The 461373-nt window shown below is 72.0% G+C and carries 368 protein-coding genes, 7 tRNA genes, 3 rRNA genes, 3 pseudogenes and 2 riboswitches (2 of these 383 running past the window's edge); of the genes and pseudogenes, 252 read left to right on the forward strand and 129 right to left on the reverse strand.

Annotated elements, in window-relative coordinates:
* Together CFP65_RS24505 and CFP65_RS24510 are read right to left on the reverse strand one after the other, a co-directional pair.
* Positions 1–548: the 5' portion of an NUDIX hydrolase gene (locus CFP65_RS24505; protein WP_104818222.1), read on the reverse strand. It extends 25 nt beyond the left edge of the window; only the first 548 of its 573 coding nucleotides appear in the window; it begins with the start codon at positions 546–548; the stop codon falls past the left edge of the window.
* Entirely contained in the window at positions 545–2089 is a 1545-nt protein-coding gene (locus tag CFP65_RS24510; RefSeq protein ID WP_104821091.1) for a zinc-dependent metalloprotease, read from the reverse strand. Before CFP65_RS24510 ends, CFP65_RS24505 begins: the two co-directional genes overlap by 4 nt.
* A gap of 181 nt (positions 2090–2270) precedes the next feature.
* Between CFP65_RS24510 and CFP65_RS24515 the strand changes: the two genes are divergently transcribed.
* From CFP65_RS24515 to CFP65_RS24530, 4 genes are all read left to right on the forward strand, one after another.
* Positions 2271–3419 (forward strand): NAD-dependent epimerase/dehydratase family protein, encoded by a 1149-nt coding sequence (locus CFP65_RS24515; protein WP_371682457.1) that lies wholly within the window; start codon positions 2271–2273, stop codon positions 3417–3419.
* A gap of 90 nt (positions 3420–3509) precedes the next feature.
* Positions 3510–3950 carry a molybdenum cofactor biosynthesis protein MoaE gene (locus tag CFP65_RS24520; protein WP_254552544.1) on the forward strand — a complete coding sequence of 147 codons (441 nt, stop codon included), beginning with the start codon at positions 3510–3512 and terminating at the stop codon, positions 3948–3950.
* A gap of 165 nt (positions 3951–4115) precedes the next feature.
* A complete protein-coding gene (locus tag CFP65_RS24525) occupies positions 4116–4319 on the forward strand; it encodes a hypothetical protein (RefSeq protein WP_104818224.1) in 204 nt (67 codons plus the stop codon).
* A gap of 42 nt (positions 4320–4361) precedes the next feature.
* Positions 4362–5441 carry a PDZ domain-containing protein gene (locus CFP65_RS24530; RefSeq protein ID WP_104818225.1) on the forward strand — a complete coding sequence of 360 codons (1080 nt, stop codon included), beginning with the start codon at positions 4362–4364 and terminating at the stop codon, positions 5439–5441.
* Positions 5442–5592: 151 nt separating this feature from the next.
* Here the strand turns inward: CFP65_RS24530 and CFP65_RS24535 are convergent, their stop codons facing one another.
* Entirely contained in the window at positions 5593–6153 is a 561-nt protein-coding gene (locus tag CFP65_RS24535; protein ID WP_104818226.1) for a PPA1309 family protein, read from the reverse strand.
* A gap of 237 nt (positions 6154–6390) precedes the next feature.
* Between CFP65_RS24535 and CFP65_RS24540 the strand changes: the two genes are divergently transcribed.
* The 3 genes from CFP65_RS24540 (at position 6391) to CFP65_RS24550 (ending at position 11751) form a co-directional block, all read left to right on the forward strand.
* Entirely contained in the window at positions 6391–9252 is a 2862-nt protein-coding gene (locus tag CFP65_RS24540) for a UPF0182 family protein (RefSeq protein WP_371682458.1), read from the forward strand.
* Positions 9253–9306: 54 nt separating this feature from the next.
* Positions 9307–9380 (forward strand) — tRNA-Met (locus CFP65_RS24545).
* A gap of 670 nt (positions 9381–10050) precedes the next feature.
* The gene (locus CFP65_RS24550; RefSeq protein ID WP_104821093.1) at positions 10051–11751 is read left to right on the forward strand and encodes a tetratricopeptide repeat protein; all 1701 of its coding nucleotides are present in this window, start codon (positions 10051–10053) and stop codon (positions 11749–11751) included.
* A gap of 96 nt (positions 11752–11847) precedes the next feature.
* Here the strand turns inward: CFP65_RS24550 and CFP65_RS24555 are convergent, their stop codons facing one another.
* A complete protein-coding gene (locus CFP65_RS24555; RefSeq protein WP_104818228.1) occupies positions 11848–12261 on the reverse strand; it encodes a Fur family transcriptional regulator in 414 nt (137 codons plus the stop codon).
* Positions 12262–12380: 119 nt separating this feature from the next.
* Between CFP65_RS24555 and CFP65_RS24560 the strand changes: the two genes are divergently transcribed.
* Positions 12381–13862 carry a catalase gene (locus CFP65_RS24560; protein ID WP_104818229.1) on the forward strand — a complete coding sequence of 494 codons (1482 nt, stop codon included), beginning with the start codon at positions 12381–12383 and terminating at the stop codon, positions 13860–13862.
* A gap of 113 nt (positions 13863–13975) precedes the next feature.
* Here the strand turns inward: CFP65_RS24560 and hisN are convergent, their stop codons facing one another.
* The 5 genes from hisN to CFP65_RS24585 all read right to left on the reverse strand — a co-directional run bounded on the left by hisN (position 13976) and on the right by CFP65_RS24585 (position 18468).
* The gene (hisN, locus tag CFP65_RS24565) at positions 13976–14773 is read right to left on the reverse strand and encodes a histidinol-phosphatase (RefSeq protein ID WP_104818230.1); all 798 of its coding nucleotides are present in this window, start codon (positions 14771–14773) and stop codon (positions 13976–13978) included.
* A gap of 43 nt (positions 14774–14816) precedes the next feature.
* On the reverse strand, positions 14817–15140 hold the full coding sequence (locus tag CFP65_RS24570; RefSeq protein ID WP_104818231.1) for a multidrug efflux SMR transporter: 324 nt from the start codon (positions 15138–15140) through the stop codon (positions 14817–14819).
* A gap of 139 nt (positions 15141–15279) precedes the next feature.
* Positions 15280–16335: a ribosome small subunit-dependent GTPase A gene (gene rsgA / locus CFP65_RS24575; protein ID WP_104818232.1), complete on the reverse strand. Its 1056-nt coding sequence runs from the start codon at positions 16333–16335 to the stop codon at positions 15280–15282.
* Positions 16336–16352: 17 nt separating this feature from the next.
* Positions 16353–17669 (reverse strand): 3-phosphoshikimate 1-carboxyvinyltransferase, encoded by a 1317-nt coding sequence (gene aroA, locus CFP65_RS24580; protein WP_104818233.1) that lies wholly within the window; start codon positions 17667–17669, stop codon positions 16353–16355.
* A gap of 85 nt (positions 17670–17754) precedes the next feature.
* Positions 17755–18468, reverse strand: a complete 714-nt coding sequence (locus CFP65_RS24585; protein ID WP_104818234.1) for a M50 family metallopeptidase — start codon at positions 18466–18468, stop codon at positions 17755–17757.
* A gap of 111 nt (positions 18469–18579) precedes the next feature.
* Between CFP65_RS24585 and CFP65_RS24590 the strand changes: the two genes are divergently transcribed.
* From CFP65_RS24590 to def, 8 genes are all read left to right on the forward strand, one after another.
* A complete protein-coding gene (locus CFP65_RS24590) occupies positions 18580–19341 on the forward strand; it encodes an SOS response-associated peptidase (RefSeq protein WP_104818235.1) in 762 nt (253 codons plus the stop codon).
* Between the two features lie 80 nt (positions 19342–19421).
* Entirely contained in the window at positions 19422–20057 is a 636-nt protein-coding gene (locus tag CFP65_RS24595) for an alpha/beta family hydrolase (protein WP_104821094.1), read from the forward strand.
* A 104-nt stretch (positions 20058–20161) separates the two neighbouring features.
* Positions 20162–21055, forward strand: coding sequence for a sigma-70 family RNA polymerase sigma factor (locus tag CFP65_RS24600; protein ID WP_104818236.1), 894 nt, complete (start codon positions 20162–20164; stop codon positions 21053–21055).
* Positions 21052–21375 carry a mycothiol system anti-sigma-R factor gene (rsrA, locus tag CFP65_RS24605; protein WP_254552545.1) on the forward strand — a complete coding sequence of 108 codons (324 nt, stop codon included), beginning with the start codon at positions 21052–21054 and terminating at the stop codon, positions 21373–21375. Before CFP65_RS24600 ends, rsrA begins: the two co-directional genes overlap by 4 nt.
* A gap of 188 nt (positions 21376–21563) precedes the next feature.
* Complete coding sequence (locus tag CFP65_RS24610) at positions 21564–22991, forward strand: HD-GYP domain-containing protein (protein WP_254552546.1); 1428 nt, start codon at positions 21564–21566, stop codon at positions 22989–22991.
* Positions 22988–24322, forward strand: coding sequence for an HD domain-containing phosphohydrolase (locus tag CFP65_RS24615; RefSeq protein WP_254552547.1), 1335 nt, complete (start codon positions 22988–22990; stop codon positions 24320–24322). Before CFP65_RS24610 ends, CFP65_RS24615 begins: the two co-directional genes overlap by 4 nt.
* Before the next feature lie 177 nt (positions 24323–24499).
* On the forward strand, positions 24500–25480 hold the full coding sequence (locus CFP65_RS24620) for a hypothetical protein (RefSeq protein WP_104818237.1): 981 nt from the start codon (positions 24500–24502) through the stop codon (positions 25478–25480).
* A gap of 188 nt (positions 25481–25668) precedes the next feature.
* Positions 25669–26226, forward strand: coding sequence for a peptide deformylase (gene def / locus CFP65_RS24625; RefSeq protein ID WP_371682548.1), 558 nt, complete (start codon positions 25669–25671; stop codon positions 26224–26226).
* Positions 26227–26288: 62 nt separating this feature from the next.
* Here the strand turns inward: def and CFP65_RS24630 are convergent, their stop codons facing one another.
* Positions 26289–27374, reverse strand: a complete 1086-nt coding sequence (locus tag CFP65_RS24630) for a helix-turn-helix domain-containing protein (RefSeq protein WP_158702347.1) — start codon at positions 27372–27374, stop codon at positions 26289–26291.
* Positions 27375–27628: 254 nt separating this feature from the next.
* Between CFP65_RS24630 and CFP65_RS24635 the strand changes: the two genes are divergently transcribed.
* From CFP65_RS24635 to CFP65_RS24645, 3 genes are read left to right on the forward strand one after another with little or no spacing between them, the layout of a single operon-like run.
* The gene (locus CFP65_RS24635) at positions 27629–28810 is read left to right on the forward strand and encodes a DUF4185 domain-containing protein (RefSeq protein ID WP_104818240.1); all 1182 of its coding nucleotides are present in this window, start codon (positions 27629–27631) and stop codon (positions 28808–28810) included.
* On the forward strand, positions 28807–29823 hold the full coding sequence (locus CFP65_RS24640; protein ID WP_254552548.1) for an LGFP repeat-containing protein: 1017 nt from the start codon (positions 28807–28809) through the stop codon (positions 29821–29823). The genes CFP65_RS24635 and CFP65_RS24640 overlap by 4 nt, the downstream gene beginning before the upstream one ends.
* A gap of 17 nt (positions 29824–29840) precedes the next feature.
* Entirely contained in the window at positions 29841–30845 is a 1005-nt protein-coding gene (locus CFP65_RS24645; protein ID WP_104818241.1) for a hypothetical protein, read from the forward strand.
* Positions 30846–30898: 53 nt separating this feature from the next.
* On the opposite strand, the gene CFP65_RS24650 is transcribed toward CFP65_RS24645, so the two are convergent.
* The 3 genes from CFP65_RS24650 to CFP65_RS24660 form a co-directional block, all read right to left on the reverse strand.
* Positions 30899–31915, reverse strand: coding sequence for a ribonucleotide-diphosphate reductase subunit beta (locus tag CFP65_RS24650; protein ID WP_104818242.1), 1017 nt, complete (start codon positions 31913–31915; stop codon positions 30899–30901).
* Entirely contained in the window at positions 31915–34326 is a 2412-nt protein-coding gene (locus CFP65_RS24655; protein ID WP_104818243.1) for a ribonucleoside-diphosphate reductase subunit alpha, read from the reverse strand. Before CFP65_RS24655 ends, CFP65_RS24650 begins: the two co-directional genes overlap by 1 nt.
* 159 nt (positions 34327–34485) lie before the next feature.
* A riboswitch (cobalamin riboswitch) is annotated at positions 34486–34643 on the reverse strand.
* A 56-nt stretch (positions 34644–34699) separates the two neighbouring features.
* Positions 34700–35206 carry a GNAT family N-acetyltransferase gene (locus CFP65_RS24660; RefSeq protein WP_104818244.1) on the reverse strand — a complete coding sequence of 169 codons (507 nt, stop codon included), beginning with the start codon at positions 35204–35206 and terminating at the stop codon, positions 34700–34702.
* 294 nt (positions 35207–35500) lie between these two features.
* Here CFP65_RS24660 and CFP65_RS24665 point away from each other — a divergent pair, with 294 nt between their 5' ends.
* Positions 35501–36472 (forward strand): helix-turn-helix domain-containing protein, encoded by a 972-nt coding sequence (locus tag CFP65_RS24665; RefSeq protein ID WP_104818245.1) that lies wholly within the window; start codon positions 35501–35503, stop codon positions 36470–36472.
* Here CFP65_RS24665 and CFP65_RS24670 read toward each other — a convergent pair.
* The 4 genes from CFP65_RS24670 to CFP65_RS24685 all read right to left on the reverse strand — a co-directional run bounded on the left by CFP65_RS24670 (position 36469) and on the right by CFP65_RS24685 (position 40216).
* Positions 36469–37221: a histidine phosphatase family protein gene (locus CFP65_RS24670; protein ID WP_104818246.1), complete on the reverse strand. Its 753-nt coding sequence runs from the start codon at positions 37219–37221 to the stop codon at positions 36469–36471. The genes CFP65_RS24665 and CFP65_RS24670 overlap by 4 nt on opposite strands.
* Positions 37222–37391: 170 nt before the next feature.
* The gene (gene mctP, locus CFP65_RS24675) at positions 37392–39023 is read right to left on the reverse strand and encodes a monocarboxylate uptake permease MctP (protein ID WP_104818247.1); all 1632 of its coding nucleotides are present in this window, start codon (positions 39021–39023) and stop codon (positions 37392–37394) included.
* Entirely contained in the window at positions 39020–39289 is a 270-nt protein-coding gene (locus tag CFP65_RS24680; protein WP_104818248.1) for a DUF3311 domain-containing protein, read from the reverse strand. The genes mctP and CFP65_RS24680 overlap by 4 nt, the downstream gene beginning before the upstream one ends.
* A 132-nt stretch (positions 39290–39421) precedes the next feature.
* A complete protein-coding gene (locus CFP65_RS24685) occupies positions 39422–40216 on the reverse strand; it encodes a GntR family transcriptional regulator (protein ID WP_104818249.1) in 795 nt (264 codons plus the stop codon).
* A 358-nt stretch (positions 40217–40574) separates the two neighbouring features.
* Between CFP65_RS24685 and CFP65_RS24690 the strand changes: the two genes are divergently transcribed.
* The 7 genes from CFP65_RS24690 (at position 40575) to CFP65_RS24720 (ending at position 50122) form a co-directional block, all read left to right on the forward strand.
* The gene (locus CFP65_RS24690; RefSeq protein WP_104818250.1) at positions 40575–41861 is read left to right on the forward strand and encodes an extracellular solute-binding protein; all 1287 of its coding nucleotides are present in this window, start codon (positions 40575–40577) and stop codon (positions 41859–41861) included.
* 130 nt (positions 41862–41991) lie between these two features.
* Positions 41992–42987: a carbohydrate ABC transporter permease gene (locus CFP65_RS24695; protein WP_104818251.1), complete on the forward strand. Its 996-nt coding sequence runs from the start codon at positions 41992–41994 to the stop codon at positions 42985–42987.
* 41 nt (positions 42988–43028) lie between these two features.
* The gene (locus CFP65_RS24700; protein WP_254553095.1) at positions 43029–43874 is read left to right on the forward strand and encodes a carbohydrate ABC transporter permease; all 846 of its coding nucleotides are present in this window, start codon (positions 43029–43031) and stop codon (positions 43872–43874) included.
* 4 nt (positions 43875–43878) lie between these two features.
* Positions 43879–45429 (forward strand): glycoside hydrolase family 3 protein, encoded by a 1551-nt coding sequence (locus CFP65_RS24705; protein ID WP_104818252.1) that lies wholly within the window; start codon positions 43879–43881, stop codon positions 45427–45429.
* A gap of 253 nt (positions 45430–45682) precedes the next feature.
* A complete protein-coding gene (locus CFP65_RS24710) occupies positions 45683–46987 on the forward strand; it encodes an extracellular solute-binding protein (protein WP_104818253.1) in 1305 nt (434 codons plus the stop codon).
* 170 nt (positions 46988–47157) lie between these two features.
* Positions 47158–48234: an SIS domain-containing protein gene (locus CFP65_RS24715; RefSeq protein ID WP_104818254.1), complete on the forward strand. Its 1077-nt coding sequence runs from the start codon at positions 47158–47160 to the stop codon at positions 48232–48234.
* A 367-nt stretch (positions 48235–48601) separates the two neighbouring features.
* Positions 48602–50122, forward strand: coding sequence for a sensor histidine kinase (locus CFP65_RS24720; RefSeq protein ID WP_104818255.1), 1521 nt, complete (start codon positions 48602–48604; stop codon positions 50120–50122).
* A 369-nt stretch (positions 50123–50491) separates the two neighbouring features.
* Here CFP65_RS24720 and CFP65_RS24725 read toward each other — a convergent pair whose 3' ends face one another.
* Positions 50492–50743: a WhiB family transcriptional regulator gene (locus CFP65_RS24725; protein ID WP_014138019.1), complete on the reverse strand. Its 252-nt coding sequence runs from the start codon at positions 50741–50743 to the stop codon at positions 50492–50494.
* Positions 50744–51083: 340 nt separating this feature from the next.
* Complete coding sequence (locus CFP65_RS24730; protein ID WP_104818256.1) at positions 51084–52055, reverse strand: diacylglycerol kinase family protein; 972 nt, start codon at positions 52053–52055, stop codon at positions 51084–51086.
* Positions 52056–52141: 86 nt separating this feature from the next.
* Here CFP65_RS24730 and CFP65_RS24735 point away from each other — a divergent pair, with 86 nt between their 5' ends.
* A complete protein-coding gene (locus tag CFP65_RS24735; protein WP_104818257.1) occupies positions 52142–52531 on the forward strand; it encodes a hypothetical protein in 390 nt (129 codons plus the stop codon).
* A gap of 68 nt (positions 52532–52599) precedes the next feature.
* Here CFP65_RS24735 and CFP65_RS24740 read toward each other — a convergent pair whose 3' ends face one another.
* The 6 genes from CFP65_RS24740 to sodN form a co-directional block, all read right to left on the reverse strand.
* A complete protein-coding gene (locus tag CFP65_RS24740; protein WP_371682514.1) occupies positions 52600–53742 on the reverse strand; it encodes an IS30 family transposase in 1143 nt (380 codons plus the stop codon).
* 206 nt (positions 53743–53948) lie between these two features.
* A complete protein-coding gene (locus CFP65_RS24745; protein ID WP_254552550.1) occupies positions 53949–54983 on the reverse strand; it encodes an RNA polymerase sigma factor SigF in 1035 nt (344 codons plus the stop codon).
* A 120-nt stretch (positions 54984–55103) separates the two neighbouring features.
* A complete protein-coding gene (locus tag CFP65_RS24750; protein WP_104818258.1) occupies positions 55104–55517 on the reverse strand; it encodes an anti-sigma regulatory factor in 414 nt (137 codons plus the stop codon).
* A 277-nt stretch (positions 55518–55794) separates the two neighbouring features.
* Complete coding sequence (locus CFP65_RS24755; RefSeq protein WP_104818259.1) at positions 55795–56268, reverse strand: GNAT family N-acetyltransferase; 474 nt, start codon at positions 56266–56268, stop codon at positions 55795–55797.
* Between the two features lie 30 nt (positions 56269–56298).
* Positions 56299–56661: a hypothetical protein gene (locus CFP65_RS24760; RefSeq protein ID WP_104818260.1), complete on the reverse strand. Its 363-nt coding sequence runs from the start codon at positions 56659–56661 to the stop codon at positions 56299–56301.
* Between the two features lie 167 nt (positions 56662–56828).
* On the reverse strand, positions 56829–57224 hold the full coding sequence (gene sodN, locus CFP65_RS24765) for a superoxide dismutase, Ni (protein WP_104818261.1): 396 nt from the start codon (positions 57222–57224) through the stop codon (positions 56829–56831).
* Between the two features lie 102 nt (positions 57225–57326).
* Between sodN and sodX the strand changes: the two genes are divergently transcribed.
* Positions 57327–57665: a nickel-type superoxide dismutase maturation protease gene (gene sodX / locus CFP65_RS24770; RefSeq protein WP_104818262.1), complete on the forward strand. Its 339-nt coding sequence runs from the start codon at positions 57327–57329 to the stop codon at positions 57663–57665.
* Here the strand turns inward: sodX and CFP65_RS24775 are convergent.
* The 5 genes from CFP65_RS24775 to CFP65_RS24795 form a co-directional block, all read right to left on the reverse strand.
* The gene (locus CFP65_RS24775) at positions 57652–58239 is read right to left on the reverse strand and encodes a CGNR zinc finger domain-containing protein (RefSeq protein WP_104818263.1); all 588 of its coding nucleotides are present in this window, start codon (positions 58237–58239) and stop codon (positions 57652–57654) included. The two genes, sodX and CFP65_RS24775, sit on opposite strands and share 14 nt — an antisense overlap.
* Positions 58240–58353: 114 nt before the next feature.
* On the reverse strand, positions 58354–59106 hold the full coding sequence (locus CFP65_RS24780) for an amino acid ABC transporter ATP-binding protein (protein WP_104821100.1): 753 nt from the start codon (positions 59104–59106) through the stop codon (positions 58354–58356).
* A 38-nt stretch (positions 59107–59144) separates the two neighbouring features.
* Positions 59145–60128: an amino acid ABC transporter permease gene (locus CFP65_RS24785; RefSeq protein WP_217368185.1), complete on the reverse strand. Its 984-nt coding sequence runs from the start codon at positions 60126–60128 to the stop codon at positions 59145–59147.
* Positions 60129–60175: 47 nt separating this feature from the next.
* Positions 60176–61093: an ABC transporter substrate-binding protein gene (locus CFP65_RS24790; protein WP_104818264.1), complete on the reverse strand. Its 918-nt coding sequence runs from the start codon at positions 61091–61093 to the stop codon at positions 60176–60178.
* Positions 61094–61448: 355 nt separating this feature from the next.
* Positions 61449–62366 carry an ABC transporter substrate-binding protein gene (locus CFP65_RS24795; protein WP_104818265.1) on the reverse strand — a complete coding sequence of 306 codons (918 nt, stop codon included), beginning with the start codon at positions 62364–62366 and terminating at the stop codon, positions 61449–61451.
* A 576-nt stretch (positions 62367–62942) separates the two neighbouring features.
* Between CFP65_RS24795 and CFP65_RS24800 the strand changes: the two genes are divergently transcribed.
* Both CFP65_RS24800 and CFP65_RS24805 read left to right on the forward strand, forming a co-directional pair.
* Positions 62943–64139 (forward strand): NADP-dependent malic enzyme, encoded by a 1197-nt coding sequence (locus CFP65_RS24800; RefSeq protein WP_104818266.1) that lies wholly within the window; start codon positions 62943–62945, stop codon positions 64137–64139.
* Between the two features lie 92 nt (positions 64140–64231).
* Positions 64232–65194, forward strand: coding sequence for a zinc-binding dehydrogenase (locus CFP65_RS24805; RefSeq protein ID WP_104818267.1), 963 nt, complete (start codon positions 64232–64234; stop codon positions 65192–65194).
* A gap of 52 nt (positions 65195–65246) precedes the next feature.
* Here the strand turns inward: CFP65_RS24805 and CFP65_RS24810 are convergent, their stop codons facing one another.
* From CFP65_RS24810 to CFP65_RS24835, 6 genes are all read right to left on the reverse strand, one after another.
* Positions 65247–66248, reverse strand: a complete 1002-nt coding sequence (locus tag CFP65_RS24810; RefSeq protein ID WP_104818268.1) for a PadR family transcriptional regulator — start codon at positions 66246–66248, stop codon at positions 65247–65249.
* 1 nt (position 66249) lies between these two features.
* Positions 66250–67188 (reverse strand): DUF4097 family beta strand repeat-containing protein, encoded by a 939-nt coding sequence (locus CFP65_RS24815; protein WP_104818269.1) that lies wholly within the window; start codon positions 67186–67188, stop codon positions 66250–66252.
* A 188-nt stretch (positions 67189–67376) separates the two neighbouring features.
* Positions 67377–67556 carry a DUF6104 family protein gene (locus CFP65_RS24820; protein ID WP_057226968.1) on the reverse strand — a complete coding sequence of 60 codons (180 nt, stop codon included), beginning with the start codon at positions 67554–67556 and terminating at the stop codon, positions 67377–67379.
* Positions 67557–67653: 97 nt separating this feature from the next.
* A complete protein-coding gene (locus CFP65_RS24825; protein ID WP_104818270.1) occupies positions 67654–71400 on the reverse strand; it encodes a multifunctional oxoglutarate decarboxylase/oxoglutarate dehydrogenase thiamine pyrophosphate-binding subunit/dihydrolipoyllysine-residue succinyltransferase subunit in 3747 nt (1248 codons plus the stop codon).
* A gap of 296 nt (positions 71401–71696) precedes the next feature.
* Positions 71697–72860 carry a cell wall metabolism sensor histidine kinase WalK gene (locus CFP65_RS24830; RefSeq protein WP_104818271.1) on the reverse strand — a complete coding sequence of 388 codons (1164 nt, stop codon included), beginning with the start codon at positions 72858–72860 and terminating at the stop codon, positions 71697–71699.
* A gap of 85 nt (positions 72861–72945) precedes the next feature.
* Complete coding sequence (locus tag CFP65_RS24835) at positions 72946–73680, reverse strand: response regulator transcription factor (protein WP_174805571.1); 735 nt, start codon at positions 73678–73680, stop codon at positions 72946–72948.
* Positions 73681–74128: 448 nt separating this feature from the next.
* Between CFP65_RS24835 and CFP65_RS24840 the strand changes: the two genes are divergently transcribed.
* The 3 genes from CFP65_RS24840 (at position 74129) to CFP65_RS24850 (ending at position 78212) form a co-directional block, all read left to right on the forward strand.
* Positions 74129–74881 carry a rhomboid-like protein gene (locus tag CFP65_RS24840; protein ID WP_104818273.1) on the forward strand — a complete coding sequence of 251 codons (753 nt, stop codon included), beginning with the start codon at positions 74129–74131 and terminating at the stop codon, positions 74879–74881.
* Positions 74882–75139: 258 nt separating this feature from the next.
* A complete protein-coding gene (lon, locus tag CFP65_RS24845) occupies positions 75140–77584 on the forward strand; it encodes an endopeptidase La (protein WP_104818274.1) in 2445 nt (814 codons plus the stop codon).
* 106 nt (positions 77585–77690) lie between these two features.
* Entirely contained in the window at positions 77691–78212 is a 522-nt protein-coding gene (locus CFP65_RS24850; protein ID WP_104818275.1) for a GtrA family protein, read from the forward strand.
* Between the two features lie 3 nt (positions 78213–78215).
* Here CFP65_RS24850 and CFP65_RS24855 read toward each other — a convergent pair whose 3' ends face one another.
* On the reverse strand, positions 78216–79265 hold the full coding sequence (locus CFP65_RS24855; protein ID WP_104818276.1) for an ABC transporter permease: 1050 nt from the start codon (positions 79263–79265) through the stop codon (positions 78216–78218).
* A gap of 143 nt (positions 79266–79408) precedes the next feature.
* On the opposite strand from CFP65_RS24855, the gene CFP65_RS24860 reads away from it, so the two are divergent.
* A complete protein-coding gene (locus tag CFP65_RS24860) occupies positions 79409–79903 on the forward strand; it encodes a MarR family winged helix-turn-helix transcriptional regulator (protein WP_104818277.1) in 495 nt (164 codons plus the stop codon).
* A 117-nt stretch (positions 79904–80020) separates the two neighbouring features.
* Entirely contained in the window at positions 80021–81565 is a 1545-nt protein-coding gene (locus CFP65_RS24865; RefSeq protein ID WP_104818278.1) for an MDR family MFS transporter, read from the forward strand.
* Between the two features lie 175 nt (positions 81566–81740).
* Here CFP65_RS24865 and CFP65_RS24870 read toward each other — a convergent pair whose 3' ends face one another.
* Both CFP65_RS24870 and CFP65_RS24875 read right to left on the reverse strand, forming a co-directional pair.
* Positions 81741–81980 (reverse strand): hypothetical protein, encoded by a 240-nt coding sequence (locus CFP65_RS24870; protein WP_371682459.1) that lies wholly within the window; start codon positions 81978–81980, stop codon positions 81741–81743.
* 19 nt (positions 81981–81999) lie between these two features.
* Positions 82000–83157 (reverse strand): inorganic phosphate transporter, encoded by a 1158-nt coding sequence (locus tag CFP65_RS24875; RefSeq protein WP_104818279.1) that lies wholly within the window; start codon positions 83155–83157, stop codon positions 82000–82002.
* 380 nt (positions 83158–83537) lie between these two features.
* On the opposite strand from CFP65_RS24875, the gene CFP65_RS24880 reads away from it, so the two are divergent.
* Positions 83538–85046, forward strand: coding sequence for a C40 family peptidase (locus CFP65_RS24880; protein ID WP_158702348.1), 1509 nt, complete (start codon positions 83538–83540; stop codon positions 85044–85046).
* Positions 85047–85128: 82 nt separating this feature from the next.
* Here CFP65_RS24880 and CFP65_RS24885 read toward each other — a convergent pair whose 3' ends face one another.
* The gene (locus CFP65_RS24885) at positions 85129–87399 is read right to left on the reverse strand and encodes an FdhF/YdeP family oxidoreductase (protein ID WP_104818281.1); all 2271 of its coding nucleotides are present in this window, start codon (positions 87397–87399) and stop codon (positions 85129–85131) included.
* 199 nt (positions 87400–87598) lie between these two features.
* On the opposite strand from CFP65_RS24885, the gene CFP65_RS24890 reads away from it, so the two are divergent.
* A complete protein-coding gene (locus CFP65_RS24890; RefSeq protein ID WP_104818282.1) occupies positions 87599–88819 on the forward strand; it encodes a serine/threonine-protein kinase in 1221 nt (406 codons plus the stop codon).
* Between the two features lie 157 nt (positions 88820–88976).
* Positions 88977–89828 (forward strand): fumarylacetoacetate hydrolase family protein, encoded by an 852-nt coding sequence (locus CFP65_RS24895; protein ID WP_104818283.1) that lies wholly within the window; start codon positions 88977–88979, stop codon positions 89826–89828.
* 51 nt (positions 89829–89879) lie between these two features.
* On the opposite strand, the gene CFP65_RS24900 is transcribed toward CFP65_RS24895, so the two are convergent.
* The gene (locus CFP65_RS24900) at positions 89880–90707 is read right to left on the reverse strand and encodes a TetR/AcrR family transcriptional regulator (RefSeq protein ID WP_104821103.1); all 828 of its coding nucleotides are present in this window, start codon (positions 90705–90707) and stop codon (positions 89880–89882) included.
* A 203-nt stretch (positions 90708–90910) separates the two neighbouring features.
* Between CFP65_RS24900 and CFP65_RS24905 the strand changes: the two genes are divergently transcribed.
* The 4 genes from CFP65_RS24905 to CFP65_RS24920 all read left to right on the forward strand — a co-directional run bounded on the left by CFP65_RS24905 (position 90911) and on the right by CFP65_RS24920 (position 96628).
* Positions 90911–92623: a DUF885 domain-containing protein gene (locus CFP65_RS24905; RefSeq protein ID WP_104818284.1), complete on the forward strand. Its 1713-nt coding sequence runs from the start codon at positions 90911–90913 to the stop codon at positions 92621–92623.
* A 248-nt stretch (positions 92624–92871) separates the two neighbouring features.
* Positions 92872–94380 (forward strand): MFS transporter, encoded by a 1509-nt coding sequence (locus tag CFP65_RS24910; protein ID WP_104818285.1) that lies wholly within the window; start codon positions 92872–92874, stop codon positions 94378–94380.
* Positions 94381–94482: 102 nt separating this feature from the next.
* Entirely contained in the window at positions 94483–95424 is a 942-nt protein-coding gene (locus tag CFP65_RS24915) for a carbohydrate kinase family protein (RefSeq protein WP_104818286.1), read from the forward strand.
* 490 nt (positions 95425–95914) lie between these two features.
* Positions 95915–96628 carry a serine protease gene (locus CFP65_RS24920; protein WP_158702349.1) on the forward strand — a complete coding sequence of 238 codons (714 nt, stop codon included), beginning with the start codon at positions 95915–95917 and terminating at the stop codon, positions 96626–96628.
* Here CFP65_RS24920 and CFP65_RS24925 read toward each other — a convergent pair.
* The 3 genes from CFP65_RS24925 to CFP65_RS24935 all read right to left on the reverse strand — a co-directional run bounded on the left by CFP65_RS24925 (position 96614) and on the right by CFP65_RS24935 (position 97629).
* Positions 96614–96916 carry a hypothetical protein gene (locus tag CFP65_RS24925; RefSeq protein ID WP_104818288.1) on the reverse strand — a complete coding sequence of 101 codons (303 nt, stop codon included), beginning with the start codon at positions 96914–96916 and terminating at the stop codon, positions 96614–96616. The genes CFP65_RS24920 and CFP65_RS24925 overlap by 15 nt on opposite strands.
* Positions 96917–96991: 75 nt before the next feature.
* Positions 96992–97393 (reverse strand): DNA-binding protein, encoded by a 402-nt coding sequence (locus CFP65_RS24930; protein ID WP_104818289.1) that lies wholly within the window; start codon positions 97391–97393, stop codon positions 96992–96994.
* Positions 97390–97629, reverse strand: a complete 240-nt coding sequence (locus CFP65_RS24935) for a type II toxin-antitoxin system CcdA family antitoxin (RefSeq protein WP_104818290.1) — start codon at positions 97627–97629, stop codon at positions 97390–97392. Before CFP65_RS24935 ends, CFP65_RS24930 begins: the two co-directional genes overlap by 4 nt.
* Before the next feature lie 147 nt (positions 97630–97776).
* Between CFP65_RS24935 and CFP65_RS24940 the strand changes: the two genes are divergently transcribed.
* Positions 97777–98133, forward strand: coding sequence for a type II toxin-antitoxin system PemK/MazF family toxin (locus CFP65_RS24940; protein ID WP_104818291.1), 357 nt, complete (start codon positions 97777–97779; stop codon positions 98131–98133).
* Positions 98134–98509: 376 nt separating this feature from the next.
* Entirely contained in the window at positions 98510–99016 is a 507-nt protein-coding gene (locus CFP65_RS24945; RefSeq protein WP_104818292.1) for a hypothetical protein, read from the forward strand.
* 303 nt (positions 99017–99319) lie between these two features.
* Here CFP65_RS24945 and CFP65_RS24950 read toward each other — a convergent pair whose 3' ends face one another.
* Complete coding sequence (locus tag CFP65_RS24950; RefSeq protein WP_104818293.1) at positions 99320–99583, reverse strand: DUF2087 domain-containing protein; 264 nt, start codon at positions 99581–99583, stop codon at positions 99320–99322.
* 197 nt (positions 99584–99780) lie between these two features.
* Here CFP65_RS24950 and CFP65_RS24955 point away from each other — a divergent pair, with 197 nt between their 5' ends.
* Positions 99781–100131, forward strand: a complete 351-nt coding sequence (locus CFP65_RS24955) for a hypothetical protein (protein WP_104818294.1) — start codon at positions 99781–99783, stop codon at positions 100129–100131.
* Positions 100132–100402: 271 nt separating this feature from the next.
* On the opposite strand, the gene CFP65_RS24960 is transcribed toward CFP65_RS24955, so the two are convergent.
* Positions 100403–100474, reverse strand: a tRNA-Arg gene (locus tag CFP65_RS24960).
* A 159-nt stretch (positions 100475–100633) separates the two neighbouring features.
* On the opposite strand from CFP65_RS24960, the gene CFP65_RS24965 reads away from it, so the two are divergent.
* The 28 genes from CFP65_RS24965 (at position 100634) to CFP65_RS25100 (ending at position 130253) form a co-directional block, all read left to right on the forward strand.
* Entirely contained in the window at positions 100634–101119 is a 486-nt protein-coding gene (locus tag CFP65_RS24965) for a response regulator (RefSeq protein ID WP_104821104.1), read from the forward strand.
* Between the two features lie 79 nt (positions 101120–101198).
* Positions 101199–102860 (forward strand): arginine--tRNA ligase, encoded by a 1662-nt coding sequence (gene argS / locus CFP65_RS24970; protein WP_104818295.1) that lies wholly within the window; start codon positions 101199–101201, stop codon positions 102858–102860.
* A gap of 196 nt (positions 102861–103056) precedes the next feature.
* A complete protein-coding gene (lysA, locus tag CFP65_RS24975; RefSeq protein WP_104818296.1) occupies positions 103057–104448 on the forward strand; it encodes a diaminopimelate decarboxylase in 1392 nt (463 codons plus the stop codon).
* A gap of 143 nt (positions 104449–104591) precedes the next feature.
* The gene (locus CFP65_RS24980) at positions 104592–105884 is read left to right on the forward strand and encodes a homoserine dehydrogenase (protein WP_104818297.1); all 1293 of its coding nucleotides are present in this window, start codon (positions 104592–104594) and stop codon (positions 105882–105884) included.
* Between the two features lie 8 nt (positions 105885–105892).
* Positions 105893–106981 carry a threonine synthase gene (gene thrC / locus CFP65_RS24985; protein WP_104818298.1) on the forward strand — a complete coding sequence of 363 codons (1089 nt, stop codon included), beginning with the start codon at positions 105893–105895 and terminating at the stop codon, positions 106979–106981.
* Between the two features lie 323 nt (positions 106982–107304).
* Entirely contained in the window at positions 107305–108222 is a 918-nt protein-coding gene (gene thrB, locus CFP65_RS24990; protein ID WP_104818299.1) for a homoserine kinase, read from the forward strand.
* 541 nt (positions 108223–108763) lie between these two features.
* Positions 108764–110854: a transcription termination factor Rho gene (gene rho, locus CFP65_RS24995; protein WP_104818300.1), complete on the forward strand. Its 2091-nt coding sequence runs from the start codon at positions 108764–108766 to the stop codon at positions 110852–110854.
* A gap of 188 nt (positions 110855–111042) precedes the next feature.
* Positions 111043–112143, forward strand: coding sequence for an LCP family protein (locus CFP65_RS25000; RefSeq protein ID WP_104818301.1), 1101 nt, complete (start codon positions 111043–111045; stop codon positions 112141–112143).
* A 133-nt stretch (positions 112144–112276) separates the two neighbouring features.
* Positions 112277–112501, forward strand: a complete 225-nt coding sequence (gene rpmE, locus CFP65_RS25005) for a 50S ribosomal protein L31 (RefSeq protein WP_104818302.1) — start codon at positions 112277–112279, stop codon at positions 112499–112501.
* A 130-nt stretch (positions 112502–112631) separates the two neighbouring features.
* The gene (prfA, locus tag CFP65_RS25010) at positions 112632–113711 is read left to right on the forward strand and encodes a peptide chain release factor 1 (protein ID WP_104818303.1); all 1080 of its coding nucleotides are present in this window, start codon (positions 112632–112634) and stop codon (positions 113709–113711) included.
* Positions 113712–113736: 25 nt separating this feature from the next.
* On the forward strand, positions 113737–114603 hold the full coding sequence (gene prmC, locus CFP65_RS25015) for a peptide chain release factor N(5)-glutamine methyltransferase (RefSeq protein ID WP_104818304.1): 867 nt from the start codon (positions 113737–113739) through the stop codon (positions 114601–114603).
* Between the two features lie 46 nt (positions 114604–114649).
* Positions 114650–115297 carry an L-threonylcarbamoyladenylate synthase gene (locus CFP65_RS25020; RefSeq protein WP_104818305.1) on the forward strand — a complete coding sequence of 216 codons (648 nt, stop codon included), beginning with the start codon at positions 114650–114652 and terminating at the stop codon, positions 115295–115297.
* Positions 115298–115341: 44 nt separating this feature from the next.
* Complete coding sequence (locus CFP65_RS25025) at positions 115342–115977, forward strand: protein-tyrosine-phosphatase (RefSeq protein WP_104821105.1); 636 nt, start codon at positions 115342–115344, stop codon at positions 115975–115977.
* 204 nt (positions 115978–116181) lie between these two features.
* Complete coding sequence (gene glyA / locus CFP65_RS25030) at positions 116182–117438, forward strand: serine hydroxymethyltransferase (RefSeq protein ID WP_104818306.1); 1257 nt, start codon at positions 116182–116184, stop codon at positions 117436–117438.
* Between the two features lie 189 nt (positions 117439–117627).
* Positions 117628–118920: an MraY family glycosyltransferase gene (locus tag CFP65_RS25035; protein ID WP_104818307.1), complete on the forward strand. Its 1293-nt coding sequence runs from the start codon at positions 117628–117630 to the stop codon at positions 118918–118920.
* A gap of 220 nt (positions 118921–119140) precedes the next feature.
* The gene (locus CFP65_RS25040; protein WP_104818308.1) at positions 119141–119578 is read left to right on the forward strand and encodes a hypothetical protein; all 438 of its coding nucleotides are present in this window, start codon (positions 119141–119143) and stop codon (positions 119576–119578) included.
* Positions 119579–119842: 264 nt separating this feature from the next.
* On the forward strand, positions 119843–120676 hold the full coding sequence (atpB, locus tag CFP65_RS25045) for a F0F1 ATP synthase subunit A (RefSeq protein WP_104818309.1): 834 nt from the start codon (positions 119843–119845) through the stop codon (positions 120674–120676).
* Positions 120677–120760: 84 nt separating this feature from the next.
* The gene (gene atpE / locus CFP65_RS25050) at positions 120761–120988 is read left to right on the forward strand and encodes an ATP synthase F0 subunit C (RefSeq protein WP_104818310.1); all 228 of its coding nucleotides are present in this window, start codon (positions 120761–120763) and stop codon (positions 120986–120988) included.
* Between the two features lie 46 nt (positions 120989–121034).
* Positions 121035–121589, forward strand: a complete 555-nt coding sequence (locus CFP65_RS25055) for a F0F1 ATP synthase subunit B (protein ID WP_104818311.1) — start codon at positions 121035–121037, stop codon at positions 121587–121589.
* Positions 121586–122401: a F0F1 ATP synthase subunit delta gene (locus tag CFP65_RS25060; RefSeq protein WP_104818312.1), complete on the forward strand. Its 816-nt coding sequence runs from the start codon at positions 121586–121588 to the stop codon at positions 122399–122401. Before CFP65_RS25055 ends, CFP65_RS25060 begins: the two co-directional genes overlap by 4 nt.
* Positions 122402–122570: 169 nt before the next feature.
* The gene (atpA, locus tag CFP65_RS25065) at positions 122571–124145 is read left to right on the forward strand and encodes a F0F1 ATP synthase subunit alpha (RefSeq protein ID WP_104818313.1); all 1575 of its coding nucleotides are present in this window, start codon (positions 122571–122573) and stop codon (positions 124143–124145) included.
* Positions 124146–124177: 32 nt separating this feature from the next.
* On the forward strand, positions 124178–125092 hold the full coding sequence (locus CFP65_RS25070; protein ID WP_104818314.1) for a F0F1 ATP synthase subunit gamma: 915 nt from the start codon (positions 124178–124180) through the stop codon (positions 125090–125092).
* Between the two features lie 2 nt (positions 125093–125094).
* Positions 125095–126540, forward strand: a complete 1446-nt coding sequence (gene atpD / locus CFP65_RS25075; protein WP_104818315.1) for a F0F1 ATP synthase subunit beta — start codon at positions 125095–125097, stop codon at positions 126538–126540.
* A gap of 185 nt (positions 126541–126725) precedes the next feature.
* On the forward strand, positions 126726–127106 hold the full coding sequence (locus CFP65_RS25080) for a F0F1 ATP synthase subunit epsilon (protein WP_104818316.1): 381 nt from the start codon (positions 126726–126728) through the stop codon (positions 127104–127106).
* A gap of 130 nt (positions 127107–127236) precedes the next feature.
* Positions 127237–127737 carry a DUF2550 domain-containing protein gene (locus CFP65_RS25085; RefSeq protein WP_104818317.1) on the forward strand — a complete coding sequence of 167 codons (501 nt, stop codon included), beginning with the start codon at positions 127237–127239 and terminating at the stop codon, positions 127735–127737.
* Between the two features lie 42 nt (positions 127738–127779).
* Entirely contained in the window at positions 127780–128352 is a 573-nt protein-coding gene (locus tag CFP65_RS25090) for a cob(I)yrinic acid a,c-diamide adenosyltransferase (protein WP_104818318.1), read from the forward strand.
* 3 nt (positions 128353–128355) lie between these two features.
* The gene (locus tag CFP65_RS25095; RefSeq protein WP_104818319.1) at positions 128356–129603 is read left to right on the forward strand and encodes a sensor histidine kinase; all 1248 of its coding nucleotides are present in this window, start codon (positions 128356–128358) and stop codon (positions 129601–129603) included.
* Positions 129600–130253 carry a response regulator transcription factor gene (locus tag CFP65_RS25100; RefSeq protein ID WP_104818320.1) on the forward strand — a complete coding sequence of 218 codons (654 nt, stop codon included), beginning with the start codon at positions 129600–129602 and terminating at the stop codon, positions 130251–130253. The genes CFP65_RS25095 and CFP65_RS25100 overlap by 4 nt, the downstream gene beginning before the upstream one ends.
* 65 nt (positions 130254–130318) lie before the next feature.
* Here CFP65_RS25100 and CFP65_RS25105 read toward each other — a convergent pair whose 3' ends face one another.
* Entirely contained in the window at positions 130319–130624 is a 306-nt protein-coding gene (locus CFP65_RS25105) for a hypothetical protein (RefSeq protein WP_104818321.1), read from the reverse strand.
* A gap of 155 nt (positions 130625–130779) precedes the next feature.
* On the opposite strand from CFP65_RS25105, the gene CFP65_RS25110 reads away from it, so the two are divergent.
* From CFP65_RS25110 to CFP65_RS39195, 3 genes are all read left to right on the forward strand, one after another.
* On the forward strand, positions 130780–131646 hold the full coding sequence (locus CFP65_RS25110; protein ID WP_104818322.1) for a 3-hydroxyacyl-CoA dehydrogenase family protein: 867 nt from the start codon (positions 130780–130782) through the stop codon (positions 131644–131646).
* A 283-nt stretch (positions 131647–131929) separates the two neighbouring features.
* Entirely contained in the window at positions 131930–132223 is a 294-nt protein-coding gene (locus CFP65_RS25115) for an STAS domain-containing protein (RefSeq protein ID WP_104818323.1), read from the forward strand.
* 208 nt (positions 132224–132431) lie between these two features.
* Positions 132432–134912 (forward strand): hypothetical protein, encoded by a 2481-nt coding sequence (locus CFP65_RS39195; RefSeq protein WP_158702350.1) that lies wholly within the window; start codon positions 132432–132434, stop codon positions 134910–134912.
* Between the two features lie 18 nt (positions 134913–134930).
* Here CFP65_RS39195 and nucS read toward each other — a convergent pair whose 3' ends face one another.
* Positions 134931–135590, reverse strand: coding sequence for an endonuclease NucS (gene nucS / locus CFP65_RS25125; RefSeq protein WP_104818324.1), 660 nt, complete (start codon positions 135588–135590; stop codon positions 134931–134933).
* A gap of 391 nt (positions 135591–135981) precedes the next feature.
* Between nucS and CFP65_RS25130 the strand changes: the two genes are divergently transcribed.
* Complete coding sequence (locus CFP65_RS25130) at positions 135982–136374, forward strand: SCO5389 family protein (RefSeq protein ID WP_104818325.1); 393 nt, start codon at positions 135982–135984, stop codon at positions 136372–136374.
* A 108-nt stretch (positions 136375–136482) separates the two neighbouring features.
* Here CFP65_RS25130 and CFP65_RS25135 read toward each other — a convergent pair whose 3' ends face one another.
* Entirely contained in the window at positions 136483–137604 is a 1122-nt protein-coding gene (locus CFP65_RS25135; protein ID WP_104821106.1) for an LLM class flavin-dependent oxidoreductase, read from the reverse strand.
* A gap of 340 nt (positions 137605–137944) precedes the next feature.
* On the opposite strand from CFP65_RS25135, the gene CFP65_RS25140 reads away from it, so the two are divergent.
* On the forward strand, positions 137945–138286 hold the full coding sequence (locus tag CFP65_RS25140; protein WP_371682460.1) for an ATP/GTP-binding protein: 342 nt from the start codon (positions 137945–137947) through the stop codon (positions 138284–138286).
* Positions 138287–138347: 61 nt separating this feature from the next.
* On the opposite strand, the gene CFP65_RS25145 is transcribed toward CFP65_RS25140, so the two are convergent.
* From CFP65_RS25145 to CFP65_RS25155, 3 genes are read right to left on the reverse strand one after another with little or no spacing between them, the layout of a single operon-like run.
* Complete coding sequence (locus CFP65_RS25145; protein WP_104818327.1) at positions 138348–139487, reverse strand: D-isomer specific 2-hydroxyacid dehydrogenase family protein; 1140 nt, start codon at positions 139485–139487, stop codon at positions 138348–138350.
* 25 nt (positions 139488–139512) lie between these two features.
* On the reverse strand, positions 139513–140280 hold the full coding sequence (locus CFP65_RS25150; RefSeq protein WP_104818328.1) for an ABC transporter permease subunit: 768 nt from the start codon (positions 140278–140280) through the stop codon (positions 139513–139515).
* Position 140281: 1 nt separating this feature from the next.
* Positions 140282–141328 (reverse strand): ABC transporter ATP-binding protein, encoded by a 1047-nt coding sequence (locus CFP65_RS25155; protein WP_104818329.1) that lies wholly within the window; start codon positions 141326–141328, stop codon positions 140282–140284.
* 190 nt (positions 141329–141518) lie between these two features.
* Here CFP65_RS25155 and CFP65_RS25160 point away from each other — a divergent pair, with 190 nt between their 5' ends.
* A complete protein-coding gene (locus CFP65_RS25160) occupies positions 141519–142307 on the forward strand; it encodes an alpha/beta fold hydrolase (protein ID WP_104818330.1) in 789 nt (262 codons plus the stop codon).
* A 98-nt stretch (positions 142308–142405) separates the two neighbouring features.
* On the opposite strand, the gene CFP65_RS25165 is transcribed toward CFP65_RS25160, so the two are convergent.
* The 4 genes from CFP65_RS25165 to mce form a co-directional block, all read right to left on the reverse strand.
* On the reverse strand, positions 142406–143671 hold the full coding sequence (locus tag CFP65_RS25165) for an esterase-like activity of phytase family protein (RefSeq protein ID WP_104818331.1): 1266 nt from the start codon (positions 143669–143671) through the stop codon (positions 142406–142408).
* 157 nt (positions 143672–143828) lie between these two features.
* A complete protein-coding gene (locus CFP65_RS25170) occupies positions 143829–144758 on the reverse strand; it encodes a cellulose-binding protein (RefSeq protein ID WP_104818332.1) in 930 nt (309 codons plus the stop codon).
* A 108-nt stretch (positions 144759–144866) separates the two neighbouring features.
* On the reverse strand, positions 144867–149828 hold the full coding sequence (locus CFP65_RS41190; protein ID WP_305778261.1) for a hypothetical protein: 4962 nt from the start codon (positions 149826–149828) through the stop codon (positions 144867–144869).
* 357 nt (positions 149829–150185) lie between these two features.
* On the reverse strand, positions 150186–150620 hold the full coding sequence (gene mce / locus CFP65_RS25180) for a methylmalonyl-CoA epimerase (protein WP_104818333.1): 435 nt from the start codon (positions 150618–150620) through the stop codon (positions 150186–150188).
* Between the two features lie 245 nt (positions 150621–150865).
* Here mce and CFP65_RS25185 point away from each other — a divergent pair, with 245 nt between their 5' ends.
* Positions 150866–152053 carry an acetyl-CoA C-acetyltransferase gene (locus CFP65_RS25185; protein ID WP_104818334.1) on the forward strand — a complete coding sequence of 396 codons (1188 nt, stop codon included), beginning with the start codon at positions 150866–150868 and terminating at the stop codon, positions 152051–152053.
* Positions 152054–152134: 81 nt separating this feature from the next.
* Positions 152135–153091, forward strand: a complete 957-nt coding sequence (gene meaB / locus CFP65_RS25190) for a methylmalonyl Co-A mutase-associated GTPase MeaB (RefSeq protein ID WP_104818335.1) — start codon at positions 152135–152137, stop codon at positions 153089–153091.
* 35 nt (positions 153092–153126) lie between these two features.
* Here the strand turns inward: meaB and CFP65_RS25195 are convergent, their stop codons facing one another.
* A complete protein-coding gene (locus CFP65_RS25195; RefSeq protein WP_104818336.1) occupies positions 153127–154314 on the reverse strand; it encodes a serine hydrolase in 1188 nt (395 codons plus the stop codon).
* Positions 154315–154462: 148 nt separating this feature from the next.
* Between CFP65_RS25195 and CFP65_RS25200 the strand changes: the two genes are divergently transcribed.
* A complete protein-coding gene (locus CFP65_RS25200; RefSeq protein ID WP_104821107.1) occupies positions 154463–155038 on the forward strand; it encodes an NIPSNAP family protein in 576 nt (191 codons plus the stop codon).
* 39 nt (positions 155039–155077) lie between these two features.
* Here CFP65_RS25200 and CFP65_RS25205 read toward each other — a convergent pair whose 3' ends face one another.
* The 6 genes from CFP65_RS25205 to CFP65_RS25230 all read right to left on the reverse strand — a co-directional run bounded on the left by CFP65_RS25205 (position 155078) and on the right by CFP65_RS25230 (position 159494).
* Positions 155078–155746, reverse strand: coding sequence for a 1-acyl-sn-glycerol-3-phosphate acyltransferase (locus CFP65_RS25205; protein ID WP_104818337.1), 669 nt, complete (start codon positions 155744–155746; stop codon positions 155078–155080).
* 108 nt (positions 155747–155854) lie between these two features.
* Positions 155855–156388 carry a MarR family winged helix-turn-helix transcriptional regulator gene (locus CFP65_RS25210; RefSeq protein WP_254552553.1) on the reverse strand — a complete coding sequence of 178 codons (534 nt, stop codon included), beginning with the start codon at positions 156386–156388 and terminating at the stop codon, positions 155855–155857.
* A 54-nt stretch (positions 156389–156442) separates the two neighbouring features.
* Positions 156443–157267: an AIM24 family protein gene (locus tag CFP65_RS25215; protein ID WP_104821108.1), complete on the reverse strand. Its 825-nt coding sequence runs from the start codon at positions 157265–157267 to the stop codon at positions 156443–156445.
* A 149-nt stretch (positions 157268–157416) separates the two neighbouring features.
* Positions 157417–158067 carry an AIM24 family protein gene (locus tag CFP65_RS25220; protein WP_104818339.1) on the reverse strand — a complete coding sequence of 217 codons (651 nt, stop codon included), beginning with the start codon at positions 158065–158067 and terminating at the stop codon, positions 157417–157419.
* Positions 158067–158705, reverse strand: coding sequence for an AIM24 family protein (locus CFP65_RS25225; protein WP_104818340.1), 639 nt, complete (start codon positions 158703–158705; stop codon positions 158067–158069). The genes CFP65_RS25220 and CFP65_RS25225 overlap by 1 nt, the downstream gene beginning before the upstream one ends.
* 15 nt (positions 158706–158720) lie before the next feature.
* A complete protein-coding gene (locus tag CFP65_RS25230) occupies positions 158721–159494 on the reverse strand; it encodes a DUF2127 domain-containing protein (protein ID WP_104818341.1) in 774 nt (257 codons plus the stop codon).
* 162 nt (positions 159495–159656) lie between these two features.
* Here CFP65_RS25230 and CFP65_RS25235 point away from each other — a divergent pair, with 162 nt between their 5' ends.
* Positions 159657–159983, forward strand: coding sequence for a DUF3817 domain-containing protein (locus tag CFP65_RS25235; protein ID WP_104818342.1), 327 nt, complete (start codon positions 159657–159659; stop codon positions 159981–159983).
* Between the two features lie 59 nt (positions 159984–160042).
* Here CFP65_RS25235 and CFP65_RS25240 read toward each other — a convergent pair whose 3' ends face one another.
* Positions 160043–161692, reverse strand: a complete 1650-nt coding sequence (locus tag CFP65_RS25240) for a M4 family metallopeptidase (protein WP_104818343.1) — start codon at positions 161690–161692, stop codon at positions 160043–160045.
* Between the two features lie 512 nt (positions 161693–162204).
* Here CFP65_RS25240 and CFP65_RS25245 point away from each other — a divergent pair.
* From CFP65_RS25245 to CFP65_RS25255, 3 genes are all read left to right on the forward strand, one after another.
* On the forward strand, positions 162205–162720 hold the full coding sequence (locus CFP65_RS25245; RefSeq protein WP_104818344.1) for a MarR family winged helix-turn-helix transcriptional regulator: 516 nt from the start codon (positions 162205–162207) through the stop codon (positions 162718–162720).
* A 44-nt stretch (positions 162721–162764) separates the two neighbouring features.
* Positions 162765–163097 (forward strand): DUF3817 domain-containing protein, encoded by a 333-nt coding sequence (locus CFP65_RS25250; RefSeq protein WP_104818345.1) that lies wholly within the window; start codon positions 162765–162767, stop codon positions 163095–163097.
* Positions 163098–163235: 138 nt separating this feature from the next.
* Entirely contained in the window at positions 163236–164921 is a 1686-nt protein-coding gene (locus tag CFP65_RS25255; protein ID WP_104818346.1) for a methylmalonyl-CoA mutase, read from the forward strand.
* A 57-nt stretch (positions 164922–164978) separates the two neighbouring features.
* On the opposite strand, the gene CFP65_RS25260 is transcribed toward CFP65_RS25255, so the two are convergent.
* Both CFP65_RS25260 and CFP65_RS25265 read right to left on the reverse strand, forming a co-directional pair.
* Complete coding sequence (locus tag CFP65_RS25260) at positions 164979–166370, reverse strand: cell wall metabolism sensor histidine kinase WalK (RefSeq protein WP_254552554.1); 1392 nt, start codon at positions 166368–166370, stop codon at positions 164979–164981.
* Positions 166367–167053 carry a response regulator transcription factor gene (locus CFP65_RS25265; RefSeq protein WP_104818347.1) on the reverse strand — a complete coding sequence of 229 codons (687 nt, stop codon included), beginning with the start codon at positions 167051–167053 and terminating at the stop codon, positions 166367–166369. The genes CFP65_RS25260 and CFP65_RS25265 overlap by 4 nt, the downstream gene beginning before the upstream one ends.
* A gap of 63 nt (positions 167054–167116) precedes the next feature.
* Between CFP65_RS25265 and CFP65_RS25270 the strand changes: the two genes are divergently transcribed.
* Both CFP65_RS25270 and CFP65_RS25275 read left to right on the forward strand, forming a co-directional pair.
* Positions 167117–168265: a glycosyltransferase gene (locus CFP65_RS25270; RefSeq protein WP_104818348.1), complete on the forward strand. Its 1149-nt coding sequence runs from the start codon at positions 167117–167119 to the stop codon at positions 168263–168265.
* Positions 168262–169248 (forward strand): SDR family NAD(P)-dependent oxidoreductase, encoded by a 987-nt coding sequence (locus tag CFP65_RS25275; protein WP_104818349.1) that lies wholly within the window; start codon positions 168262–168264, stop codon positions 169246–169248. Before CFP65_RS25270 ends, CFP65_RS25275 begins: the two co-directional genes overlap by 4 nt.
* Positions 169249–169266: 18 nt before the next feature.
* Here CFP65_RS25275 and CFP65_RS25280 read toward each other — a convergent pair whose 3' ends face one another.
* Positions 169267–169902, reverse strand: coding sequence for a TetR/AcrR family transcriptional regulator (locus CFP65_RS25280; protein ID WP_254552555.1), 636 nt, complete (start codon positions 169900–169902; stop codon positions 169267–169269).
* A gap of 376 nt (positions 169903–170278) precedes the next feature.
* Here CFP65_RS25280 and trxA point away from each other — a divergent pair, with 376 nt between their 5' ends.
* The 4 genes from trxA (at position 170279) to CFP65_RS39205 (ending at position 174748) form a co-directional block, all read left to right on the forward strand.
* Positions 170279–171271 carry a thioredoxin gene (trxA, locus tag CFP65_RS25285; RefSeq protein WP_104818351.1) on the forward strand — a complete coding sequence of 331 codons (993 nt, stop codon included), beginning with the start codon at positions 170279–170281 and terminating at the stop codon, positions 171269–171271.
* A gap of 692 nt (positions 171272–171963) precedes the next feature.
* Complete coding sequence (locus CFP65_RS25290) at positions 171964–172602, forward strand: DUF6230 family protein (protein ID WP_104818352.1); 639 nt, start codon at positions 171964–171966, stop codon at positions 172600–172602.
* A gap of 122 nt (positions 172603–172724) precedes the next feature.
* Positions 172725–173207, forward strand: a complete 483-nt coding sequence (locus CFP65_RS25295; protein WP_104818353.1) for a DUF6114 domain-containing protein — start codon at positions 172725–172727, stop codon at positions 173205–173207.
* Complete coding sequence (locus CFP65_RS39205; RefSeq protein ID WP_158702351.1) at positions 173204–174748, forward strand: hypothetical protein; 1545 nt, start codon at positions 173204–173206, stop codon at positions 174746–174748. Before CFP65_RS25295 ends, CFP65_RS39205 begins: the two co-directional genes overlap by 4 nt.
* An 86-nt stretch (positions 174749–174834) precedes the next feature.
* Here CFP65_RS39205 and pyk read toward each other — a convergent pair whose 3' ends face one another.
* The 7 genes from pyk to CFP65_RS25335 all read right to left on the reverse strand — a co-directional run bounded on the left by pyk (position 174835) and on the right by CFP65_RS25335 (position 187907).
* Entirely contained in the window at positions 174835–176265 is a 1431-nt protein-coding gene (gene pyk, locus CFP65_RS25305; protein ID WP_104818354.1) for a pyruvate kinase, read from the reverse strand.
* Positions 176266–176368: 103 nt separating this feature from the next.
* The gene (locus tag CFP65_RS25310; RefSeq protein WP_104818355.1) at positions 176369–177577 is read right to left on the reverse strand and encodes an acetate kinase; all 1209 of its coding nucleotides are present in this window, start codon (positions 177575–177577) and stop codon (positions 176369–176371) included.
* Entirely contained in the window at positions 177574–179715 is a 2142-nt protein-coding gene (gene pta / locus CFP65_RS25315; protein ID WP_104818356.1) for a phosphate acetyltransferase, read from the reverse strand. Before pta ends, CFP65_RS25310 begins: the two co-directional genes overlap by 4 nt.
* Positions 179716–179870: 155 nt before the next feature.
* Positions 179871–182441 (reverse strand): 1,4-alpha-glucan branching protein GlgB, encoded by a 2571-nt coding sequence (gene glgB, locus CFP65_RS25320; protein WP_104821110.1) that lies wholly within the window; start codon positions 182439–182441, stop codon positions 179871–179873.
* Between the two features lie 94 nt (positions 182442–182535).
* Positions 182536–184014 (reverse strand): phosphotransferase, encoded by a 1479-nt coding sequence (locus tag CFP65_RS25325; protein WP_158702352.1) that lies wholly within the window; start codon positions 184012–184014, stop codon positions 182536–182538.
* 237 nt (positions 184015–184251) lie between these two features.
* Positions 184252–185955: a maltose alpha-D-glucosyltransferase gene (gene treS, locus CFP65_RS25330; RefSeq protein WP_104818358.1), complete on the reverse strand. Its 1704-nt coding sequence runs from the start codon at positions 185953–185955 to the stop codon at positions 184252–184254.
* Positions 185952–187907 (reverse strand): alpha-1,4-glucan--maltose-1-phosphate maltosyltransferase, encoded by a 1956-nt coding sequence (locus CFP65_RS25335; RefSeq protein WP_104821111.1) that lies wholly within the window; start codon positions 187905–187907, stop codon positions 185952–185954. The genes treS and CFP65_RS25335 overlap by 4 nt, the downstream gene beginning before the upstream one ends.
* Positions 187908–188832: 925 nt before the next feature.
* Here CFP65_RS25335 and glgP point away from each other — a divergent pair.
* A complete protein-coding gene (gene glgP / locus CFP65_RS25340; protein WP_104818359.1) occupies positions 188833–191487 on the forward strand; it encodes an alpha-glucan family phosphorylase in 2655 nt (884 codons plus the stop codon).
* Between the two features lie 84 nt (positions 191488–191571).
* On the opposite strand, the gene CFP65_RS25345 is transcribed toward glgP, so the two are convergent.
* Together CFP65_RS25345 and CFP65_RS25350 are read right to left on the reverse strand one after the other, a co-directional pair.
* On the reverse strand, positions 191572–193407 hold the full coding sequence (locus CFP65_RS25345) for an ABC transporter ATP-binding protein (protein WP_104818360.1): 1836 nt from the start codon (positions 193405–193407) through the stop codon (positions 191572–191574).
* Complete coding sequence (locus tag CFP65_RS25350) at positions 193404–195194, reverse strand: ABC transporter ATP-binding protein (RefSeq protein ID WP_104818361.1); 1791 nt, start codon at positions 195192–195194, stop codon at positions 193404–193406. The genes CFP65_RS25345 and CFP65_RS25350 overlap by 4 nt, the downstream gene beginning before the upstream one ends.
* A gap of 274 nt (positions 195195–195468) precedes the next feature.
* Here CFP65_RS25350 and CFP65_RS25355 point away from each other — a divergent pair, with 274 nt between their 5' ends.
* Together CFP65_RS25355 and CFP65_RS25360 are read left to right on the forward strand one after the other, a co-directional pair.
* Complete coding sequence (locus tag CFP65_RS25355) at positions 195469–196887, forward strand: family 2B encapsulin nanocompartment shell protein (protein ID WP_104818362.1); 1419 nt, start codon at positions 195469–195471, stop codon at positions 196885–196887.
* 24 nt (positions 196888–196911) lie between these two features.
* The gene (locus CFP65_RS25360) at positions 196912–198090 is read left to right on the forward strand and encodes a family 2 encapsulin nanocompartment cargo protein terpene cyclase (protein ID WP_104818363.1); all 1179 of its coding nucleotides are present in this window, start codon (positions 196912–196914) and stop codon (positions 198088–198090) included.
* Here CFP65_RS25360 and glgX read toward each other — a convergent pair.
* On the reverse strand, positions 198087–200306 hold the full coding sequence (gene glgX / locus CFP65_RS25365; RefSeq protein WP_104818364.1) for a glycogen debranching protein GlgX: 2220 nt from the start codon (positions 200304–200306) through the stop codon (positions 198087–198089). The two genes, CFP65_RS25360 and glgX, sit on opposite strands and share 4 nt — an antisense overlap.
* 236 nt (positions 200307–200542) lie before the next feature.
* Between glgX and CFP65_RS25370 the strand changes: the two genes are divergently transcribed.
* The 7 genes from CFP65_RS25370 to CFP65_RS25400 all read left to right on the forward strand — a co-directional run bounded on the left by CFP65_RS25370 (position 200543) and on the right by CFP65_RS25400 (position 210695).
* Positions 200543–201928: an Ig-like domain-containing protein gene (locus CFP65_RS25370; protein WP_104818365.1), complete on the forward strand. Its 1386-nt coding sequence runs from the start codon at positions 200543–200545 to the stop codon at positions 201926–201928.
* 140 nt (positions 201929–202068) lie between these two features.
* Positions 202069–203325: an Ig-like domain-containing protein gene (locus CFP65_RS25375; protein ID WP_254552558.1), complete on the forward strand. Its 1257-nt coding sequence runs from the start codon at positions 202069–202071 to the stop codon at positions 203323–203325.
* A gap of 148 nt (positions 203326–203473) precedes the next feature.
* Positions 203474–204688: an Ig-like domain-containing protein gene (locus tag CFP65_RS25380; RefSeq protein WP_104818366.1), complete on the forward strand. Its 1215-nt coding sequence runs from the start codon at positions 203474–203476 to the stop codon at positions 204686–204688.
* A 72-nt stretch (positions 204689–204760) separates the two neighbouring features.
* Complete coding sequence (locus tag CFP65_RS25385; protein WP_104821113.1) at positions 204761–205963, forward strand: Ig-like domain-containing protein; 1203 nt, start codon at positions 204761–204763, stop codon at positions 205961–205963.
* 166 nt (positions 205964–206129) lie between these two features.
* Complete coding sequence (locus CFP65_RS25390; protein ID WP_158702353.1) at positions 206130–206615, forward strand: ATP-binding protein; 486 nt, start codon at positions 206130–206132, stop codon at positions 206613–206615.
* A 346-nt stretch (positions 206616–206961) separates the two neighbouring features.
* Positions 206962–207309: a hypothetical protein gene (locus tag CFP65_RS25395; RefSeq protein ID WP_254552559.1), complete on the forward strand. Its 348-nt coding sequence runs from the start codon at positions 206962–206964 to the stop codon at positions 207307–207309.
* A 5-nt stretch (positions 207310–207314) separates the two neighbouring features.
* Positions 207315–210695, forward strand: coding sequence for a hypothetical protein (locus CFP65_RS25400; protein WP_104818369.1), 3381 nt, complete (start codon positions 207315–207317; stop codon positions 210693–210695).
* Between the two features lie 75 nt (positions 210696–210770).
* On the opposite strand, the gene CFP65_RS25405 is transcribed toward CFP65_RS25400, so the two are convergent.
* The 4 genes from CFP65_RS25405 to gcvT form a co-directional block, all read right to left on the reverse strand.
* Positions 210771–212138 (reverse strand): L-serine ammonia-lyase, encoded by a 1368-nt coding sequence (locus tag CFP65_RS25405; RefSeq protein ID WP_104818370.1) that lies wholly within the window; start codon positions 212136–212138, stop codon positions 210771–210773.
* Between the two features lie 138 nt (positions 212139–212276).
* Complete coding sequence (gene glyA, locus CFP65_RS25410) at positions 212277–213542, reverse strand: serine hydroxymethyltransferase (protein ID WP_104818371.1); 1266 nt, start codon at positions 213540–213542, stop codon at positions 212277–212279.
* Positions 213543–213618: 76 nt separating this feature from the next.
* Positions 213619–213996 (reverse strand): glycine cleavage system protein GcvH, encoded by a 378-nt coding sequence (gcvH, locus tag CFP65_RS25415; protein ID WP_104818372.1) that lies wholly within the window; start codon positions 213994–213996, stop codon positions 213619–213621.
* Between the two features lie 81 nt (positions 213997–214077).
* A complete protein-coding gene (gene gcvT, locus CFP65_RS25420) occupies positions 214078–215199 on the reverse strand; it encodes a glycine cleavage system aminomethyltransferase GcvT (RefSeq protein WP_104818373.1) in 1122 nt (373 codons plus the stop codon).
* A gap of 205 nt (positions 215200–215404) precedes the next feature.
* Positions 215405–215506: riboswitch (glycine riboswitch) on the reverse strand.
* Positions 215507–215695: 189 nt separating this feature from the next.
* Between gcvT and CFP65_RS25425 the strand changes: the two genes are divergently transcribed.
* The 12 genes from CFP65_RS25425 to CFP65_RS25480 all read left to right on the forward strand — a co-directional run bounded on the left by CFP65_RS25425 (position 215696) and on the right by CFP65_RS25480 (position 236990).
* On the forward strand, positions 215696–216469 hold the full coding sequence (locus CFP65_RS25425) for an enhanced serine sensitivity protein SseB (protein WP_104818374.1): 774 nt from the start codon (positions 215696–215698) through the stop codon (positions 216467–216469).
* Positions 216470–216537: 68 nt separating this feature from the next.
* Positions 216538–217245, forward strand: a complete 708-nt coding sequence (locus CFP65_RS25430; RefSeq protein ID WP_104818375.1) for an enhanced serine sensitivity protein SseB C-terminal domain-containing protein — start codon at positions 216538–216540, stop codon at positions 217243–217245.
* A gap of 602 nt (positions 217246–217847) precedes the next feature.
* Positions 217848–218840, forward strand: a complete 993-nt coding sequence (locus tag CFP65_RS25435) for an ABC transporter permease (RefSeq protein ID WP_104818376.1) — start codon at positions 217848–217850, stop codon at positions 218838–218840.
* A 111-nt stretch (positions 218841–218951) separates the two neighbouring features.
* The gene (locus CFP65_RS25440) at positions 218952–220718 is read left to right on the forward strand and encodes an ABC transporter substrate-binding protein (RefSeq protein ID WP_104818377.1); all 1767 of its coding nucleotides are present in this window, start codon (positions 218952–218954) and stop codon (positions 220716–220718) included.
* A gap of 120 nt (positions 220719–220838) precedes the next feature.
* The gene (locus tag CFP65_RS25445; RefSeq protein ID WP_104818378.1) at positions 220839–221837 is read left to right on the forward strand and encodes an ABC transporter permease; all 999 of its coding nucleotides are present in this window, start codon (positions 220839–220841) and stop codon (positions 221835–221837) included.
* Positions 221834–222919 (forward strand): ABC transporter ATP-binding protein, encoded by a 1086-nt coding sequence (locus CFP65_RS25450; protein ID WP_104818379.1) that lies wholly within the window; start codon positions 221834–221836, stop codon positions 222917–222919. Before CFP65_RS25445 ends, CFP65_RS25450 begins: the two co-directional genes overlap by 4 nt.
* A 43-nt stretch (positions 222920–222962) precedes the next feature.
* A complete protein-coding gene (locus CFP65_RS25455) occupies positions 222963–224006 on the forward strand; it encodes an ABC transporter ATP-binding protein (protein ID WP_104818380.1) in 1044 nt (347 codons plus the stop codon).
* 183 nt (positions 224007–224189) lie between these two features.
* Positions 224190–227033, forward strand: coding sequence for a right-handed parallel beta-helix repeat-containing protein (locus tag CFP65_RS25460; protein ID WP_158702354.1), 2844 nt, complete (start codon positions 224190–224192; stop codon positions 227031–227033).
* A gap of 170 nt (positions 227034–227203) precedes the next feature.
* Positions 227204–230008, forward strand: coding sequence for a right-handed parallel beta-helix repeat-containing protein (locus tag CFP65_RS25465; protein ID WP_158702355.1), 2805 nt, complete (start codon positions 227204–227206; stop codon positions 230006–230008).
* 177 nt (positions 230009–230185) lie between these two features.
* The gene (locus tag CFP65_RS25470) at positions 230186–233014 is read left to right on the forward strand and encodes a PKD domain-containing protein (protein ID WP_158702356.1); all 2829 of its coding nucleotides are present in this window, start codon (positions 230186–230188) and stop codon (positions 233012–233014) included.
* A 167-nt stretch (positions 233015–233181) separates the two neighbouring features.
* A complete protein-coding gene (locus CFP65_RS25475) occupies positions 233182–236046 on the forward strand; it encodes a right-handed parallel beta-helix repeat-containing protein (protein WP_104818384.1) in 2865 nt (954 codons plus the stop codon).
* A gap of 104 nt (positions 236047–236150) precedes the next feature.
* A complete protein-coding gene (locus CFP65_RS25480; protein ID WP_104818385.1) occupies positions 236151–236990 on the forward strand; it encodes a class I SAM-dependent methyltransferase in 840 nt (279 codons plus the stop codon).
* Between the two features lie 2 nt (positions 236991–236992).
* Here the strand turns inward: CFP65_RS25480 and CFP65_RS25485 are convergent, their stop codons facing one another.
* From CFP65_RS25485 to CFP65_RS25495, 3 genes are all read right to left on the reverse strand, one after another.
* Positions 236993–237268, reverse strand: a complete 276-nt coding sequence (locus tag CFP65_RS25485; RefSeq protein ID WP_158702357.1) for a hypothetical protein — start codon at positions 237266–237268, stop codon at positions 236993–236995.
* 91 nt (positions 237269–237359) lie between these two features.
* Positions 237360–238982 (reverse strand): alpha/beta hydrolase, encoded by a 1623-nt coding sequence (locus CFP65_RS25490; RefSeq protein ID WP_254552560.1) that lies wholly within the window; start codon positions 238980–238982, stop codon positions 237360–237362.
* 96 nt (positions 238983–239078) lie between these two features.
* A complete protein-coding gene (locus tag CFP65_RS25495; protein ID WP_104818387.1) occupies positions 239079–239456 on the reverse strand; it encodes a hypothetical protein in 378 nt (125 codons plus the stop codon).
* Positions 239457–239758: 302 nt separating this feature from the next.
* Between CFP65_RS25495 and CFP65_RS25500 the strand changes: the two genes are divergently transcribed.
* The 3 genes from CFP65_RS25500 (at position 239759) to CFP65_RS25510 (ending at position 242527) form a co-directional block, all read left to right on the forward strand.
* The gene (locus CFP65_RS25500; RefSeq protein ID WP_104818388.1) at positions 239759–240682 is read left to right on the forward strand and encodes an NADP-dependent oxidoreductase; all 924 of its coding nucleotides are present in this window, start codon (positions 239759–239761) and stop codon (positions 240680–240682) included.
* A gap of 24 nt (positions 240683–240706) precedes the next feature.
* Positions 240707–241804 carry an AraC family transcriptional regulator gene (locus CFP65_RS25505; RefSeq protein WP_104818389.1) on the forward strand — a complete coding sequence of 366 codons (1098 nt, stop codon included), beginning with the start codon at positions 240707–240709 and terminating at the stop codon, positions 241802–241804.
* Positions 241805–241867: 63 nt separating this feature from the next.
* Positions 241868–242527, forward strand: a complete 660-nt coding sequence (locus CFP65_RS25510; protein ID WP_104818390.1) for a trimeric intracellular cation channel family protein — start codon at positions 241868–241870, stop codon at positions 242525–242527.
* Here the strand turns inward: CFP65_RS25510 and CFP65_RS25515 are convergent.
* A complete protein-coding gene (locus CFP65_RS25515; RefSeq protein ID WP_104818391.1) occupies positions 242463–243284 on the reverse strand; it encodes an IclR family transcriptional regulator in 822 nt (273 codons plus the stop codon). The genes CFP65_RS25510 and CFP65_RS25515 overlap by 65 nt on opposite strands.
* A gap of 169 nt (positions 243285–243453) precedes the next feature.
* Here CFP65_RS25515 and CFP65_RS25520 point away from each other — a divergent pair, with 169 nt between their 5' ends.
* From CFP65_RS25520 to CFP65_RS39210, 21 genes are all read left to right on the forward strand, one after another.
* Positions 243454–244638 (forward strand): cysteine desulfurase family protein, encoded by a 1185-nt coding sequence (locus CFP65_RS25520; protein WP_104818392.1) that lies wholly within the window; start codon positions 243454–243456, stop codon positions 244636–244638.
* Between the two features lie 203 nt (positions 244639–244841).
* Complete coding sequence (mnmA, locus tag CFP65_RS25525; RefSeq protein ID WP_104818393.1) at positions 244842–245975, forward strand: tRNA 2-thiouridine(34) synthase MnmA; 1134 nt, start codon at positions 244842–244844, stop codon at positions 245973–245975.
* Between the two features lie 65 nt (positions 245976–246040).
* Positions 246041–246568, forward strand: a complete 528-nt coding sequence (locus CFP65_RS25530; RefSeq protein ID WP_104818394.1) for a TIGR00730 family Rossman fold protein — start codon at positions 246041–246043, stop codon at positions 246566–246568.
* Positions 246568–247257 (forward strand): SDR family oxidoreductase, encoded by a 690-nt coding sequence (locus CFP65_RS25535; protein WP_104818395.1) that lies wholly within the window; start codon positions 246568–246570, stop codon positions 247255–247257. Before CFP65_RS25530 ends, CFP65_RS25535 begins: the two co-directional genes overlap by 1 nt.
* Positions 247258–247436: 179 nt before the next feature.
* The gene (locus CFP65_RS25540) at positions 247437–248441 is read left to right on the forward strand and encodes a methionine synthase (RefSeq protein ID WP_254552561.1); all 1005 of its coding nucleotides are present in this window, start codon (positions 247437–247439) and stop codon (positions 248439–248441) included.
* A 2-nt stretch (positions 248442–248443) separates the two neighbouring features.
* Positions 248444–250768: an NAD-dependent DNA ligase LigA gene (ligA, locus tag CFP65_RS25545; protein ID WP_254552562.1), complete on the forward strand. Its 2325-nt coding sequence runs from the start codon at positions 248444–248446 to the stop codon at positions 250766–250768.
* A 304-nt stretch (positions 250769–251072) separates the two neighbouring features.
* Positions 251073–252686, forward strand: a complete 1614-nt coding sequence (locus CFP65_RS25550) for a bifunctional diguanylate cyclase/phosphodiesterase (RefSeq protein ID WP_104818396.1) — start codon at positions 251073–251075, stop codon at positions 252684–252686.
* 208 nt (positions 252687–252894) lie between these two features.
* On the forward strand, positions 252895–253191 hold the full coding sequence (gatC, locus tag CFP65_RS25555) for an Asp-tRNA(Asn)/Glu-tRNA(Gln) amidotransferase subunit GatC (RefSeq protein WP_104818397.1): 297 nt from the start codon (positions 252895–252897) through the stop codon (positions 253189–253191).
* A gap of 7 nt (positions 253192–253198) precedes the next feature.
* On the forward strand, positions 253199–254692 hold the full coding sequence (gene gatA / locus CFP65_RS25560) for an Asp-tRNA(Asn)/Glu-tRNA(Gln) amidotransferase subunit GatA (RefSeq protein WP_104818398.1): 1494 nt from the start codon (positions 253199–253201) through the stop codon (positions 254690–254692).
* The gene (locus tag CFP65_RS25565; RefSeq protein ID WP_104818399.1) at positions 254689–254928 is read left to right on the forward strand and encodes a hypothetical protein; all 240 of its coding nucleotides are present in this window, start codon (positions 254689–254691) and stop codon (positions 254926–254928) included. Before gatA ends, CFP65_RS25565 begins: the two co-directional genes overlap by 4 nt.
* Before the next feature lie 67 nt (positions 254929–254995).
* A complete protein-coding gene (locus tag CFP65_RS25570) occupies positions 254996–256246 on the forward strand; it encodes an AAA family ATPase (protein WP_104818400.1) in 1251 nt (416 codons plus the stop codon).
* Entirely contained in the window at positions 256247–256879 is a 633-nt protein-coding gene (locus CFP65_RS25575) for a DUF4276 family protein (RefSeq protein WP_104818401.1), read from the forward strand. It begins immediately after the preceding gene.
* 5 nt (positions 256880–256884) lie between these two features.
* Positions 256885–258384, forward strand: coding sequence for an Asp-tRNA(Asn)/Glu-tRNA(Gln) amidotransferase subunit GatB (gatB, locus tag CFP65_RS25580; RefSeq protein ID WP_371682549.1), 1500 nt, complete (start codon positions 256885–256887; stop codon positions 258382–258384).
* A gap of 243 nt (positions 258385–258627) precedes the next feature.
* Positions 258628–258810, forward strand: a complete 183-nt coding sequence (locus tag CFP65_RS25585; RefSeq protein WP_104818403.1) for a hypothetical protein — start codon at positions 258628–258630, stop codon at positions 258808–258810.
* Positions 258811–259048: 238 nt separating this feature from the next.
* Positions 259049–262132: a helix-turn-helix transcriptional regulator gene (locus CFP65_RS25590; RefSeq protein WP_371682461.1), complete on the forward strand. Its 3084-nt coding sequence runs from the start codon at positions 259049–259051 to the stop codon at positions 262130–262132.
* A 405-nt stretch (positions 262133–262537) separates the two neighbouring features.
* A complete protein-coding gene (locus CFP65_RS25595; RefSeq protein ID WP_254553099.1) occupies positions 262538–265495 on the forward strand; it encodes a bifunctional diguanylate cyclase/phosphodiesterase in 2958 nt (985 codons plus the stop codon).
* A 269-nt stretch (positions 265496–265764) separates the two neighbouring features.
* Positions 265765–267618: an acetolactate synthase large subunit gene (locus tag CFP65_RS25600; protein ID WP_104818405.1), complete on the forward strand. Its 1854-nt coding sequence runs from the start codon at positions 265765–265767 to the stop codon at positions 267616–267618.
* Between the two features lie 36 nt (positions 267619–267654).
* Positions 267655–268179: an acetolactate synthase small subunit gene (gene ilvN / locus CFP65_RS25605; RefSeq protein ID WP_104818406.1), complete on the forward strand. Its 525-nt coding sequence runs from the start codon at positions 267655–267657 to the stop codon at positions 268177–268179.
* A gap of 104 nt (positions 268180–268283) precedes the next feature.
* Entirely contained in the window at positions 268284–269282 is a 999-nt protein-coding gene (gene ilvC, locus CFP65_RS25610; protein WP_104818407.1) for a ketol-acid reductoisomerase, read from the forward strand.
* Between the two features lie 222 nt (positions 269283–269504).
* The gene (gene serA / locus CFP65_RS25615; protein WP_104818408.1) at positions 269505–271085 is read left to right on the forward strand and encodes a phosphoglycerate dehydrogenase; all 1581 of its coding nucleotides are present in this window, start codon (positions 269505–269507) and stop codon (positions 271083–271085) included.
* Between the two features lie 257 nt (positions 271086–271342).
* Positions 271343–271498 (forward strand): hypothetical protein, encoded by a 156-nt coding sequence (locus CFP65_RS39210; RefSeq protein ID WP_158702358.1) that lies wholly within the window; start codon positions 271343–271345, stop codon positions 271496–271498.
* A gap of 22 nt (positions 271499–271520) precedes the next feature.
* Here CFP65_RS39210 and CFP65_RS25620 read toward each other — a convergent pair whose 3' ends face one another.
* On the reverse strand, positions 271521–272426 hold the full coding sequence (locus tag CFP65_RS25620) for a LysR family transcriptional regulator (protein WP_104818409.1): 906 nt from the start codon (positions 272424–272426) through the stop codon (positions 271521–271523).
* 460 nt (positions 272427–272886) lie between these two features.
* Here CFP65_RS25620 and CFP65_RS25625 point away from each other — a divergent pair, with 460 nt between their 5' ends.
* A complete protein-coding gene (locus tag CFP65_RS25625) occupies positions 272887–273564 on the forward strand; it encodes a response regulator transcription factor (protein WP_104818410.1) in 678 nt (225 codons plus the stop codon).
* Positions 273565–273950: 386 nt separating this feature from the next.
* Positions 273951–275741, forward strand: a pseudogene (locus CFP65_RS41195) (S8 family serine peptidase); the annotation flags it as partial.
* Positions 275742–276995: 1254 nt separating this feature from the next.
* Here CFP65_RS41195 and CFP65_RS25635 read toward each other — a convergent pair.
* The 4 genes from CFP65_RS25635 to CFP65_RS25650 form a co-directional block, all read right to left on the reverse strand.
* Complete coding sequence (locus CFP65_RS25635; RefSeq protein WP_104818412.1) at positions 276996–277499, reverse strand: GtrA family protein; 504 nt, start codon at positions 277497–277499, stop codon at positions 276996–276998.
* Entirely contained in the window at positions 277496–278476 is a 981-nt protein-coding gene (locus tag CFP65_RS25640; protein ID WP_104818413.1) for a glycosyltransferase family 2 protein, read from the reverse strand. Before CFP65_RS25640 ends, CFP65_RS25635 begins: the two co-directional genes overlap by 4 nt.
* Positions 278477–278571: 95 nt before the next feature.
* Positions 278572–281013 carry a YfhO family protein gene (locus CFP65_RS25645; RefSeq protein ID WP_104818414.1) on the reverse strand — a complete coding sequence of 814 codons (2442 nt, stop codon included), beginning with the start codon at positions 281011–281013 and terminating at the stop codon, positions 278572–278574.
* Between the two features lie 156 nt (positions 281014–281169).
* Positions 281170–283227 carry a PIG-L family deacetylase gene (locus tag CFP65_RS25650; protein WP_104818415.1) on the reverse strand — a complete coding sequence of 686 codons (2058 nt, stop codon included), beginning with the start codon at positions 283225–283227 and terminating at the stop codon, positions 281170–281172.
* A 144-nt stretch (positions 283228–283371) separates the two neighbouring features.
* Between CFP65_RS25650 and CFP65_RS25655 the strand changes: the two genes are divergently transcribed.
* The 3 genes from CFP65_RS25655 (at position 283372) to cimA (ending at position 287739) form a co-directional block, all read left to right on the forward strand.
* A complete protein-coding gene (locus CFP65_RS25655; RefSeq protein WP_104818416.1) occupies positions 283372–284409 on the forward strand; it encodes a 3-isopropylmalate dehydrogenase in 1038 nt (345 codons plus the stop codon).
* A 213-nt stretch (positions 284410–284622) separates the two neighbouring features.
* The gene (locus CFP65_RS25660) at positions 284623–285735 is read left to right on the forward strand and encodes a branched-chain amino acid aminotransferase (RefSeq protein ID WP_104818417.1); all 1113 of its coding nucleotides are present in this window, start codon (positions 284623–284625) and stop codon (positions 285733–285735) included.
* A 396-nt stretch (positions 285736–286131) separates the two neighbouring features.
* Positions 286132–287739, forward strand: a complete 1608-nt coding sequence (gene cimA / locus CFP65_RS25665; protein WP_104818418.1) for a citramalate synthase — start codon at positions 286132–286134, stop codon at positions 287737–287739.
* A gap of 57 nt (positions 287740–287796) precedes the next feature.
* Here the strand turns inward: cimA and CFP65_RS25670 are convergent, their stop codons facing one another.
* The 8 genes from CFP65_RS25670 to CFP65_RS25705 form a co-directional block, all read right to left on the reverse strand.
* Positions 287797–288381, reverse strand: coding sequence for an ATP/GTP-binding protein (locus CFP65_RS25670; protein WP_104818419.1), 585 nt, complete (start codon positions 288379–288381; stop codon positions 287797–287799).
* Positions 288362–289009, reverse strand: coding sequence for a DUF742 domain-containing protein (locus CFP65_RS25675; RefSeq protein ID WP_104818420.1), 648 nt, complete (start codon positions 289007–289009; stop codon positions 288362–288364). Before CFP65_RS25675 ends, CFP65_RS25670 begins: the two co-directional genes overlap by 20 nt.
* 161 nt (positions 289010–289170) lie before the next feature.
* Entirely contained in the window at positions 289171–289584 is a 414-nt protein-coding gene (locus CFP65_RS25680; protein ID WP_073926035.1) for a roadblock/LC7 domain-containing protein, read from the reverse strand.
* A gap of 10 nt (positions 289585–289594) precedes the next feature.
* Positions 289595–292966: a nitrate- and nitrite sensing domain-containing protein gene (locus tag CFP65_RS25685; RefSeq protein WP_254552563.1), complete on the reverse strand. Its 3372-nt coding sequence runs from the start codon at positions 292964–292966 to the stop codon at positions 289595–289597.
* Between the two features lie 342 nt (positions 292967–293308).
* Positions 293309–293893 (reverse strand): ATP/GTP-binding protein, encoded by a 585-nt coding sequence (locus tag CFP65_RS25690; protein ID WP_104818419.1) that lies wholly within the window; start codon positions 293891–293893, stop codon positions 293309–293311.
* A complete protein-coding gene (locus CFP65_RS25695) occupies positions 293874–294323 on the reverse strand; it encodes a DUF742 domain-containing protein (protein WP_104818422.1) in 450 nt (149 codons plus the stop codon). Before CFP65_RS25695 ends, CFP65_RS25690 begins: the two co-directional genes overlap by 20 nt.
* A gap of 155 nt (positions 294324–294478) precedes the next feature.
* Complete coding sequence (locus CFP65_RS25700; protein WP_101382322.1) at positions 294479–294892, reverse strand: roadblock/LC7 domain-containing protein; 414 nt, start codon at positions 294890–294892, stop codon at positions 294479–294481.
* Positions 294893–294902: 10 nt separating this feature from the next.
* Positions 294903–299249, reverse strand: a complete 4347-nt coding sequence (locus tag CFP65_RS25705; RefSeq protein ID WP_254552564.1) for a nitrate- and nitrite sensing domain-containing protein — start codon at positions 299247–299249, stop codon at positions 294903–294905.
* A 571-nt stretch (positions 299250–299820) separates the two neighbouring features.
* Here CFP65_RS25705 and CFP65_RS25710 point away from each other — a divergent pair.
* The 8 genes from CFP65_RS25710 (at position 299821) to CFP65_RS25745 (ending at position 303223) form a co-directional block, all read left to right on the forward strand.
* Positions 299821–300042, forward strand: coding sequence for a hypothetical protein (locus CFP65_RS25710; protein WP_104818423.1), 222 nt, complete (start codon positions 299821–299823; stop codon positions 300040–300042).
* A gap of 120 nt (positions 300043–300162) precedes the next feature.
* Positions 300163–300963, forward strand: coding sequence for a fumarylacetoacetate hydrolase family protein (locus tag CFP65_RS25715; protein ID WP_104818424.1), 801 nt, complete (start codon positions 300163–300165; stop codon positions 300961–300963).
* Entirely contained in the window at positions 300956–302467 is a 1512-nt protein-coding gene (gene gltX, locus CFP65_RS25720) for a glutamate--tRNA ligase (RefSeq protein ID WP_174805572.1), read from the forward strand. Before CFP65_RS25715 ends, gltX begins: the two co-directional genes overlap by 8 nt.
* A 199-nt stretch (positions 302468–302666) precedes the next feature.
* Positions 302667–302738, forward strand: a tRNA-Gln gene (locus tag CFP65_RS25725).
* 30 nt (positions 302739–302768) lie between these two features.
* Positions 302769–302841, forward strand: a tRNA-Glu gene (locus CFP65_RS25730).
* Positions 302842–302877: 36 nt separating this feature from the next.
* Positions 302878–302953, forward strand: a tRNA-Glu gene (locus tag CFP65_RS25735).
* Positions 302954–303025: 72 nt separating this feature from the next.
* Positions 303026–303101: transfer RNA gene (locus CFP65_RS25740), tRNA-Glu, on the forward strand.
* Positions 303102–303148: 47 nt separating this feature from the next.
* A tRNA-Gln gene (locus tag CFP65_RS25745) sits at positions 303149–303223 on the forward strand.
* Between the two features lie 119 nt (positions 303224–303342).
* Here CFP65_RS25745 and ndgR read toward each other — a convergent pair.
* Entirely contained in the window at positions 303343–304056 is a 714-nt protein-coding gene (gene ndgR / locus CFP65_RS25750; RefSeq protein ID WP_104818425.1) for an IclR family transcriptional regulator NdgR, read from the reverse strand.
* Positions 304057–304287: 231 nt separating this feature from the next.
* On the opposite strand from ndgR, the gene leuC reads away from it, so the two are divergent.
* The 4 genes from leuC to CFP65_RS25770 all read left to right on the forward strand — a co-directional run bounded on the left by leuC (position 304288) and on the right by CFP65_RS25770 (position 307678).
* The gene (gene leuC, locus CFP65_RS25755) at positions 304288–305709 is read left to right on the forward strand and encodes a 3-isopropylmalate dehydratase large subunit (RefSeq protein WP_104818426.1); all 1422 of its coding nucleotides are present in this window, start codon (positions 304288–304290) and stop codon (positions 305707–305709) included.
* 6 nt (positions 305710–305715) lie between these two features.
* On the forward strand, positions 305716–306312 hold the full coding sequence (leuD, locus tag CFP65_RS25760; RefSeq protein WP_104818427.1) for a 3-isopropylmalate dehydratase small subunit: 597 nt from the start codon (positions 305716–305718) through the stop codon (positions 306310–306312).
* A 195-nt stretch (positions 306313–306507) separates the two neighbouring features.
* Positions 306508–306855: a hypothetical protein gene (locus tag CFP65_RS42580; protein WP_371682462.1), complete on the forward strand. Its 348-nt coding sequence runs from the start codon at positions 306508–306510 to the stop codon at positions 306853–306855.
* A 133-nt stretch (positions 306856–306988) separates the two neighbouring features.
* The gene (locus CFP65_RS25770) at positions 306989–307678 is read left to right on the forward strand and encodes an HU family DNA-binding protein (protein ID WP_104818428.1); all 690 of its coding nucleotides are present in this window, start codon (positions 306989–306991) and stop codon (positions 307676–307678) included.
* A 119-nt stretch (positions 307679–307797) separates the two neighbouring features.
* On the opposite strand, the gene CFP65_RS25775 is transcribed toward CFP65_RS25770, so the two are convergent.
* On the reverse strand, positions 307798–308535 hold the full coding sequence (locus tag CFP65_RS25775; RefSeq protein WP_104818429.1) for a GntR family transcriptional regulator: 738 nt from the start codon (positions 308533–308535) through the stop codon (positions 307798–307800).
* A 263-nt stretch (positions 308536–308798) separates the two neighbouring features.
* Between CFP65_RS25775 and CFP65_RS41855 the strand changes: the two genes are divergently transcribed.
* Both CFP65_RS41855 and CFP65_RS25785 read left to right on the forward strand, forming a co-directional pair.
* Positions 308799–308927 (forward strand): hypothetical protein, encoded by a 129-nt coding sequence (locus CFP65_RS41855; protein WP_256387281.1) that lies wholly within the window; start codon positions 308799–308801, stop codon positions 308925–308927.
* The gene (locus CFP65_RS25785) at positions 308924–309196 is read left to right on the forward strand and encodes a hypothetical protein (RefSeq protein WP_104818431.1); all 273 of its coding nucleotides are present in this window, start codon (positions 308924–308926) and stop codon (positions 309194–309196) included. The genes CFP65_RS41855 and CFP65_RS25785 overlap by 4 nt, the downstream gene beginning before the upstream one ends.
* Positions 309197–309235: 39 nt before the next feature.
* On the opposite strand, the gene CFP65_RS25790 is transcribed toward CFP65_RS25785, so the two are convergent.
* Together CFP65_RS25790 and cofC are read right to left on the reverse strand one after the other, a co-directional pair.
* Positions 309236–309457, reverse strand: a complete 222-nt coding sequence (locus CFP65_RS25790; RefSeq protein WP_104818432.1) for a hypothetical protein — start codon at positions 309455–309457, stop codon at positions 309236–309238.
* A gap of 130 nt (positions 309458–309587) precedes the next feature.
* The gene (gene cofC / locus CFP65_RS25795) at positions 309588–310361 is read right to left on the reverse strand and encodes a 2-phospho-L-lactate guanylyltransferase (protein WP_104818433.1); all 774 of its coding nucleotides are present in this window, start codon (positions 310359–310361) and stop codon (positions 309588–309590) included.
* Between the two features lie 183 nt (positions 310362–310544).
* Between cofC and CFP65_RS25800 the strand changes: the two genes are divergently transcribed.
* The 3 genes from CFP65_RS25800 to CFP65_RS25810 all read left to right on the forward strand — a co-directional run bounded on the left by CFP65_RS25800 (position 310545) and on the right by CFP65_RS25810 (position 313633).
* On the forward strand, positions 310545–311393 hold the full coding sequence (locus CFP65_RS25800; protein WP_104818434.1) for a 1-acyl-sn-glycerol-3-phosphate acyltransferase: 849 nt from the start codon (positions 310545–310547) through the stop codon (positions 311391–311393).
* Positions 311390–312391: an NAD(P)H-dependent glycerol-3-phosphate dehydrogenase gene (locus CFP65_RS25805; RefSeq protein WP_104818435.1), complete on the forward strand. Its 1002-nt coding sequence runs from the start codon at positions 311390–311392 to the stop codon at positions 312389–312391. The genes CFP65_RS25800 and CFP65_RS25805 overlap by 4 nt, the downstream gene beginning before the upstream one ends.
* 90 nt (positions 312392–312481) lie before the next feature.
* Positions 312482–313633 (forward strand): D-alanine--D-alanine ligase family protein, encoded by a 1152-nt coding sequence (locus tag CFP65_RS25810; RefSeq protein ID WP_104818436.1) that lies wholly within the window; start codon positions 312482–312484, stop codon positions 313631–313633.
* Here the strand turns inward: CFP65_RS25810 and CFP65_RS25815 are convergent.
* Both CFP65_RS25815 and CFP65_RS25820 read right to left on the reverse strand, forming a co-directional pair.
* Entirely contained in the window at positions 313617–314144 is a 528-nt protein-coding gene (locus tag CFP65_RS25815) for a DUF3515 domain-containing protein (protein ID WP_104818437.1), read from the reverse strand. The two genes, CFP65_RS25810 and CFP65_RS25815, sit on opposite strands and share 17 nt — an antisense overlap.
* Before the next feature lie 34 nt (positions 314145–314178).
* Entirely contained in the window at positions 314179–314412 is a 234-nt protein-coding gene (locus tag CFP65_RS25820; RefSeq protein WP_104818438.1) for an Lrp/AsnC family transcriptional regulator, read from the reverse strand.
* Between the two features lie 179 nt (positions 314413–314591).
* On the opposite strand from CFP65_RS25820, the gene CFP65_RS25825 reads away from it, so the two are divergent.
* The 3 genes from CFP65_RS25825 (at position 314592) to thiD (ending at position 317667) form a co-directional block, all read left to right on the forward strand.
* Positions 314592–315560, forward strand: a complete 969-nt coding sequence (locus CFP65_RS25825; RefSeq protein WP_104818439.1) for a thiamine-phosphate kinase — start codon at positions 314592–314594, stop codon at positions 315558–315560.
* A 162-nt stretch (positions 315561–315722) separates the two neighbouring features.
* On the forward strand, positions 315723–316748 hold the full coding sequence (locus CFP65_RS25830; protein ID WP_104818440.1) for a 6-phosphofructokinase: 1026 nt from the start codon (positions 315723–315725) through the stop codon (positions 316746–316748).
* A gap of 124 nt (positions 316749–316872) precedes the next feature.
* Positions 316873–317667 carry a bifunctional hydroxymethylpyrimidine kinase/phosphomethylpyrimidine kinase gene (gene thiD, locus CFP65_RS25835; protein WP_104818441.1) on the forward strand — a complete coding sequence of 265 codons (795 nt, stop codon included), beginning with the start codon at positions 316873–316875 and terminating at the stop codon, positions 317665–317667.
* Between the two features lie 147 nt (positions 317668–317814).
* On the opposite strand, the gene rpmB is transcribed toward thiD, so the two are convergent.
* Positions 317815–318000 carry a 50S ribosomal protein L28 gene (gene rpmB, locus CFP65_RS25840; RefSeq protein ID WP_035846000.1) on the reverse strand — a complete coding sequence of 62 codons (186 nt, stop codon included), beginning with the start codon at positions 317998–318000 and terminating at the stop codon, positions 317815–317817.
* Between the two features lie 292 nt (positions 318001–318292).
* Here rpmB and CFP65_RS25845 point away from each other — a divergent pair, with 292 nt between their 5' ends.
* The 10 genes from CFP65_RS25845 (at position 318293) to mutM (ending at position 327983) form a co-directional block, all read left to right on the forward strand.
* Positions 318293–319915, forward strand: a complete 1623-nt coding sequence (locus CFP65_RS25845; RefSeq protein ID WP_104818442.1) for a DAK2 domain-containing protein — start codon at positions 318293–318295, stop codon at positions 319913–319915.
* Positions 319916–319953: 38 nt separating this feature from the next.
* On the forward strand, positions 319954–322155 hold the full coding sequence (gene recG / locus CFP65_RS25850; RefSeq protein ID WP_104818443.1) for an ATP-dependent DNA helicase RecG: 2202 nt from the start codon (positions 319954–319956) through the stop codon (positions 322153–322155).
* Between the two features lie 257 nt (positions 322156–322412).
* On the forward strand, positions 322413–322922 hold the full coding sequence (locus tag CFP65_RS25855) for a hypothetical protein (RefSeq protein WP_104818444.1): 510 nt from the start codon (positions 322413–322415) through the stop codon (positions 322920–322922).
* Between the two features lie 102 nt (positions 322923–323024).
* The gene (gene rsmD / locus CFP65_RS25860; protein ID WP_104818445.1) at positions 323025–323609 is read left to right on the forward strand and encodes a 16S rRNA (guanine(966)-N(2))-methyltransferase RsmD; all 585 of its coding nucleotides are present in this window, start codon (positions 323025–323027) and stop codon (positions 323607–323609) included.
* 27 nt (positions 323610–323636) lie between these two features.
* The gene (gene coaD / locus CFP65_RS25865; RefSeq protein ID WP_104818446.1) at positions 323637–324122 is read left to right on the forward strand and encodes a pantetheine-phosphate adenylyltransferase; all 486 of its coding nucleotides are present in this window, start codon (positions 323637–323639) and stop codon (positions 324120–324122) included.
* 119 nt (positions 324123–324241) lie between these two features.
* Positions 324242–325384, forward strand: a complete 1143-nt coding sequence (locus tag CFP65_RS25870; RefSeq protein WP_104818447.1) for a cell division initiation protein — start codon at positions 324242–324244, stop codon at positions 325382–325384.
* 141 nt (positions 325385–325525) lie between these two features.
* Positions 325526–326164 carry a DUF177 domain-containing protein gene (locus CFP65_RS25875; protein WP_104821121.1) on the forward strand — a complete coding sequence of 213 codons (639 nt, stop codon included), beginning with the start codon at positions 325526–325528 and terminating at the stop codon, positions 326162–326164.
* A 2-nt stretch (positions 326165–326166) separates the two neighbouring features.
* Entirely contained in the window at positions 326167–326340 is a 174-nt protein-coding gene (gene rpmF / locus CFP65_RS25880; RefSeq protein WP_030056747.1) for a 50S ribosomal protein L32, read from the forward strand.
* A 20-nt stretch (positions 326341–326360) separates the two neighbouring features.
* Positions 326361–327140 (forward strand): ribonuclease III, encoded by a 780-nt coding sequence (gene rnc / locus CFP65_RS25885; RefSeq protein WP_104818448.1) that lies wholly within the window; start codon positions 326361–326363, stop codon positions 327138–327140.
* A gap of 6 nt (positions 327141–327146) precedes the next feature.
* The gene (gene mutM, locus CFP65_RS25890; RefSeq protein ID WP_104818449.1) at positions 327147–327983 is read left to right on the forward strand and encodes a bifunctional DNA-formamidopyrimidine glycosylase/DNA-(apurinic or apyrimidinic site) lyase; all 837 of its coding nucleotides are present in this window, start codon (positions 327147–327149) and stop codon (positions 327981–327983) included.
* A gap of 105 nt (positions 327984–328088) precedes the next feature.
* On the opposite strand, the gene CFP65_RS25895 is transcribed toward mutM, so the two are convergent.
* On the reverse strand, positions 328089–329018 hold the full coding sequence (locus tag CFP65_RS25895; RefSeq protein WP_104818450.1) for a hypothetical protein: 930 nt from the start codon (positions 329016–329018) through the stop codon (positions 328089–328091).
* 182 nt (positions 329019–329200) lie between these two features.
* Here CFP65_RS25895 and CFP65_RS25900 point away from each other — a divergent pair, with 182 nt between their 5' ends.
* The gene (locus tag CFP65_RS25900) at positions 329201–330541 is read left to right on the forward strand and encodes a hypothetical protein (RefSeq protein ID WP_104818451.1); all 1341 of its coding nucleotides are present in this window, start codon (positions 329201–329203) and stop codon (positions 330539–330541) included.
* A gap of 54 nt (positions 330542–330595) precedes the next feature.
* On the opposite strand, the gene CFP65_RS25905 is transcribed toward CFP65_RS25900, so the two are convergent.
* Positions 330596–331141, reverse strand: coding sequence for a phosphotransferase family protein (locus CFP65_RS25905; RefSeq protein WP_104818452.1), 546 nt, complete (start codon positions 331139–331141; stop codon positions 330596–330598).
* A gap of 85 nt (positions 331142–331226) precedes the next feature.
* On the opposite strand from CFP65_RS25905, the gene CFP65_RS25910 reads away from it, so the two are divergent.
* The 3 genes from CFP65_RS25910 (at position 331227) to smc (ending at position 335961) form a co-directional block, all read left to right on the forward strand.
* Positions 331227–331520, forward strand: coding sequence for an acylphosphatase (locus CFP65_RS25910; protein WP_104818453.1), 294 nt, complete (start codon positions 331227–331229; stop codon positions 331518–331520).
* Between the two features lie 420 nt (positions 331521–331940).
* Positions 331941–332144 carry a hypothetical protein gene (locus CFP65_RS25915; RefSeq protein WP_104818454.1) on the forward strand — a complete coding sequence of 68 codons (204 nt, stop codon included), beginning with the start codon at positions 331941–331943 and terminating at the stop codon, positions 332142–332144.
* Between the two features lie 241 nt (positions 332145–332385).
* Positions 332386–335961 (forward strand): chromosome segregation protein SMC, encoded by a 3576-nt coding sequence (smc, locus tag CFP65_RS25920; protein ID WP_104818455.1) that lies wholly within the window; start codon positions 332386–332388, stop codon positions 335959–335961.
* Here the strand turns inward: smc and CFP65_RS40250 are convergent.
* On the reverse strand, positions 335939–337414 hold the full coding sequence (locus CFP65_RS40250; RefSeq protein WP_104818456.1) for a cytosine permease: 1476 nt from the start codon (positions 337412–337414) through the stop codon (positions 335939–335941). The genes smc and CFP65_RS40250 overlap by 23 nt on opposite strands.
* Positions 337415–337507: 93 nt before the next feature.
* On the opposite strand from CFP65_RS40250, the gene ftsY reads away from it, so the two are divergent.
* A complete protein-coding gene (gene ftsY / locus CFP65_RS25930; RefSeq protein ID WP_217368186.1) occupies positions 337508–338722 on the forward strand; it encodes a signal recognition particle-docking protein FtsY in 1215 nt (404 codons plus the stop codon).
* A 100-nt stretch (positions 338723–338822) separates the two neighbouring features.
* Here ftsY and CFP65_RS25935 read toward each other — a convergent pair whose 3' ends face one another.
* Positions 338823–339503, reverse strand: coding sequence for a bifunctional DNA primase/polymerase (locus CFP65_RS25935; RefSeq protein WP_104818457.1), 681 nt, complete (start codon positions 339501–339503; stop codon positions 338823–338825).
* Between the two features lie 479 nt (positions 339504–339982).
* On the opposite strand from CFP65_RS25935, the gene CFP65_RS25940 reads away from it, so the two are divergent.
* The 4 genes from CFP65_RS25940 (at position 339983) to CFP65_RS25955 (ending at position 345993) form a co-directional block, all read left to right on the forward strand.
* Positions 339983–341437: a tetratricopeptide repeat protein gene (locus CFP65_RS25940; RefSeq protein ID WP_104818458.1), complete on the forward strand. Its 1455-nt coding sequence runs from the start codon at positions 339983–339985 to the stop codon at positions 341435–341437.
* 212 nt (positions 341438–341649) lie between these two features.
* Positions 341650–343014 carry an ammonium transporter gene (locus CFP65_RS25945; protein WP_104818459.1) on the forward strand — a complete coding sequence of 455 codons (1365 nt, stop codon included), beginning with the start codon at positions 341650–341652 and terminating at the stop codon, positions 343012–343014.
* Positions 343014–343352, forward strand: coding sequence for a P-II family nitrogen regulator (locus tag CFP65_RS25950; protein ID WP_104818460.1), 339 nt, complete (start codon positions 343014–343016; stop codon positions 343350–343352). Before CFP65_RS25945 ends, CFP65_RS25950 begins: the two co-directional genes overlap by 1 nt.
* A gap of 148 nt (positions 343353–343500) precedes the next feature.
* Positions 343501–345993 carry a [protein-PII] uridylyltransferase gene (locus tag CFP65_RS25955; RefSeq protein ID WP_104818461.1) on the forward strand — a complete coding sequence of 831 codons (2493 nt, stop codon included), beginning with the start codon at positions 343501–343503 and terminating at the stop codon, positions 345991–345993.
* 68 nt (positions 345994–346061) lie between these two features.
* Here CFP65_RS25955 and CFP65_RS25960 read toward each other — a convergent pair whose 3' ends face one another.
* Positions 346062–347315, reverse strand: coding sequence for a helix-turn-helix domain-containing protein (locus CFP65_RS25960; protein WP_158702359.1), 1254 nt, complete (start codon positions 347313–347315; stop codon positions 346062–346064).
* A 521-nt stretch (positions 347316–347836) separates the two neighbouring features.
* Between CFP65_RS25960 and ffh the strand changes: the two genes are divergently transcribed.
* From ffh to ftsH, 3 genes are all read left to right on the forward strand, one after another.
* Positions 347837–349402 carry a signal recognition particle protein gene (gene ffh, locus CFP65_RS25965; protein ID WP_104818463.1) on the forward strand — a complete coding sequence of 522 codons (1566 nt, stop codon included), beginning with the start codon at positions 347837–347839 and terminating at the stop codon, positions 349400–349402.
* A gap of 103 nt (positions 349403–349505) precedes the next feature.
* Positions 349506–350024 (forward strand): GNAT family N-acetyltransferase, encoded by a 519-nt coding sequence (locus tag CFP65_RS25970; protein ID WP_104818464.1) that lies wholly within the window; start codon positions 349506–349508, stop codon positions 350022–350024.
* Positions 350025–350189: 165 nt separating this feature from the next.
* Positions 350190–352091 (forward strand): ATP-dependent zinc metalloprotease FtsH, encoded by a 1902-nt coding sequence (ftsH, locus tag CFP65_RS25975; RefSeq protein ID WP_104818465.1) that lies wholly within the window; start codon positions 350190–350192, stop codon positions 352089–352091.
* A 21-nt stretch (positions 352092–352112) separates the two neighbouring features.
* On the opposite strand, the gene CFP65_RS25980 is transcribed toward ftsH, so the two are convergent.
* The gene (locus tag CFP65_RS25980) at positions 352113–352964 is read right to left on the reverse strand and encodes a class I SAM-dependent methyltransferase (protein WP_254552565.1); all 852 of its coding nucleotides are present in this window, start codon (positions 352962–352964) and stop codon (positions 352113–352115) included.
* Between the two features lie 212 nt (positions 352965–353176).
* On the opposite strand from CFP65_RS25980, the gene proS reads away from it, so the two are divergent.
* From proS to dprA, 16 genes and pseudogenes are all read left to right on the forward strand, one after another.
* The gene (gene proS / locus CFP65_RS25985) at positions 353177–354589 is read left to right on the forward strand and encodes a proline--tRNA ligase (RefSeq protein WP_104818466.1); all 1413 of its coding nucleotides are present in this window, start codon (positions 353177–353179) and stop codon (positions 354587–354589) included.
* 484 nt (positions 354590–355073) lie between these two features.
* Positions 355074–355652: a hypothetical protein gene (locus tag CFP65_RS25990; RefSeq protein ID WP_104818467.1), complete on the forward strand. Its 579-nt coding sequence runs from the start codon at positions 355074–355076 to the stop codon at positions 355650–355652.
* A gap of 462 nt (positions 355653–356114) precedes the next feature.
* The gene (rpsP, locus tag CFP65_RS25995) at positions 356115–356540 is read left to right on the forward strand and encodes a 30S ribosomal protein S16 (protein ID WP_104818468.1); all 426 of its coding nucleotides are present in this window, start codon (positions 356115–356117) and stop codon (positions 356538–356540) included.
* Positions 356541–356542: 2 nt separating this feature from the next.
* Positions 356543–356782 carry an RNA-binding protein gene (locus tag CFP65_RS26000; protein ID WP_030306741.1) on the forward strand — a complete coding sequence of 80 codons (240 nt, stop codon included), beginning with the start codon at positions 356543–356545 and terminating at the stop codon, positions 356780–356782.
* A gap of 148 nt (positions 356783–356930) precedes the next feature.
* Entirely contained in the window at positions 356931–357605 is a 675-nt protein-coding gene (gene rimM / locus CFP65_RS26005) for a ribosome maturation factor RimM (protein ID WP_104818469.1), read from the forward strand.
* Between the two features lie 5 nt (positions 357606–357610).
* Entirely contained in the window at positions 357611–358429 is an 819-nt protein-coding gene (gene trmD, locus CFP65_RS26010) for a tRNA (guanosine(37)-N1)-methyltransferase TrmD (RefSeq protein ID WP_104821124.1), read from the forward strand.
* A gap of 153 nt (positions 358430–358582) precedes the next feature.
* A complete protein-coding gene (gene rplS, locus CFP65_RS26015; protein WP_104818470.1) occupies positions 358583–358933 on the forward strand; it encodes a 50S ribosomal protein L19 in 351 nt (116 codons plus the stop codon).
* Positions 358934–359280: 347 nt separating this feature from the next.
* A pseudogene (gene lepB / locus CFP65_RS41200) lies at positions 359281–360030 on the forward strand (signal peptidase I); the annotation flags it as partial.
* A 661-nt stretch (positions 360031–360691) separates the two neighbouring features.
* Positions 360692–361519: a signal peptidase I gene (gene lepB / locus CFP65_RS26025; protein WP_254552566.1), complete on the forward strand. Its 828-nt coding sequence runs from the start codon at positions 360692–360694 to the stop codon at positions 361517–361519.
* 239 nt (positions 361520–361758) lie between these two features.
* Entirely contained in the window at positions 361759–362661 is a 903-nt protein-coding gene (gene lepB / locus CFP65_RS26030; protein WP_254552567.1) for a signal peptidase I, read from the forward strand.
* Positions 362662–362971: 310 nt separating this feature from the next.
* Positions 362972–363811: a signal peptidase I gene (gene lepB / locus CFP65_RS26035; RefSeq protein WP_254552568.1), complete on the forward strand. Its 840-nt coding sequence runs from the start codon at positions 362972–362974 to the stop codon at positions 363809–363811.
* 322 nt (positions 363812–364133) lie between these two features.
* Positions 364134–364736, forward strand: coding sequence for an NUDIX hydrolase (locus tag CFP65_RS41205; protein WP_254552569.1), 603 nt, complete (start codon positions 364134–364136; stop codon positions 364734–364736).
* A gap of 44 nt (positions 364737–364780) precedes the next feature.
* On the forward strand, positions 364781–365107 hold the full coding sequence (locus CFP65_RS26045) for a DUF2469 domain-containing protein (RefSeq protein WP_057232326.1): 327 nt from the start codon (positions 364781–364783) through the stop codon (positions 365105–365107).
* Between the two features lie 153 nt (positions 365108–365260).
* A complete protein-coding gene (locus CFP65_RS42585; RefSeq protein WP_371682463.1) occupies positions 365261–365977 on the forward strand; it encodes a YraN family protein in 717 nt (238 codons plus the stop codon).
* 1 nt (position 365978) lies between these two features.
* The gene (locus CFP65_RS26055) at positions 365979–367640 is read left to right on the forward strand and encodes a YifB family Mg chelatase-like AAA ATPase (RefSeq protein ID WP_104818473.1); all 1662 of its coding nucleotides are present in this window, start codon (positions 365979–365981) and stop codon (positions 367638–367640) included.
* 417 nt (positions 367641–368057) lie between these two features.
* Positions 368058–369260, forward strand: a complete 1203-nt coding sequence (gene dprA, locus CFP65_RS26060; protein ID WP_104818474.1) for a DNA-processing protein DprA — start codon at positions 368058–368060, stop codon at positions 369258–369260.
* A 697-nt stretch (positions 369261–369957) separates the two neighbouring features.
* Here the strand turns inward: dprA and CFP65_RS41210 are convergent.
* Complete coding sequence (locus CFP65_RS41210) at positions 369958–370407, reverse strand: hypothetical protein (protein WP_254553290.1); 450 nt, start codon at positions 370405–370407, stop codon at positions 369958–369960.
* A gap of 3 nt (positions 370408–370410) precedes the next feature.
* Here CFP65_RS41210 and whiG point away from each other — a divergent pair.
* Positions 370411–371187, forward strand: a pseudogene (gene whiG, locus CFP65_RS26065) (RNA polymerase sigma factor WhiG); the annotation flags it as partial.
* Here whiG and CFP65_RS42590 read toward each other — a convergent pair.
* Positions 371126–372253 (reverse strand): M23 family metallopeptidase, encoded by a 1128-nt coding sequence (locus tag CFP65_RS42590; RefSeq protein ID WP_371682464.1) that lies wholly within the window; start codon positions 372251–372253, stop codon positions 371126–371128. The pseudogene whiG and the gene CFP65_RS42590 overlap by 62 nt on opposite strands.
* 581 nt (positions 372254–372834) lie before the next feature.
* Between CFP65_RS42590 and rpsB the strand changes: the two genes are divergently transcribed.
* From rpsB to rlmN, 6 genes are all read left to right on the forward strand, one after another.
* On the forward strand, positions 372835–373704 hold the full coding sequence (rpsB, locus tag CFP65_RS26080) for a 30S ribosomal protein S2 (protein ID WP_104818477.1): 870 nt from the start codon (positions 372835–372837) through the stop codon (positions 373702–373704).
* A 127-nt stretch (positions 373705–373831) separates the two neighbouring features.
* Positions 373832–374671: a translation elongation factor Ts gene (gene tsf / locus CFP65_RS26085; protein ID WP_104818478.1), complete on the forward strand. Its 840-nt coding sequence runs from the start codon at positions 373832–373834 to the stop codon at positions 374669–374671.
* Between the two features lie 287 nt (positions 374672–374958).
* The gene (gene pyrH / locus CFP65_RS26090; RefSeq protein ID WP_104818479.1) at positions 374959–375714 is read left to right on the forward strand and encodes a UMP kinase; all 756 of its coding nucleotides are present in this window, start codon (positions 374959–374961) and stop codon (positions 375712–375714) included.
* Between the two features lie 186 nt (positions 375715–375900).
* Positions 375901–376422: a ribosome recycling factor gene (gene frr, locus CFP65_RS26095; RefSeq protein ID WP_104821128.1), complete on the forward strand. Its 522-nt coding sequence runs from the start codon at positions 375901–375903 to the stop codon at positions 376420–376422.
* A 154-nt stretch (positions 376423–376576) separates the two neighbouring features.
* Entirely contained in the window at positions 376577–377509 is a 933-nt protein-coding gene (locus CFP65_RS26100; RefSeq protein ID WP_104818480.1) for a phosphatidate cytidylyltransferase, read from the forward strand.
* A gap of 73 nt (positions 377510–377582) precedes the next feature.
* Positions 377583–378683, forward strand: coding sequence for a 23S rRNA (adenine(2503)-C(2))-methyltransferase RlmN (gene rlmN, locus CFP65_RS26105; protein WP_104818481.1), 1101 nt, complete (start codon positions 377583–377585; stop codon positions 378681–378683).
* 112 nt (positions 378684–378795) lie between these two features.
* On the opposite strand, the gene CFP65_RS26110 is transcribed toward rlmN, so the two are convergent.
* From CFP65_RS26110 to CFP65_RS26125, 4 genes are all read right to left on the reverse strand, one after another.
* Positions 378796–379944, reverse strand: coding sequence for a hypothetical protein (locus CFP65_RS26110; RefSeq protein WP_104818482.1), 1149 nt, complete (start codon positions 379942–379944; stop codon positions 378796–378798).
* Positions 379945–380046: 102 nt separating this feature from the next.
* Complete coding sequence (locus CFP65_RS26115) at positions 380047–380775, reverse strand: ABC transporter ATP-binding protein (RefSeq protein ID WP_104818483.1); 729 nt, start codon at positions 380773–380775, stop codon at positions 380047–380049.
* 227 nt (positions 380776–381002) lie between these two features.
* Entirely contained in the window at positions 381003–382397 is a 1395-nt protein-coding gene (locus CFP65_RS26120) for an aspartate aminotransferase family protein (protein WP_104818484.1), read from the reverse strand.
* Positions 382394–382867 carry an Lrp/AsnC family transcriptional regulator gene (locus tag CFP65_RS26125; protein WP_104818485.1) on the reverse strand — a complete coding sequence of 158 codons (474 nt, stop codon included), beginning with the start codon at positions 382865–382867 and terminating at the stop codon, positions 382394–382396. Before CFP65_RS26125 ends, CFP65_RS26120 begins: the two co-directional genes overlap by 4 nt.
* Positions 382868–383130: 263 nt before the next feature.
* On the opposite strand from CFP65_RS26125, the gene CFP65_RS26130 reads away from it, so the two are divergent.
* The 3 genes from CFP65_RS26130 (at position 383131) to CFP65_RS26140 (ending at position 387425) form a co-directional block, all read left to right on the forward strand.
* Entirely contained in the window at positions 383131–384576 is a 1446-nt protein-coding gene (locus CFP65_RS26130) for a gamma-aminobutyraldehyde dehydrogenase (protein WP_104818486.1), read from the forward strand.
* A 205-nt stretch (positions 384577–384781) separates the two neighbouring features.
* The gene (locus CFP65_RS26135) at positions 384782–386140 is read left to right on the forward strand and encodes an aspartate aminotransferase family protein (protein ID WP_104818487.1); all 1359 of its coding nucleotides are present in this window, start codon (positions 384782–384784) and stop codon (positions 386138–386140) included.
* Between the two features lie 115 nt (positions 386141–386255).
* Positions 386256–387425 carry a spermidine/putrescine ABC transporter substrate-binding protein gene (locus CFP65_RS26140; RefSeq protein ID WP_104818488.1) on the forward strand — a complete coding sequence of 390 codons (1170 nt, stop codon included), beginning with the start codon at positions 386256–386258 and terminating at the stop codon, positions 387423–387425.
* Between the two features lies 1 nt (position 387426).
* Here CFP65_RS26140 and CFP65_RS26145 read toward each other — a convergent pair whose 3' ends face one another.
* Entirely contained in the window at positions 387427–389076 is a 1650-nt protein-coding gene (locus CFP65_RS26145; protein WP_104818489.1) for a PucR family transcriptional regulator ligand-binding domain-containing protein, read from the reverse strand.
* Between the two features lie 317 nt (positions 389077–389393).
* Between CFP65_RS26145 and CFP65_RS26150 the strand changes: the two genes are divergently transcribed.
* From CFP65_RS26150 to CFP65_RS26205, 12 genes are all read left to right on the forward strand, one after another.
* Positions 389394–390911, forward strand: a complete 1518-nt coding sequence (locus CFP65_RS26150) for a gamma-aminobutyraldehyde dehydrogenase (protein ID WP_104818490.1) — start codon at positions 389394–389396, stop codon at positions 390909–390911.
* 45 nt (positions 390912–390956) lie between these two features.
* A complete protein-coding gene (locus tag CFP65_RS26155) occupies positions 390957–392210 on the forward strand; it encodes a PotD/PotF family extracellular solute-binding protein (RefSeq protein WP_104818491.1) in 1254 nt (417 codons plus the stop codon).
* 52 nt (positions 392211–392262) lie between these two features.
* A complete protein-coding gene (locus tag CFP65_RS26160) occupies positions 392263–393408 on the forward strand; it encodes an ABC transporter ATP-binding protein (protein ID WP_104818492.1) in 1146 nt (381 codons plus the stop codon).
* On the forward strand, positions 393405–394328 hold the full coding sequence (locus CFP65_RS26165) for an ABC transporter permease (RefSeq protein WP_254552570.1): 924 nt from the start codon (positions 393405–393407) through the stop codon (positions 394326–394328). Before CFP65_RS26160 ends, CFP65_RS26165 begins: the two co-directional genes overlap by 4 nt.
* A complete protein-coding gene (locus CFP65_RS26170) occupies positions 394328–395131 on the forward strand; it encodes an ABC transporter permease (RefSeq protein WP_104818493.1) in 804 nt (267 codons plus the stop codon). The genes CFP65_RS26165 and CFP65_RS26170 overlap by 1 nt, the downstream gene beginning before the upstream one ends.
* Positions 395132–395222: 91 nt before the next feature.
* Positions 395223–396617: an FAD-binding oxidoreductase gene (locus CFP65_RS26175; RefSeq protein WP_104818494.1), complete on the forward strand. Its 1395-nt coding sequence runs from the start codon at positions 395223–395225 to the stop codon at positions 396615–396617.
* A 261-nt stretch (positions 396618–396878) separates the two neighbouring features.
* A complete protein-coding gene (locus tag CFP65_RS39215) occupies positions 396879–397352 on the forward strand; it encodes a hypothetical protein (RefSeq protein ID WP_158702360.1) in 474 nt (157 codons plus the stop codon).
* 130 nt (positions 397353–397482) lie between these two features.
* A complete protein-coding gene (locus CFP65_RS26180; protein WP_371682465.1) occupies positions 397483–399021 on the forward strand; it encodes a CoA-acylating methylmalonate-semialdehyde dehydrogenase in 1539 nt (512 codons plus the stop codon).
* 627 nt (positions 399022–399648) lie between these two features.
* Positions 399649–401170 (forward strand): 16S ribosomal RNA (locus CFP65_RS26190).
* 278 nt (positions 401171–401448) lie between these two features.
* A 23S ribosomal RNA gene (locus tag CFP65_RS26195) occupies positions 401449–404569 on the forward strand.
* Positions 404570–404653: 84 nt separating this feature from the next.
* Positions 404654–404770 (forward strand): 5S ribosomal RNA (rrf, locus tag CFP65_RS26200).
* The 16S, 23S and 5S rRNA genes sit together here, the layout of an rRNA operon.
* A gap of 61 nt (positions 404771–404831) precedes the next feature.
* The gene (locus tag CFP65_RS26205; RefSeq protein ID WP_104818495.1) at positions 404832–405674 is read left to right on the forward strand and encodes a phosphatase PAP2 family protein; all 843 of its coding nucleotides are present in this window, start codon (positions 404832–404834) and stop codon (positions 405672–405674) included.
* A gap of 102 nt (positions 405675–405776) precedes the next feature.
* On the opposite strand, the gene CFP65_RS26210 is transcribed toward CFP65_RS26205, so the two are convergent.
* Together CFP65_RS26210 and CFP65_RS26215 are read right to left on the reverse strand one after the other, a co-directional pair.
* Entirely contained in the window at positions 405777–406334 is a 558-nt protein-coding gene (locus CFP65_RS26210; RefSeq protein ID WP_104818496.1) for a GPR1/FUN34/YaaH family transporter, read from the reverse strand.
* A 376-nt stretch (positions 406335–406710) separates the two neighbouring features.
* Positions 406711–409257: a SpoIIE family protein phosphatase gene (locus CFP65_RS26215; RefSeq protein WP_104821131.1), complete on the reverse strand. Its 2547-nt coding sequence runs from the start codon at positions 409255–409257 to the stop codon at positions 406711–406713.
* Positions 409258–409550: 293 nt separating this feature from the next.
* Here CFP65_RS26215 and CFP65_RS26220 point away from each other — a divergent pair, with 293 nt between their 5' ends.
* The 8 genes from CFP65_RS26220 to CFP65_RS26255 all read left to right on the forward strand — a co-directional run bounded on the left by CFP65_RS26220 (position 409551) and on the right by CFP65_RS26255 (position 422552).
* Positions 409551–414212, forward strand: a complete 4662-nt coding sequence (locus CFP65_RS26220) for a HAMP domain-containing protein (RefSeq protein WP_158702361.1) — start codon at positions 409551–409553, stop codon at positions 414210–414212.
* Positions 414213–414460: 248 nt separating this feature from the next.
* Positions 414461–415081 carry a two-component system response regulator gene (locus CFP65_RS26225; protein WP_104818497.1) on the forward strand — a complete coding sequence of 207 codons (621 nt, stop codon included), beginning with the start codon at positions 414461–414463 and terminating at the stop codon, positions 415079–415081.
* 243 nt (positions 415082–415324) lie between these two features.
* Positions 415325–417976, forward strand: coding sequence for a DNA translocase FtsK (locus tag CFP65_RS26230; RefSeq protein ID WP_104818498.1), 2652 nt, complete (start codon positions 415325–415327; stop codon positions 417974–417976).
* A gap of 198 nt (positions 417977–418174) precedes the next feature.
* A complete protein-coding gene (locus CFP65_RS26235; protein ID WP_254552571.1) occupies positions 418175–419047 on the forward strand; it encodes a RodZ domain-containing protein in 873 nt (290 codons plus the stop codon).
* 84 nt (positions 419048–419131) lie between these two features.
* Positions 419132–420658 (forward strand): 30S ribosomal protein S12 methylthiotransferase RimO, encoded by a 1527-nt coding sequence (gene rimO, locus CFP65_RS26240; RefSeq protein WP_254552572.1) that lies wholly within the window; start codon positions 419132–419134, stop codon positions 420656–420658.
* A complete protein-coding gene (gene pgsA / locus CFP65_RS26245) occupies positions 420655–421293 on the forward strand; it encodes a CDP-diacylglycerol--glycerol-3-phosphate 3-phosphatidyltransferase (RefSeq protein ID WP_104818500.1) in 639 nt (212 codons plus the stop codon). Before rimO ends, pgsA begins: the two co-directional genes overlap by 4 nt.
* Complete coding sequence (locus tag CFP65_RS26250; RefSeq protein WP_104818501.1) at positions 421290–421802, forward strand: CinA family protein; 513 nt, start codon at positions 421290–421292, stop codon at positions 421800–421802. The genes pgsA and CFP65_RS26250 overlap by 4 nt, the downstream gene beginning before the upstream one ends.
* 381 nt (positions 421803–422183) lie before the next feature.
* On the forward strand, positions 422184–422552 hold the full coding sequence (locus CFP65_RS26255; protein ID WP_104818502.1) for a helix-turn-helix domain-containing protein: 369 nt from the start codon (positions 422184–422186) through the stop codon (positions 422550–422552).
* Positions 422553–422927: 375 nt separating this feature from the next.
* Here the strand turns inward: CFP65_RS26255 and CFP65_RS26260 are convergent, their stop codons facing one another.
* Complete coding sequence (locus CFP65_RS26260) at positions 422928–427532, reverse strand: ATP-dependent helicase (RefSeq protein WP_104818503.1); 4605 nt, start codon at positions 427530–427532, stop codon at positions 422928–422930.
* Between the two features lie 251 nt (positions 427533–427783).
* Here CFP65_RS26260 and CFP65_RS26265 point away from each other — a divergent pair, with 251 nt between their 5' ends.
* The 6 genes from CFP65_RS26265 (at position 427784) to rny (ending at position 435022) form a co-directional block, all read left to right on the forward strand.
* Positions 427784–429397: a S8 family serine peptidase gene (locus tag CFP65_RS26265; RefSeq protein ID WP_104818504.1), complete on the forward strand. Its 1614-nt coding sequence runs from the start codon at positions 427784–427786 to the stop codon at positions 429395–429397.
* A gap of 57 nt (positions 429398–429454) precedes the next feature.
* A complete protein-coding gene (locus tag CFP65_RS26270) occupies positions 429455–429649 on the forward strand; it encodes a DUF3046 domain-containing protein (protein WP_104818505.1) in 195 nt (64 codons plus the stop codon).
* A gap of 123 nt (positions 429650–429772) precedes the next feature.
* A complete protein-coding gene (locus CFP65_RS26275) occupies positions 429773–430921 on the forward strand; it encodes an AI-2E family transporter (protein WP_168219629.1) in 1149 nt (382 codons plus the stop codon).
* Positions 430922–431078: 157 nt separating this feature from the next.
* Positions 431079–432197, forward strand: coding sequence for a recombinase RecA (recA, locus tag CFP65_RS26280; protein WP_104818507.1), 1119 nt, complete (start codon positions 431079–431081; stop codon positions 432195–432197).
* A 1-nt stretch (position 432198) separates the two neighbouring features.
* Positions 432199–433389 (forward strand): RecX family transcriptional regulator, encoded by a 1191-nt coding sequence (locus CFP65_RS42595; RefSeq protein WP_371682466.1) that lies wholly within the window; start codon positions 432199–432201, stop codon positions 433387–433389.
* Between the two features lie 178 nt (positions 433390–433567).
* Positions 433568–435022, forward strand: coding sequence for a ribonuclease Y (gene rny / locus CFP65_RS26290; protein ID WP_104818508.1), 1455 nt, complete (start codon positions 433568–433570; stop codon positions 435020–435022).
* Between the two features lie 108 nt (positions 435023–435130).
* On the opposite strand, the gene CFP65_RS26295 is transcribed toward rny, so the two are convergent.
* The 5 genes from CFP65_RS26295 to CFP65_RS26315 all read right to left on the reverse strand — a co-directional run bounded on the left by CFP65_RS26295 (position 435131) and on the right by CFP65_RS26315 (position 440139).
* The gene (locus tag CFP65_RS26295; RefSeq protein WP_254552573.1) at positions 435131–436834 is read right to left on the reverse strand and encodes an FAD-dependent monooxygenase; all 1704 of its coding nucleotides are present in this window, start codon (positions 436832–436834) and stop codon (positions 435131–435133) included.
* Positions 436835–436929: 95 nt separating this feature from the next.
* Positions 436930–437763 carry an amino acid ABC transporter permease gene (locus CFP65_RS26300; protein WP_104818510.1) on the reverse strand — a complete coding sequence of 278 codons (834 nt, stop codon included), beginning with the start codon at positions 437761–437763 and terminating at the stop codon, positions 436930–436932.
* Positions 437760–438410 (reverse strand): amino acid ABC transporter permease, encoded by a 651-nt coding sequence (locus tag CFP65_RS26305; RefSeq protein WP_104818511.1) that lies wholly within the window; start codon positions 438408–438410, stop codon positions 437760–437762. Before CFP65_RS26305 ends, CFP65_RS26300 begins: the two co-directional genes overlap by 4 nt.
* Positions 438411–438443: 33 nt before the next feature.
* Positions 438444–439337 carry a glutamate ABC transporter substrate-binding protein gene (locus CFP65_RS26310; RefSeq protein WP_104818512.1) on the reverse strand — a complete coding sequence of 298 codons (894 nt, stop codon included), beginning with the start codon at positions 439335–439337 and terminating at the stop codon, positions 438444–438446.
* 37 nt (positions 439338–439374) lie between these two features.
* Positions 439375–440139, reverse strand: coding sequence for an amino acid ABC transporter ATP-binding protein (locus tag CFP65_RS26315; RefSeq protein WP_104818513.1), 765 nt, complete (start codon positions 440137–440139; stop codon positions 439375–439377).
* A gap of 269 nt (positions 440140–440408) precedes the next feature.
* On the opposite strand from CFP65_RS26315, the gene CFP65_RS26320 reads away from it, so the two are divergent.
* Together CFP65_RS26320 and CFP65_RS26325 are read left to right on the forward strand one after the other, a co-directional pair.
* Positions 440409–441164 (forward strand): response regulator transcription factor, encoded by a 756-nt coding sequence (locus CFP65_RS26320; RefSeq protein WP_104818514.1) that lies wholly within the window; start codon positions 440409–440411, stop codon positions 441162–441164.
* Between the two features lie 6 nt (positions 441165–441170).
* A complete protein-coding gene (locus tag CFP65_RS26325) occupies positions 441171–442604 on the forward strand; it encodes a HAMP domain-containing sensor histidine kinase (RefSeq protein ID WP_104818515.1) in 1434 nt (477 codons plus the stop codon).
* 12 nt (positions 442605–442616) lie between these two features.
* On the opposite strand, the gene CFP65_RS26330 is transcribed toward CFP65_RS26325, so the two are convergent.
* Positions 442617–443627 (reverse strand): TAXI family TRAP transporter solute-binding subunit, encoded by a 1011-nt coding sequence (locus CFP65_RS26330; protein ID WP_104818516.1) that lies wholly within the window; start codon positions 443625–443627, stop codon positions 442617–442619.
* A 123-nt stretch (positions 443628–443750) separates the two neighbouring features.
* On the opposite strand from CFP65_RS26330, the gene miaB reads away from it, so the two are divergent.
* A complete protein-coding gene (miaB, locus tag CFP65_RS26335) occupies positions 443751–445286 on the forward strand; it encodes a tRNA (N6-isopentenyl adenosine(37)-C2)-methylthiotransferase MiaB (protein ID WP_256387282.1) in 1536 nt (511 codons plus the stop codon).
* A 187-nt stretch (positions 445287–445473) separates the two neighbouring features.
* A complete protein-coding gene (locus CFP65_RS26340; protein ID WP_104818518.1) occupies positions 445474–446172 on the forward strand; it encodes a class III extradiol dioxygenase subunit B-like domain-containing protein in 699 nt (232 codons plus the stop codon).
* A gap of 6 nt (positions 446173–446178) precedes the next feature.
* Here the strand turns inward: CFP65_RS26340 and CFP65_RS26345 are convergent, their stop codons facing one another.
* Positions 446179–446415 carry an antitoxin gene (locus tag CFP65_RS26345; protein ID WP_104818519.1) on the reverse strand — a complete coding sequence of 79 codons (237 nt, stop codon included), beginning with the start codon at positions 446413–446415 and terminating at the stop codon, positions 446179–446181.
* Positions 446416–446520: 105 nt separating this feature from the next.
* Between CFP65_RS26345 and miaA the strand changes: the two genes are divergently transcribed.
* The 5 genes from miaA to hflX all read left to right on the forward strand — a co-directional run bounded on the left by miaA (position 446521) and on the right by hflX (position 453190).
* Positions 446521–447459: a tRNA (adenosine(37)-N6)-dimethylallyltransferase MiaA gene (miaA, locus tag CFP65_RS26350; protein ID WP_104818520.1), complete on the forward strand. Its 939-nt coding sequence runs from the start codon at positions 446521–446523 to the stop codon at positions 447457–447459.
* Positions 447460–447676: 217 nt separating this feature from the next.
* Positions 447677–448159 carry a hypothetical protein gene (locus CFP65_RS26355; RefSeq protein ID WP_104818521.1) on the forward strand — a complete coding sequence of 161 codons (483 nt, stop codon included), beginning with the start codon at positions 447677–447679 and terminating at the stop codon, positions 448157–448159.
* Between the two features lie 65 nt (positions 448160–448224).
* The gene (gene dapF / locus CFP65_RS26360) at positions 448225–449094 is read left to right on the forward strand and encodes a diaminopimelate epimerase (protein WP_371682550.1); all 870 of its coding nucleotides are present in this window, start codon (positions 448225–448227) and stop codon (positions 449092–449094) included.
* Positions 449095–449438: 344 nt separating this feature from the next.
* The gene (locus CFP65_RS26365; protein WP_104821134.1) at positions 449439–451634 is read left to right on the forward strand and encodes a bifunctional (p)ppGpp synthetase/guanosine-3',5'-bis(diphosphate) 3'-pyrophosphohydrolase; all 2196 of its coding nucleotides are present in this window, start codon (positions 449439–449441) and stop codon (positions 451632–451634) included.
* A gap of 56 nt (positions 451635–451690) precedes the next feature.
* Positions 451691–453190, forward strand: coding sequence for a GTPase HflX (gene hflX, locus CFP65_RS26370; RefSeq protein WP_104818523.1), 1500 nt, complete (start codon positions 451691–451693; stop codon positions 453188–453190).
* Between the two features lie 52 nt (positions 453191–453242).
* On the opposite strand, the gene CFP65_RS26375 is transcribed toward hflX, so the two are convergent.
* Positions 453243–454376 (reverse strand): serine protease, encoded by a 1134-nt coding sequence (locus CFP65_RS26375; protein WP_104818524.1) that lies wholly within the window; start codon positions 454374–454376, stop codon positions 453243–453245.
* Between the two features lie 287 nt (positions 454377–454663).
* Here CFP65_RS26375 and CFP65_RS26380 point away from each other — a divergent pair, with 287 nt between their 5' ends.
* From CFP65_RS26380 to CFP65_RS26400, 5 genes are all read left to right on the forward strand, one after another.
* Positions 454664–456427 (forward strand): IucA/IucC family siderophore biosynthesis protein, encoded by a 1764-nt coding sequence (locus CFP65_RS26380; protein WP_104818525.1) that lies wholly within the window; start codon positions 454664–454666, stop codon positions 456425–456427.
* Between the two features lie 26 nt (positions 456428–456453).
* Positions 456454–457074: a GNAT family N-acetyltransferase gene (locus CFP65_RS26385; protein WP_371682467.1), complete on the forward strand. Its 621-nt coding sequence runs from the start codon at positions 456454–456456 to the stop codon at positions 457072–457074.
* Positions 457075–457171: 97 nt separating this feature from the next.
* A complete protein-coding gene (locus tag CFP65_RS26390) occupies positions 457172–458545 on the forward strand; it encodes a lysine N(6)-hydroxylase/L-ornithine N(5)-oxygenase family protein (RefSeq protein WP_104818526.1) in 1374 nt (457 codons plus the stop codon).
* A gap of 34 nt (positions 458546–458579) precedes the next feature.
* Positions 458580–460412: an IucA/IucC family siderophore biosynthesis protein gene (locus tag CFP65_RS26395; RefSeq protein ID WP_104821136.1), complete on the forward strand. Its 1833-nt coding sequence runs from the start codon at positions 458580–458582 to the stop codon at positions 460410–460412.
* Positions 460413–460424: 12 nt separating this feature from the next.
* A protein-coding gene (locus CFP65_RS26400) for an ATP-dependent DNA helicase (RefSeq protein ID WP_104818527.1) crosses the window boundary here: on the forward strand, positions 460425–461373 show its start. 1130 nt of this gene lie beyond the right edge of the window; only the first 949 of its 2079 coding nucleotides appear in the window; its start codon is at positions 460425–460427; its stop codon lies off the right edge, out of view.

A 461373-nucleotide genomic window follows, 5' to 3' on the forward strand; every position in this document is an offset into this window, starting at 1 on the left:
GCGACCAGCTCGCGCACCGAGACGTCGGTCAGCTCCGGCAGGCGGCCGTACTCGAACCAGCGCAGGTCCAGCGACTCCTCGCTGATCAGCTCCTCGGCACCGGCCGGGGCCAGCGCGAGGTACTGCACGTCGAGGTGGGTGTTCTCCGGCTGGTCCTTGCCGGTGCAGCGCACCTGGTGGCGGTCGAGCTTGACCGGCACCGGCTGCCCGTCGGGGCCGGTGTGCAGCCGCAGGCCCGCTATGCCGGACTCCTCGGTGGCCTCGCGCAGCGCGGCGGCCGCCAGCGACTCGTCGCCCGGCTCGCAGTGGCCGCCCATCTGGAGCCAGATGCCGACCTTGGGGTGCAGGGTGAGCAGCACCCGCCGGGCCGCCGGGTCGACCACCAGGGCACTGGCGGTGATGTGGGCGGGCAGGCAGGCGCGGAAGAGGCCCTCGGGCTCGGCGGCCAGGTGGGTCAGGTAGTCGGCCCGCAGGCCGGACTGGTCGCCGTCGTAGGCCGTCCAGGCCGTGAGGGCACGGACGGCGTCGCTGTGCAGGGTGGTGCTCATGCCTTGGGCTCGTCCTCGCCGTCGTTCTTGTCGTCCTTCGCAGCGTCGTCCTGCGCAGCATTGCCCTTCGCGGCGTCGTCCTTGGACGCGTCGTCCTTCGAAGACTCGCCCTTGCCGGCCGCGGCCTCGCCGAGCAGCTTGTCGAAGGCGTCGAAGTCGATCCCGCCCTCCAGCTCGCCGTCGGGCGAGCGGTGCACGAAGCCGTCCGGGTCGTCCAGGTCGGTGGCGGTGGGCAGCATGTCGGGGTGCTCCCAGAGCGCGTCGCGGCCCTCGACGCCACGGGCGTCGGCCAGCGAGGCCCAGAGCCGGGAGGCGTCGCGCAGGCGGCGCGGCCGCAGCTCCAGGCCGACCAGGGTGGCGAAGGTCTGCTCGGCCGGGCCGCCGGCGGCGCGGCGGCGGCGGACCGTCTCGCGCAGCGCGTCGGCCTGCGGCAGGTGCGGCTCGGCGGCGGCGTGCACCACCGCGTCCACCCAGCCCTCGACCAGTGCGAGGGCCGTCTCCAGGCGGGCCAGCGCGGCCTTCTGGGCGGGGGTGTCCTCGGGCTGGAGCAGGCCGCCGGCCAGCGCCTCCTGGAGCGCCTCGGGGTTGGCCGGGTCGAGCTGGCCGACCAGCTCCTCCATTCGGGTGGTGTCCACCTTGATGCCGCGGGCGTACGCCTCGACCGCGCCGAACAGGTGGGCCCGCAGCCACGGCACGTGGGCGAACAGGCGCTGGTGGGCGGCCTCGCGCAGGGCCAGGTAGAGCCGGACCTCCTCGGCGGGCACGCTCAGGCCCTCGCCGAACTCGGCCACGTTCTGCGGCAGCAGGGCGGCCTTGCCGGCCGGGGCGAGCGGCAGGCCCACGTCGGTCGAGCCGACCACCTCGGCGGCCAGGGCGCCGAGCGCCTGGCCGATCTGGGTGCCGAACATCGCGCCGCCCATCGAGCGCATCACGCCCATCAGCGGGCCGGCCATGGCCTGCATCTCCTCGGGCAGCACGCCGCCCATGGCGTTGCCGACCCGCTCGGCCACCGGGTCGACCAGGTCCTTCCAGACCGGCAGGGTCGCCTCGACCCACTCGGCCCGGCTCCAGGCGACGGCGGTGCCGGCCCCGGAGGGGAACTCGGTGACCGAGTCGAGCCAGAGGTCGGCCAGGCGAACGGCCTCGGCCACGGCGGTGCGCTCGGTGGCGCTCACCGACCGGTCCTTGGCCTTGCCCTCGGGCTGCTCGGCCACCACGGTCTGCCGGGCGATGTCCTTGGCCAGGTCCCAGTTGACCGGGCCGCCGTCGAAGGAGAGCATCTGGCCGAGCTGCTGGAAGGCGGCGCCCAGGTCGTTGGGGTTGAGCCCGCCGAGCATCGCGCCGAAGGGGTTGTCCCCGCCCGGGCCGCCGGGCGCGCCGCCCATGCCGAAGAGCGCGCCGAAGGGGTTGCCCGCGCCGAACCCGAAGGACTGCGACGGCGTGGGCTCGGAGCCCTGACCGCCGTCCTTGTCCTTCTTGGCCTTGTTCTCGTCGGGCTCCTCCGGCGGAACGCCGAATCCGAAGGGGAGGTCGTCGCTCACGGGATCCTCGATCTGGTCGGCCGTCACGCGGGGGTGCAACGGGGGGAGTGCGAGCCCGTGGAGCGGGGGAGCGAGCGGCCCGGCTCGCGCCGGGTGCCACCACGGGGCCCGCGCCTCGGGCAGGATGGACGGTACGTGACACTCGTACGTACGCACATAAGCTAACCGTGGAGGATGGCCGGTGAGTTCCCCGCCTTCGGACGTTCGCTCTGGGCTGACCGGAGGTGAGGACGGCCCCGCTGCCACGGGTTCGCCGCCTCCAGCCTACGGCGGCAGGCCGTTGACCGTGGCCGTCACGGGGGCCGCCGGGCCGCTCGGTGAGCGGGTCGCGGCCCGGCTGGTGGCCCAGCCCGGGGTCCGCAAGGTGCTCGCGCTGGACGACCGCCGGGGCGACGTGCCCGGCGCCCAGTGGCGGGTGCTCGACGTCCGCGACCCGGCCGTGGCCGAACGGCTCGCCGGGGTGGACGTGGTGGTGCACCTGGCGATGGACCTCGGCATGGAGAGCGACCCGCGCGCCCGGAGCGCGTACAACGTGCGGGGCGCGCAGACGGTGCTGACCGCCGGTGCGGCGGCCGGCGTGAGCCGGGTGGTGCTCTGCACCTCGGCCATGGTCTACGGCGCGCTGGCCGACAACGAGGTGCCGCTGGCCGAGGACGCCGAGCTGCGGGCCACCGAGGAGGCCTCGCTGGTCGGCGACCTGCTGGAGATCGAGCGCCTCGCCCGCCGCGCGCCGCGCGCCCACCCCGGGCTCCAGGTCACCGTGCTGCGGCCCGCCGTGGTGGTCGGCCCCGGCGTGGACACCGTGCTGACCAGGCACTTCGAGGCGCCCCGGCTGCTCGTGGTGGCCGGCTCCCGCCCCTGCTGGCAGTTCTGCCACCTGGACGACCTGGCCGCGGCCCTGGAGTACGCGGCGCTCGGCCTGGTCGAGGGCGAGGTCACCGTCGGCTGCGACGGCTGGCTGGAGCAGGAGGACGTGGAGACCCTCTCCGGCATCCGCCGGATGGAGCTGCCCGCCTCGCTCGCCCTGGGCACCGCGGCCCGGCTGCACCGGCTCGGCCTCACCCCGGCCCCGGCCGGGGACCTCGCGTACACCATGTATCCCTGGGTGGTCTCCGGCAACCGCCTGCACGAGGCCGGCTGGCGCCCCTCCCGGACCAACGAGGAGGTGCTCGGCGAGCTGCTCGAACAGGTCACCGGCAAGCACGCGGTGGCCGGCCGGCGCCTGGGCGGCAAGGAGGCCGCGACCAGTCTGGGCGCGGCGGGTGCCACGGTGGCGCTGATCGGCACCGCGGCGCTGGTGCGGCGAGCACGGAAACAGCGGCGGTTCTGACCCCGATAGGTTCTCGCATCGTGAAATTTCGGAATCGTGATGCGGAAGTGTCTTGCTCCTGACCGGGCCCGATGAGGAAAAATGGTGAGCATGTCCGAGAACCACGACCCGATCCGTCTGCTGGCGATCCGCGAGACCCCGCTCTCGCTGGACGAGGTCTACGCGGCGGTGGGTGACGACGCCGCCGGCGGCACCACCCTCTTCGTCGGCACCGTCCGCGACCACGACGGCGGCAAGTCGGTGGCCGCGCTGGAGTACAGCGCGCACCCGACGGCCGAGCAGGAGATGCGGCGGATCGCCGAGAAGATCTGCGTCGACTTCCCGGTGAAGGCGCTGGCCGCCGTGCACCGGGTCGGCCGGCTGGAGATCACCGACAAGGCCGTCATCGTCGCCGTCTCCTGCGCCCATCGGGGCGAGGCCTTCGCCGCCGCCCGCCGCTTGATCGACGACCTCAAGCACGAGGTGCCGATCTGGAAGCACCAGGTGTTCAGCGACGGCCAGGAGGAGTGGGTCGGCGCCGGGGAGTGCTGACGGCCCGTCGGGCGCCGAGGTCACCCGGGTGGCTTCCCGCTGATCGTACGAATACTCCCCGCCGGTGAGCCGAATCCCCCGGCCCGTAACCCGGATGGCGCCGCAACCGTTCACGGCCCGGGTGGTTAATCTGCTCATAGACACGACGAGCTGGGAGTACGGAACATGGCTGCGCTCGCCTGGTTGATCATCCCCGTGGTGGCGGCAGTGCTCGCGATGGTGTGGGCCGGCTGGGCCGCCCGCACGCCCCGCGCCACCGGTGACCCGGCCTCGCTGGCCGAGCACCAGCGCTTCCTCGCCGCGATGGAGCGCAGCACGGCCGCCGGTGGCGCCACCGCGATGCGGGCCTCGGACGACGCACGGAAGTAGCCCGGGCAGCCGGTCCGCAGGAACGTCCCGTACTGTCGAGCCATGCCACGCCGCTCTGCGACGATGCTCGCCGCCACGCTGACGCTCATAGCACTGCTCTGTGTCTCGGTGCTCCTCAAGGTGCCGTACTCCGAGATGAGCCCCGGCCCGACGTACAACACGCTCGGCGCGCAGGAGGACGACGGCAAGCCGGTGATCACCATCACCGGCCACCAGACCTACCCGACCTCCGGGCACCTCAACATGACCACCGTCCAGGTGACCGGGGCCAAGTACGAGCCGAGCCTGGTCTCGGCGGTGGTGGGGTGGCTGCGGGACGACGTGCTCGTGGTGCCGCACGACAACCTCTACCCGCAGGGCCAGACCGACCAGCAGGCGCAGCAGGTCAACGCGGAGGAGTTCGCCTCCTCCGAGGACAGTGCCAAGACGGCGGCGCTCACCCAGCTCGGCATCCCCTTCGGCACCGAGGTGATGGTGAGCTCGGTGATCGCGGGCGGGCCCTCCGAGGGCAAGCTGCACGCGGGCGACCAGATCGTGGCGATAGACGGCACCAAGGTCACCCAGAAGGCTCAGGTCGCGCAGCTGGTCAGCAAGCACAAGCCCGGTGACACGGTGAACTTCACCGTCGTCCCGCACGGCAAGACCAGCCCCACCCCGGCCGCCGCCGACGAGTCCACCGTCCCTGTGGTCACCGCCAAGGCCCCCGACGAGGACCGCGCGATCGTCGGCATCATGCCCGGCGTCACCCACACCTTCCCGTTCACCATCGACATCGGCCTCCAGGACGTGGGCGGCCCGAGCGCGGGCCTGATGTTCTCCCTGGGCATCATCGACAAGCTCACCCCCACCGACCTGACCGCCGGCAAGTTCGTGGCCGGCACCGGCACGATCGACGACGACGGCACCGTCGGCCCGATCGGCGGCATCGCGATGAAGCTGATCGCGGCCCGCGACAAGGGCGCCGAGTACTTCTTCGCTCCCGCGGCCAACTGCGCGGAGGCGGCCAAGGCCACCCCCAGCGGCCTCCACCTGATCAAGGTGGACAAGCTGAGCGACGCACTGGACGCTCTCGCCAAGATCCGCGACGGGAAGACGGATTCCCTGCCCAGTTGCAACCGCTAGGGGCGCGGGGAACTGCGCGCCCAGCCATGGAGCTCGCCGCAGTTCGCACAGATGCCCACGTGCACCGTCATCGGATAGTGCAAGTGGGCATCTGCGTAAGACAGCAGGAGTTGCAGGGTTGGCCGCGCCGTTCCCCGCGCCCCTGAAAAAATCAGCTGAACGTCGCCAGCAAGGCATCCGTCAGCCCCGGGACCAGGTCAGGACCCGTCAGGACCTCGCGGGCGAGGTCCTTGGACCGCAGCCGCAGGGCGGTCTCCTTGCTGCCGTCGCGCAGGACCGCGGCGGTGATGCGGACCTCTTCGCGGGCGGGGTGGTTGGCGACCCACTCGGCGAGCTGGGATTCGGTGGCGTTCTTGGGGCGGGTGTGCTCGGCGCCCGGGGGAAGCATCAGTCGCTCGACGACCAGCGCGCAGCCGGTGATCATGTCGGGCCAGGCGATGGTGCCGAGGAACTTGTCGAGCTCCATGCCGGCCGGGAGTTCGTCCTGCTCGATCGGGGTGAGGCCGGGCTCGCCCTCGGCGAGGCCGAGCTTGCCGGCCAGCTTCGGGTCGGTGCGCCGCAGCTGCGCGCTGTCGACCAGGGCGAAGAGCCGGGCCGGCAGGTCCCAGCCGAGGCCGGAGGCGTACTCGTCGATCTCCAGCGCGGCGCGGGTGAGCGGAGTGGCGGCGGGCGGGAGCGAGCTGCCGTCGGGGGTGTTCGGTGCATCGGACATGACCCAATCCTCACACGGGTGGGCCGCCGGGCGGATCCGGTGGCTCACCCGCCTGGAAGAGCCCGCAAACCCTGGGAACTCGGGCGAACACCGATTAAGTTGCACTGAGGACTGCCCAGACCGCCCACGAGACGACACAGCAGAGGTGCCACCTTGGTATTCCAGATGCCGGACCGCCCCAACCCGGGGTTCCGAGGCAGAGTGGGCCCGCCCTCGCGGCGGGCGCGGGTGCTGCTGTTGACGGTGGGTGTGCTGGCGGCGCTCTTCCTGCTGTTCGTCATGTTCTCGGGCGTGTGGACGGACTGGCTCTGGTTCAAGTCCGTCCACTACGCCTCGGTGTTCAGCTCCCAGCTGTGGACGAAGGTCGGCCTGTTCGCCGTCTTCGGCCTGCTGATGGCCCTGGCCGTCGGGTTCAACGTCTGGCTCGCGTACCGGCTGCGGCCGCCGCTCTCCGCGATGTCGGTGGAGCAGCAGAGCCTGGACCGCTACCGGATGGGCATCGCCCCGTACCGGCGCTGGCTCTTGATCGGCATCTCGCTGGTGGTCGGCCTGATCGCGGGCGCCGCGGCGGCCGGCCAGTGGCGCACCTGGATGCTCTGGACCAACCAGACCCCGTTCGGGGTGAAGGACAGCCAGTTCCACCTGGACGTGGCGTTCTACGCCTTCTCGCTGCCCTGGTACGAGTTCCTGCTGGGCTTCGCGTTCAGCGCGGTGATCGTCTCGGTGCTCGCGGCGGTGCTGGTGCACTACCTGTACGGCGGCCTGCGGCTGCAGGGCCCGGGCCGGCGCGCCAGCGCCGGGGCGCAGGGGCACCTGGCGGTGCTGCTGGGCGTCTTCGTGCTGCTCAAGGCGGTGGCGTACTGGCTGGACAGGTACGGCCTGGCGGTGAAGTCCGGCTCGTACAAGGGCGTGGACAGCTGGACCGGCCTGCGGTACGTGGACGCGAACGCGTTCCTGCCCGCGAAGACCATCCTGTTCTTCGTCGCGATCATCTGCGCGGTGCTGTTCTTCCTGACCCCGGTGCGCCGCACCTGGGCCCCGGCGCTGATCGGCTTCGGGCTGATGGCGCTCTCGGCGGTGCTGATCGGCGGGGTCTACCCCGCGCTGGTGCAGCAGTTCCAGGTCAAGCCGAACGAGCAGGCCAAGGAGACGCCGTACATCCAGAAGAACATCGACGCGACCAGGCAGGCGTACGGCATCGCGGACAGCGAGAGCCAGCCGTACACCCCGAAGGACACCACCAGCGCCGCCGCGCTCAAGCCGGACGCGCAGACGGTCAAGGACATCCGGCTGCTCGACCCGAACGTGGTCTCGCCGGCCTTCCAGCAGATCGAGCAGCAGCGCTCGTACTACGCCTTCCCCAAGACGCTGAACGTGGACCGGTACGGCACCGGCACCGACGCGCAGGACACCGTGATCGGCGTCCGCGAGCTGGACCTGAACGGGGTGCAGCAGCGGAACTGGATCAACGACCACTTCAAGTACACCCACGGCTACGGCGTGGTCGCGGCCAAGGGCAACCAGGTCAACGGCCAGGGCCAGCCGGTGTTCACCGAGTCGGGGCTGCCCACCACCGGCAGCATGGGCGACTACCAGCAGCGGGTGTACTACGGGCAGCAGAGCCCGGACTACTCGATCGTCGGCGGCACCAACCAGGAGATCGACTACACCTCCGACGCCGGCGGCGACAAGACCTACCAGTACACCGGCGGCAGTGGCGTCTCGCTGGACAACCCGCTGACCCGGGCGGCCTTCGCGGTGAAGTACGCCGAGCCGCAGATCCTCTACTCCGGGGCGATCGGCAACGGCTCGAAGATCCTCTTCGACCGCAAGCCCAAGGAGCGGGTGGAGAAGGTCGCGCCCTGGCTCTCCATCGACGCCGACCCGTACCCGGTGGTCGAGGACGGCAAGCTGCTCTGGGTGCTGGACGGCTACACCACCTCGGACGGCTTCCCGTTCTCCTCCAAGACCACCCTGGGCGACGTCACCAAGGACTCGCTCACCGGGGCGCGCGGCGAGACGCTGACCGCCGCCAACAAGGTGAACTACATCCGCAACTCGGTGAAGGCCACGGTGGACGCGTACACCGGCGAGGTGACGCTCTACCAGTGGGACGACGCGGACCCGGTGCTGAAGACCTGGATGAAGGCCTTCCCCGGCACGGTGGAGCCCAAGAGCGACATCCCGGCCAGCCTGGTGCCGCACCTGCGCTACCCGCAGGACCTGTTCAAGGTGCAGCGCGACCTGCTGGCGCAGTACCACATGACCGACGCCAACGCCTTCTTCAACGGCACCGACATCTGGCAGGTCCCGGCCGACCCGACCACCAACACCGGTGACGTGCAGCCGCCGTACTACCTGACGCTCCGGATGCCCGACGCGCCGGCGGCCAGCTTCTCGCTGACCACCTCCTTCGTGCCGAGCAAGCGGGACAACCTGGCGGCCTTCATGGCGGTGAGCGCCGATCCGGGACCGGACTACGGGAAGATCCGCATCCTCAAGGTGCCCGGCGACACCGGCACCCTGGGCCCGAACCTCGCCCAGGCGAAGTTCAACTCGGACCCGGAGGTGGCCCGCCAGCTGAACATCCTGAAGAACGGCGGCGACTCCGACGTGGAGTACGGCAACCTGCTGACCCTCCCGGTCGGCGGCGGCCTGCTCAACGTGGAGCCGGTGTACGTGCGCGGGCGCACCGCCAAGTACCCGGTGCTGCAGAAGGTGCTCGCGGTGTACGGCAAGGACAACGTGGCCTTCGAGAACACCCTGGAGGACGCGCTCAAGAAGGTGTTCGGCGCGGCCACGGCGGGGACGACCCCGACGGCCCCGACCACGCCGGGCACCACGCCGACCACTCCGACCACGCCGACCACCCCGACGACGCCCACCACCCCGGCCCTGCAGAAGGCGCTGCAGGACGCCCAGAAGGCGTTCACCGACGGGCAGACCGCCCTGAAGAACGGCGACTGGACGGCCTACGGCACCGCGCAGAAGGCGCTCCAGGACGCGCTCAACGCGGCGGCCGCCGCCCAGGGCGCCACGGGCGGCTCGAGCCCGAGCCCGAGCCCGAGCCCGAGCTCGAGCCCTTCGCCCTCGCCCTGAGCAGTACTGATTTCTGATCCACTCCGCGTCCGTGCTACGGTTGGCACACAACGACGCGGGGTGGAGCAGCTCGGTAGCTCGCTGGGCTCATAACCCAGAGGTCGCAGGTTCAAATCCTGTCCCCGCTACTCTGAACCGAAGGCCCGGAGATTCACTCTCCGGGCCTTCGGTGTTCTCCGGTGTTCTCCGGCGAGTGGGCGCATCTGCGCAGGTCGGCTCCGGTACTATCGACCGTCGCCAACGATGCCGGCACCAGCACCCCCCTGTCGGGGTTTGTGAGGCCCAAGTGTCGGGAAATCGACAAAGCGCCGAAGCAATCTCGCCGGGCTTCGGCCGACCCCGCCAATATCGGCCGGGCAGGTGTACGCGGGTTGCGGGTGATGCCACGATGGACCACACGGGGGACGACGGACGGCCACTGACGGGCCGTCGGCCGGGGGAGGGCCGCCGCAGTGCTCCGGGGGGAGGGAAATCGGCGTGAAGCTGATCGGTAGGAACGGACCGGGCGGCAAGCCCGTACCGACCGCCCCCGAGACCGAGCAGGCCGTGTACGACCGGCCCGAGGGCGGCTCCGCGCAGGACGGCGGCCCGCGCGACACCGGTGCGCACGACACCGACACCTGGGCGCAGAGCCCGGACGACACCCAGAGCTCCCTGCCCGCCCAGCGCACCGCCGGCCTGGCCGTGCCCCGCTCGGTGCCCGGCCACGGCCCCGACAGCCTCGTCCACCTCTCCGCCCGTGACTATGCCGCTGCCGTCGGGTCCTACCCCCCGGCCCGGTCGGCCGAAACCGATTCCGTGCTGGACGGCCTCGACGGCGGCAGCTTCGAGACCGCGCTGGCCGCCCGCGAGCAGGCCGCGCTGGAGAGCCGGCACCGGGAGGCCGCCGACGGTGGCGACCCGGGCGCGGCCAGCCAGCTCGGTGCGCTGCTGCTGCGCCGGGGCGAGCTGGAGGCCGCCGAACCGTACCTGCGGGCCGCCGCCGCGGCCGGGCAGCGGGCCGCCGCCAACAACCTCGGCGTGCTGCTGCACCAGCGCGGCCACCGGGCCGAGGCCGCCCAGTGGTGGCGCCAGGCCGCCGTCGCGGGGAGCGCGCCGGCCGCGCACGCCCTCGGTCTGCAGCTGCGCGACCAGGGCGAGGAGGAGGCCGCCGAGTACTGGCTGCACTTCGCCGCCGAGCAGGGCCACCCGCTGGGCGCCTACGCGCTGGGCGACCTGATGGAGCACCGGCGGGACGTGCGGGCCGAGCGCTGGTTCCGCGCCGCCGCCGACGCCGGCCACCGCGAGGCCGCCTACCGGCTGGCCCGGATGCGGGAGGCCGCGGGCGACAAGGAGACCGCCGAGACCTGGTACCGCACCGCCGCCGCGCGCAGCCACGCCCGCGCCGCGCTGCGGCTCGGCGTGCTGCTCGAGGAGCGCGCCGACCACGAGGAGGCCGCCCGCTGGTACCGGCAGTCGGCCCAGAACGGCGAGGCCCGGGCCGCCTGCGCGCTCGGCTTCCTGCTGCGCGACGCCGGCGACCAGACGGCCGCCGCCGAGTGGTGGCAGGAGGCCGCCGAGGCGGGCGACGGCAACGCCGCCAACGCGCTCGGCGCGCTGCACGCGGGCCGGGGCGAGGCCGCCGAGGCCGAGCGCTGGTACCGCGCGGCGATGGACGCGGGCGACCAGAACGGCGCCTTCAACCTCGGCCTGCTCTGTGCGGGCCTGGGCCGGGACGCCCAGGCCGAGCAGTGGTACCGCCGCGCGGCCTACGCGGGGCACCGGGAGGCGTGCAACGCGCTGGCCGTGGTGCTGCTCCAGCGCGGGGACGAGTCCGGCGCCGAGCCGTGGTTCTCCAAGGCCGCCGAGGCGGGCAGCGTGGACGGCGCCTTCAACCTGGGCGTCCTGCACGCCGGGCGCGGGGAGCAGCAGCAGGCGCACGAGTGGTACGCGCGCGCCGCCGCGGAGGGGCACGGCGAGGCCGCGCTCCAGCTGGCCGTGGCCCAGGAGCAGCGCGGCCACCTCGGCGCGGCCCTGGACCGCTACCGCCAGGCCGCGGCCGGCGGTTCGGCCGAGGGTGCCTTCCGGCTGGCCTCGATCCTGGACCGCCGGGGCGACGCCGACGAGGAGGCCGAGCACTGGTACGCCGTCGCCGCCGATGCCGGGCACCGGCGGGCGCAGGTGCGGATGGGCGTGCGGGCCGCCGAGCGCGGCGCGCTGGAGATCGCCGAGAGCTGGTACCGCCGCGCGGCGGAGGGCGGCAGCCGCAGCGCCGCCTTCAACCTCGGCCTGCTGCTGGCCCGTCAGGACAGCGAGGCCGAGGCGATGCTCTGGTACACCCGAGCGGCCGACGCCGGCCACGGGCGGGCCGCCCTGCGGCTCGCCCTGCTGGCGCTGCGGCGCGGCGAGCCCGTCCAGGCGGAGAGCTGGTGCCAGCGGGCCACCGAGTACGGGCCGGCGGAGGTCGCGGAGCGGGCCGGGCGGCTGCTGGGCGCGTTGAGCGCCGAGCTGAGCGCCTAGAGGGGCGTCACCACCGGGGGCGCGGGGAACTGCGCGGGATGGGCTCTACGGGGTGCACGGTTGCGCGCGCAGTTCCCCGCGCCCCCGGTGGTTGCCCTAAGCGGCACAGTCGGGGCACAGGCCCCGGTAGGTGACCTCCGCCCCGGAGATGACGAAGCCGAAGCGCTCGTTGGCGGGGAGGGCGGCGATGGGATCACCCTGGGGGTGGACGTCGCGGATCGCGCCGCAGCCGGAGCAGATCAGGTGCTGGTGGGCGTGGTGGGCGTTGGGGTCGTAGCGCTTGGCGCGGCCGTCGGTGGCCACTTCCAGCACCTCGCCGAGCGAGACGAGCTCGCCCAGGGTGTTGTACACCGTCGCGCGGCTGATCTCGGGCAGCCGGCCGACGGCACGGGCGTGCACCTCGTCGGCCGTCAGGTGGACGTGCTCGCCGTCCAGCACCTCGGCCACGACTCTTCGCTGCGAGGTCATCCGCCATCCGCGTCCGCGGAGTCGTTCCAGCAGGTCACTCATGGGGTCAGATTAGCAAGTTTCGCAAGTTTGAGTCAGTGTTGACTTAGACAGAGTCCAGACTAGGATCAGATCCTGTACAAGCTGAGTAACACGACCGGACATCGCGGAGGTGCTCCCTTATGACTGCCCAGGACGAGCTGCGGCCTACCCTGACCACCGAGGCCGGTGCTCCCGTCGCCGACAACCAGAACACGGAGACGGCTGGCATAGGCGGCCCGGCGCTGATCCAGGACCAGCTGCTGTTCGAGAAGCTGGCGCACTTCAACCGCGAGCGCATCCCGGAGCGCGTCGTGCACGCCCGCGGCGCCGCCGCGTACGGCACCTTCACCGTGACGGCCGACGTGACCCCGTACACCCGGGCCAAGTTCCTCGGCGAGATCGGCAAGCAGACCGAGACCTTCCTGCGCTTCTCCACCGTCGCGGGCAACCTCGGCTCGGCCGACGCCGTGCGCGACCCGCGCGGCTTCGCGCTGAAGTTCTACACCGAGGAGGGCAACTACGACCTCGTCGGCAACAACACCCCGGTGTTCTTCATCAAGGACGCCATCAAGTTCCCCGACTTCATCCACACCCAGAAGCGCGACCCGTACACCGGCTCGCAGGAGGCGGACAACGTCTGGGACTTCTGGGGCCTCTCGCCCGAGTCGACCCACCAGGTGACCTGGCTCTTCGGTGACCGCGGCATCCCGGCCAGCTACCGCCACCTCAACGGCTACGGCTCGCACACCTACCAGTGGCAGAACGAGGCCGGCGAGTACTTCTGGGTGAAGTACCACTTCAAGACCGACCAGGGCATCAAGAACCTCACCGCCGACGAGGCGAACAAGCTCGCGGGTGAGGACCCGGACAGCCACCAGCGCGACCTGCGCGAGTCGATCGAGCGCGGCGAGTTCCCGTCCTGGACGGTGCAGGTGCAGATCATGCCCGCCGCCGACGCCGCGAACTACCGGTTCAACCCGTTCGACCTGACCAAGGTCTGGCCGCACGAGGACTACCCGCCGATCGAGATCGGCAAGCTGGAGCTCAACCGCAACCCGGAGAACGTCTTCGCCGAGGTCGAGCAGTCGATCTTCTCCCCGGCGCACTTCGTGCCCGGCATCGGCCCCTCCCCGGACAAGATGCTCCAGGGCCGCCTGTTCGCCTACGCGGACGCCCACCGCTACCGCGTCGGCATCAACGCCGACCACCTGCCGGTGAACCGCCCGCACGCCACCGAGGCGCGCACCAACAGCCGGGACGGCTACCTCTACGACGGCCGCCACGGCCGCCAGAAGAACTACGAGCCCAACTCCTTCGGCGGCCCGGTCGAGACCGGCCGTCCGCTCTGGGCCGCCGTGCCGACCGTCACCGGCCACTCGGGCAACCACGCGGCGCCCGTGCACGCCGAGGACAACGACTTCGTGCAGGCCGGCAACCTCTACCGCCTCTTCTCCGAGGACGAGAAGGCCCGCCTGATCGCCAACCTGGCCGGCTTCATCGCCAAGGTCTCGGCCGACCGCGAGGACATCGTCGAGCGCGCGATCGACAACTTCCGCCAGGCCGACGCCGACTACGGCCAGCGCCTGGAGGCGGCCGTCCGCGAGCTGCGCAAGCAGCAGTAACGCCCCACCATGAACGGCGGGCCCGGGTTCGGATCAACCGAACCCGGGCCCGCTCCCATTGAGGGGCCGTCAGACCCCGCGGCGTCAGACCCCCGGCGTCAGCCCCCTCGACGTCAGACCGAGAGCCGCCGCAGGGCCTCGTCGTGCAGCAGCCCGTTGCTGGCCACCGCGTCCGCGCCGCCCGGGCCGTCGATGCCGTCCAGGCCGGTGAAGCGGCCGCCCGCCTCCTGCACCACGATGCAGGGGGCCGCCATGTCCCAGAGCGAGAGCTCGGGCTCGGCCGCGATGTCCACCGCGCCCTCGGCCACCATCATGTAGGACCAGAAGTCGCCGTAGGCGCGGGTGCGCCAGCAGGCCCGGGTCAGGTCCAGGAAGGGGTCGAGCCGGCCGCGCTCCTCCCAGCCCGAGAGCGAGGAGTAGGAGAAGGAGGCGTCCTCGATCCGGGAGACGCCCGAGACGTGGATCCGGCTCGCCGTGGTCAGGCTGCGGCCCGCGTACGCGCCCAGGCCCTTGGCCGCCCACCAGCGGCGGGCCAGCGCGGGGGCCGAGACGATGCCGGCCACCGGCTGCTCGGTGCCGTCCGGCTGGACCTCGAGCAGCGCGATCAGGGTGGCCCAGACCGGCACCCCGCGCACGTAGTTCTTGGTGCCGTCGATCGGGTCGATCACCCAGCGGCGCGGGCCGGAGCCCACCATGCCGAACTCCTCGCCCATCACCGCGTCGCGCGGCCGGGCCCGCTGGAGCACGCTGCGCACCTGCTCCTCAGCGGCCTTGTCGGCGTCGCTGACCGGCGTCAGGTCGGGCTTGGTCTCGATCTTGAGGTCGAGCGCCTTGAAGCGGTCCATGGTGATCGAGTCCGCCGCATCGGCGAGGACGTGGGCGAGTCGGAGGTCGTCGTGGTAGTCGGCCATGCTCGAAACCCTAGCGCTTCCGGTGCCGCGAACGGCCGAGCGTTCAGTGGCCGGACCCGCTGAGCTGGAGGCCCACCACCCCGGCGATCACCAGGGTGATCGAGACCAGCTTGAGCACCGAGCTGGACTCGTCCAGCCAGATGATCCCGTAGATCGCGGTGCCGGCCGCGCCGATCCCGGTCCAGACCGCGTAGGCGCTGCCCACCGGCAGGGTCTTGAGCGAGAGGGTCAGCAGACCGAAGCTGCCCAGCGCGAAGCAGGCGAACGCGATCGTCGGCCAGAGCTTGGTGAAGCCGTCACTCAGCTTGAGGTTGATCGCGAACCCGGTCTCCAGCAGACCGGCGAGGATCACCAAGGCCCATGCCATCTCGCTGACTCCCTGCCCCTGGGGGCCGGACCGATCGTCCGACCTTCCGATCCAGTGATCTTCCCATTCTGGCGGGGCGGGGCCGGGAGAACCGCCGGAAGCGCAAAGGAGTGCGCCGAAAGGGGCAGCCCTCGTCAGGTCAGTCCCCTTCGCGGGCCTCCTTGGAGGAGAGCAGCCGGCGCAGCGAGTACAGCCGGGCCTGCTCGGCGTGTCCCTCGGCCACCCAGGCGTCCAGGGCGCAGTCGGGCTCGTCGTGGCTGCATGCGCGCGGGCAGCCCTCGGTGCCGGGCTCCAGGTCGGGGAAGGCCAGGATCACCCGGGACGGGTCGATGTGGGAGAGGCCGAAGGAGCGGAAGCCGGGCGTGTCGATCACCCAGCCCGGGTCCAGCGCCTTCTTCGAGCCGGGCTTGGCCCCGGGCGGTGGGGGGAGGCGCAGCGCGAGGGCCGAGACGGTGGTGTGCCGGCCCCGGCCGGTCACCGCGTTGACGTGCCCGGTGGTGCGCTGGCGCTCCGGCACCAGCGCGTTGACCAGGGTGGTCTTGCCGACGCCGGAGTGCCCGATGAAGACGGTGGAGCGCCCGCGCAGGTGCTCGCGGACGGCCTCGGCGCCGGTGGTCTCCAGCTCGTCCCGCCGGGTCACCACGTAGGTAATGCCGAGCGGGGCGTACGCCTCGAGCAGCGGCTCGGCCGGGGCCAGGTCGGATTTGGTGAGCACCAGGATCGGCTCCATGCCCGCGTCGTACGCGGCCACCAGGCAGCGGTCGATCAGCCGGGGGCGCGGCTCCGGATCGGCCAGCGCGGTGACGATGGCCAGCTGCTGGGCGTTGGCGACCACGATCCGCTCGTACGGGTCGTCGTCGTCCGCGGTGCGCCGCAGGACGGAGCTGCGCTCTTCCACCCGGACGATCCGGGCCAGGGTGTCCGGATCGCCGGAGAGGTCGCCGACCACGTTGACCCTGTCCCCCACGACCACGCCCTTGCGGCCCAGCTCACGGGCCTTCATGGCGACGACCTGGCGTTCCTGCTTGGTCCCCGCGTCGACCAGGCAGGTCAGCCGGCCCCGGTCCACGGTGAGGATCATCGCGTCGGCGGCGTCCTCGTGCTTGGGCCGGATCCGCGTCCGGGGCCGGGAGCCCTTGCGGCCCGGGCGGTTGCGGATGTCGTCCTCGTCGGCGTCCTTGCCGTAGCGGCGCATGGTGCTCGTCCCCCCGATCAGACCTGGCCGAGGAGGTCGGCCCACATCCGGGGGAAGTCCGGCAGGGTCTTGGCGGTGGTCGCCACGTTCTCCACCTGGACGCCCTCGACCGCCAGGCCGAGCACGGCCGCGGCGGTGGCCAGCCGGTGGTCCTCGTAGGTGTGGAAGACGCCGCCGTGCAGCTTGCGCGGGCGGATCCGCAGGCCGTCCTCGGTCTCGGTCACGTCGCCGCCGAGGTCGTTGATCTCCTTGGCCAGCGCGGCCAGGCGGTCGGTCTCGTGCAGGCGCAGGTGGGCGATGCCGTACAGGTGCGACTCGGAGTCGGCCAGCGCGGCCACCGCGGCGATCACCGGGGTCAGCTCGCCCACGTCGTGCAGGTCGGCCTCGATGCCCTGGATCCGGCCGGTGCCGGTGAACTCCAGGCCGTCCTCGACGAACCGGCAGCTGCCGCCCATCGCGGTGTAGATCTCGCGCAGCTGGTCGCCCGGCTGGTAGGTGTGCTTGGGCCAGTCGCGGACGGTCACCCTGCCGCCGGTGACCAGCGCGGCGGCGAAGAACGGCGCGGCGTTGGAGAGGTCGGGCTCGACCACCAGGTCACGGCCGATCAGGGCGCCGGGGGCGACCCGCCAGACGTCCTTCTCGCCGCCGTCCTCGGGCGCGTCCACCTGGGCGCCGGCCTTGCGCAGCATGTCGACCGTCATCCGGATGTGCGGCAGCGAGGGCACGGTCTCGCCGACGTTGCGGATCTCCACGCCGTTGTTGAAGCGCGGGCCGGAGAGCAACAGGGCGCTGATGAACTGGGAGGAGGTCGAGGCGTCCACCTCGACCAGGCCGCCGTCCAGGCTGCCGGTGCCGTGCACGGTGAGCGGGAAGCCGCCGCGGCCGCCGTCGTCGATCCGGGCGCCGAGCGTGCGCAGGGCGTTGATCACGCCGTGCTGGGGGCGCTCGTAGCTGCGCGGGTCGCCGTCGAAGTGCACCGGGCCGTCGGCCAGCGCGGCCACCGGCGGCAGGAAGCGCATGACCGTGCCGGCGTTGCCCACGTCCACCTGGGCCGGGCCGTGCAGCGGGCCGGGGATGACCCGCCAGGCCTCGCCGCCGCCGGTGCCGCCGGCGTCCGAGTTGACCGTCTCCTCGATGCTGACGCCCAGCGCCCGCAGGCCGTCCGCCATCAGCTGCGAGTCGCGGCTGCGCAGCGGCCGCCGCACCCAGCCCGGCCGGGCGGCCAGGGCGGCCAGCACCAGCGCGCGGTTGGTCGCCGACTTCGAACCGGGGATGGTGACGGTCGCGTCGACGGCGGAGGTCGCGACGGGGGCGGGCCACAGGGCTTCAGTCATGGCCTCAGTCTAGGGGCCCGGGGGTGTGCGACCCGGGTGGCGTCCACGCCGTGGGCCCCCGGTGTCAGGGGTCCCCACCGGGGGCTCAGGTGAACGCGGGGGTGAGCAGCCAGCTGCCGCCGGCCAGCAGGCAGGCGAGGGCGACCACCAGGAAGAGGGTCACCCAGAGCACGGCGCTCACCCCGGTGAGCCGCGCCAGTTGGTCGGCGTCCGAGTCGCGGGCCCCGCCGCGGCGCCGCTTGCCCTGAAGCTCGACCACCGGCCGGACGCCGGCCAGCAGCAGGAACCAGATGCCCAGGTAGGCGAAGGCCGCGTGCAGCTGGTCGCCGCCGTACCAGCTGACCAGGAAGAACACCGCGCCGGTGACCACCACCGAGAGCAGTCCGAAGGCGTTGCGGATCATCACCAGCAGGCCCGCGAGCAGCAGGATCGCGATCCAGAGCAGGGCGGTGACGCGGTGCTGGGCGAGCAGTGCGGCGCCGCCGAGGCCGAGCAGCGGCGGGGCGGTGTAGCCCGCGGCGGCGGTGAGCACCATGCCGAGGCCGTGCGGCTTGCCGGAGGAGACGGTCAGGCCCGAGGTGTCCGAGTGCAGCCGGATGCCGGAGAGCCGGCGGCCGGTGAGCAGCGCGGTGAGGCCGTGCCCGCCCTCGTGCGCGATCGTCACGACGTTGCGGCTCAGCCGCCAGACCGGGTGCGGCAGGATCGCGGCCAGCGCGACCGCCGCCGTGCCGAGGACCAGCCAGCGCGGCGGGTCGGGCTGGGTGCCGACGGCGCGCTGCCATACCTCCGTGACGTCCATCGGGGTGCCTCCTGTGCGGTGTGCCGATCCGGCAGCCTCCCACGGAGGGACGGCTGCGCGGTACCTGTCGGTTCTCACCCGGACGGCCGACGGCCTGGCTACGCTGGCGGTATGTGTGGTCGGTTCGCATCCAGCACCAAGCCCGAGGACCTGGTCGAGATCTTCGGCGTCGAGCAGTGGGACCCGACGGAGGCCATCGCCCCGAGTTGGAACGTGGCGCCGACGGACGCCGCGTACGTGATCCTCGACCGGGCGCCGAAGGGTGCGGGCGAGCCGGTGCGGCAGCTGCGGGTGCTGCGGTGGGGGCTGGTGCCGGCCTGGTCGAAGACCGCCGAGACGGCGGTGAAGATGATCAACGCGCGTGCCGACACCGTGCACGAGAAGCCCGCGTACCGGCAGGCCTTCGCCTCGCGGCGGTGCCTGATCCCGATCGACGGCTACTACGAATGGCAGACCGTGCCGGCGGTGAAGGGGAAGCCGCGCAAGCAGCCGTACTTCGTGAGCCGCGCCGACGGCGGGGTGCTGGCGCTGGCGGGGCTGTACGAGTTCTGGCGGGACAGGTCGAGGCCCGGGGACGATCCGGGGGCCTGGCTGGTGACCTGCACGGTGGTCACCACGGAGGCGGAGCCGTTGCTGGCTCCCATCCACGAGCGGATGCCGTTGTTCCTGGACCCGGGGGCCTTCGACGCGTGGCTCGATCCGGGGCTGAGCGAGGTGGAGGAGGTGCGGGGGTTGTTGGTACCGCCCGCGCCCGGGGCGCTGACCGCCGTGCCGGTGGGGGCCGGGGTGGGGAACATTCGGAACAACGGGCCGGAGTTGGTCCGGGAGATCGACGCTGGGGCTGTGGACCGGGGTGACTTGAGCCTGTTCTAGGCGGGACTCGCGCCCCTGGGGATGCCCGCGCAGTTCCCCGCGCCCCTGTTTTTGCTCCCGAGCTGCCTAGAGTGATCGCTATGCAGACTCTGGTGGATACCCCCGTCGGTGTGGCTCGTGTGACGCGGTTCGAGGCGGTGGGAGCGAAGGCGCTCGTGGTGCTCGGGCATGGGGCCGGGGGTGGGGTGGAGGCGGCGGATCTGCAGGCGTTGGCGGCGGGGCTGCCGGGGCTGGGGTTCGCGGTGGCGTTGGTGGAGCAGCCTTGGCGGGTGTTGGGGAAGAAGGTGGCGCCGGCGCCGAAGACCCTGGACGCCGGGTGGGTGCCGGTGGTGGGGGAGCTGGTGGCGGAGGGGCTGCCGGTGGTGGTCGGCGGGCGGAGTGCGGGGGCCCGGGTGGCGTGCCGGACGGCGGTGGGGACGGGGGCGGCGGCCGTGTTGGCGCTGTCGTTCCCGCTGCACCCGCCGGGGCGGCCGGAGAAGAGCCGGGCGGAGGAGCTGACGGAGTCGGGGCGCCCCACGCTGGTGCTGCAGGGGGCGGCGGATCCGTTCGGGACGCCGGAGGAGTACCCGGAGCTGCCGGCGGGGCACCGGCTGGTGGCGGTGCCGTACGGGAACCACTCGTTCGCGGTGCCGAAGCGGGCGCCGTACGGGCCGGAGGAGGCGATGGCGCTGATCACGGCGACGGCGGCGGAGTGGCTGGGTGGGCTGTTCGGCTGATCCGTGGCGGGAGTTGGGGGTCGGCGGTGCGGGGCGGGAATGCGGGCGGGGGCGGGCGGGTTTACACCACCGTCAGCAGGTGTCCCGGTAGGAAGGCAGGGCCGATGGGTCCGATCGCGTGCCCCGAGCGACCGGCCAGGAGCGAGGCGGATGCCGCCTTCGCGCCGGTCTGGTCCGACTGGCTGGTCGCGGGCGAGAAGCCCGTCAGCCCGATATCCTCGCTCTCGGGTGGGCCCGCCGTGGGCTTCCGCCGCCATGCCGAGGAGGTGGGTCCGGTCGTCGGAGCGGAGCACGAGGCCGAGCCGGGTGAGGGCCAGCCGGTGAGCGAGGTGCTCACGGGCGAGGAGTTGGCCGAGGCGATCGGCGAGGACACCTTCCGGGTGTCGGCCCAGGAGACCGAGGAGGCCCGGCGGGAGCGCTTCGAGCGCGACGCCCTGGGCTACCTCGACCCGATGTACTCCGCGGCCCTCCGGATGACGAGGAACCCGGCCGACGCCGAGGATCTGCTGCAGGAGGCCTTCGCCAAGGCGTACGCCTCGTTCCACCAGTTCCGCGAGGGCACCAACCTCAAGGCGTGGCTGTACCGCATCCTCACCAACACCTTCATCAACTCGTACCGGAAGAAGCAGCGCGAGCCCCAGCGCACCGCCGCCGAGGAGATCGAGGACTGGCAGCTGGCCCGGGCCGAGTCGCACATGTCGACCGGTCTGCGTTCGGCCGAGGCCCAGGCGCTCGACCACCTGCCGGACAGCGACGTGAAGGACGCCCTCCAGGCGATCCCGGAGGAATTCCGGATCGCGGTGTACCTCGCCGATGTAGAGGGCTTTGCCTACAAGGAGATCGCGGACATCATGGGTACACCCATCGGTACGGTGATGTCCCGGCTGCACCGTGGCCGCCGGCAGTTGCGCGGCATGCTGGAGGATTACGCCCGCGAGCGCGGGCTCGTCCCCGCCGGCAGCGGGGCAGGGCAGGAAGCGAAGGGCGCGGGCTCATGAGCTGCGGCGATCCGCACGACACCGAGTGTGGTGAGGTGCTCGACCACCTCTACGAATTCCTCGACAACGAGATGAACGAGGGCGACTGCGTCAAGCTGCGCGTGCACTTCGAGGAGTGCTCGCCCTGCCTGGAGAAGTACGGCCTCGAGCAGGCGATCAAGGCGCTGATCAAGCGTTCCTGCGGCTGTGACGACACCCCGGCGGATCTGCGCGGCAAGGTGCTGGCCCGGATCGACTCGATCCGCTCGGCCCAGCGCCGGGCCGAGCCGGTGGGCGTCACCGAGCCGCTGGTGGCCACCGAGGCCTCCGCCGCCGAGTAGACCGGCTCCGGTCGCGTGCGCACGTCCGCTGGTCGGGTGCACGCGTCCTAATCTCACTCGTTCGGGTGAGCTGAGGCGGTGTCGGCCAGGGCTATCACCGTGGAGCGGCCCAGCGCCCCGAGTCGCGGCCTATTCTCCTGACGAGCCCTCACCGTGAGGTGCTCCGAGGGCACTGGGGTCGTGGCGGGGTGGCGGAGATCGCTGGTGAGGGCACGGCACTGCCGAAGGCCGCCGTGCGGTACGTCGAGGTGGTGCTGCTGGCCGCCGTGGTCTGCCTGCTGAGCCCACTGCTCTGGCCCGGCTCGGCGGGGGCGGTGGACTGGCCCCGGGTCGGGCTGCTGGCCTTCCTGCACTCCTGTTGGGACGCGCTGGCCCAGGGCCGTCCCACCCCCTGCTTCCGGCTGGCCCGGCGGCTCGCCCGCCGGCCGGTGGCCGGCACGGCGGTGCCGGGGCCGGCCGCCGCGTTCTTCCCGGTGCTCTTCGCCGGGGTGCTGATGCTCCCGCCCGCCGCCGCCGCGCTGGTCGCGCTGCCCACCGCGTTATCTGTGGCCGACGGCCGCCCCTGGCGGCGGCTGCGCGGCTGCTGGAACGCGGCGCAGCTCGCACTGGCCGCCTGCACCGCCGCCGTGGTCTTCCGGTTGCTCGACGGCCCCCGGCTGCTGCTCGGCTCGCGCTTCCCCGGGGCGGTGCTGCCGGTGCTGGCCGCCGTCGCGGTGTTCTGCCTGGTCAACACCGGTCTGGTGGCCGGCATGCGGAGCCTGGCCGAGCCCGGCTGCGGCGGCGGTGGCCGACGGCCCGGGCGGCTGCTCTCGGCCCTGGTGCACGGCGCCGGCGGGCTCATGGTGGCGGTGCTCTGGCAGGGGCCGTACGGCGCCTTCGCCGCGGTGCTCGCGCTGCTGCCGCTGTCGATCTCCGCCTGGGTGTTCGCCGAGGGGCACCGGGAGCGGACGGCCCATCAGGCCGCCGTGCAGGCGCTGGTGCAGGCCGTGGAGATCAAGGACGCGTACACCAGGGGCCACAGCGAGCGGGTCGGCCGGGCCGCCGTGCTGATCGCGCGTCAGCTCGGGATGGCCGAGGAGCGGCTGCGCACCCTGCACTTCGCGGGCACCCTGCACGACGTGGGCAAGCTCGGGGTGGCCACCGAGCTGCTGCGACGCAACGGCCCGCTCACCGAGGCCGAGCGGCGGGCGGTGGAGGTGCACCCGGTCTTCGGGCACGAACTCGTCCGCGAGATCACCTTCCTGGGCGAGGCCCGGGCCGGCATCCTGCACCACCACGAGCGGATGGACGGGCGCGGCTACCCGGCCGGGCTGGTCGGGGCGGGCATCCCGGAGTTCGCCCGGATCATCTCGGTGGCCGACGCCTTCGACTCGATGACCTCCACCCGCTCCTACCGGCGCGGCCGGCCGGTGCCGGAGGCCGTGGCCGAGCTGGAGCGGTGCGCGGGCAGCCAGTTCGACCCGGTGATGGTGCGGGCGCTGGTGGCCGCGGTGGCCGAGCACGGCTGGCAGCCGGCCCTGCCCCCGCCGGACGAACAGGCCGTGCCGGACATCCCGCTCGGGGTGCCTGAGCCCGCCCGGCGGCGGGTGGCCACCGGTGGGTCGGGGGCGGCGTGACCTGGGTGCGGGTGACCCACCTGGCGGCCGGCGGGCTGCTGCTCGCCGCGCTGGTCGCGCTGGCCCGGGGCGGGGTGGCCGAGCCCCGGGTCGCGCTGGCCTTCGCCCTGGTGATCGCGGTCGGCGAGCTGGCCCGGGTCCGCCTCCCCGGCGGCCGGGAGCAGGCCCCGATCGGCGCGGCCGTCACCCTCGCGTACGCCCTGCTCGGCCCGCTGCGCGGGGTGCCCACCCAGCACGGCGTGCTGCAGGTGGTGGCGGTGGCGGGGGCCGGCGCGCTGGTGGGCACGGCCCGGGTGGTGGCCCGGGGCGGGGTGGGCCACCGGGCGGAGGAGCTGGACGGCTTCGCCCGGCGGCTGCTCGGGGCCGCCTTCGCCGCCACGCTGTTCCAGCCGCTCTACAACAGCGGGGTGCTGGACCGGGCCGCCCTGGGCGGGCCCGGGTACGGGGTGTTCCTGACCGTGGTGGCGGCCCTGACCGCGCTCTGCGACGCCACCCTGGCGGCGGTGCTGCACCGGGGGCGGACGGGGCTGCGGTTCACCGCCGCGCTGGAGGACGAGCTGCGGGCGCTGCTCGGGATCGGATCGGCGATCGTGGCGACCGGGATGCTGGTCAGCCTGCTGGCCGGGGAGGTCGGGCTCTGGGCGCTGCCGCTGTTCTGCACGCCGCTGCTGCTGGCCCAGGCCTCCTTCCGGCGGGCGGCGGCCGTCCGGGCGACCACCGGACAGACCATCGAGACGCTGGCCCGGGCCACCGAGATCGCCGGGTACACCCCGGTCGGGCACGCCCGGCGGGTCGCCGACACCGCCTGCGAGCTGGGCCGGGCGCTGGGCCTGGGCACCCGGGAGCTGACCCTGCTGGAGTACGCCGCGCTGATGCACGACATCGGCCAGCTCTCGCTGGTCGAGCCGGTGCCCGGCGGGGCCACCGCCCGGCTCGGCCTGCCCGAGCAGCAGCGGATCGCCCGCCTCGGTAGCGAGGTGATCCGGCGCACCGGGGTGCCCCGGCAGGTCTCCCGGCAGGTGGCCCGGTTGGCCGATCCGTACCGGCGCCCGGACGGCGGGCCGGACCGCAGCCTGCCGCTGGCCGCCCGGATCATCAAGGTGGCCAACGCCCACGACGAACTGCTCTCGGCGGCCCTCGGCCGGGGCCTCGACCCGGCCGCGGCCCGCCGCGCGGCGGTCGAGCAGCTGCGCGCCGACGCCGGCGCGGGCTACGACCCGCGGGTGCTCAAGGCCCTCCTGCGCCCCGCCCGGGGCGTCAGACCGGCCAGAGCCGGGAAAGTCGGCGCGGGAAGCGCGCTCAAGGGGCGCCGTGGTTGGATGCGGTCATAGCGTGGAACACCGGAGGCGGGGCGGATCCCGGCGGCCGGTCCGGCAAGCCGGCCGGCCGGCACGGCGGACCGGCTGATCGGTACCGGCCGATCGGTGTCGGCCGGCACCGGCCTTCCGGCGCGACAGGGCGGGCCTTCGCACACGACAACGGGCAGACGACAACGGCAGGGACGGAACGTGAGGATCTTCCACCGCACAAGGCACCGGCCGTCGGCCACCTGGCGGCAGACGACCGACCGGGCCTTCACGCTGATCGGTGACGGCCGCTACGAGGACGCCGGGGCGCTCCTGGTGATGGCGGCCGACCTGGAGCCCTGGCTCTCCGACTCCTGGTTCAACCTCGCCCTGCTGCACAAGTTCCGCCGCGACTGGGACCAGGCGCGCACCGCCGGGCTGCGCGCCGTCGCGCTGCTGGACCGCGAGCACGGCGCCCCGGACTGGTGGAACCTCGGCATCACCGCCACCGCGCTCCAGGACTGGGCGCTGGCCCGGCGCTCCTGGCAGGCCTTCGGGCTCAAGCTCCCGACCGGCGGCTCGCCCGCCGGACCGGTGGAGCTGGACCTGGGCACCACCCCCGTGCGGCTCTCGCCGGACGGCGAGTCCGAGGTGGTCTGGGGCAGACGGCTGGACCCGGCCCGGATCGAGGTGCTCTCCATCCCGCTGCCCTCCTCCGGCCGGCGCTGGGGCGAGGTGGTGCTGCACGACGGCGCCCCGCACGGGGAGCGGGTGGCCGACGGGGTCGCCTACCCGGTCTTCGACGAGATCGAGCTCTGGGCGCCCTCGCCGGTGCCCACCTACGTGGTGCTGCTGCAGGCCGCCACGGCGGGTGACCGGGACGCGCTGGAGCGGCTGGTGGCCGACGCCGGGTACGCGGCGGAGGACTGGACGGCCTCGGTGCGGCTGCTCTGCCGGGCCTGCTCGGAGAGCCGGATGGCCACCGACGACGGCAACACCGCGCACCACGACCCGCACGACGACGGGGACGCCGCGCACCCCGGCCACCTGAGCCACCTGAGCGGCACCAGCGGGCTCTCCTGGCTGGCCGAGCGGGAGTGCGGGATCGCGGCCCCGGCCGCGCTGGTGCGCACCCTGCTCGACCGCTGGGTGGCCCTCTCCCCGGCGACCCGGGCCTACCGGGACCTGGAAGAGGTCTGCTGAACCACCGAAGTAAGGGCCGGTGATCGTCCTGGGGCCGTACCCTTGAGCGGTACATCTCGGAGACGTCAGGAAAGCGAACACCAACGATGGCCGACCAGCACACGCACGACCACGACCACGCGGGCCACGACCACGCGGACCACTCGGAGCACGAGCACGAGGCCGGCGAGCAGAAGGTCGTCGGCGAGCTGCCGGACCTCTCGAAGGGCACGGCCCGCCCGATCACCGTGGTCGGCAACCCCGTCCTGCACCGGGAGTGCCGGACGGTCACCGTCTTCGACGAGGCGCTCTCCGACCTGATCGACGACATGTTCCAGTCGATGTACGCCGCCGAGGGCGTCGGCCTGGCGGCCAACCAGATCGGCGTGGACGCCAAGGTCTTCGTCTACGACTGCCCGGACGACGAGAACGTCCGCCACGTCGGCCACGTGATCAACCCGGTGCTCGAGCCCTTCCCGGCCGACCGCCGCCGCCAGCTGGACGACGGCAACGAGGGCTGCCTCTCCGTCCCCACCGCCTACGCCGAGCTGCCCCGCCCGGACTACGCCGCCGTCACCGGCGTCGACAAGCAGGGCAACCCGGTCCGGGTCGAGGGCACCGGCTTCTTCGCCCGCTGCCTCCAGCACGAGACCGACCACCTGTTCGGCTTCCTCTACATCGACAAGCTCTCCAAGCGCGACCGCAAGGACGCGCTGAAGCAGATGGCCGAGGGCACCGCCAAGTACGCCACCGTCCCGAACGCCTGACGGCACGCACGACGGAAGGGCCCGGGAGCAGCCGCTCCCGGGCCCTTCCGTGTCCGCTCGCCCTACGAGGGCCGGTACCGCGGCAGGCTCGCGGCCACCTGGTCCAGGTAGCTCCGGATGGTCGCCAGTCTCGTCGCGTCGTGGTTGCGCACCGCCCAGGTGGACGCCTGGTACGCCGCGGCCAGGTTGAGCTCCGGGTCGCCCTGGGTGCCCCGCAGCTCCGGGGCGATGGCGCAGAGCATCCGCCCCACCGCGAGGATCGAGTCCTCGGCGGTGAACGGCGGTGTCGGCACGGTGTTCCGGCGGTCGGCCGGCAGGTAGTAGCGCAGCACCCGGGGGGTCCAGCGGGCGATGCCGTACTCGTCCTTGGCCGGGTCGCTCAGGTTCGGGTCGAACCCGCTCTCGGCCTTGAGCACCGCCGCGATCAGGGCCGGGGTGACCTCGGGTTCCGGGCAGGCGGTGCCCGCCGCCACGATCAGGTCCCGGTACTGCGCGGGGATGTCCGTCCCGGGACGCAGCCAACGCTGCGCGCCCCGCAGCGGCCCCTGATCGGCGGCTGCCGCCGGCCCCGGCGCGGCGGAGTCCCCGGGCACCCGGAGCAGGAGCAGCGCGAGGGCGGCGACGGCCACCGCGCCGAGCAGGCGCGGCCAGGCCGCCGGCCGCCGTCGCCCGGGAGCACGCGGGCCGCGAGCCGGCCCGAGGGGCGGATCGGACGGCGGATCGACCCGTTCAGCCGGTGCAGCCGGCGCAGCCACGTCGTCCGGTCCACCTGCCGTAAGCGGCTCGTCCGGTTCACCCGCCTCATCCGCTTCATTCGGCCCACCCGATCCGTCGGCCTTGCCGGGACGGTCTGACGTACCTTCATCCGCCCGCACCGGCTCGGTGATCGACCGGTGCGCTTCGAGCCGCCGCTGCTCCCACTGCGCGGGATCCCCGCCGCAGGCGGTCACGAACGCCGCCAGCACCGCCTCGCTCGGCAGCCTTCGGCCGGCCGTCGCCTCGGCCAGCGTGGAGGCGGAGTAGTTGGTGCTGGCGGCGAGCCGTCGGTACGGCGGGCTGCCCGCCGTGCGGCGCAACTCCCGCAGCTCGAGCGCGAAGAGCGCCAGCGGTCCGTGCGCTGCGTCCAGCGGCTGTTCCTGCCGTCCCACCTGTCCTCCTCCGGGTCCGTGTCCGCCCTTTGTCCGGCGTTTGTCCGAGCGGCTCAGGGGCCAGTGACGGGGCGGTCCGGGCCCGGTTTGATGAGGTCCCGGTGCCCCGGCTCGCATGAGCCATGACAAGCATCAAACCCGTTCCGGGACGCGGCGGCCCTGCAGTTCACCGGATCCTCTCTGTGCGATTGTTCACACAGCGTCAGCAGATCTCACCGGTGGGTCGCGCCCTCATCCTCAGGAGGAATCCCTCGATGTCCAACCCCTCCCAGCCCGCCCAGCCCGGGCTGTCCCGCCGTTCCGTCCTCCGGGCGGGCGCCGGGCTGACCCTGGGCGCCGGCCTGGCCGTGTCCGCGGCCGGCTCGGCCGCGGCGCTCCAGCGCGGCACCCCGCTCTGTGACGGCGCGGGTGATTCGGCCAAGGGCCAGGGCCTGGGCTCCGGCGACCTCGGCATCCCGTACTACCGCGCGCACGACAACACCTGGGGGTACGTCTTCGGTGACTCCTGGGCCAACGCGGCGCAGCAGGACCCGTACCTCGGCTCGCCGGTGATGCTGGCCCAGGCGAACTTCGACCGCACCGGCGGCTCGCCGATCTCCTTCAGCTGGGCGCTGCCCACCGGCGGCCAGGCCAACCAGCTGTTCGACTACAACCACCAGGCCGACAACGGCTACGGCTGGGAGTTCAGCCGGATCCCCAACGACTGCATCGAGTTCGGCGGCCGCACCTACATCCAGTACACCTCGGTCGCGGTCTGGGGCCCGCCGGCCGGCTACGACGGCTCGCTGATGTCCGGGGTGGCGTACTCCGACGACTACGGCGTGACCTGGCAGGACTACCCGTACCACTGGGCCGGGGACACCCAGGGCAACAACCAGTCCATGTACGGCATGTGGTCCTTCGCCGGCATCGACCCGGACGGCTGGCTCTACATCTTCTCCAAGCGCTGGAACGGCAGCCACAACAACACCGCCGACGGCGGCGCCATCCAGCTCTTCCGGATCTGGCCGGACGACTTCCGGGCCGGCAACTTCGGGGCCCAGCAGAACTGGGCCTACCTGAACGGCTCCTGGCAGTGGACCACCGAGGCCGCGCCCTCGGTCATCCTCTCCGGCAACAACATCGGGGAGTTCTCGGTCAAGCGGATCAACGGCACGTACTGCATGAGCTACTTCGACGTGGCCGACTACTCGATCTGCACCCGCACCGCACCCCGCCCGGACGCGGTCTGGTCGGCGCCCAAGCCGCAGATCGTCGGCAACGCCTCCTTCCCGCCCAGCCACTGGGGCAAGCCGCAGCTCCCGTACCTCTACGGCGGGTACATCCACCCGGGCAGCGCGAACGCCAACTCGCTGACGCTGATCGTCTCGCAGTGGACCGGGAAGCAGGGCACCTCGCCGTACCGGGTGCTCCAGTACGACGGCATCAACCCGTGACGGGCCGTCGGACCACCTCGGCCGCCGTCCTCGCCTCGGCCGCGCTGCTGCTCGCCGTGGCGGCCCCGGCCCACGCGCGGTCCGGGCAGCCGGCCGTTCCGGGCCCGGTGTACTCCAGGTCGGCGGCCCTCGCCGGGTGCTACATCCCGCCGGACCGCGACATCGCCGTGACCCGCAAGGTCTACGAGGTCGGCCAGCGGATGAACGTGGACGACAAGGTGATGCTGGCCGGCTTCGAGACCGGCTGGGTCGAATCCCACATGAACAACCTGGACTGCGGCGACCGGGATTCACTCGGGGTGTTCCAGCAGCGCCCGTCCCAGGGCTGGGGCACGCCCGACCAGGTCATGGACGTGGACTACGCGGCGACCAAGTTCTTCACGGTCGCGCTGGCCAAGGAGCCGAGCATGCCGGACAGCACGGCCGGCCAACTCGCCCAGGCCGTCCAGATCTCGGCCTGCCCGGGCTGCTACGACCAGGCGGAAGACATCGCCCGGGCGCAGCGCGACGAGGCGTTCCAGCCTTACGGGACGATCGGCGACAAGTACGCGGCGATGGGCGGCGCCGGCAGCGTGCTCGGCCGGCCGGTGCGCGCCGAGGAGGACTCCTCGCTGGGCGGGCGGTTCCAGCTGTTCCAGAACGGGATCATCCTCTGGCACCCGGACGAGGCCCACCCGGTGTACGGGGACATCCTGCGCACGTTCTGGGCCACCGATGCCGAGCGGCACTGGGGCTTCCCGACCACGGACGAGGCGGATGCGGCCACGGCGCCGAACGGGACGCGGGGTCGGTACCAGTTCTTCGAGCACGGGCTGTTCCTGTGGTCGGCGGCCACCGGGACGCACGAGGTGCACGACGCCATCTACGACGCCTTCGCGGGGGGTGGTCGGGAGGCGAAGCTCGGTTATCCGACCGGTGACGAGGTGGACGAGAACGGCGGGCGGGCGCAGCACTTCCAGAACGCCACCATCCACTGGAACCCGAGCCAGGGCACCTGGATCACCACCAACTGACGGGAAGGCAGGAGACCATGTCACCGCTCACCAGGCGCCCGGCCCGGCGCTTCGCGGCGCTGCTGCTGGCCGCCACCGCGTTCGGCCTCGGCACGGCCGTGCCCGCGAGCGCCTCCAGCCCGGACGGTTCGATCGGCCGGGGCGAGGTGCTGGACCGTGCGCAGTCCTGGGTCGACGCCCAGGTGCCGTACAACAACGTCGGCTGCTACCCGAACCAGTACGGCTGCTACCGGCCCGACTGCTCGGGGTACGTCTCGATGGCCTGGAACCTCAGCTCCGCGCTGGACACCTGGCACCTCTGGAACGTCACCAGCGACATCGCCGCCGGCGACCTGCAGCCCGGCGACGCCCTGCTGCGCGACTCCGGCGGCACCGACCACGTGGCGCTGTTCGTCCGGTGGGCGGACGCCGCGCACACCCAGCCGGTGGTCCGCGAGGAGATCGACTACGGCTATGTGGCCCAGGAGGACACCTGGACCAACGGGCTGCGCGGCTTCTCGCCCCGCCGGTACAACCAGCTGGACGACCTGATCCCGTACGGCACGATCGGCGTGAAGTACGCGGCGATGGGCGGCGGGGGCAGCGTGCTCGGGGCACCGATCACGGGGGAGCGCGACTCCTCGCTGGGCGGGCGGTTCCAGCAGTTCCAGAACGGGATCATCCTCTGGCACCCGGATGACGCCCACCCCGTGTACGGGGACATCCTGCGCACGTTCTGGGCCACCGATGCCGAGCGGCACTGGGGTTTCCCGACCACGGACGAGGCGGATGCGGCGGCCGCGCCGAACGGGACTCGGGGTCGGTACCAGTTCTTCGAGCACGGGCTGTTCCTGTGGTCGGCGGCCACCGGGACGCACGAGATCCACGACGCCATCTACGACGCCTTCGCGGCGGGCGGCCGGGAGGCGAAGCTCGGTTACCCGACCGGTGACGAGGTGGACGAGAACGGCGGTCGGGCCCAGCACTTCCAGAACGCCACCATCCACTGGAACCCGAGCCAGGGCACCTGGATCACCACCTGACGCGAAGGGGCCGCCCGACGCGATGCCGGGCGGCCCCTCTCGTCATGGGTGTTCTAGAAGTCGTCGTCGAAGGCGACCGAGCCCTCGACGGCCACCTGGTAGGCGGAGACGCGGCGCTCGAAGAAGTTGGTCAGCTCCTGGACGTTCTGGAGCTCCATGAAGCCGAACGGGTTGGTCGAGCCGTAGCGGATCGGCAGGCCCAGGCGGGCCAAGCGCTGGTCGGCGACGGCCTGGAGGTACTCGCGCATGGAGGCGGTGTTCATGCCGGGGAGGCCCTCACCGCACAGGTCCTGGGCGAACTGGAGCTCGGCCTCGACGGCCTCCTCCAGCATCTCGGTGACCTGCTTGGCCATCTCGTCGTCGAAGAGGTCGGGCTCCTCCTCGCGGACGGTGTCCACGACCGAGAAGGCGAAGTCCATGTGCATGGACTCGTCCCGGAAGACCCAGTTGGTGCCGGTGGCCAGGCCGTGCAGCAGGCCGCGCGAGCGGAACCAGTACACGTAGGCGAAGGCGCCGTAGAAGAACAGGCCCTCGACGCAGGCGGCGAAGCAGATCAGGTTCAGCAGGAACGCGCGCCGGTCGTCCTTCGACTGCAGCGAGTCGATGTGGTCGACGGCGTTCATGTACTTGAAGCAGAACTGCGCCTTCTGGTGGATGGAGGGGATGTTCTCCACCGCTGCGAAGGCCGCGTTGCGGTCCTCCGGGTCGGGCAGGTAGGTGTCGAGCAGCGTCAGGTAGAACTGGACGTGCACGGCCTCCTCGAACAGCTGCCGGGACAGGTAGAGCCGGGCCTCGGGGGAGTTGATGTGCTTGTAGAGGCTCAGCACCACGTTGTTGGCCACGATCGAGTCACCGGTCGCGAAGAAGGCGACCAGCCGGCCGATCATGTGCCGCTCGCCCTCGCTGAGCTTGGCGAGGTCGGCGACGTCGGAGTGCAGGTCCACCTCCTCGACGGTCCAGGTGTTCTTGATCGCGTCGCGGTACCGGTCGTAGAAGGACGGGTAGCGCATCGGACGCAGGGTCAGCTCGAAGCCCGGGTCGAGCAGCATCTTGCGGTCGTCGTTCGGCATTACTGGCAGGCCTCGCAGGACTCGGGGTTCTCCAGGGAGCAGGCGAGGGCCGCCTCCTCCTCCGGGGTCATGGTCGGGGTGTTGACCGGCACGGGCGCGGCGGCGCGGACGCTGGTGGACGCGGCCTGGGCGATCCGGGTGGCCGGGCGCGAGCGCAGGTAGTAGGTGGTCTTCAGACCGACCTTCCAGGCGTACGCGTACATCGAGCTGAGCTTGCCGATGGTCGGGGCGGCCATGAAGAGGTTCAGCGACTGGCTCTGGTCGATGTACGGCTGCCGGGCGGCGGCCAGGTCGATCAGGGCGCGCTGCGGCAGCTCCCAGGCGGTGCGGTAGAGCGAACGGACCTCGGCCGGCAGCCAGGTGAGCTCGGCGACCGAGCCGTTGGCCTCGCGCAGCGCGTCGCGGGTCTGCGCGTCCCAGACGCCCAGCTCCTTGAGCTCGGCGACCAGGTACGGGTTGACCTGGAGGAACTCGCCGGAGAGGGTCTCGCGCTTGAAGAGGTTGGAGACCTGCGGCTCGATGCACTCGTACACACCGGCGATCGAGGCGATCGTGGCGGTGGGCGCGATGGCGAGCAGGAGCGAGTTGCGCAGGCCGGTGGTGGCGATCCGGGCGCGCAGGGCGTCCCAGCGCTCGGTCCACTGCGGGGCGGCCTCGAAGTGGTCGATGTGCAGCTGGCCCTGGGCGGCGCGGGTCTCGGCGTAGGCCGGGTGCTGCCCGAACTGCTCGGCGAGCTCGCTGGAGCGCTCGTAGGCGGTCAGCATGATGCGCTCGGCGATCAGGGTGGAGAGCTGCTTGGCCTCGGCGGAGTCGAAGTCCAGGCGGAGCTTGAAGAAGACGTCCTGCAGGCCCATCACGCCCAGGCCCACCGGGCGCCAGCGCGAGTTGGACGCGCCGGCCTCGGGGGTCGGGTAGAAGTTGATGTCCACCACGCGGTCGAGGAAGGTCACGGCGGTGCGGACGGTGGCGTCCAGGCGCTCCCAGTCCATGGCGGACAGCAGGTCCGTCGCGGTCGCGCCGGGGGCGACGTGGGCGCCGAGGTTGACCGAGCCGAGGTTGCAGACGGCCGTCTCGGAGTCGTCGGTGACCTCGAGGATCTCGGTGCACAGGTTCGAGGAGTGCACGGTGCGGCCCGGCAGTGCGGTCTGGTTGGCGGCGCGGTTGGAGGCGTCCTTGAAGGTCATCCAGCCGTTGCCGGTCTGCGCGAGGGTGCGCATCATCCGGGCGTACAGGGTCTGCGCCGGGATGGTGCGGACGGCCAGGCCGGCCGCCTCGGCCTTCAGGTACGCGGCGTCGAACTCCTCGCCCCAGAGGTCGACCAGCTCGGGCACGTCGGCCGGGGAGAAGAGCGACCAGTCGGAGTTGGCGTTCACGCGGCGCATGAACTCGTCCGGGATCCAGTGGGCGAGGTTCAGGTTGTGGGTGCGCCGCGCCTCCTCGCCGGTGTTGTCGCGCAGCTCCAGGAACTCCTCGATGTCCGCGTGCCAGGTCTCCAGGTAGACGCAGGCCGCGCCCTTGCGGCGGCCGCCCTGGTTGACGGCGGCGACGGAGGAGTCGAGGGTGCGCAGGAACGGCACGATGCCGTTGGACTTGCCGTTGGTGCCGCGGATCAGCGAGCCGCGCGAGCGGATGCGGCTGTAGGAGAGGCCGATGCCGCCGGCGTGCTTGGAGAGACGGGCGATCTGCGCGTAGCGCGAGTAGATCGAGTCCAGGTTGTCCAGCGGTGAGTCGAGCAGGTAGCAGCTCGACATCTGCGGGTGCTTGGTGCCGGAGTTGAACAGGGTCGGCGAGGAGGGCAGGTAGGAGAGCGCGCTCATCAGCGCGTACAGCTCGGCCACCTCGCGGACCGACTCGGCGCTGTCGCCGACGGCCAGGCCCGAGGCGACGCGGAGCAGGAAGTGCTGCGGGGTCTCGATCACCTTGCGGGTGATCGGGTGGCGCAGCAGGTAGCGGGACTGCACGGTGCGCAGGCCGAAGTACTCGAAGCGGTCGTCGCCCCGCTGGTCGATCAGCTCGTCCAGGCTGTCGGCGTGCTTGGCGACGAACTCGGCGGTGGTGTCGCCGATCAGGCCCTCGGCGTGGCCGACGCCGATCGAGGCGGAGAAGGAGACCGCACCCTGGCCGACGGCCTCGTCGGCGATCTCCAGGGCGAGCAGGCGAGCGGCCAGCTTCGAGTACTGCGGGTCCTCGGCGATCATCGAGGCGGCGGCCTCGACGGCCAGCCCGCGCAGCTCCGCGAAGTCGGAGCCGGCGTGGCGGCCGCGCAGGGCGGCGGCGGCGACGTGGCCGGGGTCGACCTGGGGGAGGTCGGCGCTGCGGTCGGTCAGCAGCCGCAGGAGCGCAGCACCGGGGTCGGTCTGGTCGTGATCGGCGGAACCCTGGGACGGCAGGGCAACTGCTGCGATGGTCAAGGCGCTCTCCTGGCGGCGGCGGAACGACGTATTCGTCCAGGACCATCAGGGCGCAGGGGAACGCGGCGCGGCGCACCCTTGCGAGCGCGCGCGTTTCAGACCCCCCGGCCCGCCCGCGAGGCCCGGACGTGACTCAGTGCTGCAAGGCGCCTGCGGGGAAGCCGTGTGCACACCGTCGGCAGGTCATCGGACTTGCGGCCCCGCCCTTTCGGGGATGCCGCTCACCGCTGCGGGGCAGTCCCGGAGTCGCACCGGGTTCCCCTGCTTCGACAGCGAGAGTGAGCATACATGTTGTGGCCGGGGTCGGATGCGACCCCAGATGTAGTGCCGCGTGTCGTGGTCAGGTGGTAGCGGGGAGCCACCGTACAGCCCGTCAGATCAGCTGATCCTCGAAGGTCAGACCATAGGTGAGCAGGTCGATCCCGGGCCGCGGCGCCCAGTCCCGCTCGGGGGTCCGGCGGAAGCCGAGCCGTTCGTAGAGCCGGTGTGCGGTGGTCATCGCGGGCCGGGTGGAGAAGGCCATCGCGGTCAGCCCGAGCTCCCGCGAACGGGCCATCGCGGCCCGCACCAGGGCCTCGCCGACGCCCCGGCCCTGGGCCGCCGCGCCCACCGCGAGCATCCGGATCTCGCCCTCGTGCGGCTCCGCGATGTCGGCCCACTCGGTGCCGCCCGAGGCGAAGGTCACACAGCCGAGCACCCGATCGGCGTCGTCGACGGCGACGAGGAGCTCGGCCTCCGCGAAGCGGCGGCGGGCGTCGCCGAGGAGGGCGAGGTACGGGCTGTCGGGCTCGGTGTGACCGCCGCCGACGAAGGCCTCGACGGTGACGGCTCCGGCGCCCTCGAGGTCTTCCTCGCGGGCGTGGCGAACGGTGATCTGCATCGGACCATTGTGCCCGAAGGCGTGTTCGATCCGGCCCGGGCCGTCGTCTGATCGGCCGGCTGGCTCGTCGGGTAGCCCGTCGGGCGGTGCCGGTTGTCCCGGCCGGTGCGGGCCAGCCGGTCGACGTCGCGGCCGACCAGGGTGCCGAGCAGGCCGAAGCCGCCGACCGTGCCGAACAGGGGGAGCAGCTGCGTGATCGAGGTCATGCCTCCAGGCTCCTCGCGGGCGGCGGCTCGGACGAGTGGCAGAAACGACCACTTGCATCGAAATCCTGCCAGTGCCAGGCTGGTCGGCATGGCAGCACAGCTGAACCCCCGTCTGCAGAACGTCGTGGCCGTGGTGCTGGCACCCGTCCACCCCTTCGAACTCGGCGTGGCCTGCGAGGTGTTCGGCCTCGATCGGAGTGACGACGGCCAGCCGGTCTACGACTTCGCGCTGGCCTCCGACCGGCCCGGGCCGCTGCCCACCCACGCCGGCTTCACGGTGGACGTGCCGTACGGGGTCGAGCGGCTGGCCGAGGCCGATCTGGTGATCGCGGCCGCCACCGGTGTCCGGGAGGAGTACCCCGAGCCGCTGCTGGCCGCCCTGCGGGCGGTGGTGGGCCGCGGCTCGCGGGTGCTCTCGATCTGCAACGGCTCCTACCTGCTGGGCGCCGCCGGGCTGCTGGACGGCCGCCGCAGCACCACGCACTGGCGGCACGCCGACCGGATGGCCGAGCGCTTCCCGCACACCACGGTCGAGCCGGACGTGCTCTACGTGGACGAGGACCCGGTGATCACCTCGGCCGGCACGGCGGCCGGGATCGACGCCTGCCTGCACCTGGTGCGCAAGCTCCAGGGGGCCGAGGTGGCCCGGGGGATCGCCCGGCGGATGGTGGTGGCCCCGCACCGGGAGGGCGGCCAGGCCCAGTACGTGGCCCGGCCGCTGCCGGAGTGCTCGGCGGATTCGCTGGCGCCCCTGCTGGAGTGGCTGCGCCACCACCTGGACCAGGAGCTGACGGTCGACCAGCTGGCCGCCCGGGCCCACATGTCCCCGCGCACCTTCGCACGCCGCTTCCAGCAGGAGACCGGCACCACCCCGCACCGCTGGCTCACCAACCAGCGCCTGCTGCACGCCCAGCGCCTGCTCGAATCCACCACCGAACCGGTGGACACCGTCGCCGCTCACTCCGGCTTCGGCAACGCCGCCACCCTGCGTCACCACTTCACCCGCTGGCTCGGCACCACCCCCCAGACCTACCGCCGCACCTTCGGGACGGCCTCCTAGAGGTGGCTCACCGAGTTCCACTGCTCGGGGCGCAGGGCGGTGCCGTCGGAGCGCCAGAGGGCGGTGGAGCAGTTGCCGACCGGGAGGAGGGCGAGGAGTTCGGGCTCGGTGAGGCGGTCGAGGACGTAGCGGAGCATCAGGACCGGGCAGTCGTGCGAGACGAGCAGGACGGGCCGGCCGGCCTCCTCCTCGCAGATGTCGCGCAGGCAGCTGCGGATGCGCAGGGCCACGTCGAGGAAGGACTCGCCGCCGGGCGGGCGGTAGTAGAGCTCGCCCATCTTGCGGCGGCGGGCGGCCTCGGCGGGGTGTTCCTTCTCGATCGCGGGCTGGGTGAGCATCTCCAGGATGCCGAGCTCTCTGTCGCGCAGGCGCTCGTCGTAGCGGATCGGCAGGCCGGCCGGGACGGAGCCCAGGCCGGAGGCCCGGGCCAGGGCGGTGCGGGCGGTGTCGGCGGTGCGCAGGTAGGGGGAGCACCAGACCGAGCGCGGCCGGTCGGCCGGCGGCAGGGCGGCCCACCACTCGCCGAGTCGCTGGGCCTGGCCGCGGCCGTGCGGGGAGAGCGGGATGTCGGCGTCCCTGGAGGTGATCGGCACCGTCAGCGCCCCCGTCTCGGCGGCGAGCTGGAACTCGACGTTGGCGGTGCTCTCCCCGTGCCGGGTGGCGATCAGCACCGAGGGCAGTCGGCGGACGGCCCGGTGGCCGTTGCGGGAGGGGGCGCTGTCGAGGGTCTGTGCATCGAGTTCTGCCATGGCCGGTGCTCCCCGTTGGTCGATGACATCTGCTGGTTGGCGTACGACAAGATGATCGCGCCGCCTCCTCCAGTGTTGAGGGAGGAGACGGCGCGATCACAGGGCGTGCGCTGGGGCGGGGGAGTGCGCCCCGGTGGCGGTTGGTGGCGCGTGGACGGTGGCTCGCGCGGTCAGTGCGCTATGGCGGGCGCGGGGGCGTCGTCCACGGCCTTGTCGCCGGCGTCGGCGGTGTAGTCCGCCTTGCTGGTCTCGTCGGCGCCCTCGGGGGCCTTCACGGCCTTGAGGACCAGGGTGAGCACCACGGCCACGAGCAGGTTGAGCACGAAGGCGGTCAGGCCGATGAAGCCGATCTCGCCGATGCCGGGGATGAGCGCGGTGTTGCCGCCGAAGTGCTTGGTGGCCGGGGTGGAGATGCCGTAGGTCTTCCAGGTGCCGTAGGCCATGCCCACCGCCCAGCCGGCCAGCAGCGCCCAGCGGTGGAACCAGCGGGTGAAGAGCCCGCCGACGATCGAAACGAAGGTCTGCAGGATCCAGAGCCCGCCCAGCAGCTGGAGGTTGATGGCGAACTGCTTGTCCATGCCGAGGACGAAGGCCAGCGCGCCGACCTTCACCAGCAGCGAGGCGATCTTGGCGACCTTGGTCTCCTGCTCCGGGGTGGCCCCCGGCTTCAGGAACTCCTTGTAGATGTTGCGGGTGAAGAGGTTGGCCGCGGCGATCGACATGATCGCGGCCGGCACCAGGGCGCCGATCCCGATCGCGGCGAAGGCCACGCCGGTGAACCAGTCCGGGAAGAGGTTGTCGAACAGCTGGGGCACCGCCAGCTGGGCGTTGTAGCCCTTGACGCCCTTGCCCATGCCGGCCGCGATGGCCATGAAGCCGAGCAGCGCGAGCAGGCCGAGCATCAGCGAGTACGCGGGCAGGATCGCCATGTTGCGGCGCACGGTGTTGCGCGACTTGGCGGCCAGCACGCCGGTGACGGTGTGCGGGTACATGAAGAGGGCCAGCGCCGAGCCGAGGCCGAGCGTCGCGTAGGCCCACTGCGCCTGCGGGGCGGTCACCAGCGAGCCGACCGGCTTGTGGGTGGCCGGGTTGAGCTGGCTGAACTTGGCCGCCGCGGTGTCGAAGATGTGGCCGTACCCGCCGAGCCGCAGCGGGATGTAGATCACCGCGACGATGATCACGATGTAGACCAGGGTGTCCTTGACGAAGGCGATCAGCGCCGGGGCCCGCAGGCCGGAGGAGTAGGTGTAGGCCGCCAGCACCGCGAAGGCCAGGAAGAGCGGCAGGTCCTTGACGAACCAGTTGCTGTTCGCGCCGCCGCCCACCCCGAGGGTGTCGAGCACGGCCTGGATGCCGACCAGCTGGAGCGCGATGTACGGCATGGTGGCCAGGATGCCGGTGAGCGCCACGGCCAGCGAGAGGCCCTTGGAGCCGTACCGCCCGCGGACGAAGTCGGCCGGGGTGACGTAGCCGCGCACCCGGGCCACCGACCAGAGCCGGGGCAGGAAGAGGAAGACCAGCGGGTACGCGATGATCGTGTACGGCACCGCGAAGAAGCCGGCCGCGCCCGCGCCGTAGACCGCCGCCGGGACGGCGATGAAGGTGTACGCGGTGTAGAGGTCGCCGCCCAGCAGGAACCAGGTGACCCAGGTGCCGAAGCTGCGGCCGCCCAGACCCCACTCGTCCAGGTTCTGGGCGTCGTCGGCCCGGCGCCAGCGGGAGGCGAGGAAGCCCATCACGGTGACGAGCAGGAAGAAGAGGACGAACACCACGAGCGCGGTGACGTTGACGCCGTGCTTCACTTCGCGTCACCCGCCTTCGCGGCCTTGCGGTTCTTCTCGTCCCGGTTGAGCAGGAAGTAGGCCGCGCAGGTGAAGACCGCCGAGAGCGGGATCCACATGATCTGGTACCAGTAGAAGAACGGCACCCCGCCCAGCTTCGGCGTCAGCTTCGCGTAGGAGGAGACCCAGAGCAGGGCGACCACCGGCACCGCGAGGCTGATCACCGCCAGGACGCGTTCCGGTGTCACCACCGGGACGGTGGCGGGTGGATTCGGTGCGGACGCCATCGTGGGCACCTCCGGCTCGGTGATCGGATATACGGCGTGAAACCTAGGGGTACGGAGTGATCCGTGTCACTAGGTTTCGCCGAATTTCCCGGATGCCGGATGGCGTGCTGTCAGGTCTGATGCCCCGTGGGCTCAGCTCCCGGGGCGCTGCAGGCGGGTGATGAACTTGTAGCGGTCGCCGCGGTAGATGGAGCGCACCCACTCCACGGGCGCCCCCTCGGCGTCGAAGGAGTGCCGGGAGAGCTGGAGCATCGGCAGGCCCAGGTCGGAGCCGAGCAGGCCGGCCTCGCGCGGGTTGGCCAGGGTGGTCTCGATGGTCTCCTCGGCCTCGGCCACGGTGACCCCGTAGACCTCGCGCAGCGCGGTGTAGAGGGAGTTGTGCTTGGCGAGGTTGCGGCGCAGCGCCGGGAAGCGCTTGGCGGAGAGGTGCGCGACCTCGATGGCCATCGGGTCGCCGTTGGCCAGGCGCAGGCGCTCGATCCGCAGCACCCGGCTGCCGGGCTTGATGTCGAGCAGCGGGGCGAGGTGGTCGTCGGCGGTGACGTAGCCGATCTCGATCAGCCGGGAGGTGGGCTCCAGGCCCTGGGCCCGCATGTCCTCGGTGTAGGAGGTGAGCTGGAGGGCCTGGGCCACCTTGGGCTTGGCCACGAAGGTGCCCTTGCCCTGGATCCGCTCGAGCCTGCCCTCGACGACCAGCTCCTGCAGGGCCTGCCGGACGGTGGTGCGGGAGGTGTCGAACTGGGCGGCCAGCGCGCGCTCGGGCGGTACGGGGGTGCCGGCCGGCTGGGTCTCGGTCAGCTGGAGCAGGTGCCGCTTGAGTCCGTAGTACTTGGGCACCCGGGCGGTCTGGTCGGCCGGGGCCTGCGTCGGGAGGCTCTTCGCCTGGGCGTCGCTCACCTGGGCCGTGCTGCCCCCGTCGCTGGTCATCTGCCGTCTCTCCCGCTGTTCGCGGGGCCAGCCGCTGGCCCCGCCACCGTGTTAACGGACCACATCGTTGCACGTATGTCAGGTGAACGGGGAGCGCATCACACGATGAGCGATGAGCGGTGTCGGCTTGATAACGGGTGCCCTCGATCATCCCCGGAGCCGTTGACACGCCCATTGGTCTAGGCCAAGCTCCAGGCATCTGGTCTACACCTCTGTTGACCACTCGATGAATTCCAACCCCGTCCCATGGCTCCGCGATGCCAATTCCTGCCGAATTGTGTGGGTATGTCGACGCCGCTGCTGCTGGGTGGGCTCTGTTGAGTACTCAAATACTTTGGGCATCCCTCAGGAGGATGGCGTGAAGCGTCAGCTCATCGCGGCGGTCGGCGTCGCAGCAATGGTCGTCGGCGTGGCGGCTTGTGGTTCGGACGCCAAGAGCACCGGCGGCGGCAAGGACGCGGCCCCCACCGCGCTCACCGTCTGGCTGACGGTCGACGCCCAGCAGAACTGGCCCGACCTGGTCAAGACCGCGGACGACGCGCTGACCGCCAAGTACCCGGGCATCAAGATCAACCACGAGTACTACGGGTGGAAGGACAAGAACCCGAAGCTCGACTCGGTCCTCGCCACCGACCAGGTGCCGGACGTGGTCGAGATGGGCAACACCGAGACCCTGCCCTACATGATCAAGGGCGCGCTGGCCCCGCTCGACCCCGCGAAGTTCGAGAACAGCTCCGCCTGGCTGGACGGCCTCAAGGCCTCCGCCGAGTACAACGGCAAGACCTACGGCGTGCCGTACTACGCCGGTGCCCGCGTGGCCACCTGGCGCAAGGACATCGCCGCCGACGCCGGCGTGACCGCCGCGCCGACCACCTACGCCGAGCTGACCGCGGCCCTGGACAAGATCCAGGCCAAGCAGGGCGACAAGTTCTCCGCCTTCTACCAGCCCTCCCGCGACTGGTACGCCGCGATGTCCTACGTCGCGGACGCGGGCGGCCAGATCGCCAAGCAGGACGGCGGCAAGTGGAAGGCCACCCTGGAGAGCCCGGAGGCGATCAAGGGCCTGAACGCCTGGAAGGACTCCGTCTCCAAGTACATGAAGGGCGACCTGACCAAGGACGACTCCGACCGTTACATCGTCTACGGTCTGGGCACCTCGGGCATGATCTACGGCGCCGGCTGGGAGGGTGGCTCCGCCGCCGACCCGAAGTTCGACAAGACCGGTGGCAAGCTCAAGGACAACCTGGTCTCCTTCGTGATGCCCGGCCCGTCCGGCAAGCCGCTCTCCACCTTCCTCGGCGGCTCGGACCTGGTCGTCCCGGTCAAGTCGAAGGCCCAGGGCGCCGCCGCCGAGTGGATCAACGCCTTCACCAACAGCAAGGCGCAGGAGGCCCTCATCAAGGCCGGCAACCTGCCGAACAACAAGACCCAGCTGGCCCCGCTCAAGACCGACGCGAAGGTTGGCCCGTCGGCCCAGGCCGCCGAGATCAGCTGGTTCGTCCCGACCGCGCCGGGCTGGCTCCAGGTCGAGAAGGCGAACATCCTGCAGAACGCCCTCCAGGACATCGCCCAGGGCAAGAAGACCGTCGAGGCGGCCGTCAAGGACGTCGACACCCAGATCGACGCCGTCATCAACAACGCCTGATCCGCACCCCGGCCCGCCGTCCCCCTTCGCCGGAAGGGGGACGGCGGGCCACCCGCCGTCATCGGGCACGGGCCCACCCCACGAGGGCCACTGAAGTTTGCAAGCGCCAGGCGTAGCTGAGGAGCACGTGATGAGTGCCGAGACATCCACCGCGAAGGTGCCGCCGAAGCGGCCCTCTTCAGCCCCGGCCGGGGAGGCACCCGCCAGAGCCGCGGGCCTGCCGCGCGGCAAGCGCTTCAGCGGGATGGCCGTGCCGTGGCTGCTGCTGGCCCCGACCATGCTGGTGCTGGCCGTGGTGCTGGGCTACCCGCTGGTGCGGCTGGCCACCCTGTCCTTCCAGAAGTTCGGCCAGTCCCAGCTCTGGGGCTTCCAGCCGACCGAGTGGGTGGGCTTCCAGAACTTCACCGCGGTGCTGGGCGACAGCACCTTCTGGGCCGTCGTGGTCCGCACCATCCTCTTCGCGGGCGGCGCCGTGGTGTTCACCATGGTGCTCGGCATGCTCATCGCGATGCTGCTGATGCGGGTCTCCGGCTGGGTCAAGACGCTGATCAACATCGCCCTGGTGGCGAGCTGGGCGATGCCGATCGTGGTCGCCGTCACCGTCTTCAAGTGGATGTTCGACACCGACTACGGCGTCGTGAACTGGCTGTTCAGCCAGATCCCCGGGGTGGACTTCAGCCGGCACAACTGGTTCACCTCCTCCACCCAGGGCTTCACGATCATCATGGCGCTGGTCGTCTGGGGCGCGGTGCCGTTCGTCGCGATCACCCTGCACGCCGGCCTGACCCAGGTGCCCAAGGAGCTGGAGGAGGCCGCCCGGATGGACGGGGCCGGCGCCTTCAAGGTCTTCCGCTACGTCACCCTGCCGGTGCTGAAGCCGATCATCGTCATGCTGGCCACCCTCTCCGTCATCTGGGACATGGGCGTCTTCCCCCAGGTCTTCCTGATGCGCAGCGGCCACCCCGAGCCCGAGTACCAGCTGCTGACCACGTACTCGTACGACAAGGCCTTCGTGGTCAACGACTACTCGATGGGTTCGGCCATCGCCCTGCTGACCGTGTTGCTGCTGCTCGGCGTGATCGCCGTGTACATGCGCCAGATGCTGAAGATCGGAGAGGTCGAGTGAGCACCGCCACCGCTGAGAGCCCGGCCGCGAAGGCCCCCGAGGTGAAGGCCCCCAAGGTGAAGCAGCCCAAGCCCAAGGGCCGCGGCGTCTACAACGTGATCGGCCTGCTGGTCGCGCTGGTCATCGGCTTCCCGGTGTACTGGATGGTCAACACCGCGCTGAAGCCGTCCAAGTACGCGATCGCGCCGAGCCCGAAGTTCCTGCCCTTCCCGCTCTCCACCGAGAACTTCCACCGCGCGCTCCAGGTCTCCGACTTCTGGGGCCCGGTCACCCGCAGCCTGATCATCGCCGGCTCCACCGTGGCGATCGGCCTGGTGGTCGGCCTGCTGGCGGCGCTGGCGATCTCCCGGTTCGCCTTCCGCGGCCGCAAGGTGGTCATCGTCGGCATCCTGACGGTGCAGATGGTGCCGCTGGTCGCGATGATCATCCCGGTCTTCCTGATGCTCAACGACCTGAAGCAGTACGACAAGCTCACCGGCATCATCCTGACCTACCTGACCTTCGTGCTCCCGTTCACCATCTGGACCCTGCGCGGGTTCATCGTGAACATCCCCAAGGAGCTGGAGGAGTCGGCGATGGTGGACGGCTGCACCCGCACCGGCGCCTTCGTCCGGGTGGTCTTCCCGCTGCTCGCCCCCGGCATGGTGGCCACCGCGATCTACGGCTTCATCCAGGCCTGGAACGAGTACCTGTACGCGCTGCAGCTGCTCTCGCAGCACAACACCACCGCCACCGTCTGGCTGGGCAACTTCACCACCACCCGGGGCACCGACTACTCCGGGATGATGGCCGGCTCGACCATGATGGCCGTCCCCGTGGTGATCTTCTTCCTGCTCGTCCAGCGTCGTATCGCCTCCGGCCTCACGGCCGGCGCGGTGAAGGGGTGACGGGGTGAGCATCCTCATTCCGGCGGTCGCCGACAGCGACCAGCTGCACCGGGACGCGCTGACCGTCCTGCAGCCCGGCTTCGTCGGCACCACCCCGCCCGACTGGGTCCGCCGGCACCTGGCGGCCGGGCTCGGCTCGGTGGCCCTGTTCGGCCGCAACGTGACCGACCAGGCCCAGCTCGCGGCGCTCACCGCGCAGCTGCGCGCCGAGAACCCGGACGTGCTGGTCGCGATCGACGAGGAGGGCGGGGACGTCACCCGCCTGGAGGCCGGCTCCGGCTCCTCCTGGCCGGGCAACCTGGCCCTCGGTGCGATCGACGACCCGGCGCTGACCCGGGACGTGGCCCGCGAGCTCGGCCGCGCGCTGGCCGAGTGCGGCGTCAACTACAACTGGGCGCCCTCGGCCGACGTCAACTCCAACCCGCGCAACCCGGTGATCGGCGTCCGCTCCTTCGGCGCCGACCCGGAGCTCTGCGCCCGGCACACCGCCGCCTGGGTCGAGGGCCTGCAATCCGTCGGCGTGGCGGCCTGCGCCAAGCACTTCCCCGGCCACGGGGACACCGCCGTCGACTCCCACCTGGGCCTGCCCGTGGTGGACGTGGACGTGGACCTGCTCCGCTCGCGCGACCTGGTGCCGTTCAAGGCCGCGATCGCCGCCGGGGCCAAGGCCGTGATGACCGCTCACATCATGATCCCGGCCCTGGACCCGCGGCTGCCCGCCACGCTCAGCCCCGCCGTGCTGAGCGACCTGCTGCGCGCCGCGCCCGCCGACGGGGGCCTGGGCTACCAGGGCCTGATCGTCACCGACGGGATCGAGATGGGCGCCATCGCCGACACCTTCGGGATGGGCGAGGGCACCGTGCTCGCGCTGGCCGCCGGCGCCGACGCGATCTGCGTGGGCGGCGGGCTGGCCGACGAGGAGACCGTGCTGCACCTGCGGGACGCGATCGTGGAGGCCGTCCGCGCCGGGCGCCTCGGCGAGGACCGGCTGGCCGCCGCCGCCGAGCGGGTCCGCTCGCTCGGCAGCTGGGCCCGCATCGAGGCCCAGGGCGAGCTGGTCGAGCCCGACCTGGCGATCGGCCTGCAGGCCGCCCGCCGCGCCCTGCGGGTGGTCCGCGCCCCGGGCCGCCCGGCGGCCCCCGTCACCGAGCGCCCGTACGTGGCCTCGTTCTCCCCGCAGGCCAACATCGCGGTGGGCGACGAGACCCCGTGGGGCGTGGCCGGCATGCTCGCCGCCCGGCTGCCCGGCACCCGCTCGGCCAGCTTCGGCCCGGCCGCCGCGGCGACGCCGGCCGATCTGGACGCGCTGACCGCCCAGGTGCTGGCCGGGGCCGAGGGCCGCCGCCTGGTGCTGGTGGTCCGCGACACCCACCGGCACGCCTGGATGGCCGCCGCGCTGGCCCGCCTGGTGGCGGCCCGGCCGGACGCGCTGGTGGTCGAGATGGGCGTGCCGCAGGCCGAGCCGGTCGGCGCGCTGCACATCGCCACGCACGGTGCGGCGCGGGTCTGCGGGCTCGCCGCCGTCGAAGTCCTGACCGGACAGAACGTCATCTGACACTTCGTCATATCGCTCTGATCCCGGGGTCGTTGGAGTTCATACTCCGATGGCCCCGGGATTTTTCCGTTGGTACCGGAATTGTTGATGCTCCCTCAAGAGAGCCTTAAAGGAGAATTCCACAACGGATTGACAACATCAGGGTATTCACGCTTCGACATCCGTTGACTTCACCTGTGGTCTAGGCCAGGCTCCCGGCATCTGGTCTGTACCACTGCGCAGACCTTGCCTGCCTGCAATGACGGAGGTTCGCGTGAGGCGTCAGCTTCTGGCCGCGATCGGTGTGACGGCGCTACTGGTGTCCCTGGCGGGGTGCGGCTCGGCCGCCGCCCCGGCCAAGGGAGCCCCCTCGGAGGACCCGAAGGGGGCCACCGGGACGGTCACGGTCTGGCTGATGCCGGAGGCCCAGGCCAACTGGCCCGAGCTGGTGCAGCAGGTCAACGACCAGTTCGCCGCCAAGTACCCCAAGGTCGAGCTCAGGCTCGACTACCAGACCTGGGGCGAGAAGATCGACAGGCTGGACGCCGCGCTCAAGGCCGGCAACGCCCCCGACGTGGTCGAGCTCGGCAACACCGAGACGATGAAGTACGTGCTCAACGGGTCGCTGCTGGCGGTGGACCGGTCCACCTTCGACAACTCCGACAGCTGGATCAAGGGCCTGGCCAACACCTGCACCTACCAGGACAAGCTGTTCTGCGTGCCGTACTACGCGGGCGCCCGGGTGGGCATCTACAACGCCACGATGTTCCAGGAGGCCACCGGCAGCGCCGACTTCCCCGCCACCGAGGACGGCCTGCGGGCGGCCCTGGACAAGCTGACGGCCAAGCACAAGGGCGACAAGTCCTTCTCCCCGCTCTACCTGCCCGGCCCGTACTGGTACGCCGCGATGTCCTACGTCTCGGCCACCGGCGGGGCGATCGCCCGGTTCGACAGCGCCGGCCAGTGGCACGGGGCCCTCAACGAGCAGAAGTCCCAGGACGGGCTCCAGCACTTCGTCGACCTGGTCAAGGCCTACAACCACGGCGACCTGACCGCGAACGAGGCCAACCAGGCCCAGGTGCTCGGCAAGTCCAAGGCCGCGATGCTCTACGGCAACAGCTGGGAGGCGGCCGGCGCGATCGCCCCGGTCGGCGGCGACCCGAAGCTCTCCGGCTCGCTCAAGGTGGCCGGCATGCCCGGGCCCGGCAACAAGCCGCTGCCCTCCTTCATCGGCGGCTCCGACCTCGCGGTGACGGCCAAGTCGCCCGCCGCCAAGCTCGCGGCCGACTGGATCCGGATGTTCACCAGCACCAGGTCCGAGCAGGTGCTGGCCGACAAGGACACCCTGCCGAACAACATCACCCAGCTGGCCCCGCTCCGGGCCAAGCCCGCCACCGCGGCCGCGGCCAACGCGGCCGCCGACGCCTGGTTCACCCCGTTGGCCCCCGGCTGGGGAGCGGTGGAGAAGCAGAACGTGCTGGTCGACATGTTGAACGACATCTTCAAGGGCGCCTCGGTGGACGCCGCCACCAAGGCGGCCGACGCCCGGATCGACCAGCTGATCAACAACCCCTCCTGACCACGTCAGTGCCGCCGGCCCGGGCCCACGGAACTGGCTCGGGCCTGCGGCGCCCCGTAGGATCGACGCTGTACCACCGCAGCGAGTGTGCGGACTCGCCGCCGTAGAGGTCCCTCCGCCGGGCAGCCGCCCGGGGAGGGTACGGACCCATCTCATCGGAGGCTCATCAGATGTCCGACACGCAGGCTCAATCTCCCTTCGGGGCCACCCCCGTTCCCGGCCGCATCATGGCGGCGGAGATGGCCGAGCAGCCGGCCGTCCTCCAGCGCATCCTCGACGAGGGCGCGCCCAAGATCCGCGAGATCGCGGCCGAGATCGCCGCCCGCAACCCCCGGTTCGTGCTGCTGACCGCCCGCGGCACCTCCGACAACGCCGCGCTGTACGCCAAGTACCTGGTCGAGGTGCTGCTGGGCAAGCCGGCCGGCCTGACCTCGATGTCCACCACCACCGCCTACGGCGCCAAGCCGGACCTCACCGACTGCCTGGTCATCACCGTCAGCCAGTCCGGCGGCTCGCCCGACCTGGTGGCCTCCACCAAGGCCGCCCGCGAGGCCGGTGCGATCACCCTGGCGGTGACCAACAACGCCGGCTCGCCGCTGGCCGAGGTCTCCGAGTTCCACATCGACGTGCTGGCGGGCCCGGAGAAGGCGCTGCCGGCCACCAAGACCTACACCGCCGAGCTGCTCGCCCTCTACCTGCTGGTCGAGGGCCTGCGTGGCGGCGACGGCTCCGCCGCCAAGGCGCTGCCCGAGCTGGCCGCCGGCATCCTGGCCCGCCAGGCCGAGGTCAAGGCGCTGGCCGAGCGGTACCGCTTCGCGCAGCGCCTGGTGCTCACCTCGCGCGGCTACGGCTACCCGACGGCCCGCGAGGCCGCGCTGAAGCTCATGGAGACCACCTACATCCCGGCCTCCCCGTTCTCCGGCGCCGACCTGCTGCACGGCCCGCTGGCCATGGTCGACAACGTCTCCCCGGTCATCGCGATCGTGCCCGACGGCAAGGGCGGCGAGGCCCTCCAGCCCGTCCTGGACCGCCTGCGCGGCCGGGGCGCCGACCTCGTGGTGATCGGCCAGCAGGAGCAGGTCGACGCCGCCTCGGCCGGCTTCGCCCTCCCGGCCGGCGTCCCCGAGGAGGTCCAGCCGATCCTGGAGATCCTCCCGCTCCAGCAGCTCGCCTACGAGGTCACCATCGCCCGCGGCCAGGACCCGGACGCCCCGCGCGCCCTCGCCAAGGTCACCGAGACGCACTGACCTGCCGCCGGTACGACTGAGGCCCCGTCCGTTCGGATGGGGCCTCAGTCGTACCGGCGGGTGGGCCGGAAAACACTACGGGCCACGGCGCCGACACAGGACCCTCAACCTGTGCGGCACCGCAGCCCGGAGCTGTCGTCGGGCGCCGTGGTGGCCGGGAGCTGTGCGGGGCTACCGGTCTTCGGGCGACCGACCGAGGAGCGGCCTCGCGCGGTCAGGGCAGTTGCGCGGGGGGCCTCTCCTTGGTGCACTTTCATTGTGGACTAGACCAATCTGGATGTCCAGGGCTGCCCGCGGATTGGTCTGGACAACTCCGTGGACGCACCTCCTGGCGGCCCCTGGCCTCGCCGGGGGCTACGCTCGGGCTGTGCCCTCGCTGAACGATCTCGTCCGCCGCCACACCACCCTCACCGGTGCCGACGTGGAGTGGCTCCACCTGCTGGTCTCGGAGTGGCAGCTGCTCTCCGACCTCTCCTTCGCCGACCTGGTGCTCTGGATCCCCACCTGGGACGGCATCCGGTACGTCTCGGTGGCCCAGATGCGGCCCAACACCGGCCCCACCTCGTACCAGGACGACATGGTCGGCCACCTGGTGCCCCGGGGTCGCCGGCCGCTGCTCGACGCGGCCTTCGACGAGGGGCGGATCGTCCGCGAGGGCGACCCGGAGTGGCGCGAGGAGGTGCCGGTGCGGGTGGAGTCGATCCCCGTCCGGCGCGAGGGCAAGGTGCTCGGGGTGATCGCCCGGAACACCAATCTGCTGACCGTCCGCACACCCAGCCGGCTGGAGCTCACCTACCTGCAGAGCGCCTCCGACCTGGCCCAGATGATCGCGGCCGGCACCTTCCCCTACCCGGGCGCCGAGCAGACCGACATGGACGCCGCCCCCCGGGTCGGCGACGGCCTGATCCGGCTGGACGCCGACGGGATCGTCACCTACGCGAGCCCCAACGCGCTCTCCGCCTACCACCGCCTGGGCCTCACCACGGACCTGGTGGGCAGTCATCTGGGCCGCACCACGGCCGAGTTGGCGCCCCCGTCGCGCGGGGCGGTGCACGAGGCACTGGTGAAGCTGGCCAGCGGCTGGGCGCCGCGGCAGACCGAGGTGGAGGCCCAGGGCGGGGTGGTGACCCTGCGGGCCATCCCGCTCAAGCCCAAGGGCACGCTGACCGGCTCGCTGGTGCTGGCCCGGGACGTCACCGAGCTGCGCCGGCGCGACCGGGAGCTGATGACCAAGGACGCGACCATCCGGGAGATCCACCACCGGGTGAAGAACAACCTCCAGACGGTGGCCGCGCTGCTGCGGCTGCAGTCCCGCCGGATGGACTCGGAGGCCGGCCGGGCCGCGCTGGACGAGGCGGTGCGCCGGGTCGGCTCGATCGCCATCGTGCACGAGACGCTCTCGCAGACCCTGGACGAGCAGGTCGCCTTCGACGAGATCGCCGACCGGGTGCTGGCCATGGTCATGGAGCTCTCCCAGGACGGCCGGGTGGCCACCAAGCGCACCGGCAGCTTCGGCATCCTGGCCGCCGAGGTGGCCACCCCGCTGGCGATGGTGCTCACCGAGCTGCTGCAGAACGCGCTGGAGCACGCGTTCGGCCCGAAGGCCGGCGGCCACCTGGAGGTCAGCGCGCTGCGCGGGCGGGCCCCGGCGCGGGGGACGGGCTGGTCGGAGAGCTGGAACGGCGGGGCCAAGCCGGAGGAGTACCTGCTGATCACCGTGCAGGACGACGGCCAGGGCATGCCGGAGGGCTTCGACCCGCAGCAGGCGGGCAATCTCGGGCTGCAGATCGTCCGCACCCTGGCCACCAACGAGCTCGGCGGCACCTTCGACATGGTGGCCGCGCCGGGCGGCGGGACGAAGGTGGTGCTGGAGATCCCCGTGCGGTAACCGCAGTGCGGGGGAGGGGAGTTGAGGGCCCGCGCGGGCAGGCCCGGAGAGCGAAACGAGGCCCTGCCGACCGGGGGGGGTGGGTCGGCAGGGCCTCTCAACCCGTTCCGGCCGTCGGGGGGAGTCGGCCGGAACGGGGGCTCGTGGTGGTGCTGTGACGCCCGGTGCGTTGCACACGGTGAGCGCCCTAGGTCCACAATATTGCTCTAAGTGAACAGTATCAAGTGCCAGGGCCGCTCGGCGTCGCACGATCTCGCCCGACTGTGGGACGGGGCGTGATCCGCGCTGCGGAAGGCTTCGGCCGAAGGAGCGGCGAAGCCCTTGATCATGAGTTGATCGGGTCGTGCGGTGTGCCGTGAAGGCAGCGGGTCAGGCGGTGCGGGCGCGGTTGCGGGCAGCGCGGCGCTTCATCGCACGACGCTCGTCCTCGCTCATGCCGCCCCAGACGCCGGCGTCCTGGCCGGTCTCGAGTGCCCACTGCAGGCACTGCTCCATGACGGGGCAGCGGCGGCACACGGCCTTGGCTTCCTCGATCTGCAGCAGAGCAGGGCCGGTGTTCCCGATCGGGAAGAACAGCTCCGGGTCCTCTTCGCGGCAGACAGCGCGGTGGCGCCAGTCCATGTTCGTCCAACTCCTCCGGTCGGTAGGGCTGTGGCCCCGGCCGACGCAATCGTGGTGGCTTGTGAATGTGAACGCTTTCACGAATCCCGCAACAGCAAAAGGGACCAAAGGCCTGATCAGGCCGGGGTGGTCTGTGCTGGGGTGGGGTTCGGGCTATCAAGGGACTCCGTGCTGCGACGTGTCCCGATCGCCATGTAGAGGTTCGCAAACCTCGGGCTCGGATACAACCCCCTTCGGTGAGGAATTTTTGATTCTTCGGTGTCGCATAGCTCACAGCCCGTACTTCTTAGGGGTGAAGGGGGCTTGTGCGTTCGAGAAGAAGGGTCGAGCCCCCTTCTGGTCACACAATCACACGCAGTGCCCGCCGAACGCCTGTGAAACTGACGCGACTCCTGTCTCCAAGGTGGTCCCCGTCGACCTGAAATGGGGCCGGTTCCTCTGAAACCAAGGTGAAGTGTCGGACGTCGTGATAGGAGACGACGTGCTTGCCCCTTGGGCCGACCGGCCGCTCGGCCGTGTCCGCAGGCGTGTGCGAGCGCAGAATCTGACGGACCGTTCGAGCCGTGCCGAACGCGGTCATTCGAGTGATGCCGAAGACGTCGAGGTCCTTCTCGAAGGAGGCGCCCGGCGAAGGGAGCACCGGACGGTTGCCGAGATACGTCCACGGAGAGGTGTTGGAAACTATGGTCATCACCAGACCGGGCACGGGTTCTTGCCCGTTCAGCTCAAGGGTGATCGGACCCGAACGACGGTGTTCACGCTCCGTGACGTAGTGCCGGAGCGCCTGGTTGACGTACAGGGCGTGAGTTGACTTCCGCCCGGCCTTGCGCTGCTCCTCGACCCGGCCGACCACGCCGGCGTCGAAGCCGAGCCCCGCGGTGAAGGTGAACCAGCGGTCCGGCACGCCCTCGGTCATCGCCTTGCCCAGGCTGATCGCCCGCTCGCGGCGGTGCTCCAGCGCGTCGAGCAGTGCCCCGGTCGCCTCCACGGGGTCGTTCGGCAGGCCCAGCGCGCGGGCGAAGACGTTGGTGGAGCCGCCCGGGACCACCGCCAGGCGGGGCAGCCGGTCGGCCGGCCCATGGGCCAGGAGGCCGTTCACGACCTCGTTGACGGTGCCGTCGCCCCCGAGGGCCACCACCAGGTCCACCGTGCCGTCCTCGGCCGCCGAGCGCGCCAGATCCCGGGCGTGGCCCCGGTACTCGGTGTGCGCGACCTCCAGCTTCAGGTCGCTGCGCAGAGCGTGGGTCAGGACGTCGCGGGTCCGTCCGCTGGTGGTGGTCGCCTTCGGGTTCACGACCAGGAGAGCGCGCATGGCGCTCAGCCTACGGGGCGCCGCGCCGCGATCGGACGTGCCCGCCCCGTCCGAGCGCCGGGCGGGCGGCGACGTACCCTGCTGGGGTGACCACGGAGACCAGCACCCCCGCCAAGCCCACCCCCCTGATCGTCGGTGCCGCGATCACCCTGCTGGAGGGCGCCGCCCTCGCCGGGTGGGGCGTCTACGACCTGGTCAGCGGCCTGACCGGCCCCTCGGCCGACCTCGGCCGCAGCGAGTTCGGCGGGGTGATCCTGCTGGTGATGGGCCTGCTGCCGCTGCTCGCCGGCCGGGCCCTGCTGCGCGGCCGCCGCTGGGGCCGGAGCCCGGCCGTGCTGACCAACTCGCTCTGCCTGCCGGTGGCGTACTTCATGTGGCCGGTGCAGCCGGCCGGGGCGGTGGCCGTCGCGGTGCTCGGCCTCGCGGGGATCGTCCTGCTGCTCAACCCGAAGGTGACGCACACCCTCTACGGGTGAGTGGCACTACCCAGGGGCGCGGGGAACTGGGTGGTTTCTAGCGGTCGTTGCAACACGTGGTTGGTTGTCTAGGCCGTGTGGAGTTTATGCAGGCGCTCGGCTGGGGTGTCCCAGTCGAGCGTTTTGCGTGGGCGGCCGTTGAGTTGGGCGGCGACGGCGGCCAGGTGTTCGGGGCTGTGGACGGACAGGTCGGTGCCCTTGGGGAAGTACTGGCGGAGCAGGCCGTTGGTGTTCTCGTTGGAGCCGCGCTGCCAGGGGCTGGCGGGGTCGCAGAAGTAGACCGGGACGTCGGTGGCGATCGTGAAGTCGGCGTGCCGGGCCATCTCGGCGCCCTGGTCCCAGGCCAGGGACCGCCTGAGGTGGGCGGGCAGGGTCTGGACGGTCGCCACGAGGGCGTCGCGGACCTGTTCGGCGCCGCGGCCGGCCGGGAGGTGCAGGAGCATGACGTAGCGGGTGGCGCGCTCGACCAGGGTGCCGATCGCCGAGGCGCCGTCCTTGCCGATGATCAGGTCGCCCTCCCAGTGGCCGGGGACGGCCCGGTCGTCCGCCTCCGCGGGGCGTTCGCTGATCATGACCATGGGGTGGGCGAAGCGGGGGCGGCGGGTGGCGGCCTGCCGGTGCGGGATCCGCCGGGCCCGGCCGGTGCGCAGGGCGGCGGCGACCTCGCGGCGCAACTCGCCCCGGCCCTGGAGGTAGAGGGTCTGGTAGACGGTTTCGACAGCCACGTGCATCTCCGGCCGGTCGGGGAAGGTTTCCCGTAGAGCCTGGCAGATCTGCTCCGGGCTCCACCTCAGGTCCAGGAGGTGCTGGATGAAGTCCCGCAGCTCGGGAGTCTGCCCGATCTTGCGCGGTTTGGGGCGGGGCCGGCGGGCGTTCGCGCGGGCCTGGGCCGCGTGCGGGCGGTAGGCGCCGCTGACCGGGTGGGCGTTGCGGGTGATCTCCCGGCTGACGGTGGACGGGCTGCGGCCGAGTTCCGCGGCGATTGCCCGGACGGTGGCCTTCTCCCGCAGCCGGTCGGCGATGTGGATCCGTTCCGCCTCGGTCAGGAACCGTGACCGCCCTGCCGGCCCGGTCGGCGGCGCCGGCTTCCCGTCGAGGTCGAGGGGAGCCGGCGCCGTGCGCTGGGTGCCGGTCGGCTTGCGCCCGTTACGCCACTTCTGGCCGGTCCTGCGGTCGACGCCGACGATCCGGCATGCCTCGGTGTTGCTCACGCCCTGCTGCACGAGCCGGGAGTATGCCGCCCGCTCCCGCAGCAGCTTCCGCCGACCCTGCGGTCTGCGGTTGCCACGGATCTCGAAGTCCATCGCATCCCCTGAACTGGGGTGTTGCAACGACTCCTAGAACCCAAGCTGCGCGAGCTCGGAAGGCGCGGACCTCTGCCCTGCCGACTTCGCGCAGTTCCCCGCGCCCCTGGTGGTTACTCTTCGACCAAGAGCTTCTCGCGCAGCTGCGCGAGGGTCCGGGCCAGCAGCCTGGACACGTGCATCTGGGAGATGCCGACCTCGGTGGCGATCTGCGACTGGGTCATGTTCCGGAAGAACCGCAGGACGAGGATCTTCTGCTCCCGGGGCGGGAGTTGGGCGAGCAGCGGCTTGAGCGACTCGCGGTACTCGACGCCCTCCAGGGCCTCGTCGGTGGCGCCCAGGGTGTCCGCCACGGCGGGCGATTCGTCGTCGCTGTCCGGCACGTCCAGGGAGAGGGTGGAGTAGGCGTTGGCCGACTCCAGGCCCTCCAGCACGTCCTCCTCGGAGATGCCCAGGTGCTCGGCCAGCTCGTGCACCGTGGGGGAGCGGCCGTGCCGCTGGGAGAGCTCACTGGTCGCCGTGGTGAGCGACAGCCGCAGCTCCTGGAGCCGGCGCGGCACCCGGACCGCCCAGCCCTTGTCGCGGAAGTGCCGCTTGATCTCGCCGACGATGGTCGGGGTCGCGTAGGTGGAGAACTCCACCCCGCGCTCGTGGTCGAAGCGGTCCACCGACTTGATCAGCCCGATGGTGGCGACCTGGGTGAGGTCGTCCAGCGGCTCGCCGCGGTTGCGGAAGCGCCGGGCCAGGTGCTCGACCAGCGGGATGTGCATCCGGACCAGCTGGTTGCGCAGCTCGACCCGCTCGGGCGACCCCTCGGGCAGCTCCGCGAGCCGGACGAACAGCGCCCGGGCCGCCTCCCGGTCCGGCGCACCGGAGCGGTGGGGCGTCTGGGCGGGCAGCACGGGCGCCTCCTCCTCGGCCGGCTCCGGGGCGCTCGCGTCTGGGGTGACGGCGGGCTGCGGCTCCGGCGTCGGATCGGTCGGCTGGGTCATCCGATGGCTGTCCTTCGGGTGCACGGCATCTGCGGTGGTTCGGGCGTCGGGCGCCGCGGCGCTGTGGACGGCGTTGGCACGCGCCTGGGGCGGTACGGCCAGGTCGGCGGTGACCACCGGCAGCCCGGTGGCACCTGTGCGGTTCAGCTCACTCACGGCGATCACCCGTTCCGGTCCGGGAGCACTACTGGGGTGGAGTACCGCTGCTGCGCGGTACGGGGGAGCCGCACGCGCGGCGCACGGGGCGCCGGGCGTACGGCTTCACGGGTGGGGCCTTCAGAGCCCGGCGGGGCCTCCGCCGCGCTTCTTGTGCAGGCTGATGCTCACCGTGTTGTCCGCGCCGACCGAGGACTCCACCTCGCCCGCCAGCGCGGAGAGCACCGTCCAGGCGAAGGTGTCCCGCTCGGGGGCCCGCCCGTCGGTGGTCGGCGCGGAGACGGTGACCCGGAGGGAGTCACCGACCAGCCGGAACTCGCAGCTGAGGACGGAGCCCGGCACGGCCTGCTGGAGCAGGATGGCGCAGGCCTCGTCCACCGCGATCCGGAGATCCTCGATCTCGTCCAGGGTGAAGTCCAACCGGGCCGCGAGACCGGCGGTCGCCGTTCGCAGTACCGAGAGGTAGGCGCCCGCAGCGGGCAGCCGGACCTCCACGAAGTCCTTCACTCCGGGCTCGCCGTCGATCTGGGACACCCTCACCTCCTGGGTGACGCGCGGTGCTTGCGGCGGCTGCGTCTGGTGCGGGACCGCCGCGGCACTTCCTGTTGCATTGCTCAACTGCTTCGCCCCAACTGTCCAGAGGGGTGGTGCGGTACGTACCGGTCATACCCATCCGGGGTGGCCGGAACGCCGCGCATCCGCCCGAGACGTTACCGCGATCGGGCGGTTGATGTCGCGATCTGAGAAGGTCGTCACGGGATCGAGCGACGATCTTTCAGCCGGCTCTCACGAACCGCTCCCGGGAACGGCTTCACGAACCGAGGGCGGTGAGGGCCTCGTCGGTGAGCCGGTAGACCGTCCAGCCGTCCATCGGGACCGCGCCGAGGGACTTGTAGAAGGCGATGGAGGGCGCGTTCCAGTCCAGCACGGACCACTCCATCCGGGAGTAGCCGCGCTCCACGCAGATCCGGGCCAGCTCGGTCAGCAGGGCCTTGCCGTGGCCGCCGCCGCGCGCCTCGGGGCGCACGTACAGGTCCTCCAGGTAGACGCCGTGGGTGCCGCGCCAGGTGGAGAAGTTGCGGAACCAGAGCGCGAAGCCGACCGTCTCGCCGGTGGCGTCGTCCACCGCGATCAGACCGAAGACGGCCGGCTCCGGGCCGAACAGCGCGTCCTGCAGCTGGGCCTCGGTGGCGACGGCCGCCTCCGGCTCCTTCTCGTACTCCGCGAGCTCGCGGATCATGGTGTGGATGACGGGGACGTCGGTGCTCACGGCTTTGCGGATCATAGGCCCGAGCGTACTCGGGCCGTTCGAAGCTCAGGCCTCGTCCCAGGCCTGCACCCCGGTGCAGGTGGTGATCCGGCCGTCGGCGGTGAGGTCGCCCATCATGTTCATCAGCACCTTGGTGCCGTCCGGGTACTCGCAGGACTCCATCCACGCGATGTGGCCGTCGCCGACGACCACGCTCTCCAGCTTGTGGGTCATCTCCCGCTCGCAGATCTCCGAGAGCAGGCCGTCGATCTCCGTCCGGCCGTGCAGCACCATCGGGTGGCTCGGCTGGCTGCGGCGGTCGACCATCCGCAGTTCGGCGTCGTCCGCGTAGAGGGAGAGCAGGGTGGACGCCTTGCGCTGCTCGATTCCGGTGCGCAGGGCCTCGGTGTCGAAGGCGGTCGAGCCCATGGTGGTCTCCTTCGCTCGTGGCCGCACGAGCCGGACCGGGGCGGTTCGACCCGCAGTACGAGCGTACGCCCGGCCGGAGGGGCCTTCCACGGCTCGCTCCGGACGCACCACCGCCCCCGGGCCGCGAGGTGCGGCCCGGGGGCGGTGACGGCAGGACTGAGCGGGGCTCAGGCCTTCTTGGTCTCCCAGAAGATCGCGTCGATCTGGGCGATCAGGTCGAGCAGGGCCTGGCCGGTGGCCGGGTCGTTCGAGCCCTTGGCGGCCGAGGCGGCCTTGCCGGCCTGGTTGAACAGCTCGTGCAGCTGCGGGTACTTCTCGAAGTGCGGGGCCTTGAAGTAGTCGGTGTGCAGCACCGAGAGGTGGTGCTTGACCAGCTCGGCGCGCTCCTCCTTGATGACGATGGCGCGCGTGCGGAACGACGCGTCCTCGTTGGCCTGGTACTTCTCCTGAGTGGCCTTCACCGACTCGGCCTCGATCCGGGCCTGGGCCGGGTCGTAGACGCCGCAGGGCAGGTCGCAGTGGGCGTGCGCGGTGGCTCGCGGAGCAAACAGACGAGAGAACATGGGAGTCCTTCCTTAGATCGTCTTCCCGCGCCTGAGATTACCCTTACCACCGCCGGGATTCGCTCAGCGGGGGCCGGACGGTCCGTCAACCGGGGAGAGGGAATGACTTCTGCGGAGCACAACGGTCTGCTGCCGCTGGGCGTGGTCGACGTGGCGGGGCCCTCGATGGTGCCCACGCTCCACGACGGTGACCTGGTCCTCGTCCACTACGGCGGCCGGATCCGGCCCGGCGCGGTGGTGCTCTGCCGCCACCCGCTCCGGCAGGACCTGCTGATCGTGAAGCGGGCGGCGGGGCGGCGGGGCCGGGGCTGGTGGCTGCTCTCCGACAACGAGTTCGTCGAGAGCGACAGCCGGGAGTACGGGCCGGTGCCGGACGAGCTGGTGCTGGGGCGGGTGCTGCTGCGGCTGAAGCCGCGGCTGCGCTGGCTCAGGCCCCGGTAGCGGCCGCTGCGGCGGCCTCCTGGCGCTTGCGGGCGCGGTAGGCGGCGACGTTGGCGCGGGTGGCGCAGCGGTCGGAGCAGTAGCGGCGGGAGCGGTTGGTGGAGGTGTCGAGGTAGGCGTTGCGGCAGGGGGCGGCCTGGCAGATGCCGAGGCGGTCGGCGCCGAGCTCGGTGAGGTGGATGGCCAGGCCCATGCAGGCGACGGCGGTGAAGTTGGCCGCGGCGGTGGGGGCGTTGTCGGCCAGGTGGAGGTGCCAGCGGGGGCGGCCGGCCTCGTCCAGGTAGTCGTGGCCGGAGACCAGCGGGCTGACCGGGTACTCGACCAGCAGGCTGTTGAGCAGGTCGACGCCCCGTACCTCGTCGCCCTCGGCGGCGGCCTCGAAGACCCCGCGCAGCCGCCCGCGGACGGCCCGCAGCCGGGGCAGGTCGGATTCGTCGGCCAGCGCGGCGGCCCGGGTGGGCTCGCCGAACAGGGCCCGGACGGCCTCGACGGAGGTGAGCGCGTCGGTGCCGCGCTCGGGCTCCTCGCTGTTCACCAGCCGGACGGCGAAGTCGGCGTACGAGGCGAGCTCCACGGGGGTCCTTCCAGGGGGCGGTAACGGGCGATCTGCCCCCAGGGTATTACCTGGGCCCGGGTACGCGCGGGCGCCCGCCACCGGGAGGGGTGACGGGCGCCGGGGTGATGCGGGTCAGAGCACCTTGGAGAGGAAGGAGCGGGTCCGCTCGTGCTGCGGGTTGGCCAGCACCTCGCGCGGGTTGCCGGCCTCGACGACCACGCCGCCGTCCATGAAGACCAGCGCGTCGCCCACCTCGCGGGCGAAGCCCATCTCGTGGGTGACCACGACCATCGTCATGCCGTCCTGGGCCAGGCCGCGCATGACGTCCAGCACCTCGCCGACCAGCTCCGGGTCGAGCGCCGAGGTGGGCTCGTCGAAGAGCATCAGCTTGGGCTGCATGGCCAGCGCCCGGGCGATGGCCACCCGCTGCTGCTGGCCGCCGGAGAGCTGCGACGGGTAGTTGCCCGCCTTGTCGGAGAGCCCGACCCGCTCCAGCAGCGTCATGCCCCGCTCACGGGCGGCGGACTTGCTCTCGCCCTTGACCTGCACCGGCGCCTCGATGACGTTCTCTATGGCCGTCATGTGCGGGAAGAGGTTGAAGTGCTGGAAGACCATGCCGATGTCGCGGCGGCGCTGCGCCACCTCGCGGTCCTTCAGTTCGTACAGCTTCTCGCCGCGCTGCTTGTAGCCCACCAGGTCGCCGTCGACCCAGAGCCGGCCGGCGTTGATCTTCTCCAGGTGGTTGATGCAGCGCAGGAAGGTCGACTTGCCCGAGCCCGAGGGCCCGACCAGCACGAAGACCTCGCCCTGGTTGACCTGGAGGTCGATGCCCTTGAGCACCTCGACCAGGCCGTAGGACTTGCGCACGGCCTCGGCCTTGACCATGGGGGCGGCCGGGGCGGCTGTGTTCTTGGTCAGCTCGGTCACAGGTGTCCACCTCCGTCGGCCCCGGTGACGACATCGCCCTGGGTGGCCGGGGCCGGGGCCGGGCGGCGGCCGGCGAAGAGGCCGCGCAGCCGCTGGAGCGGGGTCGGGGGCAGCACGCGGTTGGCGCCGCGGGCGTAGTGCCGCTCGATGTAGTACTGGACGACCGTCAGGATCGAGGTCATCGCCAGGTACCAGATGCTCGCGATCATGAGCATCGGGATGATCTGGAAGGTGCGGGAGGAGATGTTCTGGCTGGCGCGGAACAGCTCCTCCAGCGAGATCGCCGAGACCAGCGAGGTGGTCTTGAGCATCGAGATGGTCTCGTTGCCGGTCGGCGGGATGATCACCCGCATCGCCTGCGGCAGGATGATCCGCCGCATCGTGCGGGACTGGCTCATGCCGAGCGCGTGGGCCGCCTCGGTCTGGCCGACCGGCACCGACTGGATGCCGGAGCGGACGATCTCCGCCATGTAGGCGGCCTCGTTCAGGCCGAGGCCGAGCAGGGCGGCGACGAACAGCGGGATCAGCTTGTTGGTCGGCTCGCTCCAGAAGACCGGGCCGAACGGGATGCCGAAGCCGATGTTGGCCCACAGGGTGCCCAGGTAGTTCCAGATGAACAGCTGGACGAGCACGGGGGTGCCGCGGAAGACCCAGATGTAGAACCACGCGGTGGTGGAGAGCACCGGGTTGGCGGAGAGCCGCATGATGGCCAGCAGGGTGCCGCCCACGACGCCGATCACCATGGCCAGTGCGGTCAGCTCGAGGGTGACGAGCATGCCGTGGGTGATGGTGGAGTCGAAGAAGTACTTGCCGACGACATCCCACTGGAACTGTGAGTTGGTGACGAGCGCGTGGACGAGCATCGCCGCGAGCAGCAGCACGACGGCGGCTCCGGCCCAACGACCGGGGTGTCGGACCGGGACGGCCTTGATGGCCTCAGGCCGTCCCGGCGGCACCGCGCCCTGATCGAGAGAGTTCACTGTGTGGCCTCAGGGTCTGGTTCGGAGAAGGAGGTGCGGGGTCGGCCTCAGTTGCCGTTGACGACCGACTTGTCGATGGAGCCCGCCTGCACGCCCCACTTCTCCAGGATCGCCTTGTACGTGCCGTCCGTCATCAGGGCCTGGATGGCGCCCTGGACGGCCTTGGTCAGCTCCGAGCCCTTGGGCAGCACGACGCCGTACGGGGCGGTGTCGGTGACCGAGCCGATCTTCTCCAGCTGGCCGTTGGTCTGCTTGATCGCGTAGTCGACGACCGGGGAGTCGGCGAGCATGACCTGGTCGCGGCCGGAGAACAGCGCCTGGGTCACGTCGGTCTGGAGGTCGAACTTGTTGCCGTCCTCCGGGACGGTCGGCTTGCCGGCCTTGGTGCAGGCGGGGTTGATCGTGTTCTTGATCGCGTCGGCCTGGGTGGTGCCGGTCTGGACGGCGACCTTCTTGCCGCACAGGTCGGTGGCGTCGATCTTGTCCGGGTTGCCCTTCTTCACGGCGGTGCCGGTGCCGGCCGAGAAGTAGGTGACCATGTCGACGGTGGCCTCGCGCTCCTTCGTGGCGGTGAAGGAGCTCAGGCTCAGGTTGTACTTCTTCGCGATGATGCCCGGGATGATCGCGTCGAAGGTCGCGTTCTGCACGTCGGCGGTCAGGCCCAGCTTCTTGGCGATCGCGCCCGCCAGGTCCACGTCCATGCCGACGATGGCGCCCTTGTCGTCCTTGAACTCGTTCGGCGCGTAGGACGCGTCGGTGGCGACGGTCAGCTTGCCGGCCGACTTCACGTCGGCGGGGACGAGCGCGGCCAGGGCGGAGTCGGCGGTGACGTCCTTGATCGAGGCGCTGGCGCTGGGCGCGCCGGAGCTGGTGCTGGAGCTGGAGGAGCTGCTGCAGGCGGTGAGCAGCAGCGAGCCCGTCGCGAGGACGGTGAGGGCGATCAGTCGCGGGGTGCGGGCGGTCATGGGGGAGATCTCCTCCTGGGAGCTCGGGCAGTGCGCGCCACGGGGGCGGCGCGCCGGGGGCCAGCGGGCCCGCACCGCACTGTGCGGGCCCTCGGGTGGAGCTGGTCGTGCCGTCGCCACCCTCCGCCGAGGTGGACGAGCGAACGCTGCCTCGACCGGGAGCCCCTGCCAGGAGGCCGGGTGGCTTTCGCGATCCGAGATGGGGGGAATCCTGCCATCCAGTGCCGCTGAACGGGTCCATCCGCAGATCAAAATCGGATAACGAGGGGTCAGACCGTCCGATATCCGGATCGTTTGACCGACCCTGTCACCCTGTGGATAAGTATGCAGATCAAGGGCGGCTACTGACGGGTAATCAGAACCCGCCATTCACCACGGCGTTCTGCGCCGCCCCCGCGGTGAGTCCCCAGCGCCCCAGCACGGTGTCGTAGGCCCCGCTCCGGATCACCTGGTCCAGCGCCTTGGCCAGGGTGTCGCGCAGCTGGGCGTTCTCCTTGGCCACCGCTATCCCGTACGGCTCGGGCTGGAGCTGGCTGCCGGTGACCTCGAACATCGAACCCCCGTCGTGCTTGGCCGCCTCCGCGGCCACCGGGTAGTCGGTCAGGTCCACCACCGCCTGGTTGCCGGACAGCCGGTCCCTGGCGTCGGCGTCGGTCTCGGTCAGGACGGTGGTCATCGGGTGGCCGCCGCGCTCGCAGGCGGTGGCCTGGCGGGCCACGATCTCGGCCTGGGTGGTGCCGCGCTGGACGGCCACGCGCTGGCCGCAGAAGTCGTCCAGGCCGCGGATGCCCTTGGGGTTGCCCTTGCGGACCAGGATCGAGCTGCCCGCGATGAAGTAGTCGACGAAATCCACTCCGGGATTCGTCACCTTGCCCGTGTCGTCGGTGCCGTCGCGCCGGTTGCGGCTGTCGGTGAGCGCCGACATGACAGCGTCGTAGCCCTTCTGCTGGAGACCGGGGATCAGTTTCTCGAACGGTGTGTCCACGATCTGGATCTTCACGCCGAGCACCTTGCCGAGTTCGGCGGCGAGATCGGCGTCCAGGCCCATCGCGGTGCCGTTCCCGTCCTTGAAGTCCACCGGGGTGTAGCTCAGGTCGGAGGCGATCTTCAGCACCCCCGCCGACTTCACCGAGGACGGCAGTCTGCCGTGCAGCGCGGCCGCCGGGTCCTTCGAGCCGCCGCCGCTCGCACAGCCGGTGATCAGCAGCGATCCGGCTGCGAGGGCGGCGAACGGGCGGGCGAGGCGTCCGATGGGCAGGAACGTTCCGTGCATGCGGGGCTCCTCCGGGTGGGAGAGGGGTGTCGGTCACCGGGAGGGCGTGGGTGTGCGATTGGGCGCCGGGCGCGGCCGTTGGCGGGCGCACGGGCGTCCGAATCCGGTGACTGAGACACGGATCTAACCATCCCGCCCTGCCGAGCCGGGCAGCGGGTGTGTCAGAATCACGTACCGGGTGACCCCCGAACCTGAACCCAGGCCCGCCGAGTCGCGACAGACTCGGGGCGCGTAGGACCGGAAGCCGAGGATTTCGGCTCTGGAGCCGAAGCGCCAGCTCCCCTCCGGAGCCTGCGGTTCACTCCTGCGAGTGTTGTCGGTTCTCCCCTGCTGCCACGGCTCCGTCGGTACTTCCGAAACTGACGGTGGTCAAGTGGCGGGCAGGGGATGAACAGCGCGTCAAGAGGACAAAAAGGCATAGGTGCGATGCCTTCTGTCCGACCTAGGCTGATCCGATCGCACAGTGCAGCACCCTAAAACCCTCATCCGAGGGCGCCGCCCGACGGCAGCGCCTCAGCGCTTTACTGTCCCGTCCGTCGGCCCGCGCTCTCGCTGATCTATGACGAAGAGGTCATTGTGGCAGCGGAGATCATCCACCCGAACACCGAGGACACCGTCGACCCGGTCGACGCCGTCTTCGCGCTCCACCGCGGCGGCAAGATGGAGACCGTCGCGACGGTGCCGGTGCGCGACGCGGACGACCTGTCCCTCGCCTACACCCCCGGCGTCGCCCGGGTCTGCACCGCGATCGCCGAGCAGCCCGAGCTGGTCAACGACTACACGTGGAAGTCCAACGTGGTCGCCGTGGTCACCGACGGCACCGCCGTGCTGGGCCTGGGCGACATCGGCCCCGAGGCTTCCCTCCCGGTCATGGAGGGCAAGGCGATCCTGTTCAAGCAGTTCGGCGGCGTGGACGCGGTGCCGATCGCGCTGGCCACCACCTCGGTGGACGAGATCGTCGAGACCGTCGTCCGGCTGGCCCCCTCCTTCGGCGGCGTCAACCTGGAGGACATCTCCGCCCCGCGCTGCTTCGAGATCGAGCGGCGCCTCCAGGAGGCCCTGGACATCCCGATCTTCCACGACGACCAGCACGGCACCGCGATCGTCACCACCGCCGCGCTCTGGAACGCCGCCAAGGTCACCGGCCGCGAGATCGGCTCGCTGCGGGCGGTCATCTCCGGCGCCGGCGCGGCCGGCATCGCGATCGCCAAGATGCTGGTGGCCGCCGGGATCGGCGACGTGTCCCTCTGCGACCGCCGCGGTGTCATCCACCAGGGCCGCGAGGACCTCACCGACGTCAAGGCCGAGATCGCCGCGCTCACCAACAAGGCCGGCATCAAGGGCAGCCTCAACGAGGCGCTGGCCGGGGCGGACGTCTTCATCGGCGTCTCCGGCGGCACCGTGCCGGAGGAGGCCGTGGCCACCATGGCCAAGGGCTGCTTCGTCTTCGCGATGGCCAACCCGAACCCGGAGATCCACCCCGAGGTCGCGCACCGCTACGCCTCGGTGGTCGCCACCGGCCGTTCGGACTTCCCGAACCAGATCAACAACGTGCTGGCCTTCCCCGGCATCTTCGCCGGCGCCCTGCAGGTCCGGGCCACCCGGATCACCGAGGGCATGAAGCTCGCCGCCGCCCAGGCGCTGGCCGCCGTGGTCGCCGAGGAGCTGACCCCGCAGAAGGTCATCCCCTCCCCGTTCGACGAGCGGGTCGCCCCGGCCGTCACCAAGGCCGTGGCCGAGGCCGCCCGCCGCGAGGGCGTCGCCCGCCGGTAGTCGCCCTTTCGGGTAGCCGCCTGCCGGGGGCACGGAGTTGCGTGCGTCACTCTGTGCCCCCGGGCGGTCGCGCTCGGCGGTATGGTCCCGGCATGTACGCCGCCTACGCCGCACGCATCGACGCCGACGACCCGCTGAGCGCCCTGGAGTTGGGCGAGCTGCCCGAGCCTCAGGCCCGTCCGGGCTGGAGCGTGGTGACCGTCAAGGCCGCCACCCTCAACCACCACGACCTCTGGTCGCTGCGCGGGGTGGGCCTGCCCGCCGAGCGGCTGCCGATGATCCTCGGCTGCGACGCCGCGGGCGTCGACGAGCAGGGCAACGAGGTCGTCATCCACTCCGTGATCGGCCAGAGCGGCCACGGGGTCGGGCCGACCGAGCCGCGCTCCATCCTCACCGAGCGGTACCAGGGCACCTTCGCCCAGCAGGTCGCCGTGCCGACCTGGAACCTGCTGCCCAAGCCGGCCGAGCTCTCCTTCGCCGAGGCCGCCTGCCTGCCCACGGCCTGGCTCACCGCCTACCGGATGCTCTTCACCAAGGCAGCCGCCAAGCCCGGCGAGACCGTCCTCGTCCAGGGCGCCGGCGGTGGCGTGGCCACCGCGCTGATCGTGCTCGGCAAGGCGGCCGGCCTGCGGGTCTGGGTCACCGGCCGGGACGAGGCCAAGCGGGCCCGTGCCCTCTCCCTCGGCGCCGACGCCGTCTTCGAGAGCGGCGCCCGCCTCCCCGAGCGGGTCGACGCCGTGATGGAGACGGTCGGTGCCGCCACCTGGAGCCACTCCGTCAAGGCCCTCAAGCCCGGCGGCGCCATCGTCATCTCCGGCGCCACCTCCGGCCCCCACCCCAAGGCCGCCGAGCTCAACCGGATCTTCTTCCTCGAGCTCCGCGTGCTCGGCTCCACCATGGGCACCAAGGAGGAGCTGGCCGGCCTGCTCGCCCTCTGCGCCAACACCGGCGTCCGCCCGGTGATCGACTCCGTCCACCCCCTCACCGAGGCCCGCGACGCCTTCGCCCGCCTCGCCAAGGGCGAGGTCTTCGGCAAGCTGGTGCTCACCCCCTGACGGCACGCCGGAGCCCCCGGGAGCACGGCTCCCGGGGGCTGGTGGTGGGGCGTCAGTGGAAGGTGGCGCGCAGGCGGTCGGCGGCGGCGGCGAGAGTGGCTCGGGTGGTGGCGAGCTGGGCCGGGGTGACGCCCGAGTCGCGGGCGGCGTCGCGGATCTGGTCGCGGAAGCGGTCGAGCAGGCGCTCGAGCTCGCGGGCCGGGTCGGCGGCCGGGTCGGTGGCGGCCCAGGCGGGGGTGTCGGCGGGGGGCTTGTCGAGGTCGATCCGGTCGACCGTGATCTGCTCCTCGGCGGGCGGCGGGGCGGCGGGGCCCCACTTGGCGGCGTCGGCCAGGCCGGCCAGGCTGCGGGTGAGCTCGGCCAGGCCCTCGGTGAGGCCGGTGGACCAGTCGCCCCGGGCGGCGGCCTCGCGGACCTGCTGCTCGACCCGCTTCTTGATCCGGATCGCCTCCTGCTGGGCGGCGCCGCGGGCGGCCTTGGCCTCCTCGCGCAGGCGCCGCGCCTCCTCCTCGGCGGCCTTGGCCTTCGCCTTGGCGGCCCGCTCCTGCTCCTTGGCCCGGCGGGCCTGCTCCTTGGCCTGGGTCTTGAACTGGGCGAACTCCTCCTTGGCCCGCTGCCAGGCCTCCTTGTCGCCCCAGGGCCCGGCCCAGGGCTCGCCCTCGGCCTTGGGGGCCTGGCGGGCCGCGCCCCACAGCTCCTCGCGCAGGCTCTTCGCGCTGTCCCGGACGTCCTCGCGGATCGCCCCGGCCAGCTGGGCCACCGAGGCGCGGATCTCGCTCTCCAGCTCGTCGAGCTCGGCCTGCCGGTCGGCCAGCTCGGCGCGGCCGGCCTCGGTGAGGTGGTAGACCTTGCGGCCGCCCTCGGTGGAGTGGCTGACCAGGCCCTCCTGCTCCAGCTTGGCGAGCCGGGGGTAGACGGTGCCGGCCGAGGGCGCGTAGGTGCCCTCGAAGCGCTCCTCCAGCAGGCGGATCACGTCGTAGCCGTGCCGGGGTGACTCGCCGAGCAGCTTGAGCAGGTAGAGCCGGAGGCGGCCGTGGCCGAAGACGGGGGTCATCTCAGTTCTCCTCGGAGTCGGACGGGGCGGTCGAGTCGGCGGGGGCCTCGGCGGCGGGCGCGGCCGGGGTGGTGGGCAGCTCCTTGACCAGGCTGGGCCGGTCCTCCTCCGGCTCGGGGCGGCGCAGCACGGTGACGGCGCCGGAGACGGTGGTGACCTGGAGCTTGCCGGCGCCGGAGCCGATCTCGCCGGAGAGCCGCTTGGCGCCCCAGCTGCCGTTCACGGTGAGCTCCTCGAAGGTGGAGGAGAGGTCGCCGCTGGTGGTGCCGAGCTCGACCTTGGTGTCGGCGAGCGAGGGGAGCCGGATGCCGACCGGGCCGCTCACGGTGGAGACGCTGATCTCGGCGGCGGTGCGCACGTCCAGGTCGAGGGTGACGGCGCCGCTGACCGACTTGGCGGCGATCCTGTCGGCGGTGCCGGCGATCACGGTGAGGTCGCCGGAGACGGAGTGCGCGCGCAGCTCGCCGGAGAGGGCCTGGGCGGTGACGGCGCCGGAGACGGTGTTGGCGTCGGTGCGGCCGGAGATGCCGACCAGGGTGGTCTCGCCGCTGGCGCCGTTGACCGAGACGCGGCCGGCGATGCCGGAGACGGTGGTGTCGGCCGAGACGGTGCCGACCTTGACCTCGGCGCCGGCCGGGACGGCCAGCGAGACCACGGCGCGGTTGTGCTTGCGCAGGGTGCCGAAGAAGGACTTGACCGACTCCAGCGACTTGAGGGCCTCGGAGAAGCGGCCCACGTTGAGCTCGGGGTAGGTGACGGTGAGGACCCCGTCGACCTGCTCGATGTGCAGGGCGTCGCCCTCCAGCTCGGTGACCTCCAGCCGGGCCGGGCCCTCGGAGGCGACCACATTGACCACGCCGGCCACGATGCGCACCTGGAGGGTGTCGACCGGCTCCTCGAAGGTGATCTGCTCCGGCCCGCTGACCGTCCACTGACTCATGACTGAAGCCTCCCGTTGACGACTCGCGATGTATCGCGTCGTTCCCAATAACACGATATATCGCGTGGGGGCGAAGTCAAGGCACTTCCGGGGGAACCGGGGCCGGTCTCGGGGAAGAGTCAGGGTCACCCCCGAGAACGCCGGAAGGGCCCGGGAGCGGTGTGCTCCCGGGCCCTTCCCGATCGGTCTCAGTCCTCGTCCTCGTCGTCGAGGCGGGCCAGCCAGGTGGCCAGCCGCTCGACCGGGATCTCGAAGTCCGGGTTGAGGTCGACGAACTCGCGCAGCCGCTCGGCGAGCCACTCGAAGGTGACCTCCTCGTCGCCGCGCCGGCTGGCCAGCTCCTCGATCCCACGGTCGGTGAAGTACACGGTGTTCTCCTTCTGGGGGTGGTACGGGCGAAGGCCCGGTCCCTCCGCGCGGGCGGCGGGACCGGGCCTTCAGGCGTCGCTCAAGCGAGCCGCAGGCCTACAGGGCGAAGATCTCGTCCAGCAGGGCCGCCTGCTCCACCTTGTGACGGTTGGCCGAACCCACCGCCGGGGCGGAGGAGGCGGTGCGGGCCACCCGGCGCAGGCGCGAACCGTTGGCGCTGCGGCCGATGACGACCTGGAGGTGGTCGACGAGGTTCATCGCGATGAACGGCCAGGCACCCTGGTTGGCCGGCTCCTCCTGCGCCCAGATGAACTGGACGTTGTCGCCGTAGCGGCTCAGCTCCTCCTGGAGCTCCGCCACCGGCAGCGGGTAGAGCCGCTCGACCCGGACGATCGCGGTGTCGGTGACCCCGCGCTCCTCCCGCGCCTGGGCGACGTCGTAGTAGAACTTGCCCGCGGTGATGATCACCTTGCGCACGTTCGCCGGGTCGACGCTGGTGTCGCCGATGACCGGGCGGAACGAGCCCGAGGTGAACTCGGCGGTGGCCGAGGCCGCCGCCTTCAGGCGCAGCATCGACTTCGGGGTGAAGACGACCAGCGGCTTGTGGTGCGGGTTGTGCGCCTGCCAGCGCAGCAGGTGGAAGTAGTTCGACGGGAGCGTGGGCATCGCGACCGTCATGTTGTCCTGCGCGCAGAGCTGCAGGAAGCGCTCCGGGCGGGCCGAGGAGTGGTCCGGGCCCTGGCCCTCCATGCCGTGCGGCAGCAGCAGGGTGACGCCGGAGTGCTGGCCCCACTTCTGCTCGGCGGAGGCGATGTACTCGTCGACGACGGTCTGCGCGCCGTTGACGAAGTCACCGAACTGCGCCTCCCACATGACCAGCGCGTTCGGGCGGGTCAGCGAGTAGCCGTACTCGAAGCCCATCGCCGCGTACTCCGACAGCAGGCTGTCGTAGACGGTGTAGCGGGCCTGGTCCTCGGTCAGGTACAGCAGCGGGGTGTAGTCCTCGCCGGTGTTCCGGTCGATCAGCACCGCGTGGCGCTGGCCGAAGGTGCCGCGGCGGCTGTCCTGGCCGGCCAGGCGGACGGGGTGACCCTCCATCAGCAGCGAGCCGATGGCGAGGGTCTCGCCCATGGCCCAGTCGATGGTGTTGTCCTCGACCGAGGCCGCGCGGCGCTGCAGCTGGGGCAGCAGGCGCGGGTGCACGGTCAGCCACTCCGGCAGGTTGACCTGGGAGGCGGCGATCCGCTTGACCATCTCCTCGGAGATGCCCGTCTGGATGGAGACGGGGAAGTCGGCCTGCGGCTTGCCGTTGGTGGCGGTGGAGGCGGCCGAGGTGGCCTCGCGGACCTCGGAGAAGACCTTCTCCAGCTGGCCCTGGAAGTCCTGGAGCGCCTGCTCCGCCTCTTCCATGGTGATGTCGCCGCGACCGATCAGGCCCTCGGTGTAGAGCTTGCGCACCGAGCGCTTCTTGTCGATCAGGTCGTACATCAGCGGCTGGGTGAACGAGGGGTTGTCGGCCTCGTTGTGACCGCGGCGGCGGTAGCAGATGAGGTCGATCACGACGTCCTTGTGGAACGCCTGGCGGAACTCGAAGGCGATCCGCGCGACGCGGACCACGGCCTCCGGGTCGTCGCCGTTCACGTGGAAGATCGGGGCCTCGATCATCCGCGCCACGTCGGTGCAGTACATCGACGAGCGGGAGGACGCCGGGGCGGCGGTGAAGCCGACCTGGTTGTTGACCACGAGGTGGATCGTGCCGCCGGTGCGGTAACCGCGCAGCTGCGACATGTTCAGGGTCTCCGCGACCACGCCCTGGCCCGCGAAGGCCGCGTCGCCGTGGACCTGGATCGGCAGCACCGGGAAGGTGGTGCCGCCCTGGTCGAGCACGTCCTGCTTGGCGCGGACGATGCCCTCGACGACCGGGTCGACCGTCTCCAGGTGGGAGGGGTTGGCGGCCAGCGAGACCTTGATGGTCTCCCCGTCCAGGCCGGTGAAGGTGCCCTCGGCGCCCAGGTGGTACTTGACGTCGCCGGAGCCGTGCATGGACTTCGGGTCGAGGTTGCCCTCGAACTCGCCGAAGATCCGGCCGTACGGCTTGCCGACGATGTTGGCCAGCACGTTCAGGCGGCCGCGGTGGGCCATGCCGATGACGGCCTCGTCGAGGCGGTGCTCGGCCGCCGCGTCGATGGTGGCGTCCAGCAGCGGGATGAGGGACTCGCCGCCCTCCAGCGAGAAACGCTTCTGCCCGACGTACTTGGTCTGCAGGAAGGTCTCGAAGGCCTCGGCGGAGTTCAGCCGGCGGAGGATCCGCAGCTGCTCCTCGCGCTCGGGCTTGGCGTACGGCTTCTCCAGGCGCTCCTGCAGCCACTTGCGCTGCTTCGGGTCCTGGATGTGCATGTACTCGATGCCGACGGTGCGGCAGTACGTGTTGCGCAGCAGGCCGAGGATGTCGCGGAGCTTCATCATCTTCTGGCCGCCGAAGCCGCCGACGGCGAACTCGCGCTCCAGGTCCCACAGGGTCAGCCCGTGCTCGACCACGTCGAGGTCCGGGTGACGGCGCTGCTTGTACTCCAGCGGGTCGGTGTCGGCCATCAGGTGGCCGCGCACGCGGTACGCGTGGATGAGCTCCATCACGCGGGCGGTCTTGTTGACCTCGTCCTCGTGGGTGGTGGCCACGTCGGTGGCCCAGCGGACCGGCTCGTACGGGATCCGCAGCGAGGCGAAGACCTCGTCGTAGAAGTTGTGCTCGCCGAGCAGCAGCTGGTGGATCGTGCGCAGGAACTCGCCCGAACCGGCGCCCTGGATGACGCGGTGGTCGTAGGTCGAGGTGAGCGTCATGATCTTGGAGATGCCCAGGCGGGCCAGGGTCTCCTGCGAGGAGCCCTGGAACTCGGCCGGGTACTCCATGGCGCCGACGCCGACGATGGTGCCCTGGCCCTGCATCAGGCGCGGCACGGAGTGCACGGTGCCGATGCCGCCGGGGTTGGTCAGCGAGACGGTGACGCCGGTGAAGTCGTCCATCGTCAGCTTGTTGGCGCGGGCCCGGCGGACGATGTCCTCGTAGGCCTGCCAGAAGCCGTGGAAGTCGAGCGTCTCGGCCTTCTTGATGGCCGCGACGACGAGCTGGCGGTCGCCGTTGGGCTTCACCAGGTCGATGGCCAGACCGAGGTTCACGTGGTCCGGCTTCACGAGGTAGGACTTGCCGTCCTTGACCGCGTAGCTGTGGTTCATCGCCGGGTTGGCCTTGACGGCCTGGACCAGGGCGTAACCGATCAGGTGCGTGAAGGAGACCTTGCCACCGCGGGCGCGCTGCAGGTGGTTGTTGATGACGATGCGGTTGTCGATCAACAGCTTGGCCGGCACGGCACGCACGGACGTCGCCGTGGGCACCTCGAGCGAGGCGTCCATGTTGGTGGCGACGGCCTTGGCCGGGCCCCGCAGCGGGATCAGCTCGGGCCCCTCGGCGGCGGCCGCGGCGGGCGCCGGGACGGCGGCCTTCGGCGCGGGCGGCGCGGCCGGGGCTGCGGCGAGCGGCGCGGGCGCCGGCTGCGCCGGAGCCGGAGCGGCCGGTGCAGCGGGGGCGGGCGCCGGTGCGGCCGCAGCGGCGGCAGTCGGGGCAGGGGCGGCAACGGCGGTCGGCGTGGGGCCGGCCTGGGTCGCGGCCTGGGTCACTGGAGTCACCTCGGTACCGGGCTTGTAGTCGGCGAAAAAGTCCCACCAGGCTCGGTCGACCGAGTTGGGATCCTGGAGGTACTGCTGGTAGATCTCGTCGACGAGCCACTCGTTGGGGCCGAAGCCAGTGGAGCTTGCCGAGCTGACGGGGGTTTCAGGGTGTGGCGACACGGGGCAACCGCCCTCTTCCGCTTCCTTTTGGGATGTGTGGACAGCGGGGATTAAGGCTACGCCTCCCCAGAGTGATCGCGCAGTCCCCAGCGGGCAGGCGTCACCCAGATCACAGTGCCGACCGTTATTTTGGCCGAAAACGAGTGTTAGAAATCTCCGCCGACGGGGAACCCGTGGGCTCCCTATCAGTGACGAAACTATCCAAAACCGGACAAAAAAGCAGCTCTGCACCCGAACAGAAGATCTGACGGAGTCCTTACGCGTGCCGTGTCCCAGTTCTGTGACAGATGTGTGGGTTACGGGCGCAAGGCCGACTCACCCGGGAGAGCGACCTCGATCCGGCACCCCGTGGCCGACTCGGCCACCCGGATCCGCCCGCCGTGCAGGTCGACGGCCCAGCGGGCGATCGCCAAGCCCAGCCCGGTGCCGCCGTCGGAGCCCGGCCCCTGGGCCGTCGCGGTGCCGCTGCGGCCGAACCGCTCGAACACCCGGGAGCGGTCCTGGACGGGGATGCCCGGCCCCTCGTCGGTGACGGCCAGCAGCAGCCCGCCCGGCTCCTCGCCCGGCCGGGCCAGCACCGTCACGGTGCCGCCGGAAGGGGAGTGCTTGCAGGCGTTGTCGACCAGGTTGGCCACCACCTGGTGCAGCCGCTCCGGATCCGCCACCCCGGTCAGGTCGGCCGGCTCGACCTCCAGCCGCAGCCGGACGTCGTCCCGCCGCCCGTACGCCCCGCCGGCCGTCGCCCCGTCCACCGAGACCCCGCGCAGCACCCCGGCCAGGAAGCCCTGCACCTCGAACCGGCGGGCGTCCAGCGGCACCACGCCGCCGTCCAGCTTGGAGAGGTCCAGCAGGTGGCTGACCAGCCGCCCGAGCCGCTCGGTCTGCTCCAGGGCGGTGCCCAGGGTCTTCGGATCGGGCTGCACCACGCCGTCCACCACGTTCTCCAGCACGGCGCGCAGCGCGGCGATCGGCGTGCGCAGCTCGTGCGAGACGTTGGCGACCAGCTCGCGGCGGTGCCGGTCGGCGGCCTCCAGGTCACCGGCCATCCGGTTGAAGGTCTCGGCCAGCTCGCCGATCTCGTCCCGCGAGGAGACCTCGACCCGGCGGCTGTAGTCGCCGCCGGCCATCGCGCGGGCGGCGGCCGTCATGTCGCGCAGCGGGGCGGTCAGCCCGTGCGCGAGGAACTGCATGAAGAGCAGCGAGGCGATCATCGAGAAGATCATGATGATCCGGATCTGGGTCTCGGACCTGGTCGCCACCACGGCCATGCCGGTGGCCAGGAAGACCGAGACGATCACCAGCAGGGCGAGCTTGCCCTTGATCGAGCGGACCGGATCGAGCGGCCGGATGTCGGCCCAGACCCGCCGTGCGGCGCGCACGGCCAGCCCTCGGCGCGGGCCCTCGCCCGCGCTCTCCCCGTCGTGCAGCTGTGAGCCGCTGCGCTGCTGTGGAAAGGTCATGTCGCCTCTGAGTCATCCCCCCGCGAAATGCTCGGTCAGTGACGGTGGACGTAGGGCCCCCCGGTGGCCCGAACGCCCGGTGCCACTACTGCGAGAGGGGTGCCTCCAGGGCGTACCCGACTCCGTGCACCGTGCGGATCCAGCTCGCGCCGATCTTCCGGCGCAGCGCCTTCACGTGGCTGTCGACCGTGCGGGTGCCCGAGGCGTCCGTCCAGTCCCAGACCTCCGCGAGCAGCTGCTCACGGGTGAGCACCGCGCGCGGCTGCGCCGCCAGGCAGGCCAGCAGGTCGAACTCGGTGGGCGTCAGGTGCACGTCGCCCGAGCCGAGCCGGACCCGGCGCTGCACATGGTCGATCTCCAGCTCGCCGAAGCGCAAGCTGCCGAGCGCCGGCGTGCGGGCCGCCTGCTGGGCGCGCTCCACGCGGCGCAGCAGCACGTTGACCCGGGCCGCGAGCTCGCGCATCGAGAACGGCTTGGTCATGTAGTCGTCCGCACCGACCCCGAGGCCGACCAGTAGGTCCGTCTCGTCGTCCCGCGCGGTCAGCATCAGGACGGGCACCGGGCGCTGCGCCTGGATCCGGCGGCACACCTCCAGGCCGTCGAAGCCGGGCAGCATCACGTCGAGCACGACGAGGTCCGGCTGCCAGGTGTGGAAGCCGTCCACCGCGCCGGGCCCGTCGTGGGCCACGGCGACCTTGAACCCCTCCGCGCCCAGCCGGGCCGCGATCGACTCGGCGATCGTGGGTTCGTCCTCGACGACGAGCACGCGTCGTTGTGTGCTCACCGCGCCGTTGCTGGTGTCCTGCTGAATGTCTGTCACGGTCACGCCACCGCCCCCAGGGCTACGGGCCGGCTGCCTGTGGGGACAGCGGGCTCCGCTCGTAGTCGTCTTGTTCCGTCGTGGGCTGTGCCCCGCCAGCGAGCGTACGGACACCGCTGGTGTCCTGGCAGGTCAACCGGACATTTCCGGCCCGGGCGGCGGGTGCCGGACCTGGTCGGGACGGGGCACGGGGCGATACCTTACCCGGCAAAAATATCGCCCGTAACGGTGCGTATGCCGCTGATGGGATGGCACACTCCTCAGCAGCGGGGCTACTGGTCCGTAAACAGAGGGCGGCTCCGGGCCGCGGTGAGGGCCGGGGCGCCGGCTCTTCAAGCGATCTTCACAGCGCATCCTCAGCCGGCTCTCAGAAGTGCCACGTACCGTGGGCACGACAAGTTGCTGGCAGCGAAGTCCGGGGGGCGGAACAGCTGGGAGTGGAGGCGACATGTCACAGGCGCAGAGCGAGACCGCGCGGCCCCGTGAGTCGGGGCCGCTCGCCGAGACGCTGGTGCCTTACGGCGGCCTCCGCTACGGGCTCCGGTACGGCGTGCTCGGTCGGGTGATCGGCGTCGTGCCGACGCCCAGGCGCAACCGCTTCGCGCTCGGTTACCTCCTCGTGCTGCTCGGGACGACCCTCTTCGCCCGCTGCGCCGACCCCGACCTGGTGCACCGCCTCCAGGCCATCTCCAGCACCGACGGCCACAACCTGCTGCACCGCCCGATCGTCTCGCTGCTCTGCAGCGGCCTCTGGGTGGCCGGCCCGCTCTGGATGCCCTACCTCTGGGCCTTCGCCCTCACCGTCGCCCCGCTCGAACGCCGGGTCGGCGCCTGGCGGGCCGCCGCGGTCTTCGCGGCCGGCCACGTGATCGCCACCCTCATCTCCCAGGCCGTGGTCGCCATCGCCGTGGCCACCGGCAGCATGGGCGACGCCGCCCTGGACTCCCTGGACATCGGCGTCAGCTACGGCGTGCTCGCCAGCCTCGGCGCACTCGCCGGCCTGCTCCGGCCGGGCGGGCGGGTCGTCGCCCTCGGCGTGGCCGCCGTGATGATCGGCCACCAGCTGGCCGACGGCACCGACCTGGTGACGGGCGTCGGGCACCCGGTGGCGCTCCTGGTCGGGGTGGGGCTCTGGCGCTGGCTCCGGGGCGGACCCCGGGCCCCGTGGAGGCTCCGGCGTCTGGTCCTTGCTGGGGCGTGATCTTAAGTTGGGGGCGCGGGGAACGGCGCGGCCGACCCTGCACTCTGCTGCTGTCTTACCGGGATGCCCACTTGCACTATCCGTTGACGGTGCAGGTGGGCATCTCTGCGATCTTCACGGCGCGCTCCTTCCGCTTCGCGCAGTTCCCCGCGCCCCTGGGGGATTGTTGTTCTCTCAGAGTGAACAGTGGGGCGGGAACAATCCGGGATCGCCAAACCTTAGTCAGGTCAACTCAACTTCGCTGACTGGGGAGAGATCATGGCATCGACGTCCACTCCGCTCACTCTGCCTGTGCTGCCGCTCGACGACGAGGTCGTGCTCCCCGGCATGGTCGTGCCGCTGGATCTGAAGGACACCGAGGTGCGGGCCGCCGTGGAGGCCGCCCGGGCCGGGGCCCAGGGCGGGAAGCCGCTGGTGCTGCTGGTGCCCCGGCTGGACGGCTCGTACGCGGCGGTCGGCACCTTGGCCTCCGTCGAGCAGGTCGGGCGGCTGGCCGACGGGGAGCCGGCCGCGCTGGTGCGGGCGGTGCGAAGGGTGCGGATCGGCGCCGGTACCACGGGGCCGGGGGCCGCGCTCTGGGTGGAGACCAGTGCGTTCCGAGAGTCCGACGCCGGGCTGCCGGTGGCCGGGCGGGCCGCCGAGCTGGTGAAGGAGTACAAGGCGCTGACCACGCAGTGGCTGCGCAAGCGCGGTGCCTGGCAGGTGGTCGACCGGGTGGCCCAGATCGAGGGCATCGGCGAGTTGGCCGACCAGATCGGGTACGCGCCGTTCGCCACCGCCGAGCAGAAGCTCAAGGTGCTGCTGGAGGCCGACCAGGTGGCCCGCCTGGAGTTCGCGCTGGGCCTGCTGCGCGACCACCTCGCCGAGGAGGAGGTCAACGACACCATCCGCAAGGACGTGGAGGAGGGCGTCGCCAAGCAGCAGAAGGAGTTCCTGCTCCGCCGCCAGCTGGAGGCCGTCCGCAAGGAGCTGGCCGAGCTGAACGGCGAGGCCGTCGACGAGGAGGGCGACTACCGGGCCCGGGTCGAGGCCGCCGACCTGCCCGAGAAGGTGCGGGAGGCCGCGCTCAAGGAGGTCGACAAGCTGGAGCGCTCCTCCGACCAGTCGCCGGAGGGCTCCTGGATCCGCACCTGGCTGGACACCGTCCTGGAGCTGCCCTGGAACGAGCGCAGCGAGCACGCGTACGACATCCAGGGCGCGCGGGCGGTGCTGGACGCCGACCATGCGGGCCTGGGCGACGTGAAGGACCGGATCGTCGAGTACCTGGCCGTGCGCAAGCGCCGGGCCGACCAGGGGCTCGGGCTGGTCGGCGGGCGTGGATCAGAAGGGGCGGCGCGTAGCGCCTCGGTTGAGGGTGGTGGTGGGCGACGGGCGGGCGGCGCGGTGCTGGCGCTGGTCGGGCCGCCCGGGGTGGGCAAGACCTCGCTGGGTGAGTCGGTCGCCCGGGCGATGGGGCGTGACTTCGTCCGGGTCGCGCTCGGCGGCGTGCGGGACGAGGCCGAGATCCGGGGCCACCGCCGCACCTACGTCGGCGCGCTGCCGGGCCGCATCGTGCGGGCGATCAAGGAGGCCGGCTCGATGAACCCGGTCGTGCTGCTCGACGAGATCGACAAGGTCGGCTCCGACTACCGGGGCGACCCGGCGGCGGCGCTGCTCGAGGTGCTCGACCCGGCGCAGAACCACACCTTCCGCGACCACTACCTGGAGGTCGAGCTCGACCTCTCCGACGTGGTCTTCCTGGCCACCGCCAACGTGCTGGAGGCCATCCCCGAGGCGCTGCTCGACCGGATGGAGCTGGTGCGCCTCGACGGCTACACCGAGGACGAGAAGGTGGTCATCGCCCGTGACCACCTGCTGCCCCGGCAGCTGGAGCGGGCCGGGCTGAAGCCCGAGGAGATCACCGTCGAGGAGGCGGCGCTCCGGCTGCTCGCGGGGGAGTACACCCGCGAGGCGGGCGTCCGCAACCTGGAGCGCTCGGTGGCCCGCATCCTGCGGAAGATCGCTGCGCAGAGCGAGCTGGGCGAGCGCGAGCTGCCCACCACCGTCGGCGCGGCCGACCTGCGCGGCCTGATCGGGCGTCCGCACCACACCCCCGAGTCCGCCCAGGAGCCGGCCGAGCGGCGCACCGCGGTGCCGGGCGTGGCCACCGGCCTGGCCGTCACCGGCGCGGGCGGCGACGTCCTCTACATCGAGGCCTCGCTGGCCGACGCCGAGACCGGCGGCACCGGCCTGACCCTGACCGGTCAGCTGGGCGACGTGATGAAGGAGTCCGCGCACATCGCGCTCTCCTACCTGCGTTCGCGCGGCGCCGAGCTGGAGCTGCCGGTCACCGGCCTGCGGGAGCGCGGCATCCACCTGCACGTGCCGGCCGGTGCCGTCCCCAAGGACGGCCCGAGCGCCGGCATCACCATGACCACGGCGCTGGCCTCCCTGCTCTCCGGCCGCCGCGTCCGCCCCGAGGTGGCCATGACCGGTGAGGTCTCGCTGACCGGCCGCGTGCTCCCGATCGGCGGGGTCAAGCAGAAGCTCCTCGCCGCCGACCGCGCCGGGCTCACCACGGTGATCATCCCCAAGCGCAACGAGGCGGATCTGGACGACGTCCCGGCCGAGGTGCTGGCCCGCCTCACGGTCCATCCCGTCGCCGATGTCCGGGAGGTCCTGGAGCTGGCCCTGGACTCCGCGGAGGTGCTGATCCGGGCGTGACCGTCAGGGGCGCGGGGCTCTGCTCGTCGACTGGGGCTCCGCGCCCCTGGACAGAGGTTTCCCGCGCCGTCACACGGCTCTCATCCGCTCGTGCGAGACTGCCGAAATGCCGTCACCTACACAACGGGCCCTGGCCCTGGTGCCCGAACGGGTGCGACCCCTGCTGGTGCGTCACCGCAAGCTGGTGAAGTTCCTGCTGGTGGGCGGGACCTGCTTCGTGCTGACGATGGTCGTCAACTTCGCGCTGAAGCTCACGGTGCTGAAGGAGAAGCCGGTCATCGCATTGACCATCGCCACGGTCCTGGCGACGGTGGTCAGCTACGCGCTGAACCGGCAGTGGGCCTTCCGGGCGAACGGGCGCCAGCGCGAGGCGGTGCTGTTCTTCGTGGTGAGCGGGCTCGCGATCCTGGTCAACGACGCGCCGCTGGCCCTCTCCCGGTACGTGTTCGACCTGCGGGAGCCGGACGTGAGCCACTTCGGGCAGGAGGTGGCGGACTTCCTCAGCGGGATGATCGTCGGCACCCTGCTGGCGATGGTCTTCCGGTACTGGGCGATGAAGCGCTGGGTCTTCCTGCCGGACACGCCGCCGGCCCCGGCCGGGAGGCCGGAGCCGGAACGGGTGCCGTAGCGGTCAGTCCTGGCCGCTCAGGGCCGGGCGGCCCAGCCGGGGCTTGCGGACCACCGCGACCAGGGTGACCAGGATGCCGATCAGCGCCCAGACGAAGAGCACCAGCAGCGGCATCCCGATGTTGGTGCCGCCGAAGTAGGCGATCGAGCGGGCCACGTCGGTGCCGGCCCCGTTGGGGATCCAGGCGCCGATCGCCCGCCAGAAGGTCGGCATCATCGGTGGCGGGAAGACGCCACCCGCGCTCGGGTTGCCGAGCACCACGAAGACCAGCACGGCCAACCCGATGCCGATGATGTCGAAGAGCGACTGCATCGCCATGGTGATGGCGCCGACCGAGAAGACCACCAGCGCGCCCAGGCCGTACAGGCCCCAGAGCGAGCCGGGCAGCGCGTTCAGCACCGGCCCGACGATCACCGCGCCGCCGATGCCCGCCGCGACCGAGTAGAGCGCGAGCACGCCCAGCCGGATGACCGCCCGGTTGCCGTTGGCCGGCCGGGCCCCGGCGCTGATGCCGAGGATCGAGGCGACCAGGTAGCCGCCGACGCACCAGCCGATCACCAGGTAGAAGGAGGAGAGCCCGTTGGCGTCGCCCTTGGCCAGCGGGATGACGTTCTCCACCTGCACGGTGCGGCCCTGGGCCTGGTCGAGGGCGGTCACGACCGTGGTGGCGGCCCGAGCGGCGGCCGGGCCGCGCGCGTCGGCGACGAGCAGGGTGTCCTGGGTGCCAGTGGGGTTGAAGACCAGGGCGGCGTAGAGCTTCTGGTCCTTGATCCGCTGGGTGGCGGTGGCCGCGTCCGGGGCGGTGCTCGCCTTCACCGCCTCGTTCGGCACCTGCTCCAGCGCGCCCACCAGCTTGGGGGCCACCTGCGGCGGGGCGACCACGGCGACCGAGAGCTCGTGCGGCTTGGGGCTGTGCAGCGCGCCGACGTACGAGGTGATGAACCCGAGCTGGAGCAGCAGGACGCCGATCACCAGCAGGGCCGCACGCGGGGTGACAGCTCCCTTGAGTTCGCCGAGGAATCCCCTGTCCGGTCGTTCCACTCGCTGGGCCATCGAGGTGCGCTCCCATCGGTCGTTCCGGCGGCCCGGAACGGTGCTAATCGGACAGAACGGATACTTCATATCATGAAACAGTTGCCGGACGTGGGAGGCGTGCCGGGCGGGACGGGGGCGCGCCCTACGGGATACTGGGCGCCATGACTGCTGCTGGCCGGAAGAGTGACGAGGTGGCGGCCGAGGAGGCGTTCCTGGCGGTGGAGCGCGAGGTGGCGGTGCTGTTCCGGCGCGGCCGGGCCCGGACGGCGGAGATGTCCCGGCGGGTGCACCCGGCGCTGGAGGGCGTCGCGTACAGCCTGCTCGGCCACATCGAGGAGACCGGCCCGGTGCGGCTGACCGACATCGGCCTGCACTTCGGCGTGGGCAAGCCGACCATCAGCCGGCAGATCAAGGCCCTGGAGGGGCTCGGCCTGGTGGTCCGCGAGGTCGACCCGCTGGACCGGCGCTCCTCGCTGGTCTCGCTCACCGCGGACGGCGCCGAGCGGTACCGCCGGGCCCGGGAGGGGCGGATGGCGCGGTTCCGCGCGCTGATGGCCACCTGGCAGACGGTGGACGTGGAGCGGTTCGCCGAGCTGCTGGAGCGGTTCAACGAGCTGACCGGCGAGGTGGACGTCCGACGGCTCGACGGGAGCTGACCGAGTAGGGGCGGTGTTCGGCCGCCAGGGTCCTTTGGCTTGAAAAATGTTGCCTAAGTCAACCATCTCGGATTATGGTTGCCCAAGGCAACGAAATCTCAGGCCGGAGGATCCCAGATGAACGACGCACCGCCGGCGCAGACGCCGGTGACCATGAGCCACCGTCAGGTGCTCGAAGCCCTCTCCGGGCTGCTGCTCGGCCTCTTCGTGGCCGTGCTCTCCTCGACGGTGGTCTCCAACGCCCTGCCCCGGATCCTCGGCGACCTGCACGGCGGCGAGTCCGCGTACACCTGGGTGGTCACCGCCGCGCTGCTCTCGCTCACCGCCTCCACCCCGATCTGGGGCAAGCTCTCCGACCTGGTGAGCAAGAAGCTGCTGGTGCAGATCGGGCTCGTGATCTACATCGTCTCCTCGGCCTGCGCCGGCCTCTCGCAGAACATCACCGAGCTGATCACCTGCCGGGTCTTCCAGGGCATCGGCGCGGGCGGCGTCACCGCGCTGGCCCAGATCTGCCTGGCCGCCATGGTGCCGCCGCGCGAGCGCGGCCGGTACAGCGGGTACTTCGGCGCCGTCTTCGCGCTGGCCACCATCGGCGGGCCGCTGATCGGCGGGGTCGTGGTGGACACCAGCTGGCTGGGCTGGCGCTGGTGCTTCTACCTGGGCATCCCGTTCTCGCTGATCGCCATCGTGGTGCTGCAGCGCACCCTGCACCTGCCGGTGGTGAAGCGGAAGGCGAAGATCGACTACCTCGGCGCACTGCTGATCACCGGCGCGGTGAGCCTGCTGATGATCTGGATCAGCCTGGCGGGCAAGAACTACGACTGGCTCTCCTGGCAGACCGCCGCGATGGTCGGCGGCGGGCTCGCGCTGGCGGTGCTCTTCGTGCTGGCCGAGCGGCGGGCGGCCGAGCCGATCGTGCCGCTGAGCCTCTTCCGCCACCGCACCGTCTCGCTGGCGGCCGGGGCCAGCGCGCTGGTGGGCATCGGGATGTACGGCGCGACCACCTTCCTGAGCCAGTACTTCCAGCTGGCCAAGGAGAAGTCGCCGACCATGGCCGGCATCCTGACCCTGCCGATGATCCTCGGCCTGGCCCTCTCCTCCACCCTGGCCGGCAAGCTGATCACCAAGTACGGCCGCTGGAAGGGCTTCCTGGTGGCCGGCACCTTCCTGCTGGCGGTCGGCTTCGGCCTGCTCGGCACGGTCAAGGACGACACCCCGTACGGGCTGCTCTCGCTCTACATGGCCGCGACCGGCATCGGCCTCGGGCTGACCATGCAGAACCTCGTGCTGGCCGTCCAGAACACCGTGCCCCGGCACGAGCTCGGTGCCGCCAGCTCCACCGTCACCTTCTTCCGCACCATGGGCGGGGCGATGGGCGTCTCGGCGCTCGGCGCGCTGCTGGCCAACCGGGTCTCCCACCACCTCGCCGCGGCCGGCCTGCACGGCGGCGGGAACGAGATCCCGGACCTGCACAAGCTGCCAGCTCCGGTGGTGCCGCTGGTGACGGACGCCTTCGGCCGCGGGGTCGGCTCGGTCTTCCTGGTGGCGGCGCCGTTCGCGCTGCTGGCCTTCCTGCTGGTGCTCCTGATCCGCGAAGCGCCGTTGAAGACGACGGTCGAGGAGGCAGCCGCTCAGCCGAAGTTGGAGCTCGTCCGGGACTGAGTGGGACAGAAAAGCAGGGGCGCGGGGAACTGCGCGGCCGGCTCCGGACACTCCTGTCGTCTTACGCAGATGCCCACTTGCACTGTCCGATGACGGTGCAAGTGGGCATCTGTGCGATCTGCGGCGAGCTACCGGGCCGGGCGCGCAGTCCCCGCGCCCCCGGTGGTGCAACTGGCTACGCCGCGATCAGGGAGAGGCCGTAGAGGACGACCGCTGCGCAGGCGGCGAAGCAGACTCCGGCCGTGGCCAGGGCGGCGCCCGCCTTGGTGGTGTTGCGGGTCTCGCCGGCGAGGGCGTTCTCCCGGGCAGAGAGGGCCATGATGCCGACCGCGAAGACGGCGACCACGGCGACGGTGACGACCACGCTGACTCCGGCGGTCTGGGCCAGGGCGGCCCACTTGATGCTCATGCTCATCGGTTGCTGCCTTCCGGGCTCAGGCCGCGACGGTGGTCGCGGGAGCGGTGGTGGCGGTCGGGACCTCGACCGGGGTGACCTCGTTGACGTTGCCCGAGTGGACAGGCTGGCGGCGGGAGATCACGTACATCGCGGCGGAGCCGGCGACCAGCACCACGCCGACCAGCAGGACGCCCCAGGTGCCCTTGTCCGCGACGAAGGCGGCGGCGCCGGAGACCACGGCGGCGGCCGGCAGGGTCAGGCCCCAGGCGTAGACCATGCGGCGGGCCATCGACCAGCGGACGGTGCCGCCCGGCTTGCCGAGGCCGGCGCCCATGATGCCGCCGGAGCAGACCTGGGTGGTGGAGAGGCCGTAGCCCATGTGCGAGGAGGTGAGGATGACCGTGGCGGCGGCCGACTCGGAGGCGAAGCCCTGGGTGGGCTGGATGTCCGTGAGGCCCTTGCCCATCGAGCGGATGATGCGCCAGCCGCCCATGTAGGTGCCGAGCGCGATGGCCGCACCGGCGCTGACGATGACCCAGGTGGGGGGCAGCGCGTGCTTGGGCAGGGCGCCGACCGAGACCAGCGTCAGGGTGATGATGCCCATGGTCTTCTGCGCGTCGTTGGTGCCGTGCGCGAGCGAGATCAGCGAGGCCGAGAAGACCTGGCCCTTGCGGAAGCCCTTGGCGGTGGACTCCTCGTTGCTCCTGCGGGTGATCCGGTACGCCAGCTTGGTGGCGGCCCAGGCCGCCGCACCGGCGACGATCGGGGAGGCGACGGCGGGGATCAGGATCTTGGAGACCACCACGCCGAAGTTCACGCCGTTCATCCCTACACCCACGATGGTGGCGCCGATCAGGCCGCCGTACAGCGCGTGCGAGGAGCTGGAGGGCAGGCCGCGCAGCCAGGTCAGCAGGTTCCACAGGATGGCGCCTGCCAGGGCCGCGAAGATGATCGACGGCTGGATGCCGACCTTCTCGTTGACGATGCCACCGGAGATGGTGGTGGCGACCTTCACGGAGAGGAAGGCACCCGCGAAGTTGAGGACCGCGGCGACGGTGACCGCGACCTTGGGCTTGAAGGCTCCCGTGGCGATGGACGTGGCCATCGCGTTGGCGGTGTCGTGGAAGCCGTTCGTGAAGTCGAAGGCGAGCGCCGTGATGATCACAACGGCCACCAGGAACGTGATGTGTTCCATACCCAAACAATCGTCGTAGTTGTCGTACTGACGCTGATGTCATGGGCGACGGTAGGGACGGTTGGTGAACAGAAGGTGAACTGGAACGGGAATCCCAGCGCCGACGGTGTCAGGTGGATGGATCAGAGGCTGCCGGGGGGTGTCGAAAGCCGCCGTGACGTGCGGTTTTATGGCGAGATGCCCGCTTTGGTCCGGGTATGGTGAGACCTGTCTCACAGTGGGTCTGACGCTTCCTTAGAATTTCGTCAGATCGTATGGATACCCCCTGTCTGCTTCCGGCGGGCCCGTGACAGGATTCGCTGGGCAGGACGGGGTACTACCGGGTAGTACAGCGGCGCGGAACGCCCGGCAGAGGCCGGGTTCACGGGAGGGCGGGGCCGATGGGGGCTGGACAGCGCACGGAGGCAGGCGGCGGGCTCGCCGGACGCGGCACGCGCCCGTGGGTGCGCGCCGCGCTGCGCTGCGGAGCCGTGCTGGCCGTCGCCTCGCTCGCGCTGCCGCTCGGCACCGCCGCGTACGCCGCCCCCGCCCCGACGCCCACCATCACGGTGGCCGCCGGCGCCGACCCGCTGGCCGACGCCAAGGCCACCCTCGGCCCGATGCTCGACCGGCTGCACCAGCTCTACCAGGACGCCGAGCTGGCCACCGACAAGTACAACGGCGCCGTCGCCGAGCTGGCCAAGGAGCAGGCGGCCGTGACCGACCTGCGCGCCCGGGTCTCCCGCCAGCAGAGCGCGGTGGACGCCGGCACCGACCTCGCCTCGCTGCTCGCCGCCGCCCAGTACCGCAACGGGAACGCCTCCGAGTACGCCGACCTGCTGCTCGCCAAGGACCCGTACGAGGCCGTGATGATCGCCGAGCTGCTGGCCGCGGCCGGCCGCTCGCAGTCGGTCTTCCTCGACAAGCTCAAGACCGACCGCAGCACGCTCAACGAGCTCCAGGCCCAGGCCGAGCAGGCGCTGATCAAGTCCACCGCGCTCACCGCCCAGCAGGCCCAGGCCAAGGAGGACGTGGCCAAGCGGCTGGCCGAGGTCGAGCAGATGGTCGCCTCGCTGACCGGCGCCCAGCGGGACGAGCTGGCCCAGCTGGAGAAGCAGCAGGCCGACGCCTCCCAGCTCGCCTTCCTCGCCTCCGGCGCCCTCGGCAAGGGCGAACGCACCCCCTCGGCGGCCGGCCGCAAGGCCGTCGCCTTCGCGATGGCTCAGCTCGGCAAGGACTACGAGTGGGGCGCGGAGGGTCCGAACACCTACGACTGCTCCGGGCTGACCTCGCAGGCCTGGCTGAGCGCCGGCGTGCAGATCCCGCGGACCAGCCAGGAGCAGTGGGCCCAGCTCAAGCACGTGCCGCTCAACCAGCTGCGCCCGGGCGACCTGATCCTCTACCACGAGGACGCCTCGCACGTGGCGATCTACATCGGCGGCGGGCTGGTCACCCAGGCGCCGCACACCGGCGCCGTGGTCAAGGTCTCGCCGATCGGCATGAGCCCGATCCTCGGCGCGGTCCGGCCCGACCCGGATTCGACGGCGGACGACGCGGGCGGCCAGTGGACCGTCCCGCCGATCCCCCAGGGCGCCGACGGGGCCACCCCGATCCAGCCCACCAAGCCGGTCAACCTCCCGACGCCCACGCCCGCTCCGCCGACGCCCACCGCCGGGCCGGTGACCAAGCCTCCGGTGACGCCGACGCCCACCGGCAAGCCTCCGGTGACCCCGACTCCGGCGCCGACCCCGACCACGCCGACTCCGACGGCCCCGACCACGCCGGGCACTCCGACGACTCCGGGGACTCCGACTCCGACTCCGACGCCTTCGCCCAGCAGCTCGGATTCGGCTTCGGCGTCCAGCTCGGTCTCGGCCTCCGGTTCGGGTTCGGCTTCTCCTACGAGCTGAACCACCGGGGGCGCGGGGAACTGCGCGATCAGCCCTCTACGGAGGTGCAGGGCTGGTCGCGCAGTTCCCCGCGCCCCTGGCTTTAGTTCTCGAAGCGGATGACGACGGCCTTCGAGGTCGGGGTGTTGCTGATGTCCGCCGTGGAGTCGAGCGGGACGAGGACGTTGGTCTCCGGGTAGTAGGCCGCCGCGCCGCCGCGGGCGACGGGGTAGTGGACGACGCGGAAGTGCGGGGCGCGGCGTTCGATGCCGTCCTTCCACTCGCCGACCAGGTCGACGTAGGAGCCGTCGGCCAGGCCGAGTTCGGCGGCGTCGGCCGGGTTGACCAGGACCACGCGGCGGCCGCCGGTGATGCCGCGGTAGCGGTCGTCCAGGCCGTAGATGGTGGTGTTGTACTGGTCGTGCGAGCGGAGCGTCTGGAGCAGGAGCCGGCCCGGCGGGACCTCGGGGGCGGTGAGCTCGTTGACGGTGAAGTTGGCCTTGCCGGTGTGGGTGGGGAAGGTGCGGCTGTCGCGCGGGCCGTGCGGGAGGGCGAAGCCGCCCGGGGTGCGGACGCGGGCGTTGAAGTCGGTGAAGCCGGGGACGACCCGGGCGATCCGGTCGCGGATGGTGTCGTAGGAGCCGGCGAACTCCTCCCAGGGGACGGGATTGTCCGGGCCGAGGGCGGCCCGGGCCAGGCGGCAGACGATGGCCACCTCGGAGAGCAGCTCGGCGCTCGGGGGCCGCAGGCCGCCCCGCGAGGAGTGCACCATGCCCATCGAGTCCTCGACGGTGACGAACTGCTCGCCCTCGGCGGTGCGGTCGCGGTCGGTGCGGCCGAGGGTGGGCAGGATGAGCGCCCGGGTGCCGGTGACCACGTGCGAGCGGTTGAGCTTGGTGGAGACGTGCACGGTGAGGCGGCAGTTGCGCATCGCGGCCTCGGTCACCGAGGTGTCGGGGGAGGCGTGCACGAAGTTGCCGCCCATCGCGAAGAAGACCTTCACCTTGCCGTCGCGCATGGCGCGGATGGTGTCCACCGCGTCGTAGCCGTGCTCGCGCGGCGGCTCGAAGGCGAACTCCTTGCCGAGCGCGTCCAGGAAGGCCTTGCTGGGCCGCTCGAAGATGCCCATCGTCCGGTCGCCCTGGACGTTGCTGTGCCCGCGCACCGGGCAGACGCCGGCGCCGGGGCGCCCCACGTTGCCGCGCAGCAGCAGGAAGTTGACCACCTCGCGGATGGTCGGCACGGCGTGCTTGTGCTGGGTGAGGCCCATCGCCCAGCAGACGATGATCTTCTGCGAGCCCAGCACCAGCTCGGCCAGCTGCTCGATCTGCTCCTCGGGCAGGCCGGTGGCGGCCAGCACCTCGGCCCGGTCGGTGCGCTCCGCCTCGGCGGCGAACTCCTCGAAGCCCAGGCAGTGTTCGGCGATGAACTCGCGGTCGAGGGCGCCCTCGGTGCGCAGCAGGCGCTGGTTGAGCGCGCGGAAGAGCGCGAGGTCGCCGCCGAGCCGGATCTGCAGGAAGAGGTCGGTGAGCTTGGTGCCCTGGCCGGCCAGGCCGCGGGCGTTCTGCGGGTTCTTGAACCGCTCCAGGCCGGCCTCGGGCAGCGGGTTGACGCTGACGATCTTCGCGCCGGCCCGCTTGGCCCGCTCCAGGGCGGAGAGCATCCGAGGGTGGTTGGTGCCGGGGTTCTGGCCCGCGACGATGATCAGGTCGGCCTGGTAGAGGTCCTTGAGGCTGACGCTGCCCTTGCCGACGCCGAGCGTCTCGGTGAGGGCGGAGCCGGAGGACTCGTGGCACATGTTGGAGCAGTCCGGCAGGTTGTTGGTGCCGAGCTGGCGGGCGAAGAGCTGGTAGGCGAAGGCGGCCTCGTTGGAGGTGCGGCCGGAGGTGTAGAAGGCGGCGCCGTCCGGGGTGTCCAGGGCCCGCAACTCCTCGGCGACGAGCCCGAAGGCGCGCTCCCAGGAGATCGGGGTGTAGTGGGTGGCGCCCTCGTCGAGCAGCATCGGCTCGGTCAGCCGGCCCTGCTGGCCGAGCCAGTAGCCGGAGCGCTCGGTGAGGTCGGCGATCGGGTGGGCGGCGAAGAACTCGCGGGTGATCCGGCGCTCGGTGGCCTCCTCGGCCACGGCCTTGGCGCCGTTCTCGCAGAACTCGGCGGTGTGCGTCTTGTCCGGCTCGGGCCAGGCGCAGCCCGGGCAGTCGAAGCCGTTCGGCTGGTTGACCTTGGCGAGGGTGGCCAGGGTGCGCAGCGGGCCCATCTGCTCGGCGGCCATCCGCAGGCTGTGCCCGACGGCGGGCAGCCCGGCCGCCGCGTGCTTGGGCGCCGAGACCCGGGGCGCGTCCTGCGCCGGGTCGCTCTGCGGGGCCTGCTTGGCCATGGCCGTTGCTCCTCCTGCTCGGGGCCCGGCGTCGTCGTCGGACCGCTCCACCTGCATCGTAGGCACAGCCGGTGGCCGGGGAGGAGGCCCCGGTGGGGCGCTGATGCGGCCCCGGTGGGGCGCGGCCGGGGCACTGGAGGGTGTGCGGGCGGCCTGGGTAGGGTGAACTCGATTCCGGGCGCGAGGGGTTGGGGGAGCGATGCGGGCCGGTGACGTGCTGGACGGGACGTACCTGCTGATCGGCGAGATCGGCCGGGGCGGTTTCGGGGTGGTCTGGCGGGCCGAGGACCAGGCCCTGGAGCGGGAGGTGGCGGTCAAGACCATCTCCGGCCGGGGCGGGGTGGAGCCCAAGGACATCGAGCGGTTCAAGTCCGAGGCCAGGGCGGTGGCCCGGCTCAACCACCCGAACATCGTCACCCTGCACACCCAGGGCGAGACGGTGGTGGCCGGGGCGAGCTGGCACTACCTGGTGATGGAGCTGGTGCCCGGCCGCTCGCTGGCCGCCGAGCCGGCGGCGGGCCGCCCGGCGCTGCCGGTGGCGCTCGGCCGACTGGCCCAGGTCTGCGCCGCGCTGGCGGCCTCGCACCGGGCCGGGGTGGTGCACCGGGACATCAAGCCGGAGAACATCATGATCACCGAGGAGGGCACCGTGAAGGTGCTCGATTTCGGCATCGCCCGGCTGGCCGGTGCCACCGGCAGTCTCACCACGGTGGGCAGCGTGATCGGCAGCCCGCACTACCTGGCCCCCGAGCGCTGGCGGGGCAGCCCCGGCGATCCGGCGGTGGACGTCTACGCGGTGGGCTGCCTGCTGTACGAACTCTGCACCGGCAAGCGGGCGTTCGCAGCCGGGGACGTGGTGGAGGTGATGCGTCGGCACGTGGACGGCCCGGTGCCCCGGCCGCGGGCGCTGGTGCCCGAACTGCCCGAGGCGCTGGACCGGTTGACCGCCCGGCTGCTCGACAAGGACCCGGCCCGGCGTGGCAGTGCGGCCGAGGTGCGGGAGGAACTGCTCGCGCTGGCCGCCGAGTTGTCCCGCCCGCCGGTGGACCTGCGGGCCCGGGCGGACGCCGCCTGGTCGCTGGGCACGGGCGGCGACCCGCATGCGGCGGTGGCCGAACTGCGCTCCCTGATAGGCGAGTTCGCCGCCGAGTACGGCCGGGCCGACCCGCGCACGCTCCGTACCGGCCAGGACCTGGCGGTCTGGCTGGCCGCCGCGGGCGAGCCGGCGGCGGCCGTCGGGCTGCTCCGCGAGCTCGGCCCGCTGGCCCCGACCGGTGGCCCGGCCGCGGTGCTCGCTGCCGACCTCGCGGCCGAGCTGGCCCGGCTGGAGCGCGGACTGCCCCGGGGCACGGCGGTGCCTACCGGCCAGTACGCGCTGCTGGCAGCCGGGGGCCGGGGTGTCAAGAGTGCGGGTGCCTGATTCGTCATGTCCGGAACTTGGATGAATTGATAGGAACTGGCCGAGGGATTGCCTCTGGTTCGCAGGTGGAGCTCGTTGATATACCTCGGATGCATAAGACGGGAGAGGTGTGTGCGGCCTCCCCGGCGGATGCGACGAACCAGGTAGGTGATGGGCAGTGAAGCTCCTCCGTGTAGGCCCTCCGGGCGGCGAGCGCCCGGTCGTGCTGGGCCAGGACGGCGCCGCGTACGACCTCTCGGTCAGGACTCCGGACATCGACGGCGCCTTCCTCGCCGGCCTCGATCCGGCCGAGCTCGGCCGGGCGGTGGCCTCGGGTGCGCTGCCGCGCACCGAGATCGAGGGCGAGCGGGTCGGCGCCCCGGTGGTGCGGCCCGGCAAGGTGGTCGGGATCGGGCTCAACTACCGCGACCACGCGGCCGAGGCGGGCGCCCAGCTGCCCGCCGAGCCGGTGATCTTCCTCAAGCCGAGCTACACCGTGGTCGGCCCGGAGGACGAGGTGCTGGTGCCGCGCGGCGGCGAGAAGACCGACTACGAGGTCGAGCTGGCCATCGTGATCGGCCGCACCGCCCGGTACCTGGAGAGCCACCAGGCCGCCGAGGCCGTGATCGCCGGGTACGCGGCCGTCAACGACGTGACCGAGCGGGCCTTCCAGTTCGATCGGGGCGGCCAGTGGGACAAGGGCAAGTCGGCCGAGACCTTCACCCCGCTCGGCCCCTGGCTGGTCACCCCGGACGAGGTGGGCGACCCGCAGCGGCTCAGGCTGCGGCTCTGGGTCAACGGCGAGCTGCGACAGGACGGCAACACCGAGAAGATGATCTTCCCGGTGCTCGAACTGGTCCGCTACGTCAGCCACTTCATGGTGCTGGAGCCCGGTGACGTGATCATCACCGGCACCCCGGCGGGCGTCACCCTCGGCCACCCGGGCGCCGCCTTCCTGCGGCCCTCCGATGTGGTCGAGCTCGAAGTGCAGGGCCTCGGCCGGCAGCGTCAGGTCTTCGGCAAGGCCTGATCCCGACCGGGTCTGACCCTTGGCACGGGGGTCAGGCCGACCGGTGCCGTATCAGGCAGACCGGTTTCGTAGCTTCCCCAACTCCCTGAGCCGCCCAGCCAGTTCGCCGGCCGCACTGCCCGGCGCCTCCAGCGTCAGCAGCAGTTCGAGCACCCGCGCCGCCTGGTCGTCGTGCGCCGCCGTCGCGGCCGTCATCGCGATGAACTCGTCCACCAGCCAGTCCCGCAGGGACTCGCGCGGGATCTGCCGCCCCTCGTCCAGCCAGGTCAGCGAGGCGCCCTCGACCACCGAGATCCACGAGCGCACCAGCAGCGTCAGCCGGGGCCCGGCCTCCCGCACGCCCAGGTACCGGAGCGTGCGCCGCAGTGCCACCCGCCGCACCTCGTCCACGATCGCCGAGGTCCGCGCCGTCTCCACCACCGAACCGCCGCGCAGCAGCGCGCCGTAGCCGGTGCCGTGCTCGGCCACGAAGGAGAAGTAGCTGTCCAGCACCGCCGCCAGCTGCTCGCTCGGCGGCCCCGCGGTGGTGATGGAGAACCGGCTGGTCAGCTCCTCGGCCGCGCTGCGCAGCGCCGCCTCGTACAACTGCTGCTTGCCGCCGCCGAAGTAGCGGTAGACCAGCGGCCGGGAGGCGCCGGCGGCCTCGGCCACGTCGTCCAGGCTGACCTCCTCCGGCGGCCTGGAGCTGAACAGCTCCAGGGCCACCGCGATCAGCTGCTCGCGCCGCTGCTGGACGGGCAGCCGACGGTAGCCGGCGCGTCTGGCACGGCCGCCGCCCTCGGGCGAGTCCGGCGAGGCCGGAGCGGCCGGAGCGGGCACGGCGGGAGCGGGCGTGGCCGGAGTGGGGGAGTCCGGAGTGAGCGCTGCACTGGCTGCCATGGCGGTCAGCGTAATGGCCATGAGCCCTGCTGACCCGTGTCCGAGCAGGTGGAATACCGGCCGGGGGCGGCCGGGTGGCCGCGCGGCGGGGGCGGGTGGCCGCCTGGCGAGGGGCGGGTGGCCGAGCGGCTGAGGGTCGCCCGGGTGGTCAAAGCTGACCCAAAGAGGCTTGCAAACCGGCCGAGCTGCGAAAAGATGGCCCGATGGTCGCAGAACTGATCAACTCATCCGCTGACGGCACCACCCCCCGCCGCATCGCCGACGCCTATGTCCACGCCCTCGCCGATCTCGACCCGCTGACCGCGGTCTACCTCGGCCTCAACCCCGAGGACGACCGCCTCCCGGACCTCTCGCCGGCCGGCTGCGAGGCCCTCGCGGACCTCGCCCGCCGCACCCTCGCCCAGCTCGACGCCGTCGAGGCGGCCGGCCCGCTCGCCGACGAGGCCGAGCGCCGCTGCGCCCGGCTGCTGCGCGAGCGGCTCGGCGCCGAACTGGCCGTCCACGACGAGGGCGAGAACTACCGCGCGGTGCGCAACCTCGGCTCGCCGGTGCACAACGTCCGGGAGGTGTTCACCCTGCTGAACACCGAGACGGACGAGGACTGGGCCCGGATCGGCCGCCGACTGGCCCGGGTGCCGCTCGCCCTGGAGCAGTACCGCGCGCTGCTCCAGGCCGGCATCGACCGGGGCCTGCTGGCCGGCCCGCGCCAGGTCGACACCGTGGTCGGGCAGATCGCCGAGTGGCTCGCGGGGGAGACGCCGGGCGGTTGGTTCGGCACCTTCGTCGCCGACGCCCCCGAGGCGCTGCGGGACGGCCTGACCGACACCGCGGTGGCCGCCTCGGCCGCGCTGGCCGAGCTGCGCGAGTGGCTGCGGGACATCTACGCCCCCGCCGCCGCCGGCACCCGGGACGCCATCGGCCGTGAGCGGTACACCCGTTGGGTCCGCTACTGGACCGGCGCCGAGCTCGACCTGGACGAGGCGTACGCCTGGGCCTGGGAGCAGTTCCACGACCTGGACGCGCAGATGCGCGCCGAGGCCGAGAAGGTGCTGCCCGGTGCCGAGCCGATGGCGGCCATGAAGTGGCTGGAGTCCGAGGGCCCGGCGATCAAGGGCGAGGAGAACGCCCGCGAGTACCTGCAGGGCCTGATGGACCAGGCGATCGCCGACCTGCAGGGCGTGCACTTCGACCTGGCCGAGCCGCTGCTCAAGGTCGAATCCCGGCTGGCCCCGGTCGGCAGCGCCGCCGCCCCGTACTACACCCAGCCCTCGCTGGACTTCTCCCGCCCCGGTCGCACCTGGCTGCCCACCCTGGGCCGGGAGAGCTTCCCGATCTGGGACCTGGTCTCCACCTGGTACCACGAGGGCGTGCCCGGCCACCACCTCCAGCTCGCGCAGTGGACCTACATGGCCGACCGGCTCTCCACCTACCAGGTCACCCTCGGCGGGGTGAGCGCCAACCTGGAGGGCTGGGCGCTGTACGCCGAGCGCCTGATGGACGAGCTCGGCTACCTGACCGACCCGGGTGCCCGGCTCGGCTACCTCAACGCCCAGATGATGCGCGCGCTCCGGGTGATCGTGGACATCGGCATGCACGCCGAGCTGTCCTTCCCGGCCGGTTCGCCGTTCCGGGCCGGCGAGCCGATGACCCCGGAGGCGGCCCGCGAGTTCTTCGGCCGCTACTGCGGCCTCTCGGCCGAGTTCCTGGACAGCGAGCTGATCCGCTACCTGGGCATGCCCGGCCAGGCGATCGGCTACAAGCTCGGCGAGCGCGCCTGGTTGAGCGGGCGGGCCGCGGCGAAGGCCGCCGCCGAGGCGCGCGGCGAGGAGTTCGACCTCAAGGCCTGGCACATGGCTGCCCTCTCCCAGGGTTCGCTCGGCCTGGACGACCTGGTCAGCGAGCTCAGCGCCCTCTGACGTGACCGACCCGGGCGAGCAGGGCCCCGTTCTCCGCACGCGGGGCCCTGCTTTCGTCTGACGATCACCTGGTCCTTTTGTCCCATATCGTGACATTGGTCCCGTTAAGCCCTTGTTTCTCGCCGCTCGGAGAGCTTCCCTGGAGGGAGTGCTGCGCGCGTTTCCCGCACTGCCCGTGCTCTCGGGCGGTGGTCCCGGGTGAGCGACGCGCAGGCCCGCCCCTGACCCCTCCGGAAGGCGGCCCCCCGGTGTCCGAGACGCACGCTCCCACCGCTGCGGCGGACGGCCCCCCGGCGGATCCGCGTCGCTGGTGGGCGCTCGCGGTCATCGCGATCGCCCAGCTGATGATCGTGCTGGACGCGACCATCGTGAACGTGGCCCTCCCGTCCGCCCAGCACGACCTCGGCATCTCCGACGGCAACCGGCAGTGGGTCATCACGGCCTACACCCTCGCCTTCGGCGGCCTGCTGCTGCTCGGCGGCCGGATCGGCGACCTCTTCGGCCGCAAACGCACCTTCACCGTCGGCCTGCTCGGCTTCGCCCTCGCGTCGGCGATCGGCGGTTTCGCCGTCGACCCGGCGATGCTCTTCGGGGCCCGCGCCCTCCAGGGCGCCTTCGGCGCCGTGCTCGCCCCCTCGGCCCTCTCGCTGCTCTCCAACACCTTCAGCGACCCGCGCGAACGCGCCACCGCCTTCGGCATCTTCGGCGCGATCGCGGGCGGCGGCGCCGCGATCGGCTTCATCGCGGGCGGTCTGCTCACCGAGTACCTGGACTGGCGCTGGTGCCTCTTCGTCAACGTCCCGATCGCGATCGGCGCCGCCCTCGGCGCGTTCTCGCTGCTCAAGCGCGACCACATCGACAAGGGCCACCGGGTCAAGCTCGACCTGCCCGGGGCCTTCCTCGGCTGCGGCGGCCTGCTCGCCATCGTGTACGGCACCTCCGAGGCCTCCTCGCGCGGCTGGGGAGACTGGCTGGTGCTCAGCTCGCTCTGCCTGGGCGTCGCGCTGCTGGTGGTGTTCGTCCTGGTCGAACGCCGCACCGAGCACGCGCTGCTGCCGCTGCACATCGTCGCCGACCGCAACCGGGGCGGGGCCGCGCTCTCGGTCGGCCTGGCGGTGGTCGGCATGTTCGGCCTGTTCCTGTTCCTGACCTACTACCTCCAGGGCGTCAAGGGGTACTCGCCGCTCAAGACCGGCATCTCGTACCTGCCGATGACGGCCGCCATCATCGGCAGCTCGACCGGCATCGCGGCGAGGCTGATGACCAGGATCCCCTCGCGGGCGCTGATCGTGCCCGGCCTGCTGCTGGCCGCCGCCGGCATGGCCTGGCTGACCCAGATGAAGGTCGACAGCTCCTACCTCGGCATGGTGCTGCCCGCCGAGCTGCTGCTCGGCGCCGGCATGGGCCTGGTCTTCATGCCCTCGATGAGCCTGGCCACCCTGGGCGTCAACCCACGCGAGGTCGGCGCCGCCTCGGCCACCATCAACTCCTCCCAGCAGGTGGGTGGTTCGATCGGCACGGCACTGCTCAACACCATCGCCGCCAGCATCACCACCAGCTACCTGGCCACCCGGGACGCGCGGAACGCCCTGGTCCGCGCCCAGGGCACGGTGCACGGCTTCGCGGTGGCCACCGGGGTCGCCATGGGCATCCTGCTCGGCGCGGCGGTGATCGCCTTCCTGATGGTCGACCACCGCCCGGCCCCGGGCGAGGCCGCCGGCGAGAAGGAGGCGAGCGAGGCCCAAGTGCTCGCCTGAGCACCGTCATTGCTCGACGTCTTCACCGACGAAAGCCCTTGCGGAATCTTCCCGCAAGGGCTTTCCATGTCCCTTGATCGTATTCACCTACCCGGGGGCGGCATGGACGAGGCACTGGACGTGCTTGCGGTGGACGACCGTCTGGACGTACTCGTGGTGGGCGGGGTCGGGGTGGACACCATCGTCCGGGTGGAGCGGCTCGCCGTGCCGGCCGGGGATTCGACCGGGGTGCCGCCGGTCCGCGACTACGTGGCGCACACCGGCAACGGCGTCGCGCTCGGCTGCCACCTGCTCGGCCTGCGCACCCAATTCCTCGACTACCTCGGCGCCGACCCGCAGGGCGAGCTGGTGCTCGCCGAGTACGCGCGCCGCGGCCTCCCGTTCAGCCACCTGGTCTCGCCGCACGGCACCCCGCGCTCGGTCAACCTGGTCGATCCGCAGGGCCGCCGGTTCTCCTTCTACGACGGCCGCCACCCGGCCGACCTGCGCCTGCCGGCCGCCTTCTGCGCCCCGCACCTCGCCCGGGCCCGGCACGTGCACGTCTCGATCACCGGCGTCGGCCTCGACCTCTACGAGGAGATCCACCGCCGCGGCCTGACCAGCTCCACCGACCTGCACGACTGGGACGGCGAGAACCCGCACCACCTCCCGTACGCGCTCGGCTCCGACCTGGTCTTCCTCTCGGTGGCCGGCTGCCGCGAGCGGTACGTCGAGCTGATGCGGCGGATCCTGGCCGAGGGCCGGGCCGAGCTGGTGGTCGCCACCGACGGCGCCCGGGGCAGCCACCTGCTCCGCCGGGGCGCCTCCTCACCCGTCCACGTCCCCGCCGTGGACCCGGGCCGTCCCGTCCTGGACACCAACGGCGCCGGGGACGCCTACGTGAGCGGCTTCCTGCATGCCCGGCTCGCGGGAGCACCCGCCCTGGACTGCGCGCGCTCGGGCGCCGTGGCCGGCGCCCACGCCTGCACCTCGGCCGGCACCCACACCGACTTCGTCACGGCGACCCAGCTGGCGGAACGGCTGCGGCGGCTCCGGGCCGGGTGAGCGCGCGGTGAGAAACCGCACGTGACGCAGTGGGTGTTTCTCACACTGCTCCCAGCATAGGATCACAGGATTTCCAGGTGATCAGCACATAGTCGGAGCGTGCTCGTAGGATCGGGCGCGTACCGGGACCGCATGGTGGGCAGGAGTCACGTACCTGATGAGCCGTCATCGAAAGGCACAGCGGCGCATGTACCGTCGACCCGTGGCGCTGACCTCCGCCCTCGCCCTGGGCCTCGTCGCCACCGTCGCCGGCATCGACACCCTCACCAGCGAGGCCACCGCCTTCAGCAGCCGCCGACCGGCCGCCGTCGCCCCGCTGGACTCGGACCCCCTCCGTTCCTCCGCCCCTGCCGCTCCCTCTCCGTCTCCTACTCCTACAACGTCTTCACCCACCCCATCGGTTGCACCGACCGCCTCACCTTCTTCCTCCGCACCTTCATCCTCCGCGTCGTCCTCCTCCGCCTCCTCTCCCGCCGGGGGCCAGACGGTGATGGCGGGGGCCGCGGGGGCCGCACCGACCACCGACCCCTCCGAGGTGGTCGCGCCGGCCGCGCTCGGCACCACGGCGACGGCGCCGGTCACCCCGGAGTCCGGGCGGGTGGGCGTGCTCTTCGGCGGCTCCACTCCGGCGGGCAACCACACCTGCACGGCTAGCGTGCTGCACAGCAGCGCCAAGGACCTCGTGCTCACCGCCGCCCACTGCGTCACGGCCAACCCGGTCGGCCTGCTCTTCGCCCCGGGCTACCGCGACGGCCAGACCCCCTCCGGCGTCTGGCAGGTCAGCAAGGTCTTCCTCGCCGACGGCTGGACCCAGAACAGCGACCCGGACGAGGACTTCGCGATCCTCCAGATCGCCCCCAACGGCAGCACCAACGTCGAGGACGCGGTCGGCGGCACGGCCCTCGGCCTGGACGCCGACATCACCGACACCGTCCGCCTCTACGGCTACCCGGACAGCGCCGAGCTCCCGCAGCTCTGCACCAATGTGACCAGCCGTCAGGACACCTTCCAGCGCCGGATCGACTGCCCCTCCTACTCCGGCGGCACCAGCGGCGGCCCGCTCATCGACACCGAGACCAACAAGGTCATCGGCATCATCGGCGGCTACCAGCAGGGCGGCGACTCCGACGACACGTCCTTCAGTGCCTACTTCGACCACACCATCGGCAGCCTCTACCAGCAGGCCCTCTCAGCCTCCTCCTGAGGCCGCCCGCACCCGCCGCACCAGCCCCCGCGCCCCGAACCACCCGGCCCGCACCACCATGAACGCCGCCGTACTCCACACGGCCCGCCCCGCCGTATCGGTGAACAGCAGCACCTCCGCCGAAGCCCCCAACGCCCGCGGCACCGCCCCGATCACCTCCACCAACCCGAACATGAACGGCACCCACTCCCAGTAGCTCCGCCCACCCCCCACCACCAGACTGAGCGCCCAACTCCCCGCCATCACCCCGGCCCCGACCCCGGCCACCACCCAGTCACCCGCCGCCATGCCCGGATTGTCCCCACGGACGGCTGCTCTGCAGCTCCGTATGAGCGCATTCGATGAGCGGGCTTCCCGTGGGAGTCAGACCGCGACGAGTCGGACCCGTCCACCGCAGAGCTTCGCCATGTCGTCGAGATCAGAGGTGAGCATGGCCACCGGCCCGGGTTGGCGCAGCGCAAGCTCGGCGACGGTCGCGTCGATCGCGTACTTGTGCCCGTGCAGACCGGTCTGAACCAGCAGCTTGGCCGCCGCCTTCGCGGCCTGCTCGGTCACTGCTTCGACCTTGACCCGGGAGAGCGCCCAGTTCAGCCGAGCCTCGTTCACCCGGGCGTGCGTGACCTCCACGATGGTGTTCGCCCCGACCACGAAGTCGGCCCCCATCGAGTGGAACACCTGGATCATCGCCAGCACGTCGCGGTCCCGCGACACCCACGCCGACAGCCCCTGGGAATCCAGCACCACCGTCTCGAAGCGCTCACTCACGCAGCACTCGCCGCCCCGCCGGCCCCGAGGATCCGGGCCTGCGCCGCAGCCAACTCCTCCTCGGTGAAGGCCCCTTCCTCGTCCTGGTACCGACGAAGGTCATCCGCCAGCAGCTGATGCCGAATCTGCCGCGCGACCGCCTCCGCCACGTACGCGGAAACGTTGTCGGTGAGCTTCCTGAGCTCGGCCACCTGCTCGGTGGGGAGGGTGACGGTTATCCGCGTGGTGGCTGCCATGGAGTGAGCATACTGCGGTATGCGCCGAGTCGGATCGGGGGTGTTCCGATGGAACCTTGCTGTCGCGCGCCGTCGACGACCGAGATCAGCTGGCATTGGGAGGAAGGACGATGGCCCGAACAAGTGACGCGCCGAGCGAGAGATCGGATGTGGGATTGCCGAGGGTCGGTGGTGAAGCTTGGCCCGCTACGGGGAGAGGTGTGGATGTGCGCCTTCCCCTGGATGGGCACGCATCCAGCGGTCGTCCTGGCGGCCAACGGCATCGCCCAGCCGCCGCCAGCCGTCACCGTCGCTCTGATCACCGACACCCCCGGGCTCCAGGCGACCCGCGTGGCGCTCGGGCCCGACAGCGGTCTCACGAGATATGACGAGCCCTACGTGGACTGCACCAGTCTCCACACCGTCGCGAAGACGTCCCTCCGCCTGTGTAGGGGCCGACTGGACGTCTCGGAGATGGCGAGCGTGGAACACGCAAGCCGGAGAGCCCTCGGCCTCCAGGCGTGATCCGGTCCAACCCGTACGTCCAGGTCTTGGCGGCCCCCAGGGTGGCGACGAAGGGTGCGGCGATGGCTCCTGGCCCGCCGTCGCTGTTCTGAGGTTGCGGGGTACTGCCCGATGGCGCGGTGCACGGGTGGTGGAGCGGTTTGGTCCATGTCCTCTCCGGCGTGGGCCCAGGCCGGAGAGGCGAGTAAAACCGCGGAGATGCCCGCCCGAGCCGCAACGCTGCCCCTGGTCCGGGCGGTCGCGCCGGGCGTGCGCCTTTGACCCAGTAGAGCGGAACTCGGCAGTGGGCCTGGGGGTCACGGTCCTTGGACTACCGCTGGGGCCCAGGACCGCAAATCCATGTGCGCCAGTCTCGGTGGTGTCCCATACTCGCGGAATGTCCGCCACAACGCAGGCCCACCGGTTCCGTGACCCGCGGAGCACGAAGTACCACTTCCTCAGCGACATCCTGGTGTCCTGCCCACGCTGCGCCAGAAGCGCGCGAGTCATCACAAGGGAGCAGCAACCTGGGGACAAGCTGACATCCATGTTTGCAGCTCGTCGCCTTGTCTGCCGTCACTGCGGGCTGACCAAGGACACGCTCAGCCGTCGCCTCGTCTTCCTGCACAGCACCACTGAGGGTGGCACCGACCCCTACTTCGGGGCGCCGCTGCGCCTTCAAATCGAGACCCGGCACGGTTGGCTGTGGGCCTACAACCTGGAACACCTCAGTCTGATCCAGGGGTATGTGACCGCCACACTGCGGGAACGAGCGCCTTGGTACGACACGGGCACGAAGATGACCCTTGTCGCCCGACTACCCCTCTGGGTCAAACAGGCGAAGAACCGCGACGAGGTCTTGCGCGCCGTCAACCGCATCCGTGCATTACTCACGTCGGTCTGACGTTGCATCTGGCTCGGTCTTCTGCAGGGCCCCGCGCCAGTTGAGGCGGCGGAAGCGGTCAACCAGGCGGGAGGCGCCGTCGCTGAGCAGGGTGAACCCGGCGAGGGAGTTGCGGGGCACCGTGCTGGTGTTGGCCTGATGGGCCACTGCGGGGTCAGGGGCGGGCGGCGACGGTGGTGATTGCGTCGGCCAGGCAGCTCGTCAGGGCCCGCTCAGGTGAGGTGGTCACCGTGGCGAGCAGGGTGGTGCCGAGCTGGGCGACGTACCAGGAGACGTCGTGGGTGCAGCTGAGGGTCGGGAGCGTCAGTCGGCTCGTCGGTAGCTGGCGCCGTCGCGGGTGCGGGCCAGGAGGTGGCCTTCGATCAGGTAGCGCCGCAGGGCTGAGTAGTCGTCGTGGACAGTGAGGATGGCCTCGTTCACCTCCCGCTCGGTGTAGTCGCGGTCGGCGGCGAAGAGGCTCTGCGTGAGGTGCCGTAGAAGCTGTTCCCGGCGCGCGGGCCGGCGGGGGATCGTGGTGAGCCGTCCGTCGGAGAAGAAGGGGGCGAGCTCGGGGGCATGGTTGGACATGCCAGCCATGCTGGTCCGGGTGGTGGGCGCCGGGCAACGGAATATCGCCCGGAGCTGGATTCGGCGGGTTCGGCTGACTGTCGGCTCGGGTGGAGAGTCCTTGGGGCACGAGCTGTGCGCAGGCCCCCACGATGAGCGCCTCGCCGGCGCCAACGGCGCACATTGGTCGGGCGTCATACGCGTCATACGCTCGCGGTATGGCGAAGACCAGGATAAGCATCACTCTCGACGCCGATCACGCCGACCACATCCGAGCCCATGCCGAACGTGCCGGGATGGATGTCTCGGCCTATTTCGCCAACGCTGCGACGCGGCAGATGGCTGAAGTGGAGGCGGCGGAAGCCCAGTTCGCCCGGATCGACGCGATGATCGCCGCGGCCGAGGCAGAGGCCGTCTCGTTCCCGGCGTCGGCGGAGAGCGCCGACGAGGAGCTGACCGAGGAGGAGCGGCGCGAGGTGGACGAGGCGATGGGGCTCGTCTACGGCAAGAACGGCGCGGCCGGCCGCACAGGGAGCGCGGTGTGCCGGTGTACGACATCGGGATGCTGATCGCGCTGGCGGACCGGAAGGCCAAGGCGGTCGGTCTGCATGCCTGGTCCGAGGGGGTGCCGCATCGCGCGATCGTGCTCGGGCTGGTCTGGCGGCCCACCCGCGTCGGGCACGTACCTGATGGCGTGGGACGCCCAGGGCGTTCATGTGGTCTGGGATCTGGCACGGGAGTGGCACGGAGGGGCAGGGGGCGACGGCCTCCGGGAACGACGAAGGCCCAGATCTTGCGGAGTGTTCCGCTGATCTGGGCCTGTCTGCACTTCTTGCGAAGTGCCCCCGGCAGGATTCGAACCTGCGCACCCGCCTCCGGAGGGCGGTGCTCTATCCCCTGAGCTACGGGGGCCTGCGTTGTCGTCGTCCGATCTTGCTGGGCGACGTAGAGAACATTAGCAGGCCGACGCGGTGGTCCGTGCACGGGTTTCGGGTGGGTGGGGGAGGAGGGTGGGGAGGAGTGTCGGGAAAGGGCGGACGGGTGGGCGGGGGAGTGGCTACCCTCGGTGATGTGTCCGGTGCGTTCGGGCGGGTCCTCGTGGTGGACGACAGCGAGGTGATCCGCCAACTGATCAGGGTCAACCTGGAGCTGGAAGGGTTCCAGGTGGTGACGGCTGCCGACGGGGCGGAGTGCCTGGAGGTGGTGCGGCGGGTGCGGCCCGACGTGGTGACGCTGGACGTGGTGATGCCCCGGTTGGACGGGTTGCGGACGGCGGCCCGGTTGCGGGCCGTGCCCGAGACCGCGCGGCTGCCGATCGCGATAGTGAGCGCCTGCACGCCGGCCGATCTGGACCGGGGCGCCTCGGTCGGAGTGGACGGGTACCTGGCGAAGCCGTTCGACCCCGCCGATCTGGTGGCGCTGGTGCACCGGCTGATGGCGCTGCGTGACCGGGCGGAGGGCGCCCGGGAGGGTTATGCGTACGGGTTCGGCGACGGAGCGGCCGGGTTTCGCTCACGGCGAACAGGCGGCAACGGCCCCGGCGGGGCGTACAGCTGACGCCCGCGGCGGCGGGAACCGCGTCTCAACGGGTAAACCGGGTGCGGCCCCGGCGGCGCTCTCCCCTACGCTTGGCGTCGTGACACCCGCAGAGCTTTCCCAGGCAGTCCAAACCGCAGTGAGCGCCGCCGTCGAGGCGGGCGAGCTGACCGTCGCCGTGCCCGAGCAGGTGACCGTCGAGCGGCCGAAGAACAGGGACCACGGCGACTACGCGACCAACGTGGCCCTCCAGCTCGCGAAGCCGGCCGGCATGCCGCCGCGAGCCGTGGCCGAGCTGGTGGCGAGCCGACTGCGAGAGCTGCCCGAGGTCGACGCGGTGGACATCGCGGGCCCGGGCTTCCTGAACATCACCCTGGACGCGGCGACGCTCGGCGCCCAGGCCCGGAAGATCGTCGAGGCGGGCGCCGAGTACGGCCGCAACAGCGCGCTCGAGGGTCTGAAGATCAACCTGGAGTTCGTCTCCGCCAACCCCACCGGTCCGATCCACATCGGCGGCGTCCGCTGGGCCGCCGTCGGCGACTCGCTGGCCCGGGTGCTCAAGGCGAGCGGCGCCGAGGTGTCGACCGAGTACTACCTCAACGACGCCGGCGTGCAGATCAGCAAGTTCGCCGCCTCGCTCCAGGCCGCCGCCAACGGCAAGCCGGTGCCCGCCGACGGCTACGTGGGCGAGTACATCGTCGACATCGCCAAGGCGATCACCGAGGCCGTACCCGGCGTGCTCGAGCTCGACGAGGCCGAGCAGCTGGAGGTCTTCCGCACCCAGGGCCTGGCCCTGATGGTCGCCGAGATCCAGCGCTCGATGAACGAGTTCGGCGTGCACTTCGACACCTGGTTCTCCGAGAAGTCGCTGCACGACAGCGGCGCGGTGGAGAAGGCGATCGGCCGGCTGCGCGAGCAGGGCCACGTCTTCGACCAGGACGGCGCGATCTGGCTGCGCACCACCGACTTCGGTGACGACAAGGACCGCGTCCTGATCAAGGCCGACGGCGAGACCACGTACTTCGCCGCCGACGCCGCGTACTACCTGAGCAAGCGCGACCGCGGCTCCGAGGTCTCGGTCTACATGCTCGGCGCCGACCACCACGGCTACGTGAACCGCCTCAAGGCCATCGCCGCCTGCGCCGGCGACGACATGGACCGCAACATCGAGGTGATGATCGGCCAGTTCGTGAAGATGCTTCGCGACGGCGAAGAGGTCCGGATGTCCAAGCGGGCCGGCAACATCATCACGATCGACGACGTCATCGACTGGATCGGCGTGGACGCGGCCCGGTACACGCTGGCCCGCTCCTCCACGGACTCCACGATCACGCTCGACATCGACGTGCTCACCAGCCAGAGCAACGAGAACCCGGTCTACTACGTCCAGTACGCGCACACGCGGATGTGCGGCGTGGCCCGCAAGGCCGCCGAGCTGGGCGTGGACAAGGGCACGGCCGAGGCGTTCAAACCCGAGCTGCTCGCCACGCAGTGGGAGAAGGACATGCTCGGCGAGCTGGGCGAGTTCCCCCGCATCCTGGCCAAGGCCGGCGAGCTGCGCGAGCCGCACCACGTGGCGCGTTACCTGGAGAACCTGGCCGGGGTCTACCACCGCCTGTACGACAACTGCATGTTCCTGCCGAAGGGCGACGAGGAGCTGACGGACACGCACCGTGCCCGTCTCTGGCTCGTCGAGGCCACGCGAACGGTCCTCGGCAACGGCCTGGCCCTCCTCGGCGTCTCCGCCCCCGAGCGGATGTAAGCCCGCACGACACCCAGTGCGACAGGGGCGGTGACGGCCAAGGATGGCTGCCACCGCCCCTTTTCGTAAGCACCAACAGTCGGTAGTCGCCAGCCTCCGGTAGGCACCGGCGGTCGGCAGGCGCCAGTCGCCGGCGAGCACGAGCAGAGTCGCCAGCACGAGCAGTCGCAAGCACGAGCAGTAAGGAAGACCGCAGATGAGCCGCTCCGCTCACCCCGCAGGGCCCCGCCACGGCGACGTGCTGCCGGAGGGCCACTACCTGGCCCCGCCCGGTGACCTGAACGCCCTGGACCCGAAGGTCTGGCCGTCCACCGTGGCCCGCCGGGCCGACGGGGTGGTCACCGTCGGCGGGCTGGACGTGACGGCGCTGGCCGCCGAGTACGGGACGCCGGCGTACCTGATGGACGAGCAGGACTTCCGGGCCCGGGCCCGGGCCTGGCGGGAGGCGTTCGGCGAGGGGGCGGACGTGTTCTACGCGGGCAAGGCCTTCCTCTCCAAGGCGGTGGTCCGCTGGCTGCGCGAGGAGGGGCTCAACCTGGACGTGTGCAGCGCCGGCGAGCTCGCCGTGGCGCTGGCGGCCGGGATGGAGCCGGAGCGGATCGCGCTGCACGGCAACAACAAGACCCCGCAGGAGCTGGAGCAGGCGGTGAAGACCGGGGTGGGCCACATCGTGGTCGACTCGCTGCGCGAGATCGAGCTGCTGGCGGAGATCGCCGACCGGCTCGGGGTGCGTCAGCAGGTGCTGATCCGGGTGACGGTCGGCGTCGAGGCGCACACCCACGAGTTCATCGCCACCGCCCACGAGGACCAGAAGTTCGGCCTGAGCCTGGGCACCGGGGCGGCGGCCGAGGCGGTGGAGCTGGCCCTCGGCAGGCCCGGCCTGGAGCTGCGCGGCATCCACTCGCACATCGGCTCGCAGATCTTCGACACGGCCGGCTTCGAGGTGGCGGCCCGCCGCTTGGTCGGGCTGCTCGGCCAGATCCGGGACACCCACGGCGTCGAGCTGCCCGAGCTCGATCTCGGCGGCGGCCTCGGCATCGCATACACCAGCGAGGACGACCCCAAGCAGCCGGCCGAGATCGCGGCCGCGCTGGCCGAGATCGTCCGCCGGGAGTGCGCGGCGGCCGGGCTGGCCGTGCCGCGCCTGAGCGTGGAGCCGGGCCGGGCGATCGTCGGGCCGACGGCCTTCACGCTGTACGAGGTCGGCACCATCAAGCCGCTGCCGGGGCTGCGCACCTACGTGAGCGTGGACGGCGGGATGTCGGACAACATCCGCACCGCGCTGTACGACGCCGAGTACTCGGTGGCGCTGGTCTCGCGGGCGTCCGCCGCCGAGCCGATGCTGGTGCGGGTGGTCGGCAAGCACTGCGAATCCGGTGACATCGTGGTCCGGGACGCCTGGCTGCCCGCCGACCTGGCGCCGGGTGACCTGATCGCGGTGCCCGCGACCGGGGCCTACTGCCGCTCGATGGCGAGCAACTACAACCATGCGCTGCGGCCGCCGGTGGTGGCCGTCGGGACGGACGGCGCACGCGTCATCGTGCGGCGCGAGACGGAGGAGGATCTCCTGCGTCTCGATATCGGATGACGAAATTCTCGTCTCAGATCGTGGAACGCCCGTAGATCTCCGTGGAAACTCCCGGAGACTGGGACGGACCGAAGCTCTGGCGGGGGCCGTAGAGAGCCCCCGCCGGGAACCAAGAAATCTCCAAGATTGCAGAGCGGAGTCGGATGATGCGTACGCGCCCGCTGAAGGTGGCGTTGCTGGGCTGTGGTGTGGTGGGCTCCGAGGTCGCGCGCATCATGACGACGGACGCCGCCGACCTCGCCGCCCGGGTCGGGGCGCCGGTCGAGCTGGCCGGGATCGCCGTCCGCCGGGCCGGCCGGCCGCGGCCGGGGGTGCCCGAGCACCTGCTCACCACGGACGCGCAGGCGCTGGTGAGCCGCGAGGACATCGACGTGGTGATCGAGGTGGTCGGCGGGATCGAGCCCTCGAAACAGCTCATCCTCTCCGCCTTCAAGCACGGCGCCTCGGTGGTCAGCGCCAACAAGGCGCTGCTCGCCAAGGACGGCGCCGAGCTGCACGAGGCCGCCGCCGAGGCCGGGGTCGACCTCTACTACGAGGCCGCCGTGGCCGGGGCCATCCCGCTGATCCGCCCGCTGCGCGAATCGCTCGCCGGTGACAAGGTGAACCGGGTGCTCGGCATCGTCAACGGCACCACCAACTTCATCCTCGACAAGATGGACACCACCGGCGCCGGGTACTCCGAGGCGCTGGAGGAGGCCACCGCGCTCGGCTACGCCGAGGCCGACCCGACCGCCGACGTGGAGGGCTTCGACGCCGCCGCCAAGGCCGCGATCCTGGCCGGCATCGCCTTCCACACCAAGGTCACCGCCGCCGACGTGTACCGCGAGGGCCTGACCGAGGTCACCGCCGCCGACATCGCCTCGGCCAAGGAGATGGGCTGCGTGGTCAAGCTGCTCGCGATCTGCGAGCGCGCGGCCGACGGCGAGTCGGTCACCGCCCGGGTGCACCCGGCGATGATCCCGCTCAGCCACCCGCTGGCCTCCGTCCGCGAGGCGTACAACGCGGTCTTCGTCGAGGCCGAGGCGGCCGGCCGGCTGATGTTCTACGGCCCGGGCGCCGGCGGCGCGCCGACCGCCTCCGCGGTGCTCGGCGACCTGGTCGCCGTCTGCCGCAACAAGGTGAACGGCACCACCGGCCCCGGCGCCTCGGACTACACCCGGCTGCCGGCCAAGCCGATGGACCAGGTGGTCACCCGGTACCACGTCAGCCTGGACGTGGACGACCGCGCGGGTGTGCTCGCCCAGGTGGCGTCCACCTTCGCCGAGCACGGGGTCTCCATCGACACCGTGCGCCAGCAGGGCCGCGACGGCGACGCCTCGCTCGTCGTGGTCACCCACCGCGCCACCGACGCCGCCCTGTCGGCGACCGTGGACAAGCTCCGTGCGCTGGACAGCGTGCGGGGCGTGGCCAGCATCATGCGGGTTGAAGGGGAGTAGGAAGCACCATGAACGCCGTGATCCACAGAGCCGCCCACACCCACCAGTGGCGAGGTCTCATCGAGGAGTACCGCGACCGCCTGCCGGTCAGCGCGACGACCCCGGTGGTCACCCTGCTGGAGGGCGGCACGCCCCTGGTACCCGCGCAGGTGCTCTCCGAGCGCACCGGCTGCGAGGTCTACCTCAAGGTCGAGGGCGCCAACCCGACGGGGTCCTTCAAGGACCGCGGCATGACGATGGCCATCTCCAAGGCCAAGGAGGACGGCGCCCAGGCCGTCATCTGCGCCTCCACCGGCAACACCTCCGCCTCGGCCGCCGCGTACGCGGTGCGCGCCGGGATGGTCTCGGCGGTGCTGGTGCCGCAGGGCAAGATCGCCCTCGGCAAGATGGGCCAGGCGCTGGTGCACGGCGCCAAGATCCTCCAGGTGGACGGCAACTTCGACGACTGCCTCACCCTCGCGCGTGAACTGTCCGAGAAGTACCCCGTCGCGCTGGTCAACTCGGTCAACCCGGTGCGCATCGAGGGGCAGAAGACGGCGGCCTTCGAGATCGTCGACATGCTCGGCGACGCCCCGGACATCCACGTGCTGCCGGTCGGCAACGCGGGCAACATCACCGCCTACTGGAAGGGCTACCGCGAGTACGCGGCGGACGGCCTGGCCACCCGCAAGCCCCGGATGTTCGGCTTCCAGGCGAGCGGTTCGGCCCCGATCGTGGACGGTGCGCCGGTGCTCAAGCCGCAGACCATCGCCACCGCGATCCGGATCGGCAACCCGGCCTCCTGGGACTACGCGCTGGCCGCCCGGGACGAATCGGGCGGCCTCATCGACAAGGTGACGGACCGTCAGATCCTGTCCGCCTACCGGCTGTTGGCCGCGCAGGAGGGCGTCTTCGTGGAGCCCGCCTCGGCCGCCAGCGTGGCCGGCCTGCTGCAGGCCACCGAGCAGGGCCTGATCGACCCGGGCCAGCGGATCGTCTGCACGGTGACCGGCAACGGCCTCAAGGACCCGGACTGGGCGGTGGCCGGCGCGCCGCAGCCGCAGGTCGTGCCGATCGACGCCGAGGCCGCCGCGCACCGGCTCGGACTGCTCGACTGACCCTCCGTCAACGGACGGGCCGACTCCAAAGGGTCGGCCCGTCCGTGTTTGAACTGACGAGTAGGGGTCAATTCATCCATCAGCCCCCACCGCCCGGTGGGGCGAGTCGATTTCGCACACTTTCCGGCCAGAAAGGGCAACACGGCCGATCGAAGAGCGGCGGGGTGTACCGCTGTGGAACCTCTCTTCGATAGTCTGACCTCCTGCGGGCCGCGCCGTGCCATGACTGCCCGCACCGCCGGGGCGCCGTCGCGTACCCCGCCCGTAGCACCACCGGCCCGCTCCGGGCCGCACTCCCACATCCCCAGGAGAGTTCCCACCACATGGCTGGTCCTGCGTTCCGTGCCGCCGCCGTCCGAGTCCGGGTCCCCGCGACCAGCGCCAACCTCGGGCCCGGCTTCGACGCCTTCGGACTCGCCCTCGGCCTCTACGACGACGTGGTCGTGCGCGTCGCCGAATCCGGCCTCTCGGTGGACATCGCCGGCCAGGGTGCCGACAGCCTCCCCCGGGACGAGCGCCACCTGCTGGTCCGCTCCATGCGCGCCGTCTTCGACCGGCTCGGCGGGCAGCCGCGCGGCCTCGAGATCGTCTGCGCCAACCGGATACCGCACGGGCGCGGCCTCGGCTCCTCCTCGGCCGCGATCGTGGCCGGCATCACCGCCGCCCGCGCGGTGACCATCGGCGGCGCCTCCGCCCTCGACGAGGACGCGCTGCTGGCCCTGGCCAACGAGCTGGAGGGCCATCCTGACAATGTCGCGGCCTGTCTGCGCGGCGGCTTCACCATCGCCTGGACGGAGGAGGACACCGCCCGCGCGGTGACCCTGGACCCGTCCGACCGGGTGGTGCCGGTGGTCTTCATCCCCGCCGACGAGGTGCTCACCGAGGCCGCCCGCGGCCTGCTGCCCAAGACCGTGCCGCTGGCCGACGCCGCCCTCAACGCGGGCCGCTCCGCCCTGCTGGTCGAGGCGCTCACCCGGCGGCCCGAGCTGCTGCTCACCGCCACCGAGGACCGGCTCCACCAGGACTACCGCGCCTCCGCGATGCCGGACAGCGCCGCCCTGGTGGCCGCGCTCCGCGCCGAGGGCGTGCCCGCCGTGATCTCGGGAGCCGGGCCGACGGTCTTGGCGCTCTCCGACGAGGAGAACGCCGAGAAGTTGCTTCACTTCGCGGGGCCGAATTTCGCCGCGCACCGACTGCCGCTGGACCGCACCGGTGCGGCGGTGCTTCCGCTGGACGCGTAACGGCACAGGCCGCCCGAGCAGGGGGAATGCGGCTCGGGCGGTAGGGATGATTGACAGGAACAGGGCTGGGGAATGTGTCAGGGGGTCGGTAGTGTTAACCTCATTGCTGCACCAGATGCCCTCCGGGGCTCGGTGCCGCGCGTCCCGATCCCGGCATCCCCTCCGAGCGGCCAGCCCGCCCAGCGGGGTAAGCGGAAGTACGGGGCGACGATTCTCCGGGAGCCCTCCACAGCGCGTACGCAGCCTGCCTGCGCGACTGCGGCCGCATCCCGAAGCCGTGACGGCACCTGACTCCCACCCTCGGCCTCCTACCTGAGGTCCGCCCGGTCGGAGCACGTGCCGACGCGCGACGGGGGCCCGGGGTCACGCACGTGCCTCCGCACACAGTGCACCTCAGCACATCGCAGCAGCTTCCCTCCGAATGGGATACGCCATCCGGGGGGCCACCGCCTCGGACCGACGCAGACGAGCGTTGGTCAGGACAGCACAACCGGTCGCCGAGCCAGACAGGGCCGACGTCCGCTCCAGGGAAGGACCCTTAGTGAGCGACACCACCGATCTGATGGGCGCGCGCCCCGACGCCGAGGCGTCGGACGCCGCCGCTCCGGCGGCTCCGGCACGCCGCCGCCGCACCGCCGCCGCGGGCCTGGACGGCCTGGTCCTGGCCGAGCTGCAGAAGCTCGCCTCGACCCTCGGTATCAGCGGTACCGGGCGGCTGCGCAAGAGCCAGCTGATCGACGCCATCAAGGAGAAGAGCGGCGGCGACCCGCTGCTCGCCGGCTCCGCCGCTGAGCCGAAGGCCGCCCCCGCCAAGCGGGCTGCCAAGGCCGCCGAGGCTGCGCCGGCCGAGGCCGAGCGTCCGGCCCGCCGCACCCGCGCCGCGGCCACCGCCGCGGCCGCCGAGCCGCAGGCGCAGATCGAGATCCCGGTGCAGGCCGCCGCCGAGACCACCAGCGCCCCGGCCCAGGCCGGTCGCGCCCGTCGCCGCGCCACCTCGGCCGGCGGCAGCCCGACGGCCGAGGCCGAGGCCGCCACCACCGTCGTCGCCGAGGCGAAGGCGGAGGCCAAGCAGGCCGAGGCCCCCGCCAAGGCCGAGCAGCGCGAGAGCCGCGCGTTCGACGGCGACGCCCGCACCGAGACCCGCCGCGACCGCCGGGACCGCCGAGACCGCCGCGACCAGGGCACCGAGGCCGCCGAGGGCCAGGCCCAGGCCGGTGGCCAGGACGGCGAGCAGCGCGAGTCGCGCCGCGACCGCCGCAACCGCCGCGACCGCGCCGACCGCCAGCCGCAGGGCGGCCAGCAGGCCCCCGCGCAGGAGGCCGGCCAGCAGCAGCCCCGCCAGCAGCAGCAGCCCGTGGCGCAGCAGGGCGGCTTCGAGGACGACGAGTACGGTGACGGCCGCCGTGGCCGCCGCGGCCGCTACCGCGACCGCCGGGGCCGTGGCACCCGGGGCGAGCGCTTCGAGGGCGGCCCGGCCGAGGTGCAGGTCAACGAGGACGACGTCCTGATCCCCGTCGCGGGCATCCTGGACATCCTCGACAACTACGCCTTCGTCCGGACCTCGGGCTACCTGCCCGGCTCCAACGACGTCTACGTCTCGCTGGCCCAGGTCCGCAAGAACGGCCTGCGCAAGGGCGACGCCATCACCGGCGCCGTCCGCCAGCCGAAGGACGGCGAGCGCCGCGAGAAGTTCAACGCCATGGTGCGGCTGGACTCCGTCAACGGCATGGACCCGGAGAGCGGCCGCGGCCGTCCCGAGTTCGGCAAGCTCACCCCCCTCTACCCGCAGGAGCGCCTGCGGCTGGAGACCGACCCGGGCATCCTGACCACCCGCATCATCGACCTCGTGTCGCCGATCGGTAAGGGCCAGCGCGGTCTGATCGTCGCCCCGCCGAAGACCGGCAAGACGATGATCATGCAGGCGATCGCCAACGCGATCACCCACAACAACCCCGAGTGCCACCTGATGGTCGTCCTGGTCGACGAGCGTCCGGAAGAGGTCACCGACATGCAGCGCTCGGTCAAGGGCGAGGTCATCTCCTCGACCTTCGACCGTCCGGCCGAGGACCACACGGTCGTCGCCGAGCTGGCCATCGAGCGCGCCAAGCGCCTGGTGGAGCTGGGCCACGACGTGGTGATCCTGCTCGACTCGATCACCCGCCTGGGCCGCGCCTACAACCTGGCGGCGCCGGCCTCCGGCCGCATCCTGTCCGGTGGTGTCGACTCGACCGCGCTCTACCCGCCGAAGAAGTTCTTCGGTGCCGCGCGCAACATCGAGAACGGCGGCTCGCTGACCATCCTCGCCACCGCCCTGGTGGAGACCGGCTCCCGCGCCGACGAGGTCGTCTTCGAGGAGTTCAAGGGCACCGGCAACATGGAGCTCCGCCTCGACCGCAAGCTCTCGGACAAGCGCATCTTCCCGGCCGTGGACGTGGACGCCTCCTCGACCCGCAAGGACGAGATCCTGCTGGGCAGCGAGGAGCTGGCCATCACCTGGAAGCTCCGCCGGGTGCTGCACGCGCTCGACGCGCAGCAGGCGATGGAGCTGCTGCTCGACAAGCTCAAGCAGACCAAGAGCAACGCCGAGTTCCTGATGCAGATCGCGAAGAGCACCCCGGGTTCGGGCGACTGACCAGTCGTCGGTAACAGTTTCCGGGTGAGACCCCGGGCCGCTGAGCGGCCCGGGGTCTCATGCTGTTACAAGGCTGTCTTAAGAGCCGGACTTATCGGTATCTGGTTCGCTTATCCTCGAAATGACGGTCATACCGACCAGAACGAGCAGGCGTGACGCACGTCGCAGACCGTGAGGGACGACGAGGAATGACCGACAACCGTGGTGGCCAGGGCCGCCGCCGCAAGACCCGCAGCCGCCGGAGCAAGGTGCTGCGGGCCACCGCGTACAGCCTGGCCGGCCTGCTGGTGCTGGGTGCGGGGGCCGGCGGGTACGCGTACTGGAAGATCAACGGCAACATCAAGAGCGTGGACATCAACGCGCAGCTGGGCACCGCCCGGCCGCCGGCCTCGACCGGCGGGGCGTTCAACGTGCTGGTGCTCGGTTCGGACTCGCGGGACGGCTCCAACGGGAACCTGGCCGGCGGCGACACCGGTGGCACGGCCCGTTCGGACACCGCGATGGTGGTGCACGTCAACCAGGCGCACGACCACGCCACGGTGGTCTCCATCCCCCGCGACACCCTGGTGGCCCGGCCGGAGTGCACCGACGGCAAGGGCAAGACGGTGCCGGCCGTGAAGAGCGCGATGTTCAACAGCGCCTTCGAGGCGGGCGGCCCGGCCTGCGCGGTGAAGACCACCGAGGCGCTCACCGGGCTGCGGATGGACCATTTCGTGCAGATCGACTTCGCGGGCTTCGCGGGGCTGATCGACGCGATCGGCGGGGTGGACGTGACCACCACGGTCAACATCCACGACAAGGACAGCGGCCTGGACCTGGCGGCCGGCACCCACCACCTGGGCGGTGACCAGGCGCTCGCCTTCGTCCGCACCCGGCACGGGGTGGGCGACGGCTCGGACCTCGGCCGGATCGAGCTGCAGAAGCAGATGGTCAAGTCGATGATGGCCCAGATCAAGGGCATCGGGCTGGTCTCCAACCCGGCCAAGCTCTTCACCGTGGCCGACAAGCTCACCAAGAGCATGACCACCGACTCCGACCTGGCCTCGGTCGGCTCGCTCACCGGGATGGCGAACACCCTCAAGGGGATCGGCCCGGACGAGATGACCATGCTCACCCTGCCGGTGGTGGCCGCGCCCACCGACCCGAACCGGGTGGTCGAGAAGAAGCCCGACGCCGACCAGGTCTGGCAGTCGCTGAAGAGCGACCAGGCGGTGCCGCAGTCGATCGTCAGCAGCCAGCCGGCCAACCCGGCCGACTCCTCGGCCTCGCCCAAGGCCGCCGCTCGTTAGGGCCCGGAATAGTTCCGGCCGCCACCCGGTTTGGGAAGAAGCGGCCAGTCCTGGCAGACTGGTCCGTCGGTCCCGGTTCACGAGCAGCCTCCGGCTGCCGACCCGGTGCCCTCCCGAAACCTAGGAGAATCCCTTGAAGCCCGACGTTCACCCCCAGTACGTGGTCACCTCGGTGACCTGCACCTGCGGCGCCGAGTTCACCACCCGCTCGACCGAGACCAGTGGCGTCATCCGCGCCGAGGTCTGCTCGCAGTGCCACCCGTTCTACACCGGCAAGCAGAAGATCCTCGACACCGGTGGCCGCGTCGCCCGCTTCGAGGCCCGCTTCGGCAAGGCCCACAGCGGCAAGCAGGCCTAACGCCCGTACGGCGCCGGTCTCTGGCGTCCCCGCACAGCAGTGCGGGGGCGTCCGGGCCGGCGCCGTTCGCGTCCCTCCGGGTTTCCCCGCCCGTCCCCCCGTCGAGATCCCACCGGAAGTAGGCCCAGTCATGTTCGAGGCAGTCGCAGAGCTCCTCGTCGAGCACGCCGCCCTCGAGGAGCGGCTGGCCGACCCGTCGGTCCACGCGGACCAGAACAACGCGCGCAAGCTCGCCAAGCGCTACGCCGAGCTGACCCCGATCACCGCGACCTACCGCGCCTGGAAGCAGGCCGTCGAGGACATCGAGGCCGCCAAGGAGCTCGCGGCGGAGGACCCGGAGTTCATCCCCGAGGTGAAGGCCTCCGAGGCCCGCCGGGACGAGCTGACCGAGGAGCTGCGGCTGCTGCTGGTGCCCCGGGACCCCAACGACGACAAGGACGTCATCCTGGAGGTCAAGGCGGGCGAGGGCGGCGAGGAGTCCGCGCTGTTCGCCGGCGACCTGCTCCGGATGTACCTGCGCTACGCCGAGCGGGTGGGCTGGAAGACCGAGATCATCGACGCCAACGAGTCCGACCTCGGCGGCTACAAGGACGTCTCGGTGGCCGTGAAGACCAAGGGGAGCGCCGAGCCCGGCCAGGGCGTCTGGGCCCGGCTGAAGTACGAGGGCGGGGTGCACCGCGTGCAGCGGGTGCCCGCGACCGAGTCGCAGGGCCGGATCCACACCTCGGCGGCCGGCGTGCTGGTCACCCCCGAGGCGGAGGAGGTCGAGGTCGAGGTGCTGGCCAACGACCTGCGGATCGACGTGTACCGTTCCTCGGGCCCCGGCGGGCAGTCGGTCAACACCACCGACTCCGCCGTCCGGATCACCCACCTGCCGACCGGTATCGTGGCCTCCTGCCAGAACGAGAAGAGCCAGCTCCAGAACAAGGAGCAGGCCATGCGCATCCTGCGCTCGCGGCTGCTGGCCGCCGCGCAGGAGGCCGCCGAGCAGGAGGCGTCGGACGCCCGCCGCAGCCAGGTCCGCACGGTGGACCGCTCGGAGCGGATCCGGACGTACAACTTCCCGGAGAACCGGATCTCGGACCACCGGACGGGCTTCAAGTCGTACAACCTGGACCAGGTGCTCGACGGCGAGCTCAACGCGCTGATCCAGTCCTGCGTGGACGCCGACGCCGCGGCCAAGCTGGCCGCGGCGTCGCAGGAGAACTGACCCGAGCGACCAGGAGACCTTCGCGATGAACCTGCTGCTCGCCGAGGTGGCCCAGGCCACCCAGCGGCTGGCCGCGGCCGGCGTGCCGTCGCCGCGCTTCGACGCGGAGGAACTCGCCGCGCACATCCACAACGTCAAGCGCAGCCAGCTGCACACGGTGAAGGACGCCGACTTCGACGCCCGGTACTGGGAGGCCATCTCGCGCCGCGAGGCGCGGGAGCCGCTCCAGCACATCACCGGGCGGGCGTTCTTCCGCTACCTGGAGCTGGAGGTCGGCCCCGGGGTGTTCGTGCCCCGGCCGGAGACCGAGTCGGTGGTCGAGTGGGCCATAGACGCCGTCCGCGACATGGACGTGGCGGAGCCCCTGGTGATCGACCTGTGCACCGGCTCCGGCGCGATCGCGCTGGCGCTGGCCCAGGAGCTGCCGCGCTCGACCGTGCACGCCTTCGAGCTGGACGAGGGCGCGATGCAGTACACCCGGCGCAACATCGCCAACAGCTCGGACCGGGCCCGGATCACCCTGCACGCGGGGGACGCCACCCGGGCCTTCGAGGACGACCGCTCCTGGGACGGCCGCTTCGACCTGGTGATCTCCAACCCGCCGTACATCCCGCTCACCGAGTGGGAGTACGTCGCGCCCGAGGCCCGTGACCACGACCCGCAGATGTCGCTCTTCTCGGGCGAGGACGGCCTGGACACCATCCGGGGCATCGAGCGGGTGGCGGCGCGGCTGCTGCGGCCCGGCGGAGCGGTCGTCATCGAGCACGCCGACACCCAGGGCGGCCAGGTGCCGTGGATCTTCAACGAGGAGGGCGGCTGGACGGACGCGGCCGACCACCGCGACCTGAACAACCGACCCAGGTTCACCACCGCGCGCAAGGCGTCGCTGTGAACCTCGCTGTGATCTTCATGTGCCATCTCGGAAGGGGACCGTACCGATGAGCCGCCGATACGACTGTGCAGACGCCGGAGAGCGCGCCACCGGGCTGCGCGAGGCCGCATCCGCGATCCGCCGGGGCGAGCAGGTGGTGATCCCCACCGACACGCTGTACGGCATCGGCGCGGACGCCTTCAACGCGGAGGCCGTGGCCGGCCTGCTGGCCGCCAAGGGCCGGGGCCGGAACATGCCCTCGCCGGTGCTGGTCGGCTCGCCGACCACCCTGCACGGCCTGGTCACCGACTTCTCCGAGCAGGCCTGGGAGCTGGTCGACGCCTTCTGGCCCGGCGGGCTGACCCTGGTCGCCAAGCACCAGCCCTCGCTCCGCTGGGACCTGGGCGAGACCCGGGGCACCGTGGCCGTCCGGATGCCGCTGCACCCGGTCGCCCTGGAGCTGCTCAACACCACCGGCCCGCTGGCCGTCTCCAGCGCCAACAAGACCGGCGGGCCCTCGCCCGCCACCTGCGACGAGGCCTTCGAGCAGCTCGGTGAGGCCGTCTCGGTCTACCTGGACGGCGGGGTCGCCAACTTCTCCCAGGCCTCCTCGATCGTCGACGTCACGGGCAAGGTCCCGGTCCTGCTGCGGGCCGGCGCGGTCAGCGTCGAGCAGCTGAGGGAGGTCATCCCGGACCTGGAGGCCGGCAGTTGACGGCGGCCTCGCTGCACGGAGTGGGCTCCGGCCCGCTCCCCGGCATACCCGGCTACGTCGCCGTCGCCCCCAGGCCGGTGGACACCTTCCGGATCCTGTTCGTCTGCACCGGCAACGTCTGCCGCTCGCCGATCGCGGAGCGGCTGACCCGGCATGAGCTCCGGGCCCGGCTGGACGGCTCGCTGGCCGGCCGGATCCTGGTCGAGAGCGCCGGCACCTGGGGCCACGAGGGCGCCCCGATGGAGGCGCACGCCGCCACCGTGCTCGGTGAGTACGGCGTGGACAGCGGCGGCTTCGTCGGCCGCGAGCTGCTGGACGAGCACGTGGTCGGCGCCGACCTGGTGCTGACCGCGACGCTGGACCACCGCGCGCAGGTCATCTCGATGGGCCACGCGGCGGGTCTGCGGACCTTCACGCTCAAGGAGTTCACCCGGCTGGTGCGGCGGATCGACCCGTCCACCCTGCCGGACGCCCGGAGCGGGGCCCAGGTGGCCGAGCGGGCCCGGGCGCTGGTCCGTGCCGCCGCAGCCCTGCGGGGCTGGCTGCTCGCCTCCTCGCCGGAGTCGGACGAGGTCGACGATCCGTACGGGGCGCCGATCGGGATGTTCCGGAACTGCGGCGAGGAGATATTCGACGCCCTGGACCCGGTGGTGACGGCCCTGACCGGGGTGGGGCGCTAGCCACCGGGGGCGCGGGGCCCCTCTTGATTGACTACGCGCGCGGGATGGGCTCTACGGGGTGCACGGTTGCGCGCGCAGTTCCCCGCGCCCCTGTTGTGGTTGCTCTGAGCGGTTTGGCTCTCTCGGCGTAGCTGACGGGCCGGAAGGTGGGCCCGGTCATACGCTGGAGGGGATCCTGCCCCGCCGCCGTCCGGGAGTGCCGCCATGATCGTCACCGATTCCGCTGTCGGGTGGGAGGCTCCGCCGGCCCTGGTGAGCGCTGATCCGGAGCTGGCCGACCTGTTGGGGGCCGAGGCCGTCCGCCGCTCGGAGACGCTGCAGTTGCTGGCGGGGGAGAACGTGACCAGCCCGGCCGTGCTGGCGGCCCTGGCCGGGCCGCTGGTGGACAAGTACGCCGAGGGGTACCCGGGGCGTCGGCACCACACCGGGTGCGCGTTGGCGGATGCCGCCGAGCTGCTGGCGGTGGAGCGGGCCGAGCGGCTGTTCGCCGCCGAGCACGCCAACGTCCAACCGAGGTCGGCGACTTCGGCGATGCTCGCGGTGTACGCGGCGCTGCTGCGGCCGGGTGACGTGGTGCTGGCGATGTCGCTGGAGCACGGCGGGCACCTCAGCTGCGGGTCGCGGGCGAACTTCTCCGGGCGGTGGTTCGACTTCGTCGGCTACGGGGTGGGGGAGCAGAGCGGGCTGGTCGACCTCGACCAGGTGCGCGAGCTGGCCAAGGTGCACCGGCCGAAGGCGATCGTGGCGGGCGGCATCTCGTACCCGCGTGAGCTGGACTGGGCGGGCTTCCGGGAGATCGCCGACGAGGTGGACGCCTACCTGATCGCCTCGGCGGCCCAGATCACCGGTCTGGTGGCGGCCGGGGTGGCGGCCTCCCCGGTGCCGTACGCCGACGTGACGGTGGCGGCCACCCACAAGCTGCTGCGGGGGCCGCGGGGTGGCCTGCTGCTGACCGGGCGCGAGCTCGCGGACCGGATCGACCGGGCGGTCTTCCCGTTCTCGCAGGGCGGCGCCGCGATGAACGAGGTGGCCGGCAAGGCCGTCGCGCTCGCGCAGGCGGGTACGCCGGAGTTCGGCGCGTACGTGCGGCGCGCGGTGGCCGGTGCACGCTCCCTGGCGGGCGCCCTGGGGGCGGCCGGGGCCCGTCCGCTGACGGGAGGCACCGACACCCATCTGGTGACCGCCGACGTCTCCCCGCTCGGCCTGACCGGCCTGGAGGCCGAGCGCCGCTGCGCGGCGGCCGGGCTGATGCTGGGCAAGTGCGCGATCCCGTACGACCCGGCGCCGGCCGCCGAGACCTCCGGCATCCGGCTGGGCACGGGGGCGGTGGCGGCCCAGGGGATGGCGGAGGAGGGCTTCGCGGAGCTGGGGGAGCTGCTGGTCGCGGCGTTGACCGGAGTGGACGCGGCGAGCGCGGGTAGCCGAGTACGGGAGGTGGCCCGGGCGCTGGCCACCGGGTGAGCTGCCGGGATCTTGCGGTCCGGTTCTTCCGTTTCGCGCAGTTCCCCGCGCCCCTGGTGGTGAACCGGGTGCACAAGGTCTGCGTCCAACTGAATAAGGTGTGCACCGTGGCGACGCACCTCGAATCCCGGACAGGCACGGGAGTACCCTCCGTACTCACCCGTCGGACCGTCGCGAAGGAGGCCGGCCGTGCGTGAATACCTGCTGGTGCTCTTCACGACGGCGGCCGTGACGTACCTGCTGACCGGGCCGGTGCGGAAGTTCGCCATCGCCGCCGGCGCGATGCCGGCCGTGCGGGCGCGCGACGTGCACCGGGAGCCGACGCCCCGCCTCGGCGGGATCGCGATGTTCGGCGGGCTCTGCGCCGGGCTGCTGGTCGCCTCCCAACTGACGCACCTCGGACGGATGTTCGTGCAGAGCGCGGACGTCAAGGCGCTGCTCTCGGGCGCGGGCATCATGTGGGTGCTCGGGGTGCTCGACGACAAGTGGGGCGTGGACGCACTGGTGAAGCTCGGCGGTCAGATGATCGCCGCCGGTGTGATGGTCTGGCAGGGCGTCACGGTGATCTCGATCCCGGTGCCCGGCTTCCAGACGGTGACCCTGTCGCCCACCCAGGGGATGATCATTTCGGTAACCCTGGTCGTCGTCATGGTGAACGCCGTGAACTTCATCGACGGCCTGGACGGCCTGGCGGCGGGCATGGTCTGCATCGCCGCGATGGCGTTCTTCCTCTACTCGTACCGGCTCTGGTACGGCTACGGGATCTCCGACGCGGCCCCCGCCGTGCTGTTCAGCGCGCTGCTGATCGGCATGTGCCTGGGCTTCCTGCCGCACAATCTGCACCCGGCCCGGATCTTCATGGGCGACTCGGGCTCGATGATGCTCGGCCTGATGCTGGCCGTCTCGGCGATCTCGATCACCGGCCGCGTCGACCCCGACCTGGTGACCGCGCAGACCGGCGGCTCGCAGACCGCCGCGATCCACGTGCTGGTGCCGATCTACATCCCGCTGCTGCTGCCGCTGACCGTCATCGCGCTGCCGCTGGCCGACCTGCTGCTCGCCGTGGTGCGCCGCACCTGGGCCGGCAAGTCGCCCTTCGCGGCGGACAAGCAGCACCTGCACCACCGCCTGCTCGAGGTCGGCCACTCGCACAGCCGGGCCGTGCTGATCATGTACTTCTGGGCCGCGCTGATCGCCTTCGGCACGGTGGCCGTCTCGATCACCAACACCGCCCGGGCCGTGGTGCTGGCCTTCGCCGGGCTCTGCCTGGTGGGCATCGTGGTGCTGCTGATGCCGCGCTTCCGCCCGCACGCCCCGCGCGCGGTGCAGGCCTTCGTGCCCCCGCGCTACCGCAAGCCGGAGCCGGCGGAGCCGGTCGCGCCGGCCATGGCGGAGCTCTCGGCGGAGGACAAAGAGCTGCTCGGACGGCTCGGCACCGGGGCCCACGCGATCGGCAGCAACCGTGCGGAGCGCGGGAACTGACGATCCGTCAACCCGACACGCCGCAGCCACGGCACGGTTGACCCCTCGGTGTGACAGGTACCACACCTTCATGGTAAAGCTCTAATCAAATAGTTTGTGATACCGTTCACGAGTACCGAGAATGCGCCGAAAGACCCAACGGGTAGAGGACTTACGTCCCCGGCGCCCCCCGAGTGCCGCTGCCCCCCTGTTTCATCGACATGCCGCCGGAGTTGCCGACATGCCGTCCCACGACGCCCGGATCCCCCTCCGTGGCGCCGCAATCCCCACTGCGGTCGCCGGGGTTGCCGCCATTGCCATCTCCGGTGCAGTGGTGGGCTCCAAGGGCGCGATCGGTGCGGCAGCAGCGCTCCTGGTGGTACTCGCCTTCTTCGCCTCAGGCCAGGTCGCCCTCGACCGGCTGACGCGGAACAACCCGCAGATGATGATGGCCGCCGGGCTGCTGGTGTACACCACGCAGATCCTGCTGATCGGCGTCGTCCTCGCGTTGTTCAAGAACACCACGCTCTTCGACACCAAGACCTTCGGTCTCACCGTGCTCGGCTGCGCCCTGATCTGGACGGGTTTCCAGGTCCGCGCCGGCATGAAGGCCAAGATCTACTACGTCCAGCCCGGCCCCGAGCCTGAACGGAAGTCGAAGTCCGGGCGTCAACCGTGACGTCTGACGGCTGTCCCCCGCCCGAGGGGGGCGGTGTTTATGCCGCACTGACGGGCTGCTATCGTCCGTCGCAACAACGAAGTACGGGAAGAGGCCTGGTCCCTCCGCCAGCCGGACGGATCGCCCCCCGCACTCGTAGAGCCTTCGAAGATCCCGCAGCCTTCTCTCAGGCCGCGCCGGGTCGGCGAGATCCCCAACAAGTCCCAGTGCCGTTCCGTGGCCCCAGGCCGCGCCGACACACCGAGGTTGCCGTAACCATGCGTCATGACGAAGGAGTCTGTGGTGGGTGCTGACGTGACTACGCAGCTTGCCTCTGAGGCCGGGTGCCACCTGAACTCCGGCTGCGGCTTCCCCGCCCCCGGCCTGAACGAGTTCGACTTCAAGCCGATCTTCTCGATCGGCAGCGTCGACTTCACCAAGCCGATGCTGCTGTCGATCATCTGCGCGCTGCTCGTCGTGGGCTTCTTCTGGGCCGCCTTCGCCAAGCCGAAGCTGCTCCCGGGCAAGCTCCAGCTGGTCGGCGAGATCGGGTACGACTTCGTCAAGCGGAGCATCGTGCTGGAGACGATCGGCAAGAAGGGCGAGAAGTACGTCCCGATGCTGGTCTCGATGTTCTTCTTCGTGTGGATCATGAACATCATGTCCATCATCCCGTTCGCCCAGTTCCCGGTGATGTCCCGGATCGCGTTCCCGGTCGGGCTCGCGCTGGTCGTGTGGATCACGTACATGACGCTCACCTTCAAGAAGCACGGCTTCGTGGGCGGTCTGAAGAACCTCTGCTGGCCGTCGGGCATCCCCGGCTGGGTCATGTTCATCCTGGTGCCGATCGAGTTCTTCTCGAACATCTTCGTGCGCCCGTTCACGCTCGCGGTCCGAGCCTTCGCGAACATGTTCGCCGGCCACCTGCTGATCGTGATGTTCTCCGTCGCCTCCTGGTACCTGCTCAGCCCGAGCATCGGTGCCCTGTACGGCTCGGTCTCCTTCGTGGTCGCCGCCGCGCTGACCGCCTTCGAGCTCCTGGTGCAGTTCCTGCAGGCCTACATCTTCGTGATGCTCGCCAGCAGCTACATCGCCGGTGCCCTCGAAGAGGCCCACTGAGCCCCGCAGCCTCCCGGCTGCAACCCCTCCAGTCTCCGGTGGCCAACACCCACCGGTTCTCCACCCCGTAAAGGATTAGCTGAGATGTCCGCTCTCGCTGAGGTCACCGGTTCCGTCGCGTCCATCGGCTACGGCCTTGCTGCGATCGGCCCCGGCATCGGTGTCGGTCTGATCTTCGGCAACGGTGTGCAGGCCATGGCCCGTCAGCCCGAGGCTGCCGGCCTGATCCGCTCCAACATGTTCATCGGCTTCGCGCTGACCGAGGCGCTCGCGCTCATCGGCATCGTGATGCCGTTCGTGTTCGGCAAGTAATTCCGAACCGGCACACCGACAGCCCTTTTCCACGAAAGGTTCAGATATGACCGGGTTCGCCCTTGCGGCGGAGGAGAAGATGAATCCTCTTCTCCCCGCGTGGCCCGAGATCATCATCGGCCTGCTCTGCTTCTTCATCGTCTTCGGGCTCCTCGGCAAGAAGCTCCTGCCCAGCATCGAGAAGGTGCTGTCGGAGCGCCGGGACGCCATCGAGGGCGGCATGGAGCGCGCTGAGACCGCTCAGGCCGAGGCCCAGGCCCTGCTTGAGCAGTACCGCGCGGAGCTGGCCGAGGCCCGTCACGAGGCCGCTCGGATCACCGAGCACGCCCGTGAGCAGGGTGCGGCCCTGATCGGCGAGATGCGCGAGGAGGGCCAGCGTCAGCGCGAGGCCATCATCGCCGCCGGTCACGCCCAGATCGAGGCCGACAAGAAGCAGGCGACGGCCGCCCTGCGCCAGGATGTGGGTTCGCTGGCTTCGCAGCTGGCCTCCCGCATCGTGGGTGAGTCCCTGGAGGACTCCGCCCGGCAGAGCGGCGTGATCGACCGCTTCCTGGCGGACCTGGAGGCCAAGGCCACCTCGTCTGCGGCGGTTGCCAAGTGATCGGCGCCAGTCGCGAGGCGCTGGCCGCCGGTCGCGAGAACCTGGAGAGCCTGACCGACAACACCTCGGTGGACGCGGTCAAGCTCGCCGAGGAGCTCGCCTCCGTCACCACCCTGCTGGACCGCGAGGTCTCGCTGCGCCGCCTCCTCACCGACCCCTCGCGGTCCGGTGAGGACAAGGCCCGGCTGATCGCCTCGCTGCTCGGCGGGCAGGTCTCCGGCGAGACGGTCGACCTGGTCTCCGGCCTGGTCCGCTCCCGCTGGTCGGGCTCGCGCGACCTGGTCGACGGGGTCGAGGAGCTCTCGGCGTACGCCGAGGTCATCGCCGCCGACAAGGCCACGAAGCTGGACAACGTCGAGGACGAGCTCTTCCGCTTCGGCCGGATCGTCAGCGGCTCGCACGAGCTGCGCGGCGCGCTGACCGAGCCGAAGGCGACCGCCTCGGCCAAGGCCGAGCTGGTCAAGAAGCTGCTCGGCGCTCGCGCCGAGGCGGCCACCGTCCGCCTGGTCACCACCCTGGTCGCCCACCCGCGTGGCCGTAGCCTGGAGCAGGGCCTCGACGCCTACTCCAAGCTCGCCGCCGCCCGGCGCGACCGCATGGTGGCCGAGGTCACCACCGCCGTGCCGCTGTCGGACAGCCAGAAGGAGCGCCTCACCGCTGCTCTGACCCGGCTCTACGGCCGCCCGGTGCACCTGAACATCGACATCGACCCCGAGGTCCTCGGCGGTGTCCAGGTGAAGATCGGTGACGAGGTCATCGACGGCACCGTGTCGAGCCGCCTGGAGGGCGCTCGTCAGGCCCTCGAAGGCTGACCGGGCGCCACTAGGCACCGAGCAACATCCGACCCTCGGTCGGGAACCGGCTCCACAACGGAGCCGGCAAATCGTACGGCCGGTTCGGTGACGACCCGGCCGAGAGTCGAATACTTGCGGCCCTCAATGGCGGGCCGAGGATCGCAAACTAGGAGAGCAGGGAAGCCTGATGGCGGAGCTTACGATCCGTCCGGAGGAGATCCGGGACGCGCTGGCCGACTTTGTCCAGTCGTACCAGCCGGACGCCGCTTCTGTGGCAGAGGTCGGCACGGTCACCGAGGCCATGGACGGCATTGCCAAGGTCGAGGGTCTCCCCTCGGTCATGGCCAACGAGCTGCTGAAGTTCGAGGACGGCACCCTCGGCCTCGCGCTGAACCTCGACACCCGCGAGATCGGTGTCGTCATCCTCGGCGAGTTCAGCGGCATCGAGGAGGGTCAGACGGTGCACCGCACCGGCGAGGTCCTCTCCGTCCCGGTCGGCGAGGGCTACCTCGGCCGCGTCGTGGACCCGCTGGGCAACCCGATCGACGGTCTGGGCGAGATCGCCTCCACCGGTCGCCGCGCCCTGGAGCTGCAGGCCCCCGGCGTCATGGTTCGCAAGTCGGTCCACGAGCCGATGCAGACCGGCATCAAGGCCATCGACGCGATGACCCCGATCGGCCGTGGCCAGCGTCAGCTGATCATCGGTGACCGCCAGACCGGCAAGACCGCGGTGGCGATCGACACGATCATCAACCAGCGCGACAACTGGCGCTCGGGCGACCCGAAGAAGCAGGTCCGCTGCATCTACGTCGCCATCGGCCAGAAGGGCTCCACCATCGCGTCCGTCCGCGGCGCCCTGGAGGAGGCCGGCGCGCTGGAGTACACCACCATCGTGGCTGCTCCCGCCTCCGACCCGGCCGGCTTCAAGTACCTCGCCCCGTACACCGGCTCGGCCATCGGCCAGGAGTGGATGTACGACGGCAAGCACGTCCTCATCATCTTCGACGACCTGTCGAAGCAGGCCGAGGCCTACCGCTCCGTCTCCCTGCTGCTGCGCCGCCCGCCGGGCCGCGAGGCCTACCCGGGTGACGTCTTCTACCTGCACTCGCGCCTGCTCGAGCGCTGTGCCAAGCTCTCGGACGAGCTGGGCGCCGGCTCGATGACCGGTCTGCCGATCATCGAGACCAAGGCCAACGACGTCTCGGCGTACATCCCGACCAACGTCATCTCCATCACCGACGGTCAGTGCTTCCTGGAGTCCGACCTGTTCAACGCCGGCATCCGCCCGGCCGTGAACGTCGGTATCTCGGTCTCCCGCGTCGGTGGCTCGGCCCAGATCAAGGCCATGAAGTCGGTCGCCGGCCGTCTGCGCCTGGACCTCGCCCAGTACCGCGAGCTGGAGGCGTTCGCCGCCTTCGGTTCCGACCTGGACGCGGCCTCCAAGGCCCAGCTGGAGCGCGGTGCGCGCATGGTCGAGCTGCTCAAGCAGGGCCAGTACCAGCCGTTCCCGGTCGAGGAGCAGGTCGTCTCCATCTGGGCCGGCACCACCGGCAAGCTGGACGACGTCCCGGTCGCCGACATCCGTCGCTTCGAGCGTGAGTTCCTCGACAACCTGCGGGTCGAGCACAAGAACCTGCTCGCCGCGATCGTCGAGACCTCGAAGCTGGAGGACGGCACGATCGACGCGCTGACCGAGGCGATCAAGTCGTTCAAGCTGGGCTTCACCACGGCCGACGGCAAGCTGCTCTCCGAGCAGGCCTGAGTCCGGTAGCGAGGGAAAGGACGTAACGACCCATGGGAGCACAGCTTCGGGTCTACAAGCGCCGGATCCGCTCTGTCACCGCGACGAAGAAGATCACCAAGGCGATGGAGATGATCTCCGCGTCGCGCATCGTCAAGGCGCAGCGCGCGGTGGCCGCCTCCACCCCGTACGCCGACGAGCTCACCCGCGCGGTGACGGCGGTGGCCACCCGGTCCAACGCCAAGCACCCGCTCACCACCGAGAACGCCCAGGCCAAGACGGCTGCGGTCCTGCTGATCACGGCGGACCGCGGTCTGGCCGGCGGCTACTCGACCAACGCCATCAAGCAGGCGACCGCGCTCACCGCGCGGCTGCGTGCCGAGGGCAAGGACGTGGTGACGTACATCGTCGGCCGCAAGGGCGTCCAGTACTACGGCTTCCGTGACCTCAAGGTCACTCAGTCGTGGACCGGATTCTCGGACAAGCCGACGTACGGTGACGCCAAGGCCGTCGCGAGCGAGCTGATCGAGGCCTTCACGGCCGAGACCGGTGGCGTGGACGAGCTGCACCTGATCTCCACCAAGTTCGAGTCCATGCTGACTCAGACCGCGGTGGAGGCCCGGCTGCTGCCGCTCAAGCTGGACGAGGTCCAGCTGAGCGACGAGAAGCCCGCCAAGGCCGAGATCTTCCCGCTGTACGACTTCGAGCCGTCGGCGGAGGGCGTCCTCGACGCGCTGCTGCCGCGGTACGTCGAGAGCCGGATCTACAACGCGCTGCTGCAGTCGGCCGCCTCGGAGCACGCCGCTCGCCGGCGCGCGATGAAGAGCGCGACCGACAACGCGGGAGAGCTCATCAAGTCGCTCACGCGGCTTGCCAACTCGGCCCGCCAGGCCGAGATCACCCAGGAAATCAGCGAGATCGTCGGCGGCGCCAACGCTCTTGCCGACGCTAGCCGTGGGAGCGAATGAGAATGACCACCACTGTTGAGACCGCGACGGCCACGGGCCGAGTCGCCCGGGTCATCGGCCCGGTCGTCGACGTGGAGTTCCCCGTCGACGCGATTCCGAACATGTTCAACGCCCTGCACGTCGAGGTCGAGGCGCCGGACGGTACCGGCAAGAAGACCCTGACGCTGGAGGTCGCCCAGCACCTCGCCGACGGCGTCGTGCGCGGCATCTCGATGCAGCCCACCGACGGCCTGGTCCGCGGCGCGACCGTCACCGACACCGGTGCCGCGATCTCCGTGCCCGTCGGCCAGATCACCAAGGGCAAGGTCTTCAACGCCCTCGGTGAGGTCCTGAACGTCGACAAGGCCGAGTTCGAGGCCCAGGTCGAGGTCAAGTGGCCGATCCACCGCAAGGCCCCGGCGTTCAAGGACCTCGAGTCCAAGACCGAGATGTTCGAGACCGGTATCAAGGTCATCGACCTGCTCACCCCGTACGTCCAGGGTGGCAAGATCGGTCTGTTCGGTGGTGCCGGTGTCGGCAAGACCGTCCTCATCCAGGAGATGATCTACCGCGTCGCCGAGAACTTCGGTGGTGTGTCGGTCTTCGCCGGTGTCGGTGAGCGTACCCGTGAGGGCAACGACCTCATCCACGAGATGGTCGACTCGGGCGTTCTGGACAAGACCGCGCTGGTCTTCGGCCAGATGGACGAGCCGCCGGGCACCCGTCTGCGCGTCGCCCTGTCCGCTCTGACGATGGCGGAGTACTTCCGTGACGTCGAGCAGCAGGACGTGCTCCTCTTCATCGACAACATCTTCCGGTTCACCCAGGCCGGTTCCGAGGTGTCGACCCTGCTCGGCCGCATGCCCTCCGCGGTGGGCTACCAGCCGAACCTGGCCGACGAGATGGGCCTCCTGCAGGAGCGCATCACCTCGACCCGCGGTCACTCGATCACCTCGATGCAGGCGATCTACGTCCCCGCGGACGACCTGACCGACCCGGCGCCGGCCACCACCTTCGCCCACCTCGACGCGACGACGGTTCTCTCCCGTCCGATCTCCGAGAAGGGCATCTACCCGGCCGTCGACCCGCTGGACTCCACGTCCCGCATCCTGGACCCGCGCTACATCGCGCAGGACCACTACGACACCGCCGTCCGCATCAAGGGGATCCTGCAGAAGTACAAGGACCTCCAGGACATCATCGCGATCCTCGGTATCGACGAGCTGTCTGAGGACGACAAGATCACGGTTCACCGTGCCCGTCGTATCGAGCGCTTCCTCTCGCAGAACACCTACGTGGCGAAGCAGTTCACCGGTGTCGAGGGCTCGACCGTCCCGCTGGCCGAGACCATCGAGGCGTTCAACTCCATCGCGGACGGCAAGTACGACTCCGTCCCGGAGCAGGCCTTCTTCATGTGCGGTGGCATCGAGGACCTCGAGAAGAACGCCGCCGAGCTGGCCAAGAAGTAACCAGACCGGCTGATGGCTGACTGAGCGTGAGGGGTGGACCCCGTCCCGGGGGCCACCCCTCACGGCTCGATCGGCTGTGATCCCGGTCATCTCCGTGTCCCTGGTTTCTTCTCAGGGGGGCGGGCCCGTTATTCTTACCGCAACCGCCGAGTGATCCGGTGGTTGCAAGAGCCTAGGAGCCCACGTTGGCTGAGCTGCACGTCGAGCTGGTCGCAGCCGACCGCAAGGTGTGGTCCGGTGCGGCCACCATCGTTGTCGCCCGTACGGCCTCCGGTGACACCGGCATCATGCCCGGTCACACCCCGGTGCTGAGCGTGCTGGAGTCCGGCCCGGTCACCATCCGCACCACCGATGGCGGTACCGTCATCGCGGCGGTGCACGGTGGCTTCATCTCCTTCGCCGACAACAAGCTTTCTCTGCTCGCGGAGATCGCCGAGCTGGCGGACGAGATCGACGTCGCCCGTGCGGAGCGCGCCCTCGAGACCGCGAAGAGCGAGCTCGACGCGCACGCCGAGCGTCGCGCCGAGGTCCGCCTCGTCGCGGCCGGGCGCCGCAAGGCCGCCTGAGCATAGACAGAAGCGACGGTCCCGGGGCGCGAGAGCGTGACCCCGGGACTGTCGTATCAGTTGGTAGGACAGTGCGGTCGTTCGATACGACCGCCACGGGGAACGCAGGTCAGCGAGGAGGTCGGTGAGCATGGTCCTCGCCCTTGTGGTGTGCGCGGCCGTCGTGGCGCTGGGCGTGTTGGGATTGGTCGCCTTCGCGGTACGCCGCCGGGTGATCCAGCGCGTCGGCGGCACGTTCGACTGCAGCTACCGACTCAAAATGCCGGCCGACGCCTCGACGCAGCCAGACCTCGACGAGAACGGCAAACCCACCTCCGCCCCGGTCCCCGTGACCGACGGCAAGGGGTGGGTTTTTGGTATCGGCCGCTACAGCGGTGACTCCATCGAGTGGTTCCGGGTCTTCTCCTACGCCCCGCGCCCGCGCCGGGTACTGCCCCGCCGCGAGATCGAGGTGCTGGGCCGCCGCTACCCCGAGGGCCAGGAGGAGCTCGCCCTGCTCTCCGGTTCGGTGGTGCTGAGGTGTCTCCACAATGGCGCCCCGCTGGAGCTCGCGATGAGCGACGACGCCCTGACGGGCTTCCTGGCCTGGCTGGAGGCGGCACCCCCGGGACAGCGGGTGAACGTCGCATAGTGGCCTGGTAGCCGGTGACCGTGCGCCGATAGGGTGCTGTCCATGGTCAATCTGACGCGTATCTACACCCGGACCGGGGACGACGGAACCACCGCGCTCGGCGACATGAGCCGGACGACCAAGACCGACCCGCGGCTGATCGCCTACGCCGACACCAACGAGGCGAACGCGGCGATCGGCGTGGCGCTGGCCGCCGGCGCGCTGGGCGAGGACCTGGTCGCGGTGCTGACCCGAGTCCAGAACGACCTCTTCGACGTGGGCGCCGACCTGGCCACCCCGGTGGTCGAGGACCCGAAGTACCCGCCGCTGCGGGTGCTCCAGGGCTATGTCGACCGCCTGGAGGGCGACTGCGACCACTACCTGGAGCAGGTGGAGAAGCTGCGCAGCTTCATCCTGCCCGGCGGCACCCCCGGGGCGGCGTACCTGCACCTGGCCTGCACCGTGGTGCGGCGGGCCGAGCGGGCCACCTGGGCGGCGATCGAGGAGCACGGGGAGAGCGTCAACCCGCTGACCGCGAAGTACCTCAACCGGCTCTCCGACCTGCTCTTCATCCTGGCCCGGGTGGCCAACAAGGAGCGCGGGGACGTGCTCTGGGTGCCGGGCGAGAACCGCTGACCGGTGCGCTGGTTCAAACTCGGGGCGCGGCAGGAGGACCGGCTGATCGCCCTGGTGGGGCTCTGCGTCGGGCTGCTGCTGACGGTCTTCGGCGGCTACGGCAAGGACGCGCCGGTGCCGCCGTGGTTGATGATGGTGCCGGTGGCCGGGATGGCCGTGCTGGAGCTCGGACGGCGCACCCACACGGTGTGGACGGTCAGCCTGGGCGGCCTGTTCTTCATCGCCAACACCTTCGTCGGGACGAACCTGGCGACCATGGTGATGTACACCGACCTGCTGTACGCCGGGGTGCTCTACGGCTCGCGGCGGATGTCCACCATCCTGCACCTGACCGGCGGGGCCACCACGCTCGGGCTCTCCAGCTTCATGCTGATGTACGGCACGGTGGGCCAGGCGCTGCTGGTGGCGGCCTTCTCGGTGCTGATCTTCCTGGTGCCGGTCTGGACGGCCGACCTGCTGCGGGCCTCCCGTGAACGGGCCGACACCGAGCGGCTGCGGGCCGAGCAGACGGCCCTGCTGGCCGAGCTGGACCGGCGCGAGGCGGTGATCGAGGAGCGCTCCCGGATGGCCCGGGAGCTGCACGACGTGGTGGCCAACCACCTGTCGGCGATCGCCATCCACGCCACCGGCGCGCAGTCGCTGGCCAAGCGGCAGCAGCGCGACGAGGGCGATCCGCTGCTGGCGGCGATGGCGGTGATCCGGGACAACAGCGTGCAGGGGCTGGCCGAGATGCGCCGCATGATCGGCCTGCTCCGGGCCCGCGACGAGAGCAGCTACACGGCGCCCCGACTGGACGCGCTGGACACCCTGCTGACCCAGCTCTCGGCGGCCGGCAGCGGGACGGGCCTGAGCTTCGAGGCGGCCGAGCAGGGCGAGCGCGGCGAGCTGCCGGCACCGGTCGAGCTGGCCGCGTACCGGATCGTCCAGGAGTCGCTCACCAACGCGCTCAAGTACGCCGCCCCGGGCGTGGTGAGCCTGGCCTTGACGTACCGTCAGGACGACATCGCCATCGCCGTGGACAGCCCCTACGGGGTGGCCGGGGGCACCAAGCTGCCCGGCTCCCGGACCGGGCTGGTCGGGATGGGGGAGCGGGCCGAGCTGCTGGGCGGGAGCTTCAGCGCCGGTGCGGACGGGGCCTGGTGGCGGGTGCGGGCGCAGCTGCCGCGCGAGCCCCGGGAGACCGGGCCGAAGCCGGTCGGGTCGGTGCGGGAGAAGGTACTGGGGGAGCGGATCGTGGGGGAGTTCCGGTGACGGTGAGCGTGCTGGTGGTGGAGGACCAGGCGGCGGTGCGGGCTGCGCTGGTGATGATCCTGCGCTCGGAGCCGGGCCTGGAGGTGGTCGGCGAGGCCGGGGACGGCGAGGAGGCCGTGCGGCTGGCCGCCGAGCTGCGGCCGGACGTGGTGCTGATGGACGTGCAGATGCCGCGGCTGGACGGGATCTCGGCCACCCGGCAGATCACCGCCGAGGGCTCGGCGCAGGTGCTGGTGCTGACCACCTTCGACCACGACGAGTACCTGTACGGGGCGTTGCGGGCCGGGGCGGCGGGCTTCCTGCTCAAGGACCTGGAGGCCGAGGCGCTGATCGAGGGCATCCGCACGGTGGCCCGGGGCGACGGCATGCTGGCGCCTTCGGTGACGCGCCGCCTGATCTCCACCTTCACCCGCCCCGACCGGCCGGACCAGCCCAAGGCCCGGGCCGCCGTGGACGCGCTGACCCCGCGCGAGCGCGAGGTGCTGGCCTGCCTGGGCGCCGGGCTCTCCAACGGGCAGATCGCCGAGCGGCTGGAGATGGCGGAGACCACCACGAAGACCCACGTCAGCCGGATCCTGGCCAAGCTGGAGCTGCGCGGCCGAGTCCAGGCGGCCATCCTGGCCCAGGACTTGGGGCTGGTCGCGGAGTAGCCGGGGGTGTGTTGGCCCGGTGCTTGGTGCTTGGTACCGGGAGCGGAGGGCCGGGAGATGAGCGGTCAGGGCTGGTCGAGCGCTCGGCGGGCGGCTGCTTCGTCGCCGGGCCAGACCAGCAGGCGGGGGCCGTCGGTGGTGGTGACCAGGGTGTGGCGCAGTCCTGCCGCGGCGAGGCGGCCGGCCAGTTCGCGGGCCTCGGCGGCGTCCTGCGGGGCGGCCACCGGGACGAGCAGGCCGTACTCGGCGGGGGTGCCGGTGCGGGGCCGGCGGGCGACCAGGGAGTGGCCGGTGCCGTAGGTCCAGCGGAGCAGCAGGGCGAGCAGGCCGACCACGGCGAAGGATCCGAGCAGCAGGGCGAGCGGGCGCACCGTACACCTCCGGGTAGGTCGGGCGCAGATCACACCCGGCAATCACACCACGGAGGCTTCGTGGGCGTTAGAGTCCGGCCCGTGAGCGGCGCGGCTCAGGGGGGTGACCCCTGCCCTGAACCGCCTTCAGGACGGTTACGGGAGACGACTAAGCCATGAGCAACTCAACCACCCAGCAGATCGCCGTGATCGGCGCCGGGCTGATGGGCGCGGGCATCGCGCAGGTCTCGGCGCAGGCGGGCCACCCCGTCGTCCTGCGGGACGTCACCGAGGAGGCGCTGCAGCGCGGCATGGCCGGCATCCGGGCCAGCTACGAGAAGTTCGTCTCCAAGGGCAAGCTGTCGGCCGAGGACGCCGAGGCCGCCCTGGGCCGGATCACCACCACCACCGACCTGGACGCCGTCTCCGAGGCCGACATCGTGATCGAGGCCGTCTTCGAGAAGTTCGAGGTCAAGGAGGCCGTCTTCCGCGAGGTCGACAAGCTGGCCAAGGACGGCGCGGTGCTGGGCTCCAACACCTCCGCCATCCCGATCACCAAGATCGCCGCCGTCACCGGCCGGCCGGAGTCGGTCGTCGGCGTCCACTTCTTCTCGCCGGTGCCGATGATGAAGCTGGTCGAGCTGGTCCGCGGCTACAAGACCAGCGACGAGACGCTGGCCACCGTCCGCGCCTACGCCGAGGGCATCGGCAAGGAGGTCATCGTCGTCAACCGCGACGTGGCCGGCTTCGTCACCACCCGCCTGATCACCGCCCTGGTGGTCGAGGCCGCCAAGCTCTACGAGACCGGTGTGGCTACCGCCGAGGACATCGACACCGCCTGCCGCCTGGGCTTCGGCCACGCGATGGGCCCGCTGATGACCGCCGACCTGACCGGTGTGGACATCCTGCTGCACGCCGCGCGGAACATCTACGAGGAGACCCAGGACGAGAAGTTCGCGGCTCCCGAGATCATGGCCCGGATGGTCACCGCGGGCGACCTCGGCCGCAAGAGCGGGCAGGGTTTCTACCCGTACGGGAAGTAGTACTGCCCCGGGCTGCGGGCGGGTTGGTGAGCTTGCTCACGAAGTCGCCCGCAGACGGGTGATTTGGGCGGTAATCGAGCATAGGTGCTGGGACTGACTGCGTATATTCCCTCGGACGAGTGAAGTTGCTTCAGATCTGCCGGGGGCCAGCAACCTGAACTGCTGATCTGCCGTCAGACGTAGCGGGATTCGTCCGACGTGGCCCCCGAGGCTCGGCGCAAGGCGCCGGCCCGGGGAGAGGCCCCGGGCGGCCACCCCTGACCGGCAAGCGGAGGAGGAGCGCATGCGCATCACCGGCGATCACGGCGGACTCGCCATCGCGGGCAGGCTCGACGTGCGCACCGCCGCCGACGCGCGGACCCGGCTCCACCTGGCCGTGGACGGCGGGCAGGGCGATCTCGTCCTGGACCTCTCCGCGCTGGAGTCCTGGGACGCGACGGGGCTCGGCGTCATCATGGGGACGCACCGGCGGGCCGGGCGCTCGGGGCGACGGCTCGTCCTGCGGGGGGTGCCGGAGCAGTTGCAGCGGCTGCTCGTCGCTACGCGGTTGCACCGGATCCTCGCGGTGGCCGGGTGAGCTTTTCCGGGGCGGGGGGACTGGGTCTTCAGGGGGCGCGGGGAACTGCGCGAGGGCGGGAGACGCCTTCGTGCCGGTTCGATCGCCGGGTCAGTTGCACCTCGATAGTGCAAGTGGGGCGTTGAGTTAACACTGCGGCGGTGTGGGTGCTTGGCCGCGCCGTTCCCCGCGCCCCTGATTGTTCCCGTATGGCTATATGATCCGCGCCGTGACTGAGAGCGTGAGGCCGCGAGTCGGGGAGCTCGTGGTCGGAGACCTGTTGCTGAGTGTCGGGGCGCCCGAAGGGGCGGAGGCGCGCCCGTGTCCGGACGAGTGGCGGCCTGCGCCGGTGCGGCGGGCCGAGCCCGGGTGGGTGCGGTCGGCCGGGGTGGGGCCGGTGGACCGGGAGGCGGACGTCGCCCAGGTGCTCGGGCTGCTCGCCGAGGGGCGGTCGGTGCGGCTGACCGGGAAGGCTGGGGCGGGCCGCAGTGCGCTGCTGGCGGCCGTGGCCGAGGCGGCCGGTGAGCTCGCCAGGGACGGGGTGGTGAGTCTGGCCGGGCACCGGCGAACGGCGGCCGACCTGCTCCAGGAGCTCTTCGCGGCCACCCACCAGGCTCCCGGCCTGCGGCCGGACCTGCACGAGCTGCCCGCGCTGCTCGCGGGGCTGGCCGCCGTGGTCGCGATCGACGACCTCGCGCCGGCCGGGGAGGAGCTGGAGGGCCTGCTGGCCGCCGCTCCGGGCTGCGTCTTCGTGGTCGCCGCCGAGCCCGGCAGCGCTGCGCTGCCGGCCGGCTCCCGGCTGACCGACCACGCCGTCGCCGGGCTCTCCCGGGCGGCCTGCCTCGCGCTCACCGCCAAGCTGGCCCGCCGTCCGCTGGACGCGGCCGAGCGGGCCTGGGCGGTGGACCTGTGGTTCGAGTCGGAGGGGCTGCCGCTGCGGTTCGTCCAGGCGGCGGCGCTGCTGCGGCACCGGGACGTGGCGGTGGACGCCCTGGTCGCGGCGCAGGAGGACCGGACCAGCGTCTTCGGGCTGGCCAACCCGGTCGAACTGCCGGAGGACCCGGCGGTCCTGGAGGCCGAGCTGCGCCGGACCGTACCGCTGCCCTCGGTGGCCGAGGCCGCCGCCCCGGCCCGCCGGCTGGCGGCGGGGCTGAGCGAGTCGGCGCAGGAGGTGCTGCGGCTCGCGCTGGCGCTCGGCGGCGAGTGCCCGACGGCCCCGCACCTGCCCGCGCTGATCGGGGTGGACCACGGTGAGAGCGCGCTGCGGGAGTTGGCCGAGTGCGGGCTGGCCGTGCCGGCCGGCGGGCACCAGCGGCTGGCCACCGGCGTGGCGGCGGCCCTGGCCGACTGGCGGACGCCGGAGCCGGCCGAGGAGCCCCCGCCGGGTGAGCCCGGGCCGGGCGCCCAGGGCGAGTCCGCGCCGGGCGCGGACCGGCAGTCCGGCGGCTACCGGCTGTCGGACGGGTACCGGACCTCGGACGAGGTGGCGGATGCGGCGCAGCGCCGGATCCTCGGTGGCTCGACCGAGGACGCGGCGCCGCACGGGTCGTACCGGGAGCCGGGCCAGGATGCGGCGCAGCGCCGGGCGTTCGGCGAACTGACCCAGGGCGTGGCGCAGGACGCGGCGCAGGGCGGGTCGTACGGGGAGCTCGCGCCGGCGGCGGGCCGGCGGGCGGCCGGGCCGGTGGCGGCGGGGGCGGCGCAGCACTTCTCGTGGTGGGTCGGGCACGCCTCGGTGGGGATCGGGCAGGTGGCGGCCGAGGCCGAGGTGCTGGTGGGCGTGCTGCTGGCCGACCGGGAGGCCGGGCGGTGGGAGCAGGTGCTGCGGCTGGCCCGGGCGGCCGGGCCGGCGCTGGCCCTGGCGCTGCGGTGGGGAGCCTGGGAGCGGACGCTCCAGCTCGGTCTCGAGGCGGCCCGGGAGCTGGGGGCGACGGCGGACGAGGCGTGGTGCCGGCACGAGGCCGGGGTGCTCGCGCTCTGTCTGCGGCGGCCCGAGCGGGCGGTGGCCGACCTGGAGGCGGCGATCGCGCTGCGGGCGGCGGCCGGGGAGACCCGGGGCGTCGCGGCGGCCCGGCGGATGCTGGCGCTGGCCGTCGCTCCGGAGCAGCCGGCGGCGCCCTCGGCCGCGCCGGGCCGACGGCCCGTCATCCGGGTGATGGCGCAGGTGCCGTGGCGGTACCCGGGGCCGACCCGCAAGGCGGTGCTGGCCGGGGCGGCGGCGGTGCTCGCGCTCGGGGTGCTGGGTACGGCGGTGGGGCTCAGTCTGGCCGGGCCCGCGCAGGGCGGGCCGGTGCCGGTCAGGCCGGGCGGCACGGTGGAGCCGACGCCCGGGGTGCTGGGCCTGCCCGGCCCGGCGGCGCTGAGCTCCTCGCCCTCGGCCGCCCCGTCGGCGAGCGCGAGTGCGACGCCGGACGACCAGGGCGAGCCCTCGGACGGCCCGGGCGCGCCGACCACGCGCCGGGCGGTGCCCAGCGCGAGTGAGACGGAGACCACGGCCGACCCGACCGGGACCACCCAGGCGCCGCAGCCCCCGGCTCAGCAGCCGCAGCCGACCAAGCCGCCGGCCCCGAAGCCGACCAGGACCACCCCGAAGCCGACCCCGACCACCAGCGCCCCGACCACGCCCCCGCCGCCGACCCCCGACCCGACCCCGACGGACTCGGCCACGCCGACCGACCCGGGGACCCCGACCAGTACGCCGAGCCCCTGAGGGGCCCGGGACGGGGCTCTAGAAGAGCTTCAGCTTGTCGTCGTCGATGCCGCGCAGCTCGTCGTAGTCGAGGACGACGCAGCCGATGCCGCGGTCGGTGGCGAGGACGCGGGCCTGGGGCTTGATCTCCTGGGCCGCGAAGACGCCCTTGACCGGGGCCAGCAGGGGGTCGCGGTTGAGGAGTTCGAGGTAGCGGGTGAGCTGCTCGACGCCGTCGATCTCGCCGCGGCGCTTGATCTCGACGGCGATGGTGGTGCCGTCGGCGTCGCGGCAGAGGATGTCGACCGGGCCGATCGCGGTCGGGTACTCGCGGCGGATCAGCTGCCAGCCGGCTCCGAGCACCTCCATCCGGTCGGCGAGCAGCTCCTGGAGGTGGGCCTCGACGCCGTCCTTGACCAGGCCGGGGTCGACGCCGAGCTCGTGCGAGGAGTCGTGGAGGACCTCCTCCAGGGTGATGATCAGCTTCTCGCCGGCCTTGTTGGTGACCGTCCAGGTGCCGTCCGCCTGCTTGAGCGTGCAGGGCGGAGACATCCAGTTGAGCGGCTTGTAGGCACGGTCGTCGGCATGGATGCTGACACTGCCGTCCGCCTTCACCAGGATGAGCCGGGTGGCGGAGGGCAGGTGGGCGGAGAGCCGACCGGCATAGTCGACGGAGCAACGGGCAACTACGAGACGCATGGTCGACCACGCTAGCCCACCGGGGCCAGTTGATGCGATTCCGCGACGACAGGGGTGAAGAACCCGGGGAGGCGCCCAACCTTGGAGGGCGGTGTCTCTTCCGGGTGGCTGCCACAGCCGTTCGACGGGGGTAGGGGTGCCGCACAACGGGGATGGGGATTCGGGATGAACGATCCGACGAGATCCGGCCAATCTGGCGGCCGGACCCGCGAAACCGAGGTGAAGACAGGCATTCGCCAGCCGCGCTGAGGTTCGCCTGTCACTCTGTGGTGAGCGTTCGTCGCTCGATCCGTATCCCCGCTTCCTTCGCCATGCCACCGCCCACCCTCGGTGTCGAACCGCACGACCATCCCGGCGGGCCGCGCCGGGGTGGACCGCGAGAGGAGAACCCATGTCGCTCGACGTCTCACCGGCCCTGCTGGAGAAGGCCGAGAGAGGAGAGGTCGACGAAGGGGAGTTCGTCGACTGCGTCCGCACCTCCCTGCCCTACGCCTGGGAGCTGGTCAGCTCCCTCGTCGCCCAACTGACGGTCGACGGCACCGACTTCGCCGACAACCAGGTACCGCCGCCCAGCGAGCAGGCCCGTGGCCAGCTGCTGCGCGCGATGGCCAGTGACGCGATCCGGGGCGCCCTGCAGCGCCACTTCGGTGTCCGCCTGGCGTTCCAGAACTGCCACCGGGTGGCGGTCTTCGCCGCCACCGAGGCGACGGAGGACCACTACCGCCGCTTCACTTCCGTCCGGGCCCAGCTGCTCAACCAGTCCGAGGAACTGCGGGACTGCTGACGCGGCGCCACCCGGCGCACGAAGGCTGAAGGGGGCGTGCGGATTGCCGCACGCCCCCTCACTGCTGCAAGGCGCTTCAGGAGAGCTGGGCCTCAGGAGAGTCGGGCCTCAGGAGAGTTGGGGCAGCACCTCGCCGCCGAGGCGGGCGATGTTCTCCAGGGTGGCCGCGTGGTCGCCCGAGCCCTCGGTGAGCAGGGCGAAGCGGCGCAGGCCGGTCCGCTCGGCGGTGGCCAGCAGCCGGTCGGCGCAGTGCCGCGGGGTGCCCACCGAGTGCAGGTCGCAGAGCAGCTCGGTGTACTCGCGCGGATCGCGCATCCGGCGCTCGCGGCCGTCCACCGTGCGGTGCGCGCCGAGCCCGTACTCGAACCAGCCCGGCATCGAGCGCAGCAGCGCCGCCCGGGCCGCCGGCCCGCGGTCGTCGACCTGGGCCACCCCCGCCGCGATGTGCAGCCGCTCGGTCTGCGCCAGCTGCTCCTCGCCGCGCCCGGCGGCCCGCCAGGCGGCGCGGTAGGCGGCCAGCATCTGGAGCTTGTCCTCGTCGCCCGAGTGCATCCCCAGCAGCATCGGCAGCCCGCGCTCGGCGGCCAGCTTGACCCCGCCCGGGGAGGTGCAGGCGACCACCACCGGCGGCCCGCCGCGCTCGGGGGCCGGGGCCTCGTCCCGCCGCTGGCGGGGGAAGCGCAGGGACGGCTCGCCCTCCAGACCCAGCCAGCCGGCCAGGTCGGTGCGGCGGCCCGGCTCGGTGGCCCGGGGCACCACGGCCACCTCGGGGAAGTCGAACTGCGGCCCCTGCCCCCCGACCCGGGTGCCGCGCAGCCAGCGCAGCAGCAGGTCGAGCCGCTCCGGGAAGCCCTCCTCGTAGGCCGCCGCCCCGCCGCCGAACACCGCCAGGTCGATCCACGGCCCGCCCCGGCCGACGCCGACCGTGAACCGGCCGCCGCTGGTCAGGTGGAGCAGGGCGGCCTGCTCGCCGAGGGTGACCGGGTGGGTGGTGGAGAGCACGCTCACCGCGGTGCCGACGCCGATCCGGCGGGTGCGGCCGAGCAGCAGGGCGGCCAGGGTGGCCGCGTTCGGGCAGACTCCGTACGGCACGAAGTGGTGCTCGGCCAGCCAGACGTCGCTGAGGCCCGCGCGTTCGGCGGCCTCGGCCGCGGCTACGGTACGGTCGAGTGCCTCGGCGTGCGTCTGGCCCGGGAACTGGGCGGACAGCAGGAAGGCGCCGACCTCGATCGAGTCGGCCGCCGAGCCGGCCGCGGCGGTGCCAGCGGGCTCGGGCCGCAGACTGTGGTCGGTCCTCACCGGCAGCTGGGTACTCGGCCGCGCGCTGGTCTTGGTCATCGGATGGCCTCTCTCGGGTGTCGCAGGGACTGCGAGCCCCGCCTTGTCACCTCGTGGGTAACCGATGTCATGTGCCAATGGCACGCGGATTGCCGAAATTCGTCGAAGATCGGGTGGATCTGGGCGGAAACGACGGAGTCGTACGGGCTCCCGTGGTAGTGGCTCGGCAGGGGGTGGCGTGCGGCTTAGGCTGGAAGGGCCGCTGCCCGCCGTCCACCGAGAGGGAACCGACGTGTCGCCCCGTCGCAACAGCCAGAGCCACCGTCAGAAGCGCGAGCCGGGTGGGTCGGGCGGCTCGGAGGGTGGTGGCGTGCCGCTGGGCGGCGCGCTGCGGCGTTCGGAGAGCTACCGGGGCGAGGACTGGGTGGTGCAGACCGTGGCCGGCCAGGCCGGCCGCTACTACCGCTGCCCGGGCTGTGACCAGGAGATCCCGCCGAACACCGGCCACGTGGTGGCCTGGCCGGCCTACGGCGCGGGGGTCGACGACCGGCGGCACTGGCACCGGGCCTGCTGGGGCGCGCGGGAGCGGCGGGAATCGAACGTCCAGCGGGGGCGGGGAGCGCCTAGGTACTAGGGCAGCCACCAGGGGCGCGGGGAACGGCGCGGCCGGCCAATCCTGCTGCCGCAGTGTTACTTCACGCCCCTGGTTGCACTGTCGGGGTGCAACTGGCGCGGTGATCGCTGCTGCGACTCGGCCTCTCCCGGATTCGCGCAGTTCCCCGCGCCCCTGGATAGTGCAACTCCCCCAGAATCTCAACGATCTGGTCGGCTACCGACAGGGCTGCCGCGAGCTGAGCGGTCCGCGTGGTGCCGGCGATGTGGGGGGTCAGGAGGGCGTTCGGGAGGCCGCGGAGCGGGGTGTCGAAGGCTGCGTGCTCGTGGGCGAAGGTGTCGATGGCGGCGGCGGCCAGGGGGTGGGCCGGGTCGGCCAGGGCGGTGGCCAGGGCCTGTTCGTCGACCAGGCCGCCGCGGGCGGTGTTGAGCAGGTAGGAGCCGGGGCGCATCGCGGCGAGTTCGGCGGCGCCGATCAGGCCGCGGGTCTGCGGGGTCAGCGGCAGGTGGAGGGAGACCGCGTCGGCCTCGGCGAGCAGGGCCGGGAGGGAGGCGGCCCGGCGGACGCCCGGGAGGTCGAAGGGGGAGCGGGTCAGGGCCAGCACCGGGAGGCCGAGGGCGGTGGCCCGGCGGGCCAGGGCCCGGCCGATCCGGCCGAGGCCGACGATGCCGAGGGTCAGCTCGGCGAGCTGACGCTGCGGCAGGCTGACCCAGCGGCCCTGATGGGCGGCGGTGTGGTGGGGGAGCAGGCCCCGGGCCAGGGTGAGCAGTTGGGCGAGGGCGAACTCGGCCACGGCCTCGGCGTTGGAGCCCGGGGTGTGGGCGATCGCGATCCCGTACCGGGCGGCGGCCTCGGCGTCGATGTGGTCGATCCCGGCGCCGGCGCGGCCCACCACGCGCAGCCGGTGCGCCAGCGCCGGGTCGGTGGCGGCGGCGAACAGCGCCTCGCCCAGCGGTGCGCCGGAGCGGGACTTCACCGCGTCGTGGCCGAGCCCGTCGGCCAGGCAGGCCGCGGTCAGGGCGGCCGGGTCGAACCCGTCGAAGTCGGTGAGGGTCAGCCGGGGCCCGGAAGGCCCGCCCCGGACGCGCTCGACGGCCGCCCGGTCGTCGACCCGCCGCAGGTTGAGGGTGACGGCGAGGCCGGCGCCGAGCAGTCGGTCGAGTTCGAGGTCGAGCAGGTCGCCGGGGGCGGCGTCGATCAGGAGTACGCGGGGTCGGTCCACCGGACGATCATGGCGGAAGGCACCGTCAGGCGTCCCGTTTCTTGAGCACCAGGGCCCCGCCCCCGAGGGCGGCGAGCGTCCAGGCCAGGCAGATCAGCAGGCCCTGCCAGGGCCCGTACGGCTGGCCGTGCTGCTCGTAGACCAGCAGCATCCGGGAGCCCGCGTAGTCGGGGAAGTAGTGCGCCAGGGTCTTGACCTTGGGCACGGCGGAGAGGATCGGGGAGAGCAGGAAGAAGAACGGCACCAGCACGCCCAGCGCGAGGGTCTGGTTGTGCAGCATGGCCGTGACGCCCGCCGAGAAGAGGCAGATCAGGGTCAGGTAGAGCGCCGCGCCGAAGACCGCCCGCAGCACGTTGGGCTCGCCCAGCGAGGTGGAGTGGCTGCCGAGCAGCGACTGGCCGAGGAAGAAGGTCAGGAAGGCGGTGACCAGGGAGACCGCCAGCGCGAGCGCCCCGAGCACCACGGCCTTGCCGGCCAGCAGGGTGGCCCGCTGCGGGACGGCGGCCAGCGAGACCCGGATCATGCCGGAGCTGTACTCGTTGCCCACGGCCAGCACGCCGAAGACGATGATCGCCAGCTCGCCGAGCATGATCCCGGAGAAGGCGGTGCCGGTGGCGTCGAACGGGGAGTCGGTGTTGCCCCGGAAGCTGTCGAAGTTGTTGTTGGTGAGCAGCGAGAGCAGCGCGCCGACCCCGAGGGTCACCACGAAGGTCAGCGCGAGCGTCCAGACCGTGGAGCGCACGCTGCGCACCTTGGTCCACTCGGACTGCAGCACGGCGGGGAAGGAGGCCATCTCAACTGCCCTTCTCGGAGGAGCCCTTGCCGGACGCGTCCGGGCCGCCCGCGGCCGGCCCGGCGCCGGCCTGGCCGGCGGCACCCTTGGCCTGCCAGTTGGCGCCCCAGGTGCCGGGGGCGCCGGCCGCGTCCCGGCCCTCGCCGTCGCCCGCGTGGTACTGCACGGAGTCGGCGGTCATCTGCATGAACGCCTCCTCCAGCGAGGCCTGCTGCGGGCTCAGCTCGTGCAGGGTGATGCCGTGGCTCGCGGCCAGCTCGCCGAGGTGGGCGAGATCGCCGTCCTCGACCTCGTAGCTGCCCTCGGGGCCCGCGGTGGCCCGCAGGCCCACGGAGGCGAGGGCGGTGAGCAGCTGCTCCACGTGCGGGGTGCGCACGCGCACGGCGGAGCGGGAGTTCTGCTTGATGAACTCGGCCATCGAGAGGTTGGCCAGCAGCTTGCCCCGGCCGATCACCACCAGGTGGTCGGCGGTCAGCGCCATCTCGCTCATCAGGTGCGAGGAGACGAAGACGGTGCGGCCCTCGGCGGCCAGGCCCTTCATCAGGTTGCGGATCCAGAGGATGCCCTCGGGGTCGAGCCCGTTGACCGGCTCGTCGAACATCAGGATCTCCGGGTCGCCGAGCAGCGCCGAGGCGATGCCGAGGCGCTGGCCCATGCCGAGCGAGAACCCCCGGGAACGCTTGCGGGCGACCGAGCTCAGCCCGACCAGGGAGAGCACCTCGTCCACCCGGCGGCGCGGGATCCGGTTGCTCTGGGCCAGCCAGAGCAGGTGGTCGTAGGCGGTGCGGCCGGGGTGGACGGCCTTGGCCTCCAGCAGTGCGCCGATGTACTTGAGCGGCTCGCTGAGCTGCCCGTACCGCTTGCCGTCGATGGTGACCCGGCCGCTGGTGGGGCGGTCGAGGTCGAGGATCATCCGCATGGTGGTGGACTTCCCGGCGCCGTTCGGCCCGAGGAAGCCGGTCACCACGCCCTGGGGCACCTGGAAGCTGAGCCCGTCCACGGCGAGGGTCTCGCCGTAGCGTTTGGTCAGCTCGTGCAGCTCGATCATCTGCGCTCCTTACGCTCCGTCAAATTATGACAAATCAGACAAAGGCGTGCACGGCTTGGCGACGGGTGTGGTGAGGGTGTGGTGCGAAGGTGGAGCGGCCGTGGCGCGGACGCGGCGCGGGGAGGGGGCGCGCGGTGGGGCCTTGGCGCCGCCGGGCGGCGCCAGGGCCAGGAGGCTCTACGGTGGGGGCATGACCTTCCCCCCTGCGCCGGCCGTCCGCGAGCGCGGCTCCGGCACCCCGCTCGTCCTGCTGCACGCCTTCCCGCTCTCCGCCCGGATGTGGGACACCCAGCGGGAGCTGATCCCCGGGCCGGACGGGCAGGACGCCCGGGTGATCACGCCGGACCAGCGCGGGTTCGGCTACACCCCGCTGGGGGAGGGGGAGCCCTCGCTCGACCTGGTCGCCGACGACCTGGCCCGGCTGCTCGACGAGCTTGGGCTGGAGCGGGCCGTGATCGGCGGGCTCTCGATGGGCGGGTACGTGGCGATGGCCTTCGCCCGGCGCCACCCCGGCCGGATCCTGGGCCTGCTGCTCGCCGACACCAAGGCCACCGCCGACCCCGAGCCGGCCCGGCTGAACCGGGAGCGGATCGCCAAGGCCGTGCTGGCCCGCGATTCGGTGAGCCTGCTGGCCGAGGAGAACCTGGCCGAGAACCTGCTCGGCCCGGCCACCATGCCCGAGCTGACCGCCCACGTCCGCGAGCTGATCGCCGAGGCGAGCCCGGCGGCGGTGGCCTGGGCCCAGCGGGCGATGGCGGCCCGCCCGGACTCGCTGGACGTGCTGGCCGGCCTGGACTGCCCGGCGGCCGTGGTGGTCGGCGAGGCCGACACGGTGACCCCGCTGATCGAGGCCCAGCTGATGACGGAGGCCCTGCCGGACGCCGAGCTGACCGTCATCCCGAGCGTGGGGCACCTGAGTTCGCTGGAGGCACCGGAGACCTTCAACGCGGTGGTGCGGGGGCTGCTCCGCAGGGTCTGAGGTCCGCACTACCGGGGCGCGGGGAACTGCGCGAAGCGGCAGGCTGCGGGCCGCTGCGTGGTCGGCCGCGCAGTTCCCCGCGCCCCTGGCGGGCGCGGCTACTTGTCGAGCGCGACGGTGTACTGGTCGATCCGGGTGACGGCGTTGTTCGGGACGACCTGGCCGTCCTTGAAGGAGTCGACCCCGAAGTCGTTGTCGTTGACCAGGGTCAGCCGGGCCCGGCCGTGACCGAGGCGCTGGACGGCCAGGCCCTCCAGCTTGCCGTTCTGGATGCCGGCCGCCGCCGCGTCGAAGACCAGGCGCTTGGTGCCCGGGGTGATGGCCGACCAGTCCAGCTCCAGGGCCGGGGTGGTGGCCGCGGCGTCCCACTTGGTGCCGAGGAGGTCGGTGGCCTGCCGCAGGTCCACCTCGAAGAACCGGGTGTGCACGGTGGGCCGCAGCGCGTCCCGCTCCTCGACCAGCAGGCGGTCCGGGCCGAGCCAGCTGATGGCGGAGGTGCTCCAGCCGCCGTCGGTGGCCGAATCGGCCTCCCGGACGTTCGCGAACTCGCCGGTCACGGCCGGGGTGCGGCCGGAGACGTCGATCCGGAAGATCCGCTGCAGCCGGGACTTCTTGGCCGCCTTGGCGTCCGGGTTGGCCAGCTGGGTCTGCTGGGCCGCGTAGAGGGTGCGGCCGTCGGCCGAGATGGTCAGACCCTCCAGGCCCTTGTTGTTCTTCTGCTTGGCCTCGATGGCCGGCAGGATCGGCAGCACCGTGGCGCCGGGGGCGGTGAAGGTGGAGCCGGCCGGCACCAGGACGGTCTCCAGCACGCCGTGCGCGGAGAAGTGCAGCACGGAGGAGCCGTACTCGCTGCTGACCCAGAACGAGCCGTCGTGGGCCCGGACCAGGCCCTCGCTGTCCACCCCGTACGGGTCGTTCGGCAGCACGTTGTTCTTGCTGTCCACCGGGCGCTCACCGGTCAGCGCGGCCGGGGGCAGGCCGGTGATGTTCCGGGTGTGGGTGACCGGGTCGGTCTGGCCCTTGGGGGTGCGGAGCGGGATGCGCTTGAGCACCTCGATGCGGTTGCCCTTGGCCAGGCGGACCTTGAGGATCTGCGGGGTGTAGTCGGGCTTGAGGAAGATCTTGTCGTTGTCCGCGGGGGCGTCGGCGTTCGGGCCGCGGTCGGTGATCGTCCAGAAGACCTTGCCGGAGTCGTCGGCCGGGAAGAGGTCGCTGAACCCGCCCAGGGCCAGGCCGTTGCCGATCGGGGCCGGGTCGGAGTAGGTCCAGGTGCCGGTGTGCGTCTCGGCGGCGGAGGCCGGCACGGCGAAGGCGGCGAGGGAGGCAGCGGCGGCGGCCAGCGTGGTCAGACGAATCAGTCGCATGGGCACACAGCTTCGACCGGGGATGCTGTCGCGCGGGCGGCTTCGGACTGAAGAGTGGGTAACCACATGGGGGCGCGGGGAACTGCGCGCGCAACCGTCCACCTAGGTAGAGGGTTGATCGCGCAGTTCCCCGCGCCCCTGATGGTGCAACTAGCGCTTAGCGGGACTGCTGGGCCGGGACGCCGAGGGTGTCGTCGGTCGGCAGGGAGGCCGCGGCCACCGCCGCACCCGTCAGGGTGGCGAGCATCTCGCGGACGTTGGTGAGCTGGGCGTTGATGGAGTCGCGACGGTTCGTCAGCGCGGCGAGCTCGCGCTCGGATTCGCTGCGGATCCGGTCGGCCTTGGCGTTGGCGTCGGCCACGATGTCCTCGGACTGGCGCTGGGCCGTCTCCACGGTCTGGCGGGCGCGGCGCTCGGCGTCGGTGCGGAGCTTCTCGGCCTCCAGGCGGAGCTGCTCGGCGCGGTGCTCGATCTCGGCCAGGCGCTTCTCGGCCTTGGCCTGACGGGCCGCCAGGTCGCGCTCGGACTGCTCGCGGCGCTTGGCCAGGTTGGTCTCGAACTCCAGGGCGGCCTGGGCGGCCTTGGTGCGGGTCTCCTCGAAGAGGGCGTCCGCCTCCTCGCGCTTGTTCTGCGCGTCCTTGTTGGCCTCGGCGCGCAGCTGGGCGCTGTCGCTCTTGGCCTTGTCGACGATCCGCAGGCCCTCGTCCTCGGCCTTCGCCTTGCGGTCCTTGGCGTAGTTCTCCGCCTCGGTGCGGACCTGCTGCGCGGCGGCCTCGGCCAGCTCGCGGTGCTGCTCGGCGGCGCGGTGGGCCTCCTCGCGCAGGTCCTTCGCCTCCTCCTCGGCCAGCCGCAGGATCTTCTCCACGCGGGCACCGAGACCGGCGTACGAGGGCTCCGCCTCGGTCACCTGGGCCTGGGCGCTCTGGGTCTCGAGGTGCAGCTCCTCGATGCGCTTCTCCAGCGCACCGATCCGGGCCAACGCGCTGTCACGGTCGGCCACCAGCTTGGTGATCCGCTCGTCGACCTGGGCGCGCTCGTACCCACGGCGCACCAGGTCGAAGCCGTGAATGGAGTGACTGTCGCTCATGGGGTTCTGGGCTTCCTGTCGTCGAACCGCTTGGGGTGGTTGAGGGAATCCTGACACGGTACCGGAGTGTCATCGGCGAAACACGGTCGCTGCACGGACAATGTCCGCTCAATCGGGTGGTGCGCCTCCGGAGCGCCTGCTACCCGACCGAGGCGAGTCACCCGATCGTGGCGAACCGCCCGATCGGGACGAGCCCGCCCCGGCGCCCGCCTTGGGCGCGCCGTCGCGGCCGGAGCCGCCCGTCCTGCTGTTTCCCCCGTTGGCCTGCGCGACCGGTGACGGCGCCTCGAAGGCCTCCAGGGCGGACAGCACGTCCTGCACCCGGGAGATCTCCGTGTTGATGTCCTTGCGCCGACGCACCAGTTCGTCCAACTCCCGACGGCCCTCGTCGGTCACGCGCTGCGCCTCGGCCTTGGCCTCGGCCAGCACGCGCTCGGCCTCCTCCTCGGCCAGCCGCAGCTGCTCGCGTGCGCCCTCGTCCGCCTTGGCGAGGCGCTTGGCGGCCTCCTCGGCCGCCGCCTCGATCTGCTCCTCGGCCTCGTCCTGGGCGGCCTTGAGCGCCGCCTCGGCCTCGCCGCTCAGCTGTTCGGCCTTGGCCGTCGAGTCGGCCAGCTTCTGCTCGGCGCCCTTGAGCAGGCCCTCGGCCTTGCGCACGGCGGCGATCCGCACCTTGCTCGCCTCCGCCGAGGCCTCCGAGGTGAGCTCGGCGGCCTTCTCCGTGGCGGCGGCGACCAGGGCGTCGGCCTTCTCCTCGGCCTCGGCCACGGCCTTGCGGGCCTGGTCCTCGGCCTCGGTGAGCTGCTCCTGAGCGGCCGTCACCAGGGTGTCGACCCGCTCGCCCGCCGACTTCATGGCCTGCGCGTTCTCCTTGCGGGCCCTTTCGTGCAGCGCCTCGATCTCGGCATCGGTCCGCTCGCGGAGCTCCTCGGCCCGTTCGCGCACGGCGGTGGCGTCCCGGCGGGCCTCGGAGAGCAGTGCGTCCGCGTCGGTGCGGGCCCGCTCGACCTCGGCCTGGCCGGCCGCCTCGCCGGCCGCGACCAGCCGCTCGGCCTCCTTGCGCGCGGCGGTGACCATCGCGTCGGCCTGCTCCTCGGCCGCGGCCGTGGTGGCCAGCGCCGTGGTCTGGGCGTCCTCGCCGAGCGCCTCGGCGTCCGCGAAGGCCTTCTCCAGCACGGACTTGGCCTGCTCGCGGGTGGCCTTGTCGAACTGCTCGGCCGCCTCCCGGGTCTCCCGGTCGTAGGCGTCGGCCCGGCTGCGGGTCTCGGCCTCGTACTCCTCGGCCAGGGTGCGGGTGGCCTGCGCGTACTCCTCGGCCTCGGCCCGCAGCGCGGCGGCGAACTCCTCCGCCTCGGCGACCGCGGCGGCGGCCAGCGCCTCGGCCTCGGCCGTGCTCTGCCGGGCCTGCGCGTCGGCCTCGGCCCGGATCTGCTCGGCGGCCTCCTGGGCGGCGGCCAGCTCGGCCTCGGCCCCGGCCCGCAGCTCGGCGTCGTAGGCCTGCGCCTCGGCCCGCTGGTGGGCCAGCTCGGCCTCGGTGGCCTCCCGCTCGGCCGTCAGCTCGGCGGCCGTCCGCTCGCGCAGGGCGGTGGTCTCCGCCTCGGCGGTGGCCCGCTGCTCGGTGGTCTCGGCGTCCACGGCGGCGCGCAGCTCGGCCGCGTAGGCCTCGGCCCCCGTCCGCAGCTCGGCGCTCTCGCGCTCGGCGGCGGCCCGGGTCTCGGCCGCGTAGGCCTCGGCGCCGGTGCGGGTCTTGGCGTCGTACGCGTCGGTCCGCTCGCGCAGCTCGGCGAGCTCGGCCTCGACGGCCTCGCGCAGCGCGCTGGTCTCCGCCTCGGCGGTGGCGCGCAGCTCGGCGATCTGCTGGGAGGCGGCCTCGTGCAGGCCGGCCACCGACTGGCGGGTCTCGGCGGCCTCGTCCTCGGCGGCGCCGACCAGGGCGGCCGCCTCGGCGGCGGCGGCCTCGCGGGCCGCGGCCAGCTCGGCCTCGACCGACTCGCGCAGGGCGGTGGTCTCCGCCTCGGCGGTGGCCCGCAGCTCGGCGGTCTCGGCGTCCACGGCCGCGCGCAGCTCGGCGTCGTAGGCCTCGGCGGTGGCCCGCAGCTCGGCGGTCTCGGTCTCGACCGTCTCGCGCAGCTGGGCCTGGTACGCCTCGGCGGCGGCCCGGGTCTCGGCCTCGTACGCCTCGGCCGCGGCCCGCAGCTCGGCGGTCTCGGTCTCGGCGGCCGTGCGGGCCTCGGCCAGCTCCTGCTCGGTGACGGCGGCCAGCTCGGTGGCCTTGGCCAGCGCCTCGGTGGCCTCGGCGTGCAGGGCGACGGCGGCCTGCTCGGCCTCGGCGAGGTGGGTCTCGGCGGCCTCGCGGGCGGCGGCCAGGGCCTGCTCGGCCTCGGCGCGCAGCTGCTCGGCGGCGGCCTGGGCCGCCTCGGCGGTCTCCGCCCGGTGGGCCTCGGCGGCGGCCCGGGTCTCGGCGTCGTACGCCTCGGCGGCCTCGCGCAGCTCGGTGGCGGCGGCCAGCGCCTCGGCGCGGGTGGCCTCGGCGGTGCGGGCCGCCTCGGTGCGCAGCGCCTCGGTGGCGGCCTCGGCGTCGGCCCAGGCCTGCTGGGCGGCGGCGAGCCGCTCGGCGGTCTCGGTGCGCTCGCGCTGGAGCCCGGCGGCGGCGTCCTCGTGGGCCCGGCGGCTCTCTTCGCGCAGGGCGGTGGCGGCCGTCTCGGCCTCGCCGCGCTCGCGCAGCGCCCAGCTCTCGGCCTCGGCGCGGTGCGCCTCGGCCCACTCGCGGGCCTCGGCCCGGGCGGCCTCGGCGGCCTGCTCGGCCTCGCCGCGCTCGCGCAGCGCCCAGCTCTCGGCCTCGGCGCGGTGCGCCTCGGCCCACTCGCGGGCCTCGGCCCGGGCGGCCTCGGCGGCCTGCTCGGCCTCGGCGTGCAGCGCCTGCGCCTCGGCCCCGGCCTGGTCGAGCAGCTCGTCGGCGGCGGCGCGGGCCGAAGCGCGGACCTGCTGGTCGTGCTCGGTGGCCTCGCGGCGCAGCTCGGCCGTCTCGCGCTCGGCGGCGGCCCGGTTCTCGGCGGCTGCGGCCTTGGCGGCGGCCAGCGCCTCCTGGCCCTGCCGCTCGGCGGTGGCGGTGAGCTTCTCGGCCTCGGCCCGGGCCCGGGTCAGGGTCTGCTCGGCCCGGCCCTGCACCTCGACGGCCTGCGCCTTGGCGTGCTGGCGCAGCCGCTCCACGTCGGCGGCGGCACCGGCGCGCAGCTCGTCCGAGTCGGACTTGGCCCGGGTGAGCAGCTCCTCGGCCTGCTTGGCCGACTCCTCGATCTGGGCCACGGCCTGGCGGCGGGCCTCGCTGCGCATCCGCTCGGATTCGGCGGCGGCCTGCGCGCGCAGCTCCTCGGCCTCGGCGCGCAGCGCGGCGGCCTCGTCCTGCATCCGCTCGACCTGGGCGCGGATGCCGGCCGCGTCGTCCAGCGCGGCGTTCTGCGCCTGCTCGACGGCGGCCTGGGCCTGCTCGCGCAGCCGCTCGGCCTCGGCGGCGGCCTCGGCGCGGATCCGCTCGGCCTCGGCGGTGGCGGCGGCCACGGCGGCGGCCGCGTCCTGGTCGGCCCGGCCGAGCACCTCCTCGGCCTGCTTGGCGGCCTTGGCCAGGTGCACGGTGGCGTCCTTGGCGCCCTCCGCGCGGCCCTGCTCCTCGGCCTCGGCGCGCAGCGCCTCGGCGGCGGCCTCGGCCTGGGCGCGCAGCTCGGCCAGCTCGCGCTCGGTCTCCGCGCGCAGCTCGGCGATGGCCGCCTCGGCCTCGGCGCGCAGCTGGCTCGCCACCGACTCGGCGGCGCCGCGCAGGCGCTCACTCTCCTCGGCGGCGGCGGCCCGGGCGGCGTCGGCCTCGGCCTTGGCGTTGGCCGACTCGGCCTTGGCAGCGGCGGCCTCGGCCTTGATCCGGTCGGTCTCCTTGGTCGCGGCGGCGACCATCTTGGCGATCTCGGCCTTGGCGGTCTGCGAGCGCTGGTCGCTGGCGGCCTCGCCGTCGGCTACCAGCCGCTCCACGGCGGCCTCGGCGTCGGCCTGGAGCTGCTCGGCGGCGGCCTCGGCCTGGGCGCGCAGCTCGGCCACCTCGCGGTCGGTGGCGGCGCGCAGTGCGGCCAGCTCCTGGTCGGTGCTGGCCCGCAGGGCGGCGGCCTCGGCGCGGGCCCGCTCGGCCTCGGCCAGGGCCTCGGCGCGGAGCCGGTCTATCTCCGCCTGGGCGCCGGCCAGGGCCTCGGCGGCGCGCTCCTGGTCGGCCACCACCTGCTGCTTGAGTCGGTCGATCTCGGCCTGGGCGGCGGCGAGCTGCTGCTCGGCGGCGGCCTGGGCGCCCGCGAGCTGCTGCTGGGCCTGGTTGGCGGCGGAGCCGGCCAGCTCCTCGGCCTGGCCGACGGTGGCCTGGGCCTGCTCGCTGGCGGCGCGCAGCAGCCGCTCGGCGTCGTTCTGGGCGCGCTTGAGGGCGGCCTCGGCCTGGGCCTGGGCCTCGCCGCGGGCGGCGTCCACGTCGGCGGCGGTCTGGGCCCGGGCCTGGTCGGAGAGGGCGGCGGCCTCGGCGCGGGCGGCGGCGATCAGCCGGTCGGCCTCGGCGCGGCTCTCCTGCAGCAGCCGCTGGGCCTCCTGCTCGGTGCCCGCGCGGGTCTGCTCGGCCCAGCTGACGTTGTCGTTGACGTGCCGCTCGGCGGTGCGGCGCAGCTCGCCGAGCTCGTCCTCCAGCTGGCGCCGGCGGGCGGCGAACTCGGCTTCCAGCCGGGCGGTGCGCTCGGCGGCCTCGGCGAGCAGGCGCTGGGTGGCGGCCTGCGAGTCGCGGAGCTGGCGCTCGGCGTCGGCGCGCAGCCGGTCGGCCTGCATCTCGGCGTTGCGCAGCAGCTGTTCGGCCTGGCCGGAGACGGAGTCGAAGGCGCGCGGCTGGGCGAGCTGCCGACGGGATTCGTGCAGCTTGGCCCGGAGCACCTCCACCTGGTAGGCGAGGTCCTCGGCATGCTCGACCGACTTGTCCCGCTCCTTGCGAGTCCGGTCGAGTTCGGCCTCGAACTGGGAGAGGTGGTCGTCACCCTCGTAGCGGTCGTTGCCCCGCACTCCGCGGTCCCATCCATCTCCTGGTCGCGTCCTCGACCTGGCCGCCCCCGCACCCCGTACTGCTCTGGGCCGGACCGGCTGGTCCTTGCATCCGCAGCGGGTGCCACGGTCGGAGTCCTGGGCGGTGGTGAGCGGCGCTGCCGCGCTCCGCCGTCCGGGTGGACTCCTGGGCGAACTCTTGCCTCGTGGAGAATGGTGACAGATCCGTACCGCGACCGTTCAGCCGTGCCCGTTCAGTGGACTCCCCTGGACGGGTGTTCCCCGCCCTCGGCTCCTGCGCATTGTAGTGTGCGCCGCTCCCGTGGGAACGGGCGCGGGTGAACTTCGCGCTACTGAGCGGTAGGGCGGGGTCCGCTCTCAGTGCTCGGCGTTCGGGTTGGAGGTGACCAGCTCGGTCAGCACGCCGCCGCAGTCCTTGGGGTGCAGGAAGGTGATCCGGGAGCCCATCGAGCCGATCCGGGGCTCCTCGTAGAGCACGCGGACGCCCTTGTCCTTGATCGCGGCGGCGTCGCCGTCCACGTCGGCGGTGCCGAAGGCGATGTGGTGCACGCCCTCGCCGTTCTTGGCCAGCCACTTGGCGACGGTGGAGTCCTCGCGGGTGGGCTCGAGCAGCTGGAGGTAGGAGGCACCGCCGTCACCGGTGTCGTTGATCTTCAGCATCGCCTCGCGGACGCCCTGCTCCTCGTTGACCTCCGAGTGGTAGACCTCGAAGCCGTAGGTGTCGCAGTAGAACTTCACCGTCTTGTCGAGGTCGAAGCAGGCGATGCCGATGTGGTCGATACGGGTCAGCACGAAGGGCCTCCGGTGAGGGGGATCGAGGGGTGCCAACAGCACAGCGCATCGGGCCCGCCCCGCGCCACTGCGGGGAGTGTCGGGCTGCTCACAATTCACCCGGGGGCTCTGACACGGTGTTGACTGGTCAGTGCCAGTGCTGCTGATCACAGCCTTGCTCCGGTGACGGCCGGGTTACGGGTCAGTACATTGAGCCGCATCCCCACAACTCTCTGTGGCCTTTGACGCGCGAAGGGGCTCGTCTCATGACTACTTCAGTGATCGTCGCCGGTGCTCGTACCCCGATGGGCCGGCTGCTCGGCTCGCTCAAGGGGTTCTCGGGCGCCGAGCTCGGTGGTTTCGCGATCAAGGCCGCCGTGGAGCGGGCCGGGATCACCGGCGAGCAGGTCCAGTACGTGATCATGGGGCAGGTGCTGCAGGCCGGTGCCGGGCAGATCCCCGCCCGCCAGGCCGCCGTCAAGGCCGGCATCCCGATGAACGTGCCGGCGCTCACGATCAACAAGGTCTGTCTCTCCGGCCTGGACGCCATCGCCCTCGCGGACCAGCTGATCCGCGCCGGCGAGTTCGACATCGTGGTGGCCGGCGGCCAGGAGTCGATGACCAACGCCCCGCACCTGCTGCCGAAGTCCCGTGAGGGCTTCAAGTACGGCGCGATCGAGATGCTCGACGCGATGGCCTACGACGGCCTGACCGACGCGTACGAGAACATCCCGATGGGCGAGTCCACCGAGAAGCACAACACCCGCCTGGGCATCGAGCGCGACGTGCAGGACGCGATCGCCGCCGCCTCGCACCAGCGCGCCGCCGCCGCCCAGAAGAACGGCGTCTTCGAGGCCGAGATCGTGCCGGTCGAGATCCCGCAGCGCAAGGGCGAGCCGGTGCTCTTCTCGCAGGACGAGGGCATCCGCGCCGAGACCACCGTCGAGAGCCTCGCCAAGCTGCGCCCCGCCTTCACCCGCGACGGCACCATCACGGCCGGCACCTCCTCGCAGATCTCGGACGGCGCCGCCGCCGTGGTCGTGATGAGCAAGGCCAAGGCCGAGGAGCTGGGCCTCACCTGGATCGCCGAGATCGGCGCCCACGGCAACGTGGCCGGCCCGGACAACTCGCTGCAGTCGCAGCCGTCCAACGCCATCAAGCACGCGGTGGCCAAGGAGGGCATCGAGGTCGCCGACCTCGACCTGATCGAGATCAACGAGGCCTTCGCGGCCGTCGCCCACCAGTCGATGAAGGACCTGGGCGTCAGCTCGGACATCGTCAACGTCAACGGTGGCGCGATCGCCCTCGGCCACCCGATCGGCATGTCCGGCGCCCGCGTCGTGCTGCACCTCGCGCTGGAGCTCCAGCGCCGCGGCGGCGGGGTCGGCGCGGCCGCCCTGTGCGGTGGCGGCGGCCAGGGCGACGCCCTGATCGTGCGGGTTCCCCGCGCCTGATCATCTGACGTATAACTTCTGGGCCGCGACCTGCCACAAGCGGGGCGCGGCCCAGACGTTCCCGCACCGAGGAGCACGCTGATGATCGACGTCCGTACGCTGGTCGAGCAGGCCCGGGAGGGGCGGCCGCGCGCCGTGGCCCGGCTGATCTCGCTGGTCGAGAACGCCTCCCCGCAGCTGCGCGAGGTGATGGCCGAGCTGGCGCCGCACACCGGCCGGGCCTGGATCGTCGGCCTCACCGGTTCGCCCGGTGTCGGCAAGTCGACTTCCACCTCCGCGCTGGTCTCCGCGTACCGGAAGCTGGGCAAGCGGGTCGCCGTGCTGGCCGTGGACCCCTCCTCGCCGTTCTCCGGCGGGGCGCTGCTCGGTGACCGGGTGCGGATGCAGGACCACGCGACCGACCCCGAGGTGTTCATCCGCTCGATGGCCACCCGCGGCCACCTGGGCGGCCTCTCCTGGTCCGCCCCGCAGGCGCTGCGGGTGCTGGACGCGGCCGGCTGCGAGGTGATCTTGGTGGAGACGGTCGGCGTGGGCCAGTCCGAGGTGGAGATCGCGGGCCTGGCCGACACCACGATGGTGCTGCTCGCCCCCGGCATGGGCGACGGCATCCAGGCCGCCAAGGCGGGCATCCTGGAGATCGGCGACCTCTTCGTGGTCAACAAGGCCGACCGGGACGGCGCCGACGCCACCGCCCGCGAGCTCAACCACATGCTCGGCCTGGGCGAGGCCCGGCAGCCGGGCGACTGGCGCCCGCCGATCGTCAAGACGGTCGCGGCCCGGGGCGAGGGCGTGGACGAGCTGGTCGAGGCCTTGGAGAAGCACCAGGCCTGGCTGGCCGAGAGCGGCGAGCTGCAGCGGCGCCGGACGGCCCGGGCGGCCTCCGAGATCGAGGCCATCGCACTGGCCGCCCTGCGGGCCCGGATCGGCGACCTGCGCGGGGACTCCCACCTGGACGCGCTGGCCGAGCGGGTGGCCGCCGGGCAGTTGGACCCGTATGGGGCGGCGGACGAGCTGGTGGCGGGCGTCACCGGAGCCTGAACCCTGGACTCGGGCTCCGGCGCCGCCCGGGTGGTTCAGTGCGGGAAGAGCTCGGAGACGATCAGCTTGGTGAGCTCGTTGGCGGGCGCCGTGCCGTCGGGGGACTGGTTGAGGTTGGCCAGCACCACGATGGTCGCGGCGCGGTCCGGGTCGTAGGCCATGAAGCTGGTGTAGCCGGGCAGTTGGCCGTCGTGGCCGATGAAGCCGTCCACGTCGAAGATGGCCAGGCCGTACCCGGGGGCGTTCGGCTGGTCCGAGGTGTGGATGAAGTCCAGGCGCTGGCGCTGGAGTTCGGGGGTCAGCAGGTCGCCCTTGGCCAGCACCGGAGCCCAGCGGTTGAGGTCGGCCACGGTCGAGACCACGCCGCCGGCCGCCGCCGCCCAGGACACGTTGTTGTGGGTCACCTCGTACGGGTTGCCCGCCGACCAGTCGGCCCAGGCCGCGTCCTTGCCGGTGAGGGTCGGGGTGGTCAGGCTCGCCACGTTGGAGATGAACTCGTAGCCGTGGGCGTACGGCCCGGGCAGGGCCGTGTTGGGGTCGAAGGAGCTCTCGGTCATGCCGACCGGCTCGAAGACCCCCTTCCGGATCAGCTCGCCGAGCGAGCGGTGGGTCAGCTGCTCGGCGATCAGGCCGAGCAGGATGGTGTTGGTGTTCGAGTAGTGGAAGCCGGTGCCGGGCGGGAAGTAGCAGTCGTGCGCGAAGGCGATGTCGAGCAGCTGCTGCGGGGTCCAGTCCCGCTCGGGGTGGTCGTCCAGCTGCCGGTTGAACTCCGGGTCCTCGCTGTAGTTGTAGAGCCCGCTGGTCATCTGGAGCAGCTGGCGGATGGTGATGTGCTCGCCGTCCGGTACGTCGGGACGGTAGGTGCTCACCGGGTCGTCCAGGCCGAGCAGCCCGTCCTTGACCAGCTCCAGGATCACCGTGCCGGTCAGGGTCTTGGTGATGCTGCCGATCCGGACGTGGTCGGCCGGGTCCATCGGGCGGCCGGTGGCGAGGTCGCTGGTGCCGAGCGAGGTGGTCCAGGTGCCCCACTCGGGGGTGGTGACGGAGACCACGGCGCCGGGGATGCGGAGGCGCTGCATGACGGCCGTCAGGTCGGCGGTGAGCTGGCGCTGGGTCACCGGCGTGCGGGGGGCGGCGAACGCGGTGGCGGCGGGAGTGCTGAGGGCGACGGTGGCGGCCAGGAGGGCGGCGGGCCAGCGGCGGGTACGGGGGCGGGTGCGCATGGGGGCGTGTACCGCACGGGGGAGCGTGGGTCGCACCGGGGCGGCGGGAAACCCTCCGGACGTGGGTACGCACAGGGCCGTCTGCACCAGGCGGAGGGTGATTTCCCCTGACAGCAGGTGTCAGGGAAGGGGGCTTAGCCTCCGGGGCATGAGCGAGCGTGCGGAGTGGGTGGTGGAGCTGCGGCGGTACACGCTGCGGCCGGGGCAGCGGGACACCTTGATCGAGCTGTTCGAGCGGGAGTTCGTGGCCGGGCAGGAGGCGGTGGGGATCCGGGTGGGCGGGCGGTTCCGGGAGGTGGACGATCCGGACCGGTTCGTCTGGCTGCGGGCCTTCCCCGACATGGAGGCGCGGCGGCGGGCGCTGGAGGCGTTCTACTACGGGCCGGTCTGGCGGGAGCACCGGGAGGTGGCGAACGGGACCATGCTGGACTCGGACGACGTGCTGCTGCTGCGCGGGCCGGGGTACCGGCCGCCGGTGGGGGCGGGGGTGGTCACGGTGACCATCTGTCACGTGGAGCCGGGGGTGACGGGCTTCCAGCCGGGGGTGACGGGCTTCCCGCCGGGGGCTGCGGCTCACCGGACCGAGCACGCGGCGAACACGTTTCCTGCGTTGCCGGTGCGGGAGGACGTGGAGGTGGTGGTCTGGTTCGAGGAGGGGGAGGGCGGGCCGCTGCCGGAGGGAGTGGGGCGGGTGGAGCGGCTCACGTTGGAGCCGGTGGTGTGAGGGGCGGACAGGGCAACGGGCCCGGGGCGTGAAGCGGGCTCAGAGTAGGGGGTTGGCCGCGCCGTTCCCCGCGCCCCCGGTGGTGGCCGTCAGCCAGGCGGTGACCACGGCCCGGTGGGCCGAGGCGGTGGCTTCGGCGATGTCCAGCGGGAGACGGAGGGGGGCGCCGAGGTGCACGTGGAGGGTGGGGCGGCGGAAGGGGGCGGTGGCGAGGCCGGCGAGCTGCTTGGCGGGGCTGCCGGAGGTCAGGCGGCGGGCGCCGCACTGGCCGAGGGGGACGACGGGGGCGCCGCCGGCCGCGGCGAGGCGGGCGAGGCCGGTGCGGAAGGGGCGGGGCTCGGCGTCGGCGGAGTCGCGGCGGCGGGGCAGGCCGCCCTCGCCGTAGATCAGCACGACGCGGCCGGCCGCGAGGGCGGCGGCGGCCTGGTCGAGGGCGGAGGCGGCCCGGGCGGTGCCGCGGTGCACGGGTATGTGGCCGCCGGAGCGCAGCAGGCGGCCGAGCAGGGGGATCCGCCAGAGGCCCGCGGTGGCCAGCACCACCGGTTCGGTGCCCAGGCGCCGGAGGGCGGCGAGCACCACGGCGGGGTCGGCGAGGGAGCTGTGGTTGGCCACCACGATGCTGCCGGGGGCCACCGGGCCCGGGAGCTCGGAGCTGACGGTGAGCCGGCCGAGGAGGGGGATCAGGGCGGTGGCGATCCGGCTGAGCATGGCTGGGTCCTTCGGGTGGCCGGGGCGGGCGGGCTGCCACCATCCTCCCGGGCCGGGGCCGCCCGTTCCTGAGTACGGGTACTCAGGGTCCGCTGGAGGCCGCCGGGCTCAGGAACGGCCGCGCAGGGTGCGCAGGTGCTCGGCGATCGGGGCCAGGGCCTCGTGCACGGCGTCGATCTGCTCGGGGGTGAAGCGGTCGATGAAGTGGGCCCGGACGCTGCGGACGTGGTCGGGGGCGACCTTCTGCATGGTGGCCCAGCCCTGTTCGGTGAGGTGGGCGTAGAGGCCGCGGCGGTCGCCGGGACACTCCTGGCGCAGCACCAGGCCGGCCGATTCCATCCGGGTGATCTGGTGGGAGAGCCGGCTCTTGGACTGGAGGGTGGCGGTGGCCAGGTCGGTCATCCGCATCCGGCGGTCCGGGGCCTCGGAGAGCACCACCAGGATCTCGTAGTCGTTGAGGGCGAGGTTGTGCGACTGGAGCTCACGGCTGAGCTGGTAGTCGAGCAGCTTGCTGACCTCCAGGTGGGCACGCCAGAACTGCTGCTCCTTGGCGGTGAGCCAGGGGGTCTCCTCCGCCGCCTCGGCGGGGGCTGCGGAGGAGACCGGTGCTGCGTCTGCGGGGTGCGTGTCCATCGTGTCCATGAGGACAGCATAACGGAAACTGTTTAATCTTGTACAATATGATGGACAGGAAAATCAGATTCCGAATCGGCGGCCCAACTCGCCCAGATTACCGATTCCCGGCACATTCACATTCGGCAGCTGCTGCCCGCCCCGGCCGCCGTGCTGCTGCGGGGCGCCGCCGCCCGGCACGCCCGGCTCGGCGTCTATCCGGCCCACCGAACGCTCCGCCAGCAGCTGCTCGGAGGACTGCAGCAGCACCTGGCCGGCCCCGATGAACTCGAACTGGTGCTCCTCGCCGGAGGCGCCGCCGATCCCGGTCAGGTGCCGCAGGCCGCCGAGCACCCCGTGCAGGTAGTGGTGGTCGTAGTGGTGGCAGGGCGCGGGGCAGTCGGCCCAGCCGACCAGCGCCTGCGGGTCCACCCGGACCGGCGGGTCGACGAAGACCACCGGGCCGTTGGAGGCGGCGACGAACTTGCCGGTGCCGATCAGGGTCAGGAAGCCCGGGATGATCGACTGCTTGAGCGCCAGGGTCGGCTCGAAGGCCAGCAGGTTGCCCGAGCGCACCGTCAGGTTGCCCTCCTCCAGGTCGTAGGAGTTGAGGTCGAAGGCGCGGTCGGCGAGCAGCAGCTTGCCCCGGCCCTCGGCCACCACCCAGTCGGAGGCGTGCAGCGGGGAGTTGAAGTTCTGCTGGAGCACCCGGTCGAGCGAGCCGCGGCCGATCCCGGAGAAGCGGATCTCGCCGTAGTAGGCGATCATCTTCCCCTTCTGCAGGTAGTAGGCCCCGTTCAGGTCCACCGAGAAGGCGTACGGGTTGACGTTGTCGTTCGCCGGCAGGGAGTACTGGTCGTACACGGCGGGACCGGCCGGCTGCTGCTGGGGCTGCGGCGGGATCGGCATCGCCGTCTGGGTCGGCTGGTACGACTGCTGGACCTGCTGCTGCGAGTAGCCCTGCTGGCCGTGGCCGGGCTGCTGGCCGTGGCCGGGCTGCTGGCCGTAGGGGTTCGGCGGGGGCTGCTGACCGTAGGGGTTCTGCGGCGGGTAGGACATCAGAGCTTCTCCTCGCTCGCCTGCACGTACACCACTCCGTGGCCGGAGAGCTCCAGCTGGAAGGCCTCGCCGGAGCCGCGGCCGATCATGTCGCGCCAGCCGAGGGCGCTGGACAGCTTGTTGCGGACGTCTCCCCGGTGCGCCACGTAGGCCTGCGGGTCGACGTGCACGGGCTGCTGGGGGGTGATCGGCAGCTCTATCACCCCGCCGTGGGCCATCACCGCGACCGAGCCCTTGCCGGTCAGCTGGGTGGTGAACAGGCCCTGGCCGGTGACCTGGCCGCGGACGATGCCCATCACCCCGCCCTGGGAGCCCATGAACATGGTGGACTGCTGGAGCGAGCCCTCGAAGGCGAGCAGGCGGTCGGCCTCCACGTAGAGCACTTCGCCGTTCAGCTCGACCAGGTGCACGTGGTGGCCGCCGTGGCCGAACATCACGCTGCCCTGGCCCTCGACGGTCATCAGCGGGGTGTCCTCGTTCGCCACCCGGCGCCCGATCATCGACATCACCCCGCCCTGGCCGCCCATCAGGTTGGGGGTGAAGCTCACCTCGCCGGTGTAGGCGAGCATCGCACCGCGCTGGCTGAACACCCGCTGGCCGGGCACCAGGTGGGCCCGGACCATCTTGCCGTTGATCCGCTCGAAGGCCATCAGACCTCACCCCCGAAGGTGATCTTCTCGGAGGGCTGCACGTAGACCAGCCCCTCGCCGGTGAACTCCACCTGCATCGCCTCGCCGCCGCCCTCGCCGATCAGGGTGGTCCAGCCGGCGCCGGACTTGAGCGCCCGGTTGAGGTTGCCGGTGTGCGCGACGTACGCGCCCGGGTCGACCCGGAGCGGGGTGCCCTGGGAGACCCGCAGCACGATGGCCGGGCCGTTGGAGATCAGCGCGGCCCAGCCGTGCCCCTCCACCTTGGTGGTGAAGAGGCCGTTGCCGGAGGCCATGCCGTTGAGGCCGGTGAAGGAGGTGCCGGTGTGCAGGGTGGCCTCGGTGCAGAGCAGGTTGTCGGACTCGACGTAGAGCGTCTCGCCGTTCAACCGCACCAGGTTGACCTCGGTCGCCTTCTCGGCGAAGAAGCAGGTGCCCTGCCCCTTCACCTCCATGACCGTCATCTGCTCGCCGGTCAGGCGCCTGGTCACCATGCCGCGCAGGCCGTCACCGCCGCCGGTGAGCTTCTTGAAGTTCATCTGGCCGGTGTAGGCCACCATGCTGCCGTTGCGGGCCTTGACGGCGTCACCCGCCAGGTCCACGGCGAGGACTCGGGATCCCTGGGTTCGAAACTGTGCCACCCGGCGAATGTAGCGTCAGGCCACCACGGTTGACACCTGTGCCGCCTGCTCGACTTCGAGGAGTGAGGCGGAGTGACGCTCGGCCTCGAAGGCGACCACGCCGCCGCGCAGGCCGAACAGCCGCTTGGAGAGCAGGATCCAGACCACCGCCGCGATGTTGAGCAGCAGGGTGCAGACCTTGAGCGCGCTCACGTGCTCGGAGAGCTCGTAGCCCTCCAGCGGCAGGAAGGCGGCGGTGGCCACCACGGTCAGGTACTCGGCCCAGCGGCGGCCCAGCCAGAGCCCGTACGCCTCGACGATCTCGATCAGCGCGTAGACGAGCAGCGCGACCGCGACGATCACCAGGGTGCTGTGCTTGTAGTCGAAGGTCTTGCGGATGGTGTCGACGATCGGCGAGTGCTCGAGGTCGTAGTGGAAGTGGTCGGTGACCGGCCGGAAGACGGTGAGGTTGCTGTCGAAGAACTGGCGCACCGCGTCCTGGCTGTTGGAGAACTTCCAGACCGCCCAGGCCACCAGCACGATCAGCACCCCGCGCAGCAGCCGCTCGATGGCCAGGAAGCGCAGGATGAAGATGTCGCGCAGCGCCTTCCCCCGGGGCACCAGCGGAGCCTGGGCGGCCGGCCCGGAGCCGTGCGGGGCGCCCAGTGCGAAGTCGCCGCAGCGCAGGCAGCGCCAGGCCTCGCCGAGCGCGGTGTCGGCCCGCAGCCGGCTGTGCAGCTCCGGCTCGGTGGGTGCGTAGGTGGTGTGGCCGCGCCGCGAGCAGGTGCGGCGGTTCCAGTCGATGGCCATGGTGGGGTCCCCCAGGGTGTTCGGTGCGGTGGTGCGCTTGCGCGGTCAGCAGGATACGGGCGAGGCACCCCGGGCCGGGCGCGGGTGTTCGATCGGTGATAATGGGAGGCGGTTTGTGAGTCGGTTCACAAGCCTCGTCGACGCCTACAAGAGGTAGCCACCGTGAAGAACAGCAGCGCCGTCCACCGCCTGCGCCTGGTGTCCGGGCCCGAGGGCCTGTCCTTCCTCCTGCTGCTGGTCTGCTCGGTGCTCAAGCGCACCACTAGCTTCGACGCGGTCAAGCCAATGGGGTACATCCACGGGGTGTTGTTCATCCTCTACGTGGTCTTCCTCGCCCTGGCCTGGCAGCAGCAGCGCTGGGATCGCAAGCGCGGGATCGTGCTGTTCATCCTGGCAGCGCTGCCCACCGGCGGCTTCTTCGCCGAGCGGATGCTGGCCCGCGAGGAGCGCGGCGAGTACCCGGCGAAGGCCGAGCCCGCCACCGCCTGACCCGCCGTACGCCGAAGGCCGGACCCCCGACGGGGGCCCGGCCTTTCGCGTGGGCCGTACTAGTTGACGTTCACCGCGCTCCAGGCCGCGGCGACCTGGGCGTACTCGGTGCTGGTGGTGCCGTAGAGGTCGCCGGCGGCCTTGAGGGTCGCGGTGCGGGCGGCCTTGTAGTTGGTGGTGGAGGTGAAGTACGTGGTCAGCGCGCGGTACCAGACCTGGAGGGCCTTGGCCCGGCCGATGCCGGCCACGGTGGAGCCGTTGGAGGTCGGCGAGTTGTAGCTGACGCCGTTGATCACCTTGGCGCCGCTGCCCTCGGCCAGCAGGTAGAAGAAGTGGTTGGCCACGCCGGAGGAGTAGTGCACGTCCAGGTTGCCGACGCCGGAGGACCAGGAGTCCGCCGAGCCGCCGTCCTTGGAGGGCTTGTCCATGTAGCGCAGCGGCGTGCCGTCGCCGTTGATGTTGATCAGCTCGCCGATCAGGTAGTCCGGCTTGTCGGCGGCCAGGTTGGCGTACCACTCGACGGCGGTGCCGAAGATGTCCGAGGTGGCCTCGTTGAGGCCGCCGGACTCACCCGAGTAGTTCAGGTTGGCGGTGGCGGCGGTCACGCCGTGGCTCATCTCGTGGCCCGAGACGTCCAGGGCGGTCAGCGGGTGGGTGTTGGAGGCACCGTCGCCGTAGGTCATGCAGAAGCAGGAGTCGTCCCAGAAGGCGTTGACGTAGTTCTTGCCGTAGTGGACGCGGCTGTAGGCGCCGACCCCGTCGTTGCGGATGCCGTTGCGGCCGAAGGTGGACTTGTAGAAGTCCCAGGTGGCCGCTGCGCCGTACTGGGCGTCCACGGCGGCGGACTGGGTGTTGGAGGCCAGGCCGGTGCCCCAGGCGTTGTCGGCGTCGGTGTAGAGGGTGCCGGTGCCGGAGGTGCGGCCCTTGAGGTCGGTGGTGTACTGGCCGCCGCGGGTGGCGTCCTTGAGCTGGTAGGTCGAGCCGGTGTAGTTGGTGGTCAGCGGCACCGAGCCGACGAAGACGCCCTTGCCGGAGCCGGTGGCGTTGGCGGTCTGGATCTCCTCGTGGGTGGAGAGCACGGCGCCGGAGGTCGCGTCGGTGACCAGCACCTGGCGGCTCGGGGTGCCGTCGGCCCGCTGGCCCTGCACCGTGGTGCGGTAGGCCAGGCGCGGGGCGCCGTCGGTGGCCCAGACGACGAGGCCGGCCGCGCCGGTCTGGTCGACGGAGGTCAGCGCGGCCTCGTCGGCGTCGTTGGTGGCCTGGCCGAGCTGGGCCTTGACCGTGCCGGTGGCCTTCGCGGCGGCCTGGGCGGCCGACAGCTTCGGGGTGAGGCTCGACAGCGCGAGCTTCTGGTCGGTGGCCTTGTCGACCGACTTGATCGCACCGTTGGCGGCCTGGTGCACCACCAGGTCGCCGCCCAGCACCGGGAGGCCGCCGAGGGTCCGCTCGTAGCGCAGGTGGCGGGTGCCGTCCGCGTCCACGATCGCGTCCTTGGGGATCAGCTGCTCCTGGCCGCCCAGGCCGATCGCCTTGGCGGTGGAGCCGGCCTCGGCGCTCGCCTGGGCGATCAGGGCGGAGTGCTGGCGGCCGGCGGCGCTGTTCGAGATCGGGCTCGGGTTGGCCTGGGCCGTCCCGGCGGTGACCTGGATCGCCGCCGCGAGCACGGCAGAGGCAGAGAGAACGGCTCCGACTGTCAGCTTGCGCTTCATGAGAGACGGATTCCTTCCGGTACAACCGCGTGTGCGCGGTCGCATCGCGTTCCGGGGCGCCGGAGTTGGCACCTGCTGGGGCGGAACGGACGCTGACGAGCTGCTCCGTGCGGTCACGCGACGTCCGGCCTGTGGGGTGGGGAGGCCGGACTGTCGAACGGGGCTGGCCAGAAGCATGACAATCACACCGGTGGAATGACAGGTCTCGGGCAAGAATTGGCAAAATCCCGCCAGCGAGCTGATGGAGTAGGCGACCTGAAACGTCACCAGGAAACCGGACAAGTCGGGCATAACGACTCGTTGATCGAGAGTTTCCATCCGAACCGTGGCTGAATAGCCGTCGAATTCGAGTAACGACGGTCGCTGGCTTGTACATTGCCGCAACATTGCGTATCCGGGAGGTGCGCCGCTGACCGGCTCCCGACGTTGGCGGAGGTCCGCCAACCCCGGCCGCTTGTCCAGCATCGTGGACACCTGCTACCGCTTTCCGGCCGTCCGAGTACGGTGGGCGCGTGGCAAAGCCCCTCGCTCTCGACTTCGACCCGATCGCCCGCGCCGACGAACTGTGGACCAGTCGCTGGGGCGGTGCGCCGGCGATGGCCGCCATCACCTCGGTGATGCGGGCCCACCAGATCCTGCTCTCCCGGGTGGACGCCGTGGTCAAGCCGTACGGGCTCACCTTCGCCCGGTACGAGGCGCTCGTGCTGCTCACCTTCAGCCGCACCGGCGAGCTCTCGCTCTCCAAGATCGGCGAGCGGCTGATGGTGCACCCCACCAGCGTCACCAACACCGTCGACCGCCTGGTCCGGGCCGGCCTGGTGGCCCGCCGCCCCAACCCCACCGACGGCCGGGGCGTGCTCGCCTCGATCACCGACCGGGGGCGCGAGGTGGTCGAGCAGGCCACCCGCGAGCTGATGTCCATCGACTTCGGCCTGGAGGGCTACGGGCCCGGGCAGTGCCAGGAGGTCTTCGAGCTGCTCCGGCCGCTGCGGGTGGACGCGGGGGACTTCAAGGACTCCGTGGAGTAGGGGGCGGACAGAACCGCCCGAAGCGGGCGGTTACCCTCGATGGCATGAAGCAGAGTGTGCTGACCCGGTACCGGGCGATGGCGTATGTCACGGGTGTCCTCCTGATCCTGCTCACCCTGGGTGTGATCGCCAAGTACGCGCTCGACATCTCGGGCGCGGCGGGCTTCACCACCGCCGTCGGCATCGCCCACGGGTGGCTCTACGTGGTCTACCTGGTGTTCGCCTTCGACCTGGGCACCAAGGCCAAGTGGCCGATGGGCAAGCTGGCCTGGGTGCTGCTGGCCGGCACCATCCCGACCGCCGCCTTCTTCGTCGAGCGCAAGGTCTCGCAGGACGTGGCCCCGCTGATCGAGGCCCCCGAGGCCGTCAGCGCCTGACACCGTCGCGGCGGGTCTCCGTCGGCCCGCAGGTCGCCATCGACATTTACTAGGACGTCCGAGTAGTTTGGTGGGACGTCCTAGTAGCTGTGTCGTCCCGCGATCCGGGGTGGCCGTACGGAGTGGAGTTCGGAGTCGATGGACGCCGAGGAGATCGAGGCCGGTCGCCGGCGCTGGCAGCAGCGGTACGACAAGGCCCGCAAGCGTGACGCGGACTTCACCACCCTGAGCGGCGACGAGGTCGCCCCCGTCTACGGCCCGCCCGCCGGGCAGCCGGTCGAGGGCTTCGAGCGGATCGGCTGGCCGGGCGAGTACCCGTACACCCGTGGCCTGCACCCCACCGGCTACCGCGGCCGGACGTGGACCATCCGGCAGTTCGCCGGCTTCGGCAACGCCCAGCAGACCAACGAGCGCTACAAGATGATCCTGGAGGCCGGCGGCGGCGGCCTCTCGGTCGCCTTCGACATGCCCACCCTGATGGGCTACGACTCCGACGAGCCCAAGTCGCTCGGCGAGGTCGGCCACTGCGGCGTGGCGATCGACTCGGCGGCCGACATGGAGGTGCTCTTCGACTCCATCCCGCTGGGCGAGGTCACCACCTCGATGACGATCAGCGGCCCGGCCGTGCCGATCTTCTGCATGTACCTGGTCGCGGCCGAGCGCCAGGGCGTGGACCCCTCGGTGCTCAACGGCACGCTGCAGACGGACATCTTCAAGGAGTACATCGCGCAGAAGGAGTGGCTCTTCGCTCCCGAGCCGCACCTGCGCCTGATCGGCGACCTGATGGCCTACTGCGCCGAGGGCATCCCCGCGTACAAGCCGCTCTCGGTCTCCGGCTACCACATCCGCGAGGCCGGGGCCACGGCCGCGCAGGAGCTCGCCTACACCCTCGCCGACGGCTTCGCGTACGTGGAGCTCGGCCTCTCCCGCGGTCTCGACGTGGACGTCTTCGCGCCGGGCCTGTCCTTCTTCTTCGACGCGCACCTGGACTTCTTCGAGGAGATCGCCAAGTTCCGCGCCGCGCGCCGGATCTGGGCCCGCTGGATGAAGGAGCGGTTCGGCGCCAAGACCGACAAGGCGCAGTGGCTCCGCTTCCACACCCAGACGGCCGGTGTCTCGCTCACCGCCCAGCAGCCCTACAACAACGTGGTCCGCACGGCGGTGGAGGCCCTGTCGGCCGTCCTGGGCGGCACCAACTCGCTGCACACCAACGCGCTGGACGAGACGCTGGCCCTGCCCTCCGAGCAGGCCGCCGAGATCGCGCTGCGGACGCAGCAGGTGCTGATGGAGGAGACCGGCGTCGCCAACGTCGCCGACCCGCTGGGCGGCTCCTGGTACGTCGAGGCCCTCACCGACCGGATCGAGGCCCAGGCCGAGGAGATCTTCGCCAAGATCCTGGCCAAGGGCACCGAGGACCACCCGATCGGCCCGATGACCTCCGGCATCCTGCGCGGCATCGAGGAGGGCTGGTTCACCGGTGAGATCGCCGAGGCCGCCTTCCAGTACCAGCAGTCCCTGGAGAAGGGCGAGAAGCGGGTCGTCGGCGTCAACTGCCACCCGCGCTCCGTCACCCCCGAGCTGGAGATCCTCCGCGTCTCCCACGAGGTCGAGAAGGAGCAGGTCCGCGTCCTGAAGGCCCGCAAGGCCGAGCGCGACGAGGCGGCCGTCCGGGCCGGCCTCGACGCGATGCTCGCCGCCGCCCGGGCGGGCGAGAACATGATCCCGCCGATGCTCGACGCGGTCCGCGCCGAGGCGACCCTCGGCGAGATCTGCAACGCGCTGCGGGACGAGTGGGGCATCTACCGGGAGATCCCCGCCTTCTAGCCGACGGCAACCATGGGGGCGCGGGGAACTGCGCGAACGCGGGAGGCGACAGGCCGGTCACCTTCCGCACGCGCGCAGTTCCCCGCGCCCCTGATAGTGCAACTGCAGCAGAGTGCCTCCGCCAGGAGCGGTACCGGCCGTCAGGGTCATGCCGTGCGCTTTGGCGATCTGGCGGGCCATGGCGAGGCCGAGGCCGGAGCCGGGGAGGCTGCGGGCGGTGGTGGAGCGGTAGAAGCGGTCGAAGATGTGGGGGAGGTCTTCGGGGGTGATGCCGGGGCCGTGGTCGCGGATGGTGAGGGTGGTGGGGGTGAGGCGGATTTCGACGGGGCCGGTGGGCGGGCTGAATTTGGCGGCGTTGTCGAGGAGGTTGCCGATCAGGCGGGTGAGGCGGGCGGGGACGCCGGGGACGGTCGGGTCACCCGACGGTCGGTAGTGGAAGGTGATGGCGGGCCAGTGGCCGGCGGCGGTGTCGACGCAGTGGGCGACCAGGGGGGCGAGCGGGACGGGCTCGACCAGGGGTTGGGGCTCTTCGTCGCGGGCCAGCTCGATCAGGTCGTTGACCAGGCCGGTGATCTCGCGGAGTTGGCGGTGCAGGCCGGCGGTGGCGCGGACGCGCTGGGCCTCGGTCAACCGGTCGGCGCGGGAGAGGAGTTCGGCGTTGGTGCGCAGGGCCGTGAGCGGGGTGCGGAGCTCGTGCGAGGCGTCGGCGACCAGGCGCTTCTGGGCCGTCACGGAGGCCTCCAGGGCTTCCAGCATCACGTTGAACGCGCCTGCCAGGCGGGTGAGTTCGTCCTCGCTGCGGTCGGGCGGGAGGCTGATCCGGACGCCCGCGTCGCGGGTGGCGGCGATCCGTTCGGCGGTGGCCGTCAGGCGCGCGACGGGGGCCAGGCCGGCCCGGGCCACCGCGTAGCCGAGCAGGCCGGCGGCCAGGATGCCGAGGCCGGCCACCAGGGCCATCAACTCGCCCGCCTGGGTGACGCCTTGTCGGACGGTGTCGGAGCGCAGGGCGACCTGGACGGCCTGGCCGGGGGCGAAGGGGGTGGTGAGCATCCGGGCCGGATGGCCGGCCACGGTGATCTCGCTGTAGTAGCCGGAGCGTTGGCCGGCCGCGACCTCGCGGGTGGCCGGGGTGACGGGCAGCGGGTACGGGGTGCGCGGTTCGGCGGCGGGGGAGGCGGGGACGATCTGGGTGCAGGCGGGGGCCGCCAGGAAGCCGCACTCGCCGGACACCGTCTGCGGCGGCTCGCCGCGGTGCTGCTGCTTGGTGAGGGTGGCGTGCTGGGTCAGGTTGAGGTCGAGCTGGTGCACCAACTCGTAGCGGATGACGGTGAATCCGGCCGCGCAGATGCCGAGGGTGACCAGCGCGACGGCGGCCGAGGTGGCCAGGGCCAGCCGGGTGCGCAGCGGTCGGCGCCGCCGCCAGGCGGCGTGGGCACCACCCGCGCTCACGCCGTGCCCAGGCGGTAGCCGACTCCGTGCACGGTGTGCACCAGCCTCGCCTCGCCGCCCGCTTCGAGCTTGCGGCGCAGGTAACCCACGTACACCGCCAGCGAGTTGGAGTCGGGGCCGAAGTCGGCGCCCCAGACCCGGGCCATGATGAGCTCGCGCGGCAGGGCCTGCTCGGGGTTGAGCAGCAGGAGTTCGAGCAGGGCGAACTCGGTGCGGGAGAACTCCAGCGGGCGGCTGCCGCGGCGGCCGGTGCGGCCCACCGGGTCGACGGTGAGGTCGGCGTAGCCGAGGGTGCCGTCCGGTTCGGCGGGGGCGGTGCGGCGGAGCAGGGCGCGCAGGCGGGCGGTGAGCTCGTCCAGGGCGAAGGGCTTGACCAGGTAGTCGTCGGCGCCCGCGTCCAGGCCGTCGACCCGGTCGCTGACCGAGTCGCGGGCGGTCAGCACCAGGATCGGCACCCGGTCGCCCAGGGCACGGACGCGGCGGCAGAAGGCCAGGCCGTCCAGGGCGGGCATCATCACGTCGAGCACCACGGCGTCCGGCTGCCAGGCCGTCAGTGCGGCCAGCCCGGCCAGGCCGTCGGCCGCGCCGTGCACGGCGTACCCCTCGACGGCCAGGCCGTCCTCGACGGCGGCCCGCACCTCGGGGTCGTCGTCCACCACCAGCACCCTCGCACGTGACGTCATGCGGACAACCCTCTCAAACCGGGCTATTAGAACTCTCTTAGCTCGCCCGAAGAGGCTCGGCGCATGACAGAGAACCGCTTGTCCGTGGTGATCGGCGCCGGTGGCACCGGGGGCCACATCTACCCGGGCCTGGCGCTCGCCGAGGCGCTGCGCCGGGCCGAGCCGGGGGCCGAGATCTCCTTCGTCGGCACCGAGCGCGGGCTGGAGACCCGGCTGATCCCGGAGGCGGGGTACCGGCTGCACACCGTCGACATGATCCCCTTCGACTCCTCGCTCGGCCTGCGCCGGTACACCCTGCCGGTGGCGCTGCTGCGCTCCGGCGCGCAGTGCAGGGAGATCCTGCGCGCGCAGGGCGCGCAGATCGCCGTGGGCATGGGCGGCTACCCCAGCGCGCCGGTGATCGTCGGGGCGCGGATGGCCGGGCTGCCCAGCGTGGTGCACGAGTCCAACGCGGTGCCCGGCCGGGCCAACCGCTTCGCGGCCCGGCTCACCCCGCACCTGGCGCTGGCCTTCGACCGCACCCGCGAGCACCTGCCGGCCGGCACCGGGGCCGAGACGGTGGGCATGCCGATGGTCGGCGCGGTGGCCAGCCTGGACCGGGCCGCGCTGCGGCCCGAGGCCCGGGCCCGGCTGGGGGTGGCCCCCGACGAGCACCTGGTGGTCTTCAACGGCGGCAGCCTGGGCGCGGCCCGGCTCACCGAGGCGGCGCTCGGCCTGGCCGAGCGCTGGCACCGCCGGCCGGACGTCCGGCTGCTGATCAAGACCGGCCCGGCCGCGCTGCCGGCGGCCCGGGAGCGGCTCGGCCGCTCGCCGGTGGCCACGGCGGTGGCCTACCTGGACCGGATGGACCTGGTCTACGCCGCCGCCGACCTGGTGGTCTGCCGGGCCGGCTCGGCCACCGTGGCCGAACTGGCCGGCACCGGGGTGCCCGCCGTGCTGGTGCCCTACCCGCACGCCCCGCACGACCACCAGACCCACAACGCCCGGGTGCTCTCCGACGCGGGCGCCGGGCTGCTGCTGCCCGACGGCGAGTGCACCGCCGAGCGCCTGGCCGCCCTGGTCGAGCCGCTGCTCGCCGACCCCCGCCGGCTCGACCTGATGAGCCGCGCGGCCGATCCGTCCACCCACGCCGAGGCGGCCGACCTGCTCGCGGCCAAGGTGCTGCGGGTGGCCGGCCGTGCATCCGCCTACGCCCCCAGGAGGGCCGCATGAACACTCTGAACGGCACCCGAGTCCTCGTCACCGGCGCGGAGGGCTTCATCGGCTCGACGCTGGTCGACCTCCTCGTCGAGCGCGGCGCCCGGGTGCGCGCCCTCGTCCACTACAAGCCGTACGCCGAGCGCGGCCACCTGGCGAAGTACCTGGGCTCGGAGGAGGTCGAGATGGTGGCCGGGGACGTGCGCGACCCCGGGCGGGTGCAGGACGCCGTGGCCGGCTGCGACACCGTCTTCCATCTGGCCGCGCTGATCGGCATCCCGTACTCCTACCTGGCGCCCGAGGCGTACGTGCAGACCAACGTGGTCGGCACCCAGAACGTGGCGGCGGCCTGCCTGCGGGCCGGGGCCTCGCTGGTGCACACCTCCACCAGCGAGGTGTACGGCACCGCGATCACCGCGCCGATCACCGAGGCGCACCCGCTGCAGCCGCAGTCGCCCTACTCGGCCTCCAAGATCGGCGCCGACATGACGGCGCTCTCCTACTGGCACGCCTTCGAGCTGCCGGTCACCGTGGTGCGCCCGTTCAACACCTACGGGCCCCGGCAGTCGGCCCGGGCCGTCATCCCGACCATCCTCTCCCAGCTGCACGCGGGCGCCGGGGAGATCCGGCTCGGCTCGCTCACCCCGACCCGGGACTTCACCTACGTCACCGACACCGCCGAGGGCTTCCTGGCGGCGGCACTCTCCCCGAAGGCGCGCGGCGAGGTGCTCAACCTGGGCACCGGCAGCGAGATCGCGATCGGCGAGCTCGCCGAGCAGCTGATCGCGGCGGCCGGCTCCACCGCCAAGGTGGTCCAGGACCCGTCCCGGCTGCGCCCGGGCGGCAGTGAGGTGGAGCGCCTGCTCTCGGACAACACCAAGGCTCGCGAGCTGACCGGCTGGCGGCCGAAGGTCTCGCTGACCGAGGGCCTGCGCGCCACCTCGGCCTGGGTCGCCGCCAACCTTGACGCCTTCGCCCCCGGCCGCTACCAGGTCTGACCGGGGCTCAGGGGAGCCTCAGTCGGCCAGCGGGCTGAGCAGCAGGGTGGTGAAGCGGCGGATCCACTCGGCGGTGACGGGCTCGCCGCTGACCAGCATCCGGTGCTCCACGGTGCCGGCGATGGTGTCGAAGATGATGTCGACCTCCTCGCAGGCGGTGGTGTCGTCGAGGTCGGGGCCCAGCTCGCCGCGCTGCTGGGCCATCGCCCGGCCCTGGCGGACCAGGTGCTTCTGGGGCTCGACGATGCGTTCGCGGATGCGGCGGCGCAGCTCCGGGTCGCGGGTGCCCTCGGCGAACAGGGCGAGCAGGGCGGCCTGGGTCTCCGGGCGGGCCAGCAGGGCGGCGAACTCGGCCACCACGTGCTCGATGTCGGCCTGCAGGCTGCCCCGGTCGGTCATCTCCAGCTCGTCGAAGAGGCTGGCCACGGCCTCGATCACCAGGTCGTTCTTGGAGGGCCAGCGGCGGTAGAGGGTGGTCTTGGCCACGCCAGCCCGGGCGGCCACGTGGCCCATGGTCAGGGCGCCCCAGCCGATCTCGGCCAGGGCGTCCCGGGTCGCGTCCAGGATGGCGCGGTCGGCGCTCGCGCTGCGCGGGCGCCCCTTGCCGCGCGGCAGGGCGGCGGGGGCGGCCGGCTGCCGGGTGGTGGGGGCCACCGAGCCTCCTAGCGATGCATACGGAACGGACACGTGGGATTCAGTTTCGACCGGTTTACTTGTCGGTAACTTCTCCGGGGGAGGCCACCGTAGCGACATGTCGTCCTCCGTCGCAGCCGGGGGAGTCGGGAAAGTGGGGCAGCTCACGTCCGTGGAGCCCCGGGCGGGCTTGCGGCGGGGGCCCTCGGTGCAGATACGCTACGACTCGTAGCGAAAGAGCGACAACCACGCGGTGCGCGCCCCAGGGATCGGGCCCCCGCGAGGCGCGGGTGGGGACCCGCGCCGTAGCTCGGCGCAGGGGAGCGGGGGAGTCCCGGGTACGACCTTTCCCGGCGGTTGGCACACGCCACCCGCGCGAACGGGGGAGGATGGTCTCATGCAGCCACGGAATTCGCGTCTCAACAGCTCCGCCCTGCGCGGTGCGGTCGACCTCGCCGCCGTCAAGGCGGCCGGGGAGGCAGCTCAGAAGGCCGAGCAGGCCCGGGCCGAGCGGGCCCGGCAGGCCGCCGCCGCCGAGGCGGACGGTACGGCCCCGGCGGGGCCCTCGTACCCGCTCGTCATCGATGTCACCGAGGACACCTTCGAGACCGAGGTCGTGCAGCGCTCGGCCGAGGTACCGGTCGTGGTGGACTTCTGGGCCGAGTGGTGCGGCCCGTGCAAGCAGCTCAGCCCGGTGCTGGAGAAGCTGGCCGAGGAGTACGCCGGCCGGATCGTGCTCGCCAAGATCGACGTGGACTCCAACCAGCTGATCGCCCAGCAGTTCGGCATCCAGGGCATCCCGGCCGTGATGGCCGTGGTCGCGGGCCAGCTGGTGCCGCTGTTCCAGGGCGCCGAGCGCGAGGACAACGTCCGCAAGGTGCTCGACCAGCTGATCGCGGTGGCCGAGCAGCGGTTCGGCATCGTCGGCGGCACCGGCGCGGTCGCCGCGGTCGGCGAGGACGCCCCGGCCCTGCCGGAGGACCCGGCGCTGGCCGCCGCCCACGACGCGCTCGACCGGGGCGACCTGGGCGGGGCCGTCCAGGCGTACCAGAACGTGCTGGCGGACCAGCCGGGCAACGCCGAGGCCAAGCTGGGCCTGGCCCAGGCCCAGCTGCTGCACCGGGTGGAGAAGTTCGACCCACAGGCCGTCCGCGCGGCGGCCGCCGCCGATCCGAAGGATGTCGCGGCCCAGCTGGACGCGGCCGACCTGGATCTGGTGGGCGGTCATGTCGAGGACGCCTTCGGCCGACTGGTGAGCACCGTGGGCCGGACCTTCGGCGAGGACCGGGACGCCGCGCGGGTGCGGCTGCTCGAGCTGTTCGAGGTGATCGGCCCGGAGGACCCGAGGGTCACCGCGGCCCGGCAGGCGCTGGCCCGGGTGCTCTTCTGAGCGGTGGCCCCGGGCCGTTCGTGCGCCTTGGTTGGCACGGTCGGTGACCTGCGGTGTCGCTGGTGATTTGCCGACAAAGCGGGCGTAGGCACCGAGGTTTACCAAATCTTGACAACGCCCCTCACTGGTCACGCTCGGTGGCCAATGAGGGGTGTTTCGCCCATGTTTCCCAGGGGTTTCCACATCACGAAACCTCCACGGGGTGACGATCGGTAGTCGCGCCTTGGATTCCATGATCGCTGGCATCCGTTGTTGGATTACCCGTCAGTAACGCACCCCTTGTGCTTCGCCTGGGATTCAAGCACGATCGGCGACGCCCGGTCCCCTCGATTCGCAGTGTCTCGCGGGGGTCCCCACCGGGCGAGCCGCCGGCTCCGGCCGGAGGTCACGAGGGCAGGGGGGTATCCGCAGATCCCACACCGCGGTTCCTGTTCCTCACGGCGGTCGCGCAGCCCGCGCGGTCGTCCATGGTTGTCGCTCGGGGGTGATCGCCGGTGTCGTCGGTCGTACCCGCTGCCCTGGAGGCAGCCGGTGCCGGGAACGGGAGTGCCGCAGTCGCGGCCGCTGCCGCGCTCGCCGACGCCCGAAGCGCTCTCCGCTACCGAGGACGTAGCTCTCTCCCATCCCAGGCCAACTCCGGTGCGGGAAGCACCGGATGCAGCTGGAGATGTACGTCCTGAAGGAGGACTCGGATGTCCCAGACTTACGGCAAGACCAGCTGGAAGCGCTTCGCCCTGGTGATGGTGCCCAGCGTCGCCGCGACCGCCGCGATCGGTGTCGGCCTGGCGAACAACGCGCTTGCCGCGTCGTTCAGCGTCTCCGGCCAGCAGTTCAAGGTCAGCGTCGCCGACCTGGACGGCACCAACTTCGCCCAGTACGGCGACGTGGACTCCGGCCCGGCCGGTGCCCACCCGATCGCCGTCTCGGCCTTCGACCACGCCACCATCCAGAAGCTGTGCCAGTCGGTGCCGACCAACCTCGGCCCGCTCGGCACCTGGGTGCTGAAGCTCAACGCCGGTGACGACCCGAGCAAGCCGGTCCAGGCCGACAACCTGATGATCGGTCTCGACTCGCTCAACGCCGACGCGACCTTCGACAACCCGAACGCCGCCAACGACGGCAAGGCCGGCATCAACATCGGCCAGGACGCCTCGACCCTGGCGGGCAACGCCAAGGGCCGCGTCGGCGGCTTCGGCCAGGCGGCCCCGCACGCCCACCTGACCGGTGTGCAGCAGACCGCGTGGTCCACCTCGGCCGGCACCTTCAAGCTGGCGGGCCTGCACCTGAGCATCTCCAAGGCCGACAAGCCCGGCGACGGCGAGTGCTTCTAAGGTTCTGATCGCCGTCCCCGTGGACGGCTCGGAACTCTGCGGTCGGGGGCGGGCGCGTGCGTGCGCGCCCCCGACCGCGCTACCAGTTGTCCCCTCGTACCCATCATCGAGGAGCTCGCACCATGTCCAGCGCAACTGCCACCGAGTGGCCCCAGGAGCAGGAGACGTCCGGGTTCGCCCGGCTGCGACTGAGGTTCCGTGACTGGCGCCGCACGCGCCCGTTCTGGGGCGGCCTGCTGGCCGTGTTGGCGGGCCTCCCGATCCTCTACTTCCCGTACGCCAAGATGCACTTGGGCCAGCTGACCATGACGATGGCGACCACCGGCGGGGCCGGTTCGCTGATCATCGGCATCCTGGTGATGGTGCTCGGCGTGACCGCCTGGGTGCAGCCGCTGGTGCGGGTCTTCTGCGGGATCGCCACCACCATCCTCGCGCTGGTCTCGGTGCCGGTCTCCAACCTCGGCGGCTTCGGCCTGGGCCTGATCCTCGGCCTGCTGGGCGGCGGTCTGATGTGTGCCTGGGCCCCGCTCAAGGTGACGCCGGCCCTGGACGGCCCGGCCGACGCGGCCGCAGCGGGCGAGGCCGACCCCGAGGAGCAGCCGTGACAGTCGGCGAGCCGAAGGTGCCGGGCCCCCGGCACGCGGTGCCCCGGGTCTCCACCCGGACCAAGCTGCGCGGCAAGGCACTGGCCATCGCGGCCATGCCGACCGCCCTGCTGATGGGCGCCATCCCGACCCTGGCGATGGCCGACTCCCCGCACTCGCAGCCGAACGCCTGCGCGAGCGCGCCGGACACCGTGATCGAGGAGATCCCGGTGCCCAAGAGCTCGATCACCCCGCTGCCCAACCCGAGCGGTACGGGAGCGCCGCAGCAGGCGCCCACCGCCTACCCGGGCACCACCACGGCCACCCCGACGGCGAGCCCGACCGCCGCCGCCTCCACCGCGCCGACCACCCCGGTCTCCCACCCGGTGCTCACGCCCCGGACGGTGACGACCCCTCAGTCCGCCGCCCAGTCCCCTCAGGCCGCCCAGTCGGCCAAGGAGGCCCCGCACGCGGCCGCCCCGGCGGCCCAGGCCCAGGCCCCGGCCGCGCCCGCCGCGCAGGCCCCGGCCGCCGCGCCGAGCGCGAGCGCGCCAGCGGTGAGCGACAGCCCGAGCCCTGCCGCGGCCCGCGCCGAGGTGAAGGCCGACGACCTGTGGGACGTCCTCGACATCCTGCACCTGGGCCACAAGCCCACGCCGACCCCGGCCCCGCCGGCCCCCGCGCCGGTGAAGACGGCGACCCCGGCCCCGTCCACCCCGACCCCGGCGCCCTCCGCCCCCGCCCCGGCGAGCTCCGGCAGCGCGCCGAGCGCGCCGAGCGTGCCGACGGCGCCCACCACGGACCCGGGCACCCCGGGTGACGCGGGTGCCAAGCCCGGCACCGGCCCGGCCGCCGGGACGAGCACGGCCCCGCAGCCGCCCGCTGAGCACCCGGCCGGCGCCACCGCCGCGCCCACCGCGAGCGCCAGCCCCTCGGCGAGCGCGAGCGGCGGAACCAAGCGGGTCGGCACCCCGGCGCAGCCGGCTCCCTCGGCCTCGCCGAGCACGAATCCGAACTGCCAGGTGGACGCGCACGCCCTGAAGGCGAACGGCACCGAGCCGGGCATCCAGGTGCCGGAGCAGAGCTGGACCCTGCTGACCTCCAAGCTGGACCTGTACCACGCCCAGTTCTACGGCGTGGTGGACGTGCGGACCGCGACCACCACCAAGCGGGTGCTCAAGTTCGTGGTGCAGAACGTCGACATCGAGAACCTCGACATGTCCTCGCTGGAGGGCAACGGGGTGACCTTCCACGTGAAGGGCGCACCCGGCTCGACCTCGACCATGCGGCACGGCCCGGTCACCATGTACGTCGAGCGGCTCTCCGGTCACCTGAGCAAGGTGATCGGCCTGCCGATCCCGATCGACCTGGGCAAGATCACGCTCACCCCGACCACGCTGCCGCAGTGGCTGTACGACCTGATCGGCGCGATCCCGATCCCGCTGGACCTGGAGCTCAAGCAGGTCACGGCCGTGCAGGCGGGCCAGTTCGGCGGCGCGCTGACCATCCCGGGGATGCACATGTACAACGACAAGCAGGCCTACCCGCCCGCCGACCTCTGAGCCGCCGGCTTCCGGGCCGCAGACGCCCGTGGGGCGCCCCCTCCGTGCCGGGAGGGGGCGCCCCACAGGTGTTTCCGGGCTCGGGCCTAGAGGCCGGCGCGGGCGCCCAGGTGGTGCACCTGGACCATGTTGGTGTTGCCGGGGATGCCGGGCGGGGAGCCGGCCGTGACGATCACCGTCTCGCCCTCGGTGAGGCGGTTCAGGCGCAGCAGCTCGCGGTCGACCTGGAGCACCATCTCGTCGGTGGTGTTGACCTGCTCGGTCACGTACGCCTCGACGCCCCAGCTCAGCGAGAGCTGGTTGCGGGTGCAGGCGTCCGGGGTGAAGGCGATCACCGGGATCGGCGAGCGGTACCGGGAGAGCCGGCGGGCGGTGTCGCCGGACTTGGTGAAGGCCACCAGGCCCTTGGCGTTCAGGAAGTCGCCCAGCTCGCAGGCGGCGCGGGCGATCGAGCCGCCCTGGGTGCGCGGCTTGCGGCCCGGGTTGAGCGGCTGGAGGCCCTGCGCGAGCAGCTCCTCCTCGGCCGTCTCGGCGATCCGGCTCATGGTCTTGACCGTCTCGACCGGGTACTTGCCGACGCTGGACTCGGCGGAGAGCATCACCGCGTCGGCGCCGTCCAGGATGGCGTTGGCGACGTCGGAGGCCTCGGCGCGGGTCGGCCGCGAGGCGTGGATCATCGACTCCATCATCTGGGTGGCGACGATCACCGGCTTGGCGTTGCGGCGGGCCAGCGTGATGAGCTGCTTCTGCACCAGCGGCACCCGCTCCAGCGGGTACTCCACCGCGAGGTCGCCGCGGGCGACCATGATGGCGTCGAAGGCGAGGACGATCTCCTCCATGGCCTCGACGGCCTGCGGCTTCTCGATCTTGGCGATGACCGGCACCCGGATGCCGACCTCGTCCATGACCTTGTGCACGTCGTTGATGTCGGCGGCGTTGCGGACGAAGGAGAGCGCGACCATGTCGACGCCCAGTTCCAGGGCGAAGCGCAGGTCCTCCTTGTCCTTCTCGGAGAGGGCGGGGACGTTGACGGCCGCGCCGGGGAGGTTGATCCCCTTGTTGTTCGAGAGCACGCCGCCCTCGACGACCACGGTCTTCACGCGGGGGCCGTCGACGCTGACGACCTCCAGGGCGATGACGCCGTCGTTGATCAGGATCGGGTCGCCGGGCTTCACGTCGCCGGGCAGGCCCTTGTAGGTGGTGCCGCAGATGTACTGGTCACCGGGGACGTCCTCGGTGGTGATGGTGAAGTGGTCGCCGTTGTCCACCGTCACCGGTCCGTTGGCGAAGGTCGCCAGACGGATCTTGGGCCCCTGCAGGTCGGCCAGCACACCGATGGTGCGGCCGGTGTCGGCGGAGACCTGGCGGACCTTGCGGTACCGCTCCTCGTGCTCCGCGTGGGAGCCGTGGCTCATGTTGAGTCGGGCGACGTTCATGCCCGCTTCGACGATGGCCTTCAGCTGTTCGTAGGAGTCCGTGGCCGGACCCAGGGTGCAGACAATTTTCGCTCGGCGCATATCCGTCAGTCTATCCGTTCGTGTTATGGGTGCATTTTCGCTCGAACCGAGAGAAATCGCCGACGAACCATTCCGAGGCATGGGACGACCGGCTGACATCCGGTCAACCGGCCCCGTGCACCAGGGCGAAGGCCTGCTGGGCGATCTCCAGCTCCTCGTCGGTGGGCACCACGGCCACCGTCACCCGGGCGTACTCCGGAGAGATGACCCGGGCCTCGCCCGAGCGCACCGAGTTGAGTTCCGGGTCCACCGAGATGCCCAGCTCCTCCAGGCCCGCGGTGGCCGCCGCGCGCACCGGCGCGGCGTTCTCGCCGACCCCGGCGGTGAAGGCGATCGCGTCCACCCGGCCGAGCACCGCGTAGTAGGCGCCGATGTACTTGCGCAGCCGGTGCACGTAGGCGTCGAAGGCGAGCCTGGCATCCGCGTCGCCCTCCTCCGCGCGGCGCATGATCTCGCGCATGTCGTTGTCCCCGCACAGGCCCAGCAGGCCGCTGCGGCGGTTGAGCAGGTTGTCGATCTCGTCGATCGACAGGCCGCCCACCCGGTGCAGGTGGAAGACCACGCCCGGGTCCACGTCACCCGAACGGGTGCCCATCACCAGGCCCTCCAGCGGGGTCAGGCCCATCGAGGTGTCCACGCACACCCCGCCGGCCACGGCCGAGGCCGAGCCGCCGTTGCCCAGGTGCAGCACGATCACGTTGACCTCGGCCGGGGCCTTGCCGAGCAGCTCGGCGGTGGCCCGGGAGACGTACTGGTGCGAGGTGCCGTGGAAGCCGTACCGGCGCACCCGGTGCTCGTCGGCCACCGCCTTGTCGATCGCGTACCGGGCCGCGTGCTCGGGCATGGTCGCGTGGAAGGCGGTGTCGAAGACGGCCACCTGGGGGAGGTCCGGGCGCAGCGCCCGGGCCACCTCGATGCCGGTGATGTTGGCGGGGTTGTGCAGCGGGGCCACCGGCACCAGGCGGCGGACCTCGGCCAGCACCTCGTCGTCGATCAGCGTGGGCGCGGTGAACCGCATCCCGCCGTGCACCACCCGGTGGCCGATCGCGGCCAGCTCGGGGGAGTCCAGGCCGAGCCCGTCGGCGGTCAGCTCCTCGGCCACCGACTTGAGGCCGGCGGCGTGGTCGGCGAAGACCTCCAGCCGCTCGCGTCTGTCCCCGGCCCGGGTGGTGTGCACCAGGCGGCCGTTGGCCTCCCCGATCCGCTCGACCAGCCCGGAGGCCAGCCGGGCGCCGTCCAGCATGTCGATCAGTTGGTACTTGACCGAGGAGGAACCGGCGTTGAGGACCAGGACTCGGGTGCCCGCGCTCACTGGACTCCTTCTGTTGAGGTGTTGGCCGGGGCCTGGGCCTGGATGGCGGTGATGGCCACGGTGTTGACGATGTCCTCCACGAGGGCGCCTCGGGAGAGGTCGTTGACGGGCTTGCGCAGGCCCTGGAGCACGGGGCCGACGGCGACCGCCCCGGCCGAGCGCTGGACGGCCTTGTAGGTGTTGTTGCCCGTGTTGAGGTCGGGGAAGATCAGCACGGTGGCCCGCCCGGCCACCGGTGAGCCCGGCAGCTTGGTGGCGGCCACGTGCGCGTCCACCGCGGCGTCGTACTGGATCGGGCCCTCGACCAGCAGGTCGGGCCGGAGCTCGCGGACCAGCTCGGTGGCCTTGCGGACCTTGTCCACGTCCGCGCCGGAGCCCGAGGTGCCGGTGGAGTAGGAGAGCATCGCCACCCGCGGCTCCACGCCGAACTGCGCGGCGGTGGCGGCGGATTGGATCGCGATGTCGGCCAGCTGCTGCGCGTCCGGGTCCGGGTTGACGGCGCAGTCGCCGTAGACCAGCACCTTGTCGGCCAGGCACATGAAGAAGACGCTGGACACGATGGCCGCGCCCGGCGAGGTCTTGATCACCTCGAAGGCGGGCCGGATGGTCGCGGCGGTGGAGTGCACCGCGCCGGAGACCATGCCGTCGGCGATGCCCTCCTGCACCATCAGGGTGCCGAAGTAGGAGACGTCGGTGACCACGTCCAGGGCCCGCTCCACCGTCATGCCCTTGTGCGCCCGGGCCTTGGCGTAGAGCTCGGCGAACTGGCGGCGCAGCGGGCTGGTGGCCGGGTCGACGATCTGCACCTGGACGCGGTCGGCCGTCGGGTCGTGGTCGGGCACGGTGATGCCCAGGCCCGCCGCCTTGCGGCGGATCGCCTCCGGGTCGCCCAGCAGGGTGAGGTCGCAGATGTTGCGGCGCAGCAGCACCTCGGCGGCGCGTAGCACCCGCTCCTCCTCGCCCTCGGGCAGCACCACGTGCCGGCGGTCCGAGCGGGCCCGCTCCAGGAGGTCGTGCTCGAACATCATCGGGGTGACCCGCTCGGACCGGCTCAGCTCGATCCGGTCGGTCAACTCGGCGGTATCCACGTGCAGTTCGAAGAGGCCCAGGGCGATCTCGGCCTTCCGGGGGCTGGCCGAGCCGAGCTTGCCCTCCAGGTGGGTGAGCACGGCGGCGGTGGGCCAGCTGCCGTCCGGCACCACGGCCACCGGGGTGCCGGGGGCCAGCCGGGCGGCCAGCGCCATCACGTTCGGGCCCGGGTGCTGGCCGAGGGTCAGCAGCACGCCGGCGATCGGCGGGGCGCCGGCCGCGTGCGCGGCCAGCGAGCCGATCACCAGGTCGGCCCGGTCGCCCGGGGTGACCACCAGCGCGTTGTCGGTCAGCGCGTCCAGGAAGGTGGGCAGCATGGCGCCGCCGAACACGTAGCCGCGCACGTCCCGGGCCAGGCCCGCCGCGTCGCCCAGCAGCACCTCGGCGCCGGTGGCCTCGACCAGCTGGGCCACCGTCGGGGCGGCCAGCGCCACCTCCTCCGGGATCACGTAGGCGGGGATCGGCAGCTTGGCGCTCAGGCCGCGCAGTACCTGCTGCTTGGCCGCCGGGTTCACCCGGTTGGCGATCATCGCCAGGGTGGAGCAGCCCAGGTCGCGGTAGGCCCGGTAGGCGTTGCGCACCTCGGCGACCACGGCCTGGCCGTCCTCGCGGTGGCCGCCGACCACGGGCAGCACCGAGGCGCCGAACTCGTTGGCCAGGCGGGCGTTGAAGGCCAGCTCGTCGGGGATGTTGGTGTCGGCGAAGTCGGTGCCGAGCACCAGCACCGCCTGGCACTTCTTCTCCAGCGTGCGGAAGCGGTCCACCAGGGCCGAGACCAGCTCGTCCTGCCCCTGGGCGGCCTGCAGGGCGGCGGCCTCCTCGTAGGTCAGGCCGTACAGCTCCTGGGCCGGCAGGTCGAGCCGGTAGCGGGCCCGCAGCAGCTCCACCACGTGGTCGGAGCCGGGCTGGCCGGGCGCGTCCGCGTGCACCAGCGGACGGAACACCCCGACCCGGTCGACCTGGCGGGTGAGCAGTTCCATGACCCCGAGCTCGACCGCCTGGCGGCCGTCCCCCCGGTCGATCCCGGTCACGTACACGCTGCGCGCCACCTGGAGTACTCCGTTCCCGTCGCGGTCCTCATCCATCGGTCACATCGACCATACATTTGCACCGTGGACGGGCCGCCGCACTCGGACGGCGGCGCGGAACGCCAGGGACGAAGGTCCTTGGTGCGCGGGCCTTCGTCCCTGTCCCCGCGGCCCGGTCAGGTCGCCGGGCGCAGCCAGACGGTGGCCAGCGGCGGCAGGATCAGCTGGGCGCTGCGCGGCTGGCCGTTCCACGGGGTGGGCTCGGACTTGACGGGGTGCGAGTTCGTCACGTCGCCGCCGCCGTAGCGGGCCGCGTCGGTGTTGAGCGCCTCCTCCCAGAGCTGCTCGCCGCCGGCCAGCGGGGGCAGGCCGACGCGGTAGCAGTGGCGCACCACGGGGGAGAAGTTGCTGACGGCCACCAGCGGGCCGCCGTCGGCGGCGTACCGGACGAAGGAGAGCACGTTGTCCTCGGCCGCGCCGCCGTCCAGCCAGGCGAAGCCGGCCGGGGTGGTGTCCTGCTCCCAGAGCGCGGGGGTGGCCCGGTAGACCGCGTTGAGGTCGCCGACCAACCGCTGCACGCCCCGGTGGTCGGGGGCGGCCGGCCAGTCGTCGGCCAGCACCCACCACTGCGGGCCCTGCTCGTGGCTCCACTCGGCGCCCTGGGCGAACTCCTGCCCCATGAAGAGGAGTTGCTTGCCGGGATGGGCCCACATGAAGCCGAGGTAGGCCCGGTGGTCGGCCCGCTGCTGCCACCAGTCGCCGGGCATCTTGCTCACCAATGACCGCTTGCCGTGGACGACTTCGTCGTGCGAGATGGGCAGCACGTAGTTCTCGGAGTAGGCGTACACCATCGAGAAGGTGATGTCGTCGTGGTGGAACTTGCGGTGCACCGGCTCCTTGGACATGTAGACGAGCGAGTCGTGCATCCAGCCCATGTTCCACTTCAGTCCGAAGCCGAGGCCCCCGCTGTCGGTGGGCCGGGTCACGCCGTCCCAGGCGGTGGACTCCTCGGCGATGGTCACCACGCCGGGGCAGCGGCGGTAGACGGTGGCGTTCATCTCCTGCAGGAAGGCGGCGGCGTCCAGGTTCTCCCGGCCGCCGTACTGGTTGGGCGTCCAGGCGCCGCCCTCGCGGGAGTAGTCGAGGTAGAGCATGGAGGCCACCGCGTCCACCCGCAGGCCGTCCACGTGGTACTCCTCGCACCAGTAGACGGCGTTCGCCACCAGGAAGTTGCGGACCTCGGTGCGGCCGTAGTCGAACTCCAGGGTGCCCCAGTCCGGGTGCTCGGCGCGCAGCGGGTCGGCCGGCTCGTAGAGCGGCTCGCCGTCGAACCGGGCCAGCGCGAACTCGTCCTTGGGGAAGTGCGCGGGCACCCAGTCGACGATCACGCCGATGCCGGCCCGGTGGAGCGTGTCGACCAGGTGCTTGAACTCGTCCGGGCCGCCGAGGCGGGCCGTCGGGGCGTAGAAGCCGGTGACCTGGTAACCCCAGGAGCCGCCGAAGGGGTGCTCCATCACCGGCATGAACTCGACGTGGGTGAAGCCGAGTTCGGTGAGGTAGCCGGGGAGCACCGCGGCGATCTCGCGGTAGCTGGTCAGGTCGGGGCGCCAGGAGGCGAGGTGGAGCTCGTAGACGGACATCGGGGCGCGGTGGTGCTTCACGTGCGCGCGGCGGGCCAGCCAGTCGGCGTCCTGCCACTCGTACGAGGAGCTGTGCACCACGGAGGCCGTCTCGGGCGGGCACTGGGTGGCCCGGGCCAGCGGGTCGGCCTTCTGGAGCACCCGGCCGTCGCGGGTGCGGATCTCGTACTTGTAGGTGGTGCCCGCGGTGAGGCCGGGGACGAAGAGCTCCCAGACGCCGGAGGAGCCGAGCGAGCGCATCGGGTGGCCGGTGCCGTCCCAGTGGTTGAAGCTGCCGATCACCCGGACGCCCTCGGCGTTGGGGGCCCAGACGGCGAAGGCGGTGCCGGCGACGCCGTCCACCTCGCGCAGGTGGGCGCCCAGGGCCTGCCAGAGCTGCTCGTGCCGGCCCTCGGCGATCAGGTGCAGGTCGAGCTCGCCGAGGGTGGGGGCGGCGCGGTAGCCGTCCTCCTGGAGCTGGGGCTCCGCGCCGGGGTAGCCGACCCGGAGGCGGTACGCGGGCAGGTCCCGGCGGCCCGGGAACAGGCCGGTGAACAGCCCGGAGGAGAGGTGGATGAGCTCGGCGGGCCCCTGCTCGGTCTCGATCACCACCCGCTCGGCGAAGGGCCGCAGCACGCGCACGGCGGCGCCCTCGGCGGTCAGGTGCGCCCCGAGGAGCGAGTGCGGGTCGTGGTGCCGCCCGGAGAGCAGCCGCTCCACCTCGGCCGGCGGCAGCGGCGCCTCCGGCAGCCGGAGGGGGGCGTACGCGGTCGCACGCCCCCACTCGGCGGCAGCCGGGGGGTCCGCCGGGGCGGGGGTGACGGGCTCGGGTGCGGTGGCCCGCGGCGCCGCCGAGCCGGGGGAGGCGGGATCCGGAGCGACGGCCTTCGGGGCCCGGGCCACGGGGGTGGTCTGACGGTCGGCCAGGGCCGCCGCAGGCTCCGCCGAGGCCTTCGGCAGGCCCGGAGCGGTGGCCTTCGGCTCCGCCGGAGCGGTGGCCTCCGGCAGCCCTGCAGCGGTGGCCTCCGGCTCCGCCGGGGCGGCCGCCGGCGCCGGTGCCGCCGGGGCCGCCGATTCGGCGGGGGACCGCCGGTGCTCCGTGCGGCGCCCGGTGTTCGGGCCGGCCACCGGGAGGAAGGTGGCGGGGATGGCGGGCGAACGGGGGTGCTTGGGCGGGCCGAGCGGGGTCACGGCGGGTCCTCCGGTGGGTGTCGGGCGGGCGTCAGACGGTGAGGGCCAGGCGGTTGATGGCGGCCAGTGGGATGGGGAGCCAGTTGGGACGGTGTCTGGCCTCGTAGACCACCTCGTAGACGGCCTTGTCGATCTCCAGGGCCCGCATCAGCTCGGGGGAGGCGTTCGGGTCGGCGCCGCCGCCCGCGCTGTAGCCGGCGCAGTAGGCGGTGCGGTTGCGCGCGGCCCAGGCGGCGGCCAGGTGGGCGAGCTCGGGGTTGTGCGGGGCGCCGGCCAGCAGGTGGGCGGCGGCGTAGTCGAAGGAGCGGAGCATCGCGGCCACGTCCCGCAGGGCCGGCTGGGGCCGGCGCCGTTCGGCGACCGGCTTGGCGGGCTCGCCCTCGAAGTCGAGCAGCACCCAGCCGTGCGGGGTCCGCATGGCCTGGCCGAGGTGCAGGTCGCCGTGGATCCGCTGCACCGGGACGGAGTCCAGGTGGTCGGCGGTGAGCGCGCGGAAGGCGGTGCGCAGGGCGGTGCGGTAGCGCAGCAGGCCGGGCACGGCCGTCACCGCGCTGTCCAGCCGGTCGCCCATCGCGTCCGCGAGCAGCGAGAGTTGGTGCCGGTCGAGCCGGTCCACCGGCATCGAGCGGGCCAGCACCCGGTGCACCTCGGCGGTGGCCCGGCCGAGCCGGTGGGCCTCGATGGCGAAGTTGCCGGGGGCCGGGTCGCCCTTGAGCCGGCCGACCTGGTCGAGGGCGAGCTCCCAGCCGTCCTCGGCGTCCGGGAGGTAGCGCTGGAGCAGGCCGAGAGTGGCCGGTTCCGATCGCTCCAAGCGGCTCTCGAACCAGGCCGCCACCCGCGGGATGCGGGTGGAGCCGGCCCGGGAGAGGGCCAGCGAGAGCTCCAGGTCGGGGTTGGTGCCGGGGCTGATCCGGCGGAAGAGCTTGAGGATGAAGGCGGTGCCGTAGATGACCGAGCTGTTGGACTGCTCGGCGGTGGAGGCGCGGCCGGGGAGGTTGCTGGGCAGCTGGGGGCCGGGGGTGCGGCGGAAGGAGAGCGAGCCGAAGCGGTCGCCGGTGGCCAGGTGCTCGAGCAGACGGCCGGTCAGCTCCTGGTCGTGCAGGGCGTCGTAGAGCACCGCGCCGTCGTACGGGCCGCCGGTGAGGCGGCCGAGCACGGTGGCCGGTGGCAGCCCGGCGGGCTGGCCGGAGCGGGAGCCGAGCAGCAGTTGGTAGGTGTCGCTCCCGCCGGAGTGGTCGACCCGGAGCAGCAGGTGCAGCAGGGCCGGGTCGCCGACCTGGAGCGGGGTGGCGAGCACGGGGGTGAGGCCGGTGATGGCCCGCCCCTTGCCCGCGTACCAGCGCTGGCCGGGCAGCCAGCCGGCGATCAGCGGCAGTGCGGCCTGCACCAGCTCACCGACCCCGGGGGCGGTTCTCCGAGCTCCGGTGCCGCGGGTCGCGGCGACGGGCGCTGGCGCGCCGTCGGACGACTCGTGGTGCACACGGGCTTGAGAACGGGAGGTTTCGGACATGACTCCCTTTCCCCGGAAGCGGGCCGACGCCCCGACGGGTCTGGCCGGGTCCGTCAGTCTTCCGGATTTCGGCGGCGCGGCGGCGACGGCACGCGAGCCGGGCTCGGGTGTCACGCCATAGTGTGGGTGGCCGTTGGGCTGTTCTCCGTACGCGGTGGTGCAGAGAGCTTCGGGGGGCGCGAGCCTCGGCGCTCGCGCCCCCGGACGTACTGGTACTGACGCGGTCCTGATGGATCGTTACTTCGCGCGGGGCTTGCGCAGCTGGAACCAGTAGAACCCGTGACCGGCCAGGGTGAGCAGGTAGGGCCACTCGCCGATGGACGGGAACCGGACACCACCGATCAGCTCCACCGGGTACCGCCCCCCGTAGCGCCGCAGGTCCAGCTCGGTCGGCTGCGCGAACCGCGAGAAGTTGTTCACGCACATGACCAGGTCGCCCTCGTACTCGCGCACGAAGGCCAGCACCGCGGGGTTGCTGGAGGGCAGCTCGGTGTAGCTGCCGAGGCCGAACGCGGGGTTGAGCTTGCGGATCTCGATCATGCGCCGCGTCCAGTGCAGCAGGGAGCTCGAACTGCTCTGCTGGGCTTCGACGTTGGTCACCTGGTACCCGTAGACCGGGTCCATGATGGGCGGCAGACTGAGCCTGCCCGGGTCTGCGGAGGAGAAACCCGCATTGCGGTCGGGGGTCCACTGCATCGGGGTGCGGACGCCGTCCCGGTCGCCCAGCCAGATGTTGTCGCCCATGCCGATCTCGTCCCCGTAGTAGAGCACCGGGGAGCCGGGCAGGGCGAGCAGCAGGGCGGTGAACAGCTCGATCTGGTTCCGGTCGTTCTCGAGCAGCGGGGCCAGCCGGCGGCGGATGCCCACGTTGGCGCGCATCCGCGGGTCCTTGGCGTACTCCGCGTACATGTAGTCGCGCTCCTCGTCGGTGACCATCTCCAGGGTCAGCTCGTCGTGGTTGCGCAGGAAGATCCCCCACTGGCAGCCGCCGGGGATGGTCGGCGTCTTGGCCAGGATCTCGGAGACCGGGTACCGGGACTCGCGGCGCACGGCCATGAAGATCCGGGGCATCACCGGGAAGTGGAAGGCCATGTGGCACTCGTCGCCGCCGGAGGCGAAGTCGCCGAAGTAGTCGACCACGTCCTCGGGCCACTGGTTGGCCTCGGCGAGCAGCACGGTGTCCGGGTAGTCGGCGTCGATCTCCTTGCGGACCCGCTGGAGGAACTCGTGGGTCTCGGGGAGGTTCTCGCAGTTGGTGCCCTCGCGGGCGAACAGGTACGGCACCGCGTCGAGCCGGAAGCCGTCGATGCCGAGGTCGAGCCAGAACCGCAGGCCCGCGACCATCTCCTCCTGCACCCGCGGGTTGTCGTAGTTCAGGTCGGGCTGGTGCGAGAAGAACCGGTGCCAGAAGTACTGCTTGCGGACGGGGTCGTACGTCCAGTTGGAGGACTCGGTGTCGACGAAGATGATCCGGGCGTCCGGGTACTGCTTGTCGTCGTCGGCCCACATGTAGAAGTCGCCGTACGGACCGTCCGGGTCCTTGCGGGACTCCTGGAACCACGGGTGCTGGTCGCTGGTGTGGTTCATCACGAAGTCGATGATCACCCGCATGCCGCGCGCGTGCGCCGCGTCCACGAACTCCACGAAGTCGGCCAGGTCGCCGAACTCGGGCAGCACCGACTTGTAGTCGGCCACGTCGTAGCCGCCGTCGCGCAGCGGGGAGGCGAAGAAGGGCGGCAGCCAGAGGCAGTCCACGCCGAGCCACTGGAGGTAGTCGAGCTTGGCGGTGAGGCCCTTGAGGTCACCGACCCCGTCTCCGTTGCTGTCCTGGAAGGAGCGGACCAGGACCTCGTAGAACACCGCGCGTTTGAACCACTCGGGGTCGCGCTGGGAGGGCGAGGTCTCGGCGAAGGTGTCGTGGACGGGGTCGTTGACTGTCACTGCGGGTTCCTCCGAACCGTGAGGAGGTGAGCCGGCGCGATTGCGGGGTCGAGCCGGACGTAGTTGTGCCTGCCCCAGGTCCAGACCGATCCGGTGAGCTCGTCGTGCACGCTCACCGGCCCCTCCGAATCGAGGGTCACGGTGGCTTCCTGAGGGTGGTGCGGGTCGAGGTTGACCACCGTGACGATCTCGTCCGTCAGACCGTCCTCGGTGGTGGCGGTCTTGACGTAGGCGATGATCTGCTCGTTGTCGGTCGCCAGGAAGCGCAGGTCGCGCAGCTGCTGGAGCGCGGGGTGCCGGCGGCGCAGGCGGTTCAGGGTGGTGAGCAGCGGGGCCAGGGTGTCCTGGGTGGACCAGTCGCGCGGGCGGAGCTCGTACTTCTCGGAGCTCGCGTACTCCTCCGAGCCCGGGTGGGTGGGCTGGTTCTCGTACAGCTCGTAGCCCGCGTAGACCCCGTAGCTCGGGGCCAGGGTGGCGGCCAGCACCGCGCGCAGCGCGAAGGCCGCCGGGCCGCCGGTCTGGAGGTGCCCGGGCAGGATGTCCGGGGTGTTGGCGAAGAAGTTGGGGCGCATGTAGGCGGCGGCCTCGCCGGTCAGCTCGGTGAGGTACTCGACCAGCTCGGCCTTGGTCTCGCGCCAGGTGAAGTAGGTGTACGACTGGTGGAAGCCGATCTTCCCGAGGGTGTGCATCATCGCCGGGCGGGTGAAGGCCTCGGCCAGGAAGACCACGTCGGGGTCGGTGCGGGCGATGTCGCCGAGCACCTTCTCCCAGAAGACCACCGGCTTGGTGTGCGGGTTGTCCACCCGGAAGATCCGCACCCCGTGGGCCATCCAGTGCCGCAGGATCCGCAGGGTCTCCTTGACCAGGCCGTCCATGTCCTGGTCGAAGTTGACCGGGTGGATGTCCTGGTACTTCTTCGGCGGGTTCTCGGCGTAGGCGATGGTGCCGTCGGCGCGGTGGGTGAACCACTCCGGGTGCTTGTTGACCCAGGGGTGGTCGGGGGAGCACTGGAGGGCGAAGTCGAGGGCGATCTCCAGGCCCAGGGCCCTGGCCTCCTCGACGAAGAAGTCGAAGTCCTCGATGGTGCCCAGGTCCGGGTGGACGGCGTCGTGGCCGCCCTCGGGGGAGCCGATCGCCCAGGGCGAGCCCACGTCGTGCGGGCCGGCCGTGAGGGTGTTGTCCGGACCCTTGCGCCAGGCCCGGCCGATCGGGTGGATCGGCGGCAGGTAGAGCACGTCGAAGCCCATCGCGGCCACCGCGGGCAGCCGCTCGGCGGCGGTGCGGAAGGTGCCGGAGACCGGCGGCTCGTTGCCGTCCGGGTCGACCACGGCGCCCTCGGAGCGCGGGAAGAACTCGTACCAGGAGCCGTAGAGCGCCCGGCGGCGGTCCACCTGGAGCGGCAGCGGGCGGGTGGTGGTGACCAGCTCGCGCAGCGGGTACCGCTCCAGCAGGCGGGTGACCTCGGGCTCCAGCGCGGCGGCCAGCCGGCTGAGCGGCGGCAGGGTCTGGTCGCGCAGCGCGTCGGCGGCGGCCAGCACGTGGGCTCGGCCCTCCTTCTTGGGCACCCCGGCGGCCGCCCGCTCCATCAGCTGGGCGCCCTCCTCCAGGACCAGCGCGGTGTCCACCCCGGCCGGCAGCTTCACGGCGGCCGCCTTGCGCCAGGTGGCCACCGGGTCGCTCCAGGCCTCCACCAGGTACGACCAGCGGCCCTCGCCGGCGGGCGTCACGTTCGCGCCCCAGCGGTCGGTGCCCGGGGCCAGCTCGCGCATCGGCGTCCAGGGGCCGCTGCGCCCGCGCGGGTCGCGCAGCACCACATTGGCGTTGACGGCGTCGTGGCCCTCGCGGAAGACGGTGGCGGTGACCAGGAAGCGTTCGCCGACGACCGCCTTGGCCGGGCGGCGACCGGCGTCGATCAGGGGGGTCACGTCCAGAACGGGGATGCGGCCGATCACGGTGTCGCTCTCTGTCGTTCGGCGGGTGGCCGCCTTGCGGGGGGCCGCCGCTTTGCGGGGGGCGGCGGCCCCCCGAGCGGTGGCGCTCTTGCGCTCCGGGGCGGTCGGGGCTTTGGTGGCAGTCTGCGGGTTCGCGGTGGCGGCGGCCTTGCGTGCCGCCGTCTTCCGGGGGGCGCGCGGAGCGGGCAGCGGGGGTTCGGCCCCTGACGGGGCGTCGGGGCGGTCGGTCGCCGAAGTGGACGTGTCCCGCGTGTCGCCGTGCATGCCAAGCTCCTGCCCGAGATCGGTGAGGGAGGACGTATGCCCGGAGCCCCGCTCCGCCGTCGCGCCCGGCCGGCCCGCCGCCTCCCGGTCCCGTTCGGACAGCGCGCGTCCCGGCGCGTGGCCCACGGGTGCGCCCTGGAGCGACCCAACCCGCTCGCAAAACGATCGACCGGAGGACGAAGACACGCCTGAGGGCAGCGCTGGGGCCGAACGGGCTACAGGAGCCGGGAAAGTGACGGTCCCAAGGACGGTACGGGGTGACGGTACGAGGTGGCGGTACGGATGACGCGAAGGGTGACGCGGCCGCGCTGACGGTGCGTCGACGGAGCGGGAGCCGGGCGTGGGACGGCAGGGGGCATCGACACCGGATCGCGCCCCCGCAGTACCCACGACCTTTGTGCATCCTCGCATCACCGGCAAGCCCTACGGTGCGGTAAGCGAGTGATTTCGGTCGGTTTGACGAGGCGGATCGGCCAGTGGAAACGCGGACGTTCCGGAGTGTTCATAAAACAGGGGGCGCATGCATTTTCATAAGTGCGCCCCCTTGCACTACCTGCGCCCCGAAGTGCGCCGACTGTGATCTCACCAATGGCCCGAACGAGTGCACCAGGGCGGAGTTGACTCACCATCACGCCCCCCGCCGCGGCTAGGCTGCACCCCCGTGAAGGCAATCCGCAGATTCTCCGTGCGCACCGTCCTGCCCGAACAACTCCAGCCGTTGCACGAGCTCGCCCTGAATCTCCGCTGGTCCTGGCACCCCGAGACGAGGGAGCTGTTCCGCTCCGTCGATCCGGAGGTCTGGGCGGCGGTCGGCGAGGACCCGGTGCGGCTGCTCGGCGAGGTACCGGCGGGGAGGCTGGCGACACTCGCCACCGACCGCCGGTTCCTGCGCAGACTGGGCGATCTCTCCGACGAGCTGCGCGACTACCTGACCGGACCGCGCTGGTACCAGACGGCGCTCCCGCCCGGTGACGGCAGCAGCCCCCTGCCCGCCGCCATCGCCTACTTCTCGCCCGAGTACGGCATCGCCGCCGCGCTGCCCCAGTACTCCGGCGGCCTCGGCATCCTCGCCGGGGACCACCTCAAGGCCGCCAGCGACCTCGGTGTGCCGATCATCGGCGTCGGCCTCTTCTACCGGCACGGCTACTTCCGCCAGTCGCTCTCCCGGGACGGCTGGCAGCAGGAGCGCTACCCGCTGCTCGACCCGGACGAGCTGGCCGTCAGCCTGCTCCGCGAGCCGGACTCCACCCCCTGCCGGATCGACCTCGCTCTGCCGGGCGGGCGCACCCTGGCCGCCCACATCTGGAAGGCCCAGGTCGGGCGGGTGCCGCTGCTGCTGCTCGACTCCGACATCGAGGCCAACAGCGCCGCCGACCGCAACGTCACCGACCGCCTCTACGGCGGCGGCAGCGAGCACCGGCTGCTCCAGGAGATGCTGCTCGGCATCGGCGGCGTCCGCGCCGTCCGCACCTACTGCCGCCTCACCGGCCACGCCGCCCCCGAGGTCTTCCACACCAACGAGGGCCACGCCGGCTTCCTCGGTGTGGAGCGGATCCGCGAGCTGGCCGCCGAGGGCCTGGACTTCCCCGCCGCCCTGGAGTCCGTCCGGGCCGGCACCCTCTTCACCACCCACACCCCCGTGCCGGCCGGCATCGACCGGTTCGACCGGGAGCTGATCGCCCGCCACTTCAGCGGCGACGCCGCGCTGGCCGGCGTCTCGGCCGAGCAGGTGCTCGCGCTCGGCGTGGAGAGCTGGGAGGGCGGCGACCCGACCCTCTTCAACATGGCCGCGATGGGCCTGCGGCTGGCCCAGCGGGCCAACGGCGTCTCCACCCTGCACGGGGAGGTCAGCCGGGGCATGTTCGAGGGCCTCTGGCCGGGCTTCGACGCCGCCGAGGTGCCGATCACCTCGGTCACCAACGGCGTGCACGCCCCGACCTGGATCGACCCGGCCGTGGTGAAGCTCGGCGCGGCCGAGCTCGGCCAGGAGCAGGCCGAGCGGGCCATGATGAACGGTGGCTCCACCCGCTGGAGCGGCCTGGAGAAGATCGGCAACGCCGAGATCTGGGAGCTGCGGCGCGCCCTGCGGGCCCAGCTCGTGGACGAGGCGCGGCGCCGGCTGCGGGCCTCCTGGCACCAGCGCGGCGCGGGCGACGCCGAGCTCGGCTGGACCTCCTCGGTGCTCGACCCGGACGTGCTCACCATCGGCTTCGCCCGGCGCGTCCCCTCGTACAAGCGGCTCACCCTGATGCTCCGTGACCCGGACCGGCTGCGCTCGCTGCTGCTGCACCCGACCCACCCGATCCAGATCGTGGTGGCCGGCAAGGCGCACCCCGCCGACGACGGCGGCAAGCGGCTGATCCAGCAGCTGGTGGCCTTCGCCGACGACCCGGCCGTCCGGCACCGGATCGTCTTCCTGCCCGACTACGACATGGCGATGGCCAAGCACCTGTACCCCGGGTGCGACGTCTGGCTCAACAACCCGCTGCGCCCGCTGGAGGCCTGCGGCACCTCGGGGATGAAGGCCGCCCTCAACGGCTGCCTCAACCTCTCGGTGCTCGACGGCTGGTGGGACGAGTGGTACGACGGCCAGAACGGCTGGGCCATCCCGACCGCCGACGGCGTCGAGCAGACCATGGACCCGGAGAGCCGGGAGGCGGAGAAGCGGGACGACATCGAGTCGGCCGCGCTCTACGACCTGATCGAGCACCAGGTCGCCGCCAAGTACTACGACCGCGGCTCGGACGGCCTGCCGCACGGCTGGATCGCCATGGTCCGGCACACGCTGGTCACCCTCGGCCCCAAGGTGCTGGCCGGACGCATGGTCCGGGAGTACGTGGAGCGGCTCTACGCCCCGGCGGCCGAGGCGCAGCGCGGCCTGGGCAAGGGCGGTGCGGCCGAGCTGGCCGGCTGGAAGGCCAAGGTCCGGGCCGCCTGGCCGGCCGTCCGGGTCGAGCACGTCGAGGCCGAGGGCCCGGTGGAGGCCCAGGAGCTCGGCACCACGCTCACCCTGCGGGCCGCGGTGTCGCTCGGCGCCCTGACGCCCGGTGACGTGGAGGTCCAGGTCGTGTCGGGGCGGGTCGACGAGACCGACACCCTCTCCGAGGCGGTCGCGCTCGCGCTCAAGCCGGTGGGTGGCCCGGATCTGGACGGCCGGCACCGGTACGAGGGCTCGCTGGAGCTGTCGCGGACGGGGCCGTTCGGGTACACGGTGCGGGTGCTGCCGGCGCACGAGTTGCTGGCCTCGTCCGCCGAGTTGGGGCTCGTCGCTCTTCCGGCGGAGGCCGCCGGGATGGACACCGGACCGCTTCGGTAACCACCGGGGGCGCGGGGAACTGCGCGCTCAGCCCTCTACGTACGTGGGCTGTTGCGCGCGCAGTTCCCCGCGCCCCTGAGGTGGTTAAACGAGGCTGTCACGCCAAGCTTGGTGCAGACTCGCGAACCGCCCCTCGCCGGCAATCAGCTCTGCCGGGGTGCCGTCCTCGACGATGCGGCCCTGGTCCATCACCAGGACGCGGTCGGCGATCTCGACCGTGGAGAGGCGGTGGGCGATGATCACGGCGGTGCGGCCGGCCAGGACGGTCCGCATGGCGTGCTGGACGGCCTGTTCGCCGGGCACGTCCAGGGAGGAGGTGGCCTCGTCCAGGATGAGGACCGCCGGGTCGGCGAGCAGGGCGCGGGCGAAGGCGACCAACTGGCGCTGTCCGGCCGAGATCCGACCCCCGCGCTTGCGGACGTCGGTGTCGTAGCCGTCGGGCAGGGCCGTGATGAACTCGTGGGCGCCGATCTCGCGGGCGGCGGCCTCGATCTCCGGGCGGGAGGCGCCGGGGCGGCCGATGCCGATGTTCTCGGCGACGGTGCCCGAGAAGAGGAAGGACTCCTGGGTCACCATGACCACGTGGCGCCGCAGCTCGGCGGTGTCGAGCTCGCGCAGGTCGGTGCCGTCCAGCAGGACGCGACCGCTGGTCGGGTCGTAGAACCGGGCGAGCAGCTTGGCCAGGGTGGACTTGCCGGCGCCGGTGGCGCCGACCACGGCGGTGGTCTGCCCGGCCGGGAGCAGCAGGTCGAAGCGGGGGAGCACCTCCTTGCCCGTGCGGTAGGCGAAGCGGACGCCCTCGAAGGAGACCTCGCGGCCCTTGCCCGTGGCGGCGGGCAGCTCGGCGGCTTCCACCGGCTCGGCCACGGTGGGCTCGTGGGCCAGCAGGCCGGCGATCTTCTCCAGGGCGGCGGCGGCCGACTGGTAGCTGTTGAGGAACATGGCCAGCTGGTCGACCGGGTCGTAGAGCCGCCGCAGGTAGAGCACGAAGGCGGTGAGCACGCCGAGTTCGAGGCTGCCGTCGGTGACCAGCACCGCGCCCAGGACCACCACGGCGGTGATCCAGATGTTGGCGGTGGCGCGGGAGAGGAAGACGTACCGGGCCATCTCCAGCAGGCCGTCGGCGGTGGCGGTGGCCGAGGCGCGGTTGGCCTCGCCGAAGGCGGCGTCGTTGGCGGCCTCGCGGCGGAAGGCCTGGACCGGGCGGATGCCGTTCATGGTCTCGGTGAAGCGGACGATCACCGCGGCCACGGCGGTGCGCGAGCGGCGGTAGACCCGGAGCGAGCGGCGCCGGAACGAACGGATGATCAGGTACATCGGCCCGAAGGAGACCACGGCGGCCAGCCCGAGCCGCCAGTCCATCACCACCAGCACCACGGTGATGTAGCAGACCGAGAGGCAGACCGTCAGCAGCTCCTGCAGGCCCTCGTTGAGCAGCTCGCGCAGGGCGTCCACGTCGCTGGTGGCCCGGGAGATGATCCGGCCCGAGGTGTAGCGCTCGTGGAAGTCCAGGCTGAGCCGCTGGGCGTGCGCGAAGATCCGGCCGCGCAGGGTCAGCAGGATGTCCTGGTTGATCCGGCCGCTGAGCCGGATGAAGGCGCGCTGGAGCACGGTGGAGACGGCGGCGCAGCCGAGGTAGGCGGCGGTCACCGCGATCAGCGGGCCGGCCCGGTGCTCGCGCAGGGCCGGGATGCCCCGGTCGATCGCGATCGCGACCAGCAGCGGGCCGGACTGCAGGGCGGCCTGCTGGAGCAGGATCACCAGCATGGCGAAGCCGATCCGGCGCCGGTGCGGGCCGAGCAGCTCGCCGAGCAGGCGGCGCGGGGCGCCGGGCGGGACGGGGATGTCCTCGTCCTCGTGGGCGGCCGAGGGCGGCAGCTGCTCCTCGGTGTCGGCGGGCGGTTCGAGGGTGGTGGTCATCGGGTGCGGCTCCCGTCGGTGGCAGGGGCGGCCTCGCCCGTCATCAGGTGGCGGTAGGCGGCGGAGCCGTGCAGCAGCTCCTGGTGGGTGCCGACGGCGGTGATCCGGCCCTCCTCCAGGACGGCCACCCGGTCGGCCAGCAGCACCGTGCTCGGGCGGTGCGCGACCACCAGCGCGGTGGTCGAGCCGAGCACCTGGCGCAGCGCCTCCTCGACCAGCGCCTCGGTCTGCACGTCGAGCGCGGAGAGCGGGTCGTCGAGCACCAGGAAGGCGGGCTCGCCGACCACGGCGCGGGCCAGCGCGAGGCGCTGGCGCTGGCCGCCGGAGAGGCTCAGGCCCTGCTCGCCGACCTCGGTGGCGACGCCCTCGGGCAGCCGCGCGACGAAGCCGGCCTGGGCGGTGGCCAGGGCCGAGTCGAGCTGCTCCGGGCCGGCCCCGGGGGCGCCCATCAGCACGTTCTCCCGCACCGAGGCGGAGAACAGGGTGGGCTCCTCGAAGGCGACCGCGACCAGCTCGCGCAGCCGGGCCCGTGGGATGTCCCGGATGTCGGTGCCGTCCAGGGTGATCGATCCCGCGGTGGCCTCGTAGAGCCGGGGCAGCAGGGCGGTCAGGGTGGTCTTGCCGCTGCCGGTGGTGCCGACCAGGGCCATCGTCTCGCCGGAGCGGATGTGCAGGTCGATGCCGTGCAGCAGGTCGGGGGTGTCGGCGGGGGCGTCCGGGTAGCGGAAGTGCACCCCGCTGAACCGGATGCCCCGGTCGGCGGTGGCGGCCAGGCCCGAGCCGGGCTCGGCGGGCTCGGGCTCGTCCATCACCTCGAAGTAGCGGTCGGTGGCGGTGGCCGCCTCGTTGGCGTAGGCGATCAGCCAGCCGAGCGACTCCACCGGCCAGCGCAGGGCGAGCGCGGTGGAGAGGAAGGCGACCAGGGCGCCGGTGGTGAGCTCGTCGTGGGCCACGCGCACCGCGCCGAGCGCCAGCGCGCAGCCGAGCGCGAGCTCCGGCAGGCCGACGATGACGGCCCAGAGGTCGGCCAGCAGGTAGGACTTGCCGATCTCGGTCGCGCGCAGCGCGGCGCTCTGCGCGCGGAAGCGCTCGGCCATCGTGCGGTGCCGGCCGAAGGCCTTGAGGATGCGGATGCCGAGCACCGACTCCTCGACCAGGGTGGCCAGGTCGCCGCTCTGGTCCTGGGCCTGCCGGGAGGCCAGCGAGTACCTGGCCTCGAACCAGCGGGTGAGCACCAGCAGCGGGACGGCCGGCACCAGGGTGATCAGGCCGAGCCGCCAGTCGATCACGAACATCAGGGTGCTGCCCGCGAGGAAGACCATCGTGTTGACGATCAGGAAGACCAGCGGGAAGGCCAGGAAGAGCCGCATGGTGAACATGTCGGAGGTGGCCCGGGAGAGCAGCTGCCCGGAGGGCCAGCGGTCGTGGAAGGAGACCGGCAGCCGCTGCAGCTTGGCGAAGAGGTCGCCGCGCAGCGCGCTCTCCACCCGGGCCAGCGGGCGGGCCACGATCACCCGGCGGACGCCGAAGAGGCCGGCCTCGGCCATCCCGAGCAGCAGGAGCAGCCCGGCCAGCGGCCAGAGCCCGGCGTAGTCGTGGTGGGCGATCGGGCCGTCCACGATCCGGCCGAGCACCAGCGGCACCAGCAGCACGCTGCCCGAGGCCACGGCGGCGGCCGCGACCGACCCGGCCAGGTACCAGCGGGCCTGGCGGGCGTACGGCCACAGCCGGAGCAGGGAGCGCACGGCGGAGTGGCGCTGGGGCTGGGGTGCGGGTGTCTCGGCCATCGCCGTGAGGGTAGGCCGTGCGGGCGTCATTTCTCATCTGGTTTTTCACACCTGACGCGGGCTGCGGCGGCGGGCCGCTCGGAACCGGCCAAACCGGGTCTTTGGGGGTGCGGAGGGCGCACGTTCCACGGCGGGGGGCGTGCGGCGCGGGCGCGCATCGGGACGGGGTTGTGACGGTCGGTCACGGCGCGATTGCATGAAGGCGACGGGTCGTGGGGGCACCAACCCTTCGGCTCGGCTGTCGTTGCCGGACGCAGAGAGGTAGAGGAAGCCGATGTCGGTCGAGACAGGTCCAGCGCCCGAGGCGCCCCAGAGCGGGCGCACCCAGCTCAGCCTCAGCACCATCGCGGCGCGGAACCTCGCCACCACGACCAAGTCCGCGCCCCAGATGCAGGGCATCAGCTCGCGCTGGGTCAGCCGGATGCTGCCCTGGGTACAGGTCTCGGGCGGCACCTACCGGGTCAACCGGCGGCTCAGCTACGCCGTCGGCCGGGGCCGGGTGAGCTTCGTCAAGACCGGCTCGCAGGTCCGGGTGGTGCCGCCCTCGCTCCGCGAGGTGCCGGTGCTGCGCGGGTTCGACGACGACGCGGTGCTGGAGGAGCTGGCGAGCCGGTTCGGCCAGCGGGAGGTGGCCGCGGGTGAGGTGCTGATCGAGCGCGGGCGGCCGATCGAGGAGGTCTACCTCATCGCGCACGGCAAGGTCGACCGGATCGGCACCGGCAAGTACGGCGAGGACGCCGTGGTCGGCCACCTGGCCGACGGCGACCACCTCGGCGACGAGGCCCTGCTGGAGCCCGAGCCGGTCTGGCCGTACAGCGTGAGGGCCGTCACCGCCGGCACCGTGCTGACCCTGGCCTGGCCCGCCTTCCAGGAGCTGGTCGACCGCTCGCCCGCCCTGCGCGACCAGATCCTCCAGTACCTGGAGGGCGCCCAGCAGTCGCAGAACGTGCACGGCGAGGCCGCGATCGAGCTGGCCGCCGGCCACGAGGGCGAGCCCGAGCTGCCCAGCACCTTCGTGGACTACGAGCTCAAGCCGCGCGAGTACGAGCTGAGCGTCGCGCAGACGGTGCTGCGGATCCACAGCCGGGTCGCCGACCTCTACAACGACCCGATGAACCAGACCGAGGAGCAGCTGAAGCTCACCATCGAGGCGCTGCGCGAGCGCCAGGAGTACGAGCTGGTCAACAACCCGGAGTTCGGCCTGATCAACAGCGTCGACTACGACCAGCGGATCCAGACCCACTCCGGCCCGCCCACCCCGGACGACCTGGACGAGCTGCTCTCGATGCGGCGCGAGACCAGCTTCCTGTTCGCCCACCCCCGGGCCATCGCCGCCTTCGGCCGGGAGTGCAACAAGCGCGGCATCTACTTCGGCTCGATCGACGTGGCCGGCCACCACCTGCCCGCCTGGCGCGGGGTGCCGCTGCTGCCCTGCGGCAAGATCCCGGTGATCGGCGGCCACACCTCCTCGATCATCGCGGTGCGCACCGGCGAGGAGAACCAGGGCGTGGTCGGCCTCTGGCAGACCGGCATCCCGGACGAGTACGAGCCGGGGCTGAACGTGCGCTTCATGGGCATCGACGAGAAGGCGATCATCTCCTACCTGGTCAGCGCCTACTACTCCGCGGCCGTGCTGGTGCCGGACGCGATCGGTCTGCTGGAGAACGTCGAGGTCGCCCGCCCGCGCGACTGACGATACGAGTGGAGAGGCAGTCAGGTGTCCGTACTGACGAGGCTGTTCGCCCCGGCCGCCAGTGGCGAGCCGGCCGCCGTGGCGCTGGCCCTGCTGGCCGATCCGGCCCGGCCGGGGCGGGCCGGGCTGTTCCGGCCCGGGCCCGGGCTGCCGCTCCACCCGCCGCTGCCGTTCCGGCCGATCGGGCTGGCCCACCCGGGGGCCCGGCTGCCGGTGCCGCCGCCGGCCCGGCCGGTCGGCGAGCGGCCGGGGCCGGTGCTGCACTGCCCGCCCGCCTTCCGGGACGACCCGGCGCTCGGGGCGGTGGTGAACGAGCGCCTGGTGGCCTGGGCCGAGGAGGTGGGCATCTACCGGGGCCGCCTGGAGCAGGTGCGGTCCGCCGACTTCGGGCGGCTGATCATGCTCACCCACCCCGACACCGACGACCCCGACCGACTGCTCGCGGCGGCCAAGTGCGCGCTGGCCGAGTGGGCCAGCGACGACTACTACTGCGCCGACCGAGACAGCGAGGGCGCCGGGCCGCTGCTCGGCGCCCGGCTGATGGTGGCCGACGCCACGGTGGCCCCCGCCCACCTGCCGCCCGGGTACGCCGAGGGGCTGCGCGGCGGCATCGAGGAGGACCCGGTGCTGCTCGCCTTCCGCTCCGCCGCCGACCACCTCGCGCGGTACGCGAGCCCGCCCCAACTGGCCCGGTTCCGCCAGGAGATCGCGCTGCTCTTCGTCGGGTACGCGGCCGAGGCCGCCTGGCGGGCCGCGAAGTACCGGCCGCCGGTCTGGGAGTACCTGGCCTGCCGTCAGGTCAACAGCTTCCTGCCCTGCATCACGCTGACCGACGCGATCGGCGGCTACGACCTGCCGCCCGAGGAGTACGCGGACCCCCGGGTGCGGCGGGTCCTCACCATGGCCGCCACCGCGAGCACCCTGGTCAACGACCTCTACTCGCTGGCCAAGGAGGCCGACCCGTCCGGCCTGGACTACAACCTGCCGTCCCTGATCGCCGCCGAGGAGGGCTGCTCGACGGCCGAGGCGGTGCGCCGCGCCGTCCGGGTGCACGACGAGCTGGTGCTGACCTTCGAGGCCGAGGGCGCCGTGCTGGCCGCCGCCGGCTCCCCGGCCCTGCGCCGCTTCCTGATCGGCGTCTGGGCCTGGCTCGGCGGCGGCCGCGAGTGGCACGCCGGCTCGGCCCGCTACCGCACCGACTAGCGCTCGGGGCCCACCCGCAGGAGTTGGAGCGAGCGGCCCTGGAGGGTGACCGGGCTGGCCAGCGGCAGACCGGTCGGGGCCGCATCGCAGCCGGTGTCGACCAGCAGCTCGTAGCGGCAGGCCCAGGGCTCGCCGGGCAGGGTGAACTCGGCCGGCTGGTCGCCCGCGTTGAGCAGCAGCAGGAAGCTGTCGTCCGTCAACGGGCAGCCGTGCTGGTCGCGTTCGGACATCGCGGTGCCGGAGAGCAGCATGCCGAGCGCCCCGGTCGGGGTGAACCAGTCGGCCTCGGTCATCTCCTCGCCCCGGGTGGTGAACCAGGCCAGGTCGCGCTGGCCGCCGGGGGTGGCCGCCTGGCCGGAGAAGAAGGCCCGCTGGCGCAGCACCGGGTGCCGGCGGCGCAGCCGCACCAGCTGGGCCGTCAGCTCGGCCAGCCCGCGCCATTCCGGCTGCTCCAGTAGTGACCAGTCGAGCCAACTCACCTCGCTGTCCTGGCAGTAGGCGTTGTTGTTGCCGCCCTGGGTGCGGCCCAGCTCGTCCCCGGCGGTGATCATCGGCACCCCGGTGGAGAGCAGCAGGGTGGCCATCAGGTTGCGCAGCTGGCGCACCCGCAGCCCGTGCACCGCGGGGTCGGTGGTCTCGCCCTCCACGCCGCAGTTCCAGGAGCGGTTGTCGTTCGTCCCGTCCCGGTTCTGCTCCCCGTTGGCCTCGTTGTGCTTGCCGTTGTAGGAGACCAGGTCGCGCAGGGTGAAGCCGTCGTGCGCGGTGATGAAGTTGACCGAGGCGTACGGGCGGCGGCCGCCGCGCTGGTAGAGGTCGGAGGAGCCGGAGAGCCGGTAGCCGAGCTCGCGCACGTCCGGCCGGGCGCCGCGCCAGAAGTCCCGGACGGTGTCGCGGTACTTGTCGTTCCACTCGGCCCAGAGCGGCGGGAAGCCGCCGACCTGGTAGCCGCCCGGGCCGACGTCCCAGGGCTCGGCGATCAGCTTGACCCGGCTCAGCAGCGGGTCCTGCGAGACGGCGCCGAGGAAGAGGTGGTGCATCTCCACCCCGTCGCTGCCCCGGGCCAGGGCGGCGGCCAGGTCGAAGCGGAAGCCGTCCACGCCCATCTCGGTGACCCAGTACCGGAGCGAGTCGGTGATCAGCTTCACGGTGTGCGGCTGCCGGGTGTCCAGGGTGTTGCCGCAGCCGGTGTAGTCGGCGTAGCCCCGGCGGCTGCGGTCGAGCCGGTAGTACCCGCCGTTGTCGATGCCGCGCAGGCTCAGCGCCGGGCCGTCCACCCCGCCCTCGGCGGTGTGGTTGTAGACCACGTCGAGGATCACCTCGATGCCGGCCGCGTGCAGGGCCCGGACCATCCGCTTGAACTCGCCGACCTGCTGGCCCCGGCTGCCGGAGGCCGAGTACCCCGCGTGCGGGGCGAAGAAGCCGAGCGTGTTGTAGCCCCAGTAGTTGGTGAGCCCGCGCAGCTGGAGGTGGTCCTCGCTGACGAAGTGGTGCACCGGGAGCAGCTCCACGGCCGTCACGCCGAGATTGACCAGGTGGGTGATCGCAGCCGGGTGGGCCAGGCCCGCGTAGGTGCCGCGCAGCTCCGGCGGGATGCCCGGGTGGCGCATGGTGAAGCCCTTGACGTGCAGCTCGTAGAGCACCGTCTCGGCCCAGGGGGTCTTCGGGCGGTGGTCGTCGTACCAGTCGTCGTCGTCGTCCACCACCACGGCCTTGGGCACGTACGGCGCCGAGTCCCGGTTGTCCCGGACGGTGTCGGCGGCCTCCCGCTCGGGCCAGCCGCGCACCGAGGCGCAGACCGCGTCGTGGGTGGTGTACTCCCCGTCGATCGCCCGGGCGTACGGGTCCAGCAGCAGCTTGGCCGGGTTCCACCGGGCGCCGGTCCACGGGTCCCACCGGCCTTGCACCCGGTAGCCGTAGCGGGTGCCGGGGAGCACGCCGGGCACGAAGCCGTGCCAGGTCTGGAAGGTGCGCTCGGTGAGCGGGTGTCTGCTCTCCCGGCCCTCCTCGTCGAAGAGGCAGAGCTCCACGCCCTCCGCCGCCGGGGCCCAGAGCGCGAAGTTGGTGCCCTGCACGCCCTCCCGGGCGGTGCGGAAGCGGGCGCCGAGCGGCTGCCAGCTGCCGGGCCAGGGGGTGTCCGGGCCGTGGTGCGCCGACCCGTGCCCGGCCTCGGCCGCGCCGGGGCGCGTCTCGGTTTGCAGCTCCTGCCACGCCGTCATCGCCCGACCCCTCCCAGCGCGGGGAGTCCCTTTCCCCGCTCTTCTCTTGTGCCCGCAACGCCCGCCGCTGTCACGTCCGCGATCGACATCTGACGGTGTGTGAATAATTCTGTCCGGCAGTACGGACTTCCGGTGACAACCGGGCGTCCGGCGTGCTCGTGTCCCGGCGGCGGCCCGCTCGTTGTTCCGGACGGACGGGGGCCTGCCGCCCCCGGCGGTGCGGACGGAGGGCCGGGATGCGGAGCTTGGCGGGGCGCGCGACGGGGCTCGGGCCGGTGCTCCTCACCGCCTGTCTGCTGGCCGGCTGCTCGAGCGCGGGCAGCGGCTCCGGGGGCAGCGCGGACACCGCGGCCAGCCCGCCGGTCTCGCAGGCGGTGATCACCGCCTCGCCCAAGGACGCCAGCCAGGAGGTGCCGGCCGACACTCCGGTGAAGGTCTCGGTGGCCCAGGGTCGGCTGGTCTCGGTCAGGCTGGCCGACTCGACCGGCTCCGCGCTGGCCGGCAAGCTGGCCGCCGACGGCACCAGCTGGACGTACGACGGCCGGCTGGCACTGGCCACCCCGTACACCCTGGACACCGTGGCCCAGGACCCGTCCGGGCTGCGGGCGGCCCAGCACTCGGTTTTCACCACCGTGACCCCCGCGCACACCTTCGCCGCCCTCTTCACCCCGGAGGACGGCTCCACGGTCGGCGTCGGCATGCCCGTCTCGCTCCGCTTCACCCGGCCGATCGCCGACCGGGCCGCCGTGGAGAAGGCCGTCACCGTCACCTCCGATCCGCCCGTGCCGGTGGCCGCCCACTGGTTCGGCAACCAGCGGCTCGACTTCCGTCCGGAGAAATACTGGCCCGCCGGCACCAAGGTCTCGCTGGCGCTGCGCCTGCGCGACGTCCAGGGCAGCCCCGGCGAGTACGGCACCCAGGCCAAGGAGGTGCACTTCACCGTCGGCCGGGCCCAGGTCAGCACGGTCGACCTGGAGGCGCACACCATGACCGTCCGGCAGGACGGCAAGGTGCTGCGCACCCTGCGGATCTCCGGCGGCAGCCCGGACCACACCACCTACCTCGGCGCGCTGGTGATCTCGGAGAAGTACGAGGTGACCAGGATGAACTCGCAGACGGTCGGGATGGGCGACGAGTACGACATCAAGGACGTGCCGCACGCGATGCGCCTCACCGCCTCCGGCACCTTCGTGCACGGCAACTACTGGGCCGACAAGTCGGTCTTCGGCTCGGCCAACACCAGCCACGGCTGCATCGGCCTGGCCGACGTGAAGGGCGGCTCCACCGACACCCCGGCCGGCTGGTTCTACGCCGGCTCGATCGTCGGGGACGTGATCGAGGTGCGCGGCGAGGACGGCGACACCGTGCCGCCGGACAACGGCCTGAACGACTGGAACCTGCCCTGGGCGCAGTGGCTCAAGGGCTCGGCGCTGGCCCCGGGGGCCTCGGCAGCGGCCTCGCCCCCGGCCGCCTGGTCGCCCTCGCCGCTGCCCTCGCCCACCGCCGATCCCTCCTCGGGTCCGGCCTCGCACGCCGCCGATCGCGCCTCCGCCCAGGCCTCGACCCCCACCCCGCCCACAGGGTCACCGGACGCCCCGGCCACCGCGCCGAGCGTTCACTGAGCCTTCACCACCCTCCCGCCGAAGTTCCATTCAGGACCCCCCGTTATCCTGGCGACCCGCGCGAGATCTCCCCACCGGTGCAACTGTTCCGAGGGACAACGCGTGTTACCACCGTGGACAGACCGGAGGGGAGCGGGACCGTGAAGCCCGTCAAGGCGGCCGACGCCGCGCAGTGGAAGGCCCGGCCCGCGCGCCGGGCGGGCGTCGCGCTGGCGATGGGCGGCGTGCTGCTGCTCAGCGCGGCGTGTAGTTCGAGCGGTGGCGGTGGTTCGAAGGACGCGGCCGGCGCCGGTGGCGGCGGGGGCGACAAGCCCGCGGCCGCGGCCTCCTCGGCGGCCCCGAAGACCTCGGCGGCGGTGCTGACCGTGCAGCCCAAGGACGGCTCGGCGGACGTGGCGCCCAAGGACGCGCTCTCGGTGAGCGTGGCCAGCGGCACCCTGACCACCGTCGAGGTGACCGACAAGGACGGCAAGGCCGTGCCCGGCGCGATCGCCGCCGACGGCCTGAGCTGGAAGCCGAGCGGGGCGCTGAACGTGGGCACCTCGTACCACGTCAGCGCGCAGGCGAAGGACTCGGCCGGGCTGGTCTCGGCCGCGACCAGCAGCTTCACCACGCTGACCCCGGGCAAGCTGGCCGCCGCCACCGACAACATCTCCGACAACGGCACCTACGGCGTCGGCATGATCGTCTCGGTCAACTTCACCAAGCCGGTGAAGAACAAGGCCGAGGTGCTCAAGGGCATCACCTTCGACTCCAGCACCAACACCCCGGTCAAGGGCCACTGGTTCGGCAGCCAGCGGCTCGACTTTCGGCCGGAGAAGTACTGGGCGCCGGGCACCAAGGTGACCATCCACTACAAGCTCAAGAGCGTCGAGGTCTCGCCCGGCGTCTACGGCGACGTGGACCGGGACGAGCCCTTCACCATCGGCCGCTCCAAAGTCAGCACCGCCGACCTCTCCACCGACATGATGACGGTGAAGAAGGGCGGCTCGACCACCACCATCCCGATCACCGGCGGCAACGACGACAACCCGTCCTGGAACGGCACCATGGTGATCTCCTCCAAGGAGAAGGTCACCCGGATGAACTCCGCGACCGTCTCCAACATCGTCGGCGGCGAGTACGACGTGCCGGACGTGCCGCACGCCATGCGGCTCACCGCGAGCGGCACCTACGTGCACGGCAACTACTGGGGCAACGCCTTCGGCAAGTCGAACGCCAGCCACGGCTGCATCTCGATGCAGGACGGCAAGGACGGCGACGACGGCTCCACGGCCGGCAAGTTCTTCGCCGACTCGATCGTCGGTGACGTGGTCAAGATCGTGAATTCCAAGGGCAAGACGGTGTCCCCGGACAACGGGCTCAGCGGCTGGACCCTCCCCTGGAGCGCCTGGTAGGCCGCTCGGTGGACCGACCGGCCCGGCCTCCCGGCACAGGGGAGGCCGGGCCGTTCTCCGTTCGTGACGAAACCGTCGCACGGACGGCGCAACTCGGCGGGCAGGCCGAGACGTGTACTAGGTGAGAAGCGAGAGCGGGGAGCGCGCAATGAGGTCCATCGGCAGAGGTCTGACGGCGGCGGCGGTCGGCGGGGCGATAGCCCTGACGGCGGCCTGCAGCTCCGGCGGCGGTGGCGGTGCCACGGCGGCCGGGTCGGGCAAGTCGGCCGCCCCCGCCAAGCCCTCGGTCTCGGCCGCCGTGCTGAGCATCCAGCCGGCCAACGGCGCCACGGACGTGAAGCCGACCGCCGACGCGCTCAAGGTCTCGGTGGCCGGCGGCAAGCTCGGCACCGTCAAGGTGACCGACAAGGAGGGCAAGCCGGTGGCGGGCAAGATCGCCGCCGACGGCACCAGCTGGGTGCCCACGGCCGGCCTCTCGGTCTCCGAGCAGTACACGGTGAACGCCCAGGCCACCGACGCCAACGGCCTGGCGGCCGACACCACCAGCAGCTTCACCACGCTCACCCCGGAGAAGGAGGCGAGCGCGCACGACAACATCGAGGGCAACGGCACCTACGGCGTCGGCATGATCGTCTCGCTGACCTTCGACCGGGACGTCAAGGACAAGAAGGCCGTCGAGGCCGGGGTCACCTTCGAGACCTCGGACGGCTCGCAGCTCAAGGGCCACTGGTTCGGCAGCCGCCGGGTGGACTTCCGCCCGGAGAAGTTCTGGGCCACCGGCACCAAGGTGACCATCCACTACCGCCTGAAGAGCGTGGAGATCGCCCCGGGCGTCTACGGCGGGGTGGACAGCGACGAGCCGTTCACCATCGGCCGCTCGCAGATCTCGCTGGTCGACGCCTCGACCCACATGATGCAGGTCACCCGCAACGGCGCCCCGTACAAGACCATCCCGATCAGCACCGGGGCCACCGAGCCGAAGTCCTGGAACGCCTACAACGGCACCATGGTGATCGAGGCCAAGGAGGGCACCGCGACGATGGACTCCTCCACCGTCCCGGGCCTGGAGGGCGCCGCGTACAAGGAGAAGGTGCCGCACTCGCTGCGCCTGACCGACAGCGGCACCTACGTGCACGGCAACAACTGGTCCTCGCCGGACGTCTTCGGCCACACCAACGTGAGCCACGGCTGCGTCGGCCTGCAGGACGCCCCGGGCGACGCGGGTGACGACAACTCCTCGGCGGGCAAGTACTACGCGGACGCGATGGTCGGCGACGTGGTGACGATCAAGAACTCGGTCGGGGAGCAGGTCAGCCCCGACAACGGCCTCAGCGGCTGGAACATGAACTGGAACAACTGGTAGGCCGTGCAGCGGCTGCTGGACGACCGGTGGGCCGCGCAGCGGCCGCCTAGGGGGAGAACCGACGTGAAGAGCATGCGCAAGGGGCTGGCCGCCGGAGTGCTGGGCGGGGCCCTGGTGCTGACGGTGGCGGCCTGTGGTGGCCCCGCCTCGCCGACCCCGGCCTCGGGGGGTGCGGGCGGTGCGGGGGCCGGGGCGGCCTCCGCCTCGCCCAAGCCGGCCGTCTCGGCGGCCGTGGTGAGCATCGAGCCGGCCGACGGGTCCAAGGACGTCAAGCCGTCCGGGGCGCTCAAGGTCGGGGTGGCCGGCGGCAAGCTCAGCTCGGTCCGGGTGACCGACAAGGAGGGCCACGCGGTCGAGGGCGCCCTCGCCGCCGACGGCTCCGGCTGGGTGCCCAAGGGCACCCTGGAGGTCTCCCAGCAGTACACGGTGAACGCCAAGGCCACCGACGCCGCCGGCGTGGTCGCCGACTCCACCAGCACCTTCGCCACCCTCACCCCGGAGAAGGAGGCCGGCCCGCACGACAACATCGAGCCGAACGGCACCTACGGGGTCGGCATGATCGTCTCGCTGGAGTTCGACCGGGACGTCAAGGACAAGAAGGCCGTCGAGGCCGGCATCACCTTCGAGACCTCCGACCACTCGGTGGTCAAGGGCCACTGGTTCGGCAGCCGCCGGGTCGACTTCCGCCCCGAGCAGTACTGGAAGCCGGACACCAAGGTGACCGTCCACTACCGCCTGAAGAGCGTGGAGATCGCCCCCGGCGTCTACGGCGGGGTCGACACCGACGAGCCCTTCACCGTCGGCCGCTCGCAGATATCCACGGTAGACGCCTCCTCGCACGAGATGACCGTCCAGCGCGGCGGCCAGACCACCGCCACCTACCCGATCACGGCGGGCAAGGCCGGCTTCGACAGCTGGAACGGCGTCATGGTGATCGAGGACAAGGCCGAGATGACCCGGATGACCTCCGAGGGAGTCACCTCGGTCAAGGGCGAGGAGTACGACCTCCAGGTGCCGCACGCGATGCGGCTCACCAGCTCCGGCACCTACGTGCACGGCAACTCCTGGGCCGTGGAGAAGATGGGCCGCAGCAACGCCAGCCACGGCTGCATCGGCATCCAGGACACCAAGTCGGGCAGTTCCAGTTCTAATGCCGGTAAGTTCTTCGACAGTTCGCTCATCGGCGACGTGGTGAAGGTGGTCAACTCCGACGGGGCCACCGTGGAGGCCGACAACGGCCTGAGCGGCTGGAACGTCCCCTGGGGCAGCTGGTGACCCACCGGTAACGGCTCGGCTTGCTCCTGTCATATGCCAGCAGAATAGTGATCGTTTCGTCATTGTCCGTACGCGGCTGCTCGCGTTCCGCGATGATGGGCACATGGCGGGATGGGGCGAAGCAGAGTGGGCATCACTTCCCGGGTCCGGGGCGGGTAATGACGGGATGTCACGCGGAGGCTCACTGGTGCTGGAGTCGCTGGAGCAGCTGCCCCTGGAGGAGCTCGAACGGCTGCACTTCGACCGTTTCTGCGCGCAGTTGGCCGCGGAGGAGGAGATCTTCCTCCCCTCCCGCGCCGAACTCGTCGCCCTGGCCCGGCGGGTGGTGAAACACGCCCTGCGCGAGCTCCAGTTCCACGTGCACGTGGAGGCCTGCGCCCAGCTCAGCGGCGAACTCCTGGCCAACGCCGTCCGCCACGCGGGCGGCCGCACCCTGGGCCTGCGCCTCACCCGCGCCCCCGGCCGGCTCCGCTTCGAGGTCCGGGATTCCTCCCGCGCCCTGCCCTGCCGCATCGTCGCCGAGCCGGGCGGGGAGAACGGCTACGGGCTGGCCATCGTGGAGGCGCTCAGTGAGCGCTGGGGCGCCGATCTGCTGCCGCGCGGCAAGGGCGTCTGGTTCGAACTCAAGGTCAGAGAGCGCCAGTTAGGCTGAAGCCGCAGCGCTTCGAAAACAGTGCGGGGCCCCCGGTTCACCGTGGTGCGGTGGTGGGGGCCCCTGCAAGTTCACCACGCAGGCCATGGGGGTGCGTGCCTCGTGGTGCAGACGGCCGAGTCGGGTCGGGGACCGGCCGTGGTTCGCGCCCGGGCGCGGTAACGCGCCGGACTTCTTCGACTATCCCACGATCTGGACAACCGGGCCAAATGGAATGGAAGGCATGTAACCGACCTCACCTTGCCTATCGCCCTTCCCTGCCCATATCGCCTAAGAAACATCGGGGTGCGACTTTTTCGGGCGAACGGCTGCGCGAATCGGTCGGCGCCGGTCATCATGGCTGGTTATGAGCGGTAGCGGTCAGCGGATGGTCTTGGGCGGGACGGGACTGGCGGTAGGCGTCCTGGCGGGAGCGCTGTCGTTCCTGAGCTGGGACAAGGCGAATCAGGTGGCCGGAGTGGTCTCCGCCCTGGTGAGCGTGGCCGCACTGGGGGTCGCCGTGTGGGCACTTGTGGCGAGCCCGGGCGGCGGCTCCTCCGTGCGCGTGTCCGGGACCGGCCGGGCTACGGCCACGGGCGGGGGCTCCGCGAACTCGGGGGTGCTGGGAGCAGTTTCGGGCACGGTCGAGGTGGACCGCACCGGTGACGCCCAGGCCGACGGCGGCCGGGCGAACACGGGCTTCGAGCAGCGGTAGTCCGGATGGAGCGGCTGTCGGCGCGCGGAACGGGCGAGGCCCAGGCCCGGGGGTCGGTCTCGCTGGCCAACAGCGGAGTGATCAACGGGCCGGTGGTGCTGACACCGGCCCGGGTACCCCGTTCGGGCTACCTGTTGCAGGTGGAGTCGATCGCGGCCGACCGACTCCGCTCACGCGAGGACGAGTTGGCGGCGATGGCCGACTTCTGTGCCGCGGCCGAGGTCGAACTGCCCTACTGGCGCTGGCTGGCGCCCGCCTGGGCGGGCAAATCCGCGCTGATGGCCCACTTCGTGCTCAACCCGCCACCCGGCGTCGACGTGGTCTCCTTCTTCATCACCGCCCGGCTCGCCGCTCAGAACGACCGGACGGCCTTCTGCGAGGTGGTGCAGCGCCAGCTCCACGCGCTGCTGGGCGAGGAGGAGCCGCCGACCACCGTGCACACCCGCGACGAACAGCTCCGGCTGGCCCTCGACCGGGCGGCGGAGGTGTGTGCGGCGCGCGGGCGCCGGCTGGTGCTCGTGGTCGACGGCCTGGACGAGGACCGGGGGGTCACCGCCGGCCCGGACAGCCACAGCATCGCCGCCCTGCTGCCGCGGGTGCCGACGCACGGCCTGCGCGTCCTGGTCGCCGGTCGCCCGCACCCGCCGGTGCCGGACGACGTCCCGGGCGGTCACCCCCTGCGCGACACCGCTATCGACCACCGGCTCACCATCTCGCCCCACGCCTTGGCTGTCCGCGCCGAGGCCGAGAACGACCTGTTGCGGCTACTCGACGGCGGCGGGCTCGGCCGTGACCTGGTCGGGCTGGTGGCCGCCGCCGGAGGCGGGCTGAGCGCGGCCGACCTAGCCGAGCTGGCGGAGAGCAGGACTCGGCTGGTAGCGCGAGAACTGAGCGCTGTCAGCGGACGCGGCTTCCGCCTCCGGGTGTCCCGCTGGGAGCTGTTGGCGGGTCTCGAACCTCGGCCGATGCTGTACCTGCTTGCGCACGAGGAGATCCAGAAGAGCGCCCTCGACCTGCTCAATGACGCCGAGCTGGCAGGCTACCGCGCGCGCCTGCACCGCTGGGCCGAGCGTTTCCAACGGGCGGGCTGGCCGACTGACACCCCCGAGTACTTGCTGAGCGGCTACGTCCGACTCCTGCGCGAGCAAGGGGAGACCACCCGCCTGATCGCCCTGGCCACCGACGCGGTCCGCCACGAGCGGCAGTGGCAGGTCAGCGGCTCCGACCTGGAGGCGCTGACGGAGATCGCCGGTTCCTTCGACCACCTGCTGGGCGAAGAGGACCCGGACGTGGCGGCCGCCGCCCGGCTCGCCGCTAGCCGGGACGCCCTCCATGACCGGATGGGCGGCATCCCGGACGAGTTGATCGCCCTGTGGGCCGGGCTCGGCCGCCTCGACCGGGCAGTCAACTTGGCTCGTGCCCAAGGGAGTCCGTACGAGAAGGCGCGGGCGCTGTCGGCCGTCGCCCGCGCACTCGCCGCAGCCGGCCGCCTCGACCAGGCGGTCGCGCTCGCGGGCGAGGTCCAGGACGACGTCCTGCAGAGTGAGGCGATGAGGGTGATCGCGGGGGCGCTGGCTTCGGTGAGTCACCCGGACCAGGCCGTCGAGCTCGCCCGGGCGATCGGTGATCCGGGCGAGCGGGTGCGAGCGCTGGCCGACATCACCGCGGTGTGGGCCGCAGGGGGCGGGCGCGAGCGGGCAGCAGAGCTGGCCGAGGAGACGGTCGGGCTCGCGCGGGCCGTCACCGGCATCGAGGATCGAGCGTCGGCCATGGCCGCTGCCGCCGGGGCGTGCGCTGTGGCGGGCCAGGACGAGCTGGCGGCAGAGCTCGTGGCCGAGGCCACGCAGGTGGCCTGCTCCGCCCTTGACCCGGCCCGACGAGCCGAGGCCTTGGCCGCTGTAGCGGAAGAGTGGGCGACGGCCCTGCCCGAGAGCGCGTCCGATGTGGTGCGGCAGGCAGCCGGAGCGGTACGGGCCGTCACCGACCAGGCGGACCGCCGGTGGGCTGTGCGGTCCGTGGTGGTGGCCGCGGCCAGGGCGGGCCTGCACGAGACAGCCATGGGCCTGGCGCTCGGGCTGGCCCAGCAGAACGAGCGGGACCGATCGGTGGCGGACACCGCCGAGGCCCTGGCCGAAACCGGGCGGCTCGAACCGGCGCTGGAGACGGCCCGACTGGTGGAGGAGCCGTACCTGCGGGCGCCGGCCCTGGCCGCCGTCGCCCGGGCGCTGGCCGCCGCAGGCGAGTCGGCGCAGGCCACGGCCGTGGCCGAGGAGGCTCTCGGGGTCGCGCGGACCATCCCGGTCACGGTCTGGCGGATCGATGTCCTGACCGCTGTCGCGAGTGCGCTGGCCGCCGTGGGCCTCGATCGTGAGGCAGTGCGGCTCGCCTCCGAGGCCACTGACTCGGCGCACGTGGGTGGGCGCTCCCGGGAGCAGGTCAGGACGCTCGCGGAGGTGGCCACCGCCCTGGCCGTTGCCGGGCACCGGGATCAGGCGGTGGAGTTCGCCCGCCACGCGGCGGAGCTCTACCGAGCCAACGACGATGTCTACGAGCGGGCCGGTGATCTGTCGGCAGTCGCTGGGGCCCTCCGCGCGGTGGGCCGGGAGGACTCGGCTTCCGCCCTCGTACTCGAAGCGGCCGACCGCGCCCGGGCCCACCCCCATCCCTCGGACCGCGTCGACGCTCTCGGTGACGCCGCCGAGGTGCTGGCCGCGGCCGGCCACACCGAGCAGGCCCTGGAGCTCGCCCGTCAGGCCGCAGCCATCGCCCGGGAGGAGGTCCCCCGGCGTGAGCGTCGCTCTGCCGTGCGCTCCGTCGCCGACGCGTTCAGCGCCGCCGGCCGGCATGACGAGGCCATCGAGGTGGCCGCCGGCTTCGACGACCGGCCGGCCGAGGCGGACACCCTCGCCGAGGTCGTCCGTTCACTGGCCGCCGCGGGGCAGCTGGAGCGGGCCGTCGAGGTCGCAGACGGGATCGATGACGGTTGGTACCACGACATCGCGCTCGCCCACCTCGCCGGAGCCTTGGCCGCCGAAGGCGGGCACGACCGTGCCACGGTCCTCGCGGACGGGCTCGAAGGCTCGATCCGGGAGGGCCTGGCGCTGCCGGTGATCGCGCGGGCGCTGGCAGCGGCGGGCCACCCCGACCGGGCCGCCGACCTGGCGCGCACGATCGCCGACGCGGATGTCCGGGGCGGTGCACTCGCCGCCGTGGCCCAAGCCCTCGGCCCCACCCCGTCGGGGCGGCGGCTGCTCGTGGAAGCCCTGCACCTCACCCGGTGGGACCAGCTGGTGGAGGCGGTGGGGGTGGTCACCCCGCAGAGCCTCCACCAGCTCGCCGACGTCGCGCTCCAGCAGGCCCGGGCAGCGGTGGCCCGGCTGCGATGACGAGGTCGGCCGGCCGGTGTCACCACCGGTGTGCCGGCGCGTGCCACCGGGTGGCACACCGTGCGGAGCGCGGCCTCAGCACTCGATGACGTTGACCGCCAGCCCGCCCCGCGAGGTCTCCTTGTACTTGATCTTCATGTCGGCGCCGGTCTCCTTCATGGTCTTGATGGCCTTGTCGAGGGAGACGTGGTGGCGGCCGTCGCCGCGCAGGGCCATCCGGGCGGCGGTGACGGCCTTGACGGAGGCCATGCCGTTGCGCTCGATGCAGGGGATCTGGACGAGGCCGCCGACCGGGTCGCAGGTGAGGCCGAGGTTGTGCTCGATGCCGATCTCGGCGGCGTTCTCGACCTGCTCGGGGGTGCCGCCGAGGACCTCGGCGAGGCCGCCGGCGGCCATCGAGCAGGCGGAGCCGACCTCGCCCTGGCAGCCGACCTCGGCGCCGGAGATGGAGGCGTTCTCCTTGAAGAGCATGCCGATCGCGCCGGCCGCGAGGAGGAAGCGGACGATGCCGTCGTCGTCGGCGCCCGGGATGAAGTTGAGGAAGTAGTGCAGGACGGCCGGGATGATGCCGGCCGCGCCGTTGGTGGGGGCGGTGACCACGCGGCGGCCGGAGGCGTTCTCCTCGTTGACGGCCATCGCGTAGAGGGTGACCCACTCCATGGCGTTGGCCGGCCCGATGCCCTCGGCGCGCAGGGCGCGGGCGCCGGCCGCGGCGCGGCGGCGCACCTTGAGCCCGCCCGGCAGGATGCCCTCGCGGGACATGCCCGCGGCCACGCACTCCTGCATCACGCCCCAGATCTCCAGCAGCCCGGCCCGGATCTCGGCCTCGCTGCGCCAGGCCTTCTCGTTCTCGAGCATCAGCCCGGAGATGGAGAGCCCGGTCTCCCGGGTGAGCCGCAGCAGCTCCTCGCCGGTGCGGAAGGGGTACCGCAGCTGGGTGTCGTCGGGCACCACGCGGTCGGCGCCGATCGCGTCCTCGTCGACCACGAAGCCGCCGCCGACGGAGTAGTAGGTCTTCTCCAGCAGCGTCGAGCCGTCGGCGCCGAAGGCCCAGAGGGTCATGCCGTTGGCGTGGTACGGCAGGGCCTTGCGGCGGTGCAGGACCAGCTGGGTGTCCGCGTCGAACGGGATGTCGTGCACGCCGAGCAGCCGCAGCTGCTTCCCGGCCTTGATCCGCTCGACGTCCTGGTCGGCGCGGTCCACGTCGACCGTGCGGGGCGAGTGGCCCTCCAGGCCGAGCAGGACGGCCTTCGGGGTGCCGTGGCCGTGGCCGGTGGCACCGAGCGAGCCGAAGAGCTCGGCCCGTACGGAGGCCACCTCGGTCAGCAGGCCCTCGGACTTGAGGCGGCGGGCGAACATCCGGGCCGCGCGCATCGGGCCGACGGTGTGGGAGGAGGACGGCCCGATGCCGATGGAGAAGAGGTCGAAGACGCTGATGGCCACGGAGGGACGTCCTTGTCTGGTCTCGTGGGTGAAGAAGGCGGTGGCACAGGACGGGGCACCGCGCGCACTACCTTCCAGTGTGCGCGGTGCCCCGGAAATCGGAGGTGGCCGGGAGCGTGACTCCGGCCACCTGCCGGATTACAGGTTGGGGTACAGCGGGTGCTTGGTGGCCAGCGCGGTGACGCGGGCCTTCAGCGACTCGGCCTTGGCCGCGTCGAAGCCGGGCAGCAGGGCCTCGGCGATGACGTCGGCGACCTCGCGGAAGTCCTCGGCCTGGAAGCCGCGGGTGGCCAGGGCCGGGGTGCCGATCCGCAGACCGGAGGTGACCATCGGCGGGCGCGGGTCGTTCGGGACGGCGTTGCGGTTGACCGTGATGCCGACCTCGTGCAGGCGGTCCTCGGCCTGCTGGCCGTCCAGCTCGCTGTTGCGCAGGTCCACGAGCACCAGGTGCACGTCGGTGCCGCCGGAGAGCACGGAGACCCCGGCCGCCTTGGCGTCGTCCTGGAGCAGGCGGGCGGCGAGCGCCTTCGCGCCCTCCAGGGTGCGCTGCTGGCGGTCCTTGAAGTCCTCCGAGGCGGCGACCTTGAAGGAGACGGCCTTGGCCGCGATCACGTGCTCCAGCGGGCCGCCCTGGAAGCCGGGGAAGACCGAGGAGTTGAGCTTCTTGGCGAACTCCTGCTTGGCCAGGATGATGCCGCCGCGCGGGCCGCCCAGGGTCTTGTGCGTGGTGGAGGTGACCACGTCCGCGTACTCGACCGGGTTCGGGTGCAGACCGGCGGCGACCAGGCCGGCGAAGTGCGCCATGTCGACCCAGAGGTACGCCTCGACCTCGTCGGCGATCCGGCGGAACTCGGCGAAGTCCAGCTGGCGCGGGTAGGCGGACCAGCCCGCGATGATGACCTTGGGGCGGTGCTCCTTGGCGAGGCGCTCGACCTCGGCCATGTCGACCAGGCCGGCCTCGTCCACGTGGTACGCGACCACGTTGAACTGCTTGCCGGAGAAGTTCAGCCGCATGCCGTGGGTCAGGTGGCCGCCGTGCGCCAGGTCCAGGCCCAGGATGGTGTCACCGGGCTGGGCGATGGCGAACAGGGCGGCCTGGTTGGCGGAGGCGCCGGAGTGCGGCTGGACGTTGGCGTACTCGGCCCCGAACAGCTCCTTGACCCGGTCGATCGCGATCTGCTCGGCCACGTCGACGTGCTCGCAGCCGCCGTAGTAGCGACGGCCGGGGTAGCCCTCGGCGTACTTGTTGGTCAGCACCGAGCCCTGGGCCTCCATGACCGCCACGGGGGCGAAGTTCTCGGAGGCGATCATCTCGAGGGTGTTCTGCTGGCGGTGCAGCTCGGCGTCGACCGCGGCGGCGATCTCGGGGTCGAGCGCGTGCAGGGACTGGTTGAGAACCGTCATGGTGGGTCTTCCCGTCGTGTGGACCGTGGGGAGCGGGGCGGCCGCCGCGCTGCGGCCGCCCCGTCGAGCGGGAGGGTCAGGCGCCGATGAAGGCGTCGTACCCGGCGGCGTCGAGCAGCTCGTCCTGCTCCGCCGTCACCTCGACCTTGAACAGCCAGGCATCGCCGAACGGGTCGCCGTTGACGGAGGCCGGGTCGTCCACGACGGAGTCGTTGATCTCGACGACCTTGCCGGAGACCGGCGAGAACAGGTCGCTGACGGACTTGGTGGACTCCAGCTCGCCACAGGTCTCACCGGCGGTGACCTCGTCACCGACGGCCGGGAGCTGGACGTAGACGATGTCGCCGAGGGCGTCGGCCGCGTGCTTGGTGATGCCGATGGTCGACACACCCGCCTCGGCGGCGGTCAGCCACTCGTGCTCCTTGCTGTACCGCAGGTTGGTGGGGTTGCTCATGACGTCATTCTCCAGGATCGCAAGGGGGTGGGGCGGAGCCGTCCGCTGAGCGGACCGGACAGGAAGGGGAGGCGGTCTGCTTCAGCGGGCGCGCTTGTAGAACGGGAGCGCGACGACCTGGACCGGCTCGTGCTTGCCACGGACGTCCACGGCCACGGCGGTGCCGGGCTCGGCGTGGGCGGCGTCCACGTACGCGATGGCGATCGGCTTGCCCAGGGTGGGGGAGGGGGCGCCGGAGGTGATCCGCCCGATCGGGATGCCGTCCGTGCTGACCACGCCGTACTCGGCGCGCGGCACGCGCTTGCCCTCGGAGACCAGGCCGACCAGCTTGCGCGGGGGGTTGGTCTCGGCCTGGGCGGCGGCCGCCTCCAGGGCCTTGCGGCCGACGAACTCGCCGTTGTTGGTGGTCTTGTCGAAGCGGACCACCCGGCCCAGGCCGGCGTCGAACGGGGTGAGGTCGGTGTTCAGCTCGTGCCCGTACAGCGGCATGCCCGCCTCCAGGCGGAGCGTGTCGCGGCAGGAGAGGCCGCAGGGGACGAGACCGGCCTCGGTGCCCGCCTCGGTCAGCGCCTGCCACAGATGCTCGGCGTCCTCGGGGCGGCAGAAGATCTCGAAGCCGTCCTCACCGGTGTAGCCGGTGCGGGCCAGCCAGACGTCCTTGCCGGAGACGGTGGCCGGCAGCAGGGCGTAGTACTTGAGGCCCGGCAGGTCGGCGTCGGTCTGCGAGGCGAGGATGCCGTTGGCCTCGGGGCCCTGGACGGCGAGCAGCGCGTAGGCGTCGCGGTCGTCGCGGACCACGGCGTCGAAGCCGGCTGCGCGCTCGGTCAGCGCGTCGAGCACGACCTGGGCGTTGGAGGCGTTGGCGACGACCATGTACTCCTCGGCGCCGGTGCGGTAGACGATCAGGTCGTCCAGGATGCCGCCGTCCTCGCGGCAGATCATCGTGTAGCGGGCGCGCAGCTCGCCGAGGGCGGAGATGAAGCCGACCAGCGCGTGGTCGAGCAGCTCGCCGGCCTGCGGGCCGGTCACGGTGATCTCGCCCATGTGCGAGAGGTCGAAGAGGCCGGCCTTGGTGCGGACGGCGAGGTGCTCCTCGCGCTCGCTGCCGTAGCGCAGCGGCATGTCCCAGCCCGCGAAGTCGGTCATCGTCGCACCGAGCGAGCGGTGCAGGGCGTCGAGCGCGGTGAGGCGGGGGGCAGACATGACGGCATGACTCCTTGGCTGGGCACTCAGGGTGGCCACGCTGTGGGCGTGGACCTGCGTACGGGCATACGGGGGCGGCTTCTCCCCATCTGTCGTCGCAACCTGAGAGCTTCACCGGCCAACGCTTGCCCTTACGGGACCAAGGTATGGCGGCTTGCACCGTGGGTGGGCGCACGGCGCGGCCGTGTCCACTTTCCAGATGTGCCTAGCCCGTGCGGTAGGGGGGCCTGAGAGATTCCGGGGAGGACTTGCTCCTTCGGCGCCGGCTGTGCCGTGGGGGCACTCCGGACTCTCCCGCGCGGGTTCGAGCGGCCGTTATGGAGTTGACGTCCCCCGGGGAGGACGCGCCCATCATGGCATGCCCGGCGGGGGCGAGGGGAGAGGGGCCCGACGCCGCTGTCAGGTCACAGCCCCGCGACAGCCCCGCGACGGGACCGGCGCGGGTGGGGCCCGGGCCGATAGGCTCTGCCCGAGCTACGGAAAGAGGGGCGGTGGGATGAGTCACCCGGCGGGCGAGACGCAGGCACAGGGCTGGACCGGCGAGGGCGGCGGCTGGCCGGCCAACGAGCTGGAGCAGGTGCTCACGGCGGCGCTCGGCGACCCCGGCGCCACCCCCCGGGTGATCGAGGTGCTCGCGCGCAGCCAGGTCTGGATCCCGCTGCCGGCCGGCGCCGACCCGCAGGGCCAGTCGCTCGACCTGCCCACCATCGAGCTGGCGGGCGCACCGTACGTCCCCGTCTTCTCCTCCCAGGAGCTCTTCCTGCGGCACGCCCCCGGCATGCCGTTCGCGATCGCCCCGGCCTGGGAGTTCGCCCGCGGCCTGCCGCTGGGCGTCGGCATCGCGGTCAACCCCGAGGCGCCGGTGGGCATCCCGGTGCCGCCGGAGGGGGTGGGCGAGCTGCGCCGGGGCCCGCAGGGCGACCGCTGGCAGCAGCAGCCGGACGGCGCCCGGGTGGCGCTGCGCGAGCCGGCCCCGCACGAGGAGCCGTACGCCTTCCTGGCCGCCACGATCACCGAACTCACGCAGCTGCCCGGGGTGCTGACCGCCCGTCGGGCGCTGGCCAGCGTCGAGGGCGAGCCGGCCGTGCTGTACGTCGGCGTCCAGCTGGACGGCATGGCCGACCCGGCGCAGGTCAACGACGCGCTGGGCCGGGCGCTCGGAACCGCCGGCGCGCCCTGGGGCGTCAACCTGGTGCTGCTCGACGCCGTCGCCGACCCGGTGGTGGAGTGGCTGCTGACCCGGGTGAGACCCTTCTACGCGCGCGGTTAGCCCCGCGTGGACGTTGAGCGAAAGGCATCAGGGTGAGTGCGACGGGCGGCGGTGCGCTGGAGCGCGCCATGCAGGCGGTCGCGCCCGAACGGTACGAGGCGTACGAACAGTTGCTGCGCGCCCTCGCCGAGGGCGAGGTCTGGATGCTGCTCTGGCACGGCCGCCCCGGCAGCCCCGACGCGCAGTACGGGAACATGGAGGTCGGCGGGCACGGCTACGCCCCCGCCGTGACCTCCGCCGAGCAGCTGGCCGCCTCCGGCTGGAGCCGCGCCCACGAGGTGGTGTCCGGGGTGGAGATCGCCGCCGCGCTGCACCGCACCCGGTGGGGCCTGTGGCTGAATCCGCACGCTCCCGGCGGCGGGGTGGGCATCCCGTGGGCCGACCTGCGCCGGGTGGCCGGCGGGCTGGACCGGCTGCCGGCCGGACCGCTGCGCCTCAGCGAACCCCGGGTGGACGCGCCCCGGTTCTACGCCGTGCTGGCGCAGCAGGCGGCCGAGCTGCGGCCGGTCCGCGCGCTGCGCGCGGCCTGGGTCCAGCCGGTCGTGGGCGAACCGTACCTGGCCATCGGGCTGGACCTCTACGACAGCTCGCCCCCGGCCGTGGAGGCCGTCCGGGCACTGGTGCACCGGGCGCTCGGGCACGCTCCGGAGGGGCTGGCGGTCTCGACCGTGCTGCTGGCCGACGACCTCGACCCGGTGGCGCTCTGGATGCGGGCCTGCGCCCGCCCGTTCTTCGACCGGGAGGCGCCCTACGGGCAGCTTCCCGCAGGTCGCTGAACTCCCTTCGTGTGCCATCCGGTTGAGACCGGATCAGGTCGATCGTGGGCTTCTTGACACGAGTGTCACAACCGTGTGAAGAGCGTTATGCGACAAGATCACCTGTGCATGCCGACAGATCACAGTTGGGCATCCTTCGGCAGCCAGGGCTGGCGGAACGCTGCTCCGATGACGGAGAGTCTGCGCAGTGCAGTGCGCGGGACCAGCCCCACGAAGGCCGACGCGCAGCCTGGACGACCGAAGCCGCGCGATGTGCACCTCCGCGTGGCGGCAGCTCGGGCGTCCTGCCGCACCCTGCAAGTGCAACACCATGCACCACCTTTGGCACGGCTGTTTCCGGCCGTACCGAAACTTCTCCGCCGCACCACCCCCGCTGACCGACGCGTCCCCCCACAAGGCGCGGCGGCGCTGCGGGTACCCCTGACAACGATCTGCACCGCCGCAGCCACACGGCGAACGGCACCACCGCACCGACGCACCGCACCGCACAGTCGCGAACAACCGGACCGTCCTCGGCTCCGGGCCCGGACCGGGCCCGGCCCTCCGCGCACGTCCAGGACACCGTGGGCCGGCCACCGTCGGCGAGGGGAACGAACTGACTCATGACCACACCCACCGAGACCACCGGCTCCGCCGCCGAGGCCGGGCCTGAGGCCGCCTCCGCCGCGCCGAAGAAGATCGAGGGCCGCTCGCCCGGCAAGATCGCCTGGGCCCGCCTGAAGCGGGACAAGGTCGCCCTCGGGGGCGGCGCCGTGGTGATCCTGCTGATCCTGGTGGCGATCTTCGCCCCGGTGATCATCTCGCTCTTCGGCCACCCGGTCGACCAGCCGCACCCGGACCAGATCAACCCGGACCTCGGTCTGCCCAAGGGTGCCTACGGTGGCATCAGCGGCGACTTCTGGCTCGGCGTCGACCCGACCTTCGGCCGCGACGTCTTCAGCCGGATCGTCTACGGCGCCCGGGTCTCGCTCGGCGTGGCCTTCTCCGCCGCCGCCTTCTCCACCGTGATCGGTGTGCTGCTCGGCATGGCGGCCGGCTTCTTCGGCGGCTGGATCGACGCCGCCATCAGCCGGGTCATGGACGTGCTGCTGGCCTTCCCGCAGCTGCTGTTCTCCATCGCGCTGATCTCGGTGATGCCCAACGACCTGATCGGCCTGAGCGGGTCCTTCCTGCGCATGGTCATCCTGGTCGTCGTCATCGGCTTCTTCGGCTGGCCGTACATCGGCCGCATCGTCCGCGGCCAGGTGATGTCGCTGCGCGAGCGCGAGTACATCGACGCCGCCCGTAGCCTCGGCGCTGGCAGCGTGCACATCCTGATCAAGGAGCTGCTCCCGAACCTGGTCGCGCCGATCTTGGTCTACATGACCCTGATCATCCCGACCAACATCCTCAGCGAGGCGGCCCTCAGCTTCCTCGGTGCCGGTGTCAAGCCGCCGACCCCCTCCTGGGGTCAGATGCTCAACGACGCCATCGCGATCTACCAGTCCGACCCGACCTACATGGTCGTCCCGGGTCTGGCGATCTTCATCACCGTCCTCGCCTTCAACCTCTTCGGCGACGGCCTGCGCGACGCGCTCGACCCCAAGGGCAACTGAGCCCGCACCACAGCCCCACGATCGGCCCAGCCGATCCCACTGTTCTCGGGGGTTTCACCCACCCCCGGCGGACCGCTCAGGCCCGCACATCTCCAGGAGGAATCAGTACCCATGATGCGTAACCGGACGCTCGCGGCCGCCGCCCTGGTGGCGACGCTGGCTATCACCACCTCGGCCTGTGGCGGCTCCAAGGGCGGCGGCGCAAGCGGCACGCCGAGCGCCAACGCCGGCGGCTTCAACGCCGCCGTGGACAAGGTGCTGAACCCCTCCGACAAGAAGGGCGGCACGCTCAACCTCTGGACGAGCACCGACGTCGACTCGCTCGACCCGGGTCGCGCCTACTACGCCTCGGTCTGGAACTACGAGCGCTTCTACGCCCGCACCCTGCTGGCCTACGACTCGAAGCCCGGCAAGGACGGCCTGAAGATCGTCCCCGACCTGGCCGCCGCCCAGCCGACCGTCTCCGCCGACGGCAAGACCTACACCTTCAAGCTGCAGAGCGGCCTGAAGTTCGAGGACGGCTCGCCGATCACCTCGAAGGACGTCAAGTACGGCATCGAGCGCGTCTTCGCCCAGGACGTCGTCTCCGGCGGTCCGACCTACGTCATCAACGCGCTGGACCAGGGTCAGGGCTACAAGGGCCCCTACACCGACCCGACCCCGGACAAGATGGGCCTGAAGTCCGTCCAGACCCCGGACGACACCACCATCGTCTTCACCCTGAAGGCGCCGGACTCCTCCTTCCCGTACTACCTCGCCATGGGCAGCGCCTCGCCCGTCCCGGCGAAGCTGGACACCGGCTCCAAGTACGGTGACCACCCGGTCTCCTCCGGCCCGTACATGTTCAAGACCGTGCAGTCGGGCAAGTACTACGAGCTCGTCCGCAACCCCAACTGGGACCAGGCGACCGACAAGATCCGCAAGGCCCTGCCGGACGTCGTCAAGCTGACCGTCACCACCAACGCGGACGACATGGACCAGCGCCAGCTGGACGGCACCGCCGACCTCGACTGGGCGCAGACCGGCCTCTCGCAGGCCGCCCAGGTCAAGGTGCTCCAGGACCCGAAGCTCAAGGCCAACGCGGACAACCCGTACACCGGCTTCATCCGCTTCGTCGCGATCTCCCCGAAGGTCGCGCCGTTCGACAACATCCACTGCCGCAACGCGGTGCTGTACGCGGCCGACACCACCGCGCTGCAGACCTCGCGCGGTGGCTCCAGCGCCGGTTCGCTCTACGGCTCGATGCTGCCCCCGAACATCCTCGGCTCGGACGAGTACGACCCGTTCGGCCTGACCAAGGGCAAGCCGGACGTGGCCAAGGCCAAGCAGGAGCTCGCCGCCTGTGGCAAGCCCGACGGCTTCAAGACCACCATCGCCGTCCGCAGCAACAAGGCCAAGGAGGTCAACTCCGCGGTTGCCCTCCAGACCGCCCTCAAGGCGATCAACGTGGACGTCACCGTCGACCAGTACGACGGCAAGCTGCTCGCCTCGGTCATCGGCGCGCCCTCCGTCGTGCACAGCAAGAACTACGGCCTGATGGTCGCCGGCTGGGGCGCCGACTACCCGAACGGCGGCGGTTACATGCAGCCGCTGATGGACGGTCGCTTCATCGTCCAGAACGGCAACAGCAACTACCCCGAGACCAACGACCCGGCCATCAACGACCTGTTCGACAAGGCCGCGGCCGAGACGGACCCGGCCAAGGCCGCGGACATCTACAAGCAGATCAACCACAAGGTCACCGACATGGCGGTCTGGCTGCCGATCGTGGCCGACAAGGCGCTCAACTACCGCAACCCGCGCCTGACCAACGTCTACATCACCGACGCCTTCGGCGAGGTGGACTTCCAGGCCCTCGGCGTCTCCGACGGCAAGTAAGTCCCACCGCCCGCTCCCGTAGTTTCGCTCAGCTAGTCCGAAGGGCAGGTGAGGGCGTCCGCCGGGGCCGGCCGGAACTCCCACAGGAGGACCGGTCGGCGCCCGGCGGCGCCGACCGCAATGCTCCTGTATTTCATCCGACGGCTTGTCAACGTCGTCACCATGCTGCTGGTGGTCTCCGTGGTCACCTTCGGCATCTTCTTCATGGTGCCGAAGCTCACCGGAACCGACCCGGCCATGCTCTACGTGGGCAAGATCTCCAGCCCCGAGGCCATCGAGGGCATCCGGCACAAGATGGGCTTGGACAAGTCGATCGTCGAGCAGTACCTGCTCTTCCTCAAGGGCCTGTTCGTCGGGCGTGACTACAGCACCGGTGTGGACATCACCCACTGCTCCGCCCCGTGCTTCGGTTACTCCTTCAAGACCGAGCAGGAGGTCTGGCCGGTCCTCCTGGACCGTCTGGGCGTCACCGCCTCGCTCGCCGCCGGCGCCTCGGTGCTCTGGCTGGTCCTCGGCGTCGGCACCGGTGTGGTCTCCGCCCTCAAGCGGCGCACCATCTGGGACCGCGCCACCATGACCACCGCCCTGGCCGGCGTCTCGCTCCCGATCTACTTCACCGGCCTGGTCGTGCTGGCCGTGTTCGTGCACCAGCTCGGCTGGTTCCCGAACAGCTACGTGAACTTCAGCGACGACCCCGTGATGTGGTTCCAGAACCTGGTGCTCCCCTGGATCACCCTGGCCTTCCTCTTCTCGGCGACGTACGCCCGGCTCACCCGCGCCACGCTGCTGGACGTCCTCGGCGAGGACTACATCCGCACCGCCCGGGCCAAGGGCCTCGGCGAGCGGACGGTCATCGGCAAGCACGCCATGCGCTCCACGCTCACCCCGATCCTCACCGTGTTCGGCATGGACCTCGGCGGCCTGATCGGCGGCGCGGTGCTCACCGAGAAGACCTTCAACTTCCGTGGCCTCGGCTACGAGGCGGTCGCGGCGATCAGCTCCAGCGACCTCCCGGTGATCATGGGCGTGACCCTCTTCGCCGGCTTCTTCATCATCCTGGCGAACCTCGTGGTTGACGTGTTGTACGCCGTTGTCGATCCTCGGGTGAGGCTGGCATGAGCAAGACCGACAAGACCGCAGCCCCGGCCGGCGTCAAGGCCGACGGCCCGGGCAGCTTCCTCTCCGTCCGCGACCTGCGGGTGCACTTCCCCACCGACGACGGCCTGGTCAAGTCCGTCGACGGCCTGACCTTCGACCTGGAGAAGGGCAAGACCCTCGGCATCGTCGGCGAGTCCGGCTCCGGCAAGTCGGTCACCTCGCTCTCGATCATGGGTCTGCACCGGCGCGGCACCAAGCGCGGCGCCCCGCAGATCTCCGGCGAGGTCTGGCTGGACGGCGAGGAGCTCGTCTCCGCCGACCCCGACCGGGTCCGGCAGCTGCGCGGCCAGAAGATGGCGATGATCTTCCAGGACCCGCTGACCGCGATGCACCCGTACTACACGGTCGGCCAGCAGATCGTGGAGGGTTACCGCGCCCACCACGCCGGGGTCAACAAGAAGCAGGCCCGCACCCGCGCCATCGAGATGCTCGACCGGGTCGGCATCCCGCAGCCGGACAAGCGGGTGGACGCCTACCCGCACGAGTTCTCCGGCGGCATGCGCCAGCGCGCGATGATCGCGATGGCCCTGGTCAACGACCCCTCGCTGCTGATCGCGGACGAGCCGACCACCGCCCTGGACGTCACCGTCCAGGCGCAGATCCTGGACCTGATCCGGGACCTGCAGAAGGAGTTCGGCTCCGCGGTCATCATCATCACCCACGACCTGGGCGTCGTCGCCGAGCTGGCCGACGACATCCTGGTGATGTACGGCGGCAAGTCGGTCGAGCGCGGGCCGGCGGCGAAGGTCTTCGAGTCGCCCGAGCACCCCTACACCTGGGGCCTGCTCGGCTCGATGCCGCGCCTGGACCGCGAGCTCCAGGAGCGTCTGATCCCGGTCAAGGGCACCCCGCCCAGCCTGATCAACGTGCCCTCGGGCTGCTCGTTCCACCCGCGCTGCCCGTACGCGGAGCAGACCGGTGGCCGCTCCACCAGCGAGGTCCCGGCCTTCGCCGAGGTCCAGCCCGGCCACTTCGCCTCCTGCCACCTCCCGGCGGCCGAGCGGCACCGGATCTTCGCCGACGAGATCGCGCCCCGACTGTGAGCGCGCTCAAGGCTGCTGTGCACCACCTTCTTGGAGAAACCTCATGACGGACAGTCAGACGGCGACCATCCCCTCGCCCGCCCCGGCCGCCGATCGCGAGCCACTGCTCCGGGTGAGCGGCCTCACCAGGCACTTCCCGATCACCAAGGGCCTGCTGCGCCGCCAGACCGGCGCGGTCCGCGCCGTCGACGGCATCGACTTCACCGTCAACGCCGGGGAGACCCTCGGTGTGGTCGGCGAGTCGGGTTGCGGCAAGTCCACCATGGGCCGCCTGATCACCCGGCTCGACGAGCCGACCAGCGGGAAGATCGAGTTCCAGGGCACCGACATCACGCACCTGGGCGTCTCGGCGATGCGGCCGATGCGGCGCGACATCCAGATGATCTTCCAGGACCCGTACTCCTCGCTCAACCCCCGGCACACCGTCGGCACCATCGTCGGCGCGCCGTTCCGGCTGCAGGGCGTGGAGCCCGAGGGCGGGATCAAGAAGGCGGTCGAGGACCTGCTGGCCCTCTGCGGCCTCAGCCCCGAGCACTACAACCGCTACCCGCACGAGTTCTCCGGCGGTCAGCGCCAGCGCATCGGCATCGCCCGCGCGCTGGCCCTCAAGCCGAAGATGATCGTCGCGGACGAGCCCGTCTCGGCCCTGGACGTCTCCATCCAGGCCCAGGTGGTCAACCTCCTCGACGACCTCCAGCAGGAGCTCGGCCTCACCTACGTGATCATCGCGCACGACCTCTCGGTCGTCCGCCACGTCTCGGACCGCGTGGCCGTGATGTACCTCGGCAAGATCGTCGAGATCGCCGACCGCGACTCGCTCTACAAGTCGCCGATGCACCCGTACACCAACGCGCTGATGTCCGCCGTCCCGACGCCGGACCCCAAGCGCAAGGAGCAGCGCGAGCGCATCCTGCTCAAGGGCGACGTCCCGTCGCCGCTCAACCCCCCGAGCGGCTGCCGCTTCCGCACCCGCTGCTGGAAGGTGCAGGACATCTGCTCCACCCAGGAGCCCCCGCTCCAGGCCGCCAAGGCCGGCCACCAGGTGGCCTGCCACTTCCCGGAGAACAGCCCGGAGAACGCCGCCTGACGGCACCCGCTCCACGAGGGGCACACGGTCCGCATGGACCGTGTGCCCCTTCTGCGTGGGCCCACGGTGGGCCTTGTGGGCCCCGGTTGGTCGTATGCGTTCTTTATGCTGTACAAACACATGACCGGACCGGAAGGCCGGCGCCACTCCGTCTTCGAGCCAACACATCCCGGGGGGACTCCCATGTCACGCGCACGCCGCAGACGCCAGCTCGCCACCGCCGTCGTGGTCGCCGCCACCAGTCTGGTCGGAGCGGGGGCGACTCTCCCGGCGGTCGCGGTCGACACCGACACGCTGTACGTGGACAACTCCGCTGCCGCGCACTGCTCGAACTTCGGCTCGGGCAGCCAGGCGCAGCCCTTCTGCACCGTCCAGGCGGGCGTGGACCACGCGAAGGCGGGCCAGACCGTGCAGGTCGCCGGTGGGGGTGGCCGCTATGCCGAGCAGGTCACCGTGCACAGCTCCGGTGAGCCCGGCAAGCCGATCGTGCTGGCCGGCCGGCCGAGCGGGCCGCGGCCGTCGGTGGGAGTCTCCCTGTCGGACGCCCAGCCGGAGAACGCGGTGGGCTTCCTGCTGGACAAGGTCCACGACGTGACGATCCGGAACTTCGCCATGGAGGCCATCGCGGCCGAGGGCGTCCTGGTCAGGGACTCCGCCGCGGTCACCATCGAGCGCACCACGATGTCCGACACCGGCATGGGGAACGGGGCGAGTGGGCAGCGGGCCGTTCCGGCGGGCGCCCCAGCGGTGCGGGTGACCGGCACGAGCAGCAGGGTGACCGTCGCCCAGAACCTTCTGCAGGAGGGGCACGGCGACGCCGTCGCCGTCGAGGCGGGTGTGTCCGGCGCGGTCGTCACGACCAACGGCGTGATGACCGCCCAGCCGCGCGGGATCCGAGTGACGGACGCGCCCGGCACGGTGGTCACCAGCAACTCGGTGATCACCCTCGACGGTGCCGGGGTCACGCTGGCGGGCGCATCCGACCACGCCGTGGTGGAGAACAACGTGCTCGCGCACGAGCACTTCGTGAAGGACGGTGAGTCGAGCACGGCCGAGCTGTCCGTCTCGGCGGGTTCGACGGTGGGGACGAAGGCGGACTACAACTCGGTGCACGGCTGGGGCAGTGGCGCGGCTTACTCCTGGGCCGGTACCGACCACCATCTCGCGGACTTCGCCGCGGTGAGTGGTCAGGGGGCCCACGATGTCGAGGAGACGCCGCCCCTCGGCCTGGACGGCAACCACTACGGCACGGTGAAGCCGACCGGAGCCTCCGGCGCGACGGACTCGGCGGACGCCTCAGCGCCCGGCATGCTGACCACGGACCTGGCCGGCCGGCCCCGGGTGGACGATCCGCAGGTCGCCAATTCCGGGACGGGTGCGGGCTACTACGACCGAGGTGCGCTGGAACTGCAGGCCGTCGGCTCCCTCACCGTGCTCGCCGACCGCGATCAGGGGCCGTACCCGCTGCCGGTGACCGTGACCGCGACGGCTCGGCAGAACTGGCCGGACACCCTCACCTACACCTACGACTTCGGTGACGGCAGCGAGCCGCTGACCACCACCGACGCGAAGGTGGAGCACGTGTACCGGGCGGCGGGCACCCGTACCGTCAAGGTGACGGCCACGGGCACCGACGGGACCCCCGCCACCGGTTTCGCCGGGGGCTCGATCAGCGTGAACGAGCCCGCCGAGCTCGCCCCGGTGCTGGGGGTGAACCAGGTGGGGTTCGACGGGCCGTTCAGCTACAACTTCGCCCTGTACGGAAGCACCAGCCCCTGGCCCCTGACCGGCTACGAGCTGGACTTCGGCGACGGCTCGCCGAAGGAGACCCACGAGATCTCGTACGGTGCCCACCACAGCTACCGGCGTCCCGGCGATTACACCCTCACCGCCACGGTGAAGGACGGGGGCGGCCGAGCGGCTACGGTACGGCAGGTGCTCCACGTGGGGTACGGGAAGATGGGGTACACGCCGATCACCCCGACCCGGGTGCTCGACACCCGGAAGCCGGGCACGGGCGGCCGTCCGCAGCGGCTGGGCCCCGGGCAGTCGGTGACCGTGGACGTCCCGACGCCATTCGGGCAGCCGGACGCGGACGCGGCGGTGCTGAACGTGACGGCGGTGAACCCCTCCCAGGCCGGCTACCTGAGCGTGTACCCGGCCGGAACCGACCGCCCGCCGACCTCGAACGTGAACTTCGCGGCCGGTCAGACGGTGCCGAACCTGGTGACGGTGCCGACCGGCCAGGACCACCAGGTCACGGTGTACAACTTCTCCGGCACCACGGACGTGGTGGTCGACGTGATGGGCTCCTACCGGAGGAGCGGCGGATCGGGCTTCGGCGCAGTGTCGCCCGTACGGCTGTTGGACACCCGTAAGTCGGCCGCGCTCGATGCGGATTCGTCCGTTTCGGTGCAGGTGCGCGGGGTCGGCGGGGTGCCGGACGATGCGACGGCGGTGGTGCTGAACCTGACGAGCACCGGTTCGGACGCGGGTGGCTACCTGACGGCCTACGCGAACTGGACGGCGCGGCCGGGGACTTCGAACCTGAACTTCACGGCGGGGCAGACGGTGGCGAACCAGGTGGTGGTGCCGATCGGTGCGGACGGCAAGGTGGCGGTCTACAACCACACCGGGCGCACGCACGTGGTGGCGGATGTGTTCGGGTACTACGGCCCGTCGGGCTCTTCGCTGTTCACTCCGGTGGTGCCGACCCGTCTGGTCGACACCCGTCAGTCCTCGGCGCTCGGGCAGGGTGGGGTGCTGAAGGTGGACACGGGTGTCCCGGCCGGGGCGACCGGTGCGGTGCTGAACGTGACCGACACCGCCTCGACCGTGCCCGGTTACTTGACGGTCTGGGCCGACAAGGCGCCGAAGCCCGGTACCTCGAACGTCAACTTCCCGGCCGGGAAGACGGTGCCGAACCACGTGACCACTCCGCTCGGGGCCAACGGTGCGTTCGACGTCTACAACTTCATGGGCCGCTCGCAGGTGGTCGCGGACCTGTTCGGGTACTTCGCGAAGTAGGGGCCTCGATGGGGCACATGGTCCTTCTGGATCATGTGCCCCCTTTTTGCCCGGTATGGCAGTCAACTTTTCTGCACCGCAGGGGTCTTGAGCCACCCCGGTGCTTCGCCCCCGGATCGGTCGGTGGTACACCTGGCCTCCACAGTTCGATCTTCCTGGGGGACCCACCCGTGTCAGCCACCCGCCGCCGGCGCCAGCTCGCCGCCGCCCTCGTCGTCGCCTCCACCGGCCTGGTGAGCGCGGGGGCCACCCTGCCTGCCGTGGCCGAGACGCCGGCCACCACGCTGTACGTGGACGACACGGCGTCAAACTGTTCCGATTCCGGTCCGGGGACCGAGGCGCAGCCTTACTGCGACCTCCAGGTCGGAGCGGACGCGGCCAAGCCCGGCCAGACGGTGAGCGTGGGCGGCGACTGGTACAAGGAACAGCTCACCGTGCACCACTCCGGGGAGCCTGGCAGGCCGATCGTCATCGAGGGGCGCGTCGACCGCTACGGGCAGCGTCCCGGGGTCGGCCTGCCGGCGGGCAACGGGACCTCGGCCACCTCGCACGGCATCCTGCTCGACCACGTCCACGATGTGACGGTGCGGGCGTTCTCGATCCCTCACACGGTCGGTGAGGGGATCCTGGTCCAGGACTCCTCGGCGATCACCGTCGATTCCCAGCACGTGGACGCCGGCCTGAGTCTGGACGGCACCGCGCAGCCGGGGGTGGCCGCAGTGAGGATCGCGGGTGCGAGCCACGGTGTGGTCGTCAGCCGCAACCGCGTCGACAGCAGCCTCGGCCTCGGCATAGCCGTCGAGGCCGGCGTCTCCGGGGCCGTGGTCACCACCAATGTGGTGGCGGACGTGGCCTCGGCGGGAATCCTGGTGACGGACGCGCCCGGCACCGTGGTCACCGGCAACACCGTGGTCACCAACGGCACGACGGGGATCTCGCTGGCCGGTGGGTCGGACCACGCGGTGGTGGAGAACAACGTCGTCGCCGACTACGGCAGGCACCACGGGAGCGGCCCTCGGGCGGCGACGCTCGCGGTCTCGGCCGCCTCCGTGGCCGGGACGAAGGTCGGCTACGACACGTTCTCCCCGAACCCGGTCGGCGACACCTACCAGTGGGGCGCGGACACCTACCAGCAGCCGGCGGAGTTCTCCGCCGCGACCGGGCAGGGCACCCACGACCTGCGCGAGGCGCCGACGTACTCGCTGGAGGGCGCGCCGGACCGGGGGGCCTCGGGTGGTTCGGTCGATTCGGCCGACGCTTCGGCACCTGGCGAGCTCGACACCGACGTCTTCGGCCACCCCCGGGTGGACGACCCGAGCGTGGCCGACTCCGGCACCGGCAAGGGGTACTACGACCGTGGTGCGGTGGAGCTCACGGCCTACCACTCGCTCGTGCTGGACGCGACACCGCTCCGAGGTCCGTCCCCCCTGACGGTCACAGCGACGGCGACGCAGGAGGTGAACTGGTCGGTCCACACCGTGTACACCTTCGACTTCGGCGACGGCAGCACCCCCGTGGTCAGCACGGTGGCCCAGGTACAGCACGTCTACCGGACCGCCGGCAAGTACCGTCTCTCGGTTACCGCGGTCACCGACAACGACCCGAACACCGCCACCACCGCCGAGCTTGACGTGCCGCTGACCGTCGAGGAGCCGGGGCCGCTGGTGCCGGACCTGCGGATCTCTCAGACGGACCCCCGTAACGACCGGGCTTCGCTGTCCTACGACTTCGACCTGACCCATAGCACCAGCCCGTGGGGCCTGAGTGGTGTGCAGGTCGACTTCGGCGACGGCTCCGCGGTGCAGCCCGACCGCTACGGTTGGATCAGCCACACCTACCAGCGTCCCGGCGACTACACCGTGACCGCCACTGTGAAGGATGCTGGGGGCCGGACGGCCACGGTGCGGCAGGCATTGCACGTGACGTACGGGGGGATGGGCTTCGGTGCGAACTCACCGCAGCGCCTGCTGGACACGCGTACGCACGGGAACGGGACCCACCGGTTGGGGCCGGGCGAGTCGGTCACGGTGCGGGTGGACGCGAATGCCGCAGTGCTCAACGTGACCGCAGTGAACCCTTCGCAGAGCGGCTACCTGAGCGTGTACCCGACGGGTACGCCGCGGCCGGCCACCTCGAACGTGAACTTCGTCGCCGGGCAGACGGTGCCGAACCTGGTGACCGTGCCGACCGGGACCGACAACCAGATCACGATCTACAACTTCTCGGGCACCACGGACGTGGTGGTCGACCTGATGGGCAACTACTACAAGGGCCGTGGTGACCGCTTCAGCGCGGTGTCCCCAAACCGCCTGCTCGACACCCGTACCTCGACCCCGCTGGTCGCCAACGAGACCAGGGCCGTCAAGGTGCGCGGTGTCGGCGGGGTGCCGGCCGACGCGACTGCAGTGGTGCTGAACCTGACCAGTACCGGGTCGGACAAGGGAGGCTTCCTGACGGCCTCGCCGGGTTGGTCCGCCACGGTCGGGACTTCGAACCTGAACTTCACGGCGGGGCAGACCGTGGCGAACCAGGTGGTGGTGCCGATCGGCCTGGACGGGAAGGTGTACATCTACAACCACACCGGCCGCGCGCACGTGGTCGCCGACGTCTTCGGGTACTACGGTTCGTCCGGTTCCTCGTTGTTCACTCCGGTGGTGCCGACCCGTCTGGTCGACACCCGTCAGTCCTCGGCGCTCGGGCAGGGTGGGGTGCTGAAGGTGGACACGGGTGTCCCGGCCGGGGCGACGGGTGCCGTGCTGAACGTGACCGACACCGCGTCGACGGCGCCCGGGTATCTGACGGTCTGGGCCGACGGGGCGTCGAAGCCGGGGACCTCGAACGTCAACTTCCCGGCCGGGAAGACGGTGCCGAACCACGTGACCACCCCGCTGGGGGCCAACGGGGCGTTCGACGTCTACAACTTCATGGGCCGCTCGCAGGTGGTCGCCGACCTGTTCGGGTACTTCGCGAAGTAGGGGCCTCGATGGGGCACATGGTCCTTCTGGATCATGTGCCCCCTTTTTGCCCGGTATGGCAGTCAACTTTTCTGCGCCGCAGGGGCCTTGAGCCACCCCGGTGGTTCGCCCCCGGATCAGCCGGTGGTACACCTGACCTCCACAGTTCGATCTTCTGGGGGACTTCCCGTGTCATCCATGCGCCGCCGGCGTCAGCTCGCCGCCGCTCTCGTCGTCGCCTCCACCGGCCTGGTGAGTGCGGGGGCCACCCTGCCCGCCATGGCCGAGGCGGCCACCACGCTGTATGTGGACAACTCCTCGGCGGACTGCACCGACACGGGGGTGGGCAGTCAGGGGCAGCCGTACTGCTCGGTGCAGGCGGGCGTCGACGCGGCCAAGGCGGGGCAGACCGTCTCGGTGGCTTACGGGAAGGGGGACTACGACGAGCAGGTCACCGTGCACAGCTCGGGTGAGTCGAGCAAGCCGATCGTCCTCCAGGGTCGGCTCGGCGGGGACCGGATGTACCCCTCGATCGGCCGCTACATCGTCGATGCCACGGCGGCGACTTCGCGGGGCCTCGTGCTCGACCACGTACACGACGTGACGGTGCGGGACTTCGAGACCGTCTTCACCGTCGCTGAATCGGTCCTGGTCAAGGACTCCTCGCACATCACGCTCGATGGCAACCGCCTGTGGGGCGGGGGCAACGGCAGCAAGGCAGTCCCGTCCGGTGCGGGGACGGTGCGGGTCACCGGGGCGAGCGCCGACGTCGTGATCAGCCGGAACACCATCGGCGTAGGTAATGGCGGTGGCATCCGCATCGAGGCGGGGGTCACCGGAGCTGTCGTCACGACCAACCGGGTGCGGGCAGGAAGGGCGGCAACGGGTGTCGCCGTGACGGATGCGCCGGGGACGGTGGTCACGAGCAACACCGTGACCACCGGCAACGCGACCGGCATCGCGCTGGCCGGAGCCTCCGATCATGCGGTGGTGGAGAACAACATCGTCGACAACGACACCGGGTTCACGAGCCCGGATGGCTCCAGCCCGATCGGCCTGGCTGTCTCGGCGGCGTCCGTGACCGGCACCAAGGCGGACTTCAACTCGTACTCCCCGCGTCCGGCCAGCGCCGCCTACAGCTGGGCAGGGGCGACCTACCAGCAGCCCGCCGAGTTCGCGACCGCGACCGGCCAGGGGCGGCACGACCTGCGCGAGCGGCTGAACTTCGACGCGGATTCCATTGAGACGGTCCCGACAGCCACCTCCGGTTCGACGGATTCGGCCGATGCCGGCGCACCTGGTGAGCTGACCACCGACCTCTACGGACACCCGCGCGTGGACGACCTGGAGGCCACCGACGCCGGTGCCGGTCCGGTGGGTTACTACGACCGCGGAGCAGCGGAGCTTCAGGAGTTCCGCGACCTGTCGGTGAGCACCTCCCCGGACACCGGTCCGTACCCGTTGCCGGTTACGCTGACGGCGAAGGCCACCCAGAGCTGGGCGGATCCGGCCACCACGTACACCTTTGACTTCGGTGACGGCAGTGACCCGCTGGTATCCAAGGATCCTGTGGTGCACCACGTCTACCGGAAGGCGGGCACGTACTACCCCAGGATCAAGGTTCAGGGTGCCGACCCGAACACCCTTTTCACCGGGTGGGCCTACCAGGTGACCGTCAACGAGCCGGGCGACCTGGTGCCGGTGCTGAAGGCCGACCCGGATGGGGGCGACGGCCCGCTCGGCTACGCCTTCGACCTGAGCGCGAGTTCCAGCCCCTGGAACATCACGGATTACGTGCTGGATTTCGGTGACGGCTCGCCGAAGGAGTCCTACTACCGGCAGACCAAATTCAGGCACGCGTACGCGCACCCGGGCAACTACACCGTCACCGCGACCGTCAAGGACGAGAGTGGCCGTACGGCGACGGCGCAGCAGGCGGTGCACGCGGCGTACGGGAAGCTCGGCTACACCCCGACGACGCCGCAGCGGATACTCGACACCCGGACCCCGGACATGGGCGGGCGGTCCCGCCGACTGGGCCCCGGACAGTCGATCACGGTCTACGCATCCTCGTTGGCCCCGCAGGTCCACCCGGACGCATTGGTGCTGAACGTGACGGCGGTCAACCCGTCGCAGAGCGGGTACCTGAGTGTCTACCCGGAAGGCGGCAACCGTCCGGCGACCTCGAACGTCAACTTCACGGCCCGGCAGACGGTGCCGAACCTGGTGACCGTGCCGACCGGCCAGAGCGACGCCGTCACCGTCTACAACTTCTCCGGTGACACCGACGTGGTGGTCGACCTGATGGGCTACTACCAGCAGGGCGGCGGCAGCCGGTTCGGCGCGGTGGCGCCTTCCCGAGTGCTGGACACCCGTAAGAGCAAGGCCGTCGGGCCAGACGCCAGTACGTCCGTGCAGGTGCGTGGTGTCGGCGGGGTGCCGGCGGACGCCACTGCGGTAGTGCTGAACCTGACCAGCACGGGCTCGGACGCGGGTGGCTACCTGACGGCCTACGCGAATGGGACCACCCGGCCCGGGACTTCGAACCTGAACTTCACGGCCGGGCAGACGGTGGCGAACCAGGTCGTGGTGCCGATCGGTGCAGACGGCAAGGTGGCGGTCTACAACCACACCGGCCACACCCATGTCGTGGCCGACGTGTTCGGGTACTACGGCCCGTCGGGCTCCTCGCTGTTCACCCCGGTGGTGCCGACCCGTCTGGTCGACACCCGCCAGTCCTCGGCGCTCGGGCAGGGTGGGGTGCTGAAGGTGAACACGGGTGTCCCGGCCGGGGCGACGGGTGCCGTGCTGAACGTGACCGACACCGCCTCGACCGTGCCCGGGTACCTGACGGTCTGGGCCGACGGTGCGTCGAAGCCGGGTACGTCGAACGTCAACTTCCCCGCCGGGAAGACGGTGCCGAACCACGTGACCACCCCGCTCGGGGCGAACGGCGCGTTCGACGTCTACAACTTCATGGGGCGCTCGCAGGTGGTCGCCGACCTGTTCGGGTACTTCGCGAAGTAGGTGGTGGGCGCACGGTGCCGCCCCCCGGCGGGGGGCAGCACCGAGGCGTCCTCGGACGTACAACCTTCGGGCCCACCCCGTTGTCCGGTACGGGTGGGGCGGGTGTTAAACCTGTTCCGCCCCTGCCGAACTGTCGTTCCCCCCCCCGAAGGACGCCCGTGTCTCCCATGCGCCGCCGTCGCAAGCTGGCCGCTGCCATCGTCGTTGCCGCCTCCACCGGGCTGGCCGGAGCGGCGGGTACGCTGCCGGCCCTCGCGGTCAGCACCGGCACGCTCTACGTGGACAACTCCGCCGGGAACTGCGCCGACCACGGGCCGGGCAGCCAGGCGCAGCCGTTCTGCACCGTGCAGGCCGGCGTCGACGCCGCGCAGCCCGGCTGGACCGTCTCGGTCGGGTTCGGGAAGGGCGAGTACCCGGAGCAGGTCACCGTGCACAGCTCGGGCGCGGCGGGGCGGCCGATCGTGGTCAAGGGGCAGAAGAAGCGCGGTGACGCGCCGGTGGTCGGGGTGATCTCCGGGCTGGCCACGCCCGCCACGGCCCACGGCTTCCTGCTGGACGGTGTGCACGACGTGACGGTGCAGGGCTTCTACCTGAGTCAGACGGCCGCCGAGGCGGTGCTGGTCAAGGACTCCTCGGGCGTCACGGTCGACTCGAACGAGATCGTCATCGCCGGGTGGGGCAACAACGCCCAGGGCTCGGCCAAGGCCGTCCCCGGGGGCAACCCGGCGATCCGGCTGACCGGGTCGAGCAGCGGGGTGACCGTCAGCCGCAATGCCGTCGGTGGCGGCGAGGGCGGCGGCATCGCGGTGGACGCCGGCGTCACCGGCACGGTGATCACCACCAACGCCGTGACCGCCGCGGGCAGGGCCACCGAGGGGGTCGGCTACGGGATCGGCGTCACCGACGCGCCCGGCACCGTGGTCACCGGCAACACCGTGGCCAGCAGCGGAGCGGCCGGTATCGCCCTGCTGGGCCACTCCGACCACGCGGTGGTGGAGAACAACGTGGTCGCGGACTCGTACAGCCGGTCCTCGGCTGCCGAGGCCGCCGAGCTCTCGGTCTCGCCGGAGGCAGCCACCGGCACGAAGTCGGACTACAACTCGGTCTACCCGACCGGCAAGGGCGCCGCCTACCGGTGGGCCGGCACGGCCTACCAGCAGCCGGGCGACCTGAAGGGCGCCACCGGCCAGGGCTCCCACGACCTGCGCGAGGCCCCGAAGTTCCTGCTCGACGGCTCCGCCAACAGCTCGGTGACCCCGACGGCCGCCTCCGGCGCGACCGACTCGGCGGACGCCGACGCCCCCGGCGAGCTCACCACCGACCTGTACGGCCACCCCCGGGTGGACGACCCGCAGGTCGACAACACCGGTGCGGGAGCAGTGGGTTACCACGACCGGGGCGCGGTGGAGCTCGCCGCGTTCAGTCGGCTGAGCCTGGACTTCACCCCGTACAAGGGCCCGTACCCGCTGGCCGTGACGGTCACTGCGACTGCCGAGCGGAACTGGCCGCTGGCCACCACGTACACCTACGACTTCGGCGATGGCAGCGGCCTGCAGACCAGCACCGAGGCGCGGGTGCAGCACGTCTACCAGAAGCCCGGCAGCTACCTGATCTCGGTGACCGCGAGCGGCGCCGACCCGAACACCGCGATCTCCACCACCGGCATGGTGCCGCTGACCGTGGACGAGCCGGGCGACCTGGTGCCCGACCTGCGGGTGAGCAAGGACGACCGGCAGAACGGCGGCGGCCCGCTGGGGTACGTGGCGGACCTGAGCCGGAGCACCAGCCCCTGGTACTTCAGCGGCTACCAGGTCGACTTCGGTGACGGCTCCCCGGTGGAGCAGAACAACAACTTCCTGCACCACACCTACCAGCGCCCCGGCGACTACACGGTCACCGCGACCCTCAAGGACCAGGGTGGCCGGACGGCCACCGCGCAGCAGACCGTGCACGTCGGGTACGGGCAGCTGGGCTTCACACCGATCGCCCCGCAGCGCGTGCTCGACACCCGGCTGCCCGGCATGACCGGCAACTCCCGGCGGCTCGGGCCGGGCGAGTCGATCACCGTCTACGTGCCGACCGCGCCGGGGCACCCGCACGGGGACGCGGCGGTGCTCAACGTGACGGCGGTCAACCCCTCGCAGAGCGGCTACCTGAGCGTCTACCCGGCGGGCACCGACCGGCCGGCCACCTCGAACGTGAACTTCACCGCCGGGCAGACGGTGCCGAACCTGGTCACCGTGCCGACCGGCCAGGGCGACGCCGTCACCGTCTACAACTTCTCCGGCAGCACGGACGTGGTGGTCGACGCGATGGGCTACTACCAGGCCGACACCGGCAGCCGCTTCACCCCGCTGGCCCCGGCCCGACTGCTCGACACCCGCGCCACCTCCCCGGTCGGGCCGGACGGGACCACCTCGATCCAGGTGCGCGGCAACGCCGGGGTGCCGGCGGACGCCACGGCCGCGGTGCTCAACCTGACCAGCACCGACTCGGACGCCGGCGGCTACCTGACGGCCTACGCGAGCGGCACGGCCCGCCCGGGCACCTCGAACCTCAACTTCGGCCCGCGCCAGACCGTGGCCAACCAGGTGGTCGTGCCGATCGGCGCCGACGGCAAGGTCACGGTCTACAACCACACCGGCCACACCCACGTGGTCGCCGACGTCTTCGGCTACTACAGCCCGTCCGGCTCGCTCTTCACCCCGGTGCCGCCGACCCGCCTGGTCGACACCCGGCAGTCCTCGGCGCTCGGCGCCGGCTCGGTGCTCAAGGTGGACACCGGCCTCCCGGCCGGGGCCACCGGAGCCGTCCTGAACGTCACCGACACCGCCTCGACGGCCGCCGGGTACCTGACGGTCTGGGCCGACGGCGCGGCCCGCCCCGGCACCTCGAACGTCAACTTCGCGGCGGGCAAGACGGTGCCGAACCACGTCACCACCCCGCTCGGCGCGAACGGCGCGTTCGACGTCTACAACTTCACCGGGCGCTCGCAGGTGGTCGCCGACCTGTTCGGCTACTTCGCCAAGTGAGCCCCGGCCAGGGGGCGGCCTCCGGCGCGGCGGTGGCCCCCTGGCAGACTGGCTGGTGGCGCGGCCGGACTTCGACCACGGAGACGGCGCAGGAGTTGTTCAGCATGGGTAAGACGGATTCCGCCGAGTTCACAGCGTTCGCCGAGTTCGAGCGCAGCGGGTGGGCGCGGCGCGGCGACACCTACGACAGCGGGTTCGGCGCGATGACGGCCGGGCTGCACGGGCGACTGCTCGACGCGGCCGGGGTCGGCCGGGGTAGCTCGGTGCTCGAAGTCGGCTGCGGCAGCGGCCGGTTGGCTGCGACGGCGCTCGACCGGGGTGCCGTGGTGACGGCCACCGATGCCGTCCCCGAGATGGTCGAGGTGGCCGCCCGGGCGCTGCCCGGCACCCGAGTCCTGCAGGCCGCCCTCCCGGGCCTGCCCCCCGAGCTCCTGGCCGGCTCGTACGACGCGGCGGTCGGTGCCTTCGTGATCAACCACGTCCCCGACCCGGCCGGCGCCGTCGCCGAACTGGCCCGCGCCGTCCGCCCCGGCGGCCTGGTCGCCCTCTCCTGCTGGGACACCCTGGACCGCAACCGCGCCCAGGGCATCTTCTTCGACGCCGTCCGAGCCGTCGGCGCCCTCCCGCCCGCCGACCTCCCCGGCACCTCCCCCTTCGCCCCCTACGCGAGCCCCGACGCCTTCGCCACCCTCCTCCGCGAGGCCGGCCTCACGGCAGTCACCGTCCACCAGGTCACCTGGACCCACCGCGTCACCCCCGACCAGTGGTGGCAGGACGTCCTGTCCGGCACCGTCCTGACCTCCTCCCTGATCGAGGGCCAGACCCCGGCCATCATCGCCAAGATCCGGGCGGAGTACGACCACCTGACCGCCGAATTCCGGGAGGGCACCCAGGCTGCCCTCCCGGTGGCCGCCCTCCTGGCCGTGGGCACCCGAGTGGCCTGAGGTCAGCCGCCGGGGCCGAACCGGTCCGCGAGGACGGTGGCCCAGTCCGCATGGCCCAGGCCGGCGGCCATGAACAGGTCCCGCCAGTCCGCCTTCGCCAGCTTGACGACGGTGTCGAGGCTGTCGCCGTCCTGGAGGAGGATGGCCATCGCTCCGGCGAAGCGGTCCGCCTCTTGGCGGTCGGCGTCCATGTCGGCGAGCGCCGTGGTGATCTTCGCGGCGAACTTCGGTGAGAACTCGCGCGCCAGGACTCCTGACATCCAATCCGAGAGGACCATCTTCCGTACCCTAGGCCAAGAGGCCCACCAGTGTGAGCAGTTGAACGAACGGCGGCCACGGGGAGTCGAGCCCCCACGGCCGCCGCGCGGGTCAGCGGAGGGTGCCGTGGACGGCCTCCGGGTCGGTGGGGGAGAGGGGGGTGGTGGCGGTGCGGGCGGTCAGAGTGGCCGGGGGCGGGGTGAGGTAGGCGGGGGTGGGGTCGGCCTCGGGGACGCAGGTCTTGGCGATCTTGCCGGTGCCGGTGGGGAGGCTGCCGTCGCGGAGGTAGGCGGTGAAGGTGTCGTCCAGGCAGGCGTTGCCGTGGAAGAGGATCTCGTGGAAGCTGCCGCCGGTCTGGACGACCAGCTTGGAGCCCGGGAGGGCGTCGTGCATGGCGACCCCGCCCTGGTACGGGGTGGCGGGGTCCTCGGTGGCCTGGAAGAGCAGGACGGGCGGCAGGCCCTTGCCGGTGATCGGCAGGCGGCCGGCCTGGTTGCCCTGGTAGGGCCAGAACATGCAGGCGGCGTTGTACCACATGTTGTTGTAGGTGTAGAAGGGCGCGACCGCGTTGACCTTGGCCTGGTCCTTCTTCCAGAACTCCCAGTCGCGCGGCCAGGCGTTCTCGGTGCACTGCGCCGCGTTGTACGCCGGGAAGGTGCCGTCGTCCGAGCCGGGCGCGGCGTAGCGGTTGTAGGCGATGTTCAGCGGCCGGGTGTCGTGCCGGGTCAGGTACGCGGAGAGCACGGTGGCCATCCGGGGCCAGCGCAGGAAGTTGTACCCGCCGCTGTAGAAGGTGTCCTCGAACTCGGCCGGCCCGATCTTGCCGGGGGCGGGTGAGGCGTCCACCGGGTCGGTCCGCAGGGCGGCCTCCACCTGGTAGTAGGCCTTCTCCACGCCGGCCGGGTCGGTGCCCAGGTGGTAGACCGAGTCGGCCTTGGCCGTCCAGGCCGCGAAGGCGTCGAAGCGGCGCTGGTGCTCCTTGTCCTGGAGCACGTTGTGGTCGTACCAGCTGATGGTGGGCCCGACGATGCTGTCGAGCACCATCCGCCGCACGTGCGAGGGGAAGAGCTGCCCGTAGGTGGAGCCGAGCGAGGTGCCCCAGGAGCCGCCGTAGAAGTTGATCTTCGGGGCGCCGAGCGCCCGCCGGATCGAGTCCATGTCCCTGGCGTTGTCCACCGTGGTCATGTGCGGCAGCAGCCAGGACCAGTCGGCCGCGCAACTCGCCGCGTATCCGGCCGCCTTGGCTAGCCAGGCCTTCGAAGTGCCTTGGCTCACCTGGTAGTCGGGCCGCTCGGCGTCGAAGTAGTGGGCGTCGCAGATGACATGGGGCTCGCTGCCGTTGGTGCCACGCGGGTCGAAGCCGATCCAGTCGTAGGTGGAGGCCACGTCCTTGGGCAGCTGGCCGGAGATGTACGCGGGCATCCAGAGGCCGGAGTCGCCCGGGCCGCCGGGGTTGAGCAGGATCGGGCCCTGCTGCTGCGCCTTGGGGGCGGTGGCCGGCAGCCGGTTCAGCTTGATCTTGATCTTCTGGCCGTGCGGGTGGGCGTAGTCCACCGGCACCTCCAGCATCGCGCACTGGAGCGCGGGCGTGGCGGGGTCGTTGCAGGAGGCCCAGGCGAGCTTGCCCTGTCCGGAGTCCTGGAGGGCGTCGTCGCCGGGTGCGGCGCTGGCGGAGGCCCCGCTGAGGGCGGCCACGGCCGCGGCCGCCGAGAGCAGCGCGATGATTTTTCTCATGGTGAGCATGATGTGACATGTGCAATAACACAGCTAGAGAGCTGACCGGACTTTACCAAGCTGTGACGGCTTGGCCGTTGGGGCGCGCGGGGTGGCTCAGGAGGTCAGGTAGCAGGAGGCCCGGCCGTGCCCCTGGGACACCAACTCCGGTGCGGGGTAGAGGAATCCGTACGAGGCATCGCCCGCCGGCCGGGCCTTGGCGCAGGCAGCATCGGCGGCCGCCTCGACGTCTCCGGCGTCCTTGGGGAGCGGCGGGGTGGCGTACACCTGGCCGTCGTGCGGCCGGTCGCAGGGCACCAGCAGCACCCACTGGATCCCGCCGTCGGAGGTGCGCGAGCGCACGGTGAAGCAGTCGCCCGCCTTGAGGTCGAAGACGCTGTCGACCTTGGCGCTGGAGACCCCGCCGGACTTGTCCCGCTGCACCTGCGGGTCTGCCACGTCGAGCAGTTGGACCAGCAGCAGGCTCCACACCACCGCGCCGATCAGCCCGGTGACGGCCGCACGTACCGGGTCGCCGATCTGTCCGTGCTCTCCGTGCTGTCCTGCTGCGTCATGGCTCGCCCCCGGGCTTCGTTCGCATGCCCGATGGCCGCGTCGCGCCGAGACCTTAGCGGGCGGGGTGGCAGCTGCCGACGGCGGGCCGGTGGTGGAGCTCCGGGGCGGCGCGCGGTTGAGACGCTGGGACAAGAAGTCGAGCGTGCAGGCCATTCATCGTCTCGCCCGCGCTCCCTACCGTTGAGCAGGTCAAGGAGAGCGCGGAGCGAGGAGAAGAGACCATGCGTAAGGTGACGCAGCAGCGGTTCGGCGGCCCCGAGGTGCTGGAGGTCGTGACGGCGGAGCGGCCGGTGGCCGGGCCCGGCGAGGTGCTGGTGAAGGTGGCCGCCAGCGGCCTCAACCCCGTGGACGCGGCGGTCCGTTCGGGCTTCCTGCCGCTGCTCGGCGAGGGGTCGTTCACGCTCGGCTGGGACGTGGCCGGGGTGGTCGAGGCGGTGGGCCCGGGGGCCGGGTTCGCGGTCGGTGACGAGGTGTACGGGATGCCCAACTTCCCCGGCGCGGCCGGGGGTTACGCGGAGTACGTGGCCGCTCCGGCCGCCGAGCTGGCGGCCAAGCCGGCCGGGCTCTCCTTCGCCGAGGCGGCGGCGCTGCCGCTGGCCGGGCTCACCGCCTGGCAGAGCCTGGTCACCGCCGCCGGGCTGACGGCGGGGCAGCGGGTGCTGATCCACCGCGCGGCGGGCGGAGTCGGCCACCTCGCGGTGCAGATCGCCAAGGCCCGGGGCGCGCACGTGATCGGGCTGGCCGGTGCGGCCAAGCACGAGTTCCTCCGGAGCCTCGGCGCGGACGAGGTGATCGACTACCGGGCCACCGACTACACCGAGGTGCTGAGCGGGCTGGACGTGGTGCTCGACTCTTCCGCCGAGGGCGACCGCTCGCTGCGGGTGCTGCGGGAGGGCGGGGTGCTGGTCAGCATCATGCAGCACCACGACCAGGAGCTGGCCGCCCGGGTCCGGGCCGCCGGGCGGCGGTTCGAGGGGGTCTCGGTGCAGCCGGACGCCGCCGGGCTGGCCGGGCTCTCCGCCTTGGTCGAGGCGGGCCGGCTCCGGCCGCACCTGGCCGAGGTGCTCCCGCTGGCCGAGGTGGCCCGGGCGCACGAGCTCTTGGACACCGGCCGCACCCAGGGCAAGATCGTCCTGGCGGTCTGAGCAGCAGGAGAGAAGGGGACGGGCGTGGACATCCTCACCGAGGTGCTGGCGTCGATGCGGACCTCCCGCCCGGCGGCGGTCCGCACCAACGGCCGGGCCCCCTGGGCGCTGCGGCTGCCGCCGGTGGCCGGCGCCGGCTTCCACGTGGTGCTGCACGGCAGCTGCTGGCTGCTCGAACCGGACGCCTCCCGCCCCCCGCTCCACCTGCGCGAGGGCGACGTGGTCTTCCTCCGCGACGGCCACGGCCACGTCCTGGCCGACGACCCGGCCACCGAGCCCACCGAGCCGGGGGAGGAGGCCCTCGCGGTGAGCGAGCGCCGCGCGGTCGCCGCCAGAGCGGAGAGCGGACTCGACGGCGCGGCCGCACCGGGCCCGGAGCCCGCTTCCGACGGCCCGTCCGCTACCGGTGAAGGCCCGGCACCCGACGGCCCCGGTGTCGCCCGGTTCCGGGACGGCTCGCCGATCGGGACGGTCAGCCTCGGGGGTGGCGGGGCGGAGGCCCGGCTGCTCTGCGGCGCGTACCACCTGGACCAGGGGCGGCCGCACCCGCTGGTGCGGCAGCTGCCGGAGGTGGTGCACCTGGCCACCGGGGGCGGACGCCACCCGGAGCTGACGGCGGCGATCGGGCTGCTGCGCAGCGAGCTGGACGGCCCTCGGCTCGGGTCGGACGGGATCGTGCCCGCGCTGGTGGACTCGCTGCTGCTCTACGTGCTGCGGGCCTGGCTGGACGGGCAGCCGAGCGACGCCCTGGCCGGCTGGGCGGCGGCGCTGCGCGACCCGGTGATCGCCCCGGCGCTGGCCGCGATCCACCGGGCGCCGGACCGCCCGTGGACGGTGGAGGGCCTGGCCGCCCGGGCCGGCACCTCGCGGGCCACCTTCGCCCGCCGCTTCACCTCCCTGGTCGGCGAGCCGCCGCTGGCGTACCTGACCCGGTGGCGGATGACCACCGCCGTCGATCTGCTCAAGGACCCCGCCCTGCCGCTGGCCGCCGTCGCGGCCCGTACCGGCTACGGCTCCGAGTACGCCTTCGGCAAGGCGTTCAAACGCGAGTTCGGCCAGCCCCCGGGCGGCTACCGCCGACAGCTGGGGCCCGTCGCGGGAGCCACCGGTCTCGTTGGGTGAAACCGCGCGTCTCCGGTGGCGAACGGCTGAGCGAACCGGGGGGTGGCCAGGGAGACTGGCGAGGTGACCTCGCAACTCTTCGCCCCGGGCGTCCAGCAGACGCTGGACCTGATCGGCATCTTCGTCTTCGCCCTGTCCGGCGGCCTGATGGCCGTGCGCAAGAACATGGACATCTTCGGCATCTGCGTGCTGGCCGAGGCGACGGCGCTGGGCGGCGGGGTCATGCGCGACCTGGTGATCGGCGCGACCCCGGTGGTGGCCTTCACCAACATGGGGTACTTCTCCACCCCGCTGGTGGCCGGCCTGGTGGTCTTCTTCCTCCACCCGGAGGTGGAGCGGATCAACCGGGCGGTGCAGACCCTGGACGCGATGGGCCTCGGCCTGTTCTGCGTCACCGGCACCGCCAAGGCGCACGACTACGGCCTCGGCTCCACCGCCTCGGTCGCCTGCGGCATGCTCACCGCCGCCGGCGGCGGCGTGATCCGCGACGTGCTGGCCCACGAGAGCCCGTCCCTGCTCCGCTGGGACCGGGAGATCTACGCCGTGCCCGCGCTGGTCGGCGCCGCGGTGGTGGCCGTGCTGATCGGCACCGGGCACCTCGACGCCTGGACCGGGTCGGGCGCCGCGTTCTGCGCGTTCGTCCTACGGATGTGTGCCCTCAGGTACGGCTGGCGGGCGCCACGTGCTTGGCACCGCAACGGTTCTCGCACCAGCGAGGAGTAGGCGAGCCGCCGTACGCCAGCGAGATCGCCTCCACCGTGCAGAGCAGCTCCGGCACCAGCCGGCTGAGCTCGGCGATCGGGGCCAGCTGCACCGGGGCGGAGATCGAGCAGGCGGCGATCGCGGTGCCGTCGGTGCCGACGATCGGGGCGGCCAGGCAGTTCACCGCCTCCTGGTACTCGGCCTGGTCGGCGGCCCAGCCGTGCCGCTTCACCCCCACCAGCTCGGCCCGGAACTGCTCGGCCGAGCGGATCGAGTTCCTGGTCCGGGCGGGGAAGTCCTGACCGGCCAGAAAGGCCGTCAGCTGATCCTCCGGCAGGTCGGCCAGCAGCACCTTGCCCACCGCCGTGGCCACGGCCGGCACCCGCCGCCCGATCCGCCCCACCGGGTCCGGCCAGGACCCGGCCCGCTCGGGGTAGCGGCTGTCCACCTTGTCCAGGTAGAGCACCTCGCCGTCCTCCAGCACCGCGAGCTGCACCGCGTGCCCGTACCGCTCGTTCAGGGAGGCCAGGTACGGCGCGGCCACCTGCCGCACGTCGATCCCCTCCAGCCCCTGCTGCGCGAGCGACAGCAACCGCCCGCCCAGCTGGTACCGCTGGTCCGGCCGCCGCTGCACGAATCCGTGCTCCTGCAGGGTGCGCAGCAGCCGCAACGCGGTCGACTTGTGCACCCCCACACTCCCCGCCGCCTGCTCCAACGAGGCCGGCCCGGCTCCCAGCGAGGCGAGGATCGTCAGCGCCCGGTCCACCGACTGCGACATTGCCCCACCCCGTCCGTGCCTCGTAGCGACCAGGAGCCGGGAGGCCGTGGACTCCCGTCAGCGGCCTGGAGGTTAACGGCGCGTTGCAGCGGGTGCAATGGCCAAATCGTGACCCTGTCAGACCCGTCGGGCCTCGGCTGCCCGGCCGCGCCCTACACTTGGTGCCGCTATGCCATACCTGGATCACGCCGCCACCACCCCGATGCTGCCCGAGGCCATCGCCGCCATGAGCGCGCACCTCGGGGTCGTCGGCAACGCCTCCTCCCTGCACGCGGCCGGCCGGCGGGCCCGGCGGGTGGTGGAGGAGGCCCGCGAGTCCCTGGCCGTGTCGCTGGGGGCCCGGCCGAGTGAGATCGTGCTGACCGGGGGTGGGACGGAGTCCGACAACCTGGCCGTGAAGGGGCTGTACTGGGCCCGGCGGGACGCCGATCCGGTGCGGCGGCGGGTGCTGTGCAGCCCGGTGGAGCACCACGCGGTGCTGGACGCGGTGCACTGGCTGGCCGAGCACGAGGGCGCCGAGGTCGAGTACCTGCCGGTGGACGGCTTCGGCCGGGTGCACCCGGAGGCCCTCCGGGCCGCCGTCGAGCGCGATCCGGCCTCGGTGGCGCTGATCACCGTGATGTGGGCCAACAACGAGGTCGGCACCCTCCAGCCGATCACCGAACTCTCCGCCATCGCCCGTGAGTTCGGCATCCCGATGCACGCCGACGCGGTGCAGGCGCTCGGCCAGGTCGAGGTCTCCTTCGCCGAGTCCGGCCTGGACGCGCTGACCGTCACCGGCCACAAGATCGGCGGCCCGTACGGGGTCGGCGCCCTGCTGCTGGCGCGCAGCGCCGCTCCCGTCCCGCTGCTGCACGGCGGCGGCCAGGAGCGCGACGTGCGCTCCGGCACTCTGGACGTGCCCGCGGCGGCCGGCTTCGCCGCCGCCGCCGAGCTGGCCGTGGCCCGCCGGGCCACCCACGCGGCCGAGCTCACGACCCTGCGCGACCAGCTGGTCGCCGAGGTGCTCGCCGTCGTCCCGGACGCCCAGCTCAACGGCGATCCGGCCGCCGCCGGCCGGCTGCCGGCCAACGCCCACTTCTCCTTCCCCGGCTGCGAGGGCGACGCCCTGCTGATGCTGCTCGATGCCCAGGGCATCGAGTGCTCCACCGGCTCCGCCTGCTCGGCCGGCGTCCCCCAGCCCAGCCACGTACTGCTCGCGATGGGCGCCGACCCGCTGCTGGCCCGCGCCTCGCTCCGCTTCTCGCTCGGCCACACCTCGACCAAGGAGGACGTGGCCGCCCTGGCCGCGGCCATCGGCCCGGCGGTCCAGCGGGCCCGCAACGCCGGCCTGGCGGCCGCCCGCCGTAGCTGACCACCGAGGGCAACCACCAGGGGCGCGGGGAACGGCGCGGCCAAGCATCCACCTGCCGCAGCCTTACGCGGATGCCCTCGTTGCACTATCCGTTGACGGTGCAATCGGGCATCGCTGCGCAGGTGCGGCGAGCTCCCGGGCCGGTCGCGCAGTTCCCCGCGCCCCTGGATAGTGCAACTGACTGCCGTAGGCTTGTCGGCATCATGAGTGACTTCCCCGGTGCCCCCACCGCCCCCAGTAACGGCCGCCTGCGAGTGCTGGCCGCGATGTCCGGTGGGGTGGACTCCGCCGTCGCCGCCGCGCGGGCCGCCGAGGCCGGGCACGAGGTGACCGGTGTCCACCTCGCGCTGTCGTCCAACCCGCAGTCCTTCCGGACCGGCGCCCGGGGCTGCTGCACCATCGAGGACTCCCGGGACGCCCGCCGGGCGGCCGACGTGATCGGCATCCCGTTCTACGTCTGGGACCTGGCCGAGCGCTTCCGCGAGGACGTGATCGACGACTTCGTCGCCGAGTACGCGGCCGGCCGCACCCCCAACCCCTGCCTGCGCTGCAACGAGAAGATCAAGTTCGCCGCGCTGCTGGACAAGGCGATCGCGCTGGGCTTCGACGCCGTCTGCACCGGCCACTACGCCCGGATCGTCGATCTCCCCACCGGGGAGCGGGAGTTGCACCGCGCGGTGGACGCCGCCAAGGACCAGTCGTACGTGCTCGGGGTGCTCGACGCCGAGCAGCTCGCCCACTCGCTCTTCCCGCTCGGTGACACCACCAAGGAGGAGATCCGGCTGGAGGCCGAGCGCCGCGGCCTCGCGGTGGCCAAGAAGCCCGACAGCCACGACATCTGCTTCATCGCCGACGGCGACACCCAGGGCTTCCTGGCCAAGCACCTCGGCACCGCCACCGGCGACATCGTCGACACCGACGGCACCAAGCTCGGCGAGCACGAGGGCGCGTACGGCTTCACCATCGGCCAGCGCAAGGGCCTGCGGATCGGCCGCCCGGCGGCCGACGGCAAGCCGCGGTACGTGCTGGACATCTCGCCGGTCACCAACACCGTCACGGTCGGCCCGGTCGAGGGTCTGGACGTCTCCGCGCTCACCGCGATCCGCCCGCGCTGGTGCGGCGACACCCCGCCGGCCGACGGCCGCTACACCGCCCAGCTGCGCGCCCACGGCGAGGAGGTGCCGGTCACGGCCGCCGTCCGCGAGGGCGAGCTGCACGTGGAGCTGGACACCCCCGCCCGGGGCATCGCCCCCGGCCAGGCCGTGGTGCTCTACGACGGCACCCGGGTGGTCGGCTCGGCCACCATCGCCACCACCGAGCGGCGCGTCCTCGCCTGAAGCAGCTGACCTCCTGAAAAACGTGAGCGGCGGGCCTCGGGGCGCGTGATAGATCTGGGGGCACCATGAATATCACCGTGTTCTGTTCCGCGTACTCACTCGACGACCGCTACACCGCCCCGGCGGCCGAGTTCGCCCGGCTGCTCGGCGAGCGCGGCCACACCCTGGTCTGGGGCGGCTCGCACGCCGGGCTGATGGGCCTGCTCGCCGACGGCGTGAAGGAGGCCGGCGGCCGGCTGATCGGCATCTCGGTGGAGATGCTCGCGCACAAGACGTACGAGGGCGCGGACGAGCTGGTGATGACCCGCGACCTCGCCGAGCGCAAGGCCCAGCTGCTGGCCCGGGCCGACGCGATCGTGGTGCTGGTCGGCGGCCTCGGCACGCTGGACGAGGTGACTGAGGTGCTGGAGCTCAAGAAGCACGCGCTGCACGACAAGCCCGTGGTGCTGCTCGACACCGAGGGCTTCTACGAGGGCCTGCACCTCCAGCTCCGCCGGATGGACGCGGAGGGCTTCCTGCCCCGCCCGCTCGCCGAACTCGTCACCTTCGCCGCCACCCCGGCCGAGGCCCTCGACCACCTCCAGGAGCACTGATGGGCACCCACCTGATCACCGGCGCCGGCTCGGGCATCGGCGAGGCCGTCGCCGAGCAGCTGAGCAAGCGCGGCGAGGACATCTGGCTGATCGCCCGCAACGCCGGCCGTGCCGCGGCCCTGCGGCAGCGCTTCCCGGGTGCCCGCACCCTGATCGGCGACCTGGCCGACCCCGCCAAGCTCTCCTGGGCCTTCGGCCAGCAGGAGATGCCGGTGGAGGTCGACTCCCTGCTGCACATCGCCGGCGTCGTCCAGCTGGGCGAGATCGGCGACCTCGGGGTCAAGACCTGGCAGGAGCAGCTGAACGTCAACCTGCTGGCCCCCGCCGAGGTGACCCGCCTGATGCTCCCCTCGATCCGCCTGGTCAAGGGCCACGTCCTCTTCGTCAACTCCGGCGCCGGCCTGCGGGCCGGCGCCCAGTGGGGCCCGTACGCAGCCAGCAAGTTCGGCCTCCGCGCGCTCGCGGACTCCCTCCGCGAGGAGGAGCACGCCAACGGCGTCCGCGTCACCACCGTCTACCCGGGCCGCACCGCCACCGCCATGCAGCTCAAGGTCCACCAGCAGGAGGGCAAGGACTACGACCCCGCCCGCTGGATCGACCCCGCCTCGGTGGCCACCGCGATCCTGACCGCCCTCGACCTCCCGAGGGACGCCGAGATCACCGAGATCACCGTCCGCCCCGGACAGTAACCTGCACTACCCAGGGGCGCGGGGAACGGCGCGGCCAACCCTGCATCTCCTGCTGTCTTACACAGATGCCCAGTTGCACTATCCGTTGACGGTGCAACTGGGCATCGCTGCGATCTTGAAGGCGAGCTCCCGGGCTGGGCGCGCAGTTCCCCGCGCCCCCGGTGGTTACCCTCACCTGTGTGAGTATCGAATTCCCAGAGATCGCAGGCGCCGCGACCGGCGTCGGTTCGTTGCCCGGTACCGATGCGCGGGAGGCCGCGAAGACGGCCGTCGGGGCGCTGGAGTTCCTGCCGCATCTGCCGGAGCTGCCCGCCCGTGGGCCGGGGGCGGACATGATCGGGCGGAGCGCCGGCCTGCTGGTGGAGCTGTTCGCGCACGTGGAGCCGAGCGGCTGGCGGTTTTCGGATCGGCCCGGCCGGGACACCCGGCGTGCGCACTCCTGGCTGGGCGAGGACCTGGACGCCCTGGAGGAGTTCACCCAGGGGTACGAGGGGCCGCTCAAGGTGCAGGCCGTCGGGCCGTGGACGCTGGCCGCCGCGATCGAGCTCAGGAACGGCGAGCGGGCAGTCAAGGACCTGGGGGCCTGCCGGTCGATCGCCGAGTCGCTGACGGAGGGTCTGCTGCGGCACCTGGCGGACGTGCGGCGCCGCGTCCCGGGCGCGCAGCTCGTCCTCCAACTGGACGAACCCTCGCTCCCGGCCGTGCTGGCCGGCTCGCTCAAGACCGCCAGCGGCTTCTCCCGGCTGCGCGCCGTCGACCGGCAGCTCGCGGAGGAGGTGCTCCGCGGGGTGATCGGCAAGGTCGGTGCACCGACCATCGTGCACTGCTGCGCGCCCGGCACGCCGATCCCGCTGCTGCGCCGGGCCGGGGTGGCCGGGGTCTCGGTGGACTTCTCCCTCCTCACCGAGCGTGACGACGACGACCTCGGCGAGGCGGTGGAGGCGGGCACCCGGATCCTGGCCGGTGTGGTGCCCTCCACGGACTCAGGAATGTCGGACGCGGCCGGTAGTGTCCAGGGTGTCAGGACGTTGTGGCGCAGGTTGGGGCTCTCCCCGGAGCTGCTGGGCCGCCGCGTGCTGGTGACGCCGACCTGCGGTCTGGCGGGGGCGAGCCCCGCGTACGCCCGCAAGGCGCTGTCACTCAGCGCACAGGCGGCCCGCAGCCTGGTGGACAACCCGGAGTAGTAGTGGAGGACGCGGTGGCGGCGGTCGAGGGCTGGGAAGACGTTCCGGCTGAGGTGCGGAAGCGGGCGGCCGAGCTGGCGGTCGAGCTGGAGGAGCACCGCGTCCGGTACTACGAGCAGGACGCGCCGACGGTCAGCGACGCCGAGTTCGACGCCCTGATGCGCGAGCTGGAGGCGATCGAGGCCGAGCACCCCGTGCTGGTCACCCCCGACTCGCCGACCCAGAAGGTCGGCGGCGGGGCCACCGACGCCTTCGCCAAGGTCGAGCACCGCGAGCGCCTGCTCAGCCTGGACAACGCGATGGACGACGAGGAGCTGTCGGCCTGGGCCGAGCGCGTCGCCAAGGAGCTGGACGGGCTGGAGTACCACTACCTCTGCGAGCTGAAGGTGGACGGCCTGGCCGTCAACCTCACCTACGAGCGCGGCCAGCTGGTGCTCGCCGCCACCCGCGGCACCGGCCGGGTCGGCGAGGACATCACCACCAACGTCCGCACCATCAAGGAGATCCCGCACCAGCTCAAGGGCGACCACATCCCCGAGCTGGTCGAGATCCGCGGCGAGGTCTTCCTCCCCACCGAGGCCTTCGCCGAGCTGAACGCCTCCTTCGCCGCCGAGAACGACCGCCGCCGCGCGGAGAACGAGGAGCGGGCCAAGGAGGGCAAGCGCCCGCACGCCCTGGTCAAGCTGTTCGCCAACCCGCGCAACGCCGCGGCCGGGTCGCTGCGCCAGAAGGACCCACTGGTCACCGCCTCCCGCCCGCTGCACATGGTGGTGCACGGCATCGGCGCCCGGGTCGGCTTCGAGATCGACAACCAGTCGCACGCCTACCAGCTGCTGCACGACTGGGGCCTGCCCACCGCCAAGCACAACCGGGTGGTCTCCTCCCTCGAGGAGGTCCGCGCCTTCATCAAGCAGTACGGCGAGCAGCGCCACTCGGTGGAGCACGAGATCGACGGCGTGGTCGTCAAGGTGGACGAGATCGCCCTGCAGGGCCGGCTGGGCGCCACCTCCAAGTCGCCGCGCTGGGCGATCGCCTGGAAGTACCCGCCGGAGGAGGTCAACGGCAAGCTGGCCCGGATCCAGGTCGGCATCGGCCGCACCGGCCGGGCCACCCCGTTCGCCGTGCTGGCGGAGCCGGTCAAGGTGGCCGGCTCGATGGTCCAGTACGCGACGCTGCACAACCAGGAGATCGTCAAGGCCAAGGGCGTCCTGCTGGGCGACACCGTGGTGCTCCGCAAGGCGGGTGACGTCATCCCCGAGATCCTCGGCCCGGTCGAGGACCTGCGGGACGGCACCGAGACCGAGTTCGTGATGCCCACCCACTGTCACGAGTGCGGCACCGAGCTGCGCCCGATGTCCGAGGGCGACATCGACGTGCGCTGCCCCAACGCCCAGCACTGCCCGGCCCAGGTGCGCGAGCGCCTGGCGTACCTGGGCGGCCGGGAGTCGCTGGACATCGAGGGCCTGGGGTACGTCGCGGCCACCGCGCTCACCCAGCCGCTGGAGCCGGCCGAGGCCCCGGTGGCCAACGAGGGGGACATCTTCGCCCTGACGCTGGAGCAGCTGCTCCCGATCAAGGTCAAGGTGCGGGACCAGAAGACCGGCCTGCCCAAGCTGGACGACAAGTCCGGCAAGGAGAAGGTGGCGACGTTCTTCGCCAATCTCAAGGGCGAGCCGAAGAAGACGGCGACCCTCCTGCTGGAGAACCTGGACAAGGCCAAGGACCGCCCGCTGTGGCGTTACGTCAACGGCCTCTCGATCCGGCACGTCGGCCCGGTGGCGGCCCAGGCGCTGGCCCGCGAGTTTCGTGACCTGGACCGCATCTTCGCGGCCACCGAGGAGGAGCTGGCGGCGGCCGAGGGGGTCGGCCCGACCATCGCCCGCTCGATCAAGGAGTGGTACGAGGAGGAGTGGCACCGGGAGATCATCGAGAAGTGGCGCGCGGCCGGTGTGGTCTTCGTCGAGGAGGCTGCCGAGGCCGAGGGTGACCGCCCGCTGGAGGGGCTGACGGTGGTGGTGACCGGCACGCTGGCCGGACACACCCGGGACGGCGCCAAGGAGGCGCTGACCAGCCGTGGAGCCAAGGTGACCGGCTCGGTTTCGAAGAAGACCGATTTCGTGGTCGCCGGTGATAATCCCGGGTCCAAGTACGACAAGGCTGTACAACTCGGGCTGGCGGTGCTCGACGACGCGGGCTTCACCGTCCTGCTGGAGCAGGGCCCGGTGGCCGCCCGCGCGCTGCTCGGCATCGAGGAGGCGGCTCCCGAGGAGTCACCCGGGGCGGCCGCCGAGACCCCCGAGGCCGAAGCGGAGCCCACGAACGGCTGAGCACTCGTTACCTTCCTGATGCCTCGTCAACAGGGTCCGATCGGGAAGAAGCGGGCATTCTGTCACTGTGCGGACGCCACTTGGGGAAGTTCCGACGGTGCCGCGCTCATGGTTGTCCGAAAGTCCGCCCTTCCGGCGGACACCGGCTTACCCTTGAGCGCAACAGTGTGTCAGCAAGGGTGATCGGTACCGGTCCTGTTCGTCCGGTCCGTCGGGGACACCCGTCACTGGCGCCCGTCGGCACCATCGAGGTGCCGCACCGAAAGGCGGCCTGACGGGGCGGGCCCGACGGAGGACAGGGCTTATGGATCGTTCGACCGGCGGTGCGCCCACACGCCCGCCGCAGGGGGTGGCGGGCGCGGTCCTGCTGCTCGGCGTGCTGCTGGCCGGGGCCGCGCCGCTCATTCCGCTGGCCGTCCTGGTCTACCGGCACGAACCCGAGCTGCTACCGCTCTTCGCGGTGCCGCTGGCCGTCCTGGTGGCGGCCTGGCGGATCGCCCGGGACCGGGCGCGGGACCAGCTCACCGACCCGCTCACCGACCTGCCGAATCGTCACGCCTTGCTGTTGGCGGCCCAGGAGGCGATCGCCGACCACGAGGAGGACGAGGGCTACAGCGTCGGTCTGATACTGCTGGATCTCGATCGTTTCCGGTCACTCAACGACGCCCTCGGCCACACCGCCGGCGACCGGCTGCTGGTGCACATCTCCCGCCGCCTCCACCGGGCGCTGCGCTCCGGCCCGCACAACCCCACCCGGAGCGATCCGGACGAGGTCTTCGCCCAGCTGCCCGACTCCCAGGGCCGCCCGGTGGTGGCCCGGATGGGCGGCGACGAGTTCGCCGTGCTGCTCCCCGGGGTCGGCTGCCCGGACACCCTGGAGCGGATGGCCAATGCCCTGATCGCCGAGCTGGCCGCCCCGATCCGGCTCGACGGCCTGCTGCTCGTGCTGGAGGCCAGCGCCGGCGTCTGCGTCTACCCCCGGCACGCCCAGGACGCCGAGGCACTGCTGCGCCGCGCCGACGTGGCGATGGGCCACGCCCAGCGCCGCCGCAGCGGGGTCGAGCAGTACGACGAGGCCCGGGACATCGACACCCCGTACCGGATCGGCCTGCTCGGCGACCTGCGCCGGGCCCTGGAGACCGGCGAGGTGCAGCTGCACTACCAGCCGAAGGTGGCCTTCGACGGCCGGGTGGTCGGCCTGGAGGCCCTGCTGCGCTGGGAGCGGCCCGGCCGCGGCAAGGTCTCGCCGGACGAGTTCATCGGCCTGGCCGAGTCCAGCGGCCTGATGCCCCGGCTCACCGACTACGTGCTGGAGGCCGCCGTCGGCCAGCTCTCCGACTGGCGCCGCCAGGGCCTCGAGGTGCAGGTCGCCGTCAACGTCTCCCCCCGCGACGTGCTCAACCCCGGCTTCGCCGGCCGGGTCGCCGGGCACCTGGCCCGGCACGGCGTGCCCGCCCACGCCCTCCAACTCGAGATCACCGAGCGCCTGCTGCTCGACGACTCCCGGCTCGCCGCCGACACCCTGGCCGAGCTGCGCCGCAGCGGGGTCGGCATGTCCCTCGACGACTTCGGCACCGGCCACTCCTCGCTGGTGCGGCTGCGCTCCCTCCCGGTCGGCGAGCTGAAGATCGACCGCTCCTTCGTCTCCCGGATGGTCGCCGACCACCACGACGCCGCCGTGGTCCGCTGCTCCGTCGAACTCGCCCACTCCCTCGGCCTCACCGTGGTCGCCGAGGGCGTCGAGGACGACGAGACCTGGGAGCGCCTGCACGGTCTCGGCGTCGACGCCGTCCAGGGCTGGCTGGTCTCCGCCGCCCTCCCCGCCGAACAGGCCACCGCCTGGCTGATGGTTCACCGCACCACGGCCCCGAAGGTCGAATGGCTGACGCCGCGGCCCGCCTTACCGCCGACGCCCTAGGCAGCGCTCCCAGTTGCACCACCAGGGGCGCGGGGAACTGCGCGACCAGCCCTCCACCGAGGTACACGGTTGCGCGCACAGTTCCCCGCGCCCCTGCTGTGGTTTCGGTCCCTGGTAACGCTGCCCCATAGGATGGGCCTCAGCCCATGAGCCCGCCGAGCCGAAAGCCCGGTGCTCAACCGAATCTCACCCCCCAGAGGATCGCTGCATGCCTGGCATCACGCGCGAGGAGGTCGCCCACCTCGCCCGGCTGTCGCGTCTGGAGCTCGCCGCCGAAGAGCTGGACCACTTCGCCGAGCAGCTCGACGTGATCATCGGCGCGGTCGCCCGCGTCTCCGAGGTCGCCGGACAGGATGTCCCGCCCACCTCCCACCCGCTGCCGCTGACCAACGTCATGCGCGCGGACGAGGTGCGCCCCTCCCTCACCCCGGAGCAGGCCCTGGCCGGCGCTCCGGCGGCCGAGGAGCAGCGTTTCCGCGTCCCGCAGATCCTCGGGGAGGACTGACCCACCCATGTCTGAGCTCATCCGTTACACCGCCGCCCAGACGGCGAACGCCATCGCCACCGGCGAGGTCTCCGCCGTCGAGGTCGCCCAGGCCCACCTGGACCGGATCGGCGCCGTGGACGAGAAGGTCCACGCCTTCCTGCACGTCGACACCGAGGGCGCACTGAGCGCCGCCCGCGCCGTGGACGCCAAGCGCGCCGCCGGCGAGGAGCTGGGCCCGCTGGCCGGCGTCCCGCTCGCGCTGAAGGACGTCTTCACCACCAAGGGCGTGCCCACCACCTGCGGGTCCAAGATGCTGGAAGGCTGGGTGCCGCCGTACGACGCCACCCTGACGACGCGTCTGAAGGACGCGGGCGTGGTCATCCTCGGCAAGACCAACATGGACGAGTTCGCGATGGGCTCCTCCACCGAGAACTCCGCCTACGGCCCGACCGGCAACCCGTGGGACCTCTCCCGCATCCCCGGCGGCTCCGGCGGCGGTTCGGCCGCCGCGCTGGCCGCCTTCGAGGCCCCGCTGGCGATCGGCACCGACACCGGCGGCTCGATCCGCCAGCCCGGCGCCGTCACCGGCACCGTCGGCGTGAAGCCGACCTACGGCGCGGTCTCCCGCTACGGCCTGGTCGCGTTCTCGAGCAGCCTGGACCAGGGCGGCCCCTGCGCCCGCACCGTCCTCGACGCGGCCCTGCTGCACGAGGCGATCGCCGGGTACGACCCGATGGACTCCACCTCGATCGACGCGCCGGTCCCGGCCGTGGTCGAGGCCGCCAGGATGCGCGACGTCCGCGGCATGCGGATCGGCGTGGTCAAGGAGTTCGCCGGCGAGGGCTACCAGGCCGGCGTGATGCAGCGCTTCAACGAGTCGGTGGAGCTGCTCCGCGAGCTCGGCGCCGAGGTGGTCGAGGTCTCCTGCCCGTCCTTCACCCTCGCGCTGCCCGCCTACTACCTGATCGCCCCGAGCGAGGCCTCCTCCAACCTGGCCCGCTTCGACGCCATGCGCTACGGCCTGCGGGTCGGCGACAACGGCGAGCGCTCGGCCGAGCAGGTCACCGCGCTGACCCGCGAGGCGGGCTTCGGCGACGAGGTCAAGCGCCGGATCATCCTCGGCACCTACGCGCTCTCCTCGGGCTACTACGACGCCTACTACGGCTCGGCCCAGAAGGTCCGCACCCTGATCTCCCGCGACTTCGACGCCGCCTTCGCCGGGGTCGACGTCCTGGTCTCGCCGACCACTCCGACCACCGCCTTCCCGATCGGCGAGCGCGCCGACGACCCGATGGCGATGTACCTGGCCGATCTGTGCACGATTCCGTCGAACCTGGCGGGCAACGCGGCCATGTCGCTCCCGGTCGGCCTGGCCCCGGAGGACAATCTCCCGGTCGGCCTTCAGATCATCGCACCCGCGATGGCGGACGACCGCCTCTACCGAGTGGGCGGCGCCGTCGAGGCCGCACTCAACGACAAGTGGGGGCACACCCTGCTGGAGGAGGCACCGGCACTGTGAGCAAGATCGCCAAGGCAAAGGGCTTCAAGCACAGCAAGCCCGGCCTGCTGCTGTCCATCGGGACGAGCGCCTTCGGCGCCATCTCCCTCTACAAGGACATCAAGAAGGCCCGCGGCGAGCAGGACACCCTGCTCCTCGCCAACGCCGTCGTCGGCGCCCTCGCGCTGGTCACCGGCACCGCCCTGCTGCTGCGCGAACTGAAGCAGCTCGGCGACGACGACATCCTGCTGGGCTGACCCAGTCACGGGCGGTCGGGGGCCTCCCGCCTCCGGCCGCCGCGCACGTAACCGACAGGAGCAGGTGATGATCACCCAGATTCGCATCGACGGGTTCAAGTCGTTCGTCGGCTTCCAGCTCGATGTGCATCCGGTCACCGTGCTCCTGGGGGTCAACGGCGCGGGCAAGTCGAACCTGTTCGACGCCCTGCGGCTGGTCAGCGGCATCATCCATCGCGGGGTCCGGGACACGCTCTCGGGCGACCGCCGGCTCGCCGCGCATACCCTGTTCCACCGGGGTGAGGGTGCTCCGGCACGGGATCTCGAGGTCATGGTCGGAGCGGTGACCGAGACCGAGGACGGCCCACTGCCGATCACCATCAGAGTGGCCCTGCGGGGCGGCTCGAAGCCGTTCCTCGACGTCTACCGCAGCCGGGTCCGGCTCAGCGGGCTCCGGCAGACCGACTGGACGGACCGGCTCGGTTACTCCGCCGCCTGCCGGGCCGAGCTGGTCGCAGCCCGGCAGGCCTTCCTGGCCCGGACTCCGAGCGGCCCGGAGCACACCTGGCTCCACACCGACCAGATGCCTGAGCCCGGTGCGGACTACTTCCACGAAGGTCTGTACGAGGTCGCCCAACAGGAGTGCGCGACCTGGTTCCCGTACGCGCTGGAGCCCACCGCTCTGCGTGAGCTCGGCCGCCCGGAGGATGACGGCCCGCTGCGGCCGGACGGCCGGAACCTCGCTGTGGTGCTGGACCGGATCAGCCGGGAGAGCCCCGAGCGGTTCACCCGCCTGGTCGCCGACCTGGCGGCCATCGTGCCCGGGGCGCGGGGCATCCGCACCGAGACCATCCGGACCCGGGGCGAGCTGGACTTCGAGGTGGAGTTCCAGCACACCGGCTGGATCTCCCCGGCCTCGCTCTCCGACGGCACGCTGCGGGCCCTGGCCCTGCTGGCGGCCTCCTGGGACCAAGCGAACCCGGGCACCCTGCTGGTCGAGGAGGTGGAGAACGGCATGCACCTGACCCAGGTCGCCGAGCTCGTCCGCCGCCTCAGCCGCAACGTCGGCCTCGCCGCCGATGCCCGAGGCCAGAGCGCCCGCCAGCTGATCCTCACCACTCACTCGCCCGCCCTGCTCGCCGCACTCCGCGGTGACCTCTCCGGCAGCCTGGTCTTCCTGGAACAGGCCAACCGGGTCGATCCGGAGAGCGGTGCGGTCTCCCGCGTCACGGCGGCCCGCCCGCTCCGGGAGCGCGGTGCCACCGACGACCCGGGCGAGTCGATCTCGCCGCAAGCCGTGACCCGGCTGCTCCGGCGCCTCGGACAGGAGGTCTCCTAGATGGGGGACCGCCCGCTCGTCCCGGCGCTGGTGGCGGAGGGCCCGAGCGACGAACCGTTTCTCGCCACGCTGATCGTGCGTCAGCTGGAGGAGCTGCTGATCGCCAAGGCACCACGGCGGGTCCAGGTCTTCGCCTGCGAGGTCTCGCCCGTCCGGATCACCGGATCGGGTGGGGCACAGGCCGTGATCGAGACCGCGTGGGAGCTGGCCCAGGACTGCGACCTGATCTTCGCGCACAGCGACGAGAAGGAGCGGGACACCGCAGAGAAGCTCGTCGCCGAGCTGCACGCCCGGGCCCAGCAGGCCAAGGCCGCGGTGCCGGTCGTGCTCGTGCCGATCCGGATGACCGAGTCCTGGATGCTGGCGGACCGTCAGGCGATCGCCCGCTGTGTCGCGGGCGCGGACCTCGGAGCCTACCCGTACAAGACTCCGGCGGACGTGGAGAAGGCGCACAACAGCCCCGGCCACCCCGCCTACGCCAAGCAGGTCTGGCAGGCGATCGCCGGCTGCGGCCACGAGAGCACCGACCTACTCGCCCAACACATCGACCTCCGACTTCTCTCCCAGCTGCCCTCGTACCAACGATGGCTGGCGGACACCGAAGAAGCATTGAAAGCGAAGGGATTTCTGTGAGCACCATGAACCTGGTGTCCTACGACGACGCACTCGCCTCCTACGACCCGGTGATGGGCCTCGAGGTCCACGTCGAGCTGGGCACCAAGACGAAGATGTTCTGCGGCTGCTCGACCGAGCTGGGCGCCGAGCCGAACACGCAGGTCTGCCCGACCTGTCTGGGGCTGCCGGGCTCGCTGCCGGTGGTCAACGCGATCGGGGTCGAGTCGGCGATCAAGATCGGGCTCGCGCTGAACTGCGAGATCGCCGAGTGGTGCCGGTTCGCGCGAAAGAACTACTTCTACCCGGACATGCCGAAGAACTTCCAGACCTCGCAGTACGACGAGCCGATCGCCTTCAACGGCTACCTCGACGTGCAGCTCGAGGACGGCTCGACCTTCCGGGTGGAGATCGAGCGCGCCCACATGGAGGAGGACACCGGCAAGTCCAGCCACGTCGGTGGCGCCACCGGCCGCATCCACGGCGCGACCCACTCGCTGCTCGACTACAACCGGGCCGGCATCCCGCTGATCGAGATCGTCACCAAGCCGATCGAGGGCGCCGGCGAGCGCGCCCCCGAGGTGGCCAAGGCGTACGTGCGCGAGCTGCGCGAGGTCATCCTCTCGCTCGGCGTCTCCGAGGCCCGGATGGACAAGGGCCAGATGCGCTGCGACGTGAACCTGTCGCTGCGTCCGAACGGCACCGAGAAGTTCGGCACCCGCTCCGAGACCAAGAACGTCAACTCGCTGCGCAGCGTCGAGCGGGCCGCCCGGTTCGAGATCATGCGGCACGCCACCGTGCTGACCGACGGCGGCACCATCGTGCAGGAGACCCGCCACTTCCACGAGGAGGACGGCTCCACCACCTCCGGGCGGATCAAGGACAACGCCGAGGACTACCGCTACTTCCCCGAGCCGGACCTGGTGCCGATCGCGCCGGCCCGCGACTGGGTCGAGGAGCTGCGCGCCGCGCTGCCCGAGCTGCCGCGGGTGCGCCGCGCCCGGCTGCAGGGCGAGTGGGGCCTCTCGGACAAGGACATGCAGTCGGTGCTCAACGCCGGCGCCGTCGGGCCGATCCTGGAGACCATCGCGGCCGGCGCCCCCGCCGACCAGGCCCGCAAGTGGTGGATGGGCGAGCTGGCCCGCCGCGCCAACGAGACCGGCACCGAGCTGGCCGAGCAGCCGATCACCCCGGCCCAGGTAGCCCGGGTGTGCGCGCTGGTGGCCGAGGGCAAGCTGAACGACAAGCTGGCCCGTCAGGTCATCGAGGCCGTCCTCGCGGGCGAGGGCGAGCCGGACGCCGTGGTCGAGGCGCGCGGTCTGGCCGTCGTCTCCGACGACTCCGCGCTCGGCGCGGCCGTCGACCAGGCCATCGCCGAGAACGGCGCGATCGCCGACAAGATCCGCGACGGCAAGGTCGCCGCGGTCGGTGCGCTGGTCGGCGCGGTCATGAAGGCCACCCGCGGCCAGGCCGACGCGGCCCGGGTCAAGGACCTCATCCTCGCCAAGCTGGGCGTGGAGGGCTGAGCCTCCCCAAGCCGGGCTAAGGACCCTCAGGCCGCAATAAGGCGTTGCGGGGCCCTTACCTTAGATGCCTCAGCCGGTGCCCACCCCGTACGCGGGGTGGGCACCGTCGTTTCTAAGGCCCTACCGCACCGGAAGATCGGGCATGCTGCCGATGCCCGCCGGGGGCCTTGGGGAGGAAGCTCTTAGCAGGACGACGGACCGGCCGGAAGAGGCCGGGAAGGGTCCGCCAGGAGGGGAACCACCATGATCGAGTACGAGCTGATCCAGCAGCGCAACGCGGAGCTCCAGCGCGTGGCCCGGGACTACGTCCTGGCCCGCGAGGCCCGGAGCGGCGCCCGGAGCTTCCGGGAGACCCTGCGCAGCCGCTTCGCGCGGCGGGCGAGCGTCGCCCCGGCGGTCACCACCGCTCGCCTCGGCGAGTGCTGAACCCTTGGCAGGCGGCCAGCCAAAAAGGGGCGCGGGGAACTGCGCGAGGGCGGAAGGCGACGACCTGTCACCTTCCGCCCTCGCGCAGTTCCCCGCGCCCCTGGATAGTGCAACTGGCTCGGAGAAGTAGGCAAGATGACCGTTTCTTCCGTACTCGCGCAGTTCCCCGCGCCCCTGATGGCGGTCCTGCGGGATATCCAGTGCCCCGCCCGCCAGGGCGTATGGCATGCTCTCGCGCGTGGAGCAGCTTTCGGTCAGCCCTGTCTTCGTCGGTCGCGGTACCGAGACCACCGCTCTCGCCCAGGCGTTGGAGCGGGCCGGGCGGGGTGAGCCGGTGGCGGTGCTGATCGGCGGGGAGGCCGGGGTCGGGAAGACCCGGCTGATCGAGGAGTTCCTGGACAGCGCGGCGAGCGAGACGGTGGTGACCACGCTCGGGGCCTGTCTGGAGGTCGGGGCGGAGGGCCTGCCGTTCGCGCCGATGGCGACGGCGCTGCGCCGGCTGCACCGGCAGCTGGGGGCCGAGCTCGAGCGGGCGGCGGAGGGGATGGAGGGCCACCTGGCCCGCCTGCTGCCGGACTTCGGCGAGGCGGACGCCGAGCCCAACGACGAGTTCAGCCGGGTCCGGCTGTTCGAGCACACGGCCCGCCTCTTCGAGCGCCTCAGCGCCCACCGCACGCTCGTCCTCGCGGTCGAGGACCTGCACTGGTCGGACCGCTCCACCCGCGAACTGCTGGCCTACCTGATCCGGACGCTGCACCGCTCCCGGGTGCTGATCGTGGCCACGTACCGTGCCGACGACCTGCACCGGCGCCACCCGCTCCGCCCGTTCCTGGCCGAACTCGACCGGCTCCGGACGGTGCAGCGGCTGGAGTTGGCCAGGTTCCAGCGCCGCGAGGTGGCCGCCCAGCTGGCCGGCATCCTGGGGACGAAGCAGCTGGACCGCGAGCTGGTCGACCGGATCCACCGGCGGTCGGAGGGCAATCCGTTCTTCGTCGAGGAGCTGGCCACCGCGCACCGCGAGGGCAGCCCGGCCGGGATGACCGACTCGCTGCGCGACATCCTGCTGGTGCGGGTGGAGGCGCTGCCGGACGAGACCCAGCGGGTGCTGCGGATCGCCGCCGAGGGCGGCAGCTACGTGGAGCACGCGCTGCTCGCGGCGGTGCTGGACGAGGGGGACGGCGAGCCGGTCGAGGAGTGCCTGCTGGAGGCGCTGCGGACGGCCGTCGGTGCCAACGTGCTGCGGCCGGACACCGACGGCGAGGGGTACCGGTTCCGGCACGCGCTGGTGCGCGAGGCGGTCTCGGACGACCTGCTGCCGGGGGAGCGGTACCGGATCAACCGGCGGTACGCGGCGGTGCTCGAGGCGGACGAGGCGCTGGTCTGCGCGGCCGACCGGCCGGCCCGGCTGGCCAACTACTGGTACCACGCGCACGATCCGGCCCGGGCGCTGCCCAGTGCCCTGGACGCGGCCCGGGCGGCCCGGCGGCGGAACGCCTTCGCGGAGCAGCTGCGCATGCTGGAGCGGGCGCTCGGGCTCTGGGAGGAGGTCTCGGAGGAGGTGCAGGCCACCACGCTGCGCCCGTACGACTGGGCCGAGACCTACCCGCCCTGCACCTGCGACCCGGGCACCCACGACGAGGGGTGCGACCGGCTGCGGCTGGTGGACGTGCTGGCCGAGGCCGTGGTGGCGGCCCGCCGCAGCGGGGATCCGGAGCGCGGGCTGAGCCTGTCCAAGCGGGCGCTCAAGCTGGTGGACGAGACCGAGCACCCCGAGCGGGCCGCGTGGTTCCGGATGCACCGGGCCCGGCTGCTGGGGCAGCTGCTGCGCGGCGGGCAGGACGAGGAGATCGAGCACGCCCAGCGGCTGGTGGCGCGGCGCCGCCCGTCGGCCGTGCAGGCCGAGGTGTTCGCGCTGGCGGCCTCGCACGCGATGATGATGCACCCGACCGAGACCGACATCGCGCTGGCCGAGCGGGCGGTGCAGATCGCCCGGGAGGTGGGGGCGGGCACCGTGGAGCAGCACGCCCGGATGACGCTGGGCACCTTCCGCGCGCTGCAGGGCGACCCGGAGGCGGGGATCGCGCTGATCAGCGACGCGGTGGAGCGGGCCCGGGGGCTCTGCGCCCCGGACCTGCACTGCCGGGGCCTGAACAACCTGGCCAGCCTGCTGCTGGGCCTGGGCCGGGCGGCCGAGGCCGAGGCGCTGGCCCGGGAGGGGCTGGCGCTGGCCGGGCGGACGGGACTGCTGGGCAACACCGGCGCGCTGCTGATCGGCAACCTGGGCGAGGCGCTGTTCGCGCTCGGCCGCCCGGCCGAGGCGGCCCGGGTGCTGGTCGAGTGGGAGAGCGAGCAGTGCGGCGGCTCGTACTACGAGTTCCTGGACCGGCTCTCGGGCGAACTGGCCTTGGAGCGGGGGGAGTCGGCCACCGCGGCGGCCTGCCTGCACCGGGCCCGCTCGGCCGGCCGGGTGGTCCGGCTGCAGCACCAGGTGCCGGCCGTCCGGCTGGCGATGCGGCTGGCCGCCCGGGACGGGCGGCCGCTGGACGCCCGCGCCGAGCTGCACGCGATGCTCGACTTCCGGGCCGAACACGCGGCCAGGCACCCGGGGTTGCTGCCGGAGGGCGGCTGCGGCTGGCTGCTGCCCGCGCTGGCCGAGGCGGCCGCCGTGGAGGCCGACAGCCGGGGCCTGCCGGCCGCCGCGCCCGGCCGGGCCGAGGCGCTGGCCCGGATCGCCGGGGCGGCCGCCACGCTGAGGCCCAGCGCGCCGCTGCACATCGGCTGGCTCCGGCTGCTCGAGGGGGAGTTGGCCCGGGCCGAGGGCTGCGACGACCCGGCGCACTGGGCCGCCGCGGTCGAGGTGCTGCGCGAGGTGGAGCCCGGCCAGCCGCTGCTGCTCGCGCTCTACCGGCAGGCGCAGGCGACGGCCGCGGCCGGCCGGCGGGAGGCCGCCGCCGAGCTGCTGCGGGAGGCGGCCGGGCTGGCCGCGGCCCGCGAGGACACCCGACTGGCCCGGGAGATCACCCACTTGGCCGAGCGGGCCGGACTCTCCCTGGACGGCCGCCGGAGCGAGCCGGAGCCGCCCGCCGAGGGGGCCGAGGCGCTCGGGCTGACCCCGCGCGAGCGGGACGTGCTGCGGCTGCTCGCCCAGGGCCGGACCAACCGGCAGATCGCCGAGGAGCTCTACATCTCGCCCAAGACGGCCAGCGTGCACGTCTCCAACATCCTGGCCAAGCTGGCCGTCGGCAGCCGGGGCGAGGCCGCCGCGGTGGCCCACCGGCTCCGGCTCTTCCCCGAGGCCGCGCTGCTCACCGCCCCGGCCTGAGGCCGGGCTGACCCGTTCCGGTGACACTCACCCGGAAGGCGGCCCCAGCGGGCGCACCATTACTCTAAGTTGAGTGTAGGTGTCATTGAGTGACCAGAGTGGTGTAGTGTCCCGAGCGGGAACACCGGTGCGGCGCGAGCACCGCCATGACGTGGCGTCAGGTCACTTGGCGTGGTGGCACAGCCGAGGCCCGGGTGCAGCGAGGCCCCGGGCCGGAGGGGGAGATGTCGAGTGAACTCCACCGATTCCGTGCTGTCCGCCCCCCAGCCGCCCGCCCGGCGCACCCCGGGGCGCGCCCCGCTGCGCGCCAGGTGCGCGGCCCTGCGCACCGGATGCCGGGCGCTGCGCGCCAAGTGCACGGGGCTGCGGGCCTGGTGGGGCTCGCCCTGGTATCTGACCCCGTGGGTGGCGGCCAGTAGATGCGCGGCCCGGTTCGGCACCCTGCCGAGCGTCGCGCTGACGCTGCTCTGCCTCGGGTACGCGCTGGGCGCCGAGCTCGGCTGGGGCTCCCGGATCGCCGCCGACTTCATGGGCGACTTCGGCCTGGCCGGCGCCGCGCTGGCCGCGGCCCTCTCCTGCCTGCTGCGCGGCTGCACGATCGGCGGCCCGGCCCGGCCGGCCTGGCTGCTCTTCGGCCTCTCCTCCACCGTGGTCGCCTTCGGCAACGGGGTCTGGGGCTGGTACGAGGTGGTGCTGCGCACCGACCCGCCGCCCGGCTCGCCCGCCCAGTACGCCTTCCTGCTGTTCGCCCCGCTGGCCATCACCGGCCTGCTGGTGCTCGCCCAGCGCCCCCGGGCCGCCACCGGCTGGCTCTGCCTGCTGCTGGACGGCTGGCTGGTGGCCGGCTCGCTCTTCACCCTGGCCTGGAGCCTGGCGCTCGGCCGGGTCGCGGCGGGGGAGGGGGACGACCCGCTCCGGGTCTCGCTCGGGCTGGCCTACCCGGTGCTGGACATCCTGCTGGTCAGCCTGGTGGTGGGCCTGCGCTTCCGGGGCCGGGACGGCAACCGGGCGGCGGTGCACACCGCGATGGTGGGCCTGGCCGTCACGGTGGTCTGCGACGCCCTGTTCACCTCGCCCGAGGTGCACAGCACCTACCACTCGGGCGAGTTGCTGGACGCGGGCTGGTTCGCCGGCAGCGTGCTGCTGGCCTGGGCGCCCTGGTCGGCCCCGCGCCGCTCCGAACGCGAGCAGCACCCCTCGGCCGGCGGCCCCCGGCGGCGGGTCTCCACCCTGTTCAGCGCCGTCACCCCGTACGTGGCGGCGGCCGTCTGCACCTCCGGCATCCTGTACACCACGCTCGGCGGCCGACCGCTCGACCGGGTGGTGCTCACCGCCGCCTCCACCGTCGGCCTGGCGCTCATCCTGCGCCAGGCCATCGTGCTTCTCGACAACCTCAAGCTGGCCCAGGCGCTGGCCGCCAAGGAGGCGCACTTCCGTTCGCTGGTGCAGGGCTCCAGCGACGTGATCATGATCGCCGGGCCCAATGCGGTGCTCTCGTACGTGAGTCCGGCCGCGATCGGGGTGTACGGGCGCGACCCGGAGGAGCTGGTCGGCGGCAACCTGCTCAACCTGGTGCACCCCGAGGACGTGGACCGGATGCTCGCCGAGGTGCGCCGGCTGCTCGGCGAGCCGCCCGAGCAGGCCGGCGAGCCCTCGGCCCGGGTGGAGTGCCGGATCCGCTCCGGCGGCGGCGAGTGGCTGCACGTGGAGTCCACCGTCAACCGGCACCGGGACGGCCTGATCCTCAACTGCCGGGACGTCACCGAGCGGGTCCGGCTGCAGGCCCAGCTCCAGCACAACGCCTTCCACGACCCGCTCACCGACCTGCCCAACCGGGCGCTGTTCACCCAGCGGGTGCGGGCCGCGCTCACCGAGCCGTCGGTGCCGACCCAGCCCTGCCCGCAGGACGGCACCCAGAGCGTCTACGCCGAGGCGGCCCGCGACTGCGAGGGCACCGTGGCGGTGCTCTTCCTCGACCTGGACGGCTTCAAGGCCGTCAACGACACGGCCGGCCACCAGGTCGGCGACGAGCTGCTGGTGCAGGCCGCCCGGCGGCTCCAGGGCGCCGTCCGCTCCGGCGACACGGTGGCCCGGTTCGGCGGGGACGAGTTCGCCGCCCTGGTCCGGGGCCGCCTCGGCCGCACCCAGGTGCAGGAGCTGGCCGAGCGGGTGCGGGCCGCCCTCTCCGAGCCGTACTGGATCGGCGGGGCCGAGCTCGGGGTGGCCGCCAGCATCGGCATCGCCTTCGCCGCCCGGGGCCCGCAGGCCGACCCGAAGGCCGCCGGGGACGAGCTGATGCGCAACGCCGACCTGGCGATGTACCAGGCGAAGTCCCAGGGCAAGGGCCGGGTGGTGCTCTACTCCGGCGACATGCGCGCCGAGCTCGACCGCCGCTCCGAGCTGGAGGGCCGGCTGAGGGTGGCCGTCCGGGAGGGCGGCTTCACCCTGCTGCACCAGCCCGTGGTCGACCTGCGCAACGGCGTGGTGGCCGCCGTCGAGGCCCAGGCCCGCTGGCGCTCGGCCCAGGGCCTGCTGCTCACCCCCGCCGAGTTCCTGCGGGCCACCGAGCACGGGGACGCGGCCACCCGGTTCGCCCGCTGGCTGCTCCAGGAGGCCGTCGGGGCCGCCGCCACCCGGCAGGCGGTGGCGCTGCCCCAGGCCGTCCCGGTGCCGGTCTCGGTGCGGCTCACCGCCGAGCGGCTCTGCGCCCCGGGCATGTACGAGACCGTGGTGGCCGTGCTGCGCGAGTCCGGCCTGCCCGCCGGGCTGCTGGTGCTCGAGCTGGCCCGGACGGGCCAGGACAGCGGGGCCGACGAGCTCGGCCGCCGGCTCGCCGCGCTGCGCCGGCTCGGCGTCTCCACGGCGGTGGCGGGCTTCGGCGCGGGCAGCGGCTCGCTCGGGGCGCTGGCCCGGCTGCCCTTCGACGCGCTCAAGCTGGACCGCACCCTGGTGCAGGACCTGGCCGACTCGGCCGTCACCAGGGCGCTGGCCGGCCACGCGGTGCGCCTGGCCCGGGAGCTCGGCCTGGTGGCCCAGGCGGAGGGCGTGGACCACGCCCGGCAGGTGGCCGCGCTGCAGGAGCTGGGCTGCCGGCACGGCCAGGGCCTGGCCTTCGCCCAGCCGCTGGACGAGTACCGGCTGCGCCGGGCGCTGGCCCGCCGGGTCTACCCGCTGCCCAGGCCGCTCGGCACGCTCTCCGGCAGACGGGCCTACCTGGCCGCCGACACCCGTTCGGGTGGCCGTCCCGACCTTTCGCAGCCCCGTCCGACGCACCATCACGCGGCCCCCGACCTGCCCGAACGCCGCGCCCCGGCCGGTCCACTGGTGGGTCCGCATGGTGAGACCTCCGTCCCACCCGCTTGACACTCCCCGCTCTCGGGGAGGAAGGTCAATGCCATGCGCACCCGAATTCTCGTACTTGGCGGGCGCGTCGGCTGAGTGGGCCCCCGGGCCTCACCCGTGACAGACCGACGCGCCACCCCTCGCATGCCCTTGGGCACGAGGGGTTTTTTGTTGCACTCGAACTGGTCAACCACCGCAGGACCACTGGCCCGAACCGCCCGAAATACGGACGATTCAGGCAGGGCCCGCATCCGGAACCGAAGTCCCGGAAACCGAGAAGAGACAGGCAGATGACTGAGCACGCCGCAACCCCCCGCCGCGGGGACAACCCGGCCGCCCACGCGCCGGGCTCCACCACCGTCGTCGAGACGATGACCGGCGCGCAGTCGCTCATCCGCTCCCTGGAGGCCGTGGGCGCGGACACCGTCTTCGGCATCCCGGGCGGTGCCATCCTTCCCGCGTACGACCCGCTGATGGACTCGGTGAAGGTCCGCCACATCCTGGTCCGCCACGAGCAGGGCGCGGGCCACGCCGCCACCGGCTACGCCCAGGCCACCGGCCGGGTCGGGGTCTGCATGGCCACCTCGGGTCCGGGCGCGACCAACCTGGTGACCCCGATCGCCGACGCCTACATGGACTCCGTCCCGATCGTGGCGATCACCGGGCAGGTCGCCTCCAAGGCGATCGGCACCGACGCCTTCCAGGAGGCGGACATCTGCGGCATCACGATGCCGATCACCAAGCACAACTTCCTGGTCACCGACGCCGCCGAGATCCCGCGGGTGATCGCCGAGGCCTTCCACATCGCCGGCACCGGCCGTCCCGGCCCGGTCCTGGTCGACATCGCCAAGGACGCGCTGCAGGCCACCACCACCTTCCGCTGGCCGGTGGAGACCAACCTGCCGGGCTACCGGCCCGTCACCAAGCCGCACGCCAAGCAGATCCGCGAGGCCGCGAAGATGCTGGTCTCGGCGAAGAAGCCGGTGCTCTACGTCGGCGGCGGCGTGCTCAAGGCGCAGGCCAGCGCCGAGCTGCGGATCCTGGCCGAGCTGACCGGCGCGCCCGTGGTCACCACCCTGATGGCGCTCGGCGTCTTCCCCGACAGCCACCCGCAGCACCTGGGCATGCCCGGCATGCACGGCTCCGTCCCGGCCGTCACCGCGCTGCAGAAGTCGGACCTGCTCTTCACCCTGGGCGCCCGCTTCGACGACCGGGTGACCGGCAAGCTGGACTCCTTCGCGCCGTACGCCAAGGTCGTGCACGCCGACATCGACCCGGCCGAGATCGGCAAGAACCGCCCGGCCGACGTGCCGATCGTCGGTGACGCCCGCGAGGTGCTGGCCGATCTGATCGTCGCCGTCCAGGCCGAGTTCGACGCCGGCCACAAGGCCGACTACGCCGACTGGTGGGTCAAGCTCAACGAGTGGAAGAAGACCTTCCCGGTCGGCTACGAGCCCGCCCCCGAGGGCGAGTTGTCGCCCCAGCAGGTGATCGAGCGGATCGGGCAGAAGGTCGGCTCGGACGCGATCTACGCGGCGGGCGTCGGCCAGCACCAGATGTGGGCCTCGCAGTTCATCAACTACGAGAAGCCGGCCACCTGGCTCAACTCCGGCGGCGCGGGCACCATGGGCTACGCCGTCCCGGCCGCGATGGGCGCCAAGGCGGGCAAGCCCGACACGGTGGTCTGGGCGATCGACGGCGACGGCTGCTTCCAGATGACCAACCAGGAGCTGGTCACCTGCGCGCTGAACAACATCCCGATCAAGGTCGCCGTCATCAACAACGGCTCGCTGGGCATGGTCCGCCAGTGGCAGACCCTCTTCTACAACCAGCGCTACTCCAACACCGTGCTGCACTCCGGCCCGGAGCACGACGGCAAGGAGCCGCCGGCCCAGGGCACCCGGATCCCGGACTTCGTGATGCTGAGCGAGGCGATGGGCTGCGTGGGCCTGCGCTGCGAGCGCCCGGAGGACCTGGACGCGGTGATCGAGCAGGCGATGGCGATCAACGACCGCCCGGTCGTGATCGACTTCATCGTCCACCAGGACGCCATGGTCTGGCCGATGGTGGCCGCCGGTACCAGCAACGACGAGATCCTCGCCGCCCGGGACGTCCGCCCGGACTTCGGCGACGACCTCGACTAAGACCCTGACACGGAAGCAAGAGAGCTCATGACTGCCATGTCCAAGCACACCCTCTCCGTCCTGGTCGAGAACAAGCCCGGCGTGCTCGCCCGGATCGCCGCCCTGTTCTCCCGTCGGGGTTTCAACATCGACTCCCTCGCCGTCGGCCCGACCGAGCACCCGGACATCTCCCGGATGACGATCGTGGTCAACGTCGAGGACCTCCCGCTGGAGCAGGTCACGAAGCAGCTGAACAAGCTGGTCAACGTGATAAAGATCGTCGAACTCGACCAGTCCGCCGCCATCCAGCGCGAACTGGTCCTGGTCAAGGTCCGCGCCGACGCCGAGACCCGGTCGCAGGTGGTGGAGATCGTCCAGCTGTTCCGGGCCAAGACCGTCGACGTCTCCCCGGACGCGGTGACCATCGAGGCCACCGGCAGCTCCGACAAGCTGGAGGCGATGCTCAAGATGCTGGAGCCGTACGGCATCAAGGAGCTCGTGCAGTCCGGCCTGGTGGCCATCGGCCGCGGTGCCCGTTCGATCACGGACCGCTCGCTGCGCGCCCTGGACCGCTCCGCCTAGCCGGAGCCGTCCCACCCCCTGAACTACTGCCCCACACCCCGGCCGGGTGGAACTACGGTAGGTACCGCACCACCCGGCATCACTACGCAAGGAGATGTGCCCCCGTGGCCGAGCTGTTCTACGAAGACGACGCCGACCTGTCCATCATCCAGGGCCGCAAGGTCGCGGTGATCGGCTACGGCAGCCAGGGCCACGCCCACGCGCTGTCGCTGCGCGACTCCGGCGTCGACGTCCGGGTCGGCCTGCTCGAGGGCTCGAAGTCGCGCGCCAAGGCCGAGGAGGCCGGTCTCAAGGTGACCGACCCGGCCACCGCCGCGGCCGAGGCCGACGTCATCATGATCCTGGTGCCGGACCCGATCCAGGCCGACGTCTACAAGGAGTCGATCGAGCCGAACCTCAAGGCGGGCGACGCCCTCTTCTTCGGCCACGGCCTCAACATCCGCTTCGGCTTCATCCAGCCGCCGGCCGACGTCGACGTCTGCATGGTCGCCCCGAAGGGCCCGGGCCACCTGGTGCGCCGCCAGTACCAGGAGGGCCGCGGCGTCCCGTGCATCGTGGCCGTCGAGCAGGACGCCACCGGCAAGGGCTTCGAGCTCGCGCTCTCCTACGCCAAGGGCATCGGCGGCACCAAGGCCGGCGTCATCAAGACCACCTTCACCGAGGAGACCGAGACCGACCTGTTCGGTGAGCAGGCCGTCCTCTGCGGTGGCACCGCCGCCCTGGTCAAGGCCGGTTTCGAGACCCTGGTCGAGGCCGGCTACCAGCCGGAGATCGCCTACTTCGAGTGCCTGCACGAGCTGAAGCTCATCGTCGACCTCATGTACGAGGGCGGCCTGGAGAAGATGCGCTGGTCCGTCTCCGAGACGGCCGAGTGGGGCGACTACGTCACCGGCCCGCGGATCATCACGGCCGACACCAAGGCCGAGATGAAGAAGGTCCTCGCCGAGATCCAGGACGGCACCTTCGCCAACACCTGGATCGCCGAGTACAAGGCCGGCCTGCCCAAGTACAACGCGTACAAGAACGCCGACTCGGAGCACCTGCTGGAGACCACCGGCAAGAAGCTGCGCAAGCTCATGAGCTGGGTCGACGAGGAGGCGTAAGCCCTCCCGTCGCCCGCCGCCACCCTTTTTGGGACGCGCTGCGCGCGACACCTACTGGGGGTCGAACTCCCTTGTACAACTAGGCTGCTCCCGTCCGAGTGATTTCGCCGGACGGGAGCAGGCTCGTATCAGCCCCGCCGATAGACTCCCGAGTACGCGTCAGGCCCACAGCGTCGTGCGTCTAGCTACGCGACATGCCACCCATCCTGTGAAGGAACAGTCGTGAGCAAATCCGTAGTTCTCATCGCCGAAGAGCTGTCCCCCGCCACCGTGGACGCCCTGGGCCCCGACTTCGAGATCCGCCAGTGCAACGGCGCCGACCGCACCGAGCTGCTGACCGCGATCGCCGACGTGGACGCCATCCTGATCCGCTCGGCCACCAAGGTGGACGCCGAGGCGCTGGCCGCCGCGAAGAAGCTCAAGGTCGTCGCCCGGGCCGGCGTGGGCCTGGACAACGTGGACGTCTCCGCCGCCACCAAGGCCGGCGTGATGGTCGTGAACGCCCCGACCTCCAACATCGTCACCGCCGCCGAGCTCGCCTGCGGCCTGCTGATCTCCGTCGCCCGCAACATCGCGCCGGCCAACGCCGCGCTCAAGCAGGGCGAGTGGAAGCGCAACAAGTACACCGGCGTCGAGCTCAGCGAGAAGACCCTCGGCGTGGTCGGCCTCGGCCGGATCGGCGTGCTGGTCGCCCAGCGGATGTCCGCCTTCGGCATGAAGATCGTCGCCTACGACCCCTACATCCAGGCCGCCCGCGCGGCCCAGATGGGCGTCAAGCTGGTCACCCTCGAGGAGCTGCTCGAGGTCGCGGACTTCATCACCGTCCACCTCCCCAAGACCCCGGAGACGATCGGCCTGATCGGCGACGAGGCGCTGCACAAGGTCAAGCCGACCGTGCGCATCGTCAACGCCGCCCGCGGCGGGATCGTGGACGAGGCCGCGCTGGCCTCCGCGCTGCGCGACGGCCGGGTGGCCGGCGCCGGCCTGGACGTCTACGCCAAGGAGCCCTGCACCGACTCCCCGCTGTTCGGCTTCGACAACGTGGTGGCCACCCCGCACCTGGGCGCCTCCACCGACGAGGCCCAGGAGAAGGCCGGCATCGCGGTGGCCAAGTCCGTCCGCCTCGCCCTGGCCGGCGAGCTGGTGCCGGACGCGGTCAACGTCCAGGGCGGCGTGATCGCCGAGGACGTCAAGCCGGGCCTGCCGCTGGCCGAGAAGCTCGGCCGGATCTTCACCGCGCTCGCGGCCGAGGTGGCGGTGCGCCTCGACGTCGAGGTGCGCGGCGAGATCACCCAGCACGACGTGAAGGTGCTCGAACTCTCCGCGCTCAAGGGCGTGTTCGAGGACGTGGTGGCCGAGACCGTCTCCTACGTGAACGCCCCGCTGTTCGCCCAGGAGCGCGGCGTGGAGGTGCGCCTGACCACCTCCAGCGAGAGCCCCGAGCACAAGAACGTGGTGACCGTGCGCGGCACCCTGGCCGACGGCGGCGAGGTGGCCGTCTCCGGCACCCTCTCCGGCCCGAAGCAGACCCAGAAGATCGTCGGCGTGGACGCCTTCGAGGTCGACGTGGCCCTCACCGACCACATGGCCTTCTTCAAGTACGAGGACCGCCCCGGCGTGGTCGGCACCCTCGGCCGGATCCTCGGCGACGCCGGCATCAACATCGCGGGCATGCAGGTCGCCCGGGACGGCGGCCTGGCGCTCGCCTCCATCACCGTGGACACCGAGGTCTCCCAGGAGGTGCTGGCCGAGATCGCCTCCGCGATCGGCGCCCGCTTCTCCCGCTCGGTCAACCTCGGCTGACGGTAAGCCAATTGGCGGGCCCGGGCTGCTTCGGCAGCCCGGGCCCGCCTGCGTTCGGGTGGTGTTCGTCTCAGATACTAGGAAATCCAACTATCTGTGCAGACAGCGCGATTGGCTTGTCGTACCGTGAAAGGGCCATACGGTGCGCCGCCCCTGCAAGCCAGGGAGACCGGCCCGTGTGCGCCGTACGCCCATGGCAGGCGACCCTTGCCGCGTACCCGCCCTCTCCCCACACGCACGCCCTCAAGGAGACCGGTATGCCCACCGTCGCTGACCGTCACGCCGCCACCCCCGCCACCCAGACCCGCGTCCCCCGCCGCCGCCACGCCCGCACCGAGTGCGACGCCCACGCGGCCCAGGCCCTGCAGCGCGCCCTCGACCGCCGCGACAACGGCGGCGCCACCGGCCACTGAGGCCCGCCCCGGCCCGCCGCGCTCAGCGGCGGGCCGGGCCCGCCGCGGTGAGCATCCGGCCCGCCGTCGGCAGGCCCCGGGCCGCCGCCAGGAAGGCGGTCACGGCCGGGGTGTGCCGCACCGAGGGGCGCAGACCGAGCACCAGGCTGCGGTGCAGCCGGGGCGCGAACGGGACGGCCCGTAGCGTGCCGGGAAGCTCGCCGGGCAGGGCGGGCGCCGACACCACCGTCACCCCGTGGCCCCGGCCCACCAGGCCGAGCAGCTCGTCCAGATCGGGCAGCCGGAGCGAGACGGCCGGCTCCCGGCCGAGGGCGCGGAAGGCCGTGCGCAGCGCGGGCTCCACCCCGTCCACCGGCAGCACGAACTTCTCCGCGAGCAGCTGCCGCACGCCCAGCCCGGCCGCGCCGGCCAGCGGGTGGCCGCCGGGCAGCACCAGGACCAGCTCCTCGCGCAGCAGCGGCAGGGTGGGGAGCTCCGCCCTGGGCGAGCCCAGGATGCCGAGGTCCACCGCCCCGCTGCGCAGCCAGTCGCTGATCTGCCGGTCGCCGCCGGCCCGCAGCGTCAGCTCGCCGCCGGGCATCTTGGCCCGGTACTCCGCCCCGAGCCGGGGCAGCAGCCGCGCCGCCACGTCGCCGGCGGCGCCGATCCGCAGCACCCCGGCGCTCTCCGCGGCCGAGCCGGTGGCCACCCGCCGCATCTGCTCGGCGTGCAGCAGCACCGCCCGCGCATGCGCCAGCACCCGCCGCCCGGCCTCGGTGAGCCGCACCCCGCCCCGGTCGCGCTGCATCAGCGCGACCCCGAGGGTGGCCTCGAGCCCGGCGATCGAGTGGCTGACGGCCGACTGACTGACCCGCAGCGTCTTGGCGGCGTTGGTGAAGCTGCCGGTGTCGGCGATCGCCACGAAGGCGGAGCACTGGGAGATTTTCATCCTGCGATCCCTTCTAGGGTCTGTCCGGCCGATCACGCCGGGCGTCCGCCGTCGGGGCACGCGCCCTCCTTGCCCGACAACGGGCAGGAGGGGCCCTTCGCCGGCTTCTCCTCAGTCGCCGATGCTCCGCATGGACTCGCCCCCAGCCTTCGGCCGGGAGGTACCCCCGCGTCGGCGCCGCCGATGCACGCGCCCTCCTTGCCCGCCAACGGGCAGGAGGGGCCCTCCAACGACGCCCGCTGATCCGACGTGATCGGCCGGACAGACCCTGGGCGCCGACTCCGGCCACCCTAACCGCCGCGTGTGACACCCCGCGCCCGCCCGCCGGCGCAGTGGAGGAGCTCCGCGCCCTTCCCCGCCGAGTCGGGTCGATCTGACCGAATCCGACCGGGTCTGTTGCCCGCCGACCGGATCGGTGGTGGGTTGGAGCTGTACCGGTGGGAGCTGGAGGGGGTAGTCGGTGGCGCCGCAGCTGGGTGAGTGGCGCGTCGGGCCGCCCGAGACCGATCCGCGGGTGCTGCTGGCCGACGCCGACCCGCTCTCCCGGCACGTGCTGACCGACGTGCTCGGCCGCAGCGGCCAGCTGCGCTCGGTGACCGGGGTCGACCTGGCCGCGCCGCTGCGGCGCTGGCCGCTGGCCGAGGTGGACGTGGCGGTGCTCAACCTCGCCGAGGGGCAGGAGCGCGGCCGGGCCGTCCGGGAGCTGACCGCACAGGGCGTCAAGGTGCTGGTGGTGGCCGGTGGTTGGACCAAGGCCCGGCTGGCGGCGGCCCTGGCCGCCGGGGCGGCGGGCTGTCTGGCCCGGGACGCCCGGGTGGGCCGGCTGGTGCCGGCCGTCCGCGCGGTGGCCGCCGGCCACGCCGTGCTCTCCCCGGAGCTGCTGGCCCTCGACCACCGCCCGCCCGCCACCGAGCCCGCCCCGACCGAGGAGCAGGCCCGGCAGCTGCTGCGCACCCTCACCGAGCGCGAGCACGAGGTGCTCGTCCTGCTGGCCGGCGGCAGCTCCACCCCCGAGGTGGCGGCGGCCCTCGGCGTCGCCCCGGCCACGGTGAAGAGCCACATCACCCACGCCCTGGGCAAGCTCGGCGCCCGCAACCGCCTGGAGGCCGTCCTGCTGGTCCAGCGCGAGAGCGCCTAGCGGCCCGGGCGACGAGGCGTCGGCTCCGTTGGTCGGATCCCCGGCGCTCCGTCAATTCCGGTACGGCGCACGCCGATCGCCGCACGCCCTCCCCGGTTGGGCCGAACGCCTGACGCCTCGTCACTCACACGAGTGCACAACCTCCCCGGACGAGGGAGAGCGCTGGCGAGCCGCCCCGGGGCCTCCCTAGCGTGAGCCTCCCCGAGGGCGACCGCGCCCGCCAGCCCCCAGGGAGGCAGACCGTGCGTACCCATGCGGCCCGCAGGCTGACCAGAATCGGCATCGGCCTGGCCCTGTTCGCGGGCTCGGCGCTGTTCGCCGCCGGACCGCCGAGCGGCGCGGTGGCCGAGGTCCGCGCGCAGGCCGGGGCCGGCGCCCCGCAGAGCATGCTGCTCGAACTCGACACCGAGGCCGCCGCCCCGGCCTGGCGCCGGGTGGGCGCCGAGGGCCGCCGGGCCCGCCGCGCCCCGGAGACGGTGCGCCGGGAGGCCGCGCAGGCCGGGGCTGCCCAGCGGCAGCGGGCCGAGGAGGCGCTGGACCGGCTGGCCGGAGCCGTGCGCCGGACCGCCCCCGACGCGCTGGAGCTCTACCGCACCCGCACCCTGCTCACCGGCCTGGCCGTCCTGGCCCCGGCCGACCGGCTGCCCGCGCTGCGCGCCCTGCCCGGGGTGCGGGCCGTGCACCCGATCAGCCACAAGCAGCGCGGCAACTCCTACTCGGTGCCGCTCACCGGCGCCCCCGGCGTCTGGTCCGGGGCCACCGGCCTGCCCGGAGACACCGGGCAGGGGGTGCGGATCGGCATCATCGACTCCGGCATCGACTACACCCACGCCGACTTCGGCGGCCCGGGCACCGAGGCCGCCTTCAAGGCGGTGGACGGCGCCAAGCCCGCCCCGGCGGATCTCTTCCCGAGCGCCAAGGTGATCGGCGGCAAGGACCTGGTCGGCGACGACTACAGCCCCGACCCGGCCTCCTCGCACTACCAGCCGGTGCCGCACCCGGACGACAACCCGATCGACTGCGCGCTCAACGGCCACGGCAGCCACGTGGCCGGCACCGCCGCCGGGTACGGCGTGACCAGCGCGGGCAAGACCTACGCCGGCCCGTACCACGAGGGCCTGGACCCGGCCGGGTTCAAGGTCGGCCCCGGCGCCGCGCCCGGCGCCAGGCTGTACGCGATCCGGGTGTTCGGCTGCGACGGCTCCACCGACCAGCTCGCCCAGGCCCTGGACCTGGCCGCCGACCCGAACGGGGACGGCGACCCCTCCGACCACCTGGACGTGGTCAACCTCTCGCTCGGCAGCCGGTTCGGCTCGCCCGACGACGCCGACGCGCTGGCCGCCGACCACCTCTCCGAGCTGGGCACCCTGGTGGTCGCGGCGGCGGGCAACGAGGGCGACCTGTACGGGGTCGGCGGCAGCCCCGGAACGGCCCCGCGCGCCCTCGCGGTGGCGGCCTCGGTGGACGCGCACGGTGACGCCGACGGCATCCGGGTGCTCGCCCCGGCGAGCCTGGCCGGGCTGGTGCCGGTGCACTGGAGCGCAAAGTACCAGGGCTGGGCGGGCAAGGAGGTGCGCGGCGAACTCGCCCGCCCGGTGGACCAGTCGGACGGCTGCACCGCCTTCTCCCCGGCCGACGCCCAGCGGCTCAAGGGCAAGGTCGCGCTGGTCTCCTGGCACGTCAAGGACCCGGACCGGGCCTGCGGCTCCGGCGTCCGGGCCGACCACGCGGCCGAGGCCGGGGCCCTGGGGGTGCTCTACGCGGCCGACGGCGACCACCTCGGCGAGATCGCCGGCGACGACCGGATCCCGGCCGCGATCCTGGCCAAGGCCGACGGCGAGCGGCTCACCGAGGCGGTGGCCACCGGCCCGGTCACCGTCCAGCTGGCCACCCCGGGCAACCCGCTGCACGGCGCCGTCTCGCAGGACCAGCCGCAGCGGGTGGACACCCTCACCGGCTTCACCTCCCGGGGCATCGGCCTGCCGGGCCTGGTCAAGCCGGACCTGGCGGCGCCCGGCGAGACGATCTGGTCGGCCAAGGCGGGCAGCGGCAGCGGCGGCATGCGCGAGGACGGCACCTCGATGGCCGCCCCGCACGTGGCGGGCCTGGCCGCGCTGGTCAAGGCCGCCCACCCCGACTGGAGCCCGGCCGAGCTCAAGGCCGCGCTGATGGACACGGCGGGCGACACCTGGCTGGGCGACGACCACTCCGGCCCGGTCTACGGCCCCGAGCGGGCCGGGGCCGGCCGGGCCCGGGTGGACCAAGCGGTGCGCACCCCGGTGCTGGCCTACGCGGCGGGCGAGGGCGCGGTGGAGGGCGCGGTCGGGGTCTCCTTCGGCCCCGTCCCGGTGACCGGCCCGACCGAGCTGACCCGGCAGGTGGAGCTGCGCAACCACTCCGACCACCCGGTCGAGTACGCCACCGGCTACCAAGCCGCCACCGAGGTGCCCGGCGCCTCCTTCGAGCTGACCCCGCGCCAGGTGCGGGTGGCGCCCGGCGGCACCGCCCGGGTCACCGTGACCCTGCGGGTGCCCGGCCGGATCGACCGGGCGCCCGACCCGACCATCGACCTGGTGCAGGGCGGCAAGGCCCGCAGCTGGCGGCCCGAGCTCTCCGGCCGGCTGGTGCTCACCCCGGTGCAGGAGGGGCCGCCGGTGCTGCGGGTGCCGCTGTTCGCCGCGCCCCGCCCGGCCTCCCGGCTGGCGGCCGGCCCGCAGGTGCGGGCGGCCGGCGGCAGCACCCTGCTCGGGCTGACCGGCACCGCCGCGCCCACCTCGGCCGCCGGCGGCCTGGTCAGCGCCTTCGCGCTGGGCGGCGAATCCCCGCGCTGGCCGGACTGCCCGCCCGGGGTGCGGGACGGCGAGCGGGACGACAACCCCTGCGTCTCGCGCCCGGGCGACCGCGCGGCCGACCTGCGCTGGGGCGGCGCCGCCAGCGACGCCACCACCGTGCAGGGCGACCCGCTCGACCAGGGCACCCTCTACCTGGCTGCCGCCTTCTGGGCCCCCGGCCCGACCCCGGTGGGCAACTTCGCCCTGAACGCCTCGCTGGACACCGACGGGGACGGCGTCACCGACGTGATCGTCACCGCCGACCGGCTCACCAACAGCGACGTGCTGGTGGCCCGGGCCCGGGACGCCCGGACCGGCGAGCTGCTCGGCATCGAGCCGCTCAACGCCCGCTGGGGCGACACCGACACCGATCTGCTGGACAGCGACGTGGTGGTGCTCCCGGTCAAGCTCGGCAGCCTGCCCGGCCTGCGCCAGAGCACCGCCAAGCTGCGCTACGCGCTCTGGACCAGCTACGCGGGGCCCGGCCTGCCCAAGGCGAAGGAGGCGCTGGCCAAGATCGGGCTGGACGGGGAGAAGCCGACCCTGGCCTTCGACGTGCTGCACCCGGTGCTGGACGTGCGCAGCGGCCCCGACGGGCCGTCAGCCCTGCTCGCCCCGGCCCGCCCGGGCACCGTGCTGGAGGTCCGCCGCCCCGAGGGCGACCCGACCAGGCTGCTCCTGCTCCACCACCTCAACCCCGACGGCACCCGCGCCGAGGTCCTCGACCTGGGGTGAGCGCCCGATCAGGATGATCTTGGAGAGCACGAAGGTGACCGGGATGGCCACCAGCGAGACCAGCAGCAGCGCGAGCAGGTGGTCCAGGTGCCACCAGCCGACCAGGGCCACCAGCCCGCCGCTCTGCACCAGGTAGTTGGTGACGTTCGGGATCGGGAAGAGCGCGAACTTCTTCCAGGTCGGCTTCGTCCGGTAGGTGAAGTGGCAGTTCAGGAAGAACGAGCCGACCATGGCGAGGGCAAAGGAGAGCGTGAAGGCCGCGAAGTACGGCAGCACGTGGTCGAAGAGCCAGAACAGCAGGAACGAGTTGGCGGTGTTGACGCCGCCGACCAGCCCGAACCTGACGAACTGCCAGAACTGCGGCTTCACCGCGCCTCCTCACTGCCGTGCTCGCCCCGGTAGCCCTCGGAGCGGAAGGTAGCACGGGGGGTGTTGGTCTCCTTGACCAGGAAGTGCGGCCGCCGCTTGGTCTCGTAGTAGATCCGGCCGATGTACTCGCCGATCAGCCCCAGCATCACCATCTGCAGCCCGCCGAGCCCGACGATCGCCACGATCAGCGTCACGTACCCCGGGGAGTCGATGCCGTCCACCAGCGCGACCCCGGTGATCCAGGCCGCGTACAGCACGGCCACCCCGACCAGGGCCAGGCCGAGGTAGATCGCCACCCGCAGCGGCCGGTTGTTGAACGAGATCAGCCCGTCCATGCCGTAGTTGAGCAGGGCGCCGAAGCGCCACTTGGTCTCCCCGGCCTCCCGGGCGGCGTTCTGGTAGTCGAAGGTGACGGTGTCGAAGCCGATCCAGGAGAACAGGCCCTTGGAGAAGCGGTTGTACTCGGGCAGCGAGAGGATCGCGTCCACCGCGCGGCGCGAGAGCAGCCGGAAGTCGCCGACCCCGTCCTTGAGCTCCACGTCCACCCACTTGTTGACCAGGCGGTAGTAGAGCCGGCTGACGGCGCTGCGCACCGCCTTGTCGCCCTCGCGGCTGCGGCGGGCGATCACCTGGTCGTGGCCCCGGTCGTAGAGGTCGAGCATCCGCTCGATCAGCTCGGGCGGGTGCTGGAGGTCGGCGTCCATCAGCACCACGGCGTCCCCGCTGGCCTCGCGCAGGCCGGCCAGCATGCCGGCCTCCTTGCCGAAGTTGCGGCTGAAGGAGACGTAGCGGGTGGTGCCGGGGTGCTTGGCGGCCAGCGCGCGCAGCCGCTCCAGGGTGGCGTCGGAGCTGCCGTCGTCCACGTAGCAGAGCTCGTAGTCGACGGGGAGGCCCTCCAGGTTGTCCCTGATCTCGGCGTCGAAGAGCTCGATCACGGCCTCTTCGTTGTAACAGGGCACGACGATGGACAGGAGCACCGGTCCTCCTCCGGTCGGGGGACGCAGAGGGCTGCCGGTCGCTCTGCCACGTATCACCAGACATCCGGTACGTATCACCAGATATCCAGTAGATCCTACCGGGCCGCCTCCCGAAGGCCCCGGAAACGCCGCAGCCGAGTGACCAGCGCGACACCCCCGACCACCACCAGCGCCGCGCCCGAGACCAGCAGCCCCGGAGTCAGCCCGGGGGTCTTGAAGGTGCAGGAGAACCGCCCCGCGCCCGAGCCCAGCGGCACCCCGATCATGCCCAGCACCTGCTGCGGCGCGACCCGCGGACCGCCGTCCACCGAGCACTCCCAGCCCTGGGTGGCCGGCACCGCGACCAGCGCCGTCCCGCTCGACCCGGCCGGCAGCTCGGCGCTCAGCCCGTGCCCCGAGCTCTGCACCGCCGTGGCCGCCCGCAGCTTCGCCAGGGCCGGCCCCAGCTCCCCGGCCCGCAGGCAGCCGACCGGCTGCGCGGGCACCTGGGAGCCCTGGTCGGTCTGCAGTGCCACCCGCACCTGCCCGTCCGCCGGCACCACGCCCAGCTCCCGGATCGGCATCGCCGTCATCGGCTGCCGCCCGTAGCTGGCGTACTTCGCGCCCAGCGCCAGCACGTTCCCGGCGAACCACGGCCCGTAGAGGTAGGCCGTCGAGCCCGGGGTGCAGCTGCCGGTGAAGGTGGTCCAGGTGCCCCCGCGCGGGGTCGGCGGCAGCGACCAGCCGCTGGTCCCGTGCAGGGTGGGCTGCGGCCCGGCCACCGGGGTCAGCGTCGGCACGTCGTAGACCCTGCTGCCCAGCAGCGACTCCTGCCGGGCCCAGACCGAGGAGGTGTCCGGCCTGCCCGTCGGGCGCACGCTCACCAGCGGCGCCGCCGCCGGCGCCTGCTTGGCGGTGAATCCGGCCGGCGCCGAGCTGCTGTCCAGGTAGGTGCGCACCCCGAACAGCGCCCGCCCCACCGGATCCGCCGGGCTCAGCGTGTGCCGCCCCTGGATGTACCAGCCCGCGCCCAGGTCGTGCAGCAGCTGCGCCGTGACGGCCGGCAGGTACGAGCTGTAGTACGCCCCGCCCTCCCCGCCCAGCAGCAGCGGGTCGTTGGAGGCGAACTCGTGCGGCCCCGGATCGGTCCGCAGCTGCGGCCAGTCGTCGGCGCCCCGGATCACCCGGTACGCCTCCTTCGACCCCGCGCTGATCGTCTCGCGCGGCTTGAAGAAGTCCAGCCGGTCCCGCAGCACCGTCGCCCAGTACGCCGCGTAGGTCGACCCGGCCAGCACCCCGGCGCTCAGCACCAGCGCCACCGCCCGCCGCACCACCCGGTCCGCGTACCACCGCCGCAGCGCCCAGAGCGCCCCGACCACCAGCGCCGTCCCGACCAGCACCAGCAGGTACGTGGAGGAGCGCACCGAGCTCTGCCCGTGCCCGAGCAGCAGCACCAGCAGCGTCACCCCGCCGCCGCCCAGCAGCGCCACCGCGTCCGGCCGCCGGGCCAGCGAGACCCAGGCCGCCATGGTGAGCAGCCCGCTCAGCACGAAGGCCGCCCGGTACGGGCTCCCGTTCGGCATGGCCAGCCCGTGCCAGAGCAGGATGGTCGGCGTCCAGACGAAGCTCAGCCCCACCGCCACCAGCAGCGCGTACCAGCCCACCCGCTCGCGCACCCGCACCCGCCGGTTGAACGGCAGCGAGGCCACCAGCAGCAGCCCCAGCACCCCGATGAAGATGTTCGGCATCGAGTGGTCCGAGCGCCCGCCCGGCAGCAGCTGCGCCAGGTAGTCGGTGAGCCCCGGCGCCCCGGCGTACCGCGCCACCGGCGCCGGCTGCGAGGCCCGGCTGGCCTTCAGGCTGACCAGGATCACCGGCGCCGTGACCAGCACCCCGACCACGACCATCCCGGCCGCCCGCCCCAGCACCCGAGCCCGCTTCCACCAGCTCACCCGGGCCAGCAGCACCCGCAGCACCAGCACCAGCCCGGCCCCGATGGTGGCCATCGCCCCGGTGTAGAAGTTCCCGCCCCAGGCCACCGCCACCGCCAGCGTCCCGAGCACCCACCGACGCTCGTGCAGGCACCAGTCACAGGCCAGCGCCACCAGCGGCAGCGAGACCAGCCCCCACATCCACATCGGATCCGGCGACCCGTCGTTCAACACCCACGCACAGAGCCCGTACCCGGCCCCCAACAACCCCCGCTGCCACCCCGGCCCCCGGTGCAACCGCCCCAGGAACACCGCCATCACGGCCGCCCCGAGCCCGATGCTCAGCAGCGTCACCAGGAACACCGGAAAGTTCACTGCATCCCGAGGAAACAGCCCCACCAGCCACGAGAACGGATTCATCAGGTACGCCATGAAGTCCGCCAGGAACGGCGCCCCGTACCCGCTGTTCCAGTTGAACAGCAGATCCCCGGTCGTGTTCCCGTGCATCAGGTCCCACAGATGCGCGTGGTACGGCACGAACTGGTTCCCCAGATCATTCACCGCCCGCGACCGCCCCCCGAACGGATACGTCCCATGCACGGCCAGCGCGAGACAGTACGCCCCCATGGACAGACCGGCCGCAAGCGAGGGCCCCCCAAGCCGCTTCCAAAGCTGACGCACTGAACTCCCATCACAGAACGAGTTGCACTATCTAGGGGCGCGGGGAACTGCGCGAATCCGGAAGACGCCTCGCCGCAAGCCCGCGCAAATGACCCACTTGCACTACCCCGCCGGCGCCCAGCCCCCGCCCACGCCCGCCGAATACAACTTCCCGTCACACCCCACCGCCACGACCACGGCCACCCCCTTCGCATCCCGCCGCACAGCAGGCGTCCCCGCCATCAACGGCCCCCCGTGCACCCAACCACCCGTCCCGGAGAGCACCCCCACATGCCCCTGCCCGTCCCGCACGGCCACCGCGCCCTCCACCGCCGAGACCCGCCCGAACCCCCCGGGCCCGGCCGTCTCCCCGACCACCTTCCAGGCCTGGCCCGTGCGGCGAGCAGTGAGCACCTTCGCCGACTTCGGCTCCCGGAACTCCACCACCAGCGCGCCCTCGGCGACCCGAGCGCTCACCGGCCCGCCAGGCGTCGGCAACCCCGTCGGCCCGGCCGGCCGCAGCAGGCCGCCGGGCTCCGTCGAAGCCCAGTGCACCACGGTCCTCCCGGGCGCGAAGACATGGCTCAGCCCGGCGCCGTCCACGACCACGCCCAGCCCGTCCTGCACGGCCGGCCCGGCGTCCGGCGGCAGCGGCAGCGCCTGCCAGTCGTCGTCCAGGGTGCGGACCGAGACGCTCCCGCCCCAGTTCCGCGCGAACACCTGCACCGTGCCGTCGGCCAGCGCGAGGGCCGTCGGGTACCCGGCCTCCATCGACTTCACCGGGTCGTCCCCGTCCGGGGCGCCCAAGGAGGTCCACTCCCCGAAGCCGGAGCCGGAGTCCTCCTGCTCACAGGTGACGATCTCCCGCCGGTGCTTGCCGGCCTCGTACTCCAGCACCGTCCGCACGCCGAACAGCCGCAGCTGCCCACTCGCCTGCTTGACGACCTGGAGCTGGCCTTCAAGACCGTCGCCCTCGATCTTCTCCGGCCCGCGCCAAGAGCCGGCTGCCCCGGTCCCGCCGCGCCACCACACCGCCGCACCGTTCAGCAGCGCGAAGGCGTGCAGCACGCCGTCCGCGCCCAGCACCAGCCACTCCCCGCTGCCGGGCGCGCGGTATCGGGTGCTCTGCGCCCAGCCGTTGCGCAGCGCGCCGCCCCCCACCTTCCGGTCGCCGCAGCCGGCCGGGTCGCCGCAGTCGCGGTCGTCGGTCCAGCCGTACACGTCGAGCAGGTGCGTCTTGCGGGCCACCGCCGGGGCGTCCAGGTTGTGCGGCAGCCCGGCGTTGACGTAGCCGAGGTAGCTCTCCACGCTGGCCGCCCGGCCCTTGCCGGCGGCGAAGTGGCGGGCGGCCGCGGCCTGGGCGAAGTAGGCCGAGTAGGTGTGGTCCTGGTGGTCCAGGTAGACCGCGCCGCCCGGCCGGCCGGGCTTCTCCGGGGCGTGCTCCGGGTTCGGGTCCAGGGTCCGCACCACGGTGGGGCGGTAGTGGTCGAGCACGGCGGCCAGGGTGGCCGTGACCTGTTCGCGGGTGTACGTGGCGCCGGGGGCGAGCTTGCTGCGGGCCGGCGGCAGGGTGGCCAACCGGTCGGTCTGGCCGAGCCAGAGGCCGCGCAGGCTCTCGGCCCGGGGCAGGCTGACGGCCCGGGCCTCGACCAGGGCCGGGAAGACCAGCTGGACGTGCGGGGCGGCCCGCAGGGTGTGCAGCTCGGCCTGGAGGCCGGGCAGGTAGGAGACCAGCTCCACGTCCCAGGGGCTGAGCTCCTCGCCGGTGGCCATCACGGCGTAGGAGGCGGCCAGCCCGTTGATCCGGGCCCGGGTGTACGCGGGCCGGTCGGCCGGCACCTCCCGCCGCTCGGCGTGCAGGATGTTGCGCCCGTCCGACTCGCCGTCGGTGAGGCAGACGGTGACGCAGGGCGCGCCGGAGGCCACGGCCTGGTCGAGGTCCGGGTTCATGAAGTAGAGGTTGTCGTCCGGGTGGGCGATCACGTGGACGAAGGAGAGGTCGGCGGCCCCGCCGGCCAGGCCGGTCCCCACCACGGGGTGCTCCTCCGCCGGCCCGGCCGCCCCCTTCGCCTTCGCCTGATCCGGCCGGGTGGCCTCCCAGATGCCGTACCCGGCGGCCGGAGCCGCCAGCAGACCGCCGGTCAGCCAGAGCGCGCGGCGTCTGGTGAGCGGGTTGCCCATTCCTTGATCCCCCGTGAAGAAAACATGAATACCGACGGATATTACCGAATGGTCCGTCTTCGCTCGAACCTCCGCCCGAAGGCGCACGGTCCGAATGGCGGACACGGGATGTCAGTGGCTGGGACGCGGAGTACTGTCTCGGACATGTCTCGCAGCCTTCGTCTCGCAGTGATCCCCGGTGACGGCATCGGCCAGGAAGTGGTGGCCGAGGGCCTCAAGGTGCTCTCCGCCGTCCTCCCCGCCGACGTCAAGGTGGAGACCACCGAGTACGACCTCGGTGCCCGCCGCTACAACCGCACCGGCGAGACCCTCCCCGACGAGGTGCTCGCGGAGCTCAAGACCCACGACGCGATCCTGCTCGGCGCCATCGGCGACCCCAGCGTGCCCTCCGGGGTGCTGGAGCGCGGTCTGCTGCTCAAGCTGCGGTTCGCCTTCGACCACTACCTGAACCTGCGCCCCTCCAAGCTCTTCCCGGCCGTCCAGGGCCCGCTCGCCGGCAACCCGGCCATCGACTTCGTGGTGGTCCGCGAGGGCACCGAGGGCCCGTACGTGGGCAACGGCGGCTCGCTGCGCACCGGCACCCCGGCCGAGGTGGCCACCGAGGTCAGCCTCAACACGGCGTACGGCATCGAGCGGGTGGTCCGCGACGCGTACCGCCGGGCCGCCGCCCGCCCGCGCAAGAAGCTGACCCTGGTGCACAAGAACAACGTGCTGGTGCACGCCGGCCACCTCTGGTCGCGGATCTTCGCCGCGGTCGGCGCCGAGTACCCCGAGGTCACCACCGACTACCTGCACGTGGACGCGGCGACGATCTTCTTCGTCACCCAGCCCGAGCGGTTCGACGTGATCGTCACCGACAACCTGTTCGGCGACATCCTGACCGACCTGGCGGCGGCCGTCACCGGCGGCATCGGCCTGGCCGCGAGCGGCAACATCAACCCGACCGGCGAGTTCCCGTCGATGTTCGAGCCGGTGCACGGCTCGGCCCCCGACATCGCCGGCCAGGGCAAGGCCGACCCGACGGCCACCGTGCTCTCGGTGGCCATGCTGCTCGACCACCTCGGCTTCGCGGCCGAGGCGGCCAAGGTCGAGGCGGCCGTCGCGGCCGACCTGGCCGAGCGCTCCGGCACCCGCTCCACCTCCCAGGTCGGCGACGCGCTCGCCGCCCGAGTATCCGGCTGACGGGCCGGATCCAAGCGGAGGTGCTCCGGCCGGCTGGCCGGAAACACCCCAGAGGTCTCCGGCGTACGGGCCGGTAAGACCTCGTCACAACAGCCTTCCGGCTGTTCGGCACGGCCCTTGAGATGCGACTATCGACAGTGGGCCGTGCCTTCGTGTGTCTGTTCACCGAACGGTCCGTGCCCTGACCAACCCCACGGTGAAGGACAGACAGCCATGAGTACGCCCACCCAGGCGCCCATCACGTTCGACCTCAAGCCCTCCGCGACCCCGCTCGCGGACGCGGAGCGCCAGGCCCGGCTGGCCAACCCCGGCTTCGGCCGCGTCTTCACCGACCACATGGTCACCATCCGCTGGACGGAGGGCCGCGGCTGGCACGACGCCCAGCTCAAGCCGTACGCGCCGCTGGAGATCGACCCGGCCAACATGACGCTCCACTACGGCCAGGCGATCTTCGAGGGCCTCAAGGCCTACCGCCAGCCGGACGGCTCGGTCTCCACCTTCCGCCCCACCGCCAACGCCGAGCGGCTGCGCGCCTCGGCCCGCCGCCTGGCCATGCCCGAGCTGCCGGTGGAGACCTTCGTCGAGGCCGTCGAGCTGCTCGTCCAGGCCGACGAGGCCTGGGTGCCGAACGAGCCCGAGCAGAGCCTCTACCTGCGGCCGTTCATGTTCGCCACCGAGATCGGGCTCGGGGTGCGCCCGGCCAACGAGTACCTGTTCATGATCATCGCCTCCCCGGCCGGCGCGTACTTCTCCGGCGGCGTCAAGCCGGTCTCGGTCTGGCTCTCCGAGGACTACGTCCGGGCCGCCCCCGGCGGCACCGGCGCCGCCAAGTGCGCGGGCAACTACGCCGCCTCCCTGGTCGCCCAGGCCGAGGCCGCCGCCAAGGGCTGCGACCAGGTCGTCTGGCTCGACGCCGCCGAGCACCGGTGGATCGAGGAGATGGGCGGCATGAACCTCTACTTCGTCTTCGGCGAGGGCGCGGACGCCAAGGTCGTCACCCCCGAGCTCTCCGGCGCCCTGCTCCCCGGCATCACCCGCGACTCCCTCCTCACCCTGGCCGCCGACCTCGGCTACGCCACCGAGGAGCGCAAGATCTCCACCGACGAGTGGCGCGAGGGCAACGCCACCGGCACCCTCACCGAGGTCTTCGCCTGCGGCACCGCCGCCGCCATCACCCCCGTCGGCGCCGTCAAGTCCAAGGGCGGCGACTGGCTCGTCGGCGACGGCACCCCCGGCCCCATCACCATGGAGCTCCGCAACCGCCTCCTCTCCCTCCAGGCCGGCCGCACCCCGGACACCCACAACTGGCTCCACAAGATCCTCTGACGTACCCCACCCGGCCGGGCGCTTCTGCGGAGGTGCCCGGCTGAGTACCGGCTGACCTGACACGTCCCGGATGGCGAGACACGGGGGCCGGATCGCGGGACGTGTGTCAGACTCCGAGGGTGTCCTCGCTTTCGCTGATTATTAGCAGCAGGCGCGCCGGTCCGCAGTGACCGCTCCGCAGTAGACCCATCTGTCCGGAGCGTTCGCCAGCGTCCAGACCCGCGCGCAGACCTCTCGCATCCGCGAGGGGTCTTTTTGTTTCCCCGGACCGGCCAGGGCCCCCCACGAAGGGGCCCGGGGACACCGGGCGGCGCGCGGGATGCTGGACAGTGGAGCCGGAGGCAAGTCCGCCCGGCAACAGCAGCAGTACCTCCCCGAAACGGAGAACCCAAGGCCATGACCGAGGTCAGCAGCCGACCCAACGACAGCTTCCACGTCTTCGACACCACGCTGCGCGACGGTGCGCAGCGCGAGGGGATCAACCTCACCGTCGCCGACAAGCTGACCATCGCCCGCCACCTGGACGAGTTCGGGGTGGGCTTCATCGAGGGCGGCTGGCCCGGGGCCAACCCCCGGGACACCGAGTTCTTCGCCCGGGCCGCCGCCGAGTTGGAGCTCGAGCACGCCCAGCTGGTGGCCTTCGGCGCCACCCGCCGGGCCGGCGGCAAGGCCGCCGACGACCCGCAGCTGGCCGCCCTGGTCAACTCGGGGGCCCCGGTCATCACCCTGGTGGCGAAGTCGCACGACCGCCACGTCGAACTCGCCCTGCGCACCACCCTGGACGAGAACCTGGAGATGGTCCGCGACAGCGTGACCCACCTGCGGGCCCAGGGCCGCCGGGTCTTCATCGACTGCGAGCACTTCTTCGACGGCTACCGGGCCAACCGGGAGTACGCGCTCCGCGTGGTCCGCACCGCCCACGAGGCCGGCGCCGACGTGGTGGTGCTCTGCGACACCAACGGCGGGATGCTCCCCGCCGAGGTGCGCGAGATCGTGGCGGACGTCAAGGAGCGGACCGGCGCCCGCCTCGGCATCCACGCCCAGGACGACACCGGCTGCGCGGTGGCCAACTCGCTGGCGGCGGTGGACGCGGGCGCCACCCACGTGCAGTGCACGGCCAACGGCTACGGCGAGCGGGTCGGCAACGCCAACCTCTTCCCGGTGGTGGGCGCGCTGGAGCTCAAGTACGACCGCCGGGTGCTGCCGGAGGGCCGGCTGGCCGAGATGACCCGGATCTCGCACGCCATCGCCGAGGTGGTCAACCTCAGCCCCTCCACCCACCAGCCGTACGTGGGCTTCTCGGCCTTCGCCCACAAGGCCGGCCTGCACGCCTCCGCGATCAAGGTGGACCCGGACCTCTACCAGCACATCGACCCGGAGCGGGTCGGCAACACCATGCGGATGCTGGTCTCCGACATGGCCGGCCGGGCCTCGATCGAGCTCAAGGGCAAGGAACTCGGCTACGACCTCTCCGCCGACCGCGACCTGGTCGGCCGGGTGGTGGCCAAGGTCAAGGAGCAGGAGAACCTCGGCTACACCTACGAGGCCGCCGACGCCTCCTTCGAGCTGCTGCTCCGCGACGAGGTGCGCGGCCGCCGGGAGCGGTTCTTCACCCTGGAGTCCTGGCGGACCATCAGCGAGCAGGGCCCGCAGGGGCTCACCGGCAACGAGGCCACCGTGAAGCTCTGGGCCCAGGGCGAGCGGCGGATCGCTGTCGGCGAGGGCAACGGCCCGGTCGACTCGCTGGACAGCGCGCTGCGCACGGCCCTGGAGCACATCTACCCGCAGCTGGCCGGCCTGGAGCTGGTCGACTACAAGGTGCGCATCCTGGAGGGCCAGCACGGCACCGGCTCCAAGACCCGGGTGCTGATCGAGAGCACCGACGGCACCACCACCTGGTCCACGGTGGGCGTGGCGGACAACGTCATCGCGGCCTCCTGGGTGGCCCTGGAGGACGCCTACACCTACGGCCTGCTGCGGGCCGGGCTCGACCCCGTGGCCTGACCCTGCCAACACGAAGGGGGCGGGTGGCCGATGGCCACCCGCCCCCTTCCGTGCGTCTCAGCGCAGTCGGGCGAGGAGTGCGTGTTCGACGAGGGTGATGAGTGCGCTTTTGGCGCTGTCGCGTCGGCGGGCGTCGAGGGTGATGACGGGGGTGTCGGTGCCGAGTTGGAGTGCTTCGCGGACTTCGTCGGGGGTGTGGGGCTGGTGTCCGTCGAAGCCGTTGAGGGCGACGACGAAGGGGAGTCCCGAGTTCTCGAAGTAGTCGAGGGCGGGGAAGCAGTCGGCGAGGCGGCGGGTGTCGACGAGGACGACGGCGCCGATGGCGCCGCGGACGAGGTCGTCCCACATGAACCAGAAGCGGTCCTGTCCGGGGGTGCCGAAGAGGTAGAGGATGAGGTCTTCGTCGAGGGTGATGCGGCCGAAGTCCATGGCGACGGTGGTGGTCGTCTTGCCTGCGGTGTGGGTGAGGTCGTCGATGCCGGCGCTGGCGCTGGTCATGACGGCTTCGGTGCGCAGGGGGTTGATCTCGGAGACGGCGCCGACGAGGGTGGTTTTGCCGACGCCGAATCCGCCTGCGACGACGATCTTCGCGGAGGTGGTGGCGCGGCTGGGGGCGGCCGCGTTAGAGCTTGCGAAGTCCACTGAGGACCCTTTCGAGCAGCGTGACGTCGGGCTGGTTGCCGGATTCGCCCCCGGCGGCGGGCTGGTGGATGGCGACGAGGCCGGCCTCGGCGAGGTCCGCGACCAGGATCCGCGCCACTCCCAGGGGGATGTTCAGCAGGGCGGAGACCTCGGCGACGGACTTCACCTCGGTGCAGAGCGTGCAGATCCGCTGGTGCTCGGGGAGCAGCGTGGCCAGCCGGTCGGCGTCGACGCTCGCGGAGACCAGGGCCTCCAGGGCGAGTTCGTACCGCGGCCGGGTGCGGCCGCCCGTCATCGCGAACGGACGGATCAGCGGGCCGGACTCCTCGTTGTCATAGTCGTCGACGGCGTCGAAGTCGTCGACGTGGCCCGGGGCCTGAGCGGGCACGGGCGGCGCCTGTTCAGGGAATGCCTCGGGCCCTGGCGGGTAGGCCTGCACCGGGGGAGCGTACTGCTGGTCCCCGTAGGGGGAGTACTGCTGCTGCTGCTGGCCGTAGCCGTGCGGGGCGTACGGCTGCTGCTGCTCGTACGGCTGACCGTGGCCGACGCCGGGGGCTCCGAAGGCGTCAAGGCCGGTGCCAGGGTACGGAACGCCGTACTGGCCGCTGCGGTCGTCGGGCGGGGTCACGGTTCCTCTCCTCACATGGTGCGGCGGTGCGGTGCGAGCTCAGGTCCGAGGGCCTGGGCCGGTGGTGCGAAAGCCGTACAGCGCCGCTCCCGGGTCCGCGGGGGCGGACCCGGGAGCGGCAATGAGGTCTTTCGAATACCAGGACGGTATCCGACGAACCGTCAGTGCAGGAGGCTGCCCTGGAGTTCCGCGCGTAGAGCCGGGGTGAGGACGGCTCCGGCGCGGTCGACGAGCAGGGCCATCTCGTAGCCGACCAGGCCGATGTCCGAGTCGGGGGAGGCCAGCACGGCCAGCGACGATCCGTCGCTGACGGCCATCAGGAAGAGGAAGCCGCGCTCCATCTCGACGACGGTCTGGTTGACCTCGCCGCCCTCGAAGATCCGGCTGGCGCCGGAGGTGAGGGAGGTGAGGCCGGAGGCGACGGCGGCGAGCTGGTCGGCGCGGTCACGCGGGAAGCCCTCGGACATGGCGAGCAGGAGCCCGTCGGCGGAGACCACCACCGTGTGCGACACCCCGGGGGTGTTGTCCACGAAATTGGTGATCAGCCAGTTCAGGTTCTGTGCGGCCTGGCTCATCTGACTCAACTCAACGCTCCTGGTGGTTCGAGCCGCCGAAGAGATCGGTGCGGTTCTGCTGTCCGTTGCCGGAGGGCCCCTGGTCGGGGTCGATCCGGAAGCTTCCGGTGTTGCCGGAATCGCCGCTCGCGTTGCGGCCCTGCTCGACGCCGCGGCGCAGGTTGGTCAGCCGGCCGCGCACCTCCTCGGGGCTGCGGGAGACCTGCGGCCCGTCCTGCGGAGTGGGCTTCGCGTTGCCCGCGACGAGGTTCTGCTTGGGCACCCGGCGGGGCAGCCCGGAGGGGGTGGTGCCGCCCGAGGACGGCTCGCGCAGCGCTTCCGCGCGCTGCCAGTCACCGTCGTTGGCCGACTGCCACTCCCGCGAGGTGGAGGGGCCGGTCGGGCCGTAGCCGCCCAGCGCCGACACCTCGTGGCTCTGCGGCTCGGCCGAGCCGCCGGAGGTGTCCTTGGCCCCGGTGAACCAGTTCGGCGTCTCGCCGCCCTGGTCGCCGAAGGCCGGCTGGCCGCCGGCCAGCTGCTGGCCGGGGCGCCGCTGCGGCAGGCCCGAGCCGAGGCCCGAACCGGCCGGCAGCTCCGGCGGGTACGGGTGGCCGGCGGGCTCCTCGGCGGGGGCGCCGTACGGCTCCTGGGCGTAGTCCTGGTAGTCGTACTGGCCCTGCCGGCCGTACCCGGCGTCCTGGTAGCCATACTCGCCCTGCTGGGGCTGCCCGTACGGGTCCTGGTAGGGCTCCTGCTGGTACTCCTGGTACTGCTGGTACTCGAAGCCCTGCTGGGCGTTCCAGGCGTCCTGCTGGTAGCCCTGCTGGGCCTCCTGGCCGTAGGGCTGGCCGCCCTGGTAGCCGTACTGGTCGTCGGCGTACTGCTGCTGCTCGGGCTCCTCGACCAGTTCGGCCTGGAACACGTCGGTCTCGTAGCCCTCGGCGGCGTACTCGTCCTTGGCGCTCGGGCCGGCCTCCAGTGCCGCCCGGCGGCGCTCGTCGAGGCGCTGCGAGCGCTGCATGGCCTCCAGCGCGGGGCTGAAGCCGCTGCTGCCGGTGGTGCCGGTCAGGTGGTCGTCGAAGCCGAGCTCGGCCGCGCTGCGGCTGGGTACCTGGCCCCAGCCGTCCTGCTGCTGCGGCTCCTGCTCGAAGATCCGGGAGACCGTGAACTCCTCCTCCGGCTCGGGCATCGCCCGGAGCTGGGTGAGGGGCTGCGGGAGCATGACCAGCGAGGTGGTGCCGGCCGACTCGCCCGAGGGGCGGAGCTGGACGCGGATGTCGTGCCGCTGGGAGAGGCGGCCGACCACGAAGAGGCCCATGCGGCGGGAGACGGTGACGTCCACCGTCGGCGGCTCGGCCAGCTTCTCGTTGATCTCGGCGAAGTCCTCGGCGGTGAGGCCGATGCCCTTGTCGTGGATCTCGACCAGCACGCGGCCGTCCGGCAGGCGGGTGGCGTTGACCAGCACCCGGGTCTGCGGGCTGGAGAAGGTGGTGGCGTTCTCCAGCAGCTCGGCGAGCAGGTGGACGAGGTCGGTCACGGCGGCGCCGATGACCTCGGCCTCGGGGATGCCGGCCAGCTCGACGCGCTCGTACTGCTCCACCTCGGAGGCGGCGGCGCGGAGCACGTCGACCAGCGGCACCGGGGTGTTCCAGCGGCGGCCGGCCTCCTCGCCCGCGAGGACGAGCAGGTTCTCACCGTTGCGGCGCATACGGGTCGCGAGGTGGTCCAGCTTGAAGAGGTTCTCCAGCTGGTCCGGGTCGGCCTCGTTGTTCTCCAGCTCGGTGATCAGGGCCAGCTGGCGCTGGATGAGGCCCTGGCTGCGGCGGGAGAGGTTGGTGAAGATCGCGTTGACGTTGCCTCGGAGCAGCGCCTGCTCGGCGGCCAGCGAGACCGCCTGCTGGTGGACCTGGTCGAAGGCTCGGGCGACCTCGCCGATCTCGTCCTTGCCCCAGAGCGGGATCTGCTCGACCTTGGTGTCCACCCGCTCCGGGTCGGTCTTGGAGAGCTTGTCGACCAGGTCGGGCAGACGGTGGTTGGCGATCTCCAGCGCGGCGGTGTTGAGCACGCGCATGCCGAGGATCATCGAGCGGGCGATGAAGCCGGTGAGCAGACCGGCCAGGGCCAGCGCGGCGATCACGATCGCCGAGTTGAGGATGGCGTCGGTCTGGGCGCTGTCCTTGATGTCGGCGGCGTCGGCGACGACCTGGTCGAGCAGGGTCGCCTCGGTGGTGCGCAGCGCGTTGATGTGGCTCGCGGTGGCCTGCAGCCAGTTCTCGGGGCGCAGACCGGCCTGGTAGGCGTCCGCTGCGGCCGCCTTGGCGACCTCCGCGCCGTTCTGCATGCCCATGGCGGCGGCCTGCTGGTAGGCGAGGCCGATGTTCATCAGACCGGTCATGGTGGGCACGGTGTGGCCGTCGGGCATCCGCAGCGGGGCGCGGGCGTCGGACTGGGCCTCGGTGACCAGGGAGTTGGCGTAGACCCCGATGTCCTCGGGGGTCGAGCCGGTGTTGAACTCGTTGAGCGAGACCTGCTCCAGCTTGGCGGAGACCAGCAGCGACTGGATGAGGTCGACGTTCTCGTGCCGGGTGGTGGCCTGGCGGTCGATGCCGACCAGCAGGCTCAGCATCAGCGAGCGCTGGGAGGAGGCGGAGGCCTTGGCGAGCGACATCGCGTAGATCGCGCGGCCGCGGCTGGTGACCGAGGTGGAACCGAAGCCGACCGAGTTGTCGAAGGCCATCAGCGGTGCCATCAGGTCGGAGTACGCGGCCTGGGTGGCGGTGGCGAACAGCTCCGGGTTGTACGCGTTGGCGCGCAGGTGGGGGAGCGAGACGACCATCTGCTGGAAGGCCTCGTTGCGGCGCTGGAGCATCGGGTCGTCGGAGACCTTGGTGAAGGCGTCCTTGTAGCCGTTGAGCGCCTCGTCGGTCTTGGCCCGGAGCTTGGGCACGATGCCCTGGTCGTCCTTGCCGTACATCAGGGGTATCGCGGAGAGGTCGCGCTCGCTCTCCAGCGCGTCGGCGAGCTGGGTCGCGGCGCGGGCGAGGCGGGCGGTCTTCTCGGCGTGGTCGGCGGTGGTGTACTCGTCGAAGGACGAGTTGACGCGCAGACCGCCGAAGACCAGGCCGATGACGACCGGGATCAGCAGGATCGCGACGAGGCGGGTCGGCACGCGCCAGTTGCGGGGCGCCAGGAACTCGTAGCGGCTGGTGGCCGTTCCACTGTTCTCGGGGCGCTTGGCCGCACCGGCCGGCGGCGCGGTGGGCGCCTGCGGTCCGGCTCCGACGGCAGTCCGGTCCTCGACCGGGCTGAACGCGGAGAAGCCTTCAGGGTTCTGACCGGGGCCGCCCGGCTCCTGGCGGGGCTCTGGGCGCCGCTGCGGGGTGGCTGGCTGCTTACGCCTCACTCGACAACAACCTCTCGGCCGCAGGGCGGCCATGGATCAATCCAGCGGCTGTCCCCCGCTTGCCGCAGCCCGCTGCTGGGTGGAACTGCCTACGAAGACGACGGGGTAGCTGGAATTTCAACACGTGTGCGGATGGGGGACAAACAGCCGCCTTGCGGCCGAATCGACCGGCGCAGAACGGACATTTGGGTGCAGGCCCGGCAAAATTCGGGCCACTCCGTGCGGAGTGGTGAGCCTTGGTCACGCTGCGTTAGTTTCGATCTTTAAATGCCTACCGAACTGTTATCGGCTTCTCACACCAGGGGCGTGCGACCGTCGGTCGCACGCCCCTGAGAGTTCGTCTCAGCGCAGTCGGGCGAGGAGTGCGTGTTCGACGAGGGTGATGAGTGCGCTTTTGGCGCTGTCGCGTCGGCGGGCGTCGAGGGTGATGACGGGGGTGTCGGTGCCGAGTTGGAGTGCTTCGCGGACTTCGTCGGGGGTGTGGGGCTGGTGTCCGTCGAAGCCGTTGAGGGCGACGACGAAGGGGAGTCCCGAGTTCTCGAAGTAGTCGAGGGCGGGGAAGCAGTCGGCGAGGCGGCGGGTGTCGACGAGGACGACGGCGCCGATGGCGCCGCGGACGAGGTCGTCCCACATGAACCAGAAGCGGTCCTGTCCGGGGGTGCCGAAGAGGTAGAGGATGAGGTCTTCGTCGAGGGTGATGCGGCCGAAGTCCATGGCGACGGTGGTGGTCGTCTTGCCTGCGGTGTGGGTGAGGTCGTCGATGCCGGCGCTGGCGCTGGTCATGACGGCTTCGGTGCGCAGGGGGTTGATCTCGGAGACGGCGCCGACGAGGGTGGTTTTGCCGACGCCGAATCCGCCTGCGACGACGATCTTCGCGGAGGTGGTGGCGCGGCTGGGGGCGGCCGCGTTAGAGCTTGCGAAGTCCACTGAGGACCCTTTCGAGCAGCGTCACGTCAGGCGTTCCGCCCGACTCGCCCGCGGCGGCGGGCTGGTGGATGGCGACGAGACCGGCCTCCGCGAGGTCGGCGACGAGAATGCGGGCGACCCCGAGCGGCACCCCGGCCAGCGCCGAGATCTCGGCGACCGACTTCACCTCGCGGCAGAGCGAGACGATCCGCTGGTGCTCGGGGAGCAGGCCCCCGGAGCGGTCCGCCGCCCCGGTGGTGGAGATCAGCGCCTCGATGGCCAGCTGGTAGCGCGGCCGGGTACGGCCACCGGTCATCGCGTACGGGCGGACCAGCGGCTGCTGCTCGTAGCTCTCCGACTGCTGGCCGCCGTAGCCGTTGCCGGCCTGCTGGCCGCCGTAGCCACTGCCGTACCCGTTGCCGTAGCCACCGGGTGTCGGGGGCGGGGTCATTGCTCCTCCAATTGCCGCAGCCGTTCACGGCAGGTTCCAGCTGGGGGTGTGCCAGCTGAGGCTGGGTCAGCCGCCCGGGGGTGGCTGGTGACGGGGCGCCGGACCGGTCGGATCGGTCCGGCGCATCGAGGTCGGCCAGGGCCGACCGTGGGGGATCAGTGCAGCAGGCTGCCCTGGAGTTCCGCGCGCAGGGCCGGGGTGAGGACGGCTCCGGCGCGGTCGACGAGCAGGGCCATCTCGTATCCGACCAGGCCGATGTCGGAATCCGGGGCGGCCAGGACGGCGAGGGAGGAGCCGTCGCTGACGGCCATCAGGAAGAGGAAGCCGCGCTCCATCTCGACGACGGTCTGGTTGACCTCGCCGCCCTCGAAGATCCGGCTGGCGCCGGAGGTGAGGGAGGTGAGGCCGGAGGCGACGGCGGCGAGCTGGTCGGCGCGGTCACGCGGGAAGCCCTCGGACATGGCGAGCAGGAGCCCGTCGGCGGAGACCACCACCGTGTGCGACACCCCGGGGGTGTTGTCCACGAAATTGGTGATCAGCCAGTTCAGGTTCTGTGCGGCCTGGCTCATCTGACTCAACTCAACGCTCCTGGTGATCTGGGCCGAACTCGCCGCTGGTGCGCGGCTCGCCGAAGCCGTCGAAGCGCTGCTGCGGCCGACCCTGCTGGTCGGCCCTGGCAGCCTGCTGGGTCGGGTCGCCACCGGTGCCGGTGGCCGCCCCCGCCTGGCGTCCCTGCTGGATACCCCGGCGCAGGTTGGTCAACCGGCCGCGGACCTCCTCGGGAGCACGCGAGACCTGGGGCCCGGTCAGCGGCGCCGCCTCGGCGGTGCCGGAGACCAGGTTGGCCTGCGGGGTCCGTCGCGGCAGGCCCGACATGGTCAGCCCGCTGGTCGACGGCTCCCGCACCTGCTCGGCCCGCCGCCACCGCTCGTCGTTGGCCGAGGGCCGCCACGGCGCCTCCCCGGCCTCCGGCCGCTGACGGGCCTGCTCCTGCTGCTGCTGGTACGGCTGCCCGCCGAACCCGGCCGCCCCCGGAGCCGGCTGGCCCTGGTAGCCACCGGCCTGCTGCGGAGCCGGCCGGCCCTGCTGCTGGTGCGGCTGGGCGAAGCCCTCGGCACCGGCCTGCGGGGCCCGGCCCTGGGGAGCACCCTGCGGCGCCCGGCCCTGGCCGGCGAAGCCGTCCCGAGGCTGACCCTGACCGGCGAAGCCCTCGGCCGGGCGCTGCTGGCCGGGGCCACCGGCGGGCCGCTGCGGGCGACCCTGCTGGTCGGCGAAGCCGCCGCCCTGCGGGGCCTGGCGCGGACGGCCGAGGTCACCGCCGCCCTGCGGAGCGGTGCGGCCCGGACGCTGCGGCATGCCCTGCGGGCGGCCCTGGTCACCGAGGCCGCCACCCTGCGGGGCCTGACCGGCGAAGCCGTCGGCCGGACGCGGACGGCCCTGCTCACCACGGGCGGGGCGCTGCGGGAGACCCTGCTCGCCACCGGCCGGACGCTGCGGCTGACCCTGCGGCGGGAGGCCCGGCTGCTGGTTCTGTGGCTGACCCTGCTGCTGGCCCTGCTGCCGGTCGAAGCCCTCGGCCGGACGCGGACGGCCCTGCTCACCGGCGGCGGGACGCGGCGACTGCTCGCCACGGCCCGGACGCTGGGGGAGGCCCTGCTTCGGCAGACCGAGCTCGTCGAGGTCCTGCGGAGCCTGGCCGGCCCCGGCCGGCTGCTGGGGGAGACCCAGCTGGTCGGCCGCCTGAGCGGCCTGGGCTGCGGCCGGGTCGGCGAAGCCGGGGGCCGTGGTGCCCGGGCGCTGGGGCTGGTACGGGCGGCGGTTCGACCGCTCGCCGCCGGCGTCCTGGGTCCAGGCGGACTGGTCGCCGGGGCCGGTCGGCAGGGCCATCGGCGCCTGCTGCGGAAGCTCCCGAGCGGGGGCCTGCGGCTGCTGGGCCTGGGGGGCCTGCTGCTGCGGGGCCTGCTGCGGGTTGGGCATGGTCGGCAGGACCGGCTCCACCAGGCCGAGGCCCAGCGGGTCGCGCGGGTCGATGTCGGTGGCCTCGAACCGGGGGCGGGCGAAGGGCTGGGTGCTCTCCACCGGGGTGGCCGGCTGAGCCTGCGGCAGACCCGGAGCGGTCTGCTGGGCCTGGGGGAGGCCCTGCGCGGGGGTGTCCTGGGGGTGGCCGGTCGGGCCCTGCGGCGCGGCGCCGGCCGGGCCCATGCCCTGGCCGGGCGCCTGGCCGGGCGCGGGACGCCCACCGGGCTGCTCGGCCCAACCGTGCTGCTGCGGCTGCTGCTGCTCGGGACGGCGCTGGGCCTGCCCGGGCCGCTGCGGCAGCCCCTGGCCGGGGCCCTGCGGCTGGGCACCGGGCTGGCCCGGGCCCTGCTGCGGACGGCCGCCGCGGCGCGGCAGACCGCCACCGGGGCCGGCCGGGGCACCGGAGGCACCGGGGACCCGACGCGGCACGCCGCCCTGCTGACCGCCGGCCGGACCGCCGGGCTGACCCGGAGCGGCCGGCCCGCGCTGACCGGCCGCGGCCGCACCGGCGCCGCCGGCGGCACCGGCCGCCGGGCCACCGAAGAGCCCGCCGGCCTGCGGAGCGCCCTCGCGCAGCGACTGCCCGACCTCACGGGTCGGCAGACCCGGGCCACGGCCGCCCTGCGGACCCTGCGGAGCCTGGGGCCCCTGGCCGAGCTGCGGGCGGGCGCCCGGCGTGGCCGGGCCGGAGCCCAGCGCACCGGCGGCGGCGGGCCCGCGGCCCGGCAGCGCCTGCTCGCCGAGACCGGCGCGCACCTGCTGGCGCGGGGTCGGGCCGGTGCCGCGCTGCTGCTTGGCCTGCGCCGAGCCGGGACGGCCCGGTCCGCCGCGGCGCTCGCCGGCGGCGTTGGTGACGTCCAGCGGGAGCATGACGAGCGCGGTGGTGCCACCGGAGTCGCTGGGGCGCAGCTGGATGCGGATGCCGTGTCGCAGGGACAGGCGGCCGACCACGAAGAGGCCCATGCGGCGGGAGACGGAGACGTCCACGGTGGGCGGGCTGGCCAGACGCTCGTTGATCTCGGCCAGGTCGTCCGGGCTGAGGCCGATGCCGGTGTCGTGGATCTCGACCAGCACGCGGCCGTCGGGCAGCGCGTGGCCGGTGACCCGGACGCGGGTCTGCGGGCTGGAGAACGAGGTGGCGTTCTCCAGCAGCTCGGCGAGCAGGTGGACGAGGTCGTTGACGACGCGGCCCGCGACCTCGGCCGAGGGCACGGCGGCCAGTTCGATGCGCTCGTACTGCTCCACCTCGGAGGCGGCGGCGCGGAGCACGTCGACCAGCGGGACGGGGCGGGTCCAACGGCGGCCCGGGTCCTCGCCCGCGAGGACGAGGAGGTTTTCGCCGTTGCGGCGCATGCGGGTCGCGAGGTGGTCGAGCTTGAAGAGGTTGGCCAGCTGGTCCGGGTCCGCCTCGCGGCTCTCCAGCTCGGAGATCAGCGACAGCTGGCGCTGGATGAGGCCCTGGCTGCGGCGCGAGAGGTTGGTGAACATCGCGTTGATGTTGCCTCGGAGCAGCGCCTGCTCGGCGGCGAGGCGGACGGCCTCGCTGTGCACCATGTCGAAGGCGTGCGCCACGTGGCCGATCTCGTCGGCCGAGTCGACACCGACGGGCGCGACGGTGACGTCGACGTCGTGCGGGTCGCTCTCGGAGAGCGTCTTGACCAGCTCGGGCAGGCGGCGCTCGGCGACGTCCTCGGCCGCGGTCTGCAGCCGGGTCAGCGAGCGCACCATGCCGCGGGCGACGAGCGCGGCGCCGGCGACGGCGACGACGAGGACGAGGGCGATCAGCGCACCGTTGACGATGGCCTCGGTGTCGGCGTCCGACTGGAGCTGACCGGCCTTGCCGTCGAGGGTCTCCAGGAGGCTCTGCTCGATCGAGCGCTCGGCGTTGATCTTGACGGTGGCGGCGTCGTACCAGTCCTTGTAGCTGCGGGTCTGGGCCTGCTTGATGCCGTTGGAGTCGAGGACGAAGGTGGTGTACCGGTCGGTGTCGGCGATGACCTGGTTGTAGCTGAGCTTGGAGCGCAGCGCCTTGGCCTCGGCGTCACCGTAGATCGCGGTGAAGTTGATGAGCGCGTTGTCCTCGGCGACGCCGAGCCGGAGGCCGAAGGTGACGTCCGAGTCGGTCATGTCGGCGGGGGTGCGGGCCAGCGCGGCGGCGATCAGCGCGCGCTGCATGGAGGCGTTCTCCTTGGCCAGCGAGAACTGCTGGAGGGCGCGGGTGACCTTGACCAGCTCGGTGCTGTTCGAGGCGATCGCGATGTCCTGGGTGATGCCCAGCAGGTCCTTGATGATCACGTCGTAGTTCGTGACCGTGGCCTGGATGTTGTCGTGCGCCTGGTACGCGGTGTTGCGGGCCGAGGGCAGCTGGTTGAGGTCCTTGCGGACCTGGAGCAGCAGGGCCTTGCCACCGGCGAGGTCGAGGTCGTCGAAGTTGTCGGCGCTGGCCGTGAAGGCCTTGCTGAGCGTGTCGGTCCGCTTCTGGGCGGTGGTGACGTCGTCCAGCTGGGCGCTCTTCTGGGTCAGCGGGCCGGCGCTGACGTCGCGCTCGTTCTGCAGGGCGTCGGCCAGGTCGGTCGCCTTCTTGGCGAGGTCGGCCAGGCCGGTCATCTGGGAGAGCTGCTTGGAGTTCTGCAGCGAGGCCTCGACACGGAGCCCACCGAGCACCAGGGCCACCACCACGGGGAGCAGCAGCAGCGCGATCAGGCGGGTACGGATTCGCCAGTTACGCATGGCGAACCGGCTCAGACCGGTGGCCCGGCGGCGGTTCAGCGTGCCGCGCAGGCGGGCTCGGCCGCGTGGTTTCTCGGCCTGTTCGGCCGTGTCCTGGGCGGTGTTCTCCGCGTTGTCCTGTCGGGCGGCCGGCTCACCGGGGCCGGTGATCGGCGCCGCCTGGTGAGGGCCTGCCACGGGCTCTCGCGACTCCGGGTCACCCGCGGCGCCGCTGCCCCTCTTGAAACGTCCCTGCACTGGCGTCGCAACCTCTGGACCGGGCGCCCCTACCCGCGCGAAGCGGATGGGACGGTGTCGAGTTTTTCCGTGGCATTCCAGCACAGCGGGAGAAGTCCAACAAGGGGCGTTACCCCGCTGTGCCCTGGGCTACCGAGCGAGTACACGACCTTACGGACTGTGCGGTAGCCCCGCAGAAATACGGCGCTTTTCGGACACTCGCCCGATACATGCCAAGTGAGGCCCGGAGTCAGGAGTGCCGCAGACGCTCCGGAATGTCCGGAAAAGCGTCGATTGCGAGGATTTTCTGACGCCGTGAAATGTCCCGACATGGCCGAATTCCCGGCCATTTTGTGAGCAAAGTCACAGCGGAATGTATAGCCTTGGTCACGGCAGCTGTGGAAAGAGATCCCTAACCTGGCAGGGTCGGTGCCAGGCACGGGCTCAGCCCTTCTCTGTCTGCCCGCATTCATCCCCCGGCACTCCCGCCGATTCGACCGAATCGGCACCGACCCCCAAGGTGTGACACCCCATGTCCCAGTCGGCTCAGGCCACCGCGACCACGCCCGCCCCCGCCGCCACGGCGAACCCGCGGCGCACGACCCTGGCCTCGATCGAGGACTTCAGCCAGCTCCCCGGTGCCCGCACCGTCGACGGCCGTCTCGAGTACGCCGTCAAGCTCCCCACCAGCACCGCCAACCCGCGCCGCACCATCCTCATGGTGGCCCCGGCCCCCCGCACCCCGCTGGTCTGAGCTCCGTCTCTGACACTCCTCTCCGGGCCCGGCCCGAAGCGGCCCACGCGATAGCCTGGGTGGCGTTCGAGCAGGGCCCGGCGAGGCCGGAGCCCCGTACTGACCGAGAGGCTCCTCACCGTGCGCATTGCCAGGTTCTCCGTCAAAGAGGGGAGCCCTGCCGCAGGCAGCGTCTCCTTCGGCGTGGTCGAGGGTGATCCCTCCCAGCCCGAATCCCTGGTGGTCCACGCGCTCGCGGGCCACCCGATCGTCTCCATGCAGCTCAGCGGCGAGAGCTACCGGATGCAGGACGTCCGCCTGCTCTCCCCGATCCTGCCCAACAAGATCGTCGCCGTCGGCCGCAACTACGCCGCCCACGCCGCCGAGCTGGGCCACGAGGTCCCGGACGTCCCGCTGACCTTCTTCAAGCCCTCCACGGCCGTGATCGGCCCCACCGAGGCCATCGCCTACCCGCCGTTCTCCTCCGACGTGCAGTTCGAGGGCGAGCTGGCCGTGGTGATCGGCCGGATGGGCCGCGAGGTCCCGCTGGAGCGGGTGCCGGAGATCGTCTTCGGCTACACCTGCGCCAACGACGTGACGGCCCGCGACGTCCAGCAGCGCGAGGGCCAGTGGGCCCGCGCCAAGGGCTTCGACACCTCCTGCCCGCTCGGCCCGTGGATCGAGACCGAACTCGACCCGGCCGACCTGGCCATCACCACCACGCTCAACGGCGAACTCAAGCAGACCGGCCGCACCTCGCTGATGGTCCGCTCGATCGCCGAACTGATCGTGCACATCTCCGAGGCCATGACGCTGCTCCCGGGCGACGTCATCCTCACGGGCACCCCCGCGGGGGTCGGCCCCATGAACGTCGGCGACGAGGTCGCCGTCTCCATCGAAGGCATCGGCACACTCACCAATAAGGTCATCAAGCGTGGCTAACACCCCCACGGACCTGGACCCGACCGTCCGCGTCCGGTTCTGTCCCTCCCCCACCGGCAACCCGCACGTCGGTCTCGTCCGCACCGCCCTCTTCAACTGGGCCTTCGCCCGCCACCACGGCGGCACGCTGGTCTTCCGGATCGAGGACACCGACGCCGCGCGCGACTCCGAGGACTCGTACAACCAGCTGCTCGACGCCATGCGCTGGCTCGGCTTCGACTGGGACGAGGGCCCCGAGGTCGGCGGCCCGCACGAGCCGTACCGGCAGTCGCAGCGGATGGACATCTACGCCGACGTCGCGGCCAAGCTGCACGAGGCCGGGCACGCGTACCACTGCTACTGCTCCACCGAGGAGCTCGACGCCCGCCGCGAGGCGGCCCGCGCGGCCGGCAGGCCGAGCGGCTACGACGGCCACTGCCGCGAGCTGACGGCCGAGCAGGTCGAGCTGTACGTGCAGGAGGGCCGCAAGCCCATCCTGCGCTTCCGGATGCCCGAGGAGACCCTGGTCTTCGACGACCTGGTCCGCGGCACCCTCAGCTTCGACCCCAAGGACGTGCCGGACTACGGCATCGTCCGGGCCAACGGCGCCCCGCTCTACACCCTGGTCAACCCGGTGGACGACGCCCTGATGGGCATCACCCACGTGCTGCGCGGCGAGGACCTGCTCTCCTCCACCCCGCGTCAGATCGCGCTGTACCGGGCGCTCGCGCAGATCGGCGTCGGCAACGGCTCCACCCCGCGCTTCGGCCACCTGCCGTACGTGATGGGGGAGGGCAACAAGAAGCTCTCCAAGCGCGACCCGCAGGCCTCGCTCAACCTCTACCGCGAGCGCGGCTTCATCCCCGAGGGCCTGCTCAACTACCTGGCCCTGCTCGGCTGGTCGCTCTCCGAGGACCAGGACCGGTTCTCGATGGCGGAGCTCGTCGCGGCCTTCGACATCTCGAAGGTCAACGCCAACCCGGCCCGCTTCGACCTGAAGAAGTGCGAGGCCATCAACGCCGAGCACCTGCGCGCGCTGGCCCCCGAGGACTTCTGCGCCCGCCTGGTGCCGTACCTCCAGGCCGCCGGCCTGCTGCCGGCCGAGCCGAGTGCCGCGCAGCTGGAGCTGCTGGCCGCCGTGGCCCCGCTCACCCAGGAGCGGATGGTCGTGCTGGGCGAGATCGTCCAGATGGCCGGCTTCCTCTTCGTCGCCCCCGAGGACTTCGCGGTCGACCCGGACGACGCGGCCAAGGTGCTGAACGCCGACTCCCGCGCCGTCCTGGAGGCCAGCGTCAAGGCGCTGACCGAGCTCGCGGACTTCACCCCCGAGCCGATCCAGGCCGCGCTGCGCGAGGCCCTGGTGGACGGCCTGGGCATCAAGCCCAAGTTCGCCTTCACCCCGCTGCGGGTGGCCGTGACCGGCCGCCGGGTCTCCCCGCCGCTGTTCGAGTCGATGGAGCTGCTCGGCCGCGAGGAGACGCTGCGCCGTCTGACGGCCGCCCTGGAGCTCGTCCCGGCCTCCTGAGCCCCCGCCCCGGACGGCCCGTGCGGCCGTCCGGGGCCTGGCCTGGGTTATCGATTTTGGAGCCAGGCCCCACGTCGGGTAATGTTCTTTCTGCGCCGCCCGGGAGGGAACGGCGAGGGACCAGAAACCTCGTCAGACCGACCAAGACCTACGAAGGGCGGAGCAGCACCGAGAGAGATCCGCGAGGGTCCAACTCTGGTGGGGTATGGTGTAATTGGCAGCACGAGTGATTCTGGTTCATTTAGTCTAGGTTCGAGTCCTGGTACCCCAGCGCAGTACCTGTAGGATCCAGCAGTACCAAGCCCCCGTTGTGTAGCGGCCTAGCACGCTGCCCTCTCACGGCAGTAGCGCCGGTTCGAATCCGGTCGGGGGTACGCAACAACTGAATACGATCACGTGAAACTGATCATGCCCCCGTTGTGTAGCGGCCTAGCACGCTGCCCTCTCACGGCAGTAGCGCCGGTTCGAATCCGGTCGGGGGTACCAGATCCTTTCCACTGTCACCATCCGGAAGCATTGTAAATCCCGGAGGCGACGAAGCTCAGGATCACCAAGTTTGCCCCCGTTGTGTAGCGGCCTAGCACGCTGCCCTCTCACGGCAGTAGCGCCGGTTCGAATCCGGTCGGGGGTACCAAGCAGGAAGGCCGGTGGGCTTCACAGCTCACTGGCCCAGTGCTTTGTTGGGGTATGGTGTAATTGGCAGCACGAGTGATTCTGGTTCATTTAGTCTAGGTTCGAGTCCTGGTACCCCAGCCAGTAGCAAGAAGAGGAAAGCCCCGGTCACCGGGGCTTTTTTGTTTTTCCGGGGAGAATTCCGCCGGCGAACGCTTGAGGCCCGGGGCGCGAATTCACGTGCCCCGGGCCGGAGAATCCGATCAGCCCCGGCGGAGGGCCTCGGTGAGGCGGTTGGCGGCCTCGATGATGGCCTGGGCGTGCATCCGGCCCGGGTGGCGGGTCAGGCGCTCGATCGGGCCGGAGACGGAGACGGCGGCCACCACGCGGTTGGAGGGGCCGCGGACGGGCGCGGAGACGGACGCGACGCCCGGCTCCCGCTCGCCGATCGACTGGGCCCAGCCGCGGCGCCGCACGCCGCTCAGGGCGGTGGCGGTGAAGCGGGCGCCCTGGAGGCCCCGGTGGAGGCGCTCGGGCTCCTCCCAGGCCAGCAGGACCTGGGCGGCGGAGCCGGCCTTCATCGGCAGCGTGGAGCCGACCGGGACGGTGTCCCGCAGGCCGGAGAGGCGCTCGGCGGCGGCGACGCAGATGCGCATCTCGCCCTGCCGGCGGTAGAGCTGTGCGCTCTCGCCGGTGACGTCGCGCAGGTGGGTCAGGACCGGGCCCGCGGTGGCGAGCAGCCGGTCCTCGCCCGCCGCGGCGGAGAGCTCGGAGAGTCGGGGGCCGAGGATGAACCGGCCCTGCATGTCCCTGGTGACCAGGCGGTGGTGTTCGAGTGCGACGGCGAGTCGGTGGGCCGTGGGCCGCGCCAGACCGGTGGCGGCGACCAGCCCCGCCAACGTGGCGGGGCCCGACTCCAGTGCGCTGAGCACCAGAGCGGCCTTGTCGAGAACGCCGACGCCGCTAGAGTTGTCCATGCGCTGATACTGCAATCTCAATCGGCGAGACGCAAGTTCAATCTTCCGAGAAAAGCGCCACTCTGGATCCAGCAGCCCGGGAGACACCCAGGATGTGGATACCCACCGGTGTCCACATTATGGACACGATCCGGCGTGCGGGCTCCCCCGATGCGGCTTTCCGAACCCCGGCCGCGGTGAAGCCTCGACCAGACGAGAAGGCCGGCAGAGCGGCCGGCTGGAGGGATAGTGATGGGACGGACACTGGCGGAGAAGGTCTGGGACGACCACGTCGTCCGGCGCGCCGAGGGCGAGCCCGACCTGCTCTACATCGACCTGCACCTGCTGCACGAGGTGACCAGCCCGCAGGCGTTCGACGGCCTCCGGCTGGCCGGGCGGAAGGTCCGCCGGACCGATCTCACGATCGCGACCGAGGACCACAACACCCCCACCCTCGACATCGACAAGCCGATCGCCGACCCCGTCTCGCGCACCCAGCTGGAGACCCTGCGGCGCAACGCGGCCGAGTTCGGCGTCCGCATCCACTCGCTCGGCGACGTCGAGCAGGGCGTCGTGCACGTGGTCGGCCCGCAGCTGGGCCTGACCCAGCCGGGCACCACGGTGGTCTGTGGCGACTCTCACACCTCCACCCACGGCGCCTTCGGCGCGCTGGCCTTCGGCATCGGCACCAGCCAGGTCGAGCACGTGCTGGCCACCCAGACGCTGCCGCTGGCCCCGTTCAAGACCATGGCGATCACGGTCGAGGGCGAGCTGCCCGAGGGCGTCACCGCCAAGGACCTGATCCTGGCCGTGATCACCAAGATCGGCACCGGCGGGGGCCAGGGCTATGTCCTGGAGTACCGGGGTTCGGCGATCCGCGGGCTCTCCATGGAGGCCCGGATGACCATCTGCAACATGTCCATCGAGGCAGGCGCCCGGGCCGGCATGATCGCCCCCGACCGTGTCACCTTCGACTACCTCGAGGGCCGCCCGCACGCCCCGCAGGGCGCCGACTGGGACGCCGCGGTGGCGTACTGGGAGACCCTGGTCACGGACGAGGACGCGGTCTTCGACCACGAGGTCTTCATCGACGCGGCCGAGCTGACCCCGTTCGTCACCTGGGGCACCAACCCGGGCCAGGGCGCCCCGCTCGGCGCCTCGGTGCCGCACCCGGAGGACTTCGCCGACCCGCAGGAGCGCACCGCCGCCGAGAACGCGCTCAAGTACATGGGCCTGGAGGCCGGTACGCCGCTGCGCGAGGTCGCTGTGGACGCCGTCTTCGTCGGCTCCTGCACCAACGGCCGGATCGAGGACCTGCGCAACGCCGCCGCCGTGCTGGAGGGCCGCAAGGTGGCCGAGGGCGTGCGGATGCTGGTCGTGCCCGGCTCGGTGCGGGTCGCCCTGCAGGCGATCGAGGAGGGCCTGGACAAGGTCTTCACCGCCGCCGGCGCCGAGTGGCGCCACGCGGGCTGCTCGATGTGCCTGGGCATGAACCCGGACCAGCTGGCCCCGGGCGAGCGCTGCGCCTCCACCTCGAACCGCAACTTCGAGGGCCGGCAGGGCAAGGGCGGCCGCACCCACCTGGTCTCGCCCCAGGTGGCCGCCGCCACCGCCGTGCTGGGCCGGCTCGCCGCCCCGTCCGACCTGTCCGCCCCCGTCGCCGTGGAGGTCTGAGCAGCCATGGAGAAGTTCACCACCCACACCGGCACGGCCGTCCCGCTGCGCCGCAGCAATGTGGACACCGACCAGATCATCCCGGCCCACTGGCTGAAGAAGGTCACCCGGTCCGGCTTCGAGGATGGCCTGTTCGAGGCCTGGCGCAAGGACGAGGAATTCGTCCTCAACCGCCCCGAGCACAAGGGCGCCACCGTGCTGGTGACCGGCCCGGAGTTCGGCACCGGCTCCTCCCGCGAGCACGCCGTCTGGGCGCTGCAGAACTACGGCTTCCAGGCCGTCATCTCCTCGCGCTTCGCCGACATCTTCCGCGGCAACTCGCTCAAGAACGGCCTGCTGACGGTCGTGCTGCCGCAGGAGACGGTCGAGCGGCTCTGGGCGCTCGTCGAGGCCGACCCGACGGCAGAGATCACCGTTGATCTGGAGGCGCGCGAGGTGCGGGCCGAGGGCGTGACCGCCCCCTTCGAGCTGGACGACAACGTGCGTTGGCGGCTGCTCAACGGCCTGGACGACATCGGCATCACGCTGGGCAACGAGGACGAGATCGCGGCCTTCGAGGCCACCCGCCCGAGCTTCAAGCCCCGGACGCTGCCCATCGCCTGAGCTGCGCGTTTTCTGACTGGCCGCCGGATGGCCCGTCTCCCTTCGGGGGGGCGGGCCATCCGCCCGTTCCGGGGGCCCGGCCGGGCTTGAGATCAACGGGAGTTCGGCCCGGAGTTCGCCCCGGATAGCCGCCCTCGATTTGCACAACGCCGGGGCGTGCGCAGGGCAACTCCGTACAGATGGCACAATCGTTGCATGCACCGGCACCTTGAACCTCCGTACGTGGGCGGCGAACCCGCGTCGTCGGAGGGGACGGCCGGCTGTACCGAGAGTCGAATTGACGATCGGCCGGACGACGACACCTCACGAGTTGAGGAGCCGGACGAGTCGGAAGTCGCAGCGCGTTACGCCGCTGTGGCAGAGCGGTTGAAGCAGGCCCACGCTCGCGTATCTGCGCTGAACGTGTCAGCAGAGGCAAAGACCGCTCTCACCCGTCAACTGCTGATCGTCACGGAGACCGCCAAGCGTGATCTCCCGGAGGCGGCGCGGCGGTTGAGTCGCTTTGTACGAGACCTCGACGAGGGGCGCCCGCCCGCCGAGTGAGGCACCGGACGCGCAAATCCATTGCGACACTAGGGTGATTCGCGCGTTTGGTAATTGAAAGTCCGCAGATACATACCTAACGTGCGAATTGAACGGATGGAATCATCCGGCGCCCGTTTCCGAAGGGGAAGACGTGAACAAGGCTCAGCTTGTCGAAGCGGTGGCCGAGCAGCTGGGCGGTCGCAAGGCTGCCGCAGAGGCCGTCGACGCAGTGCTCGACACCATGGTGCGTGCCGTTGTGGCGGGTGACCGCGTGTCGGTCACCGGTTTCGGCACCTTCGAGAAGGTGGAGCGCTCCGCGCGCTTCGCCCGCAACCCGCAGACCGGCGAGAAGGTCAAGGTCAAGAAGACCTCGGTGCCTCGCTTCCGTCCCGGCCAGGGCTTCAAGGACCTGGTCTCCGGCAGCAAGAAGCTGCCGAAGGACGGCCCCTCGGTGAAGAAGGCCCCCAAGGGCTCGCTCACCCCGGGCAAGAGCGGCACCACCGCCGCCGTCAAGCGCGCCGCCACCAAGCGCGCTGCCTCCGCTGCTGCCGCCACGCCGGCCGCCGCGAAGAAGACGGTCGCGAAGAAGGCCACCGCCACCGCCACCAAGAAGGCGACCACGGCGAAGAAGGCCACCGCGGTCAAGAAGACCACCACCGCCGCCGCGAAGAAGTCGACCCCGGCGGTCAAGAAGACGGCTGCGGTCAAGAAGACCACTGCCGCCGCCCCGGCCGCCAAGAAGGCCGCCCCCGCGAAGAAGGCCACCGCGGTCAAGAAGACCGCCCCGGCCAAGAAGACCGCCACGCGCAAGACCACCGCGCGCAAGTCGGCCGCCAAGTAAGGGCTCCCAGCCCCCACCCCGGCGTTCGCCGCGAGAGCCGTGACGGCTCGCACCTCGGGACTGTCCCAGTCTCCGGGTACGAGCCGTCACGGCTTTTCCGTTCTCGGCTGACGGGGAGTTCAGCCGACGGGCAGTTCGTAGTAGATCTCCCAGCGGGAGTCCGGCACGACGAAGTCGGCGGTCTCCACCGCGCGGCCTTCGACGTCGTAGTACGTCCGCTCGATCAGCGTGACCGGCTCGCTCGCCGAGGTGCCGAGCCGTACGGAGTACTCCCGGCCGGCCAGGGCCGGGCGCGGCCGCTCGACGGCGCGCTCCACCGTGATGCCGATCGCGGCCATCCGCTCCACCACGCTCTTGTGGCGCAGCGGGCCGAGGGTCGGGAAGGCGATCGGGGTGCCTCTGGTGAGGTACTGCGGCTCCCAACTCGTGATCACCTGCATCGTCTTGCCGTCGATCAGGTAGTCGTAGGACGTACGGGTGATCAGGTCGCCCGGGTCGATGCCCAGTCGGGCGGCGATCTCCTCCGAGGCCTTCACGTCCGAGGTGCTGTCCACGGTGGGTGTGCCGGGCGGCACGCTGCGCAGGTCGGTGTAGAGCGGCGGGGTGTGGTGCGAGCGGAGCATCCGGTGGCGCGGTGAGCGGGCCTTCACGAAGGTGCCCGATCCCGCGACGCCGTGGAGCAGCCCCTCGCTGATCAGCAGCTCCATGGCGCGCTGCACCACGTTGGGGCCGACGCCCAGCTCCTTGCCGAGCGTGGCCCGGGAGGGCAGCCGCTCGCCGACCTCCCACTCCCCGTCGGTCACGCGCTGGCGCAGCTGGTCGGCGATCCGCAGGTAGGGCGGGTCGTTGGTGCGCATCTGGTCCTCCCCGGCGGCAGGTTGCGTTCTCTGCCCACCTGGGCCAGGCGGGCGATTCGGCATTGACAATCTAATGCATCAGGTGGAATCTAATGACTTAGCTTTACGTTCTGTGACCGACCGCTCGCGGGGAGAGTCGTTGCGTGCGAACCACCAGGGCCTTTGACGTCGCGAACCGCCTTGCCATGGCCGCGGGGGAGCGCGCACGCATCAGTATCCGCCCTGGCGGCGGCTACCGGGTGAAGGTGGCGCTGGCTCAGGAGATGAGTGGCGAGGCCCAGTTGGCCGTCCTCGAGGTGCTCCAGGAGGCGGACCGGTACGGACACCACTACACGCCGACGGCCCAGTGGGTCTGGGCCGAGTTCGACCAGGAGCAGGAGAGCCCGAGTTGACCAGACGCGCGAGCGGCGGTGGCCCCTACACCGTCGAGATCGAGGACATCACCGCCCCGGCCACCTTCGCGAACCTCGCGGATGCCCTGGCCGCACTCTGGGAGGCGCTCCGCGCCCTCCCGCTGGGGTGGACCCAGGCCGAGGCGTACCGGTACTTCCTCGGGCCGGACGGGGTCGAGCGGGTCGAGGCCTTCCTGGAACGCGACGACCAGCTCGTGCTGACCTTCGCCATGGCGGGGCGGACGCACGCGGTGCTGCTCATGCAGTGAGCGGTGGACCGGCTGGGCCCTGGGCCGCTCGGCCGGCGCTCAGGCCTCGGCGGGGTCGGGGAAGGTCTGGAGGGTGACGAAGACGACGCGGCGGGCCTCGCCGCTGCCCTCGGTGCGGATGCGGACGCGCTGGCCCGGGCGGAGCAGGCGCAGGCCCCCCGCGTCGAAGGCTTCGGCGTCGAACGGGACGGGCGTGCCGTCGTCGAGGAGCACGGACCCGGCGCGGGTGGCGGGGTCGAAGGTGAACGCGGTGGCCTGCATGGCGCCAGCATAGCGAGCGGGCCCGGCGCGGCCGGGGCGCTCGGCGAGACCCCGTCAGACCAGGGCACCCAGCACCCGGGTCGGCGGTGGGCGGGCCCGGCCGGGTGGTGGGACCCGGCCGGGCCCGGGGTCAGACCAGGGCGGTGGTCAGGGCCGAGGTGTGGGGGCCGAGGCCGAGGGAGTGGGCCTCGGTGAGGTCGGCGTGGGTGTCGACGTCGCGGCGGACGGTCGGTGCGGGGAGGGTGAGTTCGCGGGCTCCGGAGGCGGCGTGGCGGGCGCGGGAGCCGGGGCCGAAGGCGGGGGAGAGGGAGTGGCCCGGCGGGGTGGCCAGCAGGGTGGTGCCGGAGCCCGGGGTGTCGGCGAGGAAGCAGCGGCCGCCCTCGGCCGCGGCGGCGGTGAGCACCTGGCCGAGCTCTGCCGGCCGCAGGGCCGGCAGGTCGGCGGAGAGCACGGCCACCCGGCCACCCGGCGCGAGCCGGGCGGCGCGCTCCGCGCCGTGCGCCAGCGCCGCGTTGAGCCCGCCGGCCGGTTCGTCGGCGAGCACGGCCGCTCCGAGGGCGGCCAGCCGGGCGCCCGCCACCGGATCGACCGTGACCACCAGCACCCGCTCGACCAACGGGCAGGCCAGCGCCGCCGCGACGGTGTCCAGGGCGAAGGCGAGCGCGAACTCGGGCCGCCGGGGCCCGGCATGCGGGGCGAGCCGGCTCTTGGCCGCGCTGAGCGGCTTCAGCGGCAGCACCAGCGACCAGCCACGCTCGTCGGCAGACGCCGCAGACCCGGCGAGCCTGCCGGACCCGGCGGGCTGAGCGAGTGCGGCGCGCGGGGAAGCTGCGGCGGACCCGGCGCGTGCGGCAGGTGCGGCGGGCGGCTCGGCGGGGCTGGGGCGTACGGTGTGTTCGGTCATCGGCGCCCATTGTGGTGCCGTGGCCCGAGCCCCCGCCAGGACACCGGGCCGGGCCGGCTCCGACGTGTGGTGCATCACTGTGCGGCGGGCCGCCGGTACCGTTGCTCGACAGTCGGCGCGGGCAGGCGCGAGACTGACGACCTGCGGCAGCTTCCGTGCCGCAACGGATGAGGAGGAGCTGGGGTGGCCCGCCGCTCGAACGCCCGGTTCGGCAACGCCGACTACGGGATCTGGTACCGCTTCGCGGCCGTGCTGGTGAAGCCGGTGACGACCGCCCTGGCGAAGCCGGAGTGGCACGGTTGGGAGCACCTGCCCGAGGAGGGCGGCTTCCTGACGGTGGTGAACCACAACTCCGTGATCGACCCGGTGTTCTACGCGCACTGGCAGTACAACAGCGGCCGCCCGCCCCGGATCCTGGGCAAGTCCTCGCTGTTCTCGATCCCGTTCATCGGGTTCATGCTGCGCAAGACCGGGCAGATCCCGGTCTTCCGGGAGTCCACCGACGCCGCCGCGGCCTTCCGGGCCGCGATCGCCGCGATCGAGCAGGGCGAGTGTGTGCAGTTCTACCCCGAGGGCACCCTCACCCGTGACCCGGACCTGTGGCCGATGACCGGCAAGAGCGGCGCGGCCCGGGTCGCGCTGATGACCGGCGCGCCGGTCATCCCGGTCGCGCACTGGGGCGCGCACGAGATCATGCCGCCGTACGGCAAGGGCGGGAAGGGCAAGTTCAACCTCTTCCCCCGGCACAAGGTGGTCGTGGCGGCCGGCCCGGCCGTGGACCTGAGCAAGTACCAGGGCCAGGAGCTCACCGCCCAGGTGCTCAAGGACGCCACCGAGGACATCATGACGGCGATCACCGCCGTGCTGGCCGGGATCCGCGGCGAGGAGCCCCCGGCCGAGCGGTACGACATGCGCAAGGCCGCCAAGCAGCGCGCCGAGGCCGCCGCGGCCAAGGGCGGCCGGGCGGCCGGAGGCAGCAAGAAGGCGCGAAGCGGCACGAAGGCCGACGGCGAAGAGGAGGCGGGCAAGTGACGCGCTGCGCGGTGCTCGGCACCGGCTCCTGGGGCACGGCCTTCGCGATGATCCTGGCCGACGCCGGGTGCGAGGTGGTGCTCTGGGGCCGCCGCAAGGAGCTGGTGGACGCGATCGACACGGGTCACGTCAACCCGGACTACCTGCCGCAGCTCACGCTGCCGGCGAGCATCCGGGCCACCACCGACGCCGCCGAGGCGCTGGCCGGCGCCGACTTCGCGGTGCTCGCGGTGCCCTCGCAGACCCTGCGCGAGAACCTCGCCGCCTGGGCCCCGCTGCTCGGGCCCGAGACGGTGCTGGTCAGCCTGATGAAGGGCATCGAGCTCGGCAGCACCAAGCGGATGAGCGAGGTGATCCAGGAGGTGGCCGGGGTCGGCCCCGAGCGGGTCGTGGTGGTCACCGGGCCCAACCTGGCCGGCGAGATCGCCAACCGGCAGCCCGCCGCCACCGTGGTGGCCTGCACCGAGGAGGCGGTGGCCAAGCGCCTCCAGGCCGCCTGCCACACCCCGTACTTCCGCCCGTACACCAACACCGACGTGGTCGGCTGCGAGCTCGGCGGGGCGGTCAAGAACGTGATCGGCCTGGCGGTCGGCATGGCCGACGGCATGGGCCTGGGCGACAACACCAAGGCCACCCTGATCACCCGCGGCCTGGCCGAGACGATGCGGCTGGGCCTGGCGCTCGGCGCCGACCCGGTGACCTTCGCCGGGCTGGCCGGGATGGGCGACCTGGTCGCCACCTGCTCCTCGCCGCTCTCCCGCAACCACACCTTCGGCACCAACCTCGGCCGGGGCATGTCGCTGGAGGAGACCATCAAGGCCACCAAGCAGACCGCCGAGGGCGTGAAGTCCTGCGCCTCGGTGCTCGACCTGGCCCGGCGCAACGGCGTGGAGATGCCGATCGTCGAGGCCGTGGTGGACGTGGTGCACAACGGCCGCCCCACCCAGGAGGCGCTCGCCACCCTGATGGCCCGCTCGGCCAAGCCCGAGCGTCGCTGAGGCCGGAGCGGTCCGGGTACGGCCGGGTGGACCTGACGGTGCTGTCGGTGACTTCCGTCGAAACGCTCGCACGGTAGTCTCAAACGCGATATGAGCATCGAACAGAACACCCCGCACCCGGGCGCTTCGGGCGCCGTCAAGCCGCGCGTCGCGATCGTCTTCGGCGGACGCAGCTCCGAGCACGGCGTCTCGGTCTCCACGGCCGCCAGCGTGTTCGCCGCGATCGACCGCACCAAGTACGAGGTGCTGCCGGTCGGCATCACCCACGAGGGCCGCTGGGCGCTCGTTCAGGAGCCGAGCGGGATCTCGCTGGCGGCGGGCAACGTCCCCGACGTGGAGCAGATCGCCGAGTCCGCCGAGGGCCAGCTCGCGCTGCCGGGCTACCCGGCCGTCCGCGAGGTGCTCTGGTCCGAGCCCGGCGCCACGCCGAAGGCGCTCGGCGAGGTGGACGTGGTGCTGCCGCTGCTGCACGGCCCCTGGGGCGAGGACGGCACCCTCCAGGGCCTGCTGGAGCTCTCCGGCGTGCCGTACGTCGGCTCCGGCGTGCTGGCCAGCGCGGTCGGGATGGACAAGGAGTACACCAAGCGCCTGCTCGAATCGAACGGGCTGTACGTCGGCGAGTACACCGTGATCCGCCCGCGCGATTGGGAGGGCGAGGCCGGCCGGGCCGCCGCCCGCGAGCGGGTGGCCGCGCTCGGCCTGCCGGTCTTCGTCAAGCCCTGCCGGGCCGGCTCCAGCATCGGCATCACCAAGGTCAAGGACCTGGCCGACCTGGACGGCGCGATCGAGGAGGCCCGCCGCCACGACCCCAAGGTGATCGTGGAGCGCGGGGTGGCCGGCCGGGAGATCGAGTGCGGCGTGCTCGACACCCCCGAGGGCCCGAAGGCCAGCCTGCCGGCCGAGGTGCTGGTCGGCGGCGACTTCGAGTTCTACGACTTCGAGGCCAAGTACGTCGACTCCTCCGAGGTGCAGATCCCGGCGGCGCTGACCGAGGCCGAGACGGCCGAGATCCGCCGCCAGGCCCTGATCGCCTTCGAGGCGCTCAGCTGCGAGGGCCTGGCCCGGGTGGACTTCTTCCTGCTGGAGGACGGCCGCTGGATGGTCAACGAGATCAACACCATGCCCGGCTTCACCCCCATCTCGGCCTACCCGAAGATGTGGGAGGCCACCGGCCTGCCGTACGCGGAGCTGATCGACCGCCTGCTGACGGCCGCGCTGAGCCGGTCTACCGGCCTGCGCTGACGGACGGGATACCCGCTGGGATCGTGGCCTTGATCGCGTCGGTCAACGAGCTCAGCGGGTCCGCGTAGTTGGGGTAGGCCCCCTTGGGCACGTGGATCTCCACGTACGCCTTCACCTGCGAGGTGACGAAGAAGTACCCGCCGTGCCCGTCCTCGCCCATGCCGAACTGCACGTCGTTGACCTCGGGGGAGCGGGCGCTCCAGTCGTTGTCCAGGTAGTCGGGCCGGATGATCCCGCAGCGCAGCACCGTCCGGGGTGAACTGCCCCAGGCGGCGGTGTACGGCGAGGCGGGCTCCGGGTCGGACCGCTTGTGCCCGAGCAGCTCGTTCGGCAGTGCCTTGTCCAGCGCCTCGCAGTACTGCGCGACGCTCGGGCCGGGCGTCGGCGGCGCGAGCTGCTCCGGCCCCGTCCAGCCGCCGACCAGCAGACCGGCGCAGCCCAGCAGCGCGAGCGCGGGCGTGGCCCAGCGGACCGGGGCGGGCATGGCGCGCAGCGCGCGGAGAGCTGTCATGCGCCGATGGTATCGGCGCTTACGCGCCGGACCCCTAGAGGTGCACCACCGGACAGGTGAGGGTGCGGGTGATGCCCTCGACCTGCTGGACCTTGGCGACGACCATCCGGCCCAGGTCGTCCATGGTCTCGGCCTCGGCGCGGACGATGACGTCGTACGGGCCGGTGACGTCCTCGGCCTGCACCACGCCCTCGATCTCGGTGATGGACCGGGCCACGGCGGTGGCCTTGCCGACCTCGGTCTGGATCAGAATGTATGCCTGTACCACGGGGACCTCCAGGCGGCTGGGTACCGGGATCGCCGCTGGGTGGAGCCGCGGGGGCGGGGGCGACCGGCAGACTGATCACCACGCTACCGCGCGGGGCGGCCGGGAGGGGAGACTTCTGCGGGAGCCGGGGGGCGTTACGCTGCGCGCGGGCGACCAGTTGGCTAGGGAGAGGACGGCACATGCAGGGGACCGTGGGCGAGCTCGGCGAGTTCGGCCTCATCCGGGAGCTGACGGCACGGCTGCCGCTGACCCCGGCCGTCGACCTCGGTCCGGGCGACGACGCCGCCGTGGTGAAGGCACCGGACGGCCGGGTGGTCGCCACCACCGACGTGCTGATCGAGGGCCGGCACTTCCGCCGGGACTGGTCCACCGCGTACGACGTGGGCCGCAAGTCCGCCGCGCAGAACCTCGCCGACGTGGCCGCGATGGGCGCGGTGCCGACCGCGATCCTGCTGGGGCTGGTCGCGCCGGCCGATCTGCCGACCACCTGGGCCACCGAGCTGATGGACGGTCTGCGGGACGAGTGCCAGGTGGCCGGGGCTGCCGTGGTGGGCGGGGACGTGGTGCGCGGCGAGACCATCACGCTGGCGATCACCGCGCTCGGCGACCTCCAGGGGCGCAAGCCCGTCAAGCGCTCGGGTGCCCAGGTGGGTGACGTGGTGGCGGTGACCGGCTGGCTGGGCTGGTCGGCGGCCGGGCTCACCGTGCTCTCCCGAGGCTTCCGCTCCCCGCGCGCCTTCGTCGAGGCGCACCGCCGCCCCGAGCCGCCGTACCACGCGGGCCCGGCCGCCGCCGAGCTCGGCGCCACCGCGATGATCGACGTGAGCGACGGCCTGGTGGCCGACCTGGGCCACGTCGCCGCGGCCAGCGCGGTGGACATCGACCTCAGGGCCGCCGACTTCGACGTGCCCGCGCAGATGGCCGACATCGGCCAGGCCGTCGGGGTCGACCCGCTGGTCTGGGTGCTCTCCGGCGGCGAGGACCACGCGATCGTGGCCACCTTCCCCTCCAGCGCCCAGCTGCCGGCCCGCTGGCGGGTGATCGGCCGGGTGGTCCGCCCGGCGAGCCCGGCCCGCGGCGGCCAGGTCACGGTGGACGGTGCCCCCTGGGACGCGGCGGGCGGATGGGACCACTTCGCGGCCGAGTGACGCGCCCGTCCGGCTTGGGCCGTTGGAGTCGCGGGAATGGGCTTTACGAGGTCTCGGCCGCGTAGTATCAGGCCTCGGCCGGGTCGTTATGTCCGGTCTGTCCCGCCCCAGCTACTCGTGTGCCGGTCTGCGCCCGCACACAGAGCGGAGACCGAGTCACCCATGCGTATCGGCGTCCTGACCAGCGGTGGCGACTGCCCCGGCCTCAACGCGGTGATCCGCTCCGTGGTGCACCGGGGCACGGATGTGCACGGGGACGAGATCCTCGGCATCGAGGACGGCTTCCTCGGCCTGATCGAGGGCCGGGCCCGCCCGGTCTCGCACGACGACGTGACCGGTCTGCTCACCCTCGGCGGCACCATCCTCGGCTCGGCCCGGGTCCAGCGCGAGCGGATCAACTGGGCCGTGGACAACTGCGAGCGGCTGGCCGCCGACCTGGGCATCGACGCGCTGATCGCGATCGGCGGCGAGGGCACCCTGACGGCGGCCAAGATGTTCAGCGACGCCGGGCTGCCGGTGGTCGGCGTGCCGAAGACCATCGACAACGACATCGACGCCACCGACATGACCTTCGGCTTCGACACCGCCGTCCACGTGGCCACCGAGGCGATCGACCGGCTCAAGACCACCGCCGAATCCCACCAGCGGGTGATGGTGGTCGAGCTCATGGGCCGGCACACCGGCTGGATCACGCTCACCGCCGGGATGGCGGCCGGTGCGCACGGCATCCTCATCCCGGAGAAGCCCTTCGACATCGAGGCCGTCTCCCGGATGATCGAGGAGCGCTTCCAGCGCGGCAAGAAGTTCGCCATCATCGCCGTCGCCGAGGGGGCCAAGCCGGCCCCCGGCACGCTCCGCTTCGACCACGGCGAGGTGGACCAGTTCGGCCACCAGACCTTCGGCGGCATCGGCAACCGGCTGGCCGGCGAGCTGGAGTCCATCCTCGGCAAGGAGGCCCGCCCGGTCATCCTCGGCCACACCCAGCGCGGCGGCACCCCCACCGCCCTCGACCGCGTCCTCGCCACCCGCTTCGGCTGGCACGCCGTCGAGGCCGTCCACAAGGGCGCCTTCGGCCACTTCACCGCCCTGCGCGGCACCGACATCGAACTCGTCCCCGTCGCCGAGGCCGTCACCCAGCTGAAGACCGTCCCGCCGGACCGCTGGGCGGAGTCGGAAGCCGTGCTCTGATTCGCACCATGGGTCAGTTGCACTATCAGGGGCGCGGGGAACGGCGCGGCCGACCGCTGGGGCGTTCACCTTGCTGGTCAGGGCAATCCCTGCCGTGGATACCGCCCCAGTAAGGTTGTCAGCCATGACACCTGCACCCCCTCGCGTCCTGACCATCGCCGGCTCCGACAGCGGTGGTGGCGCCGGCATCCAGGCCGACCTCAAGGCGATGCTCGCGCTCGGCGTGCACGGCATGAGCGTGATCACCGCCGTCACGGCGCAGAACTCGCTCGGGGTGCAGGGCTACTGGGAGCTGCCCGCCGAGGCCGTCCGGGCGCAGTACCGCAGCGTGGTGGACGACATCGGGGTGCAGGCCGTGAAGACCGGCATGCTCGCCTCGATCGAACTGGTGGAGACCGTCTCGGAGCTGCTCACCGGCGTCGGCGCCCCGGTGGTGGTCGACCCGGTCGGGGTCTCCAAGCACGGGGACGCGCTGCTCGCCGCCGAGGCGGTGGCCACCCTGCGCGAGCGGCTGCTGCCGGTGGCCACCCTGGCCACGCCCAACCTGCACGAGGTGACGCAGCTCACCGGCCTGACCGTCGCCGGGGAGCGGGACATGCGGCCCGCCGCCGAGGCGATGCTCGCGCTCGGCCCGCGCTGGGCCCTGATCAAGGGCGGCCACCTGGAGGGCGAGGCCGCCGACCTGCTGCTCGGCCCGGACGGCGTCGAGCACTGGTACCGCGCTCCGCGCCACGACAACCGCCACACCCACGGCACCGGCTGCACCCTGGCCAGCTCGATCGCCGCCGAGCTCGCCAAGGGCGCCGAGGTGCCCGAGGCGGTGGCCGCCGCCAAGGCCTACGTCACCGGCGCCATCGCGGCCGGCTTCGCCCTCGGCGCGGGCATCGGCCCGGTCGACCACGGCTGGCGCACCCGCTGACGGGCCCGCGCCGGACGCACTCGCGCCGGACGCACTGTGGCGGCGGCACCCGGGAGGGTGCCGCCGCCACAGTGTCCGGACAAACGAATAACCGACCCACCCGAGGGTGAATCGGTTACCCGGAGGACCGGCTTACCGGTCTGCGCGTCAGCGCGAGACCTTACCGGCCTTGATGCACGAGGTGCAGACGTTGAGCCGCTTCGGCGTACGCCCGATCACAGCGCGCACCGTCTGGATGTTGGGGTTCCAACGACGACGGGTACGGCGGTGCGAGTGGGAGATGTTGTTGCCGAAGCCCGGCCCCTTGCCGCAGACGTCGCAGTTGGCAGCCACAGGAGTCACTCCAAGACTTCAGAATCATTTACGTTCGAAAACCCCGGCTGAGACGCTCTGCCCACTCACGTGGACCGAATCGACTCAAGGGGTGAGCCTGGACTGTTCCAGGCAACCGGGAGAGCATACAACGCCGACTCCGGTTCAACGAAACTACCATGGTTCGGCCCATGATCGTCCCCTCCGGTCCTCCTGCCAGCGACGTTCCCCCCGTCCCCCGATAACCTGCCACCATCACCCCCCGCCGCCGCGCCTCCCCGCGTCCAGGTGGCGTTCACCCGGAGGAGACCTGGTGCTGGACACGATCGACGCCTCGACCGTCCGCACCTGGTGCCGGCTCGCGCTCGCCGCGCTGGGGCAGGCCCGGGAGGAGATCGACGCGCTGAACGTCTACCCGGTGCCGGACGGGGACACCGGGACCAACCTCTACCTGACGCTCGAATCGGCCGCCGTCGCGGTGGAGGAGCAGTACGCGGGGGAGGGGGAGCCCGGGCTCGCGGCCGTGGTCGGCGCGATGGCGCGCGGGGCGTTGATCGGGGCCCGGGGCAACTCCGGGGTGATCCTGGCGCAGCTGCTGCGCGGGATGGCCGAGGAGCTGAGCCTGGGTGGTGAGCCCGAGCGGCTGCGGGCCGCCCTGCTGCGGGCCGCCGACTCCGCGTACCAGGCCGTGGCCGAGCCGGTGGAGGGCACGCTGCTCACCGTGGCGGCCGCCGCCGCCCAGGCCGCCGCCGTCGGCGACGGGCTGGCCGACACCGCCGACACCGCCTACCGGGCCGCCCGCCGGGCGCTCCAGCAGACGCCCGATCAGCTGGACGTGCTGGCCGAGGCCGGGGTGGTGGACGCGGGCGGCCGCGGCCTGGTGGCCATCCTCGGGGCGCTGGCCGACGCCGTCTCCGGGCAGACCCCGATGGGCCCGCTCGCGCTGCGCCAGGAGCTCGGGCTGAGCCTGGTCGACCTGCCGGGCTGCGAGGGGCACGAGCGCCCGCCCGGCCTGGGCCACCCCGCCTTCGAGGTGATCTACCTGCTGGACGCCCCGGACGAGGCGCTGCCCGCGCTGCGCGGCAGGCTGGCCGGGCTCGGCGACTCGCTGGTGATCGGCGGCGGGGACGGGCTGTGGAACGTGCACGTCCACGTGGACGACGCGGGCGCCGCCGTCGAGGCCGGCGTGGAGGCCGGGCGGCCCTACCAGATCCGGATCACCCACTTCGCCGAGGCAGCCGCCCGGGCGGGGGAGCGGGCCGGGGCCGAGCCGCAGGGGCGGGCCGTGCTCAGCGTGGTCTCCGGCAGCGGCCTGGCCGAGCTCTGCGAGCAGGCCGGCGCCGCCGTGCTGCTCGCCGACCCGGACCGCCCCCCGGCCAGCGCCGAGCTGGCCGAGGCGCTGCGCCGCTGCGCCGCCCGCGAGGTGGTGCTGCTGCTCAACGACCCCGAGCTGCGGGCCGCCGCCGGGGCCGCCGCCGACCAGCTGCGCGAGGAGGGCGTGCGGATCGCCGTGCTGCCCACCCGCTCGCCCGTCCAGGGGCTGGCCGCGCTGGCCGTGCACGAGAACTCCCGCCGCTTCGACGAGGACGTGGTCGCGATGACCTCCGCCGCCGGGGCCACCCGCTACGCCGAGCTGGCCGTCGCCGAGGGGGAGTCCTGGACGATGGCCGGGGTCTGCCAGGCCGGCGACGTGCTCGGCCTGATCGACGGGGACGTGGCCGTGATCGGCGCCGACCTCCTGGAGACCGGCAGCACCGTGCTCGCCCGGATGCTCGCGGCCGGCGGCGAACTGGTCACCCTCGTCCTCGGCGCGGGCGCCCCCGCCACCCTGGCCGACCAGCTGGTGGCGCACGCCCGACGCCAGCGCCCCGAGGTCGACACCGTGGTCTTCGCGGGCGGCCAGGAGGCGGCTCCGCTGCTCATCGGGGTGGAGTAGCCGCGGCTCGTCAGCGCCGTGGTGTCCAATAGGGCTTGATGTCTGCCCTGGACGAACCCCTGACCAAGCTCGTCGGCGACCGCACCGCGAAGGTGCTGGCCGACAGCCTCAAGCTGCGCACGGTCGGCGACCTGCTGCACCACTACCCACGGCGGTACGTGGAGCGCGGCCAGCTCACCAGCCTGGACGACCTGGAGGTCGACGAGCACGTCACCGTGCTCGCCCGGATCGAGAAGGTCACCCTGATCCCGTTCAAGGCCCGCAAGGGTGACCGGCTGGAGGTGGTGGTCACCGACGGGCGCGGCCGGCTCAGCCTGGTCTTCTTCAACCAGGGCTGGCGGCAGAAGGAGCTGCGGCCCGGCGCCCAGGGCCTCTTCGCCGGCAAGGTGGGCGTCTTCAACCGCAGCCGCCAACTCGCCTCGCCCGATTACCAGTTGATCGACGAGGAGGAGGGCGGCGGAGCCGCCGAGCAGTTCGCCGGCCGGCTCATCCCGGTCTACCCGGCCAGCGCCCAGCTGCCCAGCTGGAAGCTCTCGCTCTGCGTCGAGACGGCCCTCACCAAGCACCTCGGCGACCTGCGCGACCCGCTGCCCGAGGAGCTGCGCACCCGGCACGACCTGATCCCGCTGGCCGAGGCCGTCGAGCTGATCCACCGCCCGCGCAGCCAGGCCGACCGCGAGCGCGCCCAGGAGCGCCTGCGCTGGGACGAGGCCTTCGTGCTCCAGACGGCGCTGGCCCAGCGCCGGGCCGAGGACGGCGCCCGCCCGGCCTTCGCCCGCAAGGGCGTGGCCGACGGCCTGCTGGACGCCTTCGACGCCCGGTTGCCGTTCACCCTCACCGAGGGGCAGCAGAAGGTGTGCGGCGAGATCTTCGCCGAGCTGGCCACCGAGCACCCGATGCACCGGCTGCTCCAGGGCGAGGTCGGCTCTGGCAAGACCTTGGTCGCGCTGCGGGCCATGCTGCGCACGGTGGACAGCGGCGGCCAGGCCGTGCTGCTCGCGCCCACCGAGGTGCTCGCCCAGCAGCACCACCGCTCGATCGTCGAGATGATGGGCGATCTGGCCGAGGGCGGCTCGCTCTTCGGCTCCGAGATCGGCACCAAGGTGGTGCTGCTGACCGGCTCGATGGGCGTGCCCGCGCGGCGGCAGGCGATGCTCGACATGGCCAGCGGCGACGCCGGGCTGGCGATCGGCACCCACGCGCTGATCGAGGACAAGGTGCAGTTCCAGGACCTCGGCCTGGTGGTGGTGGACGAGCAGCACCGCTTCGGCGTGGAGCAGCGCGACGCCCTCCGGGCCAAGGGCGAGCAGCCCCCGCACCTGCTGGTGATGACGGCCACGCCGATCCCGCGCACCGTGGCGATGACGGTCTTCGGCGATCTGGAGACCTCGGTGCTCGACCAGCTCCCGGCCGGGCGCTCGCCGATCTCCACCCATGTGGTGCCGGCCCTGGAGAAGCCCAACTTCCTGGCCCGGGCCTGGGAGCGGGTCCGCGAGGAGGTCGGCAAGGGCCACCAGGCGTACGTGGTCTGCCCCCGGATCGGGGACGAGCCGGAGGACGGCAAGAAGAAGCGCAAGGCCACCCCGGACGACCCCGAGGACCTCGGCGCCGGCAGCGACGAGAAGCGGCCGCCGCTCTCGGTGGTGGAGACGGCCGAGAAGCTGGTCAAGGGCCCGCTGGCCGGGCTGCGGGTGGAGATCCTGCACGGGCGGCTGGCGCCGGAGGCCAAGGACGAGGTGATGCGGCGGTTCTCGGCGGGCGAGGTGGACGTGCTGGTCGCCACCACGGTGATCGAGGTCGGCGTCAACGTGCCGAACTCCACCGTCATGGTGATCATGGACGCCGACCGGTTCGGCGTCTCCCAACTGCACCAGCTCCGCGGCCGGGTCGGCCGCGGCTCGGCGGCCGGCCTCTGCCTGCTGGTCAGCGAGATGCCGGCCGGCTCCTCGGCCCGGGCCCGGCTGGACGCGGTGGCCGCCACCCTGGACGGCTTCGAGCTCTCCCGGATCGACCTCGAACAGCGCCGCGAGGGCGACGTGCTGGGCCAGGCCCAGTCCGGGGTGAAGTCCTCGCTCAAGGTGCTCTCCGTCCTGGAGGACGAGGAGATCATCGCCACCGCCCGCGAGGAGGCCACCCGCCTGGTCGCCGCCGACCCGACCCTGGCCGCCCACCCTGCCCTCCGCGAGACCCTGGCGGGGCTGCTGGACGAGGACCGCGCAGCCTTCCTCGACAAGGGATAGACCCGCCCCTCCAGGGGCGCGGGGAACTGCGCGAGATCGGAAGAAGCGCGCCTTCAAGATCGCAGAGATGCCCAGTTGCACCGTCAACGGATAGTGCAAGTGGGCATCTGCGTAAGACAGCGGCAGCGTGCATGGCTGGCCGCGCCGTTCCCCGCGCCCCTGGTGGTGCCCTTGGTTGTCAGTGCCGGACGAGAGAATGTAAGTGTTCAGGGCGGTCCTCAAGGGCCGTTCCTGGCGCGACACTTGGGGGTCCTGCCATGGCATTTCGTCATCTCAACGAGCTCCCGCTCGGCGACAAGGTCTTCCGGATCGAGCTCGCCAGCGAGGACGACCGCGAAATCACCCTCACCCTGACCGGCTGGCGGGAGGGCGCTTCCGCCAGCCCGCTCGCGAGCGGCAAGCTCCGCCTTCCGGTGGAGGACGTCGCCTCGCTCCGGATCGCGCTCAACCGGGCGCTGCGCGCCCTGGCGATCGTGGCCGACGTCTCCGAGCCGATCCCGGACCGGGACGTGCTCCGTGAGCTGTACCCCGGGCACGGCGCGCCGTGGGTGCCGCAGCACGAGGAGGAGCTGGTCCGCCGCTTCCACGAGAACGAGACCGTCGCCCGGATAGCCGCCCGCTTCGGCCGCACGCCCGACTCCGTCCGCACCAAGCTCCGCGAGCTGGGCCACGACCCCCGCCGTCCGGAGTACTGCCCGCCCGACGGCTGCCTCTCCTGGTCGCGGTACGCCTCCCCGGCCCTGCTCGGAGCGGCCGCCGCCGAGTGACCGCTGCACCTCAGGAGCCCCGCCGGGAGATCCCGGCGGGGCTCCGCCCGTATAGCGTGGGAGGCCAGCCCGACCCCTCCGACCCCAAGGATTGGCCCGCTCATGACCCGCGTGATCGCCGGCACGGCCGGTGGCCGCCGCCTCGCCGTGCCGCCCGGCCGCAGCACCCGCCCGACCTCGGACAAGGCCCGGGAGGCGATGTTCTCCACGCTGGAGTCGCTGCGCGGCACGATCCACGGGGTCCGGATGCTCGATCTGTTCGGCGGGTCGGGGGCGGTCGGCCTGGAGGCGCTCAGCCGGGGCGCCGAGCACGTGCTGCTGGTGGAGGCCGACGCGAGCGCCGCCAAGGTGATCCGGGAGAACGTGAAGACCCTGGGCCTGCCCGGCGCCGAGGTGCGGGCCGACAAGGCCGAGCGGGTGGTCGCGGGGGCGCCGCCGCAGGCTCCGTACGACCTGGTCTTCCTGGACCCCCCGTACGTGGTGCCGGACGACACGCTGCGGGAGATGCTGATCACACTCCGCTCTGGGGGCTGGATCACGGAGGACGCACTCGTCACCGTGGAACGCAGCACCAGGGGCGGAGAGTTCGGCTGGCCGGAGGGCTTCGAGGGCTTGCGTTCGCGCAAGTACGGCGAGGGCACCCTCTGGTACGGTCGCGCCGCCGTCGAGGTCGATCAACACTCGTAGCACCGCACCCCTCAAGGGAGTCCCCAGATGCGCCGCGCCGTCTGCCCCGGGTCCTTCGACCCGATCACCAACGGCCACCTCGACATCATCGAGCGTGCGTCCAAGCTCTACGACGTGGTCCACGTCGCCGTGCTGATCAACAAGAACAAGCAGGGGATGTTCACGATCGAGGAGCGGATCGCGCTCATCGAGGAGACCACCGCGAAGCTGGGCAACATCGTGGTGGAGTCGCACGCGGGCCTGCTGGTGGACTTCTGCCGGGACCGCGGCATCCCGGCGATCATCAAGGGCCTGCGGGCGGTCAGCGACTTCGACTACGAGCTGCAGATGGCCCAGATGAACCACGGGCTGACCGGGGTGGAGACGCTCTTCGTGCCGACCTCGCCGACGTACAGCTTCCTCTCCTCCAGCCTGGTGAAGGAGGTCGCCTCGTACGGCGGCGATGTCTCCCACCTGCTGCCGGAACTGGTGCACCGTCGGCTGGTCGAGCGGATCGCCGAACGCCGGGGCTGAGCGGGTTTCGAGCTGCGGGGGCAGTGGCCGTACAGTCTGTACTCCTGCCCGACGATGTCAGGTCGTCGGGTGCCTGCCTCCGCCGCACCTCGGCGGCACACGGAAAGACCGAGACGCCCGTGGACGTGCAGAACAGACTGGACGCGATCGTCGCAGCGGTGGAGAACGCCCGCTCGATGCCGATGTCGGCCTCCTGTGTGGTGAACCGGGCCGAGTTGGTGGGCCTGCTCCAGTCACTCCGGGAGGCCCTGCCCGCCGAGCTCGCCCACGCCCAGTCGGTGATGGCCGACCACGAGCAGGTGGTGGCGGACGCCCAGGCCCAGGCCGACCAGATCATCCAGGGCGCGCACTCCGAGCGCGGTTCGCTGATCTCCGACACCGAGGTCGTCCGCCGGGCCCAGGCCGAGGCCGACCGGATCCTGGCCGAGGCCCGCGCCGAGGTGGAGACCAAGCGCGCCGAGGCCGACGACTACGTGGACAGCAAGCTGGCCAACTTCGAGGTCGTGCTCACCAAGACGCTCGGCGCCGTCGGCCGCGGCCGCACCAAGCTGCGCGGCGACGCGAGCGTCTTCGAGCAGGAGGGCTTCGAGGGCGACGGCGAGGAGTTCCAGCAGTCGTACCGTAGCCCGAGCCCCGAGGTGGACGAGTACGTCGACGTGAAGCTCGCCACCCTGGAGGCGGTGCTCGGCAAGACGCTGGAGGCTGTCGGCAAGGGCCGCGACAAGCTGCTCGGCAAGGCCCCGATCGACGAGCTGGGCGCCTACCTGGCCGCCGCCGACCAGGCCCAGCAGCTCAAGGACCGCGCCGAGGCGGTGGCCGCCGGCTTCGCCGACGGCGGCGAGGAGCAGCCCTGGTACCGCGAGGAGCTGCCCCCGCAGCCCGCCGCCGTCCCGCAGCAGCAGACCTGGCCCGAGCAGACCCCGGCCGCGGCCGGCTGGCAGGCCCCCGGCGAGGAGGCGTACGGCGCCCCGCAGTACGCCGGCCAGCAGCAGCCCTACGGCGACCCGTACGCGGCCCAGCAGGCCGACCCGTACGCCAACGCCTACGGCGGCTACCCGCAGGGCTACCAGCAGCAGCCGGACCCGTACGCCTACCAGCAGCCGCCGGGCTACCCCGAGCAGCAGCCCTACGCCGACCCCTACGGCTATCAGCAGGCGCCCCAGCAGCCCGCCCAGCCGCCGCAGGCCGGGCTGGACGAGACCAGCTTCTTCGACACCAGCATGATCGACATGACCAGGCTGCGGGAGCTCGGCGGCCGCTGAGCTCCGGGCCGGGCCGAGCGAAGTTGGGCCTGGCTGGACTCTCGGGTAGTCTGGCCCCTCCGGCCTCCGCATGCTGGCACGTCCGCGTGCACAGATCGAGCCACGGACGACGAGCTTCTCCCTCCGAAAGTGCAGGACACCTTGAACCGCCTCGACCACCGCGACCCGCTCGTGTTCGACACGCATGAGCTCGGCCGTCGCCCGGGTTCGATGCGCAAGGTCTCCCGCGCCGTGGAGGCCCCCGAGGGCTTCGGGATCGAAGACGTCATCGGCGTGCCGGAGAAGAGCGAGATCAAGCTGGAGCTCCGGCTGGAGTCCGTGATCGAGGGCGTCCTCGTGACCGGCACCGCCGAGGCCCGGGTCGAGGGCGAGTGCGTGCGCTGCCTGGAGCCGGTCGACGACGAGATCGACGTCGAGTTCCAGGAGCTGTACTACTACGCCGAGGCCGTCGAGCGCGCCCGCGCCACGGCCGAGGAGCTCGACGAGGATCTCGACGAGGATGAGACTTACCGACTCGAGGGCGATTTCTTCGACCTCGAGCCGGTGCTGCGTGACGCGGTGGTGCTCGCACTGCCGCTGCAGCCGGTGTGCCAGGAAGACTGCCTGGGTCTGTGCTCCGAGTGCGGGGCACGCCTGAGCGACGACCCGGACCACCACCACGACGCCGCCGACCCCCGGTGGGCGGCTCTGCAGGGACTCTCCGCCGCCCCCGGCGACGAGGGTGACGGGATCAAGAACAGCGGTACCCGTGAGGGTCTCGCCGAGAACCAGGAGAAGTAGCCGTGGCTGTTCCGAAGCGGAAGATGTCGCGCAGCAACACGCGCCACCGCCGTAGCAACTGGAAGGCCGTCGTTCCGGCCCTCGTGGCGTGCGACCGCTGCCACGAGCCGAAGCTCGGCCACATCGCGTGCCCGAGCTGCGGCACGTACAACCGTCGCCAGGTCCTCTCGGTCTGATCGGCGGGGTGTACGGATCGATGTCGGATAGCAACTCAACCCGCAAGTCCGCTCCCACCGGGGGCAAGGCCGGCGGTCCGGCTTCGACCGAATACGACGTCCTGGAAGGGCGCCTCGGGTTCACGCTCGAGCGCGCCCTTCTGGTACGTGCACTGACTCATCGCAGCTACGCCTACGAGAACGGCGGACTGCCCACCAACGAGCGCCTGGAGTTCCTCGGCGACTCGGTGCTCGGGCTGGTCGTGACCGACACCCTCTACCGCATCCACCCGGACGTGGCCGAGGGCACGCTGGCCAAGCTGCGCGCCGCGGTGGTCAACTCCCGCGCGCTCGCCGAGGTGGGCCGCAGCCTGGAGCTGGGCGCGTTCATCCGCCTGGGCAAGGGCGAGGAGGGCACCGGTGGCCGCGACAAGTCCTCGATCCTCGCGGACACCGTCGAGGCCGTGATCGGCGCGATCTACCTGGACCAGGGCCTGGCCTCCGCCACGGAGTTCGTCCACCGCCTGTTCGACCCGCTGATTGAGGAGTCCTCTCAGCTGGGCGCGGGCCTGGACTGGAAGACCAGCCTCCAGGAGCTCACCGCCTCCGTGGGCATCGGCGTCCCCGAGTACGTGGTCACCGAATCCGGCCCCGACCACGAGAAGAGCTTCGCCGCCGCCGCCCGCGTCGCGGGTCAGGACTACGGTCACGGCGCAGGCCGCTCGAAGAAGGAAGCCGAGCAGAAGGCCGCCGAGAGCGCCTGGCGCGCGATCAAGGCCAAGTACGCCGAGATCGCCGGCCAGCCCAAGACCTCGGGCTGACCCCCGGTGCCGGAGCTCCCCGAAGTCGAGGTCGTCCGGCGCGGTCTGGCCCGCTGGGTGGCGGGCCGCACCGTGGCCGAAGCACAGGTGCTGCACCCCCGCAGCGTCCGCCGCCAGCCCGGCGGCGCGGCCGACTTCACCGCCCGGATCGCCGGCGCGACGCTGGGCGAGGCCCAGCGTCGCGGCAAGTACCTCTGGGTGCCGCTCGACTCCGGCCTGGCCATGGTCGGCCACCTCGGCATGAGCGGCCAACTCCTCGTCCAGGACCCGGTGACCCCCGACGAGACCCACCTGCGGGTCCGGCTCCGCTTCACCGACGCCGGCCGCGAGCTCCGCTTCGTCGACCAGCGCACCTTCGGCGGCCTGGCCGTCGAGGAGGCCGACGAGGCCGCCGTCCCGCTCTCGATCGCCCACATCGCCCTGGACCCGCTGGACCCCCGCTTCGACGACGCCGCCTTCGTGGCCGCGATCCGCGCCAAGCGCACCACCGTCAAGCGGGCCCTGCTCGACCAGACCCTGATCAGCGGCGTCGGCAACATCTACGCGGACGAAGCCCTCTGGCGCACCCGCCTCCACTACGACCGCCCCACCACGGCCCTCACCCGTCCCAAGGCCGCCGAACTCCTCGCCCACGCCCGCGAGGTCATGACGGCCGCCCTGGCCGTCGGCGGCACCAGCTTCGACAGCCTCTACGTCAACGTGAACGGCGAGAGCGGCTACTTCTCCCGCGACCTCGACGCCTACGGGCGGGAGGGCGAGCCCTGCCGCCGCTGCGGCACGGCGATCCGCCGGGCCCCGTGGATGAACCGCAGCAGCTATTTCTGCCCCCGCTGCCAACGCTGACCCCAGGGGCGCGGGGAACGGCGCGGCCGACCCTGCACTCTGCGGCTGTCTTACGCGCTGAACCAGGTGCACTATCCGCGATCGGGGTGCAACTGGTTCTCTGCTTCAGGCGCTCTGACCGTTGCTTCCGACCTCGCGCAGTTCCCCGCGCCCCTCTCCTTCCGATCCGAAGTAGGCGACGCCAACGGCACTCACGACTGCCAGGACGAAGCCCAGCGTGCCCATCCAGGCCAGGCCGGATCGTGTGGAGTCGCCGAGCCAGAGGACGCCGACCGCTCCCGGGACGACCGTCTCGCCGACCACCAGGGCGGCGGTGGCGCCGTTGACCGAGCCGAGTTGGAGGGCGACGGTGTGGAGGTACATGCCGCCGATGCCGCCGACCAGGATCGCGTAGAGGGCCGGGTCACTGAGCAGCCGGGCCAGGTCGAAGGGCTCGACGCCGTCGAGGATCCGGACGCCGATGCCCAGGGCGCCGAAGCCGAGGCCGGAGAGCAGACCGGCCACGATCGCCCCGCTCGATCCCATCCGCCGCACCAGCAGGCTGCCGCCGGCGATCAGGAGGACCGAGACGGCCAGCAGCCACCAGTGGACGGACATCGCGGCGTGGTGCCCGCCCTCGGGGCCGGCCGCCACGGCCAGCATCACCAGGGCGCCGCAGAGGATGCCGATCGAGGCCCACTCGAGCTGCTTCAGCCGCAGGCCGAGCAGCTTGATGCTGAGCACGGCGGTGATCACCAGGTTGGCGCTGATGATGGTCTGGGAGAGGAAGAGCGGCAGCAGCCGCGCGGCCAGCGCACCGAGTAGGAAGCCCACCAGGTCGAGCACCGTGCCGAGGATGAACTCCCAGGTCACCACGGCCTTGGCGGTGGAGCTGAGGCTGGGCCCGCCGTGCTCGGTCACGCCCGATTCGCGGCCGGCCGCCGCCGCTGCGGCGGCCTCCTCGCGGGCCGACCGCCGGGAGCCGAGCGCCTGGAGCACCGAGCCGGTGCCGTAGCAGGTGGACGCCGCGACGGCGGTGACGAGGCCGATGATCACCCGGTGACTCCGAACTGTGTGCACGCGGCCCAGAGCGCCGCAAGGCTGACCGGCCCACCCTATGCCCGCCGAAGGGCGGGGAGATCAACCGCCGGGAGGAGCTTGCCCCCGGGCACCCGGAGGGGTCGGACCAGCCCGGAGGCTGCCGCGGACGTACGGGCTGGCCAGGTACGGTCTCCCTCATGAGAACTGTCTTCCGCCGCCCCACGGCGGCCCGGCCCGCTGCGCTGCTGGCGGCGCTGCTCGGGCTGCTCCTCCTGCTGGCTTCCCCCGCCTCGGCGGCGGGAGGTGTGGACGAGGCGTCCAAGGCGCTGAAGAAGAGCCAGGTCTACGTCGACCCGGCGATGACCTCGCGGTTCTCCCAGGCCCAGGCCGACGCGCTGGCCAAGCGGATCGAGGACGCCGACAAGCCGGTCTTCATCGCCGTGCTGCCCTCCGGCCCGCAGTACCCCCCGAAGACCGTGGCCGCCGACCTGCGGGCCAAGACCGGCATCACCGGTCTGTACGGCATCTGGCTGGGCGACCAGTTCAAGGCCTTCGCCGACCGCCAGGTGGTCTCGCCGAACGCCGCCACCAACATGGCCGGCTCCGCCTTCCGTTCGCACCCGGGCGACATCGGCGCGACCCTGGACGACTTCGTCGGCCAGGCCACCAAGATCGCCAAGGGCAAGGGCGTCTCCGGCGGCGGGTTCAGCGCCGCGCTGATCATCGTCCCGGTGGTCATCCTGGCGCTGGCCGGCGGCGGCGTATTCCTGCTCTTCCGCCGTGCCAAGAAGCGCCGCGAGGAGAAGGCCCGGGCCGAGCTCACCCAGCTGCGCACCGTGGTCGACGAGGACATCACCGCCTTCGGCGAGGAGCTGGACCGGCTGGACTTCCAGCCCGGCGCGGCGAGCGCGGACGACGCTCAGCGTGCCGACTACAGCAAGGCGCTGGAGTCTTACGAGCAGGCCAAGCAGGCCATGGACGCGGCCAAGCAGCCCACCGACGTCACCGCGGTGACCGAGGCGCTGGCCGAGGGCCGCTACGCCCTGGCCGCCCTGGACGCCCGCCGCAACGGCCGGGCGCTGCCGGAGCGCCGTCCGGCCTGCTTCTTCGACCCGCGCCACGGCATCTCCGTCCGCGACACCCAGTGGGCCCCGGCCGGCGGTGCGCCGCGCACCGTCCCGGCCTGCCAGGCCGACCTGGACCGGCTGGCGCTGGGCGCCGACCCGGAGATCCGCACGGTGCAGACCGAGCACGGCCGCGAGCCGTACTGGAACGCCGGCCCGGCCTACAGCCCGTGGGCGGGCGGCTACTTCGGCGGCGGCATGCTGCCGGCCCTGCTGGTCGGCACCGCCCTCGGCTCCGTCCTCTCCGGCCCGAGCATGGCCTACGCGGCTCCGGCGGGCTTCCAGGGCGGCGGCTATGACCCGAGCGTGGAGGGCGGCGACGAGACCGGCGCCGACTTCATCACCTCCGACTTCGGTGCCTTCGACGGCGGCGACTTCGGCGGTGGCGGGGACAGCGACTTCGGCAGCTTCTGATCCCGCCGAGCCCCAGGGCCGTGCCACCGCTCCGGTGGCGCGGCCCTCGCGCGTTCAGTCCAGCAGGGCGGCGGGGTAGGTCTCCAGGCGGTCGGTGAGCAGCTCCGGGGTCAGGTCGGTGCGGCCGACCTCGCGCCAGGGCACCGCGACCTTCTCGGCGTCCGGGGCGTAGGCCAGGGCGTCGAGCAGCCGCCAGTAGCGGTGGTCGGCCGGGTCGGGGGCGAGTGCGCCGCCGGCCGCCGTGTAATGGGCGGCGAAGGAGAGCCCGGCGGGCACGCCGGGCAGCAGGGTCATCAGCAGCGAGGTGTGCTCGCAGTGCTCGCCGGTCGGGTCGAGGGCCACCAGCTCGGCGGCGGGCACCTCGGTGGGCCCGAGCAGCCGCAGGATCCCGGCCTCCCGGCCGAGCATCGCGGGGGCGTGCTCCAGGTAGAACGGCTTGCTGAACGAACGGAGCACGAGTACCCGCCGCCCGCCTGGCCCCCGCACCGTGATCCGCCGCATGTCCGAGCTCCAGCCGCCCCGCAGCCGCTCGACCGTCTCGATCTCCTCGCCCCCGGCGAGCTGCCCGCGCACCCAGGCCCTGGTCTGTTCGAAGGTCATGAGCCGGAGGCTAGCCAGCGCCGGTGCGCCGGTGCGGCCCGATTCCGACCGGCGGGGAGCTCAGGGGCGTTGTTAGGGTCGGGGGATGCACGCTCATGATCCGCTCCAGCCGACCCGCGTCACCGCCTGGGTGCGCGGCCGCGTCCAGCAGGTCGGCTTCCGCTGGTGGACTCGGGCCCGGGCGTTGGAGATCGGCCTCACCGGGTACGCGAGCAATCTGGGCGACGGCCGGGTCCAGGTGGTGGCCGAGGGCGCCCACGCGGACTGCGAGCGGCTGCTGGCCCTGCTGCGCGGCCCGGGTACCCCCGGCAGCGTCTCGGGCGTCACCGAGATCTGGACGGCCACGGGCGAGGGGTACGAGGGCTTCGCGATCCGTTGAGGGCCCCGATACCGCACAACTGTCGGGCCGTCAGCATCCGTACCGCTACAGGGTGGCGCAAGCCGGGCACTGGCGGAGTAGGGTTGCCTTCCGGACGGAGTCGTGGTTGACTCCGCAGCGAGCAGTGATCGACTGTGGCCCTCCGCCCACCCGACGGCGTGTGTTCCCCCGCCGTGCAGGTGACAGGCGCGCGGTAGCGTGCGGTGATCGTGTTGACCCGTAGGGTCTTTGGTGAGACGCTGAAAGCCCGCGCACCAATCTGCGTTTCCCCGGCAGGGGCATGTCGTCGTGGGCCCAGCTCACCTCGGCTTTCCCACTGTGCCCAGCCAGCACAGCCGGCGCGTAGACGGGTGCGTGCCCCCCTTCCCCCTAGACCCATACCGCACCGGTTCGGTCACTCAGCGTGGAGGACCATTCATCATGGCAAAGGCGCTTCTCGGGTACGTCGGCGGCCCCGACCCGCGAATGCTCACCGAGGTGCGACGGCTTCAGCAGCGCGTCCAGGACCTGGAATCCGAGCTCATTCGGATGCAGGCCGAGAACGACGCTCTCACCGCTGTCGCCGACGAGCACTCGCTGCTCAGCAGCATCGACCTGGATCAGCGCGAGCCCGCACTCACCTGATCCGATCCTCATCGATCGACGCTGCTGCGTGGAGAGTCCCCGTACGAGTACGTCAGGTACGGGACGTAGCTTGAGAGGGACGCCCGGGTGGCGTCCCTTCGTCGTTCCCCCCGTCACCCGTGCCTTTTGCAGGGGAGGATGCCCCGCTGCGGCGTGGTGAAACCGCTGCGCGACGGCTTGCCGTCGGCCGCTCCGGATACAGTCGCCCACGGACCACCTGTGAGGCGAGGGAGAGCGGCGCATGCACCTGAAGAGTCTGACGCTGCGCGGCTTCAAGTCCTTCGCCTCGGCGACGACGCTGCGCTTCGAGCCGGGCATCACCTGCGTGGTCGGGCCCAACGGCTCGGGCAAGTCGAACGTGGTGGACGGGCTCTCCTGGGTGATGGGCGAGCAGGGCGCCAAATCGCTGCGCGGCGGCAAGATGGAGGATGTCATCTTCGCCGGGGCCGGCGGCCGGGCGCCGCTCGGCCGGGCCGAGGTCAGCCTTACCATCGACAACACCGACGGCGCGCTGCCCATCGACTACGCCGAGGTGACGATCACCCGGACGATGTTCCGCAACGGCGGCAGCGAGTACGCGCTCAACGGCGAGACCTGCCGCCTGCTCGACATCCAGGAGCTGCTCTCCGACTCCGGCATCGGCCGGGAGATGCACGTCATCGTCGGCCAAGGCCAGCTGGACTCCGTGCTGCACGCCGACCCGATGGGCCGCCGGGCCTTCATCGAGGAGGCCGCCGGGGTGCTCAAGCACCGCAAGCGCAAGGAGAAGGCGCTGCGGAAGCTGGACTCGATGGCGGCCAACCTCAACCGCGTCCAGGACCTGGTGGCCGAGCTGCGGCGCCAGCTCGGCCCGCTCGGGCGGCAGGCGAAGATCGCCCGGCGGGCGGCCGGCATCCAGGCCGAGCTGCGGGACGCCCGGCTGCGGCTGCTCGCCGACGACCTGCTCACCCTGCGCTCGGCCGTGGAGGCCGAGATCGCCGACGAGCTGGCCCTGCGGCTGCGCCGCACCACGGTGGAGCAGGAGCTCACGGCGGCCCAGCAGCGCGAGGCCGTGCTGGAGGCCCAGGTGGCGCAGCTGGGGCCGCAGCTGGAGGCCGCCCGGCAGACCTGGTACCGGCTCTCGGCGCTGGTGGAGCGGGCCAGGGGCACCATCGGGCTGGCCGAGGCGCGGGTGCGGCACGCCACCAGCGGGGTGCAGGGCGAGGAGCGGCGCGGCCGGGATCCGGAGGAGCTGGAGCGCGAGGCCGAGGCCGTCCGCGAGCAGGAGGCCGCCCTGGCCGAGGCCCTGGAGCAGGCCCAGGAGGCGCTGGCCGAGGCCGTGGAGCGGCGCACCGAGCTGGAGCGCGAGCTGGCGGTGGAGGAGACCCGGCTGCGGCAGGCCGCCCGGGCGCTGGCCGACCAGCGCGAGGGCCTGGCCCGGCTGCAGGGGCAGGCCGGAGCGGCCCGGTCGCGGGCCGCCGCCGCGGAGGCCGAGATCGGGCGGCTGGTGGAGGCCCGGGAGGAGGCTGCCCGGCGGGCCGAGGCGGCGGAGGCGGAGTACCGGGAGCTGGAGGGCGAGGTCGCGGGGGCGGCTGGTGCTTCGGTCGAGGAGCTGGCGGCCGCGTACGAGCAGGTGAAGGGCGAATTGGCAGCGGCCGAGGTGGAGTTGGCTTCGGCTCGGGAGGCGGCCGGGGCCGCCGAGCGGGAGCGGGCCGCGCTGACGGCCCGGCACGAGGCCTTGGCGCTCGGGCTGCGGCGCAAGGACGGCAGTGGGGCGCTGCTGGCGGCCGGCGACGCGGGTGCGGCGGGGGAGCGGCTGGCGGGGGTGCTGGGCCCGGCGGCCCGGCTGCTCACCGTGGCGCCGGGTTACGAGGCCGCGCTCGCGGCGGCGTTGGGCGCGGCGGCGGACGCGGTGGTGGTGGACGGGGTGGGCAGCGCGGTGGCCGCGCTGCGGCTGCTGCAGAAGGAGGACGCCGGGCGGGCGGCACTGCTGATCGCCGGTGGGGCGGGGGATGAGGGAGCGCCGGCTTCGGTCGAAGGGCTCACCGGGGCGGCTGAGTTGGTGAGTGGGCCGGTGGAGCTGATGCCGGTGGTGCGCGGGTTGCTGGCGCGCACCGTGGTGGTGGAGGGGCTGGACGAGGCGCGGGAACTCGTCTGCGGCAGGCCGGAGTTGACGGCCGTCACGCGCAGTGGCGAGCTGCTCGGGAGCGGGTTCGCGCAGGGTGGGGCGGCCGGGGCGCCGAGCCTGCTGGAGACCGAGGCGGCGGTGGCCGAGGCGGTCGGGCGGATCGCCGAACTCGACACGGTCTGCGCGGAGTCGGCCGCCGATCTGGCGGCGGCCGGGGAGCGGCGGCGGGAGCTCGCGGGGGAGCGGGAGCGCCTCGGTGCGCAGCGGCGGGCGGCCGAGCAGGAGCGGGCCAAGGCGGCCGGGGCGCTCGGGCGGCTCGGTGGCCAGGCGCGGGCGGCGGCGGGGGAGGTCGAGCGGCTGGCGCAGGCCGTGCAGCGGGCCGAGGAGGGCCTGGCCACGGCCCTCGCGGCGGCCGAGGAGCTGGCCGAACGGCTCGCGGTGGCCGAGGAGTTGGCCGAGAGCGGCGAGGAGGAGCCGGACGCGGGCCAGCGGGACGAGCTGGCCGCCGCCGGGTCCGAGGCGCGGCAGGGCGAGGTGGAGGCCAGACTGGCCGTCCGCACCCACGAGGAGCGGGTCCGTTCGCTGGCCGGGCGGGCCGATCAGCTGACCCGGGCGGCCCGGGCCGAGCGGGAGACCAGGGCCCGGGCGGCCGAGCGGCGGGCGCGGGCGGCCCGGGACGCGGCGGTGGCCACGGCCGTGGCGGCCGGGGCGAGGCAGCTGCTGGCCCGGTTGGAGCTGTCACTGGGCGCCGCCGAGGCCGAGCGGGCCGAGGTGGAGCAGCAGCGCACCGAGCGCGAGACGCAGCTCAGGGCCGGCCGCGAGCTGGGCCGGGAGCTCAAGGCGGAGCTGGACAAGCTGGTGGACGCCGGCCACCGGGACGAGGTGCTTCGGGCCGAGAAGCGGCTGCGGATCGAGCAGTTGGAGGCCAAGGCGCTGGAGGACTTCGGCCTGGCCGGCGGCGACCTGCTCGCCGCCTTCGGCCCGGACCAGCCGGTGCCCGCCCCGCTCCCCGAGGAGGGCGCGCCGGAGGGCCGGGAGCCGGGCGCGCCCCGCCCGTACGTCCGGGCCGAGCAGGAGCGGCGGCTGAAGGCGGCCGAGAAGGCGTACCAGCAGCTGGGCAAGGTCAACCCGCTGGCGCTGGAGGAGTTCGCGGCGCTGGAGGAGCGGCACCAGTTCCTCGGCGAGCAGCTGGACGACCTCAAGCGGAGCCGGCGCGATCTGCTGGAGATCGTCAAGGACGTGGACGCCCGGGTGGAGCAGCTCTTCACCTCGGCGTACCAGGACACGGCAGCCCAGTTCGAGGGCGTCTTCTCCCGGCTCTTCCCGGGCGGGGAGGGCCGGCTGGTGCTGACCGACCCGGAGAACATGCTGACCACCGGGGTGGAGGTGGAGGCCCGGCCGCCGGGCAAGAAGGTCAAGCGGCTCTCGCTGCTCTCCGGCGGCGAGCGCTCGCTGACGGCGGTGGCCCTGCTGGTCTCGATCTTCAAGGCCCGGCCGAGCCCGTTCTACGTGATGGACGAGGTCGAGGCCGCGCTGGACGAGACCAACCTCCGGCGGCTGATCGCGATCATGGAGGAGCTGCGGGAGAGCTCCCAGCTGATCGTGATCACCCACCAGAAGCTGACCATGGAGTGCGCCGACGCCCTCTACGGCGTGACCATGAAGGGCGACGGCATCTCGCAGGTGATCAGCCAGCGGCTGCGGAGCTGAGCCCGCGCTCGGCCTCGCGCTCCTCGGTTTTGGGGGCGGTGGGCTGCGCCTGGGGCAGCACCGCGTGGAGCGCCGCGCCGACCAGGATGGTGACCACCCAGGCCAGGCCGTTCTGCCCGATCCAGGTGTCGGCCCAGGGGCCGGCGAACCAGACGTCGGTGGGGCTCATCGCGGCCCGGGTGAACATCAGGCCGGTGCCGATCGCGACCGTCCAGGCCGTCAGCGCCTGCCAGCAGACCCCGCCCCGGTACCAGTAGGCGCTGCTCGGGGTGGTGTCGAGCAGGGCGGCCTCGTCGTAGCGGGTGCGGCCCTGGCGGTGGCGGCGCCACATGTCGACGCCGAAGACGCCGATCCAGGCCGAGAAGGAGACGGCCAGGATGGTCAGGAAGGTGATGAAGGCGCCGTAGAAGCTCTTCGCGACCAGCATCAGCAGCACGCCGCCGACCAGGCTGATCGCCGCGTTGATGCTGACCGCCCAGGCTCGGGGCAGTCGGACGCCCATGGTCTGCGCGGTGAAGCCGGCCGAGTACATCGAGAGGCTGTTGATCAGCACCATGCCGACCAGGGCGATCAGCAGGTACGGCACCGCCAGCCAGAGCGGCAGCAGCTCGCCGATGAAGGAGACCGGGTCGGCCGCGGTGGCCAGGTCGGGGGCGCCCACCGCCATCACCGCGCCCATCAGCACCAGCGGCACGACCACCACGCCGGCCCCGCCGACCGCGGTGCCCACGATGCCGCGGTCGCGGGTGGAGCGCGGCAGGTAGCGGGCGAAGTCCGCGCCGGAGGGCGCCCAGCTGAGCCCGCCGGCCGCGATGGTGCCGACGCCCGCGATCACCATCGCGGTCGTGCCGGCCGGGCGGCTGAAGACGGCCGACCAGTCGACGGTGGCCACCAGGTAGCCGAGCACCAGCACGCTGAACAGCGCGAACAGGTACGCCGCCCAGCGGTTGCACCAGAGCAGCGCGCTGCGGCCCAGGCCGCTGACCAGGAAGGTGGTGCCGACGAACAGCACCAGGGTGACGACGATCAGCGGGGTGCCCGCCTTGATGCCGAAGACCAGGTCGAGCACCGAGAGCAGCGCGTACGCGCCGGTGACGGCGTTCACCGTCTCCCAGCCGAACCGGGCCACCCAGGTGACCGCCCCCGGCACCAGATTGCCCCGCACCCCGAACACCGCCCGGGAGAGCGTCATCGCCGGGGAGCCGCCCCACTTGCCCGCGATGGTGAGCAGCCCCACGATGCCGAACCCGACCACGGCCGCCGCCACCGCGACCAGCGCCGCCTGCCAGAGCGCGAGCCCGTTGGCGACGATCAGCCCGGCGCCCATGGTGAGCAGCAGCACACTGATGTTGGCGGCGAACCAGGTGTGGAAGAGCTCACGGACCCTGCCGTGGCGTTCGGAATCGGGGACGGGCTCGATGCCACGGGTCTCGACGGCAGGCTTCTGTTCCATGCGACATCACGCTACTTGTCGGGACGGATCGGGCATCAGGGTCGAATGTCACCGTTCCGTGGCGGAGGCCCGTCACGGATACTGGGTGGCGATATGGAATACGTGATCCTTGCCGTAGTCATCGCCGTGGTCGCCGTCGGTGCGATCGCGGGCCTCGTCGTCAACGGCAGACGACGCAAGACGCTGCCCCCGAAGTCGGCCACCCCCGTCATCACGACGACCAAGCCGACCCCGCGTGAGCCCCAGGTCGGCGACGAAGCCGCGCCGAGCGCCCCGGCGCCCACGCAGACCATCGAGGAGGTCGAGCTTCCGCCGGTCGCGGAGGCCCCCGAGGCCGTCGAGGTCGAGCCGGTCGTCGAGGCGCCTGCGGTCGAGGTGCCCGAGCCGACCGCCGGCCGGCTGGTCCGGTTGCGCTCCCGCCTCTCGCGCTCGCAGAACTCGCTCGGCCGGGGCCTGCTCACGCTGCTCTCCCGCGAGCGGCTCGACGAGGACACCTGGGAGGAGATCGAGGAGACCCTGCTCGTCGCCGACGTGGGCGTCGCCCCGACCCAGGAGCTGGTCGAGCGGCTGCGCACCCGGGTGAAGGTGCTCGGCACCCGCACTCCGGAGGAGCTGCGGGGCCTGCTGCACGAGGAGCTCGTCGCCCTGATCGGCACCGACGCCGACCGCACCCTCAAGACCGCCAAGCACGAGGACGGCCGTCCGGCCGTGGTCCTGGTGGTCGGCGTCAACGGTGTCGGCAAGACCACCACCTCCGGCAAGCTCGGCCGGGTGCTGGTCGCCGACGGGCGCAAGGTGGTGCTCGGTGCGGCCGACACCTTCCGTGCCGCCGCCGCCGACCAGCTCCAGACCTGGGGCGAGCGGGTCGGTGCCCGCACCGTCCGCGGGCCCGAGGGCGGTGACCCCGCCTCGGTCGCCTTCGACGCGGTCAAGGAGGGCATCGCCGAGGGTGCCGACACCGTCCTCGTCGACACCGCCGGCCGTCTGCACACCAAGACCGGTCTGATGGACGAGCTCGGCAAGGTCAAGCGGGTCGTGGAGAAGCACGGCCCGGTGGACGAGGTCCTGCTCGTCCTGGACGCCACCACCGGTCAGAACGGCCTGGTCCAGGCCCGGGTCTTCGCCGAGGTGGTCGACATCACCGGCATCGTCCTCACCAAGCTCGACGGCACGGCCAAGGGCGGCATCGTGGTCGCCGTCCAGCGCGAACTCGGCGTCCCGGTCAAGCTGATCGGCCTCGGCGAGGGAGCGGACGACCTGGCCCCCTTCGAGCCGGCCGCCTTCGTGGACGCCTTGATCGGCGACTAAAGGGCCGGTTGCACTATCAGGGGCGCGGGGAACTGCGCGAGCTCGGAAGACTCAAGCCTGTAGCCTTCCGCAGCGCGCAGTTCCCCGCGCCCCCAATGGATCACGAGGCCAGTTCGGGTGCCCGTTCCCGGCCGCGGTGGCAGGTGTAGGCGAGGGTGCCCAGGAGGAGGCGGGCTTCCGGCGGTGTGGCCGCCGATTCGCGGGTGGGGCGGCGGAGCCAGCGGGTGGGGCCGAGGGGGCCGAGGGCCGTGGGCGGGGCGGCCAGGTAGGTGCCCTCGCCGTGGCAGGCGAGGTCGAGGGCGGCGTCGTCCCAGCCCATCCGGTAGAGCAGTTCGGGGAGCCGGGCCGCGGTGCCGGGGGCGGTGAAGAAGAGCAGGCGGCCGGTGGGCGGGGCGAGCACCGGGCCGAGCTGGGTGCCCATCCGCTCCAGCCGGACCAGGGCCTGGAGGCCGGGCTGGGCGGGCACGTCCAGCACGTCGAAGGTGCGGCCGGGGAGCAGCAGCAGTGGGGAGCCCATGCTCCACAGCTCGCGCAGCGAGGCGGCGTGTGGACCGAGGCCGCCGCCGGGGGCGGCGGTCACGTGCGGGCTCACCTCGTCGTGCAGACCGGGGGCGGCGCAGTGTACGGCGCCGCACCCGCACCGGCCGTCGGCCGCCGTGCGCCCGGCACCTGCCGCCACCGTCCAGCCCCAGCGGGCGGTGTACTCGGTGGCGGCCTGGAAGGCGCTGCCCCGGGTACGGCGGCGGCCGCCCAAGCGCAGATCGCCGAAGAGGTTGTCCATGCCTCCCCCAACAGGTTCGGATTGCCGGTGGTTACGGGATTGTGACGATCCGTCGATTGTCCGACCGGGAGCGGGTGGTGCGTCGGCGGCGCGCGGTGGCCGACGGGCTCCGAGGCGGGCGGCCCGGGCGAGGAGCCGGCGGGCCCCGAGGCGGTGGCCGGTGGGCCGTCCGTGCTGCACAGGGTGCCTCCGTCATATTCGAGGGCGTCAAAGCCCTTGGTAATGAAGCGAATTGGCGGCTGAGGGTGGCAGGATCGGCAGGGTGGCGCGGCGGGCGGGGCCGTCACCGGGCCGGGGTATCCAGTGAAGCGCGGTACGAGGTCGATTAGTTCACTCGTAGGGGTGGCGAAAGGTGGCGTTTCCCCGACAACGCTCCCCCGGACGGCGGACGGGGCGTTACGTTCGGACTACGGAACGCAGTGGCGGGTCGGGACGAGCAGGGCCTCGGTAGTGGGGCCGGGCGGGATGGGGCTGTTCCCATGGCAGAGAAGCAACCGAACGAGAAGCTGACCACCTGGTTCGGCCGCAGTGGCTGGTCCAAGGGCGAGCTGGCCCGTCAGGTCAACCGCCGGGCCCGCCAGATGGGTGCACACCACGTCAGCACCGACACCTCGCGGGTGCGCCGCTGGCTCGACGGCGAGCAACCCCGTGAGCCCATCCCGCGCATCATGTCGGAGCTGTTCTCCGAGCGCTTCGGCTCGGTGGTCTCGGTGGAGGACCTGGGGCTGCGCACCATCGTGCCGGTCTCCACCGTGGGCGGCGGGGTCGACCTGCCCTGGAGCGCCCCGCAGACCGTCCAGCTGATCAGCGAGTACTCCCGCAGCGACCTGATGCTCAACCGCCGGGGCTTCCTCGGCACCTCGCTCGCGCTGACGGCCGGCGCGGCGCTGATCGAGCCCATGCAGCGCTGGCTCACCCCCGGCCCCTCGGGCGCGCCGCTGCCGATCCTGACCGCCGCCAACGGCGGGGAGCCGCACTCCGGCAGGCTCTCCGAGCCCGAGCTGCAGCTGCTGGAGCAGACCACCGTGATGTTCCGTCAGTGGGACGCGCAGAACGGCGGCGGCCTCCGCCGCAAGGCGGTGGTCGGCCAACTGCACGAGGTCACCGACCTGCTCCAGGAGACGTACCCTGAGCAGACCACCAAGCGGCTGTTCCGGCTCACCGCCGAGCTGGCCCACCTGGCGGGCTTCATGTCCTACGACGTGGGCATGCACCCGAGCGCGCAGAAGTACTTCGTGCTCGCGCTGCACGCGGCCAAGGAGGCGGGGGACAGGCCGTTCGGCGCGCTCATCCTCACCGACATGAGCCGCCAGATGATCCACCTCGACCGGGGCGAGGACGCCCTGGAGCTCATCCACCTGGCCCAGTACGGCAGCCGGGACACGGCGACCCCGCGCCAGCAGGCGCTGCTGTACGCGATGGAGGCCCGCGCCTACGCGACCATCGGCGAGGCCACCCGCTGCGCCCGGGCCGCCCGGATGGCCGAGGACACCTTCAGCGACTGCCGGGAGACCGACGGCGACCCGGACTGGCTGAAGTTCTTCTCCGAGGCCGAGCTGAACGCGGAGAACGCCCACTCCTACCGCGACCTCGCCTACAACGCGCCGCGCAGCCCGCTCTTCGCCTCGATGTCGGCCCCGGTGATGGAGCGCGCCGTCGACCTGTTCCGACAGGACCCGGGCCACGTGCGCAGCTACGCCTTCAACCTGGTCGGGATGGCCAGCGTGCACCTGCTCCAGGGCGAGCCCGAGGAGGCCGCCCGGATGGCCGAGCAGGCGGTGGAGATCGCCACCAAGGTGCGCTCGGAGCGGCTCAACACCCGCGTCCGCAAGACCTCGGCGGCGGCCAGCCGGGATTACAAGGGCGTGGCCGAGATCAGCCGTCTGGCGGACCGGGTCGTCCAGGACATCCCGGAGTTCATCCCGGCCGGGTGAATCTTGTGGTGACGCACGGTAGGGCATCCGGTACGGCGGCGTGGCCGTAGTTCACGCCGTCGTAACGCCCTCGCCACCCTCGTCACGGCTGTGAAACATCGTGCCGCACTGGCCGAAACCCGCCTTCGGCACTCTCCTCTTCAACGCCGACACCCCGGATTGCACGGGACAGGATTCCAGCGGGTGGAGCGGCCTGAAACGAGGAGACGCCGATGCCGGACGGCTTCAGCGCGGGCGATACCGCCTTTGTGTTCATCAGTGCGGCCCTGGTGATGTTGATGACCCCGGGTCTGGCCTTCTTCTACGGGGGCATGGTCCGGGTCAAGAGCGCGCTCAACATGCTGGTGATGAGCTTCATCTCGCTCGGCATCGTCAGCGTGCTCTGGGTGCTCTACGGCTACACGCTGGCCTTCGGGCCGGACGCCGGGGCCGGCCTGATCGGCAACCTCGACTTCCTCGGGATGCGCGGCATCGGCCTGAACGACCTCACCGGCACCATCCCCACCACCGCCTTCTCCGCCTTCCAGCTGATGTTCGCGGTGATCACCCCCGCGCTGATCAGCGGCGCGATCGCCGACCGGGCCAAGTTCGCGGCCTGGGGGCTGTTCGTCGGGCTCTGGGTGACCATCGTCTACTTCCCGGTCGCGCACTGGGTGTTCTTCTTCGACAACGGCAACGGCGGCTGGCTCGGCGACCGCAACGGCGTGATCGACTTCGCCGGCGGCACGGCCGTGCACATCAACGCGGGTGTCGCGGGGCTCGCGCTCTGCCTGGTGCTCGGCAAGCGGATCGGCTTCAAGAAGGACCCGATGCGGCCGCACAGCCTGCCGCTGGTGATGCTCGGCTCCGGGCTGCTCTGGTTCGGCTGGTTCGGCTTCAACGCGGGCTCGGCGCTGGCCGCCAACGGCGTGGCGGGCATGGCCTTCCTGAACACCCAGGTCGCCACCGCCGCCGCGATGCTCGGCTGGCTGGCCTTCGAGCGGATCAAGCACGGCGCGTTCACCACGCTGGGCGCCGCCTCCGGCGCGGTGGCCGGTCTGGTCGCCATCACCCCCGCCTGCGGCTCGGTCAGCCTGCTCGGCGCGATCGCGATCGGCCTGATCGCCGGTGCCGTCTGCGCCGCCGCGATCAGCCTCAAGTACCGCTGGGGCTTCGACGACTCGCTGGACGTGGTGGGCGTGCACGCCGTCGGCGGGGCGATCGGCTCGCTGCTGATCGGCTTCTTCGCCACCGGCCACGTCGGCCAGACCGCCCAGGGCCTGTTCTACGGCGGCGGCCTCGGCCAGCTGGGCAAGCAGGCGATGGGCGTGGCCGTGGTCGCGGTCTACTCCTTCGTGCTCTCCTGGCTGCTGGCCAAGGGCATCGACAAGACCATCGGCTTCCGGGTGGACGAGGAGGTCGAGCTGGCCGGCATCGACCAGGCCGAGCACGCCGAGTCGGCGTACGACTTCAGCGCGGTGGGCGCCAGCCTGGCCCGGGCGGTGGGCGTGAGCCCTGCCGCGCCGACCAAGGCGGCTGAGAAGATCACCGGGACCACCGCCGAGCAGACCACCGAGAAGACTGAGGTCGACGCCTGATGAAGCTCATCACCGCCATCATCAAGCCGCACCGCCTGGACGAGGTGAAGACCGCCCTGCAGGCCGCCGGGGTGCACGGTCTGACCGTCACCGAGGCCAGCGGGTACGGCCGCCAGCGCGGCCACACCGAGGTCTACCGGGGCGCGGAGTACACCGTCGACCTGGTGCCCAAGTGCCGGATCGAGGTGCTGGTCGAGGACGACGTGGCCGAGGAGACCATCGACACGCTGGTGAAGGCCGCCCGAACCGGCAAGATCGGGGACGGCAAGGTCTGGAGCGTCCCGGTCGAGACCGTCGTCCGGGTCCGGACCGGCGAGCGCGGCCCCGACGCCCTGTGACACCCGCTCCACTTCTCTGAACCGCTCCACCCAGGCGGGCCGGTGACCATCCGTCACCGGCCCGCCGAAGGCGTATCCGGCCCCCGCGGCCGGTGTCGTCGTTCCCGGCTCGCAGTTTCCGGCTCGCACCACGGACGGGGATCACCCAGTGACGACCGACACCCACCCCACCGGCTCCGAGTTCGCCGCCGCCCGGGCCCGGCTGCTCGCCGAACCCGGCCGCACCGGCGCCGCCCGCCGCGCCGCCCTCTCCGCGCTGGCCGACGGCTGGCTCCGCGGCCTCTTCACCGCCGCCGGAGCGCCACCGGGCACCGCGCTGGTCGCCGTCGGCGGCTACGGCCGGGGCGAGCTCTCCCCGCGCAGCGACCTGGACGTGCTGCTGCTGCACGAGGGCCGGATCGACCCCGCCCTGCCGGAGCGGATCTGGTACCCGGTCTGGGACGGCGGCGCCGCGCTCGACCACGCGGTGCGCACCACCGCCGAGGCCCGTTCGGTGGCCGCCGAGGACCTCAAGGCGCAGCTCGGCCTGCTCGACCTGCGCCACCTGGCCGGGGACGCCGAACTCACCGCCGGCCTGCGCTCCGCCGTACTGGCCGACTGGCGCGCCGCCGCCCCCAAGCGGCTGCCCGAGCTCCGCGAGCTCTGCGCCGAACGGGCCGAGCGGCACGGCGAGCTCTCCTTCCTGCTCGAACCCGACCTCAAGGAGGCCAAGGGCGGTCTGCGCGACGTCACCGCGCTGAACGCCATCGCCGCCACCTGGCTGGCCGACGCCCCCCGGGACGGCCTGGAGGAGGCCGCCGCCACCCTGGCCGACGTCCGCGACGCCCTGCACCTGGCCACCGGCCGGGCCACCGAACGCCTCGGCCTGCACGACCAGGACCAGGTGGCCGCCGAACTCGGCGTGCTGGACGCCGACATCCTGCTCCGCCAGGTGTACGAGGCGGCCCGCACCATCAGCTACGCCGGGGACGTCACCTGGCGGACCGTCACCCGGATACTGGCCGCGCGCAGCGGCCGGGGCCGCCGCCGGCTCCCCTTCCTCGGGGGCGGCCGGGCGGTGCCGGCCCGGGGTGTGGTGGAGCGCAGCCCGCTGGCCGAGGGCGTGGTCGAGCAGGACGGTGAGGCCGTGCTCGCGCAGTCGGCCCGCCCGGCCCAGGACCCGGTGCTGCCGTTGCGGGCCGCCGCCGCGGCGGCCCAGGCGGGCCTGACCGTGGCCCACGCGACGGTGCGCCGGCTGGCCGCCGAGACCCGTCCGCTGCCGGTGCCCTGGCCGGACGAGGCCCGCGAGCAGCTGGTCACCCTGCTCGGCGCGGGCGAGGCGGCCATCCCGGTCTGGGAGGCGTACGAGGCCGAGGGCCTGATCACCCGGCTGCTGCCGGACTGGGAGCGGGTGCGCTGCCGTCCGCAGCGCAACGCCGTGCACCGCTGGACGGTCGACCGCCACCTGGTCGAGACGGCGGTCAGGGCCGCCGCGATGACGCGTCGGGTGGCCCGGCCCGACCTGCTGCTGGTGGCCGCGCTGCTGCACGACATCGGCAAGGGCTGGCCGGGCGACCACTCCGAGGCGGGCGAGGTGATCGTGCGCGATGTCGCGGTGCGGATGGGCTTCGACAAGGAGGACACCGAGACCCTCGCCCTGCTGGTCCGCCACCACCTGACCCTGGTGGACACCGCGACCCGCCGCGACCCCGAGGACCCGGCCACCATCGAGCTGATCACCCGCACTGTCGGCACCCTCCCGCACCTGGAACTCCTGCACGCCCTCACCGAGGCCGACGCCACCGCGACCGGCCCGGCCGCGTGGACCGCTTGGCGGGCCTCGCTGGTGGCGGGCCTGGTCGACCGGGCGGCGGCGGCGCTGGCTGCTCCCGGTACAGGCGGGGCAGCCGGCCGGCCGTCGGCGCCGGCCGTCTGGTCGGCGGTGGTGGAGCCGACCGCCGAGCAGGAGCGGCTGGCCGTGGAGGCGGCGCGGACCCTCTCGCCCGCGCTCTCGCTGCACGCCCACGCGGGCGAATCCACCGACCCCGAGCGGCCGGAGCCGATGGGCGTCGAACTGACCCTGGCCATCCCGGACCGCCCCGGCCTGCTCGGCACCGTGGCCGGCGTGCTGGCCCTGCACCGCCTCACCGTCCGCGCGGCCGGCCTGCGCGAGCTCGACCCGATCGGGGCCGGCCCGGTGCTGCTGCTCTCCTGGACGGTGGCCGCCGAGTACGGCGAACTCCCCGAAGCGGCCCGGCTGCGGGCCGACCTGCGGCGCGCCCTGGACGGCTCCCTGGACGTGGCCCGCAAGCTCGCCGAACGCGACGCCGCCGCGCCGAAGCGCCGCGGCATCCCCACCCCGCCCCCCGTGGTGACGGTGGCCCCGGGCACCTCGTCCTCCTCCGCCACGATCCTGGAGGTCCGGGCCCACGACGCTCCCGGCCTGCTGCACCGCATCGGCCGCGCCCTGGACGCGGCCGCCGTCCGAGTCCGTACGGCCCACGTCTCCACGCTCGGGGCGGAGGCGGTCGACGCCTTCTACCTGACGGACGTCGCCGGCCGGCCCCTGGAACCCGATTACGCCCGGCAAGTCGCCCACCAAGTTCAAGCTGCACTACTCAGGGGCGCGGGGAACTGCGCGAATCCGGAAGAAGCGGAGTAGCAGGCTGACGCTGAGAGCCAGTTGCACCGTCAACGGACAGTGCAACTGGTGCACCGCGTAAGACAGCGTCAGAGTGCAGGGTGGGCCGCGCCGTTCCCCGCGCCCCTGATGGTGCAAGTGACGCTCTCGGCAAGGCTGCGCCAGATTTCGATGGCCGTGTTCACATCGGCGCCCTCCACCTGGGCCTGGGCGGCGAGCTGCTCCAGCGCGGAGACGCCCTCTTCGTGGTCGCCGGTGAGGATGCGGAGCTGGCCGCGGACCATGCGGAGGGTCAGGACGTCCTGGTGGGCGAGGAGCAGGGCCTCGTCGTCGAGCAGGCCGCAGAGCTCGGCGGCTTCGGCCGTGCGGCCGCGGAGGACGGCGAGGCGGGCGCGGAGGAGGGTGTGTTCCTGGCGGTGGACTTGGGCGCCGATCAGGTCGACGGCGGGGGCGGCCTCGGTGAGGCAGCGTTCGGCGGTGTCGAGGCGGCGCGGGGACATCTGGAGGCTGAGTGAGGCGGCGGCCAGCCGGAGGCGGAGCCAGAGAAGGGGGTTCTCGCGGCTGCCGAGCAGGGCCAGGGCCCGGTCGAGCAGTGCGGCGGCGCCCGGCTGGTCGCCCTGTCTGAGCCGGACGTGGGCGCAGGTCCAGAGTGCCTCGGCGCGCGGGGCGGCGGCAGCCGTGCGGGTGGAGTGCTCCAACTCGTCGGCGTGCAGGCGGGCTTCGGCGAGCTTGCCGAGGGCCGTCTCGGTGGAGATGAGCACCATCAGGGCGCCGTCCCGCTCGGCGGGCGGCAGCTGGTGGGTGACGGCCAGGGCGAAGGCGGTGGCGGCGTGCTGGTGGGCCTCGGCGTGCTGGCCGAGGGCGCGGCGGCAGCGGGCCAGGTGCAGGTGGGAGTAGGCGGTGAGTTCGGGGGTGCCGGTCTGGGCGGCCAGGGCGGTGAGCTCGGTGAGGGTGGCCGCCTCGGCGGCGCGGTCGCCGGTGGCCTGCTGGAGTTCGGCCAGCATCCGCAGGGCCTGCCAGCGCAGGGCCGTGGCGCCGTCGGGGTGTTCGGTCAGGGCTTGTCGCAGGATGGTGAGCGCGCGGGCGGGCTCCTCGGCGGCCGAGGCCACCGCGAGGCGCTGGGCCAGCGGGTCGGTCTGCGGGCTGCGCAGGGCGGAGAGCGGTACGTCGAGCCGCTCCGCCAGGTACTCGGCGGCCCGCAGCGTCGGCGGGCGGGCGCCGGATTCGAGCCGGGAGAGGTAGCCGGTGGACATCCCGGTGCCGGCCAGCTGCTGCTGGGAGAGCCCGAGACCGGTCCGGAGCGCACGCAGTCTGGTGCCGAACTCCGGCTGCTGAAGTGACACGTGCCTTCCCCCCTGGACGCCAGCGACCGGCGTCACCCTACCAACGCTGCCAAAGCTGGCAAGGCGCGCCGCGCCGGGGGCGGCCGGCCGGTGCCGGGTCAGGGCCAGTCGATGTCGAGGGCGGGAAAGGCGGCCAGCAGGGACAGGAAGAAGTGGTGCACCGAGGAGCCCTTCGGTCGGGCGGAGGGGGCCGGGGACTGTGATGGCCTGGAGTCCCCCTCCGACCGTAAGCCGTCGGGCGGACGGCTCGGCAAGAAATGACAACCTCATGACGTGAATCTGTCAGCCAGGTCACCGGAGGATTGACACGGTGTGGCGATCTCCATCCTGACCTCGGCATTTGCCATCTGCCGGACTTGGCAACCGGCCCTGCGCCCCGCTGCCCCACCCGCCACCGTGATCGCCGTGGGCGGGGGCCCGGGAGCCCGTGCCGCCCGGGGTGGAGACCGCGCCTCGGGCGGCCGGATACCCTGGGGGCGACGACCGTACCCGTACCGAAGCCACAAGGGACCGCGACCGACGTGTTCGACACTCTCTCCGATCGTCTGGCAGCGACGTTCAAGAACCTCCGGGGCAAGGGCCGCCTCAGCGAGGCGGACATCGACGCGACCTGCCGCGAGATCCGGATCGCCCTGCTCGAGGCCGACGTCGCGCTGCCGGTGGTGCGGGCCTTCATCAAGCAGGTCAAGGACCGCGCCCTGACGGCCGAGGTGTCCGCCGCGCTGAACCCGGCGCAGCAGATCATCAAGATCGTCAACGAGGAGCTCATCAACATCCTCGGTGGCGAGACCCGCCGGCTCCGGTACGCGAAGACCGGCCCGACGGTGATCATGCTCGCCGGTCTCCAGGGTGCCGGTAAGACCACCCTGGCGGGCAAGCTCGGCCACTGGCTGAAGAGCCAGAAGCACACCCCGCTGCTGGTCGCCTGCGACCTCCAGCGCCCGAACGCCGTCACCCAGCTCGGCGTGGTCGCCGAGCGCGCCGGCGTCGCCTTCTACGGCCCGGAGCCGGGCAACGGCGTCGGCGACCCGGTCAAGGTGGCCCGCGACGCGATCGAGTACGCGAAGCAGAAGCAGCACGACGTCGTCATCGTCGACACCGCCGGCCGCCTCGGCATCGACGCCGAGCTGATGCAGCAGGCCGCGGACATCCGCGCCGCGGTCGACCCGGACGAGGTGCTCTTCGTCCTCGACGCGATGGTCGGCCAGGACGCGGTCACCACCGCGCAGGCCTTCCTCGAGGGCGTCGACTTCACCGGTGTGGTGCTCTCCAAGCTCGACGGCGACGCCCGCGGTGGCGCGGCGCTCTCGGTGGCGCACGTCACCGGCCGCCAGATCATGTTCGCCTCCAACGGCGAGAAGGTCGACGACTTCGACGCCTTCCACCCGGACCGGATGGCCTCGCGCATCCTCGGCATGGGCGACATGCTCAGCCTGATCGAGAAGGCCGAGCAGACCTTCTCGCAGGCCGAGGCCGAGAAGATGGCCTCCAAGCTCCAGGGCGGTGGCAAGGACTTCACCCTGGACGACTTCCTGTCGCAGCTGGAGCAGGTCCAGAAGATGGGCTCGATCTCCAAGCTGCTCGGCATGCTGCCGGGCATGGGCCAGATCCGGGACCAGATCAACAACATCGACGACAAGGACGTCAACCGCGTCGGCGCGATCATCAAGTCGATGACCCCGGCCGAGCGGACCGACCCGAAGATCATCAACGGCTCGCGCCGGCTGCGCATCGCCAAGGGTTCGGGCGTCGGCGTCGGCGAGGTCAACAACCTGGTCGAGCGCTTCTTCGAGGCCCGCAAGATGATGTCCGCGATGGCCTCCGGCAAGGGCATCCCCGGTATGCCGGGCATCCCGGGCATGGGCGGTGGCGGCAAGAAGTCCGGCAAGAAGGCCCCGCAGGCCAAGGGCAAGCGCAAGTCGGGCAACCCGCTCAAGCGCGCGCAGGAGGAGGCCGCGGCCGCCGAGCGCCGGGCGCTCGGCCCGGGTGCCGACGCCCAGGCCGCGCCGGGCGGCGCGTTCGGCCTCGGTGCGGGCAAGGGCCCGGCCGACTTCGAGCTGCCCAAGGAGTTCAAGGACCTGCTCTGACGGTCCCGGATCCGCGTGGCCGGTGGCCGCTCCCGTGCGACGGGGGCGGCCACCGGCCGTTTCCCGCTTCCGTCCGGGCCGCGGCGGCCGCGATGATGGTGGGGTGCGAGTGACGATCCGGGCGCCGAGGCCCGAGGACAAGCAGCTCTACGCCGACGCGGTGATCCGCTCCGCCGAGCACATCGGGCGGTGGAACCCGGTCGAGCCGCACGGCCTGACCGACCTGTTGGCGCGTCAGGGGGCGGGCCTGCGGACCTTCCTGATCTTCGAGGCGGAGACCGGCGGGCTGGTCGGCAAGTGCAACGTGGCCAACATCGTGATGGGCCGGTTCTGCAACGGCGCGCTCGGCTACGACTCCTACCTGCCGTACGTGGGCAAGGGGCTGATGACCGAGGGCATGCGGCTGGTGCTGGACAGCTGCTTCGCCCGGCCGGAGGACGGCGGCCTCGGGCTGCACCGGCTGGAGATCAACGTGCAGCCGGAGAACGAGCGCTCGACCGCGATGGCCAAGCGGCTGGGCTTCCGGCACGAGGGGTTCACCCCCCGGATGCTCTTCCTGGGCGGGGCCTGGCGCGACCACGAGCGGTTCGCGCTGACGGCCGAGGAGTGGCCGGGGGCGTAGCGCGGGCCGGGCGGCGCTGTGGTCAGGGGCGTGGGGCAGGGCGAGCGGCGCCGTGGTGGCGGGCGTGGGACTGGTCGAGGCGCTGTGGTCGCGGGCGCGGGCGCGGGGCCGGCCGAGCGGCGTTGCGGATGGATCGCCCCCGGAGTTGTCCGTATTGTCCGATAGGTGACCACTCCCGTACCGCCCCGTCAGACCCCCGACCAGCCCTGGCGGTCCGAGGGTGCACCGCCCCCGCCGCCGCCCCGGCGCAAGATGCCCGGCGGCTGGGCCGGTCTCGTGCTCACCGCGCTGGTGGTGTTCCTGGTCTCCGACCTGCTGCTGAGCTTCTTCGGCAACGGCGGGTCGACCACGGTCTCGTACACCGAGTTCAACGCCCAGCTGGGCAAGGGCAACATCACCAAGATCTACGCCAAGGGCGACGCGATCGAGGGCACCCTCAAGAGCGCCGCGCCCAAGCCGGACGGCGGCAAGGGCACCTACACGGAGTTCACCACCCAGCGCCCGACCTTCGTCAACGACAACCTCTGGACCACGCTCCAGCAGCAGAGCGTCGAGGTGACGGCCGAGCCCGTGGTCCAGCAGCGCAGCTTCCTGGCCAACCTGCTGATCTCGCTGGCGCCGATGCTGCTGCTGATCGTGATCTGGATCCTGATCGCCCGGCGGATGTCCGGCGGCATGGGCGCCGGCGCGCTCGGGCGCAAGGCGCCGCCCAAGCCGGTGGCGCCCGAGCAGGGCAAGCGCACCACCTTCGCCGACGTGGCCGGCATCGACGAGGTCGAGGCCGAGCTCACCGAGGTGGTCGACTTCCTGAAGCACCCGCAGACCTACCGCAAGCTCGGCGCCAAGATGCCGCGCGGCGTGCTGCTGGCCGGTCCGCCCGGCACCGGGAAGACCCTGCTGGCCCGGGCCGTGGCCGGCGAGGCGGACGTGCCGTTCTTCTCGGCCTCCGCCTCCGAGTTCATCGAGATGATCGTCGGCGTCGGCGCCAGCCGGGTCCGCGAGTTGTTCGCCGAGGCCCGCAAGGTGGCCCCCGCGATCATCTTCATCGACGAGATCGACACCATCGGCCGCCAGCGCGGCGGCAGCGGCGGGATGGGCGGCCATGACGAGCGCGAGCAGACGCTCAACCAGATCCTCACCGAGATGGACGGCTTCTCCGGCTCCGAGGGCGTGATCGTGATCGCGGCCACCAACCGAGCCGAGATCCTCGACCCCGCCCTGCTGCGCCCCGGCCGCTTCGACCGCCGGATCACCGTCAGCCCGCCGGACCGGGACGGCCGCGAGGCGATCCTGAAGATCCACACCCGGACGGTGCCGCTGGCCAAGACCACCGACCTGAACCAGGTCGCCAAGGTCACCCCGGGGATGACCGGCGCCGACCTGGCCAACCTGGTCAACGAGGCCGCCCTGCTGGCCGTCAAGCGCAAGCAGGACACCGTGGACCAGGCCGACCTCTCGGACGCCCTGGAGAAGGTGCAGCTCGGCGCCGTCCGCCCGCTGGTCATGCCGCAGAGCGAACGCGAGCGCACCGCGTACCACGAGAGCGGCCACGCCCTGCTCGGCATGCTCCAGCCGGGCGCCGACCCGGTCCGCAAGATCACCATCGTGCCGCGCGGCCGGGCCCTGGGCGTCACCCTCTCCACCCCGGACACCGACCGCTACTCCTACACCGAGCCCTACCTGCGCGGCCGCATCATCGGCGCGCTCGGCGGCATGGCCGCGGAGCAGGTGGTCTACGGGGTGATCACCACCGGCGCGGAGAGCGACCTGGAGCAGGTCACCAACATCGCCCGCGCGATGGCCGGCCGCTGGGGCATGAGCGAGCGGGTCGGCCGGCTCACCGCGATCCCCAACGACAGCCAGGGCGCGTACGGGCTCTCCGCCGCCCCCACCACGCTGGACGCAGTGGACGAGGAGGCCCGCCGGATCGTCGCCGAGTGCTACGACGACGCGGTGCGCCTCCTCACCGAGCACCGCGACCGGCTGGACGCACTGACGGCGGCCCTGCTGGAGGCCGAGACCCTCGACGAGGAGGACGCCTACCGCGCGGCGGGCATCACCCGCTAGGCGCACCCCTCCGGGGGCGGCTCACCCGGGCTGCTCGGCGACCAGGTACCGGAACACGTTCGCCATCCGCACCGGGCCCGCCGCCCCCGGGCCGTCGGCGGCCGCGTCTGCGGCCGCCGCCACGTACGGCTGCAGCGACTCCTCCAGTTCCTTGGCCACCAGCGCCGCCCCGGAGTCCTCCACCGCCGAGCGGTAGAGACCGGTCGCGAGCATCCCGCGCACCGCGCTCTCCAGGTCCGGGTAGGCGAACGGGCAGCTCACCAGGCCGCCGCCGGCGGGCCGCAGGCCCGCCCGGACGGCCAGCTCCTCCAGCACCCCGGGCCCGCTGAGCGCGAACGGCGTCACCGCGTGCCCGCGCCGCTGCGCGACCTCCAGCACCGGGGCGCTCTCGCACCGCTCCGGCGGGCCCCAGACCGCGAGCACCACCTGCCCGCCGCGCAGCGTGCGGCGGGCGGCCTCGGCCACCAGCCGGGCCGGATCGGCCGAGCCGGGCAGCCGGTCGAAAACCGTGACCAGGGAATGGGCCGAGCGGGGGAGCGCGGGGCCCGTTCGAGCGCCCGGCGCTTCGTACCCACCCGCCGAGACGAGCAGCCCGCGCGCCCGCGCGAGCTCCCGGAGCTCGGCCTCCGGCTCCTCCCCGGCGACCTGCGCGCCGCGCGCGGCGGCGAGCAGCAGCGCCAGGCCCGAGCGGCAGCCCAGGCCCAGCAGGCTCGTCGCCGGACCGACCTCAAGCCGCTCGTACACCGCCTGGTAGAGCGGTACGAGCGTGCGCTCCTGGATCTCCGCCCAGTCGCGCGCCCAGCCGAACGCCGCGCCGCCGCCGTGTCCGCGGGGTCGCTGCGCGGTCGTGCCGGGTACCTGCACCGAAGCCATCGCGGCCTCCCATCCGGTCCGTGGACCTTCGCCTCCGGCTCCCCCCAGATGTTCCGCCCCGACTCCAGCCAACAGTGGCCCGGCGCCGCCGTCCAGAGGTGTGCCGCGAGTCGGCGAGCGCGCCGGGCGTGCGCCCCGGGCGGGCGCCGGGGCGCGTGCCACCGTCCGGGCTGATTCACGGTCGGGGCCCGGCGCCCCGTAGCATTCGCCCCATGGCTAAGGCACCCGTTCTCACCCCCCAGGCGGACGACTTCCCGCGCTGGTACCAGGATCTGATCAACAAGGCCGAGCTGGCCGACAACGGTCCGGTGCGCGGCACCATGGTCATCCGACCGTACGGCTACGGCCTGTGGGAGCGGATGCAGCAGGAGATGGACGCGCGGATCAAGAAGTCCGGCGCCCAGAACGCCTATTTCCCGATGTTCATCCCGCAGTCGTACCTGACCCGCGAGGCCGAGCACGTCGAGGGCTTCGCCCCCGAGCTCGCCGTGGTGACCCACGGTGGCGGCAAGGAGCTCGAGGAGCCGGTGGTCGTCCGGCCCACCTCCGAGACGATCATCAACGAGTACTTCTCCAAGTGGGTGCAGAGCCACCGCGACCTGCCCCTGCTGATCAACCAGTGGGCCAACGTGGTCCGCTGGGAGCTGCGCCCCCGCGTCTTCCTGCGCACCACCGAGTTCCTCTGGCAGGAGGGCCACACGGCCCACGCCACCTACGAGGACGCCCGCGACTACGCCTCGCACATCCACACCGCCGTCTACGGCGACTTCATGACCAACGTCCTGGGCATCGACGTGGTGCTCGGCCGCAAGACCGCGAAGGAGCGCTTCGCGGGCGCCATCAACACCCTCACCCTCGAGGGCATGATGGGCGACGGCAAGGCCCTGCAGATGGGCACCAGCCACGAGCTCGGCCAGAACTTCGCCAAGGCGTTCAACACCACCTACCAGCTGGCCGGTGCCGAGCGCGAGTACGTCTGGCAGACCTCCTGGGGCGTCTCCACCCGCATGGTCGGCGGCCTGATCATGTCCCACGGTGACGACAACGGGCTCCGCGTGCCGCCGCGACTGGCCGCCGTGCAGGCCGTCGTGCTCGCCATCAAGGGCGACGACGCGGTGATCGCCAAGGTCCGCGAGATCGGCGCCCAGCTGGAGGCCGCCGGCATCCGCACGGTGGTCGACGACCGCACCGACACCCCGTTCGGCCGCCGCGCCGTGGACTGGGAACTCAAGGGCGTGCCGCTGCGCATCGAGGTCGGCCCGCGCGACCTGGAGAACGGCACCGCGATGCTGGCCCGCCGCATCCCCGGCGGCAAGGCGCCGGTCTCCATCGACGGTCTGGCCGCGCTGCTGCCGGGCATCCTCGAGGAGGATCAGGCGCAGCTGCTGCGCGAGTCCCGCGAGCGCCGCGAGGCCCGCACGGTCGAGGTCAAGACGATCGAGGAGGCCGTCGAGGCCGCCCAGACCGGCTGGGGCCGGATCTCCTGGGCCGACCTCGGCCCCGAGGGCGAGGCCAAGCTGGCGGAGCAGAGCGTCTCGGTGCGCTGCATCGTCGCGGCCGACGGCTCGGTGCCGGCCACGGACGACCAGGAGGGCAACGTCGCGATCGTCGCGCGTGCCTACTGATCTGCCTCCGGGCCTGCCCGGGGGGTCATTTCCGAGCACCCACGGTCAGGACTGATGAACCGTCAGACACCTTTCGGTTCCGGTGGCCGCTTGTTGCCGACTTCGAGGTGATGTTGTCGGACCGGTCCGAAAGTCGAGCACTCACGTGCCCATAGGCTGATTGTTCTACCGGATATCGGCATCCGGACGAGACTACTGACCAGTCAACTCCCGGACCCGCTGAACTAGCGGTACGGTGTACGGCCCGTGGCCCTGTCAATTTCGACAGCGCCACGGGCCGTACGCCGTGGGAGCCGGGCACGGTCCCGGGGCGGTGCCGACAGGTCGGCGAGAATCGCCGGGCCCAGAGTTGCAGGGGGTTGGTCTTGCGTCAGATACGCGGAGCGCAATTCGCGCACGGTTGTCCATTCCTGAGAGTTCGCTGGGAAATCCAGGCGGACCGGAACACGCGGAACATCGGCTCTCACTCCATCGTTGGCATAGCGTGAGCACGACACAGCCTCTCGTTCTCGCGGCCGAACTGGCCGCCGCCTGGAGCGACATCCAGGCCCATCACCAGGACCTCCCCGACCTCGCCTCTCCCGAGGCGCTGATCGGCGAGTCCTCCTCGGCCTGCGGCACGCAGCTCGGTTTCGAGCGCCTGCTGCACGAGGCCGCCCACGGTCTGGCCGCGGCGCGGGACATCCGCGACACCTCGCGGGCCGGCCGCTACCACAACCGCCGCTTCCTGCTGCTCGCCACCGAGCTCGGCCTGGCGCACCCGATCGAGCCGCACGCCAGCAGCGGCTTCTCCCAGGTGACCATGCTCTCGGAGACGCAGGAGCGGTACGCCCCCACCATCGAGCGGCTCGACAGAGCTCTCGGAGCGCACCAGCTCGCCGTCGCCGGCGAGGGCACGCACCGGGCGTTCCGCGGGCCGGCCGCCCGGCACGGTTCGTCCGGCGGCGGGGTGCGGGTCAAGGCGGTCTGCGGGTGTGGTCGGAACGTCCGGGTGGTGCCGTCGGTGCTCGCCCAGGCGTCGATCGTCTGCGGCGCTTGCCAGCAGCCGTTCCGGATCGCGTGATCGCCGTTCCGGATCGTGTGGCCGCCCTTCCGGGCCTCCGGATCGCGCGGTCGTCCAACGGGTGCGGGTAGGCGCGGGCCCGGCCGGGGCGGGCCCGTCGTCCACCGTGTTCGACCGTTTCACCGCTCTTACAGCTCCACGCACGTGCTCCATGTTTCAGGTTCACGCTTCAGGGCTTCACGTCATACCTGGCTCGGCTGGGCCGGGGGTGCAGCACCCTCGGTCGAGCCGATTGTCGCTCCTTGCTGCCCATGGGTGGGGATTCCCCGTGGGCCGGTTGCTGCTGACGGGGTGCGGTCAGGGTCATCGACCCCGGTATGGCAGAATGGACAGCTGAGTACTCGGCAGCCGAGCAGGACCCCTCTCTCCTACGGCTGGCGTGTCCCTTGAACGGCCCCTCTCGCAACCCCACGCGATGATGGTGGCTGCTCACCCACGTCAACACCAGGAGAATCCACTCCCGTGGCAGTCAAGATCAAGCTCAAGCGTCTCGGCAAGATTCGCTCCCCGCACTACCGCATCGTCGTTGCCGACTCGCGCACCAAGCGTGACGGTCGCGCGATCGAGGAGATCGGCATCTACCAGCCGACCTACAACCCCTCGAAGATCGAGGTCGACACCGAGCGTGCCCAGTACTGGCTGTCCGTCGGCGCCCAGCCGACCGAGCCCGTGCTCGCCATCCTCAAGCTGACCGGTGACTGGCAGAAGTTCAAGGGCCTCCCGGCTCCGGAGCCGCTGAAGGTCGCCGAGCCCAAGGTCACCGACTTCAGCCACCTCTTCGCGAAGGCCGTCGCCGGCTTCGAGGACAGCACCACCGGTGTTGCCATCACCCCGAAGGCCAAGAAGTCGGACAAGGTCGAGGCTGACGCCGAGACCACCGAGGCCTGATCGTGATCGAGGACGCCCTCGACCATCTGGTGAAGGGCATCGTCGAGCACCCCGACGAGGTGCAGGTGCGCTCGCGCAACCTGCGGCGGGGTAACACCATCGAGGTGCGCGTTCACCCCGATGACCTCGGCAAGGTGATCGGCCGGGGCGGCCGTACGGCGCGCGCACTGCGCACCGTGGTCGGCGCCCTCGGCGGTCGCAACGTCCGGGTCGACCTGGTCGACGTGGACAGCATTCGCTGACGCGAACAGCAGTCAGTCTTGGGCCGGTCGGGACGCATCGCGTCCCGACCGGCCTTCTGCTTGCCCCACTTTCTTTTCCTCCTGCTTTCCCCTCCCCTCTTCTTCCTCTTCTTTCCACGTTCAGCGCAACCTCAGGAGAGCGATCAGCGTGCAGCTCGTCGTCGGCAAGATCGGCCGCGCCCATGGCATCAAGGGCGACGTCAGTGTCGAGGTCCGCACCGATGAGCCGGAGCTGCGGCTCGGGCCCGGTGCCGTCGTGCTCACCGACCCCGCCTCGGCGGGGCCGCTGACCGTGGAGTCCGGCCGGGTGCACAGCGGCCGGCTGCTGCTCCGGTTCGCCGGGGTGAAGGACCGCAACGCCGCCGAGGCGCTGCGCGGCACCATCCTGATCGCCGAGGTCGACCCGGAGGAGACGCCGGAGGACCCGGACGAGTACTACGACCACCAGCTGATCGGGCTGGACGTCGTCCTGCTCGACGGCACCCTGGTGGGCGAGCTCGCCGAGGTCATCCACCTGCCCTACCAGGACCTGCTCAACGTCAAGCGGCCGGACGGCACCGAGGTGCTGATCCCCTTCGTCGAGCGGATCGTCCCGACCATCGACCTGGAGAACCAGCGCGCCGTGATCGACCCGCCGCCGGGGCTCATCGACCCGGAGCGGGCCGAGGTCGCCGGCCGCGAGGAGGCAGCGGAGGCTTCCTCCGCTGCTGCCGACGCCGCTTCCGGTGACGCTGCTTCTGGTGACGGCGAGGGCGCTGGCGCTGACGTTGGCGACAAGGGTGCTGGTGACAAGGGTGCTGACGACAAGGGCGCGGACGCGTGAGCGAGATGCGGATCGACGTCGTCACGATCTTCCCGGAGTACCTGGAGCCGCTGAACGTCTCCCTGGTCGGCAAGGCGCGGGCCCGCGGGCAGCTGGACGTGCACCTGCACGACCTGCGCGGCTGGACCACGGACGTGCACCGGACGGTCGACGACACCCCGTACGGTGGCGGGCCCGGGATGGTCATGAAGCCGGAACCCTGGGGGGCCGCGCTGGACTCCGTCCTCGCCGAGGGGCCCGAGGGCACGGTGCCGACCCTGGTGGTGCCCACTCCGAGCGGGCGCCCGTTCACCCAGGCGCTGGCCCAGGAGCTCTCGGCCCAGCCGTGGCTGGTCTTCGCGCCGGCCCGGTACGAGGGGATCGACCGGCGGGTGATCGAGGAGGCGGCCGACCGGATGCCGGTGGTCGAGGCCTCGATCGGCGACTACGTGCTGGCGGGCGGCGAGGTGGCCGTCCTGGTGATGGTCGAGGCGATCGCCCGGCTGCTGCCGGGGGTGCTCGGCAACGCCGAGTCGCACCAGGACGACTCCTTCGCGCCCGGGGCGATGGCCGACCTGCTGGAGGGGCCCGTGTACACCAAGCCGGCCGAGTGGCGGGGCCGCGAGGTGCCGGAGATCCTGCTGAGCGGCCACCACGGCAAGATCGCCCGGTGGCGGCGCGAGCAGGCTTTCGCCCGCACCCTGGCCAACCGGCCCGACCTGGTCGCCCGCTGGCAGAACGGCTCCTTCGACAAGAAGGACCGCGAGGCGCTCAGCATCCTCGGCCTGCTCTGGGACGAGCGGCTCGGCCGATTTCGGGCTGCGGCCGATGCTGTGGAAGAATAGGCGGCTGTTGTCTGTCGTTGGGCTCCTCCCGTAGGAGCCGATGGCACGGCGCCCTCGCCACGGGGGGTGCGCCGCCCGCCGGTACGACCCGCAGCAAAACCCATTGTGACGAAATTCCGTAGGCGGCCCGTGGCGTCTGCGATGGAGAGCATCATGAGCAACAAGCTCGCTGCTGTCGACGCGGCTTCGCTGCGTAGCGACATCCCGGCGTTCCGCGCCGGTGACACCCTGAAGGTTCACGTCCGGGTCATCGAGGGCAACCGCTCCCGTGTCCAGGTCTTCCAGGGTGTTGTCATCCGCCGCCACGGCTCGGGCGTCGGCGAGACCTTCACTGTCCGCAAGGTCAGCTTCAACGTCGGCGTGGAGCGCACCTTCCCGGTGCACACCCCGGTCGTCGAGAAGATCGAGGTCGTGACCCGCGGTGCGGTTCGCCGCGCCAAGCTGTACTACCTGCGTGACCTCCGCGGCAAGGCCGCGAAGATCAAGGAGAAGCGCGACCGCTGATCCGCCGGCCCCCGGTCCGTCCGGGGGCCCGGTCCGCTCTGACCGGGCTGATCCCCTTGGGGATAAGCTCAGCCCCGATGAGCACGCAAGAGCCAATCGCGGACCGCGACAGCAGCTCCGTACCTCCGGGTACGGGCTCGCTGTCGCGGTCCGCGGTCGTTTCCGGGACGGAAGCTGCTGCGACTGCGACTGCGACGGTGACTGCTGCTGTGACTCCTCCCGCGACGGCCGCGGTGACCGTTCCTGCGACGGTCGTTGCCACGACGGCCGGGCCGGGAGCGGGGGGAGCCGGCCCGCTGGCCGCCGGTGCGTCGGCGGAGCCGGGTGCGTTGGCGGAGCTGGGCGCGTTGGCGGAGCTGGGCGCGTTGGCGGAGCCGGGTGCGTCCGGGCAGTCGGATGCATCCGATCCGTCCGAGGAAACCGAATCGGCTGAGGCGGGGGTCTCGTACTGGTCGTCATCCTGGATCCTCAAGGTGTTCGGGGTGGCGGTCCTGGTGCTGCTGCTGGTCAACGCGTTCGTGGTGCGACCGTTCGCGGTGCCCTCGGGGTCGATGGAGAACACCCTGCGGACGGGGGACCGGATCCTGGTGAACCAGCTCGCGTACTCCTTCGGCGGCCACGTCCGGCGCGGGGACGTGGTGGTGTTCGACGGAACGGGCTCCTTCCTGCCGTACGCCGCCGAACCGGGGACGGCCCGGCAGCTGCTCTCCCGGCTGGGGCTGTTCTGGGGCAGTGACTCGGTCTACGTGAAGCGCGTGATCGGGGTGGGCGGGGACAGGGTGACCAGCTCGGGAGCCGACGGGCGGATCACCGTCAACGGAGTGCCGCTCGCCGAAGGCGATTACCTTTATCCGGGCGACATCCCCTCCCGAGTACCGTTCGACGTGGTGGTGCCGAGCGGGAAGCTGTGGGTGATGGGTGATCACCGCGGCGACTCCCGCGACTCCCGGGACCACCTCGGCGAGCCGGGCGGTGGCTTCGTGCCGGAGAGCAAGGTGATCGGCCGGGCCGACTGGATCGTCTTCCCGGTCGGCCACTGGACCTCGCTGGAGCGGCCCGCTGCATTCGCCGCGCTGGACGGCACGTCACCGCACGGCGCAGGGGTTCGTACGGTCGGGGCACCCGGGGCACCCGGGTCGCCCGCAGTCGGGGCACGGCCGGGTGGGCAGCACGACGCTGGTCCGGTGGGTGGCGGGCGGGCTTCCGTCGGCGTCTCGATCGCTGCGGGTGCGGGTGCGGGTGCGGGTGCGGGTGCGGGTGCCGGCGTGGCCGGTGCAGGTGACGTAGTCGGTACGGATGGCACAGCGGTACGGGCGGCCGGGGTACCGGACGAAACCGAAGGGCCCGAGGGGACAGGCGGGGGGATGAACGTCGATGGGCACCAGGGGTAAGGGCCGGACGGCCGAGCCCGCTGGGGAGAGAGCCAAGCCGGCTACCCCCGATGCGGCGGGAGCCGGCCCGACCGAGAGCCGTCCTGTGCGAACCCGCGCGACTGAGGTCGACGCGGCCGAGTTCGGTATGCCCACGGTTGGTGTGCCCGGGGTCGGTGGGCCGGGTATCGGTGCAGCTGGCTTTGGTACGGCCGGCCGCAGCCCGGGTGGGCTCGGTACGGACAACCCCGACGTGGCCTCGCCCGGCGCAGCTGCCGACACGGCGCCGGACCGCCCCGCGACTCCTGGCCGTGGGCGGGCCGAGCGGCGGCGGACGGCGGTGCGCGCCCGACGGCGCCGACGGCGCTCGCTGCTGCGCGAGGTGCCGGTGATCCTGGTGGTCGCGCTGGTGGTCGCCCTGATGCTCAAGACCTTCCTGGTGCAGGTCTTCGTGATCCCGTCCGGGTCGATGGAGCAGACGATCCAGATCGGTGACCGCGTCCTGGTGGACAAGCTCACGCCGTGGTTCGGCAGCGAGCCCGGGCGTGGGGACGTGGTGGTCTTCAAGGACCCGGGTGGCTGGCTGGAGTCGGATCACAAGGGCTCCTCTGACGGGACGGTGCTACGGGCGACGAAGAAGGTCTTCTCGTACGTGGGGCTGCTGCCCTCGGACAACGAACAGGACTTGATCAAGCGGGTGATCGGTGTCCCGGGGGACACCGTCCAGTGCTGCGACGACCAGGGACGCCTGCTCGTCAACGACCAGCCCGTGAACGAGCCTTACCTGGCGGCGGGCAACCCTCCGTCGAGGCAGCAGTTCAGGGTGGACGTGCCCGCCGGGCGGCTGTGGGTGATGGGGGACCACCGCGACATCTCGGCGGACTCGCGGTACCACATGGGTAATCCCGGTGGCGGGACGATCCCGATGGGTAATGTGATCGGTCGCGCGGTGGTGATCGCTTGGCCGATCCAGCGGGTGCGTCAACTCGACGTTCCTGGTTCACTCTCCTCGCTTCCGGTACGGGCGGCGGGCGTTTCCGCAGGTGCCCTGGGAGTGGCGGCGCTCGGGCCACCGGGCTCCGGCGGTGGTCCGGAAAGTCCGGGTGACAACCCGGTGCCCTCGGAACCTCCGCTCGTTATGGGTGTGTTGGGCGTCATTCCGTTCGCTGTCCGGCGGAGGCCGACGGCTGAGCGGGGTGTCGGCTCCGACGGTTGATCGTCCTGGCTTCGGGCCGGCTCCCGTGTGGGAGCGTGGGCCCGGATGCCGGGAGTGATAGAGAAGTGCTGGAGTGCTCGGTGTACGGTCCGGTTGCCTCCGAAGGCTGCGCTGGTGTCAGGAGTGCCCAGGACGGGCAATCCTGAGGCGGGTTGACGGTCGGCCACAGAGCGTGGTGCCCGCTGTGCGGCACTGTGAGAGCGGGCGCACAGGCGTCCGCGCAGCAGGGAGGAGATGTTGTGGGGGATCTGGTGATCGGCGCCCGCTCAGGGGCTCCCGAGCCCGAAGGCTCCGAAGGAGGTTCGGGGCAGATGGACGGTCCGCACGAGGACGGCTCGGCCGAGGCCACGAGTGAGGGAGCCGAGCAGCGGCCTGCCAAGAAGGAGCAGAAGCAACGCTCCTTCTGGAAGGAGCTGCCGATCCTGATCGGCATCGCGCTGATCCTGGCGCTGGTGATCAAGACGTTCTTCGTCCAGGCCTTCTCCATTCCGTCTGGGTCGATGCAGAACACGCTGCAGATCGGCGACCGGGTACTGGTCGACAAGCTCACGCCCTGGTTCGGCGCCGAACCCGAGCGGGGCGAGGTCGTGGTCTTCCACGATCCGGGCGGCTGGCTGAACGACGAGCCGGTGCAGCAGAACAACAACGCCTTCGTCCGGGGCCTCCAGGACGTGCTCAGCTTCATCGGGCTGATGCCGTCCGCCAACGAGAAGGACCTGATCAAGCGGGTCATCGGAGTCGGCGGCGACACCGTCGAGTGCCACGGCACCGGGCCGCTGAAGGTCAACGGGGTCGCGCTGAACGAGCCGTACGTCTACCCGGGTGCCACCCCCTGCGGCGACAAGCCGTTCGGGCCGATCAAGGTGCCCAAGGGCTCGATCTGGGTGATGGGTGACCACCGCAACGACTCGCTCGACTCCCGCTTCCACCAGGATCAGCCGGGCGGCGGCTCCGTGCCGGTGGACAACGTGATCGGGCGCGCCTTCGTGGTGGCCTGGCCGATCAGCAACTGGGCGACCCTGCCGGTGCCGGACACCTTCGACCAGAAGGGCCTGGCGGCCGCGATGCCGTTCGCCCCGCCGGCCGCCGGGGCGGCGCTCGCGGTGCCCGCAGTCTGGTGGCTGCGCCGGTACCGGCGCTGACGCCGGCCGCAGTGTTACCGGAGCGCCTCGGGACGGAGTGACCTCGACCGGGGCGCTTCGCGCTGAGGTGCTCCGGGTCGAGGAGTCCGGTGCGGGGGCGTTCCGTGCTGGGGCGTCTGGTGCGGGGGCGTTTCGTGCTGGGGTGTCCGGTGGGGAGGCGCTCCGCCGTGGGGTGTCCGGTGGGGAGGTGTTTCGTGTTGGAACGTCCCCGGCTGGAACGCTCCATGCTGAGCTGCTCGGCGCCGGAGTGTCTCGGTTCGGCCGAGAGGTCTTGCGCGGGCCGTGGTACTGGTGAGTAATCTGCTCGCACGTGCCGCGGCCCGTCGGCCTTCCCGGCCCGGCCACGGTGGACTCCTTCACCGCGCGGGCGGACCAGGAACGGATGGTGGCGATGAGCAGCGTGGTGGAGAGACCGGCCGCCGCACAGGCTTCGACCGGTGCGGGCCGACGCGTGGCAGGCCTGGTGCAGGGTCTGGTGATCGGCCTTGGCTTCGTCCTGATGGTCGGCGGGTTCGCGGTGATCGCGCTGAACTACCGGCCGTACAAGGTGCCCACCAACTCGATGAGCCCGACGGTGAACCCGGGTGACACGGTGCTGGCACGTACGGTGACCCCCGACGAGATCGGCCGGGGCGACATCGTGGTCTTCCGCGACCTCACCTGGGGCACCGACACCATGGTCAAGCGGGTGGTCGGCGTCGGCGGCGACACCGTCGCCTACGGCGACAGCGTCGGGCACCTCACGGTCAACGGCAAGCCGATCCAGGAGGGCTACCTGAGTCCGGCGCCCGGACTCTCGGTGAACTTCAGCATCCAGGTGCCGGCAGGCCGTCTCTTCCTGCTCGGCGACGACCGGGGTGTGTCCCTCGACTCGCGCTCCCACCTGGCGGTCTCCGCCGGGACGATCCCGGCCACCGAGGTGAGCAGCCGTGTCGCCGGCACGGCCTGGCCCTTCGGCCGGATGGCCGTCCAGCACCGCACCACGGCCTTCGACGGCCTCGGTGGCGCGGTGGCCTCCGGCCCCGGCCCGCTGGAGCCGGCCTCCTACGCGATGATCGGTGGTGCCGCACTCATCGTGCTGGCCTCCGTTCTGGGCGGACTGGTCTCGCTCGGCCGCTGGGTCGCGGGCCGGAGCCGGAAGGCTCGCTGACCAACCTCGCCCGGTGGACGACGGTCCGGCGCAGTCGGTCGAGGCCGGACGCCGGTCGGTGACGCGCACTTCAGCCGCGATGCGCACCTCGGGAGTGATCGGCAGCACGGGTGCCGCCGAGAGGCCAAGTGCGACCGAGGGGCCAAGCGCGGCCGAGCGCATGGGCGCAGCCGCGAGCGCGGGCGTGACCGAGCGGGCGGGCACGGCCGAAGGCGTAGGGTGCCGGTGAAGCTCGGGTCCGGCGTCGTCTCTGGCACCGAACCCGGGACCGGAACGGACACTGTGGCCGGAGTACGGGGCGCCTCGGGAGGTGACCGGGGTGGTGACTGAGCGGCGGCGCGCGGCGCGGGTCCTGCTGCTGGACGGCGAGGACCGCCTGCTGCTCCTGCGCGGGACGGACCCGGCCACGCCCGGGGTGGACTGGTGGATCACGCCTGGCGGCGGACTCGAGCCGGGCGAGAGCACCGGGGAAGCGGCGCTGCGGGAGCTGGCCGAGGAGACAGGGCTTCGGGAGATCGAGCTCGGGCCGGTGGTGGCGTACGACACGGTGGCTTTTTCCTTCCAAGGGCGGCGGTACGAGCAGGAGCAGTGCTTCCACCTGGCGCGGGTCCTGGGCGCGGGGGCCGGGGTGGAACCGGTCGTCGGCTCCGGTCTCGGCTATGGCACCGGTTCTGGCGCCGGCTCCGGCTTCGGTACCGGCTCCGGCTTCGGTACCGGCCCCGGCTTCGGTACCGGCTCCGACAGTCCTGGCGGCGCGGACGAGCCGGAGGAGCACGCACTGCTGCTGACCGCCAAGTGGTGGACGGTGCGGGAACTGATGGCCACCCGGGAGACGGTCTACCCGAGCGGTCTGGGGGAGTTCTTGGAGCAGCTGCTGACGGACGGCCCGCCAGTCCTGCCGGTAAGGCTCTCCGGAGGGGTGTAGTGGTCCACAATGGGGTGGACGTGACGAGTTGAGGGGACGCCTGAATGAGTGCCGAAGACCTCGAGAAGTACGAGACCGAGATGGAGCTCAAGCTCTACCGGGAGTACCGGGACGTCGTCGGCCTGTTCAAATACGTGATCGAGACCGAACGGCGCTTCTATCTCACGAACGACTACGAGCTGCAGGTGCACTCGGTCCAGGGGGAAGTGTTCTTCGAGGTGTCGATGGCTGATGCCTGGGTGTGGGACATGTACCGGCCCGCCCGGTTTGTCCGCAAGGTGAGAGTCCTGACCTTCAAGGACGTGAATATCGAGGAACTCGCCAAGAGTGATTTGGAGCTGCCCTCGGACGACGCGTCCTTCGGCAACTGACAGTGAGTCGACTCTCGGCGCAATGTCCAGAGATTTACCCGATTCTCACTCTTGTGGGTGACATGCGTTATCCACAACCCGTAGTTATCCACAGGAATTAAGAAGTCTCTGGCCTGCGCCGGGCCGGCACGGCAACCTCCCGCCCAGGAGGTGATGACCGTGCAGAGCTCCAACATCGGTCTTGGTCGGTACGGCGAAGAGGTCGCCGTCCGGCGGCTCGTCGAAGAAGGGCTGTGCATCCTCGAACGCAACTGGCGTTGCGGCGAGGGTGAGCTCGACATCGTCGCGCTGGAGGGCGAGACGCTCGCCGTGTGCGAGGTGAAGACCCGCTCCGAGCGCGGGTTCCAGCAGCCTAGCGAGGCCATCGACCAGGCCAAGGCAGAGCGCCTTCGCCGGCTCGCCGAGCGCTGGCTGGGCGAGCGTTGGCCCGTCCACTTCGAGGCACTCGCCAGCCTCGTCCCCACCGGAGGGCCTGCGGCGCGTGGCGCGCCCGCCGAGGTGTCCGCGCAGCACACCAGTGATGTCGGCTCGGCCGACAGCGGTGTGCCCGGGCCGGAGCCCGGGGCCGTGAAAGGTCCCGAGCCGCCGGGAGTGGGGTCGGCGGGGCCCGGGTCGGCGGAGTCAGCGCAGGCGGGGCCACCGCCCGTCGCTGCCGGACGACCCCAGTCCAAGCGAGGACGCAGCGCCAAGGCACGGCGCGGATCGGTGCCCGCACCCGAGCCGCCCCCGCCGGCGCTGCCCGGGCTCGAGTCGCTCGGGTCCGAGCGGGTGGTGCCGCTCCCGCCCGGCGGGGTGCGGATCGACCTCGTCGCGGTCGTCAACCCGGCGAAGGGGCCGGCTCTCGTCGAGCACCTGCGGGGGGTGGTCTGAGATGGTCTTCGCCCGCACCTGCTCGGTCACCCTGTTGGGGGTGGACGGCGTGGTCGTCGAGGTCCAGGCCGACCTCGAGCCCGGCCTCGCGGCCTTCGCCTTGGTCGGTCTGCCCGACAAGTCCCTCTCCGAGGCCCGCGACCGTGTCCGGGCTGCAGTCGTCAACAGCGGGGAGAAGTGGCCGCAGCGGAAGCTGACGGTCGGCCTGAGCCCCGCGTCCGTCCCCAAGAGCGGCAGCGGGTTCGACCTGGCCGTGGCCTGCGCCGTCCTCGCCGCCGCCGAGCGGCTGGATCCGTCCTCCATCGCCGACCTGCTCATCATCGGCGAGCTCGGTCTGGACGGCAGGGTCCGCCCGGTCCGGGGCATCCTGCCGGCCGTCATCGCGGCGGCCGAGGCCGGCTACCGCCAAGTGGTGGTCGCCGAGCAGACGGCAGCCGAGGCCGCACTGGTCCCGGGCGTCACCGTCCTCGGTGTCCGCAGTCTGCGCCAGCTGGTCGCCCTGCTCACCGGTGCCCCGGTGCCCGACGAGACCGAGCCCTGGTCCGGCGGGCCCGCCGAGCCCGCCCAAGCCGCACTCTCCGGGCTGCGGCTGCCGGGTTCCGTCCTCCACGGGCGGCCCGTGGAATCACAGCCCGTCCTCGACCTCTCCGACGTCGTCGGCCAGGACACCGCCCGCCGGGCCCTGGAGATCGCTGCCGCCGGAGGCCATCACCTCTACCTCAAGGGTCCGCCGGGAGCCGGCAAGACCCTGCTCGCGGAGCGGCTCCCCGGCCTGCTGCCGCCGCTCACCCAGACCGAAGCCTTGGAGGTCACCGCCGTCCACTCCGTCGCGGGGCTGCTGCCTCCCGACCGCCCCCTGATCGAAAGCCCGCCCTACTACGCGCCCCACCACTCGGCGACCATGCCCGCAATCGTCGGTGGTGGCAGCAGTCAACCCCGCCCCGGAGCCGTGTCCCTGGCCCATCGAGGCGTGCTCTTCCTCGATGAGGCCCCCGAATTCTCGGTCCGTGTTCTCGATGCACTCCGCCAGCCCCTGGAGTCCGGAGAGGTCACGATCGCCCGCTCTGCGGGCACCGTCCGACTGCCCGCCAGATTCCAACTCTGCCTCGCCGCCAACCCCTGCCCCTGCGGCAGACACTCCCGTCGAGGCGGCGGCTGCGAGTGCACTCCCACGATGGTCAACCGCTACCAGGGCCGGCTCTCCGGCCCACTGCTTGACCGCGTCGACCTCCAGGTCGAGGTCGAGCCGGTCACCCGCGCCGAACTGCTCGGCACGCTCGCCCACCGCGAGACCACCGAGGTGGTGGCCACCCGGGTCAGAGCAGCCCGAGACCGAGCCGCCACCCGCTACGCCGACACACCGTGGCGCACCAACGCCGAAGTGCCTGGCCACACCCTCCGCACCCGCTGGAGACCCGACCACGGCGCCCTCACGGACGCCGAACGCGACCTGGAACGTGGCCTCCTGACCGCCCGTGGCCTCGACCGCGTCCTCCGTGTCGCCTGGACAGTCGCCGACCTCTCCGGCCACGACCAACCCACCCGCTTCGACGTCCAGACCGCCCTCATGCTCCGCACCGGTTTCGTCCGTGGCCGCCCCCTGATCGGTGCGACGGCCAGCTGTTACGAGGACCCCGACACCGACCTCGGCGCCGAGCCCTGAGCCGGTTGACACCACCAGGGTGAAGCCGGGCCCGCCACCTCGGCCAGCCCACCCGCGTGACGCAGCTGGCCCCATGACGGGCTCCGGTCCGCTGCGTGGGCGGCCGTGTGGCCAGCCGCGCAGCGGTCACACCGGTTCACCAAGCAGTGGCCGCCTGGCGGGTGCCCGTGTGCGCCGGACACCAGCGATCGGTCGTTCGGGCGGGCGGCGGGAGATCCGGCTCCGACCTGGTGCCGCTCCACCCGACCCCGCCCCGGCTCGCCCCGCCCCGGGCTCGCCTCGCCCCGCAACGGGACTCGCTCAACTGACCCGTCAGACCGCCGCCGGCTGCGCCGCACCGATCCCGTCAACCGACGGAGCCGCCGTCACCCCGTCGCCCCGTATAGCCGTCACCCCGTACCGCCGAACCCACTGCCTATGGAGGCGCAGGTGAACCGCTCTCAGCTCAGACTCCCGCTCGCCACACCAGAGGAGCCGCCCGTCCGGCAGGAAGCCGTCGTCGTTGCCGAGCGCCGGGCCCGTGCCTCGCTCTGCCGGTTGAGCGAGCCCGGTGACTCGACCATCGGGCGATGGTTGACCCGGGTGAACGCCACCACCCTGATCGAGGCGATCCGGGGGCAGACCGTCCCCGGATTCCTCGACCTCGATGGCGACAGACTGGCCGGCTACCAAGCCCGACTGCCCACGTTGGACCCGGACAGAGACCTGGAACGGGTACGTCTGCTCGGTGGACGGTTCATCATTCCGGGGGACAGTGAATGGCCGTCCCAACTCGACGATCTCGGCGACAGCCGCCCGATCGGTCTCTGGGTGCGGGGCGCCGGTTCGCTGAGGTTGCTCGCGCTGCGGTCGGTCGCCGTAGTCGGGGCCAGGGCCTGCACGTCGTACGGCGCGCACGTCGCGGGTGAGTTGGCCGCCCAACTGGCCGAGCGCGGCTGGGTGATCGCCTCCGGGGCCGCGTACGGGATCGATGCCGCCGCGCACCGTGGGGCCCTCGCGGTGGGTGGTGTCACCGTGGGGATCCTGGCCTGCGGGGTCGATGTCGCCTACCCGCCGGGCAATGCGGAGCTCATCTCGCGGATCGCCGCCCAGGGGCTGCTGGCCAGCGAGTTGCCGCCGGGGGAGCACCCGAACCGGTTCAGGTTCGTGCTCCGGAACCGCGTGATCGCCGCGCTGACCAGAGGAACGGTGGTGGTCGAAGCAGCCGTGCGCAGCGGCGCACTGAGCACGGCCAGACGCGCCCGGGACCTCAACCGGCACACCATGGGAGTCGCCGGGCCGGTCACCTCGGAGCTCTCCGCCGGGGTGCACCACCTGATCCGCAGCGGGGAGGCGGTCTTGGTGACCGACGCGGCCGAGATCAGCGAGCTGGTCGGGGCGATCGGCGAGGATCTCGCGCCGCGACACTCCGGGCCGGTGTTGCCCAGGGATTTGTTGGAGCCCGTCGTGGCCCGGGTACTCGAGGCGGTGCCGGCCACCGCCGAGGGTGCACCGGTCGAGCGGTTGGCCCGGCAGGCGGGCTTGTCCGCGGACGAAGTCCTGCAGCGGCTCTACGAATTGGGTTCGCTCGGGTTCGTCGAGCGGTGCGGTGCGCACTGGCGAGCGCTGCGGCGGGCGTGATGTTGCTGGTGAGGGCTCGTCCGGCGTGTCGCACGCCGTGCTCCACCGGATCGAGCGACGACCGAGTGGCGGTAGCGCATTGCAGCGACTCGGTCACGCTACGCTCGCATAGGCTTCCTATCAGCACATGACTCGGCAGAACGGCGCAGACCCACGTATGCCCACACACATCCCCGGACGCAGGGTGACCGGAGGCGGCCGGTCCTCGGGAGGGCCAGGAGCAGAGGCGCGACCCGCCGCCGAACTCCAGGCGAAGGCGCAACGGGCGACCAGCCTGGCCCGACAGCCCGGGCGGTCGTCCCTCGGTGCCAAGGACGACACCACCACAGGCTTGGGGGTCCGTCCACCCGCCGCCCGCCGAGACCCCGGCGGCACCGTCCCGATCCCGGCGGACTCCGCTCCCGCCGGCCTCACCTCGGAGAGTGCGATCCCGGCCGGTGCCGCCACCGAAACAGGTGAAGCTCCGTTGGGTAGCTGCCCACCGGCGGCGCACCCGGTGGATGTCGATGCCGGGTTGCCCACGGCTGGGTCGCCGACGGTCGGGTTGCCCACGGCTGGGTCGCCGACGGTCGGGTTGCCCACGGCTGGGTCGCCGACGGTCGGGCTGCCCACGGTCGGGTTGCCTGCAGTTGAGCGGCTCGGTGCCACGCAGTCCGATGCTGGTCGGTCTACGACGGTCGGCCCTGGTGCCGAGCAGTCAGGTGTCGGCCAGCTCGGCGACGCACAGCTCGGTGACGTTCGGCTCGGTGACGTGCAGCTCGGTAGGAAGCGGGCCGGCGTCGAGTCCACGCCGTTGGGTGGGGTGCGGGTGGCTGCTGCGCAGGTTGGCGGTGCGTTGGTTGACCGGGTGCGCCCTGAGGTGGCGGTGCAGGAGGGGTCCCGGATCGAGGAGGCGCAGGTCAGGGGTGGGCTGGCCGGTGTTGCGGCGGTCGGCGGCGGTGGGGCCGGGGCGCCGGCGACGGATAGTGAGATGGTCGCGCCCGGGCCGGGCGCCCGGCGAGTGGTGGGCCGGCCGGCGGTTGACCGGGGCAAGGCTGAGCGGGGCAAGGCTGAGCGCCCGACAGGTGGTCGCCCGGCGCGGGGGCGGGCGACCGGCAGCCGGGCAGCCTCGGCCGAGGGGGCCGCGAGCGCCGGTGAGGCGGAGCAAGGGGCGCAGGCGGTCACCGACCGGACGGCTCTCGACGCACTGTGGCGCTCGTACAAGGAGAGCGGGGATGCTCGGCTGCGGGAACAGCTGATCCTGCACTACTCGCCGCTGGTGAAGTACGTCGCCGGCCGGGTCGGGGTCGGGCTGCCCGCCAACGTCGAGCAGGCGGACTTCGTCTCGTCCGGGATCTTCGGGCTGATCGACGCGATCGAGAAGTTCGACATCGACCGGGCGATCAAGTTCGAGACCTACGCGATCAGCCGCATCCGTGGCGCGATCATCGACGAGCTGCGCGCCCTCGACTGGATCCCGCGCTCGGTCCGGCAGAAGGCCAAGGCCGTCGAGCGCACCTACGCCACTCTGGAGGCGCGGCTGCGCCGCACCCCGCACGAGCCCGAGGTCGCGGCCGAGATGGGCATCGCGATCGAGGATCTGCACGCCATCTTCAGTCAGCTCTCGCTCGCGAACGTGGTGGCGCTCGACGAGCTGTTGCACTCGGCCGGCGAGGGTGGTGACCGGCTGAGCCTGATGGACACCCTGGAGGACATCGCCGCCGACAACCCGGTGGAGATCGCCGAGGACCGGGAGCTGCGGCGGCTGTTGGCCACGGCGGTCAACACGCTCCCCGAACGGGAGAAGATGGTGGTGACGCTCTATTACTACGAGGGCCTGACGCTCGCGGAGATCGGTCAGGTGCTCGGTGTCACCGAGAGCAGGGTCAGCCAGATCCACACCAAGTCCGTCCTCCAGCTGCGGGCGAAGCTGTCCGACATCCGCTGAGTGGAGCTCCGGGAGCGGGTCGGGTGGGGGCGGCCCGCCCGAAGCGAGCCCACGGCAGGGCCGGGCTCGGCGCCGATTGGGAGAGGGCAGTGCCGCCGGCGGCGGCACTGCTGTCGGTGAGGGGGAGCAGCCGGGCCTGGCCTGAGCCCAGGAGGGCGAGCGGGTCGAGGTAGCGGTGGCCGCGCAGCAGCCCCCAGTGGAGGCAGGCCGTCGGGCAGTGGCCGGAATCCTCGGCCAGGGTGCCGATGGTGTCGCCCGCTGCCACCGGGGTGCCGGGCGGGAGTGTCCCGGTGACCGGGAGGTAGGTGGTCCGGAGGGGAGGGTCGCCGGAGTCGGGGTGAGTCACGGTGATGACCGGCCGCCCGGCGACCACGGCCGAGAAGGAGACCACCCCCGGGGCGGCCGCTCGGACCGGTGTGCCCGGCGCGGCCGCGAGGTCGACCCCGCGGTGCCCGGCCGCCCAGCGGGCCGGAGGAGCTTCGAACTTGCGCAGCACCCCGGCGGGCCCGCCCACCGGCCAGGCCCGGCCGCCGCCCGCCCTGGATCCGAGGGCAACGGCAAGAGTGAGGGCGTCGGCGAGGGCGGGAGAGGGCGGTCCGGTCGGCACTTCGGGGCCGGCAGTCGTGCGGGCCTGGGTACTCCCGTCGTTGGAACCGAGGACGGGGACGGGAGTAGGAGGAGGTTCGGCTTCGGGGCGGCCTCGGGCCACGGCTCCGGCTTCGGACCCCGCCCGCGCCCGTGCTCCCGCCTCCGCGCCCGTCCGCGCCCCAGCCCCCGCCTCCGTTCCCGCCCCCACCCGCGCCCCCGCCCGTACCCCTGCCCCCACTCCCGGTGCGGGCCAGGCCGCCCGGGCGAACGGTTGCGGCAGACCCAGTAGTACGGCGATCAGCAACACCAGGAGGAGCACCTTCCAGCGCCGATCCGGTGCAGGCGGCAGGGCCAGCGCCCCTGGAGGGGCGAGCGCACCCCGAAGGGCGCTCATGCCCCGGGAGCGGCGGCGGGGAGTGGTCGGAGGAGCCGTGGTCGAGGGGACGGTGGCAGGGGAGAGAGTCGTCGCTGCTGTCATGGCAGGGAGCGTGCTCCACCGGCCGCCGCTCGGCCAGGGAGTTGCCGAGAGCTGTGGATAAGTCGGGGGTGTGGACAAGTCGCGTCGCCCGGAGGGGTGAAACGGCGGTGTGAGGGGGTTCACCGCGGTGGGGCGTGAGGTGTCGGGCGGGAACGTCGAGCAGCGGTGGCGTGAGGCGCCCGGGGGAGTGCCGGGCAGGGGGCCGAGAGCGGGCGAGCACCGGGGTGCGGGGTGCGGGAGAGGCGCCGGGGAGGGGTGTCGGGTCGGGGTCGGCGGAGGCGGAGTCGCTCGGGGCTCGGCGCTTCCCGTACACTTCACACGCGACCCGGTCCGCCGGGTCGACTTCGCACGCCCCGCCACCGGCGAGATCCGGGCCCGCAAGAGCCCTGGGGACCCCGCCAGGTGCGAGTGCCGCTCGGTCCCCCGAGCCCGCCGCGGTCCAGACCGCCAAGGGTCGGAGGCTCGGCACGATCGGGGCGTCAGGCGTGACGGTCGTCCTGACCGGCACGGACAAACCGAGCCAGACCTGGCGGCACCGTTCAACCGGTGACAGCCAGGCGTAACACCTGAGGAGCACGGCCATGGCCGTCGTCACGATGCGGGAGCTGCTGGAGAGCGGCGTCCACTTCGGTCACCAGACCCGTCGTTGGAACCCGAAGATGAAGCGCTTCATCTTCACGGAGCGCAACGGCATCTACATCATCGACCTCCTGCAGTCGCTGAACTACATCGACCGCGCCTTCGAGTTCGTCAAGGAGACCGTTGCCCACGGCGGCAGCGTCCTCTTCGTCGGCACCAAGAAGCAGGCCCAGGAGGCCATCGCCGAGCAGGCCACCCGCGTGGGCATGCCCTACGTGAACCAGCGCTGGCTCGGCGGCATGCTGACCAACTTCTCGACCGTCTACAAGCGTCTGCAGCGCCTCAAGGAGCTCGGCGAGATCGACTTCACGGATGTGGCCGGTTCCGGCCTCACCAAGAAGGAGCTCCTGGTCCTCCAGCGCGAGTACGACAAGCTGGAGAAGACCCTCGGTGGTATCCGCGACATGCAGCGCGTTCCCAGCGCTGTCTGGATCGTGGACACCAAGAAGGAGCACATCGCGGTCGGCGAGGCCCGGAAGCTCAACATCCCGGTCGTCGCGATCCTCGACACCAACTGCGACCCCGACGAGGTCGACTACAAGATCCCGGGCAACGACGACGCGATCCGCTCCGTCACCCTGCTGACCCGCGTGATCGCCGACGCCGTCGCCGAGGGCCTCAAGTCCCGCGCCGGTGTCGCCAAGGGCGACGCCAAGGCCGAGCCGGGCGCCGACCAGCCCCTGGCCGACTGGGAGAAGGACATCCTCGAGGGCCAGAAGGCCGCCGAGGTCGAGGCTCCCGCCGCCGAGGCCGCTGTCGAGGCCCCCGCCGCCGAGGTCGAGGCTCCGGCCGCCGAGGCCGAGCAGGCCTGACGTACCAAGGGTGAGGGGCACTCGCCGGTAGGACCGGTAAGTGCCCCTCTCTCCCGTGCCGGGGCCGAACCATCAGCTCCGTCGCACCACTCCCCGCAGACACGCGAGACGCGAGAAGAGATTCACCATGGCGAACTTCACCGCCGCGGACGTCAAGAAGCTCCGTGAGCTCACCGGCGCCGGCATGATGGACTGCAAGAAGGCTCTGGACGAGGCCGAGGGCAACGTCGAGAAGGCCGTCGAGCTGCTCCGCATCAAGGGCCTGAAGGGTGTTGCCAAGCGCGAGGGCCGCGACGCCTCCAACGGCGCCGTTGCCGCCCTGATCGCCGAGGGCAACAACTCCGGTGTCCTGGTCGAGCTCAACTGCGAGACCGACTTCGTCGCCAAGGGTGACAAGTTCGTCGAGGTCGCCGACAAGCTCGCCGCCCACGTCGCCGCCACCTCCCCGGCCGACCTGGACGCCGCGCTGGCTTCCGAGATCGAGGCCGGCAAGACCGTCCAGGCGTTCGTCGACGAGGCCAACGCGACCCTGGGCGAGAAGATCGTCTTCCGTCGCTTCGCCCAGTTCGAGGGTGACGGCTACGTCGCGGTCTACCTGCACAAGAGCAGCCCCGACCTCCCGCCGACCGTCGGTGTCCTCGTCGAGCTCGACAAGGAGAACGCCGAGGTCGCCAAGGACGTCGCGCAGCACATCGCCGCCTTCGCGCCGAAGTACCTCTCCCGCGAGGAGATCCCGGCCGAGGACATCGAGAACGAGCGCCGCGTCGCCGAGGCCACCGCTCGTGAGGAGGGCAAGCCCGAGGCTGCCCTGCCGAAGATCATCGAGGGTCGCATCACCGGCTTCGTCAAGGAGAACTCCGTCCTGGAGCAGGCCTTCGCGAAGGACAACAAGAAGAGCGTCGCCAAGGTCCTCGAGGAGAACGGCGTCGCCCTCAAGCGCTTCGCCCGCTTCCGCGTCGGTGCCTGATCACACGTTCCACCGCGCGTCCCACCGGCAGCGGAAAACCCGCCTAAGGTAGGAAGCGCCAGGCCGCCCGCGAGGGCGGCCCGGAACGCGCCGTCGGGCTCACCCAGCGCACCCGAGGTCGTAGGGCGGGCTACGTCGGCACCATGAACGACGAGGAGGCCATTGCCGTGCAGGACACCGTTACCGGTTCCCGCGGCAGTGGCCTCCTCGCGTGTACGCGCAGGCCAGAGGCCCGGCACCCCCGGTCGGCCCGGCCCGTGAACCAGTAGGTGGAGAAGGAGAAGTCCATGCAGGAGACGCAGGAGACCGCACAGGAGGGGACGCGCCGCCGCGTTCTGCTCAAGCTTTCCGGTGAGGCATTCGCCGGTGGCGGCGGCCTTGGCGTCGACCCGGACGTCGTGCACAAGATCGCCCGGGAGATCGCCACCGTCGTGCGCGAGGGCACCGAGGTCGCCGTGGTCATCGGCGGCGGCAACTTCTTCCGCGGCGCCGAGCTGCAGGTGCGCGGCATGGACCGGGCCCGCTCCGACTACATGGGCATGCTGGGCACCGTGATGAACTGCCTCGCGCTCCAGGACTTCCTGATCAAGGAAGGCATCGAGACCCGCGTCCAGACCGCCATCACCATGGGCCAGGTCGCCGAGCCGTACCTGCCGCTGCGGGCCGTCCGCCACCTGGAGAAGGGCCGCGTGGTCATCTTCGGTGCCGGTATGGGCATGCCGTACTTCTCCACCGACACCACCGCCGTGCAGCGCGCCCTGGAGATCCACGCCGAGGTGCTGCTGATGGGCAAGAACGGCGTCGACGGGGTGTACGACTCGGACCCGCGCACCAACCCCGCCGCGGTGAAGTTCGACGCGCTCGACTACACCGAGGTCATCGCGCGCGACCTGAAGGTGGCCGACCTGACGGCGATCACGCTGTGCAAGGACAACGGCCTGCCGATCCTCGTCTTCGAGCTGCTCGCCGAGGGCAATATCGCGCGTGCGGTGAAGAGTGAGAAGATCGGCACACTCATCAGCCAGGATTCCGCCCGGGCCTGAGCAGCCGTCACCGGCAGTCGCAGTCGCAGCCGCAGCAGCCGTCACCGGCGACTGCGGCAGGACGCGGCGGCCGCAGCACCACCCGCCGTCCCGGGCACCGGAAACGGCACTACAGCAGATGAACCGGACAGGGAGCAGACAGTGAGCGAAGCGATCGAAGAGATCCTCCTCGAAGCCGAGGAGAAGATGGAGAAGGCCATCTCCGTCGCGAAGGACGACTTCGCGGCGATCCGCACCGGTCGTGCCCACCCGGCGATGTTCGCCAAGATCGTCGCCGAGTACTACGGCGCGATCACCCCGATCAACCAGCTCGCCTCCTTCTCCGTGCCGGAGCCCCGGATGGCGATCGTCACCCCGTTCGACAAGAGCGCGCTGCGCAACATCGAGCAGGCGATCCGCGACTCCGACCTCGGCGTCAACCCGTCGAACGACGGCAACATCATCCGGGTGAGCCTGCCGGTGCTCACCGAGGAGCGCCGCCGCGAGTACATCAAGCAGGCCCGCGGCAAGGGCGAGGACTCGAAGATCTCGATCCGCGCCATCCGCCGCAAGGCCAAGGACGGCTTCGACAAGCTGGTGAAGGACAAGGAGGTCGGCGAGGACGAGGCCCGCCGCGCCGAGAAGGAGCTCGACGACCTCACCGCGAAGCACGTCGCGGTCGTCGACGAGCTGCTCAAGCACAAGGAAGCCGAGCTGCTCGAGGTCTGACCGACCCGCACCTCGGTAGTACCCTCTCCCTCGCCCCGGCCGCTGCCGCTGTGAGTGCCCCGGACCGCCTGACTGCCGCCGCAGCGGGCCCCGAACGGGTCACTCACGGCGGCCGCCGGTGTACCGGGGCCCCCGCGCGGCACAGACTCAGTCCATGCGCGAAGCAGTACCGCAACGCCAAAGACCGCAACGCCAAAGACAGACACCACCCGCACCGCCGTCCGCCCCAGGGCAGGAGACACCCGTGGCCCAGCCCGACCAGCAGCCCCGCAAGCAGCGCGGCGGCCGCAACCTCCAGGCCGCGATAGGGGTCGGTGTCGGCCTCGGGGCGGTGATCATCGCCTCGCTCTTCGTGGTGAAGGTGCTCTTCCTGGTCGTGGTGGCCGCCGCCGTGGTGGTCGGCGTCTGGGAGCTCACCAGCCGGCTCACCGAGCGCAAGGGCATCAACGCCCCGCTGATCCCGCTGATGGCCGGCAGCGTGGCCATGCTGGCCGCCGGCTACTGGGCCGGTGCCCAGTGGGCCGCCGCCGCGCTGGCCCTGACCGGGCTGGCGGTGATGGTCTGGCGGATGAGCGAGCCGCCGGAGAACTACCTGCGCGACATAACGGCAGGCATCTTCACCGCCTTCTACGTGCCCTTCCTGGCCACCTTCGTCGCGCTGATGCTCAGCGCCGAGGACGGCCCCTGGCGGATCGTGCTCTTCCTGATCGTCACGGTGTGCAGCGACACCGGCGCGTACGCGGTGGGCTACAAGTTCGGCAAGAACAAGCTGGCCCCGACGATCAGCCCCGGCAAGACCCGCGAGGGCCTGGCGGGCGGCATCGCGCTCTCGATGCTGGCCGGCGCGCTGATGATGCAGTACGTCATCGACGACGGCCGCTGGTGGCAGGGCCTGATCCTGGGCGGCTGCGCGGCCGTCACGGCCACCCTGGGCGACCTCGCCGAGTCGATGATCAAGCGCGACCTCGGCATCAAGGACATGGGCACCCTGCTGCCCGGCCACGGCGGCATCATGGACCGCCTGGACTCCCTGCTGCCGACCGCCCCCGTGGTCTGGCTGCTGCTGGCCGCCTTCGTCGGCAGCTGAGCCACCTCACACCGTGGGCCCCGGACGGACGCCGTCCGGGGCCTTCTTCGACATCTGCGACACTGGAACAACCATGCCTAAGCCCGGAGAACTCACCTTTGTCGCGCCGCGCGGCGCCAAGCCCCCGCGACACCTCGCCGACATGAGCCCCGCCGAGCGCAAGGAGGCCGTCGCCGAGCTGGGCGAGCAGCCGTTCCGCGCCAAGCAGCTCTCGAACCACTACTTCGGCCGGATGTCGAACGACCCGGCGAGCTGGACGGACATCCCCGCCGCCAGCCGGGAGAAGTTGACCGAGGCGCTGCTGCCCTCGCTGATGTCGGTGGTCCGGCACGTCTCCTGCGACGACGACACCACCCGCAAGACGCTCTGGAAGCTCTTCGACGGCACCCTGGTCGAGTCCGTGCTGATGCGCTACCCCGACCGGGTGACGATGTGCATCAGCTCGCAGGCCGGCTGCGGCATGAACTGCCCGTTCTGCGCCACCGGCCAGGCCGGGCTCACCCGCAACCTGTCCACCGCCGAGATCGTCGAGCAGATCGGCGCGGGCATGCGGGCGCTCAAGGCCGGGGAGATCCCCGGCGGTGAGGCCCGGCTCTCGAACGTGGTCTTCATGGGCATGGGCGAGCCGCTGGCCAACTACAACCGGGTGCTGGCCGCGATCCGCCGGCTGACCGATCCGGCCCCGGACGGCTTCGGGATGTCCCAGCGCGGCATCACCGTCTCCACGGTGGGCCTCGTCCCGGCCATGCACCGGCTCGCCGACGAGGAGATGAGCGTGCGGCTCGCGCTCTCGCTGCACGCCCCCGACGACGAGCTGCGCGACGAGCTGGTGCCGGTCAACACCCGGTGGAAGGTCGCCGAGGTGCTGGAGGCCGCCTGGTACTACGCGGAGAAGTCCAACCGGCGGATCTCGATCGAGTACGCGCTGATCAAGGACATCAATGACCAGGCCTGGCGGGCCGACCTGCTGGGGCGCCTGCTCAAGAACCACCGCGTCCACGTCAACCTGATCCCGCTGAACCCGACCCCGGGCTCCAAGTGGACGGCCTCCCGCCCGGAGGACGAGCGCGAGTTCGTCCGCCGCCTCCAGGCGCACGGCGTGCCGACCACCGTCCGGGACACCCGCGGCCAGGAGATCGACGGCGCCTGCGGGCAGCTGGCCGCAGCGGGCTGATCGACGGAACGAAAGTGGGGCGTCCGGCTTCGGCCGCACGCCCCATTCGTGCTTCCAGCACGCCCCGCTCGCGCCTTCAGCACGCCCCGCTCGTGCCTCCAGCGGACGCGGCCTAGCGCAGGGCGCCCGCCGCGAGGGCGGCGGTGAGGCCGCCGGTGAGCAGCAGGACGGTGCCGGCGGTGGCGGCGCGGAGCAGGGCCGCGCCGAAGAGCAGCCGGGGGGCCGCGCCGAGCTGGGTGAGGGCGGCGATCACCGGGCGGCGGGAGCTGCGGATCTCGGCGGCCCGGACCAGGACGGCGCCGACCACGCAGCAGAGCACCAGCAGGCACTCGACGGCGGGCAGCGGCGCGGCGGTGCCGGGCCGGTCGAACCAGTAGCGGAAGGTGGTGAGCACCGCCGCGAGCGCCAGCGCGAGGACGGCCAGCGGGGTGCCGAGGCGCCGGGCCTCGGCGGTCAGCCCGCGGCCGGCCAGCAGCCGGATCGGGGCCGGGCGGCCGAGCGAGAGCAGCCTGCCCGCCCAGGCCAGGGCCGGGGCGGTGAGCAGGAACAGCCCGAGGGCGGCCAGCGCCCAGCCGATCAGGGCGGCCGGGCTGGTGGAGCCGAGCCCGGCGGGCAGCTTGACCGGCCGGCCGTCCTGGTCGGCGCCGGGCCGCAGGCCGTACAGCTCCAGCGCGAGGCCGGTCAGCAGCAGGCCGGCCGGCAGGGCCAGGCGCAGCGCGCCGAACCGGGGGGTGGCCGCCGGGGCCGGGCGGCCCGGCAGGGCCTCCAGGGCCGGGACGGCCAGTGCGGCGGAGAGGCCGGCGACCAGGGGCACCAGGGCGAGCAGGGTGACGGGGGCCGCGGCGGGCAGGTGGGCGCCCATCCCGAGCTCGGGGGCGAGGGAGGGACCGGCCACGTCGTTGCGCAGCACCAGGAAGAGCAGCAGGGTGACGGCGCTGCCGAAGCAGCAGGCCAGGGCGGTCTCCCCGGCGATCAGCGCCCGGATCCGGCTCGGCCCGGCCCCGGCGGCGGTCAGCCCGGTGATCCGGTCCGGCCGCCCGGCCGGTACGGCCCGCGCGGCGACGGCGGCGAACCAGGCCACCGCGACCAGCGGCGGCAGGCACCAGAGCAGCCGCACCAGCGCCCCGGCCGCCGGATCGGTCAGCGCCCGCCCGAGCGCCCGCAGCAGCAGCGCGGCGACCAGTGCGGCGGCCGTCGCGGTGAGCAGCCACCGCCCGAGATCGGCGAAGCGGTAACCCCGGGCCAGACGGAGGTAGAGCACGTGACGCCTTTCAGCGCGGGGAGGGGAGGAGGACGGCAGCGCGGCCGGGGCGCGGCACCACGGCGGAGGCCGCTGGGCCAGGGGCGGCCGGGTGGGCCGGCGTCATCGGGCTGCGGTGACGGCGGTGGCGCCGCGGGTGACCGGGGTGGCGGGGGCGGCGAGGCGGCCGTCGACCAGGGCGACCGTGCGGTCGGCATAGCGGGCGAGCTCGGGGTTGTGGGTGGCGAGGACCAGGGTGAGCTGGTGGGAGCGGGCGGCGCTGGCCAGTATCCGCAGCACCTGGTCCTGGGCCTCGCGGTGGAGCGGGGCGGTGGGGTCGTCGGCGAAGACGACCGGGGGGAGCGGGGCGAGGGCGCGGGCGACGGCGATCCGCTGGCGCTGGCTCTGGACCAGCTCGGCGGGGCGGCGGCCGGCGCAGTCGGCCACGTCGAGCCGCTCCAGCCACTCCGCGGCGGCGGCGTAGGCGGCCTTGTGGCCGGCCCCGGCGAGCAGCAGGGGCAGCGCGACGTTCTCCCGGGCGGTCAGCTCCGGCACCAGGTGCGGCTCGGAGCCGACGAAGCCGAAGCGGTCGCGCCGCAGGCGCTCGCGCCCGGCCCGGCCGAGGGTGTGCACGGGGGCGCTGTTGAACCAGACCTCGCCCTCGTCCACCGGGAGCAGCGCGGAGAGGCAGCCGAGCAGGGTGCTCTTCCCGGAGCCGCGCGGGCCGGTGATGGCGAGCACCTCGCCGTCCCGGACACCGATCGAGACGCCACGCAGGGCCGGGGTGCCGTCGTGTGACTTGACGATCCCCCGTGCCCACAGCACGTCGTTGTCAGGCGGGGCCGCGGCCATGAAGATCCATCCTGGTGGCTGCGCAGGGATATGACAGTCGTCAGATTAGAACGACCGAGTCACGCCGCGGTTGCGGCACACTGATCCAATCGGGGGCAATTCACCCGGAATCCGGCGTGTTGGTCGTGAAATAACTGCACCGAAGGGCGGCCCCGGCAGAGTGGGGCCGCCCTTCGGCGGAGGGTGGGACGGAAAGATCGGGTGATCAGACCTTCACGGTCGGGTGATCAGATCTTGGCCCAGGCGTCGGTCAGCGTGACCCGCAGGATCTGCTCGATCTCGTCGAAGGTCGACTGGTCGGAGATCAGCGGCGGGGCCAGCTGGATGACCGGGTCGCCACGGTCGTCGGCGCGGCAGTACAGGCCGTTGTTGTACAGCTCCTTGGAGAGGAAGCCGTAGAGCACGCGCTCGATCTCGTCGTCGTTGAAGGACTCCTTGGTGACCTTGTCCTTGACGAGCTCGATGCCGTAGAAGTACCCGTTGCCGCGGACGTCGCCGACGATCGGCAGGTCGCGCAGCTTGTCCAGCGTGCCGAGGAACTTCGACTCGTTGTCGAGCACGTGCTGGTTGAGGCCCTCGCGCTCGAAGATGTCGAGGTTGGCCAGCGCCACCGCGGAGGAGACCGGGTGGCCGCCGAAGGTGTAGCCGTGCAGGAAGGTGTTGTCGCCCTTGTAGAACGGCTCGGCGATGCGGTCCGAGATGATCGTGGCGCCGATCGGGGAGTAGCCCGAGGTCATGCCCTTGGCGCAGGTGATCATGTCCGGCACGTAGCCGAACTTGTCGGCGCCGAACATGGTGCCCAGGCGGCCGAAGGCGCAGATGACCTCGTCCGAGACGAGCAGCACGTCGTGGCGGTCGCAGATCTCGCGCAGGCGCTGGAAGTACCCGGGCGGCGGCGGGAAGCAGCCACCGGCGTTCTGCACCGGCTCGACGAAGACGGCGGCGACGGTGTCGGCGCCCTCGAACAGGATCGCCTGCTCGATCTCGTCGGCGCACCAGCGGCCGTAGGCCTCGGGGTCGACGGTGCCGTCGGGGCCCGCGAGGTACGCCGGGGCGCGGTAGATGTTGGTGTTCGGCGCCTTGTGGGTGCCCGGCACCAGCGGCTCGAACGGGGCCTTCAGGCCCGGCAGGCCGGTGATGGAGAGGGCGCCCTGGGGGGTGCCGTGGTAGGCGACGGCGCGCGAGATGACCTTGTACTTGGTCGGCTTGCCGGTCAGCTTGAAGTACTGCTTGGCCAGCTTCCAGGCGGTCTCGACGGCCTCGCCGCCACCGGTGGAGAAGAAGACCTTGTTGAGGTCGCCCGGGGCGTAGTTCGCCAGGCGCTCGGCCAGCTCGACGGCCTTCGGGTGGGCGTAGCTCCACACCGGGAAGAAGGCGAGCTCCTTGGCCTGCTTGGCGGCGGCCTCGGCCAGCTCCTCGCGGCCGTGCCCGGCCTGGACGACGAACAGGCCCGCGAGCCCGTCCAGGTACTTCTTGCCCTTGTCGTCCCAGACGTAGGTGCCCTCGCCGCGCACGATGGTCGGCACGGGGGAGTTCTCGTACGACGACATGCGGGTGAAGTGCATCCACAGGTGGTCGTAGGCGGTCTTGGAAAGGTCCTTCTGCGCCGGGTCGGCTGTCATCGGGTGCCCCAGGTGTAGGTCTGTTTCCGGAGCTTCAGGTAAACGAAGCTCTCGGTGCTCCGCACGCCGGGAAGGGCGCGGATGCGCTTGTTGATCATTTCGAGCAGGTGCTCGTCGTCCTCGCAGACGAGTTCGGCCAGCAGGTCGAACGAGCCGGCGGTGCAGACGACGTAGTCGACCTCGTCGAAGGCGGCCAGTGCGTCGGCGACGAGCTCGACGTCGCCCTCGACGCGAATGCCGACCATCGCCTGTCGGGTGAACCCGACGGTGAGGGGGTCGGTGACCGCGACGATCTGCATCACGCCTTGGTCGAGCAGCTTCTGGACCCGCTGCCGCACGGCCGCCTCGGAGAGGCCGACGGCCTTGCCGATGGCGGCGTACGGGCGACGCCCGTCTTCCTGGAGCTGCTCGATGATCGCCTTGGAGGCGGCATCAAGGGGAACGCTGGCGTTCCGGTCTCGGTTGGCCACGACGTCACTGTGCCCGATCGGCCGCGCCGTTGCAAGCTGCCCCGCTGCTGATTTCGTCGTCGTTTTGAAAAATGCATGCGGATTGCGTTGTCTTCCGCGAAGTGTCCTGTCGATACCGGCAGCGGTAGAGGTACCCTTGCCGGGTGCGCGCGCTGACGTGCACAGACTCAGTGGACCGCGGCTTCCGGAGCCCGGCCACTCGGCGCCCGGTACCCTGGCGCCGGTTCTGCAACGTGGCAGGCACCAGACCGAGGAGAGAGCCCGTGAGCGAGCTTCGTACGCTGCGCAACTACATCAACGGTGAGTTCGTCGACGCGGCCGACGGCCGCACCCTGGACATCGTCGACCCGACGACCGGCCAGGTGTACGCCACCTCGCCGCTGTCCGGTGCCGCGGACGTCGACGCCGCGATGGCCTCCGCCGCCGAGGCGTTCCCGCTCTGGCGCGATGCCACGCCGAGCACCCGGCAGAAGCTGCTGCTGAAGATCGCCGACGCGGTCGAGGCCCGGGCCGACGAGATCGTGGACGCCGAGTGTCGCAACACCGGCAAGCCGCGCGGGCTGACCCTCTCCGAGGAGATCGGTCCGATGGTGGACCAGATCCGCTTCTTCGCCGGTGCCGCCCGCCTGCTCGAGGGCAAGGCCGCCGGTGAGTACATGGACGGGATGACCTCGATCATCCGCCGCGAGCCGGTCGGCGTCTGCGCCCAGGTCGCGCCGTGGAACTACCCGATGATGATGGCCGTCTGGAAGTTCGCCCCGGCGATCGCCGCCGGCAACGCCGTCGTGCTCAAGCCCTCGGACACCACCCCGGCCTCCACCGTGCTGCTGGCCGAGATCATCGGCGGCGTGCTGAAGGACCTGGAGCTGCCGGCCGGCATCTTCAACGTCATCTGCGGCGACCGCGAGAGCGGCAAGCTGATGGTCGAGCACCCCACCCCGGCGATGGCCTCCATCACCGGCTCCGTCCGGGCCGGCATCCAGGTCGCCGAGTCGGCCTCCAAGGACGTCAAGCGCGTCCACCTGGAGCTGGGCGGCAAGGCCCCGGTCGTGGTCTTCGAGGACGCCGACATCGCCGAGGCCGTCGAGGGCATCTCGGTGGCGGGCTTCTTCAACGCCGGCCAGGACTGCACCGCCGCCACCCGCGTGCTGGTGCACGAGTCGATCCACGACGACTTCGTCACCGCGCTGGCCAAGGCCGCGGCCGACACCAAGACCGGTGGCATCGACGAGGAGGACGTGCTCTACGGCCCCCTCAACAACGCCAACCAGCTGAAGCAGGTCTCCGGCTTCATCGAGCGCCTCCCGGCCCACGCCAAGGTCGAGGCCGGCGGCCACCGGGTCGGCGAGGTCGGCTACTTCTACGCCCCGACCGTCGTCTCCGGCCTGAAGCAGGACGACGAGATCATCCAGAACGAGGTCTTCGGCCCGGTCATCACCGTGCAGAAGTTCTCCGACGAGGACCAGGCCGTCTCCTACGCCAACGGCGTCGACTTCGCCCTCGCCTCCTCGGTCTGGACCAAGGACCACGCCCGCGCCATGCGGATGTCCCGCCGCCTGGACTTCGGCTGCGTCTGGATCAACACCCACATCCCGCTGGTCGCCGAGATGCCGCACGGTGGCTTCAAGAAGTCCGGCTACGGCAAGGACCTCTCCGGCTACGGCTTCGAGGACTACACCCGGGTGAAGCACGTCATGACCGCGCTGTAAGCGCGGGTCATGACCTTTAGCGCAGTATGACCGCGCTGTAAGCGCGGGTCATGACCGTCAGCGCAGTATGACCGCGCTGTAAGTCCCGGCAGAAGGGGCGTGCCGCCGAGGCGGTGCGCCCCTTTTCCATGGTGTCGGCCGGGGGTCGTCCTGCCTGACAGGATGCACCTGCCCGGCGGCCGGGGGGTTGCCTAGCCTTACAGGCATGAGCATCCCCACTGCTGACCCGGCTGCCGGACAGGCTGTCAAGGCCGCCGACCGCGCGCACGTCTTCCACTCGTGGTCCGCCCAGGCGCTGATCGACCCCATGCCGGTGGCCGGTGCCGAGGGCTCGTACTTCTGGGACTACGAGGGCAACCGCTACCTCGACTTCTCCTCGCAGCTGGTGAACACCAACATCGGGCACCAGCACCCGAAGGTGGTCGCGGCCATCCAGGAGCAGGCGGCGAAGCTCTGCACCATCGCGCCCGGCTTCGCCGTGGACGCCCGCAGCGAGGCGGCCCGGCTGATCGCCGAGCGCACCCCGGGCGACCTGAACAAGATCTTCTTCACCAACGGCGGCGCCGAGGCGAACGAGAACGCGATCCGGATGGCCCGGCTGCACACCGGCCGCCAGAAGGTGATGTCCACCTACCGCTCGTACCACGGCGCCACCGCCAACGCGATCGCGCTGACCGGCGACCCCCGCCGCTGGGCCAACGAGACCGGCACCTCGGGCATCGTGCACTTCTGGGGCCCGTACGCCTACCGCTCCAACTTCCACGCCGAGAACGAGGCGCAGGAGTGCGAGCGCGCGCTGGCGCACCTGGAGCAGGTGGTGGCCTTCGAGGGCCCCGGCACCATCGCGGCGATCATCCTGGAGACCGTGGTCGGCACCGCGGGCATCCTGATCCCGCCGGCGGGCTACCTCGCGGGCGTGCGGGAGATCTGCGACCGGTACGGCATCGTCTTCATCCTGGACGAGGTCATGGCCGGCTTCGGCCGGACCGGTGAGTGGTTCGCCGCCGACCACTGGGGTGTCACCCCGGACCTCCTCACCTTCGCCAAGGGCGTCAACTCCGGGTACGTGCCGCTGGGCGGCGTGGCGATCTCCGAGGCGATCGCGGCCACCTTCGCCGAGCGCCCCTTCCCGGGCGGGCTCACCTACTCGGGCCACCCGCTGGCCTGCGCCTCGGCGGTGGCGACGATCAACACGATGGCCGAGGAGGGCATCGTGGAGCACGCCAAGCACATCGGCGAGAACGTGCTCGGCCCCGCCCTGCGCGAGCTGGCGGAGCGTCACCCTGTGATCGGCGAGGTGCGCGGCCTGGGCGTCTTCTGGGCGCTCGACCTGGTGAAGAACCGCGAGACCCGCGAGCCGCTGGTGCCGTACAACGCGGCCGGCGGGGACAACGCGCCGATGGCCGAGCTCGCCGCCGCCTGCAAGAAGCGCGGCCTGTGGCCGTTCGTGAACATGAACCGCTTCCACGTCGTGCCGCCGTGCACCGTCACCGAGGAGGAGATCCGCGAGGGTCTCGCCGTCCTCGACGAGGTGCTCACCCTGACGGACGCGCACACCGTCTGACCGTCAGGCACAGCCCCCAACGGCCCCGGGCAGCGCCTTGCCCGGGGCCGTCCCCTTTCCACGCTCAGCTTCAGCGCTCAGCGCCAGCGCGAACCAGCTCGGAGACGATCCCCCCATGCGTCGTGCCACCCTGTCCCGCCGCGCCGCCCTCGGCGCCGCCGGTCTGCTCGGTCTGGGCAGCCTGTCGGCCTGCGGCATCCCCGCCGCGTACGTCCCGGAGGAGCGGCGCAGCGCGACCGACCGCTCGGAGCGGGACAAGAAGCTGACCTTCTCCAACTGGACGCAGTACATCGACGTCGACAAGGCCGGGAAGCGGCCCACCCTGGAGGAGTTCCAGCGGCGCACCGGCATCGACGTCACGTACACCGAGGACATCAACGACAACGACGAGTTCTTCGGCAAGATCAGCCCGGTGCTGGCCCAGGGCGGCGACCCGGGCCGCGACCTGATGGTGATCAGCGACTGGATGGCCGGCCGGTACGTGGCGCTCGGCTGGGTGCAGACGCTGGACAGGGCCAACCTGCCGAACGTCACCAAGTACCTGGACCCGCAGCTCAGCCACCCGGCCTTCGACCCGGAGCGCTCGCACTCGGTGCCGTGGCAGTCGGGTCTGACCGGCATCGCGTACAACCGCAAGACGCTCGGCCGGGAGATCAAGAAGACCTCGGACCTGTGGGCGCCCGACCTCAAGGGGCGGGTCACGCTGTTCGCCGGGATGGACGAGGCGCTCGGGCTGCTGATGCTGGCCAACGGCGCGGACATCGCCAGGTTCACCACCGACGACGCGCACAAGGCGATGAGCCAGGTGCAGAAGCTGGTGGACACCAAGCACATCCGCCGGTTCACCGGCAACGACTACACCAGCGACCTGGCCTCGGGCGCGGCGGTGGCCTGCCAGGCGTACTCCGGGGACGCGATCCAGCTCAAGGCGCAGAACCCGGACATCGAGTTCGTGGTGCCCGAGGAGGGCGCCGAGCTGTGGGCCGAGAGCCTGATGATCCCCAACAGGGCGGACCACAAGGTCAACGCCGAGAAGCTGATCGACTACTACTACCAGCCCGAGGTGGCCGCCGAGCTGGCCGCCTTCGTGCAGTACATCTGCCCGGTGCCGGCCGCCCGCGAGGTGCTGGCCAAGAGCGAGGACCCGGACACCGCCGCGCTGGCCGACGAGCCGCTGATGTTCCCCGGCGACGAGATCCGGGCCCGGCTGCGCACCATGCGCGACGTCTCCGCGGCCGAGCGGCCGGGCCTGCACCAGATCTGGGGCCAGGTCGCCGGGGTGTAGCTCAGCGCCGCACGGCGTCCAGCGCGAGCAGGGCGACGTGCAGGGAGAGGCAGGACTCCACCTGGTCGAGGTCGACGGAGAGGATCCGCTCGACCTTGTGCAGGCGGTCGTAGAAGGAGGGCCGGGAGAGGTGCGCCGCGTCGGCCGCGGCGGACTTGTTCCGGCCCTGCTCCAGGTAGATCCGGAGCATCTGCACCAGCTGGCTGCCGTGCTCGGCGTCGTAGGCGAGCAGCGGGCCGAGCTCGCGCTCGACGTAGGTCTGCAGCCGGGCGTCGTCGCGCAGCAGGTGGAGCAGGCCGCGCAGGCGCACGTCCGGGAGGCGGTAGTAGGCGGCCGGGCGGCCGCCCGGGGCCTCGTGCAGCGCGGCGTCGGCCACCTGGGTGGCCTCCAGCAGGGTGCGGCGGGCGTCGCGGACCGAGCCGACCGAGGAGCCGACCGCTATCACCGGCTCGGGCGCGGTCTCGCCGCGGGCGCCCTCGGCGGCGAGCTTGCGCAGCGCGGCGGCGAAGGCCTCCAGGGCGGTGTGCTCGTCCTGCTGCGAGCCGAGCGCGATCAGGAGGCCCACGCCCTCGTCGTCCAGCGCGCCGACCAGGGCGGAGAGCCGGCAGGTGCGGATCGCGGTGGCGGCCAGCTCGGTGAAGTCGCGCAGCCGGGCCTGCGCCTCCAGCGCGGCCGGGATCGGCCCGCGCCGCTCGCGCAGCACCACGCCGACCAGCCGGCGGCTCTCCAGCGGCACGCCGAGCGCCTGGGCCCGCAGGGCCACCTCGGAGACGGTCAGCGCGTGGGTCAGGATGCCCGAGAGCAGGGTGCGGTGGGTCTGCCGCTCCAGTGACTCACGGTCACGGACCACCAGCCGGTTGAGCGCGAGGGTGGCCGCGCCGCGCTCCAGCAGCATGGTGTGCGGGTGCGGGGTGTCGGTGGGCAGCGGCCCGGGCTCGCCCGCGAGCACCAGCCGCCCCCAGTCCTGCCCGCGCGCGCCGACGGTGGTGACCAGCCAGCCGCTGCGCGGGTCGTACCCGGTGCGGCCCGGCGGGCGGACCCCGCGGGAGCGGCGCTCCCAGCCCTCGAGCAGTTCGACCTCGGAGCGCCCGGCCGGGTCGTGGGCCAGCACCTGGTGGGCCAGGTTCTCCAGCACCACCGGGGCCTGGGCCATCAGCGCGACCTGCCGCACCACCTCGGCGGGCTCGGCGCCCTCGGTGGCCAGCTCGTTGAAGACCTGGTGCACGGCCTCCGAGGTGCGCAGCTGCTCCAGCTGGGCGTTGACCACCAGCGCGTGCACGGCCTCGGTGACGGCCACGAACCGAAGCTCCCGGCGGAGCACGATCAGCGGCAGCCCGCGCTGCTCGGCGGCGTGCACCAGGGCACGGGGCAGGCTGTCGAAGTACCGGCGGCCGAATTCGATCACCAGCCCGGCCACGCCCACCTCGTCCAGCTCCCGGACGTACCGGGCCAGCCCCTCGCGGTCCTCGGGCAGCGCGATGCCGGTGGTCAGCACCAGTTCGCCGCCCTGCAGCACCCCGGCCACGTCGGGCAGCTCGCTGACGTGCACCCAGCGCACCGGCCGCTCCAGCTGGGCGGCGCCGGCCACCACCTGGGGCAGGCCGCGCCGCATCGCGTCCAGATCGAGCACACGGGCGACGGTGGGCAGCACGGGGGGACCTCCGGACCGGACGGGGAGAGCGCAGCAGGTTGTCAGGTGAATCATCGCTGGTGGCGACGGTCTGTTGCCCACTCGACGGCCTTGCAGTGTGTAAGGCTCTTGCTCGGCGGCTTGTCGCAGTGACCCTTGTCACTCACGGTCATTCCGGGGCATCGTCAGCGGGTCGGTGGTGGCCGGAAACGGGCGTAGTCGCCGGATTCCGTCGCGTAACAAGAACGCAACCACGGAATCCCTTGTCGCAGCCCTGATCGAGCTGCCAGGATCGCGCAAACCCGGTGATCCGCTGAGTACGAACGAACGGAGAACCCATGGACCTGACCGAGCTCGGCGCGGGTGCGCAGTACCTCGCGGGCAAGCTGACCGAAGGCACCGGCACCGAGCCTTTCCAGGTCGTCAACCCGGCCGACGGCAGCGTCGTCCGCCAGGTCACCCTCGCCTCCGAGGCGGACGTGGACACGGCCGTGGCCGCCGCCAGGGCCGCCCTGCCCGAGTGGTCCGGCGCCACCCCCGGCGCCCGCTCCGAGGCGCTGAACCGGCTGGCCGGCATCCTCGCCGAGCACGCCGAGGACTTCGCCCGGGTGGAGACCTCGCAGACCGGCAAGCCGATCAAGCTCTCCACCGAGTTCGACGTGCCCGGCACGGTGGACAACACCGCCTTCTTCGCCGGCGCCGCCCGCAACCTGGAGGGCAAGGCCGCCGGCGAGTACTCCGGCGACCACACCTCGTACGTGCGCCGCGAGGCGATCGGCGTGGTCGGGTCCATCTCCCCCTGGAACTACCCGCTCCAGATGGCCGCCTGGAAGATCCTCCCGGCCATCGCGGCCGGCAACACCATCGTGCTCAAGCCCGCCGAGCTCACCCCGCTCACCTCGCTGATGTTCGCCCGGGCCTGCACCGAGGCCGGCATCCCCGACGGCGTGGTCAACATCGTCACCGGCGCCGGCCGCACCGCCGGCGAGCGCCTGGTCTCCCACCCCGACGTCGCGATGGTCTCCTTCACCGGCTCCACCCCGGTCGGCAAGCGGGTCGCCGAGCTGGCCACCGCCACCGTCAAGCGCACCCACCTGGAGCTCGGCGGCAAGGCCCCCTTCGTGGTCTTCGACGACGCCGACCTGGACGCCGCCGTGCACGGCGCGGTCGCCGCCTCGCTGATCAACACCGGCCAGGACTGCACCGCCGCCACCCGCGCCTACGTGCAGCGCCCGCTGTTCGACGCCTTCGTCGCCGGAGTCGCCGAGCTGTACGCCGCGATCCGCCTGGGCGACCCGCTCGACCCGCGGACCGACCTGGGCCCGCTGGTCTCCTACACCCACCGCGACCGGGTGGCCGGCTTCGTCGAGCGGGCCCGGGGCTACGGCGCCACCGTCGTGACGGGTGGTCAGGCCCCCACCCTCGGCCACGACGGCACCGACCTGAGCAAGGGCGCCTACTACCTGCCGACCCTGATCACCGGGGTCGACCAGACCAGCGAGGTCGTCCAGGGCGAGATCTTCGGCCCCGTCCTCGTCGCGCTGCCCTTCGACAGCGACGAGGAGGGCCTGCGCCTCGCCAACGACACCCCCTACGGCCTCGCGGCCTCCGCCTGGACCCGCGACATCCACCGCTCGCTGCGCGCCACCCGGGAGATCCAGGCCGGCTGCGTCTGGGTCAACGACCACATCCCGATCATCAGCGAGATGCCCCACGGCGGCTACAAGTCCTCCGGCTACGGCAAGGACATGTCGCAGTATTCGCTCGACGAATACACGCAGGTCAAGCACGTCATGTATGACACTACGGCGGTCGCCCGCAAGGACTGGCACCGCACGATCTTCGGAGACAGATAACCCCCGTCGTCTCCCCGGCCTCTTCCCCCAGGAGGGTGTCCCCGCATGGAGCTCCACGAGATAACCGCCGGCCTGCCGGAGCCCGTACGCAAGGCGTGGGAACGCAGCATGACCAACGGCCGGGCAGCCATGACCCGGCGCACCCTGCTGCGCGCCACCGGGCTCGCCGTCGGCGCGGGCTCGCTCGCGGCCTGCGGCATCCCGCCGGCCAGGAGCACGGCCACCGGTGACTCCACCGCGAGCCTGGTGAAGGACCTCTCCGACACGGAGAAGGTGGTCAACTTCTCCAACTGGCCGCTCTACATCGACGTGGACGACAAGGACAAGAACAAGCACGCCTCGCTGGACGAGTTCACCGCCGCCACCGGCATCAAGGTCCGCTACACCGAGGACGTCAACGACAACGTCGAGTTCTTCGGCAAGGTCAAGCCGCAGCTCGCGGCCGGGCAGGACACCGGCCGCGACCTGATGGTGCTGACCGACTGGATGGCCGGCAAGCTGATCCGGCTCGGCTGGGTCGAGAAGCTCACGATGGCCAACGTCACCAACGCCATCACCAACCTGGAGTCCCGCTTCCGCGCCCCCGACTGGGACCCGGGCCGGCTCTACTCCTACCCCTGGGCCGGCATCCAGACCGTGGTCGCCTACAACAAGAAGGCCACCAACGGGAAGGCCGTCACCTCCGTCGCCCAGCTGCTCGACGACCCCGACCTCAAGGGCCGGGTCTCCTTCCTCTCCGAGATGCGCGACACCGTAGGCATGGTGCTGCTCTCCCAGGGCAAGAGCCCCGAGAAGTTCACCGCCGACGACTACAACGCGGCCATCGCCCGGCTGCAGAAGGCCGTGGACAGCAAGCAGATCCGCAAGTTCACCGGCAACGACTACGGCCAGGAGCTCTCCTCCGGCGACATCGCGGCCTGCCTGGCCTGGGGCGGCGACCTCATCCAGCTGCGCGCCGACAACCCGGACATCGAGTACGTCATCCCCGAGGACGGCTACCTCGCCTCGACCGACAACATGCTCGTCCCGGCCAAGGCGCAGCACAAGAAGAACGCCGAGAAGCTGATCGACTTCTACTTCCAGCCCAAGGTGGCGGCCGAACTCACCGCGGCGATCGGCTACGTGTCCGGCTGCGCCGGGATCAAGGACGAGCTGACCAAGCTCGCCCCCGACATGGCGGAGAACCCCCTCGTCCTGCCCACCGCGGAGATGGCCGCCAAGGTGCACGTCTTCCGCAGCCTCACCGAGGCCGAGGAGAGCGAGTTCGAGGACAAGTTCTCCAAGCTCATCGGCGCCTGACCCCCCCACGTTCGTACCCCGGGCGCCTGGCCCTTCCTGACAGAGAGACACCATGACTGAGCAGCTGCGCGACGCGGCGACGGCCGGTGGAGACGTCCGCCTCACCGGCATCGGCAAGACCTACGGCGACTTCACCGCCGTGCACCCGCTGGACCTGACCGTGCCCCAGGGCTCCTTCTTCGCCCTGCTCGGCGCCTCCGGCTGCGGCAAGACCACCACCCTGCGGATGATCGCCGGCCTGGAGGAGCCCACCAGCGGCACCGTCCTGATCGGCGGTCAGGACGTCACCGACCTGCCCCCGTACAAGCGGCCGGTCAACACCGTCTTCCAGAGCTACGCGCTCTTCCCGCACCTCGACATCTTCGAGAACGTCGCCTTCGGCCTGCGCCGCCGCGGCAAGAAGGACGTCAAGAAGCAGGTGGAGGACATGCTGGAGCTGGTCGAGCTCGGCCAGTACGCCCGCCGCAAGCCGCACCAGCTCTCCGGCGGCCAGCAGCAGCGCGTCGCCGTCGCCCGCGCCCTGATCAACCACCCGCAGGTGCTGCTGCTCGACGAGCCGCTGGGCGCCCTCGACCTCAAGCTGCGCCGCCAGATGCAGCTGGAGCTCAAGCGGATCCAGACCGAGGTCGGCATCACCTTCGTCCACGTCACCCACGACCAGGAGGAGGCCATGACCATGGCCGACACCATCGCGGTGATGAACGGCGGCCGGGTCGAGCAACTCGGCGCCCCCGCCGACCTGTACGAGAACCCGGGCACCACCTTCGTGGCCAACTTCCTCGGCCAGTCCAACCTGATCCCCGCCGAGGTCACCGGCACCAGCGGCGACGACCTGCTGCTCAGCGCCTCCGGGGTGCGCCTGGCGGTGCCCAAGGCCCGCTGCGGCACCGAGGCGAAGAAGGTCTACCTGGGCGTGCGCCCGGAGAAGCTCACCATCGACCACGCCGGCGAGCCGGTGGCCGAGGGCCGCAACAGGATCGCCGGCACCGTGGTCGACTCCAGCTTCATCGGCGTCTCCACCCAGTACGTGGTCCGCTCCGAGACCGGCCAGGAGATCGCCGTCTTCGAGCAGAACATGGACCGCACCACCCGGATAGCCGCCGGCGCCCCGGTCGTCCTGCACTGGAACCCGGCCCACTCCTTCGGCCTCGACGCCGCCCAGGCGATCGACGCCGGCACCGGGGAGGACGCCGCGTGACCACCACCACCGAGGCCGCCCCGGCCCAGGTCATCCCCCTCGGGACCAGGCCGAATAAGCGCAAGCTCACCGCCTACTGGCTGCTGCTGCCCGGCATCGCCTGGCTGGTCGTCTTCTTCGCGATCCCGATGGTCTACCAGGGCTCCACCTCGCTCCAGACCGGTTCGCTGGAGGAGGGCTTCAAGCTCACCTGGCACTTCGGCACCTACTGGGACGCCCTGGTCGAGTACAAGTGGCACTTCGTCCGCTCGTTCTCCTACGCGGCGATCGCCACCGTGCTCTGCCTGGCCGTCGGCTACCCGCTGGCCTACACGATCGCCTTCAAGGCCAACAAGCGCTGGCGCAACGTCATCCTGATCCTGGTGATCGCGCCGTTCTTCACCAGCTTCCTGATCCGCACCCTGGCCTGGAAGACGATCCTCGCCGACGGCGGCCCGGTGGTGAGCCTGCTCAACCACCTGCACCTGCTCGCCGTCACCGACTTCGTCGGCCTGACCTCCGGGCACCGGGTGCTGGCCACCCCGCTCGCGGTGGTCTGCGGTCTGACCTACAACTTCCTGCCGTTCATGATCCTCCCGCTGTACACCTCGCTGGAGCGGATCGACCCGCGCCTGCACGAGGCCGCCGGCGACCTCTACGCCCGCCCGATCACGACCTTCCGCAAGGTCACCTTCCCGATCTCGCTCCCCGGCGTGGTCGCGGGCACGCTGCTGACCTTCATCCCCGCCTCGGGCGACTACATCAACGCCCAGCTGCTGGGCTCCCCGAGCGAGCAGATGGTCGGCAACGGCATCCAGAAGCAGTTCCTCAACGTGCTGGCCTACCCGACGGCCGCCGCGCTGAGCTTCATCCTGATGGCGCTCATCCTGGGCATGGTCACGGTCTACATGCGCAAGGCCGGGACGGAGGAGCTGGTCTGATGTCCCGCATCGTCAAGTGGGTCCGCGAGCACCTCGTCGTCCTCGCCGGCATCGCCGCCCTCTTCTACCTCGTGGTCCCGAACCTCGTGGTGCTCGCCTTCTCGTTCAACAAGCCCGAGGGCAAGTTCAACTACGAGTGGAACCACTTCTCCACCGACGCCTGGACGCACCCCTGCGACGTGGCCGACATGTGCGGCTCGCTGGGGCTCAGCCTCCAGATCGCGCTGCTCGCCACCCTGGGCGCCACCGTCCTCGGCACCATGGTCGCCTTCGCGCTGGCCCGCTACCGCTTCCGCGGCCGGTCCGCGACCACCGCGCTGATCTTCCTGCCGATGGCGATGCCCGAGGTGGTCATGGCCGCCTCGCTGGGCACGCTCTTCCTCAACATGCGGATCCAGTTCGGCTTCCTCACCATCCTGATCGCGCACATCATGTTCTGCCTCAGCTTCGTGGTGACGGCCGTCAAGGCCCGCGTGATGAGCATGGACCCGCGCCTGGAGCAGGCCGCCCAGGACCTCTACGCCACCCCGGCGCAGACCTTCCTGCGGATCACCCTCCCGCTGGTGGCCCCCGGCATCGCCGCCGGCGCGCTGCTCAGCTTCGCCCTCTCCTTCGACGACTTCATCATCACCCAGTTCAACTCGGGACCGACCACGGTCACCTTCCCGATGTTCGTCTGGGGCGCCTCCCAGCGCGGCATCCCGGTACAGGTCAATGTGATCGGTACCGCGATGTTCATCGCCGCGGTGGTGCTGACGGTCGCCGGTCAGTGGCTCGGCAACCGCCGCAAGGCACGCGCCTGAGCACTCGTTCGTTCACCCGGTGATCCCCGGACCTCCGGCCGCCCGTCCCCTCCAACCCATCCCAACAGGACCAGAAAGAAGCTGATACAGCATGGACTCTGCCCGTGCGCTCAGTGATGCCCGCCCCACCCCCTTCTGGTTGGAGGACCCGGGTCGGCCGGAGGCGCTGCCCGCGCTCGTCGGCGACACCAAGTGCGACCTGCTCGTGGTCGGTGGCGGCTACTCCGGTCTCTGGACGGCCCTGATCGCCAAGGAGCGCGACCCCTCGCTGGACGTCGTGCTGATCGAGGGCCACGAGGTGGGGTGGGCGGCCTCCGGGCGCAACGGCGGATTCTGCGCGGCCAGCCTGACCCACGGCTTCGGCAACGGCCTGCAGCGCTGGCCGGGCGAGCTCGGCGAGCTCGAGCGCCAGGGCCTGGCCAACCTCCAGGCCATGGAGGACGCCATCAAGAAGTACGGCATCGACTGCGAGTGGGAGCGCACCGGCGAGATCGACGTCGCCACCCAGCCCCACCAGCTCGCCGAACTGCACGAGGTCGCCGAGGCCGTCGCCGAGTACGGCCTCGACCTCACCGTCCTGGACGCCGACCAGCTGCGCGCCGAGGTCGACTCGCCGACCTTCCTCGGCGGCATCTGGGACAAGGAAGGGGTGGCCATGCTCCACCCCGCCAAGCTCGCCTGGGGCCTCAAGGCGGCCTGCGTCGCCCAGGGCGTCCGGGTCTTCGAGCGCACCCGCGCCACCGACCTCTCCGAGTACGGCAGCGGCATGGCCGTCCGCACCTCCTACGGCCGGGTCTACGCCCGCCGGGTGGCGCTGGGCACCAACGTCTTCCCGTCCCTGGTCAAGCGGGTCCGCCCGTACATCGCGCCGGTGTACGACTACGCGCTGATGACCGAGCCGCTCACCGAGGAGCAGATGGCGGCGATCGGTTGGAGCCGGCGCCAGGGCCTCGGCGACAGCGCCAACCAGTTCCACTACTTCCGGCTCTCCGCCGACAACCGGATCCTCTGGGGCGGCTACGACGCCGTCTACAACTTCGGCGGCAAGGTGCGCGCGGAGTACGACCAGCGGCCGGAGACCTTCCAGACCCTGGCCCGGCACTTCTTCCAGACCTTCCCGCAGCTGGAGGGCGTGCGCTTCACCAACGCCTGGGGCGGGGCGATCGACACCTGCACCCGCTTCTCCGCCTTCTTCGACACCGCCTATCGGGGCCGGGTCGCCTACGCCGCCGGCTTCACCGGCCTCGGCGTCGGCGCCACCCGCTTCGGAGCCGAGGTCATGCTGGACCTGCTCTCGGGCGAGACCACCGAGCGCACCGCCCTGGAGATGGTCCGGCACAAGCCGCTGCCCTTCCCACCCGAGCCCATCCGCTGGGCCGGGATCGAGATGACCAAGTGGTCGCTCGACCGCTCCGACCACAACGGCGGCCACCGCAACCTCTGGCTGCGGACGCTCGACAAGATGGGCCTCGGCTTCGACAGCTGACCCTTCCTGCTGCCCCCGGGGCGTGCGGCTTGCTGCCGCACGCCCCTCGGCATTTCCGGCCAACCTTCGGGGGCGCCGGCCGGGTGCGGTCCGGGGTGTGGCCCTGGGTGCGGTCCGGGGTGCGGTCCGGGGTGCGGCCCGGGCCGAGGTTCAGGGCGAGATTTCGGGCGAGATTCTGGGGCGCACTTCCGACTGACCGGTGTAAGAGCCCGGGCTCTGCGCCCTCTCCTCCTCGGGGGCCCACGGACGGAGGAGTAGGTCATGGAGCAGCAGAAGGCGATCGACTGGCTGGCGGCGGCCGCGCCGGACCCGGCGGCCTGCCGCCGGGAGTGGGCCGCCACCGGGCTCGCCCTGATCCCGGCCGGCCGGCGCTGGGACGTGCTGCTGGTGCCGCGCGTGCTCGGCGAGCTCACCGCGCTGACCGGCGGCCCGGTCTACCGCAGCGGCGACGAGCTGGGCTTCCTGGTCCCGGTCGGCACCGCCGCCCGCTGGGTCGGCACCGGCATCCGCAGCGCCGGCCACGGCACCTGGCTGGCCGTGCCGCACCCGCGCAGCGTGCTGCACTGGCGGGTGCCGCCGGACGGCTCGGGCCGGCTGGTCGACCCGATGCTGCTCGAACTCGTGCTGCACGAGGCTGCCGCCAAGCTGCACCGAGGTGGTCCGGGTGCTCCGGGCGGTGCGGGCGGTCCGGGCGGTCCGGGCCGTCAACCGGGCGGGCAGTCCGACGACCTGTAAGGCTGAATCTCGGATACCCGTCAGGCTGCTCGTTGAGCGGGGCCGGGTCGCCGCCCAGACTGGAGGACGAGAGCACGGACAGAGCGACCGGCGGCCGGTGTGCCGTACGGGACTTCGGAGGCGGAAGACCTTGAGCAAGCCCATCGAGAACAAGCACACCGTCCACTGGATCAACGGTGCCGCCGTCCCCACCGCGGGTGCCGCGCCGCGCCGTGGCGACATCTTCGACCCGGCCACCGGCCGGGTCACCGGTCAGGTGGACTTCGCCGAGATCGCCGAGGTCGACCAGGCCGTGGCGGCCGCCGCCTCGGCCTTCAACGAGTGGCGCCACGCCTCGATCGCCAAGCGCACCCAGGTGCTCTTCGCCTTCCGCGAGCTCTTCAACGCCCGCAAGGACGAGCTCGCCTCGCTGATCGTCTCCGAGCACGGCAAGGTGCACTCGGACGCCCTCGGCGAGCTGGCCCGCGGCCAGGAGGTCATCGAGTACGCCTGCGGCATCCCGCAGCTGATCAAGGGCGGCTTCACCGAGCAGGCGTCCACCGGCATCGACGTCTACTCGATCCGCCAGGCCCTCGGCCCGGTCGCGATCATCTCGCCGTTCAACTTCCCGGCGATGGTGCCGCTCTGGTTCTTCCCGATCGCCATCGCGGCCGGCAACACCGTGGTGCTCAAGCCCTCCGAGAAGGACCCGTCGGCCGCCAACTTCATGGCCCAGCTGTGGAAGGAAGCCGGCCTGCCGGACGGCGTCTTCAACGTCGTCCACGGTGACAAGGCTGCCGTGGACCGCCTGCTGGAGCACCCCGACATCAAGTCGGTCAGCTTCGTCGGCTCCACCCCGATCGCCCGCTACGTCTACGAGACCGGCACCCGCTACGGCAAGCGCGTGCAGGCCCTCGGCGGCGCGAAGAACCACATGCTGGTCCTGCCCGACTCGGACCTCGACCTGGCCGCTGACGCCGCGATCAACGCCGGCTTCGGCGCGGCCGGCGAGCGCTGCATGGCCGTCTCCGTCCTGGTCGCCGTCGACCCGATCGGCGACGAGCTGGTCGCCAAGATCAAGGAGCGGATGGCCACCCTCAAGGTCGGCCCCGGCTGCAACGGCGACTCCGAGATGGGCCCGCTGGTCACCGGCCAGCACCGCGACAAGGTCACCTCCTACGTGGAGTCCGGCCTGGCCGACGGCGCCGAGCTGGCCGTGGACGGCCGAAAGCACCTGATCGCCGCCGAGGACGCCTCCGGTGCTCCCACGGCCGACGGCTTCTGGCTCGGCCCGACCCTGTTCGACCACGTGAAGCCGGGCATGTCCGTCTACAACGACGAGATCTTCGGCCCGATCCTCTCCGTGGTACGGGTCGCCTCCTACCAGGAGGGCCTGGAGCTCATCAACGCCAACCCCTACGGCAACGGCGTCGCGATCTTCACCAACGACGGCGGCGCCGCCCGCCGCTTCCAGCACGAGGTCGAGGTCGGCATGGTCGGCATCAACGTGCCGATCCCGGTCCCGGTCGCCTACTACTCCTTCGGCGGCTGGAAGGCCTCCCTCTTCGGCGACGCCCACGCCTACGGCGCCGACGGCGTCCAGTTCTTCACCCGCGGCAAGGCCGTCACCCAGCGCTGGCTCGACCCCTCGCACGGCGGCATCAACCTGGGCTTCCCGACGAACGCCTGATGCCTGACACGTCCCGCTGGGCGTAGCAGTCGAATGTCCCCCACCCGTCAGCACCGGGTGGGGGACGTTTGCGTCTGCCCCCGAAACGGCGTAGTGTTCTCCGAGTTGCCTGACAGGGAGCACCGGACACGCGGTCAGTGTGGACGGTCCCGGGGCAGCCAATCCCCTTGAACCACCACTTCCGCTCGGCGGAGTCGTGTCTTCTGACACGCCTCGGCTTGAATTGTCGTGTGCGTTTATCGGATTGCGGTCGGATTCGCTTTTCGGAGCGGGGATCGGCTAAGGTTTGAAACGTCGGACGGGCCGTCAGGTCGCAGACCGGCAGGGAAAACCGAGTGGAAAGCGAAGCGGAAATCATCTGCTAAGCTGGAAACACGAAAGAACGAAACGAACGAAGCCCGGAGAGCTTGCGAGAGCGGCTTGAAGGAAGCGTCCGTTCCTTGAGAACTCAACAGCGTGCCAAAAGTCAACGCCAGATATGTTGACATCCCCGGCCTGAACCGATCGGTTCGGGTTGGAGATTCCTTTAGTAACAAAACACAGCGAGGACGCAGTGCGCGGGGCCACCCTATTCCGGTGGTTGCCGTGCCGCTCAACGCGAGTGTCTCTCCCGATTACGGGAAAACATTCACGGAGAGTTTGATCCTGGCTCAGGACGAACGCTGGCGGCGTGCTTAACACATGCAAGTCGAACGATGAAGCTCTTCGGAGTGGATTAGTGGCGAACGGGTGAGTAACACGTGGGAAATCTGCCCTGCACTCTGGGACAAGCCTTGGAAACGAGGTCTAATACCGGATATGACCTTCCTCCGCATGGGGGTTGGTGGAAAGCTCCGGCGGTGCAGGATGATCCCGCGGCCTATCAGCTTGTTGGTGGGGTAACGGCCCACCAAGGCGACGACGGGTAGCCGGCCTGAGAGGGCGACCGGCCACACTGGGACTGAGACACGGCCCAGACTCCTACGGGAGGCAGCAGTGGGGAATATTGCACAATGGGCGAAAGCCTGATGCAGCGACGCCGCGTGAGGGATGACGGCCTTCGGGTTGTAAACCTCTTTCAGCAGGGAAGAAGCGCAAGTGACGGTACCTGCAGAAGAAGCACCGGCTAACTACGTGCCAGCAGCCGCGGTAATACGTAGGGTGCGAGCGTTGTCCGGAATTATTGGGCGTAAAGAGCTCGTAGGCGGCCTGTCGCGTCGGATGTGAAAGCCCGGGGCTTAACCCCGGGTCTGCATTCGATACGGGCAGGCTAGAGTGTGGTAGGGGAGATCGGAATTCCTGGTGTAGCGGTGAAATGCGCAGATATCAGGAGGAACACCGGTGGCGAAGGCGGATCTCTGGGCCATTACTGACGCTGAGGAGCGAAAGCGTGGGGAGCGAACAGGATTAGATACCCTGGTAGTCCACGCCGTAAACGTTGGGAACTAGGTGTTGGCGACATTCCACGTCGTCGGTGCCGCAGCTAACGCATTAAGTTCCCCGCCTGGGGAGTACGGCCGCAAGGCTAAAACTCAAAGGAATTGACGGGGGCCCGCACAAGCAGCGGAGCATGTGGCTTAATTCGACGCAACGCGAAGAACCTTACCAAGGCTTGACATATACCGGAAACGGCTAGAGATAGTCGCCCCCTTGTGGTCGGTATACAGGTGGTGCATGGTTGTCGTCAGCTCGTGTCGTGAGATGTTGGGTTAAGTCCCGCAACGAGCGCAACCCTTGTTCTGTGTTGCCAGCATGCCTTTCGGGGTGATGGGGACTCACAGGAGACTGCCGGGGTCAACTCGGAGGAAGGTGGGGACGACGTCAAATCATCATGCCCCTTATGTCTTGGGCTGCACACGTGCTACAATGGTCGGTACAAAGGGCTGCGATGCCGCGAGGCGGAGCGAATCCCAAAAAGCCGGCCTCAGTTCGGATTGGGGTCTGCAACTCGACCCCATGAAGTTGGAGTTGCTAGTAATCGCAGATCAGCATGCTGCGGTGAATACGTTCCCGGGCCTTGTACACACCGCCCGTCACGTCACGAAAGTCGGTAACACCCGAAGCCGGTGGCCTAACCCTTGGGAGGGAGCCGTCGAAGGTGGGACCAGCGATTGGGACGAAGTCGTAACAAGGTAGCCGTACCGGAAGGTGCGGCTGGATCACCTCCTTTCTAAGGAGCACATAGCCGGTTGCGAGCGAATGTCTCGCACGGTTGCTCATGGGTGGAACGTTGACTATTCGGCACACTGGGTGATGGTCGTTAGTACTGCTTCGGCGTGGAAAACGTATCCAGAGTCTGGTGGGTCGGGCACGTTGTTGAGTCCTGAGGGAACGGCTTGATGTCGTTGCTTCAGTGATCGCCGGTCTCACTTGAGAGCCGCCTTGTGCGGGTCGAGGGTGGGGGACTGGTCGTTGTTTGAGAACTGCACAGTGGACGCGAGCATCTGTGGCCAAGTTTTTAAGGGCGCACGGTGGATGCCTTGGCACCAGGAACCGATGAAGGACGTGGGAGGCCGCGATAGTCCCCGGGGAGTCGTCAACCAGGCTTTGATCCGGGGGTTTCCGAATGGGGGAACCCGGCAGTCGTCATGGGCTGTCACCCGCACCTGAACACATAGGGTGTGTGGAGGGAACGAGGGGAAGTGAAACATCTCAGTACCCTCAGGAAGAGAAAACAACCGTGATTCCGGGAGTAGTGGCGAGCGAAACCGGATGAGGCTAAACCTTGAGCGTGTGAGACCCGGCAGGGGTTGCGCTCAAGGGGTCGTGGGAAAGTTCTTCAGCTGTCTGCCGGCAGTTGGGCGAGTCAGAAACCGTATGGATAGTCGAAGGACATGCGAAAGGTCCGGCGTAGAGGGTAAGACCCCCGTAGACGAAATCTGTACGGCTCGCTTGAGCTTCTCCCAAGTAGCACGGGGCCCGAGAAATCCCGTGTGAATCTGGCGGGACCACCCGCTAAGCCTAAATATTCCCTGGTGACCGATAGCGGATAGTACCGTGAGGGAATGGTGAAAAGTACCGCGGGAGCGGAGTGAAATAGTACCTGAAACCGTGTGCCTACAAGCCGTGGGAGCGTCGGACATGCAGCTTGCTGTCTGTCTCGTGACTGCGTGCCTTTTGAAGAATGAGCCTGCGAGTTTGCGGTGTGTAGCGAGGTTAACCCGTGTGGGGTAGCCGTAGCGAAAGCGAGTCCGAATAGGGCGGTTGAGTTGCACGCCCAAGACCCGAAGCGGAGTGATCTAGCCATGGGCAGGTTGAAGCGCGGGTAAGACCGTGTGGAGGACCGAACCCACCAGGGTTGAAAACCTGGGGGATGACCTGTGGTTAGGGGTGAAAGGCCAATCAAACTCCGTGATAGCTGGTTCTCCCCGAAATGCATTTAGGTGCAGCGTCACGTGTTTCTTGCCGGAGGTAGAGCACTGGATAGGCGATGGGCCTCACCGGGTTACTGACCTTAGCCAAACTCCGAATGCCGGTAAGTGAGAGCGTGGCAGTGAGACTGTGGGGGATAAGCTCCATGGTCGAGAGGGAAACAGCCCAGAACACCGACTAAGGTCCCTAAGCGTGTGCTAAGTGGGAAAGGATGTGGAGTCGCAGAGACAACCAGGAGGTTGGCTTAGAAGCAGCCACCCTTGAAAGAGTGCGTAATAGCTCACTGGTCAAGTGATTCCGCGCCGACAATGTAGCGGGGCTCAAGCACACCACCGAAGTCGTGTCATTGCAGCAATACCCCCAACGGGGGCTGTGATGGGTAGGGGAGCGTCGTGTGCCGGGTGAAGCAGCGGAGGAATCCAGTTGTGGACGGTTCACGAGTGAGAATGCAGGCATGAGTAGCGATACAAGAGTGGGAAACTCTTGCGCCGATTGACCAAGGGTTCCTGGGTCAAGCTGATCTGCCCAGGGTAAGTCGGGACCTAAGGCGAGGCCGACAGGCGTAGTCGATGGACAACGGGTTGATATTCCCGTACCCGCTTTGAAGCGCCAACGGCGAACCTCTGAATGCTAAAGCCGTGAAGCCGGCCCGGAGTCTTCGGACGAGGGGACGTGGTGGAGCCGCTGACCCAACAGGGTAGTAGCTGAGCGATGGGGTGACGCAGGAAGGTAGTCCAGCCCGGGCGGTGGTTGTCCCGGGGTAAGGGTGTAGGGCGTTGTGTAGGCAAATCCGCACAACAATAGCCTGAGACCTGATGCCGAGCCGATTGTGGTGAAGTGGATGATCCTATGCTGTCGAGAAAAGCCTCTAGCGAGTTTCATGGCGGCCCGTACCCCAAACCGACTCAGGTGGTCAGGTAGAGAATACCGAGGCGTTCGGGTGAACTATGGTTAAGGAACTCGGCAAAATGCCCCCGTAACTTCGGGAGAAGGGGGGCCGGAACTGGTGATCGGATTTACTCCGTGAGCTGGGGCCGGCCGCAGAGACCAGCGAGAAGCGACTGTTTACTAAAAACACAGGTCCGTGCGAAGCCGTAAGGCGATGTATACGGACTGACGCCTGCCCGGTGCTGGAACGTTAAGGGGACCGGTTAGTCAACTTTCGGGTTGGCGAAGCTGAGAACTTAAGCGCCAGTAAACGGCGGTGGTAACTATAACCATCCTAAGGTAGCGAAATTCCTTGTCGGGTAAGTTCCGACCTGCACGAATGGCGTAACGACTTCTCGACTGTCTCAACCATAGGCCCGGTGAAATTGCATTACGAGTAAAGATGCTCGTTTCGCGCAGCAGGACGGAAAGACCCCGGGACCTTTACTATAGCTTGATATTGGTGTTCGGTTCGGCTTGTGTAGGATAGGTGGGAGACTGTGAAGCCGTGACGCCAGTCATGGTGGAGTCATCGTTGAAATACCACTCTGGTCGTGCTGGATGTCTAACCTGGGTCCGTGATCCGGATCAGGGACAGTGTCTGGTGGGTAGTTTAACTGGGGCGGTTGCCTCCTAAAGAGTAACGGAGGCGCCCAAAGGTTCCCTCAGCCTGGTTGGCAATCAGGTGTTGAGTGTAAGTGCACAAGGGAGCTTGACTGTGAGACCGACGGGTCGAGCAGGTGCGAAAGCAGGGACTAGTGATCCGGCGGTGGCTTGTGGAAGCGCCGTCGCTCAACGGATAAAAGGTACCCCGGGGATAACAGGCTGATCTTCCCCAAGAGTCCATATCGACGGGATGGTTTGGCACCTCGATGTCGGCTCGTCGCATCCTGGGGCTGGAGTAGGTCCCAAGGGTTGGGCTGTTCGCCCATTAAAGCGGTACGCGAGCTGGGTTTAGAACGTCGTGAGACAGTTCGGTCCCTATCCGCTGTGCGCGTAGGAATATTGAGAAGGGCTGTCCCTAGTACGAGAGGACCGGGACGGACGAACCTCTGGTGTGCCAGTTGTCCTGCCAAGGGCATGGCTGGTTGGCTACGTTCGGGAGGGATAACCGCTGAAAGCATCTAAGCGGGAAGCCTGCTTCGAGATGAATGTTCCCACCTCCTTGAGAGGGTAAGGCTCCCAGTAGACGACTGGGTTGATAGGCCGGATGTGGAAGCCCAGTAATGGGTGGAGCTGACCGGTACTAATAGGCCGAGGGCTTGTCCTCAGTTGCTCGCGTCCACTGTGTTGTTCTGAAACAACGACCCCATGCTCATGGAGAGTGTGGTGCGGTCGGATAGTTTCATAGTGTTTCGGTGGTCATAGCGTGAGGGAAACGCCCGGTTACATTCCGAACCCGGAAGCTAAGCCTCACAGCGCCGATGGTACTGCAGGGGGGACCCTGTGGGAGAGTAGGACGCCGCCGAACAATCATTCCAAAATGACCCCCATCCATTCGGATGGGGGTCATTTTGCGTTAACCTCTGCGGATGCAGAACCTGACGCTCACCTGGCAGACGGCCGGTGGCACCGCCGTCGCGCTCTTCGGTGCGGCCTTCGCCGTGCAGCGGGTCCGGCGGAGTTGGGCTCCGCCGGTGGGGGCGGTGTGTCGGGAAGGGGGGATCCTGCTCGCGCTGTTCACGTTGTGGCAGCTGGTGGGGCACCTCTCGGTGATGAGTACGGCGCACGCGCTGGACCGGGCCGACTGGATCCACCGGACGGAGTTGGGGCTGGGGTTGCCGGACGAGGCGGCCTGGCAGCGGTGGGTGGAGCCGCACGGGTGGCTGGTGTCGGCCTGCAACTACTTCTACGCGTCGGCGCACTTCGGGGTGATGCTGGTGCTGCTGGCCTGGGTCTTCGCCCGCCGGCGGGGCAGCTACCGGTGGCTGCGGAACACGGTGGTGCTCACGACGGCGGCCTGCCTGACGGTGCAGTTCGTGCCGGTGGCGCCGCCGCGGATGCTGCCGGGGAACGGGTTCGTCGACCTGGCGGCGGAGTACGGGCAGTCGGTGTACGGCGGTGCGGTGGCGGGGGTGGTGCCGGACCAGTTGTCGGCGATGCCCTCGGTGCACGTGGCCTGGAGCGTGATCGTCGCGGTGGCCGTGGTGCGGGTGGCGCGGACGCCCTGGCGCTGGCTGGCGGTGCTGCATCCGCTGGTCACGGTGTTCGTGGTGGTGGTGACGGCGAACCACTTCTGGGCGGACGGGGTGGTGGCGGTCGCGCTGCTGCTGATCGTCTACCTGGTGCAGTACGCGTGCAGCGGGTGGCGCCAGGGCCGGCAGGAGCCGGCGCCGGAGGCAGTGGAGGAGCAGGCCGCGACACCGGTCCACTGAGAACGTGCGAGGCTGAGAACGTGCGAGGCTGAGAACGTGAGCAGCAAGGCCGGGTCCCCGCAGTGCGGGGACCCGGCCTTTTTCGTGCCCTTGTTCAGGGCGTCACTTCACGGGGAGCAGCCCGCGCCGCCAGTTGCTGCCGGTGAGGGCGGAGGCCGCCCAGTACCAGGCGGCGAGGCCGGACACGGCGGCGATCCAGGAGGCGGCCTTGCCGAGATCGGCGTTGCCGGCGAAGGTGGCGACCGCGCTGAGCAGCAGGGAGACCGTCAGCAGGCCGTAGACGAGTCGGCTGAGCAGTCCGGCGCCCCAGCCGGCCAGGGCGAGGGTGAGGGCGAGCAGGGTCCAGAGGATGAGGAAGAGGCCTGCGGCGTCCTTGCTCGCGCTGCCGGCGGCCGACCAGACGGCCCAGAAGGCGCCGAGGCTGGTGAAGGCGGTGCCGGTGAAGCCTTCGCCGCCGCGCAGTTGCCAGAGGCCGGCGATGAAGAGGGTGAGGCCGCCCAGGAGGTGGGCGAGACCGGCGGCGTCCTTGACGCCGGCGCCGGACAGCAGGCCGGTGCCGAGGAGGCCGTAGGCGAGGAGGGTGAGGCCGAGGGCCAGGTAACCGAGGTTACCGGCGTCGGCGGAGCGGGCGTTCTGCGCCCCGGCAGCTTCGTTGCTCACCGGAGGGCTCCTTTCACTCCGTGCGCCGTCATGGCGCGTTGTACCGCGTGGTCGAGGAGGAGTGCTGGCCGAGCCGGGCGCGCGGAGCCATGGCGGTGCCAAGGGCGCGGGTGGCTGCGGTTGAGAGAAGAACCGGCGAGATGCGCCGGTCGGTGCCCCGTCCGGGGGATTCCCCGGTGAAAGCGGTGTACCCGGCTCCGCGCGCTTGTACCCTTGTGAATCGCACAATTTGTCCGACCGTCAGCTGTGGAACGCCGCCGGTGGACGCGGGTTGAACGGAAGTGAGCGTCCGGGTGGCCGGGCTCGACCGGCTGCGGTCAACCGGCTGCGGTAGATCGGCTGCGCGGTAGATCGGCTGCGGTCGGCCGGCGGGGGCTCAGCCCTGGCGCTGGGTCGGGACGCGCAGGGTGAGGATGGCCATGTCGTCCGAGGGGGGCTCGGGGGCGAATCGCTCGACGGCCCGTTGGACGCGGGCGGCCACCGCTCCGGCGGTCAATCCGGTGCATCCGGTGAGGACTTGGGCCAGGCCGTCGTCGCCGAGCATCCGCAGGCCCTCGCGGCGTTCGGTCACGCCGTCGGTGACGCAGAGCAGGACTTCGCCGGGCTGGAGCACCAACTGCTCAGCGGTCAGCTCCAGTTCGTCCATCACGCCGAGCAGCGGCTGCGGCGAGGCGGCCTGGTCGACCTGGCCGTCGGTGCGCAGCCGCAGCGGCAGCGGGTGGCCGGCGCAGACCAGGGAGAGGGCGGTGCTGCCGTCCTGCTGCGGGGTCAGCTCGCCGTAGAGGAGGGTGAGGAAGCGGCTGCGCGGGCCCTCGTCGAGGATGGCGGTGTTGAGCCGGGTGAGCACCTGGGGCGCGTCCAGGCCCTCGCGGGCGAGCAGGCGCAGCGAGTGGCGGGCCAGGCCCGTGACGGAGGCGGCCTCGGGGCCGGTGCCGCAGACGTCGCCGATGGCGAAGCCGTAGGTGCCCTCGCGGATCGGGAAGATGTCGTAGAAGTCGCCGCCGACCTCGTTGCCCTCGCCCGCGGCCTGGTAGAAGACCTCCACCTCGATGCCCGGGATCTTGGGCAACTCGGGTGGCAGCAGGGCGCGTTGGAAGGCCTGGCTGGTGGCGGTGCGCTCGGAGTAGAGCCGGGCGTTGTCGAGGGCCAGGGCGGCCCGGCGGGAGAGGTCCTCGGCGAGTTCGAGGATCTCCTGGCGTAGCCGCTGGCCGGTGCCGACGCCGAGCACCAGCAGGCCGATCACGCGGTTGCGGGCGGCCAGCGGGAGCACCACGGTCTCGCCGAGCAGGCCGGCGAGTTCGGGGCTGTCGGCCTGGCCGGAGGTGCGGGCGGTGTCGAGCGGGGCGGTCCAGAAGTGGGCGCCGGCGGTGAGTTCACCGGCGGGGGCCGGGGTCTTGTCGAGCAGGGCGCGCAGCGGGTCGATCCGGTCCTCGTCCTCGTGCAGCACGAAGGCGAGGTCGGCGGGGGAGCCCTGGTCGCCGGTGGTGTAGACGGCGCACCAGGAGGAGAGGGTGGGCACCGCCATCTGGGCCATCAGGGCGAGGGTCTGCTCGCGTTCGAGGGTGCCGGCCAGCAGGTCGGAGGCCTCGACCAGGAAGGAGAGCGAGCCGCGGCGGAGCCGTTCGAGCTCGGCGAGGCGGGCGCTCTCCAGGGCGAGGGCGATCCGGTCGGCGGCGAACTGGAGCCGGAGGGCGTCCTCGTTGTCGAACCGGCCGGGGGCGGAGGCGGCGACGCCGAGCGAGCCGGTGAGGCGGCCCTCGACCTTGAGCGGGACGGTGATCAGCGAGCGCAGGCCGGTGCCGATGAGCAGGGGTGCGGCGGTGGGCCGCACCGAGAGGTCCTCGTGCACGGCCGGCAGCCGGGCGGAGTCGAGCCGGCCGCCGCCGGAGTCGACCGGGACGGGGGCGAGCCGGCGGCCGGTGGCGGCCAGGCCGGTGGCGGCGCGGACCTCGAACTCGGTGTCGTCCTCGCTGGTGAGCATGAGGTAGGCGGCGTCGGCGTCGAGCAGGTCGCGGGCGCGCTCGACGATGCCCTGGAGCAGCTCGCCGAGGTCGTCGGGGACGGCGGGGCCGACCAGGAGGTCGAGCGGTTCGACGGCGGCGGGCTTCTCCAGCGCGGTGCCGGGGGAGCGGAGCAGGCCCTGGTCGGCCTCGCGGACCAGCAGGCAGACGGTGGAGGGGGTGCCGTGGCTGTCGCGGACGCGGACCTGGAGGGCGTACACGTCGAGGTGGTGGCCGTCGGCGCGGCGGACGGCGAAGGTGCCCTCCCAGCGGGCGAGGCGCAGGGTGTCGGGCAGGCTGGGGCCGGTGGGCGGCCAGTCGGCGAGTTCGGCCCAGGGCCGGCCGAGCACCTGCTCGGGGCGGTGGTGGAGGAGGGCCTCGGCGTCGGCGTTCCAGGAGCGGACCAGGCCCTCCTCGTCGAGTTGGACCACGGCCACCCGGACGGGGCTCTCGGCGTCGGGGAGTTGACCGCCGGGCAGGCTGGGCAGCGCGTACCGGGTGCCGGGCTGCTGGGCGGGCAGGGCGAGGCGGAACCAGACGGTCTTCTGGCCGGCCGCGTACTCCACGCCCCAGGTGGTGGAGAGGGCGGAGCACATCAGCAGGCCGCGGCCGCCCTCGCCGTCCGGGTCGGCGTAGCGGTCGGAGGAGGCGGCGGGCACGTGGGCGAGGGAGGGCAGGCCGCGCTCGGGGTGGCGGTCGGTGACCTCGATCCGGACGGTGTCGCTCTCGCGCAGACAGCGGACCTCGGCGGCGGTGCCGGCGTGCACCACGGCGTTGGTGACCAGCTCGCTGACCAGCACGACCGCGTCGTCCACCACCTCGGGCAGGCCCCAGCCGAGCAGGGTGTCGCGGACGAACCCGCGCGCGGCGGCGGCCGATCGACCGACCGGTTCGAAGGTGGCGGTTGCGCGCGCGGTGACCACGTGCCCCACTTCTCCCATCAGTCGGCGGGCGGGTCGGCCCCTGCCCGTGCGGCGTTCCACCCTACTTTCCAGGTGGTACCCCGTGGGGCCGGGGCGCCGAAACAGGCACCAGAGGGTGATTCTGGCCACGAGTTTGCCCCGGTGGAGGATCAACCCTGTGCAAGCGACCGGACACGCGGGGCGCAGGCTGCCACACTGGGTGGTCCGCCGCATCCGGCAGGTCGGCCGGACGCGTACGGTCGGAAGGCACCGAAGCCGGTGCGGACGAGTGACGAAATGTGTGGAGGGCCCCGTTGAGTTCGGCGACCAAGGACGTACCCGGTACGACTCCGGCGCCCGCGCGCGGTGCCCGGGGGACGACGGCCCCCCGGGGCGGCGCGGGGCGGCGCCCGAACCACAACCGGGGTGCCGAGCCCGCCGATCTGCGCAAGCTGCTGGCCGCGCTGACGGCGATGCGGGACGGCAACTTCCGCCGCCGGCTCACGGTGCCCGGGGACGGGCCGCTGGCGGAGATCGCGGCGGTCTTCAACGAGGTGGCCGAGCGCAACCAGCACCTGACCGGTGAGCTGGCCAGGGTGCGCCGGGCGGTGGGCCGGGAGGGGCGGCTCTCCGAGCGGCTGGAGAGCGGGGTCGGCGAGGGCGCCTGGATGGCGGCCGTCGACAACTGCAACGCGCTGATCGACGACCTGGCCCGGCCGATGGCCGAGGTGGGGCGGGTGCTCGGCTCGATCGCAGAGGGCGACCTGGACCAGCGGATGGAGCTGCGCTCGGTCCACACCAACGGGGCCAGCCACCCGCTGCGCGGGGAGTTCCTCAAGGTCGGGCGCACCGTGAACGGGCTGGTCGACCAGCTGTCGGAGTTCACCGACGAGGTGACCCGGGTCGCGCTGGAGGTGGGCACCGAGGGCAAGCTCGGCGGCCAGGCCCGGGTGCGCGGGGCGACCGGCAGCTGGAAGGAGCTCGCCGACTCGGTCAACACGATGGCCGGCCGGCTGACGGCCCAGGTGCGCAACATCGCCGAGGTGACCACGGCGGTGGCCAAGGGCGACCTCTCGCACAAGGTCACCGTGGACGTCGCGGGCGAGATGCTGGAGCTCAAGAACACCGTCAACACGATGGTGGACCAGCTCAACGGCTTCGCCGCCCAGGTGACCCGGGTGGCCCGCGACGTGGGCACCGAGGGCCGCCTCGGCGGGCAGGCGCTGGTGCCGGGCGTGGCCGGGGTCTGGCGTGATCTCACCGATTCGGTGAACTTCATGGCCAACAACCTGACCGCCCAGGTGCGCAACATCGCCCAGGTGACCACGGCGGTGGCCCGCGGCGACCTCTCGCAGAAGATCGAGGTCGACGCCCGGGGCGAGATCCTGGAGCTGAAGAACACCGTCAACACCATGGTCGACCAGCTGAGCGCCTTCGCCGAGCAGGTGACCAGGGTGGCCCGCGAGGTCGGCACCGACGGCATCCTGGGCGGCCAGGCGCAGGTGCCGGGCGTGGCCGGGGTGTGGAAGGACCTGACCGAGAACGTCAACTCGATGGCGAACAACCTGACCGGTCAGGTGCGCAACATCGCCCAGGTCACCACCGCCGTCGCCAAGGGCGACCTCTCGCAGAAGATCCAGGTCGACGCCCGGGGCGAGATCCTGGAGCTGAAGAACACCATCAACACCATGGTCGACCAGCTCGGCGCCTTCGCCGACGAGGTGACCCGGGTGGCCCGGGACGTGGGTACCGAGGGCATCCTCGGCGGCCAGGCCAGCGTGCCCGGGGTGGCCGGGATCTGGAAGGACCTGACCAACAGCGTCAACCTGATGGCCAACAACCTGACCAGTCAGGTCCGCAACATCGCCGAGGTGACCACCGCGGTGGCCCGCGGCGACGTCTCCAAGAAGATCACCGTCGACGCGCGCGGCGAGATCCGCGAGCTGGTGATGACCGTCAACACCATGGTCGACCAGCTCTCCGCCTTCGCGGACGAGGTGACCCGAGTGGCCCGCGAGGTGGGCACCGAGGGCAATCTGGGCGGTCAGGCCCGGGTGAGCGGGGTCTCCGGCATCTGGCGGGACCTGACCGACAACGTGAACTTCATGGCCTCCAACCTGACCAGTCAGGTGCGCAACATCGCCGAGGTCGCCTCCGCGGTGGCCCGGGGCGACCTGTCGAAGAAGATCACCATCGAGGCCCAGGGCGAGGTGGCCGCGCTCGCCGGCACCCTCAACACGATGGTCGACCAGCTCTCCGCCTTCGCCGTGGAGGTGACCCGAGTCGCCCGCGAGGTGGGCACCGACGGCATCCTGGGCGGCCAGGCCGGGGTGCCGGGCGTGGCCGGCATCTGGAAGGACCTGACCGACAACGTCAACCTGATGGCCAACAACCTGACCGGCCAGGTGCGCAACATCGCCCTGGTGATCACGGCGGTGGCCCGCGGCGACCTGTCGCAGAAGATCGACGTGGACGCCCGGGGCGAGATCCTCCAGCTCAAGACCAGCATCAACACCATGGTCGACCAGCTCGGCGCCTTCGCCGTGGAGGTGACCCGAGTCGCCCGCGAGGTCGGCACCGACGGGACGCTGGGCGGCCAGGCCCGGGTGCCCGGGGTGGACGGCACCTGGCAGGACCTCACCGAATCGGTGAACGAGCTGGCCAACAACCTGACCCGGCAGGTGCGCGCGATCGCCCAGGTCGCCGCCGCCGTGACCCGCGGCGACCTGTCCCTGCGGATCGACGTCGACGCCTCCGGCGAGATCGACGAACTCAAGGACAACATCAACCAGATGGTGGCCAACCTCCGGGAGACCACCCGCACCAACATGGAGCAGGACTGGCTCAAGTCCAACCTGGCCCGGATCTCCGGCCTGCTCCAGGGCCGCCGCGACCTGGAGGCGGTGGCCTCGCTGATCATGACCGAGCTTACCCCGGTGGTCTCGGCCCAGCACGGCGCCTTCTTCCTCGCCCAGCCGGCCGGCCGCACCGCCGAGCCGATCACCGAGGACGACGACGAGAACGACACCGTGCTGCGCCTGATCGGCAGCTACGGCTACCAGCGCCGCACCATGCCGACCACCTTCCGTCCCGGCGAGGGCCTGGTGGGCCAGGCCGCGGTGGAGAAGCGCCCGATCATCCTCAAGGAGACCCCGCCCGGGTACCTGAAGATCGCCTCCGGCCTCGGCGAGGCCGCGCCCTCGCACGTGGTGGTGCTGCCGGTGCTGTTCGAGGCCCGGCTGCTCGGGGTGATCGAGCTGGCCACCTTCAGCTCCTTCACCACCGTCGCGCTCGACTTCCTCAACCAGATCGCCGATCTGATCGGGGTGACCGTCAACACCATCAGCGTCAACACCAAGACCGAGGGCCTGCTGCTCGAATCCCAGCGCCTGACCGCCGAACTCTCCATGCGCTCCGCCGAACTGGAGGCCCGTCAGGAGGAGCTGGAGCGCACCAACGAGGAGCTCCAGGAGAAGGCCGAGCAGCTGGCCCAGCAGAACCGCGACATCGAGATCAAGAACAGCGAGATCGAGGAGGCCCGGCAGATCCTGGAGGAGCGCGCCGAGCAGCTGGCCCTCGCCTCCCGCTACAAGAGCGAGTTCCTCGCCAACATGTCGCACGAGCTGCGCACCCCGCTCAACTCGCTGCTGATCCTGGCCAAGCTGCTCTCCGACAACAACGAGGGCAACCTCTCCTCCAAGCAGGTCGAGTTCGCCGAGACCATCCACGGCGCCGGCTCCGACCTGCTCCAGCTGATCAACGACATCCTCGACCTCTCCAAGGTCGAGGCGGGCAAGATGGACGTCCGCCCGGCCAAGATCGCGCTGGTGCAGCTGGTCGACTACGTGGAGGCGGCCTTCCGGCCGCTCACCGCCGACAAGAACCTCGACTTCGCCGTGGTGGTCTCGCCCCAGCTGCCGGTCACCCTGCACACCGACGAGCAGCGGCTCCAGCAGGTGCTGCGCAACCTGCTCTCCAACGCGGTGAAGTTCACCGACGTCGGCGCCGTCGAGCTGCGGATCCGCCCGGCCGACGGCGGGGTGCCGCAGCACGTGCGCGAGCAGCTGCTGGAGAGCCGCTCGATCTCCGACCCGGACGAGCCGCTGATCGCCTTCTCGGTCTCCGACACCGGCATCGGCATCCCGGAGAACAAGATCCGGGAGATCTTCGAGGCCTTCAAGCAGGCCGACGGCGGCACCAGCCGCAAGTACGCCGGCACGGGCCTGGGCCTGTCGATCAGCCGGGAGATCGCCCGGCTGCTCGGCGGCGAGATCCACGCCGAGAGCGAGCTCGGCCGGGGCTCGGTCTTCACCCTCTACCTGCCGCTGCGCAGCGAGGCCCCCGGCGCGGTCCAGCTGGAGCGCCCGGCCGGCCCGCCGCTGCGGGCCGTGGTCGCGGTGACCCCGCTGGGCACCCCGGTGCCGGTGGGCGAGAACCCGGCCGAGCACTGGGCCCAGGAGGTCCGCGAGCTGGCCCAGGAGCGCCGCCGCGGCGCCGCCGCCGAGCGCAGCCGCCACCAGGCCGAGGAGGAGCAGCAGCGCTCCGGCGCGGCCGAGGTGCTGCCCCGGCAGTCCCAGGGCGAGGCCTTCAAGGGCAGGTTCAACGGCGAGCAGGTGCTGATCGTCGACGACGACGTGCGGAACGTCTTCGCGCTGACCAGCGTCCTGGAGCAGCACGGCCTGACCGTGCTGTACGCGGAGAACGGGCGCGAGGGCATCGAGGTGCTCGAGCAGCACGAGGACGTGGCCCTGGTGCTGATGGACATCATGATGCCGGAGATGGACGGCTACGCCACGACCGAGGCGATCCGGCGGATGCCGCAGTACTCGGGCCTGCCGATCATCGCGCTGACCGCGAAGGCGATGAAGGGCGACAAGGAGAAGAGCCTGGCCGCCGGGGCGAGCGACCACGTCACCAAGCCGGTGGAGACCGAGCACCTGCTGGCGGTGATGCGGCACTGGCTGCCCGCGCGCTGAGGGCTTCGGCCCGGGGGCGCGGACGGCGCGGGAGAGGGAGGTAGTGCGCGCGCTCTCCCGCGCCCCCTGTGGTCGGCCGGTCCTGGTAAGGTCACCCATTGTCGCTGGCTGTGAGCAGAAGGTGACCCGGTGTCCGGGTTCGCGCATCGCGACACGGCGGGGGAGGGGGTGCGGCTAGCATGACCGGGGCAGTGATGGGTGGTGCGCGAGTGCCGTCCCTCGGAAGACAACCGGCAGGAGGGCGGGTCGTGGTGCAGAAAGCGAAGATCCTCCTGGTGGACGACCGCCCGGAGAACCTGCTGGCGCTGGAGGCGATCCTCTCGGCGCTGGACCAGACGTTGGTGCGGGCCGCCTCCGGCGAGGAGGCGCTCAAGGCCCTCCTCACCGACGACTTCGCGGTGATCCTGCTCGACGTGCAGATGCCGGGCATGGACGGCTTCGAGACCGCCTCCCACATCAAGCGCCGCGAGCGCACCCGGGACATCCCGATCATCTTCCTGACCGCGATCAACCACGGGCCGCACCACACCTTCCGCGGCTACGCGGCGGGCGCCGTCGACTACATCTCCAAGCCGTTCGACCCGTGGGTGCTCCGCGCCAAGGTCTCGGTCTTCGTCGACCTCTACATGAAGAACTGCCAGCTGAAGGAGCAGGCGGCCCTGCTCCGCCTCCAGATCGAGGCCGGCGAACAGCTCGGCGGCGGCCTGCTCGGCGAACTCTCCGCCCGCCTCGCGGCGGTCGAGGAGCAGGCGGAGGCCCTCACCAAGCAGCTCGACGACACGCCGGACGCCGCCCTGGCCGCCACGGTGGCCCACCTGGAGCGGCGCCTGACGGCCCTTCGGCAGGCTTTGGAAGCTCTCAAGCCATAGAGCAACCATCAGGGGCGCGGGGAACTGCGCGAGGTCGGAAGAAGCCTCCGTGCCATCTCGCGTCAGCAGCCAGTTGCACCGTCAACGGATAGTGCAGCCAGGGCATCTGCGTAAGACGGCAGCAGAGTGCAGGGCTGGCCGCGCCGTTCCCCGCGCCCCTGACGGTGCAACTCAGGGCAGGAGCGCAGAGTGGGCCGCGCCCCTGGGTAGTGCAACGGTGCCTCGCGGGTAGGCTGCTGACTCATGGCCACACGTTCGCCCGGGCCGGCCAAGAAGGCCCCCGCTGCCAAGAAGACGGCTGCGCCGGCCAAGAGGGCTCCGGCGAAGAAGGCCGTACCTGCCAAGCGGGCGCCCGCCAAGAAGGCCGCTGCGCGGCCGCCTGCGGCTCCGCCGGCGCCGGCGCGGCAGCCGGTGCTGTACCGGGCCGTGAAGGCCGTCTGGTTGGGCTTGGCGCACAGCGTGGGGGCGCTGTTCCGGGGGTTCGGGGACGGCGCGCGGAACCTGCATCCGGACCACCGGAAGGATGGCGTCGCGCTGGTGCTGCTGGCTCTCGGGCTGGTGACGGCGGCCGGGACGTGGTTCGCGCCGCAGGGGTGGCTCGGGGAGGGGGCGACCAATGTGGTGTCGGGGCTGTTCGGGCGCCTCGACGTGCTGGTGCCGTTCCTGCTGGTCGGGCTGGCCGTGCGGTTGATGCGGCATCCGGAGCTGCCGGAGGCCAACGGGCGGATAGCGGTGGGGCTGACGGCGCTGCTGCTGGGCGTGCTGGGGCTGGTGCACATCGGCTGCGGCGCGCCCGTGATGTCGAGCGGGGCGACCCGGATAAGGGCGGCCGGCGGGATCCTGGGCTGGGCCGCGTCGACGCCGATGATGGCGGCGGCCGGGCCGCCGCTCGCGGTGCCGCTGCTGCTGCTGGTCACCTTCTTCGGGCTGCTGGTGGTCACCGCCACGCCGGTGAACCGGATCCCGGAGCGCCTGCGCCTGCTCGGCGAGCGCCTGGGCGTGGTGGAGCCCGCGTACGTGGAGCCCGACTACGAGGCCGAGCGCGAGTACTCGACCGCCCCGCCGGAGGACGCCGACCCCTCGGCGCTGCCGCACACGGTGGAGGGCGGCCCGGAGGACGAGGTGGCGGCCCGCCGCAAGCGCCGCCGCAGGAAGGCGGAGGACGCGGAGGAGCTGCCCGCCGCCGTCCCGGACATGTTCGTGAAGTCGACCGACCCGTACCAGACCAGGGACATCGCGGCCGGGGTCGCGGCCGATCTGGACGGGGCGCTGCTCTACGGCGTGCCGGCCTCCCCGGCGGTGGCCAGCATGATGCACCAGGTGCAGGACCTGACGGCCGCTCCGGAGGAGCCGGCCGTGCCGGGGGCCCGCAGCGGTGCGCCCGAGCACTCGCCGGCCCCGCAGCGGATGGAGCAGCTCCAGCTCTCCGAGGGCATCACCTACGCCCTGCCCCCGCTGGACCTGCTGGAGCGCGGCGGGCCGGGCAAGGCCCGCAGCGCGGCCAACGACGAGGTGGTGGCGCAGCTCAGTGGCGTCTTCACGGAGTTCAAGGTGGACGCCCGGGTGACCGGCTTCACCCGCGGCCCGACGGTCACCCGGTACGAGGTGGAGCTCGGCCCGGCGGTCAAGGTCGAGCGGATCACCGCGCTGGGCAAGAACATCGCCTACGCGGTGGCCAGCCCGGACGTGCGGATCATCAGCCCGATCCCGGGCAAGTCCGCGGTGGGCGTGGAGATCCCGAACAAGGACCGGGAGATGGTCAACCTCGGCGACCTGCTGCGCTCGCGCACGGCCGCCGAGGACCAGCACCCGATGCTGGTGGGGATGGGCAAGGACGTCGAGGGCCACACCGTGATGGCCAACCTGGCGAAGATGCCGCACATCCTGGTGGCCGGCGCCACCGGCGCGGGCAAGTCCTCCTGCATCAACTGCCTGATCACCTCGATCCTGGCCCGGGCCACCCCGGACGAGGTGCGGATGGTGCTGGTCGACCCGAAGCGGGTGGAGCTGACGGCGTACGAGGGCATCCCGCACCTGATCACGCCGATCATCACCAACCCGAAGAAGGCCGCCGAGGCGCTGCAGTGGGTGGTCCGCGAGATGGACCTGCGCTACGACGACCTGGCCGCCTTCGGCTTCCGGCACGTGGACGACTTCAACGCGGCGGTGAAGGCCGGCAAGGTCACCCCGCCGCTGGGCAGCGAGCGGGAGCTCAAGCCGTACCCGTACCTGCTGGTGATCGTCGACGAGCTGGCCGACCTGATGATGGTCGCGCCCCGGGACGTCGAGGACTCGGTGGTGCGCATCACCCAGCTGGCGCGTGCCGCCGGCATCCACCTGGTGCTCGCCACCCAGCGGCCCTCGGTGGACGTGGTGACCGGTCTGATCAAGGCCAACGTGCCCTCCCGGCTGGCCTTCGCCACCTCGGCGATGGCCGACTCCCGGGTCATCCTGGACCAGCCGGGCGCCGAGAAGCTGATCGGCAAGGGCGACGCGCTCTTCCTGCCGATGGGCGCGGGCAAGCCGGTCCGGATGCAGGGCGCTTTCGTCACCGAGGCGGAGATCGCCAAGATCGTCCAGCACTGCAAGGACCAGCTGAGCGCCCGCTACCGGGAGGACGTGACGGTCGGCGGCGGGCCGAAGAAGGAGATCGACGAGGAGATCGGCGACGACCTCGACCTGCTGATCCAGGCCGCGGAGCTGGTGGTCTCCACCCAGTTCGGCTCGACCTCGATGCTCCAGCGCAAGCTCCGGGTCGGCTTCGCCAAGGCGGGCCGGCTGATGGACCTGATGGAGTCCCGGGGCATCGTGGGGCCCAGCGAGGGCTCCAAGGCGCGGGACGTGCTGGTCACCCCGGAGGAGCTCGACGGGGTGCTGCTGACGCTGCGGGGGTGACCGCCGCCGCTCTCGGTCGTTCGGAGCAGGGGAGGCACGGGCCGGGCTCGTGGCTCCTCGGCGGGGCAGGGCCTGAACACGCGTCAGCGAACTGGCTCGAACCGGTGCCCGTTCGGGCCCGCTCCGCTTGAGAAAGCCCCGGCCCCCGCCCCTAGACTGTCTTCTCAGCAGGTGGCCAACGCTCGAAAGGCGCGCCCAGTGACCATCGGCAAGTCCCCCCACCGAGACAACCGCCGATCCCTCGCCCCCGCCGAGGGTGCCGTACCCGAGCCCGTCCGTGCCCCGGCCACCGAGGCCGCGAGCATCGGCTCCGTCCTGTCCGCCGCCCGGCTGCGCGCCGGGCTGACGGTGGACCAGGTCAGCACCGACACCCGCGTCCGGGTGCCGATCGTGCACGCGATCGAGGAGGACGACTTCGGCCGCTGCGGCGGCGACTTCTACGCCCGCGGCCACATCCGGGCGATCGCCCGGAAGGTCGGGGTGGACGGGGAGGCGCTGGTCGCCCAGTACGACGCCGCGCACGGCGGCGCCCCGGTCACCCAGCCCCGCGGCCAGCTGCTCGACACCGGCCCGATCAAGATCACCGATCACCGGCGGCCGAACTGGACCACCGCCATGGTGCTGGCGATCGTCGCCGTGGTCGGCCTGATCGGCTTCAACCTCGTCTCCGGCGGCCCGAGCCGCTCCACCTCGGCCGGTGCCGCCAGTGCCCCGCTGCCCAGCGCCAGCGCGGCCCCGGCCACGGTGACCCCCTCCGCCCAGCCGCCCGCCCCGGCGCCCAGCATCGCGGCGATCGCGGCGGCCCCGGCCGACAAGGTCACCGTCAAGCTGGTCGCCGAGAAGGACACCAGCTGGGTCTCGGCCCTGGACGGCGCCGGCAAGTCGCTCTTCCAGAACAACCTGGACCAGGGCAAGGACCAGACCTTCACGGACCCGAAGCAGATCAAGCTGGTGATCGGGAACGCCGGGGCCGTGCACGTGTACGTCAACGGCAAGGACCTCGGTGCGGCGGGCGAGGACGGCCAGGTGGTGCACCTCACGTACACCCCGGGAGACCCGCAGGCAGGCTGATCGGAGCCCGGCGCGGCCGGGCGGATCGAGGCGCGCGGCCTCCGGGGCGAACGGCACCGGGGGCCGCGCGTTAATCTTGGCGTTATGCCTGAACGCCGTACAGTCGCCCTTGTCACGCTCGGATGCGCCCGCAACGAGGTGGACTCCGAGGAACTCGCCGGGCGTCTGGAGGCCGACGGCTGGCAGCTCGTCGATGACGCCGCCGACGCCGACGTCGCCGTCGTCAACACCTGCGGCTTCGTCGAGGCCGCCAAGAAGGACTCCGTGGACGCCCTCCTGGAGGCCAACGACCTGAAGGGTCACGGCCGCACCCAGGCCGTCGTCGCGGTCGGCTGCATGGCCGAGCGCTACGGCAAGGAGCTCCAGGACGCCCTGCCCGAGGCCGACGCGGTGCTCGGCTTCGACGACTACGCCGACATCGCCGGCCGCCTCCAGACCATCCTGGCCGGCGGCCACGTGGAGGCGCACACCCCGCGCGACCGCCGCAAGCTGCTGCCGCTCACCCCGGTCGAGCGCCAGGCCGCCGCCGCAGAGGTGGCCCTGCCCGGCCACGGCGCCCCGGAAGACCTGCCCGAGGGCGTCGCCCCCGCCTCCGGCCCGCGCACCCTGCGCAAGCGCCTGGACGACAGCCCGGTCGCCTCGATCAAGCTCGCCTCCGGCTGCGACCGCCGCTGCTCCTTCTGCGCCATCCCCGCCTTCCGCGGCTCCTTCATCTCCCGCCGCCCCTCCGACGTGCTCCAGGAAGCCCAGTGGCTGGCCGGGCAGGGCGTCCGCGAGGTGGTGCTGGTCAGCGAGAACAACACCTCCTACGGCAAGGACCTGGGCGACATCCGCCTGCTCGAGACCCTGCTGAGCGAGATCGCGGCCGTCGAGGGCATCGAGCGGGTCCGGGTCAGCTACCTGCAGCCCGCCGAGATGCGCCCCGGCCTGATCGACGTGATGACCGGCACCCCCGGCGTGGTCCCGTACTTCGACCTCTCCTTCCAGCACTCGGCCCCGGCCGTGCTGCGGAAGATGCGCCGCTTCGGCAACACCGAGCAGTTCCTCCAGCTGCTCGGCACGATCCGCGGCAAGGCCCCGGAGGCCGGCGCCCGGTCCAACTTCATCGTCGGCTTCCCCGGCGAGACCGAGGAGGACTTCGCCGAGCTGGAACGGTTCATCACCGAGGCCGGCCTGGACGCGATCGGCGTCTTCGGGTACTCCGACGAGGACGGCACCGAGGCCGCCACCTTCGACGGCAAGCTGCCGCAGGACGTGGTGGACGAGCGGGTCACCAAGCTCTCCCGCCTCGCCGAGGAGCTCACCGCCCAGCGGGCCGAGCAGCGGGTCGGCAGCGAGGTCACCGTGCTGGTCGAGTCGGTGGAGGACGGCGTGGTCGAGGGCCGCTCCGCCCACCAGGCGCCCGAGACCGACGGCCTGACCACCCTGCTGGGCGTCGAGGAGCCGGTGATCGGCCGGTACTACCGCGCCCGGGTGGTGGGCACCGAGGGCGTCGACCTGGTCGCCGAGCTGATCGGCGCCCCCGAGGACGCCTACGCCCCGGCCGCCGCTGCCGCGGCGCGGACCTCCCCGGAGCAGACCTCCTCGGAGCAGGCCGGGAGCGGGGAATGACCAAGGGGCCTGGCGCCCCCGCAGCCGCGCGCCCCGGCAGACCCGGGGCCGCGGTGCCCCCGGAGCCGGGGCTGTGGAACATCGCCAACCTGCTGACGATGCTCCGGCTGCTCCTCGTACCGGTCTTCGTCCTGCTGCTCTTCGCGGCCGGCGGACACGACCCCAAGTGGCGTTCGGTGGCCTGGGCCGCCTTCGCCGTCGCGATGATCACCGACCTGTTCGACGGCGAGCTGGCCCGTCGGATGGGTCTGGTCACCGACTTCGGCAAGATCGCCGACCCGATCGCCGACAAGGCGATCATGGGCGCGGCGCTGATCGGCCTCTCCGTCCTCGGCGACCTGCCCTGGTGGGTCACCGTGGTCATCCTGGCCCGTGAGCTCGGCATCACCCTGCTGCGCTTCTGGGTCATCCGTTTCGGTGTCATCCCGGCCAGCCGGGGCGGCAAGCTGAAGACGCTCACCCAGGGCATCGCGGTCGGCATGTACGTCCTGGCGCTGACCGGCTGGCTCGCCACCGGGCGGGCCGTCCTGATGGGTCTCGCGGTGCTGCTGACCGTCGGCACCGGTCTCGACTACGTGGGCCAGGCCCTCCGGCTGCGCCGGGAGGGGCTGGCGAAGGCTCGGGAGGGCCGATGAGCGCTACGCCTGCCGCGCGGGTGCTGGAGCTGTTGAAGGAGCGGGGGGCGACGCTGGCCGTCGCCGAATCGCTCACCGGCGGTCTGCTGGCCGCCACCCTGGTGGACGTGCCGGGCGCCTCGGCTGCCTTCCGGGGGTCCGTCACCGCCTACGCCACCGAGCTCAAGGCCTCGGTGCTGGGCGTGGACGAGGGCCTGCTGGCCGTCCGCGGCGCCGTCGACCCGGTGGTGGCCCGTCAGATGGCCGCCGGCGTCCGGCGGTTGCTCGGCGCCACCTACGGCCTGGCCACCACCGGAGTGGCCGGCCCCGACCCGCAGGACGGCCAACCCGTCGGCACCGTCCACCTCGCGCTGGCCGGTCCGGACGGCAGCCTGGCGCTCACCCCCGAACTCGGCGCCGCCGTGGTGTCCGAGGGGCGTGCGAGCATCAGGGAGGCGGCAGTGGCCAGAGTGCTGGAGCTGCTGCTCGCCGAGCTCACCCGCGAGCCCGTCGGCCCGCCCGCGACCTGACGGAGTCGTTGCCCGCAGGGTCGGGGCGGGAACAGGCGGGCGGACACCGCGCGGTGCCCGCGCGCCGGGTGGGCGCCCCTAGCGCCTCCGGTGACTCTGTGTGGGGTCAGTGCAGCTTTTCCCACGGAGTTTTCCTGAATTGGAGCTGAACTGACTGCGTTGGCCGGAGGATGGTGTTACACCCGAGGGTCCACGTGGGCAGAAACCTGGTGGACTGGGGCGGTCGGACGGGTCCGGCGGGTCCGGCGGGGAACTGAAGAAGGGGAGGGAGCCGCATTGCAGCCCAGAGTGAACACGACCATGGTCCCCGCACGTGACGCGGACAAGGCGGTACGGTGGGGGCGTGACATCTCGATCCGCAGTCCGAGGAGGGAGGCACCGATGATCCTGCTTCGTCGCCTACTGGGCGATGTACTGCGTCGGCAGCGCCAGCGCCAGGGCCGCACACTCCGCGAGGTGTCGGCGGCGGCCAGGGTTTCGCTCGGCTACCTCTCCGAGGTCGAGCGGGGGCAGAAGGAGGCTTCCTCCGAGCTGCTCTCCGCCATCTGTGACGCACTCGATGTCCGGATGTCCGAAGTGATGCGCGAGGTCAGCGACGAACTGTCGCTCGCCGAACTTGCGGCGATGGCCACCCTCTCCGAGGGTGATCTTCTGAGGCCGGTACTCGAACCGGTCCCGCTGCCCGCGCCCGGTGTCGACCGGATGAGCACCATCTCGTCCAAGACCGCCGTCGACGTGGTGGCGGCCTGACGGCACTCCGCGCTCCCGAGGCGGTGGCCCACAGGCTGACGCTCGGGGGTTCTGGAGGCCATCGTGAAGATCACTGCTTGGGGCATGGCACTGGCCGCCCTCTGCGGCACGCTGCTGATCGTCGGCGGCGAGCTGCGGAGTGGCGGCTTTGGCCTGCTTGCGGCGGGGTGGGGCTTGGGACTCGTCCCGATTCATTCTTCTGCACGGTCAGTTGCACCCTCCAGGGGCGCGGGGAACGGCGCGGCCGGCCCGGCACCTGGCGGTACGAGTACTGAGTGAGCCGGTTGCACTGTCCGTTGCCGGTGCCACTGGATGCCTGCGGTGAGTGCGGCTTCGCTGCTTCCGATTTCGCGCAGTTCCCCGCGCCCCTGGTGGTTAACCTCGCAGCCTCAGACCTCGGGGCGTCGGGTGGAAGCCGGCGGCTTCCAGGGACCGCCCCAGGGGGGCTTCGAGGGCCGGGGTGCCGTTGATGCGTTCGATGGTGACGGAGGGGCCGAGGGCGCCGGAGTGGACGGCCTCGGTGAGGGCGGTGAGGGCGGCCGGGTGGTCCGTCCAGGAGAGCAGGGACTTGCCGCCGCGCTCGATGTAGAGGGCCGGGGTGCCGTCGACCAGCACGACCAGGGCGCCGGCCTTGCGGCTGGGGCGGTGGGTGGCGTCGGGGAGCTCGGGCCAGGGGAGGGCCGCGCCGTAGGCGTTCGCCGGGTCGGCGGCGGCGAGGACCAGGGCCTGGGGCGGCTCGGGCGCGGTGGTGCCCCAGCCGGCGGCGTCGCCCCGCTCCAGGCGGCCGTTGACCGCCCGTAGGCGGTCGGCCGCGCCGTCCATCGCGAACTGGGCTCCGCCCAGGCCCTCGACGAAGTAGCCCCGGCGGGCCCGGCCGCGCTCCTCGAAGGCGGCGAGCACCCGGTAGACCCCGGCGAAGCCGCCCGGCACCCGCTCGGCGGCCACCGCGCCGCGGGTGAGCACGCCGTGCCGGTCCAACAGCGCCTGCGCCTGCGCGGCGGCCCGCACCGTCGGGTCGGCCGCGTACTCGGGCAGCAGCGACCAGCGGCCGGCCGCCGTCGGCCCGCCCGAGCGCAGGGCGGAGGCCGGGCGGCCCAGGCCGCGGGAGCCGCCGCCGTAGCGGGCGCGCGGGGTGGCCTTGGGGGCGCGGTGGGCGGTGGCGCCGGCGGTGCGGCCGGAGCCGAGCAGGGCGCGGAGCGGGGCGAGGGTGTCGTTGGTGACGTACCCGGCCCAGACGAGCTCCCAGAGGGCCGTCAGAAGCTCGGGCTCGGGGGTCTCGGGCTGCTGGGCGGCCAGCTGGCGGAAGAAGAGGCCGTAGCCGCCCGCGAGGGCCTCCAGCAGGGCGGTGTGCACGGGGGTGAGGGAGGGCGGCACCGGCTCGGGGCGCAGCAGGTGGGCGGCCTCCGGGAGGTGCAGGCCGATCCAGCCGTCCTTGCCCGGCAGGGCACCCGCGCCGGACCAGCCGATCTCGCCGGCCGCGGTGAGCTCGTCGAGCAGGGCGGGGTGGTAGTCGGTGAGCCGGGCCGGGAGCACCAGCTTCTCCAGGGCGGAGGCGGGCAGGGCGGTGCCCTGGAGCTGCTCGACCACCCGGAGCAGGCCGTCGGCCCCGCGCAGGCGGTGGCCGCCCAGGTGCTGCCAGGCGGGCAGGAAGGCGCCCAGGGCGCGCGGGGGCACCGCCTCCACCTCCTGGCGCAGCGCGGCCAGCGAGCGGCGCCGCAGGCGGCGCAGCACCTCGGCGTCGCACCACTCCTCGGTGGCGGTGGAGCCCGGCCGGAACTCGCCCGCGACCAGCCGGCCGGCCGCCGCGAGGCGGTGCAGGGTGCCGGTGACCACGGCGGTGCCCAGGCCGAAGCGGGCGGCGGCCTCGGCGGCGGTGAACGGGCCGTGGGTGCGGGCGTGCCGGGAGAGCAGGTCGCCGAGGGGGTCCTTGACCGGCTCGGTGAAGACTTCGGGGACGCCGACCGGGAGCGGGGTGCCGAGGGCGTCGCGCAGCCGGCCGGCGTCCTCGATCGCGGCCCAGCGCTGCTCGCCGCCGACGCGGACCTCGATGGCCCGGCGGGCGGCCCGCAGCTCCTCGGCCCAGGCGGGCCGGCCGCCGCGGGCGGTGAGCTCGGCGGTGGTCAGCGGGCCGAGCCGGCGCAGGGCGTCGGCCACTCCTTCGAGGTCCTTGATCCGCCGGTCCGGGGTGAGCAGCTGGAGCTCGGCCTCCAGCTCGGCCAGCACGGCCGGGTCGAGCAGCTCGCGGAGCTCGGCCTGGCCGAGCAGCTCGGAGAGCAGCCGGGAGTCGAGGGCGAGGGCGGCGGCCCGGCGCTCGGCGAGGGGTGAATCGCCCTCGTAGAGGAACTGGGCGACGTACCCGAAGAGCAGCGAGCGGGCGAACGGGGAGGGCTCGGGGGTGGTGACCTCGACCAGGCGGACGGCGCGGGATTCGAGGTCTCCCATCAGCTCGACCAGGCCGGGCACGTCGAACACGTCCTGGAGGCACTCGCGGACGGCCTCGAGCACGATCGGGAAGGACCCGTACTCGGCGGCCACCTCGAGCAGCTGGGAGGCGCGCTGGCGCTGCTGCCAGAGCGGGGTGCGGCGGCCGGGGCTGCGGCGGGGCAGCAGCAGGGCCCGGCCGGCGCACTCGCGGAAGCGGGCGGCGAACAGGGCCGAGCCGCCGACCTGGTCGGTGACCAGCTGCTCGATCTCGCCGGGCTCGAAGAGCGCTGCTTCGGCACCGACCGGCGCCTCTTCGGGGACCGGGTCCGCCGAAGGGAAGTCGAGCAGGTCGGCGTCGGGGAGACGGAGCACGATGCCGTCGTCGGCGTGCATCACCTGCGGGTCGAGGCCGTGCTTCTCGCGCAGGCGGGCGCCGAGGGCGAGGGCCCAGGGGGCGTGCACCTGGGCGCCGAAGGGCGAGTGGATGACGATCCGCCAGTCGCCCAGCTCGTCGCGGAAGCGCTCGACCACGATGGTGCGGTCGTCGGGGAGGTGACCGGTGGCGGTGCGCTGCTCGGCCAGGTAGGCGAGCAGATTGCCCGCCGCCCAGTCGTCCAGGCCGGCCGCGTGCAGCCGGGCGGTGGCCTGCTCGGGCTCGAGGCCGCCGAGCTCGCGGACGAAGGCGCCGAGGGCCCGGCCGAGCTCCAGCGGGCGGCCGAGGCTGTCGCCCTTCCAGAACGGCAGCCGCCCGGGCACGCCGGGGGCGGGCACCACCAGCACCTTGTCGTGGGTGATCTCCTGGATCCGCCAGGAGGTGGTGCCGAGGGTGAAGACGTCGCCGACGCGGGACTCGTAGACCATCTCCTCGTCCAGCTCGCCGACGCGGCCGCCGCCCTTTTTGGGGTCCGTACCCGCGATGAAGACGCCGAACAGCCCGCGGTCGGGGATGGTGCCGCCGGAGGTGACGGCCAGGCGCTGGGCGCCGGGGCGGCCGGTGACGGTGCCCGCGACCCGGTCCCAGACCAGGCGGGGGCGCAGCTCGGCGAAGGCGTCGGAGGGGTACCGGCCGGCCAGCATGTCGAGCACGCCCTCGAAGGCGGACTGCGGCAGCCCGGCGAAGGGGGCGGCGCGGCGGACCAGGGCGAGCAGCTCGTCCACGTCCCAGGTGTCCAGCGCGGTGATCGCGACCAGCTGCTGGGCCAGCACGTCCAGCGGGTTGCGCGGGACGCGCAGGGCCTCGATCTGCCCGCTGCGCATCCGCTCGGTGACCACGGCGGACTGGACCAGATCGGCCCGGTACTTGGGGAAGACCACGCCGGTGGAGACGGCGCCGACCTGGTGGCCGGCCCGGCCGACCCGCTGGAGGCCGGAGGCGACCGAGGGCGGGGACTCGACCTGGACCACCAGCTCGACGGCGCCCATGTCGATGCCCAGCTCCAGGCTGGAGGTGGCCACCACGGCGGGCAGCCGGCCCGCCTTCAGCTCCTCCTCGACCAGGGCGCGCTGCTCCTTGGAGACCGAGCCGTGGTGGGCCCGGGCGATCACCGGCGGGGCCCCGGTGGCGGCGCCGGAGCCGCCCATCAGCTGGGCGGGGGCGTGCGCCTCGGGCAGGGCGGTGCCGGCCCGCTCCAGGGCGATCTCGTTCAGCCGGTTGCAGAGGCGCTCGGCGAGGCGGCGGGAGTTGGCGAAGACGATGGTCGAGCGGTGGGCCTGGACCAGATCGGCGATCCGCTCCTCCACGTGCGGCCAGATCGAGGCCTGCCGGGCTGGGTCGTCGGTGGTGGTGGCGGGCAGCTCGTCCAGATCGGGGACGGGGACGACCACGGAGAGGTCGAACTCCTTGGCCGCCGGGGGCTGGACCACGGCCGCGCCGCGCTGCGGGCTCAGGAACCGGGCGATCTCCTCGACCGGGCGGACGGTGGCGGAGAGGCCGATCCGGCGGGCCGGGCGCTCCAGCAGCTCGTCCAGCCGCTCCAGGCTGAGCGCGAGGTGGGCGCCGCGCTTGGTGCCCGCGACGGCGTGCACCTCGTCCAGGATCACCGTGTCGACCCCGCGCAGGGCCTCGCGGGAGGCGGAGGTGAGCAGTAGGAAGAGCGACTCGGGGGTGGTGATCAGGATGTCCGGCGGGTGAGTGGCGATCTTGCGGCGCTCGGCGGCCGGAGTGTCGCCCGAGCGGATGCCGACCTGCACCTCGGGCTCGGGCCGGCCGAGCCGGACGGCGGCCTGGCGCAGGCCGGCCAGCGGGGCGCGCAGATTGCGCTCCACGTCGACCGCGAGGGCCTTGATGGGGGAGATGTAGAGCACCCGGCAGCGGCGCTTCGGGTCGGCCGGCGGCGGGGTGTGGCTCAGCCGGTCGAGCGCGGAGAGGAAGGCCGCCAGCGTCTTGCCGGAGCCGGTGGGGGCGACCACCAGCACGTCCGTACCGCGCCCGATGGCCGTCCAGGCCTCGGCCTGGGCCTGGGTGGGCGCGGTGAAGGCGCCCTCGAACCAGGCCCGGGTGGCGGGGGCGAAGCCGGCCAGCGGGTCGGGGGCGGTGGGGAGGTGGTTCGGCGCCATGAGGCCATGGTGCCCCGACGGGCTGACAGCGCGGCGGCACTGACCGGCGGTGCGGCGGTACCGGCTGACAGTTCGGCGGCCGCGCGGGCGGGGTCGGCGGGCGGGCGGGTGTCGCGGCGAGGCGTCGCGGCGAGGGGGTCGGGGCGAGGCGTCGGGGCGGGCTAAGCAGATCGGGCAAGTAGGACAATCCGCTCATATGGTGATGTATCAGGTCCGCAGCCAGGGTGGGCCCGAGCACCGGAGGCGGCGGGATGCATCGGCTGTACCCCACCGAAGGGCCCGCCGACCGGAGCGGACCGCGGGTGCCCGTCCGGGCGCTGCTCGTCATGCTGCTGATCGCGCTGCTGCTCGGCGGGGCCGTGCCGTACGTCTCCGGGCCCGGCCGGGCCTACCTCAGCTACCTGGTGCTGGCCGACCGCTCCGACCCGGCCGGGGCCGCGCTCGCCGCGGACGGGGCCCGGACGGCGGACGGCCGGGTCGTCCAGGAGTACCCGCAGATCGGCGCCGTGCTCGCCTACGCGACCGGCGGTTTCGCCGCCCGGCTCCGCGGCCGCCCCGGCATCGCCGCCGTCGGCGCCACCCGGACGGCGCCGGTCGCCTCGCTGCCCGGCCCGCTGGACGGCGCCGGGGACTTCCACCGGACGGTCGCCGCCGTGCCCGGGCCGGCCTCCGCGGCGGTCTCCGGAGCCGGGTCGATCGATGGTGGGTGGCTCGGCGGGGCCCTGTCGGGGGGTGGGCGGCTCGGTGGCGGTCGGCCGGGCGGGGGATGGCTGGGGGGTGGTGAGGCGAGCCTGCCGGACCCGGACGAGGGGACGGACTGGAACCTGGCGATGGTCGGCGCGGTGGAGCCCGCCGGCGGGGGCCCGCTGGTGCGCAGCCCCGCCACCGACCGGGCGGGAGTGACCGGGCAGGCGCTGCGGCGGGTGACGGTGGCGGTGCTGGACTCCGGGGTGGACGACACCCACCCGGACCTGCGGGGCGCCGTCGATCCGGCGGCCTCGGCCTCCTGCGCGGACGGGCGGCCGGACGCGCGGTCCGGGGCCTGGCGGCCCGATCAGGGCGTCAACGAGAGCGGGCACGGCACCCACGTGGCGGGCATCGTCGGGGCGGTCCGGGACGGCAAGGGGGTCTCCGGGGTCGCGCCCGGGGTGCGGATCGCGGCGGTGCGGCTGCTCGGGCCGCTCGGGCAGTACTACGCCGAGAACATCGTCTGCGGGCTGCTCTGGGCCGCCGACCACGGCGCCCGGGCGGTGAACGACAGCTACTTCGCCGACCCGTGGAAGTACAACTGCCCGGAGGACGCGGACCAGGCCGCGCTGATCCAGGCCGTCGGCCGGGCGGTGGCCTACGCGCAGCGGCAGGGCGCCGTGGTGGTGGCCTCGGCGGGCAACGACGCCCAGGACCTCGGCGCCGCCCGCACCGACCACCGCAGCCCGAACGACCGCCTCACCGGCCCCGCCCAGGACCGCCGGCTCGGCACCGAGTGCATCCGCCTGCCCGGCGAACTGCCCGGCGTGGTGACGGTCGGCGCGGTGGACCGCAGCGGCCTGCCCGCCGCGTACACCAACTACGGCGTCGGCCGGATCACCCTGGCCGCCCCGGGCGGCGACCCCGACGGCGGGGTCCAGGGCGCGATCGTCTCCGACTGGCCCGGCGGCCAGTACGTGGCCCTGGCCGGGACCTCGATGGCCGCCGCCCACGTCACCGGCGCGGTGGCCGTCGCGGCGGCCGAGCACCCCGACTGGCGGCCCGAGCAGCTCACCGCGCTGCTCACCGGGCTGGCCGCCGCGCACTGCCCGTTCGGGCCGGGGGCCTGCGTGGACAACCGGTACTTCGGCGCCGGGGTGCTGACCCTGCCGAGGTGACGGCCCGGCGCACGGCGGGGCCCCGGGGGGCGGCGGGGGTTCGGGGATACTGGGCCCATGAGGTTGACCGAGTTCTGGCGGCGGATGTACGAGCACTTCGGCGAGGGGTACGCGGAGTCCTTCGCGTCCGACCACCTGATGAGCGAGCTGGGCGGGCGGACGATCCGGCAGGCGCTGGAGGCGGGCTGGGAGGCCAAGGACGTCTGGCGGGTGGTCTGCGAGACGCAGGGGGTCTCGGCGCTGCTCCGGTAGCCCGGCCCTGCGGGGGGTATGCCCGGTTCCGTCCGTTCGATGGGCGAGACTGGGCCGGTGGTCAGTACCTCTACACCCCAGCAGCAAGGACAGACCCCTCCCGAGCGGCCGCGGAGGGAGGCGATGCCGCGCTGGCTGCCCCGGGCCATGGTGCTCGCACTGGTGCTGGTCGGCCTGTTCCAGTTGGCCGACTGGGCCTTCCACCAGCTGATCGACCTGTTCGTGATGCTGCTGGTGGCGTTCTTCCTCTCGCTCGCGATCGAGCCCGCGGTGGACCGGATGGCCGCCCGGGGCGTGCGGCGCGGCCTCGGCACCTTCCTGGTCTTCATCGCACTCGCGGTGGCCGTCGCCGGCTTCCTCGCCGCGCTCGGCACCCTGCTGGTCGACCAGGTGGCCAAGATCGCGGGCGACCTGCCGCACCTGGTGGACAACCTGATCGGCTGGGTCAACCGCACCTTCCACCAGGACCTCTCGCTCGACCAGCTCCAGCAGCGGGTGCTCAAGGACTCCGGCAGCATCGAGAAGTACGCCCAGCAGGCCGCCGACAACGCCTGGGGCCTCTCCAGCACCCTGATCGGCGGGCTCTTCCAGGCCTTCACGGTGGGCCTGTTCACCTTCTACTTCACCGCCGACGGCCCCCGGGTGCGGCGCACCGTCTGCTCGCTGCTGCCGCCGGCCAAGCAGGCCGAGGTGCTGCGAGCCTGGGAGATCGCGCTGGCCAAGACCGGCGGCTACCTCTACTCGCGCACCCTGCTGGCGATCGCCTCGACCATCGCGCACTGGATCATGTTCGCGGTCCTCGGCCTGCCGTACGCGGCGGCGCTGGCCGTCTGGGTCGGCGTGATGTCGCAGTTCGTACCGACCATCGGGACGTACCTGGCCGGGGCGCTGCCGGTGATCGTGGCGCTCACCGTGCAGCCGGTGGACGCGCTCTGGGTGCTGGGCTTCGTGATCGTCTACCAGCAGATCGAGAACTACCTGCTTCACCCGAGGATCACCGCCAGGACGGTGGACGTGCACCCGGCGGTGGCCTTCGGCGCGGTGATCGCCGGGGCGGCGCTGCTCGGTGCGGTCGGCGCGCTGATCGCGATCCCCGCGGCGGCCACCCTCCAGGGCTTCGTCGGCACCTACCTGCGGCGGTACGAGGTGGCCACCGACCCGCGGATCGACCGGGGCGAGGAGCGGCGGCGGCTGGCCCGCGAGCGCCGGGCGGAGGCCGCCCGGCGGCTCCGGCGGCTGGTCAGGGGCGGGGAGGACGACGCCGAGCGGTAGCGAAGGTGGGGTCGAACGCTTGAATCGAACAGATGTTCTTTATACTCGGAGGCGGCGAGTTATCCACAGGCCGAGCCCGTTCAGGGTGGATTGTCGGTGGGACGCGCTAGCGTCGAGGACGATGAAGCGCACAGCACAGAATCCGAGGGTGGAAGCCATGGCAGGCACGGACCGCGAGAAGGCTCTTGAGACCGCACTCGCCCAGATCGAGCGGCAGTTCGGCAAGGGCTCGGTGATGCGGCTCGGCGAGAAGGCCAACGAGCCGATCGAGGTGATCCCCACCGGGTCCACCGCGCTCGACGTCGCGCTCGGCGTCGGCGGCCTGCCGCGCGGCCGCGTGATCGAGATCTACGGCCCCGAGTCCTCGGGCAAGACCACGCTGACACTGCACGCGGCGGCCAGCGCGCAGCGCCTCGGCGGCACCGTCGCCTTCGTCGACGCCGAGCACGCGCTCGACCCGGAGTACGCCAAGAAGCTGGGCGTCGACACCGACGCGCTGCTGGTCAGCCAGCCCGACACGGGTGAGCAGGCGCTGGAGATCACCGACATGCTGATCCGCTCCGGCGCGATCGACCTGGTGATCATCGACTCGGTGGCCGCCCTGGTGCCGCGCGCCGAGATCGAGGGTGAGATGGGTGACTCGCACGTCGGTCTCCAGGCCCGCCTGATGAGCCAGGCGCTGCGGAAGATCGCCGGTGCGCTCAACCAGTCCAACACCACCGCGATCTTCATCAACCAGCTGCGCGAGAAGATCGGCGTGATGTTCGGCTCGCCGGAGACCACGACCGGTGGCCGGGCGCTCAAGTTCTACGCCTCCGTCCGCCTCGACATCCGCCGGATCGAGACCCTGAAGGACGGCACCGAGGCCGTCGGTAACCGCACCCGCGTCAAGGTCGTGAAGAACAAGGTCGCCGCGCCCTTCAAGCAGGCCGAGTTCGACATCCTCTACGGCCACGGCATCAGCTGGGAGGGCGGCCTGATCGACATGGGTGTCGAGCACGGCTTCATCCGCAAGGCCGGCGCCTGGTACACCTACGAGGGCGACCAGCTCGGCCAGGGCAAGGAGAACGCCCGCAACTTCCTGCGGGACAACCCGCAGCTCGCCGAGGAGATCGAGAAGAAGATCAAGCTGAAGCTCGGCATCGGCTCGAAGGACGAGCTGGAGGCCGCCGCGGCCGCCGCCGAGTCCACCGAGGCCGAGGGCGGCGCCAAGCCGATCACGGCCACCGCCGCCAAGACCGCCGCGGCGAAGAAGACGGCCGCCGCCAAGGCCTGACGTGCAGCTGTACGAGGAGCAGTCGGGCCCGCCGGAGTGGTGGACGGGCGGGCCCGAGGAAGAGCCGACCGCAGAGCAGGAGCGCGGCCGGCCCTCCGGCGCGCGCGGAGCCGACGGGGGCCGGAGCGGTCGGGCCCGGCGCACGGAGGGCACGGGGGAGAGCAGCGGCCCGGCGCGCCGCCGGGCCGGCCGACCGGCCCGGGAGCCCGAGCCGCAAGAGGAGTACGGGGGGTATGAGCAGGGCGGTCGGCCCGAGGCGGTCGGTGGCGCTGCGCCGTATGCGTGGCCGCGGGAGGACGACGGGTCGGGGGCGGAGGACGGCTCCGGCGAGGCGGGCGGCGCTGCCGGGGTGGATCTGGCGGCGGCCGGGCTGGTGCGGGCGGCGGACCTGGCCGGGGGGCGGCGTCGGCGGCGCAGTGCGCTGGAGGCCGAGGGGTTGGTCGAGCCGGGGCCGGCGGAGTCGCCGGAGCCGGCGGCGAAGCCTGCTCGCACGGGTGGCCGGCGGCGAGCCGGTGCCGGCGGCGCGGAGTCCGGCGGACGGTGGAGTCCGGGTGCGGCCGGCGACGCGGATTCGGAGTCGGCTGACGGCGAGGAGTCCGGTGGTCGGCGGCGGAAGTCGGGGCGCCGGTCGGGTGCGGCGGCTGACGGGGAGCCGGGGGGCCGGCGTCGGCGGGGTGCGGCGGTCGAGGAGGACGTCGATCCGGAGGTGCGGGCGCGGGACATCTGCCTGCGGCTGCTGACCGGGACGGCGAAGACGCGGAAGCAGCTCGCCGATGCGCTGCGCCGGAAGGAGATCCCGGCCGAGGTGATCGAGCGGGTGCTCGACCGCTACGAGGAGGTCGGGCTGATCGACGACGCGGCCTTCGCGCAGGCCTGGGTGGAGCAGCGGCACGCCGGGCGGCGGCTCGGGCGGCGGGCGTTGGCGCAGGAGCTGCGGACCAGGGGCGTGGAGGGGGAGCTGGTCGAGCAGGCGGTGGCGCAGGTCGAGCCCGAGGACGAGGAGGCGGCGGCCCGGGATCTGGTCGAGCGGAAGCTGCGGACCACCCGGGGGCTGGACAGCCAGGTGCGGACGCGGCGGCTGGTCGGGATGCTGGCCCGGCGGGGCTATGCGGAGGGGCTGGCCTTCCGCGTGGTCCGGGCGGCGCTGCAGGCCGAAGGGGAGGACGGGGAGGATGACCCGCTCGAGTGGTGACGCCGGGTCAAGGCGTAGTCCGGAACGGTGAATGTCAGATCTCGATCGCATCTTGACCGTTTCGTGACCTGCGCCTAGCCTCGCAGACAGTGAGAGATCACTCCGATCATGTGGCCGCCCCCGTGTGCCAAGACTGGTTGGTCCAAGGAACATTGCGCCCGGACGGGAGTGACGGCCGATGGGGATCGCGATGGGAGCCGGTGCGGTGGCCTCGGCCTTGGTGGTCGGGCTGCTGGTGCTGGTACTGGTCTTCACCTGGCTGATGGCGCGTCGGCTGCAGGCCGCCCAGCGGCGGGCCACCGAGGAGGCCGGCCAGGCCCGGGAGTGGGCCGAGGCCCAGGCCGCCGGGCAGCGCGCCGAGCTGGACCGCCGCGAGCAGCGGCTCACCGAGGAGCTGGACCGGGTGCGGGCCCGGGAGACCGAGCTGGCCGGCCGGGCCGAGGAGCTGGACCGGCTGCGCGCGGACGCCCGGGAGCTGACGGACCGGCGGCGCCGGGAGCTGGAGCGGGCGGCGGGCCTGACCGAGGGTCAGGCCCGGGCCGAGGTGGTGCGGGCGGCCGAGACGGAGGCCCGCCGCGAGGCGGCCGTCACCGTCCGGGAGATCGAGCGGCAGGCCCGTGACCAGGGCGAGCAGCGGGCCCGGGAGATCATCGCCGGGGCCGTCCAGCGGCTGGCCGCCGAGCAGACCACCGAGACCGTGGTCACCACCTTCCGGCTGACCAGCGATGACGTGAAGGGCCGGATCATCGGCCGGGAGGGCCGCAACATCCGGGCCTTCGAAGCCGTCACCGGGGTCAATCTGATCATCGACGACACCCCCGAGCTGGTGCAGCTCTCTTGCTTCGACCCGGTGCGGCGGGAGATGGCCCGGCTGACCCTGGAGGCCCTGCTCGCCGACGGCCGGATCCACCCCGCCCGGATCGAGGAGCTGCACGAGCGCAGCCGCTTCGACGTCGACCAGCTCTGCGTCCGGGCCGGCGAGGACGCCGTGCTGGCCGCCCGGGTCGGCGAGCTGCACCCCGAGCTCTCCCGCACCCTCGGTACCCTGCGGTACCGCACCTCCTACGGCCAGAACGTGCTCGGCCACCTGGTGGAGTCGGCGCACCTGGCCGGGATGATGGCCGCCGAGCTCGGGGTGGACGAGATGCTGGTGCGGCGTGCCGCGCTGCTGCACGACATCGGCAAGGCGATGACGCACGAGGTGCCGGGGAGCCATGCGGCGATCGGTGCGGAGTACGCGCGGCGGCACGGCGAGGCGGCCGAGGTGGTGCACGCGATCGAGGCGCACCACGGCGAGGTGGAGCCGCGGACGGTGGAGGCCGTGCTCACTCAGGCGGCGGATGCCTGTTCCGGCGGCCGGCCGGGCGCGCGGCGGGAGTCGGTGGAGTCGTACGTGCGGCGGCTCGAGCGGCTGGAGCAGATCGCCGGGGCGCACGACGGGGTCGCGAAGGTGTTCGCGATGCAGGCGGGGCGGGAGGTGCGGGTGATGGTCCAGCCCGAGGTCGTGGACGACCTCGGAGCACAGGTGATCGCCCGCGAGGTGGCCCGGCAGGTCGCGGAGGAGCTGACCTATCCGGGGCAGATCCGGATCACGGTGGTGCGGGAGAGTCGGGCGACGGAATTCGCCAGGTGAGAAGTTGCACTATCAGGGGCGCGGGGAACGGCGCGGCCCACCCTGCACTCTGCCGCTGTCTTACGCGGATGCCGTGGTTGCACTGGCCGTTGCCGGTGCAAGTCATTCTCAGGCGGAGTCCAACTGGTCGGCTTCTTCCGTATTCGCGCAGTTCCCCGCGCCCCCGGTGGTTGCCACCAAGGCTTGGAGGTCTTCTGAGCGTCCCCCCTGGGCCGTGCCGACGAGGTGGCCGTCGGGGCGGATGAGGAGCACGGTGTGGGGGTCGGCGCCGGGGTAGGTCTCGGTGACGAGGACTTCGGCGGGGACGGGGAGGGCGGCGGCGGTCTCGGCGAGGTGGGGCATCAGGCCGGCGCCGAGCCAGTGTTCGGCGGACCAGACGGTGGTGCCGGGGGCGACCAGCAGGAGCAGGAAGCCGGCGCCGAGGCGGGCGTGCAGGTGGTCGGCGGTGCCCTCGGAGGTGAGGACGGGGACGTCGGGGGCGAGCACGCCGGGGGCGGTGGCGGGGAGGGTCTCGGTCAGGGTGGTGCCCCGGCCGGTGCCGCGCTGGGGCGGGACGCGGCCGGGCACGCCGGAGGGCGCGGCCGGGTAGGCGGGGGCGCCGCCGAAGCGGCCGGTGCCGAGCTGGCCGTCGGCGAGCAGGGGGGCGTGCTTGCGGAAGGAGCCGGTGAGCAGCGAACGTCTGGTCTGCTGCCAGCCGCGCAGCGGCCGGAGCAGGGGCATCGACTGGTCGACGGCGCGCAGCCGCGCGCCGACCGCGCCGCGCCGCTCGGCCTCGTAGCCGTCGAGCAGGGCGCCGCCGGGCTGCGGGCCGCCGGAGTGCAGGTGCCAGGCGAGGGCCAGGCGCCAGGCGAGGTTGTCGGCGTCGCGCAGGCCGTCCAGCAGGTTCTGCATGCCGAGCGCGCCGTGCAGGTGGGCGGCGTCGCCGGCCAGGAAGCAGCGGCCGACGCGGAAGCGGGCGGCCAGGCGCTGCTGGTAGGTGTGGTCGGCGGCGGCCAGCAGCTCGTAGGGAGGCAGCTCGCCGCACCAACCGGTGAGGGTGGCCTTGACCCGGGAGAGCAGGGTGTCGCCGGTGACGATGCCGGGCCAGGTGGCGAAGGGGTCGACCGGGGTGGTCGGGGCCGGGCGGCCGGGGGGCAGCCGCCAGTCGAGCCGCCAGAGGCCGTCGGGCAGCGGACGGGCGGAGGCCTCGCGGTCGCCGCGCCACGGGGGCTCGCGGTGCAGCCGGGCCTCGCCCTCGAAGGGGAGCTGGACCCGGACGGTGGCCACCGCGTGCCGGTCGACGGCGGGGCGGCCGGGGAAGCGGACCTTGAGGAGCTTGCGGACGGTGGAGCGGGCGCCGTCGCAGCCGATCAGGTGGCTGCCGCGCCACCAGGTGCGGGTGCCGTCCTTGGTGCCGAGGGTGCTGACGCTGACTCCGTCGCGGTCCTGCTCCAGCTCGGTGACACGGCTGAGCGGGACGAGCTGGATCAGGGTGTGCGCGGTGACGGCGTCGCGCAGGCCGCGCTGGAGGCGGTGCTGCGGGAGGTGCAGCAGCGGGATCTCGTCCAGCGGGAGGCGGAGCACCTCGGAGCGGCGGCGCCAGATGGTGAAGGCGTCCCAGCGGGCCGCGTCCGAGGGGGCCCGGCCGTAGCCGAGCCGGGTGAGCAGGGCCGTGGTGTCCGGGCCGAGCACGAGGCTGCGCGGCCCTTCCGGGCAGACGCCGGTGCCCTCGTCGAGCACCACCGTCGGTACGTCCTGCCGGGCGAGCGCGAGGGCCAGGGCGAGGCCGACCGGCCCCGCCCCGACGACGATCACCGGGTCCACGGCTGCCACGGCGTGGACGGGGCGGCCGACGTCGCGTCAGCTGCGGCTGGGGAGGTACCGGGTGGTGTCACGAAGAGCAATGCAACAGATCACCTGGGTGTCCGTCAAGCAGCGGCCGGTGTGCGCCGGTTCGCGCCGCGACGGCTCCGCGCCTCGATCCACTTGGCCAGACCGGTCAGCGCCAGGCACATCAGGATGTACACGGGGGTGATCACCAGCACGACCTGGACGTAGGGGTAACCCAGGGGAGTGGAGGTGTTCCCGGCGATCAGCTTGGCCGAGTAGAGCAGCTCGTAGAAGCTGATGATGTACCCGAGCGAGGTGTCCTTGAGGGTGACCACCAGCTGGCCGATGACGCTCGGCAGCATCGCGCGGACGGCCTGCGGCACCAGGATGCTGACCATCACCTGGGTCTTGCGCAGCCCCAGCGCGTACCCGGCCTCGGCCTGGCCGCGCGGCAGGGCGTTGATGCCGCCACGGATGATCTCGGCCTGCACCGCGCCGTTGTAGAGGGTCAGGCCGATCACCAGCGCCAGCATCCGCTGGGAGGTGAAGACGCTGACGTACAGCGCGAAGATCATGATCACCAGCGGCATCGCCCGGAAGAACTGGACGATCGCGGTGGCCACCGCGCGGACCGGCTTGTGGTCGGAGAGCCGCCCGGCGGCCAGTACGGAACCGAGCAGCAGCGAGAGACCGCCGGCGATCCCGAAGACCTGGAGCGTGGTGAGCAGGCCGTCCAGGATCCGCTGCTGGAAGCCGGTGTACTCGAACGGCGCCCAGAGGACGCCGGAGAACTGACCGGCGTCGTCCAGCTTGGCGTAGGCGTACCAGACCAGGGCGGCGATGCCGAGGACCGAGAGCAGGCCGAAGGCCCGGTAGCGGGCCCGGGCCTTCGGGCCGGGGGCGTCGTAGAGGACGGAGGAGGAACTGCTCATCGGGCCACCGCCAGTCGGTTCTCCAGGAAGCGGAAGAGCTGCGCGATCACGGTGCTGATCAGCAGGAAGGCCAGCGCGATCCAGCAGAAGATCGCGATGGTGGAGTAGCCCCGGTCCACCCAGGTCTGCTGCACGCTGAAGATCTCGTCCACGTTGAAGGCACCGGCGATCGCCGAGTTCCTCGGCAGGGCGATGAACACGCTGCCCAGCGGGGGGACGGCGGTGCGTACGGCCTGCGGCAGCACCACCGAAGTGAGGGTCTGGCCGAAGTTCAGGCCCAGGCTGCGGGCGGCCTCGGCCTGGCCGATCGGCACCGTGTTGATGCCCGAGCGGATCGCCTCGCAGACGAAGGAGCCGGTGTACGAGCCGAGCGCGATCACCGCGAGGGTGAAGCTCGGCAGGTGCACCTCCAGCCGCGGCAGCACGAAGGTGACCGCGAGGAAGAGCAGGGTCAGCGGGGTGTTGCGGAAGATGGTGACCCAGCCGGTGCCGAAGGCGCGCAGCACCGGCACCGGGGAGACGCGGAAGGCCGCCAGCAGGACACCGAGCAGCAGGGCGAGCGCTCCGCTGATCAGGCTGAGCTCCACCGTCCGCAGGAAGCCGTCGCGGAACAGCGCGAAGTTGCCGTCCTCGAAGAGTATGCCCATGCGGGCGGCCCTCCTTTCAGTTCTGAACGGGGATCAGGAGGCGTCGAGCGGCGGGATCTCGGCGGAGGCGCCGGAGAGGCCGAGGGTCGCGTCGTACGCCTTCTTCCAGTCGCCGTTGTCCTCGTGGGCCTTCAGTGCGGCGTTGATCGCGTCCTGGAGCACCTTGTCGCCCTTGGCCAGGCCGACGCCGTAGGGCTCCTTGGAGAACGGCTTGCCGACCACCTTGAGCTGGCCCTGGTTCTTGGCCGCGAAGCCCTTGAGGATCGCGTCGTCGGTGGTGACCGCGTCGACCTCGTCGGTCAGCAGCTTGTCCACGCACTGGGCGTAGGTGTCGTACTTGACCGGCTTGCCGTGGTACGTGTCGATCCGGGCGAGCGAGGTCGAGCCGGTGGCGGAGCAGACGTTCTTGCCGGCCATCGCGTCCGGGCCGGTGATGTCGGTGTTGGACTTGCGCACCAGCAGGTCCTGGCCAGCCACCATGTACGGGCCCGCGAAGGAGACCTTCTGCTTGCGGGCGTCGTTGATGGTGTAGGTGCCGACGTAGTAGTCGATCTGGCCACCGGCGATCGAGGTCTCGCGGTTGGCGGAGACCACGGTCTGGAACTGGACCTGATCCGGGCCGAAGCCCAGGTCGGCGGCGACCATCTTGGCGATCTCGATGTCGAAGCCGCTGCGGGTCTTGGCCGCGACGTCCTCGAAGCCGAGGAAGGGCTGGTCGGACTTGGCGCCGATGATCAGGTTGCCGCGGGCCTTGGCCTTCTTCCAGGTCGGCGAGCCGTCGAGCTTGACGTCGCTCTTGACCTGGTAGGTCGGGAGCTTGGAGCCGGTGTCCTGGGCGGCGTTCGGCGAGCCGTCCTTGCCGCAGGCGGCGACGGCGGTCAGGGCGAGCACCGACAGGGCGGCGGCGATGGTGCGACGGGTCCTCATGAGGATCTGCTTCTCCTGGGTATCGGGTGGTGACGACTCAGTGGTGGAGGATCTTCGAGAGGAAGTCCTTGGCCCGGTCGGTGCGCGGCGCGGTGAAGAAGGCGTCCGGGGTGCTCTCCTCGACGATCTTGCCGTCGGCCATGAAGAGCACCCGGTTCGCGGCGGAGCGGGCGAAGCCCATCTCGTGGGTGACCACGACCATGGTCATCCCCTCGGCGGCCAGCGAACGCATGACCTCCAGCACCTCGTTGACCATCTCGGGGTCGAGCGCCGAGGTGGGCTCGTCGAAGAGCAGCACCTTGGGCTTCATCGCCAGCGCGCGGGCGATCGCCACCCGCTGCTGCTGGCCGCCGGAGAGCTGCGCGGGGTACTTGTCCGCCTGCGCGCCCACGCCGACGCGGTCCAGCAGTTCGCGGGCCAGCCGCTCGGCCTCCGGCCTGGCGGTCTTGCGCACCTTGACCTGGCCGAGCACCACGTTCTCGAGCACGGTCTTGTGCGCGAAGAGGTTGAAGCTCTGGAAGACCATGCCGACCTCGGCGCGCAGCCGGGCCAGCTCCTTGCCCTCGGCGGGCAGCGGGCGGCCGTCCAGGGTGATGGTGCCGGCGTCGATCGTCTCCAGCCGGTTGATCGTGCGGCAGAGGGTCGACTTGCCGGAGCCGGAGGGCCCGATCAGCACCACGACCTCGCCCTGCCGGATCTCCAGGTCGATGTCCTGGAGCACGTGCAGGGCGCCGAAGTGCTTGTTCACACCGCTCAGCACCACCAGCGGTGCGGCGCCGTCGTCGACGGTCCTGTCGGTCATCGCGGCTGCGCTCCCTCGGTCCGGTGTCGCTCGGTTGGTCCGGGGGCCGTGAGCCGGCGGAGCCCGCAGCCCCCGGTCCGGTGACCTTAGAAGCCGCGGTAACGACGCGTCAGTCGATCTGAGCGGAACTTGAGCATCACGATCCGGCCACGCCGCTGCCACACCCCCCGCCCGTCCAGGCGCCTGGTGACAGGACGGGCGGCTTGGACAATACTCCGCAGGACCGGTCGCACCCTGACCGGGTACGGAGTGGTCGAGAGGAGGCCGGGATGCGACTGCTGCTCGTCGAGGACGACGAACGCGTCGCCGCCGCGCTGGTCGCGGTGCTGGGTCGGCACGGTTTCCAGGTGCGGCACGCGCGCAGCGGGCACGAGGCACTGGACGCGCTGGTGCCCGACGGCCAGGAGCCGTACCGGGTGGTGCTGCTCGACCTCGGGCTGCCCGACCGGGACGGCTTCGAGGTGTGCAGCCGGATCCGCGCGCACAGCGGGGTCCCGGTGATCATGGTGACCGCGCGGGCCGACATCCGGTCCAGGATCCACGGCCTCAACCTGGGCGCCGACGACTACGTGACCAAGCCGTACGACATGGGCGAGCTGCTCGCCCGGATCCACGCGGTGGCCCGGCGCGGCCTGGCCGCCGTGCCCGAGGCGGGCGCCGAGGAGCCGGGCGGCCAGCCCGGGCCGCTGGAGTCGCGCGGGATCAGCATCGACCGCGAGCGCCGCCGGGTCAGCGTGCAGGGGCGGGACGTGCCGCTCACCCGCAAGGAGTTCGACCTGCTCGCGCTGCTCGCGCAGAGCCCCGGGGTGGTCTACCGGCGGGAGCAGATATTCAGCGAGGTGTGGCGCAGCGGCTGGGAGGGCAACGGCCGCACCCTGGAGGTGCACATCGGCTCGCTGCGCACCAAGCTGGCGCTGCCCGGCCTGGTCGAGGCCGTCCGCGGGGTCGGCTACCGGCTGATCCCCGAGGCGCCGGCCCCCGGCACCCCGGACGCGGCCCCCGGCACCCCGGACGCGGGGCGCTGACCCCCGGTGCGCAACCGTCTGCTCGGCATCCTGCTCTCCCTGATGGCCTGCGTGCTGGCCGCCCTCGGGGTGCCGCTCGCCGTGGCCGTCGCCACCGCCGAGCAGAGCCGCGTCGGCCTGGACCGGATCGACGACGCCGCCCGCTTCGCCCAGGACCTGCCCACGGCCGCGGTCTCCTCCCTCGGCACCGCGCTCAAGGGCGAGACCACCCCCGACCCCGGGGACGCCGGCCGGCTGCGCGCCATCACCACCGAGGCGGCCCGCTACCAGGCCCTCTACGGCATCCGGATCGGCGTCTTCCAGCGGGACGGCTCCGCGCTGGCCGTGGCCCCGGCCGACTGGCAGCTGCCCCGCACCGGCTTCGCCGCCCAGGCCTTCCAGGAGGCGCTGGACGGCCGCCGCAGCCACAACCCGCCCCAGGTCTGGCCCTGGACCCCGGAGCGCACCCTGACCGTGGCCGCACCGGTGGTGCGGGACGGCGACGTGGTGGCCGTGGTGCTCACCGACTCGCCGACCGGCCCGCTGCGCTCGCGGATCCTGCACCGCTGGCTGCTGCTCGGCGCGGGCGAGGCGCTCGCGATGATCGTCGCCGTGCTGCTGGCCGTCCGGCTGACCGGCTGGGTGCTGCGCCCGGTCCGCACCCTGGACCGGGCCACCCACGACATCGCCACCGGCCGGATGAACGCCCGGGTCGGGGCCGGCCTCGGCCCGCCCGAGCTGCGCCGGCTGGCCCGCTCCTTCAACCACATGGCCGACAACGTGGTGCTCGCCCTGGACCAGCAGCGGGCCTTCGTCGCCGACGCCTCGCACCAGCTGCGCAACCCGCTGGCCGCGCTGCTGCTCCGGGTCGAGCTGCTGGGCATGGAGCTGCCCGAGGGGCACGAGGAGGAGCTGACCGGGGTCCGCGAGGAGGGAGTCCGGCTGGCCCGGGTGCTGGACGACCTGCTCGGCCTGGCCACCGCCGAGCACGCCCGGCCGGAGCCCGAACGCACCGACCTCACCGCGCTGGTGCTGACCCGGATCGACAGCTGGCGGCCGGTGGCCGAGCAGCGCGGTATCCGGCTGGAGTGGGACGGCCCCGCCACGGCCGTCGGCCTGGCCGACCCGATCGGCCTGGGCAGCGCGCTGGACGCGGTGATCGACAACGCGCTCAAGTTCACCCCCGCCGAGGGCCGGGTCCGGCTCGGCATCGAGACCGACCGCCGGGAGGTCACCGTCACGGTCGCCGACTCCGGCCCCGGCCTCACCGAGGAGGAGCTGGCCCGGATCGGCGACCGGTTCTGGCGCAGCCCGCGCCACCAGAACGTGGACGGCTCCGGGCTCGGCCTCTCGATCGCCCGCACCCTGCTGCTGGCCGGCGGCGGCTCGCTCAGCTTCGACCGGGTGGAGCCGACCGGCCTCGCGGTGGGCCTGACGGTGCCGCGGCCCGCCAAGTCCTGACGGTCGCGAGGTTCAGGGCTTGACCGAGCGGTAGTAGCGGCGGGCGCCCTCGTGCAGCGCCAGCGGGGCGGTGTAGACGGCGGTGCGCAGGTCGACCACCTGGGCGGCGTGCACCGAGGCGCCGATGTTGTCCCGGCTGTCCAGCACGCTGCGGGTGATGCCCTCGACCAGCCCCGGGTCCACGTCGTCCCGGGTGATCAGCAGATTGGGCACCGCCATGGTGGCCACGGCCGTCGGGGCCGGCTTCAGCTTCGGGTAGGCGTCGGCCGGGATGGTCGCGGCCCGGTAGGCGTCGGTGCCGCCGTGCTCCTGCTGGTGCACGCTCTCGGCCAGGTCGCCCAGCGGCACGATCCGGATCGGGTACTGTGCGCTGAGGTCGGTCAGCGCGGCGGTCGGCAGCCCGCCGGACCAGAAGAAGGCGTCCAGCCTGCCCGCCTGCAGGGCCGCCGCCGCGTCCGCGACGCCCAGCTTGGCGGGGTGGATGTCGGTGTCCGGGTTCAGCCCGGCGCCGGCCAGCAGCTTCTTGGCCACCAGCGCCACCCCGGACCGGTCCTGCCCGATCCCGACCGTCAGCCCGCGCAGGTCCTTGGCCGAGTGCACCGGCGAATCCGCCGGCACCACCAGCTGGAGGTAGTCGTCGTAGAGCCGGGCGATCGCGCGCAGCCGGTCCTTGCCCGGCCCCTGGTAGGCGGCCACCGAGTCCGCGGTGGCGATCGCGAAGCTGTCCCGCCCCGAGAGCACCCGGTCGATGTTGTCGATCGACCCCTCGGAGTTGTCCAGCCGCAGCCGCACCCCGGGCAGGTCGGTGGCCAGCGACTGGCTCAGCAGCTTCCCGTACCGGTCGTACACCCCCTGGGACACCCCGGTCGCGAACCCGGACACCCCCGTCGGGTAGCCCGGGTCCCGCGTCGCCGAGTACCACCAGCCCGCCCCGGCGCCCACCAGCAGCACCAGGACGGCGGCGGCCCGGCAGAGCCTGCTGCGGGCGGCCGCCCGCAGCAGGGTGCCGGGGGTGGAAGTCATGCGCTGGAGTGTGCCAGGCCCGGGCCGTCAATGGGAGGGGGTTGCCGGGCCCGTCCCCGGGGGACGGTGCGGTTCCCGGGAGACGGTGCGGGGAGCGGGCCGCCGTCTCGTACCCTTGGGTCCGTGGGTACGAGCCAGGATTCCAAGAGCTACAAGGTCGTCACGTACGGCTGTCAGATGAACGTGCACGACTCCGAGCGGCTCTCCGGCCTGCTCGAAGGGGCCGGGTACGTCAAGGCCACCGAGCAGGAGACCGACCCTGACCTGGTGGTCTTCAACACCTGCGCGGTGCGCGAGAACGCCGACAACAAGCTGTACGGCAACCTCGGCCAGCTCGCCCCGGCGAAGACCCGGAACAAGGCCATGCAGATCGCCGTCGGCGGCTGCCTGGCCCAGAAGGACCGCGAGACCATCGTGCAGCGGGCCCCCTGGGTCGACGTGGTCTTCGGCACCCACAACATCGGGCACCTGCCCGCCCTCCTGGAGCGCGCCGCCGTCGAGCGCAAGGCCCAGGTGGAGATCCTGGAGTCGCTGGAGACCTTCCCCTCCACCCTCCCCACCCGCCGCGAGTCCGCGTACGCGGCCTGGGTCGCGATCTCGGTCGGCTGCAACAACACCTGCACCTTCTGCATCGTGCCGGCGCTGCGCGGCAAGGAGGAGGACCGCCGTCCCGGCGACGTGCTCGCCGAGATCGAGGCGCTGGTCGGCGAGGGCGTGATCGAGGTCACCCTGCTCGGCCAGAACGTCAACTCCTACGGCTCCGACCTGGGCGACCGGCAGGCCTTCTCCAAGCTGCTGCGCGCCGCCGGGCAGATCGAGGGCCTGGAGCGGATCCGCTTCACCTCCCCGCACCCGCGCGACTTCACCGACGACGTGATCGCCGCGATGGCCGAGACGCCGAACGTGATGCACCAGCTGCACATGCCGCTGCAGTCCGGCTCGGACACCGTGCTCAAGGCGATGAAGCGGTCGTACCGCCAGGAGCGGTTCCTCTCGATCATCCGCAAGGTCCGGGAGGCGATGCCGGACGCGGCGATCTCCACCGACATCATCGTGGGCTTCCCCGGTGAGACGGAGGAGGACTTCGAGCAGACCATGCACGTGGTCCGCGAGGCCCGCTTCGCCAACGCCTTCACCTTCCAGTACTCCAAGCGGCCCGGTACCCCGGCCGCCGAGATGGAGGGCCAGATCCCCAAGGCCGTGGTGACCGAGCGGTACAACCGCCTGATCGCCCTCCAGGAGGAGATCTCCTGGGAGGAGAACAAGAAGCAGGTCGGCCGGATTTTGGAGGTGCTGGTCTCCGAGGGCGAGGGCAAGAAGGACGACCAGACCGACCGCCTCTCCGGCCGGGCCCCCGACAACCGCCTGGTGCACTTCAACCCGAGCTTGCGAGGGTTGAACGACCAGCAGAGCACCCGGCCGTCGGAGCCCGTCCGCCCCGGCGACGTGGTCACGGTCGAGATCACGTACGCGGCCCCGCACCACCTCCTGGCGGAGGGCCCGACCCTCGCCGTCCGCCGGACGCGGGCGGGCGACGCGTGGGAGAAGCGGCAGGCCGCCCCGGCGGCGAAGCCGGCCGGCGTGATGCTCGGTCTCCCGACGATCGGTGCACCGAAGCCGCCGGCGGCGGCCCCGGCGGGCGACTGCTGCGGGGCGTGATCTTGTCTTAAGGGGCGCGGGGAACTGCGCGAAGCGGAAGAAGCGCGCCTCAAAGATCGCAACGATGCCCACTTGCACCGTCATCGGATAGTGCAGGTGGGCATCGGCGTAAGACAGCGGCAGAGTGCAGGGTGGGCCGCGCCGTTCCCCGCGCCCCTGATGGTGCGGTCCGTGGTTAAGTGAGCGCATGCTTGTAGCCGCTGCCATCTGCCCCTGTCCGCCGTTGCTCGTGCCCGAGGTCGCCGTCGGCGCGGCCGGGGAGCTGGACGGGCTGCGGGCCGCCTGTGAGGAGGCGGTCGGGGCCGTGCTGGCGGCGGGGCCGGAGCTGTTGGTGGTGGTCGGACCCGGGCCGAAGGGCGGGGTGTGGACCGAGGGCGGGGCCGGGACGTTCCGGGGGTACGGGGTGCCCGTGGACGTGCGGCTGCCGTCCGGTGGGGTGGAGGGGCCGGAGCTGGCGCCCTCGCTGACCGTGGGGGCCTGGCTGCTGGAGCGGGCGGCGACCGCCCTGCCCACGCATGCGGTCGCCGTGCCGGAGGACGCCCCCACCGCCCGGCTGCTCGGGCTCGGCGAGGGGCTGGCCGAGCTCGCTGACCGGGTCGGGCTGCTGGTGCTGGGCGGCGGGAGCGCCCGCCGGTCGGTCAAGGCGCCGGGGTACTACGACGAGCGGGCCGAGGCGTACGACGCGGAGCTCGCCAAGGCGCTGGGCAGCGCCGACCTCGCGGCGCTGGAGGCCCTGGACCCGGGCCTGGCCGCCGAGCTGATGGTCGACGGCCGGGCGCCCTGGCAGGTGCTGGCCGGAGCCGCGCGCGGCACCGCGCTGACGGCACGGCTGAGCCACGACGAAGCGCCGTACGGGGTCGGCTACCTCGTCGCGAGCTGGGGCTGAGGCCGGTCAGCCTGCGGCGGGGCCCTCGTCCTTGGGCTTGGCGGCGAAGCCGTCGACCGCGTCCTTGGCCTTGCTGGTGCCCTGCTCGATCTTGTCGGTGTACTTGTGCTTGGTCGCCTTGTCGACCGCCGCACCGGCCTTCTCCATCACCTCGTCGATCTTCTCGTTGTGCTTGCCCGCCAGCTCGCTGGCCTTCTCCTTGAGCTCCTCGGCCTTGCCCTTGAGGGTGTCCTTCAGGCTCATGGCGGTCTCTCCATCCACGGTCGGCGAACCAGTCAAATCACCCATATCCTTCCACGATCACCCGCTCCGACACGCGTGATCCCGGCCTTTTGCGAGACTTGAGCCGTGACCAGCACTCCCGCCCTCCCGCCCCGCGTCGTCTCCGTGGTCGGCGCCACCGCCGCCGGCAAGTCCGACCTGGCCGTCGCCATCGCCCGCACGCTCGGCGGCGAGGTGCTCAACACCGACTCGATGCAGCTCTACCGGGGCATGGACATCGGCACCGCCAAGCTGACCATGGCCGAGCGCGGCGGCATCCCGCACCACCTGCTGGACATCTGGGACGTGACCGAGGCCGCCAGCGTGGCCGAGTACCAGCGGCTGGCCCGGGCCGAGATCGACCGGCTGCTGGCCCAGGGCCGTACGCCGGTGCTGGTCGGCGGCTCCGGGCTGTACGTCCGGTCGGCGATCGACGAGATGGAGTTCCCCGGCACCGACCCGGCGATCCGGGCCCGCCTGGAGGAGGAGCTGGCCGCCGTCGGCCCCTGGGAGCTGCACCAGCGGCTCGCCGGGCTCGACCCGGCCGCGGCCGAGGCCATCCTGACCAGCAACGGCCGGCGGATCGTCCGCGCGCTGGAGGTCATCGAGCTCACCGGCCGCCCGTTCACCGCGAGCCTGCCGACCAACACGGCGGTGTACGACACCGTGCAGATCGGCGTGGCGCTGCCCCGGCCCGAGCTGGACGAGCGGATCACGCTGCGGGTGGACCGGATGTGGGCGGCCGGTCTGCTCGACGAGGTGCGGGAGCTGGAGAAGATCGGCCTGCGCGAGGGGCTGACCGCCTCCCGGGCGCTCGGCTACCAGCAGGTGCTGGCCCATTTCGCGGGCGAGTGCACCGAGGAGGAGGCCAAGGCCGAAACCGTTCGCGCAACCAAGCGATTCGCCCGCCGCCAGGAGTCCTGGTTCCGCCGGGACGACCGGATCCACTGGCTCGACCGCCCGGCCGGGGCCGACCCGGCGGAGCTGCTCGGACGCTCACTGGAGCTGATTGCGCGTCAGGTCTGACGTAATCCGGCCATCGGCCGATGCATTTGCAGGTGCAGGACGAACCGGCGGTTACGGCCGCATCACGTGATGGCCACGGATCACCCGAGTAACCCGTGCGACGCCTCGTCCGCGACCCTGGACATGCCATCATCGGGAGCACCAGAGGTCGGTCACGCGGGCCGTCCTCTCCGCTCACGGGTCGTCGGGCCCGTGTCGAACCGTCAGGGGAGGCCGCGTGTCGACGGGTACCGGCCCCGAGACCGAGCAGCTGTCGCACGAGGCCGACAGCGCCGAACTCGCCCTGCCCGTCGAACTGGTGCCGACCTCCTACGCGATCGCGCTGCCCGCCCTGCCCGGCCACGCCGCGCCCGGCGTGGTGCACGAGCGGGAGATCCGGCCGCGCCGCCGGCTGCGGTGGTGGCAGATCCTGCCGATCGCCCTGCTGGCCACCCTCGGCTCGCTGATGTTCGCCTTCCCGCTCGCCTTCGGCTCCAACGACAGCGCCTCCTCGATGGTCGGCATGCTCGGGCTGCTGCTCACCGCGGCCTCGCTCGGCTGGGGCGCGATGGCGGCCCGGGTGGCCGGGTACAAGTGGCCCGGCGTGCCGCGCCGGGGCAGCGGGCTGCGGGCCGGCCGCAAGGCGCTGGTGCTTTACACCCTCTCGGTCGTGGTGGCCATCGCGCTCGCCGTCTGGCGGGTCGTGCACCTGCGCGGCTGAGCCGCGCCCGGGCCGTCTCAGCAGGCGGTCGCCGGGTTCTCCGGCGGGCGGGGGCGGTCAGTACCATCGGCGGTGTGAGCGCATCCACCACCTCGGGCCTGCCCTTCCTCAAGGGCCACGGCACCCAGAACGACTTCGTGATCATCCCCGACCTCGACGGGGCCCTCGACCTGGGCCCGGAGGCCGTCGCCCGGCTCTGCGACCGGCGGGCCGGGATCGGGGCCGACGGGGTGCTGCGGGTGGTCCGGGCCGCCGCCGATCCGGCCTCCGCCGGGCTGGCCGACCAGGCCGAGTGGTTCATGGACTACCGCAACGCCGACGGGTCGATCGCCGAGATGTGCGGCAACGGCGTCCGGGTCTTCGCCCGCTACCTGGTCGAGGCCGGCCTGGCCAAGGCCGGCGCCTTCCCGGTCGCCACCCGGGCCGGCATCCGCCAGGTCACCGTCCGGGACGACGGCCTGGTCACCGTGGACATGGGCCGGGCCGTCCTGCCCGGCCCGGACGGCATCACCGTCACCGTCGGCGAGCACCACTGGCCGGCCGTCAACGTCAACATGGGCAACCCGCACGCCGTCGCCTTCGTCGCCGACCTCGCCGACGCCGGCCGGCTCTTCGACGCCCCCGAGGTGGCCCCGGCCACCGCCTACCCCGATGGCGTCAACGTCGAGTTCGTGGTGGACCGCGGCCCGCGGCACGTCGCCATGCGGGTGCACGAGCGCGGCTCCGGCGAGACCCGCTCCTGCGGCACCGGCACCTGCGCGGTGGCCGTCGCGACGGCCCGCCGCGACGGCCTCGACCCCGCAGTCACCGGCGAAGCCGTCACCCACACCGTGGACGTCCCGGGCGGCCGCGTCACGATCACCGAGCACCCGGACGGCCGGATCGAGATGACCGGCCCGGCGGAGATCGTCGCCACGGGGACAGTGAACTTCTGAGGGGCGTAAAGCCAGGGGCGCGGGGAACTGCGCGAAGCGGAAGAAGCGCGCCTCGCAGCCTCGCAGAGATGCCCACTTGCACCGTCCACGGATAGTGCACGTGGGCATCTGCGTAAGACAGCGACAGAGTGCATGGTGGGCCGCGCCGTTCCCCGCGCCCCTGATAGTGCAAGTGACCCGAGCCCTGCAGAAGAAGCCTGCCTTCCCCGCGCCCCTACTGCCTAATCCCCCCGATCGGGTGATGGTGGTCGCGGAGGGGGAGCAGGCGGTCGCGGAACGTGTTGTGCTCGGTAGCATGGACCACCGGGTCGGGCGTCGCCTCGGTGCTGCTGCCGGAGGTGCAGATGACCATCCGCCCCGAGCTGAGATTGGGCCGGGCCGTCCTCGGACGGGCCGGCCGGGCGGCGGTGCTCGCCACCGGGCGGGCGCCCGTGCCGGACGCGATCGAGCCGATCGTGGAGGCGCACCGGCGCCACCACCCCCAGGCCGACCTGCCGCTGCTGGGCCGGGCGTACCGGACGGCGGAGGCCAGCCACCGGGGGCAGCTGCGCAAGAGCGGCGAGCCGTACATCACCCACCCGCTGGCCGTGACGATGATCCTGGCCCAGCTGGGTGCGGAGACCACCACGCTGGTGGCCGCGCTGCTCCACGACACCGTGGAGGACACCGAGATGACGCTGGCCCAGGTGGCGGCGGAGTTCGGGCCCGAGGTCGCGTACCTGGTGGACGGCGTGACCAAGCTGGAGAAGGTGGACTTCGGGGCCGCCGCAGAGGCGGAGACCTTCCGGAAGATGCTGGTGGCCACCGGCGACGACGTCCGGGTGATGGTGATCAAGCTCGCGGACCGGCTGCACAACATGCGGACGATCCGTCACATGAAGCCCGCCAGCCGGCTGCGGATCGCCAAGGTGACCCGGGAGGTGCTGATCCCGCTGGCCGACCGGCTCGGCATCCAGGTGCTCAAGGCGGAGCTCGAGGACATCGTCTTCGCCACCCTGCACCCGGAGGAGTACGCCCGGACGCGGGCGCTGATCGCCGCTCACGAGGCCGAGCCGGACGGGCTGTTGGCGCCGTTCGCGGCGGCGCTGACCAGGCAGCTGGCCGAGGCGGGGGTGACGGCGGCCGTCACGGTGCGGCCCCGGCACTGCGTCTCGCTGCACCGGGTGCTGCTCAAGCGGGCGGTGGCCGCCGCGCCCAGGCCGGCGGACTTCGGGCGGCTGCTGGTGGTGGTGGAGGAGAACGCCGACTGCTACGCGGTGCTGGGGGAGCTGCACACCTGCTGGGTGCCGCTGCCGGGGGAGTTCAAGGACTTCGTGGCCGCGCCCAAGTTCAACCTGTACCAGTCGCTGCACACGGCGGTGGCGCTGCCCGGCGGCGAGGTGGTCGAGGTGCTGGTGCGCACCCGCGCGATGCACCGGGTGGCCGAGTACGGCGTGGTCGCGCTCGGCGACCCGCACCAGCCGGCCGAGCCGCAGCCCGAGCAGGCCGAGGGGGACCGGACGGACCCGGCCCGGCCGGGGTGGCTGAGCCGCCTGCTCGAGTGGCAGCAGGAGACGCCCGACCCGGACACCTTCTGGTCGGCGCTCACGGCCGACCTCTCGGACGACCGGGAGATCACCGCCGTCACCGAGTGCGGGGAGACCCTGCAGCTGCCGGCCGGGTCGAGCTGCGTGGACGCCGCGTACCTGCTGGGGGAGGCGACCGGCCACCGCTGTCTGGGGGCGCGGGTGAACGGGCGGCTGGTCGCGCTCTCCACCGTGCTGGGCGACGGGGACGTGATCGCGGTGCTCACCGAGCCGGTCGGCGGCCCGGCCGAGCCCGGCGGGCCGAGCCCCGAGTGGCTGGAGCACGCCCGCACCCCCGGCGCCCGGCTGGCCATCGAGCGTTGGCTGGCCGAGCACCCCGAAGGCGCCGAGCAGCCCGGCCACGCGCAGCGCTCCGAGCAGCCCGGCCAGGCGCAGCGGCCCGCCGCCGTCCCACCGGGCCGGGCCGACCGGGCCACGAGCCCGCCGGCGGAGCGGCCGATCGCGGTGGCCGGCCGGCCGGGTGCGCCGGTGCGGCTCTCCGGGTGCTGCACGCCGGTGCCGCCGGACGAGATCACCGGGTACGCGATCCGGGGCGGGGCGGTGGCGGTGCACCGGGCCGGCTGCGCGGACGGGGCGCAGCTGCGGGCGGCCGGGCGCAGCCCGGAGCCGGTCAGCTGGGTGCCGGGGGCGAACCCCGGGTACCGGGCCACGCTGTACGCCGAGGCGCTGAACCGGCCGCGGCTGCTGGCCGACCTGACGGCGGTGATCTCGGGGGAGGGGCTCGGCATCGTCTCGGCCGCGGTGGAGCCGCCGCAGGAGCTGCGGGTGCGCCACACCTACACCGTGGAGCTGCCGCACCCGGGTGCGCTGGCGGCGGTGATGCGGGCGATGCTGCGGGTCTCCGGGGTGTACGACGTCTTCCGGCCGGGTGGTGGTGTGCGTAATGGGGATGACCCGGTCAGCTCGGGCGTGCGACCATCGGGGGGAATGCCCGGCCGGGCCACCGCGTTGTGACGTCAGTAGTCACCGAGGTGGCGCACCGGCCTCCCCAGACACCGTAAAGGACACCATTGACCTCCACGTTCGACAGCCGCAACCACTCCGACGAGTCCCCCCGTCGACTCGCGGACCTCAGGGCGGAAGCCCTGATGGACGAGGACCTCGCGGCGATCGACGAGGACCTCGACCAGTACGACGGCGATCAGTACGACCGCAGTGAGCGTGCCGCGCTCCGTCGTGTCGCCGGTCTCTCCACCGAACTGCAGGACGTCACCGAAGTCGAGTACCGCCAGCTCCGGCTGGAGCGCGTGGTGCTCGTCGGCGTGTGGACGGACGGCACGGTGGAGGAGGCCGAGAACTCGCTCGCCGAGCTGGCCGCCCTGGCCGAGACGGCGGGCTCCGAGGTGCTGGACGCCGTGATCCAGCGCCGTGACAAGCCCGACGCGGCCACCTACATCGGCTCCGGCAAGGCGAAGGAGCTGCGCGACATCGTGGCGGCCTCCGGCGCCGACACCGTGGTCTGCGACGGTGAGCTCACCCCGGGCCAGCTGATCCACCTGGAAGACGTGGTCAAGGTCAAGGTGGTCGACCGGACCGCCCTGATCCTGGACATCTTCGCCCAGCACGCCAAGTCCCGCGAGGGCAAGGCGCAGGTCTCGCTCGCGCAGATGCAGTACATGCTGCCGCGGCTGCGCGGGTGGGGTCAGTCGCTCTCCCGGCAGATGGGTGGTGGTGGCTCAGGCTCCTCCGGTGGCGGCATGGCCACCCGTGGTCCCGGTGAGACCAAGATCGAGACCGACCGGCGTCGGATCCGCGAGAAGATGGCGAAGATGCGCCGGGAGATCGCGGAGATGAAGAAGGGCCGCGACACCAAGCGCCAGGAGCGCCGTCGTCACCAGGTGCCCTCGGTCGCGATCGCGGGCTACACCAACGCCGGCAAGTCCTCCATCCTGAACCGGCTCACCGGCGCGGGCGTGCTGGTGGAGAACGCGCTGTTCGCCACCCTCGACCCGACGGTGCGCCGCGCGCAGACCCCGAGCGGCCGGGTGTACACCCTGGCCGACACCGTCGGCTTCGTCCGGCACCTGCCGCACCACCTGGTCGAGGCGTTCCGCTCGACCATGGAGGAGGTGGCCGAGGCCGACCTCATCCTGCACGTGGTCGACGGCTCGCACCCCGAGCCGGAGACGCAGCTGGCCGCCGTCCGCGAGGTGATCGTCTCGGTCGACGCGCAGAACGTGCCGGAGATCGTGGTGATCAACAAGGCGGACGCCGCCGATCCCCACGTGCTCCAGCGGCTGCTGCGCCGCGAGCCGCACGCCATCGTGGTCTCGGCCCGCACCGGGCAGGGGATGGCGGAGCTGCTGGCCCTGATCGACGAGGAGCTGCCGCGCCCCGCGATCGAGGTCGAGGCGCTGGTGCCGTACACCCAGGGTGCGCTGGTCTCCCGGGTGCACGCCGAGGGCGAGCTGCTCTCGACCGAGCACACCGCGGAGGGCACGCTGCTGCGGGCCAAGGTCTCCGCGGACCTGGCCGCCGAGCTGGAGATGTTCAGCGTGGTGGCGCAGTAGTACCTCCGTAGCAGGACGAGAAGGGGAGCAGCCACCGGCTGCTCCCCTTCTTTCACTGCTTGCTGAGGTAGTCCAGGGCCTGCTTGGCCACCGACTCCAGGTACGGGCCGCTCAGGCTGGTGTGGTCGGTGGTGCCGACCGAGGTGTTGCTGACCAGGGCCTGGCGGCCGTCCGGCATGGCGGCGAACCAGCCGCCGCCGCTCGCGCCCGCCGTCATGGTGCAGCCGATGGTGAGCATGGCCGGGCGGGCGGCGTCGTAGGAGAGCGGGGTGGGGTGGCCGCCGTCGCAGCGGTCGAGCTCCTGCCCGTCGAAGGGGGCGAGGGCCGGGTAGCCCCAGGCGGAGACCGAGAGCTTCTCGCGCGGGGCGTCGAACCAGACCGGGACGGCCGCGCCGATGGTCTCCTCCAGCGACTTCCCGGGCGAGTCCGGGTTGTGCACCCGCAGCACCGCGAAGTCGTACTGGTTGGCCGCGCCGCTGCCGTGGTCGTCGCCCTCGGCCGTCCACTGCGGCGAGGTGATCGCCTTCTCGGCCCACCACTCGCCGAGCGGCGCGACCTGGTCGAGGGTCGCGTGCTTGCCCGCGCTGGCGGCGCCCGAGCTGTTGTAGGCCGGGACGAAGATGATGTTCTTGTACCAGCTGCCGCCCTTGCCCTGGTGCACGCAGTGGCCCGCCGTCCAGACCAGGTTGCTCCTGCCCGGGTGCGCCGGGTCGGCGATCACGGTGGCCGAGCACTGGCCGGTCTTGCCGTCCGGCGCCGAGGTGAAGACCTTCCCGGAGGCCGGGTAGGCGGTGTACGGGCGGTTCACCGGGACGGCCCGCACCGGGCCCGGCTGGGTGGCGGTCGGGGTCGGGGCGCCGGGGACGGTCGGGCTGACCGGCACGGGGGCGGCCGTCGGGGGAGCGGGCTCCTGCGGGGTGGCGGCCTTCATCTTGTCCGGATTCCACCGGTCGCGGACCACCGGGTTCTGCAGCAGGTGCTTCTTGGCCCAGCCGTCCCAGTCGGCGAGCTTCCACTTCTTCAGCTCGTCCCAGTGGGCCGGCAGGCCGAGCTTGGCGCGGCTGGCGGAGGCGGAGGCGCTCGGGTCGGCCGGCGTCGGGCTCGGGCTCACCGAGGTGCAGGAGGTGAGGGCGAGCAGCAGGGCGGCGCCCAGTGCCGCTCCGGCGGTGTGACGTACGGCTGGCATGCTGCGGCCCCCAAGGCGTGCGGTCCCAAGGCGTTCGGTTCGAAGGCGTGCGGTGACTTCCCCCGGGTGGAGTCTGCCATCCGGGGGAGCAGGGGGCGGCGGCGGGCCGGGATCGGGCTCCGTCCGGGCCGGGTGATCACCCCAACGAGTGGGTGATGCAAGGAGGTTCACCACAACGAGTGAGCTGATCTTGTGATCAGCCGTCAGGCGTAGCTAACCCTTAGGAGTCGCGCCCCGGAGTCTCCGAGCCCCCCGGCTCCCGGCGCACCCCCACGCAAGGAGGAGCCTTGAGCACCGCCCTCACCGGAGCCCCGCCCGTCCTGGCCCAGCGGCCGGACCCCACCGATCCGCTGCTCCACCCCGACCCCGCGCTGGCCGCCGAACAGGCCGGGGTGGAGAGCTTGTTGCGCTGCTGGGCCCGCGAGACCGGGGCCCGGCCCGGGCCGGACGGTCGGCTGCGGATCCCGGTGCTCGGCGGTGCCGTCCACCTCACCGCCCCGGTCCGGCACTGGTCGCCCTGCGGCTGGCACCGGTTCGGGGCCGTCACCCTGGAGGGCGGCGCCGGGCTGCCCGACACCCCGGTGGACGCCGTGACCATCGCCGCCCTGGTCGCCAGCGTGGCCGCCGAGCGGCCCGACCCGGGCCAGGTGGCCGACCTGGCCGCCCGGGTGGCCGATTCGGTCGCCCGCACCGCCGACGTGCTGGCCCACCGCCGGGCCACCCCGGACCCGCAGGGCTGGCCCTTCCTCCGGGCCGAGCAGGCGCTGCTGCTCGGCCACCCGCTGCACCCCACCCCGAAGAGCCGGGACGGCCTCGGCCCCGCCCAGAGCGCCGCCTACTCGCCCGAGCTGCGCGGCTCCTTCCAGCTGCACTGGTACGCGGTGGACCGCTCGCTGCTGGCCGCCGACTCCGCCACCGGCACCGCCGCCGAGGAGCTCACCCGCCAACTGCTCGCCGCCCCCGGCCTGTTGCCCCCCGGCACGGCCGCGCTGCCGCTGCACCCCTGGCAGGCCCGCGAGCTGGCGCTGCGCCCGGACGTGGCGGCGCTGCTCGCCGAGGGCCGGCTGCACGACCTCGGCCCGCACGGCGCGCCCTGGCACCCGACCTCCTCGGTGCGCACGGTGACCCGTCCGGGCACCCCGTGGATGCTCAAGCTCTCGCTCGGCCTGCGGATCACCAACTCCCGTCGGGAGAACCTCCGCAAGGAGGCGCTGCGCGGGGTCGAGGTGCACCGGCTGCTCGAGGGCGGCCTCGGCGCCCGCTGGCGGGCCGCCCACCCCGGTTTCGACATCGTCCGCGACCCGGCCTGGATCGGGGTGGAGGGCCTCGGCGACCCCAACGGCCTGGACACCGTGCTCCGCGAGCAACCGTTCCTGCTCGACCAGCGCGCGCTCTGTGTGGCCGGCCTGGTCGCCGAGCGCCCGTACGAGCAGCTGGGCTCGCAGCTGGCCGACGTGCTGCACGGCCTGGCCGCCCGCTGCGGCCGGCCGCTGCGGCAGGTGGCCACCGAGTGGTTCCTGCGCTACCTGGACGTGATGGTGCTGCCGGTGCTCTGGCTGGACGGCCAGGCCGGCATCGCCCTGGAGGCGCACCAGCAGAACAGCCTGGTGCTGCTCGACGAGGCGGGCTGGCCGGTCGGCGGCCGGTACCGGGACAACCAGGGCTACTACTTCCGCACCTCCTGGGCCGACCGGTTGGAGGCCGCGCTGCCCGGCATCGGGCGGGCCAGCGACACCTTCGTGGCCGACCGGGTGATCGACAAGCACTTCGCCTACTACCTCGGCATCAACCACGTGCTCGGCCTGATCGGCGCCTTCGGCTCCCAGCTGCTGGCCGAGGAGCGGGTGCTGCTGGCGGCGCTGCGCGGCTTCCTGGCCGGCCCGGCCGCCCGGGCCACCGGCTCCAGCCTGCCCGCCCACCTGCTGGAGGACCGCACCCTGCACTGCAAGGCCAACCTGCTCACCCGCCTCGGCGGGATGGACGAGCTGGTCGGGCCGGTGGACGGCCAGTCGGTGTACGTGGACATCCCCAACCCGGTGGCCGCGCCGTGAACCAGCCGGTGGGGCGGGGGACCGCGGTGCCCGCCCATGGCCTCGGCGCCGGGCCGGACGCGGGTGTGGGGCCGAGCGCGGGCGTGGACGCAGGGCTGGGCCCGGGTCCGGCCGCCGGCTTGGGCGCGATGCCGACCGGGGCCGGGGTGTTCGAGCTGCGACCGGTGCGGCTGCCCTCGGACCTGCCGCTGCTCACCGGCTGGATGAACGACCCGGCGGTGGCCGCGTACTGGGAGCTGGCCGGGCCCGCCGACACCACCGAGCGGCACCTGCGGGCCCAGCTGGAGGGGGACGGCCGCAGCGAGCCGTACCTCGGCCTGCTCGACGGGGTCGAGATGAGCTACTGGGAGGTCTACCGGGCCGACCTCGACCCGCTGGCCGCGCACTACCCCGCCGAACCGCACGACATCGGAGTGCACCTGCTGCTCGGCCCGGCCGAGGCGCGCGGCCGGGGCCTGGGCACCACCCTGCTGGCGGCCCTGGCCACCGAGATCCTGCGCGCCCGGCCGGAGTGCGGCCGGGTGGTGGCGGAGCCCGACCTGCGCAACACGCCGTCCGTCCGGGCCTTCCGGAGCGCCGGGTTCCGATTCGCCGCCGAACTCGACCTGCCCGCCAAGCGCGCGGCGCTGATGATGCGCCGCCGCTGACCGCACCACGCTCCGCCGGGGCTTCCCCACGCGCCCCACGCGCCCCACGCTCCGCGCGTTCCCCCGTTCCCCCGTTCCCGAGGACGACTAGGACACCATGGACAACCCGCAGCCCGAGCCCCACGACCTGCTCGGCGTCGGCATCGGCCCCTTCAACCTGTCGCTGGCCGCGCTGGCCGACCAGGTGAGCGGCCTCGACGCGCTCTTCTGCGAGGCCCGGGAGGAATTCCGCTGGCATCCCGGCATGCTCGTCGACGGCGCCCGGATGCAGGTGCCCTTCCTCGCCGACCTGGTCTCCCTGGTCGACCCGACCAACCCCTGGTCCTTCCTCAACTACCTGCGCGAGCAGGACCGGCTCTTCCCGTTCTACTTCGCCGAGCGCTTCCAACTGCCCCGCCGCGAGTACGACCACTACTGCCGCTGGGCCGCCGAGCGGCTGGTCAACTGCCGCTTCGGCGCCGCCGTCACCGCCCTGCACTGGAGCGCGGAGCAGGAACTCTTCCGGGCCGAGGTGCGCGGGCTGGGCGAGGTGTGGGCGCGGAACGTGGTGCTCGGGGTGGGCACCGAACCCGTCCACCCCGAGCCGTTCGCCGCGCTGCGCGGGCACCCGGCGGTCTTCCACTCGGCCGAGTACCTCGGCCGCCGCGACTCGCTGGCCGGCGCCCGGGACATCACCGTCCTCGGCTCCGGCCAGTCCGGGGCCGAGGTCTTCCTCGACCTGCTGCGCACCCGCGGCGGCGACGGCACCCGGCTGCGCTGGCTCACCCGGGCCCGGGCGCTGGCCCCGATGGAGTACTCCAAGCTGGGCCTGGAGCACTTCACCCCCGACTACACCCGGTACTTCCACGGCCTGCCCGGCGAGGTCCGCGACCACTTGGTCGAGGCCCAGTGGCAGCTGCACAAGGCGGCCAGCGCCGAGACCCTGGCCGAGATCCACGACCACCTCTACGAGCGGACCATCGGCCGCCCGCTGGACGCCGACCCGGTGGAGATCATCCCCGGCACCGCCGTGGTCGAGGCCCTGGCCGGCCCCTGCGGCGGCTTCGAACTCGGCTGCCGGCACACCGACTCCGGCACCGAGCGGGTGGTCCGCACCGACGCCGTGGTGCTCGCCACCGGCTACCGCGCGGTGCGGCCCGCCGTGCTCGACCCGATCGCCGAGCTGATCGACTGGGACGAGCAGGGCCGCTTCCGGGTCGACCTCGACCACCGGGTGGCCGCCGGCTTCGGCGGCGGCCTCTACGTGCAGAACGCCGAGCTGCACACCCACGGCGTCGGCACCCCCGACCTCGGCCTCGGCGCCCACCGCGCCGCCACCATCCTGAACGCCGTCACCGGCCGGACCGTCCACCGCCTGCCCACCCGCACGGCCTGGACCGGCTTCGCCCCCGTCACCACGGGAACCCCGGCCGCCCCCCTCACCCTCCCCCGACCCCAGGAGGGGCACCGTGCCACAGCAGTCACCCACTGACCGCCAACCCCTGCTCAGCTGGCCCGAGCCCGCACTGCCCGCCCCCGCCTTGCCCGCCCCGGCCCTGCCCGCCCCCGCCCTGCCGGCCGGGCTCACCGCCGAGCACTGGCGGCGGGCGGGCCGGGCCCTGCTGGCCAAGACCATCGCCGAGTTCTCCTACGAGGAGCTGCTCGCGCCCGAGCCGGACGGCGAGAGCGCGGAGGCGGGCGGATACCTGATCCGGCTGCCCGAGGCCGACTACCGCTTCCGGGCCCGCCGGGGCGCGTACGGCAGCTGGCGGGTGGACCCGGCCTCGGTCGTCTGCACCCCCGCCGGCGCCCAGGGGCCGGTGGAGGGCGACCCGCTGGTCTTCCTCCGGCATGCCCGGGGCGTGCTCGGCCTCACCGGGGACACCCTGGGCCACCTGATCCGCGAGCTCACCGCCACCCTGCTGGCCGACACCCGGCTGCTGGCGGAGGAGCTCACCGCCGCCGAGCTGGCCGACCTCGGCCACCACGAGCTGGAGGGGCGGCAGACCGGCCACCCGTGGATCGTGCCGAACAAGGGCCGGGTCGGCTTCTCGGCCCGGGACGCCGCCGAGTGGACCCCGGAGGCCCGCGCCCCGCAGACGCTGCCCTGGCTCGCCGTGCACCGCAGCCTGGCCGAGTTCCGCGGCGACCCCGGGCTCTACGCCGAGGAGACGGCGGGCGTGGTGTCCGGGCTGGGCGAGCGGGCGGGGGAGTACCTGCTGCTGCCGGTCCACCCCTGGCAGTGGGACGAGGTGGTGGTGCCGCTGTTCGCCCCCTGGATCGCCTCCGGCCAGATCCTGCCGCTGCCCACCGACGGCGAGCTGCGGCTGCCCCAGCAGTCCATCCGCTCCTTCTTCAACCTCAGCCGCCCCGAGGGCTGCACCGTGAAGCTGCCGCTCTCGGTGCTCAACACCCTGGTCTGGCGCGGCCTGCCCACCGAGCGCACCCTGGCCGCCCCCGCCGTCACCGCCTGGATCCACGGCATCCGGGACGCCGACCCCTTCCTGCGCGACGAGTGCCGGGTGATCCTGCTGGGCGAGCTGGCCTCGGTGGCCGTGGACCACCCGCACTACCGCGGGCTGCCCGAGGTGCCGTACCAGTACAAGGAGCTGCTCGGCGCGATCTGGCGCGAACCGCTCGGCCGCCACCTGGACGCCGGCGAGCAGGCCCGCACCCTGGCCGCCCTGCTGCAGACCGGCTCCGACGGCCGGGCCCTGGTCGCCGAGCTGGTCGCCCGCTCCGGCCTGCCCGCCCGGGACTGGCTGCGCCGGCTCTTCGCGGTGCTGCTCCCGCCGCTGCTGCACTTCCTCTACCGCTACGGCACCGCCTTCTCCCCGCACGGCGAGAACGCGATCGTGGTCTTCGACGAGCGGTGCACCCCGGTGCGGCTGGCGGTCAAGGACTTCGTGGACGACGTCAACATCAGCGACCAGCCGCTGCCCGAACTCGCCGAGCTGCCGTCGGAGGTGAGCGGGGTGCTGCTGCGGGAGGGCCCGGCCGGGCTCTGCCAGTTCCTGCACTCCGGTCTCTTCATCGGCGTGCTGCGCTACCTCGCCCCGCTGTTCGAGGACCAACTCGGCCTGCCCGAGAACGAGTTCTGGACGCTGCTGGGCGAGCGGATCCTGGCCCACCAGCGGCGCTTCCCCGAACTCGGCGACCGGTACCGGCTGTTCGACCTCTTCACGCCGACCATCGACCGGCTCTGCCTGAACCGCAACCGGCTGCTGCTCGACGGCTACCGCGACCGCCCCGAGCGGCCGCACGCCGCCGTGCACGGAGTGGTGGAGAACGCCCTGCACCCCGGCGGCCCGGGCGCCCTGCCACCCCAACGCGCACGGGTTGTCACTCCCGCGCCGTAGGGTGGGAGGGCCATGACGAACGACTCCGCACCCCAGCCCCTGCCCGGCGATGCCGAGGCCCCGGTGAGCGTCCCCCGAGCCAAGCTGCCCGAGCTGCTGCACGCCGCCGTCGCGGCCGTCGGCGGCACCGAGCGGCCCGGCCAGGTCGCGATGGCCGCCGCCGTCGCCGACGCCGTCGACCACGACGAGCACCTGCTCGTCCAGGCCGGCACCGGCACCGGTAAGTCCCTCGCCTACCTGGTGCCGGCGCTGGCCCACGGCGACCGGGTGGTCGTCGCCACGGCGACGCTGGCGCTCCAGCGCCAGCTGGTGGAGCGGGACTTGCCCCGGACGGTGGAGGCGCTGCACCCGGTGCTGCGCCGCCGCCCGAGCTTCGCCATGCTCAAGGGCCGCTCCAACTACCTCTGCCTGCACCGGGCCAACGAGGGCACTCCGAGCGAGGAGGGCGAGGGCCTCTTCGACCCGGTGGACGCCCTCGGCGGCCCCACCGGCAAGCTCGGCCGCGACGTGCTCCGGCTGCGCGAGTGGGCCGAGGAGACGGAGACGGGCGACCGGGACGACCTCACCCCGGGCGTCTCCGACAAGGCCTGGGCCCAGCTCTCGGTCACCTCCAAGGAGTGCCTGGGCGCCTCGCGCTGCGCCTACGGCCAGGAGTGCTTCGCCGAGCTGGCCCGCGAGCGGGCCAAGACCGCCGACGTGGTGGTCACCAACCACGCGATGCTCGCGATCGACGCGATCGAGGGCGCCCCCGTGCTGCCCGAGCACGCGATGCTGATCGTGGACGAGGCCCACGAGCTGGTCAACCGGGTGACCGGCGCGGCCACCGCCGAGCTCACCGTGGGCGCGGTCAACCGCGCCGTGAAGCGGGCGGCCCGGCTGGCCAACGAGAAGGCGGTGGACGCCCTCCAGGCCGCCGCCGAGAGCTACCACGGCCTGATGGAGACGGCCCAGCCCGGCCGGG

Source organism: Kitasatospora sp. MMS16-BH015, from assembly GCF_002943525.1.
In the GTDB taxonomy this organism is placed as follows: domain Bacteria; phylum Actinomycetota; class Actinomycetes; order Streptomycetales; family Streptomycetaceae; genus Kitasatospora.

Coding starts and splice junctions, on each gene's coding strand:
- CFP65_RS24520 (WP_254552544.1), top strand. CDS start 3,510: ATGTCCGAGAACCACGACCCGATCCGTCTGCTGGCGATCCGCGAGACC.
- CFP65_RS24525 (WP_104818224.1), top strand. CDS start 4,116: ATGGCTGCGCTCGCCTGGTTGATCATCCCCGTGGTGGCGGCAGTGCTC.
- CFP65_RS24530 (WP_104818225.1), top strand. CDS start 4,362: ATGCCACGCCGCTCTGCGACGATGCTCGCCGCCACGCTGACGCTCATA.
- CFP65_RS24535 (WP_104818226.1), bottom strand. CDS start 6,153: ATGTCCGATGCACCGAACACCCCCGACGGCAGCTCGCTCCCGCCCGCC.
- CFP65_RS24555 (WP_104818228.1), bottom strand. CDS start 12,261: ATGAGTGACCTGCTGGAACGACTCCGCGGACGCGGATGGCGGATGACC.
- CFP65_RS24560 (WP_104818229.1), top strand. CDS start 12,381: ATGACTGCCCAGGACGAGCTGCGGCCTACCCTGACCACCGAGGCCGGT.
- hisN (WP_104818230.1), bottom strand. CDS start 14,773: ATGGCCGACTACCACGACGACCTCCGACTCGCCCACGTCCTCGCCGAT.
- CFP65_RS24570 (WP_104818231.1), bottom strand. CDS start 15,140: ATGGCATGGGCCTTGGTGATCCTCGCCGGTCTGCTGGAGACCGGGTTC.
- rsgA (WP_104818232.1), bottom strand. CDS start 16,335: ATGCGCCGCTACGGCAAGGACGCCGACGAGGACGACATCCGCAACCGC.
- aroA (WP_104818233.1), bottom strand. CDS start 17,669: ATGACTGAAGCCCTGTGGCCCGCCCCCGTCGCGACCTCCGCCGTCGAC.
- CFP65_RS24585 (WP_104818234.1), bottom strand. CDS start 18,468: ATGGACGTCACGGAGGTATGGCAGCGCGCCGTCGGCACCCAGCCCGAC.
- CFP65_RS24590 (WP_104818235.1), top strand. CDS start 18,580: ATGTGTGGTCGGTTCGCATCCAGCACCAAGCCCGAGGACCTGGTCGAG.
- CFP65_RS24595 (WP_104821094.1), top strand. CDS start 19,422: ATGCAGACTCTGGTGGATACCCCCGTCGGTGTGGCTCGTGTGACGCGG.
- CFP65_RS24600 (WP_104818236.1), top strand. CDS start 20,162: ATGGGTCCGATCGCGTGCCCCGAGCGACCGGCCAGGAGCGAGGCGGAT.
- rsrA (WP_254552545.1), top strand. CDS start 21,052: ATGAGCTGCGGCGATCCGCACGACACCGAGTGTGGTGAGGTGCTCGAC.
- CFP65_RS24635 (WP_104818240.1), top strand. CDS start 27,629: ATGTCCAACCCCTCCCAGCCCGCCCAGCCCGGGCTGTCCCGCCGTTCC.
- CFP65_RS24645 (WP_104818241.1), top strand. CDS start 29,841: ATGTCACCGCTCACCAGGCGCCCGGCCCGGCGCTTCGCGGCGCTGCTG.
- CFP65_RS24650 (WP_104818242.1), bottom strand. CDS start 31,915: ATGCCGAACGACGACCGCAAGATGCTGCTCGACCCGGGCTTCGAGCTG.
- CFP65_RS24660 (WP_104818244.1), bottom strand. CDS start 35,206: ATGCAGATCACCGTTCGCCACGCCCGCGAGGAAGACCTCGAGGGCGCC.
- CFP65_RS24665 (WP_104818245.1), top strand. CDS start 35,501: ATGGCAGCACAGCTGAACCCCCGTCTGCAGAACGTCGTGGCCGTGGTG.
- CFP65_RS24670 (WP_104818246.1), bottom strand. CDS start 37,221: ATGGCAGAACTCGATGCACAGACCCTCGACAGCGCCCCCTCCCGCAAC.
- CFP65_RS24680 (WP_104818248.1), bottom strand. CDS start 39,289: ATGGCGTCCGCACCGAATCCACCCGCCACCGTCCCGGTGGTGACACCG.
- CFP65_RS24685 (WP_104818249.1), bottom strand. CDS start 40,216: ATGACCAGCGACGGGGGCAGCACGGCCCAGGTGAGCGACGCCCAGGCG.
- CFP65_RS24695 (WP_104818251.1), top strand. CDS start 41,992: ATGAGTGCCGAGACATCCACCGCGAAGGTGCCGCCGAAGCGGCCCTCT.
- CFP65_RS24715 (WP_104818254.1), top strand. CDS start 47,158: ATGTCCGACACGCAGGCTCAATCTCCCTTCGGGGCCACCCCCGTTCCC.
- CFP65_RS24725 (WP_014138019.1), bottom strand. CDS start 50,743: ATGGACTGGCGCCACCGCGCTGTCTGCCGCGAAGAGGACCCGGAGCTG.
- CFP65_RS24730 (WP_104818256.1), bottom strand. CDS start 52,055: ATGCGCGCTCTCCTGGTCGTGAACCCGAAGGCGACCACCACCAGCGGA.
- CFP65_RS24755 (WP_104818259.1), bottom strand. CDS start 56,268: ATGATCCGCAAAGCCGTGAGCACCGACGTCCCCGTCATCCACACCATG.
- CFP65_RS24760 (WP_104818260.1), bottom strand. CDS start 56,661: ATGGGCTCGACCGCCTTCGACACCGAGGCCCTGCGCACCGGAATCGAG.
- sodN (WP_104818261.1), bottom strand. CDS start 57,224: ATGTTCTCTCGTCTGTTTGCTCCGCGAGCCACCGCGCACGCCCACTGC.
- sodX (WP_104818262.1), top strand. CDS start 57,327: ATGACTTCTGCGGAGCACAACGGTCTGCTGCCGCTGGGCGTGGTCGAC.
- CFP65_RS24780 (WP_104821100.1), bottom strand. CDS start 59,106: ATGGTCAAGGCCGAGGCCGTGCGCAAGTCCTACGGCCTGGTCGAGGTG.
- CFP65_RS24790 (WP_104818264.1), bottom strand. CDS start 61,093: ATGACCGCCCGCACCCCGCGACTGATCGCCCTCACCGTCCTCGCGACG.
- CFP65_RS24795 (WP_104818265.1), bottom strand. CDS start 62,366: ATGCACGGAACGTTCCTGCCCATCGGACGCCTCGCCCGCCCGTTCGCC.
- CFP65_RS24805 (WP_104818267.1), top strand. CDS start 64,232: ATGTACGCCGCCTACGCCGCACGCATCGACGCCGACGACCCGCTGAGC.
- CFP65_RS24810 (WP_104818268.1), bottom strand. CDS start 66,248: ATGACCCCCGTCTTCGGCCACGGCCGCCTCCGGCTCTACCTGCTCAAG.
- CFP65_RS24815 (WP_104818269.1), bottom strand. CDS start 67,188: ATGAGTCAGTGGACGGTCAGCGGGCCGGAGCAGATCACCTTCGAGGAG.
- CFP65_RS24830 (WP_104818271.1), bottom strand. CDS start 72,860: ATGACCTTTCCACAGCAGCGCAGCGGCTCACAGCTGCACGACGGGGAG.
- CFP65_RS24840 (WP_104818273.1), top strand. CDS start 74,129: ATGTCACAGGCGCAGAGCGAGACCGCGCGGCCCCGTGAGTCGGGGCCG.
- lon (WP_104818274.1), top strand. CDS start 75,140: ATGGCATCGACGTCCACTCCGCTCACTCTGCCTGTGCTGCCGCTCGAC.
- CFP65_RS24850 (WP_104818275.1), top strand. CDS start 77,691: ATGCCGTCACCTACACAACGGGCCCTGGCCCTGGTGCCCGAACGGGTG.
- CFP65_RS24855 (WP_104818276.1), bottom strand. CDS start 79,265: ATGGCCCAGCGAGTGGAACGACCGGACAGGGGATTCCTCGGCGAACTC.
- CFP65_RS24860 (WP_104818277.1), top strand. CDS start 79,409: ATGACTGCTGCTGGCCGGAAGAGTGACGAGGTGGCGGCCGAGGAGGCG.
- CFP65_RS24865 (WP_104818278.1), top strand. CDS start 80,021: ATGAACGACGCACCGCCGGCGCAGACGCCGGTGACCATGAGCCACCGT.
- CFP65_RS24870 (WP_371682459.1), bottom strand. CDS start 81,980: ATGAGCATGAGCATCAAGTGGGCCGCCCTGGCCCAGACCGCCGGAGTC.
- CFP65_RS24875 (WP_104818279.1), bottom strand. CDS start 83,157: ATGGAACACATCACGTTCCTGGTGGCCGTTGTGATCATCACGGCGCTC.
- CFP65_RS24880 (WP_158702348.1), top strand. CDS start 83,538: ATGGGGGCTGGACAGCGCACGGAGGCAGGCGGCGGGCTCGCCGGACGC.
- CFP65_RS24885 (WP_104818281.1), bottom strand. CDS start 87,399: ATGGCCAAGCAGGCCCCGCAGAGCGACCCGGCGCAGGACGCGCCCCGG.
- CFP65_RS24890 (WP_104818282.1), top strand. CDS start 87,599: ATGCGGGCCGGTGACGTGCTGGACGGGACGTACCTGCTGATCGGCGAG.
- CFP65_RS24900 (WP_104821103.1), bottom strand. CDS start 90,707: ATGGCAGCCAGTGCAGCGCTCACTCCGGACTCCCCCACTCCGGCCACG.
- CFP65_RS24905 (WP_104818284.1), top strand. CDS start 90,911: ATGGTCGCAGAACTGATCAACTCATCCGCTGACGGCACCACCCCCCGC.
- CFP65_RS24915 (WP_104818286.1), top strand. CDS start 94,483: ATGGACGAGGCACTGGACGTGCTTGCGGTGGACGACCGTCTGGACGTA.
- CFP65_RS24920 (WP_158702349.1), top strand. CDS start 95,915: ATGGCGGGGGCCGCGGGGGCCGCACCGACCACCGACCCCTCCGAGGTG.
- CFP65_RS24925 (WP_104818288.1), bottom strand. CDS start 96,916: ATGGCGGCGGGTGACTGGGTGGTGGCCGGGGTCGGGGCCGGGGTGATG.
- CFP65_RS24935 (WP_104818290.1), bottom strand. CDS start 97,629: ATGGCAGCCACCACGCGGATAACCGTCACCCTCCCCACCGAGCAGGTG.
- CFP65_RS24940 (WP_104818291.1), top strand. CDS start 97,777: ATGTGGGATTGCCGAGGGTCGGTGGTGAAGCTTGGCCCGCTACGGGGA.
- CFP65_RS24945 (WP_104818292.1), top strand. CDS start 98,510: ATGTCCGCCACAACGCAGGCCCACCGGTTCCGTGACCCGCGGAGCACG.
- CFP65_RS24950 (WP_104818293.1), bottom strand. CDS start 99,583: ATGTCCAACCATGCCCCCGAGCTCGCCCCCTTCTTCTCCGACGGACGG.
- CFP65_RS24955 (WP_104818294.1), top strand. CDS start 99,781: ATGGCGAAGACCAGGATAAGCATCACTCTCGACGCCGATCACGCCGAC.
- lysA (WP_104818296.1), top strand. CDS start 103,057: ATGAGCCGCTCCGCTCACCCCGCAGGGCCCCGCCACGGCGACGTGCTG.
- CFP65_RS24980 (WP_104818297.1), top strand. CDS start 104,592: ATGATGCGTACGCGCCCGCTGAAGGTGGCGTTGCTGGGCTGTGGTGTG.
- thrC (WP_104818298.1), top strand. CDS start 105,893: ATGAACGCCGTGATCCACAGAGCCGCCCACACCCACCAGTGGCGAGGT.
- thrB (WP_104818299.1), top strand. CDS start 107,305: ATGGCTGGTCCTGCGTTCCGTGCCGCCGCCGTCCGAGTCCGGGTCCCC.
- CFP65_RS25000 (WP_104818301.1), top strand. CDS start 111,043: ATGACCGACAACCGTGGTGGCCAGGGCCGCCGCCGCAAGACCCGCAGC.
- prfA (WP_104818303.1), top strand. CDS start 112,632: ATGTTCGAGGCAGTCGCAGAGCTCCTCGTCGAGCACGCCGCCCTCGAG.
- prmC (WP_104818304.1), top strand. CDS start 113,737: ATGAACCTGCTGCTCGCCGAGGTGGCCCAGGCCACCCAGCGGCTGGCC.
- CFP65_RS25020 (WP_104818305.1), top strand. CDS start 114,650: ATGAGCCGCCGATACGACTGTGCAGACGCCGGAGAGCGCGCCACCGGG.
- glyA (WP_104818306.1), top strand. CDS start 116,182: ATGATCGTCACCGATTCCGCTGTCGGGTGGGAGGCTCCGCCGGCCCTG.
- CFP65_RS25040 (WP_104818308.1), top strand. CDS start 119,141: ATGCCGTCCCACGACGCCCGGATCCCCCTCCGTGGCGCCGCAATCCCC.
- atpB (WP_104818309.1), top strand. CDS start 119,843: ATGACGAAGGAGTCTGTGGTGGGTGCTGACGTGACTACGCAGCTTGCC.
- atpE (WP_104818310.1), top strand. CDS start 120,761: ATGTCCGCTCTCGCTGAGGTCACCGGTTCCGTCGCGTCCATCGGCTAC.
- CFP65_RS25055 (WP_104818311.1), top strand. CDS start 121,035: ATGACCGGGTTCGCCCTTGCGGCGGAGGAGAAGATGAATCCTCTTCTC.
- atpA (WP_104818313.1), top strand. CDS start 122,571: ATGGCGGAGCTTACGATCCGTCCGGAGGAGATCCGGGACGCGCTGGCC.
- CFP65_RS25070 (WP_104818314.1), top strand. CDS start 124,178: ATGGGAGCACAGCTTCGGGTCTACAAGCGCCGGATCCGCTCTGTCACC.
- atpD (WP_104818315.1), top strand. CDS start 125,095: ATGACCACCACTGTTGAGACCGCGACGGCCACGGGCCGAGTCGCCCGG.
- CFP65_RS25085 (WP_104818317.1), top strand. CDS start 127,237: ATGGTCCTCGCCCTTGTGGTGTGCGCGGCCGTCGTGGCGCTGGGCGTG.
- CFP65_RS25090 (WP_104818318.1), top strand. CDS start 127,780: ATGGTCAATCTGACGCGTATCTACACCCGGACCGGGGACGACGGAACC.
- CFP65_RS25110 (WP_104818322.1), top strand. CDS start 130,780: ATGAGCAACTCAACCACCCAGCAGATCGCCGTGATCGGCGCCGGGCTG.
- CFP65_RS25115 (WP_104818323.1), top strand. CDS start 131,930: ATGCGCATCACCGGCGATCACGGCGGACTCGCCATCGCGGGCAGGCTC.
- nucS (WP_104818324.1), bottom strand. CDS start 135,590: ATGCGTCTCGTAGTTGCCCGTTGCTCCGTCGACTATGCCGGTCGGCTC.
- CFP65_RS25130 (WP_104818325.1), top strand. CDS start 135,982: ATGTCGCTCGACGTCTCACCGGCCCTGCTGGAGAAGGCCGAGAGAGGA.
- CFP65_RS25150 (WP_104818328.1), bottom strand. CDS start 140,280: ATGGCCTCCTTCCCCGCCGTGCTGCAGTCCGAGTGGACCAAGGTGCGC.
- CFP65_RS25155 (WP_104818329.1), bottom strand. CDS start 141,328: ATGATCGAGCTGCACGAGCTGACCAAACGCTACGGCGAGACCCTCGCC.
- CFP65_RS25160 (WP_104818330.1), top strand. CDS start 141,519: ATGACCTTCCCCCCTGCGCCGGCCGTCCGCGAGCGCGGCTCCGGCACC.
- CFP65_RS25165 (WP_104818331.1), bottom strand. CDS start 143,671: ATGCGACTGATTCGTCTGACCACGCTGGCCGCCGCCGCTGCCTCCCTC.
- CFP65_RS25170 (WP_104818332.1), bottom strand. CDS start 144,758: ATGAGCGACAGTCACTCCATTCACGGCTTCGACCTGGTGCGCCGTGGG.
- CFP65_RS25185 (WP_104818334.1), top strand. CDS start 150,866: ATGACTACTTCAGTGATCGTCGCCGGTGCTCGTACCCCGATGGGCCGG.
- meaB (WP_104818335.1), top strand. CDS start 152,135: ATGATCGACGTCCGTACGCTGGTCGAGCAGGCCCGGGAGGGGCGGCCG.
- CFP65_RS25195 (WP_104818336.1), bottom strand. CDS start 154,314: ATGCGCACCCGCCCCCGTACCCGCCGCTGGCCCGCCGCCCTCCTGGCC.
- CFP65_RS25200 (WP_104821107.1), top strand. CDS start 154,463: ATGAGCGAGCGTGCGGAGTGGGTGGTGGAGCTGCGGCGGTACACGCTG.
- CFP65_RS25205 (WP_104818337.1), bottom strand. CDS start 155,746: ATGCTCAGCCGGATCGCCACCGCCCTGATCCCCCTCCTCGGCCGGCTC.
- CFP65_RS25210 (WP_254552553.1), bottom strand. CDS start 156,388: ATGGACACGATGGACACGCACCCCGCAGACGCAGCACCGGTCTCCTCC.
- CFP65_RS25215 (WP_104821108.1), bottom strand. CDS start 157,267: ATGCCGATCCCGCCGCAGCCCCAGCAGCAGCCGGCCGGTCCCGCCGTG.
- CFP65_RS25220 (WP_104818339.1), bottom strand. CDS start 158,067: ATGGCCTTCGAGCGGATCAACGGCAAGATGGTCCGGGCCCACCTGGTG.
- CFP65_RS25230 (WP_104818341.1), bottom strand. CDS start 159,494: ATGGCCATCGACTGGAACCGCCGCACCTGCTCGCGGCGCGGCCACACC.
- CFP65_RS25240 (WP_104818343.1), bottom strand. CDS start 161,692: ATGAAGCGCAAGCTGACAGTCGGAGCCGTTCTCTCTGCCTCTGCCGTG.
- CFP65_RS25250 (WP_104818345.1), top strand. CDS start 162,765: ATGAAGCAGAGTGTGCTGACCCGGTACCGGGCGATGGCGTATGTCACG.
- CFP65_RS25255 (WP_104818346.1), top strand. CDS start 163,236: ATGGACGCCGAGGAGATCGAGGCCGGTCGCCGGCGCTGGCAGCAGCGG.
- CFP65_RS25265 (WP_104818347.1), bottom strand. CDS start 167,053: ATGACGTCACGTGCGAGGGTGCTGGTGGTGGACGACGACCCCGAGGTG.
- CFP65_RS25270 (WP_104818348.1), top strand. CDS start 167,117: ATGACAGAGAACCGCTTGTCCGTGGTGATCGGCGCCGGTGGCACCGGG.
- CFP65_RS25275 (WP_104818349.1), top strand. CDS start 168,262: ATGAACACTCTGAACGGCACCCGAGTCCTCGTCACCGGCGCGGAGGGC.
- trxA (WP_104818351.1), top strand. CDS start 170,279: ATGCAGCCACGGAATTCGCGTCTCAACAGCTCCGCCCTGCGCGGTGCG.
- CFP65_RS25290 (WP_104818352.1), top strand. CDS start 171,964: ATGTCCCAGACTTACGGCAAGACCAGCTGGAAGCGCTTCGCCCTGGTG.
- CFP65_RS25295 (WP_104818353.1), top strand. CDS start 172,725: ATGTCCAGCGCAACTGCCACCGAGTGGCCCCAGGAGCAGGAGACGTCC.
- pyk (WP_104818354.1), bottom strand. CDS start 176,265: ATGCGCCGAGCGAAAATTGTCTGCACCCTGGGTCCGGCCACGGACTCC.
- CFP65_RS25325 (WP_158702352.1), bottom strand. CDS start 184,014: ATGTCCGAAACCTCCCGTTCTCAAGCCCGTGTGCACCACGAGTCGTCC.
- CFP65_RS25345 (WP_104818360.1), bottom strand. CDS start 193,407: ATGACCACCACCCTCGAACCGCCCGCCGACACCGAGGAGCAGCTGCCG.
- CFP65_RS25350 (WP_104818361.1), bottom strand. CDS start 195,194: ATGGCCGAGACACCCGCACCCCAGCCCCAGCGCCACTCCGCCGTGCGC.
- CFP65_RS25355 (WP_104818362.1), top strand. CDS start 195,469: ATGTCGGTCGAGACAGGTCCAGCGCCCGAGGCGCCCCAGAGCGGGCGC.
- glgX (WP_104818364.1), bottom strand. CDS start 200,306: ATGACGGCGTGGCAGGAGCTGCAAACCGAGACGCGCCCCGGCGCGGCC.
- CFP65_RS25370 (WP_104818365.1), top strand. CDS start 200,543: ATGCGGAGCTTGGCGGGGCGCGCGACGGGGCTCGGGCCGGTGCTCCTC.
- CFP65_RS25380 (WP_104818366.1), top strand. CDS start 203,474: ATGAGGTCCATCGGCAGAGGTCTGACGGCGGCGGCGGTCGGCGGGGCG.
- CFP65_RS25385 (WP_104821113.1), top strand. CDS start 204,761: ATGCGCAAGGGGCTGGCCGCCGGAGTGCTGGGCGGGGCCCTGGTGCTG.
- CFP65_RS25390 (WP_158702353.1), top strand. CDS start 206,130: ATGTCACGCGGAGGCTCACTGGTGCTGGAGTCGCTGGAGCAGCTGCCC.
- CFP65_RS25395 (WP_254552559.1), top strand. CDS start 206,962: ATGAGCGGTAGCGGTCAGCGGATGGTCTTGGGCGGGACGGGACTGGCG.
- CFP65_RS25400 (WP_104818369.1), top strand. CDS start 207,315: ATGGAGCGGCTGTCGGCGCGCGGAACGGGCGAGGCCCAGGCCCGGGGG.
- glyA (WP_104818371.1), bottom strand. CDS start 213,542: ATGACGGTTCTCAACCAGTCCCTGCACGCGCTCGACCCCGAGATCGCC.
- gcvH (WP_104818372.1), bottom strand. CDS start 213,996: ATGAGCAACCCCACCAACCTGCGGTACAGCAAGGAGCACGAGTGGCTG.
- gcvT (WP_104818373.1), bottom strand. CDS start 215,199: ATGTCTGCCCCCCGCCTCACCGCGCTCGACGCCCTGCACCGCTCGCTC.
- CFP65_RS25425 (WP_104818374.1), top strand. CDS start 215,696: ATGAGTCACCCGGCGGGCGAGACGCAGGCACAGGGCTGGACCGGCGAG.
- CFP65_RS25430 (WP_104818375.1), top strand. CDS start 216,538: ATGCAGGCGGTCGCGCCCGAACGGTACGAGGCGTACGAACAGTTGCTG.
- CFP65_RS25435 (WP_104818376.1), top strand. CDS start 217,848: ATGACCACACCCACCGAGACCACCGGCTCCGCCGCCGAGGCCGGGCCT.
- CFP65_RS25440 (WP_104818377.1), top strand. CDS start 218,952: ATGATGCGTAACCGGACGCTCGCGGCCGCCGCCCTGGTGGCGACGCTG.
- CFP65_RS25445 (WP_104818378.1), top strand. CDS start 220,839: ATGCTCCTGTATTTCATCCGACGGCTTGTCAACGTCGTCACCATGCTG.
- CFP65_RS25450 (WP_104818379.1), top strand. CDS start 221,834: ATGAGCAAGACCGACAAGACCGCAGCCCCGGCCGGCGTCAAGGCCGAC.
- CFP65_RS25455 (WP_104818380.1), top strand. CDS start 222,963: ATGACGGACAGTCAGACGGCGACCATCCCCTCGCCCGCCCCGGCCGCC.
- CFP65_RS25460 (WP_158702354.1), top strand. CDS start 224,190: ATGTCACGCGCACGCCGCAGACGCCAGCTCGCCACCGCCGTCGTGGTC.
- CFP65_RS25470 (WP_158702356.1), top strand. CDS start 230,186: ATGCGCCGCCGGCGTCAGCTCGCCGCCGCTCTCGTCGTCGCCTCCACC.
- CFP65_RS25475 (WP_104818384.1), top strand. CDS start 233,182: ATGCGCCGCCGTCGCAAGCTGGCCGCTGCCATCGTCGTTGCCGCCTCC.
- CFP65_RS25480 (WP_104818385.1), top strand. CDS start 236,151: ATGGGTAAGACGGATTCCGCCGAGTTCACAGCGTTCGCCGAGTTCGAG.
- CFP65_RS25485 (WP_158702357.1), bottom strand. CDS start 237,268: ATGGTCCTCTCGGATTGGATGTCAGGAGTCCTGGCGCGCGAGTTCTCA.
- CFP65_RS25490 (WP_254552560.1), bottom strand. CDS start 238,982: ATGAGAAAAATCATCGCGCTGCTCTCGGCGGCCGCGGCCGTGGCCGCC.
- CFP65_RS25500 (WP_104818388.1), top strand. CDS start 239,759: ATGCGTAAGGTGACGCAGCAGCGGTTCGGCGGCCCCGAGGTGCTGGAG.
- CFP65_RS25515 (WP_104818391.1), bottom strand. CDS start 243,284: ATGTCGCAGTCGGTGGACCGGGCGCTGACGATCCTCGCCTCGCTGGGA.
- CFP65_RS25520 (WP_104818392.1), top strand. CDS start 243,454: ATGCCATACCTGGATCACGCCGCCACCACCCCGATGCTGCCCGAGGCC.
- mnmA (WP_104818393.1), top strand. CDS start 244,842: ATGAGTGACTTCCCCGGTGCCCCCACCGCCCCCAGTAACGGCCGCCTG.
- CFP65_RS25530 (WP_104818394.1), top strand. CDS start 246,041: ATGAATATCACCGTGTTCTGTTCCGCGTACTCACTCGACGACCGCTAC.
- CFP65_RS25535 (WP_104818395.1), top strand. CDS start 246,568: ATGGGCACCCACCTGATCACCGGCGCCGGCTCGGGCATCGGCGAGGCC.
- CFP65_RS25550 (WP_104818396.1), top strand. CDS start 251,073: ATGGATCGTTCGACCGGCGGTGCGCCCACACGCCCGCCGCAGGGGGTG.
- gatC (WP_104818397.1), top strand. CDS start 252,895: ATGCCTGGCATCACGCGCGAGGAGGTCGCCCACCTCGCCCGGCTGTCG.
- gatA (WP_104818398.1), top strand. CDS start 253,199: ATGTCTGAGCTCATCCGTTACACCGCCGCCCAGACGGCGAACGCCATC.
- CFP65_RS25570 (WP_104818400.1), top strand. CDS start 254,996: ATGATCACCCAGATTCGCATCGACGGGTTCAAGTCGTTCGTCGGCTTC.
- CFP65_RS25575 (WP_104818401.1), top strand. CDS start 256,247: ATGGGGGACCGCCCGCTCGTCCCGGCGCTGGTGGCGGAGGGCCCGAGC.
- gatB (WP_371682549.1), top strand. CDS start 256,885: ATGAACCTGGTGTCCTACGACGACGCACTCGCCTCCTACGACCCGGTG.
- CFP65_RS25585 (WP_104818403.1), top strand. CDS start 258,628: ATGATCGAGTACGAGCTGATCCAGCAGCGCAACGCGGAGCTCCAGCGC.
- CFP65_RS25600 (WP_104818405.1), top strand. CDS start 265,765: ATGACTGAGCACGCCGCAACCCCCCGCCGCGGGGACAACCCGGCCGCC.
- ilvN (WP_104818406.1), top strand. CDS start 267,655: ATGTCCAAGCACACCCTCTCCGTCCTGGTCGAGAACAAGCCCGGCGTG.
- CFP65_RS39210 (WP_158702358.1), top strand. CDS start 271,343: ATGCCCACCGTCGCTGACCGTCACGCCGCCACCCCCGCCACCCAGACC.
- CFP65_RS25620 (WP_104818409.1), bottom strand. CDS start 272,426: ATGAAAATCTCCCAGTGCTCCGCCTTCGTGGCGATCGCCGACACCGGC.
- CFP65_RS25645 (WP_104818414.1), bottom strand. CDS start 281,013: ATGGGGGCGTACTGTCTCGCGCTGGCCGTGCATGGGACGTATCCGTTC.
- CFP65_RS25650 (WP_104818415.1), bottom strand. CDS start 283,227: ATGGGCAACCCGCTCACCAGACGCCGCGCGCTCTGGCTGACCGGCGGT.
- CFP65_RS25655 (WP_104818416.1), top strand. CDS start 283,372: ATGTCTCGCAGCCTTCGTCTCGCAGTGATCCCCGGTGACGGCATCGGC.
- CFP65_RS25660 (WP_104818417.1), top strand. CDS start 284,623: ATGAGTACGCCCACCCAGGCGCCCATCACGTTCGACCTCAAGCCCTCC.
- cimA (WP_104818418.1), top strand. CDS start 286,132: ATGACCGAGGTCAGCAGCCGACCCAACGACAGCTTCCACGTCTTCGAC.
- CFP65_RS25680 (WP_073926035.1), bottom strand. CDS start 289,584: ATGAGCCAGGCCGCACAGAACCTGAACTGGCTGATCACCAATTTCGTG.
- CFP65_RS25695 (WP_104818422.1), bottom strand. CDS start 294,323: ATGACCCCGCCCCCGACACCCGGTGGCTACGGCAACGGGTACGGCAGT.
- CFP65_RS25700 (WP_101382322.1), bottom strand. CDS start 294,892: ATGAGCCAGGCCGCACAGAACCTGAACTGGCTGATCACCAATTTCGTG.
- CFP65_RS25710 (WP_104818423.1), top strand. CDS start 299,821: ATGTCCCAGTCGGCTCAGGCCACCGCGACCACGCCCGCCCCCGCCGCC.
- ndgR (WP_104818425.1), bottom strand. CDS start 304,056: ATGGACAACTCTAGCGGCGTCGGCGTTCTCGACAAGGCCGCTCTGGTG.
- leuC (WP_104818426.1), top strand. CDS start 304,288: ATGGGACGGACACTGGCGGAGAAGGTCTGGGACGACCACGTCGTCCGG.
- leuD (WP_104818427.1), top strand. CDS start 305,716: ATGGAGAAGTTCACCACCCACACCGGCACGGCCGTCCCGCTGCGCCGC.
- CFP65_RS42580 (WP_371682462.1), top strand. CDS start 306,508: ATGCACCGGCACCTTGAACCTCCGTACGTGGGCGGCGAACCCGCGTCG.
- CFP65_RS25775 (WP_104818429.1), bottom strand. CDS start 308,535: ATGCGCACCAACGACCCGCCCTACCTGCGGATCGCCGACCAGCTGCGC.
- CFP65_RS41855 (WP_256387281.1), top strand. CDS start 308,799: ATGAGTGGCGAGGCCCAGTTGGCCGTCCTCGAGGTGCTCCAGGAGGCG.
- CFP65_RS25790 (WP_104818432.1), bottom strand. CDS start 309,457: ATGCAGGCCACCGCGTTCACCTTCGACCCCGCCACCCGCGCCGGGTCC.
- cofC (WP_104818433.1), bottom strand. CDS start 310,361: ATGACCGAACACACCGTACGCCCCAGCCCCGCCGAGCCGCCCGCCGCA.
- CFP65_RS25810 (WP_104818436.1), top strand. CDS start 312,482: ATGAGCATCGAACAGAACACCCCGCACCCGGGCGCTTCGGGCGCCGTC.
- CFP65_RS25815 (WP_104818437.1), bottom strand. CDS start 314,144: ATGACAGCTCTCCGCGCGCTGCGCGCCATGCCCGCCCCGGTCCGCTGG.
- CFP65_RS25825 (WP_104818439.1), top strand. CDS start 314,592: ATGCAGGGGACCGTGGGCGAGCTCGGCGAGTTCGGCCTCATCCGGGAG.
- CFP65_RS25830 (WP_104818440.1), top strand. CDS start 315,723: ATGCGTATCGGCGTCCTGACCAGCGGTGGCGACTGCCCCGGCCTCAAC.
- thiD (WP_104818441.1), top strand. CDS start 316,873: ATGACACCTGCACCCCCTCGCGTCCTGACCATCGCCGGCTCCGACAGC.
- recG (WP_104818443.1), top strand. CDS start 319,954: ATGTCTGCCCTGGACGAACCCCTGACCAAGCTCGTCGGCGACCGCACC.
- CFP65_RS25855 (WP_104818444.1), top strand. CDS start 322,413: ATGGCATTTCGTCATCTCAACGAGCTCCCGCTCGGCGACAAGGTCTTC.
- rsmD (WP_104818445.1), top strand. CDS start 323,025: ATGACCCGCGTGATCGCCGGCACGGCCGGTGGCCGCCGCCTCGCCGTG.
- coaD (WP_104818446.1), top strand. CDS start 323,637: ATGCGCCGCGCCGTCTGCCCCGGGTCCTTCGACCCGATCACCAACGGC.
- rnc (WP_104818448.1), top strand. CDS start 326,361: ATGTCGGATAGCAACTCAACCCGCAAGTCCGCTCCCACCGGGGGCAAG.
- CFP65_RS25900 (WP_104818451.1), top strand. CDS start 329,201: ATGAGAACTGTCTTCCGCCGCCCCACGGCGGCCCGGCCCGCTGCGCTG.
- CFP65_RS25905 (WP_104818452.1), bottom strand. CDS start 331,141: ATGACCTTCGAACAGACCAGGGCCTGGGTGCGCGGGCAGCTCGCCGGG.
- CFP65_RS25910 (WP_104818453.1), top strand. CDS start 331,227: ATGCACGCTCATGATCCGCTCCAGCCGACCCGCGTCACCGCCTGGGTG.
- CFP65_RS25915 (WP_104818454.1), top strand. CDS start 331,941: ATGGCAAAGGCGCTTCTCGGGTACGTCGGCGGCCCCGACCCGCGAATG.
- smc (WP_104818455.1), top strand. CDS start 332,386: ATGCACCTGAAGAGTCTGACGCTGCGCGGCTTCAAGTCCTTCGCCTCG.
- CFP65_RS40250 (WP_104818456.1), bottom strand. CDS start 337,414: ATGGAACAGAAGCCTGCCGTCGAGACCCGTGGCATCGAGCCCGTCCCC.
- ftsY (WP_217368186.1), top strand. CDS start 337,508: ATGGAATACGTGATCCTTGCCGTAGTCATCGCCGTGGTCGCCGTCGGT.
- CFP65_RS25935 (WP_104818457.1), bottom strand. CDS start 339,503: ATGGACAACCTCTTCGGCGATCTGCGCTTGGGCGGCCGCCGCCGTACC.
- CFP65_RS25940 (WP_104818458.1), top strand. CDS start 339,983: ATGGCAGAGAAGCAACCGAACGAGAAGCTGACCACCTGGTTCGGCCGC.
- CFP65_RS25945 (WP_104818459.1), top strand. CDS start 341,650: ATGCCGGACGGCTTCAGCGCGGGCGATACCGCCTTTGTGTTCATCAGT.
- CFP65_RS25950 (WP_104818460.1), top strand. CDS start 343,014: ATGAAGCTCATCACCGCCATCATCAAGCCGCACCGCCTGGACGAGGTG.
- CFP65_RS25980 (WP_254552565.1), bottom strand. CDS start 352,964: ATGGCTTCGGTGCAGGTACCCGGCACGACCGCGCAGCGACCCCGCGGA.
- proS (WP_104818466.1), top strand. CDS start 353,177: ATGGCTAAGGCACCCGTTCTCACCCCCCAGGCGGACGACTTCCCGCGC.
- trmD (WP_104821124.1), top strand. CDS start 357,611: ATGCGGATCGACGTCGTCACGATCTTCCCGGAGTACCTGGAGCCGCTG.
- rplS (WP_104818470.1), top strand. CDS start 358,583: ATGAGCAACAAGCTCGCTGCTGTCGACGCGGCTTCGCTGCGTAGCGAC.
- CFP65_RS26045 (WP_057232326.1), top strand. CDS start 364,781: ATGAGTGCCGAAGACCTCGAGAAGTACGAGACCGAGATGGAGCTCAAG.
- CFP65_RS42585 (WP_371682463.1), top strand. CDS start 365,261: ATGACCGTGCAGAGCTCCAACATCGGTCTTGGTCGGTACGGCGAAGAG.
- CFP65_RS26055 (WP_104818473.1), top strand. CDS start 365,979: ATGGTCTTCGCCCGCACCTGCTCGGTCACCCTGTTGGGGGTGGACGGC.
- dprA (WP_104818474.1), top strand. CDS start 368,058: ATGGAGGCGCAGGTGAACCGCTCTCAGCTCAGACTCCCGCTCGCCACA.
- CFP65_RS42590 (WP_371682464.1), bottom strand. CDS start 372,253: ATGACAGCAGCGACGACTCTCTCCCCTGCCACCGTCCCCTCGACCACG.
- rpsB (WP_104818477.1), top strand. CDS start 372,835: ATGGCCGTCGTCACGATGCGGGAGCTGCTGGAGAGCGGCGTCCACTTC.
- tsf (WP_104818478.1), top strand. CDS start 373,832: ATGGCGAACTTCACCGCCGCGGACGTCAAGAAGCTCCGTGAGCTCACC.
- pyrH (WP_104818479.1), top strand. CDS start 374,959: ATGCAGGAGACGCAGGAGACCGCACAGGAGGGGACGCGCCGCCGCGTT.
- frr (WP_104821128.1), top strand. CDS start 375,901: ATGGAGAAGGCCATCTCCGTCGCGAAGGACGACTTCGCGGCGATCCGC.
- CFP65_RS26100 (WP_104818480.1), top strand. CDS start 376,577: ATGCGCGAAGCAGTACCGCAACGCCAAAGACCGCAACGCCAAAGACAG.
- rlmN (WP_104818481.1), top strand. CDS start 377,583: ATGCCTAAGCCCGGAGAACTCACCTTTGTCGCGCCGCGCGGCGCCAAG.
- CFP65_RS26115 (WP_104818483.1), bottom strand. CDS start 380,775: ATGGCCGCGGCCCCGCCTGACAACGACGTGCTGTGGGCACGGGGGATC.
- CFP65_RS26120 (WP_104818484.1), bottom strand. CDS start 382,397: ATGACAGCCGACCCGGCGCAGAAGGACCTTTCCAAGACCGCCTACGAC.
- CFP65_RS26135 (WP_104818487.1), top strand. CDS start 384,782: ATGAGCATCCCCACTGCTGACCCGGCTGCCGGACAGGCTGTCAAGGCC.
- CFP65_RS26140 (WP_104818488.1), top strand. CDS start 386,256: ATGCGTCGTGCCACCCTGTCCCGCCGCGCCGCCCTCGGCGCCGCCGGT.
- CFP65_RS26150 (WP_104818490.1), top strand. CDS start 389,394: ATGGACCTGACCGAGCTCGGCGCGGGTGCGCAGTACCTCGCGGGCAAG.
- CFP65_RS26155 (WP_104818491.1), top strand. CDS start 390,957: ATGGAGCTCCACGAGATAACCGCCGGCCTGCCGGAGCCCGTACGCAAG.
- CFP65_RS26160 (WP_104818492.1), top strand. CDS start 392,263: ATGACTGAGCAGCTGCGCGACGCGGCGACGGCCGGTGGAGACGTCCGC.
- CFP65_RS26170 (WP_104818493.1), top strand. CDS start 394,328: ATGTCCCGCATCGTCAAGTGGGTCCGCGAGCACCTCGTCGTCCTCGCC.
- CFP65_RS26175 (WP_104818494.1), top strand. CDS start 395,223: ATGGACTCTGCCCGTGCGCTCAGTGATGCCCGCCCCACCCCCTTCTGG.
- CFP65_RS39215 (WP_158702360.1), top strand. CDS start 396,879: ATGGAGCAGCAGAAGGCGATCGACTGGCTGGCGGCGGCCGCGCCGGAC.
- CFP65_RS26205 (WP_104818495.1), top strand. CDS start 404,832: ATGCAGAACCTGACGCTCACCTGGCAGACGGCCGGTGGCACCGCCGTC.
- CFP65_RS26230 (WP_104818498.1), top strand. CDS start 415,325: ATGGCCACACGTTCGCCCGGGCCGGCCAAGAAGGCCCCCGCTGCCAAG.
- rimO (WP_254552572.1), top strand. CDS start 419,132: ATGCCTGAACGCCGTACAGTCGCCCTTGTCACGCTCGGATGCGCCCGC.
- pgsA (WP_104818500.1), top strand. CDS start 420,655: ATGACCAAGGGGCCTGGCGCCCCCGCAGCCGCGCGCCCCGGCAGACCC.
- CFP65_RS26250 (WP_104818501.1), top strand. CDS start 421,290: ATGAGCGCTACGCCTGCCGCGCGGGTGCTGGAGCTGTTGAAGGAGCGG.
- CFP65_RS26255 (WP_104818502.1), top strand. CDS start 422,184: ATGATCCTGCTTCGTCGCCTACTGGGCGATGTACTGCGTCGGCAGCGC.
- CFP65_RS26260 (WP_104818503.1), bottom strand. CDS start 427,532: ATGGCGCCGAACCACCTCCCCACCGCCCCCGACCCGCTGGCCGGCTTC.
- CFP65_RS26265 (WP_104818504.1), top strand. CDS start 427,784: ATGCATCGGCTGTACCCCACCGAAGGGCCCGCCGACCGGAGCGGACCG.
- CFP65_RS26270 (WP_104818505.1), top strand. CDS start 429,455: ATGAGGTTGACCGAGTTCTGGCGGCGGATGTACGAGCACTTCGGCGAG.
- CFP65_RS26275 (WP_168219629.1), top strand. CDS start 429,773: ATGCCGCGCTGGCTGCCCCGGGCCATGGTGCTCGCACTGGTGCTGGTC.
- recA (WP_104818507.1), top strand. CDS start 431,079: ATGGCAGGCACGGACCGCGAGAAGGCTCTTGAGACCGCACTCGCCCAG.
- rny (WP_104818508.1), top strand. CDS start 433,568: ATGGGGATCGCGATGGGAGCCGGTGCGGTGGCCTCGGCCTTGGTGGTC.
- CFP65_RS26300 (WP_104818510.1), bottom strand. CDS start 437,763: ATGAGCAGTTCCTCCTCCGTCCTCTACGACGCCCCCGGCCCGAAGGCC.
- CFP65_RS26305 (WP_104818511.1), bottom strand. CDS start 438,410: ATGGGCATACTCTTCGAGGACGGCAACTTCGCGCTGTTCCGCGACGGC.
- CFP65_RS26310 (WP_104818512.1), bottom strand. CDS start 439,337: ATGAGGACCCGTCGCACCATCGCCGCCGCCCTGTCGGTGCTCGCCCTG.
- CFP65_RS26315 (WP_104818513.1), bottom strand. CDS start 440,139: ATGACCGACAGGACCGTCGACGACGGCGCCGCACCGCTGGTGGTGCTG.
- CFP65_RS26320 (WP_104818514.1), top strand. CDS start 440,409: ATGCGACTGCTGCTCGTCGAGGACGACGAACGCGTCGCCGCCGCGCTG.
- CFP65_RS26330 (WP_104818516.1), bottom strand. CDS start 443,627: ATGACTTCCACCCCCGGCACCCTGCTGCGGGCGGCCGCCCGCAGCAGG.
- CFP65_RS26340 (WP_104818518.1), top strand. CDS start 445,474: ATGCTTGTAGCCGCTGCCATCTGCCCCTGTCCGCCGTTGCTCGTGCCC.
- CFP65_RS26345 (WP_104818519.1), bottom strand. CDS start 446,415: ATGAGCCTGAAGGACACCCTCAAGGGCAAGGCCGAGGAGCTCAAGGAG.
- CFP65_RS26365 (WP_104821134.1), top strand. CDS start 449,439: ATGACCATCCGCCCCGAGCTGAGATTGGGCCGGGCCGTCCTCGGACGG.
- CFP65_RS26375 (WP_104818524.1), bottom strand. CDS start 454,376: ATGCCAGCCGTACGTCACACCGCCGGAGCGGCACTGGGCGCCGCCCTG.
- CFP65_RS26390 (WP_104818526.1), top strand. CDS start 457,172: ATGGACAACCCGCAGCCCGAGCCCCACGACCTGCTCGGCGTCGGCATC.